Origin of the sequence: Zobellia roscoffensis, assembly GCF_015330165.1 — a bacterium.
Lineage (GTDB): Bacteria > Bacteroidota > Bacteroidia > Flavobacteriales > Flavobacteriaceae > Zobellia > Zobellia roscoffensis.
In genome coordinates this window covers 1787819-2249191 of the sequence record NZ_JADDXT010000002.1, presented here as the reverse complement: position 1 = coordinate 2249191, position 461373 = coordinate 1787819, and the positions used below count along the sequence as shown (strand labels likewise).

Genomic DNA, 461373 nt, shown 5'->3' with positions numbered 1-461373 from the left:
AGCCACTTGGGTTGCGGTTGTTCCGTTAGCCATACCGTTGGCTACGTTAACCGTACTTATTTCAAAATCTATGCTCTTTTGGGTTCCTTCTACGGCATCTTTTAATTTTTTAAAAACCAAGGAAGCACTTTGGGCCCCGCTTGCCACCTCAATAGTTATAACGCCGTTTACGGCAGCGGGAACGGTAACAAAATCTTCATCTTCGCCATAAGCGGCATTGGATCCGGTAAAAGACACTTCTACGGAACCAGCCTCTGGTGCTACGGTAGAAAAGACCAGATTTATACTTTTTTCATCTTCGGTAGCTCCAAAGCTTACGGAAGGATTTTCAAAAGCAACAACAAAATCTTCTTGCATAACTTCTCCGTCATCTGAGCTACAGGAAGAGAGTACTAAAAGAAATAAAAAGAAGGATGATAATTTAAAGGTAGTTTTCATAAGTATTCTAGTTAGAAATTAAGATTGTATGATAGTTTTAAAAAATATGATTGTCCGTAACCTAGCAGCAATCCGCTTGTGGGATTAGCATGCACGCTTCCGCCACCTACGGACACTGTATTTACTCTAGTAATATTCAATAGGTTTCGGGCACCTATGGTAACCTGAAACTTGTTGTCTATAAAGGATTTTTTTAGGGTAGCATCTAACCAACTATATTGGTCTTGCTCTTCCTTTAGAAAAATTACATCCCCATCATCATTCTGACTTTGTACAAACTGATATTGTTTTCCTGTGTGCTTATAATATGCTGAAACCACGGTGTTCCATTTTGGTATTCTGTACGACAGGTTACCATTTAGTTGTAAGGAATAGAGGTAATCATCATTAAAATCTGCTTGACTCTCCAAGGTTTTGGATTGACCGGAAAAAGAAACTCCAGCACTTAGTTGCAAATTATCATAGGAGACCGTATTGGTATAGGAAAGACCCCAGGTTTTATAACTATCTATGTTATTATATTGATATGCTAACGGGTTGGTATTGACTATGGTCAACTCTATTCTATCATCTACGGATAGGTACCAAGCCGATAATTTATTCTTTAATGACCATGTATCATTGCCTGCCCAAAAATCCTTTTTAAGATGTAAAAATGCGGAGTATCCCCGTTCCGGGCTAAGGTCTTCATTCCCTCGCATATCATGGTTAATGTCTACGAAATACGTAAACAGTTCATTATAATTGGGACTTCTAGGAGAGGTACCCAATACCGCTCTTAACTGGTATCCGTTGTCAAAAAGATATCTAGAACTTAAAGAGAGCGCTGTTTGTGGGTCAAATTTTGAAGAAAAAAGCCCCCGAACCCCAGGTCGTACAGACCACTTTTTGTTTAAGTCATATTCCGCAGAAGTAAATACATCATATGACTCTAAACGACGTTCTATATTATCCGTCTCAAAATCTCCGGCCAAGGACGAAGAATAACCATCTATAGTACTTATCTCATACCCTAACTGATAACTAGACCAATTATTCGCAAATAAATTATTAAGTGTACCACGCGAATAGAACCCTTTTCTTGACTCGTACTCAAACTCCTTAACATCAAATTTCTCTTGGGTTTTAATGCGATAATTATAGGTTTCTACGTTACGCTTTTGTTGCTGATACGAAAACGAAGCATCGTAAGTAGTCTTTTCACCAATATTTCCCGAGAAGTTTAAATGATGATTGAAACGTTTTGATGTAAAAATCTCATCGGAAGCCGTAGGGTTGGTCGTTTGAGTTGCTGAATTTAAGTTGGTACGCACAAGAGAATCGTACCGTGACACCTCTTCATCAAAATACTCAAATCGGTAAAATGCATTGAGCTTATTGCCATTATAGCGCAGAAGTCCCTTGGCGTTGTTCTGCAACTTAGGTAACCACTCATAACCACGCTTACCATCATTCAATTCATAGTTCTGCCCTTCCCTTCTCCCAAAATGACCAGCAAAATCATTGCGAGTGTATGTACCGTTTACATACCATTTCTCAGCAATATTGTGTCCTACCTTTAATGATTGTATATGTCTACCTTCATCAAAAAGCCCATATTCATTACCAACCGTTTCCTCCTGAACGTAAGGACTGATCTGCCATTTGTATTTAGAAGATTTCTTAGTTATTATATTTATTATACCGGATACCGCATTAGAACCATACTGCACTCCCATGGAGCCTTCAACAATCTCAACCTGTTCTACATCATCTAAATTCAACTGGGTCAGGTCAGTATTATTACCAAGACCCTCATCATTGATCAGAGGAACGTTATCTATCAAAATTTTAAAATATTGCGAATCCAAACCAAAAAGCTGAACGCCGCTCTTTCCGCTAGATGGGTTTGGAATAATATTTATGTTCAAGGTCTGGTTAAGAACATCGGCCAAATTGTTTGCCGCCAAATTATCGATAACCTCCCTGGAAATCACTTTTACTTGAAAAACCGACTTATCTACACTTTGTTTATTGTATTGACCGGTAACCACTACCTCTTCTAATTTAGTAGTTGCGGTTGAGTCGCGTTGCTCTTCTTGGGCATTTGTAACAACACATACAAATGAAAATAAGAATGGGGCCAATAGGCGAAAAGACATGAATATTGTTTAGACTGATTCTTAATAGAACGCAAATATATATTTTATTTTTAATCAGTCTAAATAAAATTTATATTTTTACAGCCGAAACAATAGACCACTAATAACATTTGTAATATGAAAAAATCACTCTTTTTACTCCTTTTAACCTCTACCATTAGTTTTCCTGGAATTGCACAGAAAAACAAACAAAAGCAAGATGCCGAAGCCATAAAAAAAATGTGCGGTTGCTTTGAGGTGACCTTCAATTTTGCCGAAACTTTTAATTACACCAACGACTCCCTTTACAAACCATCAAAAACTAAAGTGGACAAAGGGTTGGAATGGGCGCAGTTGGTAACGGACAAAGCCGATCAAGTTACCATACAGCACATTTTACAAGTAGGAAACCCTGCTGAGCCCATGATTATAAAGCATTGGCGACAAGATTGGTTGTTCGAAAACCAAGACCTTTATCTATACAATGCAGATAACAACTGGACGTATAAAAACAAAACCAATGAAGAAGTGGCGGGCCAGTGGACGCAAAAAGTATTTCAAGTAGATGACAGCCCTAGGTATGAGGGTACGGCAACATGGGTTCATGTAGATGGAAAAAGCTATTGGGAAAATACCACTCCTGCCCCTCTACCAAGAAGAGAATATACCACACGAGGCGATTACAATCTAACCCTGCGAGGTAACAGACAAGAGATCACGGATTATGGCTGGGTTCACGATCAGGACAATGATAAAATTTTGCGAGAAAGCGGGAAAGAAGGTGTGGTCATCGCCAAAGAAAAAGGATACAACACTTATGTAAGAGTAAATGATTCCCGTTGTGCAGCTGCAGCTGCCTGGTGGAAAGAGAATACCAAAAAATGGGAATTGGTACGTTCTAAATGGGACAAAGTATTTGACCGTAAAACGGACTTACACCTTGCTAAAAAAGTAGACAACAAGGTGCTTTACAAGTATCTTTTTGATGATGAAATAGTTAAGAAGAAAGAAATAGAAGAGATAATCGAGTCTTTTGTTACTACCGATGCTAAATGAAAAAGCAATATAAAATTGCAATAGCTTTTACACTATGTTTTCTGGGGTTGGTAAGTTTTATCAACCCTACAGAAACCGTTAATTACAAATGCATGATCCAACTAACCAATTATACGGGTGAAGGCGCATACATTGTAGTCTCTATACTTGATACGAATGAAGAGTACCAAGAAACCCTATACGTACAAGGAGATGACAATGAATGGTATCGTGATATTGAAAAATGGTGGAAAAATGTTTATGGTATAAGAAGACCAAATGTTGATGCTATTGTGGGTGAAACCGTTACCGGAGGACAACGTAAAATGACGGTCTTAAAAATACCCGTAGATAAAATTGATGTTGGTTATAAAATTCGGTTTGAGTCAGCAGTCGAAGATAATGAATACTTTAAAAGTGATGTAGAGTTTGAGCTAACCACAGAGAATTTAAAATCAAAAAAAGAAGGTAAAGGCTATATTCGTTACGTTCGTATGCTGCCGCAATAAACTATACGGATTTATTCAGCATAAAAAGCTATTCTAACATGGTTGCGTTTTAGTATTCTAGCTCTTAAAGGCCTAATCTTTTTAGATTACTGTACTAATCCATACTTATTTCATATAAAATTTCATTAAAAACAGTAGAAATAAAATTTTAACTAAAATCTTTTATTAAGTTAGTAATCTAAGATTGTATAACACTGGCACCAACCATGGATGGCGCCTACTTAAACCTGTTATCAATTCAAACTAACCAACTTATGGCCTCATCAGAAGATTTTACAGCATTTGAGCAACTGAATGAAGAACAATTACCCGTTCCAAAGCACAAATTACATGGATGGGCCCATTTTCTTGGCCTTTACGCCGGAGAGCACGTAGCGGCTACTGAATTTGTAATAGGTGCTACATTTGTTGCCCTTGGCGCCAAGACTACAGATATTCTATTGGGACTGTTAGTAGGGAATATTCTAGCCATTTTAAGTTGGACGTTTATTACGGCCCCAATTGCTGTTGAAACCCGCCAAAGTCTTTACACTTATTTAAACAAAATAGCAGGGGACTCCATGACCAAGCTATATAACTGGGCTAACGTAATCATATTCACCGTAATTTCTGCGGCCATGATTACGGTATCATCCACTGCAGTTAGGTTCGCTTTTGACATTCCCGCACAACTCAATTGGTATCCCACCAACGCTTTATTTGTATTGATTGTTTTATTGGTAGGTACCATTGTTGTTTTTGTTGCCATGTATGGCTTTAAGGCTGTTTCTGAATTCTCCAGTATTTGTGCCCCATGGCTTTTTGTAATGTTTAGTAGCGGAGCCCTTGTTCTCATGCCCGCTTTGGCAGATGCTGTTTTAGGGAAAACGGAACTAAGCGGATGGAACGATTTTCTTCTCATAGGAGATCAATCTATTTGGACCGGTATAAACAGCGGCGGCGAACCTGGCATTGGCCTTCTTGAAGTTATAGGCTTTGCTTGGGCCGCAAATACCATTACTCATTTTGGTTTAATTGATATGGCTTTATTACGCTATGCTAAAAAGAGTTCCTACGGATTAGCTACTAGTTCCGGTATGTTGTTCGGACATTTTGTTGCTTGGATATGTGCGGGAATAATGGGTGCCGGAACCGCTGTTTTAGTTAAAAAAAGCATTACAGAATTAGATCCTGGTGATGTAGCATTCTACGCTCTTGGGCTGTCCGGTTTTGTTATTGTAATTATTGCAGGATGGACAACTGCCAACGCTAACTTATATCGTGCAGGATTGGCCGCTCAGGCAATATTTTATAAACACTCAAGAAAAAAGACAACCCTTGTAGTGGGTATTGTTACCGTAATAGTAGCATGTTTTCCTTTCGTATTTAGTCAAATACTACCATTACTTACCTATGCAGGTCTTCTAGTAGTACCCGTTGGTGCTATTGTCTTTGCTGAACATGTCATATTCCCTCGTATTGGCCTTACTCGGTATTGGGTATCTTACAAAAATTTAAAACATAGCGTTCCCGCTATTGCTTCATGGGGAATAGGGCTAATCTTTGGCTTTGGCCTGAATGTATTGGATGTGATATCATTTTATTACTTATTCATACCCACTTGGATACTAACCATAATCTGTTATACACTTCTCTCAAAAAAATACGGAGCGAACCAAAATTACCCGGAAGAAGAGGCACTAGACAAAGAACAACACGAAAAAATACTAGCGTACCAGGCACACCAAGCAGAAACAGACCCTCCACACGTAAAAGATACTTCTACCCTCTCCAAAATATTAAAGATAGTCTCTTTCGCAAGTTTGGCTATTACCATGGTTCTAGCCATTATCACCATGTTCTGGAGTCCGGATATGGCTCAATACACCAATAATCGCGATGTTTTTTACACCTACGGTTTTATCTGTACGCTAACTTATTTTACCACTGCCTATTGGACTTTGCAGAGAGAAAAAACATTGAACAAAAGCGGCCATTAAAATCACATTTATAATGAAAGAATCTATATCATTAAATCAAGAGAATTTATCTCGTCTATCAAAAGGCATCAGCATACCTACTTATAACCGTGATGCAGTAAAAGCCGGAATCGTTCATATTGGCGTGGGTGGTTTTCACAGATCACATGAAGCAGTTTATACGGATACGTTGTTACATGAACCTGATGCTTCCAATTGGGGAATTTGCGGTGTAGGTCTTCGGGAAGGAGACCGCCATATAGCGGATATATTGAAAAAGCAAGATTACCTCTACTCTCTAATTGTTAAGCATCCTGATGGAAAAGTAGAAACTAAAGTTATTGGCTCTATTATAGATTTTATTCTATCTGTGGATAATCCGCAAGCGGTTATTGATAAGATGGCTGATAAGGACATAAAAATTGTTTCCCTAACTATAACCGAAGGTGGCTACAATTTTAAACCTTCCAACGGTGAGTTTGATTTTGATAATGCCGATGTAAAATACGATTTGGCAAACCCCAAAAGCCCTAAAACAGTATTTGGTTATCTGACAGCTGCACTAAGGAAACGGAAAGATTCAGGTATTACTCCCTTTACAATTCAGTCTTGCGATAATATTCAACACAACGGTGATATGACCTCAAAAATGTTATGTGCTTTTGCAGAGCGACAGGACCCAGAACTGGCAGCATATATTAAAAAAGAAGTCTGTTTCCCCAATGCGATGGTAGATAGGATTACACCAGTAACTTCAAAAGAAGATATTTCATACCTTAAAACAGAACTTAACCTAGTAGATGAATGGCCCGTAACCTGTGAGCCATTTACGCAGTGGGTGATAGAAGACATTTTTTGTAACGGACGCCCGTCTTGGGAAAATGTTGGTGCGCAGTTCGTGCCCAATGTTACGCCTTATGAAAAAATGAAAATCAGGCTTTTAAATGCCGGGCATTCTGTTCTTGGTTTACTAGGTTCTATTCAAGGATTAGAAACCATAGACAGCACAGTATCAGAACCTCTTTTCGCTACTTATCTTAGAAAGTTTATGGATGAGGAAGCTACACCTGTACTGGATACCGTTGAAGGAGTTAACCTTAATGATTACAAAAACAGTTTAATTGAACGTTTTGGGAACCCTAACATCAAAGACAATCTTGCGCGTATCTGCCTGGAGAGTTCTGCAAAGCTCCCGAAGTTCTTAATTGCTACCATTCATGATAATCTAGCAAATGGTGGAAGCATTAAATATGCAACGTTAGTAATTGCCGCATGGTGTTATTATAGTGATAAAGGGGTAAACCAACATAACGAACCTTTGGATATTGTTGATGCTATGAAAGATGAACTTCATGCAGCAGCAAGTAAAACTTCTGAAGATAAACTTTCATTTTTACGATTAGATTCAATATTTGGAAATCTGATTGAAAATCAAAAATTTACCGAACAATATGCCAAAATGATTGATATAATCTATGCTAACCCGAACGTATCTGAACAAATGAAACAAATGGTTTAAAGAAGCATCAACATAACTTAGTTAGTTTTTATTAATAAAATCAAGAACAATTTTGTTGAATTCAACAGGGTTTTCATACGCTAACCCATGTGAAGAATTTGATAATATAACAAATTCACTATGGTCTATGCAAGAATGAAGTTCATCTAATATGGCCGTTAAAACCTCTGGTGATTTATCACCTTTCATTAATAACACTGGTATTTTTACTGTTTTAATATCATCACATGCAAGAGGAGGAAGAAGATTCTTTCTAGTAACAGAAGCTCTTAGTTCTAAGGTATTATCTAGCATTAAGTCCTTTTCTTTCTGAGCTGCTTTTGAGAAATACAGACTATCCTCCAAAACACCTCCAATAAATAATTCCACCGCTTTTTCATCATTATTTTTCGCAAATTCCTCTCCCGTAGGAATCAATACATTGCCTACAAAATCATTTAATAACTCCTCACCTTTAGGAATATTCTGCAATAGTGACATAATCGGTGGTTCCCCAAGGGTTAAACTTTGTAATAATTCAGGATGCTCCAAAGCGGTTAGTAAGGACGTAAAAGCACCAAAAGAATGGCCTACAAGATGTACAGGTCCAACATCAAGTTCTTGAATAAACGCTGTAAGATCCTTTGAATGCGCAGTAACCGAAAAATCGGTTGAATCATTTATCATTTGTTTATTCGGATAAGCAAAACGGCGACTATACGCTATAACTCTATGGTTTTTAGCAAAGGCGTACATCTGTGCTTCCCAAACCCGATAATCATCTACTGTACCATGAACAAAGACAACGGGTTCTCCTTTACCTATATCCAAATAGTGGAAACTATCCCCATTAATCGAAATAGATTTGAGTTCGGCCTTAACCGGAGCAGGAACACTATTCTGCTTTTCATGTTTCGCCTCTTTACAGGAGATAAAACCAATTAGTATTACCATAAAACCTATACGTAGTGGTTTTGTAAAACTGATGATTTTTCTTTTTTGTGTAGTCATAACGATTTCTATTAATAGTATGAGCCGTATTAAATTGAGATTTAAACGGATATTAATTTTCTGTCAAAAAATCAACAATTGTCTCCGTAAAGAGTTCGCCCAATATTGTTTCTTTTTGTGGAACAGCATGGCCCAAATTGGGTACAATCCACAAGGATGATTCAGGAATTGCATTATATAACCCGACGGCAATATCAACAGGTATAATTGGGTCTTGGTCCCCATTTATAATTAAAGTGGGGCAATTTATTGTGGATAGGTATGGTGCCGTAAAATTCATGTCAGTATATGAATCTGCCATCTGATTGTAATATTTCAACAGAAGTCTTATTTGATCTTCACCTCCAGGTTGAACCGCTTTCATATATGTTATCCAGTCAGGTCTATCTGAAGCTACAGTTTCATAGGATTTACTTGCTAACCATTCTCTTGTGACCTTAGGAAGGTAAGGCGCTGAACCCAATAAAATTAGAGATTGAATACGGGTGGTATCCATTGTCGCCATATGCATCAGTGCCATAGCACCACCACTAAAACCCATAGCCGAGAATTTATCAACTTTCAGTTTATCAAGAAGACCATAGAAATCTACCGCTGTAGCTTTAAATGTAAATGAATCGGCTGTGGTCGTAGATTGGCCATGCCCTCTAGCATCCACTGTAATGACCATATTATTCTCACTTAATTCATCTACCCATGGAGACCACATATCATGGGTCATAGTATGACCATGTAACAAAAGAATTGCATCGCCCTCTCCCTTGATTTCGTAATACAATTTTACATCATTTACTTCTGCAAAATTATCCTCTTGAGCTAGTAGCCCTTGCATTACTACTATTGATAATGTGAATAAAATCAGCTTTTTCATTTTAGTAGAATTTATAGGTTAAATTTTATCTTAACTGATTGAAAAATCAACCGTTCTCTGAACTGAACAGATAAATGGTTATACAGTTATTATTGACCAGAGCAAATGAGAAAAATAGTTTAGAGAAAAATGTGAGGTCATACCCTCACATTCTATTTCGCTCCTCTTGAGACCCTGTTTGTCTATTTCTTTTTTCTTTTAATTTTTTATTACCAAATGGGAAAGAATAGGTTACCTGAAAAACTCGTTCGGACCAATCATTGTCACCATAGGTTTTTATACCCAGTTCCGGCTGGTGATATTCCCAATCGATAATTCCACTAGTTGCAGTGAGGTCTTGAATACTAAAAGTTAACGAGCTCTCATTTTTAAATTTTTTGTTGACACCTAAATTGATATAGTGACGCAAGTACAATTCTTGATCACCCGATATGAACGGACTCCTATAACGACCATCAATATTAGCGGACCAAGAGTTACCAAAATCAAAGACATTTGAAAGCTGGGCCGTAACCGTAAAAAGTCCTTTTTCAAAGGGCAATGGTCTATTGGAAGCATCTTTCACTTTTTTGTATGCTCCGTCTAGATTCCAGTTCATGGTCCAGAATTTTCCTAACTTTATCGGAAAGCTCATAGTTAACATAAGTCCATCCATACTATCAAAATTTATGGGTGTACTGGTCTGCAAGTTTTTCTCCTTATCAACGGTATTATAAAATGAAATGGCACCTTTAGTCCTATTGACCTCAAATGCTATCAAAAAAGAGCGATAATTATAGGCCAATCGCACCGCATTGGTAAAAGATGGCCTTATACGCGTGTTGGAAGTAACAAACAAGCTAGGATCAATTAATAAATAAAAACCTGCTAAATTCATAAAAACCGGTCGTTCAATACGCCTATTAAAAGACAGGGTAAACGTTCTGGTAGAATCTATGGCATAGCTGGTTCTTACCACCGGAAAAAGATTGGTATACGTAATCTCAAAATCATTAGTACTAGAGGCTTCCTCTAATTTGTAGGCATAATGTTCCAATCGCAAGCCCAAGTTACTTTCCCATTTGTCATTCCATTTTTTCTGCACGGCACCATGAGCCGCTAAAATATTCTCACTGATATCATCGTCCGTTCCAAAAGCCTCATCCTCCACCCAACTGCCCGAATTTCTATTCTGGGTTGCAGACATGGTACTTGAATTGTTAAAAGTGCCCTTAAGACCTGTTTCAATACGAGTCCCTTTTTCATTTTTCCATTCAAAATCGCCTTTCACTGTATATACTTCAAATTGTGAATCGCGATTAGACCTTGTTGCATCTACAGTATCTTCAGAATTTATGTAGTTCAGGAACGAGGAATTTTGTACATCTAACAAAACCCGATCCATATCTAAATTCAAGGAACTGGCCGGTGTTAGTTGCCAGAAATAATTGATATTGGCAAAGGTGTTTACGTTGGGGTTATCAATATCTAACAAGAACTGTAAGTCTACATCTGGCATTTCATTAATGATTCCTATTGATTTGCTCGTATAGTCATGACCGGACATATTATTCTTTGTATAGCCGAAAATTGCACCGATAATTTTGTTCTTATCAATTTCAAAATCTACTCCCATTGTGAAGCCTAGTGAATTATCCGAGGGATTGGTAAACCTTAACTTATTCTCATAAAAATATTCATCCCCTAAATAATCATACTGTCTATAATGGTTTATTCGCCACATTGGCGACTTACTACGAAACCCTGTTGTACTTCCATAAAGATTCAATCGGTTATTGCGGTAGTTAAGATCCAAACTACCGTTTAGTTTTTCCTTTTCCCCCATACCAACCGTTAAGCTAGCATTTCCATTAAGCCCATAAGATTGGTTTTCTTTTAGAACAATATGAATAATGCCCGCTGCATTGTTTGCATCATATTTTGCCGAAGGTTGATGAATAAGTTCTATTCGTTCAATATTCTCTGCTCGCATCCCTTTTAGCTGCTGTATTAGGGCTCCTTGTGGAACACGAGATATTCGATTATTGATCATGATCAGTACTTCACCTTTATTATTTAGCGAAATACTACTTGCATTTTCTTGCACAATTACTCCCGGAGCCTTTTGCAATACTTGCAAAGCATTATTACCACTAAAAGTAGACTGAGAACTTACATTCAGTATTAACCTATCATTTTTTTGTTGAAATAACGCTTTTTTGCCCACAACCTCAACCCCTTCTAAATGTTGATTTTGAGCAGTCATTTGTATAGGCCCCAGGGAAATCTCTTCTGGACTTTTAATTTCGATGGTTTTAAAAATCGATTCAAACCCAAGGAGTGAAACATTCATAATGTAGTCTCCTTCAACAATGTCTTCCAACAAAAATTTACCTTGCACATTAGTAGTAACGCCTTTCACCAAAGCCGAGTCTTGTTTTCTTAATAACAGGACATGGGCAAAAGTCATCGCCTCTTTATTTTCGTCTTTTATAGTTCCTGTAATGGAACTACTCTGAGCACACAAAGCTTGTAGTACACTAAAAAATAGTACGAGGTAAATCCAGCAATTAAAACATGATGGTCGCATCTCCATGGATTTACAATTTTTATTACTTTTTCATTTGAGAAAATGGCATAAAACAATCTCACTTTTCCAAACAAACTTTTCTCTTAAGCCTTTGTTAATTCAAAGTCCTTTTTTCACCAACACTTTTAAAATTCCTTAAAAACTATCAATTCACCCTTTGTCTTTCCTCTTCGGAACCGGTACCCCTTTGACGAGCAGATTTAAGTTTACGATTCCCAAAGCTGTTGGAGTACGTCAATAAAAAAGTACGATTAAAGAAATCAAACGTATTGGTCGTATTTAGGTTCTGCTCTGGTATATCCGTCTTTACCGTATATTTCATAGAGTCCAATACATCGTTCACCTTGAATGCCAACGTACCTCCTCGTTCACCAAACTTCTTTTGAATTCCTATATTTAAACCATAGAATTCCTCTAAAACTGCCGTTCCGGTAAAACTAATTATAGACGGACTATTATAGTTGATATTAAATTCCGAAGTCAGATTTTTTGCCATTGTAAACGATTGGGTATGGTTGATGTTAAATGTATTTTGTTCAAATTTAAATTTTGTACCCTCTAACGTATTGCCAATTTTGGTGTTCAAGTAGGTGAAATTATTTTGTATTTTCCACCAATTAGTCAATGTTACCGGAAGCCCCAGAGTCAAAGAAAAGATTTTGGTCTCATCTAAGTTTGATGCACCAAAAATTAGACGTTCACTCATTTCGTCAAATCGAGATTGGAATCTTGAAATTGCTCCATCCTCTACTGAGTATTGTGTTGACACTATCAAAGATTGATAATTGACATCAAATTTAACAGCATTAGAAATAGCGGGCTGAACAGCAGGATTACCAGCAAAAAAGGTCGTTGGGTCAACAAAAATAACGAAGGGAGCCATGTCATTGAACGTTGGCCTTGTTATACGTCGTGAGTAGGAAAAGTTAAAACTTAAGGTATCATTTACTTTGTGTGAGATATACGCCGTTGGAAACAATTCACCAAACGACCTATCTACCACTTTACCCCGTTTATCAGAAATGAGCTCAGAATTGGTATGTTCATAACGCAGCCCCAATTGCAAGCTAGTCTTCTCGTGTATTTTATAATCAATGCTACTGTATCCCGCCAGTATTTGCTCTTTTAGACTGCTGATTTCCGTAAGCTCAGCATCCTCTATAAAATTAGCCCCTTGAAACGTGCCAACGGTAACATCATTATTAAAATTACTAAACGCTCCTTTTATACCCACATCCCATTTAACCTTATCAGAACTATGAGCACGATAATCAACCTTACCTACCTTAATATCAATTGGAGTTATTTTATCGCTTTCTGTAAGCTCCTCCCTTAAAATATCATTGTTTCCATCAAAAAAACGGTTGGTATACATTGTAGGGTTTTCAATATCATACTTTAGGTAATCCACATCTAAACTTAGATACTTGTTATCTTTAAAATTGTGTTTCAGGTTAAAATTCAAACCCAAATGCTGAATTTGATTTCGCTCTATCAATAACAATTCTACAAATGAACTTGGCATACCCGCTTCAGTTTCAGAACTACCATTGGTTGCATCCATGGTCCATTTGTTATCATTGGCCCAAAACAACAGCCCCAAAATAGTATTACCAGATACTTGATAATCCAAGCCTGTCCGAATACTATGGTTTCGTTGTATAGGCTCACGGTCCGAAATGGTATACAGATGTATTGGTATATCATCCGCATCTATAAAATCACGGTCAAATTCAAACAACTGCCCTTGTGAATCCCTTAAAAAAGAATACGTACCGAAGAAATTAATCTTATCTTTTCTATAGTTGAAATTAATATTGTCTGATGTAACAGTACCATTTCCTACACCAAAAGACAATGCGTATGATCCGTTAAGACCGGCATCCGTATGTTCTTTTAGTACTATATTTATGAAACCGGCATTACCTTCTGCATCAAAACTTGCCGGTGGCGTGGTAATAAGTTCTATAGTCTCTATATTACCAGCATTCATTCCTTCCAATAGAGATATAACAGCAGTTGCAGGCATGTAACTTTGTTTGCCATTAATCATAACTACTACCCCACTTTTACCAATCAATGCTATGGAACTATTTTGTCTATCTACCAGTACTCCCGGTGACCGTTCTAGAATCTCTAGCGCAGAAGAGCCAGTTGATAAAATACTACTAGCCACATTTATAACCGTACGGTCAATTTTTTGAACGTACAGGTTTTTTTTTGATGCCACTATCACTTCATCCAATTCCACACCTTCAGATAATACAAGTGGAGACAAGGTTAATTCTTTTGTTCCTTCAAAATTAAACTCCTCAGTAGCGGTAGTTTTAAAACCAACCATGCTTGCCGATATTACATACCGGCTTTTTAATATGTTTTCAATCGAGAAAGAACCATTCTCAATTGAGATAGCTCCCTTTACAAATGAGGAATCACTTGCTTTTAATAACAATATGTTGGCGTAGGAAATAGGCTGGCCTGTTTCCGTTTGTACCTTTCCTGAGATAGTTTCTTGACTATAAGAAAACAACACGCCGAATAATAAAAAACAAATAATGGGAATTCCCCTGTTTAATAGTTTCATCACGCCTTAATTAAGGTGTTCAACAATTCATTAGGGGGAACCTATGGAAATGTAACATAAGCAAACAATTAAAAATATAAAAAACCCAAAACCACATCAATTCAGCTGTATGGATGGTATACTATTCTGTATACTTCGTTTTCGCTTTAATATTTACTCCTTCAACCACAGACTACGAAAGGACAACAAACAGTAGTACCCCCTTAACTACAAGTTTGTTCCCTCTACATCTCACCCTTCATTCAAAGGCGAGTGAGGTTCATTAATAATTTTCCAGCCATCATTGGTTTTTAAGAACAGTAATGATGTTTGCTCATTGACTACCACCAAATCCTCCCCAAATTTCAAATGAAAATCAGAATGAAAAGTTACGTTGGCAACCTCGCCATACACCGCTATTTTTAAATCTTGAGCAATAAACTTTATTACTTCAGTTACGGCCCCAAAAACATTACGCTCATAAACTTCGTTTGCTTCATCCCCATTTCTAGGTTCTCTATTTTTAAACTCGGTAAATTAGGGTCCATAAGCATGATATGAGATGAGCTTATCCATATCTCCGTCTCTAAGACTTTGTTCTATTCCGGCGAATACGCCCTTAATTTCTTCTTGTTCTGCAGAGAATTCATCCTCAAGTAAACTTGTATTATTAACCCCTCCATTGTCATCATCTTTTGCATCGCATCCAATAAAAGACATTCCAAATAAAAGAATCACTGCGTACACTGTTGCTGCTTTCATAACTTCTAAAGTTTTAGTGGTTTATAATTTTATACTTCACAAAGATGAAGGCGACAATTAAACCACACTTAACATGCATGTTGCAGACTTATTAATTTTTTAGTACCATGTTCAACTTATAATGCAAAACCTTTAAAAATTGATGAAAGGACACCAAAAAATCTTCTATTCATAAGAAAATCATATCATTAACCTGATACTTAAAAAATCTGACTTTCCAATAAAGATCTTTATATCAGGAACCGTTTCTTATTTCTCATTAAGAACCTAACTTGTTGTCTGGTTTTAGATATTATCTATTTTAAAATTATCTCGGTTTTAGGTCAAGGTCGATTCCCAACATGCCCTTGGCCATAATTTCACGGGCAAAATAGGTGTTAGCGGGATGTATTTTGGCCAAACGGGCATCGCGATACAAGCGTTCAAAACCAACCTTATGGATGAGTCCGGCACCGCCCATAATGTCCATCGCCTTATCGGCCAAACGCATTGAACCTTCAGCTGCATGACATTTGGCAGCTACAATCTTTACACCCCAGGCACCCCCATAATCCTTACCTTCGGCATATTCTCGTACAATGGTATCTAAATGCGGACCAATGCTTTCTACTTCCAATACCATATCCGCTACATCGCGCTGTATTCCTCCATGATAAGCCATAGAGGGCCGGCCCATGGAAATGGATTTCTTTTGAGGCAATTTTTCGATTACGGTATTCAAGATACGTTGGGCCAAACCGAAATATACATTGGCGAAACCGAAGTTGGCCCAGGCAAAAACGCCCAGAATAAACCCATCGATACCAGCAAAACCTGGAGCCACTTGTCTTGCTATATATTTATCCGGTATAAAGACACCGTTTAATATTGTATCATCGGAACGAGTGGCCCGCATGCCGAGCACATTGTCCCAAGTCTTTTTAATTTCATAGTTATCCGTTTCACGGGGCATAAAGACGTGTATGACCTTTGGATTGTCAGGGTCGCTATTGTCTTGCCCATGAAGCCCGAGGTAATCCCAAACAGGAGTAAGACTACCGAACATTTTATGGCCCGTAAGTTTGTAACCCCCTTCAACTTTCTCCGCTTCGCATGTAGAATAGAGCACCGGGGAGTCATTGCCCGACTCGCCATGCCCAGCAGCAAAAATTTTGCCTTTACCAGCTTCCTCCAGCACCCATTGCAGTGAGGTGTCACCCGAGCGATAGAGGTCTGCGACGAGACCTGTCCAGTAAATATGCATATTGAGGCCCAACGCAGTTGCCGCCGCGTGATAGGCAAGTTGTCGAGTGAGTTGTTCAACCTCGTCAATCAACATTCCATACCCCCCAAATTCTTCGGGAACGGCAATGAGCAGATACCCAGCTTCTTTAAGTTCATCAAAATCTTCCTGAAAAAATAGATTATTGGCATCGTAGTGTGCCGCTCGGTCTCGGCAATTTTGAAAAATGACCTCTAACTTTTCTAGCAATGCTTCTTTCTTGTCTGTCTGTGTCTCTATCATGATTCCTTTTTTAACTGTTATTTAAATGGATATATAAATCTTGAGTCATGTGACCTAGAAAATTTTACTTTTTCCGAATCACTAATTAAAAACAAAAAAGGGGGAGTTTTGAGCATGGACAGCGGGTTGTACAGCCATACATCGCGTTTCATTAAAATTACCTATCAAACGTATTTTACCATGTAAGTTTTGGTTCAAATGATAATACATATGTGCCATTTGGGTAAACCCGCATCGCATACAACTAGAGTTGGTTACCTACTTCTTTACAAAAAATACTTATGGCCATTATGAGCACAAACCAGCCGAAACTTCTCTTTAGTCTTTCGCACTTTACAAAAGATGATAGGTAGACTCCCAAAAATATCCCGGCAATAGAAATCAAGGTAAATACTGATAGGAATGTCCAATTGATTTCTAGGTTACCTAAATCACCTGAAAACCCAATCAATGATTTTAGGGCGATTATAAACAGTGACGTTGCCACCGCTTTTTTCATGGGGAGTTTTACAAGTAATACCAAAACCGGAATGATTAAAAATCCGCCGCCTATACCAACTATTCCAGTCAAGACACCAATGATTATCCCTCCTCCTACCATCAAAGGGTAATTATACAGCGTCATTATTTTATCCTCAACGGCACGCTCTTTCTTAAATATCATTGACAATGATGCCACCAACATTAATATGGCAAAAAGTAACATAATACTCATATTTCTAGTCAGCACAACACCGCCTACCGAAATCAGTTTTTCCGGAATTATTGGAACTATAAACCTTCTAGCGATATATACTGCTACAAATGCAGGAATGGCAAAAACCAAAGCTATCTTAAAATCTATCAAACCCTTTTTGAAACTTTTTACTGCTCCTACCGAGGCAGAAGTACCCACCACAAATAATGAATACGTGGTTGTTGCAACGGGACTGATTTGAAATAAATAGGTGAAAATAGGAACAGCCATAATGGACCCACCACCTCCCATCAGCCCCAATACAACACCTATGGCCAAAGCCCCCAAATATCCCAAAATATGGATGGTTTCCATGCTCAGCAGGTTATAGTTTGGTTATTTTCCTTCTTTTATATAGCCCCAGCCAAGCTGTTGTTTGGCAATAATCTCATAAATACCGTCGGGCACAGTGGTAACGCCAGGAATCAGATCGCTAATACTCTTTTTATTCCTTTTTAAGGTATTTGCACACACCACAATAGAGACATTATCATTCTTTACAATTTCGCGAAGTGTCTCACCTGCAGCAGAAGAATTATTATCAACCATACTGTAAGCACTGCTATACACCACGAGTTCAAATTCAGAATCCGGATAGGTCTCCGACATTAATCGTACATGACGGGCTGCGGATTTATGCACATCGGTATTTGCGCTTGTTACATCAAAAACAACTTTTATGGGCTTTTCTTGGGCTACGGCAATGTTCGTTACGAATAGCACCATTGCCAATTGTATATACTTTTTCATCTTTCCTAAATTTTAGATTATTAATTTCCGGCAAAAATGTAGCCACAACCTTTCTTTTGGGCTCTTCCTAATGCCCAGACACCGGAAGGAACTACATGAATTCCCGGTTGAACCGCATCTAGCCATTCTTGATATACTTCTTTAGCATCCAGCCCCATTTTTTGGGCAACGACACCACTATATACTGAAAGAGCCAAATTGCAAACGCAGAACATGGCTCCTCTTTGTTGCATGTCTTTTATACCCTGAATTACAGGCATGGGAAAATCTCCTTCCATTGGTTCGTAATAAGGATTCCGTAAAGAGGGAGCCTTGGTGGCATTATCATTTACTCCGAAGACCTCTCCCAGCTTGTACTTCTTCCACACTTCTGATTTTAATGCAAACGGAATGGCGTTGTGTCGTAAAACCGTCATTGCCGTAATATCATCATCACTAGAACCGGTTTCATTATTTGACAGATAAAAAGCCCAGTTCCAGATAACAGGAAAACCATCATGGGGCGTAGACCCATCGTAGACAATGCGATGCTCGCCTTTAATATTTTCGAACCAATCTTCGGCCTCCGTCATTTTTTTATCATCAAATTCTAGCATATTGGCATGCACTGGGTTGGTAATTATTGAAAAGGTACTTGCAGTAGCACCCATAAGTACCGAACCCATAAACTTTCTTCTTGAATTCATGTTCTTTGTTCTCATAATTAATTATTTAGATTTAACAATATTGTGGTTGATTTTATAGTGATCTATTATAGGTTTGAATGGCCCCAACTGATGCTGTGTTATTGAAAAGGTATCGGCATATGGTGGATATGGCGTTGAGACCGGCTTTTTCTTTAAGTCCGGAAAATCTTTGTCCTTATTTAGTTTTTGCGGTCGCCTTTGTTGGTTAATAAACCCTGCCACGTCATAGGCTTCTTCATCCGTTAAAACTGGATTTTCATAGGTTGCCCCAAATGGCATATTGGTCTTAATAAATTGGGCCGCAGTAATTACCCTTGTCATTCCCGCCCCATTATTGTAGCTATCACCTCCCCAAAGTGGTGGATACTCATAATGTGTATCAACACCATCAACTGACCTTTTACCTTGCCCATTCTTGCCATGGCATACAATACAATTGGCGGTAAAAACACTTTTTCCCATTTCAAGATTGACAGCCCTATCAGGAATCTTAATTTTCACAAAACCCTGCCCTTTGATTTTACCATCTTTTGGAGCGAATCGGCTCAACCAATTCAAATATGAGATCATAGCTTTCATTTCTTTACTCTCTGGCGGCAACATTTTACCGTTCATGCTACGTTCCATGCAACCGTTAATACGCTCTTCAATAGTTCCTATCTTATTTTCCCTGCCCCTGAACTGGGGAAATCTTTGTATAATGCCGATTAAAGGTGCCGCGTAAGGTTTAGTTCCGGACCACAAATGACAATTGGAACAGGAAAGATTGTTTCCTGCAAAGACCTTATTGCTTTTCCCACTGTTTGGACCTATATATTTTGAGGTATTCCGGAATACCTCATATCCTTGCTTTATTAGTTCATCTTCATCGGAATTTGTCAGCTTTGAAATGTCATAATTCATATCGTACATTTCATTGAATACGCTCTGGTTTATGTAACCAGTAAACAATCCTCCCCAACACGTCCAAAGCAAAAAAAGAGATAGTAGCAACAGTGTCACAAAGGGAATAGAAAGCCTCTTTCTCAACCTCTTGACATTTTTACAAAACCGATATTTTTTTACCGTTTCCATTATAATTACTCTCTGTTATTCTATGTATTGCAAACCAAAAATTGGGCAGTACTTTCTAGCGGACATTGGGTGTCCCGTTGTATTCCAATAATGTTTAGGAGGGAATATAATCAGTAAGAGATCTATGGTCTTACTTCAATTTATTAATGTAAAACTACAATAGGAAATGCCGGAGAAATGTAAGTTTTGTTTCAAAGGTTCGAACATTTGAAACACGCTTGTACTTTTTATCTCAAAAGATGAAACAAATGGTTCATCTGGTTCAAACACTATAAAACTTAGAAATTGAAAAACTTTGCAAACCCGATTGCCAAATTATATAAGGGTCTTAAAACCAACATCATATTCTATTCAACAACAAAAGAAACATGGACTATACATACAAAAATTACTCTTAGACGGCATTTAATCTGGCAAAAGATGTGGGAAGCACATCATACCGGTTTCTAAAGACCCTTGTAAAATATGTGGGACTATTAAAACCCAAATCATATGCAATTTCGGCTACGGTTTGGTCATTGCACTTTAAAGCCCTGAGTGATTTTCGGAGCCGCAGTTCTCGTATCATCGTATTAGGCGACATACCAGTAAGCGATTTTATTTTTCTATACGTCTGCGCCTTGCTTAGGTGTAATTGATGACTAAGTACGTCGCCTTTGAAATTGGGGTCATTCAATTCATTATTTAAAATTAAGGACAGTTTTTCACAGAACAAAAAATCGGTCGCGTTTACAATTTTCACATGAGCGTGATTTATCTTGGGTGTGTTCGATTCTTTATGGGAAAGCACCTCTGTAATGGCATCCATATAGACTACTTTGCTCAATCCTACCCAACAAAGAGTGCGTACCTTTTTTTTGGTTTCCTCAAATAGGTCTACTCCTTTTTCATCAACAGGACTACCACTGACTAGGGCCAATCGGTATTCAAAATTAACCGGAATGGTCTGTAGTAAATTAGCAATAGCCATTGCCGCTATAATGGCATCGGAAGCTAACAGAAAAGATGCCATGGTCTCATCTTCATTAGGCTGGCGCACTATTTTTCCATGAAATTTATCAATCAAACTTCTTGTCTCCTTTATATAATGCCGGTAATTTCCTGAAAAGTCCGATGTACTTATTAGCATTATTGTTCTGAAACCCGTATCAAGGTCACCATTCGCAGTATAGGCTAAATCTTCCTTTTGGGTGCTTCCCTGTGCCATAAAAATATTGTACTCATCATCAGAAACTTCAATGATATTACAGGCGGTCATACCATGTGATTCCGCGTGCGTTTTGTGACAGGCTTCTTTATTTGGGCCTTCCATTAGGCAAAACACCATTTTGTTCTCTTCGTTCACCCAATACTTACGTTGAATAACTCCGAAACGCTCTTGTACAGCAAGATCATGTAAATGGGCCTGAATAACGTCTTTGACAGTGAAGTCATCGGAATCTACCTTGTGTATGTCCATAAATAATGGCATGATTTGAAAATTTTGGGTTTATAGTACACTTAAAACATTGACTATCAACAGTATAAATGCAAACGAATTTATAAGATGGAACGTTTTAATCAAAGGATAGCACAAATAGCTCGTCACCCTATTAAAAGTTCATGTTTTAGTTTTCGTCTAACTATCCATAGACTCATCAAAACAAAGATTTAAAGAATTACAATGCACTTATTACAAATATGTTCCAAACCTATTAAGCTTTAAATCAACAGTTTAAATTATGGTGCAAAACCTTCAAAAATTGTTGAAATAAGATGGAAAATCTAGTGTTGCGAAGAAGATTTAATAGGTAACTCGATGTTGGAAAACCCGACCTTATCGTACAGTTCTCTGTATCGCAAATCATTTCTAATAGGTGCTAATAATGGTTCTTCCCGTAGCCAGGTCATTTCTACTTCATGCCTATCATACGATTTTTGAAGCCATTCAAAAGTTCTTTCATAATCATTAATATGGGCATAATAGAGGGCGATAAACCATGCTGGGCTGCCTGACGAACCTTTTTTGTACTCGTTTTGCAACTCGTTTAAATGCTTATTTACTTCCGAATTCTCACCCTCCATTTTAGCGTAGACAGCGTTAAACCACATTAGTATTGGTGGATAATCTGAAAATTTAGTTACTACTTTTTCAAGTTGAATCCTCGATTTTTCATATGCTCCCAAATAATAATATAACTTGGTAGATTCTCGTAAATAAAACCAGTTATCCGTATAAAAAGGGTCTGATTGCGTTAATATTTTTAAGGCCTCATCATTAGAGCCTAAATAAAACATAGCCTCTGCTTTAAAAAATGGATAAAATACGTTTGATGGATCATTTATCTTTAAATCTTGAACGGTCTCCAGAGTTTTTTCTGGTCTTCCGGTTTTTATAGGGTAATCTAGAGAAATAACAGATGGTTTGTCTAGGATGGAATCATCTAATATTTTTTTATAAAATTTCTCTACAAGTTCAAAATTCCAATCATAAAAAAATCGTCCTGTATTTAGCTCTTCTTCAACGCGTAAATTCGTTGGTTCTATTTTTAGAGCTTGTTCCAATAATGCTTTCGCATTACCCCAAGCAATTTGCTCCTCGTAAAAACCCCAAACGGAGCCGCCCATATGCCAAACATTAGCCATATCCACATAGGCTTCTATAAAATTTGAATCTGCCGCAATAGCATTCTTATAAAGGTTTATAGCATTGGAATATGATAGTTCGTCTCCTTTATTTCTTTGAAATTCCCCTTGAAGATAATACGAATAGGCATCTTTACTTTTTGTCGGCACTTTTTTAATATTGGCTAATTCATCTTTAGCTATTGTGGCATTCATGTTATTCACTATTCCTTCTACTACCTCGGTCTGCAGGTCAAAGATTTCGTCAGATTTCCATTCTTTGGTGTATTCCTGTGACCAAATATGTTCATTTGATTTCCCATGAATTAATTGAAGGTTAATTTTAATTTGGTCTCCTGAAATCTGAAGATTCCCCTGCAACAGGTTCGTAACACCTAATTCTGCCGCTATTTCTTGGGTAGTTTTATCCGTTTCCTTGAATTTTACGGTAGAGGTAAAAGGAATTACCTTATCAATAGCACTCACCTTTGTTAATCTTGAGATAACCGCATCCGTCATGCCATCGCTTACATATTCCAAATCCGGATTTCCCGTCCAATTTTTAAGGGGCAGAACTGCAATTGACTTAGTATCGGTTGCATTTTCTGTTACTGGAATTGATGTCTCGTCTCTTGAGGTCTGTCTATAAAAAAACACAATTAAAAGAAGGAGAACCAATGGTAAAGCAACCCAGAGAATAGATCTCTTTCTGTTCCAATGGTCCTTTTTAATATTGATAATAGCGGATTGTTCTTCCACTACTAACTCATCTTTTAACCTAGATTTGACTTCGCCTGGCGTATACCCATAAAACTTATGAAAACAAGTACTAAAATAAGTGGCACTGCTAAAACCTACACGATATGCTGTTTCCGAAGCGGTGACATCCTCTTCTTGAAGAATTTTTAACGCTCGTTTTAGTCGATATTCCCTTATAAACTGACTTGTGGAAATACCTAATGTCTTATGTAGTTTTCTATGCAGATTTGACCTGCTCATACCCACGTTTTCCGCAAGATGGTCTACCCCAAACTGATCATTGTTCAAGTTCGCCTCAATTTCTCTCGAAAGTTTATCGACCAGTGTTTCTTGCGACGATTTTTCCTGAATCCCCATAGATATATTTTTGTCTTTTACATTACCTGACATGTATCTGCACGAGGGGGTATAAGTTAGGTAAAATATTACGAAGTGTATGATCTATAGTGTTCTAGACGGGGCTTTTTGTTTTCCTCATAGAAAGAATACAATGATGTTATCGAAAAAAGTCAATGTAAACCAAATTTACTCAATACTAATTTTTTAAAGAAGATTTTATGGGCAAACCAATACTAGAAAACCCCACATTTTCGTAGAGGTCCTTATATCTGGAATCGTTTCTAATAGGGGCCAACAATGGTTCTTCACGAAGCCAAGTCATCTCTACTTCATGTCTATCATACGATTTCTGAAGCCACTCAAAAGTGCTCTCATAATCTTTTGTATGGGCATAATAAAGGGCTATAAACCAAGCCGGGCTGCCGGACGATCCATTCTCATATTTAGCATGTAATTCAGCCAGATGTTTGCTAGTCGCTTCCGTATTTCCATCTATTTGAGCAAAAACCGCGTTCAGCCACATAAGAAGCGGAGGATAATCGGGAAATTGATTGAATATTTTTTTCAGCTGAGTTTTTGATTTTTCATGTTCACCCAAATAGAAATATTGCTTTGCCGATTCCCTTAGATAGAACCAATCATGACTGTGCCTTACGTTCATTCTATTTAATAAGTCAATAGCTTCACGCGTTTTACCTAAAAACATTAAAGCCTCTGTTTTAAAACAGAAAAGAAAACCTATTATAGAAGGGTCGCGTAACAAGTGTTCGTTGACACCTTCAATAACTTCTATATACTTTCCGGTTTTTATGGCATAATCAGTGTTGATCATTGGCGTGAGGCTGTACGGATAATCTTTAGATTTTTTTTGATAGAATTCTTCTACCCGTTCAAAATTCCAATCAAAATAAAAATATCCAGTGTTCAATTCTACTTCAACCTCTTGGTTAGACGGGTCGATTTCCAAGGCCTTTTCTAAAAGGTACTTGGCGTTTTTCCAAGCCAGCTGTTCGTCATAAATACCCCAGACCATTCCTCCTCTATTCCACATTCTGGCTAGACCATTGTATGCATCTACAAAATTCGAATCTAGGGCAATGGCTCTTTCATAAAGAGGCATGGCAAGTTTAAATGTAGCCTCAGTTAATTTGTTACGTTGAAATTCCGCTTGAAGATAATAGGAATAGGCTTGTTTGTTTTCCGTAGGTATCCTTTGGAGGGCTTCCAGTTCATCATCGGCAATTCCCACGTTCATAACCTTGGCGATGTCTTCTACCACTTCGTTCTGTAGCTCAAAAATCTCGTCGCTTTTCCATTCTTTCATAAACTCTTCGGACCATAGGTGGTCATTTGAATTCATATCGATCAATTGTAGATTGATTTTAATCTGGTTACCCGAAATTTGGAGATTGCCTTGCAAAAGTCTTGCTACCCCAAGTTCGGATGCAATCTCGTTTGGGGTCTTTTTGGTATCCTTATAGTTTAACACCGATGAAAATGGGATTACCTTATCGATGTTAGTGATTTTGGTAAGTCCTGATATGACGGCATCGGTCATTCCATCGCTTACATATTCTAAATCGGTATCTCCCGTCAAATTTTTAAAAGGAAGTACCACGATTGATTTCTCATTGGCCGGTTTCCTAAGAGTAATTGTATCCTTATTTTCCTTTGCAGCAGAATCATAGAAATAGAAAACTACTGCACATAAAACAATAACGGACATTGCTACCCACAGCATTCTTTTTTTAGAACCATCTCTATCGATTGGAGTACTTTGTTCAACAAAAACCTTTTCTATTTCCTCAGTACTTTTAGATTTCACCTCACCTGGCGTATACCCATGGTACTTATGAAAGCAAGTATTAAAATAGGTGGCACTGCTAAATCCTACTCTATACGCCGTTTCCGAAGCCGTGATATCTTCTTCCTGAAGAATTTTTAGAGCTCGTTTTAATCTATACTCTCTTATAAACTGACTTGTGGAAATACCTAATACCTTATGTAGTTTTCGGTGTAGACTAGATCTACTCATGCCCACGGCCTGCGCAAGACTATCTACCCCGAATTGGTCGTTATTTAGATTTAACTCAATTTCTTTCCTGAGTTTATCTATCAATCCACCCTGCGATGGTGTTGCCTTACTCCCTTTAGATAAATTTTTAGACATACCCATTTAATTGAATATCAAATTATTATCCGAGGGAAGCACAAGTTAAGAAAAATACGATTAAACAATTCAAAGAGAGATCATAAAGCAGTACACACCTAAGTTATAGGACTGCAACTAAGCCTTTATTTACCCGCTTCACAAAAGCTACCGTGTTAATTATACAAAATATGGTGCAATCCATACAACTAAGCTAGTTCTACGGAAATGATTTCATACTTTGAAATGTTCCCCTCTCATTTAATTGTTCCCCTGTAGTTAACAAACACATTTACTTCCCCTGTACAATGCTAACCTTTAATATTTTAGGTCATTAATTTATTAAACCAAAAAACTGTACTTATGGTGAACTCTACTCTTCTACTCTTTCGTAAGCCCATTCTAGCACAACTATATAAACGAGCACATCAAAACTCGACTTTTAAAAGGTTTTTATTGTTTTTTGGTGGGGTTCTTATGATAACTTCAGGTTTCGCTCAAGATGGCCAAGTAAAATTTTCCGAGGTCACTTATTCTGGTACAGAGGGTAACAATGTCACCCTTTCGTTAGAGCGGGTCGGAGGTAGCAACGGCGAAATCGCTGTTGACATACAGACTTTTGACGGAACGGCCACGCTAGGGGACGACTACTCAGGAATACCATCGCCGCTCACTATTACATGGGCAGATGGGAATACAAATCCTAAAACGGTGACCCTGCCCATTTCCATGGACGATTTTATTGAGGGAGACGAAACGTTCACCATGACAATCGCCAGCACCAACCCGGCTTGGGTCGGAACAAATTCAATAGCAACGGTGACCATAACCGACGTGCCACCGGGAAACATCCAGTTCGAGCAAGCCGATTATCTAGTGGATGAGGATGCAGGGACTATTACATTGACCATCGAAAGGGTCGGGAGTAGCAATGGCGAAATCGCTGTTGACATACAGACCTTTGACGGAACGGCCACGCTAGGGGACGACTACTCAGGAATACCATCGCCGCTCACTATTACATGGGCAGATGGGAATACAAATCCTAAAACGGTGACCCTGCCCATTTCCATGGACGATTTTATTGAGGGAGACGAAACGTTCACCATGACAATCGCCAGCACCAACCCGGCTTGGGTCGGAACAAATTCAACAGCAACGGTGACCATAACCGACGTGCCACCGGGAAACATCCAGTTCGAGCAAGCCGATTATCTAGTGGATGAGGATGCAGGGACTATTACATTGACCATCGAAAGAGTCGGGAGTAGCAACGGCGAAATCGCTGTTGACATACAGACTTTTGACGGAACGGCCACGCTAGGGGACGACTACTCAGGAATACCATCGCCGCTCACTATTACATGGGCAGATGGGAATACAAATCCTAAAACGGTGACCCTGCCCATTTCCATGGACGATTTTATTGAGGGAGACGAAACGTTCACCATGACAATCGCCAGCACCAACCCGGCTTGGGTCGGAATAAATTCAACAGCAACGGTGACCATAATAGATAGCGACTCCCCAGGAAAAATACAATATGCCCAAGCAGCATATACGGTTACAGAAGACGCTGGGTCAATTACCCTTATCATCCAAAGGGTCGGTGGTAGCAAAGGTGCTATTGATGTGGATTTTCAAATGTTTGAAGGAACGGCAACCGCTGCAGTAGACTATACTTCTACAGCCGGACTAGTTCCTCTTCACTGGCCTGACGGCAACATTACTCCCAAGCATATTACTGTACTCATTCTTGAGGATGACCTTCCAGAGGGAGATGAAACATTTACACAAACCCTTACTAGTGACAACCCTGATTGGATAGGGATACCCTCTACCGCAACGGTAACCATAACCGCAAACGATGGAGGTAGTAACAGTTGTGAAACTAGTGTTACGGCCAATGCAGGAGCCGACCAAATTGTATGCGGAAACAAGGCCATAACATTAACGGCTACAGCCAGCGGTTCTGGAATATGGAGTGGAGGATTAGGAACATTCTCTGATGCCACGGCACAAAATAGTACGTATACCCCAGATGCTACAGAAGCAGGCACTACAATCACTTTAACCTGGACTACAGATGATCCAGACGGAGACGGTCCTTGCGAGGCACTTGTTGATATGGTAGATATAACTATTGATGAAGAACCAAACGCAGGTATAGATAATGACACCTCTGTTTTTGAGGGTACCATTGTTCACCTTTTAAGCTTAGTAAGCCAACCCGGAGGCACTTTTAGCGGCCCAGGAGTTAGTGGAAACACGTTTGATACTACAGGATTAGCTAATGGCAATTACCCTATTACCTATACCGTAAATAGTGGCAATAGTTGCCCTGATGATACTGTTATTATCACTATTAAAGTTTCAGGTGATTCTGTATCAGAAAGTTGTGAAGTACTGGATATTGATTATTGCACTCCGGGCGATGCTCCTTTCTATAATTTCTATTGGGACGAAATGCGGTTAGCGGTTCCTGGTTCAGAATTCTTTTCTCAGAACGCTACCCACAGCCTGAGCTTTACAGAATTTGATGATGGAACGGCATTAATACAAGGTTCTACCCAATCTGGTAATTGTTCTGCCAACCTACATATTGTCTTAAAAGACGTGAAGGACTGGACCAATTGGAGTAACAATGGCGGAAATTTCAAACCCCAAGGTTGTAACCCGGGAGCATTGGTAAAAGAGAATCTTCGCTATTATGTTATAGATGCTACAAAAAGTAGTATTACTACAACAGGAGGTAATTGTCTTGAAGAGGGCACGTACAAAGTACACCAAAGACCAGACCCTAATGATGCAAGTACACCTAACCTTGGAGTTCACGTAGGCCCTGGAGGCGCACTATATGATACGGATACAGCCGCTGAAGGTATAGCAGGATGGGCCTGGATGGGACCACTAAGCGACAAATACAGGTGGAAAATTGATTTTAATTTCCACATAAAATGTAATGAAGACCCTGTAGATGGCAGCGAAGAAGTATGTGACGGTATAGATAACGACCTTGATGGTCACATTGATGAAGGTTTTGATTCCGACAGTGATGGCGTAGCTGACTGTTACGACACCTGTGATGGTGGAGATGATACTGCCGACAGTGATGGTGACGGTACTCCGGACCATTGTGATGATTGCGATGACACTATGGATACTGATGGAGATGGCATACCAGACTGCAATGACACCGAAGAATGTGACGGATTAGATAACGACGGTGACGGTGAAATCGATGAAGGGTTTGATTCCGACAGTGATGGCGTAGCTGACTGTTACGACGTTTGTGACGGAGGGGATGATAGTGCCGATAGTGATGGGGACGGCAAACCAGACCATTGTGACGATTGCGATGACACTATGGATACTGATGGAGATGGCATACCAGACTGCAATGACACCGAAGAATGTGACGGATTAGATAACGACGGTGACGGTGAAATCGATGAAGGGTTTGATTCCGACAGTGATGGCGTAGCTGACTGTTACGACGTTTGTGACGGAGGGGATGATAGTGCCGATAGTGATGGGGACGGCAAACCAGACCATTGTGATGATTGCGATGACACTATGGATACTGATGGAGATGGCATACCAGACTGCAATGACACCGAAGAATGTGACGGATTAGATAACGACGGTGACGGTGAAATCGATGAAGGGTTTGATTCCGACAGTGATGGCGTAGCTGACTGTTACGACGTTTGTGACGGAGGGGATGATAGTGCCGATAGTGATGGGGACGGTAAACCAGACTGCAATGACACCGAAGAATGTGACGGATTAGATAACGACGGCGACGGTGAAATCGATGAAGGGTTTGATTCCGACAGTGATGGCGTAGCTGACTGTTACGACGTTTGTGACGGAGGGGATGATAGTGCCGATAGTGATGGGGACGGCAAACCAGACCATTGTGATGATTGCGATGACACTACGGATACTGATGGAGATGGCATACCAGACTGCAATGACACCGAAGAATGTGACGGATTAGATAACGACGGCGACGGTGAAATCGATGAAGGCTTAAATTGCAAAACCCCAACGAATAAAACTCCGAACAAAACCGTATTACGCACGTATCATAAGTCATACGAAGGTAGTATAAAGCTAGACATTGATATACCTTATGATGCTACTTTAAATGTTCAGTTTTTTGATTTATCAGGTAAATTGGTAATGAAGAAAAGCGCAGGTAGCGTAACATCAGGAAATAATCTGCTCCAAATAGAAATTCATGATTTGGCCACCAAGGTTCACATTATGGTAATTGATACCGGTAAGGAGGTAATTCGTAAGAAAGTATATTTCCATAAATAAGAGATATACAAACAACTGCATGTACTCATACCAATACTAGCCTCACAATTTCGGTGAGGCTAGTATTATTTCTATGCATTATGCAATCCCATTAAAACATTAAGCATATCGGTTAATGTTTTGTGAACTGTCTAAGTAATTTTATTCAAAAATCACACGTTCAAATAGCACGTACAGCATAGCTTATGACAGTTACAAAGACCGATAAAAAATTTAAACTAAAACACCTGCCAAAGCTAATTGTAGACACCTATAAAGCTTGGGATGCTGATGACCCCTTTAGACTAAGCGCAATTGTAGCCTATTACGCGGTACTTTCATTACCCGGACTTTTAGTCATTATTATAAACCTTGTGGGTTCGGTATGGGGCACGGAAATTGTTCAAGGAGAACTGACCCAAGAAATTTCTAGTGCATTGGGTCGTGATGCCGCAGAAGCCATACAATCTATGATGGTTGAAACCCAAAATGAAGACCGGAGTACTATGGCCAGTATTTTAGGAATAGGCACCCTAATTTTTGGTGCTACCGGAGTATTTTATCACTTACAACTTTCTTTAAATCAGATATGGAAAGTGAAACCAAATCCTGATTCAAATTTTATGAAAATGCTTGTTGACAGGGCTAGAAGCTTTGCTTTCATTGTTGCCATAGGTTTTTTACTATTGGTTAGTTTTCTAGTTACGGCAGCTATTTCGGCCTTGAACGCCTATATACGAAGTATACTGCCCGAGGTTATAGTATACATTGCCTACCTGTTAGATTTTGTGGTCTCCGTTGGAATAATAACGGTACTCTTTGCCCTAATTTTTAGATACCTTCCTGATGCCAAAATACGATGGAAAACCGTTTGGATAGGCGCCCTTATAACCGCGGTCCTATTTGTATTAGGTAAATCGTTACTAGGTTATTATTTTGGTGAGGCAGACCCTGGTTCTACTTATGGGGCAGCGGGCACAATTGTCTTAATCCTTTTGTGGGTTTCCTATTCTTGCTTAATTCTATTTTTTGGAGCCGAATTTACATGGGTTTATGCTAAAAGGTACGGTCACGGAGTGCCAACTGAATCCACTGAAAAAATTAGTAAATAGGTTCTTTTGCAGTCCTAATGACTAGAAGCACTACTTACACTCTTCTACGGTTATAGTCAATATTTTTTCTGATGTGATTAAGCTATCGCAATGGTTTTCTAAAACTTTGCAATCAATAGTAATAAATCTTAAAAATAAAACATGAATATAACCGATAAAGTAATTATAATAACAGGAGCATCAAGTGGAATAGGCGAAGCAACGGCCTTAAAATTATCCAGTGAAGGCGCCAAAGTGGTGCTAACCGCCAGAAGAGAAGAAAGGCTAGAGGAGCTAAAGGAAAAAATTGAAAGTAACGGAGGTACAGCTATGATTGTTACTGGTGACGTTACTAAAAAATCCGATTACGAAAATCTTGTCAAAAAAACACTTTCCGAATATAAAACTATAGATGCCCTTATCAATAATGCGGGTCTAATGCCATTGTCCTACGTGGAAAAATTAAAGACAGATGAGTGGGAAAAGATGGTTGATGTAAATATTAAAGGTGTCTTGAACGGAGTAGCAGCAGTACTTCCTACCATGATTGAAAACAAGGGTGGTAATATTATCAACATATCTTCAAGTGCGGCACGTAATTATTTCCCCGGAGGTGCGGTATACTGTGCAACCAAATCTGCTGTAAAGATGTTTTCTGAAGGTTTACGCCAAGAACTTGCTCCAAAATACGGTATCAACGTTACTTCAATTGAACCGGGAGCCGTTTCTACCGAACTCACGGACACGATAACCGACGAGGATATAAAAGAAATGTTCAAAGAAATGCAAAAAATGACGTTTCTAGAAGCTGAAGATATTGCCGAGGCTATTTATTACACCTTGGTTCAGCCAGCTAGAGCAAACATTAATGATGTTTACATCATGCCCACCGACCAACAGAAATAAGTTGAATCTAAAACCATAAGACTATGGATATTCCCAGCGTAAAAAATGAGAATCAGTATGAAGCCCTGAGAGATAAAGGTTACAGCAAGGAAAAATCGGCCCGGATTGCCAACACGCCAAATAGTGGTAAAAAGGGCGGAAAATCAAAGCCGTATGAAGAGTGGACGAAAGAACAACTTTACGAGCAAGCTAAAAGCGTTGGTATTGATGGTCGCTCAACGATGGATAAGGCCGAACTGATTCATGCCTTACGGAATAATTAAGCTCACCCTTTTCTTCATAATTAAAAAGTAATAAGACACATGAAAACCATCCATCCCAAAGTTATTCGTCAACTTTTTGTTTTATTGCTGATTGTCTGTATAGGCGGACTTATATTTAAAGAAATGGCTCCTTACTTTTCAGGTGTTTTAGGAGCCATTACTTTGTACGTATTACTAAAAAAACCAATGGCTAAATTGGTTAATAGAGGATGGAAACCAGACCTTGCAGCAGCTCTATTGATGTTTGCTTCGGTCATAATTATTCTAATACCGGTTTCGGGAGCAGTGTTGATGTTGGGGAACAAAGTGAGTCAAGCGGTAAATAACTCTGAGAAAGTTACAAAAGCCGTAAAATCACAACTAGAGAGTGTAGAAAGCTATGTTGGGTACGACTTGTCTTCCTCCATAGATGTATCCGCAGTTTCTGGTTGGTTTTCTAAAAACCTTCAAGGGTTTGCGGGAAGTACTTTCACTTCGGTCATCGCCATAGGTATCATGTATTTCTTTCTTTATTTTATGTTGACGAACCGCAAGGAAATGCGCGAGTCCCTTTTTGAATATATTCCTATTAGCACAGACAACCTTAAAACTATAGGTAGTAAAATTAGAAGAATGGTGCGTGCTAATGCTCTTGGTATTCCTTTGGTTGCCATAGCCCAAGGTATTGTGGCATTAATAGGCTTCCTAATTTTCGGAATTGAAAATCCATTTTTTTGGTCGGTTATCGTTGCTATTGGCTCCATGATTCCGTTTGTGGGCAATATGTTGGGTACGCTGCCCGTATTCGTTCTAACGCTATCTGCAGGAGACACTTTTCAAGCATGGGGTATACTACTTTATGGTATTGTTGTGGTAGGTTCCACAGATAATATTATTCGCCTTTATATACTTAAAAAATTAGATGATGTACACCCATTAATTACAATGATCGGTGTTCTTATAGGAATTCCCCTTTTCGGCTTTATAGGTCTTATTTTCGGCCCATTGTTCGTGAGCTTATTTCTGATAATCGTTCAGATTTATAAAGACGAATATGGTAAAGAAAGTAGTCATTCTATATAGGCATCACCATATCATTTTTCAATTTAAAATATATGCCTTTAGTCTGTAATGAATGGCCACACTTCCCCAAAAATTAACGCTATCCATCATTACTTTGCGCCAATTGCTTTAGCAGTAATAATACTCTTAATCGAACTCATCTGTCTTCGCTTATATACTTAATATGATGAAAGTTTCAGGATAGTTAGGCACATAAGGACCGGTACTTCCTGACTCAACACATTGTTTTTGGGCGATAATCCCAGAAAATTTATTAACAGATAGTTTTTCGCAATAGCGGAAATAACATAAAAATATAGTTATGAAAATAGGAATAATAGGAAGTGGAAATATTGGTGGAAGTTTAGGTACGCATTGGGCAAAAGCAGAACATGAAGTACTGTTTAGTTCGCGTCACCCAGAGGAACTGGATAGTTTAGTAAACGGTGCGGGGAACAATGCGAAAGCGGTACATGTAGAAGAGGCATTTGAAGCTAATGCAGATGTTTATTTATTAGCTATGCCTTTCAAATCAATTGATAACCTAGCTAAAAAGTATTCGTCACAATACAGTAACAAGCTTATAATTGATGCCACCAACCCCTATCCCGAAAGAGATGGTGAGGTAGCTCAAAAAGTGAGAGATGCCAATTACACGGCTTCCGAATATACTGCTATGAAGTTTAGTACGGCAAAGACCGCCAAAGCCTTTAACTCCATTAAAGCGGAACACTTGCGTGACAGGGCGTTTAGGAACTCTGAAAAGTTGACTATACCCTATGCAGCACAGGATATCGAAAGCCGATATATCACAAAAAAACTAATTGAAGATATGGGTTTTGACACCCTCTTTATTGGTAACCTTACGGACACGCAAATCATGGACCCTGACCAAGCTATATATGGCAAGTCCTTACCTCATGACGAGTTAAAACAAGCAGTTGATTCGGCACGAATGTACTAAGAATCACCACAAAATATTATGGGAAAATATCTCCTACAAGCGTAACAATTAATTATTAAAAACAAGAACACTATGCAAATTATATATGAATACCACGATGTATCCGCAAGCGAAAGACTAGAAGGATTCGCAAAGGAAAAGTTAGAAAATCTAGCTAACAAATTTGATTTTGTGCACCGTGCTGACGTATTCTTTAAAAAAGAAAATAGAAGTGATGACCAAGAGATGTTCTGCGACATACGTTTAAGCATGCCCGGACCCCGAATTTTTGCCTCATCAAACTCAGAAACTTTTGAAGCGGCCATGAGCGAAACTATTCGTGATTTACAAGATCAGCTTAGAAAAGTAAAAGAAAAGATGTCGGCTCACTAAGCCTTCACTTTTAAAGATATCAACTTAAAAAACAAAACATGAAACCCACATCACTAATTGGCATTGCCTCGGCATTGGCCAACAACAGGAAAATAAAACTTGCGCTTGTAGGTATGCAGTTTGCCTATTTAGGTTACAAATTGTTACAACCTAAAGAATCAAAAAAGGGCAAAAAGAAAAGAAAAAAACTAAAGCGATAACTAATAAGGCTTCATGTATATATTTCATGGTGCTACAGAAAAGAAATGACTTGGGAAATAACATTAATGTTTTGTGTACTGTTGGTAACGGTAGTATTATTTGTATTTGAAATTTTTCCCGTAGACAAAATTGCTTTTCTAATTATTGTTTCCTTAACCCTGCTAGGGTTGGTGACTCCGCAAGAAGCCATAAGCGGCTTTTCTAATAACGCCACTATTGCCGTGCTTGCTTTAATGATTTTGGCCATTGCCCTAGAAGAGAACGGTGTTATTAACTGGCTAACTTCTAGCATGGGTAAAATTAAGGGCTTACCCATTTACGTTATGGCGCCCATATTTATGTTTGTTACCGCAGGCATTTCAGCATTTATAAGTACTACGGCAGTTGTAATTGTTTTCATTAAAATTGTAAATCAGCTTTCAGAGAAATACAATGTGTCACAAAGCAAACTGTTACTTCCCATATCTTTTGCAGGCATTTTGGGTGGCTCTTGTACTCTTATGGGTACCTCAACCAACCTCATTGTTAACTCAGTAGCAACAGATTTGGGCGCGGATAAATTAGGCTTTTTTGAATTCTCTTTACTAGGGTTGATTTTCCTTGGAATTTCAATCGTATACCTCACACTTACCCTACGCTGGTTACCCTGGGGAAAAGGCAAAAATCTTGATGATGATTATCATCTGAACAATTACGTAACCAATGTTCATATAAATGCAGATTCGCAATTGGTGGGAAAAACGATTCAAGAAAGTTTTCTTTTTGAAAATCCTGATGTTTCTCTTTTGAAATTGACCCGTAAAAATAGAGTTCATAATTCGCCTGGAAAATACATCACTTTTAAAGCGGATGATGAATTATTACTACTATGCGACTTGGAAAATTTGTCGCGCATTAACGAATCAGAAAATTTAAGTCTGAACCAAGAGCAATATTACGCTCCAATACAAGACACAGAACTAAACGATGAAACAAATACTAATGAGGATGAATTGGACCAACGGGTTTTTGCAGAATTATTAATGCTTCCTGGCGCCCAATTCCTAGGAAAAACACTAGGACAGCTTAGAAGCTTAATGATGCAAGACATGGTGCCCATTGCCATTAAAAAAAGGAAAACCTTGACCAAGCTTAACGAAAGGTTGGTACGTAGCAGTATGAACAAATTAGTTCTAAAAGTAGGTGATCGGTTGCTTTTAGAAACATCTAAAGGAAAACTGGAACGGTTAGGTAAAATAGAGAATGTACTATTGCTTCAGGAGTTCGAAAAAGGAAACGCCAACTCTAAAAGTAAACGTAATTTCTCTCTGATCATATTGCTTTTGGTGATTGGTCTTGCCGCTACTGGTATACTATCTATAGTGGTGAGTGCCCTTACTGGTGTTTGTATTTTATTAGTGACCAAAAACCTTGACCTTACCACGGTCTACAAGAAAGTAAATTGGCAGATTTTTTTCTTATTGGCAGGTATGATACCCCTAGGTGTTGCAATGCACAACAGTGGTGCGGATGCCTATATTTCGGAAAAACTTTTAGTCTTCCTTTTTGACCAACCAGGGTATGTGGTTATTGGAACCTTATTTTTTTCGACTATGATTTTAAGTGCGGTAATCAGTAATAATGCAACAGCAATTATAATGACACCCATTTCAATAGCAGTAGCGCAGGGCATGCAATTAGATTTCAAACCTTTTATTCTGGCTGTAATGTTTGCTGCCAATTTCAGCTTTTTCACACCCGTTGGTTATCAGACCAACACCCTAATATATAGTTTGGGCAACTACAGGTTTAGTCATTTTTTAGGACTAGGAGGCCTATTAAGCCTCATTCTAGCCGTAGTAGCTACATTTTTATTAACCAATATGTTATAACACAAAAATTATGGAAAGTAAATTTTCAATAGAAGACGCAATAAGCAAATTATGGAGCAAGTTAGACGGATGGCTAGATGCCATTATTCTAAAGCTCCCAAACATTGTAATGGCTATTCTTATAATGGTCTTATTTTATTTTATCGCAAGAGGTGTTCGCAAGCTATTGCAGAAATTTTTACTTAACCGTATTAGTCAGCAATCCATTCAAGATATAATTGCCAGATTTGTATTTCTCGCGGTGGTTTTAATCGGGTTTTTCGTGGCATTAGGAGTGCTTGAGCTAGACAAAGTACTTACTAGTATTCTTGCGGGTGCCGGGGTAGTTGGTCTAGCTGTAGGACTTGCTTTACAAGGTACATTGAGTAATACCTTTGGCGGACTTATTCTTTCTTTTATGCCTAAAATTAATATTGATGACTTTATTGAAAGTGATGGCATCAAAGGTTTTGTATCAGAAATTAGTCTTCGGAACATTGTTGTTCGTCAACCGGATAATAACTACGTAGTTATTCCTAATTCAAAATTTATTGATGGCTCCTTTAAAAACTATTCACTAACAGACCGAAGCCGTATTGTCGTAAGTTGCGGTGTAGGTTATGAAAGTGACTTACAATCCGTAGAAGATTTAGTGGTAAAAATTATTGGAGAAAACTTTCCCCAGAATAAAAACGAAAAGGTTGAATTTTTCTTCACAGAGTTTGGTGATAGTTCCATCAATTTTATGGTCCGTTTTTGGATTGATATGAAGGGTGCGCTACAGGAACACGCTGCCAGACATGGCGCCGTAAAACTGATTAAATCTCATTTTGATGCTCAGGATATTAATATTCCGTTCCCAATCCGAACATTGGATTTTGGAAAGAACACTTTAAACATGAATACTATTTCAAGTGGAGAGCAGTCCTAAAACATCGTAAATGGTTTTACAAATACATGAACCTATTGACTCCTACGTCAATAGGTTTTTATGCTTGAGACCTAACTAATTTAAAATGCCATCCAATACCTTAAAACCAACATATGAAATCAGCAGAAATAGCCAATGGAATTTTAAAAGCAATAGCCGTAGTATGCGGATTTATATTGCTCATGTTCCTAATTTATGAATTACAAAGTATTGTAGCCTACATACTCATATCAGGCATTGTAGCATTAATTGGCAGACCTATTGTTTCAATCATTAAAAGGCACCTAAGAATACCCAATATTGTAGCTGTAATTCTTACAATGCTCATTCTAACCGCACTCTTTGCGAGTATTATTGCCTTGATTATACCACTTCTAACAGAACAAGGTAAAAATCTTTATCTCTTTGATTTTGGTATTATTCAAAATGAGTTTGACAAGCTTTATGTAATGGTCAGTGAATATTTTGGTACTACAAAAAAGGTGGTAGAAGATTTGGTCCAAGATGCAACTTTAGACAAAGATGGCGTACAGACCTTAGGCAAAGATTTGGTACCTTCTTTTCTCAAATCTATATTGCAGGTTTTGGATAACATTGGCATTGGCTTGTTCTCCGTTTTGTTCATTTCCTTTTTCTTTCTCAAAGACAGTAACATCATACAGCGGTCAATCCTCACAATAATACCAGATGCCCATAGAATGAGAACTATGCGTTCTTTAGCGAAAATCAAGAATCTATTATCACGTTATTTTGTGGGGCTCTTACTGCAGCTATTTGTTCTATTTTCATTGTATTCCATAACATTGATTTTAGTAGGCTTGGAGAATGCAGTACTCATCGCATTTATGTGCGCCTTATTTAATGTTATTCCTTATTTAGGCCCTATGATAGGTGCTATAATTATGATAATGTTTACCATAACCAGTAACCCTGGATTAGATTTTAACAGCATAATATTACCTAAAATAGGTTACGTATTGCTTGGCGTAACAGTTGGGCAACTCATAGATAATTTCTTCTCACAGCCTATTATATTCAGTAACAGTGTAAAATCTCATCCGCTAGAAATATTTTTGGTGATTTTAGGTGCGGGCTTACTTTTTGGAATTGTAGGTATGATGGTAGCAGTACCCGGCTATACGGTACTAAAGGTTATTCTAAAACAATTAGTATCTAAAAATAAAATAGTTACAGCCCTAACTAAAGGGCTGTAACTATTTATTATTCTCTAATAAAAATACTCTTTAAATATATCGCTATTTAAAAAGCAATACCGGAAGCTATTAATGCCACAGCCAAAATAACTAACGCGGCTATAACAATAAAAAAGCCCTTTTTGGTAATGCTATTCTTTTGAAAAATATACTCCTCTTTATCATCATGGGCTTCCTTTGCAAATTCTGTTTTTTCGTTCTGTATTTTCTCGTCTCTTAATGTATCTTCCATAGTTTTTTTCTTTTGATTTATTTAAAATTTCTTCAAAAACACCATTTTTAACTTAAAAACGAATAGTTTTTGGGTCGTATTACTTCAATATACATCCATTTTTTACTTTTTCCATGCAATTCACTAAAGCCGTTAATCTATTAATTGATTGAGCCCAAACCAGAAACTATTTAAGGAATATCTTTAACCAACACAGTGCTTTACTACCATTAACTACTATAAACAATGACCACTGAGACCTTATTAAGTCAATTATTGAAAACTCCAGAATTGGCGATTGAAAATCTCGATTTGGTGTATGTTGACAATAAAAAAATGCCCATTTCCAGGCTTAAAAAAGGGAAAGACTTTATATACCTACACAAACAAAAACCGGTAACGAACAAAAAAGAGCTAGAGCGCATTACCAATCTGGTCATACCGCCAGCATGGCAAGATGTAAAAATTACACATTTAACCAATGGGCACCTTCAAGCCGTAGGTAAAGATTTAAAAAGTAGAAAGCAATACCGTTATCATCCCACTTGGGTTAAAATCAGAAACCAGACCAAGTTTTATAAAATGGCTTTGTTCGGCAAAAAACTACCTATTATTAGAAAACAAGCAGATAAAGACTTGGCATTACGTACTTGGTCAAAAACCAAGGTTGTAGCGATAATTGTAAAACTTATGGATGAAACCCATATTCGTATTGGTAATGAACAATACGCCAAACGCAATAAATCATATGGACTTTCTACTATGCGCAAAAAGCATGTTGAAATTTTTAAGAACAATATTAAGTTTGAATTTGTTGGCAAAAAAGGCAAAAAACATTCGGTTACCGTGCGGAACAAGAAACTAACGCGACTTATAAGTCGTTGTGAAGACATACCTGGATGGGAGCTTTTTCAATATTATGATGACGATGGAGATAAGCAATCTGTAGACAGTTCTATGGTAAACGAATATCTACATGATATAAGTGGAGCGTTTTTTACCGCTAAGGATTTTAGAACCTGGGCAGCTTCCGTGGTGTTTTTTGATACTTTATTTGACCTTCCCGCCACCCAAACCGAAAAAGAAATTAATAAAAACCTGCTCATTGGTTTTGATGCTGCCGCCAAAGCACTGGGCAATACCAGAAATGTTTGTCGTAAATATTATGTTCATCCCGTCTTAGTTACTTCCTATGAGGATGGTTCTTTAAAAAAATGGTTTGACAAGACCAATAAAACCGATTCTAAATCGGCTTATTTTTCTACTTCCGAAAAGGTTATGCTGGAACTTTTTGAGCAGTACACCCCTAAATTTTAACGCAGGTTTGTATTTTCTTTTACATTGAATTACAATAAAATACCCCTAAAATCCATATTCAGCGATTGCATCAAAATTTCATTTTTTCAGATGGATCACTGCTGTAACATCTTACTAAATTTACGATAAGTAAAAAGATGTTATGCGGCACACATCCCCCAAAAACGAGATGCCGCTCATATAAAATAAGAATATTATGAGTACATATACTGAAGAAGTACAGACAAAATTAAACAACATATTAGAGAAAACGTATGATGCGGAAAAAGGCTTTAAAAAAGCTGCTGATCATGCTAGAAGTACCGATTTAAAAACATTCTTTAGGAATAAAGGAGAAGAGCGTTACAATTTTGGTCACGAATTGAAAACCGAAATGGTACGTTTTGGACAAGAGATTGATAAAGGTGGTAGTGCCACAGGAGCTATGCACCGTAGCTGGATGGATGTAAAAGCATGGTTTAGCGGAGATAATGATGAATCTATGCTAGAAGAAGCCATTACCGGAGAAAAAGCGGCTATAGATGAGTACAAAGAAGTATTAAATGATACCTCGCTACCTACCTCTACCGCTACGCTACTCACCCAGCAAATGAATAAAATAAGTACTGATCTAGCCAACATTAAAAGTTTGGAAAGCGTACTATAAGAGTAGTATAGAAAAAAAGAAAAAGGGATGCAATTGTATCCCTTTTTTACATTACTAACTTTTTAAAAATATCTATGTTCAACAAATTATCCATTAGGGCAGAAAGAAAGCAGATTGAAGAAGCATATGGCGCCCTTTTTCAATTTCCTGACATATATAGACCCAAAACAATCATCAACGGGCTTGAAGAAAGTATGGTTCCCATTATTACCTCTAGCCAACAGAAAACCATTACCACTTCTATTTGGGGTATGTTACCTAAGAAATTTCAAGGAGACTGGGCCGTATTTCAAAAACATGTAAATACATTAACCATTCCCGCAGCTTCTCTAGAGTCAAAACCATGGTACGCCCAGACTCGAGAAACAGAAAGGTGCTTAATGATAGTTACTGGGTTTTATACCACTTTTATTGCAGACGGAGAACTTCTCTTTTTTCATATGACTAAAGAATCTGGCGAGCCCTTTTGTCTTGCTGGTATCAGCAATGAGCTAGAAGATGGTTTTTTAACTAGCTCAATAATTACAGTAAAAGCAAATACGACTTTTGAAGAGGTGAACAATAGCAGTAATCAGATGCCTATTATAGTACCCGAGCACCAACAAAAAACTTGGTTAAACCAGACTATTTCTCTGGACGAAATAGCAACAGAAAAGGCTATTTTCACTTTAACAGCTGAACCCATTTCGGAAGATTTCTTCTACGATTTAAATTCTGATTCAGAAGACAACCTATCTACTTTAGACAGAGAAGATTTTCTGCCAATAACCTTGCATGACTTGTTATATAGTAACCGTATAGATTTGAGTATTTAAGACTTAGCCTTATTGTTTTAAGGCAAAATCAAAATTTTTAGGGCTAAGACAAACCGCCAACATAGACCATATTTGTAACATAGAAGTCGGATAAGTACGACACTAAAAAATTACGAATCTAAAACCTAATAATATGTTACGTTGGACAGTTACTTTTGTAATATTGGCAATCATAGCCGCAGTATTTGGATTTGGTGGAATCGCAGCTGGTGCTGCTAGTATAGCCAAAGTCCTATTCTTTATTTTTCTTATTCTTTTTGTTATTTCATTATTCACCGGACGGAAATCCGTATAACAAGTATTAATCTATAAAACCTAAACATATGAAACGTATAATATATCTAATGTCTATTTTTTTAATGACTGCCTCTTTGTCTACGCTAACTAGTTGTAGAGAAGAAAACAAAGATGCCGGAGATAAAATAGAAGACGCAATTGATGACACCGGAGATGCCATAGAAGAAGGCGCCGAAGATGTTGAAGATGGTATTGAAGATGCTGTAGACGACAATTAAAAATAGTTTGGTTGGTTGTAAAAGTGGGCGTTTCCTTTAGGAGACGTCCACTTTTTTTTAACCATATCCTGAAAAATTTAAGACAACCACTTTTTCATCCATTCTATTTAAAGCTACAATAGCTCTTAAACAAAAAGCCTTCACTCCCTATAATTACTGGCACTTACAACTGTTTTCAATTTTGTTTAACTCAAAATATTAATATCTAAACGAAACAAAATTGAGAGAGAATTTTTTATACCTCTAAGGGAAGTAATATTCTCATTTTTAAAAATAAAGTACATATCTTTCCTCTTAAGAAAACTACCAACAAACGTATATGATTCTTTTTGTAAAATATGATTTTAACCAGGCCTGCAAGACCCTTTTAAAAGAACATCTTGATGCTTTGGGTATATTATATACATTAGGTGGTCTTGGTGAAGTTGAAATAAAAGGAAATCTCACAGAAGAAAAACGAAGTTTGCTTTCTAATTCCCTTAAAAAATATGGAATTCAAATTCTAGATGATCAGAAAACAACTTTAGTAGAGCGCATAAAAAATGCCATAGACGAATTGTTAAAAAACGAGGAATTGAAGTCCGTTAAAGTTTCAACTTATTTAGCGGATACATTATGTTACTCCTATGCGCATCTTTCATCCTTATTTTCTGAAAGCACATATACTTCTATTGAAAATTATATTATCTTACGTAAGGTTGATTTAGCAAAAGAATTAATGTGTAATACAGATCACACGCTTACAGAAATTGCATTTCAACTAAACTATAGTAGTGTGGCCCATTTATCCGGCCAATTTAAGAAGACCACCGGACTTACCCCAAGTGCCTTTTTAAGAATCATGAAAAAGAAAATGAACCCGAGTAACAATCCCCAACCCTAACAACCACCTATGAACCCCAAACTGTTGAACATAGTCTTGGCAGATGATGATGAAGATGACAGAATGCTCTTCAGCGAGGCCATTGATGAAATTAGTATTAAAACTAATTTATCCCTTTTTAATCACGGTCAGGAATTGATGGATTATCTAACCTTGCCTAATACTGTTTTGCCAAATCTTATCTTTCTAGATTTAAACATGCCCATAAAAAATGGTATGCAATGTTTAAAAGAGATACGGCAAAACCCAAACCTAAAAGACCTTTGCATAGCCATATATTCTACCTCTTCTTCTGAAAAAGATGTAGAAGAAACTTTTCTAAATGGAGCAAACATTTATCTAAATAAGCCCAATAACTTTGTTAAATTGCAATCTTCGGTTGAACGTATATTGCAATTAAATTGGCAATATCACACGTCTAACCTTAACAAAGACACCTTTCTATTTCGCATATAGACCTTATGGATTTTAAACGAATATATTCCTCATCAAAAACATATATAGTACTATTATTCGTTGCATTTGTAATTATTCTGTTTACGGCGAGCATGGCATATTACCAAATTATGCGCATGCAAGATTTAGCCGAAAAAGTAGCCCATACGCTTCAGGTAAACAATGCCATTAGCGAACTCTCTGCTCATTCTACGCAAGCAGAATCAGAAGAATTCAGAAATCAGCTTCAAAAAATTGATGGAACGAACACCATTTTTGAAGACTACGTAAAAGAAGGGGAAACCATATTACATACACTTAAGGACCTTACTAAAGAAAACCCCTCCCAACAGACCCGCTTGGCTCCTATGGAAACCTTATTGGATTCCTTACATGCAGAACTTAGAAGTTTAGCAAACCATCCTGGTAACACCAGAATAGATATTGGAGAATCACAATTATCAAAGAAAACAAATATCAACTTTACGTTATACCGCATTCGGAACATACGAAACCAAATGTTGGCCGAAGAGCGTCTATCCATAAAAAACACAAGGGAGGAATATGATTCCAATAAATATTTAGCTCCTTTTACCTCTCTGTTACTTGCCTTCTTTGCCCTAGTTATTTTTGTACTCGCTTTTCTAAAAATATATAGGAATAAAGTACGTATTCGGCAATCAGAGAATTTTCTTAGGAGTGTACTTGCTACTACGGATAACATTGTAAATTACTATGAGCCTATCTATGATGAACAGAAGGCGATTATAGATTTTATAATAATATTTGCGAACGAATGTAACCGTGATTATTTAGGATTGGATCCGGAACATATTATGGACAAGCCTATTTCTGAGGTTTTCCCCTTTCTAATGCTTAATGGCGAATTTGAAAAATTGGTTAGCTGTTTCCAGCAGAAGGAAAAAGTAACCTTAGATCGGCAAATTTCCGTACAAGGTGAAAAATTATGGTTTAAATCGCTTATTACCCCCTTAGCGCAAGGAATAATGGTAACCGCACGTAATTCTACCGCAGAAGAAAAAGCAAAAGAGGAGCAGTTATTGCTCAACCAACGGCTAGAAGACCAAAATCTTAAACTTTTGGATAACCGTGCATTTTTGAACAATATTTTCAAGAGCATTTCTCACGTCGTTATGAATTTTGAAAGTATTAGGAACGAGAAAGATGAAATCACCGATTTCAAAATTCTATTCATCAATGATAAGATAACTCCAATTACCGGAGACCTTCCGGAAGATATAATCAATAAGAAGGTTTCCGAAATTTTCCCAACTATTTATGAATCTGAAATTTTTGGCTACTTAACAGGTGTTGTCCAAACTGGCAACCCTACATCCTATGAAGTACCGTATGAGGTAGAAGGTGCTTCAAAGTGGTTTAGCGCACGCGCCATTAAGTTAGGAGATGGTATTACTCTAACGACTAGGGAAATAACAGAAGAAAAAGAAAAAACAGACCAACTCCTACAGTTGAACGTACAACTTGAAACTCAAAACTCAATTTTTATAGATGCTGAAAATGTAGCCAATATAGGTAGTTACATTTGGTATTTGGACAATGGAGAGGCTTCTATATCAGATAATTTCTACCGTATCTTAGGGTATGAACCAAATACATTTAAGGTTAGCTATGATAGTTATAAACAGTTTGTTCACCCAGAAGATTTGGAAACATATAACCGTTTGGGTACTGAGACCATTGAACACGGAACATCTCAAGTAAATGGATACCGCATTATTACCAAGCAAGGAGATGTTAAGCATATAGAGCTTAATGGACGCGCACTTATACGTCACGGAAGAAAAGCTTCAGTAGGGGTGGTAGTAGATGTTACGGAAGAAAAACAAAACTCAGACCGTGTTGTATCCCTTAACCAAGAGCTATCCATACAAAACTCCATTCTTACAGATGCAGAGCGAATTGCAAAAATAGGTAGCTTTTTATGGTATGTAGGTACAGACGAAATTGAGCTTTCGGACAATTTTTACAGAATGTTAGGCCACGAACCCAAAGCTTTTAAGCCTTCATTAAAAGAATATGGTGAGTTTGTTCATCCTGAAGATTTAAAGACGTATCACCAAAGCATTGAAAAGTCTACGAACGAGCTAAACGTTACGGAACACAGGTACCGTATCATTACCAAAACAGGGGAGATAAAACACCTAAAAGTAAATGGGCAGTTTATTCAAAAAAATAATAAACAAGTTATGTCCGGTGTTGCTCAGGATATTTCGTTGAGTATTGAGGCAGAAGAGCAATTACGTGCCAGTAACATGGAGCTACAACATAGTAATGCAGAGCTGGAATCCTTTAACCGGGTTGCCAGTCATGATTTGCAAGAGCCCCTTAGAAAGACACAAATGTTCATTTCACGTATAGAAAGTACAGAGGCAGAGCACTTGTCCGAAAAAGGACGTGTCTATTTTAAAAAGGTGGTAAACGCTGCTTCACGTATGCAAGCTTTAGTTTTAAATCTATTAACCTATTCTAGAATTGATTCAAAACATGAAGATTTTGAACTTATAGATTTAAACCAAGTACTGCAAAAGGTAAAAGAAGATCTTTCTACAAATATTGAAAATACAGGAGCTAATATTAAAAGTGAAAACCTTCCTACTCTTAAAGGCGTATCCTATCAATTAGAACAGTTATTTAATAATCTCATCTCTAATGCGCTTAAATACAAAGTAGCAGATGTAACACCTTCCCTTACCATTCAGGCAGAGAAGGTACACGCCAAACAGATTCCCGAGGACTTCTTTAAGATGGCCAATACTTATTATAAGATTACCATCATAGACAATGGTATAGGTTTTTCTACAGAACATTCCGAAAAAATATTCGAAGTCTTCCAACGCTTGCACCAAAAATCAGAATATACGGGCACAGGTATTGGCCTTGCAATTTGTAAAAAGATTGTAGAAAATCATCGTGGTTTTATATACGCAACAAGCGAACTAGGTAAAGGCTCTGCTTTTATTTTTTATCTACCTGCATAATTAAGACGCTTCAAATTTCTTGGTTTCAGTTCTAAAACTCAACTCCCCTAGCATTTAGCATGGCTATAATTTATAGCTCCAAGCCTCCGTTTTTAGGACATTTTAACAGCATTTAGGCCCTAAACCCACAATTGTATAACACAATGCGAAAATTGTGTAACAGAAAAAGTGGGCCTCTCCCTGATCTTTGTACCAGAACAATAATACATCTGGTAACTATGAAAAATCTAATTGAAAAAGTATCCGAGCAGCTGGCCAGAGTAGGTCGTGTTAGATCAATTCATGATTTTTCACCTAACAACACAACGCCGGAAATTATGGAGATGACCAATAGTGGACATCACCAAATCCAAGGATAATCAGGTTTCAACCTAAAGAAGAAATTTACAACCTTAAACAAGAACACTATGACAACTATAACTTTATCATCTGCAGCTATTAAAAATATGTTTCAACAACTTCACCATAATTTTGGTGGTTCACTTACGGTAAACGTAAAAGAGCATATTTTAACCTTGGATAACGAACTAGGCCGAGGCCATATTAGAGGAATCACTTTTAAAGGTGGTATTTCATATTTAGAATTTGATATGGAATTCAATCAAGACTTTACCCTAATAACAGGATCTGAGGAAAATGCTCCTATTTGCTTTGCCTATTGCTCAGCAGGTAAAATAGCCCATAGCTTTAATAATGAAACCAAGAAAAACGTTTTAGAGAACTTTCAGACCGGTATTTTAACCAATGCCAGCCATACAGATAATGTTCTTTACTTTCAAAAGGACGTGCATGTAAAAACATCTTTAATTGTTGTTAGAACGGTAGCGCATGGCGAAACAGCCAAGAAAAACGGTCTTAATTACAGGCTACAAGAATTAATGTTGAATGGAAAGCCTGCTGAGAACACAATTTACATAGGCTCTTATAACTTAAAAATTGCTGACCAGATTGCACAATTAAAGGCAATTAAGCAACAAGGTATTGTACGAAGCTTATTAATTGAAGGATTAGTACATATGATATTGGCCTTAGAGGTACAACAACATACGGATGATCTAAAAAATAGAGAAAACCAGACAGGTAGTCTAAACATGAGAGAAATGGAATCTGTAAAAGAGATTTCTGACTTTGTTCACAACTACCCTGAAAGACAATTATCAATCTCAGAACTTTGTCGTAAGTCCGGTTTATCACCTTGTAAATTACAAGAAGGTTTTAAATTAATGCACGGTACAACAGTTACGGATTACATTAGAGAAGTCCGTATTGAAAAAGCCGAAGAATTAATAAAAAATACAGATTTAAATATCTCTGAAGTAGTATATAGCATAGGATTCACAAGCCGTAGCTACTTCTCAAAAATATTCAGAAACAAATACAACTGCAGCCCCAAGCAGTATAAAGATAAGCAGAATATAACCTCTGCATCTGCATAAAATATTCGTTAGAATAGTTTGGTTGTTGATAAAGCCGGCACATAGTTGCCGGTTTTTTTATGCTCAAATATGAAATCCGTAATGGATAATAAAGTTTAACCTAGCCCCTACTGTACTGCATAGAAAACCCAAAGTATACATCGCCGCGATAACATACTTCGGGTAAAAAATTAGTAGTCTCTACTCTACTTAAGAATTCCCTCCTATAGCCTTTTTGTTTAAACGGGTTTCCGCTAATTTCTCCAAAGTACTATCCGCATCATATTCTTCGTTAAGAGTTTCTTGCAAAGTCTTGGCTATATTTCTATACCCTAACTCCTTTGCAAACCTAACGGCCGCTCCATACCCGGAAATTTCATAATGTTGTACCCGTTGTATTTCTGCAATAAGACCCACGTCCATTAACTCATTATCCTCTTCTGCTTCGTCTATAAAATTTCTAGCTTCGCTAATGAGACTTTTCATAGCTTGGCATGTTTCTCCGTTTGGCGTAATATTCAACTCATTACAAATAGTTTCAATTCTATTTTTCTGCTCTTTTGTTTCCTTTAAATGGTTCTCAAAAGCCTGCCTTAATTGTTCATCACTGGTATGCTCCATTATATGAGGTAGCGCTTCAAGCAGCTGAATCTCGGCACTATATAAATCTTTAAGTTGATGCTCAAATAAGTCGTTCAACGTCTTCATATCTCTTTTCCTTACAAATTAATACTCCTTATTTTAACCTTAAAAATAAGAATGAACGTAATGTAAGACGACCTTTATAAAATAAAAGAGTACTCTAATACCATCCTCAAACGCCTATTTTAAATCATAATTTTTTGGAGTAAATAATAAATTTTTCAGGTCAACCAGCACAGCTATTCCACCTTAACTTGCAGTAAGAAACAAGAAAAAACACAATATTATGGAAGTTAAAGAAGCTGAAAAAACCGAGATAGGTATAAAAAAATCAAACCGTGAAGCTGTTGTAAAAATGTTGCGTAAATTATTGGCCGATGAATTTTTACTCTACACAAAAACCCGGAACGCACATTGGAACGTAGAAGGCATAGATTTCCACACTAAGCATGTATTCTTTGAAGAGGAATATGGCAAATTAGAAACCTTTATAGATGAAGTAGCAGAGCGTATCCGTATGTTAGGGTTCTATTCTCCGGGCACTTTAAAAGAATTCTTGGAGTTGTCCAATTTAGAGGAAAATAATCCGGATCAGACAGATAGTGCAAGCTTCATGACAGTTCTATTAAAAGACCATGATAAGGTAATCAAATTCATCCGAAAAAGTATTGGAGATAACGCAGAGGCACATAATGATGAAGGTACTGCCGATTTCATTACAGGAATACTACAAGCACACGAACAAATGGCATGGATGTTAAGAGCATCTTTAAAGCAATTCGATTAACAGCAATCTGAATTACATTGAGAGTTAAAACGGCGATTATTTCGCCGTTTTTTATGTTTTTATGAAATATCCGGTGGGGCGGTAATCAATAGTTTCATTCGTTTCCAAAAAAGAATTGAAGTGCGATTTGAATGCACGGTTAAATCGGCAAGCAAGAGGAGATTTCTTTTAAACTGCTCATACTCGTTCCTATTGGTTTCATTTTCCTCTAATGGATAATAGACCATACCCCAATTGGGAAAGTTACGCTCTCCTGTTTCTCCTTCTGATAAGAGGTAAACATTCTTGTGCCGCTTATCCTGTTTAATTATATCAAATAGATTGTAAATACTTTCCTTATCTCCCTCCAATATTTGAATAAATCTTCTCTTGTAAAAAATAAGACATCCCGTAATATCATTCTGGTCATTAAATGTTCTAGCCGTTTCAAGAATAGCTTCAATATCTAATACGGTCAACTCTTTAATTGCTCTAGACTCGTAAGTAAGTGTATGGATCATGTGGATACGGCACTGGTAAGCCAACAAAAATAGCACATATTTGCCACTATTTTTAGAACTCAAGCTAAAAACGTCCTGTTGTGTCCTGACCAAAAACCTTTACGCAATTTTTAAAAAGGATAACCAATAGCAAAATTGAAGATAAGGTTACCACTTCCTCCATCAAAAAATGGTGTTCTTAATCGCTCGCCTTCCGGATTGTAGGGTACTTGTAGCGGTGAAGCAAAATCAAATCGAATTACAAAACTTTGAATATCCACTCGAAGCCCGAATCCTACGCCTACACCTAACTCCCTCATCCAATCCGATCCAAACTTCCCTTCTGTGGTCAATTGTTGATTAAAAGCAATGGTTTCCTCTGACTCCGTTTCATCTATTTCTACCTCGTTGGTCAACCAAACATTACCTGCGTCTATAAAAAATGCACCTTTTAAATAGGACCAAATAGGAAACCTGTATTCTATGTTGGCTTCTAAACGCAAATTACCGGATTGATCAAAGTATGAACTGGTACTATCTTCTGCGCTACTAAATGTACCTGGGCCCAAACCTCTAATTGGAAAAGCACGAACACTATAAGGTCCTCCCGAAAAAAATTGCTTTACAAATGGTAAAGTAGATGAGTTACCGTATGGAATGCCCCAACCTGCGTACAAGCGACTTATCAAAGCACTTTCTTTTCCCCATTTTAAATAATACCTAAAATCAATATCTGCTTTTGCATATTGCGCATATTCCAATCCAAAAGCAGTACTTTTTCCTCCGTTCAACAGACTTAAAGTGTTACCGGCAACATCCAAACTTGTAGACACATAAATAGGGCGATCTTTATTTTGGTCTACTAACTCATTATAAGTAAAGGTATAATTGAGCCCTGCTATAAATTGTTGCTCAAAACTGCTCCGCAAAAATGCATTGTTATCTAGAATTTCCTCAAACTCCGCAGTAGTATCCGTGAGGTTCACATAGGTTATGCTAATAGGATTTAATTCGTGATACACAAATTTATTGGCATTCCAGGTATACCCAAAAGACCCATTAAACGAAGTAAGTGTGTATAATTTACTCCGCATTAAGATATCACCTCCTAAACTTATTTTAGTCTTGGGCACCGCATAATTAAATCTACTGGGTGAAAAAGGCACAAGCCGTGGCAACAACAAATCTGCTTTGAGTCCGCCTGCAATACTACTGAGTCCGGCATTATCCCCTCCTGACAATTGAGTTTCGTAGGCAAAATTTCCTGTTAAACTTAGCGTTTCACCGCCATTAAAAACATTACGATTATTATAGGTCACGGCAATTCCGGGACCTGCAAAACCGTTGGATTTGGTTACCGCTTGGAGTTCTGTGCGAATAGACCTCTTAGTTAATGGCGATAAGAAAATATCTGCATTTAAAGAGCCGGTATCATTGGTATTTGTAGTGTCCGTTTCATTAAAACGTATGTTCACGAACTTGTAACTCCCCAAAGCTGAAAGTCTATTGCTCGTTAAACGTGCCGTTTCAGAATTGTACTTCTGTCCTTTTTCAAAAAGAATATAGGGTTCCAAACGCTTGGGCTTGAAGAACTCTTCATCTTGAATAAAATAAATTCCGTTTTCCTCCGTCACCTCAGAGGGGCTTGACAGGGTATCTTGCTCAATGGAATAATTAGGATAGACCGCAATAGAGTCAATTGTATAGGGTATAATTGATTTCTGTGGTGTTCCCTTTTTCAGTCTTAGAAATAAGTCGAATTTTCTGTTATCATAGCGATTGGTATCGGCCTCAAAAATTAGAAAATCAGGATTAAAATTATAATACCCTCTACTCTTAAGATGGGTATCAATACGTTCTCGCTCATATTTTAAAAGCTCCAAATCAAAGCGCTCACCAGCTTTTAGTTTCGTATTGGACATTGCCAAGTCTATTTCGTCATAAATAGGTAGGCTATCCTTATCTATTTGCCATTGTTGTAATGTATAGGGCTTGGGCAGCTGCGCCGTATATTTTAACGAGGCATATTTTTTTGTACTGTCCATTTCGGAAGATACTTGGCTATAGAAAAATCCGCGATTGTCTAATCGGTTAAGCATCAACTCCTCTATTCTGTCAGGATTTACATCGCTCATATACACGGGTTCCTCACCAAACTTTTTATTCAGCCACTTGTTTAAAAAACCCGGTTTTTCCTTTTGCGCCTTATAATGATAATAGAGTCCCAAACGCATTCCTAGAACCGTAGAATTGGCTGTTGGTTTTAAAAGCGTGCCCAGCTCCTGCTCCACAGGTTTCAATGCCCGTTTTTCTTCTTCCGAATCTACTTTTATTTCTGCACCTGTAAACAACGTTTCATCCTCAGGAATATACTTCCCAACACTACATGCATAATGGGCCGCCAAACAAAGCAATATAAAAACTCTTGAAATATATGTGGTGTTCAATTTCATATTACTCCTCCTGATTTGGCTTTTCTTCCTCTTTATCAGCATCTGCTTTTGCTTTCTTTTCCTTGCCTTCCTTTTTCATAGGGTTGAACAATTGACTAAACTTGTTAAACTCCCTATTAAAAATAACGGCCATTCCGGTCACGATCAACTGACCGTCAATAATATTTTCATACTCACTTTTACGAAAACCACGTAGGCGGTATCTACCGTCTTTGGTGAGCAAATATTCCAAACTTACATTACCTATTATAGGTGTCTGTTCTTGTCCGGATTGTGCACTACCTTCTACATCTACCGCACTCCCCGCAGTGACCACCAAACGGTCATCAAAGAGTTTTTTCTTTGCGTTGATGTTCAGTTGGGTACGGTCTTGTGGACTATCACCTTGGTAATCCGTAAAGCTATCCAGGTCAAAATCTACCTCAACACCTGTATTACCAAAAACTTTATCAGAAAAAGCATTGAGCTCGCCAGACAATACTTTGTTCACATTATCTCTGGCAATAGCTGCCGTTCCTCCCGAACTTCCATCACTACCGGAATCTGGATAAAACCGATTCAATGCCAGTAATGAAAACACCTGTTTGTTCAATTCTGCCTCTTGCCCATTCAATTGTTGTACCCTACCATAAACAGCACCACTTAGTGCCCCCTGCTCGTCTTCCGGCATGTCCAGACCAAAAGATAGCTCGGGTTGCAAGAGTTCTCCATCTACATTCAAATACACCATAAACGGAAGCACTTCACGATATTTTGAGCTCACACTAATATCTTCTCCAGACGTTACAGTAGACATTAAAGGCTCTGCAGATGTCTCAATATTATAAACCGCTGTTACATCTAATTTTGCATCCATAGGGTCTCCCTGCCAAGTAATGGTGCTTCCCGGATTTATTTCAAATCGGCGTTTTACTAGATTGTAGAGATTAGTCTCATAATGTCCGGATTTCAATTCGTATCTACCGGAAAGGCTTATTCTGCCATTAGGTTCAATATTTAAGTTGAGAGCTGCATCTCCCGAAATGGCAAGGTTATCTCCTGTGCGCTCATCTATAATCACATGAAAATCTGCATCTTCTGCTATTTCCAAAACGGTTCTAACGTCCATTCCCTGAAAAAACGAAGGTGTCTCTTCTTGGTCATTCCGTGTTAAAATAGCATCCGGATTCTCACGATTAACGAAAAGCACAACTCCATCTCGCTCCTCAACATCCAATTGCGATTCTGGCACTACATACGTAATATCCGTAATCTTCCGGACACGCAGTTTACCGCTTACCTTTGGTAAATCTAAATCCCCTTCCACTTTTATATCCGCATCCATACTGGCCACACCATAATACAACTCATTGTCTTCTTTTGTAGAATTGAGCACTCTAAAATTTTCCGCATTCAGCTGTAAGTCAAAAGCAGGATTTAAAAGATCTTTGGTAAGGACTGACCCTTTCACGACAAAATCACTTCCATCGGCATCTGCTATTTGAAAATCATCAAAATAGACGCCTTCCGTATCCAGTTTTAGTTTTTCGTCGGTTATTTTAAAAACCGAATTCAATTCGGCCACATTAAAATCGACATCGGAAAAATTTAAAACCCCATCATACTCAGGCGAAGCCGTAGTTCCTGAGACGTTTATTTTTCCAGAAAATGCACCGTGGCTATCTTTAATTGCACCTTGGGTAAAGCCCTCCAATGTTTTCAGTTCTATACGGTTCAAGTCCAAATCTAAATTTAGCTTGGCCCCACTTTCGGCAGCTGCGTAATCTCCTTTTAAATCCAAATCCGCCCCACCCTCTTTTAAGGCGAGATTAAAATCGTAAGCTGCATTGCCTGTGGAATTAGCCCTTAGCGTCAGAGTCCCCAGAGGATTCTGTAATGCTTCCAAGGAATTGATTTTAAAATCGGCAATAAGACCTGTAGCTCCAAAGGGATTCTCAATAATCAAATCCCCCTTTACCAAACCAGAGGCCAGGGTTTCATCAGGATTCAAAAGACTCAAAAAAGTCTGTAGTTTAAAATTGTCGAACTTAATTCCTATATGTTCCTCTTCTTGATTGGGCAATTCATCGCTAAGTATTAATGATTGGTCATTTCGGGTGAAATTTACATTTCTAAATTTCAATAGTTTATCCCCAACAGCGATCTGATTATCTTCTGGTACAGACCATTTTTTCTTATTTAAAACCAAATTAGAAGGTTCAATACGAATATGCGTGGTATCTTTTAAAAGTGTCAGTTGGGACGAGATTTGTGCAATAGCCTCGCTATCATCCATAACTACAAAATCTAGAAAAAGCTTTTTGTTTTTTAGGTCGCCTTTCAAATAGGTCTTTTTTATAGCTACGGGACCGGATACAAGCCCTGCAAAACCAGCATTAAAATTTAAGTTGGTGGCATTGCCCGTAATTTTCGCATTCAAACTATCAACAGAGCTCCCTTGATAGGAAACAGAAGGCACATGTACGTTGGCATTGAGCTTTTTGGTAAGTGCATTAAAATCTGCATCGACCAAAACGGAATCTAACCGGTCCACATCTCGTAAAAATACTTCCGTAAGAAAAGGCGTTGGCGATAGTTTTACGTTCATTTTCACCTGAACAGAATCTGCCGTAGTCTCTGCAATGGAGTCTTTAAAATAGTTTTCGAATTGATATGTTAATGCATCGCTCAACCCTTTTGGCGAAGCATTGGATTTTAAATTTGCAACCAAGAAATCACTATCTACCGATACATCCGTATGGGTAGCATCAATAAAAGATTTTAAATTAACAGGGCCCATTTGGTATTGCTCATTATCATAAACCGCTATCCCATTTTCAATTTGCGCATCTATATGATACGCCTCTGCATTTCCTTGGAATGACGCTTTTAGCTGCAGTCCTGCTTTTATACTTTCTTTGGTGACTCCCAGCGCATACAAATCAGCTCCGATGACGTTTAAATTCAAATCCATAGTTGAATTAATGGAATCTAGAACCACTTTACTTTTTGCTGAAAAATTTAGATTATCATCTTTAAAGGCCAAGTCAATTCCCCCTTTTCCATTGTTAATCTCACCTTCCAGTTTTAAATCCGAAAAATCATAATCACTCAATGTCAACTGCGTAAAATCTGTTTTCAATTTTGCATCCAGATGGTTCATTGTTCCGCCACCTGAAACGTCCATAGTAAATGAAACGGCACCCAATTCCGGGTTATTCAAAAGTTTGTTCAGTTGTAGGCTATCTACCTTTACATTGCCATCAAAACGCATCTCTTGAATATCTTGATACTTGCCATTCACAGCAATAGTACCTTCAGGAATTTCCAGGCTTGCCTCCGCCGATAAATCATCTATTTTTCCGGTTGCAGCAGCGTTAATCGTTACAGTTCTGGGAAGCGAAATACCCAACTCTTGTTCCGAAACAAATTGTGCAATATCCTCTTTTACGGTATTCAGATTAATGGTATCAAAATTAAAATAGAGCGAATCGGGTTGCGTCACATTTTGGATGTTTCCCTGAGCAACGAACTGCGTTGTTTCGCCCCAATTCAATTGCATATTTTTTAAGTCGATTTTCTTTAAAGTACCTTTTAAAGCGACAGCACCCATAACCGGATGTTGCGCAGCCGACTGTAAATAGGCATTTTCAGCAAGTTCTGGTTGTAGCGTAAATGCATCTTTTAAGTTCAAATACACCTCTTGAAGCTTCATATCTACCTGCGTCTGCTCCGGAGTTTCAATTACTTTTTCTACAGAGGGGTAGTTCATAGTCATTTGCCCACCCAGGGAACTCTCGTTCACACGTAATTGCAAATTTTTCAACGCAGCAGAAGCGTCATCAATAGTTGCATTAAAAGTCAAGTTCTTCAATGCAACTCCACTTGCTTCCATAAAGGATAGGGCGGTAAGGTCCATTTTTACCTTTTGAGGCTCATAACTAATGCTATTCGCCTGAAGTTTAAAATTGGTCAATGAGATGACATTCGGGTTTATTTTCCCTTCTTCGGGTTTGGCGTCACCCATAGTATAATCCAGGGTATTGTCTTTAAAATCTATCTCATCTACGCGCACCATGAACTTTGGCCATTCAAAAGCGGCATTGGAACTATTTGTTACTGTAGAATCTGTTGTTGTAGCAGCAGGCAATTGTAATGCAACGGACGAGCCTTTTAACGCTATTCTATCTACAGCTATATCATTGGTAGCCAAATCGGCTTTTGGTAATTGCAGCTCAAAATCCTGTACGTTCAATTTCGCACGAATCGAATCTGGAACGGAAGAATAGTCTGCTTTTACATTTTTAAGCTGAAGACGGTCTACCGCCAAGAATGGCAATGTAGTCTGTGTAGTATCCTCAGTTGTAAAAGGTTTTGTTTGTTTGTATTGGATATTGGTATTTGAGACCTCCAGTTCATCGAGCTCAAATCGTAAATTTTCCAAATCGGTTTCGTCGGCATCCAAAATCAATTCCCCCAATTGAATGCGACTATCAATACCCAAAAATTGGTCGTCATAAACCAGATTAAAATCTTTGAAATCCAGTTCCCCAATACTAATTTGCATAGGTTCGCTAGCCGTTGTAGTGGTGGTAGTGTCCGCTGTGGCAAACGCATCTACGAGAAAAGTAAAGTTAAAATCTTCAGAAGATTCGGCTCTAGTGATGTGGGCTTGCAACCCCTCCCAAGTGGCAGATTTTAAATTGAGTTCATTACCAAAGATTAAAGGTGTTAAAGGCAGATTGACCTCCAAGTTTTTAGAATAGACCAAAGTATCTCCTTGGGTATCTTCCAAATACAGACCTTCCAAAAAGACATTTCCGGTAAACGTAAGGAACAAACGGTCTATCTCTACTTTGGTATTGGTCTTTTGTGCGACGTAGTTGGTCAGTTTACCCACAATAATATCCTGTCCCCACTGGCTACGGATAAAAAGCACTAGCCCCAAAAACAAGAACAGCACAACCAAGAACACCCGTCCTAAGCGCCGTAACCACCTATTTTTTCTTTTCTCCTTTTGCATGAACCGCAAAGATCAGTAATAAGCACATGATTTTTACGCTTTTAACAATCATATATTAACTTATTTACTACTGATGTTGTCTTTTTCCGCAATCAGTAGTATCAAACTGCGACACCCAATAAAATTGATAATCTGCTATCGATTAAGTTTTTTGATAATTCTAGCCAATCGCCGTGGCATTTCCATTGGAATTAAATGCCCTACTCGGCTTAAAGCTATTGTAGATGGGCTTGGTATAAACGGGAGGACTTCTTCATAGATAGCATCTGTAGAAATTACCGGGTCATCATGAGAGAAAATAACATCTGTTGGAATATCAAGGCCTTTAATACGTTCGGCAATATTGTTGTTCATACCTGTATTCAACCACCATTTCCAAGTCTCCTCCTCTATTCGTAATTGAGAATTAACAGCGTACAACAACCTTTTCTTTCCCAATTTCTTTTGTGTGGCACCATGTACGGTGTTTGCAGCTTCATCTCTGTTGGGATGGTTCAGCATCCGTTTGCGCTCATCATCGGACATATTTTCTATGGTTGGTGGCGATGGTGCGATTAGCATTAATTTTTTAGGCAGATTTGCGTTCTTTATTTGAGCCGCGTAAAGCACGAGTTTGCCACCCATAGAATGACCGCATAAGATATAATCTTTTAACTTCAACTCCTCTATACACACGTTTATGTACTGAGCCATTCCATAAATTGACGGTTCCGCTAGCGGTTTTGTTCCGCCAAAACCCGGTAGATTAAGCATAATACAGCTATACTTTTTTCCTAATCTTCTGGCCAACCACTGCCAACTGCCGGCATCACCACCAAAATAATGCACAAAGACGATAGTCTTCTTACCATTACCAATCCTTTCATATCTCAGTCCTGTGTATTCTTTCATCTAAAATTCTGTTAGCGACTCTTTTGTTAGCCTCAATTTTTTAAGTCTATTCCTATGCTTTTCAAACACAGTTTTCAGTTTGGAAGGCAAGAGCGAATCGGCAATAATGTAACCGGATTCCTGTAACACTCTCTCATCTTCTATTTGCAACTCCCTCCTAAAGGAATTGAAATTTCCACATGAAACAAGTGTATTATTATCATACCAGTTGGTTAAGGCCAAACATCTAGAAGACGGTACATACGGTATTTTCAAGGTCGGATCCAGAAAGAAGCTTACCAATTGTGTTTGCATCAATTCCATTTCATCAATTCTTGATACAATCATATCAGTACCAAAAGATAAATTGGGTCGCTCTTTTAAAGTTTCAAGATGGGGCAAAGCGCCATGCACCTTGTTGAAATATATTTTTACCTTCCTATAAATTTTGTAATGTAATTCCATAATCCTGTTCATTTAGTTCATATTTCGTTTTTAGAAGCGTACGCATCTTCTCTCTTAAATTTACGAAATACTTTGCAACATTACTAGTAGAACAGACCATAACGCCAATCTCTAACTGTTTTGAGACCATACTTTTAATCAAATCCAAAATATGCTAGATAATGCTTCTTTTTATTCACCACCTCTTGCCGGATAATCATTCTTTTCAATATAATCTATGGCGTTCAGTATGTCTTTCCAATTGGGGCGTGCAAAAGGCATGGACTGTATAGCACTTGCATATAAAGTCCCATCCGGTCTCACCAGAAAAACACCTGGTTCCGAAAACGTATCGGGTTCTGAATCCTTAACTGCCTTAGAAACGAACAACCCCCAGTTCCGGGCTTCTTCAATAGGTAATCCATAAGCAATGGGCAGTTCAGGAACATCCCATTCCTTACCTGCTTTTTTGGCACGCTCTTCACTATCACTACTAACAGCTACCACATGGGCTCCCCTATCCGCAAAGTCTTTCAACTTTTTTGCTAGCTCTTCAAGGTAATTCTTACATACCGGACAATGCAATCCTCTATAGAAAACAAGAACTGTAAAGGATTTACTCTTTTGAGCGGACAAATTCCATTGCGTATCGTTAATAAGTGGTAGTTCTAAATCAGGCACTTCCGTTTTCGGCTTTATCATTTTATATTTTTTAATTCTTCGTTTAATAAATAGACAATTACATCAATTGCCGTCTTCTCCAAAATAACAACTACCACTTTCCGAAAGTAGGCTTGATACCTAAAATTTATGCCGCAAAAACAAAACCGAAGCCTCTGGTAGCAACCACATTACATTTCAACTGCATTGAGCTATCAATTTTATGTATTGGGCAATCCCAGCTGCACTCGCGAATGTAATTTTAGAATCTAATCCGTAAGACATGCAAAAACCAAATAAAAGACTCCAGAACCAAACCTGTATCATAACAGGATCAAGTGGTGGTATTGGAGCAGCTGTAGCAAAAGCCATGGGAACCGAAGGCGCCAATATTGTGGTGAACTATAGAAGCTCTAAAGAAGGGGCGGAAGAGGTAGCCGATTGGATCAACAATAATTCCAGTTGCGGTGAAGCTATTGTTCTTAAATGCGATGTAAGTAAAGAAGAGGATGTAAAAGACCTATTCAGAAAAACGATTGCCCATTTTGGAACCGTAGATGTATGTGTGGCTAATGCAGGCCTACAAATAGACCATCCTTTACATGAAATGCCTTTGGAGGCCTGGAAAAAAGTGATCGATGTAAATCTTACCGGGCAGTTCCTATGTGCCAAAGAGGCCCTTAATGAATTTTTAAGACGGGGTATGCGAAAAGAGGTTTCCAATTCTTTGGGAAAAATCATTCATATGAGCTCGGTACATGAAGAAATACCCTGGGCGGGACATGCCAATTACGCGGCTTCAAAAGGTGGGCTATTAATGTTGATGGAAAGTATCTGTCAAGCCTATGCTCCCCATAAAGTACGGTGCAATAGTATTGCTCCCGGGGCTATTAAAACCGATATTAATAAGGATGTATGGAGCACGGAACAAGGCAAAGAAGATATGCTGAAACTGATACCCTACAAACGTATTGGTGTACCCGAAGATATTGGAAGTGTGGCCAGCTGGTTGGCATCAGACGAGTCAGAATACATTAACGGAACAACCATTTTTGTAGATGGGGGAATGACTTGCTATCCAGGGTTTACGACCAACGGATAAGACAAACATTAAATTGAAAATTACGAATCAAAAAAAAAACAATGGATTTAAAAATAAAAGGAAAAACAGCGCTCATAACAGGAGGGGATTCCGGACTAGGTATAGAAACCGCTAAGTTTTTAGCACGGGAAGGTGTAAATATTGTGCTTTCCGATAAGGATAATGGCAAAAAACTGGACGATGCTGTAAAACAGATTGAAAAAGATGCAAAAGACGGTGCCAAGATAATGGGCATAGCTGCTGATATTTCTAAAAATCAAGAAGTATTGGATTTAGCCGAAAAAGTCCAAACCGAATTTGGTGGTGCACATATCATTTTTCATTCCGCTGGAGCTCGTGGTGCGGCCGGTGATTTTCTAGAACTGACCGATGATGATTGGATGAAAACCATTCAAGTAGATTTAATGGGTGCAGTTCGTGTAGCACGTGCATTCGTACCTCAAATGCAAAAGCTAAAATGGGGCCGTATGGTCATGGTGGCTAGTGAAAATGCCTTTCAGCCTTATGTAGAGGAGAGTCCATATAACGCGTGTAAGGCGGCTATTGTTAATCTCTCCAAATGCTTGTCCCGTTCGTACTCCAAAGAGAACATTTTGTTCAATTGTGTTTCACCGGCCTATATAGAAACTCCTATGACGGATGCCATGATGGAAGAACTCGCTAAAGAAAAGGACATTTCGGTAAAAGAAGCCGTAGAGTGGTTCGTAAAAAACAAAAGACCACATATTGCCATGGAGCGCAGAGGAAAGCCAGAAGAAGTAGCTGCCATTGTAGCGTTCCTATGTTCTGAGCATGCCAGTTACGTAAACGGAACCAATGTCCGCATTGATGGAGGTGCCGTAGAATCGGCTTTCGGTTGATTTACAGAAACACGAATTCATAATTTAAAAATCTAAAGAAAATGGAGAAAGAACGCAGTACTTGGAAAAACGCATTACACGAATTAATAACCGAAATGGTAGCCGCAGAAAAGGTGTATGGCACTTTAATACAATCGGACCGCTACCCTACCTATCAAACCTATTTTAAAAAACGCCATTTTGAACAAGGGGATTTCACCAAAATTCTAACGGACGAATACCATGCCGTAACGGAGCGAAAACTAATTGACCCTTTCACAACGGACCAACCTATATTTAAACCAATGGAAAGGCAACTCTTAGAAGAAAACCTAACGGATGCACAGGTTAATGTCTTGGTTACCGATAAAGAACAAACGCTCGTGTTGCAGTACCAAAATATTTTAGCCTTTAGCGGAATGCCAAAGACCACGAATGCGCTGTTGCAATCACAGGCAGAAGATATAAACAGCACACTACAAAAGCTACGGATGGACTACAACACCAAATATAAAACAGGTCCTGTAAAGACCTCATAAACTAATTTATATGAAAAACATACTAAAAGCCATTTTGGCCGGTTGGGGCGCCAAAAAAATAGGAGGAGGAAAATGCGGATGTATTGGAAGTGTAGTGGTATTTATTATTCTCTACTGGATATTGGGCTACGTTATTAATTAGTAATTAGCTATTGCGTCAATTTTGATGTTTTTTGAATCAATATACATCAAAGAACTATCGCATATTTGTAACTCATAAGTAGGTTGAATCCCTATTTCATCTTTGAAGTAGGTATGATATAACTCGGGAAGGGAGCGTTGGGGAACGCTCCCTTTTTTTATGTCCACTCTTGAGGTTTCAAATGAGGATATTGTTTTACGTTCAAATGTGTTAAAATTTCATTTTTTGGAGTCAAAAACGTCCTTAGAACTACTGCATCTTTGTAACTCATAAGTAGGTTGTTTATCTATTTGATCTTAAAATAGATACTATATAACTTCATAAAGGGAACGTAGGGGTGCGTTCCCTTTTTTATTTATCAATTCGGACTTTTTAATAAACATACACCCCTCTGTGCTACCGTTTTAAAATATGCTATTCTTAAGCTATTTATTATAGAATCATCAAAATTTCACCTTACAAACCTGCACATTCGTAATAAACTATAAAACAAACACCTAGTCATACTTTTTAGGCACATAACAAAGCGACTAATACATGTAAAATTCAAAATTCAAGGCTTAAATAATTTTATAGAAAAAATTGCAAATTTAGGAACGCTCCGTAAACCCTGAAAACATTACAACCACTTGCAATTTAGAGATTTAAAATCGATTCTATGAGCATGAGATAATGATTAAATAACACTTTTAATTTTGGCTGTACTACCCTAAATCCTATATTTGCGGCTGCATTTACTAACCTCCCCCAAAATAAAAAACGCCCTACAGCGCTAGATGTAAAACATTATTAAACTTGTAAACCTACTGTAATTATGTTATTGCCATTTAGTCAATTCTTACTAGCGAAAAATTTTGGAGATGCTGTGTGTTTTTTACGACCAACGGCTTTAAATCCTAGGACCGTTTTACTACCCTTAATACACAGCGACAGAGGTGATAAAAAGCTTTAAAAATTCCGACTGGGTCATACCAATATCTATAGTGGTACACCTATGTATCATAAATGGGTTTCTTTTTTTCTTAACACCGGAAACCTATACCAATGTATATTACATTTTACATTACAATGTTTCTTGGTTGCTTATTACGTATGGATTAAGTTATTACACCCGAAAACGTAAGGAACGCTTCTTTACCAACATTCATATAGTTGTTCAGCTCTACTTAATTTATGGTCTTGCCTATTTCGCATTATTTGGTATAACTGGTAGAATATATGAATCGTTGGAACAGCAACTGTTCATTTACCTTATAATCTGTACTGCACTTACGGTCTATCGTGTCATTTTCTTTTGGTTACGAAGAAAATACCGCTTGTGGGGTGGAAACTCAGTAAAAGCTGTAGTTATTGGGCGTGATAAAAACCTTAAAAAAATAAGACACGTCTTTGATGATGCAGAATTAGGGTACCGCTATATGGGGTATTTTGATGATAAAAAATCAGGTAGCCCTACCTATCTAGGTCCCGTGGTAGACTGCTTTCTTTACATCCTAGAAAACAATATAGACGAAATCTACCTTGTTGCCTCCAAGTTCAATAATAAGGAGCTTCGTAACCTTATTGACTTTGCAGATAACAACCTCATCCGGGTAAAAATTATTCCAGACAACAAGGAAATATACTCTAGGGGTATGTTTATAGAATTGTATGATACCGTACCCGTACTCAACCTTAGAAGAGTGCCATTAGACACGCTATTTGCACGGGTAGTGAAGCGTTCTTTTGATATTGCTTTTTCATCTTTTGTTATTATAGCTTTCTTATCCTGGTTGGTTCCCATAATGTTCGTTTTAATAAAATTGGAATCTCCCGGAAAGCTTTATTTCAAACAAAAAAGGCATGGTTTAAGGCGGCAGACGTTCTGGTGTTACAAATTCAGGTCTATGCGCCCCTCCAAGGATGCCGATTCTAAAATGGCGACAAAAGGTGATATGCGTGTAACTCGTGTGGGCCAATTTATCAGAAAGACCAGTATAGATGAACTGCCCCAGTTCTTGAATGTATTTCTAGGAAATATGAGCGTAGTGGGCCCCAGACCGCATATGGAATCGCACACCTATGACTATGAAGTATCTGTAGACAAGTATTTGGTACGCCATTTTGTAAAACCAGGTATTACAGGTCTTGCCCAAACAAAAGGATACAGAGGTGAAATTTCAGAGAAAAAAGATATTCTAAATCGTACCAAACTAGACATTTTTTATGTAGAAAAATGGTCCTTACGACTAGACATAAAAATCATCATACAAACAGTTATCAATGCCGTGCGTGGGGAAGAAAAAGCGTATTAACTCAAAAAACAGTACTACGCTTTCCTGCTTTCAAAAAATATTTCCATTTAACCAAAGCTATAACTAGAGCCACATACTTCACTATGTTGCACTAGAAACTTCTTAACCATATTTTTTGAATCGCCCTCAAAATCGTACTTTTCATGAACGATTGGTATAGGCTATGGGCATAAAACAAAAATTGTTTACTGATTTTCAAGAAGTTTCCGCGAAAGCGTGGAAACAAAACATTCAATATGAATTGAAAGGTGCCGATTATAATGAAAAATTGGTTTGGGAATCCCCAGAGGGTATTAAAGTAAAACCCTTTTATCATGCCGATGATTTGGCAAGTCAAAAACAGTCTTCGCCAACAGCTCATAACAATTGGCTCATAACGCAACATATTGTAGTTCGTGAGCTTTCTTTGGCGAACAAGCATGCGATTAGCGCCATTGCCGGTGGTGCAGAAAGTATACGGTTCACCTTGCCTTCGCCAGATACCGATCTAAAAGCACTACTCAAGGATATCGATTGCCAATCGGTTGCTATTCATTGTCAATTTGAAAGCGCTTCTACTGAAGACATCCAGAAACTGACACACTTGTTATCCCAAGAAAATTCTCCTATCTCATTTCACATGGACCCTATTGGGCATCTCGCAGCTACGGGGAATTGGTTTACGAATATGGCCGAGGATTTTGAAATCCTGTCACAACTGTTGCAAGTCACTCAAACGCCATCGCCAAAAAATGTGGTTACCGTAAATGCAGAACTGTACCAAAATGCGGGGGGAACCATGGTGCAACAACTCGCCTATGCTTTAGCCCATGCCAATGAATATTTGCATCGCTTTGGTTCAAAATTAGAATCCATTACCTTTAAAATGGCCATGGGCGGCAACTATTTTTTTGAAATCGCCAAAATACATGCCCTACGAAAACTCTGGAAATTACTTGCTGCAGAATATAATATTACCGCTCATTGCCACATAGAAGCAACACCTTCCAAACGAAACAAGACGCTCTATGATTATAATATGAATATGATCCGCACCACTACGGAATGTATGTCCGCTATTTTGGGTGGTGCCGATAGCGTTTGTAACCTCAACTATGATTTTATCTATCATAAGAACAATTCATTTGCGGAACGCATCGCTAGAAATCAATTGCTACTCCTTAAAGAGGAGAGTTATTTTAAATCGCTACAAAACCCCGCAGAAGGCTCGTATTACATAGAAAGTCTAACGGACCAACTGGCGGAAAAAGCGCTTATACTCTTTAAAGATATGGAGGCCAACGGCGGATTTCTAAAACAGCTAAAATACCACACCCTTCAGAAAAAATTGAGGGAAAGCGCCCAAAAAGAACAGGAGAAATTCAACAGCCAAAAAGAGGTCTTGGTAGGTTCCAATAGATACTCAAGTTCTGATGATCGTATGAAAAACCAATTGAAGAAACCTCCTTTTGGTACACGACGAAAAGAAAAAACCTTGATTGAACCTATTTTAGAAAGTAGACTGACGGAAGCCCTAGAGCGGGAACGACTTAAAAATGAAGGTTGGCAGGGCTAAAAACCGCCCAGACTTACAGATGTACGTTACATGAGAAAAGACTTTCAACATATTGCCTTTAATAAAACGGCTACACAGCCGGACACCTTGCTAAATGAGGTGGATTTTGAGCACCTGAACTTTGCTGCCGGAAGACCTCCTTTTTTACGTGGCCCGTACAGTACTATGTATGTACAACGCCCGTGGACCATAAGACAATATGCGGGATTCTCTACCGCAGAAGAGAGCAATGCCTTTTACAGAAGAAACCTAAAAGCAGGTCAAAAAGGACTTTCCATTGCTTTTGACTTGGCAACACACCGTGGGTATGATAGTGACCATGACCGTGTGGTGGGCGATGTAGGCAAAGCTGGTGTGGCCATAGACACGGTAGAGGACATGAAGATTCTCTTTGATGGTATTCCGTTGAATGAGATGTCCGTTTCCATGACTATGAACGGGGCCGTGCTTCCTATTATGGCTTTTTATATTGTTGCCGCAGAGGAACAAGGGGTTTCTTTAAACCAACTGACCGGAACCATTCAGAATGATATTCTAAAGGAATTTATGGTGCGTAATACCTATATCTACCCGCCTGCGCCTTCCATGGCCATCATCTCGGATATTTTTAGGTACACCAGCGAATATATGTCCAAATTCAATAGCATCAGCATTTCCGGCTATCATATGCACGAGGCAGGCGCCACGGCAGAACTGGAATTGGCATACACCTTAGCAGACGGACTGGAATACATTCGTACAGGTCTAAAAGCGGGACTTGACATTGATAGTTTCGCACCTAGGCTTTCTTTCTTTTGGGGTATTGGCATGGACCATTTTACGGAAATTGCCAAACTTAGGGCAGGACGTCTTTTATGGGCAAAGCTGGTAAAACAGTTCAACCCAAAGAACAACAAATCCATGTCGCTCCGTACGCACTGCCAGACCAGTGGGTGGAGCCTTACGGCACAGGACCCGTTCAATAATGTGGCACGCACTACTATTGAAGCCCTATCCGCCGTATTGGGAGGTACCCAAAGTTTACACACCAATGCGTTAGATGAAGCTATTGCTTTACCTACTGATTTTTCCGCCCGTATTGCGCGTAATACCCAACTATTCCTGAAAGAAGAAACAAAAATCACAAAAACGGTAGACCCTTGGGCAGGCAGTTTTTATGTAGAACAACTAACGGAAGATTTGGTTCATAAAGCATGGAAACTCATTGAAGAGATTGAAGAAATGGGCGGTATGACCAAAGCTATTGAAGCGGGCATACCCAAAATGCGCATTGAAGAAACGGCAGCAAAAAAACAGGCGCGGATAGATAGCGGTCAAGACACCATTGTTGGCGTAAACAAATACCAAACAGAAGACGATGATGGCCTTCAAATTCTGGAGGTCGATAACAATGCTGTACGTAAAACTCAACTAGCCCGTCTTCAACAGGTAAAACACGAGCGCAACGAAAAAAACGTAGCGCAAGCACTCCAAGAACTTACCGCTGCCGCACATCAAAAAATGACGACATCAAAAGAAGTTACTTCAGATGAAAATTTATTAGCTTTAGCAGTAGAAGCCGCTAGACACCGTGCTACTTTAGGCGAAATAAGTAGCGCCCTAGAAACGGTTTTTGGCAGGTACAGAGCAACTATTCAATCTATTTCAGGGGTGTATTCAAAAGAAATAAAAGAAGACGAGAGTTTTAAAAAGGCATCTAAGCTTTCAGACCTGTTCGCCGAACAGGAAGGCAGGCGTCCTCGTATTTTAGTTGCAAAAATGGGGCAAGATGGGCATGACCGTGGAGCAAAAGTAATTGCAACGGGCTATGCGGATTTAGGTTTTGATGTAGATATAGGCCCACTCTTTCAAACTCCGGCAGAAGTAGCTAAACAAGCCGTAGAAAATGATGTACACATTCTGGGCATTTCTTCTTTAGCAGGCGGACATAAGACTTTGGTTCCCGAAGTTATTTCAGAATTAAAAAATTACGGCCGTGATGATATTATGGTAGTCGTGGGTGGTGTCATTCCCAAACCGGACTATCCCTATTTATTTGACCGTGGCGCCATTGCCATATTTGGTCCAGGCACAAAAATTACAGAAGCTGCTATTCTTATTCTAGACATTTTATTGGACGCAGAATAACATCCTACATTTGTTATGAACAATAGACCACACTTCATTCTTAACTAGAATTTTGATACTCAGCCGTATAGAATAATGAAAAAGGCAATTGTTAACTTCCAAGCCAATAGGTAGTAAAAGGACTACATTTTTAACTTCTTCTTAACACCATGGTGCCTATAATTTAAAGTATATTTAAAAGACCAAACCACCTATTAACATCGTTATTTTGATACCAAACCACACAAAATACGAGAACAATTAGCTATTGATGGGAAGAAAACTAATCATCACATCGGCAGTGTTGTTCTTAATTACCTGTATTATAATTTGGAACCTATCCCTCCAACGCATAGATCTTTTTCATAAGAATATTACGTTAGTTGAAGAGATTACCGCCAAAAACAAGCTCAAAGACGCAGAATCGCGTCTTTATGAGCTATACAGTATCAGTAAGAAAAATGTTGTCTTTTTACGAGATCTCATAGAGTTAGACCTCAAAACAAACACGCCTTTAGAAATTCCGCAGCAGAAATTAAGTTACTTTCTTAATATAGACCCCAACTATTTTCAGGCCAGGTATATAGATATAAAAGGCATGGAGGTGATAAAGGTGGAAAGCAAAGACAGTTCCGTTGGCTCTTCCTTTCAATTTAAAGGCAATAGGGAATATTTTAAAAAGACTTTAAACTTAAACAAAGGAGAGGTATACGTCTCCCATATGAATCTCAACATTGAAAACAACAAAGTTGAAATTCCGCACAGACCTACCATACGTTTTTTCACGCCCATATTTATTGATCAGACGCTAAATGGCATTGTTGGCCTTAATTTAAATGCTAAAAACTGGCTAGATAGTTTTAAAGGAGAAGACATTACATTTCTCAACTCTAAAAAAGAGATTTTTTATAGCGATAGCGGAGACCAAAAACTATATATTCCTTCCACTACTGATCTTAACCAAAAAGACCCCTTTGGAAATGCTCTTTATTATAAAAGACAGATAAGTCTTGAGGGCAATCAACTTTGGACCATATATACTAAGCTGGATAATCTTTCCATCCAAAAACAACTGACCGAATATAAAAAGTCTACCTATACCACAGCCACTATTTTAACCGTTGGAGTGGTACTGTTCTTGTGTATTATTTACTTGCTTTATAAAAAGAACACCCGCATAGATTCCTTAAATCAGACCATAAAAAATAGGCTGAATGAGCGCGATACCCTTTTGAAAGAGATACACCATAGGGTAAAAAACAACTTACAGGTCATTACCAGCCTCCTTAGCTTGCAGTCTAGTTTTATTAAAGACGATAAAATAAAAGGGCTTTTCAGGTATAGTCAATACCGCATCAACTCCATGGCCATTATTCATGAAATGTTGTACCGTTCCAAAGACCTTAGCCGAATAAACTATGGCGATTACGTACAGCAATTGGCCACTACCCTAGTCTCCTCAATGAAGGGGTCGGACAAAAAAATAGATTTAAAAATCGAGGCAGAAGAATTGCACCTAAATCTAGATACTTCGGTGCCTTTAGGACTTATGATCAATGAAATTATTACCAATTCTTTAAAATACGGATTCAAAAATAAAAATGAAGGTCACATTGCAATCAAGTTTGAAAAATTGCAATACCCCAACTTCCTATTACACATTGGAGATAATGGTACCGGTTTTTCAGACGAAATAGATTTTAGGAACACCAAATCCTTGGGGCTAAAATTAATACACATGCTAACCCTACAATTAAAAGGAACTATAGAGAAAGACAATACTGAAAATGGCACGCACTATATAATAACGTTTCAAGAAATTGAACAGATATCCTAACGCTATGCAACTAAAAGTCCTAATCGTAGAAGACAATCTAATCATTCAGATGTTTATAGAGCATATTATTACCAATGCAGACCATACGCATGTTAGAACGGCGGACAATGGAGAAGACGCCCTTTCTATTGTAGAACAGTATATGCCAAATGTAGTTCTATTAGACATTGGCCTTTCTGGAGGGTTAAACGGAATTGAAACCGCTGCAATACTCAAAGAGAAATTCAATATTCCCTTTGTATACATAACAGGAAATTCAGATTACAGTACTTTGGAGAATGCCAAAAAAACCGAGCCGTTACACATTCTTAGAAAGCCTATAGATGAGCATGAGCTGAATAAGGAATTTGGAATCATACGGCAAAAGCTATTGGAATCTAAACTAGAAAGCTCGGAATAAGCTGCTTTTAAGAAATTGAGCTTACACCTTTTTCAAACAGCAAACACTTTAAAAACTAGCACCTTACACTCGGTCAGCTTATTTTTTTAGGTCTACAACCTATTTTTTAAACGCAAGAGGGTTCTTTTTCTAGAAAAAAATATATCTTTGCACCGCTTTAAAAATGGTGGCATAGCTCAGCTGGATAGAGCACCTGCCTTCTAAGCAGGCGGTCCTAGGTTCGAATCCTAGTGCCATCACTTTAAGTTAGAAACCACGCCCATTTCGGCGTGGTTCTTTGTTTTATGGAAAGATGCAAGACCAACAGTCTTGTAATCTTGGAATAAGACGAAGAACCAGAGCGATAGCTCGTGGTTTATAATTTGCAACATTGAGCCGCCTAGGAACACCGGAAGGTAATCCTAGTGCCATCACTTTAAGTTAGAAACCACGCCCATTTCGGCGTGGTTCTTTGTTTTATGGAAAGATGCAAGACCAACAGTCTTGTAATCTTGGAATAAGACGAAGAACCAGAGCGATAGCTCGTGGTTTATAATTTGCAACATTGAGCCGCCTAGGAACACCGGAAGGTAATCCTAGTGCCATCACTTTAAGTTAGAAACCACGCCCATTTCGGCGTGGTTCTTTGTTTTATGGAAAGATGCAAGACCAACAGTCTTGTAATCTTGGAATAAGACGAAGAACCAGAGCGATAGCTCGTGGTTTATAATTTGCAACATTGAGCCGCCTAGGAACACCGGAAGGTAATCCTAGTGCCATCACTTTAAATTAAGAAACCACGCCCATTTCGGCGTGGTTCTTTGTTTTATGGAAGGATAAGGCTAATAGGTTTGTGGTAAATGAAGTTGTAAAGAGAGACTCTTATACACTTGCATAAAAACTAACTCATATATAGCTCAAAATTAGATGAAATTTGAGCTATAAAAAACAAGGTTATAGCTCATGGTTTCTCATTTGTACTATTGAGCCGCTTAATAAAACCAAAGTTAATCCTAGTGCCCGCCCCAAAACATATGGACTTCCGAGATATTGAAAGCTTGTTTTCAGCACTAAGCAACAGTTACACTCCGTTTATTTTTTCCATACGCTCTCCAGCCCTGTTGTTTACTACAATATTACCCCATACACCTACGTTGTTTTACCTCATACAAAACAAATTAAAAATTAACCAAACCCATTTTTTATTATGAAACGTACCCTTTTATTGTTCACTGCCGTTCTCTCATTAGTTGGATGCAGTAAAGACGAGGACAACGAAAATTTATCCAATCTAAGTGAAACGGAACAGAGACTCATTGGCACTTGGAATACCAACAAAGATTTTACGGGTAACACCTACTCGTATAATGAAGATGGAACGGCTGTTTATATAAATGATTACGGTGGTGATATTACCATATATGACGGTTTTTGGGATGTTACCGATGGAGATGTACTCATTGAGTTTTATCCGGATGCCGATGAAACTACCGAGAATTGGCAAGAAAACCCCACTTTAAAAAATAAAATTGAATTTCTTGATGACGACTACACCTTAAAAGAAACGGATTTCCATGATGACAGCAGAGTCAACGCTATGTATAGGGAAGGCCTTAAAGAAGGTCAAAAAGTTACTGAGCAACCTTACCTTATTGAATTTAAAACAGGAGAACTAGCCGAATACGTTAGCGTATTTGCCACGATGCACCTTTATGATTCCGAGGGAGTAAAATCTACTGTTTACAAAGACATAAACAGAGAAACAAAAACACTTACCCTTCAGGTACCTGAAAACATATATCGGGTTGAGTTAGAATTCTATATTGAAGATGCATCTACCGTAGAAATGAAGTTTTACGGCACAAACGATGAAAACACAATCCATGAAGAAACTATAAACGACCAAGAATACACTTACGAATATATTTTTTAAGGTCGATTATAACCCTGCATCTGAAACCAAAAAGGCTTCCAAGAAATTGGAAGCCTTTTTTTATGGTCTTTTTCGTGTAAACGTAGATTTACACGTATACCTTCATTTGATTACTTTCTAGACGCCTTATTTGCTTTTTCAACGTTACCCCTACATATAAAAAAAGCGCCCTTTTGGGCGCTTCATTCGTTACGACATACACGTATTGTATGGGATTTTATCGTGCTATACTGGCTTGGTCTATTTTTTTGCTTTTTCGTTACCGTACATATAGCCATACTTAGAACCATACGTAGCATCTGCAATCTTAACGTCGTTCAACAGGAAGCTCATATTCCTTAATTTTCCTTCTGCTTTTGCTTCCAAGGCAAAATCCAGGACTTTCTTTTCGGTTTGGCCCGCGCGGACAAGGTAAAGCGTTAGATCCGCATACTTACTGATCAAGAATGTATCGGCAAGGATCATGGCCGGGGCGGTATCTACAATTACATAATCATAGCTGCTTTTTAGCTCTTCCAACATCTCACCCATTTTATCTTTTCCTAATAACTGTATAGGATTAGGCGGCACAGGGCCAGAGGGCAATACCTTTAAGTTTTTGTTCAGGCTGGAATCTTCCAAATAACTGGACAGTTCTGTATTGGAACTTGCCAAATACGTACTTAATCCCTCCGTACTTATAGGTTTGTTTTCATGTCTGTGCAGTTGTGGGTTTCTTAAATCTCCTCCCACCATTACCACACTTTTACCGGACTCTGCCAATATTAAGGCCAGATTAATAACGGTAAAGGTTTTTCCCTCTCCCTGTGCGGAAGAGGTAACGTAAATACAGGAACCTTTTCCAGAAGCGCCCGTATCCGGCATGACATAATTAAGATTGGCCCGTAAAATACTAAAGGACTCCGAAAGTACAGACCTTTCGTTTACTGAAACTACTGTAGACTCTGCGGCCATTACATGAGGTATTTCACCCACTACGGTCGTTCCTTTGGCAACATCTTTTAGCTCCTCCCTAGAATTTATCTTGTTGTTTAAAAACTTATTAGCCGTAATAATAAGAAACGGAATAAATAGACCTCCTAATAGGCCTATTCCTAAAACCACTTTTTTGTTAGGGGAAATAGGAGCATTTAAACTGTACGCCTTATCCACTATTTTTGCCTTAGGTGCCTTTGCCGCTAGAGATAAGGAATTTTCCTCTCGTTTTTGCAACAAGAACAGATACAGTGCTTCTTTAATATTTTGTTGGCGCTCAATACCTCTAAACTCACGTTCTTGAGACGGTACTTCAGAAATTTGGGAGCCCAAAATACCGGCCTGGCGGCTTAAATTGTCTTTTGTGATCAAAAGGTTGGAACGTCTTCTTCTCAAACTTTCACTAATGTTCTCCTTAATTTCCTGTAACTGATTCCCCAGATTTACCACCAAAGGGTTGGTTTCCGTTGCTCCTTTCAACAGACGGTTTCGCTCCAACACTAGCTGATTGTATTCATCAACCAACTGCACCATTCCCGATTCCGCCACACCCATATTCGCTGGCAATAAATTCAATTTATTAGAACCAACATGCTCAATCATGGCATTGGTCATTTCCAGTTCCGTCAACACCTCTTGTTGCTTGTTGTTGTAGTCACTAACATTTTGGATGATGATTGAGGATTCCGCTTCAATATTCGTTAACATATTGGAAGTTTTAAACTTCTCCTTGCCTGTTTCAACCGAATCTAATTCCGAGTTTATAATACTCAATCGTTCATCAATAAAAAAGGCCGTATTTCTCGCAATCAGATTTTTATCCTCAATAGCCTCTTGGTTGTACTCAAAAATCAATTGATCCAAGATGTCCTCTGATTTTTGGCGAACATTCCCCTCTATGTTCAATTCAATCATTGTAGAGTTTTCATCCATTAGGGCCACTTCTAGCTGCCCTCTTTGAGCTGAGGCCACCTGATCTACCAAATAGAATTGTACCTCCACATTCATATCCAAGTCCAAATCCTCCGTAGCCAAGGTATCCAATACCACATTGGATTCTACGACAAAATCGGCAAAGCCCATTTCAATAATATCGCCCAATTTGTGGGTTGCCTTGTAATCACTCTCCGCTTGCTCTATGGTTACCGTATTTTCATCTACCTTTTGTATCTCCAACACATTTTGCTCTGCCAGCATAGTTTTTTGCAACGCTACCTCATCCAAACGTACCAAACGCAATCTGTAGGGAGCATCTGTATACAGCTCTTTTGCTCCAAAACCTTTGGGCTCAAAATATCCAATATTCAGGTCCAACGCCTTTACCGCATTGGTCATTAAACGTTTGGACCGGATAAGGCCCAACTCATTTTCAATACTGCTGGTACCCAGCCCTCCTAACATGCCCAAGTCTACAAAACCACTTGCGTCACCACCGGGAGCTTTTGTTTCTTCGTCTTCCAAAATTACCGAGGCTACCGCTTTGTATACGGGCTGCTTAAGTTTCAAGTACCCTACGGCCAATACCAAGGTCAATACCGCACTCAATACAAACCATTTCCAAAAGCGTAGATATTCTTCTATGACTTCTCTAATTTCAAAAGGCTTTCCTTCCGAAATATAATTTTCAGTTGCTCTATTGGGATATGTATGATTCTCTTTCATCACTAATCTAATATTGTAAAAGCAGTTTATGTAGTATTGCTAAAAACTTCTATAGAGCTCAAATTTATTACAAGGTACCGCAAGACCTCTTTTTACTCTAAAAAAAACTTAATTCTTTTTATCCGAAAAATTCTTTTTATATAAAGAAATGTGGCTCTCCAAATCCTCTTTACATTCAAATCTATCACTAATTTTTCTCGCCGGATTACCCCCATATATAGAATACGGTTTCACATCCTTCGTTACCACGGAGCCTGCCGCTACTATACTACCTTGACCGATTTTAACCCCTGACAAAATAATGGCACCTAGACCCACCCATACATCATCCTCTACGACTGTTAATTGATTTGACCCTTTCCAATTATAATCAGCGTCTCTTATTTGACTTGCCAGTCTAATAGGAACACCTATTTCCTGATAATGATGATCAAACTTACCTACAATCGAAACGTGATTGGCAAAAATGACATTATTTCCAATTAATGCATTGGTCTCAATAATCGAATACTTTCCTATATAAAAATTATCTCCAATTGTAAGCGTATCCTTTGCCCAAAGGAAAACCCCTCTTCCGCAATGGAAATTTTTACCAAAGGTAAATTTTCTCCATTTTACTTTTGTAAGAAATACGTCTCTCAGCTTTACAAATACCCGCTTAATCATATCTTAAAATAATTGATAAAAAAACTTACCACAAAAGTGAAACTATCCAAAAAGCCTTTGAGGCATTAAATTTTAGACTTTATATCATCTAAAAGAATTTTTAAACCTCCTTTTTCAAGCAACAATTTTAGTCGAATCAATACTCTGTACTCTTTAGAAAAATATCTTAAGAATTGTTTGTTTATTATTGGATCAATCCGAACTTGACTATTAAAATTAAATTGCACCTTATTTCTAAAATCGGTATCATTTACAGATTTATAAGGATTAATTGCTTTACAATGTGTGCCGTTCTCATTAAATCCACTATTGTTAACTAAAGCATATTTAGGATAAACCCCTACTGTTTGTTTTCTGAAATGTGCATAAACCCATCTCACATACCAAGAGTCATTTTTATCGTTTATGGAATCCAACAACATCTTGGTTATATCACTCCCACAAGTGTTTTGAAGATTCATTAAAATAGTTTTATCCTCACTTATTTCTTTCTTAATTTTTTCTTTTGAAAAAATATCTGCATCCCATCGGTCTTTCCATGTAGCCCAGCCCCAAGGGAATGTTCTTGTGTGATAAAACACATCAAACATATTTTGTTTTTTTATTTCAGGAGAGAACCCATTAATTGACTGTACAACATCAATTGTCTCATAATAATCTAGAGCTTGATTCATAAAGTTCAAAAAGTTTGGAGCTGTGGTTAAATCATCTTCTAATACAATAACCTTCCCATATTGTTCCAAAGCATTTGTAACCCCCGAAATAATAGAGTTAGCCAGCCCCTTGTTTTCAGAAGCCTCAAAAATTTGAATAGATTTAAACCCCTCTATTGTTTTTAAATATTGACGGACACCTTTTATTTTTTCTTGAGCTTGTTCATTTTTTGCACCATCCGAAAATACAAGTAAATGACTCTCACTTGCTAAAAGGTTTTTCTTTAGTGCCTCAACAGTCTCTTTAGTTTCCGCTAAACGGTTGTATGTGAATAAACAGATTGGTGCTAACATTATTATGCTTTAAGTTTCCATAATTGCGGCAAAACTACCCTAGCATGGTTGGTTACATAGTGAAAACATGCTATCACTAAACCATTATGCCTTTTTTCGTAAACAAAGAATTCTTCTGGGTTATTTCCTAAAGGCGAACGAAAAGCTTGCCAGCGTTTTTTAAATGTTTTTTCCGGGTTACACCAGGTTGCCAAACTCTCATGGGTATCGCACTGCCCCAATATTCCTGGAGCTACTATATTTTCTATTCCTAATTTTTTTGCCCTTTTCCCGTAATCAAAATCGCCTAAAGCATGGTGAAAAACAGGGTCATTGGCCCCTACCTTTTCATATACATATTTTGGAATTAAGACAACATTTCCATTAAAATAGGCACAAGAAACTGCTTGTTCTTGAGGCATCACCAATTGCCCATTTTTGGCCCTCCCACCGTATGTAATGGTTTTCGCATCTTTTAAAGAAGAGGTGGTCCCTACTATTACGGCCTTGTTTGATTTGCTTTCGGAAGTTTGTAGCAAAGTGGTTAAGGCTTGGGCATTTAAAATAGTATCATCATTTAGCCAAACATAAAAATCATAGGGCTTTACTTGTGCTGCGCTCTTCCAAGCCAAAAGCATTCCCCTATTCCAAAATAAGTCTCCTTTGCTAGTAATGATATGTACTAAAGGGTATAATTCCGCTACGGCCTGAGCAGTACCGTCCGTACAGCCATCATCAACTAAATATACGTCTAGAAGGTATTCATCAGGGATTTCCTGAGCGAACAAATTTTGTAATGCCTCAAGAGTTTTGGCTTTACGATTAAATACCGTAAGTAATACAGCAATTGTCTTTTTCATTAATTATTATTGGTAGAGTTCTACTATTTTTCTTGCATTAACAGGCATAAAAAATTCCTTATTAACAAACTCCTTTCCGTTCTTCTTTAATTGCTCTCGCTCCTCCCTATTTTCGTATAACTCAACCACTGTTTTAGCTAACTCCTTATAATTCTCAGGAATAACCTTTGCTGTATTAAGTGTTTCGTTAAAATCCCGAAGACCCGGTACGTCGTACAAAACTGACGGAATTTCAGTTGCCAAAGCTTCTATTGTGGTTACAGATATACCTTCATGTTTACTTGGCATGACATATATATCTGAAGCAATTAGAAACTTACGAACGTCATTCTGATTCCCTTCAAACCTCACGTTCTGTTCTAAGCCATCATTTTTAACTTGTTTCTGTTCTTCGCATAATGTATCCCCCTCACCTAAATGTAAGTAAATTATATTGGGATACTTTTCCTTTATAACAGATACTGCTTTGATTATATCAGAATGTCTTTTTATATGACTGCAACCACCTATTGAAATAATAACAAATGCTTCTTCGGGGATATTTAGTTGCTTTCGAGCCTCTAATTTTTCAATTTTGGTTGCAGGGAAAAAGCGAATATTATCGTACCAATTGTAGATTTTACAGGTATTATTAAAATAAAAATTCTTTTCATGTTGATAAACAGAATCGCTTATGGTTTGAAACTTACAACCAAAAACATTCTTAATAAGCCAACGTTGACCTACGTGATAAACATATGAATACCAATTGGTAGGGAATACATTGTGAAACGTATAAACGGACTTGCATCCCGCTCTCCATGCGCAATACGACATTAACAGCCTCATTGAAGACCGATGTATATGTACCACATCAATTTTTTCGGTATTCAAAAAAGTGATTACTTCACGTACATAAGCAATATTCTCTCTTATACCATTAGCCTTATAGGGCCAATGTAATATTTGATAACCAGCTTCGCTAAATTGCTCTGCATATTCACCCATATTTTGAGCAGTGTTTACAACAAGCAGCTCACATCCAAGTTTTTTAAACTCTGTAGCAGCAGACACATACATAATTTCTGCTCCTGAAAATTTCAGTTCATTTAATATGTGAATAACTTTCATTTTTCGGTTTTCCTATAAAGTGATTTATAAAATAATTACGTTCCAAACGGTTAATTTCAATTCTCATTCTTGGATTGGATAATCTAATGACCAATTAATGTCTTCTTTTATTACCCTCAGTGGCGTACCAGCTACAATTACTCTTTCCGATACATCTTTGGTTATCATGCTTCCCATTCCTAAAATTGCACCATCTGCTACAGTAACACCTTTTAAAATTTTGACATGACTTCCTACCCAAACATTATCTCCTATACTGATTGGCCTTTCTTTATTGATCCACTTGTTATTTTTATCAAAAATAGCATGCGTATCACTCCCCCATATCTCTATATAATCTGAAAAAAGGCAATTCTGACCAATTAATATTTTATTGTCTGTTCCCACGTTTACAATTCGAACGCTAGCGAAGGTTGTATTTTGCTTAATTTCTACTTCACAATTATTACCCCTTATAGTAATAGTTGCTTTTCGTAGCTTAACTCCCTCTTCTACATTAAGCGTATTCTCGTTTCCCGTAATTGATATTATAGAATCCGAAACTAATGTGTTATTAATGTTTACTCTATTTCTACTTCCAACAATATTCAATCTAGATTTATATATCTTATTAGATATGAGACTTACATCATTGGATTTCCCCGCTCTAATCCAAAAATTATACAAATTAATCCCTTTTAAACTTATCGAAGGATTCAATACTTTACAGATAACATAGTTGATTATTTTTATCAAAAGACTAGAATTTTAAATTATTCTCAGAAATAAGTTTCAGACAAATAGCAAATAAAATTAGATTCTTGTAATGGGCCTCTCAAAACTTATATTACCCAACCCAAACTTAACTCGATCCTATCTACGATAAAGAAATAAAAGCGTAAAAATCAATATTTTAAAACTTTTTTACTTCCTGTTAAAACAGGAAAATATTTATTGATTATGTATATGCAAGGTATCATGAAAAGAACGGTTAATATTACTCTAATATATGGCAAGCTCCATTCATTTACCGATATATTTAAATAAGTAAAAATTTTATTCATAAACGTCAAAATTAAAAGGTGAATTGGAAAGAATATGAGTGAGTTTATACTTAAATATACTAGACCAGACTTAGGTAATATTTTTTCTAATAAGAATATCAGACTAAAGAAAAACAAAACTCCACTTACAGCACCCAACATAGCATAAAAATAATTCCCATAATCATTTACAAACATTAAGAATAAACCAGTATTCATTTTTACAGAAAAGATGACACCCACTAAACCAAAAATCACATACCCTAATTGAAAAGATTTTGTTTGATTATAAATTTTATCAACCAATTTTCTACTTGCGTATCCTAAAGCAATAAAACTAGTTGCCATCAATGATGTATCAAGAGTAAAAGGTAAACGAATATGTACGAATTTATTTTCTAGATAGGAAAGAAGAGCAAGGGCAACAAAAATAATAAAATACGGAAAAGCATGAACTTCACCCTCTTTAAACAATCTATTTATCAACCTCTTAACGAAGAAAAAAAGCAAGTCGGCAACGAATAAGCATGGAAAAAACCACAGCAAATTTATTGCTCCAATGTATCGAGGAGACTCAAGGCATAAAAGGATGTCCCTGACTGCATAACCTATCTCAATATGGTATACATCTTCTAATTGCAACGCCTTAAATCCATAATGAAGTATTATTGATGAAAGAAGAATTAAAGCTTCGAAAAGTAAGTATGGAATAATCAATCTATTAAAACGTTTTTTAAAATGGATAACAAACCGCTCATCCTTTCTTCCTTTCACATTTAGAATATAGCCTGAAAGAACAAAAAATAAAGGCATATGAAAAGCCAAAATATAAGGCCCCAAAATACCACTATGGTGAGCTAACACCAGAAAAATTGCTCCTCCCCTTACATAATCCAAATAGTCAATTCTACCCAAATTTCCCATACAATTAAAAATTTAAAGACTTATTTTCTTTTCATTTTTTTGATTAATACTCCCGAAACTCAAATTAAAGTATTACCGTTGCTAATTATAAATTCATTACCAATAACAAGCGTCTTCAACTGCATCTGCTGTTTTAGGTTTTTCTTTAGGGGTAGGCCTTACCCAATACTCATTCATTAGTCTTAAATAAAAACCTTCAGGAATCCCCCATTCACTTACACCATAATTGGGATCTTCCCATCGCTTACCTTTAATCCCAAACAACAACTGTAACGCCCCCCCTAAGTGGAAAGACTTTTTCCCTTGCCTTTTTACATGTGCTGCCAAAGGAAATCCATAGGCTCCTGCCCCTATTAAACAGATGTCATAATCTCGTTTATCAATTTCATCTTTCATCCATTGTAGGGCCTCAAACCAATCGGTAAACCCATTGCTTTCCCCTCCCAAACTCTGTACCGCCGGTATGGTCTGTAGGTCAAACTCCGGCAAGACCTCTGGATTATCAAATAAAGATTCTCGCTTTTTATATTGGGCCTCTATCAGCTCCGCAAAAGGATGTACCACCAGTACTTTTCTTCCTTTTAATGCCCTACTCCATGGTTTTTGAGATGTATAAGGTTCTAAAAGCACCAATTTAACTATTTGTGCTTCGCTCATTTTATCCTTAAAATAAGACTCTTCAGGGATCCAACTCCCTAATACATCCACTACCTGGATGTCTTGCAACATCAATTCGCAAAATTGTTGGATTTTAGCCTCTGTTGGCGGGAAAAATCCGCTCCAACGTTGCATTTGTTGTATCCGATTTTCTTCCCACCACCAAGGTTGCTTTTTGCCTTGAATGTATTTCAAGATGTTTTTTCTTTTATCCAAAACACCTAGGTAATTAACCAACATATTTAATTCAGTAGAGCCAAAACGAGCAATCATACAGGGTTTGTCACTTACTAATTGTTGATGAACTATTTGCGACACCTTTTTAGGATCTTGCTCGAATTCTGGTTTAAGTATAGGTTTTACCGTAACAAGTTTTCCATATCCCTTTCTAAGGACTTTCAATGCTAAAACTAATATTTTGTTCATAATAGTGAAATATCAAAAAATAAAATCAAAAATTGAATACCCAAATAAGCTTTGAATAGGTGGAAAAAAGCTCCCCCCCCTTAACCCATCAAACCCTATTACAAAGCGAATACCGAAAAAGAAAACCATAGCCCCTACAAAAAGTGAATGAATATCTTTTTTATCTAGCAATACATAGGGCAATACAAAGGGCAATAGGTACATTCTGGAAATGTACAAACGGGAAACCAAGCCTTCGGACGTATTGGCCAGCAATACACATACCACCATAAGAACCAATAATACATTGGTGTAAAAATTAAATACTTTCATCCTAGTCGTCCATATCATGTATGAACAGATAGCTATCAATACCGCTGCGGTAATATATAAGGGGCCCAGATTAAATACGGTATCGTCTAGCGCACCTGTCGAATTCTGTTCCAAACGTTTAAACCCATACGCAAAAAAACCAATACCACTTAGCAATTTCCCTATAAAAGGCAACATCGCAACTCCAACTCCCACACCTGCTAGAGCATACAAGAAATATTTTAAGTTACTTCCTATCAACTTATTATGAAGTGGTTTTATCAGAAATAGTATTAAATAAAGAAAACTAAAGGTGTGAATAAAACATGCACTTATAAGTAAAGACCATAATGTTTTTTGCTTTGTTATCTTAATTGTTAAGGCGTACAACACTATACTCAATGCAAATGACTGCCGTGTTATATTGTTAAGATTACCTATATATTCCAAAAAAAATACAATTAATGACAAAGACGCCACTAAGGTTACCGGATTAGTATTGGTTTTTCGCCAGAATAAAAAAATAGAATAGCAAGAAAGAAATATAGTAATGATGGCAATACCTTTAATAAAAACTGCATAATCACCAGAGGTTATATAATAACCTATATAATTTATAAAATTCCAAACCGGTTCCTTAAACCCGAATACATAGGAAAAAAACGGAGTGGTGCCTACTTGTTCAAAAAGCCCCCAATAGGCCTCGTTATACCAATCTGACGGCTGCCCCGGTTTCCAAATACGTGTAGATTGTACCAAACAAGCATAGAGTGTTATTAAACCAAATAGAAGGGTATCCGTTAAAGAATCTTTCTTATTGTGCACCAATTTAACGAGTATAAAGGTGAGTATACCCATCAAAGGATATACCGAGAAAATAATTAGTCCAATAAGAATAACAAACCTTAACAATCTATTTTATTTCTAGTACCAATTAATCCTTAATTACTCTCCCAAATATGGATACCCGCGCATACGCCAACGCACCTTGGTCATATATATAAATAACACACTTACTTGCTTGAGTTTTTTATTGGCGTACCATTGAAACTCAAACGGACTGAATTTACCAAGAATATCCTTATCTAAATTTTTAAGGAGATAAACAATCATATCATACTCTCCCCTTCTAATAAAGTTTAAGATTTCATGTCTTAACTCATACCGTAAAAATACCGGATAGCTTTTGTTTTTGGTCGTAGTGTTTTTCCATTTATTATGAACATGATTATACCGATCTATAATATGTGAAATAACTTTGCTCGTTGAAGTTTGAGTGGCCTGACCGGGAACCATACCCACATAAACGGTTAACGGAAACCCTATATACACAACAGGGGTTATTAGGGCCAAAGCAAAAAAACAAGCGTAATCTTCATTTCTTTTCATTCCAACAGGAAAACCACCTGATTGTAAAAATTCTGCTTTTCTTGCCACTGCGGCACTGGTATGTAAAAAGACATGAGGGTTTTCAAAAAAATCCCTGACCGCCATAGTATCCGTATATTTTTTAGCAAGTCTTGGTTCAATTTCATCATTGTTTCTTACTACACCTCCTGCACAAATCATACCCGCCTCCGGATGTTGGGTAATGGCCTGATTCACTTTCTCCAGATAATCAGGTTTCCATTCGTCATCCCCATCCAAAAAAGCAATATATTCAAACTTACTTTCCTCTACTCCTTTATTTCTGGCAACACTAACCCCTTGGTTTTCTTGAGTGATAATTCTAATTCGCGAATCGCTAGTAAACTGCCTTATAATGTCAACACCATTATCTGTTGAACCATCATTAACAATCACAACTTCAAAATCTACAAAGCTTTGACTAATGACCGTTTCCAAGGTATTGATAATAGTATGCGCTTTATTGTATAATGGAATGACTACCGAAATCATAAATGAATGTAGAGATTACGAATATTATTTTTTCTTTAAAACTCTGTTTACCAGACTTGACACTATATTCTTTTCATATTTATTAAAACCAAAAAACCATAAAGCCAATAAAAAGACCGGAAAATAGACTGCAAAAACCGCGAACAAACGATAAACCCCATAGTTCATATAAAAATATGGTACGAGAGCAACTCCCAAGGCAAGAACCGTAACGATGACAACTGGTACCAATACATCTTTTAAAAATTTTGGAACATTTAAGCCCGCTTCTTTTTTTGCATAGTACGTTATGACTCCAAAAGACCTGATTAACGTCATTATAAACATCATGACGTACATATAGGTTGGGGAGTAGCCCGCTTTAAATAAAATATATGCTACAAGCAATGGCATGGCTTCAACTAAAGACTTCACGATTTGCAACTCCTTTATCCTCCCTGTAGCATCAATACTTACGGCTATGGTAGAAAACATTTGTGTTACCATAGAACTCATTAGAATCAACCTAGTAAAAACGATGGCATATTCAGGCACATTTTTTAACCATAAATTAAAAATGTACGGCATTTCTATTATAATAGGGATAGCAAACAATGCCAACAAAAAATATGCAAGTTTACTTCCCATAAAAGTAGCCTGCAACATCTTATCTCGATTACCTTCACCCTCACTCTTTACAATAACTGGGGTGAGCGCTTTCATCATATTATAGGAGAAGACATTGATTTGGCCATTGGCCTGCGTGGCAATTCCGTGTGAAGCATTAATTTTGGTCCCAAAAAACATGTTCAATACGATACCTTGACCATAACTTGTTAGCATGGCAACAGCTGTTCCTAGAAAACTCCAGCCTGCAAAACCGGTCATTTCTTTCATAAGTCCTTTTTCAAAATATCGTTTTGGAGCGATTGTACACTCCGAATATTTGCGGCGACAATACACTTGCATGACCGTACGGCTAACAAAGGGAATTACTGCCATTAAAATACCATATAACACTAATTTATCTCCCGCATAATACACAATTATCAATGCCACGGCTAATTTCAATAGTGATTCTACAATTCCCACAATGGAATAATAGAGCATGTTTTCATGCGCATTCAATACTGCCTCATATGGCACGCTCATTACGGTAAAAGCCGTACTTAAAATTAAAGAGCCATAAATAACCTTGGCAGCAAAGACACGATCGGGAGGGATATTTAAAATGCCATTAAAAAAGAAATACCCTGCTACCAATAGTATTATGACCAACCCTATGGCTATACCAAAATGCAATACGGAACTTACATTGAAAATGTATTTTTGTTTTTCTACATCACCTTGCCCCTCATAGAAAGACATAAAGCGCTGTGTTGAACTAGACATAGCGGCATGTAAAAACCCGAGCATGGCAATGGCACCACCCACCAAGTTAAAAATCCCAAAATCAGAAGCTCCTAATGCATTTAATACCAAGCGTGTGGTATATAAGGAGATAAACATGGTTATCGCCATTTTGGCATATAGAAAGCCTGTATTCTTTATAACCCTATGGGCTGTAGACATATATGATACGTGTTCAAAATTTTTCGTTACAAGACTTAAAAGTTTTTCTTTTAAAGGTCATCGCCCAGAACGAACTCTATTTCTTAATTATTTTTATTTTTTCCTCGCTATGTGCGGGTAGTTCTCCTTTTTTCTTATCGGTTCTGGCTACCAAATGGTAAGCGAAAATTACCCCGTAATAGAAGTAACGTCTAAACATCCGTTTAGGCTCTTTTACAAACCGGCCCAACCATTCCAAACCTAGATTTTGCCATACCTTTCCCGGCCGCTGTACGGTACCGGCATAAAAATCAAACACGGCACCAATGGAGCAAATAATTCCTTTATCTATAAACTGGGCATTGGCATCTACCCATTTTTCCTGTTTGGGAGCGGTCATGCCTACAAACACCACATCTGGAGAAAATGAGTTTATGGCAGTAAGAATTTCAGCATTATCCTCTGGCGTGAACTCTGGTTTGTAGGGTGGTGAATACGTTCCTACCGTTATATTGGGGTATTCCTCACCAGCACGCTTCTTTATTTTCTCTAAAACTGTATTGGAAGAGCCCATATAAAAACAGCGCCCTCCGGTACCTTGTAAGTGTTTTAAAAGATATTCATGAATATCAGCCCCGGCAATCTTATTAATTTTCTCACCTCTTAACCATGTGGCAGCCCACACAATACCCACACCATCCGGCAGTAATATATCCGAAGCTTTTAGCGCCTTTGAAAAAGTATCATCTTCATGGGCAATGCAATACGAATATTGATTAATAGTATTCACAGTCAACTTAGGGGTTGACCAATCTACCTCTGTTAATTTTCCATCAAAAACCGGATACCCTAGTACATTCAAATTCCCTATCCCCATAAGCTTTGTATTATATTAGTATATACCATGAAAATTCACACGCTTTCTATCTATTTCTCTCTCACAACCGGGGCACTGAAAAAGACGTGTAGACCTATTAAATTCACTTACTAAACTTTAGCACTTTAAACGGCTCCGCCGTTGCCTGTCACATAAGGGACACACAAATAGCGCTGTGAATTATTTTCTTTATCCTCTTTAGTCTTACTCAGGAAACAAATCTATTTACTATTGATTCCTTAGCTCAACAACCTCATTATACTACCTCTCTTAATCTAGCATTCACTACAATGCCCATATCCTCCAACACCAATGAAACCCGTGTTCTGCCTACATGGCGCACAATGGCCACTTGATCTTTTAAAAGGCCTCTTTGAATGGTGGCCCGATCACCGGGCTGCAAACTGGTATACGCCACATCTTCTACCGCATCATCTTCCGTCCACTGCTTCAATACCTCTATTTCTTCTTCTCGCACTAGGGCCGGTTTGCCCAACCAATATAAATAGCGCTCCACCCCATGAACCGAAAAAGCCAAAGGCCTATTCTTTTCACTACATTTAATAAAGACATACGATTTAATTAAGGGGGTTTCTATGGTTTTTTTTCGGTCACTCCAAATACGGACCTCCTTTACAATGGGGCAGTAGACTTGCACATTCATTTTTGAAAGCCCTTGGACTACTTTTTTCTCGTAGCCACTTTTAACTTTCAATACATACCATTGTTCCATAGCAATACTTTTTTTCATCACTGGCGAAAATACTGTAGGGGGGTGCATAAGTACATAAAATATGTGGGAAAAACCACTTTTCAATATTAAAAAACAAACATCTAAATGTTTGCTTTTCACTATATCCGGTTCATCTATTTTTTCCCGAGGAAACCTTTAACTTCCCTAAAAAAAGAAAACTAAAGTGTAGGTATTTCCAACGCCAAAGCTAACATAAAATCTACCGTTGCAAAACCAATCTACCTCCTATTATCCAAAGCTGATTTTTACTGCTACAGTTATGTTAAAATTGACTCCTTTTTATTAAGAGATTTCTAAAAAACGAGATGCAAACCACAGATTTTCAACCAATGAACCCTATTTATTGTTTAATTTTGAATTAACATTTCATTAACATTTTGAATTGATAAAACATGACCAAAATGACCCTGAAAACAGCTTCCTATTTCTCGTATGCTACTGTTCCCAATTGCTCCCGAATTTTTAAATTATACGGCATTCTTTTTTCAGCAGTCAGTTGACGGCACTTTTTGAAGAGTTCGAAATTTTTGTTTGGAACGCAATGCTACCTTTTTTCGACATTTTGGGTATACCCTTACTACGCATCCTACCGAAACATATCGTCTAAAAATTAGCACAAACTATATATCGATTATGAAGAATTTAAAAAGGCTCCCCATTTCTTGGAAGCCTTTTTTATGCTTTAAATTTATGTCAATTTTAAGGGCATGGATTGCAGACGTTTGCCCGTTAGTCTTTTTACGGCATTGGCAATCGCCGCACCAATGGGTCCCAACGGCGGTTCGCCCACAGGGCCCGGTGTATCTTTCCCCTGAAGCAATACTACTTCTATTTCTTTGGGTGCATGTTTCATTAATGCCATTTCATAGGGGCCATAAATAGTAGGGGTCAAGGAGCCGTCCACCACTTTCATTTGCTCGAACAGTACCGCACTCATGCCCATAATTACGCAGCCTTCGCACTGCGCCCTCACCTGATCCGGATTTACAGCAAGGCCAGGGTCTAAAACTACCGTAACTTTATGGACTTTTATTTCGTTATCCGCTACGGAAACCTCAACCACATGCGCACAAGGTGTGCCGGCATCTACCGAGGCTGCAAACCCCATAGCTCTATCCGCTTTGATTTCTTCGGAATATCCCGATTTCTCACCTGCGGTACGAATCACATTTTTTAACCGATTGCCTGCTACATCATCGCCAATATGTGCCAAACGGAATTCTATGGCATTCTTTCCTGCTTTCAGCACCATCTCATCTACAAAACTTTCTATGGCAAAGGTATTGGCCAATAAACCTAAACTACGCCACCAACTGGTAGCAAAAGGCAAATCTACATGCCAATACACAGACCTAAAATTGGGTACGGCCGTATACTGAATAAACGCGCCTCTAATGGCTCCCACATCCGCACCCAAAATAGTGGGTACCACATTAGGTAGCAATGCCGAATTATTACCCACATCCCCACTCACAAAATGATGTTCAAGTCCGCTTAATAATCCCTCCTCGTTCAGACTTCCTTTTACAATATGATGGGTAGGCGGACGAAACATATCATGCTGAAATTCTTCTTCCCGACTAAACACATATTTTACAGGTTTACCCACAGCTTTGGACATCACCGCTGCCTGAACCGCGTGAGGTGTATGCAGTCGTCTTCCAAAGCCACCACCTAAATAGGTAGGAATCACATTCACCTGCTCTTCATCCCATCCCAAACGGGACGCCACTTCTTTGCGCGTAATACCAATGACCTGCGTAGAAATCATAATCGTAGCCTTCTCACCTACAACCGAAGCGACCACCCCATTGGGTTCTATCTGGGCGTGTGCACCAATGGGACTTCTAAATTCCATCTGCACAACCGCATCCCCTTCCAGAGCATCGCCCTGTTTTTGAATAATACTGGAGTTTCCGTTTCCCACCGTCATCATAGCCACTATCTCCTCTTGCTGTAAATTATCCGGGGTTTCCCAGACCACCTCAATTGCTTGTTTGGCATTTTCGGCTTCGATATAGGATTTAGCAACTACGGCAACAAAATCATCTTCCTTGACAATTTTTAGGACACCGGGCATTTTTTCGGCTTTATCCGTGGTGGCGCTGATATATTTTGCTCCTATTTTTGAAGGTCGAACTACTGCCCCAAACACCATATTTGGCATTTCGGCATCCAAACCGAACATAGGCGAGCCATAGACTTTATCCTCTAAATCTACCCGTGGCAAAGGTTTTCCAACAAAGCGATAGGTATCTCTATTTTTTAAAACAGGAGTATCCGGAATGGTCCAACTGGTTACGCCTTCTGCAATTTCCGAATAGGAAAGGCTTTTTCCATTTGCCGAAACCCTACCGTCTACTGCGGTAACTTCGGACACGGGAACCCCTAATTTCTCTGCCCCTTTAAGCTTCATCATTTCCCGAAAAGTGGCCGCCAATTCCCGTAACGGTTGCCAAAGTCCTGAAATAGACGTGCTCCCTCCCGTGCTGAACTGGTCAATATTTCCTGTATCCGTAGTGGCATGTACAACTTTTACATTCTGAAAAGGAACTTCCAGTTCATCCGCAGCCATTTGCGCCAAGCCCGTAAAAGTACCTTGCCCCATTTCTATTTTTGGTGAATGTAGAATGATTTCATTAGCCGGGCCCAACTCAAACCATAACATGGGATTGTCTGTGCTGCCTAAATACTCAATATCCATTGAATTTACCTTCTCCAAAACAGCCCTTCTGATCGGATTTCTGAACAAATAGGTTCCTACGGCCAATACGCCCACCGTACCCAAACCGCCACGTACCAAAAACTTTCGCCTTGATACTTTCTTGTTTCCTGAGGATTCTTTATCTGCCATCTTCTAAGAATTTGTGGGTTCGTTGGTTGTTTTTAAAGCACTCTGCTTTTCAGCAGCAAGGTGAATGGCTTTACGCATTCTATAATACGTTCCGCATCTACAAACGTTTATGATATTATCATCTATATCTTGGTCTGTTGGATTTGGGATTTTATCCAATAATGCGGCCGTAGCCATCATAAAACCCGGCTGGCAATAGCCGCATTGTGGCACAATTTCCTCTATCCAGGCCTGTTGTACGGGATGCGGATTTGTGGCATCTCCCAGCCCTTCAATAGTCGTGATTTTTTTCCCCTCCGCAAATTTTATGGGATAGGAACAGGACCGAACGGCTTCGCCATCTACATGGAGCGTACATGCCCCACAGGCTGCTTTTCCACAGCCAAACTTGGTGCCTTTTAGTCCCAGCATATCTCGGATAACCCACAGCAAAGGGGTATACTCATCGGTAAGTTCAACAACATGCGACTGCCCATTGACCTGCATTGAAATTTTCATAGTCGATTTTTTTCTTTTATTTGGATGGAATAATGTGTCCGTTTTCGAACCATGCTTCCACGGCTTTAATATAGTCTTCTTTAGATACCGGAGGCACTTCCCGAGGTTCCCCTTTGGCATCAACTCCTGGATGGAAAGCCCATAACACCAATTTGTCTTCGGTTAAATGATGTAGAATATCCTCGGGTGTACGGCCGCCATTACGTTCCGTATCCATCATGGAAGCTGCAATTTCAAATCTATCCAGTCCCTGCCATTGCATAGAATGCGGAGCCAATGACCAATGTGGCGCCCCAGGTACGCCGGAATACGGATTGTTTTCCGTCTGATGGCAAGTGGTGCATTTTGTGGCTTCAAAGCCGAGATTGTTTTCTCCCCTACTCATCCCAAAGTCGTGAGGGTCGCCTTCAATCCCTTGTTTGGGCACATGATCGTTCGGGTGGCAATTAACGCAACGTGGGTGCGTCAACACATCCATCATTTTATGAAATGACACATCAGAAGGAGTTTCGCTATTTTTTTTTGAAGGAGGAACAGAAACATAATCACTTTCCGAAGGGGTATACATAGATGCGAGAACTAAGCCCGCCACTAACAGAAAGAGTATGAGAATATAGGATTTTGTTTTCATAGCTAGAGGTATTTCAAGTTTACCTATAGCTCTAAAGTTACTTATTAATTCAATAAAAGTATGCTACTCCACGGATAACGCCCTTATATAGTTTAATACAGGAAGCATTTACAGTACCAACCACTATTTGGACACCGCAACCGAATCACTAGCTACAAAAAAGGCTTCAATTTCCGGGTTGATTCCGTAATTAATGGAAAGGCCAGGTTTTTCATTTTTAAAGCTTTCAAGTGCGCTTTGTGATATATCCGTTTTCCAGATATAGAGATTTTTCAAGCTTTGAGCGTTCTTAAAAACTGCTATACTTTTATCTGTGATGGAAGTTTCATACACTTTTAAAAGTCTAAGGTTTTTCAAAGTTTCCAGCTTTTTAACCTCAGCATCTGTAACAGGTGTTTTATCAATTTCCAGCCATTCCAAATTTTGACATTTTGAGACAAAGTCCATCTCTACCGTGCCTATTGGCAATCCGCTTAAATCTAGCTCCACAATATTTGCTGCTATTCGTTCTAAAGCTATAATAGGTTCTGCCGCATATTCTGGAGGTAAATACACATCTACACTCAACGCATTAGAATTCGCTGCCATTCGCTCAATGGTTAAATAATCTGATGCTAAATTTTGCAACGTACTATCCGCCACAACCGGCAATTTCTCCCATTTTGATTCCGCTTTTGGTTCCATAAGATCTTTAACAAGAACTACTAGCGGTTCACTTTTTGGTAATTGGTCAAAACGCAACGTATCCGAAGCTCCCAGTGCCACCCATCTTTCCAAAATCTCTATTTCATTTTGGGTCAACGGTGCTTTGCCTTCCGGTGGCATATGTTCTTCGTCTTCCGTGGGAAGGTGCAATCTACTGATCAGCTGACTTTTTATGGGGTCCCCAGGAATAAGCGTCTGACCGCTCTCCCCTCCTTTTAGCAACTCTTCTAAATTGGTCATGAGCAGTTCGCCCTTCTTTTTATTGGGATTGTGGCAGGACACACATTTATCATCTAAAATCGTGGTTACAACATCCGCATAAATCACAGGATTTTCTGGAATCTCTTTTTCTTTTTTAGTAGTGGGAAGTGCTAAAAACTCCTCCCCATGGGTGACCATTCCGCCATAGTGCCCCGTAACCGCTACCAAACCGACCATGACAACTTGAAGCACCTTCGTATACACCGTACCGCTCAATCCTCTATTCGCCAGAACATACCAAAGGGAAGCTACTAAGGCCAAACCTCCACCCAGCCATTGGTGCCAAAAGAGCAAATCTCCTTTTACCGGGGTTTCCTTCCCCAGAAAAAACCCGGAAATGGCAGTCACTAAAGCCGAGAGCACCGCAACTACGAGTAACTGATCTGGAACTTTTTTTCCTGTTAGCCCTAAAAACACAGCGATCAACAGAAGTACAATCGGAAAATGAAGAATCAACGGATGCCAACGCCCCAACCACGCCACAAGATTAGGCAGCTCGATATATGCATCGAAAATCAAACAAAAAATAAGAAATACGGATAGACCCAAAATGGCATAGTCTACCCAACGGTTTTTCAGAATACGGGTCATTGGTTATGCTAATAGGTCTTTGATTACATTCCCGGCAACATCGGTCAATCGGAAACGTCTTCCTTGATATTTATAGGTCATTTGCTCGTGGTCCAATCCCATGGCATGCATTAAGGTGGCATGAAAATCATGCACGTGCACCGGATTCTCAACAATATTATAACCAAACTCATCGGTCTTACCGTAATTGAGACCTGGCTTGATGCCTCCTCCAGCCATCCAAATACTGAACGCACGTGGGTGGTGATCACGACCAAAATCTTTTGGATCAAACTTACCTTGGCAGAAGTTCGTCCTTCCAAATTCACCGCCCCAAACTACCAACGTATCCTCTAACATACCCCGTTGCTTCAAATCCATCACTAACGCTGCGGAAGCTTGATCTACATCTTTCGCCTGCCCCGCCATGGCATTGGGCAAATTACCGTGTTGATCCCATCCTTGGTGGTACAGTTGTATAAAGCGAACTCCGTTTTCTGCCAATCTTCTTGCCTGTAAAGCATTTGCAGCATAAGTGCCCGGTACTTGACAATCTTCCCCGTACAACTTTACAATAGATTCCGGTTCTTTTGAAATGTCCATTACATCGGGTACGGACATTTGCATGCGGTATGCCATTTCATATTGGGCAATACGCGATTCTATTTCGTCATCACCTGTTTCCACATGATGCATTTTGTTTAATTGGGAGACTTCGTTCAGCAAGTGACGCTTGTCCGACCTTGAGATTCCATCCGGGTCATTCAGATATAAAACCGGATTCTTTCCTGAACGCAGCATAACTCCTTGGTGTTTGGAATCCAAAAACCCGCTAGACCATAATTTGGAATACAAACCTTGACTGTTGCCCTTTCCCCTAGAGGTCAAAACCACAAAAGAAGGCAGGTTTTTATTTTCACTACCCAGTCCATAACTCATCCATGACCCCATACTTGGGCGCCCGGAAATCTGACTTCCCGTTTGAAAGAAAGTAATGGCCGGGTCATGGTTGATAGCATCCGTATGCATGCTTTTTACCACGGTAATCTCATCCGCGATTTTTGCGATATGAGGAAAATAATCACTGACCCAAGCCCCACTCTGTCCATATTGCTTGAAGTTTGTGGCCGACGGCATCAACGGAAACTTATCTTGCCCCGATGTCATACCCGTTAACCGCTGTCCGTTTCTTATGGATTCGGGCAAATCTTCACCCATGCGTTTCTTCAACGTAGGTTTATAGTCAAAACTCTCAAATTGCGAGGGGCCACCCGCTTGAAAAAGATAGATAACACGTTTTGCCTTGGGAGCAAAATGAGGAATACCCAGCGGTTGCTGTGCCAAAGGTTGTGCACCTCCGCCTTTAAACAGATCAGGAATAAGCAATGACCCCAAGGCCAGGGAACCAATACCCACGCTCAATTGTGAAAAGAAATGACGCCTGTTTACTTTTAACGGATTTTCGTTGTTTTTTTCCTCCTCTTTCATAGCCTTATTCTTTTGTAATGGTTTCATCTAAGTTGTAAATAACTTGAGCGGTCAACATCAATGCCGCTGCTTTTGCAGGGTCTACGTCTATCTGTTCGTAATCGCCTTCGGCCAACAATTTCTCAGCACTCTCTAAATCGTTTGTATACTGATCAAGTGCACTGTGATAATAGGTATTCAATGTCAATAGTTCTTCTTTACGCGGACTACGAACCAAAATGCGTTTAAATAGGTCTTCGACCAACTTGGGATTATCCGGTTGTTCCTTAATACTCCGTTGTGCCAAAACTCTTGCCGCTTCCAATACCTGTACATCATTCTGCAGCACCAATGCTTGTAAGGGCGTATTGGTTTTTTGCCTTTTCACTTCCGAAAAGTCGCGGGTGGGCGCATCAAAAATGGTCATATTGGGCGGTGGTAATGTGCGCTTCCAAAATGTATACAGAGAACGACGGTATAAATCTTCGCCTTGATCGGGAATGTATTTCGTTAATATTCCCCGGTTACCACCGGCATTCGTTTCTTCCCACAGACCCGCAGGTTGGTACGGTTTTACACTGGGGCCACCCAACTCCGGATTGAGCAATCCGCTGGTAGCCAAAATATAATCTCTAATCATTTCACCACTCATTCTAAAACGAGGTGCACGTGCCAACAATTTATTTTCAGGGTCCGCTTTTTTGATTTCCGGTCGTAATTCCGATTTCTGTTGATAGGTAGCGGATTGCATTATTTTCTTCAGCAAGTACTTGGTGTCCCATTTGTGTTCCATAAAATCTACTGCCAACCAATCTAACAACCCGGGATGTGTTGGAAGGCTTCCCTGAACACCGAAATCCCCCGCGGTTTCCACTAACCCCTTACCAAATAACATAGCCCAAATACGATTGACATACACCCGTGCCGTAAGCGGATTTTTAGTATCCGTAAGCCACTGGGCAAGACCCAATCTGTTTTTAGGCAAATCATCGGAGAAAGCAAAAATAGCCTCCGGTGTTTTCGGACTCACAGAATCTGCTGGCTGATCATACTGCCCACGATTTAAGATATAAGTCGTCTTTGGTGCCGAATCGTTCATCACCATCACATTAATTTGAGGAAGACTATCCATATTAATGAACGAAAGCACATTTTCCGTTTCCTCCTTGGAAATTTTAATATAAGGTGGGTCTGCAAAATACCTTTTTTTTGCTGCTGGAGGAGCGGTCATCTGTAGTCCCTTTTCATCCACTTGGTTAAAAAAAGCGAACATCTCAAAATAATTGGCCTGAGAAATGGCATCGTATTTATGGTCATGGCACTGCGCACATTCCAAAGTAATACCCAAAATTCCCTTTCCTAGCGTATTGGTGCGATCCAGAACGTAATTGGTACGATATTCTTCTTGAACAATACCCCCTTCTTGAGTTATTGGATGATTTCGATTGAAACCCGTAGCCAAAATCTGTTCTTTGGTAGCATTGGGCAAAAGGTCTCCCGCCAATTGCCAGGTCAGAAACTCATCATAAGGTAAATTTTCGTTGAAGGCATGAATCACCCAATCACGCCACGGCCACATGGTACGGTAACTATCATCTTGATACCCATGAGAATCCGCATAACGCGCTACATCCAACCAAGATTGCGTCATACGCTCACCATAGGCGGGCAACGCTAAAAAGGTGTCTATAATTTCATTTATATCGCCTTTGGCAATTAACTTATCTACCTTTTCGGGAAGCGGAGGCAAGCCTGTTAAGTCCAGACTTATTCTGCGTATGAGTGTTTCTAGGGGTGCTTTTTCGGAAGGCGAAAGTCCCTTATCCTCTAATTTACTCAGAATGAACCCATCTATTTCATTCTGTGCCCACTCTGTATTTTCGGTTGCTGGAAGTTTATCTTTTTCCGGGGAGATATACGCCCAGTGTTTTTCGAATTTAGCACCCTGCTCTATCCATTTTTTAATGAGTTTCTTTTCATAGGAATTCAGTGCCAATTGCGAATCTACTGGGGGCATAAGAATGTCATCATTATCGGAAACGATAACCTTATACACCTCACTTTTCTTTACATTTTTAGATACAATAGGAAAGTGGCCCGGGTTTTCTTTCAGTTCAGAAAAAGCGGCTTCCTCCATATCTAACCGTAAGCCCGCCTTTCTTTTGTTCGCATCCGGACCGTGGCAGGTATAACAATTATCGGAAAGGATGGGTTTGATATGAAAATTATAATCTACCGTCTCTGGAAGTTTCATATCTGCATACGCATTCGTCTCCGTTTCGAATACTCCTTTTTTATACATAAAAAGGAAACCGATCAGACCTGCCAAAACTGCTAAAATAACTACCTTATATTTCATTTTTAAGAATCGTACATTTTACACTTCATGTGATTCCTTAAAAGTAGTAGATTGCCATAGCGTGCACAACTGAAAGAGTTGCACTTTTTAGTTATTCTTTATCATTTTTTGAATACAACAGCCTATTTTATGTGAGTTCGACACTTTTCAGCATCCAATTTCAGCAATACCGCAGAAAGAATTAATCTAAAAATAAATTATAGGGAAAGTGTTTTGATGGCAAGCCAAGCCATGAGTCCGCCTCCAATTTCCAAGGCAGATTCATCCATATTAAAAGTGGGGGTATGAAGTCCAGATTGAATATTTTTTTCAACATTGCCCACACCCAGCATATAGAAACAAGCCGGATGCTGCTGGCTGTAGTATGCGAAATCTTCCGCTGCCATCCATTGGTCTAGTTCTTCTACATTTTCTTCTCCTAAATACGCTTGTGAGTGGCTACGTAAATCCTCCGTTAGCAGCGCCTCATTTTTTAAATGTGGATACCCATGGTTGATTTTAAGTTCACAGCTCCCACCCATAGCCTCTGCCATAGTCGTAACCAATTTGGTCAGTCTTTCCAATGCCGATTTTCGCCAAGTTTCATCAAAAGTTCTAAACGTACCCTCGATGGTTACCTCGTCCGGAATTACATTTATAGCTCCGTTGGCAATTACCTTTCCAAAAGAAAGTACGGAAGGTACTTTGGGATCGGCCATACGGCTAACGAGTTGTTGCGCAGCAACAATAATATGTGAGGATATCAATACCGGATCAATCAATTTTTCGGGCATGGCGGCATGACCACCTTTTCCTTTAACAGTCAAAAAAAGTTCGTCCATACTGGCCATAAATTTCCCAGAGCGAAAACCTACTTTTCCGACTGGCATATCTGGCCGTACGTGCTGCCCAATGTGAGGAATGCGCCCCAAGTCAACATATGCTTTCTCTTGCATGACTTTAATTGCTCCACCCGGACTCAATTCTTCCGCAGGTTGAAACAATAGTTTTACACTTCCCGAGAAATCACCTTTTAACTCCAAAAGAATCTTGGCGCACAGCAAAAGGGAAGCGCTATGTGCATCATGGCCGCACGCATGCATAACCCCAGGGTTTCCCGAAGCATAGTCAATCTTATTTTCTTCAAGAATTGGTAAGGCATCAATATCTGAACGCAATAGCACCGTCTTACCGGGCTTATCTCCATTTATAGTAGCCAGAAGACCCGTTGTAGCGACCGATTCAATATCGGTCACCCCAAGTGATACTAACTGTTCTTTGAGGTATGCACAGGTATTATATTCTTGAAATGATAGTTCCGGGTTTTGATGTAAGTGCCTGCGCACTACTACAAACTCCGGCGCATAGGTTTGGGCAAGACTTTTAATTTTTTGGCTATCCATTAGAAAAAGGGTGTTAAAGTCAACCTAACTACTAAAAACCTTGGTAAAAATAGGAGGTTTACTGCTTTGAAAAAATCAAGTCGAAATTAACCGTCACTTCATCACCTACTATAATCTGACCAAACATTGCCGTAGGCGGCTCCATACCGTAATCCTGCAACGTTAATTTCTTTTGTCCTGAAATTTTAAGACCCTCGGAAACCTTTTCGATAGTTACCGGAACTTCAACAGTTTTCTCTGTTCCCGCAATGTTCAATGAGCCTACCAAAGTTGATGTATTCTTTACTTCCGTAAGCTTAAAAGTAACTTTTGGGTGTTCTTCTTTCTTGAGTGCTTCGTGCATTTTTTTATCCATTGCCGCACCACGTTCACTTTTAATATCCTCAACCGCCACCTCAAGGTTAATCTGTTTTGGCGCCTTTCCGTCGTATACCAGTGTTGCCTTTAAGGTATTGGCCGCCACTTCCCAATCGTGAACGGTAGAAGAACCTGCAATAGTCATTTTACTGGCATCTGCAAGTGTATATTCTTGTGCTTGGCTCACCAAAGTAAAGCTTACAAGAAGTACTAGAAAAACTGCTTTTTTCATTTTAATAGATTTCAAAAAATTAATATTGGAGGAATGACTATTCGTCTAGAACCGTCTGCCAGAATTTTTTCTGTTCTTCTTCGCTAGGTTGCACCTTAGGGCTCACCAATCTAAAACCAACGTAATTGGAATCTGTAAACCACCAGAAACTCTTTGGAATCTGTGGATCACGTTTTTGTTGTTTTAAACTAGATGCTGTTCTAGCCGACGAACGCAATTTATCCGCATCATCGTCCCAAGAACCACCTCTATAAGATCGCGGGTGAATCACGGCCGGTGTTACCCATGGGTTTTTCTTCTCCGTAGTGGCGTAAGCGTCTTCTTTATATTCATCTAATGTCCACTCAGCGGCGTTACCGTGCATGTCATACAAGCCCCAAGGATTTGGTTTTTTAGAACCTACCTTGGCGTATTTACTATCGGAATTTTTATAATACACGGCATACTCATCTATCTGGGCCACATCATCACCAAAACTGTAGGCGCTTTCAGTACCCGCCTTTGCCGCATACTCCCATTCCGCCTCCGTAGGCAGTCTATAAAATTTACCGGTTACGGTACTCAGCCATTTACAATATACCAATGCAGAATAGGCGGACATACTTACTGCCGGAAAACCATCTTTTCCCATACCATAGGATGGATCTTCGTATGGGGGACTAGGACGTGTAATAGCGTCTATTTTTATTACTCGGTCATCATCTAGTTTAACAAAGAGCTCTTTGTTTTGTTTGAAGAAAAGCTCGAATAAATCCCATGTCAACTCATGCTTTGCCATGTAAAAAGCATCTAGCTCCACCTCTTTTTGAGGGCCTTCATCCGCTTTTCTATTCGCTTCCGATTCTGGACTTCCCATTTTAAAAGTTCCTTCTGGCACTAACACCATATCAAAACTATTGTCAGTTTCCGGAACGGTTTCCGTATAGCCGTTTGAAGGTTCTACAGATGCTTCTGCAGGTATTTTTTCGGCTACGGTTTCCTCTGTAGTTTCAACTACAGTTTCTTTTGCCGTAGTAACGGTTTTTGAAGATTTACACGATTGAAATATTGTGCCGAAGAGGCATACAAGTAAGGTAACTTTGGTTAACTGGATTTTCATTGAAATAATGCTTTTGCTAAAAATAGTTTTTTTTATTCACAATAGACGAATTCAACCCATCTTAAACCAGCACATTCCCAACCTCTTAACAACACCTACACTTTTTGTTTAAAAAAGCCACAGACCTACTAGCAGCATTGCCTCGCAGATGGTATCGTTTCGAAAAAATCATACAAAAAACCGTATCTTTGATACGAACGCTACAAAAATTGGAAAATGAAAAAATTAGGATTTTTAGCCCTTGCTCTGTTCGTTTCTGCAGGAGTTCTGGCACAGAAAAAAAACACAAAAGACTTAGACAAATTTACAGAACTTAAGGTATATGACCGGATAATTGTGAGCCTAGTTAAAAGTAACGAGAACAAGATTGTTATTACGGGAGATGATAAAGACGAAGTTAGCATCTCTAACAAAAATGGCTTGCTCAAAATAAAAATGGAGTTTGATAACTTTCTAGATGGAAACGAGGCCAAAGCTACGTTATATTACACCGAAGACCTGATGCTTTTAGACGCTAACGAGAATGCTAAAATACGTTCTGATGAAACCGTAAAAGGTGATCGTGTGGAAATCAAGACCCAAGAAGGGGGACATATTGATTTAAAAGTGAATATCAAAGACCTTTATGCCAAGTCCATTTCCGGAGGAGAGATAACACTTACCGGTTCTGCCGTGCAGCAAGAGGTGATGGTAAATACAGGAGGTAAGGTTTATAACAAGCAACTTGATACCGAAGAAACTTCAGTTGTGGTTAACGCCGGCGGAAGAGCAGATGTAAAAGCCTCTGACAAAGTAGTAGCCAAAGTACGGGCTGGAGGGTCTATCTATATTTATGGCAACCCAAGAAGTATTGAAAAGGACAAAGTGTTTGGCGGAAAAATAAAAGAGATGGATTAAGCTTTCTACTGCTCAATATCACGAGCATTAAAAGCAATCAATTCGTTTTCTTGAAATTCAGGAGTAATTTCAATAGGATTACAGCAGACCTCACAATCTTCTACGTAGGTCTGCTTTTTTATGGATGGGTCTAAAAGCATTGAGATGTCTTCCCAACAATATGGGCATTGAAAAAAATGTTCGTACATGTTTTAATTCTATAGTTGTACTTGTTTTTTCTCTCTTGAAGATTGATAGATAGCATTTATTAACGCTACAGATTTTCTTGCCTCTGCCCCATCTACCATGGGATTACGACTCTCACGAATAGATTCTACCATATCTTGAAGTACAATTTTATGGTTTTGGTGCCCGATAGTCGTTGGGTCGGCGGCTCCGCTTCCCAGTGTTTCTGAATCTAATGTTGGCGTATTTTCTCCTTGAATATTCCAAGCAATAATCTTTCCTCCCTCCATAATAATACTTCCTTTCTCTCCGTATACCTCAACACGTTCTGGGTATCCCGGAAATAATGCTGTACCGGCCGTTATGGTACCCATTGCACCATTCGCATAATTTACCAAAGCCGCTCCCACATCTTCTCCTTCAATTTTATGAATTCTAGTTTGCACATTGGCATAGACCGAGACAGCCTCTCCCATAAGGTTCATCAATAAATCTATGGTATGAATACCTTGATTTATAAAAGCGGCTCCTCCGTCCAACTCAATAGTGCCTCGCCAATTACTTTTTGAATAATACGCTTTGGAGCGATACCAATTGATGCTGGCATTACCCATTAGTAACTTACCTAGTTTACCAGATTTCACCGCCTTTTCCACACGTTGATAATCCGGACTACATCTATTTTGAAGTACGCAGCCCAACACCACCTTCTGCTTTTTACACAAAGCGATAAGTCTATCTATTTTATGTGTAGTTACCTCAAGTGGTTTTTCGCTTAAAATATGTTTCTGAGCCTTGGCAGCAGCCTCAATCGCCTCACTATGCTTGCCACTTTCGTTGCAAACACCTACCAAATTAATTTCCGGAAGCGATAAAAAGGATTTATAATCACTGTACGCAGGTAAACCGAATTCGGATTTCACCTCTTCTACCCTATCTGCAGATTTTGTACAAAGACCAATAATCTGAACGCCATCAATTTCCGATAAACATTTTACATAGGTGTGAACAATGGAACCCGTTCCAATAATTCCGACTCCAATTTTAGACATGAGATAGTTCTTTTTACAAAAACTATACTACGAAGAAATTATAATAATGACAAAGAATACTTTACGTATGACCCTATTTTTATGCGTTCTTAAAACCGATTGCCCTTAGAAATCTACATTGAGAAGTTGTCCGGTAAGTTGTAACAATTGAAGTTCTGCCAACTTAGCATCGTACTTGGCCAAGTTTTTATTGGTTTGTGCATTCAAAAGGTTTATTTGCGCCTGACGAAACTCAATAGACGTTATCCTACCCAACTGAAATTGCTCCTTTGACCTTTCAAAGTTATTTTCGTTGGTCAATACATTCTGCTCTTGAATCTGATACACATTTAATCGGTTTACATAACTGGCCAAAGCATTTAGAATATCACGATCAACTTCTAAAGCTACCTGCTCCTGCTGTATCTCTTGATTTTCATAAGCAATTTTAGAATTCCTTACCAAGGTGGAAGTCCTACCGCCATCAAATAAATTCCATGTAAGACTAGCGCCCAAACCAAAAGTAAGACTTGTACGGTTACTACCGGGAATAACCTGACCCGGCAAAAATGAATTAGGAGCACTTTGGTTTAAGTTCCAACCATACGAACCGTTAAGACCTATTGTTGGTAAGTACCCAGAACTATTCACCTTAATATCATATTCATTTATAGCCAAATTACGCTCCGCTTGAAGTATGGTTACGTTATTTTCCTTTGCCTGGCCTATAAGCTCATCTAACTGTAACCTAGGCACAAAACGAACAATGGTATCTACCTGAAACGTTTCACTTAGGCTTTGATTTACAATTACATTTAAATCTCTCTTGGCATTGGCCAACAGTTGTTTTGTATTCAATAGGTTGATACTATCATTAGTAACATCTACTTGAGCGTTTAATATATCTAGCTTTGTATTCTGACCATATTCAAAAGCATACTCTGCCCTAGTAATACGATCTGTAGAAATTTCAAGGGCTTGCTTAAACACGTTTTCATTCTCAGTGAGTCTAGCCACTTCAAAATAAACACTGAATAATTGCAATAGCGTATTCTCTATAGTCTCCCTAGCTTGAAGTTCTGTAAGCTGATACTGCTCTTTTAACCTCTTGTAGTTGTACAACCTACCTAAACCGTCAAACAAAGTGTAATTTAGATTTAAAGCTCCATTAAAAGATTGAGACTCCGCATGGTCAATATCTAAATCTTCCCTTGGCGTACCATCTGCATTAAACTGATCCGGATATGCAGTTGTACTATTCAATTCGTTATAGTTAGCTCCTGCCGTACCCGTTAAACTTGGCAAATACCCTGAATTGAGCAACCCCTGATTATTATCGGCAATTCTCACTTGATTTCCGGCTACCTTAATTCCAAAGTTATTTTCTAGAGCTAAGCGAACCGCTTCTTCTTTTGATAGTCGTTTTTCTTGAGCAGACAATGCCACGGTAAGAAAAAGAAAGCCAAGAGCGGCTATATATTTTGTAATCATTCTTATTCTGGTTTCTTTAAATTGGTCTCGGATGATGTGCTATCATCTATTTCTGAACCTTTTAGTTCATCATGGGAAGCTCCGTTTAGCATTGGCCTTGGCTGTTCTGCCATATGCTCTTCCTCCTTTTGTTCTTTTATGGCGCGCTCCACTTCTTCTTTGGTAATATCATCACCCGTCTTCAACCACTTAGTAGTCACTTTTATTCTATTACTAAAAGACAAAAATAAGGGTAACAATAACAATGTAAGCACCGTTGCAAAAGCAATACCATAGGCAATGGAAATGGCCATTGGCTTTAAGAACTGTGCCTGTCTACTTCTCTCCAATAATAATGGGGCCAAACCTGCAATAGTAGTTATAGATGTTAAGAATATAGCTCTAAAACGAGAGCGCCCTGCTTCATAAATAGCATCGTCAAATTTCATTCCGTCACGGAGATTGCCATTAAACTTACTAATGAGTACGAGACCATCATTTACCATAATACCTATTAGAGCAATGATACCCAACATGGATAAAATATTCACTGGAAAATCATGGATCCAATGCCCCCAAGCTACCGCTGTTAAACTAAACGGAACGAGCAGAAGAAGCAATAAAGGCTGACTGAAACTTCTAAATGTAAATGCTATAGTAATATAAATCAGCATTAAAACAGAAAGTCCAACAACGGTTATTGAGTCGGACATTTTCTTCGCTTCCCTATTCTGACCTTCATAAGAGGCGGTCACCGTAGGATATCTTGACTGAATTTCTGGCATTACGTTCGTACGGATGTCATTCATAACATCTGTTGCGCTCGTTGTTTTCTCGTTCTTAATATCGGCAGACACTTGAATCTCACGTTGCCCTTCCAAGTGGTTTATGGCTACATCTCCTCTTTCTATGATGTACGTAGCTATTTCTTTTAAAGGCACTCGGTTGCCATCTGGCGTAGCAATACGCATTTCATCTAAATCCGTAATGGAAGAACGGTTTTCTCTATCGTATCTCACCCACACTTTAATTTCATCTTGTCCTCTTTGAAAACGTTGCGCCTGAGAACCGAAAAAACCAGCTCTTACCTGATTCATTACCGTACGAAGGTCAAGCCCTAAAAGGTATGCGTTTTCCTTTAATTGAAGTCTAATTTCCTTAATACCTGCTGGGTCATTGTCCGCTACATCCTTCAACAAAGCATTGTTTTCCAGCACCGCCTTAAGCTCTTTTTTGGCCGCCTTTAACTCTGAAATATTATTACCCAATAGAGATACAGAAACCGGACTACCACCAAAATTACCTCCAGAACCGTAAATAAGGCTTTCAACCCCAATAACCGGCCCCACTAATTCTTGCAGCCTATTCGTAACCATATCCGAACCTATAGCATCTGGTCTTTCCTCTCCTGGCAGAAGGTTTATATCTAATGATGCCGCAGAAGTTCCCGGGCCAATTCTTTTGATTGTATTTTCAAAAAGAACCTTACCCGTTCCTTTTAAATACTTTTCCGTTAGTTCTTGATTTACTATTACGGATTTCTCTTCAATTAATGAGATTATGGAATCTGTAACCTTCTCGTTAGTTCCATTAGGCATTAATAAATCTATTGAAACACGATCACTGGCCACTCTGGGAAAGAAGGCTGTTCTTACAATTCCGCCACCAATTGAGCCTAAGGTAAGAACCAATCCCATGACAAAAAAAGCGAACATTAATACTTTATACCGCAATCCAAAGCGCAAAGCGGGACTATACGCTTTATCACGCATCCAAACCATAAAGCGGTCGCCCATTTCATTGATAACCCTTAACTTGGCAAAAGCCCTGCCAATTGCCGTTTTCGGCTCCTTATCCATAGGTTTCAACGCCTTTGAATGTGCTAAATGCGCAGGTAAAATAATGAGCGCCTCCACCAACGAGACCACCAGAGTTAGAATTACGATTACAGAAACTTCACTAAAAAACTCACCTATCCTTCCATCTAAAAACAAGAAGATAGAAAATGCCAGCATAGTGGTAATAATTGCCGAAATAATTGGCGGTATCACTTCCATAGTGCCGTCAATAGCGGCTTGTACCGGAGTCTTTCCTTTTTCGTAATGCTGATAGATATTCTCTGCTATTACAATACCATCATCTACCAAAATACCAATTACGATAATCATACCGAAAAGTGACAATACGTTAATGGTAACATCAAAATAGCCAGCAAAAACGAACATCCCCAAAAAGGAAATAGGTAAACCGAAAGCTACCCAAAAAGCCAAACGCGTATTTAAGAATAACGATAGAAATATGAGTACCAAAATCATACCTACAATGGCATTTTCAGTAAGCAATTCCGTACGCTGGTTTAAAGTGATACTACGATCACTCACCACACTCAACTTTATATTGTTGTGCTTGTTATTGAAGTCCTCTATATATTCCTTTACTTTTTCTGCAGAGCCTAAAAGATCTTCTGTGTTTGTACTTGTAATAGAAGCACTTACCGAAAGGTTCCCATCAAAATAAGAAGCATTTGGAGACTCTTCAAAGCGATCTCTAATGATGGCCACATCTTTTAATCTAATTGTACTACCCGAGGCATCCGCACGAATAACCATATTAGACAGCTCATCTCCATAATAAGCTCTATTGTTAGCCCGTATCAAATACTCCTCTGCATCTGTCTTTATATTACCCCCTGTAACGAGAATATTAGCATTGGCTACAGCCTGAGAAACCTCAGCAAACGATATATTGTAAGCCAGTAAACTATTTTCATTGACCGCTATCTCTATTTCTTCTAAAGGATAACCGCTCATTTCTATTTGAGAAATACCATCTATGGTGCGCAGCTCATTTTCTACCTGTCTACCAATCTCCTTTAAGGTCGCCAACGGAATATGGTCACCACTTACGGCAAAAGTTATAGTCTCCCTAACTGCTTCTAATTTGGATACAATTAAAGGCTCCATTCCTGTTGGGAAAGATGGTACTCTATCTACGCCGTTCTTGACTTCCAAAAGCATGAAATCAATATCATACCCCTTTAATATTTCAACATTAATAACGCCACTATTCTCACGTGCCGTGGAAGTAACCCTATCTACACCTTCAAGCCCCTTAAGATTATCTTCGATCTTGAGCACAATACCTTCTTCTACCTCCTGAGGCGATGCCCCTGGGTAGGTAATATTGATTGAAATGTTCTTAGAATCTGATAGTGGAAAATAACTGGACTTCAGCGAAAGTGCACCAAAGATACCGAACACCATAAAGGCTAGAACAAAGACATCTACCGCTACGTGATACTTTATAAAATAAGAGATGATATTCCTCATTATTCTTTGGTTTTTGTATTATTCTCATCAAAAACCTTCACCAACATACCGGCATAGGCACCCACTACTGGTTTTGAAACAATAGTTAATCCGTCTGGAACTCCTTTCAGCACTACCTTTTTGTCAGAAAAATAAACGGGCTTTACATCTACAATATCGAGAATGGTATCACGTACCACAAAAACTTTATCGTCTTCAAGCAAAAGTGCTCTATCAATTTCAATAGCATCTTCTTCTTCTCTAGCATCTAGATTAGCTTCTAAATACATACCCTCTCTCAGGTTTTCATCTTTAACATCTATATAGGCCCTAATAGTCTGAGAGGCTAAATCTACGCTTCCATTTATTCGCGCTACTTTTCCGCTATAGGTTTTAGTTCCGTTAAGGTTTACCAATTCTACCTTTTCGCCAACCTTTAAGAGGTCGCTATAGGCTTTGCCTATGGCTACTTCCAGCTCATAGACATCGGTATTAATAAACTCTCCAAGTTTTTGACCTGATCTAACCAATGTACCTTCCGTAACCAAAGCTTCCGTAAGAATACCACTAAAAGGAGCTGAAATTCTATATTTTGACAGTCGTTGTTCTAAATTTTTTACGTTATAATAATTAGTAAGTATACCACGGCCAGATATAAAATACCTTTCCTTTTCATCTGTCATTTCAGGCAATGCAGGAGTACCTTTAGACATATCAAAATCCGTAAGATATTTTTGCCACTTTGGAAATATCTCAGGATAATCCAATCTTAAATCTGGCATTATGGAAGTAATTAAATTGTATAAGTTACTTTTTGCCGATTGTACACTTGCCGCATATTCCGAAGCATCTATACGAATGATAGTCTCACCAGACCTATACCCTTGCCCTGCTTTAAAAAGTTTGCTCCCCTTTTTAAACACACCCTGAACTTCTGAGTATAACTCTACTCTTTGTTTAGCACTTAAATTACCGTTTGCAGGAATGACTATGGAAACGTTTCCGTTTTTAACTGTATCTACAAAAACAGTTTTAATAACTTTTTCTGGTTTTGGTCTGGGAGTCCTTTTGCTATTTACAATTGAAATTGCGGCATAAACTGAGACTATAATTAGTACAATGCCAAGTACGGTGAGGACAATCTTTCGTGTATTCATAAGTATATGGGGCTATTTGGCCAGCTGGTTGGACTACAAATCTATTTAATAGTTTAAGCGAGGTAAGTTAAATGTATCTTAAAACTACTTTTTTTAAAATTTCCATAAAAAAAAGGGATGCATTTCCGCATCCCTTTAACCAAACTAACTATAAATTATGGAAATCTATTTTCTACTCTTCGTCTTCAAATTTAGTATCGGCCATTCTAGTTCTGCCATACTCAACATTTTTGAAATCTATCTTATCATCTTCTTTATCATAATCAAAAACCAAGAACTGCTTTTCATCCATTGATTGTAGGTTTTTGAATGAATCAAACTTGTTATTCTGAATCTGTAACACCTCTAAGCTTGCCAACTGACCAAACTCTTCTGGTACCGCTCCTCCCAATTGGTTATTGGCAAGTACAAGTTCTTTTAATTTTGTGAGTCCACCTATTTCTGAAGGAATGCTTCCTTCTAGCGTATTCTCAAAAAGACCTAAGCTTTCTAACTGCGCTAAACCACCTACTGATTTTGGTATGTTACCTTTTAAACTGTTACTAGATAAGTTTAATATTTTTAGGTTTTTAATCTCTCCTATACTTTCAGGAATGCTCCCGGTTATAAAGTTATTGAAAGCGGTAAGCTCCATTAAGCTTCTCATTCTTCCTAATTCCAACGGAAGCTCTCCTTTTATACGGTTCATTTCAATCTTCAAAACACGTAATCTAGATAATTGAGCAATTTCTTTAGGCAATTCACCTGTTATACCATTGAAAGCCAAATTCAACGTTTCTAATTTCTCAAGATCTCCAATACTACTAGGAATAACCCCCTGAAGATTATTATTAAAAAGATTGATTTCTACAACGTGATTGTTTCTAACCGTAACACCTTCCCATGTACTAACATCGGCAGATATATCCCAGCTTCTTTGCCATGACTCTCCATTAGTAGAATTATAGAGCGCTACAAGCGATTCTATTTCTTTGTTTGGAACTTTGGCCAAAACCATGTGCACCGTGATGCAAAAAAGCACTAAGTAACTCAATAGACTTTTCATACAAATACTTATTTTTTTGGTTGATAGTAAGCGTTGGGTGTAACTCACAGAGAATTACCTTACAAAAATAAGCCTAAACGAGGATGAAAAACAAAAATTATCGTCCAACCGCCCTATAATGTTGTGAAAACCTAAAATTCTGTTGTGATGACTATTTCACAACACCACTTTACGTTATAGAATTAGTAATTCTCTAGCTCCAAAGTAATTTCTTCCCATTTACCCATCATCTGTTCCAGTTGCTTTTTCTTCTTCTCATACCCATCAAAAAAGTTGGGAACAGCAATGGTTTTATCATAGTCCATTAATAGTTGATGGTCTATTTCAGCTATCTCTTTTTCAAGCTTGGCAATATCTGACTCTACAGAACTGAGCCTGTTTTTTAGTGATTTTAGTTTCTTCTGCTCTTTAAAATCGTCTGCACTAGATTTTGGCGCGACGCTTTTTTTCTGAACTTCCTGCTTTTTTTCAATCGCCCTAAAATCTTCTACTTTACGTTGATCTAGGTAATAATCTATATCACCCAAATATTCTTTTATCGCTTTATCCTTAAACTCATAGACCTTATTGGTCAATCCTTGAAGAAAATCTCTATCGTGAGAAACCAAAACAAGCGTACCATCAAAATTCTGTAAGGCCTGCTTCAATACATTTTTAGATTGAATATCCAAGTGATTGGTTGGCTCATCCATCACCAAAACGTTAAATGGTTGCAATAGCATTTTAGCCAAAGCCAGACGGTTACGCTCACCACCGGAAAGTACTTTTACATACTTTTCTACCTCATCTCCTTTAAATAAAAACGAGCCTAGAATATCTCTTACCTTACTTCTGTTTTTTTCATTAGCAGCATCAATCATTGTATCTAAAATGGTTTTGCTACCGTCTAGATATTCCGCTTGGTTCTGCGCAAAGTATCCTATTTGCACATTGTGGCCCAGCTTCATTTTACCTTCGTAGTCTAAATCGCCTACCATTATTTTAGCCAATGTAGATTTACCTTGGCCATTCTGCCCCACGAAAGCTGTCTTGCTATCGCGCTCTAAAAGAAGATTAATACCTTTTAGTACATCTTTTTCTCCATAACTCTTAGCAAGCTCATCTATTTCTGCCACAACCTTACCTGGCGTTATAGAAACCGGAAAACGCAAATTCATGACAGCATTGTCATCTTGATCCACCTCTATACGGTCCATCTTATCCAATTTTTTAATAAGCGATTGTGCCATTGAAGCTTTAGAACTCTTTGCACGGAACTTCTCGATCAAACGTTCTGCTTGCTGAATTTCTTTTTCTTGATTCTTTAGAGCGTTCATCTGTTGCTCTTTTATTTCTCCTCTCAACAAAAGAAACTCAGAATAAGGCTTGCCATAATCATAGATGCGTCCTAAAGAAATCTCTATGGTACGATTGGTAACATTATCTAAAAACATCTTATCATGAGAAACAATCACAACCGCCCCCGCGTACCCCTTTAAAAACTGCTCTAACCAAATAATAGATTCAATATCCAAGTGGTTAGTAGGCTCATCCAGTAGCAGTACATCATTGCTTTGCAATAAAAGTTTAGCCAATTCAATTCGCATTCGCCATCCACCGGAAAAAGTATCGGTTTTTTTATCAAAATCTTCACGCTTAAAACCAAGCCCTAGTAATATCTTTTCAGTTTCACCTTGGTAATTATATCCGCCCAAAATTTCGTAGCGATGGGTTATATCGCTCAAATCCACCATGAGTTGATGATAGATATCGCTTTCATAATCCGTACGCTCTGCCAATTGATGGTTGATGTCATCTAGTTTGAGCTCTAATGCCTTTATTTCTTCAAATGCTTGATACGACTCTTCTAAAACAGTACGCCCCAAAACAAAATCTATATCCTGACGGAGAAAACCTATTTTAATATTCTTCTCCATTGCAATGGTTCCCGAATCTATAGGCATATCTTTGGAAAGCATTTTTAATAATGTTGATTTACCTGCTCCGTTTTTACCAATCAGGCCTACCCGATCACCACCATTCAAACGAAAGGATATTTCCTCAAAAAGATATTCTCCGCCAAAAGAAACGGAAAGGTTATGGATATTCAACATACTTTTAAAAATTCTAGATTCAAATAGGCATCATGCCTAAATGGTGTTACTTATTGTGAAAAAATACTGTTCTTTGTAATGATCGTTACATTGAAAGAAAAGTCAAAATCGTACTTTTGCCTAAAGTTTTGCAAATGTTAAAAAAAGGAAACAAACTATACAGCATTTTAACAGGAAGTTGTCCCAAATGCCATGAAGAGAGCATGTATGAGGACACGAATCCTTATCATTTAGGCAAAATTTTTGATATGCATGAACGTTGCTCTACTTGCGGAACGAAATATAAAATAGAACCTTCCTTTTTTTATGGTGCTATGTACGTTAGTTACGGTGTAGGAATTGCTTTTGCCGTAGCCGCTTTTGTTATCAGTTTTTTGTTCATTGGTGCAAGTTTAACCACTACTTTTATTGCCATTGTTATAACCATGATAGTTTTCATGCCGTTAATTATTAGGCTATCCAGAAACATCTGGATTAATTTTTTCATTGGTTATGACGTAAATGCAGCTGCCAATCACCATAAAAGAGTTAGCGATAATATTTCTGGGTAAACCGGGCTATATCTATTTCCGGGTCCAGTGATTCATTACCTTCAACTAAAGCGTACAATTGTTTTGATACTGATGGACCTATAAGCACCCCTCGTGAACCAAAACCATTTAGCACATATAAGCTTTTGATTTCTGGGTGACAGCCTACCAAGGGCTTCCTATCCACAACTGTAGGACGAACTCCAGCTACTTGGTCTACAACTTCAAACTCAGTTTTAAGCACGCTTCTTAATTTGGCCAAAAGTTCCTCTTTGGCACTTTCCGTTGGCAAGTTCGTTTTATCATTACGTTCATAATTAGCACCTACCCTATAGATATCATTGCCTTGCGGAATAATAAATACCGATGATTTTATAGCTCTCCCTTCTTTTAACTCAGGAGCTTTTATAAATAGATATTCCCCCTTAGAACCTTGTAGCGGCAGATAATTGAAAAAGGGATTGTTTTTTAATCCAAAACCTTCGGCGAAAACAATTTTCTTTGCTGAGAACGACCCATACTTGACTCCGCCTTCCGTTTGATTAAAATTACTAAAATCGAAAGTTTCTTCAGATAATAAACCTTTAGTGCGAAGGTAATCTCTATAAGATGAAACTAATGTTTGTGTATCTATTCTTCCTGTACCCACAACCTCTCCGTAACCAAAAGGAGCATCTATACCTGGGTTGGTACTTGGCTTAATCTTTGTGTTTAAGAACTTATCCAATCCTTTTTTATCTGAAGCTTCAAACCACAAATTCTGCTCTTCAATGGAATGAAAGCGTCTATAGACCGGAAGCGTATAGTCTAATTTCACACCTAATTTATTCTCTAAGCTTACATAGAAAGATTTGGCTTCCTTCATCTGTTCCTCTGCCTGCCAAGCCAGGGTAAAACGCTTTAGAATAACAGGATTATATAATCCTCCCGCTACGATTGAAGAAGTCTGAGAAGTATCACTAATTACCTTAAAGGATTTGTTATTCTTCTCTAATTGCTCACAAAATGAAATACCTGCAAGACCGAGCCCCACAATTAAATAATCTACCATGACCCAAAGGTAAAAAAACGGCAATCAAAAAAAACGCCCCGACAAAAATTGTCAGGGCGCTTAATACTATTTGAATTGGAATATTCTTGGGTCTAGTAAGCCCACATGTCTTGTTCTCGGTCTCTAATGACCTCTTGAATTCTACCAGCTTCTAACAACTGAAACAAAGCATTATCGGTAATATAATCGTTTACTTTACGATCACCATGAACATTGTCTTCTCTATAAATTACACCGTTGAATCTTCTTGCATTCAACAACATATCAAAAGATATAGGTTGTGCAGAGTTTCTCTGGTTAAAGACTTTGGCCTCGTGCAATATATTACGCGCATCTGGATACCATACCCAGAAAAGCTCAACCTTTGCATCGCCTGGATCCATAGAGTCATCATCTATAAAGTTAACATCTGGTGCCACTGGGGCAATACCTAATAAACGATACTTTAATTCACCTTGGCGCTTGTCAAAATACCACATACCTTTTATACGGTACTCTTCAATATCTGCCGCAGTTAGGTTTCTTTTCATCACGTATTCAGGAGAAAGTTCTTCACCTGCGTTGATTTGTTCGTAACCATAATCTGTAGTATCTACTTTTTGCAATGTACTTTGAAGGTCGCTAAACTTACGTTTATCCGTAAAATAAGAATCTGCGTAAACATCTTTTAGCTTACCGTTCTTAATATTTTTCAAAATAACATCATACAACGATCTTCTGTCGTTACCAATATCAATGGTATCTGTAGGATAATATAAAGGGAAATTTACCCTTTCATCAAGATCTATAACTTCCCAAACGGTCTTAGACCAAAGAATGTCACGATCATCTACATAACCATACTCAAGGGGAGCATCATTGTCCAAAGCTTTTTGAGCTTCGGTCTTAATGCCTATTTCCTCTGGCTTTTTGGCGTTCAATATGTTCGCCTGGGCCATCATGGAAACTGGCAACAATGTTACTGCACCAATTACTAAAGCATTTTTCCAATTCATGTTTGTAAAATTTTAAATTACCGAGCGATCAAAAGACCGCTCGGTTATACTAGTTGTTATTAGTTTGTAATCTCCACTACAACCGGAGATACTTTCTTCAATTTATAACTCTTGTTATTTGTAATGTAAGCCTGTACGTCAAATATCTGAACAGCATCACCTCTCTTAGCTCTCTTAAGGGCAGATTTAGCGTTAGCGTTCAATTTGTTACCGTTAACACTTACAGTAGGCTGACCAGGAACTTTGAATTTAAATCCACTTACTTTAAGATTCAAGTCAAAATCAAAATCTTCCAACATTGCACCAATAGTAGCAATCTCCATGTTAGACCTAGGCATTTTAGCGCTACCTGTCTGCTTACTAACAGAACCTGCAGGTCTTGGAATATCTTTAATTCTGAATTTATTGCTAAAAGGACCTACCTTCGTACCATCACTTGTAGTACCAGAGGCAGTAATTGTAACTTCACGACCTTTACCAGGAGTCATAGTATAACTACTTCCTTGACGTCTCGATAAACCAGTTGCATTCGCATTAACCTTATTATCTGCTATTCCCGGTATGGTAATCGACATTGGATTAGCCACACCACGGTAAACAACGTTCATCTTATCAGCAGCAATCAAAGCAGCATTAGGCTTATTTATAGTTGCAAAACTGTTTTTTACAGGAACTGGAACCTCTTCACCATCTTGCTTAAAGTACAATGTACCTTCTACAGTATGATCTCCGGGAGAACCTGCTCCAATTAACATCTTAACACCACCAGCTTCTAATTTATAATCAGAACCTTCAGAAAGTTTTCTTCCGTCTAAAGTTAATTCAGCTTTTACAGGAGTTGAAGAATTATCAGTTTTACTAATGATGATCTTACCATCATACGGCTCATTAGAATAAAAAGCAGATTTACTTGCCTGCAATGATGTTGCAAAATTCTTAAGCGATACTTGGCTCGTTAACTCACCTTCCAACATTCTTTTAAGAGCGTCTTCTTCCGTAGCTTTTACGTCTGCTTGAAGCGCCGTAAGTTTAGCTAAAGAGGCTATTAAAGGGTAACCTTCATAGTGGTAATTGATCCAATCTTGCTTACTACCATCTCTTTTTAATTCCTTACCGTTTTCATCGCCGGTAGCGAAACGAGAGTTTACAGATTCTTTCAAATCTTTTGGTACAATAGCCGCAACCTGTGTGCGGTAATCATTAATTCTACTCATGAATTCTTTTCCACCTTCCGATAGATTGTCTCCTTGAAAGAATTGTTGATCTAAGAAGTCAGAGTTATCCATTTTCGCATAGTCCGTAGCATCTTCTAAACCTTCTGTCATGCCTTGTTTAAGGCCTTCTAGATAGTCATAATACTCTTGTGACATCTGCTTGATTTTCTGCGCATCTTTATAAAGCTTTCCGTATTTCTCGGAATCTTCTCCAGCTTTAGTTTCTAGACCACTCAAGAAAGCTAGGTTACTTTCTGTAGTCTTTACGTTAGAAGTCTCCATCTTTTCGTTCATTATCCCGAAAGCTGCAAGTACTTCTTTGCTCATGTTTAACGCCAGCATAGCGATGAAGATCAAATACATTAGATTGACCATCTTCTGACGTGGTGTTGCTTTTCCTCCTGCCATGTTTTTTTAATTAGATTTGATTAATTATTTGATTTGGGGTTAACTAATCTCTAATTAGTTTCTTGTCATTGCAGTCAACATACCACCATAAACTCCATTTAATGAAGAAAGGTTAGTTGCTAAAGACTCCATTTGATCTTTAAGGGCTGATGCATTTTGAACAACTTCTTCATTAACAGAAGCTTGTTTGCTAGCACTTTCTAACTGTACTTTATATAAACTGTTCAAAGATTCCATTTGAGAAGCAGCTTGAACCATTTCATCAGAATACTTTCTTGTAGATTCCATAGCGTCAACCGTTGGAGCAATACCTTTAGCTGCACCTTCGAAGTTACGAATACTAGAACCAAGGCTTTCCATTAGGTTAGCGTCAACACCAGCTTCTTTTAATAACTCGTCTAATTTACCAGACAATGAGGCTTCTGCTTCTTTGATTTCTTGAGCTTCGTTGCTTCTTGCAATTCCTGCTGAAGCACCACCAGCTAATTCTGGGTATACTAAAGACCAATCGTACTCGTCATCTACTGGTTCAAATGCACTAATTGCAAAAATAAGCGCTTCTGTAATAAGACCTATTGCTAGTAGAATACCACCATTAAGGGGTCCTAACTCCCAGTGAAGAATCTTGAACAATGCACCAAGAATTACTACCGATGCACCAAGGCCGTAGGCCATGTTAAATAATTTCTTTGTTGATTTTGACTGTGCCATAATTTAAGGTTTAATTTGAAATTTAATGTTAATAATAAAGATTTGGTTTACTCTTTTGACTTGTTTTATCATCATCCTCTATGGCTAGAAGAATCTGATGGTGTATTTGTATTTGTGTATTTAAAATTTTTACTAAAGTAGTACTCCGACTTGATTTTTAAAATACTACCTAATTTGTATTTATTTCTACTGGTTTTCAAGTACTGTAGGTTATACTTTAGGCCAATATTGCTTTTTATTGTGTTGAATCTTCTTCACCCATGTAATCTTGTACAGTTCTAAAGCCGATGTAACTACGAGCAGAATCTGCATATTCGTAATCTCTTGTACTTACCTGTAGAAAGTAAGCAACATCTTTCCAAGAACCACCTCGGATAACTTTTCTAGCATTTGCCCCATCGCCACCGTTAGGGTTCATAGTAGAAACGAATTCGTACGAGTTAGGGTCATAACTAGAGTTGGTCCATTCAGACACATTACCAGCCATGTTATACAGGTTAAAATCGTTAGGCTCGTATGATTTTGCTTCTACAGTGTATAAAGCTGCATCAGCTGCATAATCTCCTCTTTGTGGTTTAAAGTTTGCCATAAAGCAACCTGTGTCACTTATTACGTAAGGGCCACCCCATGGGTACGTTCCTCCTTCAATGCCTCCTCTGGCAGCATATTCCCATTCAGCTTCAGTAGGTAACCTGAACTGGTTTACAAATTGCTTGCCTTTACTTTTCTGATCGTCGTTTTTGAATTTTGTTCTCCAGTTACAGAATGCTCTTGCTTGTGCCCAAGAAACACCTACTACAGGATATTCGCTATACGCATCATGCCAGAAATAATCATTGTGCATTGGCTCGTTGTACGAATATTCAAAATCACGAATCCAAACCGTTGTATCAGGATAAATTTCTAATTCTTCCTGACGGATAAAATCTTTTCTACTTCCAGTTCTAGAACGGGCCGCAGCTTCAATATCCATCCAACTATACTTGTACTTCAATTTTGTAACATCAACAGTACGTTGCCCATTGTACGACTCTTCTTCAGGAATGTACAAAGAATCCATAACCTCAGTATAATACTCATCTGGGTAATCTGAAATATCCCAAACAAGATCTTGGTCTTTGTTCAACGCACGACCTTCAAAACCAGTTTCGCCCATGCCGGCATAATTATCCAACATGTACTTATCGTAAGCTGAAAGTTTTGTCGTATCTGCATCTTTAAATGCGTACTCTCCAATACCTTCATCTTCTGGTCCTAAACCAAGTTCGTCCGCCAATACGGCTAAGCGTGTTCTTGTTATGGAATCCTGTACCCATTCTACGAACTGGCGATACTCACTGTTTGTAATCTCAGTATCATCCATATAGAACGATCTGACCGTTACGGTCTTTGTTGGTGCGTTCAGAACTTTAGCCTGGTCCTCTTCGGATTTACCCATGATATAAGAACCTCTTGGAATGAGCTCCATCCCATAAGGTTTCTCAGGATACCACTTCTTTCCTTGGGCCCCGACTAGCTCTCCCTTTGTCTTTGATCCGCAACTGCTGAGCAAAAAAACAAACGCTATAGATGATAACAATAGCTTTTTCATACTTTAGGTTAAATTTCGATTCTGGTTATAAACTGCAAATACTATGATTTAATTCTACACTCTAAAACTGCGATTTAATTAAATTATTGTATTGAAAGCAATTATACTATATTTTTTTTCAACTCAATTAAAACCTTTTTTATAGGCCTTGAACCACCGTTCAGGAATGTTTTGGTCGCACGCTTCCAAATAGTCCTTTTTAGTGCATGGTAATAACGCCGATGAATTTGATTTAGTATGCGGCGTTAGAATAGAAGGAACCTCTACCCACCACCTATTTGTAAGGTGACTCTTGTGAAAGGTAAGCTCTTCGGTGTCTGTAGGAACAATATACTTTGTAAAGTTCTCACTGCTCTCAAAGGGCGATTCGTTTCTTCTAAAATTGTAACCTTCGATGAAATACCAAATTATCTGGGCCATTAGCTGACAGGATTGATTGGTATTTTCCATTTCATAGATACCAAAAATACTTACTTTATCACTAATTCCAGAATATCTAGCTATGGCACATATCTCTCTTCCTGTAAATCCGTTCGGCGAAAAATTATCCGATAACCCTATTTCACTGGCTCTTACGGCACGCGCATCCATACTTATCATATGGGCATTACGCAATACAGGTTCTGCCAAAGAAATATCCGACCCCAACTCTCCCAAACGATACGCATCAAAGAACAAACGCTCCATTAAATCTATTTCTTCCTGTGCATTGAAATAGCTCTGATACCCTATATTGGAGAAATTAAATAGATTATTGGGCTTATCCGTTATGATTTTACTCATATATGAATGCGATGAAATAAGCTCATCATCCATACCAAAATCGAACCTACTGTCTACAGCTACCAGATTAACTAAATCAACAATACCGTCAAAAGAACGATAAGCTGGGTAGGTAATATCTTGGGTTGCTCCAATTATAACGGGAATTATTTTTTTCTTAAGAAGCGTCGATAGCGTATTCTTTACAACAAAATAGGTATCCTCTACTGTTGCACCTTCTTCAATATCACCCATATCGGCCAATTGAGAATTCCAATTGCCTAACAATAACTTGTAAAGCTGAATCCGAATATCAGAAACATCTAATTTCTCAGTTTTCTTTTCGAATGCGTTTCTCGATTCTTTGACCCCTAAAATGGCTATGGAAACATTTTCTAAGTCAGGAAGACCATCTCTTTTATTGTGTATTCTCGTGTGCTTGCCCAAAGATTGAGCAGCAAATAGTTCACAGTGGGCCATTACCTTATCTTCTACTGGAACTAAAAAATCAAATGCCATTTATTTTGAAAGATTATTTGTGTTTAAATCATAGAGACGCACCATATGCGTCTCTAATCTCTATGTTATATACGACTAACCCTAACCAAACTGACATAACATGCCTCTTATTTTTTGGCTTTAGGCTTCGCTTTTGGTTTTGCTTTAGGCTTCGCTTTCGCTTTTTTCTTAGGAGTTTTTTGTTCTATCAGCTTCTGAGCCTCTTCTAAGGACATTTTTGTAACATCCACCGTTTTGGCCAACTCTACTTTTATCTTACCTTTTAGAACATTATGCCTGCCCCATCTCGCTTTTTCAATCCGGATGCCTTCCTCTGGCCAATTCTGGATTACCTTATCTATCTCCTTCTGCTTTTTGATTTCTATCAACTCAATAAGATCAGCTTCGGAAAGATTATCAAAATCGTACTTCTTGTTTACATTGATAAACATACCATCCCATTTAATGAACGGTCCAAACCTACCCGTACCTTTAGTTACCTCTTTATCTTCATAATGGTAAATAGGTGCATCGGCCTTTTGTTTTTCTTTGATCAACTCAACAGCTCGATCAAAATCTACATCAAAAGCACTTTCATCTTTTTCTAATGAAACAAACTTCTTACCGAAACGCACATAAGGACCAAATCTACCAACATTAGCCTCCACCTCTTCTCCTTCATAAACCCCTAATTTTCTAGGGAGTTTAAAAAGTTCCATGGCCTCATCATACGTTATGGTAGTCAACGACTGGTCTGGTAAAAGACTTGCAAACTTTGGTTTTTCTTCATCATCTACAGTACCCATTTGAACCATTGGCCCAAAACGACCTAATCGAACAGAAACTTGACGCCCACTTTTTGGATCTTCACCCAAAATACGCTCACCACTTGCACGATCCGCATTTTCTTGAACATCTAGTACATTAGGATGAAAATCTTTATAAAAATCTTTCATCACTTTTTGCCAATCCTCATCTCCTTCAGCTATCTCATCAAAGTTTTCTTCTACTTTAGCCGTGAAGTTATAATCAAGAATAGTAGCAAAGTGACTGACCAAGAAATCGTTTACAATCATTCCTATATCCGTAGGAACAAGCTTACCCTTATCCGAACCTACCATTTCAGAAAGCTGTTTCTCTTTTACAACACCTGTCTCTAAAAGCAATTGCACATATTTCCGCTCCGTCCCTTCTATGGTTCCTTTCTCTACATACCCTCTATTCTGAATAGTAGAAATAGTTGGCGCATAGGTTGACGGTCTTCCAATACCCAACTCTTCAAGTTTCTTAACCAAAGAAGCTTCTGTAAAGCGATATGGTGGTCTTGAAAAACGTTCGGTAGCGGTTATATATTTATTCTGCAAAGCTTCTCCGACTTTCATAGCCGGAAGCATACCTTCTTGTTCTTCAGCTGTATCTTCTTCATCAAGCCCTTCCATATACACCTTAAGAAAACCATCAAACTTAATGACCTCTCCGTTTGCTGTAAATTGTTCTGAATGGGTACTTGCTTGTATTTTTACATTGGTACGCTCCAATTGAGCATCGCTCATCTGCGAGGCAATGGTGCGTTTCCAAATTAACTCGTATAATTTAGATTGGTCACGTTCTAATGATGGCGACTGATTGGTAATATTAGTAGGCCGAATGGCTTCGTGAGCTTCTTGAGCTCCTTTTGACTTTCCTTTAAAGTTACGAACCGTACTATATTTCTCTCCGTAGTTATCAATAATAGCATCTTTAGCTGCATTAATGGCCTCGCCAGACAGATTTACACTATCAGTTCTCATATAGGTTATAAGTCCCGCTTCGTAAAGACGTTGCGCCACTTGCATAGTTCTACCCACTGAAAAATAGAGCTTTCTAGAAGCTTCCTGTTGTAAGGTAGAGGTTGTAAACGGTGCTGAAGGTGATTTTTTAGCAGGTTTCTTATCCAGATTTCCAACCGAAAAATCAGCTCCTATATTTTCATCCAAAAATGCCTGAGCCTCTTCTTTTGAAGGAAATGTTTTATTCAGTTTTGCTGTAAACACACTACCTTCTAGCGTTTTAAACTCCGCCGATATTTTAAATGATGCTTCTGCAGTAAAGCCTTCAATATCTCTTTCGCGTTCAACAATAAGGCGAACAGCAACAGATTGTACTCTACCTGCAGAAAGGCCTGGCTTAATCTTCTTCCATAATACAGGAGAAAGTTCATACCCTACCAAACGATCCAAAACCCTTCTTGCTTGTTGCGCATTAACAAGGTTATAGTTTATTTCACGCGGATTTTCTATCGCTTTTTGAATTGCCGATTTGGTAATGGAGTTAAAAACAATACGCTTGGTCTTACTTTTTTCCAACCCTAAAGTTTCCGCCAAGTGCCAAGAAATGGCCTCTCCCTCGCGGTCTTCATCACTTGCTAGCCAGATAGTTTCAGCTTTCTTAGCAAGATCTCCCAGTTTTTTGACCAGTGCCTTCTTATCCTTATCGACAATATATTTTGGCTCGAAATCATTCTCTACATCTACACCCAACTCTTTGGAAGGCAAATCCGCAATGTGTCCAAAACTAGACTCTACCTTAAAGTCTTTTCCTAAAAACTTTTCGATTGTTTTTGCCTTCGCGGGTGACTCTACTATTACTAAATTCTTAGCCATGCATGGTTTGTTTGATATAACAAAAGTAATTGATTTTTTTAATTAGCTGCCATACCCTATATATTAGGTATAAAAAAACGCCCCCGTAAATAGGGGCGTTTTAAATTAGTTTTGTAGTAATTTACTCTAAACTAAAACTACTTAACAACCTGATATCGTTGTTTAAGTATTTATATTGGTAAAGCACTTTATCCCCTATCATTAATAATGATTCTTGCAATGGAATGACATCATATGTAACAATATCTTTAAAATGACTTACCAACTTTAAATCGTTCACATCTGTTTTGTCATACACCTTTAAGCCTGCATCCCCATCACACACAAAAAGGTTATCATCCTTAAAACCAATTCCGTACGGTCCTTCCAGAGGGTAAAACTTTTTTAGTTGAGGATTAACCAAATCAGAGACATCTACTATATATAGTCCACTTTCCGTACTACCACATGAATTTTCACCACGAAGGGTAACAAAAGCATAATCACCATCTACGACCACCGGGTCGCAGGCGGTACCATGAACAAACTCTGAAATATATTCCGGTTTTTCGGGGGATGATATATCATATATATACATGCCTTGGGTACCACCTATAAATAAAATATCACCTTGATTATAAACGGTCTCTATAGCACCATTAACATACACATCCTCTAAAGTCTTAGGGTTATCCAAATCTGAAATATCAAAAACACTAATACCGGACCACTCTACCGCATACAAATAATCCTGAACAATCTTAAAACGGGCCAAAGAACCACCCTGTCCCGTATCACCACTCGTGGGTGATGCAGATTCTGCACTACTGTTACTTAAATCAAAACTTACATTAGGATCGCCAACACCAAATTTTCTTTGAAGCTCTTCTGACGAAATACGCTGAGACTTTACCTCCCACCCTACAATAGCCTCTTTGGAAGCGTCAAAATCTCCATAGTCATAAAAGTCGGCCTGTGGCCAATCTACATCAAAACCAACCGTACACCAAAATTGCTGATAAATGGCCCCTTCTAAGCGCTGTACCATTTTAATAGCATTGATATCTGAAATATCCATTATTACCAGATCCCCATAACTATCCGCATACAGACGATCGCTCTTTATTGAAATATCATAATTACCCTCAAGTTTTATAAATGAAATAGGGTTAGGGTTTGATGGGTTACTATTGTCGATCACATGAAACCCGCGATGCAAATCGTTAACGAAAATATAATCTTGGTACGCATAAATTTTACCCGATTCAACCATTGGAACCGGTTCGGTAACCGCTACAGCCTCTTCTTTAAATTCACCAAGATTAGTCGTCAATGGGGTAGCAACTAAATACTCTTCCCCTTGTACATCGTCTTTATCATCTGCACAAGCCGCCAGTGTTGCTATAGCAATTAGCAGCACCAAATGTATACTCTTTTTCATAGTTTGGTTTCTTTTGGTTAAAAAACAAGATATCTCGTAATATTATCGAATAGCCTATCAATCAGATGCTAAAACTCGCATAACGTTGCGTTTGTATCTAAAAATAGCCCCACCTTAGCTAATTTTAGTCATTTGTTAGATTCTTAAGTCTTATCCAAGATATCTTATTTTCATTGGCCGATATTGATTCTTTAGGACCAAGTTTTATTCCAAAAGCTCCTACAAAAACATCAAAATCTCCATCTTTATCATAATCTGCTACATCTATAGTTTGCCAACCAATTTTTGGAGTATTAGCTATACTTGATGGCTCATACCTACCTTCTCCTTGGCCCAGCAACAACGTTATACTTCTAAAATTTTCATCTTTAAAATTTCCGAAATTAGAAACGGCAATAACATCTTTCTTTCCGTCTAAATTAAAATCTGCCACTCTTATTTTGCTTACACCATGAAAAGGATAAAAATAGGATTCCAAAAAATTTCTGTTTTTCTGGGCTAGAAAAACTCGGACTCCATGATAATTCTTTAATACTTCGGAATAATCAGCATTATCACCATTACTAACAACAATATCTAGGTACCCATCATTATTCATATCTACAGTTTCAAAATCGTTTACGCCAAAGGCTGGATGAAACTGTAAAAGCTTTTTAGAAGTAAACTTATTTCCTTCAAAGGAGAAAGCTAGTAAAGATTCTCTTTCTTGTGTAAATAACACCAACAACTCCTCTTTTCCATCATTATCAATATCTGCAAATTTTATTCTTATGCTTCCAGAAAGTTCTTTTATAACATGCCTCTGGTAAGAAGAGTTGTTCTTGTTCTCATACCAAACCAAACTACCTACAGTATTTCCAAATTCACAAACCACAATATCCTCAAATCCATCATTATTAATATCGTTATACAAAAAATCTACAGGCCTCCTCAATTCATTAATAAATACATTCCCTATTTTTAATGCTCCACTTTTTTCATCTGATGGATATAATGACCCTATAGTTAATATGGATTGTTTTTCTTTGAGAAAAGAAACCTTTACAGGAGGGCTTTTTAATTTTTCTTTTTTGATTATTTGTCCATTATCATCAACTTGTATCAAAGAAGAATTTTTACCATCTCCTAAATACAGTTCTCGCGTTTTAGGATTATATTCTAACATAGTAACTATTGAAGAAAGAACACTATCATAAGAAAAGGTTCTAGTTTCGAATATAAAATTCTCTTCTAAAACTGGTTGCTCATAAATTTCTATATTTTGGGGCGCTGTTAATTTATAATACATAACCAACTTTTCCCATTCTTGCTGTGTTAGTTGGGGTTTATCTGGATATACTTCTCCTGATGATCCTTTTTCATAATATTCAGGACCATGATTAGACATCCCTAGTCGCAAACCCATTTCTGGTAATGTTTGGGAGAGCCAGATATTTGAAGGCAGCAATGATGGCTCCGGGAATACATGGCATGTAGCGCATAGAGTTTTTGCCAATATTTCTCCTTCCGACTGTTTTTCCTTTGGTCTACAATTTATCAATAAAAAAAACAAAGAAATAAGTAATAAACAATTGCTGTAATACTGACCCTTAGAATTGTACTTAACTTTAAAATTCAAAAGCAACCAAATTAATTGTATTAATATCTTCCATATCAGTAAATGTAAAGGTTATTAAAAAGTAAAAATCTTACTATTAAAAACACTTCTAAATTAAGGTTTTATAATTCCCGTACTTTCTATTATTAAGTTTTACCAAAATTTTACAGCTGTCAATTTGTCACAAATTTGTTTTAAGCCTTATATTTGCTGCCCGTTATATTTGAAAGGTAACGATAGATATGGAGAAAATTATAGACGAATCGGTTCAGGGATCTGCCCTAGCACTTGAAAAAAAGAATTCCAACAACAAGAAGCTCTACATTGAAAGCTATGGTTGTCAGATGAATTTTTCAGATAGTGAAATCGTTGCATCCATCTTAGCCAACGAAGGTTTTGACACTACGCAAACCCTTACCGAGGCCGACTTGGTTTTAGTAAATACCTGTTCCATTCGAGAGAAGGCTGAACTTACGGTTCGCAAGCGCTTAGAAAAATTCAATGCTATAAAAAGAGACCGTCCACATATGAAAGTAGGTGTTCTGGGCTGCATGGCAGAACGTTTGAAGCACCAATTTTTAGAGGAGGAAAAAATTGTAGACATGGTCGTAGGTCCGGACGCCTACAAAGACCTACCCAATTTAATTCAAGAAATAGACGAAGGCCGTAATGCGGTAAATGTTATTCTTTCCAAAGATGAAACCTACGGAGACATTGCCCCTGTTCGCCTGAACACTAACGGTGTAACGGCATATGTTTCCATCACCAGGGGATGCGATAATATGTGCACATTCTGTGTTGTTCCTTTTACGCGAGGACGTGAGCGCAGCCGTGATCCACAATCCATTATAGATGAAGTAAACGATTTAGCGAAAAGAGGATATAAAGAAATCACTCTTTTGGGTCAAAACGTAGATAGCTATTTATGGTATGGTGGAGGATTGAAGAAAGACTTTGACAAAGCTTCTGACATGCAAAAGGCTACTGCTGTAGATTTTTCGCAATTATTGGAAAGAACAGCCTTGGCACAACCTAAAATGCGTATTCGTTTTTCAACATCTAATCCGCAGGATATGACTTTAGATGTTATTCATACCATGGCAAAACACAAAAACATCTGTAACGCCATTCACCTTCCGGTACAAAGTGGAAGCAATCGCATCTTAAAAGAGATGAACCGTCTTCATACTCGAGAAGAGTATTTTGAATTGATTGACAATGCACGTAAAATACTTCCGGACTGTTCCATTTCCCAAGATATGATTATCGGTTTCCCCACAGAAACAGAGGAAGACCATAAAGACACCATGTCCCTAATGGAATATGTAAAGTATGATTTTGGCTATATGTTCACCTATTCCGAAAGACCAGGAACCATGGCCGAACGGAAAATGGAAGATGACGTTCCCGAAGAAACAAAAAAACGAAGACTATCTGAAGTTATCGCTCTTCAAAGAGAACATTGTCAAGAACGTACTCAACGACATTTAGGCAAGGTTCAAGAAATTTTGATCGAGAGTACTTCAAAAAAATCAGACCAACATTTCATGGGGCGCAACTCACAAAATACCGTTGCCGTATTCCCTAAGGGGGATTATAAAATTGGTGATTTTGTAATGGTACGCATGGACGAATGTACTTCTGCCACCTTAATTGGTGAAGCCGTAGGATATTCAGACAACAACTAAATAGCAACAGCCCCCGAACTACAGAAGATAATGGAAAACGTACAAGCCATAAAACAACGATTTGAGATTATCGGTAATGACCCGAAACTCAATCGCGCTATTGAAAAAGCCATTCAGGTAGCGCCAACAGATATTTCTGTTCTTGTAACAGGAGAGAGTGGTGTTGGTAAAGAGGCCATTCCTAAAATAATACATTCGCTTTCGCACAGAAAGCACGCCAAATATATTGCCGTAAACTGCGGCGCTATCCCAGAGGGCACAATTGATAGTGAACTTTTTGGTCATGAGAAAGGTGCTTTTACAGGAGCTACCCAAACAAGAAGCGGGTATTTTGAAGTTGCCGATGGCGGAACTATTTTTTTGGATGAAGTTGGCGAACTACCACTTACCACACAAGTAAGACTATTAAGGGTACTTGAAAATGGCGAGTTTTTAAAAGTAGGTTCTTCACAGGTGCAAAAAACCAATGTACGTATTGTGGCAGCAACGAACGTAAATATGTTCGATGCCATTAAAAAAGAGAAATTCAGGGAAGACCTATACTATAGGTTAAGTACGGTTGAGATAAATATTCCGCCTTTGCGAGAAAGACAGGGCGACATTCATTTGCTCTTTAGAAAATTCGCTTCGGATTTTGGACAGAAGTATAAGATGCCAACGATTCGTTTAGATGATGAAGCTGTAGACCTTTTACTAAAATACAGGTGGCCTGGAAACATCCGTCAGTTACGGAATATTGCTGAACAGGTTTCTGTTCTTGAGGAAAGTAGAGGCGTTTCATGGTCTACTTTAAACGGATATTTACCAAACTCCAACAACTCCAATCTTCCTGCGGTTGTTGGACAAAAGAAAGCTGAAAGTGATTTTAGCAATGAAAGGGAGATTCTTTACAAGGTACTTTTTGATATGAAAAGCGACCTGAACGACCTAAAGAAACTCACTTTAGAGTTGATGAAGAATAATGATGGCGAAAAGGTACAGGAAGAGAATGAAGGTCTGATCAGAAAAATTTACGGAGATAATGGCGAAGAGCTAGAAGAAGATGATCGCTCATCTATGGAGGTTTTGCACTTGCCCGAACCACGAGCAGAAAAACCCATTGTTAAACCAACTATTGAAGACAAGTATCATTTTGCCGAAGAAATTCAAGAAGAAGAAACCCTATCTTTACAAGAAAAGGAAGTGGAGCTCATTAAAAAATCTTTAGAACGCAACCGCGGAAAAAGAAAAGCCGCCGCTTCTGAACTGGGTATTTCGGAAAGAACTCTATATCGTAAAATAAAACAATACGATTTATAGCTAGCGTAACCTATTATATAACAAAACGGCAAATCATACTTCTAATACAGATATAGAATTTTGAAAAAGAACATTTACATAGCTTTCAGCTTACTATTGACCCTTATCCTTAACGGTTGTGGTGTATATAATTTTACCGGAGGTAATGTGGGCACCGCTACCACTTTTACAATACCTACTTTTCAAAATTACGCCACACAAAACCCAGGCTCTACTTTTGAACCGGGATTAGAAAGAGACTTTACTTTGGCCCTGCAAGATCGTATATTAAACCAAACCAGTCTAGATCTGACCTCCTCCAATGGAGATTTATTATATGAAGGTGAAATTGTAGAGTTCCGCATATCTCCAATGAGCGCAACAGCTCAGCAAACCGCCGCTCAAAACCGATTATCTATGGCGGTCAAAGTGCGTTTTTACAACAAAACCAAAGAAGATGCAGATTTTGAACAACGCTTCTCATTTTTCTATGACTACCCGGCTAATTCTCAACTTTCTTCCGTTAAGACCGAAGCGCTGGAAGTGATTTTTGAACGGATAACCCAAGACATTTTCAACGCATCTTTGGCAGACTGGTAACACTACCTAACTTATAAAACAAATCTGAAGAACTTATATCGCTATTCGTAATCCTATAAAATGAACGTACAAGATTTTACATATCTCTTACAGCATCCAGACAAAGTGGTCTCTCCACTTCAGACCAAACAACTGGAAGAGGTGCTAGAAGAGTACCCGTACTTTCAGGCAGCACGGGCGTTACATTTAAAGGGGCTCAAAAACCTCAATAGCTTTAAATACAACAATGCTCTAAAAATTACCGCCGCATATACCACAGACCGCGATGTTCTTTTTGACTTTATTACTTCGGACGAATTTTTACAGAATACCATCGCAGACAAGATATCCGGTAAAACCATAGCTTTAGTAGATACCGAAACTATTTCAGAAGAAGTAGAATCTTCTAAAAACAACGATACGTCTGCAGAAATTCCAATTCCTTTAACGCATGCAGATGCAGACAAGCTTTTAGATCCTCAACTTTTTAAATCAAAAGACCCTAAAATAGATGAAGAAATTGCAGAAGCCAAAAGAAAAGCCTCTGAAAATTTAGAATTGGGAGAACCCCTACCCTTTACCAAACGAGAAAAATATTCATTTGCGGAATGGCTACAACTTACCACATTTACATCGGTTAAGAGAGATGACGAGGAGAACCCAGCTAAAAATGCAATTGCAGAAGAACCTGAGGCTATCGCATTTCCATTAGAAGAAGAGATTCTGAAAAGAAAGAAATTTGACCTTATTGATAAATTTATTGCTGACAATCCTAAAATAAAGCCGAATAAAGACGTACCAAAAGTTGCTATAGAAACCTCCGTTACCCTAGACAGGAAAGAGCTAATGACAGAAACTTTAGCTAAGGTTTACTTAGAACAGAAAAAGTATAAAAAAGCCATTCAATCTTATAAAATTTTAAGTTTGAAATATCCGGAAAAAAGTGGTTTCTTTGCAGACCGAATAAAAGCGGTAGAAAAATTACAACAAGAAAACAAGTAAGGCATTATGAGTACGTTTACCATTTTTTTAATCCTTATTATCATAGTTTGCTTTTTACTCATCCTAGTCATTATGGTTCAAAACCCTAAAGGCGGTGGGCTATCATCTTCTTTTGGTGGTGGCGGCAGTCAAATTGTAGGTGGTGTAAAAAAGACAGGCGATTTCTTAGACAAAAGTACTTGGACTCTATCCATATTACTTGTTGTTCTAATTTTGGCTTCTAATGTTGCTCTTAAAGGAAACTTTAGCGATACAGATTCAAAACTTTTAAATGGAGACGGAATTGAAACCGTTGTTCCTGAAACTGTACCAGAAGCACTGCCAGAACAGACACCTGCACCGGTAAGTACTCCTGCCGATAGCTTATAAAATCCCACATAATCACATACGAAAATGCCAGCTTAGTGACAAGCTGGCATTTTTGGTTTAACAATGTGTCAGTTTTCAGGTAATGGCATAATTTCTGCCCACTACCATTCGAGAATATAATTTTTCAAACTAAAAACTAAAAATATGGCAAAAGTGAACATTAAACCATTGGCGGATAGGGTTCTTATTGAACCTATGGCTGCCGAAACCAAAACAGCATCAGGTATCTACATTCCAGATACTGCCAAAGAAAAGCCTCAACAAGGTAAGATTGTTGCCGTTGGACCTGGAACCAAAGATGAGCAAGTGACAGTTAAAGTTGGCGACACTGTTTTATATGGTAAATACGCAGGCACTGAGCTTAAGCTTGAAGGCGTTGACTACCTAATGATGCGTGAGAGTGACGTTTTAGCTATTATATAATTTCTTTAGCTTTCCTACAATAGCAGGAATATTCAAAAGGAATACATAAGATTAATTTAAAATACACTCACTTAGGTGAGGAAAACTAATACTAATATTTATTATGGCAAAAGATATAAAGTTTGATATCGATGCACGCGACGGCCTGAAAAGAGGCGTTGATGCATTGGCAAATGCAGTAAAAGTAACATTAGGACCTAAAGGTAGAAACGTAATTATCAGTAAATCTTTTGGTGCTCCACAAGTAACCAAAGATGGTGTTACTGTAGCCAAAGAAATTGAATTAGAGAACCCATTAGAGAATATGGGTGCGCAAATGGTAAAGGAAGTTGCTTCTAAAACCAATGACCTTGCAGGTGACGGTACTACTACCGCTACTGTTCTTGCTCAAGCTATCGTTAAAGAAGGTTTGAAAAACGTTGCTGCTGGCGCAAACCCAATGGATTTAAAAAGAGGTATTGACAAAGCCGTTGATGCTATTGTTGAAAACCTTGCCAAGCAATCTAAGAAAGTTGGTGATTCTTCCGAAAAAATCAAACAAGTTGCTTCTATTTCCGCGAACAACGACGAAACTATTGGTGATTTGATCGCTCAAGCTTTTGGTAAAGTTGGTAAAGAAGGTGTAATTACTGTTGAAGAAGCAAAAGGTACCGATACATACGTTGATGTTGTAGAAGGTATGCAGTTTGACAGAGGTTACCTTTCTCCATATTTTGTTACCGATTCAGAAAAAATGGTAGCAGACTTAGAAAGTCCATACATCTTATTGTTCGATAAGAAAATCTCTTCAATGAAAGATTTGCTTCCTGTATTGGAGCCAGTTGCTCAATCTGGAAAGCCACTTTTAATTATTGCTGAGGATGTTGACGGTGAAGCATTGGCCACATTGGTAGTAAACAAACTAAGAGGTTCTTTAAAAATTGCCGCTGTTAAAGCACCAGGTTTTGGTGACCGTAGAAAAGCAATGTTAGAAGATATTGCTATTCTAACAGGTGGTACAGTTATTTCTGAAGAAAGAGGCTTCTCTTTAGACAATACTACTTTAGATATGTTGGGTACTTGTGAAAAAGTACAAATTGACAAAGACAATACTACAATTGTAAACGGTGGTGGTGTTGCTAAAGACATTAAAACTCGTGTAAATCAGATTAAATCTCAAATTGAGACTACTACCTCTGATTACGACAAAGAAAAACTTCAAGAGCGTTTGGCTAAATTGGCCGGTGGTGTTGCCGTACTTTATGTAGGTGCAGCTTCTGAAGTTGAAATGAAAGAGAAAAAAGACCGTGTAGACGATGCTTTGCATGCTACTAGAGCTGCCGTTGAAGAAGGTATCGTTGCTGGAGGTGGTGTTGCCTTGGTAAGAGCAAAAGCTGTTCTTTCTAAAGTTGCCACAGAAAATGAAGACGAGGCTACTGGTTTACAAATTGTTGCCCGTGCTATTGAAGCTCCGTTAAGAACTATCGTTTCTAACGCAGGTGGTGAAGGTTCTGTAGTAATCGCTAAAATCCTTGAAGGAAAAGGAGATTACGGTTACGATGCTAAATCTGAGCAGTATGTTGAGATGACCAAAGCGGGTATTATTGACCCTAAAAAAGTAACTCGTGTTGCATTAGAGAATGCTGCATCTGTTGCGGGTATGATCTTAACTACCGAATGTGCATTGACAGACATAAAAGAAGATGCTCCTGCCGCACCACCGATGGGTGGAGGCGGAATGCCAGGCATGATGTAGTGGCGAGCCGCCACAGGCAATTTTTAGCTTGTTTGCGGACATACATTATATTTAAAGCTGCTCTTGAAGTTTCAAGAGCAGCTTTTTTTTATGGGCTTATATTAACAAAAAAACCACCTTCTTTATTTACAGAAGGTGGTTTCATGTCCAAATGGGAATGTCTATTCTATAGACAAACACCCCGACTACTTCTTACGAGGAGCAGCTTTTGGAGCAGCCTTTTTACCAGCTTTCGCTGCTAACGGCTTAGCAGATGTTTTACCTGCATTTTTTGCTTGTGCCATAATTAATTGCGTATTAAATACAACTAATCTAAAGTAAATCACTTTTTGATTCGTGATATTTTCATTGGGAAAAAATTAACTAAAATAACAAAGCTTTTTTCCGCGCCATTAAAAAGATTCACAATACGCTTAAAAACAGATGCTTACTTTTAGTGGTCAGCTCCGTCATCAGAATTATCCTCCCTATATCTACAGCATGGGTGCACACTTTCATACGCTTCCTCTGTAGCTTTCAATTCTTTGGTATCATGCCCTACTGCCACAAGAGCGGTTTTTATTTTCATGGGATCCGTTTTGCGCTCATCTATAATTACTGCTAGTTGATGTGTTGGTATATCCCAGGATGCATACTTCACTCCTTTTACGTTAAGTGCCGCTTCTTCTATCCGTTCTTTACACATGCCGCATTTTCCATTAACGTCAAATGTCATTTTTTTATTCTTATCCTGTGCAAAAATCAACACCGTAAACAAGCTCATTACTATTGATAAAATTGTAGTTTTCATTTGTCTTCTATTTAGTTATTATCATTAAATTTTAATCCTAAAACCTCCATAAAACATACGCCCCATTATTGGCGCATATATTATAGTAGTATCAAAGTTAGGACCAAAAGGGTCATCCCCCCCTAAAACTGGATTATCTTGTTGTACATTGGATAAATTTTCTCCTCCTACATATACCTCAAACGTATTGGAGAACACTTTTGTTATCTGCGCATTCATATGATTATAAGGCGATGATGTAGCCGCTAATTGATACGCTATTGGGTTTGAACTTGTATCCGGCAATCTCTTTTCCCCAACCCTATGCAAAGTATAATCAAATTTCCATTGAGAGCCATTATCTTTTGCTTTGGTCTCATACTCCAAATTAGCAAAAAACAGATGCTGCGCCTGTAAAGGCTTTTGTAGACTCCCACTTTGATAATCGGTTGTTACATCATAATTCTTATATGCTGTACGTATATTCAAGCGCGGTAAAAGCTCATAATTCACCTCTACCTGAAAACTCTTAGCCGTACTACTCCCCTCTAAATTATAGAATAAAACCTCTTGCGAATTTTCCCAATCCACAACTACTTGATTTTTAAAATCAGTAATGTAATAATCTACCGTAAAATCACCTTTTCGATTTAAAAAATTAAAACCTTGCAAAAAGCTAACCCCATAATTCCATGCATCTTCGGAATCCAAACCATACAAATCTCCACCGGAATTCAAGATCTTAATTTCACGGCCAGAAGCAAATAACTGTTGATTCTCCGCAAAGATGTTAGCTGCTCTTTTTCCTCTTCCAAAAGAACCACGCAGACTTCCTTTTTCCCATGGCGTATACCTAATATGGAATCTTGGCGTAACGAACGTACCTAACCTATTATGATTATCTACTCTAAGCCCAGCAGTAAGACTTACCTTTTCTAAATTCTCATAGCTATATTCAAAAAAAGCACCTACGGAACGATCCTCCCGGGAATAGTCGGTTGCAGTCACCATCTCGTCATAGCCATCATAGGCGAACGTCAACCCTGTCTTGAATTTGTTACGCGTATCGCCAATTATAGAATTAAAAAGTAAATTGGTATAAATGCTTTCGTGATTAATATCATACGTTCTATAACCAAAATAAGAGTCCTGCTTATGCAAACTATAGGCTGTTTGAAAACCAAAGCTTTGAAATGGCAACTCAGGAAAAACGTAACCCAATTTCAAAGAAGTATCAAAACGACGTGTATTGATTTCACTGCCCCATACTTCGGCTTCGCTCAGTATAGGCAGTTCGGCTTCGCCAGACGCAAGCGCTTCGGCTTGACTAAACATTCTCCGATTATTATCTACTCTGTCAGTATCGGGGTTAAAATCGACTTGCCCCACTTGCTTTTCATCATTCAAAAACCTCACATTAAAGAAGCTTACCCAACCTTTTTCTGCATCTTGGTACTGCCAACGATTCATTACATTAATCTGATCAGCCAAAGGGGCATCTAAGAATCCGTCTCCGTTATCATCCTCTTTTTGAGTTCTTTTATTTCCGTGTATATAAAGTCCCGTACTCCACTTTTCGGATAGTTTTTTATTGAAGTGCGTATTCAACTCATACCTTCCGTTTTGATTCCCATATCCATTTATAAAAACGGAACTATCCGTCAACGGTTTTACCAATTCGGTATTTATCTGACCAGAAATACTTTCATAACCATTCACCACGCTACCCGCACCCTTTGTAATCTGAATACTCTCAATCCAAGTACCCGGTGTAAATGTAAGCCCGTATGCCTGCGAAGCACCCCTAACCATAGGAATATTCTCTTGCGTAATCATCAAATACGGACTGGTCAAACCTAACATTTGTATTTGTTTCGTACCTGTTAGCCCATCCGAAAGATTTACATCAATAGCAGGATTGGTCTCAAAGCTCTCAGCCAAGTTGCAGCAGGCTGCTTTTAACAACTCCGCACTATTAACGGTGACCGTATTCTGTGGACTGAAATAGGTTTTTTGAATATTGTCCCGCTCTTGTTGAACCACAACTTCATCTAATTCATTAGAGGGTTTAAGCCCATGCTTAACAACCTTAGGAGCATTTACCGTTAAAGTATCAGACTCATAGCCTACGTAGCTAATTATTAGCTTATTGTATTCTTTTTTATAAGGAATAGAAAATTTTCCGTCAATATTGGTTGCGACCCCTATTTGGGAATCCATCCAATACACATTGGCACCAGGAAGCGCCAATGTATTGGCATTGCCTGCTTCCACAACCGTTCCTTCAACTTTTTCCTGAGAAAAAGCAAGCCACGGAAGTATGGTAAAAGCAAATGCTATTATTATTTTTTTCATCAATTTAATTATGATTTTCTAGTTTCAATTCATTTGTTTGCGCCCAGCCATTCATTAAAAATCAATGAAAAAAGAGAAGTGATAGTTATGAATAGAGCCACATTACCAGTTAAACCGGCATGATTTTATCAATCAGAACCTGCGTAATGGTAAACCGTAAAAATTGAAGAAAATCAGATTAAAAAGACAGCATCCAGCAACTGGATGTTCTTTATAATTTTAGGAGGATTATAATGTACCTGTGGTACGTCTTTAGCTTCTACAGGCTCAAAGAGACCTTTAAAAGAACAAACAAATGCGACCAAAACCATCTGTTGATGCAGGTCAAAGTCATTAAAAGAAGGCTTAACATCATTCTGCCCTTCCATAGCGATCACCTCGCTATTACAGCAAGACATTTTATCTACGGTAGTATCTATTTTTTCATCCAAAGACATTGCCATACCACAATCCTGGGCATCGGAGAAAAATGCAACATCTACTAAATGCCCCATACAATAGTGCTTTTCTACTTTAAAGGAAGTAGTAGCAGCCAATAGCAAAAAGGACATTACCGAAGCAAATAATTTATGAAATACCTTTTTCATCTATGTAAAATTACGCATTTTAATACTAAAAACATTTACTCAATTGCCTAATAACACTAATTAGAGTTAACCTACTCGGCCCTTTCCAATCTTTTAATCATTTCCTTCATTTTAGTAATCTCCTTTTTTTGGGCGCTAATTATGTCCTTTGCCAATTTATGGACCTCCGGATCCTTAATATCTGCTCTTTCACTTGTTAATATTGCTATTGAATGATGTGGAATCATTGCGCGCATCCAAAGTAAATCGTCCACAGGCTTTTGCTGTCTTACCAAAACCAACGCACCCAAAAACAATACTATACTACCCAGAATTATCGAAATGTTCCTTCTGTTATTTTGATACATCTTTCGCATAAAAAAGAACATTATTAGTGACATTGCAGAAATACCTAGACAAGTCATGTAAAAACGGGTGAGACTAAAATAGGCATGATCTATTTGGTACGTGTTCAGGTACATGGTAATATACATTGCAACAAAAGACGCACCCAACATTAAAAAAAACTTCGTATAATTATTTTCTTTTTTCTTCATAATGACAATATTGATAATTGTTAGTAATTAAAATCTAATGGACATACCACCACCGGCTCCAAAACGGTTATCATAACTGCCCATTAAGGATATATTTCTAGACATAAAATATTCCAGTCCGGTATTCCAGACTACCTCTTTTTTATAATTAATTTGATTTGCAAAATCGTTTACCCACCCAAAATCCGCCTGGTACTCGAAGGATCCAAACAAGGATGTTCTTGGGAAAATCATAACCTCTCGACTTAGCTGAATCTGAGGCCGCAATTTAGTATCGACTCTTACATCCAAATTAAATAAGTACGGGGTTAAATATCGGAGACCTATAACCCCCGTTGTAGAAATTTCACCTAAACTATCCTCTAATTCATTTTCAACATTAACACCTCCAAAAACCCGCAAATAGTCATGTAAATATCTTTCATATGTAAATTCGGCTTCTAAGTTTTTGTTCCAACCATACTCAGCATTTACATTAAATTGATTTCTTATGTTTGAAGCCACCCAGTTTAGTTCCGTCATATGCGAAGCCACATCTACCAAACCCCACGAATAATAGCGGTTTGTCTCATCTACCAGTTTAGATTTTGGGTATGCCGCCATTCGTTCATCTCTAGGCGTATCATAACTGAATATCCTGGTCATACCACTCATCATATGATACAGTACATGACAATGAAGTAGCCAATCACCATGAGTACCCCCAAAAAACTCTATGGTTGTTTCCTCCATAGGAGGCACATTAACCGTATGCTTTAAAGGGGAATACGCTCCGTTTTTATTCAAAACCCTAAAAAAATGACCATGAAGATGCATAGGATGATGCATCATGGTCATATTATTGAAAGTAATTCTAGTTACCTCTCCCTCTTTAATTGAAATATCATCGGTCTCATCTAATGGAACTCCATTCATACTCCAAACATACCTGTTCATATTTCCCGTTAAATTAAGCAATACCTCACGTAAAGGCTTATCTTTTGCAAAGGCTGTCTTACTAGGTGATTTTAGATAATCATATGAATACTCATCATTCATATCCATTGCCATGCCGTCCATTTTCATGTCCATATGTCCTTTTGTATCCTTCATTCCCTTCTCGGCTATATTATCATGATTCATTTTAGAATGATGCATTTTTGAGTGATCCATCGCTGATGGACTTGAAGTATTTTCTTTTGAATTCATACCTTCGGCATGGTTCATTTTCATACCATACTCTTCTTTCATTTGAAAACGCTCGTCTTTGCCCGGATTAAATTTTAAAGCGTGTGCCCCCATCTTCATATCCATCTGGGCCATTTTTTTCATCATAGCTATTTTATCCGGCCTTGAAACCTTAACAGCCGATACAACTTCACCACTCCCCAGGTAGGCCGTTGCAGTACCCGATCCATCTTGTGCCATAATTCGGAACTCCATTTTCCCTTCTTGAGGAATTGTAACTATATAATCGTACGTTTCTGCAATTCCAATAAATGTCTTATCCTTTAACACAGGTTCTATATTCAACCCATCTGCCGCAATCATCTTGGGTGTTTCTCCGCCAAATGTCATCCAAAACATAGAAGAGGCACTACCATTAATAATGCGCAGCCTCACCTTTTCTCCCGGTTTAAACTGTGGATATTCTTGTGATGTTTTTCCATTGATTAAAAATGCAGGATAGTAAACATCCGCAATATCCGCACCTTCCATCCGCTGTTTCCAAAAATTAAACTGCGCACCCAAAGCCCCTCTGGAAATAACGCTATTAAGTGGCGTAGATGTTCCTTTTTTAATTTGATACCATTCATTTCCTCTTTTAAGGTTGCGTAAAACATTCATTGGTTTTTCATCCGTCCAGTCGGAAAGCATCAATACCAATTCACTATCATACTCAAACGTTTTCTTTTTAGGATGAATTACAAAAGAGCCGAAAACCCCGCTCTGCTCTTGGAGCATAGTATGCGAATGATACCAGTAGGTACCCGACTGCTTTAAAGGAAAGGAATATGTAAAAGTTGTTCCGGGCGCAATGGGCGGAGTTGTCAAATAAGGAACTCCATCTTGATAATTGGGCAATAGAATACCATGCCAGTGTACCGAGGTTTCCACATCTAATGTATTTTTAACATGTATTACGGCTTGATCCCCTTCGGTAAATTCAAGAACAGGTCCAGGAATACTACCATTAACGGCCATACCCGTTGTAGTTTTCCCCGATTTATTGACGCTCTTTTTAGAAATGGTCAAGGAATACTCTTTAACAGGTCTATTTTCCTTCTCCTGTGCAGACAGCCATGTACTTACTGCTATTAGAAGCAAAAAGGTCAATCTATTTCTTAGCGAAACATTATATCTATGTATTTTCATTTTATATTCAATTTTATAATTACCTAAATATTTACAGTGCTTTTTAGAAATAAAAACACCATTTAACCTCCGCAATAGAAACTGGGAGGTAAAATGTAGAATTCTTATAAAATCAAATTAAAAATACATCATCAAGCAACTGAATGTCCTTGACAATATCTGGAGGTAAGTAATACCTATGAGAAATATTTTGGTTGATTTGAGGCTCAAACAACCCTAAATAAGAATAGGTATATGCAATTAGGAATTGCTGGTGTTCTATATGGAACTCGTTAAATGAAGGTTTTACATCATTTACCCCCTGGGCAGTTAGCATTTCTTCGTCACAACACGATTCTTCATCCAAAATAGATGCCGCTTCATCAGAAACCATTTCCATACCACAATCTTGAACATCCGAGAAAAATGCAACATCCACCAAATGCCCCATACAATAGTGCTTTTCTACTTTAAAGGAAGTAGTAGAAAACAAAAGTGCCACGGTCATTAGGCAAGCAAAAAAACGATGTAGCTTTTCTTTCATTAACACAAAATTACGAAATAAACGATTACTCAAGGTTTTAACCCCAGCCTTTAACTAAAGTTTAAAGTTTCATCTTCAATAAAATATAAATCATAAAATTATTGTTTTGAACAATATATACTATTTGACACGTTTTAGAGTTAACGCATAACGGATTAAACTTACAGTACATCCGATTCACTAACCATTTTTAACTTAAAATTTTAGCAATGAAGAAAAATATTAGATCAGTAGTAAAATCAGGATTCGCAGTATTTGCTCTAGCCTTTATGGTATCTAGCTGTAGTAGTGACGAAGGTTCTGTTTTTGACACACCCATTGACACCGACCAGGACGACACCGATGATACGGACACCGAAACAGTAGCCACACTAATAATCAACGCTGAAGATGACTCAAACGATGTTTTGTTTGCAGAAGCATCTGGTGAAGTTGGCACTAGCGTACCAGGGCGTATTATCTACACCTCTCCAACAAACCAAAAGAGACTATATATTACCCAAAACGTATCTGGTGGTGGTGAAATGCCATTTAACAATTTTAACATTGAAGGCAAAGATCTTACAAAAGCACTTAAGGGTGATGGTTCTGTTGATTTAGATGGAGATACTCAGAAAGAAATTGATTTCACCTTTGACCTTCCTGTTCCCGATATTGACAACGGCGAGATTGTTTATCAATTCTGGACTACTACAGGAAAAGGAGATTTTAGAGACCCTAATAAAAGAAAGGCTTTAGGCGTAGGTACTATTACCGTTAAAGTTGGTAACGGAACAAACCCAGCAGCCGAGGTTCACTCTTTTACAGACGTAAAATTATTTGCTCCTGATGTAAATGGTACAAGCGAAACTTTTTATTCCCTTTTAAATGATCAAGAATATTTGGTATATGACCCAGAAAACACATTGGAACAGGCCGAATATAGAGCATTTTGGGATTTTGGATATTACTATGTTAATAACTCTGCCTATTTTGCTTCTGCAGCTACCTATGATGACTCTTTTGGCTTTCCTGTAAAAGGCTTACAAGCTGAAGATAATGAAGAAAATGCCGACACCGAAACGCTTAACAAAGCTTATTTTTCACTCTCTACTACAAACAGCACCACGTTTGACGGTATTACATTATCTAGCGAACTAGATTTTGTTGTAAAGTCCGATTTTCAAACATCAGGCGTTTTGGCTGTTGGAGATATTCTTGAAATCGTAGATAACTATGGGAAAAAAGGGCTTATTAGAATTACTGAAATTAATCCTGGTTTTAACAACGACGACTATATTGTATTTGATGTAAAAATACAGCCATAATATATTTTTAAAATAATGCAAAGGGATGTCGTTAATTCGGCATCCCTTTTTTTTGTTTTCAAAAGCTTATTTTTGCACAAAAATTTAGCATGTTCAACGAATTAAGCACTCAATCCAAAGCCATACTTCATTCCACAGAAGTAGACGTAGATGAACGTCTTCAAAAGCTTTGCGAATTATTAAAAAAGACTGTGCCACATTATGACTGGGTGGGATTCTATTTTAAAAATGGCAACAAGGAAGAACTAAAATTAGGCCCTTACGCTGGCGCACCTACGGACCACACCATCATACCTTTCGGAAAAGGAATTTGTGGACAAGTAGCTGTGTCCAATCAAAATTTTGTGGTGCCAAATGTACAGGCTCAGGATAATTATATAGCCTGCAGTATTACCGTAAAAGCCGAAATAGTGGTGCCTTTGTTCATTAATGGAAAAAATATAGGTCAGATTGATATCGACTCAAATACTCCCGACCCATTTACTGAAGAAGACGAACGTTTCTTAGAGTTTGTGAACACTGAAGTGGCCAAAATTTACGTGTCATAATTCATCTTATTCAAAATTTTCGTTTTTTTCAATACCGTTTATCGATGCTGCCCCGTGTTATTTGACACAAAACGGTTTAAAACTTTAGCAGTTTTGTTGATAACCTAGCCTATTTTTTCTTTCAAAAAAAGTACTTTTGCGTGTCTTTTTAACTTAGTAACTACATCTTATCAAAATGAGTATCAAAAAAGCTTCTTCTGCACTGATTTCCGTATTCCATAAAGATGGATTGGAACCTATCATCAAAAAATTTCAAGAACTCGGCATTACCATCTATTCAACCGGAGGGACCGAGAAATTCATAAAAGAACTTGGCGTAGATGTTGTGCCGGTAGAAGACGTAACCAGCTACCCTTCTATTTTAGGAGGAAGAGTCAAAACATTACACCCAAAAGTTTTTGGTGGAATCTTAAATAGACAAGACAACGAAAGTGACGTTGCTCAGTTGGAAGAATTTGAAATTCCTCAATTAGACATCGTAATCGTAGATCTTTATCCTTTTGAAAAGACCGTTGCAAGTGGAGCGTCGGAACAAGATATTATTGAAAAAATAGATATAGGTGGAATTTCACTTATCCGTGCAGCCGCAAAGAATTTTAAAGATGTACTTTGTGTTTCTTCTATGGAAGATTACTCAGACTTTTTAAATGTTATTTCAGAAGGAAAGGGTAGTACAAGCCTTGAAGACCGCAAACGTTTTGCTGCTAAATCCTTCAATGTTTCTTCTCACTACGACACTGCTATTTTCAATTATTTCAACAAAAACCATGATCTTGCTGCTTTAAAGATTAGCGAGACAGACGGAAAAGTTTTGCGTTATGGGGAAAACCCGCATCAAAAAGGATTTTTCTTTGGTGATTTCGAAGCCATGTTCGACAAATTACACGGCAAAGAACTTTCATACAACAACCTATTGGATGTTGATGCCGCAGTAAATTTGATGCTGGAATTCAAAAATGACGACCCCACCTTTGCCATCCTAAAACACAATAACGCTTGTGGATTGGCACAACGCAACACACTTCACCAAGCCTATGTAGATGCTTTGGCCGGTGATCCTGTTTCGGCTTTTGGAGGAGTTTTGATAAGCAACAAAGAGGTTGATAAAGCAACTGCCGAAGAAATTCATAAATTATTTTGCGAAGTAGTTATTGCACCGAGTTATGCCGATGACGCCCTAGAGATTTTAAAAGGCAAAAAAAATAGAATTATTTTAGTTCAAAATGAAGTAGAAATGCCAGAAATGACGGTTAGAACCTGTCTAAATGGTGTATTACTTCAAGAAAAAGACCATAGAACAGACACTTTAGAAGATTTACAGTACGTAACGGATACTAAGCCATCCGAACAAGATCTAGAGGATTTAATTTTTGCTTCCAAATTATGTAAGCACACAAAATCCAACACTATAGTCCTTGCAAAGAATAAACAACTATGTGCTAGCGGTACCGGACAAACCTCTCGTGTAGATGCCTTAAACCAAGCAATTCACAAAGCAAAATCATTTAATTTTGACCTTAAAGGAGCCGTAATGGCGAGCGATGCGTTCTTTCCTTTCCCAGATTGTGTAGAGATAGCCAATAAAAGTGGTATTTCTAGCGTTATACAGCCGGGCGGGTCTATAAAAGACCAATTAAGTATCGATTATTGTAATGAAAACAATGTCTCTATGGTTATGACGGGCACACGTCATTTCAAGCATTAATTTCATTACTTTTACCGATGAAACACACCCCTTATCAAGCTAGTAACATAACCAAACAAGATTAAAAATGGGATTTTTTGATTTCTTGACAGAGGAAATCGCCATCGATTTAGGTACGGCGAACACCCTTATCATTCACATGGACAAGGTAGTTGTAGACAGCCCGTCTATTGTTGCTCGTGACCGTATCTCAGGCAAAATTATTGCCGTGGGTAAAGAAGCGAACATGATGCAGGGTAAAACCCACGAAAACATTAAAACAATCCGTCCGTTAAAAGATGGAGTTATTGCAGATTTTGACGCATCTGAAAAGATGATCAACATGTTCATTAAGAACATCCCTGCTTTAAAGAAAAAATGGTTTCCACCAGCTTTACGAATGGTTATCTGTATTCCTTCTGGTATTACAGAAGTAGAAATGCGTGCGGTAAAAGAATCTGCCGAACGTGTAAATGGCAAAGAAGTTTACTTAATTCATGAACCAATGGCAGCAGCCATAGGTATTGGTCTTGATATCATGCAACCAAAAGGTAACATGATTGTTGATATAGGTGGTGGTACTACAGAAATTGCAGTTATTGCTCTAGGTGGTATTGTTTGTGATAAATCTGTAAAGATTGCAGGTGATGTTTTCACCAATGATATTATTTACTATATGCGTACGCAGCATAACCTTTATGTAGGTGAAGCAACCGCAGAAAATATAAAAATTGAAATAGGTTCAGCTACCGAAGATTTACAAACGCCACCGGACGAAAAATCGGTGCAAGGTCGTGACCTATTAACAGGAAAACCAAAGCAAGTTCAGATTTCGTATCGTGAAATTGCCAAAGCTTTGGATAAATCTATTCTTCGTGTAGAAGATGCGGTAATGGAAACCCTTTCACAAACTCCACCTGAATTAGCCGCCGATATTTACAATACTGGTATTTATTTAGCGGGTGGTGGTTCTATGTTACGTGGATTGGACAGAAGGCTATCGCAAAAGACGGATTTACCTGTATACATTGCAGAAGACCCACTACGTGCCGTAGTAAGAGGTACAGGTATAGCACTTAAGAACTTAGAGCGCTACAAGAGTATCCTTATCAAATAAAACCTAAAGATTTCGGGGCGATTTCAAAAGGTTTTAATTTTTATTTCCATTCGGAATTGCTTCACAGGTTTCACCAAATCTAATAGTGAATGCAGCAGATCATCAACTTTATCATACGATATAAGAATTTCCTTCTTTATGTCTTTTTGATGATTGTTTCTTTGGGATTTACGATTCAATCGCATTCGTATCACCAGTCGCGTTTCTTTAACTCGTCCAATTGGTTAACGGGAAATATTTTAGATACTTCTAATGATGTTTCCACCTACTTTGGTCTTGATAAAGAGAACGAAAAACTTATGCAAGAAAATGAATACTTGCGTAAGCTATTGTTTAACAAAAAAGAGCAAATAGATAGTACCGCTTTAGACTCGGTTCAACTAACCTATACCATTTCAATTGGGAAGGTTATCAAAAATAGCTTTGCAGACCCTCGTAATTATATTACTATAAACAAGGGTGAAAAAGACAGCGTACACCCGGATATGGGTGTCATAACCAGTAAAGGTATTCTAGGTATTATAGAAAACACTTCAAATAACTTTGCTACGGTGCAATCCATTTTGAACGAGAAATCCAATATCAATGCCAAAATTAAAAATACAGACCACTTTGGTTCTTTGGTATGGGATATGAAAAGGTACAACGTAGTACAATTGGTAGATATCCCACGGTTGGTACCACTTACTATTGGAGATACTATTGTCACTGGTGGAATGAGCAGTATTTTCCCCGAAAACATTCCTATTGGTACGATTAGAAAGTTTGATCTTAATACTTCAAAAAGTTTTTACAATATAGATGTAGCTTTATTTAATGATATGACGAATATTAAAAACGTCTACATTATAAAGAACAACGACCGCGAAGAGATTTTAGAACTAGAAAAACAAACGGAGACAAATGGTCAGTAACTATTACTTCTTAAATGTTATCCGTTTTATACTATTGGTTCTAGTACAAGTACTGGTATTCAATAAACTAAACTTTTTTGGGTTCATCAACCCAATGGTTTACATTTTGTTTCTGTATTGGTATCCCATTAAAGAAAATAGAGCAGCTTTTATTGGTTTAGGATTTTTGCTTGGCATAGCTATAGATTTTTTCTCCGATACAATGGCCATACATGCGGCATCTACAATTACAATTGCCTATATGAGACCTGCTATAATGAGATTTGTATTTGGCGTTAACTTTGAATTTCAAAGTTTTAAATTAAGTAACACCACTAGGGTACAACAAATTACATATTTGGCGTTATTAATTATAGTACATCACTTTGTTTTCTTTACCCTGGAAATTTTTAGTTTGGCTAATTTCCTATTAATTTTGAAGAAAGTATTAGCTACGGGCACCGCAACTCTTATTCTTTGCTTACTATTTGGTTCACTTTTTAGTGTTCGCAAAGAGTAAACAAGCGAAAAAATTATGAACTTCTTTAATTAAAAATTTCATCTAAGATGAAAAAGCTGTTATTATCCTCCATCATCGTAATCATTGGTATTACGTTTCTCAGCAGACTTTCCTATCTGCAGATATTCAGCTTTTCCCCTGATCAGGTTTTAGAAGACCCTGCTATTAAAAGGGTTTATGATTATCCTGAACGCGGTTATATTTACGACAGAAACGGAGAACTTTTAGTAGGTAACGACCCTGCATATGACGTCATGGTCATCCCACGTGAAGTTCGTGCGTTAGACACCTTAGAGCTTTGTGGATTACTTAAAATCGACAAAGAAAAGTTTAAAAAAGAATTACGAAAAGCTACAATTTATTCACCTAGACTTCCTTCTGTTTTTGTACCTCAACTTTCTAAAGAGGATTACGCAAAGCTTCAGGAAAAAATGCGCCACTATAATGGATTTTACATCCAGAAACGTTCGCTTCGATATTATGACACCAATAGTGCCGCCAATGTTTTAGGCTATATTAGTGAAGTAAACGAAAGAGATTTAGCCAAGAACCCTTATTATGTGCAAGGCGAGCTTACGGGCCGTACAGGCGTTGAAAAGGTATATGAAGATATATTAAGAGGACGAAAAGGCGTACAGTACATCCAAAAAGACCGTTTCAATAGAGATATTGGACCTTATAAAAATGGAACTTTAGACACTTTACCAGAGCAAGGTTTTGAAATCAATATTACCATTGACAAGCATCTTCAGGAATATGGTGAAAGACTAATGCACGGTAAATGGGGAGGAATTGTAGCCATTGAACCTTCTTCTGGAGAAATTCTATCTATGATTTCGGGTCCTACCTACGACCCGTCTCTTTTAGTGGGAAGAAAAAGGTCTGCCAATTATAGTAAATTACACTATGATTCCATTTCAAAACCAACATTTGACCGATCTATTTCTTTTGAAAAAAGTCCGGGATCACCTTTTAAGGCCATCAATGCATTAATAGCATTGCAGGAAGGCGCAATTACACCTTCAACCACATTTACCTGTCACCATGGTTTTTTCATAGGGAGACACAGAAAAGGATGCCACTGTGGAGGCGGTGTTAGAACACTTAATAACGGAATTTACAAATCCTGTAATGCCTATTTTGTAGGGGCCTATAAAAAATTATTTGAGCAATTCCCTTCAAATAGTGCAGCTATGGATGCTTGGGAAAAACACGTAAGAAGTTTTGGGCTGGGCTCGTACTTAGGTTCTGACCTTTATACAGGAAGACCCGGAAGTGTACCTAGTACAGCACTATATAACAAATGGTATGGAGAAGGAGACAAAAGATGGTCTGCCACCACGACATACTCCAATGCTATTGGACAGGGAGAAGTAAACGTCACCCCCATACAATTAGCGAATATGACCGCCGCAATTGCAAACAGAGGCTTTTTCTTTACGCCGCACGTTCTTAAGAAGATTGATGGAAAAGAAATTAGTATTCCAGACTTTGTTGAGCCTAAACATACTACTATTGACAAAAGGCATTTTGAACCTGTTATTCAAGGTATGGCAGATGTATACCACCATGGAACGGCAAAACATATACAAATTCCAGATATTGAAATTGCAGGAAAAACAGGCACCGTAGAAAACTACATTAAAATTGACAGTGTTAAAACACAGCTGACGGACAACTCTGTTTTTGTTGCTTTTGCTCCTGTCGAAAATCCTAAAATCGCCATTGCCGTATACATTCAAAACGGATACTACGGCTCTAGGTATGCAGGCCATATTGCTTCATTAATGATAGAGCAGTATTTAAAAGGTGAGATTACCCGCAAAGACCTTGAAAAAAGAATGCTAGAAAGAACTTTGGAAAGTGAATATGCCAAGCCTTACAGCGGTAAAGAATTCAAAATAAACGAATACGATTGGAGCAGACATTCCATAAAGTATCAAGAGAAAATCTCCCAATCAGAACAATAGCTTATGGCCGGTAAAAGTGTCCTCAAACGTCTTGATTGGCTTTCCGTTTTGTTTTATGTACTCCTATTGACAATTGGGTGGGTAAATATTTACTCCAGTACATTTTCCGAAAGCGATTCTTCTATATTCGACTTTGGAACACTTCATGGCAAACAGCTTTTCTTTATTCTTACCAGTTTTGCGTCTATCGTAATTCTATTGGCGCTAGAAGCCAACTTTTATGAGCGTTTCTCTAGTGTGCTCTATATAATATCAATGGTTCTACTGCTAGGTCTATTTGCTTTTGGTAAAACTATTGCCGGTGCAACTTCTTGGTATGACCTGGGGTTCTTTAACTTACAACCCTCTGAGCTCGCCAAAGTGGCCACAGCCCTTGCTTTAGCTAAATATCTGAGTGATATACAAACAGACATTAAACGGAATAAAGATCAGCTGTACGCATTCCTAATCATTTTGATTCCGGCAATATTAATTATACCTCAACCTGACCCTGGTAGTGCATTGGTTTTTTTCTCTTTAAGCTTTGTAATTTTTAGAGAAGGACTCCCTATCTATTATTTGGGAATCGCCTTTTTTGCCATTCTTATATTCGTAACCACGTTGATGTTCGGCACCATTTGGATTACTATTGGCATTGCACTTATATTGATTCTGTTCTTCCTCTTAAAAAAGAAAAAATTTAAGGTTCCGGTGATTCCGACCGTAATAGCAGTGGTTCTCACGCTTTTATTCTCCCTTTCGGTAGATTTTGTTTTCAACAATGTTTTTGAACAACGCCACCGTGACCGTTTCAGTCTTTGGTTACGTTTGGAAAAAGACCCTGCTAAACTAGAGCAAATCCGAAAGACGATTGGTTACAACACCTATCAGTCTGAAAAAGCAATTGAATCCGGTGGTTTCTTCGGAAAAGGTTTTTTAGAGGGGACGCGAACCAAAGGGGATTTTGTTCCTGAACAACATACAGATTATATCTTTAGTACCGTTGGTGAAGAATGGGGCTTTTTGGGCACAGCAACAGTAGTCTTACTTTTTACCTTTTTACTATTACGTCTGGTCTATCTATCAGAACGCCAAAAAACCGGCTTTGCCCGAATGTATGGTTACGGGGTAATTTCAATTCTATTGATACATTACTTTATTAATATTGGAATGGTTATTGGCGTACTGCCTACCATTGGTATTCCCCTACCCTTCTTTAGTTACGGTGGATCGGGACTTTTATTTTTTACGGCCCTATTGTTCATTTTCTTGAAGCTGGATGCAAACCGTTTAAAGGAAGGTATTTAAAAAATATTCCCTTTAAAATTTAAACTTCCAACTACCTGTATCAACTTTGGCTTCCAACTGATCTTGTTGTTGTTTGGAGATCTTTTGAAAAAAATCGATGCCCGTACGTTTTTCAACCTCATGAACCGATACCACAAATCGTTTTAAGGGTTTAGAACTTTGTTTTCCTTCCATCAAAAAAGCTAAAATCTTTAAATCATCACCGTTACCACGTGCTACAATTTTGTAATAATATCGGGGCACATCAACATCTTCTTGCCCTATTTCATCCAAACCTTCTTCTAATACGCCCGCAGTAATCACAAAAATTTCCCCGTGCTGCTTGGCCCAAATACGAACTTGCATTTCTAATTCATTCCAAATACCAGCATTAAATTCTCGGTCTTGCGGGCTTATATTACTAGTATAAAACGTCTCGTTATATGCTTGTTCGGTAAACCTCCTATCTCCTGCAGGGCATAAATGCCCCCTATCATAGCCAGACCCTTTATAATTTCGCCAATCGGCAGATTTTGTTCGCACCTTGGGGTCCTCAATAAAATAAGGTCGTTTACGGTCATCATTGGTCAAATGTTCTTTTTTCAACGTATAAGCTACCCACTCCGCCTGCTCAAAAGGTTCGTTATAAGACAGCATATAATGACTATGCTCCACAATATCTCCCGTAGTGGAACCTGGTATTAAATTACTTGCTACGGAAGTTGTTGGTCCGTTCTCTGTTTGTTGAGAATAGGTATCAGGTGTATAGAAATTCTCAAATAGCCAAAAGCCAGCTATACAGGCCAACATTAATACAGAATATATAAGTTTATTTTTGGAGGTTTTATTCATATGTCAAATGTAAGTAAAAGCTAAAAATTTCGACAAATAAGCACATTTCATATAGTGCAATGTATTTATTTTGTAATCTAGTTTATCTAACGAATTAGTCAAAACAGAAAGGAAAGTTATGCTTACATGGAAAGATGTAATTAGTTTTAGTGTAAACGGAAATCCAGAACCGGATAAAAGGGTAGAAAAAACTGAAGCCGAATGGCGAGAAACACTTAGCCCTGAACAGTTCAGAATTACTAGAAAGAAAGGCACAGAACAAGCGCATACTGGTGCTTTATGCAGTGCCCATGACGCAGGAAAATATAATTGTATTTGTTGTGATACGCCTTTATTTGATTCAACCATTAAATTTGAATCAGGGACAGGTTGGCCAAGTTTTACACAACCCATAAAAGAAAATGCCATTAAATATGAGAAAGATTCTTCTTTTGGTATGATTCGGGTAGAGGTTATGTGCAATACTTGCGATGCCCATTTAGGACATATTTTCCCCGATGGCCCTGAACCAAGTGGCCTACGCTACTGCATTAATTCAGAATCAATGAAACTACAAAAAGAAAGCATTACAAATGGAAAATAAAAATTTAGAGACAGCCACCCTAGGAGGAGGATGTTTTTGGTGTATAGAAGCAGTTTTACAAGAATTAAAAGGTATTGAGAAATTAGTCTCCGGCTATACGGGCGGTACTGCACCTGGCAAACCTACTTATAAAGAAGTATGCTCTGGGCTTACGGGTCATGCAGAGGTAGTACAGGTAACTTTTGACCCTTCCGTAATCTCATATCAAGATTTGTTGATTGTTTTTATGACGAGTCATGACCCTACTTCACTTAACAGACAAGGCGGTGATGTTGGTACGCAATACCGTTCTGTAATCTACTATCATAATGATACACAAAAAACAGTTGCTGAAACGGTAATTAAAGAATTAGTTTCTTACTTTGAAGACCCAATTGTTACCGAATTAAGCGCTCTGCCGGTTTTTTACGACGCCGAGGACTATCACCAAGATTATTATAGAAACAATACCTCACAAGGGTATTGTAGCGCTGTAATCACTCCGAAGTTGGCTAAACTTAGAAAGATGCATACCGACAAACTGAAAGGTGTCTCAGCTTAATGACCCCATTGCTAAAACGTATTAGAAAATTGCCTGTGGGCTATTGCCAAGTAATCTACAACGAGAAAAGATATGGGGTAACCCGATCTGATTTCAATAATGGCAATAGCCACAAGGTATATGCAGAGGAATTAGGTGGAAATGACTTTATTAGCCTCAATTACTATGTTACCTCCAACTTAGAAAATCTAAAACCGTGTGAAATGCCATTTAAAAAAGTAGAAGACTTTCTAAACGGGTTTCAACTTACCTAATTATGGTGTTGCACAAAATAGCTTTAGGAGGTGGTTGTCACTGGTGTACAGAAGCCGTTTTTCAATCCTTAAAAGGTGTAAACAAAGTTGAACAAGGTTTTGTTGCTTCATCTGGAAACAATAGTTCCTTCTCCGAAGCTGTCATAGTCCATTTCACCCCTACTACCATCAGCTTAAAAACTATAATAGAAATTCATCTTCACACCCACAAAAGTGTGTCTAACCATAGTATGCGCAGCAAATATCGTTCTGCAATCTATACATTTTCAACAGAACAAGAAACTGAGACTAGTATAATCCTGAATACATTAGAAACCTGTTTTGATAATAAATTGATTACCACGGTACTCCCTTTCGTTGCTTTCAAACCTTCTGAAATACAGTTCAAAAATTACTATTATAGCAACCCTGAAAAGCCATTTTGCCAAAGTTACATTCACCCTAAGCTACAATTATTGCTTTCTAGGTTTGGCGAACACACAAAAGAAAATCTGTAAATAAAAAAGCCCTGACACATTAGTATCAGGGCTTCTCAATAAAAAATTATCTTTTATCCTTTAACAGCGGCCAATTTACCGTGTTCAATTTTATTGTTCTTTAAATCTTCAAGCACGTTTACAGCTTCTTCTACATAGACATCTTTAGCCAAGGCCTTGTGCCATCTGTCACGCTTTTCACGTAATACAGAATCTTTAGTAAACAACTGCTCTTCATACTTCAATGACCCAAAAGATAGTTTAGAATCATAATCACCTATCACTTTAAAGTAATCAGATTTTTTCTTGTGTTCTTTTTCATCTGCTCGATACGCATCATAGTTTAACGAAATTTCCATTTCATCACTTTCCGACTTTAACCATTTAGCATTTTCCTCAATCAGTTTTATTTGCGGATTGTTAGCCATTCTCTTTGTACTATTAGCTACCGTCTGCTCATAATCAATATAACCATCCCATGGCTTATAATCTGCTGGAGATATTTTATCCCATTTTAAAGGGTTTGCTTGATCTCTTTCACCTAAATCAATATAGCTATACTTGTCTGGAACGACTACATCACTTTTAACTCCTTCTAATTGAGTAGACCCACCGTTAATACGATAGAACTTCTGGGTAGTTAATTTAATAGCACCTAAATCTCCATGGTCATTGCTTCTTACAATGTTATCCAAAGGAATTACGTTCTGCACGGTTCCTTTTCCGAAAGTTTGCTTGCTACCAATAACAATAGCTCTCTTGTAATCTTGCATTGCAGCTGCCAAAATTTCAGAAGCAGAAGCAGATAACTCATTAACCAAGATTACTAATGGGCCATCCCATTGAATGCGCTCATCTTTATCATCATAAACATCCTTACCTTTTCCAGAAGAACGAACTTGAACTATTGGTCCGTCTTTAATAAAAAGACCTGCCATTTCAACAACAGTCTTTAAAGACCCACCACCATTGTCTCTCAAATCTATAATAAGACCTTCGGCGCCTTCTTCTTTCAATCGCTCTACTTCTTTAGCCACATCAGTAGCTGCATTTCTTTCCGTATAATCATCAAAATCAACATAAAACTTAGGCAAATCAATAATACCAAACTTCTCATCACTCTTGATTATACTTGCCGATTTTGCAAAAGACTCTTCAAGCTCTACAACATCTCTAGTTAGCTCTACAATATCTAAAGATCCATCTATTTTACGAACTGTAAGCTCTACAATAGTAGCTTTAGGGCCTTTTATCAATTTAATAGCATCGTCTAAACGCATGCCTACAATATTAATTGGCTCTTCACCTTCTTGACCTACTTTAAGAATAAGGTCTCCCACTTCCAAACGAGCATCTCTCCATACTGGTCCTCCAGAAATAATATCTACAATTTTAGCACCCTCTGGTTTCTTTTGCAATCGCGCTCCGATACCTTCAAACTTACCTGACATACTTGTGTCAAACTTATCTTTTTCATCAGGCGCGAAATAATAGGTGTGAGGGTCAAATTCATCTACAATCGTATTAATATATTGTACAAACCAATCTTTACGCTCTAAATCATTTACGAAATCGAAAAACTCATCTAAGGTCTTCTGCGTAGATACCCTAGCCGATTTTTCTGCCTCTTTAGGTGTCATTGGCTTCGACTTTTCAGACCCTTCTTTTCCTTCAAATACATCACCTCTTTCAACACCTTTCATTTTAGAATCATATGTTCCTAAAGTGGCATATTTAAGCTGTTGCCTCCAACGCTCTTTCAAGTCTTTCCTTGAAGCTGCGAAAGTCATTTTCTCATAATCTACATTGATGCTCTCTTTTTTACTGTAATCAAAAGGTTTTTCCAGAACCTCTTTATACAATACTTTAGCTTCTTCCATACGTTGTACGAGCCTATCATACACCAAGTTGAAAAAAGAAATATCTGTACTTTTTATTTGATCGTCCAATTGAAACTTATATTGCTCAAATTCCTGAACATCCTCTTCCAAGAAATATCTCTTTGTAGGATCCAGAACATCAATAAAATCCTCAAAAACACTTACCGAAAAATCATCATCGATATTTTTAGGCTCATAGTGTCCCTTTTCAAGCACATAAGTAATTAAATCTAACAGTAATTTGTCTTTGTCATCGGTCTCAAAAGACTTATTGGTAAAGCTGCATGAAGCAACTGATATTAACATTACCAAAAGAGAATAGGCAAGATTCCTTTTCATATATTTTTTTTTCGAAATTTTAAAATAGCCAATCTTGGGGAAGATTGTGATTTTCACACTTAAAAGTAATGAATTCCCTAAGATACTGAAAAAACTATGCCACCTTTAGAGCTGATACACTAATTTTTTGTTAAACGAACTTAGGTCGTTGTGTTCTGTAAACGTATTTTTGCCGTATAAAGTATTCGGTATGAAAAAACCTTTAATCTTAGTCACAAACGATGACGGAATTACAGCCCCAGGCATTCGTGCACTAATCCGCTACATGAAAGACATAGGAGATGTTGTTGTGGTTGCCCCAGATGGCCCACAATCTGGTCAAGGACACGCTATAACCATAGATAACACCTTGCATGCCAATAAAATTGTGGTAGATGAAAAACAGGGTGCTTTAGAAGAATATAGTTGCAGCGGAACTCCTGCCGATTGTGTAAAAATGGCACTCCAAGAATTATTAAACCGCAAACCAGATATATGTGTAAGCGGCATAAACCACGGCTCCAACTCTTCTATTAACGTTATCTACTCAGGAACGATGAGTGCTGCCATCGAGGCCGGAATTGAAGGTATTCCCGCCATAGGTTTTTCACTTTGTGACTATTCTTGGAATGCTGATTTTGATCAAGCAGGAGAAATTATCAAGAAAATAGTTAGTGAATCATTGGAAAATAGTATCCCAAAAGGAGTGGTATTGAACGTTAATATTCCAAAAGCTCAAAAAGAAAACATAAAAGGCATAAAAATCTGCCGACAAGCACGTGCCAACTGGAAAGAGAAATTTGACAAGCGTACCAGTCCGGCTGGTAAAGATTATTATTGGCTAACAGGTGAATTTGAATTATTGGATAAAGGTGAGGATACGGACGAGTGGGCATTAGCCAACAATTACGTATCTATTGTCCCTACTCAGTTTGACCTTACTGCACATCATGCCATTCAACAATTGAACGGGTGGCAATTTGAATAACCAATAATCGTTTACCATAGAAGTATACCTTTGCACTACCAAAAAACATAGAACAAAGTTGAAAAACATGAACGTTAAAAAAGAACTTGTCATCGGATTCATAGTAGGGATTATAGCCAACACAATTGGCACCTTACTCTACATTCTGTTATTCTCAGAATTTGGCATAGCCGAAACCTTTCAGGCAGCAGTACAACAGGGTCATATTGGCAGTCTTTTAGCCTTAGGTGCCATTCTAAACCTTATTGCTTTTTTCGGCTTTTTAAGAATCAGGAGAGACAACAGAGCAAAAGGTGTCCTCATAGCTACCCTTATAACCGCATTAGCTATTCTTTACTATAAGATTTTCTAAGTCGTAAATTTAACGGGCTGGGGATACGAATTTTTCCAGAACCGAGTTCTCCTTAATTAAAGGGCAGGTATAAAAAGTATTTAATTTATAATGAAGTACTACATCATAGCAGGCGAAGCATCTGGAGACCTACACGGCTCTAACCTCATGAAAGCTCTTATTGCCAAAGACCCTGATGCGGACATTCGCTTTTGGGGTGGAGACCTTATGCAAAAGGCTGGCGGTACTTTGGTAAAGCATTACAAAGAAATGGCCTTTATGGGCTTTTTAGAAGTGCTTATGAATTTAGGTACAATTGCAAAGGCCATTAAATTCTGTAAAGCTGATATTGAAAAGTTTCAACCAGATGTTATCGTTTTTATTGACTATTCCGGTTTTAACCTACGTATTGGCAAATGGGCAAAAGAGAAAGGTTTTAAAACCAACTACTACATATCTCCTCAAATCTGGGCTTCTAGGGAAGGTCGCATTAAAGACATCAAAAGGGATATTGATGCCATGCACGTAATACTTCCATTTGAGAAAGAATTTTACGAAAAGAAACACAATTACCCAGTTAATTTTGTGGGCCACCCGCTTATTGATGCTATTGAAGGCCGAAATTCCGTTGACGAGCAGCAATTCCGAAAAGAAAACAATCTAGACCCTGACAAATTAATTATTGCCTTGTTACCTGGTAGCCGAAAGCAAGAAGTTCAAAAAATGCTGAACCTGATGCTATCCGTCGTTAAAGACTTTACCGCTTATCAGTTCGTAATAGCAGGCGCACCTAGTCTTGACCATGATTTTTATGAGCCGTTTCTTAAAAATCCCAACGTTAATTTTGTAACCAACAAAACGTACGACCTCCTTAGCATATCGCATGCCGCTTTGGTCACGAGTGGTACGGCCACACTTGAAACCGCCATTTTTAAAGTACCGCAAGTAGTTTGTTATAAAGCCAACTGGCTGTCTTACCAAATTGCCAAACGCATTATAACGCTTGAATTCATTTCTCTTGTAAACCTGATTATGAAAAAAGAGGTGGTAAAAGAGCTGATTCAAAATGATTTGACCACCAATAATATCCGAACCGAACTGAACAAAATACTAGAAGGACCTGCTCGCATAGCCCAAATACAGGCTTATAACGAGCTAGAGAAAAAACTAGGCGGTAGAGGCGCCAGCAAGAATGCCGCTACCCTTATCATAGAAAATGTTTAATTTTGGTATATACCCTTGATGTTCAATCAAGAAAAGTAACGATACGCATGCTTCGGAAACTCTTTTTCATATTAACTATAAGCCTAGTTGCCAGTTGTGGCTCCTCTAAAAAGAAAGTCGCCCAAAGTCAGCCGCGTAAGATAAGTGTCGCTGCTAAAACTACGGAAGACCCTAAAAGAGAACGCGTAACGGTCAGAAAATCCAGTACAGTAAAAAACTCAAAAGCGGATGATGTTATTGATTCCGCCTTAAAATTCTCAGGTGTGCGATACAAATTTGGGGGTACTACAAAGAAAGGAATGGACTGCTCGGGCCTTCTGTATGTTGCCTTTGGCGAAAATGACATCAAACTGCCACGCACTTCTTACCATATGGCCGAAGAAGGTAAAAACATTCGTGTGCGCGATGTAGAGAAGGGAGATTTACTATTCTTTAAAACCAGTAAACGGAGTAAACGCATTAATCACGTAGGCATGGTGGTTTCGGTAAAGGGCGATGAAATTAAGTTTGTTCATTCATCATCTTCTCGTGGCGTTATCGTATCTTCTTTGCGAGAAGGGTACTGGAACAGTGCCTTCATAAAAGCCACCCGAATCCTGTAAATGAAATTACTACGCTTCATACCCATCAAACTTACATTAGTTTTGATTCTGGGTATTGTAGCTGGAAATCATCTTAGTCCGAATCTATACTTCCCGCTATTTGCTGCTCTTATTCTGCTTCTATTTTTAGGGGTTTTACGCTTCACGGATAAAAAGAACGAGTCCCCGCTCTTTGGTTATGTTACTATTTTAACCACTTTCTGTATTGGCATTTTAGCCGTATCACTCTCACTTCCCAAAAATAAACCCCATCATTATGTCAATCAGGACTTTTCAGGAAACCATACATGGAGGATACAAGTTTCGGAGGTTTTAAAGTCCTCGTCTTTTTCAAATCGATATATTGGTAACGTCCAAACACTAGACCACAAAAATGCGGAAGGCAAGGTCTTAATCAGTTTTCCTAAAGACACCACGTTCCAAAACCTTCAGGTAGATGATGAATTAGTATTTTTCGCTACTCCTATTGAAGTTAGAGCTCCATTAAATCCACATCAATTTAACTACAAGGCATACTTAAAAGATTTGGGTATATCACACCAATTTAGATTGACCAAAGATGAGTTTATTACGCTACAACATCCTCCCGCTACCATTTATGGCATAGCTGCAAAAGCTCGTGCCCACATCATCGCCCAATTACGCAAAGCCCAGTTTGGCAAAAATGAACTAAGTATTATTCAAGCTTTACTCCTAGGACAACGAAACGATATCTCCGAAGAAACGTATACCGATTATAAGAATGCCGGAGCGGTTCATATTCTTGCTGTGTCCGGACTTCATATTGGCATTCTACTGGTACTACTGCAATTCCTTTTACGCCCCATGGAACGGCTCCCAAGAGGGAAAACTTTAAAACTTTTTTTGGTTGTACTTTTACTCTGGGGCTTCGCCCTCTTGTCCGGATTTTCCGCATCTGTCGTTAGAGCGGTTACCATGTTTTCTTTTGTAGCCTACAGCATGTATTTGAATAGACCTAAGAACACATTTAATATTCTTGCCCTATCCATGTTCTTCATTTTGTTGGTAATAAATCCCAACCTACTTTTCCAAGTGGGTTTTCAAATGAGTTATGCTGCTGTTTTGGCTATTGTTTGGCTCTATCCTCTTTTACAAAAATTATGGTTCCCAAAGAAAAAAATGGTCCGCAAGATATGGCAATTGCTTTCTGTTAGTATCGCAGCGCAGTTAGGTGTGCTTCCTATAAGTCTATTTTATTTCCATCAATTTCCCGGATTATTTTTTATTAGCAATTTACTTATCGTACCAGCATTGGGGCTCATTTTAGGGATGGGTATCTTAGTAATATTGCTAGCAATACTAGATGCTTTACCCAACTTTTTAGTTTTTATCTATAACACCTTAATCGGGTGGATGAATTCTATTATCAGTTGGGTTGCCCAACAGGAAGCTTTTATTTTTAAGAACATCTCTTTTGATGCCGTCCAAATGGTGATTGCTTACGGTATTCTATTTCTGTTGATAATTCTACTGTCCCAACCTAACTTTAAAAAGGTAATTGCACTTACCATTGCAATTATCAGCTTTCAACTATGGGGTTTGTATATGGAGTATCAAACTTCTGAAAAAGATGTATTACTGCTGGCGCATCAAACCAAAAATACCGTATTCATACATCAAAACGGGAGGCACTTAACAGCCTTCACAAATGATTCTATTCGTATAAAAAACATCGTTCAGGATTATAGTATTGCCGAACGAATATTGAACACATCTCACTCTATATCAAAAAACAGCTATATCTGGAAGGACAAGTCGGTTTTAGTAATTGACAGCCTTGGAGTTGTTCCAACTACCGAAACGCCGGTAGAATATCTTATTCTCACCCAATCCCCCAAGCTGAATCTTGAAAGAGCTATTTCTACTTTAAAACCAAAATATATCATTGCTGATGGCAGCAATTATACTTCTTATATCAATAGGTGGAAACGAACCTGTATAAAAAGAAAACTCCCTTTTCACGCTACAGGCGAAAAGGGAGCTTATTATTTTGAACATTCTAATTAAGCATGTCCTTCGATATTAAAATCTTCTTGGACCTCATTTGAGATTTTAGTTTCACCATCTTCTGCTCCGTGAGCTAGTCGCTTCAAAGGTTTCAGCATTACTATTACCAGAATCCCTATTGCCGACCAAATAACTGCGATTCCCGTAAATATCTCAAATTCCCCTAAAGATTGAGAAGCCTGGCCTATTAAACCTGCGACCTTGTTACCAAGGCCTGTTGCCGCCCAATAGAGCCCCATGATGATAGAGGCATATTTAAGCGGAGCTAATTTAGTAATGTAAGATAAAGAAACCGGAGACGCACAAAGCTCTCCAATGGTATGTAATAAATAAGCAAAAATAAGCCAGTACATTGCAGATGAACCATTAGCCTCATATTGCATAGATGCCGCACTCATAAAACCAAATCCAAGGGCCATAATCACCATTCCCACGGCAATCTTAAAGATTGAAGAAGATTCTTTTCCTGCTTTTCGCCATCTCAACCAAAAGCCTCCCACTACGGTAGCCAGGGTAATGATAAAGAATGAGTTGACCGACTGAAAAACCGAAGCTGGAATTTCAAAAAGACCGAAGAAATTACGATCTGTCTTTTGCATTGCATACAGATTCATTAATCCACCGGCCTGTTCAAAAGCCGCCCAAAACAAAATAATCAGAAGAAATGAAATCAGTAGAACCTTAATTCTATCCTTCTCTATACTTGTAAGTGGCTTATCTAAAATCTCGCGATCAGCTTCGTTCTTTCTACTAATAAGATTACCAACATGCGTTAGATACTTCTGTCCCCAAACATATACCGCTTGGCCCAAAAACATACCAATAGCAGCAAGACCAAAACCATAGTGCCAATTGATTTGCTCTCCAACATAACCGCATAAGATAGGTGCCAAAAAGCCTCCAATATTAATACCCATGTAGAAAATATAAAAACCTAAATCTCGTCTTTCATCTTTTGGCTTGTACAAACCACCCACCATAGAAGAAATATTAGGTTTAAGACACCCTACCCCCAATATTATAAAGAGACATCCCACATAAAAAGAAGTCTCGGAATTCATGGCCAATATGGCATGACCGATACATAAAAGAGCACCACCGAGCATTACGGTTTTCTTTTGCCCCAAGAATCTATCCGCAATCCACCCTCCGGGAATTGAGGAAACGTAAACCAACATGGTGTACCAGCCATAAAGCGCCAAAGCATCATCATTACTCCAACCAAAACCGGCGTTGCTTGATGTAGTTTCCGCCACTAAAAACAGCGTAAATAATGCCCGCATTCCGTAGTACGAAAACCGCTCCCACATTTCTGTAAAAAACAGAATATATAAACCTACCGGATGCCCAAACAGCTCTTTTTCATGCGGTGCTTTTTCTACTAATGCCATATACTATGTTATTTGTTTAAATTGATTTGTATCATAATTAGTTCAAGAACCGATTAAATTACTCTTTTTAAACGGTTATTACATTCTTGGTCACAAGAACCTCAGACACTAATTATCGTTGGTTTTGGATTTTAATTCTTTAGGTCCAACAGGTTCTCCTCTAAGAAGTCCGTCATCTTATTGAAGAGGTGTACTCTTGTGTTACCGCCATAGATACCGTGATTCTTATCAGGATAAATCGCCCAATCAAATTGCTTATTAGCTTGCACCAATGCTTCCACCATTCTCATGGAATTCTGCACGTGTACGTTATCATCTCCGGAACCGTGTACCAACAAATAATTACCCTTTAACATTTCTGGGTAGTTCAATGGTGAATTTTCATCATACCCTCCGGGGTTCTCCTCAGGAGTACGCAAGAAACGTTCGGTGTAGATTGTATCATAAAAACGCCATGTAGTTACGGGAGCAACGGCAATAGCAGTTTCAAAAACATCGTTTCCTTTTAAAATACTGTTCGTAGACATATGCCCACCGAAGCTCCAGCCCCAAATTCCGGTTCTGTTCTCATCAATAAAAGGCAGTTTACTTAATTCTTTAGCTGCTGCAATCTGGTCTTCGGTTTCGTATTTTACCAAGTTTAAGTAAGTCGATTTTTTAAAATCAGCTCCTTTAAAACCTGTTCCCCTGCCATCAACACAGGCAACCACATACCCTTGCGACACCAATTGCTGATGCCATAAATCTCTAGCATCTATCCAACGATTGACCACACTTTGAGAACCTGGTCCGCTATATTGGTACATTAACAACGGGTATTTTTTTGCTGAATCAAAGTCTATCGGTTTTACCATGTACATATTAAGTTCATTGCCATTAATGGTTATAGTCGAAAATTCTTTTTCACTGATTTCGTAACCCTTCAATTTTTCAACAAGCGAATTGTTATTTTTAATCTCCTTTACCTTTTTTCCGGTAAGCGCCTTATGAAGCATATAAACCGGTGGCCTAGAAGCATTGGAATAGGTATGGATGAAATATGTAAAATCGGCACTGAAATCTGCAGCATTAAAACCTGCTTCGGCCACTAGCGCTTTTTTCTTCTTTCCGTTACTCTCAATACTGTACACCCCTCTGTTAATGGAACCGTTTTCCGTAGATTGGTAATACACCTTGTCCTCATTTTGGTCGTAACCGTAGTATTGCGTTACTTCCCATGAACCTTTGGTAATTTGATTTACAAGATTCCCATCTTGATCATGAAGATATATATGGTTATAACCATCTTTTTCACTGGTCCAAATAAAACTATCATCGGCTAAAAACGTAAGGTTGTCCGTAATATCTATATACGCTTTGTCTTTCTCCTCAAGAAGCACTTTAGCCGTGTTGCCCTTTGCATCTACAGCATATAATTTTAAATCGTTTTGATGTCTATTCAGGGTCTGAACACTTAAATAATTTGGGTTGTTCATCCATTTAATACGCGGAATATAATACGCATCATTCAAATCAACCGAAGCCGTACTACCAGCTTTTACATCGTACAAATGCAAGCTGACTTTGGCATTTGCTTCTCCTGCTTTTGGGTATTTGAACGTTTCTTGGGCTGGATATAAATCCGTTCCAAAAATATCCATTGAAAATTCAGGAACATCTGTTTCATCAAAACGCAAGAAGGCAATTTTAGTTCCATTGGTGTTCCAATCAAAAGCTCTAACGAATGCAAATTCCTCTTCGTAGACCCAGTCTGTTACGCCATTAATAATTTTATTCTTTTCACCATCCGTAGTAAACTGCTTTGTGTCTCCTGAAGTCAAATCAAAAAGATACAAGTTATTTTTCGCTACATACGCTACTTTTGACCCATCTGGCGCCAGTTTAGGTTCTTGAATCTTCGTGTCCGAAACCTTAGTCAGTTTCTTCGTCTTTAAATCATAGACATAAAAAATACCGAGCGTAGAGTGTCTAAAAATCGGCTCTAGTTCGGTAGCTAATAAAATTTGAGATTCGTCATCACTAAACTGATACGAACTAAAACTCTCAATTTCTTGTAAATCTACGGAACTGACTATAGTTCCTGCTTTTTCTTGTGTTGCGTAATCAAACTTATCTATAGTGGTAGACCCGTCTGCTCCTCTGTTTAAAATAGTATATTGTTTTCCATTTTTCATGGATCTTAGAGCGTCCAGTCTTTCAATTGAGAACTCACCACCATACACTGCCTCCACAGTAACTTGTTTCTTTTGTGCATAAGAAAACGCCATAAAGACGAACACAAAAGAGACACTCAAAATAATTTTTCGCATAGAATGTTATAAAAAAGATTAAAACGCCCAAGTTTAGTGATAATTTTACAAAAAAATAAACTTTAAATCATAAAAATCCCTTGTTTTATGGAGGTTTATCGCAATCTTAGGTCTAAACCTTTATCATTATCTTTACAGACCGAAATCAAACGCTATGATCAAGCCCATTGAGGGATACTCAAAACTAAGCAAAGAACAAAAAATAGATTGGCTAACCAACAATTACACGTCCGATCCAGAAGCGGCAAAAGCGCTTTTAAAAAGGTACTGGAACACTGCTAAAGATGTACAGCAGCTGCATGATGAATTTATAGAGAACACCGTTACCAATTACTATCTACCTCTGGGCATTGCCCCCAATTTTCTAATCAATGAAAGGCTTTACGCCATACCCATGGCCATAGAAGAAAGTTCTGTTGTGGCCGCGGCAAGTAAGGCTGCTAAATTTTGGTTGGACAAAGGAGGCTTTAAAACCGAAATTTTAGGAACCGAAAAAATTGGGCAAGTACATTTTATGTACCGTGGCAATAAAGACCATCTATCCGCCTTTTTTGAAAAAGTGAAGCCCAAACTTCTTTCCGATACTTCCTCCATTACCAAAAACATGGAAAAACGAGGTGGTGGTATCAATTCCATTGAATTACGGGACAAAACCAATGCCTTGGACAATTACTACCAATTGCATTGCACTTTTGAGACCCTAGATGCCATGGGCGCGAACTTCATTAATTCTTGTTTGGAACAATTCGCTAAAACTTTTAAAGTTGAAGCACAGTCGTACTCTCTTTTTACAGAGGAAGAAAAGGCAATAGAAATTGTAATGAGCATTCTGTCCAACTATGTGCCAAATTGCCTGGTACGAGCAGAAGTTAGCTGTCCCGTAACGAAGCTTAAAGAAGGCAACACAGAAGCCTCCAAAGAATTTGCAGAAAAAATGGTACAGGCGGTAAACATCGCTAAAGTAGAACCTCATAGGGCGGTTACACACAATAAGGGTATTATGAACGGTGTAGACGCTGTTGTTTTGGCCACAGGGAACGATTTTAGAGCTGTAGAAGCTGGTATTCACGCCTATGCCGCAAAGGATGGATCGTATTCCAGCCTTACCCATGCCACTATTGAAAATGGTGTTTTTAAATTCTGGATAGAGCTTCCTATGGCATTAGGCACTATAGGCGGACTCACGAGTCTTCATCCGCTTGTAAAATTAGCTATGGAGATATTAGGAAACCCTTCCGCGAAAGAATTGATGCAGTTGGTTGCCGTTGCCGGGTTAGCTCAAAATTTTGCCGCTGTACGCTCTTTAGTTACAACAGGTATTCAAGAAGGACACATGAAAATGCACCTTTTGAATATTCTAAACCAATTAGGAGCAACGGAAGATGAAAAAAACACATTGACCCACCATTTTAAAAAGCATTCCGCTACGCACAGCGCAATAGTAGATGCCTTTGAAAAGCTTAGGCGTACCAAATGACAAAAGAGTTTTACAGTAACGGAAAACTTCTTCTTACGGGAGAATACGCCATATTAGACGGTGCTTTAGGTCTTGCCGTGCCCACAACCTACGGTCAAACTTTAAAAATCACAACCACTTCGGACAAAAATCTTAACTGGAAAAGTCTTGACGACCAAGGGGAAACTTGGTTCAGCACCACTGTAGAAATACAAAAAGTATTAGAGGATAAAAAAGAGACTTCAGGAGAATCCGTAGACACTATACTTTTCAATCTACTCAGAGAAGCAAAAAAATTGAATCCTAATTTTCTTTCTGGCGATGAAGGGTTTGAAGTAGAAACAAAACTAGATTTCCCTAAAGATTGGGGTCTAGGTTCCTCTTCAACTCTCATAAACAATATTGCCCAATGGGCAAACATAGATGCTTTTCAACTTTTATGGAATGCTTTTTCTGGCAGTGGATATGACATTGCATGTGCCCAAAACAATATGCCTATATTTTACCAGGTGAAAGGAAGAATACCAACCGTCCATCCTGTTGATTTCAATCCTAAATTTAAAGAAAATCTCTTTTTTATCCACCTTGATAAAAAACAGAACAGCCGTGAAGGTATTGCTCAATACCGAAAAATGGAATTCGATTCTGAAAGACTAATAGAAAGCATTACGAGAATTACGGAAGAAATCTCAAAAAGCGAAGACCTGCAAACCTTTCAAACCTTAATGGAACGCCACGAGGCCCTATTAGCCCATATATTACAAACTAAAACCGTAAAGCAACAACTTTTTCCGGATTATAGCGGAACCCTAAAAAGCTTAGGTGCTTGGGGCGGAGATTTTATTTTAGCCACAGGAAACAAAGATACCCCTGAGTATTTTTCTAAAAAGGGCTACACAACTATTATACCTTATTCAAAAATGGTTAAATAAGCAAAGGGCCTTTCATTTTGAAAGGCCCTTTGCTTATTTATATCCTGAAAAGCTATTTCTTAATAGAAAGAAGCCCTTTTATCTTGAATTTCAGAAGCGTCTTTTAATGCATCGTAAACTGCCGTATTAACTCGTGCTTCACGAGAAGTCTTTACAGACGTTGCATACATGCTATAGTTATCTAGCCTAGGTGCTTCCGTTTTCTTGGTAACCGTCAACTTATACACACCTGTATTACCTTCAATAAGATCAGAAGTAGCACCATCTTTCATTGCAAAAGCTGTTCCTACCACAACAGGTTCAGAACCGGCTCCTGGAATTGTTGGAGACTTCACTGTTAATGCAGATGCAGTAGATGCGCTTACATTATTGTCCTTAGCCAAATCATCTATTGATTTACCTTTATTAGCTGCGATAATCTGCGCTGCCTTACGTTCTTTCCTAAGTTTAGGAAGAACCAGTGCAGAAGCATCCTCAACGGACATAAGACCCTCTTTATAGGTTTTAGTCACTTGCGCTACTGCATAACCACCAGTTAAATCAAAACGCTTGATATCTCCCACATTTGTCTCTTCCTGAAAAGCCCACTGTACTATACTCCTTTGAGCGGATAGACCTGGTAGGTTTTCATCTGTAGCTTTTATTTTGTTGACAGGACGAACCAAATACTCATTTTCTTTAGCTAAATCCGAAAAAGCCTTATCCGACTCAATAGACTCCATTTCAAACTTGGTAGCATCCGTAAACAATTTATTGGTAGTTTCTTCTGAAGGCTCTATTTCACGGGCTAAAGTAGCTACTTGAACTATATCTTCCTTGTCATCAATTTTGATAATGTGAAAACCAAAGTCGGTTTCAACCATACCTACCGTACCCACTTTGTTATCAAATGCAAAGTCGTTAAAAGCAGGCACCATTCTACCTTCTTGGAAATACCCCAAATCACCTCCGTTGGGTGCAGAAGGACCGTCAGAATTATCACGTGCCAACTCTACGAACTTGGCATCTTTCTTCTTTGCTTCTCTCAGCAAACGTTTTGCTTCCGCTTCAGCTTCTTCCTTTGTTCTTGTTACTTCTGGGTTTGCACGTTGCGCCCCTTCATAAGCGATAAGAATATGGCTAGCCTTTACAGAACCGTTTGGCTTTCTGTTTACCATTTTGGAAACCTTAAAGAAATCTCCATCTCTATATGGGCCGAACACATCACCTACTTGCAACGTCATTAACGTATCTGCAAATTTAGCGGACAATTGCTTTTTAGATTTGTAAATAGTATCAAACTTAACGTCTGAGTTACGGTCTAAGAATGCCATCATATCCGCAGTCGTTTTAAAACCGGCAATGGTATCATTCTTATCCGTCTGAGAATTATACTCAACCGCATCATCCATCAACTTAGTAATGGCATCTTTTACAGCAGTCTCATCTGCAGCGGAAGGTTTTTCTTGAAAGTATACAAATTGAATATCTCTAGCCGGTTCTTGCTTAAAATCTTCTTTATGATTGTTGATGTAGGTCTGAATCTCACTTTTTGAAACTGAAATACTACTGTCAGGTATAGAAGAAAAAGGGATACGTACGTACCTGATATCAATTTTATCGTTTGCCAGTTTGTAATCTAGCTCACCTTCTTTTAATGTAGCCCCAACACCCGCTTTAATTAAATTAAAATAGGTTTGCTGTTTGGCACTTTGAATAATAGCCTGCTCATCCTGCAACCAAAGGTTGTATTGTTCCGGGCTATTCATTTTAAGTTCTGCGATAAAATTTCTGAACTTGTTTTGATCGAACACACCACTTTCATTTTGAAACTGTGGGCTCTGAGCATAAGAAGGAATAGTACCTATGTAATTCAAAATCTGGTCTTGCTCAATGTCAACTCCTAAATCCTGAAATTGCTGTCCTAAAACCGCATTTCGAACTTCTTGGTCGTATACTTGGTTCACCGTTTGCATGGTAGATGCACTGGCAGAATTTCTAGATGCGATATCTACTTTTTGACGAAACGCATCTATGGAAATTTCCTCTCCATTAATTTCAGCTATACTAGAGCCTACTTTACCGTTAACATCTCCGCTAGTAAAAACTCCGGAAATTACAAATGCGAAAAGGGCCAAGCCTATAATTAGTATTAGAACGGTTGTCCGTTTTCTTATATTCTCTAAAATTGCCATTAATTAGTTTTTTTTGATCAGTTTGCGAAATTACCATTTTTCCTCCAATTTATAAAGGATTGAAAAACTATTCTTTATCAAGGATTTGTAAGAAGACCAAATCTATTTTAGTATTGGAGACTTCAATTATTTTAAACAGGAAATTTTCTACCTGTATTTCTGAATTTTGTTCAGGAATTTCGCCTGTTTCATTTACAATTAACCCCCCAAGTGTCTCATACTCTTCACTTTTAGGAAGCTCCAACTTATATACCTCGTTCAAATAATCAACCTCTAACCTAGCAGATAGTTTATACGTATTATCCTCTAATTGCTCCTCTATTAAATCTGTACTATCATGCTCATCTTCAATCTCTCCAAAGAGTTCCTCCACAATATCTTCTACGGTCATGATACCGGAAGTACCTCCATACTCGTCTAAAACGACAGCAATACTCTTTCGTTTTTTGATTAAAACATTAAGAATATCCTGAATTAACATGGTTTCGGGAACAAACTCCACCGGCAAAAGAATACTTTTTATAGTCTTAGGCTTTTTAAAAAGTTCGTACGAATGCACATAACCAATAATATTATCAATGGTATCTTCATAGACTAGTATTTTAGAATACCCTGTATCCGTAAAGAGTTTTGCTAAGTTTTTTGGGGTCTCTAAAAGTTCTACGGCCATGATTTCTGTACGTGGCACCATAACTTCACGCGCTTTGACGGCTGCGAACTCTAATGCATTCTGAAAAATCTGAATCTCAGAATCTACCTCATCTTCCTCTTCTACGGTTTCCATTTGTTCCGTAATATAATCTCCAAGCTCTATCTTACTGAACGCTAATTGCACTTCATCTCCATCCGTTTTAAAGAAAGCTTTTAAAATTGCATCTGACACCCAAATAACAAAGTCCGAAATTACAGAAAAAAGAATATAAAACAGATACGCCGGTACAGCCAAAAATTTTAGTAATGTATTGGAGTAAATCTGAAAAAGAACTTTTGGCAAAAACTCAGCCGTAAAAAGAATTACCAATGTAGATATTACCGTTTGAGTCAACAAACTAAAGTCGCCCAGCACCAGATTCAGAAACTCATTATTGGTAGGAACAATGCCTTGAAACCACGTCATTAAAAGATCTCCCATAAAAAGACCGTAAATAACCAAAGCAATATTATTACCTATAAGCATAGTGGCAATAAACTTAGAAGGTCTTTTGGTAAGGCGCGTTAACACCTTAGCCAAAAGACCTTCTTGCTTTTTTTCTATTTCAATATGTATTTTATTGGCGGAAATAAAAGCTATCTCCATCCCAGAAAAAAATGCTGAGAACAGCAGGGACAAAACAATAATTAAAACGGCAGTTTCCACAACTATTGTTGGTTATCTTGTTTACGCTGTTCAAATTTCTTCCTATAATTTCTTCTAAAAAAGAACATTCCAATAGAAACTGCAGCAAAGAAAATAAACAGGTAGGTTGATTGTCTATCCGTACCCCAATCCGTAAAAATTCTATACAAGGAAAAAAAGGCAACTGCCAAGTATAAATATTCTGTATATCTTAATATTTTAATCATCTGATTCTTCTTTTATAGTCATAAGACCATATGTTTTTTGAGCATGAAAGAAACTTAAATCCCTATTAAAATCCATTCCCTCACCATCCATTATGGTTCCGTCTTCAGGATTCGTGAATTTAAACGTTTCTTGAGTGAAGATCCAATTATCATCTTGGTCCCAAAACAATTGGGGGGTCTCCAATTTTTTCCCGTCGTGACTCTCAATAACTACATTACCCTGTAAATCTATCACATTTGTAGCAGAATAAATAATACCATAATCTGCTTTAATGATACTCTTCTCCCCTCCTTCATTAAAATAATGAACTAACAAACCGTCCGGAAAAATTCTATGGGGAAATTCTAAATTGTTAAAATCCTCGTTCAAAGGACTTGTTAGTACCGCTATGACCCTAGTTGAGGTAGAATCTTCGCTTTCTAGCATTTCTCTAGCCTCTGTATAAGTTGCTGTGAAATTTTCAGCAATACCCATAGGATAAATTAAAGGCACTTTTTCTTGACCAGACCTCTCATAGTTGTCTTGACAAGACAAAAAAAGTATTGCCATGGAAAACACCATGGCAATACTTTTAAGATTATATCGGTAAGATGAAATCATCTTTCTATAAGTTCGGTACTTTTATGCTACCACCAACCCAGCAGTTAAAAGTTACTGTTTTACCAGCCATACCTGAGTTGAAAATATCCGTTTTAGAAGGCGCTTTTGCTGCGTAACTAGCAGCAGACTGATTTGCCGCACTACTAACAGCAGGATCTACACGACCAGCTTGACGGGCCATATCTGCAGCTTTCCAGTACATAGCTCTTTTTTCAAAAGGCGTACTACCACAATCGTTGGCACTTGTAGCGTAAAGGTTTGCTATTAACAAATAAGCTTTACCATTTGCTTTGTTAGAATTGATAGCCAACTGAGCGTATTTTCTAGCAGTAGACTTACTACCCTTTCTCTTATTGATAACTGCTACTTTGTATGCAATATCAGATTTTTTATATGGATCGGTCTCTAAAGTCATTGCTTTATCAAAATCTGCAAGAGCTCCTTTAGAATCTCCATTCTTCATTTTTAAAGTACCTCCGTAAACATATGCACTAGCAGAAGGATCTAAAGCCAACTGGGCTTCAAATAATTTCTGAAACAAAGGATCATCAGTACATTCTTTGTTAAACATTCTACCTACGGCTCTTTTTACCCATGTAACATCTCCTTTCTTCTCTTCAAAACTTTTTTCGTATAAAGGAATAAGGTTATCACAATCTGCCAAAGCACCAAGCTTAGAATCTACACTACCTGCAATCTTACCATAAGAGGTAGAGTTAGAAGTAGCAATTTTTAAGCTTCTTTTCTCTTTAGAAGTTATAGTACCAGTAGAATCTTTTGGAAGTAATTTTGTAATTACACCCGTTAACGCTTTATTCTCTTCTTCAATTTTATCGTTTACATTATCATAAACATCAAAAACCTCTTGCAAATCTTTTTTCCCCTCTTTGTGCAAGTCTACTAAACTTGAAAAATACAGATATAACGCTTTTGGGTTCTTGAAATGTGCACGGTCTTTTTCAAAAGCAGAACCTAGCATATCATACAACTCAGTATCAGAAGCCATTTTGTTATCATACAAAAACAAAGCTTTATCTATACCAACAACCGCCTCAGAATACTTTTTAGGAAAGTATTTGGCACTGTTGTCATACAAAGCTAACATATCACTTATATAACCGTCTTTTTCCGTACCGGACGATTTTTCAATTTTATCGGCCAATATTTTTTCGCCATAAATAAAATTGGCTCTATTAATATCAGGGCAGTTATCGTAAACCATTTTCCAAGGTGTATATGCCGCCTCATAATTTTTAACTTTTGCATGCTCAACATATATAGATAAGTTGGTCATACATTCTTGATTTTGAGCTTGGGCATTACTTACTCCCATAAACCCTAAAAGCATAATCGCCGTGAAGTAAAGTTTCGTTTTCATTTTGTAGTTTTTACCTGTTTTTTTGAATTTACAAATCGCCAATCAAAATCGTGGTTAGTGCCCAGAGTTGTTATGGCTCATTTTTTTATGTTCTAATTTTTGGAGGGGTAATGTACTAATTTTTTAGCAAGAGGTCTAAGGTAATTTTAGAAAATGTCTTTTTGATGTTTTTTTATGAATTAGTTCGGTCATTTCGTAATTTATCGTTTAAATCCTAACAAAACCTCAAGCATTTCACAATCTTAATTTATCTTTCTTTTCTTAAACCACTGGTCATTTAAAGACAATCCTAGGTTGACTTTAAAGTAACTCTCCTCAATTAAATCTGCTGCGGTAGTCCCTCTTTTTCCGTATTCAAAACCTAAGTTAAGATTAGAGAGGTTGTTACCCAACGGTAGACCCAATCCAAAAGTTATGCCAAAATTGTTTATGTCTTTCTCATTAACATACATTCCAGTCTTCTCCAAACGTAAACCTGCCCTGTAAGTAACCCTTTTAAAATAGCTTCCAAAAGAATTTCTTTCTGGGGTATAAAAACCACCCAATGCCAATGTACTAGCATCTTTATATTCTATATTATCAATTTCTAAAAAATCGTTTGAAAAATCAGTCAGCTTTTGAAAACTGTACTCTACACCCAAAAACCACTGCATGTCCTTCCCATAACCTATACCTAAAGTTGTTGTTGTTGGTATCGTTACACCTGTATCTTCTTTACCTTGCGAAAGCAAATCTACTTCATTTACAAAACGCTCTTGAGTTGGACTCCCTATAAAAGAACCTATTCTCTGTGTATTTCTTGCGGTAAGATTAGCTTGGGTATTAATGCGTAATGAAGTGTGTAATGTATGTGTTTCATCTATTGCAGGCGTATAACTAAGGGCATAATTTAAATCGACACCGTTTATTCTAGAAACCCTCTCGTCTTTAGACCCCAACAGCACACCTTCTGTACTCTGAACTTTAAGGGTTTCTATTCTACCAAAGTTATAATTTAAGGTAACTCCCAAGCTAAGATTCTTGGCAAACTCATAACCTACGGACACGTAAGCCTTGTTCACACCACCTTCACCGGAATACTGATTTATTTCCTGAGAACCTTCAACCCCAACTAAATCTTCAAAATTATAGCCTACAGAAGAATAAGGGATAATACCAAAACCAACCCCAAGACCTTCTTTAACAGTTAGCCCTACAGAAAGATAATCTAGATTGGTAACCGCCGTTGTTTGACTCTCTGTGAAACTTTTTAGACTTGTCTGCTTGTAAGACAGTCCTGCTGTATATGTGGTTATACCAAAATCATCTCGTCCCCGAACACCCAATTTACTATACGCAGCGGGGTTTCTAAGGTTAACGTGAATACTATCGGCATACATACCTATACCTCCCATCATTTGGTTTTCCACGGTAGAACCGCTTCTTAACTCTCCTAAACCGAAATATGAATATGGGGAAACTGAACCATCTTGAGCGTACATACCTGTTGTAAAAAGGCAGATTATCGCAAAACCTATTTTTCTGATCATTAGCGTTTGTTGTATTCCAACAGATAATTTAATCCTACTAGGAGAAATTTGGAGTCCGCAAATATGGTATTTTTTAACCGTTTAGACAAAAATAGCATGTCACCGCCTGTTAAAATAACTGTTAAATCTGCAAAACGAGATTTGTATTGGTCTATTACACCGTCTATTTCCTGACAAATACCATTTACCACTCCACTATGAATACTTGTTTCTGTAGAGTTTCCAATATAATCTACAAACTCTTTGGGTTTCAATAAAGGTAATTTTGAAGTTTGTTCGTGCAACGCCTTGTACCTCATGTGTAAACCAGGCGAAATAGCCCCACCTAAATACTCTCCATAATCATTTACCATGTCATACGTAACACACGTACCGGCATCAATCACCAAACTATTCCCTTTTGGGTTGCGATAAAATGCCGCTGTTGCCAAAGCAATACGATCCACCCCTAAAGTTTGAGGCGTTGCATACGAATTTTTAAAAGGGGTCTTACTTGATGGTGTTAATTCATGAACTTCGCAGAAAACTGTGAGTACCGACATCACTTTTCGGTCCAAATTACCCACCGAAGCTATTATTCCGCGCTTTATTTTAGGATAATGGTCACAAATTTCTTTTAATTCTCGAGCCACATCTTTCACGTCCGAATTCTGCCGAAATATGAGGGTATCTCCCTCAAACACCGCAAGTTTCACACAAGTATTACCAGCATCTATTACTAGGTTCATAGTTGCAAAGATCAAAAAATGTTATCTAACTTTCATCTTTTTTTCAAATTTTGTTTGCATATCGCAAATTTGAAATTATATTTGCACCCCGCAAACGGGTATGGTGCCTTAGCTCAGTTGGTAGAGCAATGGACTGAAAATCCATGTGTCCCTGGTTCGATTCCTGGAGGCACCACAAAAAATCCTTACATCTGTAAGGATTTTTTTGTTTTTAGGCTATATTGCATAAAACTACTGTTTTGACTATAATAGATGCCAACACCTCTCTAGAAGAGCTTCAAAATTATCTACTATCCAAAGAATGGTTAAATCCCGCTGAGAAAATAACGGCCGTAGAGAAGCCTGGCGACGGCAATATGAATGTGGTACTTCGCATCATAACGGACCAGCGCTCTTTTATCTTAAAACAATCTCGCCCCTACGTACAGAAATACCAACAAATCAAAGCACCGGTGAACCGTATTGCGGTGGAAAAACAATTTTATCAGGCAGTTAGAGATAATGCCGTTCATGCCCACGTTCCAAAAATTATTGGGTTTGATGCTTTTGAGAATCTATTACTGCTAGAAGATTTAGGCCATTGTGAAGACATGGTCTATATCTATCACAAACAAGCCATTTCAAATAGGCAATTAGACCGGTTGATTTTTATTTTAGGCCTTATTCACCGTAAAAAAGTTTCGAGCAACTTTCCTGAGAATATGGAAATGCGCAAACTAAACCACCAACATATTTTTGAACTTCCATTTTTAGAGGATAACGGATTTCAATTAGATGACGTGCAACTAGGGCTACAAGAGCTATCTCTACAGTTCAAGAAGGATAAGAAAATAAAAAAAATAGTAAAAAAGGTCGGAAAAAAATATTTAGAACCCGGAAACACCTTATTGCATGGCGATTACTACCCTGGAAGCTGGATGACCGAAGCAGAAAATCTTTACATCATAGACCCTGAATTTGGTTTTGTAGGTTTCCCGGAATTTGACTTAGGCGTTATGGCGGCGCATATCATTATGGCAACCGGAAAAAAAGGCTACATGAAACGTATTCATGCCGCTTACCAAGGTGATGCAGATCTAGAACTTATGTCCCAAATGGCAGGAATAGAAATCATGAGACGCTTAATTGGGCTTGCCCAATTACCCCTAGACCGTACACTAAAAGAAAAAAGCAAGCTCCTAAAAAAAGCTCGTAAACTTATTTTAGCTCCATGAAACGGTTATTAGCCTGCCTTATGATTTTTGCAGCCATGGCATGCAAAGAATCCACGACCTCAATAGATATACCGGCACCAACTAAAACCACGTACACCTCAGACACTTTACATCTTTCTGAAAAGGAATATTATGATAAGGTTTTAGGTGCGCTTGTAGGCTCTGCAATTGGCGATGCCATGGGAGCGTCTACAGAAATGTGGTCTAGAAAAGATATTCAACTTAAATACGGCTACATTACAACACTTACTCCTGCCGTTCGCCAACAATCTCCCGAAGGCACTTGGGGGCACAACCTTATTGCCGGTGCCACTACGGATGACACCCGTTGGAAATACGCCATGGTAAAGTATCTATCCCAGAACAAGGGAGATTTAAACGCTCCTAACTTTGCCAATTTTATAACTGATTATTATGCCTCCCTAACAAAGAGTATAAATGACAATGGCACCATACCCGAAACCGATTTTTTAGATACGCAGATTGAAAAAATAGACTGGATCAAAGAATGGGCGCGTGTAAGTATGGCTTACGAAAAAGATACGGACTCTTATTTAAAAGCGATGAATCGTTTTTACGGCGGTGAAATGTCCTGCGCAGGACAATTATACACGCCTATGTTTGGGCTAATCAGTAATTCTCCCGAAAACGCATATACATTGGCTTATAATCATACTTTGTTCGATATAGGGTACGCTAAGGATATTTCGGCCTTGGTTTCGGCAATGACACATATGGCACTTCGCACTAAAAACATTGACTCTATTATTAACACGGCAACTTTTGTAGACCCTTTGCGTTATCAGGACAGTCGGCTGGTCGGTCGTATTGCTTATGACATGACAGACGCCTCCGTTAAAAAAGTACTTGCACTGAAGCAACTTGTCTTAGCCGATACCTTAACGCCTAAAGACAGCATTACTTTTAAAATCCCTGAAGGGTTTCAAGGGAGCCATAAAGATTGGACGCGTCAAGAAATGGCCTATCAATTTTTAGAAAAAAACGAAAAAGCCATTCCTTTTCACTCTGGGGAAATCTGGCAAATTCTTGTTACCGCACTACAATACGGCGAAGGTGATTTTGAAAAGACCTTGCAATTTATCGTCAACTACGGAAGAGATAATGACACCGTTGCTGCTGTGGCCGGTATGATTCTAGGCGCAAAAGACGGATATTCCAACCTACCCGTAACGCTCCGCACCCAAGCCCTGAAAGTCAACAAAGAAAATATGGGCATTGACCTTGAAGCCCTGGCTCGTGAAATGGTTGCAAAAAAGCATATGGAATTTTAAAACTCTTAGTTTTGACTTAACAACTGCAGCTGATATTAATCTTATCTTTGTTTCTGTGCTTCAAGTTTAATTGCCATGAAAACAAAATTATCCACAATTCTATTTCTCTGTATTGCTTCGGTTTCTTTTTCTCAAAGTAAAATCGATAAAACCTTAAAAAAGCTGAACAAAGAATCTGTTGATTATATTCACGTAACAGCTCTTGACTCTACCACAGGCCCTATATTATTAGATGCCCGCGAGAAGGCCGAATACGAGGTGAGCCATTTAAAAGATGCTATCTGGGTGGGTTATGATACTTTTCAGCTGGATTCCGTTGTTCAGAAAGTCCAAAATAAAGACAGTGAAATTGTCGTTTACTGTTCTATTGGGGTCCGTTCCGAAAATATTGGTGAGAAATTGGAAAAAGCAGGCTACACCAATGTAAAAAATCTATACGGAGGCATTTTTGAATGGAAAAACGAAGGGCTTCCCGTTTATGACACCATAGGAAACGAAACCGAGCGTGTACATGCTTTCAATAAACATTGGGGGAAACTACTTAAAACAGGAGAAAAAGTGTACTAGTTTCATTTGAGTCCGTAATAGATGCCCTGTTTTGGCGACAAATTCTAAAAAAATAATCATTTGAGTTTTATAACCCCTAAAGAAAAACAAAAAGAAGCCGCCACGGTAAACTATACCAATGTAGCTTCAAAAAATCTATTGCTCATTTTTACGCGAAACCCACAATTGGGCAAGTGCAAAACCCGGTTGGCAGCGACTGTTGGTAATGAAGTAGCTTTAGACATATATAAATTTCTACTAAATCATACGGTAGAGATTACAAAAAATCTAAGCGCAGCAAAACAGGTTTGGTATTCCGAAGAAATTTGGGCGGACGACATATGGAACCCGAGTATATTCGACAAAAGATTACAGCAAGGCAATGATTTGGGCATTCGCATGGCAAAGGCCTTTCAAGACGGATTTGCTTCCGGCTATGAGCGAATCATTGTTATTGGCAGCGATATGTTTGACCTGGACCAAGACGACCTCCAAAATGCTTTTTCGGAATTAAAGAAAAACGATTTTGTAATTGGGCCAGCTGAAGACGGCGGGTATTATCTTCTGGGCATGAACCGCTTTAAACCAGAGTTATTCGTTCAAAAAAATTGGGGGAACGAAACTGTCCTTGCCGACACCTTAAACGATTTAAAAAACGAAAAATATCATATTTTAGAAGAGCGAAACGATGTTGATATTTACGAGGATATTAAGGACGTTGAAGCTTTTCAGCCCTATTTAAAACACATTAAAACATGATACAAAAGCAATTAAATGAATCCGTTGCCTACCTACAGAGCAAGGGTTTTGATACGCCAGAAATTGGTATTGTACTAGGTACCGGTCTAGGCAAACTAGCAGAACAGATAGAGGACCCTATTGAGGCGCATTACAACCATATTCCTTTTTTTCCGCTGGCTACCGTAGAATTTCACTCTGGAAAACTCATTTATGGTACTATAGAAGGCAAAAAGGCCGTGGTCATGCAAGGGCGCTTCCATCTATATGAAGGTTATGATTTTCTAGATATCACGTACCCTATTCGTGTGATGCACCAACTGGGCATAAAAAAACTGTTCATTTCCAATGCCGCCGGAGCCATTAACCTAGATTATAAAGAAGGGGATTTAATGCTCATTGAAGACCATATCAACCTTCAAGGCGGCTCTCCGCTTGCTTTTAAAGGTGTAGGAAAATTTGGCGACCGTTTCACGGACATGTCCGAACCCTATGATGTTCCTATGCGCAAAAGCCTACTTGCAATTGCCCAAAAAGAGGATATTACCCTGCACGGAGGTGTTTATGCTTCAGTAGTAGGCCCACAATTAGAAACCAAGGCAGAATACCGAATGCTAAAAATCATTGGCGCCGATGCGGTTGGAATGAGCACAGTACCTGAGGTAATTGTAGCAAACCACTTAAATCTGCCCATAGTTGCCGTTTCCGTAATTACGGATGAATGTGACCCGGACAATCTAAAAAGCGTAGACATACAGCGAATCATTGAAACGGCAGAAACCGCAGAGCCAAAAATGGTGAAGCTTTTTAGAGAATTGATTAAGACCTTGTAAAACCGTTAATCTTTGTTTGCATTAGAAATTAGGAAGAATACTTAATTGTAAGTTTTTGAGTTATCGTACTACTTATTGTTAGATACCAAACCCTATGCAATTTAAACTAATGGCTAAAATGACAATTTTATCACTATTTTCCTTAGCGGGACTTTTTTCTCTTTTTGGAGGGAAAGAAATGCCCATACATCAATTTACGGGAAACGCCCAAAACAAAGTTTTAGACCACAGTTCCTGGAATTCTCTTTTAAAAAAATATGTAGACGACTCTGGCAATGTAGATTACAAAGGTTTTAAAACAGACCAAGACGCGCTTAGTTCATATTTAGATTATCTAGGGAATACCATACCATCCGAAACTTGGTCCAAAGAAGAAGGTTTGGCCTATTACATTAACCTCTATAATGCAGCAACGGTACAGTTAATTTTAAACAACTATCCCACAAAAAGCATTAAAGACATAAAGAACCCTTGGGGTAAAGAATGGGTGAAAATTGGAGAAGAAACTTTTTCTCTAGGTGATATTGAGCATAAAATTCTCCGTAAAATGGATGAGCCCCGTATTCATTTTGCTATAAACTGTGCTTCTTTTTCTTGTCCCAAATTGCTAAACGAAGCATATACGGTCTCAAAACTAGAGAGTCAGTTGCAGAAAGCTTCCGAAGACTTTGTAAATGACCCTACCAGAAATATTCTTTCTAAAGAAAAATTACAGCTTTCGAATATTTTTAAATGGTATAAAAAGGATTTTACCGAAAACGGAAGTCTTATCGATTATATCAAAAAATATAGCCAAACGGAAATAAACTCTAAGGCTAAAATTGAATACGTTACATATGACTGGAGTTTGAATGAGAAAAAATAAACTCCAAATAAGCATTGTAATTCCGGTATTGAACGAAGCACATGGTATTGCTGAAACAATCAATTACTTAACCGCGAACAGCTCCCCTACAAATATCAATGAAATATTGATTGTTGATGGTGGGAGTGCAGATCATACCGTGTCAATTGCGGAAAAATCCGGGGCAAAGGTTATTCACTCAACCAAAGGCAGGGCCAAACAATTAAATTATGGTGCCAAAAATGCAAAAGGTAGTATTCTTTACTTTTTACATGCAGACACTTTACCTCCCAAAGATTTTGACCAATCTATTATAGATGCGGTGGGAAACGGTTACCAAACAGGTTGTTTTCAGATGAAATTTGATAGCAATAGTCACTTCTTAAACTTTTTTGCATGGTTTACTAGAGTTAACCATCAACTTTGTAGAGGAGGTGACCAATCTCTGTTTATTACAAAACAGCTATTTAATTCTTCTGGCGGCTTTAACGAAGACTATGTGGTTTATGAAGACAATGAATTCATAGGAAGATTGTATAAAAACACATTCTTTAAAATTTTACCCAGACACGTAAAAACCTCGGCCAGAAGATATGAAGAAAGGGGTATGGTCAAGTTACAGTATCATTTTGGAATGATGCACCTTAAAAATTATTTGGGCGCAGGACCAGACCAGTTGTACGACTATTACAAACGAAAAATTTCGGTTTAGCGAATTGGGCCTATTTCACCCAGTTCGTAATCTAACAGAACACCTTCGCTAATCCATTTCGCTAATGCTTGTCGGTTTTCGGGCTCAAGAATACGTCTTTGGTCTTTCTTGTTCTGTATATTTCCAACTTCAATAAAAGTCATAGCAGGATGCGTTTTTTTTACCAAATACAAAGACGTCCTATCTTCAAAAGTCCCTGAATAGGTACGGTTAGGCTGATACTTTTTATATTTCTTTAGAAAGGTCTTATGTATGCTCTCCGCCAACTTTTTACCGTTTCTGCTCTTTTCATGGTGATAGAAAAACACATCTATATTCTGCCCTACACTACGGCTATCAATATGCGTAACTATTAAACGCTGGTATTTTCCTCTATTTTTTCTATGCAAATTGTTTACAATATCTACACGTTGCTTTAAGCGCGCCACCTGATTTAATGGAATTCTCTTATTAGGATAAGCAACCTCATCATGATCTATTTCCAAAATGCGCTCATCTCTTATACCATCATTTTCATCTCTTATGATAATGTAAACCCTAGCGCCATGGGACAATAGCTCTTTAGCAAGGCGTAACGTAATATCATATGCATATTCGTCTTCAGCAATTGATTTACCCCCGTAGGTAGCCATTGCCCCAGGGTCAGGACCTCCATGACCAGAAACTAAGTAATAGACCGCATCTTTTAGCTTCTCACTATTGGGTATAACCGTTTCATGCCCTTTTCCAAAAATAGCATAGCGCTTCCCTTCAATTTTTTTAATTTCCTTTGTTTTCCTTTGGATAGAATCCACAACCTCAACCGTATCAAGATTTGCATTTGGGATTTTATAGGTTCGTCCTGCATACAAATGAACGCTATCCCGCAGATTCTCAATATTCATGGATATAAAATCATCATAATGGTCATATGGGTTAACCCCTTGCTTTCTTAATAGTGAAAGTATACCATCCCCTCTTTCTGCAACAACCGTATGAATGGTATCCTGAGAAAAAGCCGACATAGTGAAACTAATGGCAACGACCAAAAGACCAACTGCCCTAAAACGATAAGAAAAAATGTACTTCATCAAAAACTGTATCAAAACCAAATGAACATCTGCTTAGTAGAACCTACTAATCCCAGAAAATCAAAAACAATGCCTAAAAACCATGTGATACAAAATTAAAGAACCCACAGACAAAATAACAAGACCTAGAACAATTTAGTTAACGATTTCTTCAACAGTCTATTTTTTAACCAATTAATCAAGTAAATTGACTTTGGCGATAACTTTTAGGAGATTTCCCTAGGTGTCTTTTAAAGTATTTTACAAAATACGATGCATCTTCAAACCCCAATCTAAATGCAATTTCATTGATTTGTAATCCCGTGAACCTCACAAGACGTTTGGCCTCTAATATGGTTCGTTCAGCAATAACTTGGGAAGGAGACTTACCTACAACCGAATTGGAAAGTGTAGCTAATGTTTTGGAGGAAATATGCAGTAAACCAGCATAATCCGCTACTGATAGACCTTCTTTAAAATGTTTCTCTATTAGTTCTTTAAATTCAAAAAACTGCCTTTCATAGAGACTATTAAGTTGAATAGGCTCACTATCATTTTTTTGATGAATGCGTTCCAATTGAATTAAAAAGGACTTCAATAAAAAACGGATAATATCTTCATATCCAAACCTATCACGCTGTTCCAATTCACGCTGTATTAAAGTGATATAAGTTGATGCAACGCTAAGAACTCCCTTTTCAATAGTATAACAAGGTTTATCCAACATGTGAAAAATGTTGAATTTCAGAAACATATCTACATCTGTATGTTTAAAAAAGCTTTCGTTAAAATGAATAAGCCAACCCTGCACATCTTCATTATCATCAAAAGCATGTACTTGATCTTTAGTAACAAAAAGTACCGTGTTCTTCTTTACATCATACTTCTTAAAATCTACCGCATGCGTCCCCCCTTCATTAAAGAACCATATAATTTGATAGTAACTATGCGAGTGGGGCACGGCAGCTAAATCGCCACTTTTTTTCCTATACGCATTTAAGTCGTACAGCTCAAACTGAAGCTTCCGAGGGTGCATTTTATGCAAATGGTACTGCTCAATTTTATTCTTTGAATGTTGCATTCACTTCGGTTGGAGCTGGTTAAAATCCATTTGTCGGAAAAAGATTGCTTCACTAACACCTTAACTTACAATTTTTCTATGGTTTTAATTCCACTATAAATGGCACCGTCCATATATCCACCGTGAATAGGAGAGGTTTCAGCTCCCGAGAATCGTAATTTTCCGTTCATGTAATTTTTGTCAAAAACCGTATTCCCGTAAGACGGACTCATATAAACCGATTTTATTGTTTCACATGAGGTATGCCAATCTTGAGACCAATCTTTTTCTTCATAGGTAAGATAATCTAAGATTTCAGCTCCCAGATATTTAGACAAATAATCTAAAATGCGTTGTTTTCTATTCTCGGCCGATGTATCGCGAAGCCCTTCGTTTACAAAACCCATTAGGGCATAGTGTTGGTTTTCAGAATCATTATGATCATAAAGTTCAGTAACCGCACCTACTTGGCCAATGACCATTCCCGAAAAATTCTTGTTTCGCCAAAATGGCTCCTTAAACGTCAACCCTACCTTTATAGCATTGCTCATCCAAGTGTGGGTCTTATCCATCACCGTTCCAACCTCAACTGGCAATTCAGGAGAAAAAGAAATACGGGTAGCTATTTTTGGCGGAATGGTAACAATCACCTTTTCGCTGTAAAATATGCCTTTATCGGTTTCTACCCGTACTCCATCTTCTGTTTCTGTAATGCTCGAAACGCTAGTACTGACCTGTATTTTGTCCAATACCGGTTTAGCCAATGCTTGAATCAAAGCTTGTGAATTTCCTTTAATACGGTAGGCAGACGGTGTATTTGGGTCATTCTCAAAATAATGTTCGGGCGCCATGGTACTATAGACCAATACACTCTTCCCTTTATTATATTGATGGTATTTCTCAACACCAAGCTCATCTAAAAGTGCTATAACTTCTTGATGGTGCGTCTGGAACCACGTAGCCCCATAATCAATCCTGTCTCGGGTTACGATTCGCCCTCCAATACGGTCTCGAGATTCAATAACCGTAAAACTGGTTTCACCTTTATTAGATAATTTGTACGCCGATGTTAGACCTGAAAGCCCCGCTCCTACAATAATATATTTAGAAAAATTCCCTTTCAAACTTACTTCATTAAATGTGTTCCGTGTACTACTGCCGCTCCTGCCCTTAATGCTGCAGAAATCATAGTAACTTCCGCTAGCTCCTCTTGTGTGGCGCCTGCCGCTATTGCAGCATCTTTGTGTATTTCAAGACAATACGGGCATTGTGTTGTCAAAGCTACGGCAATTGCCATTAATTCCTTATACTTTTTTGGTATAGCGCCATCTGCCAAAGCAGCTTGGTCAAAAGCCCAAAAAGCCTTCATTGTCTTTTCTGATTCTTTTCCTAGAGTTGGTAACTTCTCTAGATTCTTCATATCGTACATAACTTCGCTAATTTTATATGTGAAGAAAAATGGAGCAATTCATACATTTACTTGTCAGACCACAAATTGCTTCCATCTTCCAACATTTATTATTTGTATTTAGTTTCTTCCGGACATTACACCACCATCTGTATCCCAAATAGCACCTGTTACCCATGAAGCTTTATCCGAAAGTAAAAAGGAAATGGTATTGGCCACATCTTCTGGTTTTCCATATCGCCCAATGGGGTGAAAACCATGGAAACCTTGCAAAGCCTCATTGGCCTCTTCTTTCCCTCCAAAAACACTATCATAAACCGGAGTTTGAACTACTGCCGGAGATACCGCATTTACACGGATTTTAGAATCTGCCAACTCCATGGCCAAATGTTGTGTTAATGAATGTAAACCTGCCTTTTGCATAGAATACGCAGTTGAAGGTGTTGCTTTCACCGCTTGTTTGGCCCACATAGATCCAACGTTTACAATTGATCCACCACCCGTAGCCGCCATTTTTTTAGCAGCAGTTTGAGTAATAAAATAGAACCCTCTATTTAAGTCCATATACGAATCGTAATCTGCCACAGTGTGGTCTAAAAATGGTTTGGGACCAAAAATACCTGAAGCATTCACTAAGTAATCCAAATTATCCCAACCACTTATTTCCGCATTTAAGCCGTCCAATTCGTTCGCACTGGTAATATCAACCTTATGGATAACCAAATTTCCTGTAGCTTCTTCTTTAAAAGTTTCAAGTTTTTCAGGATTAGTACCAACCACATGTACTTCTAGACCTTCGTTTAAAAGGTTTTGTGCCGTTGCTTTTCCAATTCCACTACTTCCACCTATTATTAATGCTTTTTTCATAGTAATTTGTTTTTAATTATTTTACCGGAACAAAGGTATTTGGGCTCTACGTCCGAGAACGGCACAATACGGAGAATCCATGGTAATCTTCGGAAACATATGCCCTAAACTCTTACTTTTAAAATATCTTTAAGCTTATGAAATCAACAAAAACAACTAATAGACTTTTAGATCACATTGTCTATTCCGTAAAGGATTTAGACGCTGCAATCCTAACTTTAGAAAAGAAGCTTGGTGTTAAAGCAGTTTTTGGAGGTTACCATGCCACTCAGGGCACAAAAAATGCTCTTATTAATTTGGATAACGGCACTTATCTTGAGCTTCTGGCAGCCGATGATGACAATAAAAATATACTCCCTCCCAGATGGATGGGAATTGACGTCCTTAAAAAAGACCAAATAACTCGTTGGTCCCTAAAATCCGAACAGCTTGAAAAAGATGCGGAAATAGTAAAACAATATCACCCCGAGATGGGAAAAATCACCGGCGGAAGTAGAAATACGGCAAACGGCTCCCTTTTAAAATGGCAGCTTATTCTTCCACTGCCGACCCCAGAAGTAGAGCTTATACCTTTTATGGTAGATTGGAGCCAAACGGAAACACATCCGCATGATGCTTTACCAAATATGGGATGTAAATTAATTGAGCTGTATGGTACACACCCAAATGCCGACCTATTAAAAATTACATTCAAAAAATTGGGTGTACATTTACGAATAGACCCCAATGAGAACACTAACATTAAAGCTATTATACAATGCCCCAACGGGGTAGTTGAAATCTAAACCTATTTATGAAAGTTACTTTTTACCTTTTCACTCTAACCCTACTATTAGGATTATCCTCATGCAAATCAAAAGAAAAAGAAAAAACTGCAGAAAAGGAGGTTCCAAAACTTACGAAACCCATGGATGACTCTATCCAAAGAGATGAGCCCGATGACGCAGAAATACTAGTTCTAGAAGCCATAATTGCGCATGGTGGTAGCCGATATAGCACAGCACATTATGGTTTTACTTTTCGTGATAAAGACTATACATTCCAAAACAATGGCAACAAGTATATTTATACGACGACTATGACCGAAAACGGGGATAAAACCATTGACTTTCTTAACAATGGAAAATTATTGCGTACCCTAAATGAACAACCGGTTACATTATCACCTAAAGACAACACTAAATACACCGAAGCCTTAAATTCTGTTATTTATTTTGCCACATTACCCCACAAGCTAAACGATAAAGCGGTACATAAAAAATACGTGGAAAATGTAAAAATTAAAGATACCGACTACAAAGCTATTGAGGTTACTTTTGACCAAAAAGGTGGCGGCACGGATCATGATGATGTTTTTATGTATTGGATCAACACAAAAACGAAGACTATAGATTATTTGGCCTACTCCTACGAAACGAACGATGGAGGCGTACGCTTCAGAAGTGCATACAATCGTAGGACCGTAGACGGCATTATATTCCAAGATTATGTAAATTACAAAGCACCAGTAGATACTCCACTTACAGAATTGCCTTCTTTATTTCAAAAAGGAGAATTGGAAGAACTTTCAAGAATAGAAACGGAGAACGTTGTAAATTTAGCACAATAAATTAGAAAATATGGCTGTTCTTGATGTGATAAAAATGGGAAACCCTCTATTGAGAAAGGTATCCAAAGAAGTTGGACAGAACGAAATAACCTCTCCGAAATTTCAGCAGTTTATAGCAGATCTTGTGGAAACCATGCGAGCAGAAAGTGTAGCGGGAATTGCGGCCATACAAGTAGGTGTACTCAAAAGAGTCTTTGCCATGGAAATGAAAAAAAACGACCGCTACCCAGATAAAGGGTCTTTTGCCCTAACTACAGTTATAAATCCTGAAATAGAGCCTTTGTCATCTGAAGAAGTAGAAGGTTGGGAAGGTTGTCTTTCCATACCCAGAATACGCGGCAGGTTAAAACGTTACAAAAAGGTAAAATTAAGCGGACTTGACATAAAGGGAGAAAAGTTTGAAAAAGTGCTTGATGACTTCTCGGCAATCGTGGCACAACATGAATTAGACCACCTCAACGGAATTTTATTGATAGACCGTATGCCAAATATGGAGACCTTAACTTTTCAGGAGGAGTATGATACCTATTGGAACGTTTAATTAAAAGTACTGTCCAATTCCAAAAACAATACCTCTAGAAGCATCTTTTGTAATCCCGTACCCATAATCTATTCTAAAAATAGCATTAAAGATACGTTTGTGCATTAACCGGAGCCCTACACCCGGGTATATCCGAATATTACTTTTATCAGAAAAATCATTGAATTTACCTCCAGGATTTCGCCATGAACCACCATCAATAAAAAAGTTGCTTTGCAAAACAAACCAATCTTCCTCCATAAGGGTATGACGGTATTCTGTATTGAAAACAATTGCTCCTGTTCCTCTATCAATAGTATTGCCTACGCCCCGTATGTTTAGATTATTGTCTACCGTAAAAGGTGCAAAAGGCGTATTTACGTTACTTGCCAGTCCCAATCTAAGCCGATTAGCCCAATTGCCTTTATCTCCCACTCTTTTAAAATAAACAAAGTCATTAAAACCAATTACAAACTCAGGCAAGTTTGTATCGGTACTACCTACATATTGAAAGTTTAAGGTACTCCTAAATCCATCTAAAAAATAGAAATAGTACTTGATGTTTTCGTAATTGTAAATGAGTTTAAAAAGGTGCTTATTTACCTTTAACGTTCTTGGCACATTAGCACTTGTAGCTCCCGACAAGTATTTATAATCTTCCGTAAAAAGGCTTCCTCCAAATTCTATTCGGTTTTTAAAATTGAATTCATGTAACCCCATAACTTCAAACCCACTATTATTATACCTATAATCTGCCGTTGTCCCGTCAAAGAAAACAGGTTCTTGCGTGGTAAAATCGTTATAACTAACAGAGAGACCTGTAGTTCTACTGAACAAGTGCGGAGCACGTACGGCCAGTCCGTAGGAATTAAAAACATCATACTGATAAAAACCGCCCAAGGTTATATTTCTACCCAAAAAATTGAATTCTTGCAGCCCTAACCTAAAGGCAAATGCGTCGTTGGAAGATGAAAAAAGATTGGCAAATGGAATTAACGTAAAGTTTTCCTCAACATTATAAAACACATTGTGCTCATTGGTATGAGACGAAAAAACTTGATAGTAGGCATGCGATATTGAAGGTAGGCGTTGCAAGCGGGCTATATCCTGCTCCAAAAGAACAGAATCTAACATCATTCCCGACTTTAAACTAACCAAGTTCTTTAAAAAAGACGGCTTGGTACGTGTTGCACCTTGTATCTGAACACTTAAAACGGTCCCTTCTTGTGCCTGTAAGAACACCCCACTTAACACTATAATAGAAAACAGAAGTATTCTTCTAATCATGCTTTAAGCTATGGTACTACAAATATAAATTATGTCCATTCTAAAAATATCACCTCAGAAAAAATATCTTCTTAGTACGCTAAAATTCTATCTCAGAAAAAAGATTTACCCAATTATCCTCGCTTACAGCCATTACTGTAAAATTATAGGCTGATTCTGATTTTAAAGCAAGAGGGTTTCCTTTTGTTATATTCAACACTACGTTGTCTAGGTTGTAAAATTGAAAACTAGTATCGTAGGTATATGTACCGGAAAGCAAATTATCCGACTCATCCGACACCACCTGAAAATAGATTTTAGAGTCCGTATACTTACCGTCTTCCCATGAAAAAACAGGTCTACCAGTTTGGAGTGAATCAATTTTAATATTTTGGGAAACATATTCCGTAGGTTTGGTAAAATGTTTTATCCGAATAGGGTTTGACACATGGGTCTTACCTTCCTCTTCAAAAGTAACAATGACCCATCTCTCCTCAGAAATTGCGACTTCAAACTTTTTTAGATAGCCATTAAAAACATCAAAAGACGGAATATCTAAACGGTAGTACTTGTCAAAATCGGTCTTAGATACATTCAGGTCTTCAGTCTCATAATACCGTATGTTGGTTGCACCATCTCTGGGATAGAAAAACACACTTACCAAATCATCGTTTTCATTACTGGCTGCACATGCTATAACATTATCAAGCACAGGAGTACGATTCATTAAACCCTCCTTTAACGTGGCATCTTGGTCTTCCAAATCTGATGAACAGCTGACAGATACAGCTAATAGAATGAAAAAAATGACTGAACGCATATCAATATTTTTTATAGACTTCTTTTATAACTTCTTGTGCTGGCTTATTTTGCGGTGTAAACCTATTATCTGTCTCACCTCCCGATTTTTTATAATCTATAAACCACTTCCACACATAACCTCCTGCAAACCATTCTTCGTCCCAAAACTCTGCGAAGATGGCTTTTTTAGCATTTACCTGAGCAACTAGATTTACCTCGTCCTCATTTCTATCAACCAACCAAGGCTTGTGGGCTGTGTAATCCATACTTCTGTACCCAAATTCCGTAAATAGAACAGGTTTTCCTGTTTTTTCCGAAAGAGCAGCTATATCACCTTTCCACCTTTGCCAACCTTCTTTTAATTGCTCTACAGTAGGTGTTTTTTCTTCCGACAGCGGAAAATACGCATCAATTCCTATATAATCCAAATCTTCCCAAAAAGGAACTCGCGAATATTCATCCCAATTGGCTGCATAGGTAAGTTTTCCATCATAAATAGTGCGGATTTTTGCAATCAAGCGATGCCAATATTCCGGTCTATTTGTCACAAACTTCTCTAGTTCAGTACCAATACAGAATACCTCAGATTGGGTTTTTTGCGCCATTTTAGCATTGGCCAAAATGAATTTATCATAAGAAGCTTCAAGTTTTTCCCAATCTTCCTCAGAGTTCATATGTAAGGTGCCGGTAAACTCGCCTTTCCAAATCCATATTTGCGGCTTTACCATGGTTTTAATGTTATTTTTATGAAGCAAGCCAATGTATTGCATGGCTCCTTTATTGGTTTCTCCAAACCATTGGCGCTCCGTATTAAATACGATTTCAGGCGAAGCCACATCTCTAATAAAACCAAACGGCATAACAGCGGCGTGATTAGCATTAACTTCCTTTACACCGTCTATATGTTCTTGTAATACTTCGCTTCTAGAAGCCACAAAACTTACACCATTAATCTTTTTCTTATCCTGACTGGAGCAGGAAAACTGAAGTAGACACAAAAAAAGGAGTCCTAATCTACGCATGTATCGTTATTAAGACCCCTAAAATACAGTATTTATGATTACATCTTAGAAAATTGCCCTCAAACCCAAATTAAAGGTTTGCCCAAGCCCCGTATTGCTACCTCTTACAAAGTTGGTATACAAAGCTTCTAGGTTCAACGCATTGGTCAATTGGTATTTTGCCCCACCACCAACTGCTGTAAAGTTTTGAGCAAAATCATTACCTAAATCCAAACGTTGAGAGTGTTGCGCCAAGGCTAAAACCGTAAATTTAGAGCTCGGGAAATAGCTCAAAAACACACCTGGGGTTAAGTTTAAACTGTTATTGGCAAAACTATCTTCTTTATCACCAAAGCTTAGTTCTGAGTTTAACTCACTAAAGAGCTGCCATTTGTTACCCGGAAAAGTATAATCGTAAAAAAATCGGTTTTGCCAGATATATCCTTTTTGGTCTAAGAAAACACCGTTTTCAGTTTCATTATCTACTAAAGGGATAAAGAATGAACTTTGAATAGAAAAATTACTAACCGATCTAAAAGGCACAAACTTTACAGATGGCGCAATAGAAGTAAGACCTGAACGCGCCGTATTGTCTTCTCCATCAAACTTAAACACATCTAATGCATCTCTACCTCCTACTACGTTAGAACGAAATTCAAAAATAGCCCCTACATTCCATCTTTTATTCTCACCCACTCCTGTATAGGCTTCTAATGTAGAAGTGAAAAATGTTTGTCTTGGTTCTTTCCCTTCACTAAAAGTACTTTTAGTTTGAGTATATAAATTATTGAACCATTTTATATCTATCTGTCCTTTTCCAATTAATTTGGAAGGCGTGTATTGTTGAATATTACTCTGTGTTGAATTGTCTTCATCATTAGCATTATCTTGTGCAAATACCATGGTTGTGGCCAAAAGAAGACCTGAAAGAAAAAAATTTCTTTGTATTGATTTCATAAGTTTTGTTTTAAAATTAGAGGCTGATTGTTATTTGGTTTCGTTTAACGTCCAATCATATGGATAATAGGAAACCCTCGTTTTTTCAGGTAATTGTTCTGCTTTGTATTTGTTTATAAAATCTACTAAGCTTTGTCCGTTTTGAGTAAAATCTCCCTTATACCATTCAAAAATCTGAGAAATTTTTACTTTACTTTTATTGAGTTGAATAAACTGCGGATCATTTAAGGCCAATTTGGTCTGCTTTTCTAATTGTGCATCTAAAGTAGCAGGCATATATGCTTTGTTTATTATTGGAGGACATCCTAAACCGCCACACACCAACACAAAATGAAAACGTGCTTCAGACGGGAATTTTCCACGCAATAATTTATTCTCAATATCATTGAGTGTAGTCTTCTTTCCGCCTATTTCATATTTCTTACCATCAAAAAAACCTCCAACATCCAAAGGCGACTTTAATGGGTAATTATCAATAATGCCTTTTATCACCAACAAATTATAACCGTTAATATAGAATGCTTGATACTCATTGGCATTGGCTTCGGTTACTGTAATATTTTTTGCCGCTTCAAGTAGTTCGTTTAAATCCCCAGGGTTAGCTTTCACTGCCGAATAGTTAACACGGCCATCTGTTACGTTAGTCTTAAAGAAAGCATCCGCCTTTGTAAAAAAATCAGCGGTACTTTGTCCGAAAGTAGCTGTCATAGTGGCCATTGAAAGAAAAAGGACCATAATTGAATATTTCATAATTTGATAATTTTCATTGTTATCTTGACGCTTCTGTCGAGACAAATTTAACATCCATACAAAAAAAGCTCATTTTTTGAGATTTTTTCAAGAATTTAAAAATCAAGGCCTTACAAGTTCGGTTTATCCACAAAAACCTTACAGATACCTCAAGAATTTAAAACGTTTCTAAATTAGGAAAGGCGATTAAGGTATTACCTTTAAGAACGACAGAACCCGCAACAACCCAATTAAATTATGGAACATATCGTCATTATTGGTAACGGAATTTCAGGTGTAACAGCCGCTAGGCATATCCGAAAACTTTCCGATAAAAAAATTACAATAGTATCCGCAGAAACGAATTATTTCTTTTCTCGTACCGCCTTAATGTATGTATACATGGGTCACATGAAATTTGAACATACTCAACCTTATGAAAATTGGTTTTGGAAGAAAAACCGAATAGAACTTCTTAAAGGATTTGTTACTTCTGTTAATCACGAAGACAAAACACTGATATTGGCAGAAGGCAAAGAATTAACTTATGACAAGCTCATAATTGCAACGGGGTCCAAGCCCAACAAGTTTGGTTGGCCTGGTCAAGATTTAAAAGGGGTTCAGGGTTTGTATTCAAAACAAGACCTAGACCAAATTGAAGAAAATGCTCCTAATAAAGAGGTTTGCAATCGTGCAGTTATTGTTGGCGGCGGACTTATAGGTATTGAACTTGCGGAAATGCTTCGATCTAGAAAAATTCCGGTAACGTTCCTAGTTCGCGAAAATAGTTTTTGGAACGGTGTTCTACCATCTGGAGAATCTGAAATGATTAATGAGCACATTTTAGAACATCACATAGATTTAAAACTAGAGACCAATCTGGTTGAAATCCTATCCGATGAAAATGGCAGAGCCAAAGCTATTACAACGGATAAAGGCGAAACTATTGAATGTAATGTAGTAGGTCTTACCGCAGGTGTTACACCAAATATAGATTTTCTAAAAGATTCTGGTATTGAATTAGGACGAGGCGTAAAAGTCAACCGCTTGCTTGAAACTAATATAAAAGACATTTATGCTATAGGTGATTGTGCCGAACAACACGAGGGCATTGGCAATCGCAGACCTATTGAAGCAGTTTGGTATACGGGCCGCATGATGGGCGAAACGTTGGCACAGACCATTTGCGGCAAACCAAGGGAATACAACCCTGGGCATTGGTTTAATTCGGCCAAATTTCTTGATATAGAATATCAGACCTATGGTTGGGTGTTTAGCGAAAGAATAAAAAAAGAACACGAAAACCATTTTCACTGGCGCCACGCTTCGGAAAAAATTTGCATTACGGTTGCCTATGATAAGGACTCTAAAAAATTCTTGGGTATCAACACCTTTGGTATTCGTATGCGTCATGAAATGTTTGATCGTTGGCTAACAGAAGAACGCGGTGTAGATTATGTGATGGAATATTTAAAAGATGCCAATTTTGACCCAGAATTCTATTCGCATTATGAAGAGAAAATCCTATCAAAATATAACTCGGTAATGAATACCAACTTATCTCCTAAGAAGAAAAGTTGGAAACGAATTTTTAGTAAACCAACAAGAAGCGAGCCCGTGAGGCAATCGTAAAGGAATAACTTGGAAATTTCGAGGCGAACCTCGGAGCATTTAATCTCGATTATCGAGTAAAGCTTAATCAGAAACAAATAATGAAAGCAATACAAAACATAGGCCTTGTCATTTTTTTAATCGGGCTTGCCATTTTTGCTGCCGTACCCGTATTAGGTACGTACAAGCTAGACCAGAATACCTTTGACGAAATCGTAAAAGAAAAAAACATTAAAAGTGATGTTTTTATTCAGTCAATAAATCAAAACGTTGTTGGCAAAGATTTTAACGGAATGTTGAGCCTCTCGCCCGCTATAAGTTCCGCGCTCGATGCAGCCAATAGCCAACACCGGAAAAACAAAGAATACAAAAAAGTTATCTACACAAGTGGTCATGATATGGCGGCCTTGGTAGGTAAGAAATCCGGAGCTGGGTTTATTGCTCAAAACAAAGGACTAATGTGGTTTTTGACCTTTGGCCTTGGTATTATTGGAGCATTGATGTTTATTCTCCCTAATGTGGTCTTACTAGGCAAAAAAGGAATAAAAAACGATGGTATATACCATGAAAGCGCCACGAATAGAGGTTGGATAGCATGGATGGTGTTTGTATTTCTAGTTTCCTTCTATCTAGTTCTATACTTCAGACCTGAATTTGCGGTAAACTGGACTTTCCTTGTAGATCCAATTAGCGAAAGCCTTAGCGGTAATCCTGCAGGACATTGGTTTGTCTATGGTTTTATGTATTGTACGGTAATGACCGTTATGGCCGTGCGTATGTACATTAAATACCGTCACAACGTGTACCAAGTGGTGCGTACTACATCTGTACTATTTTTCCAGATTGTATTTGCTTTCTTAATCCCGGAAATAATGGTGCGTCTACAGATGCCTTACTATGATTTTAAAAATGCATTCCCTCTAGATTATGATTTCTTCTTTCAATGGAACTTAAAATCGTTGTTGGATAGTGGTGGTATTGGTCTATTCATTCTGGTATGGGGCGTTGTTCTTACCTTGGTGATTGTACCGGTAATGGTCTATTTCTTCGGAAAAAGATGGTATTGTTCTTGGGTTTGCGGTTGTGGTGGATTAGCTGAAACTTTAGGAGATCCGTACCGTCAGCATTCAAGTAAATCACTATTTTCTTGGAAAGTGGAGCGTTGGTTAATACATGGTGTTTTACTCTTTGCCGTAGTGATGACAGGTATGACGCTTTACAGCTTCTTTACAGAATCTGGAACCGTACTTGGTATTAAAACACAAAGTGTTCAAAACACTTATAGTTTATTGATCGGCGCAATATTCGCTGGTGTTATCGGAACTGGTTTCTATCCAATTTTCGGTAACCGTGTATGGTGTAGATTTGGATGTCCGTTAGCTGCATACCTTGGTTTTGTACAACGTTTTAAATCTCGATTTAGAATTACCACCAATGGTGGCCAATGTATTTCTTGTGGTAACTGTTCTACCTACTGTGAGCAGGGTATTGACGTTCGCGCCTATGCTCAAAAAGGTGAAAATATTGTACGATCTAGTTGTGTAGGTTGCGGTGTATGTTCAGCAGTTTGCCCACGTGGGGTTCTGAAATTAGAAAACGGTCCAGAAGAAGGTCGTATTAACCCAACGGAAGTATTACTAGGAAACGATGTTAACCTTATGGAATTAGTAAATAAAAAATAGGGGGCAATTCATTGAATACCTATTAAAATCCTATACATCTAAAAGTATTAGATATATAGGATTTTTTTTGTTAGTTCTCTCTTCTTAAACCGACTATACTTTTGTAAGCATTTTTAGTATGTTCCCAAAATTATTTTTTATGGCGTGTTTTGTTTTTTTTGGACTCCAGTCCGAAGGAAATATTACATACCAAAAAGAATATTACCCCTCCGGAATGATAAAACAGGAAGGTTGGTTAAAAGATGGTGTAAAAGCTGATTTTTGGAAATTCTACCACACCAACGGAAAATTATCCGAACAGGGACACTACCAAAATAACCAACGCGTGTCTTATTGGTACTTTTACGACAGCTATGGCAAACCCTTACAAGAAGGTCATTATAAAAACGGAAAGAAGTCCAATTGGTGGTTATTCTATGACTCTATGGGAAAAGTAAACCATAAATGCCAATTGAGTAATGGCAAAAAAAATGGGTATTGTCTACAGTATATCAACGAAAAACTGACCTCAGCAGAGAAATATCAAAACGGTAAAAAAATTAAGGAATGGTTTAGTTTTAGTAGTTTTAGACGCGAAAACAATTTATCAGACCTTAAATAATGACACGTTTCCCGCTGTTTATCTTTTTACTTCTTTTTTCAACTTCCATATGGGCGCAAGTTGAGCTTAATTACCCTGATGTAAAGTATACCACTGAGAACATTAAGGCCAACTGGGTAAGTCACCCCAATATAAGCGGAGGTGAGGACCGAGTAATCTTATTCAGAAACACTTTTAATGTTACTGATGTAAATCAAGATTTTATAATAAACATATCTGCGGACAACCACTATTTCCTTTACGTAAACGGAAAAATAGTAACTCACGGCCCACAATTAAGTGATATTAAGCATTGGAAGTTCGAAACCCTGAACCTTAAAAAATATCTTCAAAATGGCAAGAACGTTATTGCTGTAAAAGTTATCAACTTTGGAAAGCGACGCTTTTACGGTCTTCAGTCCATTTTCACCAGTGTAATGGTAAACGGAATAACAGAAAATGCAAAAGTATTAACTACCACAGGAAAGGGAGATACTTGGTTATGCTCATTGGATGACTCCTATAAAGTAATAAATGTGAACTGGCGAGGAGACGGACCAAAATCTATAGTAGGTGGCTTTTATGCCAACAACCCTACGGACTTTATAGACATGAACAAATATCCTACGGATTGGGAACAACTAGATTTTAATGATTCCACTTGGTCTAGAACCATATTCTTTGAGGGTGCGAGCAGCATGGGTGGATCAATGGCATACTTGTTAGAACCGCGCAACTTACCATTACTTACCTGGCACAAAGAACATATTGAAAGTACCATACGAAGTTCTGAAACTACGCTTCCCACTTTTCCTGCTTCAGGAAAGCTTGAAATTCCAAGTGGTAAAATAGCAACGTTTTTGATAGACCAAAAATACGTTACCAATGGTTTTCCTGAACTAATTTTCAGTAAGGGAAAAAATGCCAGCATTAAGATAAAGTATGCTGAAAACTTGTTTGATAAGAATGATGAAAAGGGAGATCGAGATATTATCAAAAATAAGAGGCTCTTAGGCTACTATGATAGTATTGTTTCAAACGGAAAAGATGCTCAAAAATTCATTCCTAATTGGATGCGGACCTTCCGCTTTGTTGAGTTTGAAATAGAAACAAAAGAGCAAGAATTGGTATTAGATAGTTTTATCAATTATCGTTCAAGGACAAACATTGTTTCTTCTGCTAGTTTCACCTCTGACAATGAAATGTATAATGACATTTTTGACATCTGTAAAAGAACGGTAGATATCTGTACGCAAGATTATTTCTTAAGTGATGCCTATTATGAAACTATGCAGTATGTTGGTGACACTAAAATTCATGCCTTGCTCTGGCAGGCAATGAGTGGCAATCTAGACCATACTAAAAATGCCATTGAACAATTTCATCAATCGCGAGATGCAGAAGGCAATATCTTAGGAGCCTATCCACTCAGATCAACCTTTATTTACCCCACTTATTCTTTAGTTTGGGTAGATATGGTTTATGATTACTACAACCTTACCGAAGACATATCTTTTGTAGAGCATTATAAAGATGGTATCGTTCATACATTAGCAGGTTTTGAAAAGAACATGAACGAACTGAATTTGGTGAATGAAACCAAATACAGATATTTCATAGATTGGTATTCAGGAGCTAATGACGGCAAAGGAACAGCAACAAAAAATAACGGAAAGAATTCTGCCGTGGTAAGTCTGCATTATGTACATGCGCTACAAAATGCCGCAAAATTATTTGAAGTTATTGGCGATAGCCCTACTGCTGAAAAATACCAAAGCCGAGCAGATGCTATAAAAAAATCTGTTTTTGACCTTTGCTATGACTCAAACAAGCAAGTCTTTGCGGAACGTCCGGACAAGACTATTTATGACCAACATACCAACATCATGGCCATTCTTACAGATGCTGTTGATGAAAGTCAGCAGAGAGCACTTTTGACAAAAATTTTGAATGACAAAGATTTGTTACAAGCTACCTACTACTATCGTTTCTATTTATTTCAAGCAATAGAAAAAGTTGGTGCACCTGAACTTTTTGACTTGGCCCAGAAACCTTGGGAATCTATGATTACCAATCATATGACCACAACCTTAGAACGTTTTGAAAGTAAAAAGAAACCAACACGTTCAGAAGTGCACCCATGGAGCGCCTCTCCTGCCTATTTTTATTTTAATTATTTAGCTGGAATAAAATCGGTTAAAAATAATTTTGAAAAAGTAAGGATTGCTCCCGTTTTTGGCAAGCTTCAATCTATAGATGGATTACTCCCTACTACTAAAGGAAATATTGTTTTCAACTTTAAAAAATCAAAAAATAAGCTTTCGGCAGACATAACAATTCCTGAGAAAGTGAAGGGCGAACTGGTTTGGAACGGAAAACACATCCCCTTAAAACAAGGAAAAAACAAGTATACTTTAAAATAAGTTTCACTAATGCTACAACCAGACATTAAGGTCATAATTCCTGCATTCAATGAGGCAGATTCAATAGCTTCCGTAATTCACGAGATTCCTAAATCGGTATCGGAAATTATAGTGGTAAATAATAATTCATCAGATAATACAGTAAAAAACGCGTCTGATGCAGGAGCTACCGTATTGAATGAGAGCAGAATGGGTTATGGGTATGCGTGTTTAAAGGGAATGGATCATATTGCCAAACAATCCAAAGCACCCGATATTGTCGTATTTCTTGACGGAGACTATTCCGATTATCCGGAAGAACTTGATAAAATTGTGGCTCCGATATTAAATAAAGAGGTGGATTTTGTAATTGGTGCTCGTGTAAAACGACTTAGAGAAGAGGGAAGCATGACGCCTCAGCAAATTTTTGGCAATTGGCTGGCCACTTTTTTAATGAAATTGTTGTTTCGGGCAACATTTACAGACCTTGGCCCGTTTAGGGCTATATCATATCCTAAGTTGTTAACACTCAACATGGAGGATAAAACTTACGGGTGGACAGTGGAGATGCAATTGAAGGCTTTAAAACAAAATTTAGCATATACCGAAGTACCAGTACGTTACAAAAAAAGAATTGGTATGTCAAAAGTATCGGGTACCGTAAAAGGTAGTATATTTGCGGGCATAAAAATATTAGGTTGGATTTTTAAATACAGCATAAAATAATATGGGTTTAATTATTGCTTACATTATTCTCGCAATCTATAGTGTAGCACTACTATTGATATTTTTTTACAGTTTGGCGCAACTGAACCTCTTGGTAAATTACCTGGGGTATAAGAGACGCAACCAAATTGCCCCAAAATTCAATCTTCTAGATCCAAAAGAGATACCTTACGTTACCATACAACTGCCTGTCTATAATGAAGAATATGTTATGGAGCGCTTGTTGGAAAACATTGCCAAAATAGAATACCCGAAAAGCAAATTAGAAATTCAAGTGCTTGATGATTCTACTGATGATTCGGTTATTGATACTGCCGCAAGGGTAAAAGCTTTACAAGAAACTGGTCTTGACATTCAACATATACGTCGCGAAAACCGCCAAGGCTTCAAAGCTGGTGCTTTAAAAGAAGGACTAGAAATAGCAAAAGGAGAATTCATAGCTATTTTTGATGCCGATTTTATGCCTTCCGGGGATTGGTTAAAAAAAACAGTTCTTTACTTTAAAGACCCTGAAATTGGTGTTGTACAAACTCGTTGGGGACATATTAACCGCGAATATTCTACGCTTACGCGTATTCAAGCTTTTGCTTTAGATGCTCATTTTACTTTAGAACAAGTAGGCAGAAATGCCAAAGGACACTTTATTAACTTTAACGGTACAGCTGGTATTTGGAGAAAAGAATGCATCATTGATGCTGGAAATTGGGAAGGCGACACGCTAACGGAAGACCTTGACCTTAGTTACCGTGCGCAACTTAAGAACTGGAAATTCAAGTACCTAGAAGACGTAGAGACACCTGCAGAGCTTCCTGTAGTTATTAGTGCCGCTCGTTCACAACAATTTCGTTGGAATAAGGGTGGGGCCGAAAATTTTAGAAAGACCGTCTTTAATGTGGTTACCGCTAAGAACATCTCATTTAAAACTAAATTTCATGGTGTAATGCATCTTCTGAACAGTTCAATGTTCTTATGTGTATTCTTGGTCTCTTTATTGAGCATACCCGCCATGTATATTAAGGCAATATATCCTCAACTGGATATTGTTTTTACCTTATTGAGTTTCTTTGTTTTAAGCACCATTATTCTCTTTGTTTGTTACTGGTTTACCTATAAAAGTATTCAAGGAAGTGGCTTTGACAATTTTGTGGATTATATTAAAATATTTTTTACCTTCTTTTCCGTTGCATTGGGCTTTTCACTGCACAATTCAATTGCTGTTCTTGAAGGTCATATGGGTAAAAGGAGTGAATTTGTACGTACGCCTAAATTCAACCTGAATAATATTACAGATTCATGGAAAGGCAATAAATACCTTACCAAAAAATTATCTCCCAACATGATTCTGGAAGCTGTTCTTATGATTTATTTCCTTTTTGGAATGTACAGTGCCGTTCCTTTGAATGATTTTGGTCTTTTCCCGTTTCACTTTATGCTTTTTGTAGGCTTTGGCTTTGTATTTACAAAGTCCCTGACTTCTCGTGTATAACGAATCTTAACTCCTTTAACACCATCAAGTCCATTTAAATTTCTTATTTTTTCGGTATTAGAACAAACCGTTAAATGCCCAACCGTCTCACTACATATTGGAAGCTTCACAAGGTGCCTGTACTTATGGCATTATTAGGTGCTATTTTTTATTTCACCTTTGCCTTTCATTTGGAGCGAACGGATTTCATTAAACTCTTAACGCTTTTTGCTGCTTCCTTTTTTCTATGTTTTAAGCTGATACAGTTTGAAAAATGGAATTTCAAATTTCTCTTGGTAGTAGGTATTATTTTCAGGTTGATATTCTTAACCACAGAACCCAACCTCTCCCAGGATTATTATCGTTTTATTTGGGATGGGCACCTAGTTGCCAATTTTATCAATCCTTATCTAGAAGTTCCAAACGATTTGATTACCCAAAGTGATTTGGTTATCCCCAACGCCCAACTCCTTTACGATAGCATGGGAAGCTTAAGTGCGAAGCATTTCAGCAATTACCCTCCATTAAACCAGTTGCTCTTTGCCCTAGCAGCCTTATTGGGTGCAAAAAGCATAATGGGTTCTGTTCTGGTTATCAAAACCATGATTATTTTAGCTGATATAGGTATTTTCTATTTTGGGAGAAAACTACTAAAAAACCTTAACCATTCACCACACCTTATTTTTTGGTACTTCTTAAACCCTCTAGTCATAATTGAACTAACAGGAAACCTACATTTTGAAGGTGTTATGCTTTTCTTTTTTGTATGGGCACTATACCTATTATCCATAAAAAAATGGGCTCTGGCTGCCATTCCTTACGCGTTATCCATTTGTGTTAAACTAGTACCTTTATTGTTTCTACCGCTCTTTCTAAAACATTTAGGATTTAAAAAAAGTGTAAGCTTCTACATGATTATAGGAGTTACATGTGTATTGCTATTTGTTCCCTTTTATTCTTCTGAATTTATTGCGAACTATTCCAAAACAGTCGGACTCTGGTTTTCAAATTTTGAATTTAATGCCGGTCTATACAATGCTATAAAATACATTGCCGTTCAATTTAACGGAAAACCGTGGGAACTTATAAAAACCTATGGAAAAATCACACCTATATTAACTATCCTATTTGTACTGTTATTCACTTTTCTTAGGGACAATCAAAAAATACCAACATTAATTACCTCAATGATGGCCGTACTTACGCTGTATTATTTCATGTCTGCCACTGTACATCCTTGGTATATCATCTTTTTGGTGGTATTAGGTGTATTTACCAAATACAAATATGCGGTACTTTGGTCAGCCACAGTGGTCCTCAGTTACTACGCGTATTCAAAGGTTGACTTTAAAGAAAACCTAACGCTAATCGCTGTTGAATATATTTCTGTATATGTGTTTTTGATTTACGAAATTTTTAACTCAAAAGAACAATTTGTTATTTTTCGTAAAAATTAACCTCACACCTTTATACTTTCGGCATAATCTTGTACATTTGACCTTCCATGAAAGGACAAAGACACATATCTAAAACTTTGAGCAACCTTGCTCCCGTTCGCCCGTTTTCTCGCCGTCGTCGCCCGTAGGGGTGTATCATATTTCATGGAAATAGGTGAGTCCATTTCCGCACAACAAACAACAATTCATTTTTTCTTACAGTTTAAACCCTTTTGGCAATGAAACTAATTATTGCTAACAAGTCACATATTAAATACGCCCAAATCATTAGCGACACCATTACGGAATCTGCTAAAGTAAGAGGTACTGGCATTGCCAAGCGTACACCAGAATATATTCAAAAACGTTTGGAAAACGGCAACGCCGTTATTGCTTTAGATGGTGACAAGTTTGCCGGCTTCTGTTATATAGAAGTCTGGGGGCACGAGAAATTCGTAGCCAACTCTGGTCTTATCGTTCATCCTGACTATAGAAATCAGGGATTGGCGAAAGAAATTAAAAAAAGAATCTTCGAACTTTCGAGAGAGAAATTTCCAGATGCCAAAATATTTGGTATCACCACGGGGTTAGCCGTAATGAAAATGAATTATGAGCTTGGCTATAAGCCCGTTACATTTTCAGAACTAACTGATGACCCTGAATTTTGGAAAGGCTGCCAGACCTGCAAAAACTTTGACATTCTTACCCGCACCGAGCGTAAAATGTGCCTCTGTACAGGTATGCTCTATGATGCAGCGACCAAAGAAAAAAAGGCTCCAAAAGAAGAAGTGAACAGCAAAGCTTTCAAAAGGTTAAAAAGCATAAAAGAATCACTTTTCTTAAAAAAGAAAACAAACGAATAACCTAATAGGTCAATGAATTATTCAATCTTGGCCGAAACAACACAATTTGTAAAATGAAAAAATTAGTTTTAGCATACAGCGGCGGATTAGACACTTCCTACTGCGCTAAATACCTATCACAGGAAAAAGGTTTTGAAGTACACGCAGTAAGCGTAAACACAGGCGGTTTTTCAAAAGAAGAAATTGCCTCCATAGAAGAAAAATCTATACAATTAGGAGCTAGTTCGTATACTTCTATTGATGCCGTTCAGATTTTTTATGACAAGGTAGTTAAGTACCTTATCTTCGGAAATGTTCTAAAGAACAATACCTACCCACTATCAGTTAGTGCAGAGCGAATCGTACAGGCTATTGAAATTGTAAACTATGCCAAAAAAATCGGCGCTAATTATATAGCCCATGGTAGTACGGGCGCCGGTAATGACCAAGTGAGATTTGACATGATTTTTCAAATCATTGCTCCAGAAATAGAAATTATTACTCCCATTAGAGATAACAAACTATCTAGAGAGGCAGAAATTGCCTACCTAAAAGAGAACGGTATAGACTATCCTTGGGAAAAAGCAAAATACTCTATAAACAGAGGGCTTTGGGGTACTTCCGTTGGTGGTGAAGAAACATTAACTTCCCAAAGAGCGTTACCCGATAGTGCATACCCAAGCCAATTACAGGAAAAAGAGCCTACAGATGTAAAGCTAACTTTTGAAACAGGAGAATTAGTTGCTATTGATGGCGTTAAAAATGGTCCCGTTGCCAATATAGAAAAACTAGAGGCCATGGCCTCAAAATATGCTATAGGTAGAGACATTCATGTAGGCGATACTATTATCGGTACAAAAGGTAGAGTTGGTTTTGAAGCTGCTGCTGCGTTAATTATTATTAAAGCACACCACTTGTTGGAAAAACACACCCTTACCAAATGGCAACAGTTCCAAAAAGAACAACAGGGTAACTTCTATGGCATGTTATTGCACGAAGGCAACTACCTAGATGCCGTAATGAGAAACATAGAAGCTTTCCTAACGGATACGCAAAAGAACGTTTCCGGTGATGTTTTCATTAGCCTTTATCCTTTTCAGTTTAGATTGAACGGAATTTCTTCGGAGCATGATTTAATGACCGATGCTTTTGGAAGCTACGGAGAAGTAAACAAAGGATGGTCTGCGGATGACGCCAAAGGATTCATCAAAATACTTTCCAATTCCGGGAAGATTTATAACCATGTAAATTCTAGCGATGATTAAAGTTGGTATCATAGGAGGTTCTGGTTATACGGGCGGTGAACTGATTAGAATTCTCCTGCATCACCCAGAAGCTGAAATAGATTTCGTTTTCAGCACTACCAGAGCCGGAAAGAAAGTCACAACGGCCCATGCCGATTTATTAGGCACTACCGAAATGGAGTTTACAGGAACTGTAAATCCTGATGTAGATTTGGTTTTCCTGTGTTTGGGGCACGGTAATTCCTCTAAATTTTTACAGGAAAACGAGTTCTCCAAAGACACCAAAATAATTGACCTCAGCAACGATTTTAGGCTTCAGGCCCACGCTGTTTTTGAAGGAAAAGAGTTTGTTTACGGACTTCCGGAACTTAAAAAAGAAGCAATTAAAAAGGCGAATTATATCGCAAACCCGGGTTGTTTTGCAACGGCTATTCAATTAGGCCTTCTTCCTTTGGCAAAAGAGAATAAACTTGGAAATACGGTACACATTAATGCCGTTACAGGTAGTACAGGTGCGGGCGTTAGTCCCTCCGCTACATCTCATTTTAGTTGGAGAAATAACAATGTGAGCTGGTACAAACCCTTTACACATCAACATTTGGGTGAAATCAACGAGAGTTTAAAATCTTTGCAGCCCAATTCGGGAGAGTTGTTTTTCCTCCCAAATAGGGGTAATTTCACTCGTGGTATTTTAGCAACGGCCTATACAGAGTTTGATGGCAGTTTAGAAGAAGCCGTTAAGTTGTACAAAGATTTTTATGCGGATGCACTTTTTACGCAAATAGCCGAAGAGCCCATTCACCTCAAACAAATTGTGAATACCAATCAATGTCATATTCACTTGCACAAACATGGGAACACATTGCTTATTACCTCTGCAATAGACAACTTGTTAAAAGGCGCCTCTGGGCAAGCGGTACAGAATATGAACTTGATTTTTGACTTTGAAGAAGCAGCCGGTCTTAATTTAAAAGCAGGCGTTTTCTAAACAGACCTATAGAAAACAAATTAAAACATTAAATAAAAAGGTCTACTTATAAGTAATGAACACTCAGTTTTGAACAAGATGTACTACGTACATTTTACTCATAACTCAATACTAAAAGATTATGAAAATAGCCATCATAGGAGCAGGTAATTTGGGCCTTTCCATCGCCAAAGGGATTTTAAATTCCAACGGAGCCACAACCATGTATCTTACCAAAAGAAATACGGCTGAAATAGAAGAATATTCCAACTATGGCAATGTTACCATTACTTCGGATAATCGTGAGGCCGTAAAAAAATCCGATATTATTATTTTGGCTGTTCAACCTAGTCAGCTTGAGAATATCTTGGAAAGCACTAAGGATTTGCTAACCGATAACCACGTGGTTATTTCTACTATTACCGGTTTTAGTATTGCTAAAATGGAAGCTATTCTTGGTTCGGATTATAATATTATCCGTAGCATGCCCAACACGGCTATTTCCGTAGGGCAATCTATGACCTGTATCTGTAGTAATGAAAAGGGCAAAAAGAAAATTGAATTGGCCAAGGCTATTTTCAATCGTATGGGTCATTCCATGGAAATCCCAGAAACGCAAATGCAAGCGGCAACGGTAATCTGTGCCAGCGGAGTTGCTTTTTGGATGCGCTTGATACGTGCCACCACCCAAGGTGCCATTCAGTTAGGTTTTGATGCAAAAGAGGCTCAAGAGTTAGCCATGCACACCTGTAGTGGTGCCGCTAGTTTATTAATCGAATCCGGCAGTCACCCAGAAGCGGAAATCGATAGGGTCACCACGCCAAAAGGCTGTACCATTCAAGGCTTGAACGAAATGGAACACCAAGGACTGAGCTCTTCCCTTATTCAGGGAATTGTAGCATCCTATGAAAAAATCAGTAGAATTAAAGAGAACCAGTTATAAAAACATCTCTCTAATAAAATACAAGAAGCTATGATTAGCTCAACAGTAAAAGTTATGAATTTATTTGATGTTTACCCATTATACGATGTAACCCCTGTATCGGCAAAGGGGATAGTAGTAACCGATGATAAAGGAACCGAATTTTTGGATTTTTACGGAGGTCACGCCGTAATCTCCATTGGTCATTCACACCCGCATTACGTAAAACGTCTTACGGACCAGCTAAATAAAATAGGTTTCTACAGCAACTCGGTTAAAAATCCGCTACAAGAAGAACTGGCTGCTAAACTCGGTCAGCTTTCAGGCTGTGAAAATTACAATCTGTTTTTGTGCAATTCAGGTGCCGAAGCTAATGAGAATGCGTTAAAACTAGCTTCCTTTCACACTGGAAAGTCTAGAGTAATAGCCTTCACCAATGGCTTTCATGGGCGTACTTCTGCGGCCGTTGCGGCTACGGATAATCCAAAGATTAATGCACCTATCAATTTACAGCAAAAGGTGACATTTCTTCCTTTGAATGATTTAGAAGCTTTTCAAACCGAAATAGAAAAAGGCGATGTTTGTGCGGTGATTATAGAAACCATTCAAGGTGTTGGAGGTTTAGATGAACCAACAACCGATTTTTATCAGCAAGTGGCTCAATTATCCAAAATTAATAAAGCCGTATTGATTGCCGATGAAGTACAGTGTGGTTTTGGCAGAAGTGGTAAATTCTTCGCTTTTCAACATCATGATATACAACCGGATATTATCTCTGTAGCAAAAGGAATGGGTAACGGCTTTCCTGTTGGCGGCATTTTAATACATGAAGATATTAAAGCTTCCTACGGGTTATTAGGCACCACTTTTGGCGGAAACCATTTGGCTTCCGTAGCCACATTAGCGGTTTTAGAAGTTTTAGAAGAGGAAAAACTGATCGAAAACGCAGCTCATTTAGAGGGATACTTTAGAGCGCTAGCGGCAGAAATACCTCAAATTAAAAAAGTAAAAGGCCGAGGTTTAATGCTCGGACTAGAATTTGATTTTGAAGTGGCCGATTTAAGAAAGAGACTGATTCACGATCAACACTTATTTACAGGTGGTGCCAAAGACAAATTCGTTTTACGAGTACTACCTGCATTGAATATTACCGAAAACCATTTAGACACTTTTTTCACCGCTTTAAAAGCTGAATTGTAATGAGTTTATTATTGGATATAAAACAACGCAACGCCGTTCTTTCGGATATGGCCCATTTGATAAATCAAGAACGCTCAGCCATTCTTGAGGCCAATAAAAAGGATATGGAAGGTTATACAGGTGATGACCTTGCCATGCGTGATCGACTTAAAGTTGACCAAGGCAAAATTGACGGTATGATTTTAAGCCTGCAACAACTTGCCGCTCAAGAAGACCCATTGGGTGTAGAACTTTTTAGTTTTGAGCATGAAAACGGCATGCAGGTAAGCAATAAAACCGCTCCTTTCGGAACGATTCTTATTATTTATGAATCCAGACCGGATGTTACTATTGAGGCTGCCGGTATCGCTTTCAAATCCGGGAACAAAATTTTATTGAAGGGAGGTAAAGAATCCTTGAACAGTAATCTTTTGTTAGTGGATTTGTGGCACAAGGCACTTGAAGCCAATGAAGCTGAAGCGGACTGGGTGACTTATTTACAGTTCAACAGAACCGAAACTCAGGCATTTCTTGAAAAACCGACACAAAAGGTAGATTTGATTGTACCCAGAGGTGGTGAGCGACTTATTGCTTTTGTAAAACAGCATGCTACCTGCCCCGTTATTGTTAGCGGCCGTGGAAACAATTTCATTTATGTTGGTGAAGAAGCAGATTTAGAGATGGCCATAGACATTATTATTAATGGCAAGACTACTAAAATATCTGCTTGTAACGCAGTTGACAAAGTATTGATTTCTTCGGATTTGCCTAGAAAACAGCAGTTTCTTCAGCATTTGATTCAAGAATTAAAGAAAAGTAATGTTGAGATTCTGGCCGATGAAGCTATTGCCGGAATGGAAGGAACAAAAGGCATTGAGGACGATAACATTTGGCACGAGGAGTTTCTAGATTATAAAATTGTAATTGGCCAAAGCTCGGATTTAGAAGATGCTATTTCTAAAATAAACACTTATGGCGGAGGGCATTCTGCATCAATTATAACGGCCAACAATGAGACTGCAGAATATTTCATGAACAATGTGGATACAGCCGCAGTGTATCATAACGCCTCAACCCGTTTTACGGACGGCGGGCAATTTGGTTTGGGTGGAGAACTTGCCATTAGTACCGATAAATTACACCAAAGAGGACCTATCGGCCTTCAACATTTGGTAACCAACAAGTGGTATGTAAAAGGAAACGGGCAAACTAGAGGATAGTAAAACTATCGTCGGCTCCTCATGATGAAAACGAATACCTGATGAAAAAAAGGATTTTACTGAAAATCGGCACGAATACACTTACTAAGGAAACCAATCAGATTTCCCGTGGAAAAATAGAGGATATAGGTCGGCAAATAGCTGCTTTAAAAAACGATTATGAGTTTATCATAGTAAGTTCAGGAGCTATTGCTGCAGCCAAACAGTTCGTAAAATTAGAGCACAACGGTGGAGATATTGACGTAAAGCAAGCCTTGGCTGCAATAGGTCAGCCTCATTTAATGCGCATGTTTCAGGAAAGTTTTAGAGAGCTTGGTCTATTTGCCGCGCAATGTCTTTTATCGTATTCCGATTTTAAGAGTCCAAAATCCAAAGCCAATATTAAGAATACCATAGATGTTCTGGTTGCGAACAATTTTATTCCGATAATCAACGAAAATGATACGGTGGCAACCGATGAAATAAAATTTGGCGACAATGATAAGCTGGCGGCATTAACGGCCTCATTGCTGAAAGCCGACCTTTTAATGATTGCTACGAACACCAATGGCATATACACCAAAATATCCATAGAAAATGGGCAACCGGAAACCATCTCCGAAGTATTGGGAATTGATAGTTTGGAGCAAGAAATAAGTTCACATAAATCATCACATGGCACGGGCGGAATGCAATCTAAAGTTGAGGCGGCCACCATTGCACAAAAAGCAGGTATAGAAACTTGGATTGTAAACGGATTGAACGACAGCTTTATCACCGATGCTTTTAAAGGCTCGGGCAACCATACCAAAATAAAAACCAAAGACGGTCACTTTTTAGAAGACCAATGATGTAGAGAACATCCAAATAAAAATAAAACAGCACGAGAAATTTATTTAAAATGAAACATTACCTCTCCTTACAGGACATAGACTCGCTAGATAATTGGGTAGAAGAAGCAAGGGATTTAAAAGAAGACCCCAGAAAGCACAAAAACCTAGGTTCGGACAAAACTATTGGTTTGCTGTTCTTCAATAACAGTCTGCGTACGCGCTTAAGCACCCAAAAAGCGGCTATGAACCTTGGTTTGGAAGTTATTGTTATGAACTTTGGAAGCGAAGGATGGGCTTTGGAATATGCCGATGGAACCGTAATGGACCAAGGAACTTCCGAACATATCAAAGAAGCGGCTCAAGTTATTTCTCAGTACTGTGATATTGTTGCTATTAGGGCTTTCGCCGGATTACAGGATAAAGAAGAAGACGAAGCGGAAAAAGTATTAAACGGATTCAAAAAATACGCCAGCGTACCCATTGTAAATATGGAAAGTTCCATAGGCCACCCATTACAGGCTTTGGCAGATGCCATAACCTTGGCCGAACAGAATACAAAAATAAGACCCAAAGTAGTGCTCTCTTGGGCACCGCACCCTAAGGCTTTGCCACATGCCGTAGCCAATTCATTTGTAGAAATGATGCATATGCAAGATGCGGATTTTGTGATTACACATCCAGAGGGTTACGAATTAAACCCCGAAATTACTAAAGGGGCAACTATAGAATACGACCAGAAGAAGGCTTGTGAAAATGCCGATTTCATTTACGTAAAAAATTGGAGTAGTTATTCCAATTATGGCCAAGTGCTGAACCAAGATAAAAGTTGGACGATGACTCCTGAAAAAGTGGGCAAAGGCAAGTTTATGCATTGTCTTCCTGTGCGTAGAAATATGGTTGTTGCCGATGCTGTTTTAGATGGGGAGCAATCCCTTGTAATTGAACAAGCGAACAACCGTACCTATGCAGCTCAAATCGTGTTGAAGAAAATCTTGGAACAGTAAGCCCATGAAATTATCAATCATAAAAATAGGCGGAAACGTCATCGAAAATAAAGAAGAGCTTTCAAAGTTCTTAATGGCATTTTCCCAATTGGAAGGCCCCAAAATATTAGTCCACGGTGGCGGAAAACTTGCCACCCAATTAGGGACTAGATTAGGAATAGAATCCAAGCTAATTGGTGGACGCCGAATAACAGACGAGCAAAGCCTGGAACTGATTACCATGGTCTATGGCGGATTGGTAAATAAAAATATTGTAGCGGAATTGCAATCAAACAACTGCAATGCCATAGGACTTAGCGGTGCGGATGGCAACACCATTCAGGCGCACAAAAGACCTGTAAAAGAAATTGATTACGGTTTTGCCGGAGATGTTGACGGCGTAGATTCATCAACAATATCAAAGCTTTTAGAAGCTGGGCTTACCCCTGTTTTCTGTGCGATGACACATGATGGTAACGGGCAACTATTAAACACCAACGCAGATACTATTGCATCAGAATTAGCGATTGGCATGAGCCAGAACTACGAAACTACCCTTTACTATTGTTTTGAAAAGAAGGGTGTTTTGATGGATGTCCACGATGAAGATTCCGTAGTAAAGCATATTGACAGCGAATCTTATAAGGACTTATTGGAACAGAAAGTCATTGCCGACGGTATGCTTCCTAAAATGGAAAATTGCTTTCATGCCTTAAAACAAAACGTGCATCAGGTGCGTATTGGAAACATTGGCATGTTAGACCCTAAATCCACTTTATTCACTACCCTTACCCTCTAAAAATGGAACAAGCAGCATTGACGCAAAAAGCGATAGATTTATTAAAAGAACTGATTTCGATTCAATCGTTTTCATCAGAAGAAGACAAAACTGCCGATGCCATCGAAAACTGGTTCCAGTCTTTTGACATTCCTTTTGAAAGGCATTTGAACAATGTTTGGGCAGTGAACAAGCATTTTGACGAGAGTAAACCTACGTTGCTTCTCAACTCTCACCACGATACTGTAAAACCGAACTCGGCTTATACGAGAGACCCTTTCAATCCGCATATTGAAGACGGCAAACTCTACGGCCTAGGTAGCAATGATGCCGGTGGCGCCTTGGTTTCGCTTATCGCGACATTCACCACCTACTACGCAGAAGAAAATCTGAATCACAACATTTTAATGGTGGCTTCCATGGAAGAGGAAAGTTCAGGTCCAAATAGCCTAAGAGGACTTTTACAGCACCTACCAAAAATAGATGTTGCTATTGTGGGTGAACCTACGTTGCTGGATTTGGCCATAGCCGAAAAAGGACTCGTAGTTTTTGATGCAGTGATAAAAGGAACACCTTCACATGCCGCGCACCCAAATGACAACAACTCCATTTACAACACCATTGAAGTTCTAGATTGGTTCAAAAACTATACGTTCCCAAAAGTATCGGAAGTTTTAGGCCCGGTGAAATTGACCGTTACCCAAATTAGTGGAGGATCTCAGCATAATGTAGTACCTGCTCAGGTGGAATTGGTTATCGATGTACGTGTAAACGATAAATATTCTAATGCAGAAATAGCAGAAATTTTAAAAAGAGATGCTCCCTGTGAAGTCAAAGAACGCTCACTGAGACTCAACTCTTCGGCTATTGATAAGGACCATCCGTTGATTCAATCAGGAATGGCGTTAGGACGAAAAACGTACGGATCACCCACACTTTCAGACCAAGCGGCGTTAACGTGCCAATCCCTAAAATTAGGGCCTGGAGATAGTACCCGTTCACATTCGGCAGATGAATATATCTACGTCAAAGAAATAGAAGACGGAATTGATTTGTACATTAACTTATTAAAAGGATTTATAAAATAGTTTTTAGTAAAAAGTTAATAGTTCCAAGATGTATAATTATAAAGAGCTTATTGTTTGGCAAAAGTCAATGACCTTAGTTGAAAAAGTTTATAAATTGACATCTAATTTTCCTGCCGAGGAAAATTTGGACTTACAAGCCAAATACGAAGATGCGCCGTTTCCATACCTAGCAATATTGCAGAAGGAACCGGAAGGAAATCAAAGAAAGTATTTCGCCAATTTTTAGAAATTTCCAACGGATCTATTAATGAACTAAAAACACAATTGGAGATATCAAAAAGAATTGGATTTCTGGCTGAAACAGACTTAGAGGATACTTTTGCCTTATGCGATGAGGTCCAGAAAATGACCTTTACTTTAATCAAAAAATATAGTGACTTTTAACTATAAACTTAAAACTTATAACTAAAAAATGAAACTCTGGGATAAAGGCTTTAGCACCGATAAAAAAATAGACCATTTTACTGTTGGAAACGACCGTGAATTAGACTTACAATTAGCGAAATATGATATCATCGCATCACAAGCGCATGCCAAGATGTTGGGTAAAATAGGATTGTTGACCGAGGAAGAAACCAACTCCTTGGTAAAAGAATTGGATGCCATAGCCGATACCATAGAAAAAGGCGAATTTGTCATTGAGGATTCATTTGAGGATATGCACTCAAAAATAGAATATGTACTCACCGAAAAACTTGGTGATACCGGCAAAAAAATACACACCGCACGGTCAAGAAACGATCAAGTTTTGGTGGCCATGCACCTCTATTTAAAAAATGAGCTTTCAGAAATAAAATCAGGAACAAAAGAGCTTTTTGACTTGTTACTAGAGCTGGCGGAAAAGCACAAAGATGTATTACTTCCTGGGTATACGCATTTGCAAATAGCTATGCCATCTTCTTTCGGTTTATGGCTATCAGCCTATGCAGAAAGCCTTATAGACGATTTATATTTTGTTGATGCTGCTTATAAAGTTGCTGACCAAAATCCGCTTGGTAGTGCTGCGGGTTACGGAAGTTCTTTCCCAATCGATCGTAGTTTTACGACCAAAGAAATGGGTTTTGATACCTTGAAATATAACGTAGTTGCCGCTCAAATGGGTCGTGGAAAAGTGGAAAAAGCAACAGCTTTCGGCATGGCAAATATTGCCGCTACCCTATCAAAACTAGCGATGGACATCTGCTTGTATATGAGTCAGAATTTCAATTTTCTATCCTTTCCAGATGAGTTGACTACCGGAAGTAGTATTATGCCACATAAGAAAAACCCCGATGTTTTTGAATTGGTACGAGGTAAATGCAACAAGCTACAAAGCATTCCCAATCAGTTGACATTAGTGATCAACAACCTGCCAAGCGGGTACCACCGTGATTTGCAATTGGTAAAGGAAATAATTGTTCCTGCTATTCAAGATATGAAAGCTTGCATTGAGATCCTGACTTTCAGCCTAAAGGAAATGAAGGTGAATAAAGGCATATTAGAAGACCCAAAATATGACTACCTCTTCAGTGTAGATACATTGAACGAACTTGTACAAAGCGGAATGCCTTTTAGAGACGCCTACAAAAAAATGGGACTGGAAATACAAGAAGGCACTTTTACCCCAAAACGAGATATTCACCATACGCATGAAGGAAGTCTGGGTAATTTGTGTTTAGATGAGATAAGAGGGAAAATGGATAAGATTTAATATTTTAGCAGTAAACGAATAGCCTTTATGAACAGACCAACACAATTCCGTACCTTTTCTTTATTTACATTGTTCTTTTGGTCCATACTTGTTCTACAGGCCCAAGACACCTACCAAAGAAATACTTCTGCGGATGTACAGGGATATGTTTTTGGACTTTCGCTAAACGACGAATCGAACCAAATAAAAGGCGAGGCCGAAATTACCGTCAATTTTAAAAAGGGGGTGAATCCATTTGCATTGGATTTGATTGCCAAGTCCGAAAGTTATGGTATGACTATCACCCAGGTTTTAGAAGGTGATACGGCGGCAAATTACACGTTTGAGAATAATAAAATCAACATCAGCCCTACGTCCTCCGAGGAAAAAACAAGAACCTACAAAGTAGTTTATGAAGGTATTCCTGAGAGAGGTCTTGTCATTGACACTACTAAATTTGGGCAACGCTCTTTCTTTGGCGACAACTGGCCCAACTTGGCGCGGCATTGGCTTCCATCGGTAGACCATCCATCGGATAAGGCTACCATTGAATTTAGAATTACCGCCCCGGACCATTACGATGTGGTTGCAACAGGTGAAAAAATAGAGGAAAGCAACCTAGGCAACGGATTGAAATTGACCACTTACAAAGAACCTGCTCCGGTAGCCATGAAAGTGGTTACTATTGGGGTGACCAAATTTGCAAGCAAACTGCTGGACGAGGTTTACGATATTCCTGTTTCTGCGTGGGTATATCCTGAAAATAGACTGGATGGTTTTTCTGATTATGGTGTAGCAACCAAAGTACTGGAGTATTTTATAGATAATATTGGTCCGTATTCCTACGCAAAACTTGCAAATATGCAGGCAAAGACACAATGGGGCGGATTGGAAAACGCAGGAACCATTGCCTATTTTGAAAACTCCGTAACCGGAAAAAATGAAGTGGAAGGACTGATTGCACACGAAATAGCCCACCAATGGTTTGGTAATTCAGCCAGTGAAAATGACTGGAATCATGTTTGGCTAAGTGAGGGTTTTGCCACGTACTTTGCCATACTCTATCAAGAAAGCGTCTACGGAAATGAAAAACGAAAAGAGGAATTAGAGCTAGACCGCAAGCAGATAATTGACTACTATTTGCAAAACCCCTCACCCATTGTAGACCCTTCCATTACTGACCCAATGAAGGTCTTAAGTATTAACACCTACCAAAAAGGAGGTTGGGTATTAAACATGCTTCGTCATAAATTAGGTGATGAAGTATTTTGGAAAGGCATACAAGCGTATTACAAAGCTTATCGGGATTCCAATGCAATGTCAGTCGACTTTCAAAAAATAATGGAAGAGGTTTCAGGCGAAGACCTGACCGAGTTCTTTCAGCAGTGGCTTTTTACCAAAGGCCATCCTGAACTTAAATGGGATTGGAGTTACGCCAAGAAAAATTTGCAAATTAATATTGAGCAACTTCAAAAACACCATGTTTTCAAGTTTCCTATAGAAATTGGCGTAATAAAAGATGGTAAAACCGTCATCTACAAAATGGACATGGAAAACGCTAGAAAGAGCTTAACTATTAAACTGGACTACCAACCGGACGATGTAGTTCTTGACCCAGAATCTTGGTTGTTGTTTGAAGAGATAGACAAGTAAGTACAATACCGCTTCACTACTTCATTTTTAACCTGATATAAAATAACAACAGGGCGTTTTCTGCTGCCCTAAATTCAGTCCTACAACAACTATTTACTCTTCTAAAAATCAATGTTATAGTGAGCTTTTTGCTGCACAAATATATTGTACACGTATAATTTTAACAGACTCACCTTGTAAATTATAGTATTCACAACAAAAATTCTTCGACACAATACCAATCTTATACTTTTAAATACCAATAACCCAATACCCAACCATTTTAACCTACCATCCGACATGAAAAAAATTTTCATTCCCCTAGTTTCCCTATTTATATTTTCTTGTAGTTCCGACATTGAGGAAGTTACCCTGGACTCCATTGATGGAACAACGGAAACCACACCTGAAAACAAAGAAGAAACTGAAGAGGAGACTGAAGAAACTGTCTCGGAAAACACAAATTCAATTCCCGTATTCGAAGCAGCCAACTATTCAATAGATGAGCATTCCTTAACCGCCAGTTCTATTGGTTTTGTAACTGCTACCGATAGTGACCAAGATGAAATAACCTACTCCATAGAGTCTAGTGCCGATCTTGTTATTGACGAAGTTACCGGCGAAATCATAACGGGCCCGCTGCTCAAACTAGACTTTGAAACTAAGGATTCCTACCCGTTTATGGTCTCTGCATTTGACGGTAAAACTATAGTTGACAAGAGTTATGACCTAGCCATTAACAATGTAGACGAAGTTACTCTTTTATCGGACGAGCAAAAAGAAGTAGTCTCCTATGCGCAGCATCTAAGCTTTTGGAAAGAAGATAGCAACATTCCTTTAGACTTTAACCAAAAATGGGGAAGCCCAATGAGGTTACACCTCACTGGAGGCATTTCAGAACAATACCAAAGTACCACAGAAAATGTCTTGGCAGAATATAATGCATTATTCTTGTCTGGAGATTTCAATATAGCACTAGTTGAAAATTCCGAAGATGCCAACGCCATTCTGTTTTACGGCAGCAAAGAAGAGGTAGAAGGAGTTTGGCCGGATATGTACGACGAAATTAAAGATGGTAATTACCACGGTTTTGCTATGAGTCCTTCTGAAAATTCTGTTTTGGTCTCCACCCGAATATGGATATCAAATCCGGCCGAAGCACTTTTAAAGCACGAGCTTGGACACGCCCTAGGTTTTGGCCATTCGGACAAATGTGAAGATGAAGGCAGTTTTCTATGTTCTCAAATAAGCACTGAAAACGATTTTTTAGAGGTAGAGAAGGATATAATCCGTTTTATGTATAGCTCAAGAATTGCCGCTGGACTAACCGAAGCCGAAATAGAAACAATCCTTGCCGATATTATTTTAAACGAAGATTAGAACTCTTTGCTTACAGTCTTTTTCTCTCCTATTGCTACCATTTATCATAGCATTACCCAAACCAACCCACAAGATGAAGAACCTACTATCTATTCTCTTATTTATCCTATTTAGCGCTAGTAGCTATGCCCAATCATTCACCTCTACTTGGAATACCAATAATACCGAGACTGGTTCCTCTCCCAATAACGAAATTACTATACCAACAAACCCTGCATACACTACCTATAATTATGATGTAGATTGGGGAGATGGGTCATCGGATACAGGAGTAACGGGTACTATTACACATACCTATGCAACTGCTGGTAGTTATACCGTTAGCATTAGCGGTACATTCCCATCTATTTATTTCAATGATGAAGAAGCAAATGACAAACTTAAAATTATAGAAATATTGGCTTGGGGAGATATTCAATGGCAAACCATGGAAAATGCCTTCTTTGGCTGTGAGAACTTAAATTTTGATTTAATTGACGCCCCAAATTTAAGTCAAGTTACTTCTTTAAAAAATATGTTTAGAGAAGGCACTTCATTCACCGGAATTGTGAACAATTGGGACGTTTCTACAATAACAGATATTTCAGGAATCTTTTCTGGTTGTTCCATTTTTGATAGACCTGTTGATACATGGGCAACAAACTCCGTTACCGATATGTCCGAGACATTTAAAAGCACAGCTTTTAATCAACCCTTGGATAATTGGAACACTTCATCAGTTACTACTATGAAAGGAATGTTTATTGCTGCTGGACGTTTTAATCAAAATATAAACAATTGGAATGTTAGTAATGTTACTGACATGTCACAAACATTTGCCTATACTAATGCCTTTAATAGACCTTTAAATAACTGGGATGTTAGCAGTGTTACAGATATGACATTTATGTTTGATGGCTCAGATTTCAATCAGCCTATTGATAATTGGAATGTTAGTAATGTTACTAGCATGTCTGGCATGTTTAGACACGCTAAATATAACCAACCCTTAGCTAGTTGGGACGTAACTTCTGTTCTTGATTTTTCATTAATGTTTCAAAGAAACAGAACATTTAACCAACCTTTAAATACTTGGGTTGTAACAAATGCCACGGATATGTCTAGTATGTTTGATGGTTGGTATTGGGATCAAGTTTACAACCACCCATTAGACAATTGGAATGTTAGTAACGTAACGAACATGAGTTACATGTTTAGAGACAACTCTGGTTTTAACCAAGATATTAGTGGATGGGACGTGAGCAATGTCACCAATATGCAAGGTATGTTTTCGCAAACAGATGTTTTTAATCAGGACATAAGTGGGTGGAACGTTAGTAGTGTTACAAATATGTCTACAATGTTCCAACAGGCACAGGTATTTAATCAACCTCTAAACAATTGGAATATAAGTAATGTAGATAATGTCTCATCAATGTTTGATAGGGCTTTAAGTTTCAATCAACCATTAAATTTATGGACCCTCAGCAATGTTACTAGTTTCCAAAATATGTTTAACCTTGCAAGTTCTTTTAATCAAGATATAACGGGATGGAATACATCTAGTATCACCAATATGTCTGGTATGTTTACTTCTGCCAGCACTTTCAACCAAAACTTGGGTGTTTGGGATATTTCTTCTGTAACCAACATGGCAAATATGTTGTCAAATAGTGGTTTATCACAAGAAAATTATGACAATACTTTAATAGCTTGGTCTGCACAAACTGTAAACTCCGGAATAAATCTAGGTGCAACAAACTTACAATATTGTGATGCCTTAAGCCAAAGACAAAGTTTAATAGATGATGATGGGTGGACCATTACAGGAGATGCCGTTAATTGTTCTTATGTGTTATGTACTGAAATTACCATGCCACATGCCAGTGATACAGCTACGCCTGCGAATAGTGATATTCGTTGGGATCCTGCTCCAAATGCTACAGGTTACAAAGTTACTTTAGAAATTGAACGTGGTGGCGTACGAAATTATGCCACTATTGGAGGAAACACCGCTAATAATTATGATGTAGGTAATACCGTTGGTTTAGATTTTACCAATGAATTTATGGCTAATGATACAGTATATGTTACCGTTGTACCTTATAATGGAGAAGGGGATGCCGTAGGCTGTCAAGAAATTAGTTTTACTGTGGTTGAGAGTTGGGTAAACAGAACCGATGTTTTTAAAATCACTATTGATACTAGAAATTTAGATACCAATTCTACCGCAGCTAATCAATATAGAATTGAATTAAATGATGGTTCTCCTGATTATTTAACCTATGATTTCAATATTGATTGGGGAGATGGGCAATATGATAATAATGTTACAAATGATATAACACATACTTACTTAACTCCAGGAATTTATACCATTGCGATTATTGGGGATTTCCCTTCGTTCCGTCAAGATTCAAGTAATAAAGACAACCTTAAACTTATTTCTATGGATCAATGGGGAGACCAGATATGGCAAAGTATGAACCAGGCTTTCTATTTCTGTGAGAACATGGTTTACAATGCTACAGATATCCCTAATTTAACTCAAGTAACAAACATGTCTCGTATGTTCAGAAGGGCATGGCTCTTTAACAATGACATTAATAACTGGGATGTTAGTAATGTTACGAATATGAGCAATATGTTCTATCAGGCATACATTTTCAATCAGCCATTAAATAATTGGGATGTAAGCAATGTAACCACAATGGATAATATGTTTAACGCCGCTCAAGCATTTAATCAAAATATTGATACTTGGGATGTTGAAAATGTTACTTCAATGCAATACATGTTTGCTAATACTGACGCCTTTGACCAACCCCTTAATTCATGGAATGTTTCTAATGTAACAACCATGAAATCTATGTTCCAAAGGGCAGAATTATTTAATCAGCCACTTAACAATTGGATTGTTACAAATGTTACCAGTATGGAGGAGATGTTCAATTCAGCCGAACTTTTTAATCAAAACATAGATAATTGGGATGTAATTAATGTTAACAGTATGAGAGGAATGTTCAATGCAGCAAGAGCATATGACAGCCCTTTAAATTCATGGGACGTTGACAATGTAACCAACATGGAATCTATGTTCAGTTCCACACCATTGTTTAATCAACCATTGAGTAATTGGAACGTAAGTAGCGTAACCAATATGAGAAGTATGTTTAGCGGCTCTACGCTTTTTAACCAAGATATTGACAGTTGGAACGTAACCAATGTTTTAAACATGTCAACGATGTTCAACTATGCAGCTGCATTTAACCAGCCCTTAAATAGTTGGAATGTAAATTCTGTTGTAAACATGTCAAGTATGTTTCGTGGGGCATCAACATTTAACCAATCCCTTGATAATTGGGATGTGAGTGCCGTAGCAAATATGACTTCTATGTTTGAAGATGCTACATTGTTTAACCAACCTATAAATACATGGAACGTTAGTTCAGTAACACTAATGGAATCTATGTTTGAAGATGCCGAAGTTTTTAATCAAAATTTAAATAATTGGAACACTGCGGTAGTAACCAATTTTGAAGCCATGTTTAAAAATGCCTTGGCTTTTAATGAAACAATATCTAATTGGAATACAGGTGAAGCTTTAACTATGCAAGAAATGTTTAGTGGAGCAACAGCATTTAATCAAAATATAGATCCTTGGAATGTTTCTTTTGTAACTACTATGCGAGCTATGTTTAATGGTGCTACCAGTTATAACCAAACCATGAACTCTTGGAACCTAGCTTCTGTAACCACTATGGAAGACATGTTTAAAGATGCAAGTACTTTTAATGAGAACATTGGTGATTGGAACGTTAGAGGCGTAACCACAATGGAAGAAATGTTCAGTGGCGCAACCGCCTTTAACCAAGACCTAAATAACTGGCGTATAGCGGGTGTAAGCAATATGGACTATATGTTCAGAAATGCATCGGCATACAACCAACCTATGGATTTATGGAATCCTGGTAATGTAACTATGCGTTCTATGTTCGATGATGCCATTGCTTTAAACCAAAGTTTAGCGGATTGGGATGTTAGTGGTGTTACCGATATGCGAGATATGCTGGATAATACGGCACTCATAAGAGAAAATTATGATACTACTTTAATTGCTTGGTCTGAGCAAAACTTAACTCCTGGTATTACACTTGGTGCAGAAGATTTACCTTATTGTGATGCTCAAGAAGAAAGACAGTCTATGATCGATAATTTTGGATGGACGTTTGACCAAGATGTTCGCGATTGTCCAATACCAGATTGTACGCTACTAACATCTCCGCTTAATGGAGATATAGATGTACCGGTAAACACCAACATTACATGGGAACATGCCTTATATGCAGAAGGATACCGCTTAACCGTGGGCACCACTACAGGTGGTAATGATATTGTAGATAATATTACCATTACCAATGAAACTTCATACGAATTTGCATCAGATTTTAATACCGGAGATACTATCTACGTAACCTTGATTCCTTTTAATACAGAAGGAGATGCTGTGGGACCTTGTACCGAAGAAAGCTTTACTATTTCCAGTAGTCCTGCTACCATACCTGATTGCACCAATTTAACCGAGCCGTTACATGCCGCAACAGATGTAGCCGTAACTACGGATTTAAGTTGGAATCCTATTTCCAATGCAGATGGATATAAAATTACAGTTGGAACTTCTACTGGAGCTAGTGATATTCTTAATGCAGAAGATGTAAATAATGTTACTAGTTATGACTTTACAAGCGACCTACCTGAGGATAGTGATATTTTCGTCACTATAATTCCTTATAATGATGAAGGAGATGCTACTTCATGTACCGAAGAAAGTTTCCATACCGAGATAATTCCTGTTCCACCAACTTGTACAAACTTAACCAGCCCTGTTAACGGTGCAACCGAAATTGCTATTGACACTCATTTAAGCTGGACACCAATAGCTAACGCAACAGGTTATTTAGTAATTGTAGGCACTACCTCTGGCGGTATAGAAATAGTAAACAATGCAGATGTTGTTGGCGCCAACACCTATGATATTCCTGTAGATTTACAAGAAGCTAGAATGCATTATGTAACCATTATTCCTTATAATGCTGAAGGGGATGCTACTGGTTGTATCGAAGAAACTTTTACCACTGGCGACTCAACTAGTCCACCATCTTGTACTACGCTAACAGCACCTATTAATGGCGCTACTGCCGTAGACCCAGCAACTAATTTGAGTTGGACGGAGTTAACATCGGCTACAGGGTATAAATTGACTGTAGGAACAACAAGTGGAGGTTCAGATATTTTTACAGATGATGTGCTAAATGTAACTACATACGACCTTGCCGCCAATTTACCAGAAAGCACACCTATTTATGTGACAGTAACACCATATAACGATAATGGCGATGCTATTGGTTGTACCGAAGAAAGTTTTACTACAGATGGTGCTCCTTTATGTACCACACTAGCAACTCCTGCAAATGGTGCTACAAATGTTCCCGTAGACACCAGTATTGAATGGAATGCGAGCAGTAATACAGACGGCTATAAATTAACGGTAACTGCGAGTAATAGTACTTTAAATAATTTAACAGATTTTGATGTTACTACAGGTACTACCCACACTTTTGGGAATGACTTTGAAAGAGGAGAAACGGTAACAGTCACAATTATTCCTTACAACGCAACGGGTGATGCCATTGGGTGTACTTCAGAAAGTTTTACAATTATTCCACCACCGGTGCCAGCATGTACCACTTTAATAACTCCTACAAATGGGGCCGTTGATATTGCTCTTGCTACTAATCTGGAATGGAATGCAAGTGCAAATGCAGATGGTTATAAACTTACCGTTTTAGCAAGTAGTAGCACTGCAAACAATATTACGGATGAAGATATAACTGCAGGCACTACTTACAATTTTGCAAATGATTTTGAACAAGGAGAAACCGTTACAGTAACAATTATACCTTACAATTCTGTTGGGGATGCTATAGGTTGTACTTCAGAGAGCTTTACCATAAAAGCTGTTCCAAACTGTACTAATTTAATAACACCAGCAAATGGCGCTACAGATGTTGCTGTTAATACAACTATAGAATGGACTTCTATTACTGATGCTGATGGTTATAAGTTAACAGTTAATGCAAGTACTAGTACTGCAAATAATGTAAGCGAATTAGATATTACTTCTGGAACTACTTATACTTTTACAAACGATTTTGAACAAGGAGAAACTGTTACTGTAACATTAGTACCATATAACACTGCTGGTGATGCTATTGGATGTACTTCAGAGAGCTTTACCATAAAACCAGTTCCAACATGTACTAATTTAATAACACCAGCAAATGGCACTACAGATGTAGCAGTTGCTACCAATATAGAATGGAATGCTGCCAGTAATGCTAATGGTTACAAATTAACAGTTACCGCAAGTAGTAGTACTGCAAATAATGTGACCAATTTAGATATTACTACAGGTACTACTTACAATTTTACAAACGATTTTGAACAAGGAGAAACTGTTACAGTTACATTAGTTCCTTATAATGAAGTTGGGGATGCCATAGGTTGTACCGCAGAAACATTCACTATTAAATCTGTACCTCTATGTACTAACTTAATCGCTCCATTAAATAACGCAGTAGTAACAGAAGTAAGTGAAATTACTTGGAATACGGCAACTAATGCAGATGGCTACAAATTAAGTATAACAGGAAGTAATACAACTGCCAATAACCAAACCGATTTAATAGTAACTGGTAATTCACATACTTTTTCCAATGATTTTGCTCCAGGAGAAATTGTTACAGTTAGCATTATACCATATAATGAAGTTGGTGATGCTATTGGTTGTTCCTCAGAAAGTTTTACGGTAAGACCAATACCACCTTGTACAAATTTAATGTCTCCATTAAACAATGCAACTGAAGTTTCTGTTTTGACAGACATTTCCTGGAATCCGAGCTTCGATGCAGATGGATATAGAATTTCTATTGGTACATCTCCAAACGGAACAGAAATTGTAAATAATGAAGATGTAGCTTCTTTAACCAATTACACTTTTGCGGAAGACTTACCTTCTGAGAGTTTAATATACGTTTCTATTGTTCCTTATAATACCTCTGGCGATGCGATTGGTTGTACATCCGAAAGTTTTGAAACCGAAATTATAGTTCCGGCATGCTCCCAATTATCCAGTCCTTTTAATGGTGAAAATGAGGTGCCACTAGAAAGTAGTATTTCTTGGGAAGAAGTAGAAAAAACTGATGGTTACCGTTTATCGTTAGGAACCTCTCCTGGAGGAACTGACATTGTAAATAATTTGGATATGGGAACTAACACAAATTATACCCCTATTGAAGAATACCCTTTTGATACGCAAATATTTGTAACCATTACACCCTACAATAGTAAAGGCGACGCCATAGAATGTGAAGAACAATCTTTTACAACCGTTATTCCAGAAGATGAAACTAAATATGGCTTTTCTCCAGATGGCGATGGCATTAATGATTACTGGCATATTGACAATATAGAGTACTACCCTGAGAATGTAGTGATGATTTATAATAGATGGGGAGATGCCGTATTTGAAATAAAAAATTACGATAATAATTCTGCCGTTTTCCGTGGCGATGCCAATTTAAAAACCAAAATGGGTGCTGGCCAATTACCAGAAGGAACCTACTTTTTTAATATTCAAGTTGAAGGAGAAACTATTCTAGGAAAAACAAAAGGATACGTAGTAATAAAGCGTTAAACCAATGAAAATAAATAAAACTATTGGCACGCTAGCACTAGGTGTTTTGCTGTCGTTCATATCATACAATTCTCTATTTGGGCAACAAACGCCCACCTTTACAGAGTATAACTATAATCCATTTTTAATAAATTCTGCATATGCAGGTTTAACCCAAAACACAGAAATCTCACTAAGTAATTCTGGTTTTCTAAACTCTATAGAAGGGAGTCCTAAAAGTTTTTCGTTAAGCGGGCATGGGTCTCTTAATCGTAATAAAGTTGGTTTGGGAGCAGGTTTTATCCGAGATCAGATCGGAGTAACTACTTCCACCAATTTCTTTGCTTCGTACTCGTACAAAATATTCTTTGATTTTAAAAGTGACAGACCCTATTGGCAACTTTACGATGCCGGGGTATTGTCTTTTGGTATTACGGCCGGTCTACAGCAATACCAAAATAACTTAACCCAATTAGGAATTGTTGGCGACCCCAACTTTGCACAAGATATAAGCGCTTCTATACCCACTATTGGTTTAGGTTTTTTATTTAATCACGCTTCATTTTATGTAGGGTTTTCTACACCTAATATTTTAGGTGATGCTTTAGCTTCAGATGATACCTTAAACCTAAACAGCCCCTATTACGGGTATTTTGGATATCGATTCTTTAACAATCGTTTTCAGGATTTAATGATAAAACCAAACCTTCTTCTAAAATACGAAGATGGTGCGCCCTTACAAGCAGATATTAATGTAGCTGTGAGCTTTAGAAATAAATTTGAAATAGGCACTGGTTATAGATCCAATAATTCCATAAACTTTTTAGCAGGTATTTATGTCTTTGATAATGTAAGAGCAATTTACAATTACAATTTAGCAACTAATGATTCTTCACTGGGGAACACTCACGGACTTATACTTAGCTATCAATTTGGCGATGGTTACGCAATAGATTAAATTAGTTACCATGTCTTTGAAAAATATACTAATTGGCTTTGTAGTTTTTATATTTCTAATTGCAGGTATCATTTATTTAGCTTTTAGGACAAAGACTAAAGATTTATCCAAGCAATTTCCCTACAATGAAATTATTGATAAGACCTTAACTACAAAACAGCCTGCTTATATAGCTGCCAATTACGAACATTTCGTTGAAGAACATCCGTACATCATCGAAATGGATACAACCCATTTTTACGGAACTATTGATTCAATATATACATTACCAATAGGAACTCCTTTGAAAATTGAAGGTGCAAACGCTTACACAAAACCTGTTAGTGGCTCTACACATCCTATTGTGTTGGGTAGTGTATTTGTAAAAGAACTTGATACAACCGTGAAATTTGAATTTTACTGGGGAGAAAATCCTACTTATGGTCTTTATGAGCATAAAGATAATTATGACATCTACCCTCTAGCCCCTTGGCAAGAAGGTGCATTGCCCTTTAAATATTTTTGGGATGGGAGAACAGAACCTCATGATTGGGAAACATGGGATTTACCGTTAGAAAATTGATTTAGTCTGACACGAGAAACTATCAAAAAAGACAAAACCGATACAAATATCGGTTTTAAGGCATCTTCTTTACTCGGTTGAACAAGTAAATTGCTCTGCAAAGATGTGGTTTTTGAAACTCCCAAAGGTTATCACAATATTATGGTATCGTTATTATAGTAAACTATCTCGGGGCATTTAATCTCGATTATCGAGTAAATTATTTAATCATCCCTAAATTGACCACTTCTTGTTCTGTTAAGTAGCGCCAATGACCTCTTGGTAAATCTTTTTTGGTAAGACCTGCATACACCACACGGTCTAATTTTACAATTTCGTAGCCCAGTGTTTCAAAAATACGTTGTACAATATTGGTACGGGTACTAAAAATCTCCATACCTACCTGGTTCTTAGGTGCTTTATCAACAAAGCTAACATCTTGTACCTTAATTACTTTTTCTTCTACAAGTAAACCATCTTGAATTTTCTTCAAATCGGCACTACGTAAAGGCTTGTTCAATTCGATATGAAATATCTTTCTCAGTCCGTTTTTAGGACTGTTCAAACGCTTTGTTAAATCCCCATCATTGGTAAACAACAAAAGTCCTGTTGTATCTTTACTCAATTTTCCTACAGGCTTAAGCTCGGTTTTTGTCGCCTTAGAAATTAAACCAATAGCGGTACGTCTACCTTGCTCGTTACGAGCCGCAGTTGTAAAATCTTTTGGCTTGTTCAGTAAAACGTATTCCTTTTTTATCGGATTCAATAAACGGCCATCAAATTTAACCTCATCGGTAAGTTTTACTTTGTAACCCATTTCAATTACGGGTTTTCCGTTTACGGTAACACTACCTGCGGAAATATAAATATCAGCTTCTCTACGAGAACATACACCAGAGTTGGCCACATACTTGTTCAATCGAATCAAGTTAGGATCTGACGGTTTCTTAGGTTCTTGTTCTGTTTTCTTTCGTATTGGCGAATTACCACGCGCATAACTCTTCTTACGAAAAGTACCACCTTGTCTGCCTGAAGCTCTCTTATCATTGTTGGAATCTGATCTGCCCATATCTAAAAATTTATGCAAAGGTAGGTTTAATCTTTGAACTCTACGGTAGATTGACGCTCCCTATTTACGCTAAGCTTCGTAATATCAGGTCTTGAGTAGTGTCCGACAGGATCAAAATTCTGGCGTTCTTCGTAAACCCTGTTAAAATCTAGGTCTTGATACAACAACCCTTCTTTATCTACCGCAGGCTCAAGCAACCATTCGCCATCAGGGCCAGCTACACACGAGCCACCATTCGCCATAACCTCTGGTGCCTTTTTCAAAATTTCGGCTAAATGAGGCGTGCTTTTAGGAAAATCCTTTCTTTTCATTAATGAAGAAACAGAGATTACAAAGCTGCGAGATTCTCGTGCTATAAAACGGGTAATATCTTTTGTGTTATGATCACTTCCAGGCCATACCGCAATGTGTAAATTCTCTCCTAAACCATAAAGTGCTGTTCGCGGTAAAGGCATCCAATTCTCCCAACAGTTGAGTCCGCCAACGGTAAATTGTTTCAATGGATGTACTTGAAGTCCATTACCATCACCGGGAGACCATGTCAAACGCTCATCATAAGTGGGTTGTAGTTTACGGTGCACGGATTTAATTTTACCCTCTGCATCAATATACACCAAAGAACAATACAAGCTATGCCCTCCCCTATTCTGAGCTCTTTCTATAATGCCCAAATAAATGGCAATCTTGTTTTCCTTTGCCAACATACACACGGAGTCCAATTCCCCTATTTCAATTTGAATTGAATTACGGGCATAATGGGCATGTAATTCTTTATTCACCTTAGTATCCCAGGCCGCACCATCCGTCAATGCCAACCAAAATGGATAACCAGGCAGAAGAGCTTCTCCAAAAACAACAAGCTCTGCCTTTTCTCGGGCAGCTTCCTGAATGGTTAATTCTATTTTCTCAAGTGTTGCCTTTTTATCCAACCACACGGGTGAAATTTGAGCTAGAGCTACTTTCAATATATTTTCCATTATAAAATTCTATTTAAAACAAGGTCAACATCTATCAGTAGAATGCTAAAAACACCCACAATAATAATGAGTTTAAGAATATTGTGTAACCAAACGTAGTCTCTCTTAGATTTAGATTTAACCAGTAAAAACAAAAATAAAATGAGGAGAACCACAGAGACCATAAAATAATAATTCATGTAACCCACATCAAACGTGAGTATCAATAATAACGAGGGGATCAGCGTTAACAGAATCAATATTGAAATGAAAATTTTAGAAACTTTACCTCCCCATAAAATTGGTATGGTCTTATAATTCTGAGCTAAATCTCCTTTTAAGTTTTCGAGGTCTTTTATCATCTCACGTGCCAGAATAAGCAAAAACAGGAACATGGCGTGAACGAAAATGACATGTTCAAAGTTCTTGTAATAGACAAACACCGCAAAGAATGGGGCAATAGCTAAAGTTGCGGAGACAAAATTCCCAACAAACGGAAGTCGCTTCAATTTATGTGAATAAATCCAAATACCAAAAATATAGGCCGAAAAGAAAAATACCGCCTTAAAGGAAACATAGCTTGCCGCTATAACCGCTAAAAAATTAAGAATGAAATAGGTAGTAAGCTTAAATTGCTGCCCCACGAACCGATCAATCATGCTCTTTCTTGGCTTATTAATCAAGTCTTTTTCTGCATCATAAAAATTATTGATGATATACCCACTTGCAATTACCAATGCCGAGGATACAACAATAATAAAAAGATTTAAATCAAAAACTACCTCTCGGACACGCAGTTGATGCGCCAAAATATAAATTGACGCTAGATATTGCGCCAGAACAACCATAAGAATATTGTACCCGCGAACAACAGAAAACAGACTGAATACCTTTAATAGTAAAAGTCTATTTTTTCTACCTAGCATGTATGTTGATTTTTAGAAGTTGTAAACCACTTCTAAATTGTAGCCCTTTAATGCTTTTTTGGCCTTATCTAAATCTTCTGCAAAACCTAGAATATAACCTCCACCACCAGAACCACAAAGTTTTAGATAGTAATCGTTAGTTTCGATACCTTTTTTCCATAAGTCATGGAATTTTGCCGGTATCATGGGTTTGAAGTTATCTAATACCACATGAGATAATTGCTTCAAGTTACCAAAAAGTGATTTTACATTACCGCTTACAAAATCTTCTACACAAGCATCTGTATGTTTTATAAACTGGTCCTTAAGCATATTACGGAAACCCTCTTGCTTCATCTTTTCCATAAAAATCTGAACCATTGGTGCTGTCTCTCCTGTAGAACCACTATCTAATAAGAATACGGCACCTTTACCTTCCGAATTTTGGGTAGGTATACTGGTCGACTCTATATTATCTTGTGAATTAATAAGAATAGGAATACTTAAATAACTGTTCAATGGATCAAGCCCAGATGACTTACCATGAAAGAAAGACTCCATCTTACCAAAAATTGCTTTCAGCTTCAACAATTTTTCTCTGGTAAGATTTTCAAGAACCGTGATTTTGTCCTGCGCATATTTGTCGTAAATAGCCGCTACAAGCGCACCACTGCTACCTACACCATAACCTTGCGGAATAGAACTATCAAAGTACATACCTCCAGAAACGTCTGCTTTTAAAGCTTCAAAATCAAAAGAAACCAAATCAGGACTGTTTTTATGTATCATCTCTAGATAACCTACATATTCACGAAGGCTAGTATTGGATTTCTTAGCTGTTTCAGACGGATTTTCATCGGTCTTCAAAGCTCCCTTAAAAAAGTTATAGGGAATAGAGAGTCCTTTAGAATCTTTGATGATGCCATATTCTCCGAAGAGAAGTATTTTTGAATAAAATAATGGTCCTTTCATTATATAGTTGGTTAGCTACGGCACAAAAATACGAAATATACTCTTGATGATTCTATAATTCTGCCCCACAACACGATTAACGCTACAATTTTATCCGTCAAAACCCATATTCAAGTCTTAATAAGTCGGATTTTAGAAATAAATCTTATCCAACTCTAGCCCAACTCATTATCGGTTCTACTTAGATAGATGCTGTATATACGTTTTACGATGCACTACGGATCAAAACGGCATGTATTTCTTAGAAAAAGAACGACCTATATTCTAATTAATTATGAAATTGCTAGTTTATTTTTCGCGCACCGTTTCCTATAAAATCATGGATAAACTGTCTATTTTGGCAAAAACTCGCCAAGTCATCTTTAATAAACTGTTGCACCTGAGCTTTTTCATTTTCAGGATAAAGTACATGAACATTAGCTCCAGCATCTAGGGTAAAGCATACATGAGTTTTTGAACTTTCACGGAATGCCCATATTTTATTAATGATTTCAAGTGTGTTGGGTTTCATTAAAATGAAATACGGCTGACTCGTCATCATCATAGCATGTAATGTCAATGCCTCACTCTCTACAATAGCAATAAAATTCTTTATATCTCCAGAAGCAAAAATCGATTCCAGTTTAGAAAGGTTTTCATGTGCTTGAGAAAAGCGCTGCTGCGCAAATGGGTGCCCATGCATTAAATCATGCCCTACTGTACTACTTACTTGCTTTTGTCCTTTGTCCACCAACAAAATGGTATCACAGTAATTTTGAAAAACAGGGTGTACTTTATGAGGATATTCTATTCCGAATAAATTTGAACTGCCTTTAATTCCTGCATGTTCTCCCCACTGCACCAAACTACCTTTTATACTTCTCGCAGCACTACCCGACCCTAACCGCGCTAAAAAGGAAGCCTTTTGGTTGAAAAATTCCACAGTCATATCCGGATTTAAGCTCTTTTCGATATCCATCAAACAAAGTGCTAGTGCGCTCATACCGGAAGCAGACGAAGCTATACCACTACTATGCGGAAAAGAATTAGATGTTTCAATCTCAAAATGATACTCCCTTAAAAACGGAAGGTACTCGTACACCCGCTTAAAGAAAGTATTGATTTTTGGTTTGAATCCCTCTTCTTTCTTCCCTTCCAAAGAAACCTCAAAAGAAAATGCTTTACTTTCCTTCTCTAATTTGGAATAGGTAAGCGTTGTGACCGTAGCACATTCGTTCAAAGTAAAACTAATAGACGGGTTTGCAGGAATCTGATTTGCTTTCTTCCCCCAATATTTCACCAAGGCTATATTACTGGGTGATTTGTAGGTTGTTTTTCCTGACGGAACATCAATCTTATATGGGGAAGGAATAAATTCTTTTTCGGTCATCGAGAAATATTTTGTACAAAGATAGTTTTTACCAAGATTGTGATGGCGCTCAATGGAATAAATCACTATTTTAGGGGTCAACGCATTTCAATTTGAAAAAGAAAGCCCTTTACATCTTCTATGCTGTCTGTATTTGTTTGGCTATTGGCTACCTATCCAGTTTTGCCACACAAAGCTCCGTAAACGATTGGTTCACCACCCTGAACAAACCCAGTTTCAACCCACCTAACTGGCTTTTTGCTCCGGTTTGGACGGTTCTTTATATTATGATGGGTATAGCTGCTGGTATCGTATGGGCAAAAGGGCTTTATCACCTTTGGGTGCAGACTGCGCTCTATCATTTTGGTTTTCAATTGATGCTCAATGCCGCCTGGAGCATTGTTTTCTTCGGATTAAAAGAACCTTTCTATGCGCTGCTAGTGATTATAGCCTTGCTTGTTGTTCTTTCTATAACCATTAAATGGTTCAAGGTAGTTAGTAAACCGGCAGCATGGCTTTTGACGCCCTATTTCCTATGGGTTTGTTTTGCCACGGTTTTAAACTATAAACTCTGGGAACTAAACTAATAAAATTCTAAGAAGATAGGTCAAGTAATTTAATCATCGTAGCATAATTGCGCGTACTGGCCTCTACTTTTAGCTTTCGCTCTACCAAATTATTGTTCAGTTTCGCTTTTCCGTAGCCTGTTTTACAAAGTAAATAGACGCAATTGGTAGTGATTTCAAACTCCTCATTCACATACACTTCTGAAGCGAATGCTTCTATCCATTCTTTTTTCGGTGGATTTTTCAAAAGCACAAAATATACCTGTTTTTGGGCAATTGCCTCCTCATCTGTATATGGATTGCTTTTGAATGTAATCTCAAAGTCTGTTCTGGTTTTAACCAAAACAGGCACTTCAAAACCAAAAGTAAATTTAATTTTATCTGCAATTAAAGTTTCTAATGCAGCTGTGCTATCTGCCTCACTTTCAAAAACTACATTACCGCTTTGAATATAGGTTTTCACGTTTATGAACCCCATGTTCGTTAACATAGACCGTAATTCTGCCATGGGCACTTTCTTTTGCCCACTCACATTAATTCCTCTTAAAAGAGCGATATATTTTATCATTCAAAAGCTATTAACTAAGGCTTTCGCGGCAATATAACCACCCGTCCAAGCATTTTGAAAATTAAACCCTCCTGTGATGGCATCTATATTAATGACCTCACCAGCAAAGTACATTCCAGGTAGTTTTTTACTTTCGTACGTTTTAAAATTTACTTCTTTCAAGTCAATGCCACCAGCGGTAACAAATTCTTCTTTGAAGGTGCTTTTCCCTTCTATTTTTAGCTCACATTCAGTAAGTTGCCGTGCTAATTTTTCCATTTGAACCTTGGTCACCTCAGCCCATTTATCGGTTTCCGCAATACCTGATGCTCTGACCAGGTTTGTCCATAAGCGCCGTGGTACTTCTACAGCTTTGGTTCGTAAAACTGTTTTCTTTGCTTCAACATCCTTAATTTCAGAAAGCAAACCCATTAGACCGTCAAAATTATACTCCGGCAACCAGTTCACACGTATTTTAAACCGGTATTCCATTCCACTTAACAAGCGTGCACCCCAAGCCGATAATTTTAAAATAGCAGGACCACTCAAACCCCAATGGGTTATCAATAACGGTCCATCAGAAGTTAACAGAGCCGATTTAGTATTCTTACTTTTTAACTGCGTGGTAACTTTTGATTGGTACAACTTATTCTCAAATACTTCAACTTGCGCCATTGTACTTACCCCTGGAATACCAGAAATTCGTTCGTCCTTACAATTAAAGGTAAACAGAGAAGGTACTGCTGGTACAATAGTATGACCTAATTTTTCTAAAAGCTTCCATATTTTAGGATTGCTTCCAGTAGCCACGACCAATTTTTGGCACTTGTAGCTATGTTTTATCGTGGTGATTTTCCATCCCTCAGCATTGTCCTCCGACTGAACTTTTTCAATTTTGGAAACTGCACTATGCTTCAGTATTTTTATGCCCAAACGTTCTGCTTCGTTTAAAAAGCAATCGATAATAGTTTGTGAAGAATCCGATTCAGGAAACATACGCCCATCAGACTCTATTTTTAGTGTTATACCCCTCTCCTCAAAAAAACCGACCGTATCACCGCTACAATACGTGTGAAAAGGACCTAAAAGCTCTTTTTCTCCTCTAGGATAGTTTTTAGTTAGTTCACGAGGGTCAAATTCTGCATGGGTAACATTACAACGTCCCCCACCAGATACTTTTACTTTGCCTAGCACGTCTTTACCACGTTCTAGAATTGCTATTTTAAGATGGGGTTTTGCCTCTGCAATATGAATTGCTGTATAAAACCCGGCCGCACCACCACCTATAACTATAACATCAAACATTAATTTACGCGTTCAGGATAATTGGTAATGATACCGTCTACGCCAAAGCGTTTCATTTGTAGAATATCTTGAGGCTCATTTACCGTCCAAGGAAAAATTTTGAAACCCGCTTCTTTTATTTTTACGTTATTCTCCGCAGTAAGTTGTTTGAAACTAGGATTGATTGCTTCGGCATTTAACTCTTTTCCGACTTCAAGAGCATCAAGGGGATTCTCACCGATCAGAATGGCAATCCTCACCTCTGAATTGGCTTTTCGAATATCCCGCAACTCATCCCACTCAAAACTGGAAATTATAAAATCGTTGAGCCTCCATTTTCCGGAGTTCACTTCCGCCTCTATCATTCTATTTACGTCAGTTGCCGTATTTCTGCCCTTCAACTCAATGTTAAGTTCGGTTTTTCCGCCCATCACATCCAACACCTCTTGAAGTGTTGGTATTTGATGTCCGCCTTCGACCTTCAATGCTTTTAATTCGGCCAAAGTATAATTTTCTATTTCACCTTTTCCATCGGTCAGGCGTTCTACCGTGTCATCATGAAAAACAACGATTTCTCCGCTTTTTATTTTGAAAACGTCTATTTCAAGCATATCCACACCCATTTCCATAGCCTTTTCGATAGAGGCAATAGTATTTTCGGTTTCATGGCCCATTGCTCCCCGATGACCAATAACAAGCGGTTTCTTATTTTCCATACAACTCGATACAACTAAAACGCAAAAGATAAACAGAATGGATAATTTGTTCATTAGATTCTATTTTACACTGAAAACAAAGGATTCTAAAGGATTGATATCAATACGAACCTGAGCGGAACCATTTTCAACTTTCAAAGTCTTTTCTACTCCGTAAAGTGCATCGGTAATGGTATGATTCCCGTCAGACAATTGCCATTCTTGAACGATATTTTCAGGAAGTTTTAATTCAAAACCGAACCAATCGTTAGCATCAAAATTAGAGATGACGATTAGTTTCTCATTATCCGACCAACGTACATACGAAAGCACATGGTGATTGTAATATTCCGCATGGTCCCTATTATAAAAATGAATATCTTGGTATGCACCCATTAATGCACTACTATTGACCGTAAAATTCAACAATCGCCGATAAAAATCGCGTAAGTCGGCTTCATCTTCGGAAAGCTGCCCCCCATCAAACTTTTTATTATTTACCCAACGCTGATGGTGCGGAACACCGATATAATCAAAAATTGATGTTCTTGTAGAACTGCCGAAACCCGCATTTTCTGCAGCAGGCTCACCCACTTCTTGCCCAAAATAAATCATTAATGGCGCCGTAGTCATAGTAGCCGAAACCACCATTGCCGGTTTACCCTTGTTAGCATCTCCTGCAAAATCAGGCGAGGCAATACGCTGCTCATCATGGTTTTCCAAGAAATGTAACAAATGATGTTCAATATCTTGCGTACCATTTTTGATTACTGGTATATGGTCCGTCCACCCATCGCCCTGCATGATGCTTTTTAAAGAATCGTACATTTCTACTTTATCGTAGAGATAGTCCATTTTGCCCTTAAAAATATAATTGCGGTACTCATACGGGTTATAAACCTCGGCCATTAAAAAGGTATCGGGATTTTTCATTTTAATGTTGGAGTTCATATAACTCCAAAACTCCACCGGAACCATTTCAGCCATATCATACCGGAAGCCATCTACACCCATTTCCGTCCAATACAGGGCAATATCTTTAAATTTCACCCAAGAATCTGGCACAGATCGTTCGTTCCAAAATTCAAAATGGGTTTTATGATCTTTTCCACCAAAATCATCTGGAAGTACATCAAAGTCATAATGACCATCTGGGCGTACTCCATAATTTATTTTTACGGTTTCATACCAATCATTGAAATCAGGTTTAGCTAAACGTGAGCCATTACCCGTCCATTTTGCAGGGTTTTCGGAGAATTTATGGTCTACACCCTCATGTTTCTCGCCTCCTAAGGGTACATAACCATCTCTCCATTCAGGAACTTGAAAAGGAGTACCGGGAATGTAATAGAAATTATTATCACGATGGTATTCAACAGACGTATCATCGGAAGCTCCAAAAGGCTCTTTACCTTTAGGTGTAGCACCGCCTTCATACTTGCGTGCCACATGATTGGGAACGATATCAATAATAACTTTAAGCCCTTCTTTATGCGTACGGCTAATTAAGTTTTGAAACTCTTTAAGACGGTTTTCTGGATTTTTGGCCAAATCAGGATTCACACTGTAATAATCCTTAACGGCATAGGGAGAACCTGCTCTACCTTTAACCACATCTGGATCATCATTAGAAATTCCGTGTGCCGTATAATCATTGATTACAGCATGATGTGGGACACCTGTATACCAAATATGAGTAACACCCAATTTTTTGATTTCTTGGAGTGCCTTTTTGGTGAAGTCAGTAAACTTACCTACACCGTTATCCTCAATAGTACCCCATGGTTTATTCGTGGTATTAGTGTTACCGAACAATCTTGTGAATACATGATATACAACCTGTTTTTTATTTTCTGCCATAAACTTATACTACCTTAACCGTATTTGGTTGTAAAACGATTCGCTCTCCTTTCAAACGGATTGACATATCTTCTTGACCAGTCAACAACAATTCAGTGCTATCTTTTTTAACCGTCACTTTTAAAATTCGGTCTCTAAAGTTAATTTTAAAGGAATACGCTTCCCATTGCTCCGGTATTTTAGGCTCAAATGAAAGTTTATCATCCACGACCCTCATTCCTCCAAAACCTTCTACAATACTCATCCAAGTACCCGCCATAGAAGTAATGTGTAGACCTTCTTCAACTTCCTTATTATAATCATCCAAATCTAACCGAGATGTTCTAAGGTAAAATGTATACGCCTGTTGCATTCGATTCAATTTTGCCGCTTGTATGCTATGTACACATGGTGAAAGCGATGATTCATGCACCGTAAATGGTTCATAAAAGTCAAAATGCTTCTCTAGTTCTTCCTCAGAGAAATGATCTTCAAAGAAATAAAACCCTTGAAGTACATCTGCCTGTTTAATGTATGGAGAGCGCAAAATACGGTCCCAGCTCCACTTTTGGTTAATGGGTCTTTGGGCTTTAGGAAGATCGCTAACCGTAATTAGCTCTTTATCTAAAAAGCCATCTTGCTGTAAAAAGACCTTTTTATCTTCCGAATATGGAAAATACATGTTATTCGCAACCTTTTCCCATTGTGAAACCTCGTTATCCGTCAACTTAGTTTTACCAATGACACGAAGGTAGTCTTCATTGTAACCATCATCAACTTTCTGTAGTTGCTCTACTGCAAAATCAATACACCATTTAGCCAAATAGTTGGTATACCAGTTATTATTAACGTTGTTCTCATACTCATTAGGACCCGTTACACCCAAAATGACATACTTATTTTTATCGGCTGAGAAACTTGCTCTTTGGTGCCAGAAACGTGCGATACCAATTAAGACCTCAAGTCCCATTTCTGGGATATAGGAATAATCGCCCGTAAATCTGTAATAGTTAAATATAGCAAAAGCAATTGCTCCGTTACGGTGAATCTCCTCAAAAGTAATTTCCCATTCGTTGTGGCATTCTTCACCGTTCATGGTAACCATAGGATAAAGAGCCGCTCCGTTAGAAAAACCTAATTTTTGAGCATTTTCAATTGCTTTATCTAGATGGTTATATCTATATTTCAACAAGCTACGCGCTACATTTTGGTCTTTGGTTGCCATGTAGAATGGTATGCAATATGCCTCTGTGTCCCAATAGGTACTACCGCCGTATTTTTCACCGGTGAATCCTTTAGGGCCAATATTTAATCTGGAATCCTTACCTAAATAGGTCTGATTCAATTGAAATATATTAAACCGAATTCCTTGCTGTGCTTTTACATCACCTTGAATAGTGATATCACTCATCTCCCAAATTTTGGCCCAAGCCTGTTTTTGTTTATCCAATAGGGCATCAAAACCAAAATCAACCGCTTTTTTCAAAGCTTTCGTTGAAGCTTCTACCAATGCTTTATGGTTTCTAGCAACCGTGTATCCACCAAATTTATGAAGCGCTACAGTTTCACCCTGCTTTACAGTTTGAACATACTCGTGAGCGATGCGTAATTCATCTTTTTGCTCCGTTGGGTTATTTTCTATGACTTTCCCATCAACAAACAACCTGCTTTCCATAAAAGTGCAGGTTTCGAAATTGGTTTTCATGGTGTGCGCTTCAATAAACGCTTTATTACCTTCTGAAGTAACCGAAGTGGTATTCCAAAATTTATCGTCCCAGTTAGAATCTTCATTAGTAATACCACTATCTAGATAGGGCACAAACTTGATTTCAACATCGCCATTCTCAGGTATAATTTCATAATTAATAGCACCAACCTCATCCAAGTCAATGGATAAAAAACGAGTGACTTTCACTGAAATTTTTACATCATTTGGTAGAACAGCCTTAAATTGACGTTTATACCAACCCTCTTTCATGTTCAACTCTCTACTGAAACCTATCACCTTTTTACAGGTGTTTAAATCCAGAGGCTCCCCGTTTACAAAAACCTCAACACCAATCCAATTGGGCGCATTCAAAACTTTAGCAAAATATTCAGGGTAGCCATTTTTCCACCAGCCCACACGGGTTTTATCGGGATAGTAAACTCCTGCTATATAGCTTCCTTGAAAGGTATCTCCTGTATAGTTTTCTTCAAAATTAGCCCGTTGCCCCATGGCTCCATTACCAATACTGAAAATACTTTCGGAAGATTTAACTAATTCCTTATCAAAACCCTCTTCAATTATTGACCAAGGATCGGCTTTTATATACTCTTGCATTTCGTTTAAAATTTAGGGGTGAAAAGAGAATGAACTTACGCTTCTGGTGACATTAAACTTTTCAAAAAATCAAGACTCATCTCTGTAAAGTCATTGAAATTATGATCTGCTTCAGAAAGAATTTGGGCATCACCTATACCAATACTTACCATATTAGCATTGTTTGCCGCTTGTATTCCTGCCACGGCATCCTCAAAAACAATACATTTCTCAGGTGATGTTTCTAACTTATTGGCCGCAATCAGAAAGACTTCTGGATCGGGCTTTGCTTTTGTTACATCGTTACCATCTACAATGGCATCAAAATAAGACAATAGTTTTACTTTTTCCAAAATAGGACGAGCATTTTTGCTTGCCGAGCCCAAAGCAATAGGAATATTGTTTTCCTTTAGAAAATCCAGAACCTTAGGTACATCCGGCAGAATTTCAGATTCGTTCATCTTTTCTATGTACTCAAGATAGTCCTCGTTCTTTTCTATCATATATTTATTGAACTCTTCTTGAGTTGCCGTGACACCTCCTATATCAAGAAGAATTTCTAAACATCGTTTGCGACTTACACCCTTAAAAAGTTCATTCTGTTCTTTTGTAAATTCAAAACCCAGTTCATTGGCAAGTTTCTTCCAAGCCAGGTAATGGTATTTAGCGGTATCTACAATAACGCCGTCAAGATCAAATATAAATGCTGATGTACTCATGTAATTTAAATTATTAATATTTTTAATCGTTTAGAATTGAATCTAGCAACATCATCAGACCTTTTACGCAATCTATTTGTTTATAGTTGAACCTCTTTCAATGAGGGTTGCCTCTATGATTTCAGTTCTATAAACTTCTTCTTCATGAAAACCAATTTCATTTTCAAGTTTCTCAATCAACATTTTGGCTGCAATTTGCCCCATTTTGTCACCGTGTTGTGCTATGGTGGTTAATGCAGGGGTTGAATATCGTGATAAAAGCCCGTCAGTAAAACCAATTACCGAGACATCTTCTGGAATCTTAAGTCCCTTCTTTTGGACCGCACCCATAAATAGTACAGCAAAAATCTCATTAACGCACAACACCCCATCAAAACTTTCGTTTTCAACAAAGGTCTCTATATAAGTTTCTTCTATTCCTTTAAAAGGCAAAACTAAGGTTAACTTTTCATCATAAGCTATGTTATGGTCAAGAAGAGCTTTTTTATAACCTTCTGCTCTCTTTTCACTAACATTAAAATAACTTTCAGTAGTGACCAATGCAATTTTCTTCTTGCCCTCGGCCAACATTTTCGCTGTTGCTTCATAGGCAATCTCCTCATCGTTCATCACCACTTTATCGCACTCAATCTCATCAATTACCCGATCAAACAAAACTAAAGGAATCCCCTGTTCCATGACCTCCTTTAAATGACTGAAATTGTTTTTTTGTTGTGTCTCCGCAGATACGGACATTATAAAACCATCAATACTACCATTGGCCAAAAGCTCCATATTGAATACCTCTTTCTCATATGACTCATCTGACACGCACACCACTACATTATAGCCATGTTGGTTGGCATACTTTTCAATACCCCTAAAAACGGTCGTAAAAAAATGATGTACAATATCTGGAATAACTACCCCTATGTTTTTTGTTCTCCTATTTTTTAAGCTTAAGGCTATTTTATTAGGTCTATAATTATAAAGTTTAGCAAAGGCTTTTACCTTTTGTTTGGTATCTGTACTTATCTCGTCACTATCTTTTAACGCTTTTGACACGGTAGAAATAGATACCTCTAATTCTCTTGCTATTTGTTTTAAGGTAATCTTTCGCTTCAAATCTTATTAACTTTTGGTAGTGAAATTAAACTATAATATGGGCAAATGACAACGATCTACTTTTTTTAACAATCTTAACAAATCATTACTGAATTTCATCCATTTTTTAATTCAAATGAAATCTGTATATTTGGAATTACATATCAATTCCCCGTTTTCAACCCTCCTTATTATTTATTTCATATTTATTCGATATATTTTTTATTAGTATCGAATTTTGCGAAAGTTATCAACACGAAACCGTTTTCGTGGTTGTCACTAAGGCAAACTCATGGATATTAACGTCGTTTTTGCATACTTTTAACTTTATCTTATAATTAAACTCAACTTAAAACAAATTATTTATGAAGATTATGCTACTCAAAAACCTGGTTATGGTTGCGGCTTTTTTAGGCTTTGGCATAGCACAGGCACAAGATGTTTCGGGAACTGTTTCCGATGCAAGTGGCCCTTTACCGGGAGCTAGTGTTGTAATAAAAGGCTCGACCACTGGAGCACAAACAGATTTTGATGGAAATTATTCATTAAGCGATGTACCTGAAGGTGCAACCTTAGTCTTTAGTTACATTGGTTTTGCTACCCAAGAAGTACCGGTCAATGGTCAATCTACAATTAACGTAACCTTGCAAGAAGATGCTCAAGCTTTGGACGAGGTTGTTATTATAGGTTATGGTTCTACAACCGTAAAAGATGCTACAGGGTCTGTAGCTTCTGTGACTTCTGAAGATTTTAACAAAGGGGTAATTTCTTCTCCTGAACAATTAATACAAGGTAAAACCGCTGGGGTACAGATTTCTCAAGGAAGTGGAGAGCCTGGATCTGGGGTTTCTATTCGTATTCGAGGAACTTCTTCTGTAAGATCAAACAACAACCCTTTATTTGTTGTTGACGGCGTGCCATTACCTTCTGGGGACACCTCATCAGAAGGCACTAATATTGGTGTTGGTTCTAGCTCAGCAAGAAACCCACTAAGTTTCTTAAATCCTAATGACATTGAAAGCATGAGTGTCCTTAAAGATGCATCTGCTACTGCTATCTACGGATCCAGAGGTGCTAACGGTGTTGTTATTATTACGACCAAGAGCGGAAAAGGTGGTGCCGAAGGCGGAACTTGGGAATTCTCTTCCGATTTAAGTTTTTCGAAACCTGCTGAAGAATATGACTTGCTAAACAGAAGCCAATTTCTTTCTGCAGTTGATGCTTTTGGAGGATCTGCTACTGATTTTGGCAGCGATACGGATTGGCAAGATTTAGTTACACGAAATTCCGCATCAACCAACAATAACTTAGCTTATTCAAGAAATTATGGTTCAGGTAACGTAAGAGCCACTTTCAATTACGGGAAGCAATTTGGAGTTATCAAAAAATCATCTCAAGAACGAATAACTGGTCGATTAAATATTTCTCAAAGATTTTTAGAGGATAAATTAAAACTTGATTTTCAAGGTACAATTTCACGTGTAAATGATGAAGCACCGCCATTAAGTGGTAGTGCTGGTTCTACAGGTGACCTTTTGGGCTCTGCATACTCGGCTAATCCAACTTGGCCTGCTAGTGCAACTTTTAACCCAGGAGACAGAATCAATCCTTTAAACTTATTGGACAGCTGGCAAAGTTTAAACAACACCAACCGTTATTTGGCAAATTTATCTGCTTCATATAATATAACCGATGAATTGACAGCAAAAGCTACAGTTGGTTATGATAAGGCAGAAGCAACACGGGAGGCTTCATTAAGTGCTAATTCGTTCAATGTTTCTAGAGGAGCAGCTGGCAACGGCCGTGGAGCACTAAATGACTTGACCAACGAGAATAGACTCTTTGAATTCACAGTAAACTATAAAAAAGAATTCGAAAATTCAACTTTAGATGTCTTGGGAGGTTTTTCTTACCAAGATTTTAATGTGAGAGGAAGAAATGTTGAAGGGTATGGCTTTGCTTCATCAGACTTGAATATAATGGCTCGTGACTTATCTAGTGCTTCAGACATTTTAGAGTCGAGAATTTCAGGCTCATACCAGCAATATGGATATGCCGAGAATATTGCCGATGGTCTTTTTGTAAACAGACTGTTTCCTACTACGGAGACCGACTTTTTAGGCGAAGCATCTATTCCGGTTAGTTCAGTTTTCGCTGACACATTTGATAACACAGATGAACTTCAATCCTATTTTGCAAGAGTTAACTATACTATAGCTAACAAGTATTTATTTACAGCTACGGTAAGAGCAGATGGTTCCTCTAAGTTTGGAGATAATAACCAGTATGGTATTTTCCCTTCAGGAGCTTTCGCTTGGAAAATTAATGAAGAGGATTTTATTGGTGATGCAGTTTCCACTTTAAAGCTTAGACTAAACTACGGAATAACAGGTAACCAAGATGGCCTTGGCTATGGAAGATTTGTAAGAAGAGAGCGATACTCAACAGCCACAACAACTGGGAATAGTAATATTAACGATGGTGGAGATATCAACGTACCAGGAATTGCCACTGTTGAATTTGCAAACCCAGATTTAAAATGGGAAGAAACTACACAATATGGTGTAGGTCTTGATTTTGGTTTTGCTAATGATCGATTGAACGGAAGTATTGATTTTTACCGTAAAGAGACTAAGGATTTACTTTTAAATATTGAAGCGGCACAACCATCGCCACAGCCAACTTTCTTTCAAAATTTAGATGCTTTAGTACTTAACCAAGGGGTAGAATTTGCATTGAACTACGATTTTGTACAGACCGAGGATTTTAACTGGTCCGCTGGATTCAATGTTGCTTATAACAAGAATGAAATTCAAGATTTTGATGGTGAAATAGCTGCAGGAACTATACGTGGCGCAGGTTTATCCAATGCCTTTTCTCAACGCCTAGCTTCAGGTCAGCCCTTATTTTCTTTCTACTTACGGGAGTTTGTTGGTTTTGACGAAAACGGAAACCCTATTCATGAAGGAGGAAATGATAATCAAAAATTTGTTGGTAAAAGTGCACTACCTGATTTTACTGGTGGTTTTTCAACAAGCTTGAACTACAAAAACTGGGATGCTTCCTTGTACTTTAATGGTCAATTTGGTAATTATATTTATAATAACACCGCTAACGCCTTCTTTACAGGTGGTGCCATAGGCAGTGGAAATAATGTAACCCAAGATGTTGTGGGACTTGCAGGTGAAGAAGGACGTTTTGCAGAAGCTTCTGTTTCAACTAGATTTTTAGAGAAAGGTGATTTCGTAAGACTTCAAAATGCTTCCATTGGGTATAACGTACCTCTTTCTGGAGAAGGCTGTTTTGACACTATGAGACTAAGTTTAAATGCTCAGAATTTGTTCGTTATTACCGACTACAGTGGTCTTGACCCAGAAGTTAGCGTAAGCCCAGCAGGTGCAGATCTATTAAACGGTTTGCCTATAGCAGGTATTGATTACAGTTCTTTTCCTAGACCTAGAACTTTAACTGTCGGTATCAACGTAACTTTTTAAAAAATACAGATATGAAAATATACATAAAAATAACCCCGATATTATTTTCGGCCTTGATGATGACTTTAGCAGTCTCTTGTACCGATCTTGAAATAGAAGAAACAGATTCTTTAATAAGTGAAGATTCGGGATCCACAGGTTTTACTGGCTTAAGTGACCCAGAATCTTCCCTTGGTGACCTTTACAATAAAGTTGGAGGAGATTTTCAGGGCCAAGAAAATATGTACGCACTTTCTGAAGTCGCCACAGACGAACTATTGGTTCCTACTAGAGGAACCGACTGGGGCGATAATGGAATTTGGAGACAACTACATACACATACTTGGACTTCATCTCACCTATACATAAAAAATTCTTGGAACAATTTGAACCAAAATATTTTTAGAGCTACAGAAATCATAGAAAGTAATCCATCAGCTGATGTTATTGCTGAAGCAAAGTTTCTTCGTGCTTTTAATATGTTTTTTGTTGTAGACCTTTTTGGTTCGGTTCCTTTTAGAGGTGTAGACGAAGGCCCAGACGTTAATCCAATGGTAATGACCAGAACGGAAGCTTTTGATTTTATAGAATCAGATATACTTGACGCTTTTCCAAGCCTACCATCTGTAGCGCCCGGTGTTGATAACACTGGTAAAGCTACGCAAGAAGCTGCTAATTTTTTATTGGCAAAGCTTTACCTGAATGCTTCTGTATACAAAGGCACAGGTACTTTTGACGCTGCCGATATGCAAAGAGTCATAGATGCAGTTGATGCCATTGAGGCCAAAGGATTTGCCATACAAGAAGGATACTTTCAAATTTTTGAACCTACGGACGATACCGAAACTATTTGGCATTTAAATAGTGAGGTTGGAGGAAGAATTTGGAATACACTTCACTACAATCAAAATTCACCTGATAATGAAGGTGGTGGATGGAATGGGTTTACGACCCTTTCTGACTTCTACAATAGTTTTGAAGGTGCTCCTAACACCAACTATGTAGGTGATGGTCAAGAAGAGCGAAGAGGTTTTGTTCCTGATGCTACTACCGCCAACAATCAAAACTTGGGTATTGGCTACGGCTTTTTGATAGGTCAACAATATAACGAAGATGGCACTCCTCTTACTAATCGCCAAGGTGCTCCTTTAAACTTTACTAAAGAAATACCAGCATTAGTAGGTAATACCGAAGTAGAAGGAGTACGGGTAATTAAATACCACCCTTTTGACCCTACTGATGATGAAAACCAAAACAACTCATTCAGAAGACATCAAATAATGTTCCGTTATGCAGATGCTCATTTAATGAGAGCAGAAGCTATGATGCGCATGGGCAATGATATTACAGGTGCGGTTAACGAATTAAGACAAAAAAGAACCGATACTCCTGACTTAACATCTGTAGATGAACAAGAGCTTCTAAGTGAAAGAGGACGAGAATTATTCATTGAATACTGGAGAAGAAATGATTTAGTAAGATTTGGGCAATTCACATCTCCTTGGGGCCTTAAAGAAGTTAGTGGAGATCAGAACGCAAACCTGTATCCTATACCGGAAACTGCACTTCTTTCAAACCCTAACCTAGTTCAGAACCCAGGGTACTAAAAATTATAACTTAAGTGTTTAGAACGCCCCGGCCTAATTAGGCTGGGGCATTTTTTTGAAATCTATATACCATAAACTGGGACATAAGCTTTCCTCCGCTAAAAATCCACATTATATATTTTCAATTTTAACATAATCAATTTTTGGATATAATCCATATAAAAGGAATTATTCCATAATTTAGCTATCTCAATTCCTTTAGGATAGTTATGTTAAAAATCCGTTTACATTCAGCCTTTAATATATTTTTTGCCCTCTTAAGAACGGTTACAATCCAACTTGCCTGTTTATTCATAAACTTGGAAACGCCCATCAAACCTAGGCACATATGTATTTAAACTGCCATACATACTATAGCCTACGGTATGGCACTCTAAAGCCAAAAGAGCTTTTGACTTTGGCTGCCCAGAAGAATTGCAAGGTTTTAGCTTTGACAGACATCAATAACACATCTGCTTGCCTAGATTTTGTTCGGATGGCCCCCAATTATGATATAAAACCAGTTCTAGGTATTGACTTTAGAAATGGTGCCGATCAGCAATTTGTTCTTCTTGCAAAAAACAATAAGGGTTATCATAATATGAATTCCTATCTCTCTTCTTTTTTACATAAACCCCATTCAATAATACCTGAAAGGCCCAGATTAATTGATGATAGTTATGTCATTTATCCTTTTGAAAAGGGCAAGGATTATAGTCTAGGTACAAACGAATATTTAGGCGTTTCCCAAAAACAATTAAACAGCCTAAAATTCTCAAAACATATTTTCAACAAAGACCGTTTGGTACTACTACACACGGTGTCCTTTCAAAATAAAAAGGGTTTTAATACACACCGTCTTTTACGTGCCATTGATAATAATACGTTACTAAGCAAACTACCAACAAGCGAGCAAGGTAATGAAACAGACCAATTCTTATCTATTGAGGACATACAGATTATTTATAGTGATTTTCCACGATTGCTAGAAAACACAACACAGCTACTCAATGAGTGTCATATTAAGTTTAATTTCTCGGTAACCAAACCAAAAAACCAACGTACTTACTCTAACAATGAAGCTTTAGATTTCCGATTTCTTAAGAAATTAACGTACCAGGGCCTCTCTTATCGTTACGAAAATGTAGATAAAAAAATCTATTCCCGCATCTCTAAAGAGCTAGCTATTATTAAAGAAAAAGGATTTGTTTCTTATTTTTTAATCAACTGGAAAATATTAAAATACGCCCGTAGCAAAGGCTTTTTTTATGTGGGCCGTGGTAGTGGCGCCAATAGTATTATAGCCTATCTACTGCGCATAACCGATGTAGACCCCGTAGAATTAGACCTATATTTTGAGCGTTTTATTAATCTCTATCGTCAAAATCCGCCTGATTTTGATATTGATTTTTCATGGGCAGATAGAGATGATATTACCCGATTCATGTTTAAACAATTTAAGAATACTGCTCTTATAACCGTTTACAATACGTTTAAATTCAAGGCATCGGTACGCGAATTGGGGAAAGTTTTTGGACTACCAAAATCTGAAATAGATGCTCTTACTAAAGGTAAGTTTAACTTAAATCAGCTCGACAACCTTTCCCAATTGGTTATAAAATACAGCCAATATATACAAGGGTTTCCCAATTATTTAGGTATTCATGCGGGAGGTGTTTTAATATCCGAACAACCAATCCATAGGTATTGCGCCACATTCATGCCGCCCAAAGGTTTTGCCACCACACAGATAGATATGGTAGCCGCCGAAGATATAGGACTGTATAAGTTCGATATTTTAAGTCAGCGCGGATTAGGAAAAATTAAAGATACCGTTGAAATTATAAGAAAGAACCATCCCCTCCAAAAGCCCATAGATATTCATAATATTAAACGGTTCAAAGAGGACAAGCGCATTAAATACCTTTTAAAAAATGCAAAGGCAATAGGTTGTTTTTATGTAGAATCTCCTGCCATGCGAATGTTATTGAAAAAATTACAAGTAGATAATTATTTGGGGTTGGTTGCCGCCAGTTCGGTCATTCGCCCAGGAGTGGCAAAATCCGGAATGATGCGTGAATATATTTTACGCTACCGCCATCCTGAGCGCAGAAAAGACGCACACCCCGTTTTGCTTCATATTATGCCCGAAACTTTTGGGGTTATGGTCTACCAAGAAGATGTTATTAAAGTAGCGCATCACTTTGGAGGTCTGACTCTTGGCGAAGCTGATATGTTACGCCGTGGAATGTCAGGTAAATTTCGCTCACGAGATGAATTCTTAAAAGTAAAGCAACAATTTTTTGATAACTGTAAGGCCAGTGGAAAACCTGATGCCGTAACAGGCGACATTTGGCGACAAATTGAAAGTTTTGCCGGTTATGCTTTTGCCAAAGGTCATTCTGCCTCATATGCCGTAGAAAGTTATCAAAGCTTATTTTTAAAAGCATACTACCCGTTAGAATATATGGTGGCGACACTCAACAACGGTGGCGGATTTTACAGTCGAGAACTTTATGTGCACGAGACTAAAATGCACGGTGGTATTATTCAAGCTCCGTGCATTAACAGAAGTGGTGACCTCACTACTATAACGGGCCGTACTATTTACCTTGGATTTAGTTTTTTACGAAGTTTAGAAAATGAAACCACAGAAAAAATACTTATGGACAGGGCACATTATGGTCCTTATAAAAGTTTGGATGATTTTATTGATAGGCTTTCCATTTCGGTAGAACAACTTGCCATACTCATTAAAATTAATGCATTCCGTTTTACGGGCAGAAACAAAAGAGAACTTCTTTGGAACGCCTATTTACAAACAAGTAAAATTCCGAAAGAAGCACATATTCCTACCTTGTTCTATTCTAAAAAAGTATCGTATAAGACCCCAGAGCTAAAAAGCACCGAATTAGAGAATGCATTTGACGAATATGAACTCTTAGGATTTCCGTTGTGCAATCCATTCAATTTGTTGGCCAACCCTACAAAAAACTCTCTAAGAGCAAATCAATTACTTCATTATAAAAATAGAGTAATTACAATTGAAGGCTATTTGGTAGCCACAAAAAACACGGCAACCTCCAACGGAAAATTAATGCATTTTGGAACTTTTTTAGATAGAAACGGCAATTTTATAGATACGGTTCATTTTCCTCCCATAGCCGCTAAATTCCCGTTTAAAGGAAAAGGCATTTACGCTATCACCGGGAAAGTTACTGAAGAATTTGAATGTGTTACTATTGAGGTCATCAGTATGTACCACCAAGCAATTATTGAAGATCCCAGATATTCCGAAAATCCCAAAAAACCTGCTGTGTAATGCCTAAGGAAAGAGCTATAGTACATATGGATCTGGATACATTTTTTGTATCCTGCGAGCGTTTGTTAGACAGCCGCTTGGATAACAAACCTATTCTAATAGGTGGTGTTTCTGACCGTGGCGTAGTAGCTTCATGCAGTTATGAGGCTCGAAAATTTGGCATTCACTCGGCAATGCCCATGCGTATGGCAAAACAATTGTGTCCAGAAGCCATTGTTTTAAGGGGTAATGCAGCTACGTATAGCAAATTCTCCAATTTAGTTACAGATGTCATAAAAGACAGTGTACCCCTTTATGAAAAAAGCTCGGTAGATGAATTTTATATTGATTTAACAGGAATGGATAAGTTCTTTGGTTGCCACCAAATGGCCATTGAACTAAGGGAAAAAATCATGAACGAAACCGGTTTGCCTATTTCCTTTGGGTTATCCATTAATAAAACCGTTTCAAAAATCGCTACAGGCGAAGCTAAACCTAATAACCAAATTAGAATTTACAAAGGAACGGAGAAACCCTTCTTAGCGCCATTATCTGTTAGAAAAATACCTATGGTTGGTGAGGTTACCTATAAATCCTTATGTGACCTGGGAATAAAAAAAATAGTAACTGTTCAGCAAATGCCTATGCAATTAATGCATAAGGTATTAGGCAAAAATGGACTCACTATTTGGAAAAAAGCCAATGGTATAGATAATAGTCCCGTAATTCAATATCACGAACGGAAATCTATTTCTACAGAACGAACTTTTGATAAAGACACCACGGACATTAAAAAACTAAAAAGTATTATTGTAGCTATGTCCGAGAATTTAGCCTATCAATTACGACGAGGCAATAAACTCACAGCTTGCATTACCTTTAAAATACGCTATTCCGATTTTCAGACCTATACCCAACAGCAAAGAATACCCTACAGTTCATTAGACAGCAGCATACTCCCCGTAGTATTAAACCTCTACGAAAAGCTATACAATAGACGCCTACTGGTTCGGCTGATAGGTGTTCGCTTTAGTCACTTGGTAGAAGGTGGGCACCAGATTAATTTATTCGAAGACAACGAAAAACAAATCCGTTTGAGTTTAGCAATAGACAAAATGCGTGAACGATATGGAGACCGCTCCGTTATTAGTGCTGCCGGAATGGAAGCTAAAAGCATTAGCCGCTGGAACCCGTTTTCAGGTGAACCACCGCCTCTTTTACCTAATAGGAGAAGGTAATCTCTTTAGTTTTATCTAAAAAAAATAACTTTAGAAAACAACGTTAAAAGAAAAAACCTTGCTTGGTCAGCAACCAATGCAAGGCTTTCTTTTTATTTTAAAATTTCTATTTCGCAAAATACACGTAGAGTGCAACTACTATAAAACAGATTGCAATACCTACTTGCTTTACATATTTGTACGGCTCAATAGATACTTGGTTTGTGTATTCCAATTCAAACGGCTTTTCGTTTGGCCATATTTTACCAATAACCAACATGATAGCCGCATTCAACACAAACAAAATAGCCATTACATGTATAAAGTGTGGGTAAGCTTCAGCTTTTATTAGCGCCAATGCATCTGGATCGGTTATACCTGAAACGGCAGCTTCTTCCAAAGCACCATCAACAAACATAGGCTGTAAATAAAACTGACTAAAACAGTACAGCACCACTCCGGCAATAATACCTATTTTAGCCGCAATGGCCGGAACTCGTTTGGTAAGGTACCCTACCACAATTATGGTGAAAATTGGAATGGTATAAATACCGTTCAGCTCTTGCAAATAAGCAAATAGACTACCTGCGTTAGAAATTAACGGCGCAATAAGCATAGCGCCAACCGCCAAAACAATCCCAAAAATCTTTCCGTATTTTACAACCGTTTGCTCGTTAGCTTCCGGGTTAATGTGCTGTTTATAAACATCAAGTCCAAAAAGCGTTACCGAACTATTTAACACACTATTGAACGAACTTAAAATAGCACCAAAAAGTACGGCCACAAAAAAGCCAACTAGGTATTTAGGTAGTACCGCATTTACCAAAGCAGGATATGCTTGGTCAGGCATTTCCAATCCTCCTTTAAAATAATGGAAAGCAATAATACCTGGAAGCACAACAATTAACGGACCTAAAATTTTAATGAAAGAAGCTAGTAACAACCCTTTTTGACCTTCGGCCAAATTCTTTGCCCCCAAGGCCCTTTGAATAATTTGTTGGTTGGTTCCCCAATAAAACAAATTGATAAGCATCATACCAGTAAAAAGGGTAGAAAAAGGTACGCTATTGGTAACCTCTCCCGTAGAATCAAATTTGTCCGGATTGGCTTGATATAGTATATCTAGACCTCCAAAAACACTACCATCACCAATGGCTATCAATCCAAAAATAGGTATCAAAAGACCACCTATCAATAATCCAACCGCGTTTATAGTATCGGAAACCGCTACAGCCTTTAACCCGCCAAATACCGCATAAATAGAGCCAATAATACCAATACCCCAAATACTGAGATTTAAAGCCGTACTATCAGAAACCCCTAACATGGTTGGTAAATCGAACATGGTACTGATTGCCAATGCCCCAGAATAAAGGATTGTAGGCAACAAAACCACTACATAACCAGTAAGAAACAAGACCGATGTTAATGTTTTTGTTGTTACATCATACCTATCTTTTAGAAATTGGGGAACAGTGGTAATTCCTCCCTTTAAATATCTAGGCAACAAGAATATTGCTGTAACAACCATAGCAATTGCGGCTAAGGTTTCCCAAGCCATCACTACAATCCCTTCGGTATAAGATTGCCCATTAAGACCTACTATTTGTTCTGTGGAAAGGTTTGTCAACAACAATGACCCAGCTATAACTCCAGCGGTCAAACTCCTTCCTCCTAAAAAATAACCGTCAGAAGACTGTTCGTCTGTTGTTCGTGTTGCAAAATAAGATATTATGGCTACCAAAGCGGTAAAACCTACAAAAGACAAAATTCCGATCATTATGAATTGGTTTGATATTTTGGCTAAATATATTGGATTATTTACGAAAAACTTAATGATTAGCAGACAATATATGCGATATCACATTTGCCAAAGAAATAAGTTGAAATTTCACAGCCCTGTAATTTTCTAGACCTCTGCGCATTGATTATCTTGCAAGTGATTTTGACCATGAAAAAAGTACTGGGTTTTATTTGGGTTTGGGCACTGTCCTTTTTAATGATTTCCTGCTCAGAAAAAAAGCAAGAAACGCCCACCCTATTTAAAAAAACTTACGCCTCACACACTGGAATATCCTTTACTAATTCGCTCAAAAACACACCGGAACTTAACATCCTCAATTACCTTTATTATTACAATGGAGCTGGAGTAGCTGCAGCAGATTTTAATAATGACGGACTTACAGACCTCTATTTTACGGCAAACGAAGGTGCAGACCATTTTTACCTAAATAAAGGCGACTTCAAATTCAGTGAAATAAGCCAAAAAGCAGGCATTACTAATTCAAAGGGTTGGACCACTGGCATAACCCACGCAGATATCAATAATGACGGGCTTTTAGATATTTACATTAGCAAGGTTAGTAATTATAAGCATTTAAAAGGCTCTAATTTACTCTACATAAATCAAGGTAATAGCGCTAATGGAACTCCTATTTTTAAAGAGGAAGCAAAAAAGTATGGTCTTGATTTTTCAGGCTTTTCTACCCAAGCTTCTTTCTTTGATTATGATTTGGATGGAGACCTTGATATGTTTTTGCTCAACCACTCCGTTCACCCAAATCGCACTTATGGCAAAGGAAGCAAAAGAAAAAAAGTAGACTCCCTATCCGGAGACCGTTTGTACAAAAATGAAAACGGAAAATTTATTGACGTATCTGCTGAAACTAATATTTTTCAAGGTGAAATTGGCTATGGTCTTGGTCTTGGTGTGAGCGATGTTAACAATGACGGTTATCCTGATATTTACGTAGGAAATGATTTCTTTGAAAACGACTATCTATACATCAATCGCAAAGACGGTACGTTTGAAGAAATTATTTCAAAGAACGATAAAAAACTAGGTCACACCACCCACTTCTCCATGGGAAATGATTTGGCTGATATTAATAATGACGGACTTACGGATATTGTTTCCCTAGACATGTTGCCCGAAAATCTAGAGACCTACAAAACTTCTGGTTTGGAATTTTCTTACCCAACTTACCAAAACTATCTGCGAAACGGTTATGCTCCGCAGTACATGCAAAATACCTTGCACTTGAATCTTGGAAATAATAACTTCAGCGAAATTGCACACCTTGCAGCTATTTCAGCAACAGAATGGTCTTGGGGCTCACTTTTAGCGGACTATGACAACGATGGATTAAAGGACCTTTTTGTTTCTAACGGAATTAAAGGTGCCACCAATGATATGGATTTCATAAACTTCATTGCCAATGAAAATATCCAAAAACGCATTGAAGCCGGAATGACGAAGGAAGATTTGGCATTTATTGAGGAAATGCCAAAGAAAAAGGTCCCCAACTATTTTTTTAAAAATCAGGGAGATTTAACCTTCAAGAACGTATCCGATGAATGGTCCGATCAACAGGCCAGTTATAGCAACGGCAGTATTTATGCAGACCTGGACAATGACGGTGATTTGGATATTGTGGTTAACAATGTTGACCAAGAAGCATATGTTTTAGAAAACACAAGCGATTCGAACTTGAAAAATCACTTTCTGAAAATCGATTTTAAAGGGAGTAAAAACAATCTTTTCGGAATTGGCGCAAAGGTTATCGCTTATGGAAAAACAGCTTCAATAAGTGCTGAAAATTTTGTGAGCAGAGGGTACCTATCGGCTGTACCTCCCCAAATACATTTGGGTATTGGCAAAGATTCTCTTTTGGACTCTGTTAAGGTCATATGGCCTAACGGAAAACATCAAACGCTACAGAACGTTTTAACCAATCAAAAAATCACTTTCAGTTTTTCTGATGCAAATGAAAGCTTTGATCGGAAGTTAAAGCAATCTACACCTCTCCTACTTAACAACGCTCCTGATTTCCTTGGGTTTTACCATAAAGACAGTCCAACTCTTGAGTTCAACCGTAGTCCGTTGGTTCCTTTCGCGAACACTAATGAAGGTCCTGAAATTTCGGTGGCCGATGTCAACCTAGACGGTTTAGATGATGTTCTCATTAGTGGGGCAAAGGGGCAAGCCTCCACCTTGTTCGTTCAACAATCACAAGGTAACTTCATACAAGAACAGACTACCCTATTTGAAGAAGATCGTATTAACGAAGATATTTCTCAGGTCTTTTTTGATGCCGACGGCGATGGTGACCAAGATTTAATAATCGTAAGTGGAGGAAATGAATTCCAATCGGGCAAACCATTGCAACCTCGTTTTTACCGAAATGAGAATGGCCAATTCAAAAAAGAAGAAAACCAGTTCAACGAGCTTTATGTAAATGCCTCAAATGTAAGTTCTGTAGATTTTGATAATGATGGAGACACAGATATTCTAATCGCTTCCGACCAGATTCCACATCAATTTGGTTCCACTCCGTCACAATATATTTTTGAAAATGATGGTACCGGAAATTTTGCCGATGTATCAGAAGCCTTTGGCAAAGCTTTTCAAAATATTGGCGCCGTAAAGGACCTTATCTGGAAGGATTTGAACGGCAACGGATTCAAAGACCTCATAGCAGTTGGCCATTGGATGCCTATTTCTATTTTCTACAATGACGGAAAACTATTGCAACTCCAAAATCACCAAAACTTAAAAGAAAGCAATGGTTGGTGGAACACCATAGTTGCCGATGACTTTGACAATGATGGCGATATTGATTTTGTTGCGGGAAACTGGGGTCTAAACAGCAAGTTTAGTGTATCAAAATCAGAACCCATCACTCTTTATAGTACAGATTTTGACCAAAATGGAACCATAGATCCAATTGTAACCCATTTCCAACAACAAACGGAAACTCCATTTTCATCTAAAGATGAACTCGTAAAACAATTACCGTATTTGAACAAGCAATTTCTATCGTATAAAGATTTTGCTAAAGCCTCAGTTTCCGATTTGTTTTCACATGAAAAATTGACAAAATCTGGTCAAAAAAAGGTCTATGAATTGCAAAGTTTATTTTACGAAAACGATGGAGTTGGCAATTTTAAAATAAAAGCACTTCCAACTATTGCACAAGCATCTACAATTCATGATATTGCAGTAGACGACTTTGATAATGATGGCTTTAAAGACCTACTTATAGTTGGCAATACATCCGAAATAAGCACACAATTGGGCAGAATGGATGCCGCGCACGGCATCATTTTACGAAACAACCAAAAAGGAGATTTTGAGTGGCTGAGCAATCAGAAATTCAACATAGAAGGGCCTGCAAGAAGTATTGCCAAGATTAAAGTAAAAAATAAAGAATTCTACATCATTGGCAGAAATAATGACACCCCTGTTTTTCTATCAAAAAAAAGTTATAAATAGTATGCAATCAATAACCAAAATGGTTTTTAAAGCTCCCCTTTGGACAGTTATTTTTATAATGACCCTTCTCGTTTCGTGTAAAAGCGAAACGAAAGAGGATACTGCTGAAACCCAAAAAAAAGAAACACTCTTTAGTATGCTTCCGGCAGAAGAGACAGGCATCGATTTTATCAACGCTGTTCAGAACCAAAAGAATTTCAACATCTTCAAATACCGTAATTTCTATAATGGTGGTGGGGTTGCCATTGGTGATATCAACAATGACGGACTTGCAGACATCTACCTTTCTGCAAATATGGGTCCGAACAAACTATACCTCAATAAAGGCGATTTTAAGTTTGAAGATATTTCCGAGAAGGCAGGAGTTGTAGGGAATAAACCGTGGTCTACAGGTGTTGTCATGGCCGATATTAATGCAGACGGACTCCTAGACATTTACGTGAGCAATGCAGGTAACATGGAAGGCAACAATCATGACAATGACCTATACATTAATAACGGAGACCTTACCTTTTCTGAAAAAGCAAAAGACTATAACCTTGCCGAAACCGGCTTTTCTACTCATGCATCATTTTTTGATTATGATAAAGATGGCGACCTTGATGCCTATATTTTAAACAACAGCAATATTCCTGTTAGCAGTTTGGGTTATGCGGAACAACGCAGTGTTAGAGCACAGGACTGGGAAGGCGTACCACATATTTTTAGAGGTGTGGGCGATATGCTTTTACGCAATGACAATGGTACATTTACAGATGTAAGTGAGGAAGCTGGCATTTACGGAAGCCTTATTGGCTTTGGTCTTGGCGTTATGGTCAGTGACATTAACGGAGACTTGTGGCCTGATATCTACGTTTCTAATGACTTTTATGAACGAGATTACCTTTACATCAACCAAAAAGATGGCACTTTTACAGAGGAAATAAAAGAGTGGACTTCCCACCTGTCACTTTCCGCAATGGGTATTGACATGGCCGATATTAATAATGACGGCAATGCCGATATTTTTATTACGGACATGCTTCCAGAAGGAGACGAACGTGTAAAATCAGTCATGGAATTTGAAGGCTACAATGTTTTCAGATTAAAACAGAGTAAAGATTTTTATCAGCAGTACATTCAAAATACTTTACAACTCAATAATGGCAATGGTTCCTTTTCTGAAATTGCCTACCACAGTGGCGTAGCAAAAACGGACTGGAGTTGGGCCGGACTTTTATTTGATATGGATAATGACGGTCTTCGGGATATTTTCATCACCAATGGAGTAAACCATGACCTAACGGACCTTGATTTTGTAGATTTCTTTGCCAATGAAATCATTCAAAAAATGGCACTAACGGGTAAAAAAGAATCCATAGATTCCATTATCAATAAAATGCCCATTAAACCGCAACCCAATTATGCATACCGAAACAATGGCGATATAACTTTTGACAACGCCGCAGTTGATTGGGGCTTTGAAATCCCCAGTTTATCGAACGGAGCGGCATACGGAGACCTTGATAATGATGGAGACTTAGACCTTGTTGTGAACAATGTAAACATGCAGTCGTTCATATACAAGAACAAAACCAATGAGCTAACGGACAATCACTTTATAAAATTAAAGTTCGTAGGCGAAGGGCAGAATCCGTTTGCTGTAGGCACAAGCATTAAAATGTATTATGATGACCAGGTGGTTTTTCAAGAATTGATTCCCTCACGTGGTTTTCAATCTTCGGTAGATTATGTAATGGATATTGGTCTAGGTGCAACCACAACAGTAGATTCCCTTCGGGTTATTTGGCCAGATGATTACACCCAGAAACTAGAGAATGTTTCTGCAGACCAGCTTTTAACCTTAAAAAGGTCTGAGGCAACCGAGAAATATAGCCTGCCCAAACCATCCAAAATAAAAACACTGCTCACCGAACTGAAAAACGATAAGTTAGCCCCGCACAAAGAAGATGTTTATCAAGACTTTGATTATGAGGGATTAATTTCCAAATCGGTATCACAAGAAGGCCCTGCATTGGCTGTTGGAGATGCAAATGGCGATGGCAATGAAGATATTTTCTTAGGAGGAGCCGATGGGCAACCCGGAGTAGTATATATCCATTCCGGTAATGGCAAGCTTTCTAAAAAGCCATTAAGCTTTGATATTGACTTTGAGGATACCGCTGCTGCATTTTTTGATGCCGATGGCGATGGCGACCAAGACTTGGTGGTGGGTTCGGGCGGAAATCGCATTAATCAAGAAAACACATATAAACCTAGATTATATCTAAATGACGGAAAAGGGAATTTTAGTAAAGCAAAAGATGACCTCCCTTCTGTCTTTAAAAACATTTCAGTTATTTCTCCCTATGATTTTGACCAAGATGGCGATATTGACCTGTTTGTTGGTTCAAGAAGTGTTGTTGGCACCTACGGCATTGATCCCGATCATCTCTTTTTGGAGAATCAAGGTGATGGAAAATTCGTTGATGCCACGGAGCGATTGGCATACGACCTTAAAGATGCAGGCATGGTAACGGATGCTATTTGGGCCGATATTGATGGGGATGGCAAACAGGATCTTGTTACCACATCCGAATGGGGAAGACCCAATATTTACAAAAATTCAGGTAGGCGCTTAAGCCGACTTTCAACAAACCTTGACAGTCTTTACGGGTGGTGGAACACTGCGGAAGCCGTTGACCTTGATGATGATGGCGATATGGATTTGGTGTTAGGAAATCAAGGTACAAACGTACCCTACGAAGCCTCTAAAGAACATCCCATGAAATTATGGATCAATGACTATGATAATAACGGAACGTTGGAGCAGATTACAACTCGAGGGTTTGATGGAAAGGATTATCCTATTCACCAGAAAAAAGAGCTGACCGGACAAATTGTTTCCCTAAAAAAGCAAAGTTTAAAAGCTTCGGAATACGCCAAAAAAACAATTGACGAGCTTTTCCCAAAAGAAATATTTGAGCGCAGTATTGTTAAAGAGGCCAACACCATGTCTTCCGTAATTGCCATTAATGAAGGTGGTGGTAAATTCACTATTAAAAAATTGCCCTCACGTGTTCAACTTTCATGCGTTTGCGGTATTACTTGTGCCGATGTTAATAAAGATGGCAACCTAGATCTGATCATGGCCGGAAATAATTTTGAGTTCAAGCCACAATACTCTCGTTTAGATGCCAGCTATGGCAATGTGCTTTTGGGCGATGGAAACCTAAATTTTAAATGGCAAGATTACGGCACTAGTGGTTTTTTTATAAAAAATGAAGTAAAACACTTGAAACAATTCAAAGATAAAAATGGCAAAAGTTATCTGATTGCAGCTATAAACAATAGCTCTCCAAAAATTTACGCGTTAGATTAATGTTGCTACCTAAAGAATCTCAAAGAAAAAACTTACCGTTCGTGCTTTTCAAACACACATATATATACTTCTACCTCGCACTCTTTACTTTTTCCGGTTGCGGTAAAAAGCAGGGTTCACTTTTTAATAATCCACCTGCCGAAGAGACAGGTATTACCTTTAAAAATACCCTTACAGAAACAGATGACCTTAACATTTTAGACTATCTCTATTTTTATAACGGAGGCGGAGTAGCCATTGGAGATATTGACAATGACGGGCTTCCTGATATTTTCTTCTCGGGTAACCAAGTAAAGAACAAACTCTATAGGAACAAAGGTAATCTACAGTTTGAAGATATTAGTGAAACTGCCGGTATTGAAGGGAACAGCACTTGGAACACAGGTTCCGTAATGGGCGATATAAACGGAGACGGTCTCTTGGATATTTACGTATGCGCCGTGGTGGGCATTAATGGATTCAACGGTTATAACGAACTGTTTCTAAACAACGGCGATGGCACTTTTACGGAAAGTGCCGCTACATACGGACTTGATTTTGATTCGTACAGTTCCAATGCCGCTTTTATTGATTTTGATTTAGATGGTGACTTAGACATCTATCTGTTGAACCATGCCGTACACACCCAAGAGTCTTTTGGAAAAGCAGATTTACGTCTCAAACGTAATTTTCAAACTGGAGACAAACTACTGCGTAATGACGGCAATACATTTACAGATGTAAGTGAAAATGCGGGAATCTATGGCGGTGTAAACGGATACGGTTTAGGACTAGCAGTTTCAGATTTTAACCAAGATGGTTATCCGGATATTTATGTGGGTAATGATTTCCATGAAGATGATTACTACTATTTGAACAATGGCGATGGTACTTTTACCGAAAGTTCAAAACAATTTTTTGGACATACCTCTCGCTTTTCAATGGGTAATGACGTGGCGGATATAAATCATGATGGCTGGCCTGATTTGATTTCCTTGGATATGCTTCCGCAAGATGAAAAAGTTTTGAAATCATCTGAAGGTGATGACAATATACAAACCCAAAAATTGCGTACAGAGCGTTATGGATACGGGTACCAGTTCACTAGAAATATGTTGAACATCAATCAGCAAAACAGCACTTTTTCAGAAACTGCACTTATGAGTGGCGTAGCCGCTACGGACTGGAGCTGGAGTGCCCTTTTTGGTGATTATGACCAAGATGGCGAACAAGATTTGTTCATAGCCAATGGTATCCCTAAACGACCGAACGATTTAGATTTCATCAATTTTGTCAGTAGCGAGCAAATTCAAAGCAAGATGAACAATACCAAGTTAATGGACCAACAAGCTTTGGACAAAATGCCTGCCGGAAAAATCCATAACTACATTTTTAAGGGTTCAGATGATTTAACCTTCAAAGATGAATCTGGCCAATGGATAGCTATAGATACGCTGGTTTCCGGAGCTACCGCCATAGGAGACCTAGACAATGATGGTGACTTGGATCTAGTTACCAACAACCTGAACGGAACCGCTGCGCTCTACGTTAATAAAACAGACAATAAAGCAAACTATCTAAAGCTAAAATTGAAAAACAAAGGCAAAAATACTTTTGGTATTGGCACCAAGGTTTTCTCTTATGCGAAAGGAAAATTGCAATATAAAGAACTGTATACGGTTAGAGGTTTTCAGGCTTCTTCCGAACCTGTGATTCATTTTGGTTATGGAGATATCACACAGGTTGACTCTCTTAAAGTAATCTGGCCAAATGGTACATATCAAACTTTAAAAAATGTAGAAACCAATCAGACTTTGGAGGTAGAAGCCAATAGCAACACTACATTTGACTATACCAGTTTACAGCCAAATAATCAACCACTTTTTGAAAAGGCCGAACATAATTTAGGTATCGATTTTATTCATATCGAGGATAATTATACAGACTTCAACCGTCAAAAATTGATTCCCTATCAGGTCTCAGACCGTGGTCCCGCAACGGCAATAGGAGATTTAAACGGTGATGGCAATAAAGATATTTTCTTTGGTGGATCAAAGTATATCCCCTCACAAGTTTATATCCAGAACGATACGGCGTTTGCTCCGTTTCATATAACCGAAATAACAAAAGATTCTATCAAGGAAGACATAACTGCAATTATTTCCGATTTTAATTCAGACGGTAAAAACGACCTTATTGTTGGAACGGGCGGTGGTGACTTCTATAATAAAATGGAACCGTTATTGGATTCGTACTACATTCAAAACAATACTACGTTTGAAACCTCAAGTCTACCGGAAAGTTTCCAGAATACTTCAGTTCTCGCTCCCTATGATTTTGATGGAGATGGAGACCTTGATCTGTTCGTTGGCGGCCAGACCATTTCAAATGACTTTGGAAAAATTCCTGAATCCGCTCTACTTATAAACGAGAATGGCAGATTTTTGAATAAGAACGACGAAAGTCTGTCTAATTTGGGTATGGTTACCGACGCCATTTGGACCGATTTTGATTCTGACGGCACAGATGACCTCATTGTAATTGGCGAATGGATGTCTCCGGTATTTTTTAAGAATGTAAAAGGAAAACTGAGTAAAATTGATGTTACCCAGAAAAATTTAAATGGACTCTGGCAAACTATTGTTCCTTTTGACATAGACCATGATGGCGATACGGATTACTTGCTTGGCAATTGGGGCAGCAACACGAAGTTCAAAGCGTCTACAGAACATCCTTTGAAAATGTTCTACGGTGATTTTGACAACAACAGACAGACCGAAACCATAACCACTATAGAAAAAGATGGTAAATACTATCCTTTGGAAGGTCTGGACGGGCTTTCCTCTCAACTCGTTTTCCTTAAAAAGAAATTCAATACCTATGCTTCATTTGCGGGTTCCTCTATTGAAGATATTTTTGATAAAGAGGTTTTAAAACAAGCAAAAATACTAGAGGTAAACGAACTTCGTTCTGGCTATTTAAAAAACGAAAATGGTAAATTCAACTTCGTCCCGTTTCAAAATGAGCTACAGGTCTCACCAATTATGGCAATGCTTCCGTATGATTTTAATGGCGATGGAAATGAAGAGGTCTTGGCCGCCGGAAATTATTTTGGTGTTAAACCCTATCACGGCAGATTCGATTCTTTTGGGGGCGCATTGATTAAAGATGAAAATAATGTAATTTTAGGCCCTCAAATTGATTTTGACTTAAGTCAAAAATCAGTGCGCCATCTAAATATCATTGACCTTAAAAGTGAAAAATATCTCTTGGTCACGATCAACAACAATGCTGCAGAGGTTTATCGATTGAAAAGAAAAAAAAATACCAATGAATAAAATTTTTATTGCAATACTATCGCTTGTTTTTGCCATTTCGTGCAAAGCTCCTCAAAAGGAAGAACCTATTATCATTAGTCCTGAAGACCTTAATGCTTCTATAGACGAGGTTACGGAAATTATGATTCACGATATATTCTCTCCTCCGGTAGCGAGTAGAATATTTGCTTATCCAAACGTAGCGGCTTATGAAATAATGGCCATGTCTAACGATAATTACAACCCTTTGGCAGGTCAGTTAAATGGACTTAACCCCATACCTAAACCTGACACTACAAAAACCATCAACTACGATGTGGCAGCAATGGTTGCCCACATGGAACTTAGTAAAAGGTTGATATTCTCCGAAGACCGTATGGAAAGCTTACGCGACAGTCTTTATACAGTTTGGCAAGGCAAAAATCCTGTTTTGTTTACCAATTCTAAAGCATACGGTTTACTAGTAGCAGACCATATTGGTGAATGGATGAAAAGTGATAATTACGCACAAACTCGTACCATGCCAAAATTTACGGTAGATGCGGATGACGAAACACGATGGCAGCCAACACCTCCCGCCTACATGGATGGTATTGAGCCTCATTGGAACAAAATCCGGACTTTTGTAATTGATTCCGCCGCACAGTTTAAGCCTATTCCACCGCCAGCATTTTCACTCGAGAAAGATTCTCCTTTTTTCAAGGAGCTTAAAGAAGTTTATGATATAAGCAATAGAATTACGGAAGAAGGCGATACTTCTGAAGAGATTCAGATTGCCCAGTTTTGGGACTGTAATCCTTATGTTTCGGTAACACGAGGTCATTTAATGTTCGCTACCAAGAAAATTACTCCAGGTGCGCATTGGATGGGTATTGCAAAAATTGCAGCCCGTAAAACTGATAGTGATTTTTCCAAAGCATTATATGCTTACACCAAAGCTTCAGTTGCTATGGCCGATGCTTTTATTAGCTGTTGGGACGAAAAGTACAGAAGTAACCTTATACGTCCCGAAACATTGATTAATCAGCATATTGATGATAGTTGGAAACCGGTTTTGCAAACGCCACCCTTCCCAGAATACACAAGTGGTCATAGCGTGGTTTCAGGTGCTGCCTCCGTAGCATTAACAGATGTTTTTGGGGACAATTTTGCTTTTGATGACGATACTGAAACGCCTTATGGCCTACCGGTCCGTAGTTTTACTTCCTTTAAACAAGCAGCAGACGAAGCTGCTGTTAGCCGCATGTACGGTGGTATTCATTACCGTGCAGCTGTAGAGGTTGGGGTTAAACAAGGTAGAGACTTAGGCAATTTTATAATGGCGAATCTAAACATGCTCAACAACAGCAAAGTCGCTCAAAACTAAGCACAATGCGCAAAAAAATAGGACTAATTCTAGTCGCTCTAGTATTAGTAGCGCTAGTTTGGTATCTCTTTATTAAACCGAATGATTATACAGTCCGGTTTCATACCAAAGCCTCCACCGGAACGGTCAACCAGATTGCGAAATTTTGGGTTAATCAAAATGAAAACGCCTCTTTTGTGACTCAAAAAAACTTGGGCGATTTCACCCATATTCAATCATTGAACGATACTAGCCTAACCTATAATTGGCAGGTAACCATATCAAACGATTCTACCTCTCAAGTAAAAGTCTACATTACGGACCAAGAGAATAGTCTAATTAACAGAATACTGATTCCCTTTTTGGATACTGATTTTAAAAAACGTTCTAAAAACACCGTCAAGGAAGTTTTTGATCTATTGAACAGTCACCTTTCCAACTTTAAAACTACCGTTTTAGGCAAAGCTATTATTCCAGAAAAATATTGCGCCTGTGTTTCCTTAAAAAGTACCCAGCTAGAAAAAGTAAAGGGTATGATGGAGAACTACGCTAAACTAAGTGGCTTTATAGCAAAAAATAACATTGAACTTGATGGACGACCTATGATCGCTATAGAAAAATGGGATGTACAAAAAGACAGTATTACATATAACTTTTGCTTTCCCATTATTAAATCCGATAGTCTTCCGCAAAAAGAAGGTATATTCTACAAACGCATAGAAGAACAAAAAGCCTTAAAGGCCATCTATAACGGAAACTATCTAACCTCGGACCGTGCTTGGTATGCATTACTAGACTACGCTGCCAAGAAGAAACTTACGGTTTCCAAAACGCCTATTGAGGTATTTCATACCAACCCAAATATGGGCGGAAATGAACTGGAATGGAAAGCGGAAATTTTTATGCCTTTACAAGCACAAGAACCCGAATAGGTCTTACCTTTACATTCCATTAAATTTTACCCCAATGAAATTAAAGGCAAAAAATCTTTCGCTTCAAATTGTAGTACTTTTTCTTTTTTACAGCTGTGCCAATCATGGTCAATTAATTTATGTGACCAAACTACCTAAAAGCTTAGAAGAAAACTCTGGAATAGCGGCCTACAATGATAATTCTGCCTGGTTTATTGAGGATAGCGGCAATGACGACATCATTACCAAAGTGGATTACCGAGGCGAAGTTTTAAAGGAACTGAAAGTAAAAAACGGTAAAAACAAGGATTGGGAAGACCTTACCGAAGACAAAAAAGGCAACTTGTATATAGGTGATTTTGGCAACAACAATAGTTCACGAAAAAACCTTGTTATCTACAAATTGCCAAACCCGGAGTATGAAAGCGGTGACCATATTACAGCGGAACAGATAACGTTTAGGTATCCAGAACAAAAAAAATTCCCGCCTAAAAAAAACGAACGCCTTTATGATGCCGAAGCTTTTTTCCACTACAACAATTACCTTTATATTTTTACCAAAAACAGAGCTGACCCTTTTACCGGAGAGTCGTTGGTATACCGTGTACCTGATACAAAAGGAGATTATGAAGCTGAGTTTTTAGGTAAAATAACCCCCTGTAATGATTGGGATACGTGTAGAATCACTTCTGCAGATATCTCACCCGATGGTAAAACTGTGGCTCTATTAAGTACCGGTAAAATCTGGACTATTTCTAATGTTGACTTAGAAGATTTACCCAACAGCACTCTAGAAGAAATTGATTTACTGGTACGCTCTCAACTGGAATCCATCACATTTATAGATAACACAACCCTTTTACTTTCTGATGAGGAAACAAAAACGGATGGTGGGAACCTTTACAAATACGAGTTAAAATAGGTCTGACTTCAATTCTAAAAACCAAAACCTAACCCAAAGGAAAATCGCATACCGTCATGACTATTAAATAAAGCTAAGCGAGCTGTAACAATATCCGCACCGTTAAGGAAAAATCCACCGCCATATGAGGTGTGCCACTCTTTTGAATCCTCATTGGGCAACCACACTCTTCCATAGTCAAACCCTCCGTAGAAACCCATAGACAAAGGCAGGAGCTGTGTTTTTATCTTTCTGAGGCTATAACGGACATCCGTGTTCTGATAATACGACTTTTTACCGGTGAAACGTTGGTTTCTAAAACCTCTTAACCCATCAATACCACCTATGCTCGCCGCCTGATAAAACTCATAATCATCGCCTATATTAAAATGAGCTTTCCATTTTGTTGCCAAGACCAATCTACCGCTCGGCACCAACTTATAATCAAACGCAAGACTTGGCTTAATATACCCAAAAGCCTTTCCGTTCTCCGTACTTCTCTTATAACCGGTTTCTAGCGAAGTGGACATACCCATTGTTGGGAAAGCTGCATTATCCGCATTGCCATAAGAATAGGTGGCATCAACCCCAACAAATCTATTTACCGTTTCCTCTCCATTGGCTTGGTAAAAGGTATTAATGAACCTATTGTCACTTTCTTCAACTTCTATAGATTCATAGGAAACCCCAGCTTTCAACTTGGCTCCCAAGTCGCCTCGCCATACCAAAGCAGGTGCAAATTTTAGGGTTTGCAAACGTACTCGGTTGTAATCCAATCCTAAATCATCATCAATATTCTCTGTACTATTTCCAAAATCAAAAAAGTTAATCGCAAAATTTGGACTTGTAAAACGAGCTCCCAAATGTAAATTCCAATTTTCAAAAATATGGGCAAATTCCCCTCCGTATCCTAATTCAAAACCACTGGTCGCAAAGTAAAACGAAGCATCTACCTTATGTTGTTGCGTAAAAGGGTTCTGCCTGAAGCCGTTGTACGTATAGATGTCACTGATTCCTATTTTAACCCCGTCATCCGGATTAAAACCTATAGTTGGAACTATTTGATTGACCGAATTACGGATTTGCAAAGGCAAATAGTTATTGGTATTGTAATCATCCGTAAGTTTTAATTTAGAACCGCTACGCTCTTCAATTGTATTCTTTTTTGATTTGTAATCATATATAGCGATGTTCCCACCTTCGTCCACACGGTAGATGTCATTATTTTGACCTCCCACCAAGCGCATTTTGATAGCACTTCTGTTATCTCCGTTTACCTCAAAAATATCATCATCATCTAAACCGTAGACCCATACTTCTTTGGTACTTTCCCTATTGAATACTTTACTGAAGTACAACTTATCTTTCTTACCTTTAATATTTCGGTAGACTTTGACCTCGGTTTCTTTGTTGTTTAAGATGTTCACCTCAAACCAATCATCTTTATCCGTTCCTACAACTACCGCATATTTATTTAAAACGCCATAATAAATGCGTGCGGTTTCCTCAATATGGGCTGTTCTGGCCAACAACATCTTTTTTATATCTGCAGCTGTCTTATCCCTTACCTCTATTGGAAAATGCTTGAAGGCTTGATCTATTACCTCAGGAGTTATGTTTTCTCTTATAAACTGAGCCTGTTTTTGCCAATCCTCCAACGTAGTCTCGGTTAAAAGGGCCATATCCAATACATATGTTTTAGGCGAAGAATTAAATCCTTTTACATTTCTTATTTTATCATCAAAACCCTCCATTAAGCGTAATGCAGGTACAATTCTAGTTGCTAGCTTCATAAGCGGACCATCACCATGTTTTGAAAAGACCATATCACGATCCCGTGGTACCGGCTTGTAAATTACCTTTTTTGTTTTTTTATCTTTAAATTCTGCCCATCTCCACTGGTCCACATGACGGTCCCAATCTCCCATAACCATATCAAAAAGGCGAGCCCTTAAGTATAGCTCAGAGTCTACGGAATATTTCTCATCATCACGTAAATCTTCGAGCATGCTGTCCGTACTTTTTAAGTCGTTTGCAAAACCAAAGCTTTCTAAATCGCCATGTCCGTCACCGGTATGTTCTTCAATCATATAAAGCTCATCGCCAAAAGATTGGTTATATCCTTTTAATGCCGGTTGTTTTGGCACATAATACAAAACCGGGTTGGTGTGAAACAGTCCAACTGCATCAGACAATACACCAACTGTAAAAGCCCCGTACGGATGTGATCCGGTATAAAAGTCAAGAAGAAATTTCTCTGTATACGTTCCCTCAAAATCTCCCATCACGTATTGGTCTTGGAATGCCATAGCCTGCAGGTACAATTCAGCATTTTTACGAATGGCCCTCATAACATATTCCTTTCCGCTTTGATGACGTAATCGCAATGATTTTGATTGATGCCCACCTCCCATATGTACCGGTTTAAGGCCTCCCATGAGCGTATCTAAATTCACCGTTGGAACCTTAACCTTGGCATTATAATAATCTCGATAGCGGTCTCCCCATAAGAATTTAAAAAAACCGCTCCTTTCTACTTCATCGTTACTATACACCGAAGCCTCAACACTATCTGCAAATTGTTCCGGATAATTCTCTTCAAAAAATTCCCTGTCCGGAGGTAATACCTGAGATGTAAATAAAAACTCCTCTTCTTTATTTTCATCTACTCCAAAATAACGTACTTGAGAAGAACCATCATTGTAGACCTCAAACGTAGCATAGCCTCTTTGGCCAGTTGAGAATTTACTTCCATTCAACAAACGCGTTGCACCGGTTTTTGCACCTGAACCGCTCACAATCTGTGGTGTATTCTCCTCCACGATATATTGTAGCGTATGTTCATGACCCGATGCCAAAATTACCTTATTGGAATACTGTGCCAAAGTCAACAAGCGTTTTCTCAACTCCGTATACCGCTTGTTCTGCATATCTTCAACAGATGCTCCCGTTGTTCTTCTCAAAACATTTATAAAAGTACCAAGTATTGGAAGCGGCCCAATATTACCTTTAGGGTAGAAATGTGACCTCAATGAAAATTGCCCGCCATGCGTACCATAACTGAACATTGGGTGGTGCGCGGCTATTATAGTAGTGCGCTGCCGGTTATCCTTAATTTCATCCTCCAGTTCTAACCAAAATCTATCGCGGGTCTTGATATCGCATTTATCATTGATATCCGGACGATGGTTCCAATTTGTTAGGTACCATTCTGTATCTATTGCTATTATAACTACTTTATCATTGACTTCAATAGTCTTTATAGGACACCCATCTTCAGGAAAAAAAACCTCGTCACTATCTAAATGTTCTTGAATATAGTCCTGTTCTCGCTTTAAACCTACAAGACCTTCAGTATACCAATCATGGTTACCAGGAATGAAAATGGGTTTTCCTTTAAAATTTTCCAATGTTTTTAATTGGGCGTCAAGGTCATTTTTAGCCTTAATATAGGCTGCAGTAGAATCAATAGGATCAGGAAGACCTGCTGGGTAGATATTATCCCCTAAAAATAGTGCTGTACTATTTTTGTCCGCAGTATCTAATTTATCTTTAAAAATCTTAAGCGCATCATTCATCCCGTTCATAGGAGATAGACCTGCATCCCCTATTAAAAAAAACGTATGTGCAACTTCTTTTGAGGTAACAACATCCTCTTTTCCTGCCTCACTTACATATTTAGTTTTAGAAGTAGCGCAACTTGCCAATAGAGAAACCAGCGCTATTAAAGTAAAATGTTTACGCAATAGAATACCATTCATTCTCAATATTTTGTAATTTGGAACCATAAACAATTTTTCATGCCGGATTTACTATCGAAAACCGAAGAATTTGCAATTAACCTGCTAGTCAAAGATTTAGATACCAACTATTTGTATCATAATCTTAGACATACACAGCGAGTGGTCAAAAGTACTAAAGAATTGCTTGATTTCTATAATTTAAACGCCATTGATAGGGATGCAATAACTCTTGCTGCATGGCTACATGATACAGGCTACACAAAAGGTGTTGAGAATCACGAAGAAAGCAGTTGCGCTATAGCTAGGAAGTTTCTTACTGAGCAAAATTGCGAATCACAGACTATTGAAACTATATGCAGTTTGATCATGGCCACGAAAAGAGGTTATGAGCCACAAAATTTGATGGAAGAAATTATGAGAGATGCAGATGCATCTCACTTGGCACAGTCTAGTTATGATCAAACCTGTGAAATGCTACGGGAGGAACTACGTCTTTTGGGTATCGCCGAAATTTCTCCAAAAGAATGGCGCCGTAGCAATATTAAAATGTTTCAAACGGAGCATCGCTTTTATACGGATTATGCCATTAAGAACTGGCAACAAGGAAAAGATGACAACCTTAAAAAACTAATAAAACAGGATAAGAAACAAAATAAAACACGTAAAAAAGAGGAACTTAAGGTTAAATTAAAAAACCAGAGCCCGGAACGAGGCATACAGACCATGTTCCGTGTTACCATGCGTAATCATTTGAAATTAAGTGACATTGCAGATACAAAGGCGAATATTCTTTTATCTGTAAATGCCATTATTATTTCATTGATGCTTACCAATCTTATTCCAAAATTAGATAACCCATCTAATGATTACTTGGTTATCCCTGCGGGTATTTTTGTTCTTTTTAGTGTTGTGTCCATGATAATGTCTGTCTTGGCAACTAGGCCTAACGTTACAACTGGTGAGTTTACCAAAGAAGATGTAAACCAAAAGAAGGTAAACCTACTGTTCTTTGGAAATTTTCATAAAATGAAGCTTGAAGATTATGAGTGGGCCATTCAAGAACTCATTAAAGACCAAAAATATGTCTATGATTCTTTAACAAAAGACCTTTACTTTTTAGGGGTGGTTTTAGATAGGAAATATAAATTATTACGATGGACCTATACCATTTTTATGATTGGTATGACCCTCTCTGTGATTGCATTTTTTGTAGCACTGAAATTTTACGGTCCAGAAAGAATAATTGAACTGCCCACATAAAAAATTAGTTCTGAGCTAAAGGATTTAAATTCTATAGCTCAGAAAAAACCTTAAGATTTTAACTCATTCATAAGATCCTCGTACGTATAGGTCCTTTCCGAATCGTTATCTTTTGTCTTATAAAGAATGTCTGCGCGTATGGCTTTTAAACCACTTACACCTTGCAGCCCTTCTAACTCAACTATCTCTACCTTTCCGGTAAAGTAACCTTTTGACCTAAGGAAAGTGATGTATCTAAGGTATTCTAACTCATCCTTTTTCTGAGAGTAGACAATAACCATCTTGCCCGCTTGAGTCAAGCGTTCGTTGGTTCCTTTTATAAAAGACTTATCTATACGTTTTTTGATAATTTCATATCGGGCATTATACGTGCCGTCTACATCAAAACGCTTCTCATCCATTCTAAAGCGAATAGAAAGTGACGTGCTATATACCAATATAAGCGAAGCTACATCTAAAGGCACTGGAAGCTCAGGTTTTAGCGCATAATGGGCATTTTCCATTTCGCACATAACTTGCAACTGCCACAACCTAAGGTTATTCAGGTAAAGCATATCAAAATCACGATCCCCAACTATTTCTTCACCAATGTACATGTTATGTTCAACACCATCTGTTTTATACCGCTCAAAATAATGCGGAAACATGGCCTGGGCTCCTTTTTGCTTTTTATCCATTAAAGCAGCCAACTTCATATTAATCTGAGTAACACTTTCATCATAATTACGACGGTGGTCATAATAAGACTCCGTACCCATGTCTACCGAAGATTCATAAAAGCGAATCAAATTTTTCAACTCATCATCAGATTTCTTCAAATGAGAGAAAACAGGATTAATTTCCTCCAATACGAAATTAAAAATAGCCTGCTCACTATTGGTATGAAGAGTTTCTTTTATGCTATCTACATGACCATTTACCCTAAACATCAATTCTTCATAAATAGGCAACTTGCTCTTCTGCCAAGAAGCTTCAAGCACACTGTTTATTGTAGAGAGTTGAATCATCAAATCTCGCTGAATAGCTGTATTACGGGCTTGTGAGGAATTTTTTATATCTATCTGTCCGTACAAAGGATAAACATCCTTAAATACTATTTCCTTAAAAGCAGGTTGCTGCCCTTCTAAATTATCCTTTATAAAACGTCTGGCTTCCTCTTCAAACCTCCAGTATACAGAATCATGTACCGAAGTACATTCGTTCTGTATAACGGCATCAATCAAATTATCTTCCTCCGCCCTAGAACGTAACACAGCAGAAACAATAAAGGGCATTACATCTTCTAATTTATTGGCATTAACACTATTAAGAACATTAGATTCATATGCTACAAGTTCCAAAACCCCTAGGAGCTCTCCTTCTTGTGCAATAGGAGCTAAAATGGCGCTTTTTATACCGTGTTTTTTAAGATTATTAAACAAGGTCATTTCTCCACCCATCTCAACTAAAATCTTATGATAGCGATCTACATCAGAAATAGCAAAGTATTTATTATCTACTAAAAGTTTGTGATATGAATTCTCACACAAAGCTCCTTGACATGGGATAGTATCATCATCGCCCAAAAGAAAACTCTCCATACCCTTTGCATAAACCTTTTCAAACTGGTTGCCTTTGGAATTGTATTGAGAAAGCCCTACCCTAATATTGGGTGTATTAAAGAAAGATCTAAAAGTTTCTTCTAGATCTACCATAAAACTCTCGCTATTACTCTTGTCGTTAGCGATTAAACCAGATTTTATCTCAGAAATAGAATGCTCAGCCGTAACATCGAACATATTAGAGATAACAAACCCTTTTGATATAAAACTATTGGGCGGAATTTTCTCTTTCCACAGTTCTATATTATCAAAATTATCTAGCAATTCGTCTACATCTTGTTGAGTAAGGTCTTTTGCCTTTTCCGTAGGTAGAATTTCCATAAAATCTGCGTTATATAGAATCCTATAGTGACGCATTACTCCATTCTTATCAGGAATGTCATAGAAAAATGGTCTCTTAAAATCAAAATTAAAACCATAATGAAAATTCAGGATTACCGTACATGCAACAATATACATTTGGTGCTCTGGTAAGTTTCGCATTTCTGGTATGAAATCATCACCTCCCGCATCTTTTAATATTCTCCTAAATCGTTTAGAGGAATTAAAAATGATATTGTTGTACGGCAAAGAAGCCGTCTTTATCTCGTTGTTAGTCAGGACTTCTGAAAAAATATCCTGTAAAATAATATTAATGACACCTTTATGTTTCTTAAGTAAAGAAGCATCACTAAAACCTTCCCGAAGTTCCGGGTAAGGTTCTGCTGTTTTTAAAATTCGTTGTGCCATTTTGGCCGCCGTGACATTATCACTTTTAGCCATAACATCATATTGCCGCAAAAGCTTATCAAAGCTTATGAGCTGTGTAATAGGTAAATCTGTTCCGTAGTTTTTCTCCATTCTCATTCTATCAGTCGTAAATACCTTTATAAAGTTACAAAAGAAAATACTGCTTTGTTAAAACAAAGTTTATGCCTTTCGTCGCTTTTTTTAGATATTTATGCAAATTTACAATATGTCGTCCAATACCCGGTTATCCAGAGCATACCAAAATGCCAAAGTGGTCCCTTTTGACGATGAATCGAAATTTATTCTCTTCAGTGACTGCCATAGAGGTGACAATAGCTTTGCAGATGACTTTGCCAACAACCGGAACATCTACTTTCATGCCCTCAACTTTTATTTCAAGGAAGGCTTTGACTATTGCGAAATAGGCGATGGAGATGAGCTTTGGGAGAATCGTTTTTTCGATTCCATTTTTGAGGCTCACAAGAATGTTTATGAGCTGTTGCGAAAATTTCATTGGAGCCGAAGATTACACATGATTTGGGGAAACCATGACATGGTTTATAAAGACCCTGAGTATGTTAAGAAGAATCTAAGCAGTTATTTTGAACCTATAGACGGAGAATCTAAAGAGCTTTTTGAAGGCATTACCTACCACGAAGGCATTATACTAAAGCATGAGAATACACAACAAGAAATTTTCTTGACTCATGGCCATCAAGCAGATTGGTGGAATTATACTTTTTGGCGCTGGAGTCGTTTTTTGGTTCGCGCACTTTGGAAACCTTTGCAAGTGTGGGGCATTGCAGACCCAACAAGCCCCGCAAAAAACTACAAAGAACTCATTAAAATTGAACGTAGAATTAAAAAGTGGATACTAAAAAACAACCTTTTAATTACTATTGTTGGCCACACCCATAGACCCCGTTTTCCAGAACCTGGAGACATTCCATTTTTTAATGATGGTAGTTGTGTACACCCACGCAGCATTACGGGTATTGAAATTGAAAAAGGAACTATTTCATTAATAAAATGGCAAATTTCTACTACCGATGATGGCACGCTTCGTGTAGTACGTGTTTTACTGGAAGGCCCTCAAAAGTTGACGGACTACCTAAAAGCGAAAGGTTAGAAGAATACGTATCTTTGCCCCACCATTAACTAAATAATTAAAATTCATGTTTAAAAGAACACTATTTATTGCCCTTTCTGCTCTTGTACTCACCTCTTGTTGGAAAAACAAAAGTCCCGAAGACCTTATTCGTTTAAAAGATAAATTCAAAAGTCAAGTATCTACTTTTGAAAACAAAAAAGAGACTGCCAATAAAAATGTAAACAGAGGCCTAGAATCTCTGAGCGCATTAAAAGCTGCTTTAGAAGACACCAAAAATGAGGATAAGGAATTTGCGAAGGTATATGGCGATTGGGAAAAAGTAGACCGCCGTGTAAATAATCTGAACAAAGAATACGAAGATTTAAAAGAAAAGGCCGCTAACCTTTTTACTGCCATGGAAAAGCAGACCAACAGTCTAAGCGACGAAACCAGCAAAAAAACGCTTTTGAGTGCCATTCAAAAAGCGCGTACCAAATATAACGGCACATTGACCAATACCTCTAAAGCCATTGATAAATTAAAACTCTTACACGGTGATGCTGTAGAAGTGGTAAAAGCTTTAGAAGTAGCTGCCGCCCTTAATTCTTTTGACAATATCAATGACCAAATGAAGAGTATAGAAGGCCGTGTAGAAGGTATTATGCAAGAACTGAATGTTGCCGTTGTAGAGAGCAAAAAGCTTTACGAACAGAAGATTACTGAGCTTGGAGAGTAAGTGAGTCATTTATATGATGAACTATATTCGCCATAACAATAACTGAAACCCCTTAATATAAAGGGGTTTTCTGTTCATTTTAGTTGGATAAAGCAATTGAATGCAATTAACCTTCAAAACAATATGAAAATAATCTTAGCTATACTATTAATTCTCACTAATACCATAGTATTCGCTCAAGAGCAATCTCATAGTGATGAAGTAAAAGAATTCCAAAAAGAACTGAATGCCGAATTCAAAAACCCGGACAAATCACCTTTATCCAAAAAAAGGCAGAAAAAATTTACAGGTCACAACTTTTATCCAATTAACGAAGCATTCCGTGTAGAGGCTAAATTCACGAGAATTTTAGACCCACTACCGTTTCAAATGAAAACTACGACCAATAGGACCCCTACCTATGAAAAATATGGGGAAGTTGTTTTTGAAATAGAAGGAAAACCATATAAATTAACTATTTACCAAAGCCATCGTTTACGTAAAACCGAAGAATTCAAAGACTATTTATTTCTACCCTTTACCGACCAAACCAATGAAAAAGAAACTTATGGTGGTGGCAGATATATTGATCTCAAAATCCCGAATTCAAACCATATTACAATCGACTTCAATAAGGCTTACAACCCTTACTGTGCTTACAATAATTACAGCTCCTGCCCCATTCCCCCTAAGGAGAATGACCTTCAATTAAAAATAGAAGCTGGGGTAAAAGCCGTAAAGACACCCTAGAGGATTATTTACCCTAGTCGGAAGCTAATCTTCTAAAGTGTTTTTAATAGTATTAAATACCAATCTACAACAAACTAAAACAGCCATACTAGTACGATTTAGGTTCTTTTAAGTCTTATTACCGAACGTTTGGTAAAAAATAATAATTAGCATATATTTGTCCATAACAACACAAAAAAATCATTAGTACTACCGAAAGTTCAGCAATAAAAATCAAAACTATGGAACAAAAACATCCTTTACCACCATTCAATCTTGAAACGGCTAAACAAAAAATACAATTAGCCGAAGATGCTTGGAACAGTCAAGACCCCGTGAAAATTTCAATGGCCTACTCTATTGATACTGAATGGAGAAATAGAAACCAATTTGTAAATGGGAGAAAAGAAGTACAAGCCTTTTTAACTGGGAAATGGGAAAAAGAACTGCAATACAAATTAAAAAAAGAATACTGGGCGCATACAGATAACAGAATCGCTGTCCGTTTTGAATATGAATATAGAAATACAGCTGGACAATGGTTTAGAGCTTACGGAAATGAAAATTGGGAGTTTGACGAAAATGGCCTCATGGAGAAACGTTATGCCAGCATTAACGACCTAGAAATTGAGGAGTCAGACCGGAAACTTAAATAACAGTATTTCTATTTAACTCCTTAAAAAACAACACCTTGATTAAAAAAAATTAGGTACGAACCGCCAAGCGATTAAGATACTAGGACTTAGTAAGTCTAAGTTCAACACATTTTTAACCTGAACTTAGACTTATATGTATTCGCCGTAATTCAGCAAATTACAAAAAGGTCCAAAAACCTTTATACATTCCTACATGACCACTCCAAAACATGGATATAATATGTTAACCTTCTATATAGCTTAATTTCCTTATTTTAGCCTGAACTCAAATCCCCAAAGAGCTAGGCATTATGAAGCTTCCATTTCTTTTTTTCGGTTTTTTCACAATGCTACTTAGCAACCCTATTTTTGGGCAAAATATAAAGTTTAAGACACTAAGCACGAACGACGGACTATCTAATAATTCCATCAACGATATTATAAGTGATGATGATGGGCTACTATGGATTGCCACTTGGGACGGCTTAAATAGCTATAACGGAACTACTTTCACTACCTATAAACACGATCTAAAAACCCCTAATTCTATAGCCGGAAACCATACCTTTAATTTAAAAAAAGATGCAGAAGGGCACATCTGGGTTATTACCAAAGATTATAAGGTTAGTAGATATTTAGGCAATGGTAAGTTTCAAAATTTTTCTTTTGATAGCACGCCAAAAAATTTGATGCTCACTCAGAATGGTACAATAGGGGTCAAAACTTCTAAAGTCAATTACGAATTTATAGATGGGAATTTTGAAGAATCACAATTTGTAGAAGAGAAGCAAGAAGACGAGTACATTCTAAAGAGTATTTTACTAAGTAAGTACCCCAATATTTTTATTAACGATGTACTTAAAGATACTGCTGGTCATATCTGGTACGCCACAAGAAGAAATGGGGTTTACATTATCCCTAACCACCGTAACAACCTAAATAACGAGCAGATAAATCACTACTTTCATGACCTGTACAATCCGCACAGTTTTAATAGTGACGAAGTAGAAAAGTTGTACGAAGACGATTTTGGAAACATCTGGTTGGGACACAAAGATGGCGGGCTAAGTATGGCCTATACAGATTCTGATAAAATAACAACAATTACCCCGCACCCCAATAAATTTCCACATTTACCCAATGAAACTATACGGGCAATTACTACGGATTTTCAAAGTAGAATATGGCTAGGCTATTATACAAAAGGGCTTCTTTATTTTGATTTAGACCAAGGCTGTTTTATAAAATATAATGTTCAAGAAGCGCAAGAAAATGGAGATTGGGAGCGTATTCGTTCCTTATACACCACCACAGAAGGCGAGATTTGGGTTGGAACCTATGCCGGAATTATTAGAATAACAGACCATACGTACCAACTATATGAATCCAAGAATATTGATGCCTTTCCCAATGACAGAAATTATTCTTTTCATGAAGACCACCAAAACAACCTTTGGATTTCCTGCTGGGGAGGAGCTGCTAAATTCAATTTAAAAACCAACACCTTTGAACCTTTTAAAGGTCAAAACGCGCTTAACGAATACCATATTAGAAATATAACGTTTGTAGACAATGAACTCCTGATCAGCACAGAAAATCAAGGTTTTTTTCTATTGGATATAAACACTGGAGACTTGCAGAAAATTACAGTCAATGATGGTATTCTTGGCAATAGCATTTTTACCTCCTTTAAAGACAAGCAAACAGGTTACTATTGGATTGCCAGCTTAGGTGGAATTAGCATCTATGACAAGAACGAAGGACTCGTTCATAACATTACAGAAAGTGAAGGCCTACCCAGTCATATGGTATACAGTCTTATGTTAGATAGCGACAATGTATGGATAAGTACCACTAAAGGTATTGCTACGGTAAACAGGAGCAACTTTTTAGTAAGTAGCCTAAATATGGACGAGGGCTGGCAAGCTCGAGAGTTTTCCGAGGGCGCCTATTATCGAGACAGAAAAGGCACGATTTTTTATGCTGGTATTAACGGGTTGAACTACTTCTCCCCAGCTACACTTAACGTTACAAAAGAACTACCTAAACTTAAGGTACATATTGACGGTATTAGTAATTTCTCACAAGGCATTACAAAAAGCTACAGGAATAACTCATTAGAGATAAAAATTGAACCTATTGTTTTTTCCAACGACCCAAACAATAAGGTCCTATATAAACTATCGGGCTATGACAACGGTTTTCAAACGTTCAAGAACAATCCTATTCAATATACAAATATCCCCGATGGGGAATATAAATTTGAAGTCAAAAATTCTTTGGCCAATGACCTTGCCATTTCCAGTATACCTATACTCATCCAAAAACCATTTTATAAAACTACTTGGTTCTATATTTTACTATTGGCCACTTCTCTTATTGCCTTTACCATTTGGTTTTTTGCTAGGAATAGAAACATTGCAAAAAACCAGAAAAAACTAGAATTAAAAATAGAGGAACGAACCGATATCATTAACCGGCAAAAGGAACGCTTGGTTAAGGTAAATCATACGCTAGATGAAAAAAACAAGGAAATAAATCGCCAGAGAGAAGAACTTCTAAACTCATATCATCAACTTAAGAATGAAGATTTTGAAATTGAAAAGTTCAAGACCTTTGTTTTATCCGAGTTCAAAGAGCCTGTTTCAAAAATAATTGAAAATTCTAAAACACTTATTGAAGACGAAAGTGTAAAGCTGAACATCAACACAGAATCTAGCAAGCTAATCACATTACTTTCGGAGTGGGACTACCTTACCAACTTTAAGGATATAGGTGAGTTAAAAAAATCGGCCACCAAAATAAAACAAACGGTAAAAGTTCTTATAGACGGACTTTCGGTACAGGCCAAAAAATCTAAAGTAAATTTGGATTACTCCCTAGATATAGACGACCAATGGGTTGAATTGGACTCCCTGCGGTTTAAGTTATTTTTTAAGTATCTATTTAATGACATCTTAAAATATATTTCCAAAAACAGTTATCTAAAAGTAAGAGTAAAAACAAAAGGTGAGTCGCTTGAGCTCTTTGTAGAATCTGATAGCAAGGTTCTAACCGACAATTTCTTCAGCATACAGCATTATAGTCCGTATTACAAAGCAGCAACCACACTTTTAACAGCTATGGAAGGTACTCTTGCAGTTAGCAATGAGGATAATTTAACCATCTCCGCACATCTGCCCATAAATGTAGTGGATACTGAAAATAACAAGGTTGAAGAGGTATTATGGAAGCATCTAGACCTCAACCAAAAATTACCATCCGATAAAAACAACATCCTTATCTTTTGTAATGACAATGACTACCTACCTGCTTTTCAATTGTTTGATGACCAAGAAAATAATTTAGTATTTGAGCGGACTACGGCAGCTATTTCTTCTGCTATAAAACACGTAGATATTCATTGCTTAATACTATATAACATTCCTATTGACGAGCAGTTGGTGCAACTCTTTCATCTCACCAAGAATAACGGCGTACAAATTGCACTTCCTATACTATACATCTCTGAAGACATTGACCACTCTTTACGTATACAGACCACTGAACTGGGTGCAGATGCCTTTATACAATTACCTGTGAGCAAATCTTTTATTCAAAGTAAGCTTACAAAGCTCTTATCTTTTAGAAAAAAATATGCAAACAACTCCTCTAAACACCTGTTTTTTGAAACACCCTTTAATGAAGACCAAAATTTATCCGTTAACGAAAAACTGGTAAAAAAGGCACTAAATCTTATAAAGGAAAATCTTAACAACCCATCGTTTAACGTTCAAAAGTTGAAGGAAATGCTTTTTGTATCAAAAATAAAGTGCTATCGTGCCTTTAAAGAAGTATTGCAACAATCTCCTTCTGACGTAATTATAAAATTACGATTGCAAAAAGCGGAGTATCTTCTCAAAAACCACACTTTAAACATTTCGGAAATAAGTATGGAGTGCGGTTTTAACGATCCCAAATACTTTAGCCGTCTCTTTAAGAAAAATTTTGAGTGCAGCCCAAAAGAATATCGAGCAAAAACCGCACAGGCTTAGTGTTAACTACATATTATCACAAGGTTACGCTATAATTATTGTAACAAAAGTGCACCAAAAAGAAACGACCCACCCCCTTTTTTGAGTCGTAAGTACACCTTTATGATTCTTTTTTCATCCGGTAAAGAAGCGCCTCCGCCTACTTTTGGTAGATAACCAATTTTAAAATTCTACCTAAATGAAAAAAGTGTACTTAACTCTGCTAATAGCATTAGGATGTATTTCCTTTTCTTATTCGCAAGTAACAGTAAAGGGAACGGTAGTTTCCGAAACGGACGGGATGCCTATTCCATCTGTATCTATTATATTAAAAGGAGGAGACCAAATAGGAACCTCTACAGATTTTGACGGTAACTTTACTATAAACATCTCCGAAGAAAACGGAACTTTGGTTTTCTCTTCCTTAGGTTTTGCCAGTAAAGAAATGCCTTTTTCAGGAGATCAAACCCTGAATGTAGCCTTAAGTGAAGAAGCTAGTTTTTTAGATGAAGTAGTTCTTATTGGCTATGGCTCCTCAAGAAAAGGTGATTTAACAACAGCTATTGCAACGGTAAGCAATGTAGAGAGTATTGCGTCAAGACCCGTTACGAACGCTACGGAATTCTTACAAGGTAATGTTGCCGGTGTAACCGTACTAAGCCAAGGTGGTGATCCTACCTCTAGCGGCAACGTCGTTATTCGCGGTCTGGGAACTTTCGCTAATGAAAGTCCGCTTACCGTAGTAGACGGTGTTCCTTATTATGGTCCTGCCATTAACCCTAACGATATTGCCTCCATATCTGTTCTTAAAGATGCGGCATCGGCAGCTATTTATGGAGCACAAGCGGCATCTGGGGTGATCGTTATCCAAACGAAAAAAGGCGCCATTGGAAAACCTCGTATCACCGTAGATTACTATGGCGGTATCCAAGAGGCCACCAACTTGCCTACGCCACTTACGGCACAGCAGCAAGCCAATGTATATAACACGGCTGCAGATAACGCAGGCACACCTAGACAATCCGCACACGATGCTGCACAGAACCCTTATGGACAAGTAAACCGTACCAATTGGGTAGATGCTATTTTTAGACCGGCAGGCATGAACAATGCTAACGTTAATATTAGCGGGGCTGGAGAAAGCATGAACTACCTAACCTCATTTGGCTATACCAAAAGAAATGGCCTTTTGGAAGGCACCAGCTCAGAACGGTACAATTTTAGGGTAAAATCAGATTTTGACCTTTCGGATAAAATAAAGATTGGAGAGAACGTTTATTTCTCACGTTCAGAAGCCGTAGGAACCAATACAGACAACCCCTATTCCGGGACAATCATTAACGCCATCTATATGCCTTCTGCTTCTCCAACACGTTATGCAGATGGCAGTTTTGCCGGTGTTGCACCAGAAGATTTATCGCAATTTGCGGGAGCGTATGGAGATGTGTACAACCCATTGGCGTTATTATTACGACCAACAACTACTGCTCCTACCAACTTTTTAAATGCCAACGTATTTTTACAATATGATATTATAAACGGGTTATCCTTTAAGACTAACTACTCCTACAGTTACACCAATACAGAGTATAAAAGGTTTCAACCTAAAGTACCTGAGCTAGGCCGTTCTAATCCAAATAACCGCTTAGACCAGTCAAATGCAACAACGAACCGTTGGGTATGGGACAATCAGTTGAGTTATAAACAATCATTTGGTGATCACAATCTAGATGTTACCGCTATTTACTCTTCACAACATACCGATTTTGAAAAATTATCGAGCAGAGGCGAAGGTTTCAGTAACGAAGAGGCTTTTAACCAGTATTTATCTAATGCTTCTGTTATTAGAAATCCAACAACAGAAGTGTATGAAGACGCATTAACATCTGCCATAGGTAGGGTAATGTACAATTACAAGAACCGTTACTTTGTTTCGGGAAGTATTAGAAGAGATATGACTTCTCGTCTAGCTGCAAACAACCAAGCAGATAATTTTGCATCTGCTACGGTTGGGTGGAGATTATCAGACGAATCGTTTTTTAATGTCGAAGCCGTCAACGACCTAAAATTTAGAGCTTCTTGGGGGCAAATAGGTAACATTAACTCGGTAGGCTACTACTCATTTGATGTTCCACTAAATACCACCGTAGTTACCATTGGAGAAGATGCTTCTTTTGATGACAAGGGTGCTTTTGTTGGAAAACAATCCAATCCAAATCTTAACTGGGAAGTTTCGGAATCTGTCAACTTTGGACTTGATGCAGCTCTTTTCAACAACAGTTTAAGTCTTACTTTCGATTATTTTGAAAAAAGTACAAAGGGTATGATTCTACCTGGACTTGAGGACCTGCACCAAGGTACCGCCGCGGCAGATGTTAATGGAGGAGAAGTTAAAAACAATGGGTTTGAAATCTCCGCCAGTTACTCTAACACAATTGGCGACTTAGATTTTACAGTCAATGCCAATACTAGTGTTTTAGATAATGAATTGGTAAACCTAGATGGATACAACAGTAGTGGTATTGATTTTATTGCACATTCGGATAATGTAAGAGGTGTACTGAGACCCTATCGTTCACAAGTTGGCAGAGCTCTTTACTCAGTTTACGTAGTACCGCAAACGGGTATATTTCAAAATCAGGCCGAAATTGATGCCTATACAAAAGATGGTAATTTAATTCAGCCTAATGCACAACCGGGAGATTTTAAATTTACCGATAGCAATGACGATGGTAAAATAGATGACAATGACAAAGTTTTTTACGATAGCTATCAACCAGATTTCACTTATAACTTCGGTTTGAACTTGAATTATAAGAACTTTGATTTGGGCATGCTATTCCAAGGCGTTTCTGGCGTTGAAGTATTTAACGGGTATAAGTTCTCTACCTATAATGCCTCCCTTACCGGCTACAACTTAGATAACAGAGCACTAGACGCTTGGTCTTCATCAAATACCGGAGCAACAACACCTAGGCTATCTACTAAAGATGACAACCAAAACTTTGGATTGGCCTCTAGCTGGTATCTTGAAGATGCTTCCTATTTAAGAATGAAAAACGTTACGTTGGGCTACACCGTAGATGACCGTATCATGCGTTCCCTATTGCCCGGCTCGTCTCTACGTTTCTACATTTCAGCAGAAAACCTATTTACGATAACGGATTATACAGGTATTGACCCAGAGGTTGGCGGCAAAGGATTAGATATTGCACGATACCCATTATCTAGAACCATCACAGCAGGTTTATCATTATCGCTCTAACCCAAAAAATACTAAAAAATGAAATTAAATAGAATAAAAACAATGAGTTTGGTAGTAGGTCTAGCAGGTCTAAACCTCATTACATGCTCAGACGATTTCACAGAGGTAAGTCCGCTGGGAAGCACATCTTACGCTAACTTTTGGACCTCCGAGCAAGATGCCTCGGAAGCGGTGAACAGTATGTACGCCTATATGACCGACCAAGAGATGTTCTCTAGAGGTTTCTTCTGGTACATTAACGCTTCGGACGATATGATTACGGGTCGTATTAAAGCTTCTGCAGATAATATCAAAGACTTTAATATCACGGGTGGCGAAGGCGGTTACACCTCAACTTGCTATCCCAATAGCTATAAAGTAATACGTCGTGCCAATGATGTTATTCTAAATGTACCCAATATGGATATTAGCGAAACCCTAAAAAACCAATATTTAGGAGAAGCTTATTTTATGCGTGCTTTCAGTTATTTCTGGGTAGCCCATACTTATGGCGATGATGGAAATAACGGAGGCGTACCTATTGTTACTGAAGAAAACATGAACGATGAGCCTGGCAGCTACTCAAGACCTGCCAGTGTTGTTGAAAATTACAAGCAGATAGAAGCAGATCTTATTAAAGCTGCCGAATTGCTACCGCTATTTTCTGATTATTCTTCAGAAAACTACGGTCGCCCGCACAAAGACGCTGCTTATGCCTACATGGCCAAAACCAACTTATACTGGGCACAATATGATGCTTCTAGATATGCCGAGGTGGTTAAACATGCAGATGCCGTTACCAACAGCGGGTCTGGCAGAGCATTGATCAACACGGGCAATCCATCACAAGATTACCGTGAACTTCACAGTCATTTAAACAATTGGACCAGCGAATATATTTGGTCCGTAAACTCCGGAGTGGACAAAGGCAGCATTCTAACCGGTGTTATGTTAGAAAACAAGGGTTGGGGTAAATATAATGGCTGGGGCTATTACACGCCTTCCGAAGGATTGTACAATGAGTTTGAAGCAGATGATGCCAGAAAGGCTGTGACCGTTTTGAATTTTGGAGATGACTTTACTTTTTTTGGTGAAGACAGAAGGTACCAGTCAGAAAATTCATTATCCGGATTTCAGTTTAACAAATACATGTATGAGTTTCAGTTCGAAAATCCTATCGGAACTTATCTGAACAGTAATGGAGACGACCCATCAACAGTTTACAACGTTCCATTAATGCGCTACGCGGAAATTTTACTTATGAAAGCCGAAGCTCTTATAATGGATGGAAATAACGGAGATGCACCTTTGAATATGGTTCGTGAAAGAGCTGGGCTTCCAGCCATTTCCAACACAACTATGGCAGATCTGAAACATGAAAGACGCGTTGAACTTGCGGGTGAATTTGCTAACCGGCACTTTGACTTAGTCCGTTGGGGTGATGCTGCAGCAACCTATGCCGAGCCCATTTATGGGCGTATCTATGCGGACCGTTCCAATCCCGACTCCCCCTACACATCAGAAATAGTTTGGCCTGCACGTAATTTTGATGCTTCCTATATGAATGTTTGGCCAATACCTAGTACAGTAATTGAATCATCCGGAATCCCCCAAAATAAAGGATGGTAGAGTTAGTTCGTTAGTTTAGTTTTTTACGAAAGGGTGTCCCTTATGGGGCACCCTTTTATTAATTTTATGGTATGTATAGATTCAAAACAAAGTTTTCCTTTTTATTCGCTCTTTTCTGTATCACCTTACTTGGTGCACAACAAAACAGAAAAACTCTAATTCATTCGCATAACGATTATCTTCAAAATGTACCTTTCTGGACTGCTTATGCCAACGGACTAGATATTCTTGAGGCCGATGTCTTTTTGAAAAATGGGAAACTAAATGTTACCCATACTGAAGCTGAAATCATTGAAGGCAACACCTTACAGATTCTTTATTTAGAGCCTTTAAAATATGCCATAGAAAACAACATTGGCGATCCTTCTGGGCTTATGCTCATGTTAGACATTAAATCAGATGCTGAACCTACGTTAAAAAAGATACTAGCAGTTCTTAAAAAATACCCTGAAATCACCTCCAGACCCGATATAAAAATCGTCATTTCCGGGCACAGGCCCGATGCCAAAACATATGATTCCTATCCCCACTTTATTTATTTTGACCATCAAAAATTAGAAAGTGACCTAGCTTCTGATGATTGGCAAAAAGTAGCTTTTATAAGTGTCAGCTTCAAAAACTTTTCGGAATGGAACGGAAAAGGCAGACTTACTGAGGAAGACTATAAAAAAGTCTCCGGAGCCATTAAAAAAGCACATGCACTAAAAAAACCTTTCCGCTTTTGGGGCACACCAGATTCCAAAACTGCCTGGAAAGCATTTTCTGATCTAGGCGTAGACATTATAAATACGGATATGCCGCATAAGGCCACTACGTATGTAAACACATTGGAACAGCGCACCTATAAAAATGAAATTAAATCGGAAGTATACAAACCAACCTATGCTACGGACCAAAAAGACATGCCTATAAAGAATGTAATATTCCTTATTGGAGATGGGAATGGCCTTAACCAGATTTCATCGGCTGTTTTGGCCAATGGAGGTGAGTTGACCCTATCTCAACTAAAAAGTATCGGTTTTATAAAAACCCAATCTTCAGATGATTTTACCACAGATTCTGCTGCTGCAGGTACTGCTTTAGCTACTGGCACCAAGACCTACAATAGAGCTATTGGTTTAAATCCTTATAGAGAACCCATTGAAAACATGCCCGAATTTCTCTCCAAACACAATTTTGTTTCGGGTATTATTACTACTGACCATGTTACCGGAGCTACACCAGCATCATTCTTCGCTCACCAAAAAGACCGTTCTGATACGGAACTCATCGCTAATGACCTATTAAAAAGTAAACTCTCCCTTTTTGTAGGTGGAGGTTCAAATAATTTTGATTTCGATTGGAAAAAGACAGATTTCACCCTTGTAAACAACATCAATGAGATTGGTTCGAGCAAAGTTGATAAATTGGGGCATTTTCTTTCCATGGAAGGTGTACCCGGAGTGCTAGAAGGGAGAGATAATGCCTTAGCCGAAGCAACAACAAACGGCATTGAGTTTTTAAACTCCAAGAAAACACCATTTTTCTTAATGGTGGAAGCGGCACAAATAGACAGCAACGGGCACCGCAATAACGTTGGTGGTATAGTTACCGAAGGAATTGACTTTGACAGGGCCATTACCGAAGCTATAAAATTTGCAGACACTTCTGGAAATACTTTAGTAATAGTTACTGCAGATCACGAAACCGGAGGTTTTTCCATTCCACAGGGCAATTTAAAGGAAAGTATTATTGAAGGAACTTTTACAACCTATGATCATACGGCCACAATGGTGCCCATATTTGCATATGGGCCCCGTTCCCAATATTTTCAAGGCACCTACGAAAACAGCGATGTATTTGAAAAAATAATTAAAGCGCTTAACTTAGGGGATAACTAAAAGTAACCGACCATGAAAAGATTTAAAGCACTCGATGTATTCCGGGGATTGACCGTATGCCTAATGATTATTGTAAATACCCCTGGCGACTGGAGCTTTACCTTTTCACCTCTGTTACACGCCAAATGGCATGGCTTTACACCTACCGATTTGGTTTTTCCCTCGTTTTTATTTGCAGTAGGTAACGCCTTTGCTTTTGTAAAGACCAAATGGGGAGACAAAACTTTCTCCGAAGTATTCAAAAAAATAGCGAAGCGCGCCTTGATTATTTTTTTACTCGGGTATATCATGTACTGGATCCCGTTTGTTTCTTGGACAGAAACCGGTGACCTTGTTGCCGTACCGTTTAGTGAAACACGCATTCTTGGGGTACTCCAACGCATAGCTTTATGTTATTTTATTGGGGCCATGATGATATACTTTTTAACCAATAGGCAGCTGATCATAGCTTCAGTTATCTTGTTACTAAGCTATTGGGGACTGTTGGCCGCATTTGGCGACTATACCCTTGAAGGAAACTTTGCCAGAACCGTAGACCGTCTTATACTAGGTGATAGTCATCTATATATGGGCAATGGTATACCGTTTGATCCGGAAGGACTTTTGAGCACGCTGCCTTCCATTTGTAACGTCTTGGTAGGCTATCTTATTGGAAAATATATTATTGATGGCGGCATGAATTACGAGAAGCTGGCAAAAATGCTACTGATGGGTGCCGGTCTATTGGTGGTTGCCTATCTATGGGATTTAGGCTTCCCTGTAAACAAAAAATTATGGACAAGCTCTTTTGTAACACTTACCGTGGGTCTAGACATTGTAGTGTTATCCGTACTTATCTATACCATAGACTTTGTAAAAAAACCCGTTAACTACAATTTCTTTGAAGTATTTGGGAAGAACCCGCTTTTCATATATCTACTTTCGGAGTATGTAGCTATTGGCGCCCTATTTATCCGGGTTAATGGTGAGCAATCTCTTTATAGCTATGTGTACGAAAAAGGTTTTAGTTGGATTGGCCCTTACTTTGGATCCTTTGCCTTTGCCATAGTCTTTATGTTATTTTGCTGGAGCCTTGGTCTTTTGTTAGATAAGAAGAAGATTTATATAAAGGTGTAGGTTAGTTAGAAATGGTCGGTAGGAACGTAACAAAAACATATTGATAAAATAAGTGGCAACTAATGTTTATAGTTCACATTTACTTATAAAGCAATTAGTAGGCCTTACCATATACTTTTTCACGCATACCTCCTTTGGAAACCCAATCAACATAAGAAATGCTTAAAGGTCTAAACTCCAAACCACTAACCCCTCTATCAACAATTACTTTCTTTAGATTATTAGAAATAACATATTTAAGTCCACCATCAGTATAATCTATAGCAAAGAAGTCAAAGATGTTTTCAGCCTTTATTTCCACCCTATCTATTGTCAAAAAATGAGGGTATACTAATTGTTCATCTTTCGTTTTAAATTCCAAAAAATTATCAGCATTAACTTTCTCAGAATAGACTTGTCTATCTTTCCCCCTTCCACTTTCAGTAATAGTTGATTTTTTATAATTAATTGAGGTCATAGCAACATCATGGACATGCGTATGCCAATAAGAATTATTAATTAACCCACTCTTAATCACTTTTGTTTTAAAAAACTGAATACCATAATAATTGAATTCTTCAATTATACGCTTTAAAGAATCAGTAATTAATAAAGAATCAGTAAAACCCAATCCTCCCGCATCAATTAAATCAGTGAAGTTTGCTTTTTTAAATATTTCGCAAACAGGCAATTCATAATGAGCAGTAATACATTTGTTTCTTAAATTATCTAGAAAATCAGGACTATTAACATCCTTAACAATAAGTTTTTTTTGTTGAGGTAAAGTTCCTGCTATTTTCTCATCAAGACATTTTTCTAAAAAAAAGTATTCCATCTATGGTAAAATTAGTTCGTTAAGATGCTTATTGGGGTTAGCTAGAATCCATTTCTCAATATCTTCGATTAAATACTCTAGAAACTCAAAAGCTTTTTCTTCATCAACGTCTGGAAATCGTCTATTAAAGATATTCAACTTTTCTAAAATAAGATTATTATAAATATTATGATTCGGTTGATTTCTCCATGCTTCAATTGGAAACAAAAAACCCCGCAATTGCGGGGTTTAAAATACATTTAACTTAATGTAGTTATTTATTTTGTAGCCCAATCAAAGATGGCAACATCAACGGCAGTTCCGTTGAAAACATCGTCCTCAGCAGATGTAAGTGCAGTTTCATCAACAATTACATTTTCAAGAGGACCAGCATCTTTCATATCAACGTTTGTATCATAACCTGTAAGGCTAACGTTAGTTAAAGTAGCACCAGAAGTAGCTTTAAACTGAAGAGCAGTTCCTCCTACTGTTGAAACAGCAGTAAAGTCAATCAATTTAGGGTTACCATTAGCTTTATCCGCTTCAACAGCAGTAGAGAAACCTTCTACATTGTGAAGAACGTATGCAGTTGTAACTGTACCGTTCCAACCTTCTGTCCAGTCAATAGAATCATCTTGGTTGTTCTCAAAATAAAGGTTAGAAGCAGAAACAGTTCCACCAAAGAACTCAACACCATCATCATCACCATCAATCATAGCTACGTTATCAATAACAGTTGCAGAACCAACCGCATATAATGTAAGACCGTTGTATTGAGACTCCGCGTTGATTTGAGCACCAGCATTTTCAATGATTAGATATTTTATAGAACCTGAATTATCATCATCTGCAGCACCACCATACTTAAAGTTACTTACCTCAGCAGTAGCATCTACACCAGCTGTTGTAGTAGCATCTCCTAAAAGAACTAAACCACCCCAGTCACCAGCGTTACCGTTAGTAGAAGTCATAACAACAGGATCAGCCTCAGTACCTTCAACCATAATCTTTGCTCCTTTTTGAACAACGATAAAAGTTTCAGTTTCATCACCAGACTCAACCTTTGCGCTAATTTTAGTTCCAGCAGGAATAGTCAAAGTAGCACCAGACTCAACACTTAAGCTAGTAGACAAAAGGTAGCTAATAGAAGCGTCTAATGTAAGATCGCTAGTAATTTTACCAGTTAAAACACTGCTTCCACCTACAGTAGCATCAGCATTAACCCAGTTAAACAAAGCAACATCAACCGTTGCATTTGCATTATAGCTATTTGCAGGATCTCCAGCCTCACCTTCTATGATAACATTGGCCAAAGGACCAGAATCTTTCATATCAATTGAAGTATCATAACCGCTCAAAGAAAGACCTGTGATTGTAGCACCAGAAGTAGCCTTAAACTGTAAAGCAGTACCACCAACAGTTGAAACAGCTGTAAAGTTTATCAATTTAGGGTTTCCGTTATCCTTATCTGCTTCAACAGCAGTAGAGAAACCTTCTTCTGTATGTAATACGTATGCGTTTGTAACTGTACCGTTCCAACCTTCTGTCCAGTCAATAGAATCATCTTGGTTGTTCTCAAAGTAAAGATTCATAGCAGAAACAGTTCCACCAAAGAACTCAACACCGTCATCTTCACCGTCTATCATTGCAACGTTTTCAATAGTAGTTCCAGAACCTACAGCATATAATGTAAGACCGTTGTATTGAGACTCAGCGTTAATTTGAGCACCAGCATGCTTAATAATCAAGTATTTTATAGAACCTGAATTATCATCATCAGCAGTACCACCATATTTGAAGTTACTTACCTCTGCAGTAGCATCTACACCAGCTGTTGTGGTAGCATCTCCTAAGATTACCAAACCACCCCATTGTCCTGGTTCGCCACCTGTAGACTGCATTGTTACCGGTGCAGCCTCTGTACCTTGAACATCAATTTCACCACCTTTTTGAATAACGATGAAAGTTTCAGTTTCATCACCAGACTCAACTGTTGCGTTAATTACTGTTCCAGCAGGAATAATTAATTTACCACCCGCTTCTACACTGTAGCTTTTTTCTAAACTATAAGTCTTAGTAGGGTCAAGTGTTCTTTCTTCTGTTAATGTTCCGGTTAAAGTTGTTCCTTCTGCTGCTGCGTCACATGCCGTACATGTCCCACCACAATCAATACCAGTTTCGTCTCCATTCTTAATTCCATCCGTACAAGTAGGAACTTTTCCATCTTCACCATCATCTGGCGCGTTATCATCACTGCTACAACTTGTAAAGCTAATGGCGGCAACCATTGCCAAAACTTTTACAAAGTTTTTCGTTTTCAATTTCATAATAAACATTTTAAAGATTAAAAATTTGATTATTGATTTAGTGTTAATGATTAAAATTTGTAACTAAGGCCTAGACTAATATCCATTCCTGTAGTATAAGAGAGCACAGTTTGTTCTGTTTCGATTTCCGTTATTGGGTTACGAACCAGTTGCGTTTGCTTAATCTTTGGGTTTAAAAGGTTTTTACCGGTAAGGCTTATTTTCAAATGCTCTCCTATTTCTTTACTTATAAGTGCATTTAGAACCACAAATCCTTTTTCTATAACAGCATCGTCATAAAAAATATCTCGGTTTGTTTGATCAGTAGGCACTCCTAAAGAATAAATCTTATCTGATGCATAATTGGCCGTAAGCGAAGCTGCAAAAGGATTTTCGGTAGCAGCCTCAAAGTTTAAACTTGTATTAAAAATCCAATCAGATGCACCTTGAAGGTCTGATTCTGTAATTCCTTTATATTGAAAACTTCTTACAAGCGTACCATTATCGTTATAAATCTCTTTAAGATCTTGCTGGTGCCACATACGAGTTACGTTTAGAACCATATTAAGGTCATACCCTGAAGCTGAACCATCATCATCATTAAATACTGGTTTTACCAAGTCTAATTTTGTTTCAGCCTCAAGACCAAAAATTTCAGCTTTCTCACCAGAGTTAAAATAAGAGAAGATACCGGCAGAACCTGTTTCTCTAACTCGGTTAATAGGGTCTGAAATATCTTTATAAAAAGCGGCTACAGAAACTAATTGCCCAGCAGAAGGAAAGTACTCCCATTTAAGATCCAAGTTTATATCCTTAGAAGCTGCTAAATCTGGGTTACCACGACTAATCTGTCCTGTAGGCGAAACATAACTAAATGGTGCAATTTCCTTAAACTCAGGTAATGTTATAGTACGACTTACCGCCAAACGTAGTGCATGAAGCTCATTAAGAGTATACTTAATGTTTAGGCTAGGGTAGAAATTACTGTAATCTTGATTACTTTCTCCTGTTCTAGGAGAAAGGTTACCAATATCATAGGTTACATTGATCTCATCATTTTGGTATCTGATACCAGCGTCAAAATTCCATTTATCAAGCCCCACATTAAAGGCAAAGAAAGCTGCTTTAGAATCTAAAGTACCTAGGTACAAATCTTTTCTTTCTCCATTTTCATTGGAGCCTAGAAGATTAATTTCTAAAAGACCGGCATCAAAATTAGATTGGCGAAAAATACTTCCTAAATTATCAATAGAAGGTGGATTAATAGCGTTGGTACTTCTTTCTTCGACACCAACAAATTCTGAACTAAAATCTCTCTCTTTATTTCTGTAAGAAACTCCAAAATCCATTTTGAAGGTTTTGGTTTCCTCATCAATAATTTTTAATTCATCTTTGATATAACCACTATATTCTATATCCTCAATATTCTGGCTAGATTTTCTTTGTTGGAAACCTCCGTTTCTACCCAATTGTACAAAAGTACCTTCTGGGTCAAAGTTTACCTCGTTACGAATACGATTAGGTTCATCTGCCTTTAAGAAGTTATAACCACCGGCCCAATGCAATGTATTCTTTTCTCCAAGTTGATGTCTACCTATTAATTGGGTAACCAACAATCTGGTTTGTTTGGTGTTCTGATCTCTTACAAATTGAAACAAACCTTCAGATGCGGCAGTCTCTTCAAAAATAGTTGCTTCACCATTACGACCTCCTTCAAAAACCGACTCATCTAGTTTGTTAACGAAAAAAGTACTTGACTTAATTTTATTCTTGTCATTGGCCAAATATGTAATATCCAAAAGACCAGTGTTTACAATTTTCTTGCGAAAAGTAGTTGCATCTGTAATGGTATCATCTATAAAGTTTGAACGGTATTGTCTAAACAAACCTTCTCTATGCTCAAAAGAACGCGAATGTGAAGCGCTAAGAAAAACAGAAAGTTTATCTGCAAACTTTTTACCCGCAGCAATAGACATAGAGTAGTCCATTGGATTATCTTGTTGTAGTGTGTTCCAACCCTGTCTAGTAACCAACTGTTGAGTACTTAGGCTTTGGTCATAAAAACCAAAATCTGTGTTTTTTGAATTTTGTGATATCTTAAAGTTATCATAGACTCCACCCTTTGCTACATTTGAGTTAACTCCTCCGGAAACACCTATAGAAAGCTCACTTGAACCAGAAAGCTCCCTAGAAGTAATATTGATAGCACCAGAAGCTTCATCTGCAGAACCATCAACAGAAAAGGTTTTACTAATACTCACATTCTGAAGAACACGGGTTGGAAAAAGTCCAAGATTAATATTCTTCTTGTCTATATCATCAGAAGGTATTGGTAGACCGTTTAAGGTTGTAGACAAATATCTATCTCCCAAACCTCTTACAAACACATCCCCAGAAGCCTCACTACTAGTAACACCGGATATTTTGGTGGTAGCAGTAGCCGCATCGGACACCCCAATTTTAGCAAGCTCAACAGCTCCTATACTTTCTTTTATCTCCGTTGCTTTCTTCTGATCCAACAAAAGAGCTGTTTCAGAATCTTTTCTAGCTGTAGTAGTAACGACAACCTCATCTAGTGAAACACCTTCAGAAGCACTCATTGGCACATTAATAGTTGTTACTTTTCCCGCTTCAACAATTACATCAGGAATATCTACCGTCTCATACCCTAAATAACTGTAAGATACTATATAGGTTCCTGGCTCAACACCTGCTATTTCATAAAGTCCGTCAAAATCAGAGGTAGTACCTGTAGTTGTGCCTTTAATTACTACATTAGCAAAAGGCAGGGGGTCATCATTCATTTCTTTATCGGTAAGTGTACCAACAATGCTTCCCGTATCTTGGGCGCTTAGTTGAAATGAAAAAAAGCAAAGGGCAATAAAATATATTAGTCTCATTATCTAGTTTTATAACGCCGCAAATAACGTCACGTGAAGTAAAAGTCGAGTTACGCGTATGTTAAACCTTTATTGCAATAAGGTTAGGTTAATGTTACTATATTAAATCAACGTTAAGAGACGTTGGTATGTCGGTATTATCTTTACTTTTGACGAATTAACCATCTTTATAGACCCAATGAAAAAGAAAGACATTAAGATATTACTTGTTGACGATGAGCCAGATATATTGGAAATAGTAGGTTACAACCTAACTTCCGAAGGTTATCAGGTCTTTACTGCCAAAAATGGAGTTGAAGGTGTTGCCATGGCCAAGAAGAAACAACCCCATTTAATTATCTTAGATGTAATGATGCCAGAAATGGATGGCATTGAAGCTTGTGAAACTATTCGCAGCACTGCGGGTCTAGAAAATTCTATCATTACCTTTCTTACCGCTCGTGGTGAAGACTACTCGCAAGTAGCAGGTTTTGACGCTGGGGCAGATGATTATATTACTAAACCTATTAGACCAAAAGTCTTGGTTAGTAAGGTGAAGGCCTTATTAAGAAGGTTAAAAGAAGATAGTGCGCCACAAGAAGACATTGTAAGCGTTGGTAATATCATTATCAACAGAGAAGAGTACAAAATTGTAAATGACGGCGAAGAGATTGTTCTGCCAAGAAAAGAGTTTGAGCTTTTAGCACTACTTACTTCAAAACCCAGCAAAGTATTCAAAAGAGAAGTTATTCTTGATAGAGTTTGGGGTAATGAAGTTGTTGTTGGTGGGCGTACCATTGATGTTCATATTAGAAAACTTCGTGAAAAAATAGGCGAACAACACTTTAAAACCGTAAAAGGGGTTGGTTATAAGTTTGTTCTTTAATTAAGTCTCTATATTAATTAAGTTATACGTCTTTTTTGTAGTAATTTTGGGCCGTGAATGGCCCAACGATGATGTATAACTGCTCTTTGGCGAAAATAAAACTCGTTTCTTATGTCTGCTAAGCTAAGAAGATCATATCGCTTTGCGCTAAGGTCTTCCTTTATGATAGCCTTGGCATTCGTTTCGCTATTGGCATTGTTTCTACATCTTTTTAATGCTTTTGACTGGGTGGTACTAATTATTTCCCTCCTATTACTATTCCCTATTGCATTTATTGTCCTACAAATACGTATAGAAAGATTCATTTATCGTCGTATAAAGAAAATTTACGATGATGTTGCCATGTTAGAAACCTCTTCTATTGTTTCTGGCCCTATTACTACGGACATGAAAACTTTAACCGAGGAAATAGGGAAATTTGCCCAGGATAAACGTATAGAAATAGATACCTTAAAAATTAGGGAAGAGTACCGTAAAGACTTCCTTGGGAACGTATCCCATGAACTTAAGACTCCCCTTTTTACCGTTCAAGGGTATATAGAAACCCTCTTGGACGGCGCCATAGACGATAAAAATGTACGTCGTAAATATCTGCAACGTGCTAATAAGGGCGTAGACCGGTTAATTTATATTGTTAAAGATTTAGATCTCATTACTAAACTAGAGGTTGGCGACCTAAATTTAAAAAGAGAACCTTTTGATATTATTGAACTTATTCAAAATGTCTTTGACCTCTTAGAAATGAAATCTGCAAAAAAGAAAATTACGCTCACTTTTGACATGGAGTATGATGAGCCTATACTGGTCTTAGCCGATAAGGAAAAAATACAACAAGTAGTAACCAACTTCTTGGTCAACTCCATAAAATATGGTCATACCAATGGTACTACGGAGATAAGCGTAGAAAATCTGATTAAAAACAAAGTAATCGTAAGGGTAACGGACAATGGCGAAGGTATTCCCAAACAACATATACCACGGCTATTTGAACGTTTTTACCGCGTGGACAAAAGTGGAAGTCGTAGCGAAGGTGGCTCTGGCCTTGGGCTTGCCATTGTAAAACATATTGTTGAGGCACACGGAGAAAAGATATATGTAGAAAGTGAAATAGACGTAGGTTCTGAATTCTCTTTTACTTTAGAAAAAGCAGAAGACACAAGCACCACTACAACCTCAACAAAAATCTAATTTTATACTATTGGGAAGCAAGAACAAACTTAAACGTTTTAAAGAGAACGAAACTTTTTCTAATGTCATTCAACCTAATCGGGAAGCCGTAAAAAATGGGTTTGATAAAAAAGGTAAATGGAATGACTTTTTTGGCAACGATAATCCTATAGTTTTGGAATTGGGATGCGGAAAAGGGGAATACACCGTTGGTCTGGCAAAACAAGACCCCAACAAAAACTTTATTGGCATAGATATTAAGGGAGCCCGTTTATGGCGTGGCGCAAAAACTGCTTTGGAGGACAACCTGAAGAATGTGGCTTTTTTAAGAACACAAATAGAGCTGGTGGATGAGCTTTTTGACAAAGACGAGGTTTCCGAAATATGGATTACCTTTCCTGACCCGCAAATAAAATACAAACGCACCAAACACCGTATGACCAATGAGAGCTTCTTGGCAAAATACAAGAGAATTTTACGTCCGGACGGTCTTATGCACCTGAAAACAGACAGTGAATTCATGCATGGCTATACTTTAGGACTTTTACACGGTCTAGGCCTAGAAATAAATTACGCCAACCATGATGTATATAAAAACGAAGGCAGTCCAAAAGAGGTTTTAGAACTTCAGACTTTCTACGAAAAACAGTATCTTGAAAAAGGTAAGCCAATTACCTATATTCAATTCAAGGTACACTAGTCCATGCAACACCTTTTAATTCTTTTTTTTGCTACGTTTTCCGCAGCTTTTATGGCAACTGTACCTCCGGGGCTTTTAAATATGAATGCAGCCAAGGTTAGTGTAGAAAAAGGCAAACTCAATGGTATCATATTTAGTTTAGGCTGCTCTACTATGGTACTTCTACAAGCTACTATTGCCGTTTATATCTCTAAGTTTTTACATAAAAACCCAGGGGTAATTGATGTATTATTAAAAATTGCGGTTGTTGTCTTCGCTTTTTTTATGGTCTACTTTTTCATTGCTGCAATTAGAAATAAAGAAAAGAAAAAGAAAACCGTTAAGGTTAGTAAAAAGAACAGTTTTTTTAAAGGCGTACTTCTGGCCGCTTTGAACTTATTAACTATACCTTATTACAGTGGTCTAAACATTATGTGGAATGCTTCTGGATGGATAAAATTTCAAGTCTGGGATATTCTTGTTTTCATACTTGCCGCCGGCACAGGAACATTTACCGTGCTTTACATGTACACCGTTTATTTTAATAAATTAGAGAACAAATCCAATCGGTTTTCAAAGAACAGCAATTACATTTTAAGCGGGCTCATGTTGATACTGCTAACCATAACAATTTTTAGAATCGGCTATCGCTAATGAAACCAGAGAATAAAAACTTCTTTCAGAAAGTATACGAGGTGGCCGCGCTTATACCCGAAGGGAGAGTTACATCTTATGGCGCTATAGCCAAATATCTTGGTGCTGCACGCAGTGCAAGAATGGTGGGCTGGGCCATGAACGGGGCCGGAAGCATGCCAGAAGTACCTGCACACCGCGTTGTAAATAAAATAGGACTGCTAACGGGAAAACATCATTTTGATGGCACCAACCTAATGCAACAGCTTTTAGAAAATGAGGGCATAAAGGTGGTTGATAATCAAATCATAGATTTTGAAAAGCATTTTTGGGATCCATTTAAAGAGTTGGGTTAATTATTCTCTGATTTTTTAATCAAAAGTCAAAGTGAATACAGTGTGCTCTTTTGATAATACCCGTATGCTCCCCCCGTGCAATCTCATGATTTGTTTGGAAAGACTGAGTCCTATACCGGTTCCCGTGTTTTTAGTAGTGAAAAAAGGCACAAAAATCTCATCCATTAATTCTGGGGGGATTCCTGGACCATTGTCCCATACTTGAATGTATTTCTTATCCGCCTCATTAATTCCGGCAACGAATTTAATTACACCGTTCTCTTGAGCACCCAACGATTGTTTGGCGTTTTTACCCAGGTTTAAGAGTACTTGAGATATCTGTCTTTGATCCAAATACAACTCTAAACTATTAGGAACCACATCTACCTCAAATTTTATATTTTCAGATTTATCGTCTAACAACAGTTTTACTTTTTCCAAAAGGTTTTGTGCAGGCACAAGTTCTCTATCGGGTTCAGGTACACTGAGAAATTTACGATATGACTGTACAAAATTCATTAAACCATTGCCTTGTTCTTGAATAACCTCAAGCCCCTTCACCGTACTTTTTAAATGCTGCTCCGGTAATTCTGACGCATCCAAAACCATTTCCCCTTTTTTATAATACTTTAAAATAGATTCTGAAATTGAAGTAATAGGCGTAATGGTATTCATGATTTCATGGGTTAAAACGCGAATCAGTTTCACCCAAGAATCCGTTTCTTTTTCATCCAGCTCTTTACGGATATCTTGCACAATAACCAGCAAAAGGTCCTGTCCATCTACAGTAACTGCCGTCGCTTTCATCGCCAATTCTGTTTTCTCACGTTCATTGACGAATTGATGGGTGCTACTTTCAAAAGGTTTCAGTCCGGCAAACTTATCGTATAGCTTTTCGTCTATCTGTTGGAGTTGTTTCACATGATTTAAAGGATGGTAATCGAGTAATTTTTCAATTGTTGGGTTGGCGTACAGAATATGCCCTTTGGGATTAATGGTCATAATACCAATATCCGCCTGTTTTAAGATCTCTTGGTAAAAATGCTCTTGTGCCTGCTTTTTAAGGTGAATGTCCTGCACCATGGTATTAAGCATGTTCAGGCTGTGATTAAGCTCCGTTAATGATTTTCCGCTAAGCTTTTCAGGAAAACGCAGCGTAAAATCCTCATTTTTTATAGCATCAAAAAAATAGGCTATTTTTCTGTTGGTCTGATTAACATAGTAAAGCAAATAATAGGTTTGCAACCCCAGCAGAAAAAGAAAAACCGCAAATAATATATAATTTTCATAAAAAAACAGAAAACCTACGGCCAATGCGGTAATCGCAAGTAATAGAACCCGAACGATCAATTGCAGATAAATATGTTTGCTCATCATACCTACTTCCCTATTTTCTTTAATTTATTGTAGAGTGTTTGCCGAGAAATACCCAACTGTTCCGCAGCTGCACTGTAATTGCCATCGTTCTGTTCTAATGCGCTATTAATCATCATAAACTCCATTTCCTCTAAAGTTGCGGGGCCATTTAAATTGGAGGATACGGTTTGTTTATTGGTTAGCAGGAAATCTTCTGATTTAAGCACATTTCCTTCGGAAAGTATAACGGCCCGTTCAATGGTATGCAATAGTTCCCTAATATTTCCCGGCCATCCGTAGTCCATCAATTTTTCTTGAGCCGCTTGATTCATACGAAGTCCAGGTTTCCCGTATTTTGAAGTGAATTTTTTCAAATAGAAATCTGCCAAAACCAAAATGTCTTGATCACGTTCCCTAAGTGCTGGTACCTCAACCCTAATGGTGTTTATCCGATACAATAAATCCTCCCTAAAAAGTCCTTCGGCGACCATTTTATCTAAATCCTCGTTCGTTGCACAAATCAAACGTATATCTACTGAAATTGGTTTATTGGACCCCACGCGAACAATAGTTCTATTCTGAATGGCCGATAATAGTTTTGCCTGCGCCTGAAGCGATAAGTTTCCTATTTCATCTAAAAACAACGTGCCCCCGTTGGCTGCTTCAAATTTTCCTGCCCTGTCTTCTTTAGCATCTGTAAAAGAACCTTTGGTATGTCCAAAAAGTTCACTTTCAAAAAGGTTTTCTGATATTGAACCCATATCCACCGAAATAAATACTTCGTCATTCCTACTTGAAAGTTTGTGAAGCTCACGTGCTATGAGTTCCTTACCTGTACCATTTTCTCCAGTAATCAGTACGTTTACATCGGTTTTTGCTACTTTAGAAACCAACTTTAGCACTGAATTTAACGCCTTAGAATTACCTATAATGTAATTTTTGTTCTGATTGATAACCTGTTTAAGGTGACTTTCTTTCTGTTTCAGTTCAGTAACCTGCTTCTTTGATTTTCTAAGCTCGTATGCAGATTTAACCGTTGCCAAAAGCTTATCGTTATTCCAAGGTTTAAGAATAAAATCAGAAGCTCCTTCTTTTAATGCCATTACCGCCAAATCTACAGCTCCATAGGCTGTCATCATTATGACCGAAGTCTGGGGCGTCTTTTTCTTAAGCTCTCGCAACCAATACAAACCTTCATTCCCGGTGTTTACTCCCGCAGAGAAATTCATATCCAGCAGTACAATATCTACTTCCTTTAAATCAGGAAAAGATGTAATCTGATTCGGGTTTGAGATGGTCTGTATGGTTTTGTATTCAAACTGCAATAGAATTTCAAGTGCGCTAAGGACGCTCTTATTATCATCTATAATTAAAATATTTGCATCTACCATTTGATTACCAGAGGCTTTACTAAGTTCATTTAAAACTACAACTTGCATTCATAACTTTTTAGACAGTGTCCAAAATTTTGACAATTGCTGTACATATTTTTTACACCACAAACTATGCAAATAGAAAATAATATTTATAAAAATCTAAAAATCAGCATATTACATTATTGGCATGAGAATCGTTATAAGTTTGGCATACCAATACGATTATGATTCAGTTATTTAAATATTTAGTTTTTATTCTTCTCTTGCTTTCATCCAAATTAAGTGGTCAAGAGACTTATACGTTAGATGAATGCGTGGCTTATGCATTAGAGCATAATTTACAGTTAAAGGACTATACGCTTAATACGGCATCGGACAGGGAAACTTATCGTCAATCTATTCGGGATCTTTTACCTTCCGTAAATGCATCTACTAACTATGTCATCAATTTTGGACGTAGCACAGACCCTTTTACCAATGATGTTGTGACCACTGATTTCTTTTCGAACCGCTACACCCTAGAAAGTTCCGTAGACCTATTTAGGGGCTTCCAAAAAATAAATACCATTAAGGCCACCAAGTTTCTTTATAAAGCAACTCAAGAGGAAAACCTACAACAACGCTATCTTCTTGCTTTTAGAGTGATGCAAGCCTTTTACGATATTAAATTTTTTCAAGGTCTGGTCGCGATTTCAAAAGAACAGATGACCGTCTCTCAAGCCAATTACGACCTAGTAGCAAGGCAAATTGAATTGGGACTCAAAGCAGGTGCGGACCTTTATGAAGCTGAATCTTTGTTACTTACGGATAAATTAAACCTTACCCAAAGTAAAAACCAACTTGCCACTGCCCAACTACAACTAATTCAAGAAATGAATTTAGAAGGAACCAGCAAAATAACGATACAGGACAATTTAACTGATAACCAGGTGGCGCAGGCACACAACATCATACAGTCGGACACCATATTTGCCGAAGCACAAGAATTCATGCCTCTTCTAAAAGCACAGGAGCTCCGTGTAAAAGCCGCCAAAAAACAGTTGGCTGCGGAGAGAGGTTCTTTATTTCCATCTCTTTCTTTGTTTGCCGGTACGGCAAGTGGATATTTTGAAACCACACGTGATAGTTTAGGTTCTACTATTCCCTTTCGTGACCAATTCAAGGATAACACCTCTCAATTTATTGGTGTCAGTCTTGATGTTCCCATTAGTACTATTTGGTCTGCTCGTGGCAGAATAAAACAACAAAAAATTGAAAGGTACCGTGCAGAAAACAACCTTAAAATACAGCAACAGCTGGTTTTCCAAACAATCCAACAGTTGGTGCAATCCTATGAATCACTGGAAGTGCAGCGTACACAGAGCTCTCAAAAAGTAAAAGCACAAGAACTGGCGTTCACCATTGCTCAAAAAAGATATGAAAAGGGACTCATAAACGCTTTAGAGCTCTTCACAGCAAAGAATCTATTTGCTAGTGCGCAGAATGAGAATTTGCAGGTAAAGCTTCAATCGGAAATCAATAAAAGCACACTGGACTTTTACCGTGGACTGCCCATTTTTGACATACAATAAGCCATAAATAAGAACAAGTCAACCAAGATAATTAATACAATAATGGATATACAATTAGAAAAGAAAAAAGGGTTACGGGCAAAACACTACGGTTATATTGCCTTAGGTCTATTGCTACTTTTTGTGGGCTATCAATTTTTGTTTGCAAGTTCGGTTTCCACATTCCGTACGGATAAAGAAAAACTTTCTGTTGCTACCGTTACTGATGGTAAGTTTGACGATTACATTACTATAAGCGGAAACGTAGCGCCTATCACAACTATTTACATGGATGCTTATGAAGGTGGGCGTGTGAGCGAAAAACTAATTGAAGAAGGAGCTACGGTAAAAAAAGGAGACATTATCCTAAAGCTTGAAAATATTAACCTTTATGAGCAAATCCTACAGAGTGAAAGCAACTTGGCCTTAAAGCAAAACGATCTTCGTTCCACTAAACTCAATTTTGATTCTAGACAAGTGGAAGGCCGTAAGTCATTGGCCACTGCGAGTACCGAGCTTCAGCGGTTAAAAAGAAATTTTGAACAGAACCAAGCTTTATTTGATGACGAATTGATTTCTAGAGAAGAATATCTAACCTCAAAAGAGAACTATGACCTTTCTAAAAAACAGTTCGAGATTATAAAAATGCAGACCGAAAACGATGATGAACTACGTGAAACATCCCTAACGGGGCTTGATGCCGATTTAAACCGAATGCAGAAAACTTTGGGTATGGTCTACCAACGTCTTGACCACTTAAACGTAAGGGCTCCTGCCGATGGTCAACTAGGTTTCCTTGATGCCGAAATAGGTCAAAATATATCGCAAGGGCAACGTATTGGACAAATTAATGTTCTAACGGATTACAAAATTGAAGCCAATATAGATGAGCATTACATAGACCGGGTTAAAAGAGAACTTGTAGCCGTATTGGAGCGGAATGGAAAACAATTCCCGTTGAGGGTCAGAAAAGTGTATCCTGAGGTTCGCAACGGCAGGTTTAAAGTAGATTTGGTATTTACCGCAGAGAAACCGGAAACAATACGCACGGGGCAGAGTTACAATATTAGATTGCAATTGGGTGAATCGAATGACGCCTTATTGTTACCTAAAGGCAGCTTTTTTCAAAGTACTGGCGGACAATGGATTTTTGTTGTAACGGCAGATGGTGATGAGGCCATAAAAAGAAATATCAGAATTGGGAAACAGAATTCAAAACACTATGAAGTCCTAGAAGGTCTTGAAGCCGGTGAGAAAGTAATAACCAGCAATTACGATTCTTTTGGTGAAGCGGAAAAAATTATATTAAAATAAACTGTCACTATTTCACTAAATCATAGTCTTTTATAATAACGAAATCAATCAAATCATGATACACATACAGAATATAAAAAAGAGTTTCAGAACCGAAGAGGTAGAAACCTTAGCACTCAACAATGTAAACCTAAAGGTAGAAGAAGGCGAATTCGTAGCCATTATGGGGCCATCAGGTTGTGGAAAATCAACCCTTTTGAACATCATAGGAATGTTAGACAACCCCAACGAGGGTACCTACCAGTTTGCCGGTCATGAGGTAAGTAACCTCAAAGAACGCCAGCGAACCGAACTGCGAAAAGGCAATTTAGGTTTCGTATTTCAGAGTTTCAACCTTATTGATGAACTTACTGTTTATGAAAATGTAGAACTACCCTTAATCTATCTAAAAATGGGTAAAGCGGAACGTAAGCAGAAAGTACGCGAAGTTTTAGAACGAATGAAAATCGCCCATAGGGAAAAGCACTTTCCTCAGCAATTATCCGGGGGGCAACAACAACGTGTGGCAATTTCCAGAGCGGTAGTCACCAATCCGAAATTAATATTGGCCGATGAACCAACAGGGAACCTAGATTCCAAAAACGGAATTGAAGTAATGAACCTGTTAACAGAACTCAACCAAGAGGGAACTACAATTGTAATGGTAACACACTCGGACAGGGATTCGCATTACGCCCACAGGGTAGTCAACCTATTTGATGGTCAAATCGTAACCGAAAGCCAAAATAGGGCCATAGGAGCCATAATGTAAAGGAGTTTATTCATCAATCAACAACTAATCAACCAAACTTATCCCTTAATCACGGATAAATAAGTAATCAGCCAAACACGAGAATCATGTTCAAAAACTATATAAAAATTGCCTGGCGGAGTCTAAAAAAGCAACCGTTTTTCACCTTCCTAAACATCTTTGGATTAGCCATTGGAATGGCCGGAGCTTTGCTTATTTCATTATATATCTATGACGAAATGAGTTATGATACCATGTTTACGGATGCGGACCGTATTCATAGAGTAAATGTAGATATTAAGTTTGGAGGCGAAGCTAGAGAATTTGCCGTTACCCCTGCCCCTTTAGCTTCGGCACTTAAAAGCGACTTCTCAGAGATAGAAACCGTTACTCGTTTTAGGACTTGGGGCAGTGCATTATTAAGAAAAGAAAATGCAGAAGCCAATGCAAAAGAAGAACAAACCACTTTTGTAGACCCCAGCTTTTTTGACATGTTCGGGATTGACCTTTTAGTTGGCGATAAGGAGACTGCCTTAAAACGGCCCAACACCCTAGTTCTTACCAAATCCGCTGCTGAAAAGCACTTTGGTACTCTTACTGCCATCGGTCAAAATGTAGTGCTCAACAACAATGAAACCTATACTGTAACCGGAGTAATTGATGATTTTCCCCAAAACTCATTTTTAAGAGACCACACCGTTTATATGTCAATGTCCAGTTATGAAGATTCTAAAATTGTTAACTGGGGCAGCAATAACTATCAAACCTTTATAAAACTTATTCCCACTGCGAACATTAACGACCTCCAAGCTCCTTTACGCGGACTCTTAGGAAAATATGTAATACCGGGAGTTCAAAAATTTATTCCAGGTGTTACCGAAGAACAACTAAAAGCTTCTGGTGATTATCTAATCTATAGTACTATTCCGCTAACAGCAATTCATTTAAACTCTCATAGGGTAGCAGAAGTGAGCGCCAATAATGACATCCAAAGTATATACATTCTTTCTTTTATTGCTATTTTTCTTATCGTTTTGGCTGCCGTCAATTTCATGAACCTTTCCACGGCGCACTCTCTAAAGAGAGCCAAAGAAGTAGGGGTAAGAAAAACTTTGGGGTCCAATAAGTCAGAATTAATTAGACAGTTCTTAGTAGAATCAGGTTTAATTTCTTTTTTATCTCTCATATTGGCGATGGTATTAGCATTAATTGCTTTACCTTTTTTCAACTCATTAGCCGACAAAAATATTTCCATTCCGTTTTTGAATCCGTTCTTCTGGTTAATTTTGATAGGGTTCGTTATTTTTCTTGGACTGTTTTCTGGAAGTTACCCTGCTTTTTTCATGTCCCGATTCAAACCAGTAAAAGTCCTTAAGGGTGGAGGTCAGAGCAGTGTGGGTGGTGGAAAAATTAGAAATTCATTAGTAATTTTTCAGTTTGCCATTTCAGTTTTTTTAATTGTAAGTACGTTGATCGTTTACCAGCAACTCAAATTTATCCAGGGTAAGGATTTAGGCTTCTCAAAGGACCAAGTGCTTATTGTTAACGATGTGTATGTTGCAGGCAGCAAAGCAACCTCCTTTAAAGAAGAAGTAAAACAACTAAGTTTTGTAAAGAATGCCACTTTAAGCAGCTTTTTTCCAACACCTTCCAATCGTAGTGACTCTACTTTCAAACCCGAAGAAGGTAATTCTACACAAGAGAATGCCATTAGCATGCAAACTTGGAATGCAGATTACGATTATATTTCCACAATGGATTTTAAACTAATTGCCGGTAGAAGTTTTAGCAAAGAAGTAGGCAACGACTCTACCAATATTATTGTAAACGAAACAGCCGTTGACCACATGGGATTTTCACCAGAAGATGCCTTGGGAAAAAGGTATACTTCTAGCTTAGGAGATGAAAATCCGCAATATTTTACCATAATTGGTGTAGTGAAAGATTTTCATTTTGACACTTTAAAAGAGGGTATTGAAGCCCTTAGCATACAATTACAAGGACATAAAAATGCTATGGCAATTAAGTTAGAAGCTGGTGATTTCCAAAGCGCTATAGCAAGTATAGAAAGGGTATGGAATACCGTCGCCCCGGGCCAACCTTTTGATTATTACTTCATGGAAGACTCTTTTAACGACACCTACAAAGCAGAACAGCGCTTAGGCAAAATCTTCATCATATTTACCATTTTATCAATTCTTATTGCCTGTTTAGGGTTGTTTGGGTTAGCAGCTTTCAATGCAGAAAAAAGAACCAAAGAAATAGGAATCCGAAAAGTATTGGGTGCAAGCGTTACTCAAATAAGCTATAAACTGTCCTTAGACTTTTTAAAGTTAGTGGCTATTTCAATTCTTATTTCTCTTCCCATAGGTTGGTTTACCATGAATAAGTGGCTTGAAGATTTTTCATATCGTATAGACATTCCTTGGTGGGTATTCGTTCTTGCAGCAGTCTTAGCTATTGCAATTTCAATACTAACGGTCGGGTATCAGAGCATTAAAGCAGCCATTACCAACCCAGTAAAAAGCCTGCGTACAGAATAATATCATCAATCCAATCAAAAAACTAAAATCATGCTTAAAAATTATTTTAAAATCGCTTGGCGAAACCTCTTGAAAAACAAAGGGTATTCGGCTATTAATATTGGTGGTCTGGCCCTAGGTATGGCGGTAACATTAATTATAGGTCTTTGGGTAAATGATGAACTCTCGTACAACGATTATTTCAAGAAAAACGAGCGTATAGCACAAGTAGTTCAATCACAAACATTCAATGGTGAAACAGGCACCAATAATGCCGTTCCAAGACCCTTGGAAATGGCCTTTCGAGATAAGCATAATGATAAATTCAAACATATTGTCATGTCTTCTTGGAACAATTCTGTCTATTTGAATTATGGCGAAAAAAGTCTTTCAAAAGATGGAAACTTCATGCAAGCCGAAGCCCCAGAGCTGCTAGATCTAAATATTTTAAAAGGTGAAAAAGATGGTCTACGAAAGATTAATTCCATCATGCTTTCGGAGTCCGTGGCAAATGCCCTCTTCGGAAATGAAGACCCCATAGGAAAAGTAGTGAAAGGGAATAGCCAATATGATATGGACGTAACGGCCGTGTATGAAGATATACCCAAGAATAATTCGTTCAGTGATTTGGAATACATCATGCCATGGGAGAAATATCTATCTCTTTTTGAATGGGTAAATAATGCGGAAGACCAATGGGGTAACAACTCATTTCAAATGTTCGTTCAGATTGCCGATAATACAGGTATGACCGATATTTCGACCTCCATTAAGGATGTCAAGAAAAACCTTAATGAGGAAGCGGCCGAATTTAACCCGCAGCTGTTCTTACTCCCAATGAAAGATTGGTACCTACGTAGTAATTTTGAAAACGGTAAGCAGGACGGTGGCCGCATCAAATATGTTTGGTTATTTAGCATAATAGGCGCTTTCGTATTGCTATTGGCCTGTATAAACTTTATGAATCTGAGCACGGCCAGATCAGAGAAACGTGCCAAAGAAGTAGGTATTAGAAAATCTATCGGGTCACAAAGAAATCAATTGATTTATCAATTTTTAAGCGAATCTTTTCTGGTAGTGCTGTTTGCTTTTGGCATTGCTGTTCTTATAGTTCTTTTATCGCTAGACGGATTCAATAATTTGGCAAAAAAGGAAATGGTGTTCCCATGGGGCAATGGTATGTTTTGGATTACTTCATTCATATTTGTCCTGTTGACCTCCCTACTTGCTGGAAGCTACCCTGCCCTATATCTGTCTTCTTTTAAACCTGTAGATGTGCTGAAAGGCACCATGACTACTGGAAAACATGCGGGTTTACCTCGAAAAATATTGGTGGTGCTACAGTTTACGGTGTCCGTGGCATTTATCATCGGTACGGTTATCGTAATGCAACAAATAAACTTTGCCAAAAACCGTCCCATAGGCTATGAAAAAGAAGGTTTAGTTCAAATACCGACTATGAGTCAAGATTTTAGTGGTAAATACGATTTAATGCGGAGCGAGTTTACTGCATCCGGTGCGGTATTAGAAATGTCCGCTTCCAGTGCACCTACTACCCAGATTTGGTCCAATAGAAGTGGTTTTAGTTGGGAAGGCAAACCGGAAGGCTTTCAAGAGGATCTTGCGTGGACCGATGTAACAGCGGAATATGCAAAATCGTTAAACCTAAAGATATTAGAGGGAAGGGATTTCTCCAGAGAGTTCGCAACCGACTCAAATGCAGTACTCATTAATGAGACCGCGGTGAAATATATGGGACTTACAGACCCCATAGGAAAGTACATAAAAGATGATGATATTGAAGACCCGTTTCCTCCCTTAAAAATAATTGGCGTGGTACAAGATATGATTACGCAGTCGCCATACGAACCTGTAAAACAAGGTATTTACGCGTATGACAAAAACGAAAACGCCAGTTTTTACAACTTGCGCCTAAACCCTGAAAAAAGTGCCAGCGAAAATATTTCTATTATTGAAAGTGTCTTTAAATCCCATTTTCCCGATATCCCTTTTCAATATGATTTTGTGGATTCTGAATATGGTGAAAAATTTTCTGCGGAAGAACGCATTGGTTCTCTTTCATCTATTTTCACCGCACTTGCCATTTTAATCAGCTGTTTGGGACTATTTGGCCTTACTTCTTTCGTTGCCGAGCAACGCCAAAAAGAAATTGGAGTTAGAAAAGTATTGGGAGCCTCCATTTTTAATGTTTGGAATATGCTCTCAAGAGACTTTTTGAAACTGGTCATAATTTCCTGTTTTATTGCCATCCCTATATCCTACTTTGTTATGAACGGTTGGTTGCAAGACTATCCGTATCACGTAATACTAGAATGGTGGATTTTCCTTTTAGCAGTAGTAGGCGCCCTAGCCATAACCATTCTCACAGTCAGTTTTCAGGCAATTAAAGCCGCAAACAGAAACCCTATAAAGAGTTTGAGAATGGAATAAATGTCCATGAGACATTTGGAGATATAATGTCACAAAAAATAGTCGATACTATTAAACGTAATGAACAAGAAATATGCTACTTCAACTAAACAATATTTTTAAGTGGGTTCAGCAGGGTGGCCAGCGCGTTTTTTTTTGAAAGACATTAATCTTTAGATAGAACGAGAAGGTAGAAATACCTCTATTGTACAAGAAACACTCTAAATGCGATTGCTAGGCCATGGCGCCGGATATGTTAGATAAACGTAAGGCCTAATTACTTGTAAACTTTTTTAATTGAAGTAACTGAACCATTTTTAATGCTCAAAAAACTACATTTCTATAAGAGCTTAAAACACATCATACTAACTCCTAATCACTAACACCTATCACTCCATACTACATTTCAATACAAACACTTTAGTTTCTTGCCCTTATGCCGTATCTTTGCTCTTTAGAATGATTTTATATAATGAAGATTGATAAAAAAGAAGTTTTAAGAGCACTAGAAAATATTACCGTACCCGGTGAGGGACAAAATATGGTAGAAAGCGGTGCAGTTAAAAATATACAGATTTTTGGCGATGAGGTTGAAGTTGATATCACTATCAGCAACCCCAGCCTACAAGCCAGAAAAAAGACCGAAGTAGAAATTTTGAAAATCATACACCGAGAGGTATATGAAAAAGCCAAAATAAAAATCAACATTAAGGTTGATGCCCCTGCAAAACCAAAGACTAATGAGATAAAAGGAAAACCATTACCTGGTATTCAAAATATCATTGCAGTCGCATCCGGTAAAGGTGGTGTTGGTAAGTCTACAGTTACTGCAAATTTAGCAGTAACCTTGGCTAAAATGGGCTTTAAAGTAGGTGTTTTAGATGCTGATATTTACGGTCCTTCCATGCCAATCATGTTTGATGTCCCTATGGAAAAGCCTTTGGCTGTAAACGTAGCCGGAAAATCAAAAATGAAACCGGTAGAGAATTATGGCGTAAAGATGTTGTCCATTGGGTTCTTTACCGAACCGAATCAGGCCGTTATTTGGCGTGGCCCCATGGCTGCAAAAGCATTGAATCAAATGATCTTTGATGCACATTGGGGCGAATTGGATTTCATGCTAATTGACCTTCCTCCAGGAACCGGAGATATCCACTTAAGCATTATGCAGGCAATGCCGGTAACCGGTGCTGTAGTGGTAAGTACACCTCAGACAGTAGCTCTTGCCGATGCTAGAAAAGGGGTTGCCATGTTTCAGCAAGATTCTATAAACGTACCCGTATTGGGAATAGTTGAGAATATGGCTTATTTTACACCTGACGAGCTTCCTGATAATAAGTATTATATTTTTGGTAAGGAAGGTGCAAAAAATCTGTCTGAAGATTTAGACGTACCTTTCTTAGGAGAAATACCTTTAGTACAGAGTATACGTGAAGCAGGTGATGTCGGAAGACCAGCCGCAATGCAAACGGCTACACCTGTAGAAGAAGCTTTTGAAGAGATAACAAAAAATGTAGTGCAAGAAGTTGTAGGTAGAAATAAAAGCCTTCCCCCAACCGAAGCAATCAAGATAACAACAATGGCAGGCTGTTCTGTCGTTAAGAAAAAATAATATGACATCGGAAGAATTAAAACAAAATGTAGAAAAAGCGCTAGAAGAGATTCGCCCGTTTTTGCAGAGTGATGGAGGAGATATTTCTTTAGTTTCCATAGACGATGAAAAGTCTGTAAAAGTGAAATTAGAGGGTGCATGTATTGGATGTAGCGTTAATCAGATGACTTTAAAGAGTGGTGTTGAGATGACTATAAAAAAGTATGCTCCACAAATTGAAGAAGTAATTAACATTGGCGCATAAGGCCCTGATTTATATCATATTCTTATTGACCTATTAAATTTAATTTCGTCCGAATTATAACATAAACCCGATGATCAAAACAGATATATTGATTATTGGAGCTGGCCCAACAGGGCTTTTTGCCGTTTTTGAGGCAGGCCTATTGAAACTCAAATGTCATTTAATAGACGCACTACCGCAAGCAGGTGGGCAATGCTCCGAGATTTATCCTAAAAAACCAATCTATGATATACCAGGCTTTCCTGAGGTTTTGGCAGGTGATTTAGTAAATAATCTAATGGAGCAAATAAAACCTTTTGAACCTGGCTTTACTTTAGGTGAAAGGGCACAGACTATAGAGAAATTAGAAGATGGCACTTTTATAGTAACCACCAACAAAGGCACAAAACATCACGCACCCATTGTTGCTATTGCAGGAGGTCTAGGTAGTTTTGAACCTCGCAAGCCATTACTTGAGAACCTTTCTAAATACGAAGACAACGGTGTTGCGTATATTATAAAAGACCCAGAAGTATATCGTAACAAAAAGGTAGTTATTGCTGGTGGTGGCGATTCTGCTTTAGACTGGAGTATCTTTTTGGCCGATGTAGCATCAGAGGTTTCTTTGGTACACCGTAGAAACGAGTTTAGAGGTGCTTTAGATTCTGTAGAAAAAGTACAACAACTTAAGAATCAAGGAAAAATAAACCTAATTACACCTGCCGAAATCGTAGGATTAAAGGGCGAGGATAAATTAGAGGCTGTTTCTATTAGAAAAACAACAAATCCTGATGAGGATGTTACTCTAGAAGTTGATAATTTTGTTCCGCTTTTTGGACTTTCCCCTAAACTCGGGCCCATTGCAGATTGGGGGCTAGAAATAGAGAAAAATGCCATTAAGGTAAACACATTCGATTATCAGACCAACATACCAGGAATTTATGCCATAGGTGATGTAAACACCTATCCAGGGAAACTAAAATTAATTCTTTGTGGTTTTCACGAGGCTACGCTAATGTGCCAAAGTGCTTATCAACGTATTTTCCCTGAAAAGAAATATGTAATGAAATACACGACCGTAGGCGGTGTCACCGGTTTTGACGGAAGTAAAAAAGAAGCACCTAAGGCAGTTGTAAAGAGTATAAATTAGGAAGCTAGGCACATAGGAATTAGGAGTTAGTTCTAAAAACTATAACATAGAAGCATATGGCAGTTAAAAGGTTTGAAGATTTATTGGTGTGGCTGAAAGCACAAGATTTTTCTGTTGTTATCTACCAAAAGTTTTCAAACTCCAAAGACTATTCTTTTAAAGACCAAATTCTAAGAGCGTCGATATCAATTTCTAACAATATAGCCGAAGGGTTTGACAGACGCACGAATCCTGATTTTATTCGATTTTTATATTTTGCAACAAGTTCAAATAGCGAGGTACGTTCCATGTTATATCTTTCCAAGAGACTTCATTTTTTAGAATCACAAGAAACAACAGAGTTAATCAAACAGTCTAACGAAATTTCTAGAATGCTCTTTGGACTTATACAATCAATGACCCCAAGAAAGTCAACCAATTCATAAAAACTAACACCTAATCCCTAACTACTAATTCCTTTTTTAATGTCCGATATAAAAATAAAAATAACCGACCGCGATGGTGTTCTTCATGAAGTAGATGCCCCAACCGATATGAACATGAACCTAATGGAGGTTGTTCGCTCGTACGAATTAGCTCCTGAAGGAACCATTGGCATTTGTGGTGGTATGGCTATGTGCGCTTCCTGTCAATGCTACGTAGAATCTGACCATAATCTTCCTGAAAAATCAGATGATGAAGATGCGATGTTAGCCGAAGCTTTTGATGTGAAAGACAACAGCCGTTTGGGTTGCCAAATTCATATGACCCCAGATTTAGACGGATTAGAAGTGGAATTGGCTCCTGAGAGCTAGATTCTAGCCTGATATGTAAATAGGTTAAAGTACCTGCCTTCTTTAGTGATAAGCTCATCGTGGGTACCCTCTTCTGCAATTTTACCGTTTTCGATAACCAAAATCTGATTCGCTTTTCGAATGGTACTTAACCTATGGGCAATTACAAAAGTAGTACGCCCTTCTGTTAAGGCCGCTAAACTCTTTTGAATTAAAGCTTCGCTTTCAGTATCCAAATTAGAAGTAGCTTCATCTAAAATTAAAATTTTAGGGTCTGCCAAAACAGCCCTAGCAATTGCAATACGTTGGCGTTGACCACCGGAAAGTTTCACGCCCCGCTCCCCTATCAACGTATCCAAACCATCATCAAACCTATCCGTAAATTCATTTACATACGCCGCTTCAACAGCCTGCTGTAATTGTTCTTCAGAAGCATTAGGTCGTGGAAAAAGTATATTCTCCCGTATGGTTCCCTCAAACAGAAAATCGTCTTGTAAAACCACTCCTAGATGTTGTCTAAAACTGTTTAAATTCACTTTTGAGACATCCTTGCCATCTATAGTAATTTTACCTGATTGTGGGTTTAAAAAGGTTGCCGCCAATCCAGCAATAGTAGATTTACCAGAGCCGGAACTACCAACTAAAGCAACTACGTTACCTGACTTTACCTCAAAATTAATATTATGCAACACTTCTTTATCTTCCTCATAGGCAAAAGAAACATCGTCAAAAACAATATCACCTTCAATATCATCTAAAATAATTGTACGGTTCTCCTCGTCCGATTCCGGAGTCATATTCATAAGCTCCTCTGTACGATCTAACCCAGCCAAGGCTTCCGTTAACTGACTCCCAATGTTACTCATCTGAACAATTGGCGCTACCATTAGTCCCAATAAAAAAGTAAAAGTCAAGAACTCACCTATAGTAAGTTCATCCATCATAATTTTATACCCACCAATTCCCATAATTCCGGTGGTGGCCATGCCTAAAAGAAAAGTAGAAGAACTCGTCATAAAAGCAGTAGCCGTCAAACTCTTTTTTACATTTTGAAAAAGACGATCAACTCCTTCTTCAAATATTTTATTTTCTTGTTCCTCGGCATTAAAACCCTTGATTACACGTACACCTCCTAAAGTTTCGGTCAATCTGCCTTTTACTTCAGCATTTATCTTTCCTCGATTTCTAAAAATGGGTCTAATAATTTTAAATGCCTTCAAGGCGATAATTGCAAAAATAGCCAAAGGTACAAGTGTAAAAACGGTCATAGTCCAACTAATACGTAAAAGCAATACCAGAGAAACTACCGCCGTAATAGTACCCCCTACGAGTTGCACCAAACCTGTTCCAATTAAATTACGGACACCTTCAACGTCGCTCATGATACGCGATACCAGAGCACCCGACTTTGCATTATCAAAAAAACTAATTGGAAGAGATAGTACTTTTTTCTGAACTTGAGCCCTAAGCTCTGAAATTAAATATTGCGCCTGTATGCTCAGTATTTTAGTTAATAAAAAGGACGTTACAGCTTGTACTAGTATAGCCAGACCTACAGCGCCTACCAGTAATTTTAAAAAATCAATATCCTTATTGGGTATAATGTCATCCATCAGATATTTTAGAGACATAGGAGCTACAAAACTTGCTGCTTTGCTAATCACAATTAATAGGAGCCCAATAAATACAAGATTTCGTCTAGGCCAAATAATGGTCTTAAACGCGGTAAGCATACTAACTTTTTTTTCGGCCATGAATGAGGATTTGAAGAGGCCAAAGTTACGGTAAAAACTGGTATTCCACTTTTTAGGATTGTTATCTAAATCATAAACTGTTTAGATAGAAAATGCAATTAAAGTCTACATTAAATATAAGGGAAACTATTAATCCTCTTCTTTAGTAATAATCAAGGTAGCTTTAGACCCTTCTGAGAGCAACCATTTATTAGCATAAATGAGTTCTCCTTTATCATCATACACATTTACTTGGGCGGTATTAGGGGCCGAAGTACCGGTGTTAAGCGCCTCAAAATCCACACGATTAAACCCTTTTTTTAAATCTACATTTACTCCTTTGAAAGAACCCGTTAAAAGAATATTAGGATCAACGACATCTCCGTTCACATAAATTTTTATGCGATCACCATCTACGTTTTCATGATCGCGACAAACAATACCAACAAATTTGCCATTGTTTTTCACATCGCCCATGTACATGTCCGGGAAATGCTGTTTTGAACCTTCCTTAGGTTGTATTGGTCCAACTTTAGGGTCAATTTTCATGCCTGCTCCCGCCTGCACTAATTCTCGGTCATCAATCATCTTAACCGGATTCCGTTTTGCAAAATCCAATTCAACCTGAGGTTGGTCATCAACAACGGAAGGAATTTTCAACGATGTGCCTTCATTTGGTTTTTCATTGTCATCAATCTTATTGGCTGTATCAATTTTTAAATCTTTCTTTTGAGGAATATCGGTCTGTGCCATCCCCGAGAGGGAAAACAGCATAACAGCTAATACCAATACCGAATAGTTTTTGATCATCGAATAAAAAAATCAAGATAAAGATAACAAATACCCTGCCACGGGGGCTTAACGCAATGTTAAAACGATAAATTACCAAAAATCGTATCGGCAATTAACCTATGTCCATTCTTATTAGGATGAATTGGGTCTTTACCATAACACTCTTTTTGACTCTTGAAAAGAGGTTGACGAATATTAATCTCTGCATTGGCAAAAGGGTGGTGCATATCTAAAATGATATTGGTAAACTCCTGTAATACCTCTATATCATATTTTGGATACGGATTTTTGTAGCTATATGACATCCCCTCATTTGCTCTTACTACAACCTCAGCCAAAGGTGGCGGAGTGAGTAAAATTGCAGGAATATTTCTTTGCCTCATCTTTTCAAGAAACGAATAGACTCCTATTTTAAAACTTCTAAACAATTCTTCGGAAGGCTTACCGTAGATTCCATCATTGATTCCGTAACAGAAAAGTGCTACATCTATCTTATTTTTGTCTAGAACATCATCTAAACGCTCAAAAAGATACGGTCTTGGACCTGGATGGTCTTCCTCTGTGAGTCCGCTTACGGTCTCACTACTTTTTCCAAAGTTGATAAAAGTAATATTGAGCTCTGGTTTTTCTTTGTTGAATTTTTCCTGAAGCATTTCAACATAACCATTACCTCTCGCAAAAGTTATGCTATCGCCAAAACATCCAACAACTTGATTTTTCTTCAATTGAAACTTAGAGTGATCAAAACAGCCCATTAAACTAGTTCCCGCAATGGCTAGGGCCGTTCTATTTATAAACTGTCTTCTCTTCATCATCATGCAATGATCAATAATTATATAAAAATATCAAGAATAAGAACCCCAATAAGCCCCATAACACCCACAGTAGTTTCCATCACCGTCCATGTTTTTAAAGTATCCTTTACGGAAAGATTAAAATACTCTTTATAAAGCCAAAACCCGCTATCATTAACGTGCGAAAGCATTAAACTACCCGAACCAATAGCCAAAACCATCAACTCTGGACTAACATCTGTATTGGCAATTAAGGGCAACACTATACCTGCAGCCGTTAGACCAGCAACTGTTGCAGACCCCACGCAAACCCGAATAACTGTGGCAATAAGCCATGCCAGAATCAAAGGCGAAACGGTTGAACCCTTCAGCATTTCACCAATATAATCACTTACACCGCTATCTATCAGCACTTGTTTTAAGGCTCCTGCTCCAGCTATAATCAAAAGCACCATAGTAATGCCCGAAACAGCACTTGCAACAGAATCCATAACATCTTTCATTTTCTTTCCCCTTGCTAATCCCAAGGTATAAATAGCTACCAAAACCGATATAAGCATAGCCATTATAGGGTTCCCTAAAATATCTGTTGCCTTTCTAATTGTATTTTCTTCTGGAAGTATTAGTGCTATTACCGATGCAAAAGCTATAAGAATTACAGGAAGTAAAGCCGTAACAATACTGATAGCCGTACTTGGCATCTCATCATCAGTTAATATTTTTGGATTCAAAAATTCTTTTAATGGAGTCGCTTCTACATTTTTTATTGAGCGGGATAAAAGAGGTCCTGCCACTATAATAGCCGGGATAGCCACCATAATACCGTACAGTAGCGTCTTTCCAATATCTGCATTAAAAATAACTGCAATACCTGTAGGTGCCGGGTGCGGCGGAAGATACCCATGAGTAACCGAAAGTGAAGCCAACATAGGCAATCCCACATAAATTAAGGGAAGCCTAGTAGCTGCTGCAACTGTAAAAACAAGTGGAATTAATATTACAAAACCCACCGTATAAAACATGGGTATACCCACAATGAAACCCGTTAACACAACAGCCCACTGGATATGTTTTTTTCCGAATTTGTCTACCATTTGTGTGGTGATACGTTGTGCGGCACCACTATCTGCAACCAACTTACCTAACATGGCGCCAAGACCAAGAATTAAGATCAGATACCCTAAAGTATTACCAATACCCGATTGAATGGACTTGGTAACCGTTTCAAAATCCATTCCTTCGGCAACGCCTACTAATAGGGAAACGATGATAAAAGCAATAAAAGCATTGAGTTTAAAACGGGCAATTAAAATGAAAAGAATGAAAATTCCGGCAATTACAATAGCAAGTGGCATGGGCTAGGTTGGTATTAAGCCCTCTAAGATAATAAAATAGATAACAAATGAAACTTGAAAAAGCAGACTTAAGACCTTCTTTTTAAATTAATGACTTCTATATTTTACGAATAGTTTTCCGAAAGCATTTTAAGTACATGAACCGCCTTTTCCGCATCTTTATAATCTACAAAAATATGGTCATGATAATAAGCAGCAACGACATTGCAACTTATATTATGTTTTGCTAATTCTGAGGAAAACAAAGCAGTAAGCCCCACTCCTTCCAACGACGAGTGAATAGATAAAGTAATCCAAGAAGCTACATATTCATAAGAAAGTCGTAGCGTATCGGCTTTTTGTTTTGTGATAATCACTGTTATACCCTCTTGTTCTTTAAACTCACAAAGGGTATCTGCTCTTGAGATCTGACTTGCATCCGTTAAGGTTACAAATACATATTCACCTTCGTTCAACTTTGGGGTCATACCCTTTACCATTTCCGCTAAGTTCTTTTCTCCTGCCATTGTAGCTATACTGTATTAGCCCTAAATCTACATCACTTTATATTCTTGAACAACCCGTAATTGAGATAAAATAAAAAGCATCAAATGAAAAAATATTTTTCACTTTGATGCTCTAAAGGTTCAAATAAAACTAGTTTTCAAGATATCCGAATTTACCATTATTAAAATCATGAAAAGCCTGCATTAGCTCTTCTTTGGTATTCATGACAAACGGACCATGGGCAGCAATAGGCTCATTTAGCGGCTCACCACTTAAAGCCAAAACCAATGCATCTTCAGTAGCTTCAATTGTAAAACTCTCCCCGTCATTGGCCATCAACACCAAATGATCAGTGGGTGCGTGGTCATTACCATTTACCGTAATACTACCTTCAACAACCAAAAGAACGGTGTTGTAATTTTCCGGAAACGAAAAATCTGCTTGGTCATCTTTTTTCAATCTGGCATTTAGCATATGAATAGGAGTAAAAGTAGACGCGACTCCTTTTAACCCTTTATACTCTCCTGCTATAACTTCAACTTCTCCGCTGCCATCAGTTAATGAGAACTTCCCTAAATCTTCTTTTTTTATAGCTTGATACTTGGGCATACTCATTTTATCTTTTTTAGGCAAATTCACCCAAAGCTGAACCATTTGAAAGTCACCTCCTTTTTTAGCCCACTCTTCTTCATGGTATTCTTTGTGTAAAACACCACTTGCAGCAGTCATCCACTGCACATCACCTTCACTTATTACACCTCCACCTCCACTACTGTCATGGTGAGCCACTTTACCCTTGTAGGCTATTGTAACGGTTTCAAAACCTCTATGTGGGTGCACATCTACACCTCTTGGATTATCTGTTGCAGAAAAATGAAACTTGGAATTGTAATCCATCATGATAAAGGGATTCATTCGTTCCATATCCAATCGAAAACCGCTTGGAATGAAATTATGCACTCTAAAACCATCTCCAACAAAATGTGGGTCTCTTGGTTTTACCACTAACTCTACTGTTCTTGTTTTCATATCATTACCATTTTATACCGCAAATTTATTGTGATAAACAAACCTGTACATTGATGTATGGTAAGAAGCTATTTTTTGTAGTTTTTCTGGGCAAGACCCTTTCTTACTCTGCTTAAACTTTCTGGAGTAACACCCAAGTAGGATGCCACCATTGTCTGTGGAACACGCAACATAATATCTGGGTACATTTTTACAAACTGCAAATATCTTTCCTCTGCAGAAGCACTCAGAAGTGAGTTTACCCTTTTCTGTAAATGCCTAATATGATTGTGGAGCAGTTTATTGTTGAAGTCAGTAAACGAAGGCATTTTTGCCGATAGTTGTTGAATAAATCTCTCATCTAGCAATACCACTTGACTATCTTCAAGAGCCTGAATATAATATGCCGAAGGTGCATTGAAATAACTACTTTCACGATCGGTTACGAACCAATTTTCAGGCGCAAAAGCAATAACATGCTCTTTACCTTTCTCGTCTATGGAATATTGTCTAAGCAAACCTTTCTCCACAAAAAAAGTGTACTCACAACGTTCATTTTTTCGCAATAAGAATGTATCTTTTTTAATTGTTTTGGCTACGCACTTATCTAATATTGCCGGAATATCACCTTCACCAACATTTAGATTCGTTGTTAAAAAGGTCCTGAGTGTAGTATTGTTCATCCTTCCTATTCAATTCTAATCTTTAAAATTAAACAAAAGAGAACAGATTATAACCTTTTCTTATTCAACCCCTATACTAATCCGAAAAATAGAGCTACTTAGGAATATTTAAAGGGATTGTAAATTTAAAATCGCTGCCTTCACCTAATGTGCTTTCTGCCCAAATTTTCCCTCCCAGTTTTTCAACAAACTCTTTACAGAGAACCAAACCAAAACCAGAACCTTTTTCATCTGCTGTACCTACACAGGCCATATTTGTATTAATACCGAATAATTTTTGAGAAGTATCTGGACTCATACCCACGCCATCATCAGAGACAGTTACTTCTACATAAATGTCTCTCAACTCAGTTGACAAACTAATATTCCCACCTGGTTTGGTAAATTTAATAGCATTTGAGACAAGGTTACGTACTATTGTCCTTATTATCTTATCATCAGAATACACCTCAACAACTTGAACTTTAGAAGAATTAAGTGTTATATTTTTAGTTTCTGCTATGGTTTTGCACAGCTCTAGAGTTTCGTTTATTATTTGATTTATACAAACACTTTCCGATACGAGTTCTAGTTGTCCCGTTTGAGACTTTGCCCAATTCAAAAGATTGTCTAGTAGGTTAAGGCTATTTTTAGTAGTCCTATCAATTAGCTCTAAATACTCATTAGATTGCGCAACATCATTTTTTTGTATTGAATCACTTAACAAGTCTGTTAACAAACTAATATTATTAAACGGACTTCTTAAATCATGTGCTATAATTGAAAATAGCTTGTCTTTTGTAGCTCCTACATCTTTTAACTGGGCTTCTTTTTTACGTAAATTTTCCTCTCCTTTTTTCTTATCGCTTATATTACGGACTACACATACGAGGAATTTACTGCCATTTTCGTCAATAAATCGTGACTTTCTAGTAGAAATAATTTGTGTTTCACCTTCTCTTAGTGTCATTTTCTCCTCTGTAACACTTTCAATACCATCTGCTAAAACTTGTTTATCTATATTAAGAAAAACCTCTCGTTCTTCAGGCTTGACTTCCTCTATAAGAGACTTACCTATAATCTCTTCACGAGGAAGTCCCATCATTGTACAGAAAGGGTTATTCACCATTATTAATCTGCTTTGGGCATCTTTCACAAATACTGAATCACCCATGTGATCTAAAACAGTTTGAATATAAACTTTGTCTTTGTTAAAATCACTATTTACATTAAGTGGTTGGCTCATTTTACGGTTTACGGTTGTTAAATTTAAAGTAGGGACTGGCCGTTATTCAATATCACGAAGTATAGTTCTATGCCTATCTCGTGTATTTCTATGGGGGAGTAGAAATCTGCTATTCAATGCATAGCAGCCTTTAAATTTAATATTTTTTTTAACAACTTGTAAGAATCGATCTGAATTGAATTTAAAAAATTCGGAATTTCAGAGCTAACATGAGGCCTTAAAAGAGAATATTATAATTGATCTGATTATTATTAAGAAAAATGAAATTTATATAAAGTAACATCTCATGAATTAAAGAACATACAAGTTAAAAAGTGTTTCCAATTCTTTCTCGGGATCTGTACACAAACCTGGATGCGGCTGTGAACTTTGTATGATTGTACTCCTAGAAGCGGTAAGCCAGCGGAATCTTGATGGCAGGTCTAGCTCTCCAATTACTCCACCTTTTGGTTCTCCTTCACAAACCAACTCCCATGCTTTTAAATAAGCCTCTAAATCCTCTAAAGCTAGATTGCAAGCAAATACTTTTAAGCGATTTGGGTTTATAGCGAATTTCATCCGTAAGAACTTCTTTCTTTTGGAAAATACAATGGCTCCCACGTTTATAAACTCTCCGCGTTCAACTTTTGGCACCACTCTTATGATGGCAAATTCATATGTGACTCTATCTTGCATCTGTCGCTTCTTTAACCAACACTTCCAATTTTGTCAACCTTGTATTCAAAAATTCCATATAGGCAGTTCGTTTCTCTAACGGTGTTAATGGATCAGATTCACTCAATAACCAATCCTCGGGAATTTTAGAGATAATTTTTTCAATAACAGTTTCATCTATTCGTTCTTTAATTTCATCTGCTGCCAATATCAATTTACTGGCACGCTCTAAAAGCACATGATCTTTTATGGCCGGAAAAGTTCTATCCAAATGGGTTCGCCAAGTTTCCCAATTATGATGAAAATAAAAACTAGAACCGTGATCAATCAACCATAGTTCTTTATGCCAATTCAGTAGGTTGGTGTTCTTTGCCGTACGGTCTATATTACTGATCATACTATCTAAAAGAACCACTTTTGAAGCCGTTAATGGGTCTGCAACAGAAACCAATGGGTCATAAACAATAGAACCTGACAGGAAATGTAGCCCTAAATTTAAACCGACACTGAATTTTAGTAAATCTTGAATTTCTTCATCGGGTTCTGTTTTACTAAAGCTATCATCCAAATTCATGAAAACAATTTCCGGCACCTTAAGCCCCATAGCACGTGCAAGCTCTGCCCCTATTAGCTCAGCAATCAAAGCTTTTTTACCCTGCCCAGCGCCTCTAAACTTTATAACATATAAAAACTCATCATCTGCCTTTACAAGACCTGGGAGCGAACCTCCCTCTCGCAAAGGTTTGATATACTGAACGACATCTACGGTACGAATTTCAATTGCATTCATAATTGCTAAGGTAGTAAAAGTTGCATTTTACAATCAAGTGGAATTTTAGATATATTTATCCTATGGTTATACAACGACAAAAAGCCCCAGAGAAGGGGCTTTTTGTCGTTGCTTAGGGCTACTTTTACTTTTTAATTGTTCTCATAAATTTTCTTATTTTAGGGATAATTTTATCCGCATCCTCCTCCAGAGCAAAATGACCGGTATCATAGATATTATAATCTATATTTTTGACATCCTTTTTAAAAGCTTCCGCACCGCTTTCAGGAAAAAATGCATCGTTCTTTCCCCAAACTATAAGTAACGGAGGTTGATTATCTCTTAAATATTGCTGCCATTTTGGATATAATTTCACGTTATTTTGATAATCATAAAACAAATCCAAATTTACAGCATGAGCATTGGGTCTTGACATTCTTAGATAATCCAAATGCCAAGTATCCGGATTTACATTTTCAGGATCTCTAGTTCCATGCGTATATTGCCACTTTAGGCCTTCCAAAGAAAAAGCATGCAACATGGCCTCTTCCGTTTGCTTATTTCTATTCGCCCACATGGCTTTCGTTGCCTTCCAAGCAGCTCCCAAACCTTCTTCATAGGCATTCCCATTTTGGTTGATAATAGCCGTAACTCTTTCTGGATGAGCCGTAGCGATTCTAAATCCAACAGGAGCTCCGTAATCTTGAATCATTAATGCGTAAGATGTTATTTTCTTTTTTTCCAGAAAGGCATTAATAGTCGCTGCTAGGTTATCAAAAGTGTATTCATACTTACTTGAATCTGGAAAATCACTATTCCCAAATGCTGGATAATCCGGAGCTATTAAATGAAATTCATCTGATAATTCGTTTAATACTTTTCTATATTGATGAGAAGAAGTAGGAAAACCATGAAGCAATACAATGGTTTCATTTTTGGGGTCTCCAGCCTCTCTGTAGGCTATATTTAATCCGTTTACTTCTAGCGTTCGATATTTAATTGTGTTCATATTTTCTTCGATATTAAAATTTTGATTTGATAGTTTCTGATTGGCCAATGTTACCCCTGAGACAAACAATGGTGCAATAGCCAAAGCGTAAAGAATTAAATTTTTCATAGTAAAATTATTAATTTTATTTATTACCGAACATTCGGTAAAAATAACATTCAAATTTTTTATTTTTTTAAATATCTGGATTCAATATCGTTCAATGTTTGTTCAAATATGCTTAAATCGTTTAAGCCTTTAGTCACTACAAGGCTACCTTGAATTTCCAATAGGGTCTGAACAGCATACTTTTGTGCCTTTTCACCTGGCAAACCTAATGCTTTGCCATACGTATTAAAAGCCTCTACCCAATGTTTCATACCATTCTTAACTTGCTCCTCAAATAACTCTAAACCAGAACCCAAGGAAAATACCCTTAACACACAAGCGTCTTTTCCGTCATTATATAAAATCCGGATATTATCCAGACTGTTCACTAATCTCTGAGCAGGAAGGATACTTTCATCATTTAATACATTAAACACATGTTCTTCCGCCCACTCCCCCAAATGATTTAAAACCGCAACTGCCATTCCACGCTTTCCATCTGGAAAGCGATGGTAAAGACTAGCTTTCTTTAAACCCGTTTTCTCTGCCAGTTCTGAAAGACTAGCTCCATCGTAACCATTGGACCTAAAAACGCAAACTAATTTTTCTACGATTTCTTTATCCAAAACTTTTTGTGGTCTCATAAGGCAAATGTAAGTTATTTATTTTATTTACCAAACGTTCGGTAACAATTTTAATCATTCAGCATCACATATACTTATGCTCTATATATCATGCATATTCCCCATCTTTTCTAACACCCTAGTATAGAGCATAAAAAAAGCCAAGAATACATCTCAGCTTTTTCTTTTAAATCTGTACTCGAGGCGGGAATCGAACCCGCACTCCAAAGGAACTGGATTTTGAATCCAGCGCGTCTACCAGTTCCGCCACTCGAGCATTAAAATTGGACTGCAAAAGTAAATATTTTTTTCGTTTCCAACGTAAAAAATAACAACATTTATTCTTTAGCAACACAAATAAATGTCTAAATTTGCACCTCGCTAATAAAACGACTTGTCAATAAACTAGCTAACAATACGTTACCCATGGCCTACCAAGTTCCCGAACCTAAAATTTTCGCTTGTACACAGAGTACTGATTTGGCACGTAAAATCGCCAAATCTTATGGTGCCGAATTAGGCAACGTACTCTTCTCTAGGTACAGTGACGGAGAGTTTCAACCTTCCTTTGAGGAGTCCGTACGAGGAACACGTATTTTTATAATTGGTTCTACTAATCCAAGTTCAGAGAATTTAATGGAAATGTTGTTGATGCTCGATGCTGCAAAACGTGCATCGGCAAGACACATTACCGCTGTAATGCCTTATTTTGGATGGGCCAGACAAGACAGAAAAGATAAGCCAAGAGTACCAATTGCAGCCAAGTTAATTGCAAAAATGCTTGAAGCAGCTGGTGCCACACGCATAATTACAATGGATTTGCATGCCGATCAAATTCAGGGCTTTTTTGAAAGACCTGTTGATCATCTATTTGCTTCTACCATGTTTTTGCCATACCTCAAAAGTTTAAAACTAGATAACCTAACTATTGCATCACCTGATATGGGGGGGTCCAAAAGAGCCTACGCCTATTCAAAAGCATTGAGTTGTGATGTTGTTATTTGTTACAAACAAAGAGCTAAAGCAAATGTAATATCGCACATGGAGCTAATTGGTGATGTTCAGGGTAAAAACGTAGTCTTAGTAGATGACATGGTAGATACTGCTGGAACACTGACCAAAGCTGCAGATTTAATGATGGAAAGAGGTGCATTGAGCGTTAGGGCTATTACAACACACGCCCTTTTGTCCGGTGACGCGTATGAAAAAATAGAAAAATCGAAATTGCTTGAATTGATCGTAACCGATTCTATTCCGGCAAAACAAGATTCGGACAAAGTTAAAGTATTAAGTTGTGCCGAGCTTTTTGCAGATGTAATGCATAGGGTACATCACAACACATCAATTGCATCAAAATTTTTAATGTAGCCCTTTAGGAGCTACTTCAATTACGAGTATTAATTTTTTAAATCATATAATGAAGTCAATTAAAATTAAAGGATCAGAAAGAGAAAGCGTGGGCAAGAAGGCAACGAAAGCCCTACGTAATGCTGGACAGGTTCCTTGCGTTATATACGGAGGGGAAAAACCACTACACTTTTCAGCAGAAGAGTTAGCGTTCAGAGATTTAGTTTACACCCCAGCCGCACATACCGTAAAGGTTGACTTAGGAAGTGGTAAAGTAAAAGCAATTATGCAAGACATTCAGTTTCACCCAGTGACTGATAAAATTTTGCATATTGATTTTTACCAACTTTTTGATGACAAAGAAGTTACCATGAACATTCCTGTTCGTTTAGAAGGTAATGCACCTGGTGTTAGAGCTGGTGGACGTTTACTTTTTAGAAAGAGAAAACTTACCATTAAAGCACTTCCAGACAACTTGCCTGATTATTTTGATATTGATATATCAAAATTAAAAATTGGTGACAACATTACTGTTGAATCTTTGTTGAACGATGAGTTTACAATCTTACACCCAGAAACTACAGTAGTTGTTCAAGTTAAAACTCAGCGTACAGCAGTGGCCGTTGATGACGATGAAGAACTTGAAGGAGAAGAAGGCGAAGCTACAGAAGCAGCAGCTGAAGGCGGAGAAAGCCAAGAATAAATTTCAATTGAAGTTTTATAAAAAGCGCCCTAAATTAGGGCGCTTTTGTATTTTTACAACTTTAAGTTTGCAACTTGTATTTACGTTAGAGCATAATCGTACCTAGAACACTAATACTCTATAAAACTTCGTATTATGTTTCAATTTATAAAATCAATTTTCAACAAGAACAAAAGTGTTCTAGAAGAAACAGATAGCATGAAAAAATACCTGATTATTGGCCTTGGAAACATTGGCAGCGAGTATACTGAAACCCGTCATAATATTGGATTTAAAGTATTAGATGCACTTGCCAAAACATTGGATTTTTCTTTTGATACCGTAAAATTAGGTGATGTAGGTGTTTTTAAAATTAAAGGGCGCAGTGTCCTTTGCCTTAAACCATCTACCTATATGAACCTTAGCGGAAAAGCCTTAAAGTATTGGATGGATAAGGAAAATATTCCTTTAGAAAATATACTTGTAGTTACTGATGATATTAATCTAGAATTTGGAACCTTACGATTAAAAACAAAGGGGAGCAACGGAGGCCACAACGGTCTAAAAGATATTCAGAACGTACTACAAACTGCAAACTACAACCGACTTAGATTTGGTGTGGGTGCAGATTTTGGAAAAGGAAGACAGGTTGAATACGTTTTGGGAGAATGGAGCGAAACAGAAAAAAATACTCTTAACGAACGCTACGAAAAAACCACTGAACTAATTCAATCTTTTGTTCTTGCAGGTGTTGCCCGTACCATGAACCAATTTAACGGGTCTTGAATTCTGAAACAGCACTGGTTGAAATATTTCCTTCTGCATCTGTTGTTACTACTTTCCAAAAATAGACCTTATTAGAGGTGACTCCTACTGTTAACTCTTTGACTCCAGCATCTGTTGTTCGCAATAACGTTGTAGGCGGATTTTCATCAGAAAAATACACCCCATAACTCTCTATATCATCGTCTAAATCATTCCCTGACCATTTTAGTTCTATTTGGCCATTAACATCCTTAAAGGCTGTTGAGCCCTGTACAGGAAAAGTCAATTCTGCCGGAAAAGGAACGTGACTAATTTGAGACCCCGGATTATAGAACAACCAAGAATCACTACTTGTTGAGTTTGTAATTTCTGAATTTTTTGATTCAACTACCCAAGAAAACGGCGTGCCTTTGGTTAATGACAACGTTTCTATAGTGTTGGTCGTATTTTTAGACTGTACCGTTCCCGTAGTTAAGTTAGTTACATGAAGCACGTAACTTTCCGTAAAGTCTGAAGCACCCCAAGTGAACCGAACAATGCTACTACTATCACCATCACTTTGAACAGGCGTGCACTCTGAATTCTTAGCAGGAGCAATCAAATCAACCTTTTCCGGTGCTTTTGGCGAGTCTTTTTTACAACCCGAAAAGAGCACTACACCCAATACCATAAAAGCTAGTATTCTCATCGTTTTATTACTTTAACCGTTCCCTCAATGGTTTCACCTGTAACCCTCACTATATAAATTCCGGAATGCAACGATGTAAAATCTAAATCTATTCCACCACCCCTTGGTGTACCCTGCTGGCTCTTAACCAATGCCCCACCTATAGTAAAGATATCTATTTTTACTTTTTCTGTTGATGCGCCTAACAGCATTCTTGTACTATGATTAAAAGGATTAGGAAACACCATAGGTTCGCTCCCTACAAAAAAGCTGTCTTCATATGTACCTTGACACGGAAGCCCAGTAGATACACGAAGTAAATTACCTCCTGATTTAAGATCCAATGTAATTTCTGATTTATCTGTTAGTACAATATCTCCATTTAATTCGATTGTATATAAATCTGCTCCCTCCATAGAAAGCAACAACTGTTTTCCATCTAAAGACACAGAAGAGGAAACACCCAACGGATCCGGCTGTGAAATTGTTACTTGTGCACAAAATGGCTCATAATCAAATCCATCACCTGAAGCATTTACACATAACGAGTATACGCCTGAGTTTAAATTTGATAAAGAAAAGGCATCTGTAAACGTTTGAGTAACCTCCACTCCATTACCAGAAATAACTATATTATAATCCAATGGCATTGAAGCACTTATAGATATAGCCCCATCATCATTATTCCTACATGACTCACTTTCCACCGTAATTTCAAAATTACTTGCAGCAAAACGATGCACCTCACAACCAGAAGAATCTACCTCTGCTCCTGCTGGTGTGTTAAGACATAAATCATCTCCATCATCAAAAACACCATCATTATCAACATCTGGTCTAAACTCACCTTCTACACAAATATCCAAGGCAAATTCGTTTACAACCCCTCCATCTCTAGAGGCATTATCCACAACAGTTAAGATCCATTCTCCTAATATGGACTCCCCTTTAAATGAACTTAACGATCCAAGCGGTTTTACGGTTCCTTTTATTGCCGTTACGGCTGTTGTTCCACATACAAAACTACTAGCATCATCATCAAAAGTTGCGTCTACATTCTTCAGATTACCACATGAACTGGTAATTAATGGAACCACAGTATTAGAAGGTGAGGTAAGAGTGACCACCAAATCTTCTAGATACTCATGGTCAATATTCAGCTTTACATTAATATCATCTACCTTCAAATCTTCAAAAAAGGCAATCTTAGAAATCACCGTTGTCCTTTCTGTAGCGCTAATTTCCAATGGCAGGTCTCTTGCCGGTTTGTTGGCACAATCTACTTGAATTGTGGTAAACTCTTGAACAGCGCTGAAATCTCCTTCGCCACATACATTCAAGGGTTTTACTCGCCAGTAATACGTTACTTTATTGTTCAGTTCTGTGGGAACGTAACTATTGGTAGTTACCGTAACCAACTCTACGAGATTGGCAAACCCACTATCCGTAGCAATATGAACTTCATACGAAGTATATGATGCATTTTCTTCCCACTGCAACAGTTCTGTTGTTGCCGCATCAATCAAATTATTTGCCGGTGTTGTTAGCTCGACCGTTGGAAAGTCGGTATCATATATTTTAAGGTCTAATGTAATTTCTTTTGAAACACTTGCAGAAACTGCTGAAACCGTTAATGAATAAGACCCTTCTGGAACATTTTCAGTATTCTCAAGGATTAGATTCACTTCTGTTCCATCTAGCGAGACGCTACTTGGCGCAAAAGTAACTCCTAAATTTTCGGGCGCATCGGTCACTTCAAAAGTAACTTCTTCATCAAAACCTAAATAGGTCTCATAAATAAATGGAATTACGAGGTCATCAAAATGGCAGGCTTCATATTCTAAACCAGAAAAGTTCATAACAAACGGAGAGGCCTCTATAGTAAAATCAGTTGAATTCACAGCATAATAAATATTGTCAGATGCCTTAATCATAATACGTGCTTCCGCGGTAGGCATACCAGGAACTACTATTTTGTGAGCCCCATCATTAACCACTCCGGACGCCAAGGGTATCGTAAAAGTTACCCCACCATCAATAGAAAGGCTAATATCCACATTTTTAGTAGCAACAGGTAACACATCCGTACCCGCTACATCCCATTCTATTTGCATCATTTCACCAGCAACATAGGTTTCAGTAGTGGCCTGTGACGTAACCTGAAAAGGTCCTGCACTATTTACTACGGCAATATTCATTAATTCTGATACTACCTGCCCTCCTCCGGGTGCATTGTCTCTCACACTAAAAGCAAAATTCATTTCTCTTTCAACATCGGAAACCGTTTCCCAGGCCGAGCCTCTTGTTGGAAAAGTCTGGGTTAAGTTACCTTTAACTACTTGAGAAAGCATTGGAAAATATCGCACCGGAGCCAAACTTGGCAATTTAGACCTAAAATTTGCTCCACTTGCATTGTTTGGACCAAAAGATGCTTGCGTAACAACTCCGTTATCTATCTGCTCCCAAGTATACGTTAACACATCGGTAGCATCTGGATCAGAGGCACTACCCTCTAACACAAAAGCCGTAGATTTTGGAATCACATAATCATCAAGATCTGCAACTACAGGGGCCATATTAGAAATTCCCGTTACCTCACCACAAGTCTTAGTCTTTAGGTTATCTATAATCTGTTTAATACTGATGTAATGAAAATAATCATCTCCTCTAGCAGCAACATCATTAACACCTGTAATACCGGCATACCCCATTATAGAGGTTCCACTACCCGGTTCTACCTGAACTTGCGTACCTTCAAACTCATGGGACCATGTATGGTTCGCCCCTAACTGATGCCCCATCTCATGGGCCACAAAATCTAAATCAAATCTATCTCCTTTAGGAGTCAAGCTTGAAGAATAAGCGCTACCTTTTCTATTGGTTATGCAGATGGCACCTATAAAACCGGCATTACCATTGTTTTCCCCTTTGTGAAAAACATGTCCAATATCATAATTTGTTTCACCAATCTCACTGGTCATAACAGCCTGCCCTTCACTCCCCAAAGTACTTAATGTTCCATTATAAGGATCTGTACTTACATTAGTGTAAATAATTTTATCCGTAGTGGAAACAAGTTCTAAACGAACGGCCAAATCAGTCTCGAAAACTTCGTTTACCCTGGTTAATGTTGCGTTAATTGCGGCTAGGGCATCAGGTACTGTACCTCCATGGTATTCTGTATATTCTCCAGTTGCAGAAACCGCCAATCTATATTTTCTAATGACACGGTCATCTAGGGGCTTTGCCGTAAGACTGGCACCAAAAGCCAACACTTTTTCTTGAGTGCTGCATACAAAATCACTTTCATCTTCTGTTTTAGCACTTCTTGAGTACACCATGTATTTATCATCCTCCACTTTTTCAATGAAACTGCTTTCACTGGTCTTAGCGGAGACAATCATAGCTTGTACATCTTTCTGGGAAATACTAAATCTTATACGATCTTCACGATTATCTACCGCTCTACCGGAAAATGACTTGATTTCTGGATATTTTTTTGAAAGTTCCTCCGAAAGAACTGGGGTTTCGCGGACACTATAGGCCACCATATCTCCACTTGAATTGGGGAAATAGACTATTCTGGAATTACTTTTAGATGTTGTAGAATTTTTTAAATCTTGTTTGAAAAGTTTTTCCTGCAAAGCAAAAACTTTTCCTTCATGAGCACTCAAACCCTGTGAAACTCTCTTGTAGGAAGATTTTTTCATTGACGTGCTTTCCCAGTATTCACTCTGTGCCGAAGCGGAAAAGGAAAGAAATGCTATGGTAATTGAAAAAACAAGACGTAATTTTGTAACCATCAAGGGGGTTTAGAACAAAATCAAATATAAGTCTTTTTATTATTTTTAACAGGTGGTAACAGTCCAAAGCATTTCCAAAAACGATAAACGGCATCCGACTGCCATTACCATAGGCACTTTTGACGGTGTTCATATTGGTCATAGAAAAATACTCGAACGCCTGATTAATAATGCTACTTCTCTAGATCTTAAGTCTACAGTATTGACCTTTTTTCCGCATCCGCGTATGGTTTTACAAAAAGATGCGAACATAAAATTGCTAAATACAATTGAAGAAAAGACAAAAATATTAGAAGCTCTAGGTCTGGACCAACTAATCATTCACCCTTTTACGCAAGAATTTTCTAGACTTTCTGCCACAGAATTTGTCAGGGACAATTTGGTAAATCAATTAAACACAAAGCAAATAATCATTGGTTACGACCATCGTTTTGGCAGAAACCGAAATGCAAATATTACTGACTTAAAAACCTTTGGAAGTACTTTTGACTTTGATGTGGAAGAAATATCTGCCCAAGAGATAGACGAAGTATCAGTGAGTTCTACTAAAATAAGAAAGGCCCTTCAAGAAGGAGATATTACAACTGCCAATGCATATTTGGGCTATAACTATATGCTTACAGGTACCATTCAAAAAGGAAAAGGCTTAGGTAGGCAAATTGGTTTTCCTACAGCCAACCTACATATTCCCCAGTCTTACAAGCTAATACCTAAAAACGGTGTTTATGTTGTAAAAAGTGAAATTTTGGAAAAAACGGTCTACGGCATGATGAATATTGGCTACAACCCAACGGTTGCCGGAAAGGAAAAGACAATTGAAATCAATTTTTTTGATTTTGACCAAAATCTCTATGGCCAAGTACTACAGATAGATATTCTGCACCGCATACGTGACGAACATAAATTTGAATCTGTAGAAGCATTAAAAAAACAGCTTGAAAAAGATAAACAAACTTCGCTTGCATTAATCTCACAATAAATGCTGAATCGTTTTCTCTTTTCGAAAATCGATAATTCACAACTGATTATTTTTCGTGTTTTTTTCGGAATACTAGTCTCCCTAGAATGTTATGGCGCCATTTTAACTGGCTGGGTCAGAAGAACGCTAATTGAACCAAAATTCACTTTCAACTTTATCGGTTTTGATTGGCTGCAGCCCTTACCGGGCTTAGGCATGTATTATTACTTTTTCGCCATGGGTACACTTGGCGTACTAATCTCCTTGGGGTACAAATACCGTTTTGCCATCATTTCGTTCACCGTAATGTGGACAGGTGTATACCTGATGCAAAAAACATCATACAACAATCACTATTACCTTTTAGTACTAATCTCGTTGATCATGTGCTTTTTACCAGCGCACCGAAGCTATTCTATAGACGCAAAAAGAAATCCACTTTTGCAAAGTAATAGTATGTTAACGTATGTGAGGTGGGCTATAATTTTTCAATTGATTATCGTCTATACTTATGCCTCTATAGCAAAACTTTACGGAGATTGGCTAGATTTTGGCATTGTCCGCGTTCTTATGCTCAATAAGGCAAGCTACCCAATCATTGGAGGTCTTTTACAAGAACCGTTCCTTCATAAAATTATAGGTATTTCCGGTATTTTATTCGACTTACTCATAGTACCGGCACTCCTCTGGAAACCCACTCGAAAAATTGCTTTTTTCGCATCCATATTTTTCCATCTGTTCAATTCTATTGTTTTTCAAATTGGCATATTCCCTTATTTGGCATTAGCCTTTACAGTGTTCTTTTTTGAACCTGAAACGATTCGAAAAATATTCTTTAAAAAGAAAAAACCATACCTGCTACAGAAGCTGGAAGTCCCTAAGTATAAAAATATCCTTTTTATACTTGGCGGCCTGTATTTCTTGGTACAGCTAGCATTACCCGTAAGACATCATTTTATAAAAGATGATGTCTTATGGACGGAAGAAGGCCATAGATTAAGTTGGCGCATGATGCTCAGGAGTCGGTCCGGATCCTTAAAATTCAAAGTAGTAAATAAGGAAACCGGTGAAAAAACTACAATAAAAAACGAAGATTACCTTACCAAAAAGCAACTGCGTAGAATTGGCGGCTACCCAGACTTTATTTGGCAATTTGCGCAAAGGTTAAAAAAAGAATACGCAGCAAAAGGAGAGCAAATAGAGGTATACGCCGTGAACTCCAGAGTTAGTATTAACAGTAAACCTTACCGCCCGTTTATAGACCCTAAAGTAGATTTAGCCCATGTTAAATGGAATTACTTTTGGCATAACGAATGGATCTACCCCTCACCCGGATCAGAAAAGCATTAAAACTTATTGGCCCGTTGACAAAGTTGTAAAGGCATTCCCCATGGGTCACGCAGCATAACCAAATACACCCCTTCACGTTTTACTTCTTCTACCAAAGATGCCCCTTCACGTATTAGCCTTTCTTTATCAAGTTTAGCATCATCAGAAACGAATGCCATATGGAATGTTGCCGGTTGCCGTTCTTTAAAATTGCTAAAAGGTTCGTTCTCTTTTTGATACAATTCTAATATCACCCTATCTGTGGAGTCGGCCAAGAACGTCATAAAAGGCGGATTCTCTTTAGCAACCACCACCTTAAGACCCAGATGAGCTACAAACCAGTCCACTCTTTTCTTAATATCCGTAACGTTCAACGCTAAATGTTCAAAAACCATAAAATAATAAGATTATAACGGCTGTAAATGTATTCGTTTTTAATCATTAGTTTAAATTTGCAGACTAAATTTAAGAGCAATGTTACAGCTACACGTAGTTCGAGACAAAAAAGACGACATCATAAACGCATTAAAAAAGCGTAATATAGATGCCGCACCTTTGATTGATGAAGTATTACAATTGGATGAGAAAAGACGTTCAACACAAACAGCTTTGGACACTACCCTAGCGGAAAGCAACAAACTTTCCAAAGAAATAGGTATGCTCTTTAAAAGTGGTAAAGCTCAAGAAGCCAATGTGCTTAAAGAAAAAACGGGCTCCCTAAAGGAAGACTCAAAAAAACTAAGCGATGAGCTGAACACCATTGCCGAAGAGCTTCAAAAAGCACTGTACAAAATACCAAATGTACCTCATGACTCTGTTCCTGCAGGTAATTCTGACGAGGATAATGAAGAAATATTCAAGGAAGGAGAGGTCCCTACTTTAATCGCAGATGCGCTTCCCCACTGGGAATTGGCTAAAAAGTACGATATCATCAACTTTGAGCTGGGCGTAAAAGTTACCGGTGCTGGTTTCCCGGTCTACAAAGGAAAAGGTGCTCGATTACAACGTGCTTTAATTTCTTATTTTCTTGATAAGAATGCAGAAGCGGGTTATACGGAAATACAGGTGCCGCACCTGGTGAATGAAGCCTCCGGTCTTGGCACAGGGCAATTACCGGATAAAGAAGGGCAGATGTACCACGTAGGAGAAGATGATTTATATCTTATTCCAACAGCGGAAGTTCCTGTTACCAATCTTTTTCGTGATGAAATAGTAGCAGAAAGTGACTTCCCTATTTGTTATACCGCCTACACACCTTGTTTTAGAAGGGAAGCGGGTAGCTATGGCGCTCACGTTCGTGGCCTGAACCGTTTACACCAATTTGATAAAGTTGAAATAGTACGTGTGGAAAACCCTGCCAATTCGTTTAAGGCTTTAGATGGTATGGTAGAACATGTAAAAAACATCCTTAGAGAGCTTAAGTTGCCATACCGTATTCTTAGACTTTGTGGTGGTGACCTAGGTTTTACCTCTGCACTTACTTTTGATTTTGAGGTATTCTCTACCGCACAAGACCGTTGGTTGGAAATTAGTTCGGTTTCTAATTTTGAAACCTACCAAGCCAACCGATTAAAACTACGCTATAAAGACGAAAACGGAAAAAGTCAATTGGCTCACACCTTAAACGGAAGTTCTTTAGCGTTGCCAAGAGTATTAGCGGGTATTTTAGAAAACTACCAAACTGCAGACGGAATTGAAATTCCAGAAGTATTGGTGCCTTATTGTGGATTTAGTCGCATAGATTAAATAGAACCGCACAAGAATAAAAAATCGGCCAGGATCAATACGTCTGGCCGATTTTGTTTTACACAATTTACATCTCTCCTTCCCCAACCTCTTCACCAGAGGCGTAGACAACATAACTTTTCCTAGTGGTATTGAACGTTACTCGTATTGGTTTTTCATTTCTAACCAAATCCAAATAATCACTATACCTATCTATTGGTTGGTAACCCACTCCAGTTTTTATGCCTTCGTTATAGGTATTATCGGATAGATTTCCATCTGCAAAGATCAGATATAGCCTATACCCATCTGCACAGTACAAATTAATTCTACCTGAGTTAGTTCCGTTCGGATAGAGAAACGCCGCATAACGGTCACAATTTTTTACAAACACTGCCATTTTTTCTATTTTTTAAATTCATATTAATTAATGTTCTGATTGTAAATGTATTACACTATGAATTAGATACTATTCAACATTGTATGAATGGCTTTTAATAGTGTATAAAACGAGGTAAACTTGGGTCACAATCTATTTATGCCCAAATTATAGTCCCCTTAACAGATTCTTTTCCGGGGCTGACGTAAATTTGTTAAATTTCACATATGAAGGCTCTATATAGCATCGCCATTCTTCTTATTACATTTTCTGCTGTGGCCCAAGAAGACTTCTTGGCAAAACAGTATTTTAACGATGGGGATTTTGACAAGGCTGTAGTGTACTATGAAAAATTGGCAAAAAAAAACCCACGTAGAACCGACTACACCGAAGCACTTATTGCAACCTACCAGCAATTGGAACGCTATACGGACGCAGAGAATTTGTTATCCGAAAAAATTAAGGATGCCAATGTCTTTCCCACTTTATTAATTGAAATGGGGTATAACTACAGATTGCAAAACCTACCAGAAAAAGCAAAAGAATACTATCAAAAAGCAATTTCACAAATTGAAAAAAACCCGAACTACGGGTACGGCATTGGTTATCGCTTTCAAAAATATGCACTTTTAGACGAAGCACTCTCCGCTTATACTAAAGCCATGGAATTAAATCCTCAATTGGATTATAATTACCAAATGGCCCGCATTTATGGTGAACAGGGGAATATTGAAAAAATGTATGTTTCGTACCTCACCCTTATCAGTGAGGGCAAGACATCAAAATCTAACGTACTTAGGAATATAGATGATTTCATTACGGCAGATGCCGAAAATGAAAACAATATCACTTTCAAAAAAATACTCCTACAAAACGCCCAGAAGAATCCAGATATACTCTGGAACGAGCTTCTCAGTTGGTTATTTGTACAGCAAAAGCAATACAACAGCGCTTTTAGACAGGAAAAAGCCATTTATAAACGAATGGAAGGTGCAAACATGCATCGCCTAAATACGCTTGGTAATTTAGCGCTGGAAGAGAATGAAACCGAAACCGCTCAAGAAATATTTCAATTTATAGCAGATAATAGTGGTGACGCCGTCACTAAGCTAAACGCTCAATTAAACCTTATTGATATTCAGCTTTTAGACCCTTCTGAAAAAGAGTTGCAAACCGTCCAAAAACAATTTGATGAACTAATCAACATACACGGCTACAAGGCTCAAACCCTGCAATTGCAAGTGGCATATGCAAACTTTCTGACCTTTAAAAAAGAAACTCCGGAAATGGCCGTCCAGATTCTAAAGCAAAGTTTAGAGCTTCCGCTAAACGCACGAGGGAAGGCTTTTGTAAAATTAGCCTTAGGTGATATTTTGGTCTATGACAAAAAATTTAATGAAGCGCTCATTTATTTTTCGCAAATACAACAAAACCTAAAAAATGATGTACTGGGGCAAAATGCACGGTTTAAGGTGGCCCAGACCAGTTTCTACAAAGGCGATTTTGACTGGGCTCTTACCCAGCTTAAAGTACTAAGAAGCTCAACATCCCAGCTCATTGCCAATGATGCCATGCAATTGAGTTTATTAATTTCAGACAATTCGCTGGAAGACTCTACGCAGACCGCTTTAAAGAAATATGCCCGGGCAGACCTTCTAGCCTATCAAAATAAAACAAAAGAAGCCATTACCGAGCTTGATGGAATTCTTGAAAACCATAAAGGCGAAAAAATAGAGGACGAAGCCCTTCTTAAACAAGGTAAACTTCTAGAAAGTATCAAATCCTATGAAGCCGCCGAATACAATTACCAAAAAATAACGGAGTTCTACGCCAGTGGTATTTTGGCAGACGATGCGCATTTTGCGCTGGCAGAACTCTATAGAAACACATTGAACGAGCCTGAAAAGGCTAAATCGCACTATGAAAAAATCATTTATAACTACCAGGACAGTTATTATTTTCCACAAGCGCGAAAGAATTTTAGAATACTGAGAGGAGATGCCGTGAATTAAATCCATTAAAAACCAACAACATGTATATATACAACGTAACAACCAACATAGAGGAATCCGTTCATGATGAATGGCTCGTTTGGATGCGCGAAGTCCATATTCCGGACGTGCTCGCCACCGGAAAATTCCTGAATGCCAAAATGAGTAAAATTTTGGTTGAGGAAGATATGGGCGGCGTAAGTTATTCCGTACAATTTACCACTTTAAGCAAAGATGAGCTGCAGCGCTATTACTCTGAAGACGCACCCAGATTACGGGAGGATGCCCACAAACGGTTTCCAAACAAATTTGTGTCCTTTAGAACTGAAATGGAGATTGTAAGTGAGCACTAATTACGAATAGACAATCTGGCATGCATTACCTATTTACCTATGGCACCCTTCAGGATCGTTCTATACAACTACAAGTGTTTGAGCGCTTATTGAATGGCTCCAAAGATGGTTTGATGGGGTTTCGCATATCAGAAGAAAAAATATTTGGCAGATACCCCGTTATAGAACCGACCGAGAATAAGAATCAACAGGTTAACGGCACGGTTTATGAGCTGATTGATGAAGAGCTGGCGAAAGCCGACCAGTACGAGGGTTCTGCATATAAAAAAATTAAAGTCGATTTAATCTCTGGCGTTAGTGCCTGGGTTTATGTAAAGGCTTAAAAGAAGCATATGGGCAAGAAAAAAAAGAAGTATTATAAGAGTCAACATACAGAACCTTGGAAAGAAGAGAGTCCCGTAAAGGCAAAAAAACATCTTGGCCAACATTTTTTAAAGGATGAGGAAATCGCCCAAAAAATTGCGGACACCCTTTCTCTGGATGGTTATAGAAATGTAATAGAAATAGGCCCAGGTACCGGCGTACTCACTAAGTACTTGCTTTTACAAGATGTAAATTTAGTGGCGATGGACCTTGATGCGGATTCTATTGTTTACCTCAATCATAGTTTTCCGTTAGAACATCCAAAAGCGATGTCCGGCAAAAGCGCTTTGCAAGTAGTTGAAGCCGATTTTTTAAAATATGACCTGAATAGTCTATTTAAGGGTGAGCAATTTGCCATAACGGGTAACTTCCCCTATAATATATCTACTCAAATCGTTTTCAAAATGCTGGAAATGAAAGAGCTAGTACCCGAGTTTTCAGGCATGTTTCAAAAGGAGGTAGCCAAACGTATCTGCGAAGGAGAAGGCAATAAAACTTATGGAATTTTATCCGTTTTAGTACAGGCGTATTATGATGCGGAATACTTATTTACGGTATCTCCCCAAGTATTTGACCCTCCGCCAAAAGTACAATCCGGTGTACTTCGTTTGGTCCGCAAAAAGAATTTCACTCTAGATTGCGATGAAAAATTGTTCTTTAGAGTTGTAAAGGCAGCCTTTAATCAACGCCGAAAAACTATTCGCAATAGCCTAAAGACTTTTGACCTTTCACCTGAGCTAAGGGGTGAAACTATTTTTGATCAACGACCTGAACAATTAAGCGTTGCTGATTTTATTGAATTGACAAAAAAAGTAGCTTCTGATCTGGAGTAATACTTTTTATTAGGTAAGGCGAATCTAGAATTAAAGGCTTTCTCTTTTTTATTACTGCTCTTCATGGATAAAGCGTGCTAAGAAATCGTAAAGAGCACAACGCTTTAGCTCTTTTTATTTAGCTTTGCCGCAGTTTCTACATAACCCAATTTGTATGATAGCATAAAATGACGCCGTTTAAACTCACAGATGAACTCTTAGCTGAAATTGAACAGCTTATTGAATCCCAAAGGGATACCGAGCTGGTAACCCTAATGGACGATATTCATTATGCGGATATAGCTGAAATCATCAACGAGCTTAACGAAGACGAGGCTACATACCTGATAAAACTTCTTGAGAGTGACAAGACTTCCGATGTCCTTACGGAACTAGACGAAGACGTCCGTGAAGCTATTCTTAACAACTTATCGGCAAAAGAAATTGCCGATGAGCTTGGAGAGTTAGATACGGATGATGCCGCAGATATTATTGGAGAGTTGCCCAATGATATGGTTCAGGAGGTTATCTCCGAAATTGAAGACCGTGAGCATGCCAAAGACATTGTAGACCTCTTAAGATATGACGAAGATTCTGCTGGAGGTCTTATGGCGAAAGAATTGGTAAAAGTCCGCGAAAACTGGGATGTTCTGAAGTGTGTAAAAGAAATGCGCGCCCAAGCGGAGAATGTTACTAGAGTCCACTCCATTTATGTAGTGGACGATGATGACAAGTTAAAAGGTCGGCTTTCACTCAAAGATTTATTGACCACCTCTACCCGCACACACATTAGCGAAATCTATATTCCAAAGGTTGACTCCGTAAACGTAAATGAAAAGCCCGAGGAAGTGGCCAAAATCATGTCTAAATATGATTTAGAAGCAATTCCGGTAGTTGATGAAATTGGACGCTTGGTAGGCCGTATTACTATTGACGATATTGTAGATGTTATTCGAGAAGAGGCGGACAAGGATTACCAAATGGCGGCAGGTATCTCTCAAGATGTAGAGGCGGATGATAGTATTTGGGATTTAACTCGAGCACGCCTACCATGGTTATTTCTAGGTTTGATCGGTGGGGTTGGCGCCGCTGCCATTATGGGCGGCTTTGAAGAAATGATCAGCAAACATGCCGTTTTATTTTTCTTTACACCTCTTATTGCCGCAATGGCAGGTAACGTAGGGGTACAATCTAGTGCTATTATCGTACAGGGTTTAGCCAATGATGATTTAAAAGGTAGTGTAAGTAGCCGCCTTGTTAAAGAAATGCTTTTAGCTCTATTGAACGGGTTTGCCCTAGCCACTATTCTTTTAATTTTTACATGGTTCTGGAAAGGAGAATTCCTCACGTCATTAGCCATTTGCCTATCTCTAGTAGCGGTAATACTCGTAGCTGGTTTTATTGGTACTTTCACCCCCTTATTCTTACACAAAAGGGGTATTGACCCAGCCATAGCCACAGGGCCGTTCATTACCACCAGTAATGATATTTTTGGCATTCTTATTTACTTCTCTATTGCTAAAATGGTATTGGGCATTTAGCGCAAACATCTATTTTACTACCTTTGTAGGCTGTTCAGTTATCGATGACCCTGATTATATCAGTTCATCCCAACCTAAAAAGAACTACCTTAAGTAAATCAAAACAACCTTTTCGGCATATAAGCTATTTTCGTTACGTAATGGTATCGCTTATATAAGCAGCTTGAAAAGAGGCACATGCCTAAGTAATTATGGAAGAGAAAATGAGAATTTTACACGTAGATGTCAACCATCCGCTATTAATAGAACAATTTAATGAATTAGGCTTTCAGAATGATGAGGATTATACCTCCTCAAAAGGAGATATTGAAGCCAAAATCCATGAATACGACGGACTTATTATTCGCAGCAGATTTAGCATTGACAGTGAATTTCTGAACAAAGCTTCCAAACTTAAATTCATAGGAAGACTAGGCGCCGGATTGGAAAATATTGATGTTCGCCATGCCGAAGACCATGGCATATTTCTGGCAGCCGCTCCAGAGGGCAATAGAAATGCAGTAGGAGAACATACGTTAGGTATGCTTTTATCCCTGTTCAACAAACTACAAAAAGCCGATACCGAAGTGCGTACCGGAAAATGGGACCGTGAAGGTAACCGTGGCATTGAACTAGATGGTAAAACCGTTGGCATTATCGGTTATGGAAATATGGGCAAGGCTTTCGCCAAAAAACTGCGTGGTTTTGATGTGGAAGTAATTTGTTATGATATTCAAGGTGGTGTAGGCGATGAAAATGCACGCCAAGTGGGCATTATGGAACTGAACCAACGTACCGATGTTTTGAGCTTGCACGTACCCCAAACGGAGCTTACCATTGGCATGATCAATACTGAGTTTATAGAGAAATTCCATAATCCGTTTTGGTTATTAAATACTGCAAGAGGTAAAGCGGTCGTTAGCGAGGATTTAGTTTCCGCCCTTAAATCGGGTAAAATTTTGGGAGCTGGTCTAGATGTTCTAGAATACGAAAAAGCTTCGTTCGAAAATATGTTTACCACAACGGCAAATGGCGAGGTAGACTTGACCAAAATGCCGGAAGCTTTTCAATATTTGATTCAGGCCAATAATGTATTGCTTACACCCCATGTAGCGGGATGGACTATTGAAAGTCTAGAAAAACTGGCACAGACCGTAGTAGACAAAGTAAAAGCAAAATTTTGTTAACTTAGAGGACCCATAGTCCAAATACCATAGGCCTCCCCCATCGGATTATGAGCTGTACAATTTGTTCATCTTAAAATCTAAAACGATGCAACTAGGCAACTTTTCCGTGAGCTTAAATGTCAAAGATATTCAGGCTTCCAAACAATTTTACGAAACTTTGGGCTTTTCAGTCTTTGCCGGTGAAATTGACCAAAATTGGCTAATCTTGAAAAACGGCAATGCCACCATTGGTCTTTTTCAAGGTATGTTCGATAAAAATATCCTGACTTTTAATCCGGGTTGGAATTCAAACGCAGAAGCGCTAGATTCTTTTACCGATGTACGAGAACTCCAAAATCAACTTAAAAAGAAAGGAATTAAGCTAGATCTTGAGGCGAATGAAAAAACAACAGGACCAGCTAGTTTTATGCTCAATGACCCAGATGGCAATCCTATTTTAATAGACCAACACCTTTAAAAATGAACTATAAATCAGATTCACCAGAAGGGTATATTGAACAGCTTCCGCCAGAGCGACAAGAAGTCATTTCTAAAATAAGAGATACAATACTTAGCAATTTACCAAGTGGCTTTCACGAACAAATAAACTATGGTATGTTGGGCTACGTAGTTCCACATTCCATTTATCCTGACGGGTATCATTGCGACCCAAAGCTTCCGCTTCCGTTTATAAATTTGGCTTCTCAAAAGAATTTTATAGCGCTCTATCATTCGGGTATTTATGCCAACCCAGAATTATATGACTGGTTTGTAAATGAATACCCAAAACATTGCAAGCGCAAATTAGATATGGGCAAAAGCTGCATTCGGTTTAAATCAATGACACACATACCGTACGAACTCATTGCTACGCTATGTCAAAAAATGACCGTAACCGATTGGATTCAACTTTACGAGAAAAATACAAGACCAAAAAAGTAAGTAAACACCATCTACGAACCACACAAAACCAAAAATGAATGAAAAACAGAGTTACCGGTCTAGGCGGATTCTTCTTTAAAAGTAATGACCCAGACCGTATGAAAGAATGGTATAAAGAACGGCTAGGATTAAATACGGACCGCTATGGATGTACCTTCTGGTGGAAAGACAAAGAAGGAAACGACTGCTCCACTCAATGGAGCCCAATGAGCAAAGACACCAAATATTTTGAACCCAGCCAAAAGCAATTCATGATGAATTTCAGGGTAGAAAACCTAGTTGAGCTTTTAGAAGCTTTAAAACAGGAAGGCGTTACCATCGTTGGGGAAATCGAAGAATATGATTATGGCAAATTCGGATTGATCTTAGACCCGGAAGGCAACAAACTAGAACTTTGGGAACCTATAGACGAAGCATTCCTATAATTAGAAAATATAGTTATATTTAGAACACGGTAACCACCAAACCCACACACCATGTCAGAAGAAGGAAATGATTTCTCGGAAAATGCAAAAAAAGCAGCGAACGACTTTCAAGAAGAAGTAAAACAAACCTTTGACCCAAATAATCCCGACAATGGCAAAATTGTGGCCATCATAGCCCATATTACAGTAATTGGTTGGATTGTAGCTTTAATAATGAATTCTCAAAATCGAACAGAATTCGGTAGCTTTTACATCCGCCAGACGCTGGGCATTTGGCTACTGACCATTGTTTTAGGAATCATACCCATTGTAGGATGCTTTGCTGCTATAATAGGCCTTGTATTAATAATTATGAGCCTTATTAATGCCGCTAGTAACAACATGAATCCAACTGTGCTAGTGGGCGAATATTTTCAAGATTGGTTCAAAAGTTTATAGCCACATAATTTTTAATCTTCGTAATGAACCACATAGAACTAAGACCCATGCTGCCCGAAGATTGGCCTTTCGTTTCTAAAATATATGCCGAAGGTATGGCAACTGGCTACGCCACATTTGAAAATAAAACCCCTTCTTACGACGCCTGGAACAATTCCCATATTGCAAATTGTAGAATAATGGCTTTTGAAGAAGACCAATGCTTAGGCTGGGCCGCACTTTCTCCAGTATCTAGCAGATGTGTATATGGTGGCGTGGGAGAAGTTAGCATCTATATTTCTACAGAAGCCAGAGGAAAGGGGGTAGGCTCTAAACTCATGCAAGCCTTAATTACACAGAGTGAAGAAAACGGACTATGGACATTACAATCCGGTGTATTTCCTGAAAATACAGGAAGCATTAAACTTCATGAAAAAATGGGATTCAGACGTATAGGAAAACGCGAACGTATTGGTAAAAGAGATGGTGTTTGGAAAGATAACGTATTGTTTGAAAGAAGAAGCAAAGTAGTAGGCATAGACTAACCTGAAACCACTTCTAAACACTTTGTTGGGACTCCATAAATTTACGCTCTAATTCGGCTTGAAACTCTTCCATAACCGGTTTAACGGTACTTTCTGGCAAATCGGCAATTTTGATGTACATCAACCCATCTATGGCATTATTGAACAAAGGATCAACATTGAAGGCCACCACCTTTGCATTTTGCTTGATATATTTCTTAATGAGAACTGGCAAACGAAGATTACCTGGTTCCACCTCATCTATCAACTTATCAAATTTGTTTAAATCTGCCTGAGTTTCATCAAAAACAAACTCTTTATCTGCATCCTTTAACTTTACCTTAAACTCCTTTTTTGGGCGCACATACTGAGCCACATAGGGATCCCAATAATTACTTTTCATAAACTCAATCATCAGCGATTTCGAAAAGTTAGAAAATTGATTACTGATACTCACACCACCAATCAAATATTTATGCTCCGGATGGCGTAAAGTCGTATGCACAATACCTTTCCAAAGTAAAAACAAAGGCATTGGTTTTTGTTGGTATTCTTTGACGATATACGCCCTACCCATTTCAATAGACTGACTCATCATACCAAAAAGCTCAGGTTCAAAACGAAAGAGATCTTGAAGATAAAAACCATCAATACCGTGTTTAGCAAAAATCTCAGACCCAAGACCCATACGGTATGCACCCGCAATTACCTTTGCCTCATTGTCCCATAAAAACATATGATGATAGTATGAATCAAACTCATCTATATCTATGGAATTATTGGTTCCTTCACCAATTTCACGAAAAGTAATTTCACGTTGGCGGCCAATTTCCTGTAAGGTAAACGGTATTTCGTTCGCCGGAGCCAAAAACACTTCATAGTTCTTGCTTTGCACCATTCGCCTATCATTCTCAACAAGTTTTTCTATTTCTGCTTCAATAACCTTACCACTAACAGGTTGGGCTATTTTACGAGGTTGTTTGGGCAGTTTTAAAGAAGTAGGTATCTGATCTATTAACCGTTCTTTTTCATAGGCATTGGCCAATATATACGTTTTTCTACGCAAAAGCTCTGTATACTCCTCTAACGTCTTATGCTCTTTTTGCGTTGCCACAGAAATAGGCTGTCCAATCCTAATTTTAATGGGTCTGTGTCTTTGTGAATACACCTCAGAAGGTAGCTTTGCCGTACGAAAAACACCGCTAATCTTAGCTAAGCGATAAAACAACTTACTGTTTTTAGCATGAAAATAAATTGGAACAACAGGTACTTCCGCCCTACGAATAAGTTTGATTGCCGTTTCTTCCCAGGGTTTATCTACCGCTATTTTACCTTCTTTTTTTGTAGATACTTCTCCGGCGGGAAAAATCCCCACAGGATGGCCTTCTCTTAAATGTAACATGGCATTTTTAAACCCCGCCATACTACTTTTGGCTTCTTTACGATCTTCAAAAGGGTTTACCGGAAATATGTATTGAGCTAAAGGTTTAAAGCGTTGTAGTAAAAAGTTGGCCATTACCTTATAATCAGATCTATGACGCAGCATTAGCTTTAATAAAACAATGCCATCCATACCGCCTAAAGGATGATTACTAACCGTAATATAAGCACCTTCTTTAGGTAAGCGTTTTAAATCTTCTTCTGGTATTTCGTAATCAATTTCATACTCTTCCAACACAGCATCAAGAAAATCCGGGCCATCTAAATGACTCATTTTATCATACCGTCTATTCATATTAGAAATCTTAGTGACCCTAAGCAATACCCAAGCCGAAAACGTACCCAAAAACCCGTATTTATCAAGTTTGGTAGCTTTGGCCACTTCTTTTGCGGTCACTAAACCCATAGTTTCATTTATCAATTAGGTGACCGCTAAGATAGGAAAAACGTTAAAGGAGCACCCCTTTTTAACAAATTTAGACCTACAAAACAGAGATTACTTCACTACCAATTGCAAGGTCTCCTTGCCTCGTTGCTCTAAAAGAACTTCATGTCCGTTTTGAAGCGATTCAATTGCCTTTTCATTAAAATGACGTATAGTATATAACGAAACCCCTTCATGATGAACAACTTTAAATCTACTTTTCAATAGATTCAATAGCTCTTCCAAGCGTCCAAAACGGTTATCTACACAGACCGAAAAACTAATTGCTGAGTTCTGAATCAAGTCAACTTTCATTTTATGATCATGAAATAATTTAAAAAGTTCGCTGATACTATCCTCAACTATAAATGAAAAATCCAAAGAGGAAAGCTTCATTAACACCTGGTTTTTCTTAACAATAAAACAAGGAACTTTTGGCTCGATACCCACTCCTTTGCCAACGGTAGTACCAGAATTAGCAGGGTTCAAAAAAGATTTTACGTGAAGTGGAATCTCTTTTTGCTGTAACGGTTGTAATGTCTTAGGGTGAATTACTGAAGCTCCATAAAACGCAAGTTCAATGGCCTCACGATAGGATATATTGTTCAGCAACTGTGTTTCTGAAAAATATCTTGGATCTGCATTTAGCACACCTGGCACATCTTTCCAAATAGTAACTGAATCTGCATTAAGACAGTATGCCAATATAGCCGCAGTATAATCAGAACCTTCTCTTCCTAAGGTAGTGGTGAAATTATTATCATCACTACCCAAAAAACCTTGTGTAATATTCAGTTTAGATTTATCGATGCCTTTAGAAATTCGCTCTTGAGTTTTTTCCCAATTGACCGATACATCTCTATAGCTGTCATTTGTTTTAATAAAATCACGAATATCTACCCAGTTACTTTTAATACCAACCTCGTTCAGGTATGCATTAAGTACGGTAGTAGATATTAACTCGCCATAACCCACCACTTGGTCATATACAAAGTTATAATTAGGCGATTTATTCCAAGCTAAAAAACCCTGAACCTCATCAAACAAACCTTTTACTAGAGTAAAAATCTCATGGTTCGTATTGGAGAAAAGGTCTTTAAGAATTGTATTATGATACGCTATCGTTTCCTGAAAAGCCGCTTTTAAAGCTGACTTATCATCAAAATAAGCATTAACGGTGGCTTCCATTGCATTGGTGGTCTTACCCATAGCAGATACTACTACAATAGTATTCTCATGCCCCGTTTGCTTTAATACGTTCACCACATTTTTAACCCCATCCGCATCTTTTACAGATGCTCCACCAAACTTAAATACTCGCATATTTTTATACTATTTATTCTTATTTCCGCTTGACGGAAAAAGTATTTCTTATTTTTTTATTAATCCCTAGCTATAGTTCTTCTAAAATAGAAGTGCCCTTAGATCTGTCTCCAGAAGTCCACTGCCAGGTTTCATATAATCTTATTTTTCCTTCTTTTGTAATCTCTGGTATTGACGAACATAAACCGGTCATTAACTCGCCATCTGTATTCACTTGATGATAGCGCATATCTATATAACCTTGGTCATCAACCAACCCTATAAGATGCCCTTTTTCTATTTTTCCTCCAGCATATTCGGAAGTCAGTATGTTTCCATTTTGCTTATAATGAAAAACAGTTTCCTGTGTAGTTTCACCATTCTCAGAATTTTGAACAGGCCGGAACTTTTTACCATTGTAATTCATCAAAAAGACTGATTATAGATCTAAAAATGCTTTGATTCCGTTTTCATCTAACTGCACCACATCCCAATCTCGCATTACGTTTGCTCCTTTTTTCTCGTAGAATGTGATAGCCGGTTCATTCCAATCCAACACTTCCCAACAAATTCTTCTTACGCCAAGATCATTTCCGTATTTTACAACTTCTTTTAAAAGTGCGCTTCCAAGTCCGCTACCACGCATTTTCTCGGTAACAATTAGGTCTTCCAAATGAATAACAGGCCCTTTCCAAGTAGAATATCTTGGGTACACCAACGCCATACCAACGATATCCCCTTCATTTTCACCAACAAAGCAATGAAAAAGTTTTTTTTTGCCAAAACCATCATTTTTCAAATCCTCTACAGTTACTTCTACTGCATTGGATTCTTTTTCAAAAACAGCCAGTTCCTTAACAAGTGTCAGGACTTGCGACATATCACTCTCTTTAGCCTCGCGAATTGAATAGTTCATAATTGTTACAAATAAAACACAAAGTTATAAATTTAAAAGCTCAAATATAAACCATTGAACCATAGTTTCACAAAATAGCCGATATTTGTGGTCAAATAAACAGTCTACCCATGCAGTACAAAAAAAACCAAACTCTCGGAGAGTTTATTATCGAAAATCAAGATTCGTTTCAATATTCTTCTGGCGAGCTTTCTAAATTAATTAATGCTATTCGTCTGGCTGCAAAAGTAGTCAACCATGAAGTTAACAAAGCTGGTCTAGTAGATATCCTTGGAAAAGCAGGGGAAACCAATATTCAAGGCGAAGACCAACAGAAATTAGATGTATTTGCTAATGAAAAATTCATCAATACGCTTGCTAACAGAGAGATTGTTTGTGGGATTGCTTCTGAAGAAGAAGATGATTTTATAACTATAAACAGTAATGATGAGCGCCACCAGAATAAATATGTGGTACTTATTGACCCACTAGACGGTTCATCTAACGTAGATGTAAATGTTTCCGTTGGTACTATTTTTTCAATTTACAGAAGAGTTACTCCAGTAGGTACGCCTGTAACCTTAGAGGATTTTCTGCAACCTGGCAACCAACAGGTAGCTGCCGGATATATAGTTTACGGAACTTCAACCATGCTTGTTTATACAACTGGTGATGGCGTAAACGGATTTACATTAAACCCCGCTATTGGTACTTTCTATTTATCACACCCCAATATGCAGTTCCCAGAAGACGGAACTATTTATTCTGTAAACGAGGGGAAATACAGACATTTTCACCAAGGGGTAAAGGATTATATTAAGTATTGCCAGGAAGAAGAAGGAGATAGACCTTATACTTCTAGATATATAGGCTCTTTGGTTTCAGATTTCCATAGAAACATGATTAAAGGCGGTATCTACATGTATCCCAAGAGTAGTGTAACCCATGAGGGCAAACTACGTTTGTTGTACGAATGCAATCCAATGGCATTTTTAGCGGAACAGGCCAACGGGCTCGCTACAGGTGGTAAAACACGAATTATGGATATTGAACCTACTGAACTGCATCAACGCGTACCTTTCTTTTGTGGAAGTAGAAATATGGTAAACAAGCTTCAGGAATTTTTAGACAAATACCATTGATACAATGGTGTAAATGATTTTTGCAAAATACGTGAATTTCCCAGGGGCAAGCCTAGAGGTATTAACCCAATAGAAATCAATAAAAAAAGCCCGGAAAAATTATAATTTTTCCGGGCTTTTCAATTAATAGATCAGTGTTTTAAAAGGTATAGATAATCTTCAAAATCTATTCGGCCGCTAAAAATAGCTACAGATTTCTCAATTATTTTATCGGCTTGTTCTCCTGAAAAACCTAAACCAATGGCATATTTCTTTAATAATACCATTTCTTCGTCATCTATAAAATGATCTGAAAAGATAATACGGAAAAGGTCATAAATCCGCTCTAATCTCTTCTCTGAAGTATGCGGTGGGTCAATAGGATATTTATTCTCCTTCTTCAAGACCTCTTTATACTCAGACTCTGTAATATCAAACTTCGCCGCAAAGCGGTCCAACATACTTTTTTCTTCTGAGCTTATTTCACCATCTATGCTAGCCAAAGTTGCAATAGCTGCAAAGTGTGCTAGGTTTCTCCTATGCTCACCACTAGTATATAAATCTGCGATTGCCATATTTATCAATTTTATTGGCAGCAAATATAATTTTTTTAGAGGTCATTCACCTCTAACTGAATGATTATTTTGGACTCTTAATAGGCTACCCTATCTTATACCAATGCACAAGGATATCATTTTATAATATTAAGTAACTTTAAAAAACCATGAAGAATCCGCTTCTAGAATTTACTGATAAAGGTATTTATTGCAGTGTTGCAAAGGTTTATTTAGACCCTTGGAAGCCCGTAGAAAAAGCCATCATATCTCACGGTCATGCAGATCATAGCCGTTGGGGGCACAAGCAATACATTACGCATCATAGAAATGTTCCAATTATAAGTCATAGGTTGGGCGAAATTACCGTAACCGGGGTTGAGTGGGGAGAATCTTTTGTGATAAACAATGTGAAATTCAGTCTGCATCCAGCAGGTCATATTATCGGCTCTTCTCAGATACGCGTAGAACATAAAGGTGAAGTTTGGGTTTTTACGGGCGATTACAAAACCGAAAACGACGGTATATCAACTCCCTATGAACTTATTAAATGTGATACATTCATTACCGAGTGCACTTTTGGTCTCCCTGCTTTTAAGTGGACTCCGCAACAAGAGGTTTTCGAGAATATTAACCAATGGTGGGCAGAAAACCAAAGAGAAGGAAAGACTTCAATTTTATTCGGTTATAGTTTAGGAAAAGCACAACGCCTATTAAAATACCTTAACATGGATATAGGCAAAATCTACACCCACGGCGCCATTGAAAACATGACCCATATATTGCGTCCTTTAGTGGATTTTCCTGAAACGACCCTGATTACCAAGGAAACTAAAAAAGAAGAACTGCTAGGGAACATTGTTCTGGCCCCACCAAGTGCTCACGGAAGTACTTGGATTCGTAAAATGGTGCCCTACGTAACTGCTTCGGCCAGCGGATGGATGACTTTTAGAGGTGCGCGAAGACGCAGGGCCATTGATAAAGGTTTTGTTTTGAGCGATCATTGTGATTGGCAAGGACTTTTATCCAGTATTGAAACTACGGGAGCCGAAAAGATTATATGTACTCACGGATATACAGAAATTTTTTCACGTTATCTCCGCGAACAAGGCTATGACGCACGTACTGAAGAAACTCAGTATGGAGACGAAGAGGACAATACGGTTCCTGATGAAACAGCAACCCTAGAAAAGCAAACATCATGAAGCATCAACAAAATACATCCGAGGTTGCCCATGAGGATGAAGTTACTTCAAGCGAACTGGGCATGAGAGGTTTTGCAGCGCTCATCAAGACATTGGACAGCACCAATAAAACCAATGTTAAGGTTCAAGCACTAACCGATTACTTTTTGGCCGCTACCGACGAAGACAAGGTATGGACCATTGCCATCCTATCTCATCGCAGACCTCCAAGGCCTGTAAACACTACTTTGCTAAGAGAATGGGCCTCGGAATTGGCAAACATTCCACTTTGGCTTTTTGAAGAAAGCTATCATATTGTAGGAGATTTGGCGGAAACCATAGCGTTAATTGTTCCATCAAGTAAAATAGCAACTGAAAAAACATTGACTCAGTTTCTTGAGGAAATGATTGCACTGAAGAGAAAATCGGACGAAGAAAAAAAGGAATATCTTTTCGAAAACTGGAAAGTCCTAGATTATTACGGGCGGTTCGTTTTTACCAAACTGATCACCGGCGGATTTCGCATTGGGGTTAGCCAAAAATTAATGACCCGCGCTTTGGCAAAAGCAACAGAAATAGATGAGGATATTTTGGCCTATAAACTTATGGGGAATTGGGATCCAAATGAGATATCCTTTCAGGAACTTATTTTAGAAGAAAATGCAAGTGACTACCTTTCAAAACCTTATCCCTTTTACTTAGCCTATGCAATAGAAGGTGAGCCAGAGGATTTGGGCGATGTCTCACAATGGTCCGCCGAGCATAAATGGGATGGAATACGTTCCCAAGTGATTCTTAGAAATAATGAACTATTTGTTTGGAGTCGCGGGGAAGAGCTCGTAACAGATAAGTACCCAGAATTTAATGAGTTTATTGGCAAAATCCCGAATGGCACGGTTATAGACGGGGAGATTCTCCCTTATATAAATGGGCAAATAGGCTCCTTTAATGACCTGCAAACCCGCATTGGGCGCAAGAGCGTTTCAAAAGCTTTACTTAAGAAAGTACCTGTTATGCTAAAGGCTTACGATATCTTGGAATGGAATGGAAAAGATGTTAGAGACCTCCCTTTTTCTGAACGACGTGAGATTTTAGAGAATTTATATCAAACGCTAACTAATCTTGAAATTTCCTTTCAACTCTCGGAAACCACGCATTTTAAAACTTGGGAAGAAGTTGCTACAGAAAGGGCACGTTCTCGTGAAATGTCAAGCGAAGGGCTTATGTTAAAACGAAAAGACTCTCCTTACCTCGTGGGCAGGAAGAAGGGGGATTGGTGGAAATGGAAAGTGGATCCTTTGACCATTGATGCCGTCCTTACCTATGCTATGCGTGGACATGGCCGTAGGAGCAACTTATTTACAGATTATACTTTTGCCTTATGGAAAGAGAATGACGAAGGCGAAAAAGAACTGGTTACTTTTGCGAAGGCCTATTCCGGATTAACAGATGCCGAATTTAGAAAGGTAGATGCTTGGATAAAGAGAAATACCCTAGAACGCTTTGGACCGGTGCGCTCAGTAACACCACAACATGTTTTTGAAATTGCTTTTGAAGGTATTGCTTTGTCAAAACGCCATAAAAGTGGCGTTGCTACGAGATTTCCGCGAATTCTACGCTGGAGAAAAGACAAATCCATTCACGAGGCCAATTCTTTAGAAGATTTAAAATTGATGATTCCTTAGCCGAAACATGAATAGAGAAGAGCTATACGATATTGCCCTGAATTGGTTTCAACAACAAAACTGGAAACCTTTTAAGTTTCAGAAAGACACTTGGAAGGCTTTCCTTCAAGGTAAAAACGGACTATTGAACGCGCCAACCGGAAGCGGAAAGACCTATGCCCTTTGGTTCCCTATTGTTCTGAACTATATTAAACAAAACCCTCAATACAAAACAAAGCACAAAAAAGGACTTAAAGCAATCTGGATTACTCCTTTACGTGCCCTTTCCCAAGAAATACGGCAATCAGCGGAACGGGTCACAGCAGATCTAGAAACACAAATGACCGTTGGTATCCGTACCGGAGATACTACTACAAAAGAACGGGCAGGGCAAAAAAAGCAAATGCCGGACTTGCTCATTACTACTCCTGAAAGTCTGCAATTGTTACTAGCGACCAAGGGCTATGATAAAATCTTTAAGGATTGTTCCGCTATTGTGGTTGATGAATGGCATGAACTGTTGGGTACCAAGAGAGGCGTTCAGATGGAACTTGCCCTATCAAGACTAAAAACAGTATCCAAAGACCTTCGTATTTGGGGTATTTCTGCAACCATCGGTAACTTGGAACAGGCAAGAGATGTACTCCTTGGCCCGGAGACAGAAGCTTTAGAAAATTCCCTGATGATACGGGCCAATATTAAAAAGAAGATTACGGTCAAAAGTGTCATTCCAAAAAAAATGGAGACTTTCCCGTGGAGAGGACATTTAGGCTTGCATTTACTGGAAGACGTTATTCCCATTATCAATAATAGCAAAACTACTTTATTGTTCACCAATACGCGCAGCCAATGCGAAATCTGGTTTCAAAAAATTCTTGAAAAGCACCCTGAGTTTGCAGGCGATATGGCTATGCACCACGGCAGCATTAACAAAGACACACGTAACTGGGTGGAGAATGCCATTAGGAACGAAGAGTTGAAAGCGGTAGTCTGTACCTCTAGTTTAGATTTAGGAGTAGATTTTGCCCCAGTTGAAACCGTAGTCCAGATTGGAGGACCAAAGGGTGTGGCGCGTTTTTTACAAAGGGCAGGACGTAGTGGACACCGTCCTGGAGAAGAAAGTGTTATTCATTTTCTGCCCACCCACGCCATAGAACTTATTGAGGCTTCAGCACTACAGAAAGCAGTGAAACAAAATGCCGTAGAAGACCGGATGCCTTACCTAAATTGTTATGATGTACTCCTACAATATTTGACAACTCTTGCAATTTCCGATGGATTCTATCCCAACGAAATCTACAAAGAAATAAGTCAGACATTTTGTTATCAAACCTTGACTAGGGACCAATGGCAATGGCTATTGAACTTTTTGGTTATGGGTAGTCAAAGTCTTCAAACCTACGATGAATATAAAAAAGTAGAGGTTGAAGAAGACGGGAAATTTAAAGTCACCAATCGCGGGGTAGCCATGCGCCATCGGTTTCAGATTGGCACCATTGTGGGTGATGTAAACCTTACCGTCCGTTATCAGAAGGGAGGATATATTGGCTCTATAGAAGAGTTTTTTGTATCCAAGTTGAATAGAGGCGATGTTTTCACGTTTGCGGGCAGGAATCTTGAATTCATTAGAATAAAGGACATGCAAGTACACGTTCGGAACTCCACTAAAAAGACCAATAAAATTTCTAGTTGGTCCGGAAGCCGTATGACCCTATCGGCCCAGATGTCGAAATTACTGCGAGAAGAATTATACAGTTCCTCGGAAGATAAAAAATACCAATCTGTAGAAATACGTTCTTTGGCACATATTTTTGCACGTCAGAGACGGGAAAGCATTGTTCCCAACCCAAATGAATTCTTGATTGAAACCTTTAAAACACGTGAAGGGTATCATCATGTATTCTATCCATTTGAAGGACGTTTTGTTCACGAGGCTATGGGCAGTCTTTTAGGCTATCGTATTAGCTTGCTATCCCCCATTACCTTTTCATTGGCATTCAATGATTATGGTTTTGAACTACTGTCCGATCAAGAAATAGATATGCAACAAGTCATTGATAATGATTTGTTCACTGCCGAATATCTTTTAGATGATTTACAAAAAAGCCTGAATGCCACGGAAATGGCACGTCGTAAATTTCGTGATATTGCAATTATTAGTGGTATGGTCTTTACTGGCTATCCCAACAAGGGCATAAAGATGAAACACCTACAGAGCAATTCCCAATTACTTTTTGAGGTTTTCAGAGATTACGAGCCTGAAAACCTACTCTTTCAACAAGCTTTTACCGAAACCTTTCAACATCAGTTAGAAGAAGGCCGTTTACGACTTTCCCTAGAACGTATTGCTCAACAAGAAATCGTTTGGAAACCTTGTAAGAAAGCTACTCCATTTGCATTTCCATTAATTACTGATCGCTTAAGCCGCGAAAAATTATCCAGTGAAAAATTAGCCGATCGTATCAAGCGTATGTCCGCGTTATTGATGAAAAAGTAGATACCTTTGGCATTAATGAGCACTTTAGAAACTAAAGTTAATAATCAACATTTTATTATGCATCCTTCCGGAGTTTTGTTTTGGAAGGAAAAATCGATGCTATTGATTAGTGATGTGCACCTAGGAAAGATTTCACACTTTAGGAAATTTGGCGCGGCCGTGCCTCAAGCTGCGATTCAGAAGAATTTTGAATTAATGGATGTTGCGGTCAATTTTTTTCAACCTGAGGTCCTTGTTTTTATGGGTGACTTGTTTCATTCTTCACTCAATAAAGAATGGCAACTTTTTGAAGCATGGGCAAGTACCATTACCTCGGACATTATTCTTGTTGCCGGAAACCATGATATTATTTCTCCGCTTAAATATGAAGAGCTGGGCATACGGGTAGTTTCGGAAATACAGCTAGATGGTTTTCTTTTGACCCATCATCCGGAAGAACGCGAAGGATTCTTCAATTTTTCCGGCCATATTCACCCCGCAGTTCGTTTGCAAGGTATGGGAAGGCAATCCATACGCTTATCCTGTTTCTTTAAATCTGAAAATCAGTTGATTTTACCGGCTTTCGGGACCTTTACCGGCACTTATACTCTAGAACCGAAAGCGAACAACGAAGTATTTGCTGTCACCCAAGAAGAGGTGTTCCAAGTACAAATGAAGGAAACGAAACGCAAAAGACGGTATTAAACCAGTCCATTTTATATCAATTCGCATCAATCGTACTGTTTTTGCTATTGTAATTTTATAAAAAATTAACCTTATGAAAAAGAGACTGGCCCTACTTAACCTGTTATCCGTTCTTTTCGTTATCGGAATCAATTATATTTCTCAAATGTACCGTTTGAACAATACAACTATTGGAGAAATAAGCGGCAGATATGATAATCTTTTTACTCCCGCCGGTTATGCATTTTCCATTTGGGGATTAATATTTTTAAGCCTCTTGGCCTACTCTATCTTTCAGGTAAAGCGCGCGTTTTTTAGCACTAAAAAAAGTGATTTCATAGAACAAACGGGTTATTGGTTTCTAATGGCCAACCTCCTGAATTCTGTATGGGTATTGGCATTTGTTTATGATTATACAGGCATATCGGTTCTGATTATGCTGGGCATTCTTATTTCCCTGATAAAAATCATCCTAAATACAAATATGGAAAAATGGGACGCTCCCATTGAGGTCCTCGCTTTTGTATGGTGGCCCATTTGTTTGTACAGCGGATGGATTACCGTAGCCACAATCGCCAATATTTCGGCATATTTGACCAAATTAGGTTGGAGCGGAGCTCCACTTTCAGAAGTCTCATGGACTATAATTCTCATAGCCATTGCAGCAGGAATAAACCTAGCTATTACATGGACCCGTAACATGAGGGAATTTGCACTTGTTGGCGTATGGGCCTTAGTCGCTATTTTTGTTCGACATAAAGATAATTTTGAAGTTATTGCCTATTCTGCCCTTGCTGCGGGAGTTATTCTTTTCGTTTCCTCTATGGCGCACGCCATGCGAAACCGCGAAACTAATCCAGGACAGAAATTGAAGGAACGATTGCAGGGTGACCGTTAAGAACAATTATAAATGGTCTAAACCATAGACTTTATATCATTGGACCATGATGGATAGGTAAAAATGATTTGCTTCAGCTGTTTTGCGGTCATGCCTTGATTAATGGCCATAGTAAAAAGGTTTATAGTCTCACCGGCTTCTGGCCCCAATAGATGTGCCCCCACAATTTCTTTAGTTCGCTCGTTCAAAATAATTTTGTAGGCATACAAGGGTGCATTGATTCTTTTGGCGTTGAACCAACTTGAAGCCGTTTCAAAATTGACCACCACATTTTTGTATCTATTTTTTGCTTCCTCCTCAGAGTATCCTACAGAAGCTAAATTGGGCAAAGTAAATACCACGGAAGGCGTAACCGGCACTTCTAGTTTTTTCTTGTTCCCTTCAATAATATTTATGGCAACAACATTCCCCTCCTTACCGGATAGAGGTGTAAGCGGCAAACCTTTATCGGAGACATCTCCACAAGCATAAACATTTTCGTTCGTCTTGCTTTGTAGATAATCATTCGTTTCAATGCCATCCTCCGTGAAATTTACTTGACCTTTTTCTAAATTCAATTTTGATATGGCCGGAACACGACCTGCCGTATTAAAAACCACTCTGGATTTTAGCTTCTCGGACTTTCCTTTTCTATCGTAGGAAACCTTCAAATTTTTCGCCCCCCTTTTGATACCCGTAATGGTAGCATCAAAAATAAATTCTATTCCCATTTCTTTGGAATATTTAGTTAGCTCTTTCACTAAATCGGCATCAAAAGGTTTCAATGGTCTTTTTCCAGAATCTATAACCGTAACCTGTGCTCCGGCCCTAGCCGCGATATGGGAAAATTCCATTCCTACATAACCTGCACCTATAAAAGTAACTTTCTTTGGAAGCTTCTTTTGACTCAAAAAATCATCACTTGTTTTAAGGTATTTATTGCCTTTAAAATCTAATTTACGTGGTTCAAAACCAGTGGCTATAACAATTTTATCGGCCTTTATCGTTTTCCCTTCTACGGAAAGTGTTTGCTCATCCAAAAACTCTGGAGATTTATAATACAGATCAACACCCAGTTCTTTCAGGTCTTTTTCCGTAGACTCAGGTACGGGAGATGTGAAATTCTTCTTGTATTTCATTAACTTTTTCCAACTCAGTGCTGGCGTATCCTTGATTCCTTTTCCTAAAAGATTAGTACTTACCTCAATTACCTCCGTAGCCCCCAAGAGCACCTTTTTAGGGTCACAGCCCCTATTTGCACATGTTCCTCCATATTCCCGCTTATCGGCAATCGCCACTTTGAGTCCCTCTTTTACACAAGTTTCCGCTACGGTCTGACCTGCAATTCCACTTCCTATTACAAATACATCATATTTTTGTTCTTCCATCTTTCTTTAGCTATTGTTTCGACCCAAAAAGTAAAGTATGGGCCTAATTCTCAGGTAGTCAATTTGCATTTTTTAGGCGGATTAAATGAATGCTACACAATCAATTGTTAACGCTAGACGAATTCCTCCAATCATATTAGCTTAATTATTATTCGATATCGCACAAAAGAGAGCAAAAACATTAAATGAGTTCATTATCTTTGTAACCTCAAAATCTAAAGGCCGATTTCATTTTTAGGCCAAGGTAATATCGTCTCGGGTGCATAGCAGTAGCATTTCATTCGAGTTCTTAAAAAATATAACGGTTGACGCAATCTTCTATTCAACAACTGTTTTCTCAGTCTTCGCAAACGCGAAAACTGCGGGACACTATTGCCGAAAAGTTCCCGGCAAATTCAGATAAAAATCAAATTCTAGAACAGGCCATTGTTTTAAAAGGGCTCACAGGCTCTTCTCTATCCTTTGTCTTTTCAGAAGTTTTTCAGAAATCTGACAGGCCCTTTCTCTTAATTTTCAACGACAAAGAGGAAGCCGCCTATTACCTGAACGACCTTGAGCAAATTGTTGGAGAGAAAGATGTGCTGTTCTACCCCGGAAGCTACCGTAGACCTTACCAAATAGAAGAAACGGACAATGCAAATGTTCTTTTACGTGCCGAAGTGCTAAACCGTATCAACTCTCGTAAAAAACCCGCCATTATAGTCACCTATCCTGATGCGCTTTTTGAGAAAGTGGTTACCAGACGTGAACTTGAAAAAAATACGCTGAAGGTAAAGTTGAACGATACCATTTCACTCGATTTTCTTAATGAGGTACTTTTTGAGTACAAATTTAAAAGAGTAGATTTTGTTACGGAACCTGGTGAATTTTCAGTGCGCGGTGGGATTGTAGATGTCTTTTCGTTCTCGAATGACGAACCCTACCGCATTGAATTTTTTGGTGACGAGGTAGACAGTATCCGTACGTTTGATGTAGACACCCAACTCTCTACAAACAAGGTCAACAAGATTAATATCATACCCAATGTAGCGAATAAATTCTTAGAAGAAAATAGACAAAATTTTCTAGAATACGTTTCGGCGGACACTATAATTTTCGCTAAAAACACAGATTATATTTTTGACCGTCTTGATGATTTTTTCAAAAAGGCAAAGGAAGCGTTTTCAAAATTATCAAAAGATGTAAAACATGTAGAACCGGAAGCGCTATTCATGAACTCAGAAAGTTTCAGCAAGCAGCTAAAAGCTTTCGCACTACTTACTACGGAGGCTTCTACTACGGCGGAGCTGATGAAGAGTGCTATAACCATTCAATTTAACACCCATCCTCAGCCATCTTTCAATAAAAAATTCGATTTACTAATCGAAAACCTAAACGCTTACAAAGCCCGAGGGTATACCAATTATATTTTCTGTGCGAGTGAGCAACAGGCTAAGCGCTTTCATGCCATTTTTGAAGAGGTAAACGAACATGTGGATTACCAAACGGTGGTTACCCCAATTTATCAAGGTTTTATTGATGATGACCAGAAATTAGTGTGTTATACAGACCACCAAGTTTTTGAGCGCTATCATAAATTCAACCTAAAAAATGGCTACGCTAAAAAACAAGCTATTACCCTTAAAGAGCTAAATAAGCTTGAAATTGGTGATTACGTGACCCATATAGACCACGGAATTGGAAAATTTGGTGGACTCCAGAAAATTGATGTAGAAGGCAAAAAGCAAGAAGCCATTAAATTGATGTATGGTGAGCGCGATATTCTTTACGTAAGTATTCACTCGCTTCATAAAATATCCAAGTTCAACGGCAAAGATGGTGCAGTTCCCAAGATTTTTAAATTAGGTTCCGCAGCTTGGAAAAAGCTAAAACAGAAAACCAAGACCAGAGTCAAAAAAATCGCTTTTGACCTGATTAAAATCTACGCCAAACGTCGGCTTGAAAAAGGGTTTCAGTACGACCTTGATAGCTATTTGCAAACCGAACTGGAAGCTTCGTTCATTTACGAAGACACCCCAGACCAAAGTAAGGCTACCGAAGATTTTAAAAAGGACATGGAAAGCGAACGCCCTATGGACCGTCTTATTTGCGGTGATGTAGGTTTTGGCAAGACTGAAGTTGCTATTCGTGCCGCTTTTAAAGCCGTGGATAACGGCAAGCAAGTAGCCGTGTTGGTTCCTACTACAATTCTAGCGTTTCAGCACCACCGCACATTTAGCGAAAGGTTAAAAGAAATGCCGGTAAACGTTGACTACCTCAACCGTTTTAGGACTGCGAAGGAACGCAGGGAAACCTTAGAAAAGCTGGAAGCCGGACAAGTAGATATCATCATTGGAACTCATCAATTGGTGAATAAAAATGTTAAATTCAAAGATTTAGGCCTACTCATAGTAGATGAGGAACAAAAATTCGGGGTTGCTGTAAAAGACAAATTAAAGTCCATAAAAGAGAATGTAGATGTTCTTACATTAACGGCAACGCCTATACCTAGAACACTGCAATTCAGCTTAATGGCTGCCCGCGATCTGTCGGTAATAAAAACCCCACCACCAAACCGCTACCCTATTGAAAGTAGGGTAATTCGTTTTGGAGAAGAAACCATCCGTGATGCTGTTAGCTATGAAATACAACGTGGAGGGCAAGTATTCTTTATTCACAACCGCATTGAAAACATAAAAGAAGTGGCTGGAATGATTCAACGGCTTGTTCCAGATGCTAAAGTAGGTATTGGTCACGGCCAAATGGACGGTAAGAAATTGGAAACCCTTATGCTTTCTTTTATGAACGGCGAGTTTGATGTTCTAGTTTCCACAACCATTATTGAAAGTGGACTAGACGTTACCAATGCTAATACTATTTTTATCAATAACGCCAATAATTTTGGACTGAGCGACCTTCACCAAATGCGAGGCCGTGTTGGGCGTAGTAATAAGAAAGCCTTTTGTTACTTCATTACGCCGCCTTATGAGTCTATGACCGCTGAAGCTAGAAAACGAATAGAGGCATTGGCGCAATTTACAGAGCTAGGCAGTGGTTTCAATATTGCTATGAAAGATCTTGAAATTCGTGGTGCAGGAGATTTATTGGGAGGAGAACAAAGTGGATTTATCAACGAAATTGGTTTTGAGACGTATCAAAAAATATTAGGTGAAGCCATAGATGAACTAAAAGAAAATGAATTTAAAGACCTCTATGAAGAGGTGGAAGGTCATAAAGAAAAGGTCTTTGTAAAAGAGACTCAACTTGATTCTGACTTTCAATTACTTTTTCCTGATGATTACATCAATAACATTACAGAGCGCCTTACGCTCTACACAGACCTGAACGAAATTACAAACGAAGAAAATCTGCAGAAATTTGAAGCTCAATTAGTAGACCGTTTTGGGGCAATTCCTATTGAGGCCGAGGATTTACTCAATTCAGTTCGTATTAAATGGATCGCCAATAGTATTGGAATTGAAAAGGTAGTGATGAAAAAAGGAAAATTGATCGGTTACTTTATTTCGGACCAGCAATCAGCTTTCTACCAAAGTACCATTTTTACTAAAGTCTTGCGGTTTGTACAGAGCCATCCGCAGCATTGCAAAATCAAAGAAAAACAAACTAGAAACGGACTTAGGTTATTATTGGTATTCGAGAGAATTACATCTGTAGAAAAAGCTTTAAAAGCCATGACTCCGTTTGCACAAACTGCAGAACCAGTTTCATAAAATGTTTTTATTCAACTATATTAGTTTCAGCTAAAATGCTATCTGTCTTTTAGCTGAAACCTTTTGTTGACCAAACAATACACATTACAATGAAACTGAAAACCTGCTTTGGCCTAGCGGCTACCATTCTTCTGTGCTTAAATCTAAGTGCTCAACCCAGCAAAGAACTCGTAAATGTAATCGTAACTCCCGACCATACCGACTGGACCTATAGGGTTGGCGAACGAGCTGAATTCTCAATTACCGTGTTACGCAACAACGTTCCTATAGAGAATATCAGCATCAACTATACAGTTGAAACCGACCCTGGTTACCGTTCCGTAAAAATTTGGGACGAAGGAAAATTGACTCTAAAAAATGGCGTTGCAAAAGTAAAATCAGATAAATTTAATAAACCTGGTTTTCTTCGCTGTACTGCAAAAGTTATTATAGATGGCAAAGAATATAGTTCCTACGCAACAGCAGGCTTTTCACCCGAAAAAATAAAAGTCACTACAACATTACCTTCTGACTTTGAAACTTTCTGGAATAAAGGAAAAGAAGAACTTGCAGCTATACCCATGAATGCGGTTATGACATTAATGCCGGAACGTTCCACGGACAAGGTAGATGTGTACCACGTACGGTTGGATAATATAAAAGGAAAAATCTACGGCATACTCTGCACCCCCAAAAAAGAAGGGAAATACCCCGCTATTTTACATGTGCCCGGTGCAGGTATCAGACCTTATTACGGAGAGGTAGATGAAGCGGCTCAAGGTTTCGTAACCTTCACTATTGGCATCCATGGTATTCCTGTAAATCTTGACCAACAAGTTTATGATGATCTAAGGGCGGGCGCCTTAAGTAATTACAATACAATTAATCTGGATGATAAAGACCAAGCGTATTATCGTAGGGTATATCTTGGTTGCATTCGCGCAGTAGATTTTTTAGAAAGTGTATCCAATTTTAATGGCGAGGACATTGCCGTTACAGGCGGCAGTCAAGGTGGTGCGCTATCCATTGTAACTGCCGGACTGGATGACCGCATTGATTATTTAGCAGCGTTCTACCCTGCTTTGAGCGACCTAACTGGTTTTCTACATGGTCGTGCCGGAGGTTGGCCACAGCTATTTATTGACGATTTCACTAATAAACCAGAGAAAATAGCAGTATCAAAGTACTATGATGTAGCTAATTTTTCACGCTTTGTTAAAGCGGAAGGTTGGTACAGCTGGGGTTACAATGATAATGTTTGTCCGCCTGCCTCTACTTATGCCGCTTACAACCTAATTCCCGCTAAAAAAGAATTGCACATTTTTCAAGAAACCCGTCATTGGACCTTTCCTGAGCAACACGAACTAAAAAATGAATGGCTTTTTTCAAAGTTAAGGAACTAGCTCAAGACCGGGCAAATTCCTATCTTTAAACACACTGAAAACACACTACTATGAAATATAGGTTTTTACTAGTCCTCCTTGTAGTCATGAGTGCTTTGTCTTTACAAGCACAAAATGCAGATTCACTTTACTTTAGACAACATTACGATTTAAAAGAATATCGCATTCCTATGCGTGATGGCGCTGAACTTTTTACAGCCGTTTACACTCCAAAGGACAAGTCTAAAAACTATCCGATTTTACTGAATCGTACATGTTACAATGCTAGTAAATACTCTAATTATAACTACAGTAGCTATCCATCAAAGTATTTGATTGAAGATGGCTATATCTTGGCTTTTCAAGATGTTCGTGGAAGATATATGTCCGACGGTGAATTTGATAATATGCGTCCCAACATCCCCGGAAATAACAAAAAAAATAAAAAAGATATTGACGAAAGTTCAGACACCTATGACACCATAGACTGGATGATAAAGAAAATAAAAGGGAATAATGGTCGCGTGGGAATGTATGGTATTTCCTATCCAGGACATTATACCGCGGCGGGTATGATAGATGCGCACCCTGCATTAAAAGCGTCTTCTCCTCAGGCACCCATTGCCGATTTTTTCTTTGATGATTTTCACCATCAAGGGGCGTACTTAGAAAGTTATAGTGCTGCTTTCGCTGTTTTCGGCTACCAAAAAGATAGTCTTACTAGAGATTCATGGTATATGGATAAGTTGATGCGCTTTTACGGAAATCCTGCTCCAGATGCCTATGATTTCTTTTTAAAACTTGGGCCTCTAAAGAACATAACTAAAAACTATCATCACGATAACTTTTTCTGGAACCAAATTGTAGACCACCCTAACTATGATGAATTTTGGCAAAAGAGAAACATTCTTCCGCATTTAAAAAATATTAACCATGCAGTCATGACCGTTGGTGGTTGGTTTGATGCCGAAGACCTCTACGGCCCATTAAATATTTATAAAACAGTTGAAGCCACAAGTCCAAAAGCCAAGAACAGTATTGTTATGGGGCCTTGGGACCATGGTGGATGGGCACGTGAAAAAGGTAAAACCGTTCATAACCATATTTATTTTGGAGATAGCATTTCATCTTTCTACTTAAAAAACATTGAGCGTAAGTTCTTCGCCCACCATTTAAAAGAAGATGGTCCAGACACGCTTCCAGAAGCCTATATGTTTGATACAGGTATTAAAAAATGGGAGACTTTTGATGCATGGCCTCCTAAAGAAATTGAACCTATAAGCCTTTATTTTGGTCAAAACGGACAATTGAGCATCAATAAACCCATTGATGAAAAAGCTGTGTTTGAATATACCAGTGACCCACAAAAACCTGTTCCATACACTTCGCAAGTAGAGGGATTGACTTTCACTCCTAGAAGATATATGTCCGATGACCAGCGAGAAGCTTCCAGACGTCCAGATGTATTAACTTTTGAAACCGAACCTCTTAAAGACAATAGAGTTTTAGCCGGCGAAATAATGGCAAAACTTAAAGTTGCCATGACAGGAACAGACGGAGATTTTATTGTAAAACTAGTTGATGTTTACCCAGATGACCATGAGAGTTATGAGCATAACCCTGATAACATTATTATGGGTGGTTACCAGCAACTTGTTCGTGCCGAAGTTTTTAGAGGCCGTTTTAGAAACAGTTTTGAAAAACCAGAGCCTTTTGTTCCTGGTGAACCAAGCGATGTGAATTTTAGATTACAAGACATACTACACACGTTTAAAAAGGGTCACCGCATTATGATTCAAATTCATAGCACATGGTTTCCGTATATTGATAGAAACCCGCAGAAGTATGTAGACAACATCTATAAAGCCGATGAAGAAGATTTTATTAAATCTACCATTCAGGTTTTTGGCTCTTCATCTGTAGAAGTGGGTGGAACGCAAGATTGCTGTGCTCCTGAACCATTTCGTTCTACAAGTGAAAATGTCATAAAAGATTAGGGTTTCGCTCTAAAACCGATACTTTTGTGGTATCATTTTTGGAGCATTTATATCATGAAAAAAATTCTAGTCGTATTCACCCTGCTTTTTGCATTTTTTGCACAGGCACAATATAGCATTTCCGGTACTTTTACGCCTGCCAGCAATTACAAGTATTTATTGGCTTATAAACTAAAGCCGGGTTCACAGTCTTTTGTGGCGAACACCACGATTAAAGATGGAAAATTCACATTGCAAATACCGGAAAATGCCCAAACAGGTATGTACCGTTTAGTATACGCTGTTCCTCAAGATGAGTTCTATTTTGATGTCATTTACAGCGGAAAAGAAGATGTTGTATTAGCTTTTGACACCGCAAAAGGAGTTTCATTTAGCTCCTCTAAGGAGAACAAAATAATGACATCTTATTTTCAATCCATAGGTTCCTTGGTAGAGCAACTGGTTAATTTTTATATCGAAGGAAACTCGGATAAAAATGAATTTAGAAATTGTACTGACCAGCTAAGGACGACCCAGGAAGCATATGAAAAGCAGTCAGAAAACCTGATGGTCCAAAATTTTATCTTAGCGAATAGACCTTATATTCCGTCTAAATATGAAGCGGTTCACGATTACATTACCCATAAAAAAGAACACTATTTTGACCATCTAAAGGTTGATAATAACGTTTTACAAGCTTCCGACTTTTTAACGGATAAGCTAAAGAATTATGTATTTACAGCATTACCAGCAGAACCGGTGTCCTCTGAAGAAACAGAAAAAATTATTCAAAACAACATTAAGAAGGTAAACACAAAACTTGCTCCAGCAGTAGACGCTTATAAATTTGATGTCTTTTATAAATTATGGAAAATGAGTACTAGTGGTGGATTGAACACAACTACGGATTTCATTTATGATACCTATTTAAAATCTCTTGCATCTGCATCTAGTGACCCTAATAAAGCACAAGAATTAGCCTCTCAACATCGTTTGCGCATTGGAGCCAAAGCTCCTGAGTTAGAGTGGAAAACCGGAAGCGTTCAAAAAAAATTAAGCTCATTGCAAGGTGCAGAAAACTACCTTCTTGTTTTCTGGAGCAGTACTTGTTCTCATTGCTTAAAAGAGCTTCCTGCACTACATAAAGAACTAAAAGCTTACTCTTCTGTAAAAGTAATTGCGGTGGGCCTAGAAGATGACACCGCCACATGGCTACCAGAATCTAGTAAACTACCTAATTTTGAACACGCCATTGCACTAGGAAGATGGGAAAGTAAGTATGCCCAAACCTACGATATACACAAGACCCCAACATATTTTCTATTAGATTCTGACAAGCGAATCATAGCTAAGCCAGAAAGTGATAAAGAAGTTGTAGAGCTACTGAAAAAGTAGTCTCTTAAAGGGTTTTCAAATCTTTTATGGTCTTAAAAGCAACATCTACCTGCTTATCATCTACAAGGATGGTAAACTCGTTAGTTGTTGAAATCACCTCATAAAGCACAATTCCTTCCCAAGCTAAACGCTGAAAAATAAAGTAATAAATGCCTGGAACCGATACGTTTTCTGCAGGAAGTTTTACCGTTATAGATGATAAATGCATTGCTTTTTGCGTACACTTTTCATTCTTAAAAAGCTCCTCTACCGTACCATCTAGACTATTGCTAACAACAATATTCAATTCATTTACTCCACGTGAAGACGTATAAAAAACATCTTTGTTCTTATTTACCTCTTCAAGTAGTTGTGTTTGATTTTCTAAAATAGACTCCGAAACCAAAAAAGTAAAATCTGTGAGTGATGAACGTACAGTTATCTCTCCAATATTCTTTAAAACCTTAATAATCTTATGAGTAGCCCTAAACTCTAAATCATCCGAAAGGCGTTTTAAGGCCATTACAATTGCCCCATTGCGAATGTCCTTTCCTAATTCATTTTCAATTTCAGGCTTTACAATTCTAGAAAGTGAAGTTAAATTAATAATACCTTGTGCTAGTGCACTTTGCAAAAAAGGCTTCTTTTTAATGTACTGTTCGACTACGGACGAAATCGTTTTCATGGGTTCATAAGTATTGATTGCTGAGCAAAAATAACATATTGTTACAAATAAAACAAATTGTGTATAATTATCTTTATGTGAATTTTCAGAATACCCCACCTTCTCCCTAAAAATGGGCATATCTAACTACAAACAAATTATAGATACACCATTAAAAATGATAAAAAGCACTTTCTAAATGTTCAATTTTAAATATTTTTCGATTTTTTAAGATAGTTATTACGTCAAAACGAACCTCTATATCCAAGTCATTTTCAGTAATGTACTGATCCGCTGCACTGACCAAAAGCTTTATTTTTTTAGGAGTTATTGTTTCGGCAATAGGTATAATTTGATCATTGCTTCTGGCACGCACTTCTACAATAGCCAATATATCTTCCTTTTGAGCTATGATATCTATTTCTGCCTTTAAATAACGATAATTTTTACAATGAATTTCATATCCATTCTCAAGCAAAAAGTCGGCAGCCAGTTTCTCTCCTTCTTTGCCAAATTCGTTATGTTTTCCCATAGAAATTCATCTAAATCTTAATAAAACGTGTAATTCATCGAAAAGTCGCGTAAACCAACATCAAAAATTGGATTGCAGTCGTAAATCATTGAACAGTATGTCGAAAATACCTGAAAAGACATACTATCCAAAATCTTTGTGCGTTAAGAACTAGCCCCAAACACATGAAACGGTTCTTTAAAGCCTACGAAAATTATGGAATATTTTGTTAACTGTAATACAGCGCCGTTGGCACTGTATACCAACCCCTTAGACAGAACTACGGCGGCTCACCTGTACAGAAGACTTGGGTTTAGTGCCTCCGTTGAAACTATAGATCAAGCTGTTGGTTCTACGGCAGAAACTATAGTAAGCGCTCTTATATCGCAAGCTATGAGTGCTCCTGTCATACCTGCACCGGAATGGGCAGATTGGAACGGTAGCAATTATCCTGAAGATGACACGCTACGCAATCAGTTAAAACGCACCCAGGAAGACGACTTTAGTTTAGCCTATGGCAAAAGTATGCTAAACAACAACCTCCGGGACCGAATGAGTTTCTTTTGGAGCAATCATTTTGTTACAGAACTAGATATTTACGAATGTACCCCATTTCTTTATCATTACATTAATTGTCTACAACGCAACGCATTAGGAAATTTTAAAACCTTTGTGAGCGAAATTGGCCTTACCGACGCCATGCTCTACTACCTAGATGGTGTTTACAATAACGGCCACAACCCTAATGAGAACTACGCACGAGAGCTTTACGAGTTATTTACTTTAGGCGAAGGAAACAATTATACCGAAGAAGATATTATAGAAACCGCACGTGCCCTTTCCGGATATGTTGAACGTGGCGAATTAGGTTGCGAACATGTAACTTTTGATGCAGAAAAGCACGATACAGATAGTAAAACAATTCTAGGTCAAACAGGGAATTGGGGTTATGATGATGTAATCAATATTCTTTTTGAACAGCGTTCTGAGGAAATAGCAGAATTTATCTGTAGAAAACTATACGAGTTCTTTGTACATCCAGATTCCAAGGACAACGCCGGAAACGCACAGGTAATAATATCTGGTATGGCATCCATATTTGTTGCTAATGATTTTGAGATTGCACCCGTACTTTCCGAATTGTTTAAAAGTCAACATTTTTTTGACGATGAAGCCATTGGTGTAATCATTAAAAGTCCTTTTGATTTCTATTTCAACTTATTAAAAGAAAGTAGTTTTAGTTATGACGATACCACAATTGCAAGTCTTATAAACTATAGCGGACTTTTAAGCCAGCGTATGTTCGACCCTTTTGATGTGGCAGGCTGGCAACGAAACCGTTCTTGGATCAATACCAATTTTATGATTGGCAGGTGGTTAACTATAGAAACCATCTTAGATGATTTTTTTAATGCCAATGAAGATCAATTTAGAAACTTTGGTCTATCGCTTGTAAGCCTAAGTGAAGGCAATGGGAGTAATCCAGATGTAATTGCAAAAGCAATTATTGATTTTATCTTACCCAAAGGTCTACTGAACGATTCAGAATACGATAAAGCATACGTTATTTTCAGAAGTGACGTTCAAGAACAATATTATGAGGGTGGCTCAACCCCAACCTGGAGCTTACAAACCTCTATGGAAGGTCCTACCCAAGTATACCTACTCTTACAATATCTAGCAAGACAACCAGAATTTCAACTAAAGTAAACCTACTACTATGTGCGATACTCACACCACAGACCCCCATAAAGGCCTAGAACACGAAGGTCACGATCAAGAACATAAATCTTGGAGCAGACGCTCATTTTTACAAGCACTGGGCATAGCAGGTTCTGGTTCAATGATGTTAGGCAGTAACATGCTTACTGCATCTGCACCATCCCCTTTAACAGCAGCTATTGCCGGTACAGAAACTGATAATATTTTAATATTAATCCGCCTTTCCGGTGGTAATGATGGACTTAGTACGGTTATACCGATCAATCAATTCGATTCGTATGCCAATGCTAGACCTAACATTTATGTTCCCGAGAGCAAAGTTTTAAAACTAACGGATGAATACGGCATACCTTCTTACATGAAGTCATTAGAACCTCGGTGGGCCGAAGGTCAGTTTAAAGCCGTTCATGGTGTTGGTTACGAAGGCCAAAGTCTATCTCATTTTACAGGGTCAGACGTTTTTGCCAACACAGATTTAACTTCCACTGGTTTCAGCGGACTTAACACAGGTTGGATGGGAAGACATTTTGAAGAATGTTATCCAGATTACTTAATTTCTCCACCACCCGCTCCAGCGGCCATTCAGATTGGTCAGTTCGGAAGTTTGGTTTTCCAAGGAGACGAAACTAATTATGCATTTGTAACCTCCAATGTGGAGCAACTTGAAGAAATAGCAGAGTCCGGCGTACGTTATGGTCTTGAACAAGAATTGTTTAACGACTGTATGTATGGTGACCAATTAAGATTTTTAAGAGGAGTAGCTAATACCACCTACGAATATTCTGGTGTTATCCACGAAGCTTGGGAAAGAGGTTCAAACGATGTAGAATATCAGAAAAACAGCTTTGCAAGACAATTAGCCCTATTGGCCCGTTTGATTAAAGGAAATTTGGGCACAAAAGTGTATATGATTTCCATGGGTGGTTTTGATACGCATGGTAACCAACCTTTGGCACATGAGCGTTTAATGAGCAACCTTTCTATTGCCATTGACAATTTTTACGAAGATTTAGCATACACAGAACAAGACAACAATGTACTTAGCATGACGTTCTCCGAGTTTGGAAGACGAATTTTTGAGAATGGTTCTAACGGTACGGATCACGGTAAAGCGGCACCTACCCTATTTTTTGGGCCCGGTTTACAAGGCAGTGCGTTTGTAGGCGAACATCCTACACTAGACAATCCGGATGGAAGAGGAAACCTGGAATACACTATGGATTTTAGAGATTTATACGCCACCGTTTTGGCAGAATGGCTCTGTGTACCCATACCCTTAGTAGAACAACATTTACTAGGCCATACCTATGCTCCGGTTAATCTAGGATTTAATTGTAGTGGAACCGATTTCCCCGATATTGTATATAGTGATGGAGAACCAACAATTCCTACCTCACCAGATGGTGGACTTACGGATAAACCTGTAATACCGAATAATGAGCAATTAAACTCTATTGTTCATAAACCATTTTACCCTACTGAAAACTCGCCACATATCTATTTGGAAATGCCCGTTACGGCCCATGTAGATATTCAGCTTTTCAATATTATCGGACAGAAAGTAGGTACAATAAGTAATGCCATCATGTCCGAAGGTGTAAATGAGATTAATATTAAAGATAGAATACCAGGACATTTGGCGGCTGGCAAGTATATCTATCGCATTCAAGTACAACAGCACAAAATGAGCAAATCGGTTATGGTTGCATAACCCTCCCTAAATTGACTCTATAAAAAAACCTTCGCTATTGAATAATCAATGGCGAAGGTTTTTCATTTTCTAATCTTCCGTACTACTACGTCAATTTGGACTTATTGTTTTTTGTTTTAAACGATAGTTCTTTCGCAATTCTAGATGCTTTGTTCTTATAAAGTCTGGCTACATCATCCTTTCCGTTTTTTTTCACTGTCGTTTCCACGTCTTCTTTAATCCTTTCTAATACATCAAATTTCTTGGGGGTTCCTGCACTCATGGTTTATCTGTTTAAATTAATGGTTAAATAAGAGTCCTTTATATAAAACTGCACCATTCTTAAATTCGTATACATCCTAGTTGTACTACGGTCCGCATTTCCTTGGCTAAAAACCCCTCCTTCCAACTTTCAAGAAAACCTGTATACATCCACTTGCGTAATGCTGTGCAAAATCAGTACTTTTGCACCCTAATTCGAAATCAATGGCCGAGAAGCTAAAACAACCCGAGAGATATACTATTACTGCTGCATTGCCATATACAAACGGTCCTATCCACATTGGTCATTTGGCCGGTGTTTACGTACCCGCAGATATTTACGCGCGTTACTTACGCCTAAATGGCAATGATGTTGCTTTTGTATGCGGAAGCGATGAACATGGTGTGGCTATCTCGATGAAGGCTAAAAAAGAAGGTATTACGCCAAAGGAAGTTATTGATAAATATGATGGAATCATTCGTAAGTCATTCGAAGATTTTGGAGTTACTTTTGACAATTATTCGCGAACTTCAAGAGAAATTCATCATAAAACGGCATCTGATTTTTTCATAAAACTATACGAGCAAGGTGATTTTATTGAAGAAACCACAGCTCAATTATACGATGAAGAAGCCAAACAATTTCTGGCCGATCGGTTTGTAGTAGGCACCTGTCCTAAATGTGGGCATGAAGAAGCCTATGGAGATCAATGTGAAAACTGTGGTTCTACATTAAACGCTACGGATTTAATTAATCCGAAATCGACTATTTCTGGTTCGGTTCCGACTACCAAAGAAACCAAACACTGGTTTTTACCTTTGGATAGATATGAAGATTTCCTAAAAGAATGGATTTTAGAAGGACATAAATCAGACTGGAAACCTAACGTTTATGGGCAGTGTAAGAGCTGGATAGATGACGGATTAAAACCTCGTGCCGTAACCCGCGATTTAGACTGGGGTATTCCTGTTCCTGTAAAAGGTGGCGAAGGCAAAGTGCTTTATGTGTGGTTTGATGCGCCTATCGGCTATATCTCTTCTACCAAAGAATGGGCGGATCGTGAGGGCAAAGACTGGGAACCCTACTGGAAAGACGAAAACACAAAACTTGTTCACTTTATAGGAAAAGACAACATTGTTTTTCATTGTATCATTTTTCCTGCAATTTTAAAAGCACATGGCGATTATATTCTACCGGAAAACGTACCTGCCAATGAGTTCTTAAACCTAGAAGGCAATAAACTTTCTACTTCAAAGAACTGGGCGGTTTGGTTACACGAATACCTAGAAGAATTCCCGGACATGCAGGATGTTCTTAGATATACCTTAACCGCGAATGCTCCTGAAACCAAGGATAATGACTTTACCTGGAAAGATTTTCAAGCTAGAAACAACAGTGAACTGGTTGCTATACTTGGAAACTTTATAAACCGAGTAGTAGTCTTGACCAATAAATATTATGAAGGTGTAGTTCCTGCTCCCTCTGAATTTTCCGAAGTAGATAAGGAAACATTAGAGCAGCTTCAGAAGTATCCTGAGATTATTTCAAGCTCTATTGAGAGATACCGTTTTAGGGAAGCTGGCCAAGAATTGATGAACTTAGCACGTTTAGGGAACAAATACTTGGCAGACGAAGAACCTTGGAAAGTAATTAAGCAAGATGAAGAACGTGTAAAGACCATTATGTTCGTTGCACTTCAAATCGCCTCTGCGCTATCTGTTTTGAGTGAACCTTTCTTACCGTTCACTTCTGAGAAACTTAAAAATATATTGGCCGTCGGTTCAGGGGAAGCTAAGACTTCTTGGAAAGAGGTTTCTACCAAAGAAATACTGTTACCCGCAAATCACAAAATAAATAAGGCCGAACTGCTCTTTAGAAAAATTGAGGACAGCGAAATACAGGCCCAATTAGATAAACTGGAAGCCACGAAAAAGGCGAACGAAAACGCGAACAAAGAACTTATGCCACAAAAAGACACTATCAACTTTGACGATTTTACGAAACTAGATATGCGTGTAGGCACCATTATTGAGGCCGAAAAAATGCCTAAAGCCAAGAAATTATTGGTATTGAAAGTAGACACAGGACTGGACACTAGAACTATAGTTTCCGGTATTGCGGAGAGTTTTACAGCGGAAGAAATAGTGGGTAAAAAAGTGACCGTTCTTATCAATCTTGCTCCACGGGCATTACGCGGTGTAGAAAGTGAAGGTATGATTTTGATGACCGAAAATACGGATGGCAAATTGGTTTTCGTGAATCCTGATGAAGAGGGTGTTGGTAATGGTGAAGGTATAAGCTAAGACCTCCCATACCTCTTATCTTTTTAATTGCATCCACTATGTTCAAAAGTCGTTAATACAGTCTTATGCAACTCATTTCTTATATTTCCAAGCACACTCAGCTCCCACAAAAGAGTATTGAGAATACCGTAGAACTTTTAAACCAAGACTGTACCGTTCCTTTTATTTCACGTTATAGAAAAGAAAAAACGGGCAATTTAGACGAGGTTCAGATTTCAAGTATCGTTCAGTTCAAAACACAATTTGAAACACTAGAAAAGCGAAAGACTGCAGTTTTAAAGGCTATAGAAGAGCAAAACGGATTAACTGATGAGCTTCTGCTTAAAATTCAACAGACCGATGACCTTGTTACTCTTGAAGATTTATACCTGCCATTCAAGAAAAAACGAAAGACCAAAGCAGAAACCGCCCGTAAAAATGGATTGGAGCCTCTAGCTAAAATGATTATGGCCCAAAACCATAATGATATTGAAGCGGCTGCCAATCAATATACCAATAGTGAAATTGCCAATATTGATGAAGCACTAGAAGGAGCCAGACATATTATTGCGGAATGGATCAATGAACGTATTTCCATTCGTAACCAGGTGCGAAATCAATTGGAACGTAGTGCTCTGATTGTCACTAAAGTGATTTCCACCAAGAAAGACGATGAAAAAGCACAGAAATTTAGAGATTATTTTGATTGGAGCGAAGCTTTAAAACGATGTCCTTCGCATAGATTGTTGGCTATTTTACGTGCAGAAAACGAGGGGTTCATACGTGTAAAAATTGAAATTGACAATGACGAAATGCTTCGCCGTATTGAGGACCGTGTTATAAAATCGAACAACTCTTGTACACCTCAAATTGAAATGGCCATTGCAGATGCCTACAAACGTTTGCTTTACCCCTCATTATCGAACGAAATCCTGAAAAACGCTAAAGAAAAAGCAGATGAAGATGCTATAAAAGTATTTTCAAAAAACTTGAAGCAATTACTTTTAGGTGCTCCTTTAGGTGAAAAGAGAATTCTAGCCATTGATCCCGGTTTTAGAACTGGCTGTAAAGTGGTTTGTTTGAGCGCACAAGGAGACTTAGAACACAATGAGACCATTTACCCGCATGCTCCCCAGAACAAGGATAAAGAAGCCATTAAAAAAATAAGTACGCTTTGCGACGCTTACAAAATTGAAGCCATCGCCATTGGGAACGGCACGGCATCTCGTGAAACCGAGCAATTGGTAAAACGCATCCACTTTAAAAATCCGGTTGAAGTTTTTGTGGTGAGTGAAGCTGGAGCATCCATTTATTCCGCTTCAAAAATAGCCCGTGATGAATTCCCCAATTACGATGTAACCGTACGAGGTTCCGTTTCTATAGGAAGACGACTAGCCGATCCATTGGCAGAGCTCGTAAAAATAGACGCCAAATCTATTGGTGTAGGACAATATCAGCATGATGTGGACCAAAGTAAGCTTCAGAATTCATTAGATAGTGTTGTAGAGAGTTGTGTGAATTCCGTTGGAGTGAACATCAATACGGCAAGTGTGCCTTTACTAAGCTACGTTTCTGGTATTGGCCCGAAATTGGCAGAAAATATTGTAACCTACCGAAATGAAAATGGAGCTTTTACAAGCCGTACTGAAATTAAAAAAGTAGCCCGCCTTGGTGGTAAAGCCTTTGAACAGGGAGCGGCTTTTCTTCGGATAAAGGACGCAAAGAATCCACTTGACGATTCTGCAGTACACCCAGAAAGCTACTCTATAGTTCAGAAAATAGCAAAGGACAAAGGAATTCCTCTAACCGAACTGATTGGCAATAGTAGTACTCTAAAAAGTGTAAATCTAGAAGCATATTGCACAGAAACTATCGGTTTACCTACCTTAAAGGATATTGTAGAAGAATTGGAGAAACCAGGTCTTGACCGTCGGGAAAAGGCCAAAGTCTTTACCTTCAATCAAAATATAAAATCGATTACAGATTTACAGGAAGGTCAATTATTGCCAGGAATCGTCAACAACATTACCAATTTTGGATGTTTTGTAGATATTGGTATTAAAGAAAGCGGACTCATTCATCTATCCAATTTATCTGATACCTTCGTGAAAGACGTAAATGAACACGTACATCTACAGCAACAAATAATCGTAAAAGTATTATCTGTAGATATTCCTAGAAAACGTATTCAATTGGCTTTGCATAAATAGTACAAGCTCTTACGTATTAAAGCTGCGCTTACGTCTCCCAACTCTGTCCCTAATAGAGCGTATAAACCGACTATTCACTGGGTAACTTCTATGCTTGGTCATATTATTAAAAATAAGGGCGGTAACAAAAAGTATTACCGTACCTGCCAATACCGGAGAAACAACATAGAAATACCCCAAAGATTTAATTTTTGCCGTGCCGATTACTGCAATTAGTGCCGTAGCACCACCTGGTGGATGTAAAGTTTTCGTCATCTGCATTACCACAATAGATGTGGCAACTGCCAATGGTGCCGAAAGCCATATTAAATTCGGCATAAGTTTATATACGGTAACACCAATAAAAGCGGACAACAACTGCCCTCCAATGAAATTACGAGGTTGCGCCAACGGACTTTCAATAGCACCATAAATTAATACACTAGAAGCCCCAAACGACCCTATTAAAAGGGCATTTTCCATTTTCGGAAGATAGTACGATTGTAATAGCGCAATTAACCCAATTCCAATAAAGGCTCCTAAAAAAGACCAAAATTGCTCTTTAAAATCCACTAAAGTCTCTTTGTAAATGACGTACCTAGAAATACGGGCTTTACGGTTAATTTTTTTACTTAGTTTGCTTCCTGTTTTCATTGCAAATGCTTCTTTTTACAATTCAATTTACCTTTCGATTCCGCAAAGAATCCGCAAAGATATAAGAACTCTTGTGATTCCAAAAAATTAATCCCTACTATTCCTATCATACAACTAGGAATTACTAGCTAAAACCAACAAAACACTTACTATCAAATGGTTAAAAATTTAAATAATTAGACTGCAAACCTAAATTTTAACTTTTAAACCTTATTTAGATTTACTTAAAATAATTACATTTGTCATCTATTTAGAATTCAGGCCAGTGTCGAAGAAAAAGAAATCGTCTAAAAAGAAGGACAAAAAAAAAGTCAATACCGAGCTTCTAAAGCATAAGGTAGAGAAAGCCCTTGCCGCTAATGCCAAATTAAAAGGTAAGTGTTGTAAAAAATACGAGAAAAGCGAAAATAAAAGGTGTGGTAAATGCCCTTGTTTTGACTTATTGAAAAAAGTAGCATAGTACTTTTTGCTTGCCTACCTTCCTCCCACATCTCATTTGAACAAGAATAGAAAGCTATATTTGTAGCATGCTCAAAATAGCCTATCACCCAATTTATAATCACCCACTACCTGAAGGCCATCGGTTTCCTATGATAAAGTATGAGCTGTTATCCCAACAACTTTTACACGAAGGCACTTGTATTCCTGAAAATTTCTTTGAACCAGAAATACCCAATGACAAATATATTGTTGCTGTTCACGACCCAGAGTATTTCTATGATTTATTGAACATTAAAATTCCACCTCGTGAAGCTAGAAAAATAGGCTTCCCACTTACAGAAGATTTAGTAGAAAGGGAACGCATCATTGCCGACGGCACAATGAAATGCTGTCATTATGCACTCGATTATGGTATCTCTATGAACATAGCCGGGGGAACTCACCATGCCTACTCAGATCGAGGCGAAGCTTTTTGTATGCTGAACGACCAGGCAATTGGTGCACGTTATTTACAAGCAAAAAAGTTAGCGCAAAAAATACTCATCGTAGACTTAGATGTACATCAAGGAAACGGCACAGCTGAAATTTTTCAAAACGATGCTTCCGTTTATACGTTTTCTATGCATGGAGAAAGTAATTATCCGTTTAAAAAAGAACAATCAGATTTAGACATCTCCCTTCCTAAAGACACTAAGGATGATGAATATTTATTTCGATTAAAGGAAATACTCCCCACACTAATACAACAAGAAAAACCCGATTTCATATTCTATTTAAGCGGAGTTGACGTAATTTCTTCCGATAAACTAGGCACATTAGCACTAAGCATCAAAGGGTGCAAAAAAAGAGATGCTTTTGTTCTGGAAACTTGTTATCAACTTCAAATACCTGTTCAATGCAGTATGGGCGGTGGTTACTCCCCAGGAATTAGAACTATTGTAGATGCTCATGCCAACACATATAGACTGGCACAAGAAATTTATTTCTAAAACAGAGTTCTCCTTTTTCATTAATCCTGTTATCTACAACTCTATTCATTTATTTCGTAAATTAACAGGAACAACCCCCTATTCACTAGAACAACCAACAAATTCTATTTTTTTGTCTTTAAACCTTGAAGCTTTACAGAATAAATCTAGTTTTGCACTTATTATGAAAAAGACCATAGCCCTACTCTTTGTTTGCTTTACAATTGGCACGTACGCACAAGACTCTCTTGTAGCACCTACCGAAAAAAGATGGGACATGTTTAAATATGATTTTGTGAATATGTTTAAGGGTGTAGGATATTCCTACGCCAGACCGTTTCACTGGAAAGGACAACAATGGGCTCAACTAGGTGGTGTTGTGGCTGGCACCGGGGCTGTTTATCTTTTTGATGAGCAAACCTCTGAGTTTATACAAAGACAAAAAGAAAGTGTACCACATGTTATTCGTGAGTATGGTGAACTTTACGGGAGTCCGGAAAATAATTACTTAGCAACTTCAGGTGTGTATTTGGCGGGACTTATTACAAAAAACGAGAAACTTCGCCGCACAGGAGTTTTATTGATCGCATCTGCAACTTCTTCAGGCTTTTTACAACAAGTTTTAAAATCTGCTGTAGGTAGGGCAAGACCTGTTGCAGAAAAAGGAAAAGATACGTTTGACCCTTTCAATTCCAACCGAAATTATCATTCTTTTCCATCTGGGCACGCATTATTGGCATTTACCAATGCCTATGCTATTGGTAAGCAATTTAAAAGTCCGTGGATAAAAGCAGGTGTTTATACCCTAGGTGCTATACCTGGTATTTCCCGTATTTGGGATGGTCAGCACTATTTGAGCGATTTTGTATTCGCAGTTGCGATTAGTATAGCAACAGTAGAGTCTATTGACCGTTATTTAGACAAAAAATACGATGAAAAATACAACGACCAAGCCAAGAAGATGAGTTGGAACCTCAACTTTGGGCCTGGTACTTTAGGCGTTGTTCTACAATTTTAAAGGTATTTCTTTTAGAATATCAAATACGTACTTAAAACTAAAGCTGTAATAGCTGCTCCTGCTATAAAAGCATATTTCCATGGCTCCACACTTACAGCATCTGTTGTCATAGGTTGGTAATCTGTTTCTCTTGGGTGAAGTTTACCTATAACCAACATGATAATAATATTCAAGGCGAATAAAATAGCCATTACGTGTAAAAAGTGAGGATAAGCCTCGGCCTGAATCACACTTAAAGCCTTGGCATCTGTTATTCCATTTTGTGCAGCCTCGGTAAGTGCATTATCTACAAAATAAGGCTTAATGATAAACTGACTAATAGAATACAGCACAACACCTGAAATCACACCAATTTTCGCCGCTATGGCCGGCACACGCTTGGTAAAGAAACCAATAACAATTACCGTTAAAATAGGAATACTATAACAACCATTGGCCTCCTGCAACCACGCAAACAAACCTTGGGGAGCATTCGCTATTAAAGGAGCCACACACATACCTAGGATACCCAGAACAAGACCAAACATCTTACCCGCTTTTACGGTTTCAAGCTCTGTGGCATTCTTTTTGAAATATTGACGATAAAGGTCAAAACCAAATAAAGTGGCGCTACTATTCAATAAACTATTAAAAGAGCTAAGAATAGCACCAAAAAGTACAGCCGCAAAAAGACCTGTAAATGCCGCAGGAAGTACCGTTGCTACTAATTTAGGATAGGCTTGATCTGGATTATCAAGGTTACCTTCAAAAATATGCCATGCAATAATACCTGGTAACACTACTATTATGGGTATTAAAAACTTCACTAAAGCGGCAAGAATCACCCCTTTTTGACCTTCCTTTAGATTCTTAGCTCCAAAAACACGTTGCAAAATAACTTGGTTCGTTCCCCAATAGAACATCTGCACCAACATCATTCCTGTAAAAATCGTTCCAAAGGGAATAGAAGCATCTACATCTCCTTTAACGTTGAATTTCTCTGGATGACTCTCCCAAAGTATACTCACCCCATCAGAAATACTTCCATCTCCAATAGCCAACAGTCCAAAAACCGGAATAAGAAGTCCACCAATTAAAAGTCCTATAGAATTGATAAGGTCAGAGACCGCAACTGCTTTTAATCCTCCAAAAATTGCATATATAATTCCAATGATACCAATACTCCAAACGCAAATCCATAGAGTGGCTGTATCTGAAAGTCCAAGAAGGCTAGGTAAATCAAACATGGTACTGAATGCCAATGAACCTGAATACAGTACGGATGGAATTACCACAATAACATAACCAGATAAAAACAGCGCCGTTAGAATAGCTTTTGTTCCATGATCAAACCTATCTGCCACAAATTGCGGAATAGTTGTTATACCGCCTCTCATATACCTTGGAAGCAGAAATACAGCGGTAATAATCATAGCAATAGCCGCCAATGTCTCCCAAGCCATTACCAGTACACCTTCCGTAAACGCCTGCCCGTTAAGGCCGACAATCTGTTCAGCTGAAAGGTTAGTTAAGAGTAATGAACCCGCTATAGTGATTGCTCCTAAACTCCTACCTGCTAAAAAATAGCCATCAGCAGACTTTTCATTGGTACTTCGTGTAGCGTACCACGCAATTAGCGCAACTAAGAGCGTAAAACCTACAAATGAAACTATTGAGAGCATATTTTTAGTGTTTTAAGTTGGTGTTGAGAGAGTGAAGAGCTATAATTATGAGTTATCAATTTTCTTTAGTACGCGACACGGATTACCAACAGCTACTACATTTTCAGGAATGTCTTTTACCACAACACTACCAGAACCTATAACACTGTTATTTCCTATTGTAACCCCTGGATTAACGATTACCCCGCCGCCAATCCAAACGTTATCACCTATTCTTATAGGTTTTGCGTATTCAATGCCGGAATTGCGTGCTTCAAATTCAAGAGGATGCGTTGCCGTAAGAAGTTTTACCGCAGGAGCTATCATAACATTCTTACCAATGTAAACTGGCGCTGCATCCAAAATAATACAATCAAAATTAGCGTATGAGTTTTCCCCCCAATAAATATTGAAGCCATAATCGCAAGTAAAACGATTCTCTATGTAAAAATTTTTACCGGTCTCAGCAAATAACTCTTTGAAAAAATGTTTACGTTGCCGTTCCTTATCCATGGGTATGGCTTCAATTTCACGCATTAGTCTTCTTGCGTTCAACCTACCTCTAACCAACTCCTTATCATGAGGGTTATAAGGTTTTCCACCAATCATTTTCTCTTTTTCGGTCATTTGAAGTTCGTTATATTTTCTCGGCTTTGATGATTCCACAAGCGGGAACCTCAATTTCAAGTACGCCTTTCGAAAATACTACATTATCTTCCCGTATCAAACTTCCTTGGCAATCATAAATTTTACAACGATACGCTCCTAAGTCTTTCGTATTTCTGATAACAACCTGATTCGCTATCTGTGCATTTAAGATATCGACTAAATTATGTGCTTCGTTAAGTTCAATAATCCAAGTATCATATACTCCAATAATGACTTGCCCATTTTTAGAAACTCGCTTCGTGGGATAGTTGGCAAGAGGTTTAGAAGGAAGAAAATCACCGTTCATAAGAACATCGGCATTTTCATTCCAATATTTAGTATAAAACCCAATCATATTTACATACTCTTTAGGAGTTTCACTCAACATAATTGACAGTTGAGGAACCCCAAAAAGCGTGTTGATTACCTGAAGTGCTGCAATTTCCAAAGGTTCATCTTCATGCCAGGTAACCATATCAGAATGCACTGCTGTGTTACCCGCAAGCATACGTATATCTGCAATTCGCAAACGGTTCATAGTGGCATCTCCCGGGCAATCAAAAGCCCGGAACATATTGCCATACTTACGCATTGCCGGTCCAGTATATTTTTGTCTGAACTCAATAAAGATTTCGGGGTTTATTTCTGTTAAAGCATTTTTTACGTCTGTTAACAAACGGTCAACCGCACCGTTAATAGAAGCGTAATCCGCATCTGCTCCTAATTTCGTAGGTGTGTCTTTATAAAATCTAAAATCGTCTATAAAATCGAGTTTAAAGCCATCTAGATTCCAGTCTTTAGCAGCACTTGAATAAATATCGATTAAATATTGTCGTACATCTGGGTAGCGCGGATCAAAAACTGGTGCCCATCTATGGTCTTCCGTCAAGAATTTCCCTTTAAAACGTTTGAAAGCTTTTGATTTTTCACCACAAAACGGAACGGAATACCAAAGGGCTACTTTCATTCCTGTTTCATGCACACTTTTTACGAATTCCGCCATTTCAGGAATACGGTCCGGCTGCCAATCTCCAGTAAAATCATACCCTCTATTAGAGTCAAATGTCTGCCAACCGTCATCAATAATAATTGCCTCGTAACCTAAATCCTTGGCCAATCTACATTCCTCTAAAAGTAGTGGTATTTCTAAGTTTTGATGAAATTGATACCAGGTAGAATACAATGGTTTTTTAGCGATATCCGGAACATAAGCTGGTTTTAACTGCTCAAAAGTTTCCCACCAAGAAGATACGGCACGGAGACTATCAGAAAAATGCTGATTTTGATGATCAAGTCTTATCTGTGCTTTGAAATTTTTAAGAGGGTAATGTTGTTCCATAAAAAAAGTGATATAGCAATAAAAACAATTGTCCTCCTCACGCAAACGCGCATTCATTTCTAATTTATTAATGGCATTGGAACAAGCAAAAGTTAAAATATTCTCATCACTATTACCAAAAAGGGAAATCACAGGAGAATCAATAGAAATTCTAGATTCCATATTATCTAACTCCCAATCTGCCTGAATACGTTTGTTAAAATCTGTTGTAGGCTTCCAAACTCCCTTTACATTAATCGCAGGAACCTTCCATTGTAGCGTTATAGGTTTCGGTATCTGTTTCTCATCTCCTGCTACTTCAAAATCATAGACCACTGTACCTTCATGATCATGTACTTTTTTAAGTGACGTTTGGAAATTTTGCTCTGCACCGATAATCGTTATGTCGGAGGTTGCTGTTAGGGTAGTGTTTACAATCATCTGATTTTTTTATTGGGAGGAAATTAATTAACAACTGATGGTATTATCATTTTCTATTGAGCAATAAAGTATTCTTTAAAACTAAAACCTTCTTCCATTCATGATAGGAAAACAAGATATAATTGTTTTTTATTATACTATGATATTCTATGCTACTATTCAAATATACAGTGTATTCTAAAGGTCTCCAAAAAAACTTATCGCTATCATTATCTAAAACTCTGATTTACAGACCAACCATTATTTCAAATGAATAGAAATATTCGTTTTTTAAAAACCTACTTAGAATCTTATTTAAGAGAAAAATATTCTTTCGACAAAAACACATCGAAATATACCCATTATTTAATAAAAACATAAGAAATATCTTTCATTTTTAGTAAACCTTCTACATACTTCATCTAAAAAGACAGCCAACTATCCAAAATATACTTAGACTCAAAAACATATCCTTTCGCTCAATAACTTTTAGCTTGAACCCTTAGTCAGACTTAAGGCGTTTTATAACAAACCCTCCTACTGCCTTTCCCTGCGCAACGCCAAGTTCAATAGCAGGTCTATAGTGTATTCCTCCATATAAGCGACTAATAGCTGCTTCTTCTGCAGCTTGCCAAAACGACTGAAAACTTCTTGGAGGAAGACCGTATGGAACTTCGGTTGCATCCACAAAAGCATAGTTCTCACCAAACAACTCCGTTAAGGCCGTTGCTGCGGCACTAGAAGCCACACTGTGTCCTGATGTATGCTCAGGAAAAGCCGGTGTTTGAAGAATAGGCTCCCAATCTTGGTCTATGTAATTATTGATATACGTTTCTGGCCTGGTTAAACTACTCTTATACTTCTGATCCCAACAACTGATAAATGCATCTGCAATTGTCACTCCTAACAAAGACATGGTTTCAGCAGCTGTTACGCCATCAGCTTTTTCTTCTTCCAATACTTGTGCTGCAATGTGCATCCAATGTCCTCCGGGTGATATTTGCTGCTGAAAATACATGACATGCCCCTTGGTATGAGATATATTAGGATTACAGTCCCAAAACTTGGCGACCTCCAATTGCTTATCATCTAATTTATTTACGGTTTCATACACCTCAACAGCTTCCTCATAAAACTTAGAATCTTTTTCAATATTAAAAGCAGTAGGAAGTCCAGGATCAAATTGTCCAGCAGATTCTAAAACAAAGGGTCTAATGGTGTTCCAATGTGGCTCTATGGCCTCCATATAATCTGGAGGGGTTGGCCTCCAACGACCCGCATCATCACTTACCGAATATCTAGGAAGCGCAGTACGGCGCAAGTATCCATCTTTTGCTGCCCAACTCAAGATTTCAGTTGCCAATTTTTCTCCAAAGGATACTGAATTTTGGTAAACTGCTTCGTCAATACCGATATCCTTAACTTCGGTCAACATACTACTCTTAATAGCTTCCACTTTATCCAAATCAAACACCAAGGCTTTACCCACATTCATGAAAGCCACCGCAGAAACCAATGGGTAATAATATTTTTTACCAGCTTCCGGTTCTGATAATTTATCTAAATCATTCAACTTAGACACTAAAGACTCCTTTGATGCATCTGCAAAACGAATACCCTCATAGGCGGCCACGTTGGAATACGCATAAATTCTACTTGCTACTGGCGGGGTAAAAATATCAGCAACTATAACATTTGTAAGCTGACGATTATAGTTTGATAAACCTCCTTCAAAATAAGCATCTAGCCCTTCTTGATTGTGCTTGGTGCCACAGGACACCAATAAAACCAAACATAATATGAGTATACTACTTAACTGCTTCATCTAAATACACTGTTTTTGTATTTCCATTTTTATCTATAACCTCAATCTCTCTAATATTCTTATTTAAGCCAATACTTCTGCTACTTTGAGATAAATATCCCGAACCAAAGTAAAACTCCTTCTTGTATTTCTGCCCGTTCTTTAATTTAATAACAGCCGAAAGTGCATTTGCCCCTACATTAATCACCTTTCCATTTCCGAGTTCTGTCTGCTGAAATATTTTTAGTTGATTATCATTATTTGCCGCCAATATATTTTGTCTTCCGTCACCCATATGAATCAAAGCCAAACCACTCGCATCCCAATCACTTAAAAACCCGCTTTCAGCTATAGAAATATTTTCAAAAGAACCTTTACCGTTTCCTTTTAAGAAAGCCCCAACAAATGCATCATAACGTCCTGTTGCCGCTTCTGTAGCATACGAGTTACCCGTCATGAGCACATCTAGATTTCCATCTTCATTAAAATCACTGACCACCACACCCTGAATAGGTGCTGTTTGCAATTCCAATGGAAGCTCATGGAGTTTAAATTTTCCATTCCCTTGATTTTCTACATAACTACTTGAGAAAGTATAACTCTTTACCACATAAGCGTCTTTCAATTCTTCCTGCAAAAATGATTTTTCAAAATTAGTTTCGGCATATGATTTATAGGTTTTAAATCTGCTCCGCATGGCATTAACCTGACCAATAATCTCATCACGCGAATGCGCTAAATGGTTTTCACCATTAATAAAATAACACATTATAGGGTCTACCCGACCGTCTTTATCATAATCCTTAGCATAGATACAAAGTGGCTCATCTGCAGTAACAGTGTACTTACTGTTAAGACCAAGGTTACCAAGAATATAATCTACATCGCCATCTTGGTCAAAATCTCCTCCGTTAATGCTGTTCCACCAACCTTCAGTTTTTGTTAATCCAGTGCCTTCCTTTTGCAGAACAAGCTTTCCTTTTTCGTTATGAAAAATACTGATAGGCATAAATTCACCTACCGCAATAAGGTCTGTCCACCCATCATTATCATAATCTGTCCATAAAGCAGAAGTAACCATAGTCAATTCTTTCCAACCTTCTATTGTATTGCTCGCATCAACGAACTTGAAATCACTACCGGATGATTGGTTTTCGAGCAAATAACTTTGTGCAGGCATTGGATATTTACCAGGATTAACCCTACCCCCTACAAACAAATCCAGGTCTCCATCTTTGTCATAATCATTAGCAACTACGCACGATCCACTTGCACTAATGGCAGGCAAAGCATCAGACAACATAAAACCACCTTTACCATCATTCACGTATAGCCTATCTTGAAATTTTCCAGCATCAACACTTGCACTTACACCACCACTAACCACATAGAGGTCATTATACCCATCACCATTAGCATCAAACAATAGGACACCCAGGTCCTCAAAATCGGCATCAAAACCTTCCTTTGAAACAAAACTTCCGTCAGTTTTTTGTAAAAGTAATTCTCCTGGTTGACCAATTGCTCCGCCAATATAAAAATCTTCCAAGCCATCTCCATTTACATCCGAAACAGCTAAACCTGGTCCGTTTCGTGAATGCATGTGCGGTAAAATAGGCTGTAGTTTAAAATCTACGAAGTCGTCTTCTTGATGCTTAAAGCTTACACCTAAACTATCCGTTACATCAGAGAAAAATTGTTTTTTAAATTCTTTTTTCTGTGGAATATCTTTGGTTGCATTTGACTGTTGCAACACCAAGACCGTATCTACTGCCTGATTATTCAAAATCTGATATGTACCGTTTGGCCACCAAACCTCAATACTCTCTATCTCTTTGGATTTACCCAAACCAAAATGTACTGTAGGATCTACGCTAGACTCATATCCCCGACTCAAATAATGTTGGTAAAATTGTTCCGAATCTGTGGTTGTCAGCTTCAATTTTGCTCCTATCCCTTGAAGATTGCCTTTTTCACCTTTCAGCTTAATTTTTAAATAGTGATTTTTTTTCTCTGGAAGGCCCACGTTTTCATATACAAAAGCAGGTTGATCCATATTGTTCACCAGTAAATCCAAATCCCCATCATTATCCAGATCGGCATATGCCGCACCATGGGAACAACTGGCTTTATCAATCCCCCAACTATCGGAAACTTTTTCAAAAGTCATATCCCCTTTATTACGATAGGCGTAGTTTGGTAAATCTGCCATGGGCAGTTCACTTATGGATTTCAATTTCATTTGGATTTTTGTATCCACATCACCTACGGGATTATCATAGGCCTTCTGATAATGGATATAATCTAAATCTCCCAAATCCCTTAAAAAACCATTGGTAACGTATAAATCTTTACGGCCATCATTATCATAATCTGCTAATAACGGGCTCCAACTCCAATCCGTACTACTAATGCCTGCCATAAAACCTACTTCACTAAACTTATCCCGGCCTTGGTTTAACTGCAGCGTATTGCGACTGTATTGTGCATTGTAACCTGCATCTAACATAATTTGAAAACGGTCATAACCCGTTGAGGAAATAATCAATTTTTGACGTTCATTATCTTCTGGGCGCATATCCAATACCATAATATCGGGCTCACCATTATTATCCACATCTGCAACATCGTTACCCATTCCCGCATATGAGGTATGCTTTATTTGCTCTGTAATCTGGTCTTTGAACGTGCCATCTTTTTGGTTGATATAGAGAATATCATTCCCAATAAAATCATTGGATACATAAATATCCGGCCAGTTATCACCATTAATGTCTGAGATGCCTACACCAAGTCCATAGCCCTCCAGTACAATTCCTGCTTTATCGGAAATATCCTGAAACTTACCGTTACCCATGTTTTCATATAAGCGGTCATTACTGACAGATTGCCCTTCTACTTCACGTGGTTTGCTCACATTTACATTGTATTCGTATGCCGCAGGGTTTACCAAAAGATACATATCCAAATCGCCATCCTTATCGTAATCCATAAAAGCAGCATGCATGCTTTGCCGCGTATCCGCAAGACCATACTCCTCGGCCATTTCGGTAAAGGTCATATCACCGTTATTAATATAAAGCATATTGGCTCGCTCGGAAACCTCTGCACTTCCTGAAACGCACACATAAATATCTAAAAATCCATCTTGGTTAATATCTACCATACTTACCCCTGTTCCCCAACGGGTATTGAGCAGTCCTGATTTTTCAGTAATATCCTCAAACTGAAAATTTCCTTTATTCCGATACAACCTACCTGAAACCATGTTCCCGCTAAAATACACATCCGTGAGGCCATCATTATCAATATCTCCTACCGCAACACCAGCACCGGTATACACATTCATGAATTCAAAAACATTAATGCTATCGTTTTCCGTAATCGTATTTTGAAAATCGATGCCCGTTTTTGACGCATCAAGCAACCTGAAACGATGCGTTTCTTTCTCACCACAACCCACAAATAGAAATGTGAGACCCAACACAAATATTAAAGGTTTCAACATTTTCATGGTTTTTTCAAGATTTCAGTTTCAACACCATTTACATCTATAACCTTTAGGGAAACTGCAGAATCTGGAACATTAAAATTTCGGCTTGAGCTTGAAAGATAACCCGCCCCATAATGGAATTCTACTTTTTGTTTCGTTCCATTATCAAAAGTGACCAAAGCTGATACCTCATTGGGCTTCGGTTTATAAATTCTATTTTTTATAGGTCGATAAAAGCTTTTTAAACCGGCATTATTCATTCCCGCTATAAGTAATTCTCTATCACCAGCATTTAAGCTAACTAGGCTTTTTGCATCCCCATCTACGAAAAATCCGCTTTGAGAGACATCGGCTTTACTAAAACCTCCTATACCATCACCAAGCAACAACCATCCTATAGCGGCATCATACCTGCCTGAAAACACTTCCCCACTGTAGAAATTACCAACTGCCAAAACATCTAAATTTTGATCATTATTATAATCGCCAACCATCATGCCATACATAGGCGCAATTTGGGCAGCTCTTGGCAATTCTGAAAGCCTGAATTTTCCATTTCCCAAATTCTCAAGATACGAATTAGCAAAAGTTTCACTTCGTACCACGTGCGCTTGCTCTATTTCTTCCTTTAAAAAAGACTCCTCAAAAGTAGCATCTGCATAATCAGAAAAAGTCCTGAAGCGTGAGCGCATAGCATTGACCTGACTAATTAAATCATTACGTGAGTGTGCCACATAGTTTTCTCCATCTACATAATGACACATAACCGGGTCTATTTGGCCGTTCTTATCATAGTCGCTAGCGTAGACGCACAAAGGTTCTTTTGTACTGGCCTTGAATTTACTATTGAGTCCAAGATTTCCTAAAACATAATCTGTATCTCCATCCTTATCAAAATCACCTGATGTAATGCTATTCCACCAACCATTAGTGTGCGAAAGACCTGTTATTTCGGTAACATCGGACAATTCTCCTTTATTATTCTGAAAGAAACGAGCCGCCATAAATTCCCCAACAACAATTAAATCTTCCCAGCCATCATTATTAAAATCCGTCCATAAGGCCGAAGTTACCATCCCCAAATTGGTAAGGTCTAAATTGGCAGACTGTTCATCTTTTACAAACTTTATTCCGGTTCCTGTACCGTTATTTTTCAAGAGAAAACTCTCCGGCGATAATGGGTATTCACCAGGTCTTATTCTACCACCTACAAAAAGGTCTAAATCACCATCTTTATCATAATCTGCCGCCGTAACCACAGAACCACTGACCAACATATTTGGAAGTGCATTGGTTTGAGTAAAGTTACCCAACCCATCATTTTCATAAAGTCTATCTTGGTAGGCCTTATCACCCACCTGATATGAAGAGCCACCACTTACAACATACAAATCTTGGTCACCATCATTGTCGACATCAAAAAACAACGCACCCATGTCTTCATTTTTCATTTCCTCAAATTCGGAAGTTATAAAAGAACCATCTACTTTTTGAAGTAGTATTGCACCGGCTTGACCAGTTGCCCCACCAACGTATAAATCTTCCAAACCATCGCCATTTACATCTGCCACCGCCATTCCCGGTCCATTTTTAGAATGCATATGTGGCAACAATGCCTGAACCTTAAAATCTACAAATTCATTCTCAACGTGTAACCGATTAAGACCAATACTATCTATTGGCTGAAGCCATGTTTTAAGTGTTTCGCTTTTTTTGGTTTGTTTTCCTTCTACAGCATTCTCATACTGAAGTACCAACTCCTGATTGACAGCAACGCCTTGAAGATTCTGAGTTTTCCCATCGGGCCATATGACTTTTATGCTATCCAATTCTTTGGATTGGCCCACTCCAAAATGCAACGCTTGTTCTACCGTAGATAAATACCCACGATAAGGCGTGAAATATTTTTTTTGTACACTACCCCCATAGAAGATTTCGACCTTGCTTCCTAACGCTTGTTTGTTCTTTTCAGAACCTTTAAACTTGAACCTAATGTATCTGTTTTCCTCTGAAGAAAGTGTGTTTTCAAATAAACCAGCGGGATCATCAATATTGTTCATTACCAAATCCAAATCGCCATCATTATCCAAATCGGCGTATGCCATGCCATTAGAGTATGTTGGTTTATCAAAACCTACTTCTGTAGAAGCATCTTCAAATGTTAGGTTACCAGTATTCTTGAAGAAGTAGTTGTTTTCTTTTATTCCCGGTAGTTTATTGAGTTCTTCAATACGTTTTTTACGATTGGCCTCTGCTGTACCCATGGTTAATACCCGATCCCCGTAGACCATAAAGTCCAGATTGGTAATATCTTGTCGGTAACCATTAGTAATGCAAAGATCATTAAGTCCGTCTTGGTCAAAATCTGCAAACAAGGCACTCCAGCTCCATTCCGTTGCATCAATTCCTGCAAGCTGTCCCACTTCACTAAAAGAACCATTGCCATTGTTGAGCTGCAGTGTGTTTCTAATATATTGAGGTTGATAACCGTAATCTAGTCTATTTCTAAACTGATCATAATTATTGCCCATCATGGTGAGTTTCCACCGTTTATTGTCTGGCGGAAGCATATCCAAAACAACAACATCCATATTCCCGTCATTATTAATATCAGCAATATCATTGCCCATACCATTAAAAGTAAGATGTTTAAAATAAGAGGCTATTTCATTTTTGAACGTACCATTTTTTTGATTGATATAGAGCAAATCATCCGTAAGGAAATCATTGGACACATAGATATCTGGCCAACCATCTGAATTCATATCACATACTTCAATACCAAGACCATACCCTTCAATAGAAATACCTGATTCGGCCGAAACATCGGTAAAAACTGGATTCCCAGCTTCGTTCTCGCCACTGTCATTTCTAAAGAGTTTATCTACAGAAGGAACTTTTTCTCGACCTTCTTTAGGTTTTGCCGTATTTCTATTAAAATCTACCAATGCATTGTTCAAAAGGTACATATCTAAATCGCCATCTCCATCATAATCAAAGAAAACCGATTGCACTGAATAACTTGTGTCTGCCAACCCCCATTTTTGAGCTTCTTCAGTAAAAGACAACTTACCATCCTTTAAACCATTATTTACAAACAATAGGTTCGCTTTGTTTTCACTTTTTGCATTTCTTGGCCCTGCTCTACAAACATAAATATCAGGAAAACCATCTTGATTAATATCAACTATAGCCACACCATTAGACCAATGCGTAGAACCCACATTTGCCGACTCAGTAATATCTTCAAACTTAAAATTACCTTGGTTACGATACAGGCGGTTGCTCACCATATTTCCCGTAAAATAGACATCCTGAAGGCCGTCCAAATCAAAATCGGCCACAGCAACACCAGCGCCATTGTACATATACTCAAAATCTAGTATGGTAAGTGTATCTGTTAGGTTTAGTTTATTTTGAAACGTTAGACCAGATTCAGAAGATGTTATTTCTTTAAAAAGTGTTTTTTCATTCTTAGAGCATGATAAAATACATAATACCACGCAGGAGAAGAGCGAGTAATAAAACAAACTGATTTTATACGTAGCGAACATGAAAGAAATTAAAAACGTCTATAAATAGAAAGGAATCCAATCTAGGGGTTATTCAAAATTGGATTCCTTTCAGTAAAATTACTATACTTTTTAGGGAAACCCTAAAAGAAGATTATTAATATCCTGAGTTCTGGATTAGCAAACCTTTAGACCTATCAATTTCTGTAAGTGGAAACGGAAATACATTGTATTTATCGTCCCAAGCAGCTCCAAAAATCTCAGCTCCAATTCCCCATCTAGTAATATCAAAGTACCTGTGTGGTTCTAAGGCCAGCTCTACTCTTTTTTCCTGCATTAACGCGTCCATAGGGTCTAACGAACGGTCAACAAGACCTAGACCAGCTCTATCACGAATATCATCTATTTCGTCAAAAGCAAGTCCAACATCACCTCCACCTTGAATCAAAGCTTCCGCATAAAGTAATTTAGCTTCTGCAAATCTAAACCAACGCTCATTGTTAAAATCTACTTGTCCGTTAGCAGAAGAGTTACCTACTACAGCATTTAAAGTTCCTCTATACTTCTTCAAAGTATACCCTGACGAAGACCAAGCAGGATCATAAGGAATTTCATAACGCGTTCCATCAAAAGAATAATACATATCACCATCTTGATATACAGTAACCGCTAATCTTTCATCACCTGCCTCATAAGCATCCACTAAATCTTGAGTAGGAACCCACTGACCTTGTTTTCCGCCCGGTGCATCACCACCTGCATCCCAATAATTTCCTCGCGCCGTTCCTTGAGAAGCTTTAAAATCTTCTGAGTGTGTATCATCAAAAACCCAAAGGTTATCATCAGAAAACGGACCACCATACTGGATTTCAAAAATAGATTCTGAATTATTCTCATTCGTGTAAGCAAATAACTGCTCATAGTCTGGAACCAAAACATAAGGTCCCGAATTAACAACCTCTTCTAGTGCCGTAATAGCTGTTGGCCAATCTTCTTTCCAAACATTTACTTTACCAATATACGCTTTAGCAGTCCATAAGGTAACTCTACCTGTATTAGAGCCATCCCAATCAGCAGGAAGACCTGCCTCAGCTTCAGCCAAATCTGCCAATATTGCGGCATATAATTCTTCTTGTGTTGCATTTGGTCTGGCCTGATCATTAATATCTGTTCTAATATCTAGGGCTAAAGGTGGCGTACCAAACATCTTCATAGCCTGAAAATGAAACCAAGCTCTTAAAAATTTAGCTTCGGCATTAATTATGGTCTTATCTTCTGCAGTTAACTCATTCTCTTTTTCAAGATTTTCAAGTACAATATTTGCTCTATATATACCTTCATAAATCTGAGTGTAAACTGCTCCGAAAGGAACATCATTAGAACGAAGTAAGAGGTTATCTATATCTCTAGAAGAAGTTCCGTTTACTTCATCGGCTGCTACATCATCGGTTATTGCCAAGGAGATTTTCCAAAACTCACCTCTTTCACCCAACGTCTCAGTACTAGTTCCCCAAAAATCTTGGATAGATGAATAGGAAGCAAAAACAGCTCCATCAAAATCCGTTCTTGTTTTGTAAAACTGATCCGTAGTCACACGGTCCAGAGGCTCAAGGTCTAGCTGGTCACCACAGGAGAGAACTCCTAACAGTGATGCACATGCAAAAAATACAATTATTTTTTTCATAATATTTTATAATTTTTTAAACTTAATTGAACGTTACGGATAACCCTAACTGAAAGATTCTAGGTGTTGGTGAAGCTCCACCATCTTGACCTGTAGCCAATGTAAACTCACCCTTTTGAAAACTCTGCGTTCTACCAACTTCTGGATCATAACCAGAATACTTAGTAAATGTTGCTAAGTTTTGAGCACCAACATAAATTCTAAAATTAGAAATCATATCGTTTGTCCAAGAAGTTAATAAATCTTGAGGAAGGTTATAGCCTATTTGTGCATTCTGAATTCTTAAATAACCTGCATCTTCAATCCATCTATCTGAATATCTGTTGTTCCCGTTAGGATCGTTCAACGTCAATCTTGGATTTGAACTAGAAGTAGCAGTTCCTTCACCCGTCCACCGGTCTAAAACCTGCGTACTAAAGTTGTTACCAGAACTTAAATCTTCCAATGCTATTCTAGCAGAATTATAAACTTGCTTGTTTCCTACCCCTCTAAAATTGATTGAGAAATCAAACCCTTTATATGCTGCATTAAAATTCATACCGTAGTAGAATCCAGGAAAAGGACTTCCTAGTTCAGTTCTATCATCAGCGTCAACAATACCATCACCATTTACATCTACAAAACGTATGTCTCCAGGAGAAGGCGTTCCGTTAGCATCTGGTACGGCAGCCGCAACCTCAGCATCATTTTGATACAAACCATCAGTCTTATAGCCATAAAAATGGCCAAGGCTTTCACCTTCTATAGTTCTGTGCGTACTTGCACCTCCAATTCCTGTTATGATTTGAGTAACCTCTCCTAAATCAGTAACCTCATTATTGTTTGTTGTGAAATTACCACCAATAGAATATGTAAAATCCCCAGCTTCACCTGCGTAGTTAAGTGATAATTCAAGTCCAGAGTTTTTAATAGAACCGATATTAGCATCAGGAGCTAAGAAAAAGCCAGAAACGTATGGTAATGGTAACCCGATAAGAACGCCGTCATTAACTTTATTGTAATAATCAAAGCTACCGGTCAACTTGTAATTGAATAAACTAAAATCAAGACCTACATCAAATTGAGTACTCGTTTCCCAAAACAAATCTTGATTGGCAAAAGTGGTAGGTGCAGGAGCTGTAACTGTCCCCTGATCATCACCGATCACATATCTTATATTACTATCTACAGCACTTAAATATGGGAAATTCGTTGGCGAGGCCTGGTTACCAGACTGACCCCATCCTGCACGAATCTTTAAATCATCAAAAGCTCCATCCTTTGGAAAAAATTCCTCATCTGAAACTCTCCAACCTAAAGATACAGAAGGAAACACATCTGTTCTGTTATCAGGAGAAAATCTTGAAGTTGCATCACGTCGAATATTAAATGTAGCTAAATATTTTCCTTGATAGTTATAGGTGAGTCTACCCAACCATCCTTGTAAGGTCCATAAATCCGCCTCATTGGCCGCCCCTACCGTGCCAACCTCTCCGGTTGATGCAAAGTTCTCATTAAATAAACTTCTACCTTGTACACGTAACTTGTCAAATCTAAATTTTGTTTGCTCAAAACCGAACAATGCTCCTATATTATGATCGCCAAAAGTCTTATCGTACTGCAAAGTAGCAGCTGATGTTAACGTTAATTCAATAGGTCTGGAAGAAACCAAAAGAGATGACCCAGTAGAATTATTCAGAACGGCATCAGATGTAAAATAATCACCAACACCCACGTTGTAATCTATACCTAAAGAAGGTCTAAATCTTAACCCGTCTAAAATCTGTAATTCCCCGTAGAAACTAGCTAAGATTTTGCGTGTCTGTAAATTTGTGGTTGTGTATCTATCATCGGTATTAAACAGGTAGTTGTTCGCTGTTATACCGTTACCCCTAGTTTCCGGAGTAGAATCATTATAACCAAAAGCTCCATTACCATAAGGCTGGTAATATGGTGCATTCAATGCAGAATTAAAACCTGCATAAATACCTTGTTCACTTTGCACTTGTCTATCCGTTTGACTTAAAAGAATGGATTCACCAAATTTTAAATATTTACCAACGTTAATTTCTGAATTAGCTTTCAAAGAATACCTTTTAAAACCTTGAGCTAATTCAATACCATCCTGATCTAACAATCCTCCGGAAATAAAATATTTGGCCTTATCATTTCCACCACTAACACTTACATTGTGGTTTTGAATGAATCCTGTTTGAAAAATTAAATCTTGCCAATCAACATATGGGCTTCCAGAAAACTCTGAAAGGTCCCTACCTAATTGACCTTGAATATCAATAAACTGCTCTACATCTAGAACATCTATTCTATCTCTAGCCGTAGAAGTTGAAACATAACCGTTATAAGTTACCTTAGCGTCTCCGCTCTTTCCTCTTTTGGTCGTAACGATAATAACACCGTTTGCAGCTCTAGACCCATAAATTGCCGTTGAGGCAGCATCCTTTAAAACATCTATAGATTCAATATCATTAGCATTTAAACCAGCTAATGGGTTAGAATCTGTAGTAGAAGAGGTGTTTACAGTTATATTGGTTGTCTGTACAATAGGAATACCATCAATTACCCATAATGGGTCTGTATTTCCCGCAGTACCTACACCTCTAATCAACACACTAATAGGGGCACCTGGATCACCACTACGATTTGTAATATTTACCCCAGAAATAGTACCCGCCAACGCTTGATCAGGGCTAGTAATAGGTTTGGAAACAATATCCGCAGAACTAATAGATCCAACAGCACCTGTTAAATCTGCTTTTCGTTGGGTACCGTACCCAACGACAACTACTTCGCTAAGTGCCTGTGCATCTTCGGCCAAAGTAACATTAATTGTTGTGCGGCCATCTATAGCCACTTCTTGTTTGGAATACCCCACATAGGAGAAGACCAAAGCAGAGCTGCCTTCCGGCACCTCTATACTGTAATTTCCATCAAAATCCGAAACGCTTCCAACGGTAGTACCTTTCACCAATACGTTTACGCCAGGCAATACGCCCTGGTCGTCAGAAGTAGTACCTGAAATTGTGGTTTGTGCGCACAAAGATGCAACACTGAAGAAAAACAAAGCTGCGAGCACAAAACCATGTGATCGAACTCTATTTAATCTCTTAAAGTTCTGGTTCATAATGAGTAGTTTAAGTTAGTAATAAATTGAGTTAGTATTTTTGTTTTCACCACACGTAACGCTCATCAGAACGTTAAAAAAGACTAAAAACAAAATTAAGCCGAGCGTTACATAAATGCACTTTAACGGTATTATAATACAAGTTACCCCCTTTTTTTTGAAAAAAACAAAATTTAAAGGCATTGAACAACAAAATATTTAACATCACGAAAAGAATCTATGCTACACTATGCTACAAAGCAAAAATAAGAATTTTTTCCATACCAAAAACAATTTTCGCTGCCAAAAATGAGAATTAATCATTTTAAGCGCTAAAAAATAGATATTCTAAAATTTATAAGGATGAATTTTACAGCAAATTCAGCTATTACGCTAATATCACAAAGAGTTACGCTTAAACAGTTTTGAAGTAACAATGGTCTGAGAAACCATGTTATTTTTAATGTGTTGGGCAGCCATTGTAGCCATATCTTTAAAATCCGTAGAGATTGTAGTAATACCTCCAAAGGCAATTTCTTTAATTATGTGGTCATTATGAGATAGCACCCCCACATCTTCGCCCACTTCCAAATTAGAATTATGGCAGTCCTTAAGTAATTCCCAAAGAGAAGCGTCATTAATGAAAAAGTAAATGGATTCTTTTTCAAGAGAACCTTCAACATAATCCTCTAACACAACTCCATTTATACCATAATCAGCAATGAACCTATGGAAGGCCAATAAAATTCCACGTGGGTAGTCTCTATTTTCAGCATAAAAAAGAACTAGCTTCTTATATTTTCTAATTTCTGGAAGCAACTCTATTAACTTATCAAATGTGGTTGCCTCAAATTCCTGAGCTATATACGAATACTCATCTGGCATTGGCAAATACCGGTCAACTATCAGTAACTTTTGAGGTTCGATCGTCAAAAGAAGAGGCCTAATTACCTTATCTGGAATTGGAGCTACCACATACATTCCATATTTACCTCGAATATTATTGAAAATGGTCTCAAAAATCGAAATGTTGTTGTGATGAAAAAAAACATCTATCTGATACTTATTTCCTAGTTCTTTTCTGAAAGAGTTATAAAAGTCTTCTTGGAAACGTTGAAAAGAAAATAAAAGCAAGGCTATCCTCAACGTCACTTTAGTCTCATCACTTATAATAAAGTACCCTTTTAATTTTTTAGACTCTACCAGCCCTCTCTCTTTTAACTCCTCATAAGCCTTAACTATGGTCTTTCTAGCATAGCCAATATCTGATACCATTTTATTTATTGATGGTAATTTATCACCAACCAAAAGCTCCCCAGAATCCAAAGCTTCTATAACACCATGCACCAATTGTTCGTGCTTGGTCAAGCTATTTACTTCTTTTAGTCGATGGATTATCTGGAGTAAAGACATTAAGTATTATTGAAAATTAAAAATAGGGTGCGCTTTGTAAGTATAATAATACAAATTTATTATAATAAACTTCAAAACCGTTAACTTTTTTAATAACAAAAGAACAAATATTTCACATGGAAGTAAATATTACTTTCATTTTTGATGAATACACAATTCAATCAGCCTGATTTAGATTTATAGACACCTAAATTTAGCACAAAACTTAAGGTTTTTAAAAGAAAAGACCAAATCAAAGCTCATACTCTAGGCGCCTTTTTACTCTTTCCACTTTAAGGTTTCCATAATCCCTCGAATATCATTCTGAAGATAGGCCGCCGCTGGATATATTGAATCATAGTTGGGTCTCGTGTAGAAATATAATGACCCCGTTACAAAGTTATCAGTACTATCAGTAACATAAAATTGTGCTTGTGATGCAGCATTACCAGTAACCTCATAAAACATACCGTAAACACCGTTTTTTTCATTTACAAAAGGTTGCTCCAATATACCATCTGCTTTCACAGAATGCTCATAACTTAGTCTTTGGGCATCAGCAAGCAACTTTTCAACATTGTCCTCTACCTTTTTATAGTTGATATAAATCTCACCCTTCATCTCTGGGTATCCTAAAACTAGAGAAGTCTTTGTTTTACTTTTTATTTTAGCCTTGATATTGTAGTCGAACATAAAATGTTCTGTCTGCAATTTTCCTTGCTTTGGTGCCCCATATTCCAAACGTAATTGCGCTTTAGGCTTTGGCAAGACCTCCTCTTTACAGCCAATAGCTAATATGAATACCATCAAAAGAAAAAAACTATATCTGTACATCTTGGGGCAACGTTATTTTTATTTGCTTCAACCTCTTTTTGTCTAAGCTTTCTACTATAAACTGATATTCATTAAATACAATTATCTCTCCTCTTTTAGGAAAACTTCCCGCTATTTCAAGAACAAAACCAGCAATAGTCTCAGACTCTCCCTTGTGTTCTTCAAAATCGATTTCATTTTCAATTTTGGCTACGCGATAAAAATCCTTAAGCGCAGTCTTCCCATCAAAAACAAAATTAAAATCATCTAGTTTTGAAAAAATAAGGTCTTCATCATCAAATTCATCGCTAATATCACCAACTATTTCCTCAATAATATCTTCTAAAGTAACAATACCTGAAGTACCTCCATACTCATCTACAACTACAGCCAGGTGATTTTTTTTCTCCTGGAACTCTAATAATAAGTCATCTAGCTTTTTGTTTTCCGGAACAAAATAGGGCTCACGGATAAGCGTCATCCAGTTAAAGGTCTTCCTATCTATATAAGGTAACAAATCTTTAACGTAGAGCACTCCCAGAACATTGTCCATATTCTCTGAAAAAACCGGAATTCTAGAATACCCGTGTTTTTTAATTTCTGCAAAAATTTCAAGAAATTTCATATCCTCGCTCACTGCAAAGATGTCTATACGCGGACGCATTACCTGTTTGGTATCTGTATTCCCAAAGGTTACTATACCTTGTAGTATCTTTTGTTCTTCTTTGGTTGTATCTCCGTCCGAAGTTAATTCTAAAGCTTGAGAAAGATGATCTACGCTTAAATTGGATTTTTGCTTACCCAATTTATCATATAAAAATAGAGTTCCCGCCCGCATAGGAAGACTCAACGGACTAAACAAAAAATCTAGCACATTAAGCGGGTATGACATAAGGTGGGCAAATGCTTTTCTATTTCGGTTTGCATAAACTTTTGGTAAAATCTCACCGAACATTAATATCAAAAAAGTAGCTACTACAACTTCTAAGAGAAACCGTACCCATTCTAACTCAACATTTGCAAAAAGAGAGTTGCCAATAGTACTGAATAGTAGAACTACACCAATATTAATGGCATTATTAGCGATAAGAATAGTAGCCAGTAGTTTTTTAGGGCGATCAAGAAGTTTAACTATTATATTTCCACGTACACTTTTCTCTTCCGAAATCTCATTTACATCTGTAGGTGAAAGTCCAAAAAAAGCAACTTCTGCACCAGAAACAAGCGCAGATGACATTAATAATACAACAAGAATTGTAATCTCAAATGCAAAAGCACCTACTAGAGTAATGAAATAAGGTACTAAACTAAGGGGGTCAGGGTCCAACGGCCAAAAATTTAGAAATAAACAGTGGTTTGTGAATACAACTTAACCCCTAACTTCTGCCCAATATGCAAACTGGCAGAGTCCAAAGATTCTATAAAACTACAATTGTCTAAATATACTTGCTTCATAGCATTTAATTGTATCTCTAGGGGTTTACTAAAAATACATAATTTTTCTTAAAAAGGAAGGTCATCATCTTCCTCTGATCTAACTTCTGGAGCTGCCTTAGCGCTACTGGCTGTATTTGAAACGGTATTTTGCTGTGGTTGTTGTCCTCCAGATTGTTGATTTGACATACTTTCTTTCTTCGTAGAGAGAAATGTAAACTCTTGAACATGAATTTCCGTACTGTAACGTGTATTACCATCTTCACCTTGCCATTGACGGTTTTTCAAACGGCCTTCCACATACACCTTATCGCCTTTACTCAAATACTTTTCACATATTTCAGCAGCTTTATTTCGCACTACAACATTATGCCAATCTGTATTTGTAACGCGCTCTCCGGTTTGCTTGTTGGTATAGCTTTCATTAGTAGCAATAGGAAACCGACCAATACATCCTCCTCCTTCAAAATAATGCATCTTCACCTCATCACCTAAATGGCCAATTAACATTACTTTATTCAACGTACCACTCATAGTCTCCTTTTTTTTTTGCAATTTGAATCTACAAATATACTTGTTTTTTAGCCTTCAGTACCAAGTGATTCTGTTACGATTTTTATAATTTATGCAAAGGTCAACAGAAAATGGAAAAGGTAAGGCATGCTACCAAAAACTACTTCTTTCCAAACCGATCTAAAAACTCAGCAATAAGAACGGGTACAGGGTAGTTCTCAACGTCTTCAAACGAAATACTCTCTTTGAGACCACCTTTTGTATGCACGATCCAAAATGTAGTATATAAATGTTGATGCGATAGCTTATGAACAATAGCATCTGTATTAAACTTATCCACAGAAACCACTTCAGTATTACAATATAAAGTACTTAATTCCCGCTCCAAAGCAGGTTTTGAAAGTTCACTATCTGACTCCACAAGTGGAAATTGCCAAAGATTTTGCCATATTCCTTTACCTTTTCGTTGTTCGAGTATTGTTTCCCCTCGTTCCGATATAAAAACCACATAATTGAAGTATCTATTGCGGACTTTAGTCTTTTTCAACTTTACCGGGAGCTCTGCCACCTTATTAGTTTGTAGCGCTACACAACTTTCATTCAAAGGGCATATGTTGCAATCTGGACTTTTTGGCGAACACTGAATGGCACCAAATTCCATAATTCCTTGGTTATAATCACGAATGTTTTGCACATTCATGACCTCCTTGGCTAACTTTTTGAAATATTTAACACCTTCGGTACTATTAATGGGTAAATCAACTCCAAAATAACGTGACAAAACCCTATAAACATTACCATCTACCACTGCTTCAGGCCTATCAAAACAAATAGATGAAATTGCACTTGCCGTATAGTCCCCCACTCCTTTGAGCAACAGTAATTCTTTATAGGTATCAGGAAATTTACCCCCATATTCACCAACTACCATCTTAGCCGTAGCATGTAAGTTTCGTGCTCTTGAATAATAGCCCAAACCCTGCCAAAGCTTTAAAACTTCCTCCTCGGAAGCGCTTGCAAGATCATGTACTTTAGGGTAATTATGAATGAACTTTAAGTAGTACGGAGTACCTTGAACCACCCGTGTTTGCTGCAACATAATCTCAGAAAGCCATATCTTATATGGGTCCCTTGTGCTCCTCCACGGCAAGGTTCTTTTATTTACTTTATACCAAACAAGAATTCGCTCTGAAAATGTCATTTTTGTAACTGCTATGGCACGAAATTAATTGTTTATTAAATGATATGCATACCCAAGAATAGGCATAAATTGAAAAGTGAAGGTGAACGACTTAAAATTAACCCTTTAGCACGAAAGATTAATTTTAATTTATATATTTGCATCCCAAAAAAATTATACTGAAAATTTAACACGAAAGATGACGAAAGCAGAAATTGTATCGAAGATCTCAGACAAGCTGGGAATTGAAAAAGGTGATGTGCAGGCCACAGTTGAAAGTTTTATGGAAGAGGTGAAATCTTCTTTGGAAAGTGGTGACAATGTTTATCTTCGCGGTTTTGGTAGTTTTATCATTAAAACAAGAGCCGAAAAAACCGGAAGGAACATTAGTAAGAACACTACAATTAAAATACCGGCACACAATATTCCTGCATTTAAGCCTGCCAAGGTTTTTGTAGAAGGTGTCAAAAGCAACGTACAAGTAAAATAAATATACTAACTTAAAGTAGAATTTTATGCCGAGTGGTAAGAAAAGAAAGAGACATAAGGTAGCTACCCATAAGCGCAAGAAGCGCAGGAGAGCTAACCGACACAAGAAAAAATAATTGCTAGGGGTTGAAATTTTTCAACCCCTTTGCTTGTTTTTTCACCCCATATGTTCATTGACATAGAGATTACAGAAAATCTCGGCGAATTCAGGTAATTCGCTTCAATTATTGTTTAATCTGTTTGCCTACTTAATATTAAGTGTTGGCAAATACAAATACATTCAGGTGAATAGAGAATTAATCGTAAGATCTAGTTCTGATGCCGTCGATTTTGCACTCCTAAAAGATGGAAAGCTCACTGAATTGCATAAAGAAGAAGACAACAACGATTTTTCCGTTGGTGATATTTTCTTAGCAAAGGTTCGTAAACCGGTCACCGGTCTAAACGCAGCTTTTGTAAATGTTGGTTATGAAAAAGATGCGTTTCTGCACTATCATGACCTTGGCCCACAATTGGCCACTATGCTTAAATTCATAAAGGGCGTGAGTACCAATAAGATTACAGATTACTCACTTGCCAACTTTCCATTCGAAAAAGATATTGACAAGAATGGCGTAATCACAGACGTCATCAAAGCAAATCAGTCGTTATTGGTTCAAATCGTTAAAGAACCTATCTCAACCAAAGGACCAAGAATTAGCTCCGAGCTTTCTATAGCTGGGCGTTATTTGGTAATGGTACCTTTTTCTGATCGTGTTTCCGTATCTCAAAAAATAGGAAGTAGCGAAGAAAAAGAAAGGTTAAAAATACTCGTAAGAAGTATTAAACCTAAAGGATTCGGCGTCATTATAAGAACAGTTGCCGAAGGCAAAAAAGTAGCGGAACTAGACAAAGACCTAGAAAATTTGTTGGCTAAATGGTCAACAATGTGTAAAAAATTGTACAAGGCTCACACACCTTCAAAAGTGTTGGTTGAACTCAACAGGGCATCTTCCATCCTTAGGGATATTTTCAATGATTCTTTCACAGGAATCAATGTTGATGATGAAACCCTTTATGAGCAAATCAAAGATTACTTGCTAGAAATTGCACCTGGAAAGGAATCCATAGTTAAACTGTATAATTCTTCTGTTCCTATTTTTGAAAAATTTGGAATTGAGCGACAAATAAAAACTTCTTTTGGCCGAACCGCCAGTATGAGTAAAGGCGCTTATCTTATTATAGAACATACGGAAGCACTACACGTTGTAGATGTAAACAGTGGTAACCGTTCTAACAAGGCCAAAAATCAAGAAGACACCGCTTTAGAGGTGAATTTACTGGCAGCTTCAGAAATAGCCCGACAATTGCGTTTGCGTGATATGGGCGGTATTATTGTTGTTGATTTTATTGACATGGTAAAAGCGCCGCACCGTAAAAAGCTTTTTGATCATCTTAGGGATGAGATGAAAGATGATCGTGCAAAACACAAAATATTACCTCCAAGTAAATTTGGACTTATACAGATTACAAGGCAACGGGTACGGCCCGAAATGAATATCAAAACTACCGAGGTAAATCCGAATGGTAATGGGAAAGAAATTGAAGCCCCAATTGTTTTGATAGACAAAATTAACGCCGACCTTGAAAAGCTCTTAAAAGGTCCTAAGAAAGATAACGGAATTACACTTAACATTCATCCGTTTATCGCGGCCTACATTACTAAAGGCTTTCCTTCCATGCGTTCTAAGTGGTTCTTAGAACACAAAAAATGGATTAAAATACAACCTAGAGACGCGTATACGTATCTTGAATACCGTTTTAAAGACAAAGACGGTAAAACCATATATTAAAAGTTTTAAAGCGACCTTCGGCAACGATGGTCGCTTTTTTTATGCTTTACATTTAAATTTTAAGTTCGTCTTCTTACCACCTCAAATTGTATTTTTGCTTCACGAGCCATTGGCAAAACCAGAATATATTTATGCACGAACAACGCGCTTATTCCATTGAAGAAGCAAAGAGAAAATTAGAAGGGTATTGCGCCTATCAAGATCGTTGTCATAAAGAAGTGGTTACAAAGCTTCGTGAAATGCGAATGATTCCTGAAGCCATAGACCAGATTGTGGTTCATTTAATCCACGAGAACTTTTTAAACGAAGAGCGATTTGCCCAGAGTTTTGCCAGAGGTAAATTCTCTATAAAGAAATGGGGTAAAAAACGTATTGTAAACGAACTGAAGCAACGCAATATCTCAAAATACAATATCACCACAGCCCTCAAAGAAATAGACGCTGAAGACTATCTACGGACGTTAGACATCCTTGCCGAGAAAAGACTTTCCCAAATTACGGAACGAAATCCTTTAAGGCGAAAGAAAAAGTTGGCCGATTACCTTTTATATAGAGGTTGGGAGAGCCATTTGGTCTATGAAAAGCTCAAAGAACTTGTGCCGTAACCCACTTAGAAAAAAAATAGACCTATAAAAAATTAAAAACCGCACCAATATTCACGGTAAATTGGTTGTGTAGTTTTTCAGCTGGCTCTAAATCTTCAATTTTATATTTAGCAATGGGAAAACCAAGTTCGGTGTAAATACCCAACCCATCAGAAAAAAAATAACGCGCTCCCATATGAAAACCGAAGTTTTTCAAACCTAAATCTAATCCAGGGTAAATATCAACCTCATCACTAAGACCGATAATATTTCCCAAATGTGCACTAAAGCGTGCCTTTGTATCAAAACGCTCCCAAGTACTTGCAGATATACCCTCATCAATACCTAAAAGATACGTTGCCGTAGCTCCAATAGATATATTTTCACCCAAACCAAAATCATATGAAGTCATGATTCCCGTGCCGTTACTCTGTAAATTTGCCCCTACTTGAAACTTTTGATCATCTCTACCTTCATAGGCCTGTGCCGATAAAAAAGTAGTTGTAAGAAGTAAGCAAAGGGATAAAACGTAAAATTTCATTTATAGTGTTTTTTATGGAAACGGATAATCAAAAAATTATTTGGAGGCTATTTTAGATGTTCGCTCTATTGCCCTTCGATTCTTTTGATCTATCCATTTCTGGCCTCGAATTTTTCTCATTAAAATATCAAAATTACGCATTATGAAAACATTATAAAGCCCCTCTGCAAAATTTATCGGGTTCTTTGGCCAAGACCTAAGGCTCATAGAAAATCCTGGGGTTTTATACTTCATATAATGCCAATAACCTTCTGGCATGAACAGCACTTCTCCATGGTTCAGATCGGTTTTGAAACCGCTGGCTTGCTGTAGCGCAGGCCATTTTTCAAAATCAGGATTTTCAAAATCTATACTTTCGTGCGTAATAAGTGAATTAGGGACTTTGTACAAGTACTTAGTTTCAGATGGCGCGAATAGAATACACTCCTTTTTACCTTCGAAATGAAAATGGAAAATATTGGACATATCAATATCATAGTGCATGAAAGTAAATGAATCCCTACCCCCAAAAAAGAGCATGGGCAGCTTCTTTTTTAACGTGAGTCCAAAATCAGGAAACTCATAATCTTTTTGAAGCTGCGGCACTTCCTTTAAAACGTTCCAAAGAAAAATACGGTACTTAGTAGGCTTTGCCTTTAACAAATCTACGTACTCGGACATTTTCATTTTTGCATGTGGCTCGTTAAAACCATCTTCATGGTTAACCGGACGGTCATCATACAATGGTACAATTTTATCTCCTGCAACTTCACGAATATAATCAAGATTCCACTTTTTAAAAGCAGGCCAATTTTCTATAGCACGTTCTATCACCACAGGTTTCTGCGGTTTAAAATAGTGTTCTAAAAAATCTTCCTTGGAGATTGTAGATACCCTTGGAATGGCTGTTAGCTTCAATGGAACTATGATTCTATTTAAGCGGTAAATTTAATTAACCTTAAGTAAATATTTTCTTAAAATTAAATTAATCTATCACTTTGCTTTTCGCCTTTGCCTCTTCGTTTCTCTCGATAGTATGTCCAGGTCGAGTCCATTTTGGTTTTTCACCCAAAGGTTGCAACTTAGATTCAGCAGCTTCTACCGTTTTTGGTTGTGAAACTTTAGTGAATGGTTTTTGAGGATTAAGACCTAACATTTTGAACATTTCCATATCCTCGTTTACATCTGGATTAGGAGTGGTCAACAATTTGTCTCCCGCGAAAATGGAATTAGCACCTGCAAAGAAGCACATGGCTTGTCCTTCTCTACTCATTTCCGTACGACCAGCAGATAAACGCACTTGCGTTTCCGGCATAACAATACGCGTGGTTGCTACCATACGAATCATATCCCAAATAGAAACTGGCTCCATATCTTCCATTGGAGTTCCTTCTACGGCCACTAATGAATTAATAGGTACAGATTCTGGCTGAGGATTCAAACTTGCCAAAGCAACCAACATTCCGGCGCGATCTTCAATAGCCTCACCCATACCGATGATACCACCGCTACAAACTGTTACATTGCTCTTACGAACATTATCTATTGTTTCTAGACGATCCTCAAAAGCACGTGTAGAAATAACATCTTTATAATAATCTTCTGATGTATCTAAATTGTGGTTATAAGCATAAAGACCGGCTTCAGCTAAACGGTGTGCTTGATTTTCGGTTAACATACCCAACGTACAACAAACCTCCATATCTAGCTTGTTAATGGTACGCACCATTTCCAACACCTGATCAAACTCAGGACCATCCTTTACATTCCGCCATGCTGCACCCATACAAACTCGCGAGCTACCGGAAGCTTTTGCCCTTAAAGCCTGCGCTTTTACGTGCGAAACTTTCATAAGATCATTCCCTTCAATATCTGTGTGGTACCGTGCCGCTTGCGGACAATACCCACAGTCTTCAGGGCAACCGCCTGTTTTTATTGAAAGTAAGGTAGACACCTGAACCGTATTTGGATCATGATGTTTTCTATGGATAGTAGCCGCATCATAAAGCAACTCCATTAAAGGTGTATTGTAAATATCAAGAATCTCTTCTTTCGTCCAGTTGTGTCTTGTTTCGCTCATAGTCTTTGAAATCTCGGGTCAAAAATAACCTTTCTAAACTTGAAATTCCAAATAAGGCGAAATAATCATACTTTTGCAAATGAAAAAAGCCTGTTGAAATATATTCAACAGGCTTCTTTTTATATGTAAAAATAAATTTACTCCTTGTCAACTTTCTTTTCCGAATCCACAGACTTTGAATCATCTGTACCTTCAGGAATATCTTTCCCCTTTAGATATTCCGGCAATTGCATTCCGGCCATATTAAACATTTCTTGTAACGGCGGAACCGACTTGTACATTCCCGAAATGAAATTAGCGGTAGAGCCTTTTCCATCTGCTGTTTTTGCTCCGGAATCCCAAACGGTAACCTTATCTATTTTAATATTCTTGATAGCTTCGGCTTGTGTTTTTACCAACTCGGGCAACTTATCGGCAACCAATAACAGAACTGCATCTTGAGGATTATTGCCTGCAGCTTTTACAATCTCATCGAGACCTTGTGCTTGCTTGGTCAGAATTTCAAACAGACCTTGTGCTTCCGCCTGTGCTTTGAACAGAATTGCGTCCGCTTCACCTTTCGCTCTTCTACGAATCATTTCCGCTTCCGCTTCGGCATCAATTTCAACTTTCTTCTTGTCTATTTCCGCAGGCACAACAATATCTGCCATTTGCGAACTACGAACACGCTCCGCTCTCGCAATTTCCGCATCTTTCTCTGCTGCATAGGACTCTTCCAAAGCTTTTGCCGCTTGTACTTTTTCTGCCGCAATTGCCGTTCTTTCTGCTTCCGCCTCTCTTTGACGACGTAACGAATCCGAATTGGCTACATTAATCTTTGCAACATTTTCCCCTTCTACCGCTTGGGCATTTGCCGCTGCAACTTGCGTACGCTCATCTTGGACCGCGTTTGCCTCACCAATAGAACCATCTCTAGTTTTCTCAGCAACAGATTTCCTGGCCGCGTTTATAGCGTGTGCTGCCGCTTCTTTACCTAAAGCTTCTATATACCCGGACTCATCAACAATATCCGTAATGTTTACGTTGATCAGTTTTAGACCTACTTTCTTCAATTCCGATTCTACACTGTTGGAAATGTTCGTTAGAAACTTATCTCTGTCGTTATTAATTTCTTCAATATCCATTGATGCCACAACCAAACGAAGTTGTCCGAAAATAATTTCTTTAGCAAGTTCTTGGATCTGCTCTAAACCTTGACCTAACAAACGCTCTGCCGCATTTTGCATAATACCCGGCTCCGTAGAAATACCAATAGTAAAACGAGAAGGCACATTTACACGAATGTTCTGCTTACTTAATGCATTAACCAAGTTTACCTCTATAGAAATAGGTGTTAAATCTAGATACTCATAATCTTGGATTACAGGCCAAATAAAGGAAGCTCCACCGTGAATACAACGAGCAGAATTTCCGCTACCAACCTTTCCGTAAACGACCAAAATACGATCTGAAGGACAACGTTTGTAACGCCTTATAAAAGATATGATGATTATAAAAAAGAAGAGAATGGCAAAGCCAATGGCAAGCAACGAAGCGCTTCCCGCCAGTTGTAGGGCTACTAGTAACATTTGGTTATTTATTTATGGGTTCAACAATTAAAATTCCGTTTGCGGTAACTTCTTTTACGATGACAACATTACCCTGCACTAAGTCTATATCAGCACTGGTAAGGGCTTCAAGTTCACGTAAAGTGCCTTGAACGTTGATACTTACCTTTCCTATACTTTTACGATTGGCACCAATAGTCAAATACACCTCACCTATCTGGTTCAATGCATTTTTCAATCTTAACGTGCCACTACTCTGCAATTTTCCTAAATAATAAAATAAAGAGGCCATGGCAACCATCATCAACAGACCACATATTACGGATATGAGCACAGTGACCATGGTAGACATGCCCGCGTCTAAACAAGCAATACCAGACCATCCGAAAATGGTAAAAAAGCCCACTAAATTTTTAAAGGATAAAAACTGAAACTCAATACCGGAATCCGCATCTATTTCTGCATCAACATCACCGTCAATATCATCCATCTCACCCCCAATAAAGGTCATGATTAAGAGGATAATAAGAAAAATGGATCCGACCACAGCGGTCACCCAATAGATTTTCTCAAATAAAGTCATCGTTTCGAACCCTAGTTCCATAAGTAGTAAAGTTAGGTTGGTGACTAAAGATAAGAATAATCTTACCTAAAGCTCATTCGAAAGCGGACTATAAATTCCGAGACAACAAAATTGAAACTGCGTTACCCCCAAAACCCACTGCATTTACGAGTACTTTTTCAAGTTTTTTCGGAGATGAAGTATAGGTGACAAAAGGCACTTTTATTTCGTGTTGATGCTGTATCATCAAGACCGCTAATTCTATGCTTAACGCTCCCGACGCTCCAAAAGTATGCCCTACTTTCCATTTATTTGTAGTCAAAAAGGGCAACTTGTTACAAAAAACTTTTTCAATGGCCTTATACTCAGATATATCACCCTTAATTGTACCTGGTGCATGCATGACAATCGCATCAACTTCTTCTGGATTTATTTCTCCCAAAGCCATTTTCATGGAGCTTTGAAAACACTCCGCATCTGTAGAAATGGAAATATTATGGCGTAAAGGTTCAGTGGCATAACCTATACCTTCTATAACGGCCAAAGTTTTGGATGAAACCCTTTTTTCCAGACACATGACAGAAGCGCCCTCCCCTAGAACCATCATGTTCCTTTCCTTTTCGAAATCTAATGCTCGGTTAGGATATCCTTCTCCATTCTTTGAACTGATGTCCGTTTTATATTGCGAATATATTTTTAGCGCCTTCATTTGGGCAATGGTAAAGGGCGTTAACGGTGCCTCGCTTCCACCTACCAAAAATTTGTCCGCCATACCGCTTCTAATCCACGCGACTCCATTTAAAACAGAATGAAGGGCTGTAGAACAGGTTATGGAATGTGAGATTTCAGGGCCTTTCGTTTTTAAATCATGTGCTATCCATGAGGAAATATTTCCCAACGTTGTGGTTGGCGAACTTAAGGTTGCCGTTCTATTATTCTCTAAAAATTCCTGATGGTATTTTTCAAAAAGTGCCGTTGCCCCACGTGAGGATCCCATATTAACTCCAAAATCATCTCCTGTTTTCCATCCAGCTTTTTTTATAGCTTCTCTTGAGGCATAAAGCGCAAATAAGACCGTATTATCAAGGCTCTTATATTTTTGATCCGAATTTCTAAGCAACTCAATTTCTTGCCTGGATTCGCTGGATAAAGAAGCTATCCATTCCATCTCCCCTCCAAATTCAGTCTGACTAAAAAAATGGTCGTCTTTAAGGTAGTTCTCCCATGTTTCTTCAGAAGTCCTTCCCAATGGGGAAACTGAGCCTATTGCGGTAATGGATATTGGTTCTTTCAAGCGGAAAATTTAGATACTGTTCAGTAAATCTTCGATGGTAGTATATATTTTTTGCAACTGTTCATCAGTAATAACATAAGGTGCAGAAATATAAATGGTACTCCCAAGGGGGCGCAAAAATACGCCATTATCCATAAAATGCTTGAACATTTGGTCACGTAAATTCCCGTAACGTTCCATTTTCACATTTAAGTCCAATGCATAAATAATTCCACATTGCCTTGTACGCGCAACTTTGGGGTGGTTCTTTATTATAGAATCGAACTCTTCGTGCGAAGCGATTACTCTTTGTATACTGTTTTGAATTTCTGGTGTTTGCAACAATTCTAACCCGGCTAAAGCTGCGGTGCAAGCTAATGGGTTTCCGGAATAGGTATGGCCATGGAAAAGCCCCTTTGCCATATCATCACTATAAAATGCATCGTAAACCTCTTGTGAGCAACTGGTGATCGCCATAGGAATTAAACCAGCCGTTAGGGCCTTAGACATGCAAATGATGTCTGGTTTGGTTTCAATATATTCCGAAGCAAAAGGTTTTCCGGTTTTACCAAAACCTGTCATTACCTCATCGGCAATGGTGAGTATGCCATGCTTCTTCAAGAGCTTTAAAATGCGGTTCAGGTTTTCGGCTTTATGCATTTTCATAGCTGCCGCACCTTGCACCAAAGGTTCGTAAATGAATCCTGCTATATCGTTTCGTTGTAACCTTACTTCTAACCGAGAAAGTATAGCCTCTATATTTTCATCAGTAGGTACATCAACACGCTCTACATCAATAAAAAACTCTTCGAAAGGCCCGTTATAAACCGATAGTCCCGAAACAGACATGGCCCCAAATGTGTCTCCATGAAACCCTTCTTCAAAAGCCAGCATGGTTTTACGCTTCCTACCTTGATTAAAATGGTATTGTAATGCCATTTTAATTCCGATTTCAGTAGCTGTGGAACCATTATCGGAAAAGAATAGTTTTTCTTGGTTTTCAGGTAATACTTTTATGAGTTCTTCAGATAATTTAACCGCAGGTTCATGAGTAAAACCACTAAAAACCACTTGATCCAACTTTTGCATTTGAGCATACACCTTATCGATTATATAATCGTTACAATGGCCATATGCGCTAGTGTACCAAGAGGCAATACCATCTATATAATCCTTGCCGTTCTCATCATACAGAACAGCACCCTTAGCCTTAACTATACCCAGCATTTCTGGATGCAGTTTATGCTGTGTTAATGGGTGCCATAGATGTTTTTTGTCTCTAATGGATAGACTTTCCGTCGCTAGGACTTCTGATGTGTTTGCCTTCTTCATAATACAAAGATGAGGAATTAAAACTTTTTTTTTGAAGTATTATGATCATCTTTGGTTTAGAAAAAATCTAAGAAACATGAAGTTTTTTGATACCGGATTTTTACAACCGACCAATACCAAAAATATATATTGGCTATCGTTTTTGATTCTTATTCTCTATACGGTATCCCTTTTTTACAATCTGCACCTAGCACCATTACACACCGAGGAACCACGACGAGCACTGGTAGCTTTAGAAATGTTGTTCAACGAAAATTTTGTTGTCACCACCATTCTCAATGAAACTTTTTATGACCACCCACCTTTATGGAATATTATTCTTGCCGGAAGCGTTAAAATCTTTGGCTACAACACCTTTGCACTTCGATTTCCTTCAGCATTTTCATTCTTACTGACAGGTATTCTCACTTTTTATATGGCTAAAAAATATGTTGGGCCAAAATTTGCCATATTGAGCGCGCTATATTATTTGGTATGTGCCGATCTTTATTTTTATTTCTGCGTAACTGCTGAAATAGATATTTTCTATTCATTATTAGTGGTACTAAGTGTTTTCAGCATTTTCCATTTTTACCAACAAAAGCGATTTCTTCTATTATTCGGATGCTCCTATTTTTTTATTACACTCGCATTTTTAACTAAAGGTTTTGCTTCTTTCGCCTTCATAATCATTACACTAGGCGCTTATCTTTTGTACAAAAAAGACCTCAAACGACTCTTTTCTTGGCGACATATTTTTAGCGTCACTCTAGCTGCAGCTGCCGTATATTTCTATTTTTACACCTATGCTAGTTATGAAGATTTACAGCAGTATATCACCAAAATGTGGGGCCTCACACATCAACGAACTTTATTAAGTGACCGTTTTAGCGGAATTATAAAACATCTTTTCTTTTTTCCTTTAAATTTTATTGCCGTCATTTTTCCCGCAACTTTATTCCTTTTATTCATTTGGAAAAAAGAGCAGTTACAAAAGATTAAAAATCAACCCTATTTGATTTTTCTGGTCATTACTTTTTTGGCCAATTTCCTAGTATATTGGATTTCCCCTGGAGCTAGAATACGTTATACGTATATGTTTTTTCCCATAGTAATTACTATCCTTACGTATCCATTATTTCTTCAACTCGAAGAAAAAAATTGGATGCATAAAGCATACCATACCTTTTTTAAGGTGATTATTACAATTGCTCTCATCGCTTGTTTTGCCATTCCGTTTATTGGTTATTTTTCGATTTTACCACACCTAAAATTTACTATGCCTCTTTTTGGCTTACTGTTATTGATTATATGGATTTATCATCACAAAACCATTGGTTACGTTAAACACTTATTTGTAATTGGTTTTATTGTAGTATGTAGATTGGCCTTTGACCATGTAGCATTACCACTAAAGTCATTAACTTCATCTAGCGCACCACATCAGGTTTATGCAAACGAGATTTACGAAATAATTGGTAATGAAGCTCCGCTTTACATTTTTACGCAAGAAGATTTGCGCACACACATTCAAACGCCATTTAAATTATATGAGACGGCAGCTTATTTAGAAATGTCCCGTAAAGCAATTGTTTCAAAAACAGACCAATGTGAACTTCCTGGTTATTATATTTTTAACCAACAAAATCTAGAAGGCAGAAAATCACTTTACAATTTTACTATAAGTAAGGTTGATTTGGCTCTTGTGCGAATTGATTGAAAAGAGACTAAAGAGACTTTAGTGCAGATCTGAATTTATCAGCATATTTCTTAATAACAGCTTTATCAAAAACAGCTTCTTCATCTATACGACCAATTGAAGACACTTTGGTTTTGTGAAGAATAATACTTTCAGTTTCGGGATTTTCCTTACCACTAAACAATACAGAAACATCGTACCCCTTCTGTTGCAACCAACCAATAGTTAGGAGTGTATGATTAATACTTCCTAAATAGTGTCTAGATACCACGACTACATGATAGGTTGGCATAATGATATCCAAAACTGTATCATCCTTACTCAAAGGCACCAGAACACCACCAGCTCCTTCAATTACCAAAGCATTATCCGTTTCTGGCTCAATGATTTCTAGTCGGTCTATTGTAACGCCATCTCTTTCTGCTGCTGCATGCGGACTCATAGGAGTCTTTAACTCATAACTACTTTTGTGTATTACTGTCTTATCATTAGAAATTAGGGATTTTACCTTATCACTATCTGTATTATCTAAATCACCTGCTTGCACCGGTTTCCAATAATCCGCTTCAAGGGCCTCTGCAATAATTGCGGAAGCTATTGTTTTACCTACTTCAGTTGATATTCCTGTCACAAAAATTTGCTGCATTCTATTGAGGTTTTGTTATCATGTTACAATGTAGGCATTTGTATTTTTTTTCTTCAAAAAAAGGAAAAAGTTTATATAAAATTCCTTTTCTGTTATAATACACCTCAGATTTTTGCATTTTACAGTTAGGGCATACAATCAAATTACCATTGTCATCTATGGCATATGCCCTTATTTCATTGTATATCTCAATAGCCTTTTCTTTGTCTTCTGTATATACTTGTAGTTTTACCCCGCCAATAGCATTACTGATTATAGGGTCTGAATTTAAGGTATGTTCATCTCTAAGAAAAACAGAAATTCCTTCAGATTCTAGTTTTCCTTTCAATATCTGAACATCCGCAGGGTACTCAAAAGAAGCTATGGTATAAAATTTCTCTTTCATATTAGATGACAGCAATCACTGCGTTTAGCAAATTATCAATCTCTTGTTTCATATTAAAACTATGAAGACATATGCGTAATCTTTCTTGACCTTCAGGCACTGTAGGAGATTGAATAGGTCGTACATCAAACCCTTTTTCTTGAATTAGTTTTCCCATAACGCGTACCCTTTCATTGCCAGAAACCAAACAACAATGAATGGTAGAATTACTAGGAATAAAACTTGAACTCAGACTTAAATCCACTAATTTACGGTTGAAATATGAAATATTACGTTTTAGTACCTCCACCTCATCAACCTGACTTTCTAAATAATTATAAGCAGATAAAACCGAAGCTACAGAATGTGGTGGAAGCCCTGTAGTATAGATAAAACTACGGGCAAAATTTACCAAATATGATTTTAAATCGATGTTGCCCAAAATTGCAGCTCCGTGACAGCCAATACCTTTCCCAAAGGTCACCAAACGTGCAAAAACTTTGTCTTGTATGTTTAACTCTTGCACTAAACCTTCACCATGTTTTCCAAAAACACCCACAGCATGAGCTTCATCTATAACCAAACGACAATTTTGAGACTCACAAATTTCAGCAAGTGCTTTTAAATCTGGAGTATCGCCATCCATAGAAAAAACAGATTCGGTTACTACATATATTTCTGCATCCGTCAAGTTTCGACTGCGTTCAGACTCACATTTTATTAGTAAATCTTCAAGATTGTTATGTTTAAACTTATAACTTTTGGCGTTACCCATTCGTATGCCGTCACGAACACTTGCATGAATAAATTCATCAAATAAAACAATATCCCCCCTTTGTGGAACGGAGCTAAAAAACCCTATATTGGCGTCGTAACCCGAGTTAAAAACCAAAGCAGCTTCTGCTTGGTGAAATGTACAAAGTGTAGCTTCTAATGTTTCATAAAGTGAATGATTTCCAGAAAGCAAACGTGAACCCGTTGCTCCATTTTCAAAAGCATTATGCTTTTTTAATAGATGTTGTACTTGCCCTGAAATGGTTTGGTTACGAGAAAGCCCTAAATAATCATTCGATGAAAAATCTGTCAGTTTATTAAGTGCTGGCAAACTTCGTAATGCATTTGCATCACTTCTATCATTCAGTTTTTTGGTCAGTTTTTTAGGGAAGTCATCCATATCCCCAAATGTAGCATCTTTGCGCGAAATACTATGTGTTACCTTAAAAGTTGAATCTAAATTATTCTGACACCGTAAACTCTAATACACCTTTAGTTTGATCTGTAAACCGGTGTTCTATATTCAGGTTTATCTTTTCGTTGGAGTAATAGTCATATTCATTTCTAAAATAAACATTAGAAAAATCAAGTTTAAAATCCCCGCTTTCCACCAAAACAATACCTACTTTTGACTCATAAGCATCCTTTGCTTCGTTCAATTGAGCAGCAACACCATAATTATTGTAGTAATAGTAGTCTGCTATATTTGCACCTGTGGTAATTACATATTCTGAATCTATATAAACAGCTTCATACGAATTTGAAAATTCGGAAAATTGCTGCAAATCAAATCCATAACCAAATTCTTCGTCCTTTGTGGTTTCATAAACATCCAATAACTCGTTATATCCTTCTTCCTTTAAATATCTACTGAAATTTTGGGTAAAGAAAAGGGTATCTCCAACTATATAATCAACCTTTTCCTCTAAAGTAAATGCATTTGTTGCCTGTACCGAAATATTGCTTGAAGAATAACCAATATCATCCGAAAGACAACCCACTAATAAAAATCCCAAAAACAAAAAACATGTATACTTAACACCCATAACACCATCTTTAAAACCTATAACCTATTTTAATTCCTGTACGTACTAATGTTCCATTTAAAAAAATGTAATCCGAATCAAAGTTGGTCCGAATACCTAGCTGTGCCTCCAGCACCAATCTATTTTGCATCAATAGAAATCTATATCCATATCCCGTTCCTAAGCCACCTACGGTAAACGTTTTAGTTCCCACATAATATACCCCGTACCCCTCTTCATTTACACGTCTTACGTACCTCCCCGTTTCATCAACCTCTGAAAGCGAACCAAAAATCTCAAAAAAGTGACTTTTGTTCTGGGCACCGTTTAAGTAAAACCTCACAAAAGGGATGACTTCAAAATTAGTCTTCAACTCATAATAAGTAGAACTAGCCGTATCCAATGAACTAAAATCATCTCCATATAATGACCCAGATATACCTACCGCCCATTTATTGGCTACAGTACGCTCATAACTCAAATCAAAACTCTGAAAAAGTGGCAACAGTAGATTGGTGGAAACCTGATTTTTGTATTTAGGAATATTCTCTTTTTCTTGTGCCAAACTAGATGTAACAATACCTAGTGCACATAGCAAAATACAGTATTCTTTTTTCATATTATTTAGAAGATACTTTATATTTCAAAAGGTTGCTTTTAAAATATTAATAATGCGAATCTTACTTTTTTATTGTAAAAATCAAATCTAGCATATACCCCCTATAAATAGTATATTAGTGATATTAAATTTACATTAATGAAATCCGTTTTTCCCTTCCTTCTGTTTACTACTATTAGTATACTTTCTGCTCAAACCAATAGTTATGAAATATCTTTTGACAATGCCGTTCATCATGAGGCGGTAGTAAAAGGTACTTTTCCAAATCTAAAAATGGATACGGTTTCTTTTAGAATGAGCCGCTCATCCCCGGGCCGTTACGCATTGCATGAATTTGCTAAAAACGTCTATGACTTTAAAGCTACGGACAGTAAAGGAAAAGTTTTAGAAGTATTACGCCCAGACCCGTACCAATGGCAAATAATTGGCCATGACGGCTCAGTTTCCATTAGCTATACATTATTTGCCAACCGAGGAGGTGGCACCTATTCTCAAGTAGACGAAACCCATGCGCATCTGAACATTCCCGCAACATTTATGTACGCTCCAACTTTAAGCGATAGAAAAATTCAAGTAGATTTTAAAGTTCGAAAAGATTTAAACTGGAAAGTAGCCACACAACTACCCTTGGTTTCCGGCACCACGTATTCGGCTCCCAACCTATATTATTTTATGGATAGCCCAACGGAAATAAGCAACCATTCCGTTCGTGAGTTTGAAGTAGAAAACAATGGAAGGAAACAAAAAATACGTTTTGTTCTCCACCACAATGGCACAGAAGAAGAACTTGATGCCTACTTTGAAAACGTAAAGAAAGTAGTTCTTGCCGAGAAAGAAGTATATGGTGAACTTCCTGAATTTGATTATGGCACCTACACTTTTTTAGCCTGTTATATTCCAAATGCCTCTGGAGACGGCATGGAGCATAGAAACTCTACCATTCTGACAAGTACACGCAGTCTAGCCAATGGTGGCATGGAAGGCAATATAGGTACCGTATCTCATGAGTTTTTTCATGCATGGAACGTTGAACGCATTCGCCCAAAATCATTAGAACCTTTTAATTTTGAAGAAGCAAATATGAGTGGTGCACTTTGGTTTGCCGAAGGTTTTACCAGTTACTACACCAATCTTATTCTTTGTAGGGCAGGAATTATTACTCCAGAGAAGTACATAGAAGGTATTTCAGGAACTTTTAACTATGTCTGGAACTCACCTGCACTTCAGTATTTTAATCCTATAGAAATGAGCTACCAAGCTCCTTTTGTGGATGCGGCTACATCTGTGGACCCCGTAAATAGAGAGAATACCTTTATTTCTTATTATTCTTACGGAAGTGTACTTGGCTTAGCACTGGATTTATCCCTTCGGAAGGAAAAACTGAACCTGGATGATTTTATGAAACTCGTCTGGGAGCAGTATGGCAAAACAGAAAAATCCTACACCATAAAAAATCTTCAGCAAGCTCTAGCCGAATATGCTGGAAACGATTTTGCTGATACTTTCTTTAATAAATACATATATAAAAGTGAAATGCCAGATTACAGTGCTCTTTTAAATTCTGTTGGAGTCATATTAAAACAAGATATGGAAGCACCTTATTTTGGGGTAGCTGTTTCATTAGATGGTGATGGTCATGGCGAAATTCGATCGAATCCAAAAATGGGAACTCCAGCTTATATTTCTGAGTTGGATAAAGGTGATGTTATTACCGATATTAACGGAAATGGATTCCCGGACGGGCAACAATTCAGTGCCTATATAGAAAAACTAAAGATTGGAGATACACTGAAAATTACTTTTGAACGCTTCGGGTTTGAAAAACAAACTACGCTTGTTTTGGAAAGTAATCCTGATTACAGTCTTTTCCTTGCAGAAAAAGAGGGTTTAAAACCATCTAAAAAACAGTTGAGAAGTAGACAAGAATGGCTAAAAACGAAAAAAAAGTGATACGCTACGCCACTGCAACATCCGAGGATGAATTGAAACAAATACTATCACTTCAGCGTGCAAATCTACCTACTTCCGTTTCACCCAAAGAAAGGGAAAAAGAAGGTTTTGTTACCGTAGTTCATGATTTAGACGTACTTACTAGAATGAATGATGCATGCCCTCATATCATTGCAAAAGATGATGACAAAGTTGTAGGCTACGCCCTGTCTATGACCGATGGTTTTAAAGATGAAATTTCAGTTCTAAGACCAATGTTTACAGAACTAGAAAATGTAAACATTCAAAATTTTATTACTATGGGGCAAATATGCGTTGCCAAAACCCATAGAAAACAGGGTGTTTTTCGCGGACTTTATAACGCCATGAAAAAAGCCTCCTACCCAAAATACGACGCCATCATCACGGAAGTAGATGCCACTAACAGCAGATCATTAGGCGCCCATTATGCCGTTGGTTTTGAGAATGTATGCACTTATCATTCCTTAAGTCAAGATTGGGAATTGATTTCTTTGAAGACATCATAATCCAATATATTTTAATATACAATTATTGTTTTTCGATAATTTTAATATATTTGTTATCGTTAAACGATAATATAATAATTATGAAAAACTACACTAAAGCATTTAAGTTCTTTGTTAACTTATTAATATTTACAGTAATTATTTCAATGCCAGAAAAAATTGAGTTGTTATTTCATTATTCAAAATCAACTAACACTAGCCTAATTCTTGCTGCATCAAATTTATTATTATTAAGCTATGTACTATGGTTACTAATAAAATTTAGACAGGCAATAAATACTTTAAACACCAACTCTATTTTTTCTGAAAAAAACGAATATATTTTCTTTACAGTAGGTAGAGGATTATTGTTTTATTCTGTCGGTATGTATATAATTAGAGTAATTGAAAACATGTTGAACAAACCTTCAATTAAAGGAGAATCTATCGCTTTTAATCTAGGAAGAGATTTTGGTGCAGCCTTAAGTGATAGAGTACCACTTTTAGTAATAGCGTTTTTTCTCTTGATTGTTGCCCAATTAATTAAAGAAGGCTATCATCTAAAAACAAGAAAACGACCTAACTATATAAAAAAGAATAAAATGAAAATATTCGGTCCAAAATCACTTTCAGCATTCTTCTATTATATATTTAGAAGTATTTCAATTACACTCTTAGCTTTTCTCACCTATATGGAATTTGCTTTTATTACCAATAGATTTACCGTTAAGGATAGTAGATTTGATATGCAAATTCCCCTAACAGGAAGTTCTATACAAGGCGATTATCAGTTTAGTGACATACTAACCATTACCCTAACCTTAATTTTTGGGATTCTACTTCTCTATTTACTTTCTAATATTTTCAAAGCCCTTAAAAAAACAGTCATATTTAATAAAGGTATTGTCAAAAATTTGAAACTTTTAACCGTCCTAAATTTAATTGTTGGTCCTATTCTATACTTTCTTATCCATTATCCAATAATGCATAAGACGGAATTTAGAAATGTTCACAATCTTATATTATTGGTCATCTTTGGGATGATTTCCTTGTTTCTAACATACGTATTTCAAAAAGGTTATACTGTACAATCTGAAAACGACCTAACCATATAACTATGAGCATCGTCGTCAACTTAAATACTGTATTAGCAGACCGTAATCTAAAAAGTAAAGAACTCGCAGAAATGATAGGTATAACAGAAGCCAATCTATCTATTCTAAAGTCAGGCAAAGCTAAAGCTATACGGTTTTCAACTCTTGAAGCAATTTGTAAGGCGTTAGATTGTCAACCGGCAGATATTCTTTCTTATGAAATAGAATAAAAAAAGGCTACACTTTTAGGTGTAGCCTTTATAATTATAATAAAAATGTACTATTTAATCGGCCAATACAATTACCCGATTATCACTCATTTCAACAGTTCCGCTAGCAATGGGAAGAATTACCTTTCCGCTAGCATCTTTTGAGAACTTAGAAGCGTACGCTTCATCTATTTTTATATTGCCATCAACACGAACATTACCTTCTTGAAGCAATGAAACTATAGCGGCGTGACCGTTCAAAATCTGAAACTCGCCATTCACACCTGGTACAGTTACCGATGTTACTTCGCCTGAAAATAAAGTGGCTTCTGGTGATACAATTTCTAAATACATCCTTTTTAGTATTGAGTAGTTAGTAGTTAATAGCTAGTACCGTATATTCAGTACTAATTACAATTTACTTCGTACTAATTAAGCTTCAGCTAACATTTTCTCACCAGCTTCTATTGCTTCTTCAATAGTTCCTTTAAGGTTAAAGGCAGATTCTGGTAGGTGATCTAACTCCCCGTCCATAATCATATTAAATCCTTTAATGGTTTCTTTAATATCAACCAATACACCTTTAAGTCCTGTAAACTGCTCTGCTACGTGGAAAGGCTGAGAAAGGAAACGTTGCACACGTCTTGCACGACCTACTGCAGACTTATCTTCTTCAGAAAGTTCTTCCATACCAAGAATAGCAATAATATCTTGCAATTCTTTATAACGTTGTAACAACTCTTTTACACGTTGTGCACAGTTGTAATGGTCATTTCCTAAAATATCTGCTGTTAAGATACGAGAAGTAGAATCCAATGGATCTACCGCAGGATATATACCTAGCTCGGCAATCTTACGAGAAAGTACCGTTGTAGCATCCAAGTGAGCAAAGGTTGTTGCTGGAGCTGGATCCGTTAAATCATCCGCAGGAACGTAAACCGCCTGTACAGATGTAATAGAACCTCTTTTAGTTGATGTAATACGCTCTTGCATGGCACCCATCTCTGTTGCCAAAGTTGGTTGGTAACCTACTGCAGATGGCATACGACCCAAAAGTGCCGATACCTCAGAACCTGCTTGCGTAAAACGGAAAATATTATCTACAAAGAAAAGTACATCCTTACCTTGACCTTCTCCTGCACCATCACGGAAATACTCAGCAATTGTCAAACCTGACAATGCCACACGAGCACGTGCTCCTGGTGGTTCGTTCATTTGACCAAAAACGAAAGTCGCTTTTGAGTCTTTCATAGCCGCTTTATCAACCTTGGTAAGATCCCATCCGCCTTCTTCCATAGAATGCATGAAATCATCACCGTATTTGATAATACCAGATTCCAACATCTCACGAAGTAAATCGTTTCCTTCACGAGTACGTTCACCAACACCAGCAAATACAGAAAGACCACCGTGACCCTTTGCAATATTGTTAATTAACTCCTGAATCAATACGGTCTTACCAACACCTGCACCACCGAACAATCCAATCTTACCACCTTTTGCATAAGGTTCAATAAGGTCAATTACTTTAATACCGGTAAAAAGAACTTCAGTAGAAGTAGAAAGATCTTCAAATTTTGGAGCCTCTCTGTGGATTGGCAAACCATCCTTACCTGATTTTGGCAATTCGCCCAAACCATCGATAGCATCACCGATTACGTTGAAAAGACGACCATAAACATCATCTCCAACCGGCATTTGAATTGCGCTACCTGTCGAAAGCACATCTGTTCCTCTACTTAGACCATCAGTAGAATCCATGGAAATTGTTCTCACAGTGTTTTCACCAACATGAGATTGTACCTCTAAAACTAGTTTAGAACCATCTTTACCAGCGATTTCAAGAGAATCGTAAATTTTTGGAAGGGCATCTCCTGATTGGAATTCCACATCGACTACCGGCCCAATAATCTGGGAAACTTTACCTGTAACTTTTGACATTACTTTATTAGTTTATGAATTCAAATTACTTACTGTATTGAAAAACACCTTAATACACCTATGTTTTTCAGGCTGCAAAGGTATGTTTTTCAACTCGAATTGTAAACTACTTTTTATTCTTTTTTCAGCACAAAAAAAGACGCCACTAACTGGCGCCTTATAAAATGTAAGAAAAACAATGCCTATTGTAATGCAGGCGAGTAGTTCGTTGGATAATTTCCGATGTTGAACAATGAGCCCGATGCCTCAAAATTAGATTGATAAGCAGCATCGATAGCCTTCATAAATTCATTAGCGATTAGAGCGTATCCTCTTGCGGTCAAATGCACACCATCTAAAGAAAAACCTCCACCAGTTACCAAATTGGCCGTTAAGGTAAAATCCCCATCAGTAACACCTCCTTGAGCCAAATCTTGTAATAGTTGGTTGGCGTCTACAAAAGCCAAACTCGCTCCGGATGCAGCAGAAGAAATCGTAGCGTTAAAAGCATCTGTAGCTATTTTAATTTCATCTTGTTCCTCTGGCGTTAACACCCATTTGTCCGCTAACGGCAAAGTAATACCCTCAACAGAAAATTGTCCGGCAACTTCAGGTGGTAAATTTGCTGCAGATAATGCTGCGAAAGAAGCTTCATTTACGGTACCAATAACATTACTGCTAGGCAATACCAATAAATCGTTTTCCGTTGCCGGCCTTGTCTGCCCGTAAGTGGCACCCAAAAGACTAGCCACCAAAGGAGCAGCCTCCTCAGATAAACCTAATTGTGTTACAAAGACAGGGAAAGCAGGGTTAGCATTAAAAGCGCCAGTAATCTGAGCTGAGATATCCGTTAATGACTCATCTTTAATTACTACTGCATTATTTAAAGAATCAGAAAACACTACTACACGTGCTGTTTCGCCCATTGCATTGTAAACCTGGTTCAAAGCCCCATAAACTGTATTTAAAGTTGGAACCTGAGCTGCAAAATCATTTTCTGCTGGATCTATTGGGTCATGGGGAACGGTTGTAAAGTGTGGTATAGATGTTACATAAGGTATGTTAGCCATTACACCTTTTGCACCACTTGAAGTTAGAGTGGTCACCAGTGTATTTATAGCAAAATCGAAAGTGGGTTGATCCGTTATGAGATTTGTACCATCTCCACCTGATAGTGCATAGCCCAAAACATCGTTATTTCCAATCCACAGACTAAAAAATGTTGGTGACTGTGCCATTGCCAACTCTAACACCGATGCATTAGGAGTGGCTCCTGTCATCCTAACATAATACGGATTAGCACGTTCTTCCACTAGTTTGGATATATCACCATAACCGGGGAAAATTAAGTGAAAACTCTTAGCTCCAGGAACGCCCATATTATTAAACGGACCTGTTGGATTGTTCAAAACAATATCCGTTGTTGAAGCAACAGGCCCAACAACTTCTTCCAAATCAACTGGTCCTGCACCTCCAAAAACTAACCTTGGATTAAACCCTTCTATTTGCGTCCCTCCAGCCAACAAGCCTCCAATATTATCGTTCATTAAAGGCTGTGAAAAAGCACCGCCTCCTACCAAAGCAAATTTTGTAGATAATAAATTTGGCATTGAATTTTCTTGCCCTGCAATAAAAAGAGCATTATCCGTGAAACCTGCCGTTAACGAATTTCCCAAAGAAACATAAGTTGAAAAATCTGCTGAACCAGCATTTAATTCAACAAGTGCCTCCGCCACTACTTCTGGCTCAAGATCAACATCTTCAGGGTCATTACAAGCCGTTAAAGCCAATATACCTAAAGAGATGTATATATATTTTAAGTTTTTCATTTCTACTTTAGATTAAAAATTTAATTATTAATTGTCCAAGATAAGTAGTACATAGACCCAATATTTCCGGTACCGAATGCAGTGTAGTATTCTTTACCCGTAAGGTTTGTTCCTCCCAGTTTAAAGGAAGATTTAATACTTGGAACTTCATAATTGATTTGCGCATCAACTACATGAAATTCTGGAATAACGCCATTTCCAAAAGTAGCTTCCCAGTAATAATCATCACTGAATCTGTATGATACGTTAAATCCAAAATTTTCAAATAACTGCTCATTTCCAAAAGATGCTTTGAACTTGTGTTCCGGAGTGTTGAAATTTAACATAACATCTGGATTCGCATCACGATCAAAATCTAATTTTGTAAATGTATAACTACCTCCTAAGTTAAAGTTTCCAAACACCTTCATATTAAGCCCTAAGGAAGCTCCGTAGGAATTAACGTTAGCATCCGTATTGGTATATGTGCTATAAGCCTGAAAATCTCCGTTCGCTATTGCCGCTACAGAAAGTGAACCATCTCCAACTTCTCCATAATATGGCGCTACCACTACTTCTTGGGAAATGAAATCTTTATAGCTATTGTAGTAGGTGCTAAAATCAATAACAAGCTTATCAACCTTACCTCTATAGCCTATTTCAAAAGAAGTTACTTTTTCTGGCTTAACTAAATCCGGATTGGCTATTTCAAGGTCCTCAGAGTTTCCAGTAACACCCAATGTAGCTACAGAAGCTGCAGAGTATGAATTATTATACGCTACAGCACCTGTTTGAGTTACAGTAGCTGGCTGTTCGAATACAGCTTGACCTGTAGCACTTACATCATAATCTCTTGAATACTGTTCTAAATTATCTGGTGCAGAACCCACCAAAATTGCTCTACCAGCATCCAAACCGATAAAAAGATCCTGAGTAGTAGGGTTTCTGAAACCTGTCTGTGCCGAAGCCCTAATGTTATGGTCCCGATTCAAAGTATAACCCGCAGATATTCTAGGAGAAAAGAAGCCGTCAAAAAATTCGGATTTGTCATAACGAATAGATCCTGTTAATTTTAAACTCTTATCCCCTTCAAAAGGTAACGTCTTTTGAACCTGTGAATAAATCCCAAATTCAGAATAGTCAATTGGCCCATCTGTATCCGTATAAATCGTACCTAAAGAATTTAAACTATACTCTCTGAAAGAACCTCCTACTTGAATTTCGGCCCAATCTATTAAATGAGAAAAATTATAATTCCCATCCGCATGATAATATTTAGATTGATCGTAAAACTGAGACCCTTTGCTCAAATCAGGATCTTTAATTACTTTATTAAAGGCCGCTTCAAATTCTGATGTTCCTGGCAAATACCTTCCTGACTCCGCTTGCGCCCTAGCTGCAGCATGTGCCTGAACATCTGTGGCTCCTGCCAAAGTAGCCTGAACATAAGCACCTGTATATTCGCCGAACCAAGTATTATCATCTTTCCAAGACCTGTTGATGTTGATTCCAGTAAAAACCATATCATAAGAATCACCTGCTTTATCAGCTACTACATAACCTCTTACAAAAAAGTTGTCATTCTTAATTTCCAATTTGTGTTGTTCTTGGAAAAACCCATCAATATTATATCTATTGGTTCCTTGATAAATTGTAGTACCTGTACCTACTTTACCCACGTAAGAAATCTCCAAGCTCTTACCTTCAATTGGTCTATAATACAGACCCCAATCCGCTTTTATACTTTCCGCATTATACTGGGTAAGATCGCCTTCATCATAACCTGTTCTACTCACTATCTCTGAAGGAACGAGAGCATTGGCACCGGCAGGCAAAACGCCTAAACCTTCCAAAGTAAGAGCAACCTCCTTAATATTTGTAGAAACTTCATCTCCATAAACATTAATTCCATCGTAGTTTAAATTAGCTCTTGTTCCACCAGGTGTATTTCTATCATCTTGGTTGTTTGCTGCCCAGTCAGTTCCCTTTAGGTATCCGAAATTAACTTTACCCGCAAATTTATCACTGAATTTATATGCAGCCCTGATACCAAAATCTGTATACGAATTATCACCAGCAGCTTTTTGAGAAGTTATTCCCCGTTTGACCGACACACTTATACCTTCATAATCAAACGGATTTTTACTTCGCATAAACAAAATACCATTAAAGGCATTCGCCCCGTAAAGTGCAGATGATGCTCCTGGCAATAGTTCAACACTTAATACATCTGGCTCAACTAAACCTACCAAGTTTCCAATAGGGAAATTTAATGCTGGAGTTGAGTTGTCCATACCATCAACAAGTTGCATAAAGCGGGTATTTGCAAAAGACGCAAAACCTCTTGTGTTTATTGATTTGAACGTTAAACTGTTGGTATTTACATCAACCCCTTTCAAATTTTCTAGTCCGCCATAAAAATCGGCGGCCGTAGTATTCTTTATTTCAGAAACACCTATTCTCTCTACTGTTACAGGCGATTCAAAAATACGCTCGGGTGTTCTAGAAGCCGATATAACTACTTCATCCAAAAATGTTTGGGACTCATCTATTACAATGGTCAGGGTTTGGTTGTTAGAGGTGACTTCCTCTGTAGTATCGGAATATCCGATGCTGGTAATTCTTAACTGAAAAGGGGGTACTTCAGACGTTTGTAAATTGAAATTACCGTCAAAATCCGTTGTGGTGCCAATCGCTTTTCCTTCGATAACGATATTGGCCCCTGGTACAGGCTGACTGTTCTGATCTACCACTTTCCCGTTTACCGTTGTTTGCGAAAATCCAAAGCTAGACGCCAACAGCAAGGCCAAAAATAGTATTGCTCTCATGTTAAGTTTAAGTTAAAAATGTTAGTAACTCGAAGTTACATTTTTTTTTCGACCGAGAATCATAAAATGGAAAAAATTATGCGTGCATAGTACTTTTTTCGTAAAAAAATACACTTCAAATTACATATTCACTAAAACCAACAAGCCCCGACTTACGTCAGGGCCTGTAGAAGCAATCCTTATTAGCAGCAACTGTCTATTCCACGGTTACTGATTTTGCCAAGTTTCTAGGCTGATCCACGTTACAACCTCTCATAACCGCTATATGGTATGACAACAATTGCAACGGAATGGTTGTTAACAACGGCGTAAGACTTTCCAATGTTTCAGGAACTTCCACCACGTGATCTGCTAACTCTGTAACCTGCGTATCTCCTTCAGTTACAATAGCTATAATCTTTCCTTTTCTAGATTTAATCTCTTGGATATTACTTACCACTTTTTCATAGTGGCCTTTCTTTGTTGCTATAACAAAAACAGGCATTTGATCATCTATTAATGCAATTGGTCCGTGCTTCATTTCAGCTGCAGGATATCCCTCAGCATGAATATAACTAATCTCTTTGAGTTTTAAAGCACCCTCTAAAGCAACAGGGAAGTTATATCCCCTACCTAAATACAAACAATTTGTAGAATCTTTATATACATCCGCGATGATTTCGATAAGCGCATTACTTTCTAAAACCTTTTCTACTTTTGCTGGAATAGTTTCTAGTTCAGTCAAAAATTCATGAAATCTAGACTGGGAGAAAACACCTTTTTCTTTTGCTAACTTTAAAGCTACCAAAGTAAGTACGGTAATTTGAGTAGTAAAAGCCTTAGTTGATGCCACTCCTATTTCCGGACCTGCATGGGTATAAGCACCAGAATCCGTTTCACGCGCAATGGAAGACCCAACCACATTACACACGCCAAACACATATGCTCCTTTCTCCTTCGCCAATTTTATAGCAGCCAACGTATCTGCCGTTTCACCCGATTGCGAAATGGCTATAAGAACATCTTTATCTGTTATAACCGGATTTCTATATCTAAATTCAGATGCATATTCCACCTCTACAGGTATCCTTGCCAAGTCCTCAAATATATATTCGGCAACCAAGCCTGCATGCCAAGATGTACCACAGGCTACAATAATTATACGATTGGCATTCATGAACTTTTCTATGTTCTCATCAATACCGGCCATTTTTATTAGCCCTTGCGCAGCTCTTAATCTACCTCTATAGGTATCCAAAATTGCTCTTGGTTGCTCATATATTTCCTTAAGCATAAAGTGATCATAACCCCCTTTTTCTATCTCCTCTATATTCATTTTGAGTTCAAGGATATTAGGGTACGCTACTGCATCATTCTTTATTTTACGAAGTTTGATTTCCTTTCCTAATCGAACAATGGCCATTTCCTCATCTTGAAGATAAACCGCATTATTAGTAAACTCTATAAAAGGAGAAGCATCCGAAGCTATGAAAAACTCGTCCTCACCAACACCAATGGCTAATGGACTACCAAGTTTTGCAACAACAATCTCGTCTGGTTTCTTAATATCAAAAACAGCAATAGCATATGCACCTACAACTTCATTTAATGCTATCTGAACTGCTTTACCCAACTTTACATCCTCGGTTTTTTGAACTTCTTCAATAAGGTTTATTAAAACTTCAGTATCTGTATCAGATTCAAAAGTATAGCCTCTTTTAACCAACTCTTTCTTGATAGACTCATAATTTTCAATAATTCCATTATGAATAATTACCAAATCACCTGAATTGGAGTAATGAGGGTGGGAGTTTGTATCGTTTGGCACACCGTGGGTAGCCCAACGTGTATGACCTATGCCAAGATTCCCTTCTAATGAAATGGAACTTTCAGCCTTTTTCTTTAAATCCTCGACCTTACCTTTGGTCTTTGCCAAGTTTATTTTTTCGCCATCATAAACGGCAACACCGGCACTATCGTACCCTCTATATTCAAGACGTTGCAAACCTTTGACAATAATCGGATACGCATCTCTATGACCTATATAACCTACTATTCCACACATACTGTATACGTTAATTTAAGTTGGGGAAAATAAATACTTTAGCGCAAATGTACTAGAAGCTAGTTAAATCTCCCTAAAATACACCTATAAAACGAAAAACATCGTTAATTGGTATAGTAAGGCAAATCTCACCATCTACAAGTATAACTTCACGCAAAATAAGATTAGAGTAGTTGTTTTGTATAAAAATTAGTTGGTTTCGGTATAGAAAATTTCAAGCTGTAACTTTTTATCCGCATTAGCCGCATCTACTGCACTACCATACAGTGACGTACCCAATGGCGACAGTGTATTTGCAAGCGGCAACTCCTGTTCTTCTCCATTCTCCAACATAGCATTTGCAACAGTAGCCAAAAACAAACTAGGAGTAGTGGTAAGACCTAAGGTCACATTATCAGCATCGTTCAAGACCAAATTATTTATATACGTAGTTACGTTAATCGTGTACTTCACTCCCTTACCATCACTAGAAGTTTCGATAATCCCTCCATACTCCTCGGAAAGACCGTCTGTATCGGTAGCGGACAAAGGCAATATTGCGTTGGTCTCAGAATTATATAAATAAAGTCGTTCCGGCTCAACACCTAAATTTCCATTGGCAACATAAAATACAAGATTGGCATTGTTGATAATCCAATTATTTGATTTTATCTGATTAATAGCTTCTAGACTGTTCACTTCGTCAAACAATTTAATTTCAGCAAAAGTGCCCGCTCCTCCCTTTAAATATATCTCTGATGCATTTTCACCAGTATCTAAATTATCTGTTATTTCAGGAGGATAAACCTCGTTTACAAATGTATTAACAGCATTACCGTCCGTAGAAAGAAGTTGACCAGTTGTTGAACTAAAAGAATCTCTTAAAAAATTAAGAACCAAATCTTTTTGCCCTCCTTTTTCAGTAACCACACCTTCACTATCTGCCGTGTCATACGTATATGATACCGTAATATTCGCAAGTTTTAGATTAAACAAAAACATGACATCATTACCTCCTGAAGATACCGAAAAATGCAAACCACGTAAAAACTCCTTAAAATTTGCCTGACTTTCAAGCTCCGTAGAGCCTTCTTTATCCAAAATATTTTCTTGAAAAAAATCTTTATCCAACGCTACACGAATACCTGGAGCGAGGTAACTAAATTGACTGGACTCATCAACATCTTCTGTTGATTCATCATCAACATTACGTAAAGGAATCTGGTCTCTGCTTATGACAATTGGCTCTGCACTCGCCTCACTATCATAGACAACCTCATCTACAAACGCTGGCGCAAATTCTTGAGAAGAATAGTACTCTTGAGCTTCTTGAAAATTAACAGAAGGATCTAAATCTCGTAAAAAATACGTTGACCTTTGAACTTTTAAATTAAAAACCGGATTAGCACTATTTTCACTATACAAACTACCATCAACATAAATACTATCAAGATCAAATGTTTTAGCAAATTGATTCGCTACAAAATTCGTATCATCCGTATCATCGGACGCATCAAGAGGATTAGAGCCTCTTGAATTTTCCTGACTATCCGTCAAACCTCCACCATCAGTATCACTGTTGGGATCTAAAGGTAAATCATCCAACTCATCAATAAGTCCATCTAAATCTGCATCACCAGTAGGATTAGTCAAAAATGGAATATAAAGGTAAACTGAATCTATAGTTTCATTTTCTAGAATCTGAGTTGCACTAGAAGGATTATCTTCATTCTCCTGAGTAGTCACCCCAAAAGTAGGGTCGCCACTAGGAAGTAAAACCTGGGTAGTTACCTGCGCCTCTGTTTTCCCGTAAAGTGGGTCATCATATACCCCCAATTGATAAATTGGTAACTTATTGGTAGACACCGCTTTTATCTTCCTGTTATAGGCAAAAACGTCAAAAACCGCTTTGTTATTTTTGAACGGTTCACCCCCAACTACACCAGATCCTACGGTTGTTAAGTCTTCCTCGCAAGATGCAAAGATGGTGACCAATACTATTACTGCAAGAGCAGGGAGCTTTAATCTGTTCAAAAAAATCATTTGGGCTATTTTAAAACTTCAGTGTTATAAAAATTGGCATACGCCTCCTCAAATTCTTGTAAGGAAACATATGGCAACACAGGTTTTTCAAGGTTGGAAATATGACTTTGTAAATCTTCTGGAATTTCTTCCGCTGCTAAAATAACGGCATCAGAATGATCTACGGCTATCTTTAACAAATTATTATAGGTAGGAGTTTTTAACGCCTCAATACTATCTTCAGATATACCATCAAAAGCTACTTTCTTAATCATATCAGAATCAAGCTCACCATCAAAAGACTTACCGTAAACTGAAGTGACAATTTTACTGGCATCAAACAATGGTTCGTCTGCATAATACTTCTTCAGATACAAAGGTAACAAAGAAGCCATCCATCCATGAACGTGAATTATATCTGGCGACCAGTTTAATTTTTTAACCGTTTCAACAACCCCTTTAGCAAAGAAAATTGCCCTCTGGTCATTGTCCGGAAATAAATTACCCTCAGCATCTGCAAACGTAGCCTTTCGTTTAAAGTATTCGTCATTATCTATGAAATAGACTTGAATACGCTCTCGAGGTATAGACGCAACTTTGATTATCAATGGCATATCCATATCATTAATAACCAAATTCATCCCCGATAAACGAATAACCTCATGAAGCTGATGTCTACGCTCGTTTATATTGCCGTATCTTGGCATAAAAATCCGTATTTGGCCGCCATTGCTGTTAACCATCCTAGGAGTTTCATAAGACATTAGGGAAACTTCGTTCTGTGGAAGATAGGGTACTAACTCCGACGATACGAACAATATCTTTTTGCCATTCATATATGCAATGTTTATTATTTATTTGGTACAACGTGGCTGCAAAATTACAAAAATTCTACAGATTAGCAGTAATTATAGTAAGTTTGCTCGCTTTTAAACCAAACCTATGTTGGTATTCAAAACTAAAAAAGAACTCTTAGACCATATTTCTATACTGCCAAAAACTAATGAATTAGGGCTTGTACCTACTATGGGAGCACTCCACACAGGACATGTCTCGCTAGTTCAAAAGGCAGTTAATGAAAATCAAACTGTAGTAGTCAGTATTTTTGTAAACCCTACACAGTTTGACAATAAGGAGGATCTTGCAAAATATCCGCACACTTTCGATGCCGATTTGGAATTACTTTCCAGCGTTTCGGAAGATATTCTTGTTTTTTCACCCTCAGCAGACGAAGTTTATGACAAAAAAATAAAAGCCAAAAAGTATGATTTTGAAGGCTTAGATACTGTTATGGAAGGTGCCTTTAGAGATGACCATTTTAATGGTGTAGGCACTATTGTTGAAGCCCTACTTTTACTTGTAAAGCCTAATCGCGCCTATTTTGGCGAAAAAGATTTTCAACAACTACAAATTATAAGGAAACTTGTGAAACAACAGCAAATTCCTGTTGAAATAGTTGGCTGCCCAATTGTAAGGGAACCCCATGGCCTAGCTATGAGTTCCCGGAATGAAAGATTATCTCCTGAACTACGACAAAAAGGTGCGTTCATATATGATACATTGCTCACTGCCAAAGAAAAATTTGGCATGAAAAGTGCTAATTATGTAATAGATTGGGTTAAAGGACAATTTAAAGAACAAGAAAAATTGGAATTGGAATACATTGAAATAGCCGATGTAGAAACACTAAGCCCAATCACAACAAAAAAAGAAAACATAAAATATAGAGCCTTTATTGCCGTTTATGCCGATGGCGTTAGACTAATAGACAATATTGCTCTATAATTAATTACCTTTGTCACATGCAAATAGAAGTTGTAAAGTCCAAGATTCACCGTGTAAAAGTCACTGGAGCCGATTTAAATTATATTGGCAGTATAACCATTGATGAAGATTTAATGGATGCAGCCAATATTATAAGAGGCGAAAAAGTACAAATTGTAAATAACAATAATGGTGAACGGTTAGAAACCTATGCCATTCCAGGACCAAGAAATAGTGGTGAAATTACTTTAAATGGTGCAGCAGCCAGAAAAGTAGCCGTAGGCGATATCCTTATTTTGATTACTTATGGCAGAATGGATATTGAAGAAGCTAAAACATTCAACCCTTCGTTAGTATTTCCTAATGAGCAAACCAATTTGCTAACATAGCCTTGAACGATAACATTAAAAAGATACTAAAAACAGCACTCCCAATAGTCTTGGGAGTTTTTTTAGTTTGGTACTCCTACCACAAGACCTCGCCAGAAGACAGAGAGCAAATATTATTTTACATAAAGGAAGCAAACCTTCTTTGGGTAGGCCTATCTATTTTATTAGGCATGCTCGGGCATATCTCACGAGCCGTGCGCTGGAATTTCCTGCTAGAACCCTTAGGTTACAAGCCCAAGATCATTAATAATGTATTCATTCTTTTAATGGCCTATTTCGCAAACCTGGGTATTCCTAGAACAGGTGAAATATTAAGAGCTACGGCGCTTACCAGTTACGAAGACGTGCCCTTTGAAAAAGGATTTGGAACCATTGTAACGGAACGTGTTATTGACGTAATCATGCTACTTTTATTAATTGGGGTCACCTTAATACTTCAAACAGACAGTATTTTAGGTTTTTTACAAGATAAAGGATTCAATATTAAAGGTCTATTATTATTAATGGGGGCAGGAATTATTGGGTTGGTCTTCTTTTTCTTCTTTATTAAAAAATCATCTCACGCTATTGCCGTTAAAATCAAAGGTTTTGTTAAAGGCCTTATGGAAGGTGTTTTTAGCATCTTTAAAATGAAAAAAAAATGGGCATTTGTTCTGCATACTCTTTTCATTTGGGGCTGTTATATTGGTATGCTTTGGGTTATTAAATTCACGGTTCCCGAAACCATTAGTCTTTCCTTAAGCGAATTGATGGTTGCCTTTGTGGCAGGGTCTTTTGCCATGACTGCCACCAATGGCGGTATTGGTCTCTACCCTATTGCCGTAAGTAGTGCGTTAACCATTTTTGGGATTAGTGCTGTCTCGGGTGATGCATTTGGGTGGATTATGTGGATTGCACAAACTCTAATGATAGTCGTTTTTGGGGCAATATCTTTTCTGGTATTACCGTTATTCAACAGAAACCGATAAGGTTTTGTTGCACCCAAAAACTGAACCATGTTACGCAAACTTACTTTTTTTGCATGCCTACTATGCGCTAGTCTTAACGCACAAGTCACACAAGAAATTTTTGAATCGTTCAAACTACAAGAGCGACGCGATGTAAAATATTATTTCCCAGAAGATTACGACAAAGAAAAAAAGTACCCTCTAATTGTTGTCCTAGACGGAGAATATCTCTTTGATCAAGTTGTGGCCAACGCTAAATTTTACCATAAGTTTCATGGTATGCCCGCTAGTATTGTGGTTGGTGTAGAACAAAGTAAAAAAAGTATTCGTCTTGACGATTGCGCTTTTGAACCAGACTCTGGACTTCCTTCTGAAAAGGCAAAAAAGTTTTTTGAATTTCTAGGAATGGAAATCATACCCTACCTTGACCTTAACTATAGCACTGCGCCATTTAAAATGATTGTTGGTTATGACATAACAGCCAACTTCAGCAACTACTGGCTTTTTAAAGAAAATTCACTATTCAATGCGTATGTAAATATCTCTCCTACTTTAGCTCCAGAGATGGAAACTAGAGTACCGGCTCGTTTAGCAGCTTTTGACAAGCAAATTTTTTACCAATTGATTGTTGAGGCCGAAAAAAACAAAGACACACCTCGAATTCTTCAAATGAACCAAGCTATTAAAGCTATTGACAAAGAATCACTTCATTATAACTTCGAACAATATGATGGTGCTGACCATATTTCAATAGCCACTTACGGTTTAGGAAAAGCTTTTGATAACATTTTTGGTATGTTCAAACCCATTAGCCCAAAAGAATATAAAGAACAAATACTAACTTCAGAAGATCCTGTTTTTCAGTACTTAGAAAACAAATACCAGAGTATTGAAGATTTATTCGGATTTAAAAAAACGGTTGACCTTAACGATATCATGGCCGTTTATGCTGCATGCCGAAAAAAAGAAGATACCGAGTCTTTAAAACCGCTTTCAGACCTTTGTAAAAAGGAATTCCCTGAAACTATGATGGGCTTTTATTTTGAAGGCGAATACTATGAGCAATTAGGCGAACCTAAGAAAGCGTTCAAAACCTTTGAAAAAGCTTTCGCCATGGATGAAATAGATTTCTTGACCAAAGAAATGGCCCTAGAGAAAATTGATGCTCTGAAAGCTGATTTTGGATATTAAATCACCTCACTTCATACTCATAAATATCAAACAAAGTTTCTACCTTTAGGCCAATCTTCAAACTAAGATATGGCCAAAACAAAAACAGCTTTTTTCTGCCAAAACTGTGGTACTCAATACGCCAAATGGGTAGGGCAATGTTCCGCTTGTAAAGAATGGAACACTGTAGTTGAAGAGGTTGTTCAAAAGGAAGAAAAAACAAGCTGGAAGGCCAGTACAACTCCCCTAAAAAAAATAGCGAAGCCCTTACGTGTTAATGAAATCAGCACGGATAAAGAGCTAAGATTAAATACTTTTGATTTGGAATTTAACCGAGTTCTTGGTGGCGGGCTTGTACCTGGCGCATTAGTACTTCTTGGAGGAGAGCCTGGTGTAGGCAAGAGTACTTTGCTCTTACAGATTGCCTTAAAACTTCCATATAAAACCCTATACGTTTCAGGGGAAGAGAGTCAAAAGCAGATTAAAATGCGGGCGGATAGAATTCATCCGAATAGCGAAACTTGCTTTATCCTTACAGAAACCAAGACACAGAATATCTTTAAACAAATAGAATCTACAGAACCAGATATTGTTGTTATCGATTCAATTCAAACATTACATTCGGATTATATAGAATCTGCTGCCGGGAGTATTTCTCAAATTCGAGAATGCACCGCAGAACTTATCAAATTTGCCAAAGAAACAAATACACCTGTTATTCTAATTGGCCATATTACCAAAGATGGTTCCATAGCCGGACCAAAAATATTGGAACATATGGTTGATACGGTTTTGCAGTTTGAAGGTGACCGAAACTATGTGTATCGTATTCTACGTTCTCTAAAAAATAGATTTGGCTCAACGGCAGAACTTGGAATCTATGAAATGCAAGGTAGTGGATTGCGACAAGTGAACAATCCTTCTGAAATATTAATTTCCAAGAACGATGAAGGATTAAGCGGAACGGCCATAGCATCTACCGTAGAAGGTATGCGGCCATTAATGATAGAAATACAAGCTTTGGTCAGCACGGCCGTTTATGGAACTCCGCAACGCTCCACCACAGGCTACAATGCCAAACGACTCAATATGCTATTGGCCGTACTTGAAAAACGAGCAGGTTTTAAACTAGGGGCCAAAGATGTATTCCTGAATATCACCGGAGGTATTTCTGTGGATGATCCCGCCATTGACCTTGCCGTAATTGCCGCTATATTATCTAGCAACGAAGATATTCCTATAGAAAAAGGTGTCTGTTTTGCCGCTGAAGTAGGTCTGGCTGGTGAGATACGTCCTGTACAACGAGTAGATCAAAGAATTTCCGAAGCTGAAAAGCTAGGCTTCACCTCTATCTATGTTTCTAAGAATAATAAAATCACTTTAAAAAACTCGAAAATAGAAGTCCACCTTGTTGCAAAAATAGAAGATATGGTTAGTACCCTTTTTGGCTAAACCAATTCTTATCTCTTATCACGTAGAATACGGGCAGTAACCATAATAATCAAGATTACTGCCACTATTACTACTAATTGACCAAAGCCTACTTTTAAAAAGAACATAGTGTCTGTTTACGTTTATGGCGCAGGATTAGGAATAGAATTGTGTATTGCCTCAATACCCTCAAGCACTTCTTCACTTAATTTTAAATCTACACTTTCAATATTTTCCTGCAATTGTTTCATTGAAGTAGCTCCAATAATAGTACTGGTTACAAACGGTCTAGTATTCACAAAAGCGAGGGCCATTTGCGCCATAGAAAGCCCATGTTTCTGGGCTAAATCATGATATTGTTCGGTTGCGTTAACAGCTGCGTCACTACTATACCTACTGTAATTAGGAAATAGAGTAATTCTACCAGTTGCAGGCTTCATACCTCCTAAATATTTTCCGGACAAAGTTCCAAAACCCATTGGTGAATATGCCAGAAGACCTATTTTTTCACGTAATGAAATTTCTGAAAGACCAACCTCAAATTGGCGGTTCAAAAGACTATATGGATTCTGAATTGTTATTGCTCGGGGCAAGCTAGCATGCACTTTACTTTCCGTTAGAAAACGCATAGTTCCCCATGGCGTTTCATTAGATATACCCACATGTCTAATCTTCCCTTCACGAATTAAATCTCGCATGGTTTCTAAGACTTGGTGAATGTTATCTTTCCAATGATCAGAGATGTCGTGCTTATACCCTCTTTTGCCAAAGTAATTAGTATTTCTTTCTGGCCAATGCAATTGGTATAGATCAATATAATCTGTCTGAAGGCGACCTAAACTTCCCTCAACAGCAGAACGAATGGAATCCGGTGAAAAACCTGTAGTTCTAATAAACTTGGTAAACTCTGCCTTACCGGCAATCTTAGTTCCGAGTACAACTTTATCACGGTTACCGTTTTTCTTGAACCAAGTTCCAATAATCTTTTCTGTGTCTGAATGACGGTCTGGATGGGCAGGAACAGGATACAATTCTGCTGTATCAAAAAAATTAACACCATTCTCAAGGGCAAAATCCATCTGCTCATGGCCTTCTGCTTCCGTATTCTGTTTGCCCCAGGTCATTGTACCAAGGCAAATTTTACTGACTTCAATATCAGTGTAGGGTAGGGTAGTATTTTTCATGTATTCTTTGGGGTATTTTTGGGGTACTGTTTTCAAAAAGCCCAAATTTAAGCAATTTGAAGGGTTACAAAAAACCCCTTATCGATTGTTCTCTAAAATTCGCTCAAATGCTTATTTCATAAAGAATCAAACAAACTGATTCGCTAGGTTAAGGCGTATCAATTTCAACTAAAATAGGGCAATGATCACTATGTTTTGCTTCGGACAAAATCACTGACCTTTTCAACCTATCTCTTAGCGGTTCTGCAACCATAGCGTAATCCAAACGCCATCCCTTATTATTATTTCTGGCATTGGCTCGGTAACTCCACCATGTATAGTTGTCTGGTTCTTTGTTGAAATGACGAAAGCTATCAATAAATCCGCTTTCCATAAAGTCACCTATCCACTCACGTTCAACAGGTAAAAACCCGGAAACATTCTTATTACGCACGGGGTCATGGATATCTATAGCTTCATGACAAATGTTGTAATCCCCTAAAACAATTAGGTTAGGCCGTGTTTTTCTAAGGTCGTCAGCATACTTTTGAAAATCCGCCATATACATCAGCTTATGATCCAACCGAGCTAAATTAGTGCCCGAGGGCAAGTACATGCTCATGATTGAAACATCGCCAAAATCTGCCCTGATATTTCGACCTTCAAAATCCATATAATCAATTCCCGTTCCTTTTTGAATGATATCCGGTTGTTTTTTTGATAGAATAGCTGTACCACTATACCCTTTCTTTTGAGCGCTAAACCAATAATTATATTTATAGCCCGCTTCCTCAAATAGAGTTAGATCTAACTGCTCTTCCATTGCCTTTATCTCCTGAAGACAAACTACATCTGGACCAACCGTTTGTAACCACTCTAAAAAACCCTTATTAATTGCGGCACGGATGCCATTTACATTATATGAGACTACCTTCACAATCTTTACTTTTTTACGAAAATAAGCATTGTGAAGCAAGAAGCCCGTGAAGTTTGTTATTTTTACCACCTTCTAACAAAGCCCCGAATGAAACCCATTTTTTTTCTTTTATTATCTATTTTTTTTGCGCAAAGCATAAAAGCCCAAAATCCAACTCAAAAAGATAGTATAACCATGTTAGAAGAAGTAATTCTAACAGACACTATCCTATCAAAACATGCTACAGGCATTGTACCCTCTTCAATAGTTGACATAAAAAGTTTTCAAAATTATAGCCCGGTAGATATGGTATCTGCTATTAATGAAATACCGGGGGTATTTGTTCTATCAGGCGCCTTAAACACTAATAAAATTACGATAAGAGGTATTGGCGCCCGCGCTCAATATGGAACGGACAAGCTTAATCTTTACTATAACGAGATTCCCCTGACCAATGGTACAGGAACTTCTACTATTGAAGCTTACGACTTGGAAAATCTAGAAGGCATAGAAGTAATAAAAGGCCCCAAAGGAACTGCCTACGGCACAGGACTTGGTGGCGCCATCATTTTACGCTCCCCAGAGAATACAAATGAAGCATCTAAAGTTAAAAACAATTTTACCATGGGATCTTATGGGCTAAAAAAGAACAATCTCAGGTTCACCCATTCAGATTCAAAACTTTCCTTAAAAGTTAGTTATGGGCATATGGAAACGGATGGGTATCGGGAGAATAATAAGTTTGAACGCGATGGAATTCTAATTAACACCTCATACCAAATCAACCCTAAAAACAAAATTTCATTTTTATTGAACCATATTGATTACTTTGCTCAAATACCAAGCTCCATAAGTAAGTCTGCCATTGAGGATGACCCAGAACAAGCAGCCTTTACATGGAGGTCTTCCCAAGGTTTTGAGGATAATAATTATACTCTGGCAGGATTTTCATACCTCCATAAATTCAGCTCTACATTAGAAAATACAACAAGCATTTTCTACACCTATCTTGACCATTACGAACCCAGGCCGTTTAATATTTTGGATGAAATTACCAATGGCTATGGTTTTAGAACACGCTTTCTAGGAAGTTTTAATTTTCTACAAAAAAAAGCGGAGTACACTTTTGGAGCCGAACTATATAAAGACGAATACAATTGGGGCACGTTTGAAAACTTATACCAAAACAACAATGGCAACGGTAGTTTATTGGGAAACCAACTAAGTAACAATAAAGAATTCCGTAGAAAATTCAACGGGTTTGGCTCATTTACGCTACCCTTAAGTGATAAATTCACTGCTCAAATTGGACTTAACATCAATAAAACGCATTACGATTTTAGGGATAAATTCAATTCGGGCGCCAACAACAAAAATGCAAAACGAAACTTTGATGTCATTGCCCTTCCTAGTCTAAGCCTCAACTATGACTTTGACCAGAATTATAAAGTTTACGCCAATATAAGCCGTGGTTTCTCTAATCCAAGCCTGGAAAGGTCTTTGACACCAGAGGGAGTAATTAATCCGGACATTGCGCAAGAAACAGGTATCAACTACGAACTAGGAGGCCAACTTTATTTTTTCAAAAGAAAATTTCATTTAGATATGGCCGTTTACCGCATGGACATTAAAAACCTATTGGTAGACCAACGTATTGGCGAAGATCAGTATGTTGGAAAAAATGCGGGAAGCACCAAACACCAAGGCCTAGACTTAGCACTGAGCTATACTACCCCTATATCTTCTTGGCTTAAAATACGACCGTTTATTAATTATACTTTAAGTGATTTTAGCTTTGTAGAATTTATTGACGGAGACAATGATTTCTCTGGAAACCCTTTGACCGGCGTACCTAAGCACCGCTTTAATTCGGGACTGCAAATGCAAACAGGTAATGGACTTTACTGGAACACCTCCCATCAATATGTTGATGGAATTTCCTTAACAGATGCCAATACATTATACAGTGATTCTTTTAACGTATGGAACACGAAAATAGGATACAAAAAACAGGTTTTCGAACGATTTAATTTTGGATTGAACTTTGGTGTCAATAATATTTTTGATGCCGTGTACGCTCAATCCGTACTCATCAATGCCACAGGGTTTGGTGGCAGTGAACCTCGATATTTTTATCCCGGTAACGGAAGAAATTGGTATAGCGGTTTTAGTCTAGGGATTAAAATCTAGACTTCTTGCTCCTGCATTTTCATTAACCAACCCTTCATATCAACCGCTTGATGAATAATCCCTTTTAAATCAGAAATAGCAACCCTTTCTTGCTCCATAGAATCTCTATGGCGAATGGTTACTGTATTATCCTCTACAGTTTGATGATCAACAGTAATACAGAATGGAGTACCATTGGCATCTTGTCTTCTATACCGGCGTCCTACAGCATCTTTCTCATCATAAACCACATTAAAGTCCCACTTAAGTTCATCTATAATTTTATGTGCAATTTCAGGAAGACCATCTTTTTTTACCAATGGAAATATTGCAGCCTTAGTAGGTGCCAATACAGCAGGTAACTTTAAAACTGTTCTGACCGTACCGTTTTCTAATTCCTCATCTCTTAATGAGTTAGAAAAAACAGCTAAGAACATACGATCCAAACCTATTGAAGTCTCTAGTACATAAGGCACATAACTCTCTCTAGTTTCAGGATCAAAATATTGTAGTTTTTTACTCGAAAATTTCTCATGACTCGATAAGTCAAAATCGGTTCGAGAATGTATGCCTTCTAGTTCTTTGAACCCAAAAGGAAAACGGAACTCTATATCTGCGGCAGCATCAGCATAATGCGCTAGTTTCTCATGATCATGAAAACGATAGTTCTCTTCGCCAAGACCTAAAGAAAGATGCCATTTCATACGGTTCTCTTTCCATTTTTCATACCATTCTTGCTGTGTTCCCGGTTTAATGAAATATTGCATTTCCATTTGTTCGAACTCACGCATTCTAAAAATGAACTGGCGTGCTACTATTTCGTTTCGGAATGCTTTCCCAGTTTGGGCTATTCCAAAAGGAATCTTCATTCTACCGGTTTTCTGAACATTCAAGAAGTTAACGAAAATACCTTGTGCTGTTTCTGGACGTAAATAAAGGTCCATGGCACTTTCTGCCGTAGCTCCCAATTTTGTACCGAACATAAGATTGAACTGTTTTACTTCCGTCCAATTCTTAGAACCGGACATAGGACAAGAAATATCTAACTCTTCAATCAACTTTTTAACGTCCGCTAAGTCTTCTTTTTCCAAAGATTTACCTAACCTTTTTAGAATAGACGTTGCCTGCTCTTGATAATCCACAACTCTTTGGTTAGTAGCCAAGAACTGCTCTTTATCAAACTTATCCCCAAAACGCTTGGCTGCTTTGGTTACCTCTTTTTCAATTTTATTTTCGATTTTGGCAACGTGATCTTCAACAAGCACATCTGCACGGTATCTCTTTTTAGAATCCTTATTATCTATTAGGGGATCACTAAACGCATCTACATGACCTGAAGCTTTCCAAGTCGTAGGATGCATGAAAATTGCAGCATCAATCCCAACAATATTATCATTGAGCTGAACCATGGCTTTCCACCAGTACTCTCGTATATTCTTTTTGAGTTCTGAACCATTCTGTGCGTAGTCATAAACGGCACTTAATCCATCATATATTTCACTAGATTGGAATACGTAACCATATTCCTTTGCATGAGAAATTACCTTCTTAAAATCGTCTTCTTGTTTTGCCATGCGGCAAAAATAGAATATTAGGACAATCGGTAAAAATTTATTTTAGTTCAAATTCACTTGAAGATAGAAGTTTTTGGTTTTCAAAAACGTTCAATCTGTAGATGCCTTCCTCTAAAGAACCCTGAGGCAAGGTAATGAAGTCACAAACATTAGTTTCTTCTCCACTAAACGTAAACTCAACTCGCTTACTGTAAACATTACCATTTACTGCAATAGTATTCGCGTTATCTTCTATAACCCGCATATTAGAATCCAAGAATTGAAAGTAGATAACTTTCTTTGCATTTAACTCATGACCATCTGCAGCAACAGTAACACAACCACGAAGTTTTTCTATTAATGAAGCTTTATTTGTTTTAATAGGCTTGCCAGAACGCAACCTAAAACCACTGCCTTCCGTATTTTGCAGCGCTAAGTATTTTTTGGATTTAAGTTCTTTATTTAACTCTGTTATTTTTTTTCTCTGAAGCGCTTCCGCTTCAGCAAGAGAACTACTTTTTCCTCTTAAAATTTCTATCTGCTTTTTTGTTTCTTCATATTTGTCAGAAAGCAACATGTTGTTATACCTCAAGAAATTATTCTTGAGCTTTAAACTGTCATTTTTAGCTTCCAACCTACGAAGCTCTGTTTTATACTCTCTAAGTTTTTCTACCGTGAAGTTCAATCTGCCCACAGAATCTAACAGTTGCTGCACTCTGTATTTTGAACTTTCTAACTCAATTTCATTCACCTCATTAAGAGCAGAGAGTCTGTCAACATCTGTTTTCATTAGGGTAAGATCCTTAACAAGCAGCTCTTTTTCCTGTTCTAAAAAAACGATTTGACTTCTAGATTGAGCATAGCTATAGTAAAAAGCTATTAAGATACCCATGATAACCGCAACTAGTGCAGTAAGTATTATTTTGTAGTTAAATTTAGTATCTTGAACGTCCATTGGGGCGTGTGGGGCTTTAAGGTAGGTTGCGCAAAGGCAAAGGTTTGGTGTTTAAAATGTTAACAAATATACTAAATGATATCAATTCGGTCTTAGCACCAAGGGTCTGTTTTGGATGTAATGTTCATTTAAACAGAGGAGAGAAACTCATCTGTACCATTTGCCGAAACGATTTGCCACTTACCGATTATACTTTTAACGACGAAAACCCTGTTGACCGTATATTTTTTGGCAGAATTAACATAAAAAAAGCAAGTTCAATGCTTTTTTTCTCCGAAAACGGGATTGTTAGAGAGCTTATTCACCATTTAAAATATAAAAACCAAGAAGAAGTTGGCACCTTTTTAGGCGATTGGTATGGACAGATTTTAAAAGAAAACAAAGAACTTCTCCATACTATAGACGTTATAATCCCAGTACCATTACACAAGAAAAAGCTTAGACAACGCGGATACAACCAGGTTTCCTCCTTTGCCCAACGTCTAGCCTTTCACCTAAACACAGATTACTCAGATACTTTTCTCATTAAAACTGCAAATACAAAGACACAGACCAAAAAGGGAAGAATAGGAAGATGGCAAAATATTAAAGACCTCTATATTTTGTCTGACCCCAACGCTATAAAAGACAAAAATATTCTCCTTGTAGATGATGTTATTACAACAGGAGCAACTATGGAAATTTGTGCCAGCGTCCTAGCTCAAGCACCAAATACTACCATTTACATTACCAGTATGGCCGTGGTGCCATAAGTATGGAATTAAAGAAAATTAGTTGTTTCTTTGTGCTATAGTTTAGTCATATGGTCCGCCGCTTTTTTACCTTTCTATTTTTATTTATGATAGTTGCCGTCTTATGGCAATGTGCACGTAGAGGCAGTCCTAGCGGAGGCCCAAAAGACCTTACTCCCCCTTCCTTGGTCAAAACAGAACCAGACAGTATGACCACCAATTTCAAGGCTAGTCGTATTAGACTCTATTTTGATGAGTTTATTAAACTCAAGGATATTCAAGAACAACTTATCGTCTCCCCTCCTTTAAAATATCAACCAGACATAAAACCACAGGGAGGCGCTAGCAAATACGTAGAAATAAAATTTAAGGATACCCTGAGGGAAAACACTACGTACACCCTAAATTTTGGTCAAAGTGTACAAGATAATAACGAAGGTAACCCTAGTAGTTTTTTGACCTATGTTTTTTCCACGGGAGATTATATTGATTCCCTAGACCTTACCGGAGCGGTCAAAGATGCATTTAAGAAAAAAGCGGATGATTTTATTAGCGTAATGCTTTATGAAATTGATACGGCCTATACGGATTCCACTATCTTTAAAAGACCACCAAACTATATAACAAACACATTAGACAGCGCGGTTATTTTTAAACTTAAAAACCTTAAAGAAGGGCAGTACAAACTTTTTGCTCTTAAGGACGAATCCAAGAACAACATGTTCGACCAGAATGTAGATAAAATAGCTTTCCTTAAAGACACCATTAACTTGCCTACAGATTCTACTTACGTACTTACCTTATTCAAGGAAGTACCTAATTACAGCATGTCCGTACCAAGTTTAGTTTCAAAAAACCGAATTATCTTTGGTTATTATGGCGATGCCAGTGATGTGGAAATAAAACCACTAACCACCATACCAGACACTGTTAACACCAAAATATTAAAAGAAAAAGATAAGGATACCCTCAACTTTTGGTTTACACCTTACGAAATGGATTCCATTGTTTTTACGGCTACTAACGAAAGGCTAAAGATTATTGACACCTTCACTGTAAAAAGCAGAAAGGTCGAAATCGATTCTATGAGGTTGAATCCCAATCAAAATGGTTCACTCAACTTTAATGACCCATTTTTCATTTCATCTACCACGCCTATCAGCACCATAGATTCTACACTGTTTTTCATTACCAATCAAGACTCCCTTGCCGTTGATTTTACCACCAAATTGGATACAATAGAAAATAAAGTCGATGTTAATTTCACTATTGAACCCAATCAAAGTTACCAGTTAGACCTACTGCCCGGTGCAATTACCGATTTCTTTGAACAACCAAACGACACAACTTCCTACTATCTATCAACAGGAAGTTATGCTGATTACGGAAATTTAAGATTCAATATTACCGGAGGGGAATACCCCTTAATTGTTCAATTAACTGATGAGCAAGGAAAGCTGAAACGGGAGATTATAGCAGAGGAACCAAAAGTATTTGAATTCAATAATCTTGAACCATCAAAGTATTTGGTTCGGGTGATTTTTGATGCTAACGGCAATGAAAAATGGGATACAGGTAATTTTCTTAAACAGCAACAACCGGAAAAAATAAGCTACTACCCTGATGTAATTGAAGTACGAGCCAACTGGGAAATGGAACAAACATTTATTATTCCAGACTAAAATGGTCTCTGTCATTCAAAAACTTAAGCTTATTACGGACTTCCTGAATATGTTTTTTTGATAATGTAGCGGTGACAATTTCTTCCTTTGAAGAAAATACTAAATCTTTTCCCAAACTATCAAAAACTACGGAATGCCCTGGATATTTGTGACCAGCTTCATCCGACCCAATTCTATTAACCCCAATACAATAGACCATATTTTCTATAGCACGTGCTTTTAATAGCGTGTCCCAAGCCATAATTCTAGGTTCGGGCCAGTTGGCTACATAAACCAATATGTCATACTCTTCTGTATTTCTTGCCCAAACGGGAAAACGCAGATCATAACAAATCATAGGACATATTTTAAAACCTTTATAGTTTACAATTAGCCGTTCATCACCTGCTTTATAAACTTTATCCTCGCCTGCAAGAGTAAACGTGTGGCGCTTGTCATAGATTGAAGTTTTACCGTTCGGCTCAATAAAAAGAAGTCTATTTGTATAAGCCTCATTCTCGTAAAAAATTAAACTTCCCATTAAGGCAGCATCTTTTTGTTTAGCTTTTTCCTGCATCCAGATTAAGGTTTGCGGCCCTTCGTCTTTCCCAATATTTTGAGGAGACATGGTAAAACCGGTAGTAAACATTTCTGGAAGTATAATCAAATCAACATCCGAAGAAATAGCATCAATTTTTATCCCTAAGTCCTCTCTATTGGCTCGTGGGTCTTCCCATACCAATGAGGTTTGTACCAAGGCTACTTTAAGCTGTTCATCCATAGAAAGAATTAATCAAAGTGTACATATGTTCTGTTTTCAACTACCATAGTATGTAGTTGCTTTAATTGCGATTCCAAAATTCGGTCTTTTGAAAGTTCGGGCAAACTATCAATATCAAAAAAAGCAGCCCCTTGCATATCAAAACCATGGTTGAGCTCTCCTCCGGTAACTTGGCAAAGAAAACATAATTTATACACGTAAAAAGGTTGCGGTGGGTGAGGATGAGATTGCTTATCATACACTGCCAAGAACCGTACAACACTTGTATTTAACCCTGTTTCTTCTTCAATTTCTTTTGTAACACAAGTAGACGGAGGGTAACCTACCTCCGCCCATCCACCGGGTATAGTCCATTTACCATCAATACTTTCTTTGGCCATTAAAACTTGATTCTTTTCATTCAGAACAAGTCCACGTACATCAACTTTGGGCGTAGGGTAATCAGTAACCGGCATATAGAAATCATTTAAGACTGATAAAGGACGATCGGCAACTGAAGCCAGTAATTCTAACGCAATCTGTTTGAGTTCTTCGTACCGTTCACGATTATAGTCATCTTCGGCATAAACAAGACCTGTTTCCGCCAGTGCTTTTATACGTTTGATTTTATCTAATTGCTTCATCCCTACTTCAATATTAGCCTTCAGTATTTAATAATTCTATAAGCTCAGGAACACCTTGCATCTTTGCATGGTCTAAAGCCGTATTGCCCCTAGTATCTTTGGCAGTTGTATCTACTCCTTTATCTAACAATAATTTAGCAATCTCAACCCTATTAAAAGTAGCTGCATAGATGAGGCAGGTTGCCCCCATGGAATTACGCTCATTTACATTGGCTCCTTTCTCTATCAACATTTTAGCTATTCCAGAAAAACCTTTAAAACAAACTCCCATTAAAGCTGTATTACCGGAAGCATCTATTGCATCTATTTTCGCTCCTTTGTTAAGCAACAATTCCGCTATTTCAGTTTGATCATAATATGTTGCCAAAATAAGGGGAGTGGACCCTCTTTGATCTATAGTATTTACTAATTCTGGACTATCATTTAATATTTTATTTACCTCTTCCAGGTTGCCCAAACGTATTTCATTAAAAAACTTATCGTTCATAATCGGTATTATATTGATTGCTTTCTAAATGTTCTAAAACATAAAGTTTCGCCTTCTTTTTTTTATAAATTTAAACAAAAGAGCCACGGTATATGCCGTGGCTCTACTCTTTTATTAAATCAAATTCTTCTTAATTCGCTATTTAAATTAAAAACTAGGCCCCTACTTCTTCTGGCCTTACGTTAGAATTTGGATCAATGCCTCCCTTTTGGTCTTTTAAGGCTTTTTCCACTCCTGCTCCGTACGCGGGGTCCGCAGCATAAAAATGTTTTAATTGACGTTGAACAATTTCCTCAGAAACACCATCCATGGCCCCTGCTATGTTATTAAACAGACGTTCTCTCTGGCCTTCGTTAAACATACGAAACAAATCTCCTGGCTGTTTATAATCCCCAAAAGTATCATTCTCTTCATAACGCATGGCATCTCCACTAATTTTCATTGGTGGCTCTTCTGCGCTGGGCACTTCTTCCGGACCTCCTTTTGAATTAGGTTCGTAATAGGCATCTGGTGTTCCAAAATCATTTGTAAAAAAGCGCATTGCCCCGTCTTTATTATAATGGTTCACCTCTGTAATAGGGGAATTTGCAGGCAAGGCTTCGTAATGTGTTCCTAAACGATATCTGTGAGCATCTGCATATGAAAAGATACGCGCTTGCAAAACTTTATCTGGAGAAAAACCAATTCCCGGCACTACATTAGAAGGTGAATACGCAGCATTCTCAACATATTGCCAGTAATTATCAGGGTTTTTATTCAATTCCAATTCTCCCACCTCAATTAACGGGTAGTCTGCATGTGGCCATACTTTTGTTAAATCGAACGGATTATATGGTGTTTTCTCAGCATCTGCCTCTGGCATAATCTGAACTTTTAATGTCCATTTTGGGAAGTTCCCCGCTTCAATTGCACCAAAAAGTTCTTCTTGATATTTTTCTCTTGTCTGACCAATGATTTCGGCACTCTCGTCATTGGTGTAATGTTTATGACCTTGTTGAGTTTTAAAATGAAATTTTACCCAAAAACGCTCGCCATCATTATTCCAAAAGCTAAATGTGTGAGATCCGTAACCGTTCATATGCATTGGCGTAGTAGGAATACCCCTGTCAGACATCAAAATAGTTACCTGATGAAGACTTTCTGGAGAAAGTGACCAATAGTCCCACATAGCTTCTGGAGAACGTAAATTAGTTCTTGGATGTCTCTTTTGGGTATGAATGAAATCTGGAAACTTGTATCCATCCCTTAAGAAAAAAACAGGTGTATTATTACCCACCAAATCCCAATTACCATCTTCTGTATAGAATTTAAGCGAAAAACCACGAACATCTCTTTCTGTATCTGCAGCACCCATTTCTCCAGCAACTGTTGAAAAACGAGAAAGAATTGGAGTTTTACTACCTACTTTAGAAAATATCTTAGCACACGTATATTTTGAAATATCATGAGTTACCGTAAACGTACCCATAGCACCCCACCCTTTAGCATGTACAACTCGCTCGGGTATTCGTTCTCTATTTTGATGTGCCAGCTTTTCTAACAATTTATAATCTTGAACAAGCACAGGACCTCTTTCTCCGGCAGTTTTGGAGCGTTGATTATTAGAAACCGGTGCACCAGCTGATGTAGTTAATTTTTTTTTCATGCTTTTATTGTTTTAGTGTACTTATTTTACTGATTATCAATTTATTCAAAATAAAGGTACCAAAAAGCGATAAACGAAGTATAAAAAAATAATATTAAAACATTATTTTAAAATAGATTTTGACTATTAAAAAACTCGCTTTAAATAGAATCCCTTTAAATAAATCATTTTTTGAAGGATTACAAAATATTTTGTAGGATTTTAATGCATGTTAAATGTTTATTCTGACAGTTTTTTCATATCTTATTTTCCTCAATTCACATTGAATTGTGTTAAATGTACTGGCCTAGAGCATTAATAAAACCTTCTTATTGATGTTTAAATCCTATTTTTACAATAAAACGACTATAAATTGCAAACTCTTTCGATAACTTCATTAATCAAAGATTCCCCCAGCGCAGTTGCTATCCTAGATACTCAATTACGTTTTGCAGGAAATTCTAAAATCTGGCTAGATAATTTTTGCCACGACCACAAATCAATTACTGGAAAGAATTATTTTGACGTCATTCCAAGTACCCCAAAAAAACTAAGATCCATATTTAAGGAATGCCTTGAAAAAGGGTCTAAAAACCTTAGTGACGGTGAGAAATTCATTTATCCGAACGGCAAAATACAATGGTTAAAATGGAAAATAAATGCATGGACCGATGCCAATGAAGAAATTGGCGGTCTAATTGTTCTTTTAGAAGATGTGACGGAGACCAGACAACGAGAAGAACTTTACGCAAAAGCGGAAAGAGTTGCCAGAATAGGAGGCTGGGAAGTTGATATGGCCACCAATGATGTGTATTGGACAGATATAACGAAAGAAATACACGAAGTACCCCAAGATTTTCTACCCAATTTAGAAACCGGTATAAATTTTTATAAAAAAGGAGAACACAGGGAAAGAATAACAAGCTTAGTAACCAATGCTATTACAGAAGGCACCCCTTGGGATACAGAATTAATAATCGTCACTGCAAATGATAATGAATTATGGGTCCGAGCCAAAGGAGAAGTTGAATTTATAAACGGAAAATGCGTTCGCATATATGGTACTTTTCAAGACATTGATGAAAAAAAGAAAATAGAACTTAATTTTAATAAAGTAAGTGAACGGTTAGCTTTGGCTACTACAGGAGCCAATGTAGGCATTTGGGAATATGATTTAATCTCAAAATCATTGGTTTGGGATAACATTATGTACTCTCTTTTTGGAATTGAAGAAAATAGTAGCCCTGTAACCTATGAGGTTTGGCTTAAACATGTACACCCAGAAGACAAAAAACGTGCTGAGCAAGAAATAGAAATGGCAATTGCTGGGATTCAGGACTTTGATTCGCAATATAGGATTGTCTGGCCTAATGGAGTAATAAAACACATTAGAGCCATTGGCGTACTACAGAAAAATATTGAAGGTAAAGTTAAAAAATTAGTAGGCACTAACTATGACATCACTGAACTGAAGAACACCGAGATGAAGCTCCAAAAGAGTGAAGAATCATTTTATGGTGCCTTTGAGAATTCTGATACGGGTATGGCAATAGTAGCTTTGAACGGTTCCTTTGAAAAAGTTAACCAAAGCCTTTGTTCTAGCTTTGGTTATACTGAAGAAGAACTATTGGGTTTGAACTTCAAAGACATAAGCCATCCAGAAGATTATAATAGTGATGTAAATTTAGTTAAACGGGTTATTAAGGGGCTCCAATCTAGCTACAAGCTAGAAAAAAGGTATTTTCATAAAGACGGCCATATTATCTATGGAATATTAACAGCAACTGCTGTTAAGGATATAAACGGGAAAATCCTTCACTTTGTTTCACAAATAACAGATATTACCCCTCAAATCCAGAACGAGAAAAAGCTAACTCGCTTAGTAGATATTACCACTGAACAGAATGATAGTCTTTTAAATTTTGCTCATATCGTATCTCACAATTTGCGCTCCCACTCCAGTAACCTCTCTATGCTCACCAATTTTCTAGTTAAAGAAAAGAGTGATGATGAACGTAAAAATTTATTGGATATGCTCCGCGGTGCATCAGATAGCCTTAATGAAACTATAGTACACCTAAATGAGGTTGTTCAGGTAAAAATTGGCGCAATGGAAAAAATGAAGAATGTTAATCTTTATAAATCCATTAGAGCCGTAGAGAAGAATCTAAGCCTAATCATACAGGAGAAAAATGCCATTTGCGAAATAAATATCGCCAAAGACCTTATTATCAAAGCTATTCCGGCGTATTTAGACAGTATTATTCTAAATCTAATCACCAATAGTCTTAAATATAGTTCTCCCAAAAGACCTCCTTTAATTAAAATAAGCTCAGAAAAAAAATTAGACAAGATTATAATTTCATTTAAAGATAATGGATTAGGTATAGACTTAAAGCGGCACAATGACAAGCTGTTTGGTATGTATAAAACCTTTCACCGGAATAAAGATGCCAAAGGAATAGGACTTTTTATTACGAAAAATCAAATAGAAGCTATGGACGGCAAAATTGAAGTAAACAGTGCCGTAGATGTGGGAACAACCTTTAAGTTACATTTTAAAAAACCATTGATATGAATATGACAATAACCAAAATTAAGAGCGTTTGTATTATAGATGATGACCCTATTTTTATCTATGGCACCAAACGCATTATGAAAGAGGTTGATTTTGCAGATGAAATCACTGTATATAATGATGGTTTGGCAGCTTACGACGGTCTAAAAGAGATAATCGAAAAAGGAGAAGAATTGCCTTCTATGATTTTTTTGGACATAAATATGCCTATAATGAACGGGTGGGAATTTTTGGACGAGTTTATTCAAATACCTAATAATAATAATAATAATAGTGAAGAGATTACTATCTACATTATAAGCTCATCTATTGACCCTAGGGATATTGCAAGAATTCAAGAATATGAGATTGTCAACAATTATATTCTAAAACCTATCTCTATAGAAGATTTACATAGTATTATTCAAAGTATTGGTAGCTAGAAGCAGTTGTTTGCTTATAGACTATTGAGAAAATAGTATATATTTTTCGTAAAAAACTAACCATTTCTACCCCCAAAATAAATGAACAAATTTGATAAAATTTGCATTGTTGATGATGATGCAATAGTTGTGTTTGGATTAAAACGAGCTCTGCAGGCTTTAGAGTCCTCATCAGAATTATTAGTTTACGAAAATGGCCTTGATGCAATTGAGAGTTTTCAAGAAATGATTGGCGAAAACATAGAACTTCCCTTACTAATACTTATAGATATAAACATGCCTGTAATGGGTGGATGGGATTTTATTTCAGAAATGCGTCAGATTTGGCCAAAGGACAGAAAAGAACCCACCATATATATGATGACTTCTTCCATAAATCCAAAGGATTTGGAAACTGCCAAAACATTTAACCTAGAAGACAACTACCTTATTAAACCCATTTATGCCGATCAATTAGAAGGTATTCTTCTTTAAAAATTTATCTATCCCTATTCTTTTGGAGAAAAATCATCAGGAGCCATTTTTGGCTGGTTAATAGTTCCTGGCCCACCGGTATCATTAAAGATTACCCACTCCTCTATATTATATACTGAACTGCCTTTAAAGAGTTCTTCTTTTCGTATCGCTCTTCCATCTTCAAACTCATGGTCGGTTCCCGTTCCGTCTTCACCAATAACTCCAAAAATATCTATAACTGCTTCAAAAGGGTCTACTAATTCTAAGTTATCATCACCATTAGAATCTGCCGGACTATTGGTTCCCACCCCTAAATCAGGTGCAAAACCATAAACTTTTTCAAACTCTTCTTCATTGGGTGAAATCACTAAATAACTTTTCGCTTTAATTATTAATGTGGATAAATCTATTTCTGAACTGACCTCGGTATTTGCGTTGGTATACCGTTTTAATTTCCAACCTTTCAAATTCAAATCTTCATCAGATGAATTATAAAGTTCCACAAATCTGGCCGAAGCATTATTATCAGGATCCGCCAGTTCTGAAATAAGGATGTTCTCAGAGGTAAATTCATCTATCAATTCAGCACAATGTTCTTGGTTGAAATTGATATCTGAAGTACTTCGGATGCTAATTTTATACGTATCATTTTCTCGCAACAAAACACCAATTAAATCCCCTCTTCCATCTGGAAGAGTTTGGGCTTGGAAATCAGAATACCCACTATTTACAGTAACAATTTCATTATCGTTACAATCAGTCAGTATACGCTCTGTCTCCTCACCTACTTCTGCATAGGTCCTCCCCAATTCTTCTTCTTTAAATTCTACGTCAGTTAATCTTACTAGTGTATTTGTTAGTTCTTTATTAACATCTGTAATTGAAATTGCCGTAGGCTCTATCACTTCTTTACCATCACAAAATCTAAATATATGCTCATTAACTATTGCTGCAGGCAATCTCCCTACGGAAACATTCCCAAAAGAAGTGAAAGTAGCCCCCAGTTTAAAGACATCTTTACTTTTACCAAGATAGAGTCCTTTTAGTTTGATTGCTATTTTCGTTCCCACAGGGTAAAACAAATGGGAATCGCGTACGTCTATTTCTATTTGAAAACCTTCTGTTGGTGTCATTGGACTATCCTGAAAGTACAATACACTAAAAAAGTTACCGTCAGCATCTGAAGAAACCACATAGCCCTCAATAATCAAATCCTCCTGTATTTGGAAAGTATCGTCCTTGTAAAGACTTTTCACTTCCGAAAAGGTAGCATTCACTCCCAACTCAGAAACACAATTATCTGATGGTAAATCATAACTTTTACTCTTCACACAACCACAGAAACATACGGTCATAATAACCGTGAATTTTAGAAATAATTTATCCCAATTGAAATATTCTTTCATATTAAAAGCTGTATGCTAGATTCAAAAAATAAGTCCGCCCATACCCGTACCAATATTTAGGAGCAAAAGATGGTGTTCCGCTCAAATTATCTTGCTTAAATTGTCCATAATTACCATTACGGCTCTGCTCATAACCTCCGGTTCTATAAACCGCATCAAATAGATTATTTACACTTGCAAAAACACTAATATATTTTCCTTTTTTTAACCAAGATTTACCACCTACTAGATTAAGAAGGTAAAAATTATCCAATGGTTTTTGATTTAATATTTGACTTACATTTTCTTCCGTCGCATCTAGAAAAGGTTGATTGGTCTCCGGGTCTACGTAAAAACTTTGGGTTCGAGTAATGGTTGATATATTGGTATAGTTATTTGCCAGATAATTTGTAGTTGCACCCACCCACCAATATTTGGGATCACGGTATTCTACACCAATCGCATAAGCTTGCTGCGGACCTTGTGCCAATTTGTAGTCTTTTATATTCGCTAAGCCCAAATCAACCGTACCTTCTAAATTGATAAGGTCTTCTTCTCTACCTGCCGTATCAAAATTTATGGCCACATTAGGATTGCTTGCATACACATACTTGCCCACGGCAGCTACAGCCGTTAATTTTACTGCGGATGACAATTGGTACTCCAAGCCTAATTCCGTACCCATATGCAGCTTATCTAGACCTGTAAGTACTTCCTGAACAAAGTCTGACCCCACACCCGCATCAACAAAAAAGAAATTAACGTCTGTTGTATTTTGAAAACGGGTATAAAAACCTGTGAGCCTCCCTGTCAATTTTGGAAGGCGTAAATAATAATTAAGGTCTAAGGTTGAGTTTATTTCACTTTGAATATTGGGAACAATTCTATTGTTCTCCCTTGGATTGATAAAAACATTTTGAAGCACTGGAGGTTTTTTCATGTACGACCCATGTGCAGAAAGCCAATGCCTTTCCGTTACCTTATACGTAAAACCTGATTTGATACCGTACGTATTAAACCCAACAGGCCCTCCTTTACCCAAAGAATTATCAGGGTAACGATCATTACTAAAGAGACCTTCTCGTTGGTAATTAGTTATCATGTACCTTCCAGCTATAAAGGCACTCCACTTTTCTTTATTGTATCTGAATTGAACAAATGATTCAAACTGATCGGCACCCATTCGATACTTATAATTGAAAATTTCGCCTTCAATTTTCTCTACTGAACCATTCCTATCATTCAGGGTTTCTGAAAAAGGATCAATATCTGTATGAAAATCGGCATCGAACAAATCATTAATTATTGCATAATTTTTGGAGCTTGAATTTTTATACGTCAAACCAAAATCCATTAAAAACCTATCTGTCAAAATTAGATTTCCGACCATGTTAGCACCGATCTGGGTATCATCTGCAACATCATCATACAACACATAAGCAGCCTGCCCATTTGAGTTAGCGGTATAAATTTGGCTCCAATCCATTTGAGGACTGTTCAAGAAACCTTCTTTTGCCGTATTTGCACTGATAAAATTGGCTCCCACGGGGCTGTTAATGTAAAAACTAGGCAGATAACGGTAATATGTTGGGTCAGGATTTGGAGCATTATAGTATCCCAAGCGGCTTCTAGAATTTGTACCAAATTGATAGGCCATTCCAGTATTTAAACTAAACTTTTCCGAGTTAAAATAATGGTTGAACATAAAAATGGGTTCCGTTATTTTTCGTTCCCGAGAATTCCTAATCTTACCATCTTGTTCTCCCCAATAGGGATTGTATTTCTTCCCTACCAACTCAAAAACCTCTTCCGTTATTGCCGAAGAACGTCCTCTCCGGTTAGAAGCCCATAGCGCTGTAGCATTTAGACTATGTTGTTCATTAATCTGATACTCGACAGCACCAAATAACGAAAACGCGTCGTACAACGTACCATCTATATAACCTTGTTTTGCCCATCTTCTTGAGCCTGAAACAGAATAGGCCAACCCATTTTTCTTCATTCCAGAAGTATAGGTAGCCATTAATCGACCTGCATAAGTTCTATTAGAATATGAAGTAGACAGCCTTGTTCCTGGCCGTAATCCAGACGGTCGTGTGTCTATATTGGTGTTACCCAGAAAGCCTCCAAAAGTATAATCGGATGCTTCAAGGCCATTCGTAAATTGTTGATTTCTAGTTACGTCGTTCATACCTCCCCAATTATTCCATTGAGGCCTGCCATCATAAAATTTATTCATAGCAATGCCATTCAATAGAACGGTTCCGTTTTGTGAGTCATAACCACGAACACGAAAAAATGCCTGACCAAAATCAAAAGCAGCTCTATTGAGAAACAAATCTCTTGTTGCTCTCAACAAACCAGATGAATTTGAACTCACTTCATCGTCTAACAATTCGGAATCACTTAAGGAAATAAGATTATCAGACTGTTCAATCTGAAGGTCTTGTTCAACGAAAAGTGTCCCTAAATCAAGGCTTTCATTCGCTATAGAAATAGGTAAGCGTTTTACAGTATACTCTGCAGCTTCTATAAATAGAATATACTCTCCTGCATCGGGAACGGAAAGCATAAACTTTCCATTGTCATCTGACCGCGAAGAAACCATAAGCCCTTCCAAGCTAATTTTCGCATTTACAATAGGTGTTTTAGACCGAAGGGAGAGAATTTCTCCTAGAACAAAACGACTCGTTTGAGTCCACACGGTACATTGCCACATGAGAAAAAAGATGACGATAAGAGAAAATCTCATTAACGGGGGTTTAATGGTCGGCGATCCCATTCAAGATATCGAAAATATGAAGCATCTGACAAGAAAGACCTACAAAGTCCATCGTTTTTTCGTTAATTGGTATTTATATCTATCTGATTATATGAATTTTAGACTTACACTACTTTTTCTTTTAGTCTCATTTTGGGCAAATTCACAAGAGGATAAATCGTATCGAATCAGAACAATTGCTTTCTATAACTTAGAAAACCTGTTCGACACGGAGAACGACACTCTTATATTTGATGATGACCGGACTCCTGAAGGAAAAGACCACTGGACAGAAGAACGTTACAATAAAAAGCTAAACAACCTTTCCCGTGTATTGTCCGAAATAGGCTCGCATAAAAGCGGAAGTGCACCTGACATTATTGGTATCTGTGAAGTTGAAAACCGTAAGGTTATTGAAGATTTAATTCATCACCCAAACTTAATTACCAAAGATTATGGCATAGTGCATTACGATTCACCTGACGAACGTGGAATAGACGTTGCTCTCTTGTATAAAAAATCCGTATTCTTACCTACTTCTTCCGAAAGCCATAGGTTATTACTCATTAATGACGATGATCAAAGAAACTACACCAGAGACCAACTCATTGTAGGTGGGTTGTTAGATGACGAACAGTTCTTCTTTATGGTCAATCACTGGCCATCCCGTAGTGGTGGTGAGGCTAGAAGTAAGCCCAACCGAATGGCAGCGGCAAAGCTTAGTAAACGCATTATAGATTCGGTCCAACGTTTAGACACTGACGCCAAAATCATTAGTATGGGTGATTTTAATGACGACCCTAACAACGATAGCTTCAAAAAAATACTGAAGACCGTTGGAAAAGCTAAGCAATTAGATAGTATGAGTTTATACAACCCCATGGAAAGACTTTACAAAAAGGGTGTCGGCTCACTCGCCTACCGAGACAAATGGAACTTATTCGACCAAATCTTCTTCACTGAAAATCTTTTCAACCCTAAAGTTGGCAATTATAAATTTTGGAAAGCCAATGTCTTTAACGCACCATATTTAATCTCGCAAAAAGGACAATACAAAGGATATCCACAAAGAACATATGCCGGCGGAAGCTATACTGGTGGCTATTCAGACCACTTTCCTGTGTATATGTATCTCATAAAACCTGTACAGGGAAAATAAAAACGACCTGTTCAAACTAGATTGTGAACAGGCCGCCTCAAATAATTTTAGACTTCAAGAATTACTTCAATTCTGTAATTTTTATATTCTTCCATTGTACTTTGATACCTCCGCCGTCGTGAATCTGTAGTATTACAGAGCCTTCTCCAGCACCTACTATTTTATCATTTAACGTTACCATTTCAGTACCGTTTAACCATGAAGTGACATTGTCTCCATCTACACGTATTTTCATGGTATTCCACTCTCCCATTTTAAGGGCTTTACCTTTTTCAGGTGCAGGTTTTACCAACCAATGACGGCCATAGGATTCATAAATACCACCTGTGTCATAACCAGGAGGAGCAACTTCTACCTGCCAACCACTAACTGTAGTACCCTCAACTGTGGAACGAATAAAAATACCACTATTACCATCTGCTAACTGTTTGAAATCTACGGTCAGTTCAAAATTCTTGTAATGCTTATCTGTACCTAAATATCCATATTGTTTATCAGGCCCACTTTCACAAACTAAAAGACCATCTTCTACATACCATTTTTCAGTCCCATAGACCGTCCAGCCGTCTAAATTTTTTCCATTAAAAAGTTCTTTCTCTTGAGCATATGTAAGAGCTGTAAAGAGTGTAAATACTAATACTAAAATCTGCTTCATATAATTGGTTTAGTTAATGTTCCTAGTTGAATGGCCATTGATTTAACCAAGCCATTGCCCCCAAGGAATGCGGCTAAGAATAAGTACTAATCCAAGACCATAAAAAATTGCGATGCTTTTGAACTTCTTATCACCTTCAACAAACTTTTTATGACGCGACCAACCCACCGTAATTAGAACGATTGCAATAATATTTATGAACGGATGTTCTACTGCTAATAATCTTGATGCAGAATTAAGACCGCCCATCCCCAAAGCCTGTATAGCTTGAAGTCCGCTGGGGGATACAAAATACAATATCAACCCAACCAACAGCTGAATGTGAGATAAGATTAAGGTAAAAAGACTTAGACGCAAATCCTTTTCCATAGTAAACATTTTATTGCCTACCCAACCCATAATAGCATTAGCAACGGCAAAAAATAAAAGCGCAAGCACAACATAGGCCAAATAAGAGTGAACTACCTGAATAACTTCGTACATAATAGATATATTTTAAGCTTTAAATGTACTGATTTTTGGGCATAAAAAAACCCTGCCGATGGGCAGGGTTTTAGTATACATGTTATTCTATTCTTAGAAATCATATCTAACAGACGCATTCCATGTGAATCCGTTTGTATTATAATAACCAAAATCATCTGTTTGCTGAAGCTCAATGTCATCTAACAAGTTAAACCCATTAGCTCTAAGAGTTAGCTTATTCTCTCCAAACATGAATGCATATTCAATTCCAGCATCAAGTAACGAGTAAGAAGGTAATATCCCATTGTCTTGAGTCTCTATATCAGAACCTGAGAAATCTATATCATTTTGGTAATGTCTTTCGTAAAAGTTCCAGTTGGCATCTATTCTCAAACCTTTAAAGATTTCTCCATCAAAAGTTAAACCTGCAGTAGTTTGAGGCGCAGTAGTGATATGTGTTCCGTCCACACTATTCAAATCATTACCAGATGTTACACTTGAAAGCAATTCTCCGCTATCATCACTATAAGAATCGATTCTATCAATGCTTCTATAATTCCAAGAACCAGCAGAAATATAACCACCTAAGTTATATTTGTTAGCTATCCTATATTTAAGATCTAATTCTACACCTTTATGTTCTTGGCGTACACCTCTTCTGAAGTTATTAACATCAACCTCATCTCCATCAATCATTTCAGTACCTGTCGTTAGAATAACTCTGTTATCCCAATTCGTGTAATAAAAGTCAAAGTTTGCTCTAAAGTTTCCTTTATTAAACCTAAATCCAGATTCAACACTTGTTATTTCCTCGTTATCTACATCTGGCACAACTAAATCATTAGAATACCGAATATTACTAAAAACATTATCCAAGAAAGGTTGACGAGAGTAATGACCTGAATTTACGAACAAAGTAAATTCTTCATTAACATCATAACTCATACCTCCTTTAAGGTTATATCCTATTTTATTCAATTTATCAGACTTTCCAGGACCAACCAATCTACCATCTCTTACATAAGATTGATTAGATACAGCTCCTTGCAAGAATGCAGAGAATTTATTCTTAGAGTATTCAACCTGGGAAAATATACCTTGATAATTGATTGTTTCAGAATAATCATAATCTATTCTCTGATCCTCATCCGCATAATCAAAAAGTGTAGACCAAGGATTATAATCGAAAGATTCTGTCACAACAAGATTATCTGGTCTATCATCTGCCCAGCCATCTAAACCATAAAAATCAGTTACTTGTCTAAAGTGATCTCCTGTATAAAATCTAAAATCAGCACCAACATTAAAATCGAAATATTCATTCAATTCAGTTTCGTAGTTGGTTACTAAACCATACCATAAATGATTGTTCATTGAAGATCGGCGAATATAGTTACCTTCTTCTTCTCCATCATCAAGAATAAAATAATCTCCAGATTGCCCAATTCCATCAGGATCAGCTAAATTTTGCTGTTCAATACCGTAATAGTCCATTTGACCATCATCCGTTCTAACACGGCCATCACCACGATCTCCGGTTCCACCACCTCTACCAACAGAAGCATATACTACTGTAGACAATTGTGACTTATCATTAATTAACCAGTCCCAGTTTAAGTTTGCTACAGGCTTATGGTAAAAATTGGTTCTTTCAGACTCTATATCGTCCGTGTAATAACCTGTTCCAGAATTCAAGCCTGAAGTATAGCCCCAATGTTGATTGAACTTTGGGTTCTCTTCAATTGTAGATAAACTTTGAGACCATCTTTGACCATGTTGCTGAGGAGCACCTGTAATCAAAAAGTTGAATGAATGGTCTTCATTTGGCTTATAACCAACAGAGAAAAAATAAGTTTGTCCTGAGCCAAATGTTCCATCTGCCCACTTATTTTCTGCTTGCCAATGATCTAACAGCAAAGAAAAGGACCAACCCTTATCGTTAATTCCTGTATCATAAGAAACAGTTCCTTTTAAATAACCATCGTTTCCTGTTAAAAATCTAGCAAATCCACCTTGCTCTCTATCCGTAGATTTCATCACTAAGTTCATTGTACCACCAACAGAAGAGATAGCCAGCTTTGAAGAACCTAGACCACGCTGCACCTGAACACCATTTGCTACATCTGCAATACCCGCCCAGTTAGACCAATATACTCTTCCATCTTCCATTCCATTTACAGGCTGACCGTTCAATAGTACTGCAACATTTGTTTGATCGAAACCTCTCATAAACAATTGTCCGTCACCAAATCCAGTTTGACCAGATACATAAACAGAAGGTGTGTTTTTCACTATTTCAGCAACGTCAACATTACCAACAGCTTTTCGCTGAATAACACCTTTAGTTACCGTACTAACTGCCACAGGAGTCTTTCTGTCTTCTGCTAAATCTATAACACCAGATCCAACAACAACAACTTCCCCTAATTGTTCTGCATCAGGCTCCAAAGTAATAGAACCTATACTACCAGTAGTAGTGAAAGCTACCGTCTTAGATGTGTACCCAATATAAGAAACTACTAGTGTTCCTGAACTTTCAGTAACATCAATTTGAAACTTACCATCAAAATCAGTGGAGGTACCATTTGTGGTTCCTTGAATAACAACACTTGCGCCCGGTAATGGCTCATTAAGCTCACCATCTATAACGGTTCCCGTTATAGTAGCTTGTGAAAATGCGATGGTCGTCATTAGAAATGCGACCCATGCGAAGTACATTTTTTTCATTTGTTCAGTTTTTACGTTTTCTCAATTTGCTGCAAAAGTGCTTCATTTTGGTCTTGCGAATGTTAAGGGAAGGTTAAATAACCCCTTTGCGAATATACAGAACAATGGCGCAACATCTTCTTTTTAAGAAGATGTTGCGCCATTGTTCTAAAAAAAATACAGAAACGGTATTCTAACCCTTAAAATATTTTAGAAGTTGCAAAGTAGAACTATCATGATCAGCAATTTCCGAACCTTGAATGTCTTTCAAAATCGTACCCGCCAATTGTTTACCCAGTTCCACACCCCATTGATCATAACTAAATATGTTCCAGATAATACCTTGCACGAAGATTTTATGCTCGTAAAGCGCAATTAGACTACCCAAACTCCTTGGAGACAATTTATCAATAAGGATGGTATTGGTAGGTTTGTTTCCTTCAAATATTTTAAAAGTTAATAATTTTTCGATTTCACCTTCACTCATACCCTTACCCTCTAACTCTTCACGAACTTGATCTCCCGTCTTACCATTCATTAAGGCTTCCGTCTGTGCAAAGAAATTGGCCATTAATTTATTGTGATGGTCAACATCGCCATGTAAAGACTTCTTGTAACCTATAAAATCCACTGGAATAATTTTTGTTCCTTGATGAATCAACTGAAAGAAAGCATGTTGTGAATTTGTACCTGGCTCTCCCCAAATAATGGTACCAGTCTCATAATTTACACGCTTGCCATTACGACCTACGCTTTTACCGTTACTTTCCATTATACCTTGCTGAAGATAGGCCGAGAACCTACTTAAGTATTGTGTATACGGTATGATAGCTTCGGTTTCCGCCCCATAGAAATTATTGTACCAAACACTTATCAATGCTAAGGTTACAGGAAGATTTTCTTTAAAGTCGGCAGTTTTGAAATGCTCATCCATTTCATTTGCACCTGCCAATAACTCATCAAAATTTTCAAAACCTACAGCCAATGCAATTGAGAGACCAACGGCACTCCATAATGAAAAACGACCGCCAACCCAATCCCACATAGGGAATACGTTTTCGGCAGCGATACCAAACTTAGAAATAGCTTCTGTATTTGTAGATACCGCCGCAAAGTGTTTGGCAATATCCTCTTGTGTTCCGTGCTTTAAAAACCACTTTTTAATGGTAGTGGCATTACTTAATGTTTCTTGTGTAGTAAATGTTTTTGAAACAACTACAAAAAGGGTAGTCTCTGGATCAAGTTCTTTTAAAACTTCATTTACGTGATCACCATCTACATTACTCACAAAATGAAGCTTTAGATGGTTCTTATAAAATTTTAGCGCTTCAGTTACCATAGCTGGTCCTAAATCCGAACCGCCTATACCAATATTTACTACGTCTGTAAAAGCTTTACCTGTATATCCGGTTGCACTTCCTGAAATAATAGTTTCTGTAAATTCTTTTATATGTTCTTTAACTTCATACACCTCATCCATTACATTCTCGCCATCAACCAAAATAGTATCGGACTTTTTAGCACGTAGCGCAGTATGTAGAACTGCACGGCCTTCCGTTTGGTTTATCTCATCTCCACCAAATTGTTTTTGAATAGCATCGGTTAAATTTACCTCATCGGCCAATTCTAAAAGCAGTTGTAGCGTTTCGTCTGTAATTCTATTTTTTGAGAAGTCTACTAAGAAATCATTCCACTTTAAAGTGAATTTTTCCGCCCTAGATGCATCAGAAGCAAAAAGGTCTTTTAACTGTTCTTCTTTGGTATTTGCAAAGTGCTGAGAAAGCTTCTTCCAAGCAGAGGTTTCTGTAGGATCTGTGCTATGTAATGACATTTTGGATTTTTTAGAGTGTTAGCAATTGTCTATGGCGAAAATAAACCATATCACTCTAAACCAAAACCCTAGGAGCCGTTATTTTTCTGCAGATGCTAAATCTTCGGCTAGAATATCTTCCTGCACCGGACTTTCTGGATATGTCATGCAATCTAACTGGTCTTTTATTGGATTAACATAGTTGAAATACTCTGGTTGCAAAGACTCATCCAATGGCTCTGCCAATGGAAGCTCTTCTTTTAAAGGGTCCACTTGTCTTCCATTTCTCCAAAAACGATAACATACGTGAGGACCGCTGGTGTTACCCGTCATACCAATCCAACCAATTACATCTCCCTGTCTCACGTACGCCCCCTTCTTCACGTTCTGCTTGCTCATGTGCAAATATTGCGTAGAATAGGTTGCGTTATGTCTAATCTTTACATATTTACCGTTACCACCTCTTCTTGTAGATTCGGTTACGGTACCATCTGCAGTAGCTAGAATAGGTGTTCCTCTTGGCGCTGCATAATCCGTTCCCATATGAGGTCTTATTTTATTGCCATAATAACGGATTCTTCGTTTCAGGTTATATCTAGATGATATTCTACTGAACTGAACTGGTGCTCTAAGAAACGTTCTTCTTAAGTTATTAGCTTCTTCATCAAAATAATCGACTATATTTTTTAATGAATCATTTTCGTAGGCGAAAGCGTAAATAGGTCTTCCGTTGTGCTCAAAATAAGCTGCTTCTAT

General features: G+C 37.9%; 368 protein-coding genes and 3 tRNA genes (2 of these 371 only partly in view). 189 read left to right on the top strand and 182 right to left on the bottom strand.

From position 1 onward, the window contains the following. Positions 1-438, bottom strand: partial view of an HmuY family protein gene (locus IWC72_RS09425; RefSeq protein WP_194529602.1) — the beginning only. The gene continues 987 nt to the left of window position 1, outside the view; the window shows 438 of its 1425 coding nt (coding positions 1-438); its start codon is at positions 436-438; the stop codon falls past the left edge of the window. Between the two features lie 11 nt (positions 439-449). Next, positions 450-2579, bottom strand: coding sequence for a TonB-dependent receptor plug domain-containing protein (locus IWC72_RS09420; protein WP_194529601.1), 2130 nt, complete (start codon positions 2577-2579; stop codon positions 450-452). Between the two features lie 117 nt (positions 2580-2696). Between IWC72_RS09420 and IWC72_RS09415 the strand changes: the two genes are divergently transcribed. The 4 genes from IWC72_RS09415 to IWC72_RS09400 all read left to right on the top strand — a co-directional run bounded on the left by IWC72_RS09415 (position 2697) and on the right by IWC72_RS09400 (position 7579). Continuing rightward, complete coding sequence (locus IWC72_RS09415) at positions 2697-3614, top strand: DUF6607 family protein (RefSeq protein WP_194529600.1); 918 nt, start codon at positions 2697-2699, stop codon at positions 3612-3614. Next, complete coding sequence (locus tag IWC72_RS09410; protein WP_194529599.1) at positions 3611-4102, top strand: DUF2271 domain-containing protein; 492 nt, start codon at positions 3611-3613, stop codon at positions 4100-4102. The genes IWC72_RS09415 and IWC72_RS09410 overlap by 4 nt, the downstream gene beginning before the upstream one ends. Positions 4103-4356: 254 nt before the next feature. Next, a complete protein-coding gene (locus IWC72_RS09405; protein WP_194529598.1) occupies positions 4357-6081 on the top strand; it encodes a purine-cytosine permease family protein in 1725 nt (574 codons plus the stop codon). Between the two features lie 13 nt (positions 6082-6094). Then, on the top strand, positions 6095-7579 hold the full coding sequence (locus tag IWC72_RS09400) for a mannitol dehydrogenase family protein (RefSeq protein WP_194529597.1): 1485 nt from the start codon (positions 6095-6097) through the stop codon (positions 7577-7579). A 21-nt stretch (positions 7580-7600) separates the two neighbouring features. Here the strand turns inward: IWC72_RS09400 and IWC72_RS09395 are convergent, their stop codons facing one another. From IWC72_RS09395 to IWC72_RS09335, 13 genes are all read right to left on the bottom strand, one after another. Next, on the bottom strand, positions 7601-8569 hold the full coding sequence (locus IWC72_RS09395; protein ID WP_194529596.1) for an alpha/beta fold hydrolase: 969 nt from the start codon (positions 8567-8569) through the stop codon (positions 7601-7603). Between the two features lie 52 nt (positions 8570-8621). After that, entirely contained in the window at positions 8622-9440 is an 819-nt protein-coding gene (locus IWC72_RS09390; RefSeq protein ID WP_194529595.1) for an alpha/beta fold hydrolase, read from the bottom strand. A 145-nt stretch (positions 9441-9585) separates the two neighbouring features. Then, a complete protein-coding gene (locus IWC72_RS09385; RefSeq protein ID WP_194529594.1) occupies positions 9586-12015 on the bottom strand; it encodes a TonB-dependent receptor family protein in 2430 nt (809 codons plus the stop codon). A gap of 139 nt (positions 12016-12154) precedes the next feature. Next, positions 12155-14593: an outer membrane beta-barrel family protein gene (locus tag IWC72_RS09380; RefSeq protein WP_194529593.1), complete on the bottom strand. Its 2439-nt coding sequence runs from the start codon at positions 14591-14593 to the stop codon at positions 12155-12157. A gap of 516 nt (positions 14594-15109) precedes the next feature. Next, a complete protein-coding gene (locus tag IWC72_RS20280; RefSeq protein ID WP_226967993.1) occupies positions 15110-15334 on the bottom strand; it encodes a hypothetical protein in 225 nt (74 codons plus the stop codon). Between the two features lie 307 nt (positions 15335-15641). Then, positions 15642-16838 carry an acyl-CoA dehydrogenase family protein gene (locus tag IWC72_RS09370; RefSeq protein ID WP_226979534.1) on the bottom strand — a complete coding sequence of 399 codons (1197 nt, stop codon included), beginning with the start codon at positions 16836-16838 and terminating at the stop codon, positions 15642-15644. A 244-nt stretch (positions 16839-17082) separates the two neighbouring features. Beyond that, positions 17083-17889, bottom strand: coding sequence for a sulfite exporter TauE/SafE family protein (locus tag IWC72_RS09365; RefSeq protein WP_194525950.1), 807 nt, complete (start codon positions 17887-17889; stop codon positions 17083-17085). Between the two features lie 21 nt (positions 17890-17910). Next, positions 17911-18324 (bottom strand): DsrE family protein, encoded by a 414-nt coding sequence (locus IWC72_RS09360; protein WP_194529592.1) that lies wholly within the window; start codon positions 18322-18324, stop codon positions 17911-17913. 20 nt (positions 18325-18344) lie between these two features. Beyond that, positions 18345-19025, bottom strand: coding sequence for a Tat (twin-arginine translocation) pathway signal sequence containing protein (locus IWC72_RS09355; RefSeq protein ID WP_194525948.1), 681 nt, complete (start codon positions 19023-19025; stop codon positions 18345-18347). A gap of 6 nt (positions 19026-19031) precedes the next feature. Next, positions 19032-20039, bottom strand: coding sequence for a c-type cytochrome (locus tag IWC72_RS09350; protein ID WP_226979533.1), 1008 nt, complete (start codon positions 20037-20039; stop codon positions 19032-19034). 439 nt (positions 20040-20478) lie between these two features. Further along, positions 20479-21555 carry a nickel-binding protein gene (locus IWC72_RS09345; RefSeq protein ID WP_194529590.1) on the bottom strand — a complete coding sequence of 359 codons (1077 nt, stop codon included), beginning with the start codon at positions 21553-21555 and terminating at the stop codon, positions 20479-20481. A gap of 293 nt (positions 21556-21848) precedes the next feature. Next, the gene (locus IWC72_RS09340; RefSeq protein ID WP_194529589.1) at positions 21849-23804 is read right to left on the bottom strand and encodes a helix-turn-helix domain-containing protein; all 1956 of its coding nucleotides are present in this window, start codon (positions 23802-23804) and stop codon (positions 21849-21851) included. 178 nt (positions 23805-23982) lie between these two features. Continuing rightward, the gene (locus IWC72_RS09335; RefSeq protein WP_194529588.1) at positions 23983-25956 is read right to left on the bottom strand and encodes a helix-turn-helix domain-containing protein; all 1974 of its coding nucleotides are present in this window, start codon (positions 25954-25956) and stop codon (positions 23983-23985) included. Positions 25957-26298: 342 nt separating this feature from the next. On the opposite strand from IWC72_RS09335, the gene IWC72_RS09330 reads away from it, so the two are divergent. The 11 genes from IWC72_RS09330 (at position 26299) to IWC72_RS09280 (ending at position 39076) form a co-directional block, all read left to right on the top strand. Further along, positions 26299-30264 carry a Calx-beta domain-containing protein gene (locus tag IWC72_RS09330; RefSeq protein WP_194529587.1) on the top strand — a complete coding sequence of 1322 codons (3966 nt, stop codon included), beginning with the start codon at positions 26299-26301 and terminating at the stop codon, positions 30262-30264. A 185-nt stretch (positions 30265-30449) separates the two neighbouring features. Beyond that, positions 30450-31355 (top strand): YihY/virulence factor BrkB family protein, encoded by a 906-nt coding sequence (locus IWC72_RS09325; RefSeq protein ID WP_194525942.1) that lies wholly within the window; start codon positions 30450-30452, stop codon positions 31353-31355. 141 nt (positions 31356-31496) lie between these two features. Further along, positions 31497-32240, top strand: coding sequence for an SDR family oxidoreductase (locus tag IWC72_RS09320; RefSeq protein ID WP_194529586.1), 744 nt, complete (start codon positions 31497-31499; stop codon positions 32238-32240). A gap of 23 nt (positions 32241-32263) precedes the next feature. Further along, on the top strand, positions 32264-32503 hold the full coding sequence (locus IWC72_RS09315) for a DUF7218 family protein (protein WP_194529585.1): 240 nt from the start codon (positions 32264-32266) through the stop codon (positions 32501-32503). Between the two features lie 39 nt (positions 32504-32542). Further along, on the top strand, positions 32543-33565 hold the full coding sequence (locus IWC72_RS09310) for an AI-2E family transporter (protein WP_194525939.1): 1023 nt from the start codon (positions 32543-32545) through the stop codon (positions 33563-33565). Between the two features lie 301 nt (positions 33566-33866). Next, a complete protein-coding gene (locus IWC72_RS09305; RefSeq protein WP_194529584.1) occupies positions 33867-34508 on the top strand; it encodes an NADPH-dependent F420 reductase in 642 nt (213 codons plus the stop codon). A 72-nt stretch (positions 34509-34580) separates the two neighbouring features. Continuing rightward, positions 34581-34880 (top strand): ribosome hibernation-promoting factor, HPF/YfiA family, encoded by a 300-nt coding sequence (gene hpf / locus IWC72_RS09300; protein WP_194529583.1) that lies wholly within the window; start codon positions 34581-34583, stop codon positions 34878-34880. 38 nt (positions 34881-34918) lie between these two features. Next, positions 34919-35080 carry a hypothetical protein gene (locus IWC72_RS09295; RefSeq protein WP_194525936.1) on the top strand — a complete coding sequence of 54 codons (162 nt, stop codon included), beginning with the start codon at positions 34919-34921 and terminating at the stop codon, positions 35078-35080. A gap of 45 nt (positions 35081-35125) precedes the next feature. Further along, positions 35126-36952 carry an SLC13 family permease gene (locus IWC72_RS09290; RefSeq protein WP_194529582.1) on the top strand — a complete coding sequence of 609 codons (1827 nt, stop codon included), beginning with the start codon at positions 35126-35128 and terminating at the stop codon, positions 36950-36952. A gap of 10 nt (positions 36953-36962) precedes the next feature. Continuing rightward, positions 36963-37862 carry a mechanosensitive ion channel family protein gene (locus IWC72_RS09285; RefSeq protein WP_194529581.1) on the top strand — a complete coding sequence of 300 codons (900 nt, stop codon included), beginning with the start codon at positions 36963-36965 and terminating at the stop codon, positions 37860-37862. 113 nt (positions 37863-37975) lie between these two features. After that, positions 37976-39076, top strand: coding sequence for an AI-2E family transporter (locus IWC72_RS09280; RefSeq protein ID WP_194525933.1), 1101 nt, complete (start codon positions 37976-37978; stop codon positions 39074-39076). Between the two features lie 46 nt (positions 39077-39122). Here the strand turns inward: IWC72_RS09280 and IWC72_RS09275 are convergent, their stop codons facing one another. Continuing rightward, on the bottom strand, positions 39123-39308 hold the full coding sequence (locus IWC72_RS09275; protein ID WP_194525932.1) for a hypothetical protein: 186 nt from the start codon (positions 39306-39308) through the stop codon (positions 39123-39125). Between the two features lie 225 nt (positions 39309-39533). Between IWC72_RS09275 and IWC72_RS09270 the strand changes: the two genes are divergently transcribed. From IWC72_RS09270 to IWC72_RS09230, 9 genes are all read left to right on the top strand, one after another. Beyond that, positions 39534-40604: a DNA topoisomerase IB gene (locus IWC72_RS09270; RefSeq protein ID WP_194529580.1), complete on the top strand. Its 1071-nt coding sequence runs from the start codon at positions 39534-39536 to the stop codon at positions 40602-40604. A gap of 196 nt (positions 40605-40800) precedes the next feature. Then, positions 40801-41250 (top strand): ferritin-like domain-containing protein, encoded by a 450-nt coding sequence (locus IWC72_RS09265; RefSeq protein ID WP_194525930.1) that lies wholly within the window; start codon positions 40801-40803, stop codon positions 41248-41250. 74 nt (positions 41251-41324) lie between these two features. Continuing rightward, positions 41325-42065 (top strand): SOS response-associated peptidase family protein, encoded by a 741-nt coding sequence (locus IWC72_RS09260; RefSeq protein WP_194529579.1) that lies wholly within the window; start codon positions 41325-41327, stop codon positions 42063-42065. Between the two features lie 133 nt (positions 42066-42198). Next, positions 42199-42360, top strand: a complete 162-nt coding sequence (locus IWC72_RS09255; protein WP_194525928.1) for a DUF1328 domain-containing protein — start codon at positions 42199-42201, stop codon at positions 42358-42360. A gap of 28 nt (positions 42361-42388) precedes the next feature. Next, on the top strand, positions 42389-42580 hold the full coding sequence (locus IWC72_RS09250; protein ID WP_194525927.1) for a hypothetical protein: 192 nt from the start codon (positions 42389-42391) through the stop codon (positions 42578-42580). 319 nt (positions 42581-42899) lie between these two features. Beyond that, on the top strand, positions 42900-43463 hold the full coding sequence (locus tag IWC72_RS09245; RefSeq protein WP_194525926.1) for a helix-turn-helix domain-containing protein: 564 nt from the start codon (positions 42900-42902) through the stop codon (positions 43461-43463). Positions 43464-43472: 9 nt separating this feature from the next. Next, the gene (locus tag IWC72_RS09240; RefSeq protein WP_194525925.1) at positions 43473-43919 is read left to right on the top strand and encodes a response regulator; all 447 of its coding nucleotides are present in this window, start codon (positions 43473-43475) and stop codon (positions 43917-43919) included. Between the two features lie 116 nt (positions 43920-44035). Then, positions 44036-46918, top strand: a complete 2883-nt coding sequence (locus IWC72_RS09235) for a PAS domain-containing protein (protein WP_226979532.1) — start codon at positions 44036-44038, stop codon at positions 46916-46918. 407 nt (positions 46919-47325) lie between these two features. After that, on the top strand, positions 47326-48354 hold the full coding sequence (locus IWC72_RS09230) for a helix-turn-helix domain-containing protein (RefSeq protein WP_194525923.1): 1029 nt from the start codon (positions 47326-47328) through the stop codon (positions 48352-48354). A gap of 189 nt (positions 48355-48543) precedes the next feature. Here the strand turns inward: IWC72_RS09230 and IWC72_RS09225 are convergent, their stop codons facing one another. Beyond that, positions 48544-49041 carry a YciE/YciF ferroxidase family protein gene (locus tag IWC72_RS09225; protein WP_194529577.1) on the bottom strand — a complete coding sequence of 166 codons (498 nt, stop codon included), beginning with the start codon at positions 49039-49041 and terminating at the stop codon, positions 48544-48546. 220 nt (positions 49042-49261) lie between these two features. On the opposite strand from IWC72_RS09225, the gene IWC72_RS09220 reads away from it, so the two are divergent. Further along, the gene (locus IWC72_RS09220; protein ID WP_194525921.1) at positions 49262-49762 is read left to right on the top strand and encodes a Dps family protein; all 501 of its coding nucleotides are present in this window, start codon (positions 49262-49264) and stop codon (positions 49760-49762) included. A gap of 59 nt (positions 49763-49821) precedes the next feature. On the opposite strand, the gene IWC72_RS09215 is transcribed toward IWC72_RS09220, so the two are convergent. The 6 genes from IWC72_RS09215 to IWC72_RS09190 all read right to left on the bottom strand — a co-directional run bounded on the left by IWC72_RS09215 (position 49822) and on the right by IWC72_RS09190 (position 59712). Beyond that, the gene (locus tag IWC72_RS09215) at positions 49822-50262 is read right to left on the bottom strand and encodes a BLUF domain-containing protein (RefSeq protein WP_194525920.1); all 441 of its coding nucleotides are present in this window, start codon (positions 50260-50262) and stop codon (positions 49822-49824) included. A 110-nt stretch (positions 50263-50372) separates the two neighbouring features. Then, positions 50373-52694: a translocation and assembly module lipoprotein TamL gene (tamL, locus tag IWC72_RS09210; protein WP_194529576.1), complete on the bottom strand. Its 2322-nt coding sequence runs from the start codon at positions 52692-52694 to the stop codon at positions 50373-50375. 1 nt (position 52695) lies between these two features. Next, the gene (locus tag IWC72_RS09205) at positions 52696-57696 is read right to left on the bottom strand and encodes a translocation/assembly module TamB domain-containing protein (protein ID WP_194529575.1); all 5001 of its coding nucleotides are present in this window, start codon (positions 57694-57696) and stop codon (positions 52696-52698) included. A gap of 135 nt (positions 57697-57831) precedes the next feature. Then, positions 57832-58587, bottom strand: a complete 756-nt coding sequence (locus IWC72_RS09200) for an alpha/beta fold hydrolase (protein WP_194529574.1) — start codon at positions 58585-58587, stop codon at positions 57832-57834. Then, complete coding sequence (locus tag IWC72_RS09195; RefSeq protein WP_194529573.1) at positions 58588-59031, bottom strand: hypothetical protein; 444 nt, start codon at positions 59029-59031, stop codon at positions 58588-58590. Between the two features lie 171 nt (positions 59032-59202). After that, positions 59203-59712 carry a peroxiredoxin-like family protein gene (locus IWC72_RS09190; protein ID WP_194525915.1) on the bottom strand — a complete coding sequence of 170 codons (510 nt, stop codon included), beginning with the start codon at positions 59710-59712 and terminating at the stop codon, positions 59203-59205. 241 nt (positions 59713-59953) lie between these two features. On the opposite strand from IWC72_RS09190, the gene IWC72_RS09185 reads away from it, so the two are divergent. The 11 genes from IWC72_RS09185 (at position 59954) to IWC72_RS09140 (ending at position 72396) form a co-directional block, all read left to right on the top strand. Then, complete coding sequence (locus tag IWC72_RS09185; RefSeq protein WP_194529572.1) at positions 59954-60772, top strand: SDR family oxidoreductase; 819 nt, start codon at positions 59954-59956, stop codon at positions 60770-60772. A gap of 41 nt (positions 60773-60813) precedes the next feature. Continuing rightward, complete coding sequence (locus tag IWC72_RS09180; protein WP_194529571.1) at positions 60814-61632, top strand: SDR family NAD(P)-dependent oxidoreductase; 819 nt, start codon at positions 60814-60816, stop codon at positions 61630-61632. A gap of 41 nt (positions 61633-61673) precedes the next feature. Beyond that, positions 61674-62150, top strand: a complete 477-nt coding sequence (locus IWC72_RS09175; protein ID WP_194529570.1) for a hypothetical protein — start codon at positions 61674-61676, stop codon at positions 62148-62150. A 10-nt stretch (positions 62151-62160) separates the two neighbouring features. Further along, on the top strand, positions 62161-62292 hold the full coding sequence (locus IWC72_RS20375; protein WP_262507810.1) for a hypothetical protein: 132 nt from the start codon (positions 62161-62163) through the stop codon (positions 62290-62292). A gap of 983 nt (positions 62293-63275) precedes the next feature. Next, positions 63276-64586 carry an exopolysaccharide biosynthesis polyprenyl glycosylphosphotransferase gene (locus IWC72_RS09170; RefSeq protein ID WP_317171400.1) on the top strand — a complete coding sequence of 437 codons (1311 nt, stop codon included), beginning with the start codon at positions 63276-63278 and terminating at the stop codon, positions 64584-64586. Positions 64587-64749: 163 nt separating this feature from the next. Next, the gene (locus IWC72_RS09165) at positions 64750-66141 is read left to right on the top strand and encodes a methylmalonyl-CoA mutase subunit beta (RefSeq protein ID WP_226979531.1); all 1392 of its coding nucleotides are present in this window, start codon (positions 64750-64752) and stop codon (positions 66139-66141) included. A 30-nt stretch (positions 66142-66171) separates the two neighbouring features. Further along, positions 66172-68268, top strand: a complete 2097-nt coding sequence (gene scpA / locus IWC72_RS09160; RefSeq protein ID WP_194529569.1) for a methylmalonyl-CoA mutase — start codon at positions 66172-66174, stop codon at positions 68266-68268. Positions 68269-68518: 250 nt separating this feature from the next. Then, positions 68519-70084 carry a sensor histidine kinase gene (locus IWC72_RS09155; RefSeq protein ID WP_194529568.1) on the top strand — a complete coding sequence of 522 codons (1566 nt, stop codon included), beginning with the start codon at positions 68519-68521 and terminating at the stop codon, positions 70082-70084. A 4-nt stretch (positions 70085-70088) separates the two neighbouring features. Beyond that, complete coding sequence (locus IWC72_RS09150) at positions 70089-70484, top strand: response regulator (RefSeq protein ID WP_194525907.1); 396 nt, start codon at positions 70089-70091, stop codon at positions 70482-70484. Positions 70485-70649: 165 nt separating this feature from the next. After that, positions 70650-70723 (top strand) — tRNA-Arg (locus IWC72_RS09145). A gap of 947 nt (positions 70724-71670) precedes the next feature. Further along, on the top strand, positions 71671-72396 hold the full coding sequence (locus IWC72_RS09140; RefSeq protein WP_194529567.1) for a hypothetical protein: 726 nt from the start codon (positions 71671-71673) through the stop codon (positions 72394-72396). A 240-nt stretch (positions 72397-72636) separates the two neighbouring features. On the opposite strand, the gene IWC72_RS09135 is transcribed toward IWC72_RS09140, so the two are convergent. The 22 genes from IWC72_RS09135 to IWC72_RS09030 all read right to left on the bottom strand — a co-directional run bounded on the left by IWC72_RS09135 (position 72637) and on the right by IWC72_RS09030 (position 99450). Then, complete coding sequence (locus tag IWC72_RS09135) at positions 72637-75033, bottom strand: GumC family protein (RefSeq protein WP_194529566.1); 2397 nt, start codon at positions 75031-75033, stop codon at positions 72637-72639. A 108-nt stretch (positions 75034-75141) separates the two neighbouring features. After that, positions 75142-75699, bottom strand: a complete 558-nt coding sequence (locus tag IWC72_RS20370) for an acyltransferase (protein WP_194529565.1) — start codon at positions 75697-75699, stop codon at positions 75142-75144. 65 nt (positions 75700-75764) lie between these two features. After that, positions 75765-76706, bottom strand: coding sequence for a glycosyltransferase (locus IWC72_RS09125; protein WP_194529564.1), 942 nt, complete (start codon positions 76704-76706; stop codon positions 75765-75767). Between the two features lie 2 nt (positions 76707-76708). After that, positions 76709-77545: a glycosyltransferase family 2 protein gene (locus tag IWC72_RS09120; protein ID WP_194529563.1), complete on the bottom strand. Its 837-nt coding sequence runs from the start codon at positions 77543-77545 to the stop codon at positions 76709-76711. A 6-nt stretch (positions 77546-77551) separates the two neighbouring features. Continuing rightward, positions 77552-78655 (bottom strand): glycosyltransferase family 4 protein, encoded by a 1104-nt coding sequence (locus tag IWC72_RS09115; protein WP_194529562.1) that lies wholly within the window; start codon positions 78653-78655, stop codon positions 77552-77554. A gap of 63 nt (positions 78656-78718) precedes the next feature. Beyond that, on the bottom strand, positions 78719-79321 hold the full coding sequence (locus IWC72_RS09110; RefSeq protein WP_194529561.1) for an acyltransferase: 603 nt from the start codon (positions 79319-79321) through the stop codon (positions 78719-78721). 218 nt (positions 79322-79539) lie between these two features. Continuing rightward, on the bottom strand, positions 79540-80601 hold the full coding sequence (locus IWC72_RS09105; protein ID WP_194529560.1) for an acyltransferase family protein: 1062 nt from the start codon (positions 80599-80601) through the stop codon (positions 79540-79542). 96 nt (positions 80602-80697) lie between these two features. Then, on the bottom strand, positions 80698-81684 hold the full coding sequence (locus IWC72_RS09100; RefSeq protein WP_194529559.1) for a hypothetical protein: 987 nt from the start codon (positions 81682-81684) through the stop codon (positions 80698-80700). A gap of 12 nt (positions 81685-81696) precedes the next feature. Then, positions 81697-82887, bottom strand: coding sequence for an EpsG family protein (locus IWC72_RS09095; protein ID WP_194529558.1), 1191 nt, complete (start codon positions 82885-82887; stop codon positions 81697-81699). Between the two features lie 33 nt (positions 82888-82920). After that, a complete protein-coding gene (locus IWC72_RS09090; protein WP_194529557.1) occupies positions 82921-83874 on the bottom strand; it encodes a glycosyltransferase family 2 protein in 954 nt (317 codons plus the stop codon). Positions 83875-83898: 24 nt separating this feature from the next. Continuing rightward, positions 83899-85425: an MATE family efflux transporter gene (locus IWC72_RS09085; protein ID WP_194529556.1), complete on the bottom strand. Its 1527-nt coding sequence runs from the start codon at positions 85423-85425 to the stop codon at positions 83899-83901. A 76-nt stretch (positions 85426-85501) separates the two neighbouring features. Further along, complete coding sequence (locus tag IWC72_RS09080; RefSeq protein ID WP_194529555.1) at positions 85502-86281, bottom strand: WecB/TagA/CpsF family glycosyltransferase; 780 nt, start codon at positions 86279-86281, stop codon at positions 85502-85504. Between the two features lie 256 nt (positions 86282-86537). Further along, positions 86538-87014: a UpxY family transcription antiterminator gene (locus tag IWC72_RS09075; protein ID WP_194529554.1), complete on the bottom strand. Its 477-nt coding sequence runs from the start codon at positions 87012-87014 to the stop codon at positions 86538-86540. A gap of 709 nt (positions 87015-87723) precedes the next feature. Beyond that, a complete protein-coding gene (locus IWC72_RS09070) occupies positions 87724-89889 on the bottom strand; it encodes a xanthine dehydrogenase family protein molybdopterin-binding subunit (RefSeq protein ID WP_194529553.1) in 2166 nt (721 codons plus the stop codon). A 3-nt stretch (positions 89890-89892) separates the two neighbouring features. Further along, positions 89893-90387, bottom strand: coding sequence for a (2Fe-2S)-binding protein (locus tag IWC72_RS09065; RefSeq protein WP_194529552.1), 495 nt, complete (start codon positions 90385-90387; stop codon positions 89893-89895). A gap of 16 nt (positions 90388-90403) precedes the next feature. Beyond that, a complete protein-coding gene (locus IWC72_RS09060) occupies positions 90404-91018 on the bottom strand; it encodes a hypothetical protein (protein WP_194529551.1) in 615 nt (204 codons plus the stop codon). Positions 91019-91141: 123 nt separating this feature from the next. Then, complete coding sequence (locus tag IWC72_RS09055) at positions 91142-92575, bottom strand: c-type cytochrome domain-containing protein (RefSeq protein WP_194529550.1); 1434 nt, start codon at positions 92573-92575, stop codon at positions 91142-91144. A 3-nt stretch (positions 92576-92578) separates the two neighbouring features. Next, positions 92579-94042 carry a DUF1501 domain-containing protein gene (locus IWC72_RS09050; RefSeq protein WP_194531124.1) on the bottom strand — a complete coding sequence of 488 codons (1464 nt, stop codon included), beginning with the start codon at positions 94040-94042 and terminating at the stop codon, positions 92579-92581. Positions 94043-94046: 4 nt separating this feature from the next. Beyond that, positions 94047-96380 carry a PSD1 and planctomycete cytochrome C domain-containing protein gene (locus tag IWC72_RS09045; protein WP_194529549.1) on the bottom strand — a complete coding sequence of 778 codons (2334 nt, stop codon included), beginning with the start codon at positions 96378-96380 and terminating at the stop codon, positions 94047-94049. Positions 96381-96577: 197 nt separating this feature from the next. Continuing rightward, the gene (locus IWC72_RS09040; protein ID WP_194529548.1) at positions 96578-97762 is read right to left on the bottom strand and encodes a M20 metallopeptidase family protein; all 1185 of its coding nucleotides are present in this window, start codon (positions 97760-97762) and stop codon (positions 96578-96580) included. A gap of 58 nt (positions 97763-97820) precedes the next feature. Further along, complete coding sequence (locus IWC72_RS09035; RefSeq protein ID WP_194529547.1) at positions 97821-98351, bottom strand: YceI family protein; 531 nt, start codon at positions 98349-98351, stop codon at positions 97821-97823. A 37-nt stretch (positions 98352-98388) separates the two neighbouring features. Beyond that, entirely contained in the window at positions 98389-99450 is a 1062-nt protein-coding gene (locus IWC72_RS09030; RefSeq protein WP_226967986.1) for a formylglycine-generating enzyme family protein, read from the bottom strand. A gap of 216 nt (positions 99451-99666) precedes the next feature. Here IWC72_RS09030 and IWC72_RS09025 point away from each other — a divergent pair, with 216 nt between their 5' ends. Continuing rightward, the gene (locus IWC72_RS09025; RefSeq protein WP_194529546.1) at positions 99667-100347 is read left to right on the top strand and encodes a head GIN domain-containing protein; all 681 of its coding nucleotides are present in this window, start codon (positions 99667-99669) and stop codon (positions 100345-100347) included. A 5-nt stretch (positions 100348-100352) separates the two neighbouring features. Here IWC72_RS09025 and IWC72_RS09020 read toward each other — a convergent pair whose 3' ends face one another. The 7 genes from IWC72_RS09020 to IWC72_RS08990 all read right to left on the bottom strand — a co-directional run bounded on the left by IWC72_RS09020 (position 100353) and on the right by IWC72_RS08990 (position 110616). Then, complete coding sequence (locus tag IWC72_RS09020) at positions 100353-100535, bottom strand: CPXCG motif-containing cysteine-rich protein (protein ID WP_194525880.1); 183 nt, start codon at positions 100533-100535, stop codon at positions 100353-100355. A 9-nt stretch (positions 100536-100544) separates the two neighbouring features. Next, positions 100545-101564 (bottom strand): Gfo/Idh/MocA family protein, encoded by a 1020-nt coding sequence (locus IWC72_RS09015; protein ID WP_194529545.1) that lies wholly within the window; start codon positions 101562-101564, stop codon positions 100545-100547. A gap of 105 nt (positions 101565-101669) precedes the next feature. Further along, positions 101670-103034 (bottom strand): TolC family protein, encoded by a 1365-nt coding sequence (locus IWC72_RS09010; RefSeq protein ID WP_194529544.1) that lies wholly within the window; start codon positions 103032-103034, stop codon positions 101670-101672. A gap of 2 nt (positions 103035-103036) precedes the next feature. Beyond that, entirely contained in the window at positions 103037-106342 is a 3306-nt protein-coding gene (locus tag IWC72_RS09005) for an efflux RND transporter permease subunit (RefSeq protein ID WP_194529543.1), read from the bottom strand. Further along, a complete protein-coding gene (locus tag IWC72_RS09000; RefSeq protein WP_194525876.1) occupies positions 106342-107478 on the bottom strand; it encodes an efflux RND transporter periplasmic adaptor subunit in 1137 nt (378 codons plus the stop codon). Before IWC72_RS09000 ends, IWC72_RS09005 begins: the two co-directional genes overlap by 1 nt. Before the next feature lie 172 nt (positions 107479-107650). Then, a complete protein-coding gene (locus IWC72_RS08995; protein WP_194525875.1) occupies positions 107651-108523 on the bottom strand; it encodes a leucine-rich repeat domain-containing protein in 873 nt (290 codons plus the stop codon). Positions 108524-108705: 182 nt separating this feature from the next. Further along, complete coding sequence (locus tag IWC72_RS08990) at positions 108706-110616, bottom strand: ABC-F family ATP-binding cassette domain-containing protein (RefSeq protein WP_194525874.1); 1911 nt, start codon at positions 110614-110616, stop codon at positions 108706-108708. A 134-nt stretch (positions 110617-110750) separates the two neighbouring features. Between IWC72_RS08990 and IWC72_RS08985 the strand changes: the two genes are divergently transcribed. Then, complete coding sequence (locus IWC72_RS08985; protein ID WP_194525873.1) at positions 110751-111167, top strand: DUF983 domain-containing protein; 417 nt, start codon at positions 110751-110753, stop codon at positions 111165-111167. Here IWC72_RS08985 and IWC72_RS08980 read toward each other — a convergent pair. The 9 genes from IWC72_RS08980 to IWC72_RS08940 all read right to left on the bottom strand — a co-directional run bounded on the left by IWC72_RS08980 (position 111145) and on the right by IWC72_RS08940 (position 123843). Next, on the bottom strand, positions 111145-112197 hold the full coding sequence (locus tag IWC72_RS08980) for an NAD(P)/FAD-dependent oxidoreductase (protein WP_194529542.1): 1053 nt from the start codon (positions 112195-112197) through the stop codon (positions 111145-111147). The two genes, IWC72_RS08985 and IWC72_RS08980, sit on opposite strands and share 23 nt — an antisense overlap. A 92-nt stretch (positions 112198-112289) precedes the next feature. Beyond that, positions 112290-113192 (bottom strand): type IX secretion system ring subunit PorN/GldN, encoded by a 903-nt coding sequence (gene porN, locus IWC72_RS08975; RefSeq protein WP_194529541.1) that lies wholly within the window; start codon positions 113190-113192, stop codon positions 112290-112292. A 59-nt stretch (positions 113193-113251) separates the two neighbouring features. Continuing rightward, on the bottom strand, positions 113252-114814 hold the full coding sequence (porM, locus tag IWC72_RS08970) for a type IX secretion system motor protein PorM/GldM (RefSeq protein ID WP_194529540.1): 1563 nt from the start codon (positions 114812-114814) through the stop codon (positions 113252-113254). 54 nt (positions 114815-114868) lie between these two features. Next, positions 114869-115525, bottom strand: coding sequence for a type IX secretion system motor protein PorL/GldL (porL, locus tag IWC72_RS08965; RefSeq protein ID WP_194525869.1), 657 nt, complete (start codon positions 115523-115525; stop codon positions 114869-114871). A gap of 235 nt (positions 115526-115760) precedes the next feature. Then, the gene (gene porK, locus IWC72_RS08960) at positions 115761-117116 is read right to left on the bottom strand and encodes a T9SS ring complex lipoprotein PorK/GldK (protein ID WP_194525868.1); all 1356 of its coding nucleotides are present in this window, start codon (positions 117114-117116) and stop codon (positions 115761-115763) included. A 123-nt stretch (positions 117117-117239) separates the two neighbouring features. Continuing rightward, complete coding sequence (locus tag IWC72_RS08955; RefSeq protein ID WP_194529539.1) at positions 117240-118397, bottom strand: formimidoylglutamase; 1158 nt, start codon at positions 118395-118397, stop codon at positions 117240-117242. A gap of 107 nt (positions 118398-118504) precedes the next feature. Then, on the bottom strand, positions 118505-121018 hold the full coding sequence (gene topA, locus IWC72_RS08950; protein ID WP_194525866.1) for a type I DNA topoisomerase: 2514 nt from the start codon (positions 121016-121018) through the stop codon (positions 118505-118507). Positions 121019-121139: 121 nt separating this feature from the next. Continuing rightward, positions 121140-122438: an LVIVD repeat-containing protein gene (locus tag IWC72_RS08945; protein ID WP_194529538.1), complete on the bottom strand. Its 1299-nt coding sequence runs from the start codon at positions 122436-122438 to the stop codon at positions 121140-121142. 124 nt (positions 122439-122562) lie between these two features. Then, positions 122563-123843 (bottom strand): FG-GAP repeat domain-containing protein, encoded by a 1281-nt coding sequence (locus IWC72_RS08940; RefSeq protein ID WP_194529537.1) that lies wholly within the window; start codon positions 123841-123843, stop codon positions 122563-122565. Positions 123844-124277: 434 nt separating this feature from the next. Here IWC72_RS08940 and miaB point away from each other — a divergent pair, with 434 nt between their 5' ends. The 7 genes from miaB (at position 124278) to groL (ending at position 131109) form a co-directional block, all read left to right on the top strand. Continuing rightward, positions 124278-125723: a tRNA (N6-isopentenyl adenosine(37)-C2)-methylthiotransferase MiaB gene (gene miaB, locus IWC72_RS08935; protein ID WP_194529536.1), complete on the top strand. Its 1446-nt coding sequence runs from the start codon at positions 124278-124280 to the stop codon at positions 125721-125723. 30 nt (positions 125724-125753) lie between these two features. Further along, positions 125754-127022, top strand: a complete 1269-nt coding sequence (locus IWC72_RS08930) for a sigma-54 interaction domain-containing protein (protein WP_194529535.1) — start codon at positions 125754-125756, stop codon at positions 127020-127022. Between the two features lie 60 nt (positions 127023-127082). Next, positions 127083-127601 (top strand): LptE family protein, encoded by a 519-nt coding sequence (locus IWC72_RS08925; protein ID WP_194529534.1) that lies wholly within the window; start codon positions 127083-127085, stop codon positions 127599-127601. 60 nt (positions 127602-127661) lie between these two features. Beyond that, complete coding sequence (locus IWC72_RS08920; protein WP_194529533.1) at positions 127662-128582, top strand: hypothetical protein; 921 nt, start codon at positions 127662-127664, stop codon at positions 128580-128582. A gap of 6 nt (positions 128583-128588) precedes the next feature. Next, positions 128589-128951, top strand: coding sequence for a preprotein translocase subunit SecG (gene secG / locus IWC72_RS08915; protein WP_194525859.1), 363 nt, complete (start codon positions 128589-128591; stop codon positions 128949-128951). Between the two features lie 144 nt (positions 128952-129095). Further along, positions 129096-129374 carry a co-chaperone GroES gene (locus IWC72_RS08910; RefSeq protein ID WP_194525858.1) on the top strand — a complete coding sequence of 93 codons (279 nt, stop codon included), beginning with the start codon at positions 129096-129098 and terminating at the stop codon, positions 129372-129374. Between the two features lie 103 nt (positions 129375-129477). After that, complete coding sequence (groL, locus tag IWC72_RS08905) at positions 129478-131109, top strand: chaperonin GroEL (RefSeq protein ID WP_194525857.1); 1632 nt, start codon at positions 129478-129480, stop codon at positions 131107-131109. Between the two features lie 433 nt (positions 131110-131542). Here groL and IWC72_RS08900 read toward each other — a convergent pair whose 3' ends face one another. The 6 genes from IWC72_RS08900 to IWC72_RS08875 all read right to left on the bottom strand — a co-directional run bounded on the left by IWC72_RS08900 (position 131543) and on the right by IWC72_RS08875 (position 138234). After that, complete coding sequence (locus tag IWC72_RS08900) at positions 131543-131899, bottom strand: heavy-metal-associated domain-containing protein (protein ID WP_194529532.1); 357 nt, start codon at positions 131897-131899, stop codon at positions 131543-131545. 24 nt (positions 131900-131923) lie between these two features. Then, positions 131924-134233, bottom strand: a complete 2310-nt coding sequence (locus tag IWC72_RS08895) for a TonB-dependent receptor (protein ID WP_194529531.1) — start codon at positions 134231-134233, stop codon at positions 131924-131926. 173 nt (positions 134234-134406) lie between these two features. Beyond that, positions 134407-134820, bottom strand: coding sequence for an HYC_CC_PP family protein (locus IWC72_RS08890; RefSeq protein WP_194529530.1), 414 nt, complete (start codon positions 134818-134820; stop codon positions 134407-134409). 71 nt (positions 134821-134891) lie between these two features. After that, positions 134892-135356, bottom strand: coding sequence for a DUF305 domain-containing protein (locus IWC72_RS08885; RefSeq protein WP_194529529.1), 465 nt, complete (start codon positions 135354-135356; stop codon positions 134892-134894). A gap of 27 nt (positions 135357-135383) precedes the next feature. Next, on the bottom strand, positions 135384-137711 hold the full coding sequence (locus IWC72_RS08880; protein WP_194529528.1) for a multicopper oxidase domain-containing protein: 2328 nt from the start codon (positions 137709-137711) through the stop codon (positions 135384-135386). 112 nt (positions 137712-137823) lie between these two features. Then, on the bottom strand, positions 137824-138234 hold the full coding sequence (locus IWC72_RS08875; protein ID WP_194529527.1) for an HYC_CC_PP family protein: 411 nt from the start codon (positions 138232-138234) through the stop codon (positions 137824-137826). Between the two features lie 209 nt (positions 138235-138443). Here IWC72_RS08875 and IWC72_RS08870 point away from each other — a divergent pair, with 209 nt between their 5' ends. The 8 genes from IWC72_RS08870 to rodA all read left to right on the top strand — a co-directional run bounded on the left by IWC72_RS08870 (position 138444) and on the right by rodA (position 147560). Then, positions 138444-139541, top strand: a complete 1098-nt coding sequence (locus IWC72_RS08870) for a hypothetical protein (RefSeq protein WP_194529526.1) — start codon at positions 138444-138446, stop codon at positions 139539-139541. Positions 139542-139630: 89 nt separating this feature from the next. After that, positions 139631-140089 (top strand): GAF domain-containing protein, encoded by a 459-nt coding sequence (locus IWC72_RS08865; protein ID WP_194529525.1) that lies wholly within the window; start codon positions 139631-139633, stop codon positions 140087-140089. A 175-nt stretch (positions 140090-140264) separates the two neighbouring features. Then, complete coding sequence (gene purH, locus IWC72_RS08860) at positions 140265-141794, top strand: bifunctional phosphoribosylaminoimidazolecarboxamide formyltransferase/IMP cyclohydrolase (protein WP_194529524.1); 1530 nt, start codon at positions 140265-140267, stop codon at positions 141792-141794. A 67-nt stretch (positions 141795-141861) separates the two neighbouring features. Then, the gene (locus tag IWC72_RS08855; RefSeq protein ID WP_013992538.1) at positions 141862-142890 is read left to right on the top strand and encodes a rod shape-determining protein; all 1029 of its coding nucleotides are present in this window, start codon (positions 141862-141864) and stop codon (positions 142888-142890) included. 89 nt (positions 142891-142979) lie between these two features. After that, positions 142980-143804, top strand: a complete 825-nt coding sequence (gene mreC / locus IWC72_RS08850) for a rod shape-determining protein MreC (protein WP_194529523.1) — start codon at positions 142980-142982, stop codon at positions 143802-143804. After that, complete coding sequence (locus IWC72_RS08845) at positions 143794-144303, top strand: rod shape-determining protein MreD (protein WP_155598087.1); 510 nt, start codon at positions 143794-143796, stop codon at positions 144301-144303. Before mreC ends, IWC72_RS08845 begins: the two co-directional genes overlap by 11 nt. A gap of 47 nt (positions 144304-144350) precedes the next feature. After that, the gene (locus tag IWC72_RS08840) at positions 144351-146273 is read left to right on the top strand and encodes a peptidoglycan D,D-transpeptidase FtsI family protein (RefSeq protein ID WP_194529522.1); all 1923 of its coding nucleotides are present in this window, start codon (positions 144351-144353) and stop codon (positions 146271-146273) included. A 3-nt stretch (positions 146274-146276) separates the two neighbouring features. Continuing rightward, on the top strand, positions 146277-147560 hold the full coding sequence (gene rodA, locus IWC72_RS08835) for a rod shape-determining protein RodA (RefSeq protein WP_194525849.1): 1284 nt from the start codon (positions 146277-146279) through the stop codon (positions 147558-147560). A 12-nt stretch (positions 147561-147572) separates the two neighbouring features. Here rodA and IWC72_RS08830 read toward each other — a convergent pair whose 3' ends face one another. Next, positions 147573-148391, bottom strand: coding sequence for a DNA/RNA non-specific endonuclease (locus IWC72_RS08830; protein ID WP_194529521.1), 819 nt, complete (start codon positions 148389-148391; stop codon positions 147573-147575). Positions 148392-148509: 118 nt separating this feature from the next. On the opposite strand from IWC72_RS08830, the gene msrB reads away from it, so the two are divergent. Genes msrB through IWC72_RS08810 form a run of 4 tightly spaced genes read left to right on the top strand, consistent with a single transcriptional unit; the run spans position 148510 to position 150266 of the window. Further along, entirely contained in the window at positions 148510-148974 is a 465-nt protein-coding gene (gene msrB / locus IWC72_RS08825) for a peptide-methionine (R)-S-oxide reductase MsrB (protein ID WP_194525847.1), read from the top strand. After that, complete coding sequence (msrA, locus tag IWC72_RS08820) at positions 148964-149515, top strand: peptide-methionine (S)-S-oxide reductase MsrA (RefSeq protein WP_194529520.1); 552 nt, start codon at positions 148964-148966, stop codon at positions 149513-149515. Before msrB ends, msrA begins: the two co-directional genes overlap by 11 nt. Next, entirely contained in the window at positions 149515-149769 is a 255-nt protein-coding gene (locus IWC72_RS08815) for a peptide methionine sulfoxide reductase (protein ID WP_194529519.1), read from the top strand. Before msrA ends, IWC72_RS08815 begins: the two co-directional genes overlap by 1 nt. 2 nt (positions 149770-149771) lie before the next feature. Then, complete coding sequence (locus IWC72_RS08810; protein WP_194529518.1) at positions 149772-150266, top strand: peptide-methionine (S)-S-oxide reductase; 495 nt, start codon at positions 149772-149774, stop codon at positions 150264-150266. Positions 150267-150319: 53 nt separating this feature from the next. Here IWC72_RS08810 and IWC72_RS08805 read toward each other — a convergent pair whose 3' ends face one another. After that, entirely contained in the window at positions 150320-152464 is a 2145-nt protein-coding gene (locus IWC72_RS08805; RefSeq protein WP_194529517.1) for a carboxy terminal-processing peptidase, read from the bottom strand. A 190-nt stretch (positions 152465-152654) separates the two neighbouring features. Between IWC72_RS08805 and surE the strand changes: the two genes are divergently transcribed. The 5 genes from surE (at position 152655) to IWC72_RS08780 (ending at position 157616) form a co-directional block, all read left to right on the top strand. Then, positions 152655-153431 carry a 5'/3'-nucleotidase SurE gene (gene surE / locus IWC72_RS08800; RefSeq protein ID WP_194529516.1) on the top strand — a complete coding sequence of 259 codons (777 nt, stop codon included), beginning with the start codon at positions 152655-152657 and terminating at the stop codon, positions 153429-153431. Positions 153432-153498: 67 nt separating this feature from the next. After that, complete coding sequence (locus IWC72_RS08795; protein WP_194525841.1) at positions 153499-153783, top strand: hypothetical protein; 285 nt, start codon at positions 153499-153501, stop codon at positions 153781-153783. 90 nt (positions 153784-153873) lie between these two features. Further along, the gene (gene lpxB / locus IWC72_RS08790) at positions 153874-154986 is read left to right on the top strand and encodes a lipid-A-disaccharide synthase (protein ID WP_194529515.1); all 1113 of its coding nucleotides are present in this window, start codon (positions 153874-153876) and stop codon (positions 154984-154986) included. 2 nt (positions 154987-154988) lie between these two features. Next, a complete protein-coding gene (locus IWC72_RS08785; protein WP_394370096.1) occupies positions 154989-155588 on the top strand; it encodes a C40 family peptidase in 600 nt (199 codons plus the stop codon). Further along, positions 155589-157616 (top strand): ComEC/Rec2 family competence protein, encoded by a 2028-nt coding sequence (locus IWC72_RS08780; RefSeq protein WP_194529514.1) that lies wholly within the window; start codon positions 155589-155591, stop codon positions 157614-157616. It begins immediately after the preceding gene. On the opposite strand, the gene IWC72_RS08775 is transcribed toward IWC72_RS08780, so the two are convergent. Together IWC72_RS08775 and IWC72_RS08770 are read right to left on the bottom strand one after the other, a co-directional pair. After that, entirely contained in the window at positions 157613-159007 is a 1395-nt protein-coding gene (locus IWC72_RS08775) for a peptide MFS transporter (protein ID WP_194529513.1), read from the bottom strand. The genes IWC72_RS08780 and IWC72_RS08775 overlap by 4 nt on opposite strands. 131 nt (positions 159008-159138) lie before the next feature. After that, entirely contained in the window at positions 159139-161316 is a 2178-nt protein-coding gene (locus IWC72_RS08770; protein ID WP_194529512.1) for a S9 family peptidase, read from the bottom strand. A gap of 103 nt (positions 161317-161419) precedes the next feature. Between IWC72_RS08770 and IWC72_RS08765 the strand changes: the two genes are divergently transcribed. Both IWC72_RS08765 and IWC72_RS08760 read left to right on the top strand, forming a co-directional pair. Further along, positions 161420-162793, top strand: coding sequence for a hydroxymethylglutaryl-CoA reductase, degradative (locus IWC72_RS08765; RefSeq protein ID WP_194531122.1), 1374 nt, complete (start codon positions 161420-161422; stop codon positions 162791-162793). Next, positions 162790-163704 (top strand): GYDIA family GHMP kinase, encoded by a 915-nt coding sequence (locus tag IWC72_RS08760; RefSeq protein ID WP_194529511.1) that lies wholly within the window; start codon positions 162790-162792, stop codon positions 163702-163704. Before IWC72_RS08765 ends, IWC72_RS08760 begins: the two co-directional genes overlap by 4 nt. A 59-nt stretch (positions 163705-163763) precedes the next feature. Here the strand turns inward: IWC72_RS08760 and IWC72_RS08755 are convergent, their stop codons facing one another. The 7 genes from IWC72_RS08755 to IWC72_RS08725 form a co-directional block, all read right to left on the bottom strand. Beyond that, complete coding sequence (locus tag IWC72_RS08755; RefSeq protein ID WP_194529510.1) at positions 163764-165878, bottom strand: peptidylprolyl isomerase; 2115 nt, start codon at positions 165876-165878, stop codon at positions 163764-163766. A gap of 67 nt (positions 165879-165945) precedes the next feature. After that, positions 165946-167235 (bottom strand): hemolysin family protein, encoded by a 1290-nt coding sequence (locus IWC72_RS08750; protein ID WP_194525833.1) that lies wholly within the window; start codon positions 167233-167235, stop codon positions 165946-165948. A 2-nt stretch (positions 167236-167237) separates the two neighbouring features. After that, positions 167238-167441 (bottom strand): hypothetical protein, encoded by a 204-nt coding sequence (locus tag IWC72_RS08745; protein WP_194525832.1) that lies wholly within the window; start codon positions 167439-167441, stop codon positions 167238-167240. Further along, positions 167434-168042 carry an LPS export ABC transporter periplasmic protein LptC gene (gene lptC / locus IWC72_RS08740; RefSeq protein ID WP_194525831.1) on the bottom strand — a complete coding sequence of 203 codons (609 nt, stop codon included), beginning with the start codon at positions 168040-168042 and terminating at the stop codon, positions 167434-167436. Before lptC ends, IWC72_RS08745 begins: the two co-directional genes overlap by 8 nt. A 4-nt stretch (positions 168043-168046) precedes the next feature. Further along, on the bottom strand, positions 168047-169420 hold the full coding sequence (locus tag IWC72_RS08735; RefSeq protein ID WP_194525830.1) for a tetratricopeptide repeat protein: 1374 nt from the start codon (positions 169418-169420) through the stop codon (positions 168047-168049). 242 nt (positions 169421-169662) lie between these two features. Then, complete coding sequence (locus IWC72_RS08730; protein WP_194529509.1) at positions 169663-170949, bottom strand: hypothetical protein; 1287 nt, start codon at positions 170947-170949, stop codon at positions 169663-169665. Further along, positions 170949-171677, bottom strand: a complete 729-nt coding sequence (locus tag IWC72_RS08725) for a type III pantothenate kinase (RefSeq protein WP_194525828.1) — start codon at positions 171675-171677, stop codon at positions 170949-170951. Before IWC72_RS08725 ends, IWC72_RS08730 begins: the two co-directional genes overlap by 1 nt. Before the next feature lie 102 nt (positions 171678-171779). On the opposite strand from IWC72_RS08725, the gene IWC72_RS08720 reads away from it, so the two are divergent. The 8 genes from IWC72_RS08720 to IWC72_RS08685 all read left to right on the top strand — a co-directional run bounded on the left by IWC72_RS08720 (position 171780) and on the right by IWC72_RS08685 (position 177856). After that, positions 171780-171852: transfer RNA gene (locus tag IWC72_RS08720), tRNA-Phe, on the top strand. A 64-nt stretch (positions 171853-171916) separates the two neighbouring features. Next, positions 171917-172891 (top strand): phosphotransferase, encoded by a 975-nt coding sequence (locus tag IWC72_RS08715; RefSeq protein WP_194529508.1) that lies wholly within the window; start codon positions 171917-171919, stop codon positions 172889-172891. Then, on the top strand, positions 172888-174183 hold the full coding sequence (locus tag IWC72_RS08710) for an ADP-ribosylglycohydrolase family protein (protein ID WP_194529507.1): 1296 nt from the start codon (positions 172888-172890) through the stop codon (positions 174181-174183). The genes IWC72_RS08715 and IWC72_RS08710 overlap by 4 nt, the downstream gene beginning before the upstream one ends. A gap of 75 nt (positions 174184-174258) precedes the next feature. Continuing rightward, positions 174259-174750 carry a rhodanese-like domain-containing protein gene (locus tag IWC72_RS08705; protein WP_194529506.1) on the top strand — a complete coding sequence of 164 codons (492 nt, stop codon included), beginning with the start codon at positions 174259-174261 and terminating at the stop codon, positions 174748-174750. Between the two features lie 69 nt (positions 174751-174819). Continuing rightward, a complete protein-coding gene (locus IWC72_RS08700) occupies positions 174820-175488 on the top strand; it encodes a TIGR04282 family arsenosugar biosynthesis glycosyltransferase (RefSeq protein ID WP_194531121.1) in 669 nt (222 codons plus the stop codon). Continuing rightward, entirely contained in the window at positions 175485-176300 is an 816-nt protein-coding gene (locus IWC72_RS08695) for a purine-nucleoside phosphorylase (protein WP_194529505.1), read from the top strand. The genes IWC72_RS08700 and IWC72_RS08695 overlap by 4 nt, the downstream gene beginning before the upstream one ends. 118 nt (positions 176301-176418) lie before the next feature. Beyond that, a complete protein-coding gene (locus IWC72_RS08690; protein ID WP_226979528.1) occupies positions 176419-177165 on the top strand; it encodes a DUF547 domain-containing protein in 747 nt (248 codons plus the stop codon). Further along, complete coding sequence (locus IWC72_RS08685) at positions 177152-177856, top strand: TIGR04283 family arsenosugar biosynthesis glycosyltransferase (protein WP_194529504.1); 705 nt, start codon at positions 177152-177154, stop codon at positions 177854-177856. The genes IWC72_RS08690 and IWC72_RS08685 overlap by 14 nt, the downstream gene beginning before the upstream one ends. On the opposite strand, the gene IWC72_RS08680 is transcribed toward IWC72_RS08685, so the two are convergent. From IWC72_RS08680 to IWC72_RS08660, 5 genes are all read right to left on the bottom strand, one after another. Continuing rightward, a complete protein-coding gene (locus IWC72_RS08680; RefSeq protein ID WP_194529503.1) occupies positions 177853-178926 on the bottom strand; it encodes an N-acetylmuramoyl-L-alanine amidase family protein in 1074 nt (357 codons plus the stop codon). The genes IWC72_RS08685 and IWC72_RS08680 overlap by 4 nt on opposite strands. A gap of 178 nt (positions 178927-179104) precedes the next feature. Next, positions 179105-179986: an AraC family transcriptional regulator gene (locus IWC72_RS08675; protein ID WP_194529502.1), complete on the bottom strand. Its 882-nt coding sequence runs from the start codon at positions 179984-179986 to the stop codon at positions 179105-179107. Between the two features lie 65 nt (positions 179987-180051). Then, entirely contained in the window at positions 180052-181089 is a 1038-nt protein-coding gene (locus tag IWC72_RS08670) for a flavin monoamine oxidase family protein (protein WP_194529501.1), read from the bottom strand. 2 nt (positions 181090-181091) lie between these two features. Then, positions 181092-181394, bottom strand: coding sequence for a carboxymuconolactone decarboxylase family protein (locus IWC72_RS08665; RefSeq protein WP_194529500.1), 303 nt, complete (start codon positions 181392-181394; stop codon positions 181092-181094). Positions 181395-181493: 99 nt separating this feature from the next. Then, a complete protein-coding gene (locus tag IWC72_RS08660) occupies positions 181494-182240 on the bottom strand; it encodes an SDR family NAD(P)-dependent oxidoreductase (protein WP_194529499.1) in 747 nt (248 codons plus the stop codon). Positions 182241-182377: 137 nt separating this feature from the next. Between IWC72_RS08660 and IWC72_RS08655 the strand changes: the two genes are divergently transcribed. The 3 genes from IWC72_RS08655 to def are packed head-to-tail and all read left to right on the top strand — an operon-like array spanning position 182378 to position 184390. Beyond that, the gene (locus tag IWC72_RS08655) at positions 182378-183025 is read left to right on the top strand and encodes a VOC family protein (RefSeq protein ID WP_194529498.1); all 648 of its coding nucleotides are present in this window, start codon (positions 182378-182380) and stop codon (positions 183023-183025) included. Between the two features lie 8 nt (positions 183026-183033). Then, on the top strand, positions 183034-183849 hold the full coding sequence (locus IWC72_RS08650; protein WP_194529497.1) for a DUF6503 family protein: 816 nt from the start codon (positions 183034-183036) through the stop codon (positions 183847-183849). Positions 183850-183859: 10 nt separating this feature from the next. Further along, the gene (def, locus tag IWC72_RS08645) at positions 183860-184390 is read left to right on the top strand and encodes a peptide deformylase (protein WP_194529496.1); all 531 of its coding nucleotides are present in this window, start codon (positions 183860-183862) and stop codon (positions 184388-184390) included. Here def and IWC72_RS08640 read toward each other — a convergent pair whose 3' ends face one another. The 5 genes from IWC72_RS08640 to IWC72_RS08620 all read right to left on the bottom strand — a co-directional run bounded on the left by IWC72_RS08640 (position 184391) and on the right by IWC72_RS08620 (position 189144). Further along, the gene (locus tag IWC72_RS08640) at positions 184391-185656 is read right to left on the bottom strand and encodes a BamA/TamA family outer membrane protein (RefSeq protein WP_194529495.1); all 1266 of its coding nucleotides are present in this window, start codon (positions 185654-185656) and stop codon (positions 184391-184393) included. 79 nt (positions 185657-185735) lie between these two features. After that, positions 185736-186455 carry a hypothetical protein gene (locus IWC72_RS08635; RefSeq protein WP_226979527.1) on the bottom strand — a complete coding sequence of 240 codons (720 nt, stop codon included), beginning with the start codon at positions 186453-186455 and terminating at the stop codon, positions 185736-185738. A 1-nt stretch (position 186456) separates the two neighbouring features. Continuing rightward, positions 186457-187458, bottom strand: coding sequence for a glycoside hydrolase family 113 (locus IWC72_RS08630; RefSeq protein WP_194529494.1), 1002 nt, complete (start codon positions 187456-187458; stop codon positions 186457-186459). A gap of 45 nt (positions 187459-187503) precedes the next feature. Further along, positions 187504-188394 (bottom strand): hypothetical protein, encoded by an 891-nt coding sequence (locus IWC72_RS08625; protein WP_194529493.1) that lies wholly within the window; start codon positions 188392-188394, stop codon positions 187504-187506. Between the two features lie 30 nt (positions 188395-188424). Continuing rightward, entirely contained in the window at positions 188425-189144 is a 720-nt protein-coding gene (locus IWC72_RS08620) for a DUF547 domain-containing protein (RefSeq protein WP_194529492.1), read from the bottom strand. A gap of 237 nt (positions 189145-189381) precedes the next feature. Between IWC72_RS08620 and IWC72_RS08615 the strand changes: the two genes are divergently transcribed. The 25 genes from IWC72_RS08615 to IWC72_RS08500 all read left to right on the top strand — a co-directional run bounded on the left by IWC72_RS08615 (position 189382) and on the right by IWC72_RS08500 (position 222975). Further along, positions 189382-190755 carry an NAD(P)/FAD-dependent oxidoreductase gene (locus IWC72_RS08615; protein ID WP_194529491.1) on the top strand — a complete coding sequence of 458 codons (1374 nt, stop codon included), beginning with the start codon at positions 189382-189384 and terminating at the stop codon, positions 190753-190755. A gap of 80 nt (positions 190756-190835) precedes the next feature. Next, on the top strand, positions 190836-192416 hold the full coding sequence (locus IWC72_RS08610) for a 4Fe-4S binding protein (protein WP_194525809.1): 1581 nt from the start codon (positions 190836-190838) through the stop codon (positions 192414-192416). A gap of 139 nt (positions 192417-192555) precedes the next feature. Next, on the top strand, positions 192556-193017 hold the full coding sequence (locus tag IWC72_RS08605; protein ID WP_194529490.1) for a toxin-antitoxin system YwqK family antitoxin: 462 nt from the start codon (positions 192556-192558) through the stop codon (positions 193015-193017). Then, a complete protein-coding gene (locus IWC72_RS08600; RefSeq protein WP_194529489.1) occupies positions 193017-195419 on the top strand; it encodes an alpha-L-rhamnosidase-related protein in 2403 nt (800 codons plus the stop codon). Before IWC72_RS08605 ends, IWC72_RS08600 begins: the two co-directional genes overlap by 1 nt. A gap of 9 nt (positions 195420-195428) precedes the next feature. Beyond that, positions 195429-196124: a glycosyltransferase family 2 protein gene (locus tag IWC72_RS08595; protein ID WP_194525806.1), complete on the top strand. Its 696-nt coding sequence runs from the start codon at positions 195429-195431 to the stop codon at positions 196122-196124. 1 nt (position 196125) lies between these two features. Then, positions 196126-197610 carry a cellulose synthase family protein gene (locus IWC72_RS08590; protein WP_194525805.1) on the top strand — a complete coding sequence of 495 codons (1485 nt, stop codon included), beginning with the start codon at positions 196126-196128 and terminating at the stop codon, positions 197608-197610. Positions 197611-197684: 74 nt separating this feature from the next. Then, entirely contained in the window at positions 197685-199046 is a 1362-nt protein-coding gene (locus IWC72_RS08585; protein ID WP_194529488.1) for a mannosyltransferase, read from the top strand. Positions 199047-199264: 218 nt separating this feature from the next. Further along, positions 199265-199888 (top strand): GNAT family N-acetyltransferase, encoded by a 624-nt coding sequence (locus tag IWC72_RS08580; RefSeq protein ID WP_194525803.1) that lies wholly within the window; start codon positions 199265-199267, stop codon positions 199886-199888. Between the two features lie 53 nt (positions 199889-199941). After that, positions 199942-201132, top strand: coding sequence for an argininosuccinate synthase (gene argG, locus IWC72_RS08575; RefSeq protein ID WP_194529487.1), 1191 nt, complete (start codon positions 199942-199944; stop codon positions 201130-201132). Beyond that, on the top strand, positions 201125-202099 hold the full coding sequence (gene argC / locus IWC72_RS08570; RefSeq protein WP_194529486.1) for an N-acetyl-gamma-glutamyl-phosphate reductase: 975 nt from the start codon (positions 201125-201127) through the stop codon (positions 202097-202099). Before argG ends, argC begins: the two co-directional genes overlap by 8 nt. 121 nt (positions 202100-202220) lie before the next feature. Continuing rightward, positions 202221-203021 carry a pyrroline-5-carboxylate reductase gene (gene proC / locus IWC72_RS08565; RefSeq protein ID WP_194529485.1) on the top strand — a complete coding sequence of 267 codons (801 nt, stop codon included), beginning with the start codon at positions 202221-202223 and terminating at the stop codon, positions 203019-203021. 54 nt (positions 203022-203075) lie between these two features. Further along, positions 203076-204200: an aspartate aminotransferase family protein gene (locus tag IWC72_RS08560; RefSeq protein WP_194528104.1), complete on the top strand. Its 1125-nt coding sequence runs from the start codon at positions 203076-203078 to the stop codon at positions 204198-204200. Beyond that, positions 204200-205399, top strand: a complete 1200-nt coding sequence (locus IWC72_RS08555; RefSeq protein ID WP_194529484.1) for a glutamate-5-semialdehyde dehydrogenase — start codon at positions 204200-204202, stop codon at positions 205397-205399. Before IWC72_RS08560 ends, IWC72_RS08555 begins: the two co-directional genes overlap by 1 nt. 38 nt (positions 205400-205437) lie before the next feature. Continuing rightward, positions 205438-206229, top strand: a complete 792-nt coding sequence (gene proB, locus IWC72_RS08550; RefSeq protein ID WP_194531118.1) for a glutamate 5-kinase — start codon at positions 205438-205440, stop codon at positions 206227-206229. A 50-nt stretch (positions 206230-206279) separates the two neighbouring features. Then, complete coding sequence (locus IWC72_RS08545) at positions 206280-207215, top strand: Rossmann-fold NAD(P)-binding domain-containing protein (protein ID WP_194529483.1); 936 nt, start codon at positions 206280-206282, stop codon at positions 207213-207215. Between the two features lie 4 nt (positions 207216-207219). Further along, positions 207220-207993: an acetylglutamate kinase gene (gene argB, locus IWC72_RS08540; RefSeq protein ID WP_194529482.1), complete on the top strand. Its 774-nt coding sequence runs from the start codon at positions 207220-207222 to the stop codon at positions 207991-207993. A gap of 2 nt (positions 207994-207995) precedes the next feature. After that, positions 207996-209060, top strand: a complete 1065-nt coding sequence (locus IWC72_RS08535; protein ID WP_194529481.1) for a M20 family metallo-hydrolase — start codon at positions 207996-207998, stop codon at positions 209058-209060. Positions 209061-209088: 28 nt separating this feature from the next. Continuing rightward, a complete protein-coding gene (locus IWC72_RS20500; protein ID WP_317171399.1) occupies positions 209089-209286 on the top strand; it encodes a four helix bundle protein in 198 nt (65 codons plus the stop codon). Then, a complete protein-coding gene (locus IWC72_RS08530; protein ID WP_317171426.1) occupies positions 209202-209444 on the top strand; it encodes a four helix bundle protein in 243 nt (80 codons plus the stop codon). The genes IWC72_RS20500 and IWC72_RS08530 overlap by 85 nt, the downstream gene beginning before the upstream one ends. 28 nt (positions 209445-209472) lie before the next feature. Next, positions 209473-210750, top strand: coding sequence for an argininosuccinate lyase (argH, locus tag IWC72_RS08525; protein WP_194529480.1), 1278 nt, complete (start codon positions 209473-209475; stop codon positions 210748-210750). 27 nt (positions 210751-210777) lie between these two features. Next, entirely contained in the window at positions 210778-212382 is a 1605-nt protein-coding gene (locus tag IWC72_RS08520; RefSeq protein WP_194529479.1) for a M1 family metallopeptidase, read from the top strand. A 279-nt stretch (positions 212383-212661) separates the two neighbouring features. Then, positions 212662-213741: a hypothetical protein gene (locus tag IWC72_RS08515; RefSeq protein WP_194529478.1), complete on the top strand. Its 1080-nt coding sequence runs from the start codon at positions 212662-212664 to the stop codon at positions 213739-213741. 73 nt (positions 213742-213814) lie between these two features. Further along, on the top strand, positions 213815-221476 hold the full coding sequence (locus tag IWC72_RS08510; RefSeq protein WP_194529477.1) for a BspA family leucine-rich repeat surface protein: 7662 nt from the start codon (positions 213815-213817) through the stop codon (positions 221474-221476). A 4-nt stretch (positions 221477-221480) separates the two neighbouring features. Further along, complete coding sequence (locus IWC72_RS08505; protein ID WP_194525790.1) at positions 221481-222413, top strand: PorP/SprF family type IX secretion system membrane protein; 933 nt, start codon at positions 221481-221483, stop codon at positions 222411-222413. A gap of 10 nt (positions 222414-222423) precedes the next feature. Beyond that, positions 222424-222975, top strand: coding sequence for a hypothetical protein (locus IWC72_RS08500; protein ID WP_194529476.1), 552 nt, complete (start codon positions 222424-222426; stop codon positions 222973-222975). A 199-nt stretch (positions 222976-223174) separates the two neighbouring features. On the opposite strand, the gene IWC72_RS08495 is transcribed toward IWC72_RS08500, so the two are convergent. The 5 genes from IWC72_RS08495 to IWC72_RS08475 all read right to left on the bottom strand — a co-directional run bounded on the left by IWC72_RS08495 (position 223175) and on the right by IWC72_RS08475 (position 228225). Further along, positions 223175-224023 carry a pseudouridine synthase gene (locus tag IWC72_RS08495; RefSeq protein WP_194529475.1) on the bottom strand — a complete coding sequence of 283 codons (849 nt, stop codon included), beginning with the start codon at positions 224021-224023 and terminating at the stop codon, positions 223175-223177. A gap of 26 nt (positions 224024-224049) precedes the next feature. Next, on the bottom strand, positions 224050-225000 hold the full coding sequence (locus tag IWC72_RS08490) for a carbon-nitrogen hydrolase family protein (RefSeq protein ID WP_194529474.1): 951 nt from the start codon (positions 224998-225000) through the stop codon (positions 224050-224052). Next, a complete protein-coding gene (locus IWC72_RS08485; protein WP_194525786.1) occupies positions 225000-225905 on the bottom strand; it encodes a geranylgeranylglycerol-phosphate geranylgeranyltransferase in 906 nt (301 codons plus the stop codon). Before IWC72_RS08485 ends, IWC72_RS08490 begins: the two co-directional genes overlap by 1 nt. Positions 225906-225917: 12 nt before the next feature. Then, positions 225918-226856 carry a mevalonate kinase family protein gene (locus IWC72_RS08480; protein WP_194525785.1) on the bottom strand — a complete coding sequence of 313 codons (939 nt, stop codon included), beginning with the start codon at positions 226854-226856 and terminating at the stop codon, positions 225918-225920. 283 nt (positions 226857-227139) lie between these two features. Beyond that, positions 227140-228225, bottom strand: a complete 1086-nt coding sequence (locus tag IWC72_RS08475; protein WP_194529473.1) for a diphosphomevalonate/mevalonate 3,5-bisphosphate decarboxylase family protein — start codon at positions 228223-228225, stop codon at positions 227140-227142. Positions 228226-228317: 92 nt separating this feature from the next. On the opposite strand from IWC72_RS08475, the gene IWC72_RS08470 reads away from it, so the two are divergent. After that, on the top strand, positions 228318-228791 hold the full coding sequence (locus tag IWC72_RS08470; RefSeq protein ID WP_194525783.1) for a TspO/MBR family protein: 474 nt from the start codon (positions 228318-228320) through the stop codon (positions 228789-228791). Positions 228792-228798: 7 nt separating this feature from the next. On the opposite strand, the gene IWC72_RS08465 is transcribed toward IWC72_RS08470, so the two are convergent. The 7 genes from IWC72_RS08465 to IWC72_RS08435 form a co-directional block, all read right to left on the bottom strand. Further along, positions 228799-229338 carry a DUF1697 domain-containing protein gene (locus IWC72_RS08465; protein ID WP_194529472.1) on the bottom strand — a complete coding sequence of 180 codons (540 nt, stop codon included), beginning with the start codon at positions 229336-229338 and terminating at the stop codon, positions 228799-228801. Beyond that, on the bottom strand, positions 229339-230622 hold the full coding sequence (locus IWC72_RS08460) for a BaiN/RdsA family NAD(P)/FAD-dependent oxidoreductase (RefSeq protein WP_194529471.1): 1284 nt from the start codon (positions 230620-230622) through the stop codon (positions 229339-229341). It lies immediately after the preceding gene. Further along, positions 230622-231317, bottom strand: a complete 696-nt coding sequence (locus IWC72_RS08455) for a glycerophosphodiester phosphodiesterase (RefSeq protein ID WP_194525780.1) — start codon at positions 231315-231317, stop codon at positions 230622-230624. The genes IWC72_RS08460 and IWC72_RS08455 overlap by 1 nt, the downstream gene beginning before the upstream one ends. Before the next feature lie 60 nt (positions 231318-231377). Further along, positions 231378-233156, bottom strand: coding sequence for an alpha-amylase family glycosyl hydrolase (locus tag IWC72_RS08450; RefSeq protein WP_194529470.1), 1779 nt, complete (start codon positions 233154-233156; stop codon positions 231378-231380). Between the two features lie 4 nt (positions 233157-233160). Beyond that, positions 233161-235458 carry a glycoside hydrolase family 65 protein gene (locus IWC72_RS08445; protein WP_194529469.1) on the bottom strand — a complete coding sequence of 766 codons (2298 nt, stop codon included), beginning with the start codon at positions 235456-235458 and terminating at the stop codon, positions 233161-233163. Positions 235459-235493: 35 nt separating this feature from the next. After that, positions 235494-236156, bottom strand: a complete 663-nt coding sequence (pgmB, locus tag IWC72_RS08440) for a beta-phosphoglucomutase (protein WP_194529468.1) — start codon at positions 236154-236156, stop codon at positions 235494-235496. Positions 236157-236228: 72 nt separating this feature from the next. Further along, positions 236229-237260, bottom strand: a complete 1032-nt coding sequence (locus IWC72_RS08435) for a LacI family DNA-binding transcriptional regulator (protein ID WP_194529467.1) — start codon at positions 237258-237260, stop codon at positions 236229-236231. 344 nt (positions 237261-237604) lie between these two features. Here IWC72_RS08435 and IWC72_RS08430 point away from each other — a divergent pair, with 344 nt between their 5' ends. The 4 genes from IWC72_RS08430 to dinB all read left to right on the top strand — a co-directional run bounded on the left by IWC72_RS08430 (position 237605) and on the right by dinB (position 246837). Continuing rightward, positions 237605-240733, top strand: coding sequence for a SusC/RagA family TonB-linked outer membrane protein (locus tag IWC72_RS08430; protein ID WP_194529466.1), 3129 nt, complete (start codon positions 237605-237607; stop codon positions 240731-240733). Positions 240734-240744: 11 nt separating this feature from the next. Then, on the top strand, positions 240745-242319 hold the full coding sequence (locus IWC72_RS08425; RefSeq protein WP_194529465.1) for a RagB/SusD family nutrient uptake outer membrane protein: 1575 nt from the start codon (positions 240745-240747) through the stop codon (positions 242317-242319). A gap of 328 nt (positions 242320-242647) precedes the next feature. Continuing rightward, positions 242648-245620, top strand: coding sequence for a DNA polymerase III subunit alpha (locus IWC72_RS08420; RefSeq protein ID WP_194529464.1), 2973 nt, complete (start codon positions 242648-242650; stop codon positions 245618-245620). Then, entirely contained in the window at positions 245620-246837 is a 1218-nt protein-coding gene (gene dinB / locus IWC72_RS08415; RefSeq protein WP_194525772.1) for a DNA polymerase IV, read from the top strand. Before IWC72_RS08420 ends, dinB begins: the two co-directional genes overlap by 1 nt. Positions 246838-246943: 106 nt before the next feature. Here dinB and IWC72_RS08410 read toward each other — a convergent pair whose 3' ends face one another. Further along, positions 246944-248596 (bottom strand): solute:sodium symporter family transporter, encoded by a 1653-nt coding sequence (locus IWC72_RS08410; protein ID WP_194525771.1) that lies wholly within the window; start codon positions 248594-248596, stop codon positions 246944-246946. 171 nt (positions 248597-248767) lie between these two features. Here IWC72_RS08410 and IWC72_RS08405 point away from each other — a divergent pair, with 171 nt between their 5' ends. From IWC72_RS08405 to IWC72_RS08380, 6 genes are read left to right on the top strand one after another with little or no spacing between them, the layout of a single operon-like run. Then, complete coding sequence (locus tag IWC72_RS08405; RefSeq protein ID WP_194529463.1) at positions 248768-252091, top strand: VCBS repeat-containing protein; 3324 nt, start codon at positions 248768-248770, stop codon at positions 252089-252091. A gap of 1 nt (position 252092) precedes the next feature. Beyond that, positions 252093-255452 carry a VCBS repeat-containing protein gene (locus IWC72_RS08400; RefSeq protein ID WP_226979526.1) on the top strand — a complete coding sequence of 1120 codons (3360 nt, stop codon included), beginning with the start codon at positions 252093-252095 and terminating at the stop codon, positions 255450-255452. A gap of 41 nt (positions 255453-255493) precedes the next feature. Continuing rightward, positions 255494-258769, top strand: coding sequence for a VCBS repeat-containing protein (locus IWC72_RS08395; protein ID WP_317171398.1), 3276 nt, complete (start codon positions 255494-255496; stop codon positions 258767-258769). Continuing rightward, on the top strand, positions 258762-260114 hold the full coding sequence (locus tag IWC72_RS08390) for a vanadium-dependent haloperoxidase (protein WP_194529461.1): 1353 nt from the start codon (positions 258762-258764) through the stop codon (positions 260112-260114). Before IWC72_RS08395 ends, IWC72_RS08390 begins: the two co-directional genes overlap by 8 nt. A 5-nt stretch (positions 260115-260119) precedes the next feature. Then, entirely contained in the window at positions 260120-261025 is a 906-nt protein-coding gene (locus tag IWC72_RS08385; protein ID WP_194529460.1) for a GyrI-like domain-containing protein, read from the top strand. Between the two features lie 34 nt (positions 261026-261059). Continuing rightward, positions 261060-261926 carry a hypothetical protein gene (locus tag IWC72_RS08380; RefSeq protein WP_194529459.1) on the top strand — a complete coding sequence of 289 codons (867 nt, stop codon included), beginning with the start codon at positions 261060-261062 and terminating at the stop codon, positions 261924-261926. A 14-nt stretch (positions 261927-261940) separates the two neighbouring features. Here IWC72_RS08380 and IWC72_RS08375 read toward each other — a convergent pair whose 3' ends face one another. After that, complete coding sequence (locus IWC72_RS08375) at positions 261941-265666, bottom strand: metallophosphoesterase (RefSeq protein ID WP_194529458.1); 3726 nt, start codon at positions 265664-265666, stop codon at positions 261941-261943. 39 nt (positions 265667-265705) lie between these two features. Here IWC72_RS08375 and IWC72_RS08370 point away from each other — a divergent pair, with 39 nt between their 5' ends. Then, the gene (locus tag IWC72_RS08370) at positions 265706-266908 is read left to right on the top strand and encodes a Pycsar system effector family protein (RefSeq protein ID WP_194525764.1); all 1203 of its coding nucleotides are present in this window, start codon (positions 265706-265708) and stop codon (positions 266906-266908) included. Positions 266909-266958: 50 nt separating this feature from the next. Here the strand turns inward: IWC72_RS08370 and IWC72_RS08365 are convergent, their stop codons facing one another. Next, positions 266959-269349: a GAF domain-containing protein gene (locus IWC72_RS08365; RefSeq protein ID WP_194525763.1), complete on the bottom strand. Its 2391-nt coding sequence runs from the start codon at positions 269347-269349 to the stop codon at positions 266959-266961. A 115-nt stretch (positions 269350-269464) separates the two neighbouring features. Here IWC72_RS08365 and IWC72_RS08360 point away from each other — a divergent pair, with 115 nt between their 5' ends. The 9 genes from IWC72_RS08360 to IWC72_RS08320 all read left to right on the top strand — a co-directional run bounded on the left by IWC72_RS08360 (position 269465) and on the right by IWC72_RS08320 (position 284289). Next, positions 269465-270367 carry a metallophosphoesterase gene (locus IWC72_RS08360; RefSeq protein WP_194525762.1) on the top strand — a complete coding sequence of 301 codons (903 nt, stop codon included), beginning with the start codon at positions 269465-269467 and terminating at the stop codon, positions 270365-270367. A gap of 46 nt (positions 270368-270413) precedes the next feature. Continuing rightward, complete coding sequence (locus IWC72_RS08355) at positions 270414-271064, top strand: hypothetical protein (RefSeq protein ID WP_194525761.1); 651 nt, start codon at positions 270414-270416, stop codon at positions 271062-271064. A gap of 123 nt (positions 271065-271187) precedes the next feature. After that, entirely contained in the window at positions 271188-271793 is a 606-nt protein-coding gene (locus IWC72_RS08350) for a DUF1684 domain-containing protein (RefSeq protein WP_194529457.1), read from the top strand. A 221-nt stretch (positions 271794-272014) separates the two neighbouring features. Then, positions 272015-272428 carry a nuclear transport factor 2 family protein gene (locus IWC72_RS08345; RefSeq protein ID WP_194529456.1) on the top strand — a complete coding sequence of 138 codons (414 nt, stop codon included), beginning with the start codon at positions 272015-272017 and terminating at the stop codon, positions 272426-272428. Positions 272429-272718: 290 nt separating this feature from the next. Further along, on the top strand, positions 272719-276441 hold the full coding sequence (locus IWC72_RS08340; RefSeq protein ID WP_194529455.1) for an AraC family transcriptional regulator: 3723 nt from the start codon (positions 272719-272721) through the stop codon (positions 276439-276441). 178 nt (positions 276442-276619) lie between these two features. Then, positions 276620-279685, top strand: coding sequence for a SusC/RagA family TonB-linked outer membrane protein (locus tag IWC72_RS08335; protein WP_194525757.1), 3066 nt, complete (start codon positions 276620-276622; stop codon positions 279683-279685). A gap of 18 nt (positions 279686-279703) precedes the next feature. Beyond that, positions 279704-281293, top strand: coding sequence for a RagB/SusD family nutrient uptake outer membrane protein (locus IWC72_RS08330; RefSeq protein ID WP_194529454.1), 1590 nt, complete (start codon positions 279704-279706; stop codon positions 281291-281293). A 71-nt stretch (positions 281294-281364) separates the two neighbouring features. Beyond that, positions 281365-283173: an alkaline phosphatase gene (locus IWC72_RS08325; protein ID WP_194529453.1), complete on the top strand. Its 1809-nt coding sequence runs from the start codon at positions 281365-281367 to the stop codon at positions 283171-283173. A gap of 12 nt (positions 283174-283185) precedes the next feature. After that, positions 283186-284289: an acyltransferase family protein gene (locus IWC72_RS08320; protein ID WP_194529452.1), complete on the top strand. Its 1104-nt coding sequence runs from the start codon at positions 283186-283188 to the stop codon at positions 284287-284289. A gap of 94 nt (positions 284290-284383) precedes the next feature. Here IWC72_RS08320 and IWC72_RS08315 read toward each other — a convergent pair whose 3' ends face one another. The 3 genes from IWC72_RS08315 to IWC72_RS08305 form a co-directional block, all read right to left on the bottom strand. Beyond that, positions 284384-285103, bottom strand: coding sequence for a hypothetical protein (locus tag IWC72_RS08315; RefSeq protein ID WP_194529451.1), 720 nt, complete (start codon positions 285101-285103; stop codon positions 284384-284386). 257 nt (positions 285104-285360) lie between these two features. After that, entirely contained in the window at positions 285361-287409 is a 2049-nt protein-coding gene (locus IWC72_RS08310; RefSeq protein ID WP_226979525.1) for a hypothetical protein, read from the bottom strand. A gap of 50 nt (positions 287410-287459) precedes the next feature. Further along, positions 287460-290288 (bottom strand): TonB-dependent receptor, encoded by a 2829-nt coding sequence (locus IWC72_RS08305; RefSeq protein WP_194525751.1) that lies wholly within the window; start codon positions 290286-290288, stop codon positions 287460-287462. Positions 290289-290466: 178 nt separating this feature from the next. Between IWC72_RS08305 and IWC72_RS08300 the strand changes: the two genes are divergently transcribed. The 5 genes from IWC72_RS08300 to IWC72_RS08280 all read left to right on the top strand — a co-directional run bounded on the left by IWC72_RS08300 (position 290467) and on the right by IWC72_RS08280 (position 293988). Continuing rightward, positions 290467-291153: a response regulator transcription factor gene (locus IWC72_RS08300; RefSeq protein ID WP_194525750.1), complete on the top strand. Its 687-nt coding sequence runs from the start codon at positions 290467-290469 to the stop codon at positions 291151-291153. A 111-nt stretch (positions 291154-291264) separates the two neighbouring features. Next, on the top strand, positions 291265-292341 hold the full coding sequence (locus IWC72_RS08295) for a sensor histidine kinase (protein WP_194529450.1): 1077 nt from the start codon (positions 291265-291267) through the stop codon (positions 292339-292341). A gap of 10 nt (positions 292342-292351) precedes the next feature. Then, positions 292352-293020: a tRNA (guanosine(46)-N7)-methyltransferase TrmB gene (gene trmB, locus IWC72_RS08290; RefSeq protein WP_194529449.1), complete on the top strand. Its 669-nt coding sequence runs from the start codon at positions 292352-292354 to the stop codon at positions 293018-293020. Positions 293021-293023: 3 nt separating this feature from the next. After that, positions 293024-293653, top strand: coding sequence for a LysE family transporter (locus IWC72_RS08285; protein WP_194525747.1), 630 nt, complete (start codon positions 293024-293026; stop codon positions 293651-293653). Then, a complete protein-coding gene (locus IWC72_RS08280; RefSeq protein WP_194529448.1) occupies positions 293653-293988 on the top strand; it encodes an MGMT family protein in 336 nt (111 codons plus the stop codon). Before IWC72_RS08285 ends, IWC72_RS08280 begins: the two co-directional genes overlap by 1 nt. A 15-nt stretch (positions 293989-294003) precedes the next feature. Here the strand turns inward: IWC72_RS08280 and IWC72_RS08275 are convergent, their stop codons facing one another. Next, a complete protein-coding gene (locus IWC72_RS08275; RefSeq protein WP_194529447.1) occupies positions 294004-295344 on the bottom strand; it encodes a sensor histidine kinase in 1341 nt (446 codons plus the stop codon). A 2-nt stretch (positions 295345-295346) separates the two neighbouring features. Further along, the gene (locus IWC72_RS08270) at positions 295347-296714 is read right to left on the bottom strand and encodes a sigma-54-dependent transcriptional regulator (protein WP_194531115.1); all 1368 of its coding nucleotides are present in this window, start codon (positions 296712-296714) and stop codon (positions 295347-295349) included. Positions 296715-296923: 209 nt separating this feature from the next. Here IWC72_RS08270 and IWC72_RS08265 point away from each other — a divergent pair, with 209 nt between their 5' ends. The 10 genes from IWC72_RS08265 (at position 296924) to IWC72_RS08220 (ending at position 309024) form a co-directional block, all read left to right on the top strand. After that, complete coding sequence (locus IWC72_RS08265; RefSeq protein WP_194529446.1) at positions 296924-298270, top strand: TolC family protein; 1347 nt, start codon at positions 296924-296926, stop codon at positions 298268-298270. 42 nt (positions 298271-298312) lie between these two features. Continuing rightward, positions 298313-299563, top strand: coding sequence for an efflux RND transporter periplasmic adaptor subunit (locus tag IWC72_RS08260; protein WP_194529445.1), 1251 nt, complete (start codon positions 298313-298315; stop codon positions 299561-299563). A gap of 55 nt (positions 299564-299618) precedes the next feature. Further along, on the top strand, positions 299619-300314 hold the full coding sequence (locus IWC72_RS08255) for an ABC transporter ATP-binding protein (RefSeq protein WP_194525742.1): 696 nt from the start codon (positions 299619-299621) through the stop codon (positions 300312-300314). A gap of 86 nt (positions 300315-300400) precedes the next feature. Next, positions 300401-302836: an ABC transporter permease gene (locus tag IWC72_RS08250; RefSeq protein ID WP_194529444.1), complete on the top strand. Its 2436-nt coding sequence runs from the start codon at positions 300401-300403 to the stop codon at positions 302834-302836. 30 nt (positions 302837-302866) lie between these two features. Then, positions 302867-305266 carry an ABC transporter permease gene (locus IWC72_RS08245; protein ID WP_194529443.1) on the top strand — a complete coding sequence of 800 codons (2400 nt, stop codon included), beginning with the start codon at positions 302867-302869 and terminating at the stop codon, positions 305264-305266. Between the two features lie 451 nt (positions 305267-305717). After that, the gene (locus IWC72_RS08240) at positions 305718-306857 is read left to right on the top strand and encodes an Mrp/NBP35 family ATP-binding protein (protein WP_194529442.1); all 1140 of its coding nucleotides are present in this window, start codon (positions 305718-305720) and stop codon (positions 306855-306857) included. A gap of 1 nt (position 306858) precedes the next feature. Then, entirely contained in the window at positions 306859-307101 is a 243-nt protein-coding gene (locus IWC72_RS08235; protein ID WP_194525737.1) for a NifU family protein, read from the top strand. A gap of 70 nt (positions 307102-307171) precedes the next feature. Next, the gene (locus tag IWC72_RS08230; protein ID WP_194529441.1) at positions 307172-308230 is read left to right on the top strand and encodes an NAD(P)/FAD-dependent oxidoreductase; all 1059 of its coding nucleotides are present in this window, start codon (positions 307172-307174) and stop codon (positions 308228-308230) included. A 56-nt stretch (positions 308231-308286) separates the two neighbouring features. Then, positions 308287-308655 carry a four helix bundle protein gene (locus IWC72_RS08225; protein ID WP_194529440.1) on the top strand — a complete coding sequence of 123 codons (369 nt, stop codon included), beginning with the start codon at positions 308287-308289 and terminating at the stop codon, positions 308653-308655. A gap of 39 nt (positions 308656-308694) precedes the next feature. Next, positions 308695-309024 carry a 2Fe-2S iron-sulfur cluster-binding protein gene (locus tag IWC72_RS08220; protein WP_194525734.1) on the top strand — a complete coding sequence of 110 codons (330 nt, stop codon included), beginning with the start codon at positions 308695-308697 and terminating at the stop codon, positions 309022-309024. Here IWC72_RS08220 and IWC72_RS08215 read toward each other — a convergent pair. From IWC72_RS08215 to IWC72_RS08155, 13 genes are all read right to left on the bottom strand, one after another. After that, entirely contained in the window at positions 309021-310757 is a 1737-nt protein-coding gene (locus IWC72_RS08215) for an ABC transporter ATP-binding protein (protein WP_194529439.1), read from the bottom strand. The two genes, IWC72_RS08220 and IWC72_RS08215, sit on opposite strands and share 4 nt — an antisense overlap. Positions 310758-310886: 129 nt before the next feature. Beyond that, the gene (locus IWC72_RS08210; protein WP_194529438.1) at positions 310887-311546 is read right to left on the bottom strand and encodes a hypothetical protein; all 660 of its coding nucleotides are present in this window, start codon (positions 311544-311546) and stop codon (positions 310887-310889) included. 59 nt (positions 311547-311605) lie between these two features. Continuing rightward, a complete protein-coding gene (locus IWC72_RS08205) occupies positions 311606-312346 on the bottom strand; it encodes a GDSL-type esterase/lipase family protein (RefSeq protein WP_194525731.1) in 741 nt (246 codons plus the stop codon). 14 nt (positions 312347-312360) lie between these two features. Further along, positions 312361-313677, bottom strand: coding sequence for a gluconate:H+ symporter (locus IWC72_RS08200; RefSeq protein ID WP_194525730.1), 1317 nt, complete (start codon positions 313675-313677; stop codon positions 312361-312363). 104 nt (positions 313678-313781) lie between these two features. After that, positions 313782-314183 carry an ACT domain-containing protein gene (locus tag IWC72_RS08195; RefSeq protein WP_194525729.1) on the bottom strand — a complete coding sequence of 134 codons (402 nt, stop codon included), beginning with the start codon at positions 314181-314183 and terminating at the stop codon, positions 313782-313784. Positions 314184-314313: 130 nt separating this feature from the next. After that, on the bottom strand, positions 314314-315192 hold the full coding sequence (locus tag IWC72_RS08190; RefSeq protein ID WP_194525728.1) for a pirin family protein: 879 nt from the start codon (positions 315190-315192) through the stop codon (positions 314314-314316). Between the two features lie 68 nt (positions 315193-315260). Continuing rightward, the gene (locus IWC72_RS08185; RefSeq protein ID WP_194529436.1) at positions 315261-315854 is read right to left on the bottom strand and encodes a Crp/Fnr family transcriptional regulator; all 594 of its coding nucleotides are present in this window, start codon (positions 315852-315854) and stop codon (positions 315261-315263) included. Between the two features lie 94 nt (positions 315855-315948). Continuing rightward, a complete protein-coding gene (locus IWC72_RS08180) occupies positions 315949-317079 on the bottom strand; it encodes a PAS domain-containing sensor histidine kinase (protein WP_194529435.1) in 1131 nt (376 codons plus the stop codon). Positions 317080-317370: 291 nt separating this feature from the next. Then, entirely contained in the window at positions 317371-317754 is a 384-nt protein-coding gene (locus tag IWC72_RS08175; protein WP_194525725.1) for a DUF3037 domain-containing protein, read from the bottom strand. After that, entirely contained in the window at positions 317744-318523 is a 780-nt protein-coding gene (locus tag IWC72_RS08170) for a HipA family kinase (protein ID WP_194529434.1), read from the bottom strand. The genes IWC72_RS08175 and IWC72_RS08170 overlap by 11 nt, the downstream gene beginning before the upstream one ends. A 124-nt stretch (positions 318524-318647) precedes the next feature. Further along, complete coding sequence (locus tag IWC72_RS08165) at positions 318648-319619, bottom strand: alpha/beta fold hydrolase (protein WP_226979524.1); 972 nt, start codon at positions 319617-319619, stop codon at positions 318648-318650. Between the two features lie 59 nt (positions 319620-319678). After that, positions 319679-320242, bottom strand: coding sequence for a TetR/AcrR family transcriptional regulator (locus IWC72_RS08160; RefSeq protein ID WP_194529433.1), 564 nt, complete (start codon positions 320240-320242; stop codon positions 319679-319681). A 175-nt stretch (positions 320243-320417) separates the two neighbouring features. Beyond that, positions 320418-320498 (bottom strand) — tRNA-Leu (locus IWC72_RS08155). Between the two features lie 149 nt (positions 320499-320647). On the opposite strand from IWC72_RS08155, the gene IWC72_RS08150 reads away from it, so the two are divergent. The 3 genes from IWC72_RS08150 (at position 320648) to pth (ending at position 323036) form a co-directional block, all read left to right on the top strand. Further along, entirely contained in the window at positions 320648-321589 is a 942-nt protein-coding gene (locus IWC72_RS08150; RefSeq protein ID WP_194525722.1) for a ribose-phosphate pyrophosphokinase, read from the top strand. 49 nt (positions 321590-321638) lie between these two features. After that, positions 321639-322271: a 50S ribosomal protein L25/general stress protein Ctc gene (locus tag IWC72_RS08145; protein ID WP_194525721.1), complete on the top strand. Its 633-nt coding sequence runs from the start codon at positions 321639-321641 to the stop codon at positions 322269-322271. A gap of 135 nt (positions 322272-322406) precedes the next feature. Beyond that, positions 322407-323036, top strand: coding sequence for an aminoacyl-tRNA hydrolase (gene pth / locus IWC72_RS08140; RefSeq protein ID WP_194529432.1), 630 nt, complete (start codon positions 322407-322409; stop codon positions 323034-323036). On the opposite strand, the gene IWC72_RS08135 is transcribed toward pth, so the two are convergent. Both IWC72_RS08135 and IWC72_RS08130 read right to left on the bottom strand, forming a co-directional pair. Continuing rightward, entirely contained in the window at positions 323023-323703 is a 681-nt protein-coding gene (locus IWC72_RS08135; RefSeq protein WP_194525719.1) for a hypothetical protein, read from the bottom strand. The genes pth and IWC72_RS08135 overlap by 14 nt on opposite strands. Next, positions 323700-327485: a reprolysin-like metallopeptidase gene (locus IWC72_RS08130; RefSeq protein WP_194529431.1), complete on the bottom strand. Its 3786-nt coding sequence runs from the start codon at positions 327483-327485 to the stop codon at positions 323700-323702. Before IWC72_RS08130 ends, IWC72_RS08135 begins: the two co-directional genes overlap by 4 nt. Before the next feature lie 52 nt (positions 327486-327537). Between IWC72_RS08130 and IWC72_RS08125 the strand changes: the two genes are divergently transcribed. Together IWC72_RS08125 and IWC72_RS08120 are read left to right on the top strand one after the other, a co-directional pair. Beyond that, positions 327538-328464, top strand: coding sequence for a bifunctional riboflavin kinase/FAD synthetase (locus IWC72_RS08125; protein WP_194529430.1), 927 nt, complete (start codon positions 327538-327540; stop codon positions 328462-328464). Then, entirely contained in the window at positions 328465-329793 is a 1329-nt protein-coding gene (locus IWC72_RS08120) for an HTTM domain-containing protein (RefSeq protein WP_194529429.1), read from the top strand. It begins immediately after the preceding gene. Here IWC72_RS08120 and IWC72_RS08115 read toward each other — a convergent pair. Continuing rightward, on the bottom strand, positions 329790-330167 hold the full coding sequence (locus tag IWC72_RS08115; RefSeq protein WP_194525715.1) for a VOC family protein: 378 nt from the start codon (positions 330165-330167) through the stop codon (positions 329790-329792). The two genes, IWC72_RS08120 and IWC72_RS08115, sit on opposite strands and share 4 nt — an antisense overlap. Positions 330168-330246: 79 nt before the next feature. On the opposite strand from IWC72_RS08115, the gene serS reads away from it, so the two are divergent. Next, positions 330247-331518, top strand: a complete 1272-nt coding sequence (gene serS, locus IWC72_RS08110; RefSeq protein ID WP_194525714.1) for a serine--tRNA ligase — start codon at positions 330247-330249, stop codon at positions 331516-331518. A gap of 67 nt (positions 331519-331585) precedes the next feature. Here the strand turns inward: serS and IWC72_RS08105 are convergent, their stop codons facing one another. Next, entirely contained in the window at positions 331586-331897 is a 312-nt protein-coding gene (locus IWC72_RS08105; protein ID WP_194525713.1) for a hypothetical protein, read from the bottom strand. Positions 331898-332103: 206 nt separating this feature from the next. Here IWC72_RS08105 and IWC72_RS08100 point away from each other — a divergent pair, with 206 nt between their 5' ends. The 11 genes from IWC72_RS08100 (at position 332104) to IWC72_RS08050 (ending at position 340410) form a co-directional block, all read left to right on the top strand. Beyond that, entirely contained in the window at positions 332104-333888 is a 1785-nt protein-coding gene (locus tag IWC72_RS08100) for a tetratricopeptide repeat protein (RefSeq protein ID WP_194529428.1), read from the top strand. Between the two features lie 20 nt (positions 333889-333908). Next, positions 333909-334220 carry a DUF4286 family protein gene (locus IWC72_RS08095; protein ID WP_194525711.1) on the top strand — a complete coding sequence of 104 codons (312 nt, stop codon included), beginning with the start codon at positions 333909-333911 and terminating at the stop codon, positions 334218-334220. 20 nt (positions 334221-334240) lie between these two features. After that, on the top strand, positions 334241-334543 hold the full coding sequence (locus IWC72_RS08090; RefSeq protein WP_194525710.1) for a gamma-glutamylcyclotransferase family protein: 303 nt from the start codon (positions 334241-334243) through the stop codon (positions 334541-334543). Positions 334544-334552: 9 nt separating this feature from the next. Continuing rightward, entirely contained in the window at positions 334553-335416 is an 864-nt protein-coding gene (gene rsmA, locus IWC72_RS08085; RefSeq protein WP_194525709.1) for a 16S rRNA (adenine(1518)-N(6)/adenine(1519)-N(6))-dimethyltransferase RsmA, read from the top strand. Positions 335417-335583: 167 nt separating this feature from the next. Then, positions 335584-336936 carry a magnesium transporter gene (mgtE, locus tag IWC72_RS08080; RefSeq protein ID WP_194529427.1) on the top strand — a complete coding sequence of 451 codons (1353 nt, stop codon included), beginning with the start codon at positions 335584-335586 and terminating at the stop codon, positions 336934-336936. A gap of 203 nt (positions 336937-337139) precedes the next feature. Next, positions 337140-338102, top strand: coding sequence for a 2-hydroxyacid dehydrogenase (locus IWC72_RS08075; RefSeq protein WP_194529426.1), 963 nt, complete (start codon positions 337140-337142; stop codon positions 338100-338102). 85 nt (positions 338103-338187) lie between these two features. Next, positions 338188-338559, top strand: a complete 372-nt coding sequence (locus IWC72_RS08070; RefSeq protein WP_194529425.1) for a VOC family protein — start codon at positions 338188-338190, stop codon at positions 338557-338559. 2 nt (positions 338560-338561) lie between these two features. After that, positions 338562-339023: a DUF1801 domain-containing protein gene (locus tag IWC72_RS08065; protein ID WP_194529424.1), complete on the top strand. Its 462-nt coding sequence runs from the start codon at positions 338562-338564 to the stop codon at positions 339021-339023. A gap of 38 nt (positions 339024-339061) precedes the next feature. Then, a complete protein-coding gene (locus IWC72_RS08060; RefSeq protein ID WP_194529423.1) occupies positions 339062-339448 on the top strand; it encodes a VOC family protein in 387 nt (128 codons plus the stop codon). A 51-nt stretch (positions 339449-339499) separates the two neighbouring features. Continuing rightward, the gene (locus tag IWC72_RS08055) at positions 339500-339886 is read left to right on the top strand and encodes a YtxH domain-containing protein (protein WP_194525703.1); all 387 of its coding nucleotides are present in this window, start codon (positions 339500-339502) and stop codon (positions 339884-339886) included. A gap of 23 nt (positions 339887-339909) precedes the next feature. Continuing rightward, the gene (locus IWC72_RS08050; RefSeq protein ID WP_194525702.1) at positions 339910-340410 is read left to right on the top strand and encodes a GNAT family N-acetyltransferase; all 501 of its coding nucleotides are present in this window, start codon (positions 339910-339912) and stop codon (positions 340408-340410) included. Between the two features lie 13 nt (positions 340411-340423). Here IWC72_RS08050 and IWC72_RS08045 read toward each other — a convergent pair whose 3' ends face one another. From IWC72_RS08045 to IWC72_RS08030, 4 genes are all read right to left on the bottom strand, one after another. Continuing rightward, positions 340424-342235, bottom strand: coding sequence for a GNAT family N-acyltransferase (locus tag IWC72_RS08045; RefSeq protein WP_194529422.1), 1812 nt, complete (start codon positions 342233-342235; stop codon positions 340424-340426). A gap of 90 nt (positions 342236-342325) precedes the next feature. Then, positions 342326-343576: an aspartate kinase gene (locus tag IWC72_RS08040; RefSeq protein WP_194525700.1), complete on the bottom strand. Its 1251-nt coding sequence runs from the start codon at positions 343574-343576 to the stop codon at positions 342326-342328. Positions 343577-343646: 70 nt separating this feature from the next. Continuing rightward, positions 343647-343982, bottom strand: coding sequence for a n-acetylglutamate synthase (locus IWC72_RS08035; protein WP_194531113.1), 336 nt, complete (start codon positions 343980-343982; stop codon positions 343647-343649). A 12-nt stretch (positions 343983-343994) separates the two neighbouring features. Continuing rightward, the gene (locus tag IWC72_RS08030; RefSeq protein WP_194525699.1) at positions 343995-344471 is read right to left on the bottom strand and encodes a GNAT family N-acetyltransferase; all 477 of its coding nucleotides are present in this window, start codon (positions 344469-344471) and stop codon (positions 343995-343997) included. A gap of 110 nt (positions 344472-344581) precedes the next feature. Here IWC72_RS08030 and fbp point away from each other — a divergent pair, with 110 nt between their 5' ends. Beyond that, complete coding sequence (gene fbp, locus IWC72_RS08025; RefSeq protein WP_194529421.1) at positions 344582-345592, top strand: class 1 fructose-bisphosphatase; 1011 nt, start codon at positions 344582-344584, stop codon at positions 345590-345592. 131 nt (positions 345593-345723) lie between these two features. Here the strand turns inward: fbp and IWC72_RS08020 are convergent, their stop codons facing one another. Then, entirely contained in the window at positions 345724-346146 is a 423-nt protein-coding gene (locus IWC72_RS08020) for a tellurite resistance TerB family protein (RefSeq protein WP_194525697.1), read from the bottom strand. 149 nt (positions 346147-346295) lie between these two features. Between IWC72_RS08020 and IWC72_RS08015 the strand changes: the two genes are divergently transcribed. The 5 genes from IWC72_RS08015 (at position 346296) to IWC72_RS07995 (ending at position 353031) form a co-directional block, all read left to right on the top strand. After that, entirely contained in the window at positions 346296-347330 is a 1035-nt protein-coding gene (locus IWC72_RS08015) for a ligase-associated DNA damage response exonuclease (protein WP_194529420.1), read from the top strand. Between the two features lie 62 nt (positions 347331-347392). Then, a complete protein-coding gene (locus IWC72_RS08010; RefSeq protein ID WP_194531112.1) occupies positions 347393-348994 on the top strand; it encodes an ATP-dependent DNA ligase in 1602 nt (533 codons plus the stop codon). Positions 348995-349001: 7 nt separating this feature from the next. Next, entirely contained in the window at positions 349002-351470 is a 2469-nt protein-coding gene (locus IWC72_RS08005; protein WP_194529419.1) for a ligase-associated DNA damage response DEXH box helicase, read from the top strand. A 15-nt stretch (positions 351471-351485) separates the two neighbouring features. Next, the gene (pdeM, locus tag IWC72_RS08000) at positions 351486-352154 is read left to right on the top strand and encodes a ligase-associated DNA damage response endonuclease PdeM (RefSeq protein ID WP_194529418.1); all 669 of its coding nucleotides are present in this window, start codon (positions 351486-351488) and stop codon (positions 352152-352154) included. Positions 352155-352227: 73 nt separating this feature from the next. Continuing rightward, complete coding sequence (locus tag IWC72_RS07995) at positions 352228-353031, top strand: tryptophan-rich sensory protein (protein ID WP_194529417.1); 804 nt, start codon at positions 352228-352230, stop codon at positions 353029-353031. Positions 353032-353048: 17 nt separating this feature from the next. Here IWC72_RS07995 and IWC72_RS07990 read toward each other — a convergent pair whose 3' ends face one another. Beyond that, positions 353049-354398, bottom strand: coding sequence for a dihydrolipoyl dehydrogenase family protein (locus IWC72_RS07990; RefSeq protein ID WP_194529416.1), 1350 nt, complete (start codon positions 354396-354398; stop codon positions 353049-353051). Positions 354399-354703: 305 nt separating this feature from the next. On the opposite strand from IWC72_RS07990, the gene mfd reads away from it, so the two are divergent. The 4 genes from mfd to IWC72_RS07970 all read left to right on the top strand — a co-directional run bounded on the left by mfd (position 354704) and on the right by IWC72_RS07970 (position 362840). Further along, positions 354704-358108 carry a transcription-repair coupling factor gene (gene mfd / locus IWC72_RS07985; protein ID WP_194529415.1) on the top strand — a complete coding sequence of 1135 codons (3405 nt, stop codon included), beginning with the start codon at positions 354704-354706 and terminating at the stop codon, positions 358106-358108. An 89-nt stretch (positions 358109-358197) separates the two neighbouring features. Continuing rightward, the gene (locus tag IWC72_RS07980) at positions 358198-359490 is read left to right on the top strand and encodes an acetylxylan esterase (protein WP_194529414.1); all 1293 of its coding nucleotides are present in this window, start codon (positions 358198-358200) and stop codon (positions 359488-359490) included. A 50-nt stretch (positions 359491-359540) separates the two neighbouring features. Beyond that, positions 359541-361466 carry a CocE/NonD family hydrolase gene (locus tag IWC72_RS07975; protein ID WP_194529413.1) on the top strand — a complete coding sequence of 642 codons (1926 nt, stop codon included), beginning with the start codon at positions 359541-359543 and terminating at the stop codon, positions 361464-361466. A gap of 54 nt (positions 361467-361520) precedes the next feature. Then, positions 361521-362840, top strand: coding sequence for a TlpA family protein disulfide reductase (locus IWC72_RS07970; RefSeq protein WP_194529412.1), 1320 nt, complete (start codon positions 361521-361523; stop codon positions 362838-362840). 4 nt (positions 362841-362844) lie between these two features. Here IWC72_RS07970 and IWC72_RS07965 read toward each other — a convergent pair whose 3' ends face one another. Next, positions 362845-363504: an aspartate kinase gene (locus tag IWC72_RS07965; protein WP_194525687.1), complete on the bottom strand. Its 660-nt coding sequence runs from the start codon at positions 363502-363504 to the stop codon at positions 362845-362847. 151 nt (positions 363505-363655) lie between these two features. Next, the gene (locus tag IWC72_RS07960; protein ID WP_194529411.1) at positions 363656-364015 is read right to left on the bottom strand and encodes a YraN family protein; all 360 of its coding nucleotides are present in this window, start codon (positions 364013-364015) and stop codon (positions 363656-363658) included. A 195-nt stretch (positions 364016-364210) separates the two neighbouring features. Between IWC72_RS07960 and IWC72_RS07955 the strand changes: the two genes are divergently transcribed. Together IWC72_RS07955 and IWC72_RS07950 are read left to right on the top strand one after the other, a co-directional pair. Continuing rightward, positions 364211-365704, top strand: a complete 1494-nt coding sequence (locus tag IWC72_RS07955; RefSeq protein ID WP_194529410.1) for a DUF1800 domain-containing protein — start codon at positions 364211-364213, stop codon at positions 365702-365704. 10 nt (positions 365705-365714) lie between these two features. Further along, the gene (locus IWC72_RS07950; protein ID WP_194525684.1) at positions 365715-367427 is read left to right on the top strand and encodes a DUF1501 domain-containing protein; all 1713 of its coding nucleotides are present in this window, start codon (positions 365715-365717) and stop codon (positions 367425-367427) included. 85 nt (positions 367428-367512) lie between these two features. On the opposite strand, the gene IWC72_RS07945 is transcribed toward IWC72_RS07950, so the two are convergent. Further along, positions 367513-367689, bottom strand: coding sequence for a hypothetical protein (locus tag IWC72_RS07945; RefSeq protein WP_194525683.1), 177 nt, complete (start codon positions 367687-367689; stop codon positions 367513-367515). A gap of 203 nt (positions 367690-367892) precedes the next feature. Here IWC72_RS07945 and metG point away from each other — a divergent pair, with 203 nt between their 5' ends. Then, positions 367893-369971, top strand: a complete 2079-nt coding sequence (gene metG / locus IWC72_RS07940; protein ID WP_194529409.1) for a methionine--tRNA ligase — start codon at positions 367893-367895, stop codon at positions 369969-369971. 65 nt (positions 369972-370036) lie between these two features. Beyond that, positions 370037-372160 carry a Tex family protein gene (locus tag IWC72_RS07935; protein WP_194529408.1) on the top strand — a complete coding sequence of 708 codons (2124 nt, stop codon included), beginning with the start codon at positions 370037-370039 and terminating at the stop codon, positions 372158-372160. A gap of 9 nt (positions 372161-372169) precedes the next feature. Here the strand turns inward: IWC72_RS07935 and IWC72_RS07930 are convergent, their stop codons facing one another. Then, positions 372170-372793, bottom strand: coding sequence for an HPP family protein (locus tag IWC72_RS07930; RefSeq protein ID WP_194529407.1), 624 nt, complete (start codon positions 372791-372793; stop codon positions 372170-372172). Between the two features lie 527 nt (positions 372794-373320). Here IWC72_RS07930 and IWC72_RS07925 point away from each other — a divergent pair. Both IWC72_RS07925 and IWC72_RS07920 read left to right on the top strand, forming a co-directional pair. Beyond that, entirely contained in the window at positions 373321-374223 is a 903-nt protein-coding gene (locus tag IWC72_RS07925; protein ID WP_194529406.1) for a histone deacetylase family protein, read from the top strand. Beyond that, the gene (locus IWC72_RS07920; protein WP_226979522.1) at positions 374177-375220 is read left to right on the top strand and encodes a phosphatase PAP2 family protein; all 1044 of its coding nucleotides are present in this window, start codon (positions 374177-374179) and stop codon (positions 375218-375220) included. The genes IWC72_RS07925 and IWC72_RS07920 overlap by 47 nt, the downstream gene beginning before the upstream one ends. 11 nt (positions 375221-375231) lie before the next feature. Here the strand turns inward: IWC72_RS07920 and IWC72_RS07915 are convergent, their stop codons facing one another. The 13 genes from IWC72_RS07915 to mutY form a co-directional block, all read right to left on the bottom strand. After that, positions 375232-376881: a solute:sodium symporter family transporter gene (locus tag IWC72_RS07915; RefSeq protein WP_194529405.1), complete on the bottom strand. Its 1650-nt coding sequence runs from the start codon at positions 376879-376881 to the stop codon at positions 375232-375234. A 45-nt stretch (positions 376882-376926) separates the two neighbouring features. Continuing rightward, a complete protein-coding gene (locus IWC72_RS07910; protein WP_194525677.1) occupies positions 376927-377487 on the bottom strand; it encodes a sugar O-acetyltransferase in 561 nt (186 codons plus the stop codon). Positions 377488-377497: 10 nt separating this feature from the next. Next, the gene (locus tag IWC72_RS07905; protein WP_194529404.1) at positions 377498-379267 is read right to left on the bottom strand and encodes a glycoside hydrolase family 36 protein; all 1770 of its coding nucleotides are present in this window, start codon (positions 379265-379267) and stop codon (positions 377498-377500) included. A gap of 481 nt (positions 379268-379748) precedes the next feature. Beyond that, positions 379749-381071 carry a vanadium-dependent haloperoxidase gene (locus tag IWC72_RS07900; protein ID WP_194529403.1) on the bottom strand — a complete coding sequence of 441 codons (1323 nt, stop codon included), beginning with the start codon at positions 381069-381071 and terminating at the stop codon, positions 379749-379751. Then, entirely contained in the window at positions 381055-384558 is a 3504-nt protein-coding gene (locus tag IWC72_RS07895) for a VCBS repeat-containing protein (RefSeq protein ID WP_194529402.1), read from the bottom strand. The genes IWC72_RS07900 and IWC72_RS07895 overlap by 17 nt, the downstream gene beginning before the upstream one ends. 2 nt (positions 384559-384560) lie before the next feature. Continuing rightward, positions 384561-388097, bottom strand: a complete 3537-nt coding sequence (locus tag IWC72_RS07890; RefSeq protein WP_194529401.1) for a VCBS repeat-containing protein — start codon at positions 388095-388097, stop codon at positions 384561-384563. Between the two features lie 115 nt (positions 388098-388212). Further along, on the bottom strand, positions 388213-389739 hold the full coding sequence (locus IWC72_RS07885; RefSeq protein ID WP_194525672.1) for a RagB/SusD family nutrient uptake outer membrane protein: 1527 nt from the start codon (positions 389737-389739) through the stop codon (positions 388213-388215). Positions 389740-389761: 22 nt separating this feature from the next. Continuing rightward, positions 389762-392860 carry a SusC/RagA family TonB-linked outer membrane protein gene (locus IWC72_RS07880; RefSeq protein WP_194525671.1) on the bottom strand — a complete coding sequence of 1033 codons (3099 nt, stop codon included), beginning with the start codon at positions 392858-392860 and terminating at the stop codon, positions 389762-389764. A 378-nt stretch (positions 392861-393238) separates the two neighbouring features. Then, complete coding sequence (locus IWC72_RS07875) at positions 393239-394252, bottom strand: GntR family transcriptional regulator (protein ID WP_194529400.1); 1014 nt, start codon at positions 394250-394252, stop codon at positions 393239-393241. 258 nt (positions 394253-394510) lie between these two features. Next, positions 394511-395038 (bottom strand): gliding motility lipoprotein GldD, encoded by a 528-nt coding sequence (gene gldD, locus IWC72_RS07870; RefSeq protein ID WP_262893488.1) that lies wholly within the window; start codon positions 395036-395038, stop codon positions 394511-394513. Positions 395039-395051: 13 nt separating this feature from the next. After that, positions 395052-396371 carry a gliding motility-associated protein GldE gene (locus IWC72_RS07865; protein WP_194525668.1) on the bottom strand — a complete coding sequence of 440 codons (1320 nt, stop codon included), beginning with the start codon at positions 396369-396371 and terminating at the stop codon, positions 395052-395054. A gap of 176 nt (positions 396372-396547) precedes the next feature. After that, on the bottom strand, positions 396548-397012 hold the full coding sequence (locus IWC72_RS07860; RefSeq protein ID WP_194525667.1) for a single-stranded DNA-binding protein: 465 nt from the start codon (positions 397010-397012) through the stop codon (positions 396548-396550). Between the two features lie 139 nt (positions 397013-397151). Then, positions 397152-398192: an A/G-specific adenine glycosylase gene (mutY, locus tag IWC72_RS07855; protein ID WP_194529399.1), complete on the bottom strand. Its 1041-nt coding sequence runs from the start codon at positions 398190-398192 to the stop codon at positions 397152-397154. 178 nt (positions 398193-398370) lie between these two features. On the opposite strand from mutY, the gene IWC72_RS07850 reads away from it, so the two are divergent. The 3 genes from IWC72_RS07850 to IWC72_RS07840 all read left to right on the top strand — a co-directional run bounded on the left by IWC72_RS07850 (position 398371) and on the right by IWC72_RS07840 (position 401097). Beyond that, a complete protein-coding gene (locus IWC72_RS07850) occupies positions 398371-398661 on the top strand; it encodes an HU family DNA-binding protein (protein ID WP_038236075.1) in 291 nt (96 codons plus the stop codon). Between the two features lie 283 nt (positions 398662-398944). Next, positions 398945-400492: an Rne/Rng family ribonuclease gene (locus IWC72_RS07845; RefSeq protein ID WP_194525665.1), complete on the top strand. Its 1548-nt coding sequence runs from the start codon at positions 398945-398947 to the stop codon at positions 400490-400492. Positions 400493-400623: 131 nt separating this feature from the next. Beyond that, the gene (locus IWC72_RS07840) at positions 400624-401097 is read left to right on the top strand and encodes a regulatory protein RecX (protein ID WP_194529398.1); all 474 of its coding nucleotides are present in this window, start codon (positions 400624-400626) and stop codon (positions 401095-401097) included. A 22-nt stretch (positions 401098-401119) separates the two neighbouring features. Here the strand turns inward: IWC72_RS07840 and IWC72_RS07835 are convergent, their stop codons facing one another. From IWC72_RS07835 to bioA, 7 genes are all read right to left on the bottom strand, one after another. Continuing rightward, positions 401120-401617: a DUF6646 family protein gene (locus IWC72_RS07835; RefSeq protein ID WP_194525663.1), complete on the bottom strand. Its 498-nt coding sequence runs from the start codon at positions 401615-401617 to the stop codon at positions 401120-401122. 36 nt (positions 401618-401653) lie between these two features. Further along, positions 401654-402514: a cupin-like domain-containing protein gene (locus tag IWC72_RS07830; protein WP_194529397.1), complete on the bottom strand. Its 861-nt coding sequence runs from the start codon at positions 402512-402514 to the stop codon at positions 401654-401656. A 67-nt stretch (positions 402515-402581) separates the two neighbouring features. Continuing rightward, positions 402582-403676: a biotin synthase BioB gene (gene bioB / locus IWC72_RS07825; RefSeq protein ID WP_194525661.1), complete on the bottom strand. Its 1095-nt coding sequence runs from the start codon at positions 403674-403676 to the stop codon at positions 402582-402584. 137 nt (positions 403677-403813) lie between these two features. Next, a complete protein-coding gene (locus IWC72_RS07820) occupies positions 403814-405244 on the bottom strand; it encodes a flotillin family protein (protein WP_194525660.1) in 1431 nt (476 codons plus the stop codon). A 4-nt stretch (positions 405245-405248) separates the two neighbouring features. Beyond that, positions 405249-405827: a hypothetical protein gene (locus tag IWC72_RS07815; RefSeq protein WP_194529396.1), complete on the bottom strand. Its 579-nt coding sequence runs from the start codon at positions 405825-405827 to the stop codon at positions 405249-405251. 67 nt (positions 405828-405894) lie between these two features. Next, positions 405895-407079, bottom strand: coding sequence for a beta-ketoacyl synthase N-terminal-like domain-containing protein (locus IWC72_RS07810; protein WP_194529395.1), 1185 nt, complete (start codon positions 407077-407079; stop codon positions 405895-405897). Between the two features lie 9 nt (positions 407080-407088). After that, complete coding sequence (gene bioA / locus IWC72_RS07805; protein ID WP_194529394.1) at positions 407089-408390, bottom strand: adenosylmethionine--8-amino-7-oxononanoate transaminase; 1302 nt, start codon at positions 408388-408390, stop codon at positions 407089-407091. Between the two features lie 76 nt (positions 408391-408466). Here bioA and IWC72_RS07800 point away from each other — a divergent pair, with 76 nt between their 5' ends. After that, entirely contained in the window at positions 408467-410089 is a 1623-nt protein-coding gene (locus tag IWC72_RS07800; protein WP_194529393.1) for an ArnT family glycosyltransferase, read from the top strand. A 7-nt stretch (positions 410090-410096) separates the two neighbouring features. On the opposite strand, the gene bioD is transcribed toward IWC72_RS07800, so the two are convergent. From bioD to IWC72_RS07775, 5 genes are all read right to left on the bottom strand, one after another. After that, the gene (gene bioD / locus IWC72_RS07795) at positions 410097-410714 is read right to left on the bottom strand and encodes a dethiobiotin synthase (protein WP_194525655.1); all 618 of its coding nucleotides are present in this window, start codon (positions 410712-410714) and stop codon (positions 410097-410099) included. Between the two features lies 1 nt (position 410715). Beyond that, positions 410716-411099, bottom strand: coding sequence for a putative signal transducing protein (locus IWC72_RS07790; RefSeq protein ID WP_194525654.1), 384 nt, complete (start codon positions 411097-411099; stop codon positions 410716-410718). Between the two features lies 1 nt (position 411100). Beyond that, a complete protein-coding gene (locus IWC72_RS07785) occupies positions 411101-412252 on the bottom strand; it encodes an aminotransferase class I/II-fold pyridoxal phosphate-dependent enzyme (RefSeq protein WP_194529392.1) in 1152 nt (383 codons plus the stop codon). A 61-nt stretch (positions 412253-412313) separates the two neighbouring features. After that, entirely contained in the window at positions 412314-412898 is a 585-nt protein-coding gene (locus IWC72_RS07780) for a hypothetical protein (RefSeq protein WP_194529391.1), read from the bottom strand. Positions 412899-412908: 10 nt separating this feature from the next. Further along, positions 412909-413496: a DUF3575 domain-containing protein gene (locus IWC72_RS07775; RefSeq protein WP_194525651.1), complete on the bottom strand. Its 588-nt coding sequence runs from the start codon at positions 413494-413496 to the stop codon at positions 412909-412911. A gap of 138 nt (positions 413497-413634) precedes the next feature. Between IWC72_RS07775 and IWC72_RS07770 the strand changes: the two genes are divergently transcribed. The 4 genes from IWC72_RS07770 to IWC72_RS07755 all read left to right on the top strand — a co-directional run bounded on the left by IWC72_RS07770 (position 413635) and on the right by IWC72_RS07755 (position 417276). Then, entirely contained in the window at positions 413635-415446 is a 1812-nt protein-coding gene (locus tag IWC72_RS07770) for a M61 family metallopeptidase (RefSeq protein WP_194529390.1), read from the top strand. Next, positions 415422-415973: a GNAT family N-acetyltransferase gene (locus IWC72_RS07765; RefSeq protein ID WP_194525649.1), complete on the top strand. Its 552-nt coding sequence runs from the start codon at positions 415422-415424 to the stop codon at positions 415971-415973. Before IWC72_RS07770 ends, IWC72_RS07765 begins: the two co-directional genes overlap by 25 nt. An 80-nt stretch (positions 415974-416053) precedes the next feature. After that, positions 416054-417067: a DUF2975 domain-containing protein gene (locus tag IWC72_RS07760; protein WP_194529389.1), complete on the top strand. Its 1014-nt coding sequence runs from the start codon at positions 416054-416056 to the stop codon at positions 417065-417067. Positions 417068-417069: 2 nt separating this feature from the next. Continuing rightward, positions 417070-417276: a helix-turn-helix domain-containing protein gene (locus IWC72_RS07755; protein WP_194525646.1), complete on the top strand. Its 207-nt coding sequence runs from the start codon at positions 417070-417072 to the stop codon at positions 417274-417276. A 54-nt stretch (positions 417277-417330) separates the two neighbouring features. On the opposite strand, the gene IWC72_RS07750 is transcribed toward IWC72_RS07755, so the two are convergent. The 7 genes from IWC72_RS07750 to IWC72_RS07720 all read right to left on the bottom strand — a co-directional run bounded on the left by IWC72_RS07750 (position 417331) and on the right by IWC72_RS07720 (position 428692). Continuing rightward, the gene (locus tag IWC72_RS07750) at positions 417331-417609 is read right to left on the bottom strand and encodes a F0F1 ATP synthase subunit epsilon (RefSeq protein ID WP_194525645.1); all 279 of its coding nucleotides are present in this window, start codon (positions 417607-417609) and stop codon (positions 417331-417333) included. A gap of 78 nt (positions 417610-417687) precedes the next feature. Beyond that, positions 417688-419196 (bottom strand): F0F1 ATP synthase subunit beta, encoded by a 1509-nt coding sequence (gene atpD, locus IWC72_RS07745; protein WP_194529388.1) that lies wholly within the window; start codon positions 419194-419196, stop codon positions 417688-417690. A gap of 182 nt (positions 419197-419378) precedes the next feature. Further along, positions 419379-421004: a G-D-S-L family lipolytic protein gene (locus IWC72_RS07740; protein ID WP_194529387.1), complete on the bottom strand. Its 1626-nt coding sequence runs from the start codon at positions 421002-421004 to the stop codon at positions 419379-419381. A gap of 20 nt (positions 421005-421024) precedes the next feature. Further along, complete coding sequence (locus IWC72_RS07735) at positions 421025-423811, bottom strand: TonB-dependent receptor (protein WP_194529386.1); 2787 nt, start codon at positions 423809-423811, stop codon at positions 421025-421027. Between the two features lie 196 nt (positions 423812-424007). Beyond that, positions 424008-425855 carry a glutamine--fructose-6-phosphate transaminase (isomerizing) gene (glmS, locus tag IWC72_RS07730; RefSeq protein WP_194525641.1) on the bottom strand — a complete coding sequence of 616 codons (1848 nt, stop codon included), beginning with the start codon at positions 425853-425855 and terminating at the stop codon, positions 424008-424010. A gap of 189 nt (positions 425856-426044) precedes the next feature. Beyond that, positions 426045-427877 carry a DUF4270 domain-containing protein gene (locus IWC72_RS07725; RefSeq protein WP_194529385.1) on the bottom strand — a complete coding sequence of 611 codons (1833 nt, stop codon included), beginning with the start codon at positions 427875-427877 and terminating at the stop codon, positions 426045-426047. A 5-nt stretch (positions 427878-427882) separates the two neighbouring features. Then, entirely contained in the window at positions 427883-428692 is an 810-nt protein-coding gene (locus IWC72_RS07720) for a glycogen/starch synthase (protein WP_194529384.1), read from the bottom strand. 106 nt (positions 428693-428798) lie between these two features. On the opposite strand from IWC72_RS07720, the gene panC reads away from it, so the two are divergent. The 5 genes from panC (at position 428799) to radA (ending at position 433578) form a co-directional block, all read left to right on the top strand. Further along, the gene (gene panC, locus IWC72_RS07715) at positions 428799-429641 is read left to right on the top strand and encodes a pantoate--beta-alanine ligase (protein WP_194529383.1); all 843 of its coding nucleotides are present in this window, start codon (positions 428799-428801) and stop codon (positions 429639-429641) included. Positions 429642-429658: 17 nt separating this feature from the next. After that, positions 429659-430009 carry an aspartate 1-decarboxylase gene (panD, locus tag IWC72_RS07710; RefSeq protein WP_194525637.1) on the top strand — a complete coding sequence of 117 codons (351 nt, stop codon included), beginning with the start codon at positions 429659-429661 and terminating at the stop codon, positions 430007-430009. A 2-nt stretch (positions 430010-430011) separates the two neighbouring features. Then, a complete protein-coding gene (locus IWC72_RS07705; protein WP_194529382.1) occupies positions 430012-430977 on the top strand; it encodes a lysylphosphatidylglycerol synthase transmembrane domain-containing protein in 966 nt (321 codons plus the stop codon). A 27-nt stretch (positions 430978-431004) separates the two neighbouring features. Beyond that, complete coding sequence (locus IWC72_RS07700; RefSeq protein ID WP_194525635.1) at positions 431005-432147, top strand: alpha/beta hydrolase; 1143 nt, start codon at positions 431005-431007, stop codon at positions 432145-432147. 69 nt (positions 432148-432216) lie between these two features. Next, positions 432217-433578, top strand: coding sequence for a DNA repair protein RadA (gene radA / locus IWC72_RS07695; RefSeq protein ID WP_194529381.1), 1362 nt, complete (start codon positions 432217-432219; stop codon positions 433576-433578). A gap of 122 nt (positions 433579-433700) precedes the next feature. On the opposite strand, the gene IWC72_RS07690 is transcribed toward radA, so the two are convergent. After that, a complete protein-coding gene (locus tag IWC72_RS07690; RefSeq protein WP_194528095.1) occupies positions 433701-434741 on the bottom strand; it encodes an NADP(H)-dependent aldo-keto reductase in 1041 nt (346 codons plus the stop codon). Between the two features lie 148 nt (positions 434742-434889). Beyond that, a complete protein-coding gene (locus tag IWC72_RS07685) occupies positions 434890-435657 on the bottom strand; it encodes an exodeoxyribonuclease III (RefSeq protein WP_194529380.1) in 768 nt (255 codons plus the stop codon). 87 nt (positions 435658-435744) lie between these two features. Between IWC72_RS07685 and IWC72_RS07680 the strand changes: the two genes are divergently transcribed. Next, positions 435745-437826 carry a TonB-dependent receptor family protein gene (locus IWC72_RS07680; protein ID WP_194529379.1) on the top strand — a complete coding sequence of 694 codons (2082 nt, stop codon included), beginning with the start codon at positions 435745-435747 and terminating at the stop codon, positions 437824-437826. Here the strand turns inward: IWC72_RS07680 and IWC72_RS07675 are convergent. After that, a complete protein-coding gene (locus IWC72_RS07675; protein WP_194525631.1) occupies positions 437823-439379 on the bottom strand; it encodes a glycine--tRNA ligase in 1557 nt (518 codons plus the stop codon). The two genes, IWC72_RS07680 and IWC72_RS07675, sit on opposite strands and share 4 nt — an antisense overlap. A gap of 37 nt (positions 439380-439416) precedes the next feature. Beyond that, positions 439417-440313, bottom strand: a complete 897-nt coding sequence (locus IWC72_RS07670; RefSeq protein ID WP_194529378.1) for a hypothetical protein — start codon at positions 440311-440313, stop codon at positions 439417-439419. A 56-nt stretch (positions 440314-440369) separates the two neighbouring features. Between IWC72_RS07670 and IWC72_RS07665 the strand changes: the two genes are divergently transcribed. Both IWC72_RS07665 and IWC72_RS07660 read left to right on the top strand, forming a co-directional pair. Continuing rightward, complete coding sequence (locus tag IWC72_RS07665) at positions 440370-441065, top strand: ComF family protein (RefSeq protein WP_194525629.1); 696 nt, start codon at positions 440370-440372, stop codon at positions 441063-441065. A gap of 86 nt (positions 441066-441151) precedes the next feature. Further along, complete coding sequence (locus IWC72_RS07660; protein ID WP_226967977.1) at positions 441152-442726, top strand: Ig-like domain-containing protein; 1575 nt, start codon at positions 441152-441154, stop codon at positions 442724-442726. On the opposite strand, the gene IWC72_RS07655 is transcribed toward IWC72_RS07660, so the two are convergent. The 4 genes from IWC72_RS07655 to IWC72_RS07640 all read right to left on the bottom strand — a co-directional run bounded on the left by IWC72_RS07655 (position 442713) and on the right by IWC72_RS07640 (position 446241). After that, the gene (locus IWC72_RS07655; RefSeq protein ID WP_194529377.1) at positions 442713-443486 is read right to left on the bottom strand and encodes an amidohydrolase; all 774 of its coding nucleotides are present in this window, start codon (positions 443484-443486) and stop codon (positions 442713-442715) included. The genes IWC72_RS07660 and IWC72_RS07655 overlap by 14 nt on opposite strands. Positions 443487-443494: 8 nt before the next feature. Further along, positions 443495-444109 carry an NUDIX hydrolase gene (locus IWC72_RS07650; protein WP_194525626.1) on the bottom strand — a complete coding sequence of 205 codons (615 nt, stop codon included), beginning with the start codon at positions 444107-444109 and terminating at the stop codon, positions 443495-443497. A gap of 13 nt (positions 444110-444122) precedes the next feature. Then, entirely contained in the window at positions 444123-444596 is a 474-nt protein-coding gene (locus tag IWC72_RS07645) for an ankyrin repeat domain-containing protein (RefSeq protein WP_194529376.1), read from the bottom strand. Positions 444597-444750: 154 nt separating this feature from the next. Beyond that, positions 444751-446241: a catalase gene (locus IWC72_RS07640; RefSeq protein ID WP_194525624.1), complete on the bottom strand. Its 1491-nt coding sequence runs from the start codon at positions 446239-446241 to the stop codon at positions 444751-444753. Between the two features lie 352 nt (positions 446242-446593). Here IWC72_RS07640 and IWC72_RS07635 point away from each other — a divergent pair, with 352 nt between their 5' ends. The 3 genes from IWC72_RS07635 to IWC72_RS07625 all read left to right on the top strand — a co-directional run bounded on the left by IWC72_RS07635 (position 446594) and on the right by IWC72_RS07625 (position 449694). Further along, entirely contained in the window at positions 446594-448798 is a 2205-nt protein-coding gene (locus IWC72_RS07635; RefSeq protein ID WP_194529375.1) for a PAS domain-containing protein, read from the top strand. Further along, complete coding sequence (locus IWC72_RS07630) at positions 448795-449220, top strand: response regulator (RefSeq protein WP_226979520.1); 426 nt, start codon at positions 448795-448797, stop codon at positions 449218-449220. Before IWC72_RS07635 ends, IWC72_RS07630 begins: the two co-directional genes overlap by 4 nt. 81 nt (positions 449221-449301) lie before the next feature. Further along, positions 449302-449694, top strand: a complete 393-nt coding sequence (locus IWC72_RS07625) for a response regulator (RefSeq protein ID WP_194529374.1) — start codon at positions 449302-449304, stop codon at positions 449692-449694. Positions 449695-449708: 14 nt separating this feature from the next. On the opposite strand, the gene IWC72_RS07620 is transcribed toward IWC72_RS07625, so the two are convergent. Together IWC72_RS07620 and IWC72_RS07615 are read right to left on the bottom strand one after the other, a co-directional pair. Next, entirely contained in the window at positions 449709-451082 is a 1374-nt protein-coding gene (locus IWC72_RS07620; RefSeq protein WP_194529373.1) for a DUF5689 domain-containing protein, read from the bottom strand. A gap of 1 nt (position 451083) precedes the next feature. After that, positions 451084-453813 carry a carboxypeptidase-like regulatory domain-containing protein gene (locus tag IWC72_RS07615; RefSeq protein WP_194529372.1) on the bottom strand — a complete coding sequence of 910 codons (2730 nt, stop codon included), beginning with the start codon at positions 453811-453813 and terminating at the stop codon, positions 451084-451086. A gap of 121 nt (positions 453814-453934) precedes the next feature. On the opposite strand from IWC72_RS07615, the gene IWC72_RS07610 reads away from it, so the two are divergent. Further along, positions 453935-454981: an endonuclease/exonuclease/phosphatase family protein gene (locus IWC72_RS07610; RefSeq protein WP_194531109.1), complete on the top strand. Its 1047-nt coding sequence runs from the start codon at positions 453935-453937 to the stop codon at positions 454979-454981. A 61-nt stretch (positions 454982-455042) separates the two neighbouring features. Here IWC72_RS07610 and IWC72_RS07605 read toward each other — a convergent pair whose 3' ends face one another. The 5 genes from IWC72_RS07605 to IWC72_RS07585 all read right to left on the bottom strand — a co-directional run. After that, positions 455043-455636, bottom strand: a complete 594-nt coding sequence (locus IWC72_RS07605; protein WP_194529371.1) for a 3-keto-disaccharide hydrolase — start codon at positions 455634-455636, stop codon at positions 455043-455045. A gap of 42 nt (positions 455637-455678) precedes the next feature. Further along, entirely contained in the window at positions 455679-456119 is a 441-nt protein-coding gene (locus IWC72_RS07600; protein ID WP_194525618.1) for a hypothetical protein, read from the bottom strand. A 93-nt stretch (positions 456120-456212) separates the two neighbouring features. Beyond that, complete coding sequence (locus tag IWC72_RS07595) at positions 456213-458828, bottom strand: TonB-dependent receptor (RefSeq protein ID WP_194529370.1); 2616 nt, start codon at positions 458826-458828, stop codon at positions 456213-456215. A 172-nt stretch (positions 458829-459000) separates the two neighbouring features. Then, on the bottom strand, positions 459001-460638 hold the full coding sequence (gene pgi, locus IWC72_RS07590; protein ID WP_194529369.1) for a glucose-6-phosphate isomerase: 1638 nt from the start codon (positions 460636-460638) through the stop codon (positions 459001-459003). Between the two features lie 78 nt (positions 460639-460716). Next, positions 460717-461373: the 3' portion of a M23 family metallopeptidase gene (locus IWC72_RS07585; protein ID WP_194525615.1), read on the bottom strand. Its footprint extends 639 nt past the window's final position; 657 of the gene's 1296 nt are visible here — the last part of the coding sequence; the start codon falls outside the window, past its right edge; its stop codon occupies positions 460717-460719.

Excerpts from the sequence above, each read along its gene's own strand:
- IWC72_RS09420 (WP_194529601.1), bottom strand. The coding sequence starts at position 2,579 with ATGTCTTTTCGCCTATTGGCCCCATTCTTATTTTCATTTGTATGTGTT.
- IWC72_RS09415 (WP_194529600.1), top strand. The coding sequence starts at position 2,697 with ATGAAAAAATCACTCTTTTTACTCCTTTTAACCTCTACCATTAGTTTT.
- IWC72_RS09410 (WP_194529599.1), top strand. The coding sequence starts at position 3,611 with ATGAAAAAGCAATATAAAATTGCAATAGCTTTTACACTATGTTTTCTG.
- IWC72_RS09405 (WP_194529598.1), top strand. The coding sequence starts at position 4,357 with ATGGCCTCATCAGAAGATTTTACAGCATTTGAGCAACTGAATGAAGAA.
- IWC72_RS09400 (WP_194529597.1), top strand. The coding sequence starts at position 6,095 with ATGAAAGAATCTATATCATTAAATCAAGAGAATTTATCTCGTCTATCA.
- IWC72_RS09395 (WP_194529596.1), bottom strand. The coding sequence starts at position 8,569 with ATGACTACACAAAAAAGAAAAATCATCAGTTTTACAAAACCACTACGT.
- IWC72_RS09390 (WP_194529595.1), bottom strand. The coding sequence starts at position 9,440 with ATGAAAAAGCTGATTTTATTCACATTATCAATAGTAGTAATGCAAGGG.
- IWC72_RS09385 (WP_194529594.1), bottom strand. The coding sequence starts at position 12,015 with ATGGAGATGCGACCATCATGTTTTAATTGCTGGATTTACCTCGTACTA.
- IWC72_RS09380 (WP_194529593.1), bottom strand. The coding sequence starts at position 14,593 with ATGAAACTATTAAACAGGGGAATTCCCATTATTTGTTTTTTATTATTC.
- IWC72_RS20280 (WP_226967993.1), bottom strand. The coding sequence starts at position 15,334 with ATGAAAGCAGCAACAGTGTACGCAGTGATTCTTTTATTTGGAATGTCT.
- IWC72_RS09370 (WP_226979534.1), bottom strand. The coding sequence starts at position 16,838 with ATGATAGAGACACAGACAGACAAGAAAGAAGCATTGCTAGAAAAGTTA.
- IWC72_RS09365 (WP_194525950.1), bottom strand. The coding sequence starts at position 17,889 with ATGGAAACCATCCATATTTTGGGATATTTGGGGGCTTTGGCCATAGGT.
- IWC72_RS09360 (WP_194529592.1), bottom strand. The coding sequence starts at position 18,324 with ATGAAAAAGTATATACAATTGGCAATGGTGCTATTCGTAACGAACATT.
- IWC72_RS09355 (WP_194525948.1), bottom strand. The coding sequence starts at position 19,025 with ATGAGAACAAAGAACATGAATTCAAGAAGAAAGTTTATGGGTTCGGTA.
- IWC72_RS09345 (WP_194529590.1), bottom strand. The coding sequence starts at position 21,555 with ATGCCATTATTTATGGACATACACAAGGTAGATTCCGATGACTTCACT.
- IWC72_RS09340 (WP_194529589.1), bottom strand. The coding sequence starts at position 23,804 with ATGGGGATTCAGGAAAAATCGTCGCAAGAAACACTGGTCGATAAACTT.
- IWC72_RS09335 (WP_194529588.1), bottom strand. The coding sequence starts at position 25,956 with ATGTCTAAAAATTTATCTAAAGGGAGTAAGGCAACACCATCGCAGGGT.
- IWC72_RS09330 (WP_194529587.1), top strand. The coding sequence starts at position 26,299 with ATGGTGAACTCTACTCTTCTACTCTTTCGTAAGCCCATTCTAGCACAA.
- IWC72_RS09325 (WP_194525942.1), top strand. The coding sequence starts at position 30,450 with ATGACAGTTACAAAGACCGATAAAAAATTTAAACTAAAACACCTGCCA.
- IWC72_RS09320 (WP_194529586.1), top strand. The coding sequence starts at position 31,497 with ATGAATATAACCGATAAAGTAATTATAATAACAGGAGCATCAAGTGGA.
- IWC72_RS09315 (WP_194529585.1), top strand. The coding sequence starts at position 32,264 with ATGGATATTCCCAGCGTAAAAAATGAGAATCAGTATGAAGCCCTGAGA.
- IWC72_RS09310 (WP_194525939.1), top strand. The coding sequence starts at position 32,543 with ATGAAAACCATCCATCCCAAAGTTATTCGTCAACTTTTTGTTTTATTG.
- IWC72_RS09305 (WP_194529584.1), top strand. The coding sequence starts at position 33,867 with ATGAAAATAGGAATAATAGGAAGTGGAAATATTGGTGGAAGTTTAGGT.
- hpf (WP_194529583.1), top strand. The coding sequence starts at position 34,581 with ATGCAAATTATATATGAATACCACGATGTATCCGCAAGCGAAAGACTA.
- IWC72_RS09295 (WP_194525936.1), top strand. The coding sequence starts at position 34,919 with ATGAAACCCACATCACTAATTGGCATTGCCTCGGCATTGGCCAACAAC.
- IWC72_RS09290 (WP_194529582.1), top strand. The coding sequence starts at position 35,126 with ATGACTTGGGAAATAACATTAATGTTTTGTGTACTGTTGGTAACGGTA.
- IWC72_RS09285 (WP_194529581.1), top strand. The coding sequence starts at position 36,963 with ATGGAAAGTAAATTTTCAATAGAAGACGCAATAAGCAAATTATGGAGC.
- IWC72_RS09280 (WP_194525933.1), top strand. The coding sequence starts at position 37,976 with ATGAAATCAGCAGAAATAGCCAATGGAATTTTAAAAGCAATAGCCGTA.
- IWC72_RS09275 (WP_194525932.1), bottom strand. The coding sequence starts at position 39,308 with ATGGAAGATACATTAAGAGACGAGAAAATACAGAACGAAAAAACAGAA.
- IWC72_RS09270 (WP_194529580.1), top strand. The coding sequence starts at position 39,534 with ATGACCACTGAGACCTTATTAAGTCAATTATTGAAAACTCCAGAATTG.
- IWC72_RS09265 (WP_194525930.1), top strand. The coding sequence starts at position 40,801 with ATGAGTACATATACTGAAGAAGTACAGACAAAATTAAACAACATATTA.
- IWC72_RS09260 (WP_194529579.1), top strand. The coding sequence starts at position 41,325 with ATGTTCAACAAATTATCCATTAGGGCAGAAAGAAAGCAGATTGAAGAA.
- IWC72_RS09255 (WP_194525928.1), top strand. The coding sequence starts at position 42,199 with ATGTTACGTTGGACAGTTACTTTTGTAATATTGGCAATCATAGCCGCA.
- IWC72_RS09250 (WP_194525927.1), top strand. The coding sequence starts at position 42,389 with ATGAAACGTATAATATATCTAATGTCTATTTTTTTAATGACTGCCTCT.
- IWC72_RS09245 (WP_194525926.1), top strand. The coding sequence starts at position 42,900 with ATGATTCTTTTTGTAAAATATGATTTTAACCAGGCCTGCAAGACCCTT.
- IWC72_RS09240 (WP_194525925.1), top strand. The coding sequence starts at position 43,473 with ATGAACCCCAAACTGTTGAACATAGTCTTGGCAGATGATGATGAAGAT.
- IWC72_RS09235 (WP_226979532.1), top strand. The coding sequence starts at position 44,036 with ATGCAAGATTTAGCCGAAAAAGTAGCCCATACGCTTCAGGTAAACAAT.
- IWC72_RS09230 (WP_194525923.1), top strand. The coding sequence starts at position 47,326 with ATGACAACTATAACTTTATCATCTGCAGCTATTAAAAATATGTTTCAA.
- IWC72_RS09225 (WP_194529577.1), bottom strand. The coding sequence starts at position 49,041 with ATGAAGACGTTGAACGACTTATTTGAGCATCAACTTAAAGATTTATAT.
- IWC72_RS09220 (WP_194525921.1), top strand. The coding sequence starts at position 49,262 with ATGGAAGTTAAAGAAGCTGAAAAAACCGAGATAGGTATAAAAAAATCA.
- IWC72_RS09215 (WP_194525920.1), bottom strand. The coding sequence starts at position 50,262 with ATGATCCATACACTTACTTACGAGTCTAGAGCAATTAAAGAGTTGACC.
- tamL (WP_194529576.1), bottom strand. The coding sequence starts at position 52,694 with ATGAAATTGAACACCACATATATTTCAAGAGTTTTTATATTGCTTTGT.
- IWC72_RS09205 (WP_194529575.1), bottom strand. The coding sequence starts at position 57,696 with ATGCAAAAGGAGAAAAGAAAAAATAGGTGGTTACGGCGCTTAGGACGG.
- IWC72_RS09200 (WP_194529574.1), bottom strand. The coding sequence starts at position 58,587 with ATGAAAGAATACACAGGACTGAGATATGAAAGGATTGGTAATGGTAAG.
- IWC72_RS09195 (WP_194529573.1), bottom strand. The coding sequence starts at position 59,031 with ATGGAATTACATTACAAAATTTATAGGAAGGTAAAAATATATTTCAAC.
- IWC72_RS09190 (WP_194525915.1), bottom strand. The coding sequence starts at position 59,712 with ATGATAAAGCCGAAAACGGAAGTGCCTGATTTAGAACTACCACTTATT.
- IWC72_RS09185 (WP_194529572.1), top strand. The coding sequence starts at position 59,954 with ATGCAAAAACCAAATAAAAGACTCCAGAACCAAACCTGTATCATAACA.
- IWC72_RS09180 (WP_194529571.1), top strand. The coding sequence starts at position 60,814 with ATGGATTTAAAAATAAAAGGAAAAACAGCGCTCATAACAGGAGGGGAT.
- IWC72_RS09175 (WP_194529570.1), top strand. The coding sequence starts at position 61,674 with ATGGAGAAAGAACGCAGTACTTGGAAAAACGCATTACACGAATTAATA.
- IWC72_RS20375 (WP_262507810.1), top strand. The coding sequence starts at position 62,161 with ATGAAAAACATACTAAAAGCCATTTTGGCCGGTTGGGGCGCCAAAAAA.
- IWC72_RS09165 (WP_226979531.1), top strand. The coding sequence starts at position 64,750 with ATGGGCATAAAACAAAAATTGTTTACTGATTTTCAAGAAGTTTCCGCG.
- scpA (WP_194529569.1), top strand. The coding sequence starts at position 66,172 with ATGAGAAAAGACTTTCAACATATTGCCTTTAATAAAACGGCTACACAG.
- IWC72_RS09155 (WP_194529568.1), top strand. The coding sequence starts at position 68,519 with ATGGGAAGAAAACTAATCATCACATCGGCAGTGTTGTTCTTAATTACC.
- IWC72_RS09150 (WP_194525907.1), top strand. The coding sequence starts at position 70,089 with ATGCAACTAAAAGTCCTAATCGTAGAAGACAATCTAATCATTCAGATG.
- IWC72_RS09140 (WP_194529567.1), top strand. The coding sequence starts at position 71,671 with ATGAAACGTACCCTTTTATTGTTCACTGCCGTTCTCTCATTAGTTGGA.
- IWC72_RS09135 (WP_194529566.1), bottom strand. The coding sequence starts at position 75,033 with ATGAAAGAGAATCATACATATCCCAATAGAGCAACTGAAAATTATATT.
- IWC72_RS20370 (WP_194529565.1), bottom strand. The coding sequence starts at position 75,699 with ATGATTAAGCGGGTATTTGTAAAGCTGAGAGACGTATTTCTTACAAAA.
- IWC72_RS09125 (WP_194529564.1), bottom strand. The coding sequence starts at position 76,706 with ATGTTAGCACCAATCTGTTTATTCACATACAACCGTTTAGCGGAAACT.
- IWC72_RS09120 (WP_194529563.1), bottom strand. The coding sequence starts at position 77,545 with ATGAAAAAGACAATTGCTGTATTACTTACGGTATTTAATCGTAAAGCC.
- IWC72_RS09115 (WP_194529562.1), bottom strand. The coding sequence starts at position 78,655 with ATGAAAGTTATTCACATATTAAATGAACTGAAATTTTCAGGAGCAGAA.
- IWC72_RS09105 (WP_194529560.1), bottom strand. The coding sequence starts at position 80,601 with ATGGGAAATTTGGGTAGAATTGACTATTTGGATTATGTAAGGGGAGGA.
- IWC72_RS09100 (WP_194529559.1), bottom strand. The coding sequence starts at position 81,684 with ATGAACAAAATATTAGTTTTAGCATTGAAAGTCCTTAGAAAGGGATAT.
- IWC72_RS09090 (WP_194529557.1), bottom strand. The coding sequence starts at position 83,874 with ATGATTTCGGTAGTCATTCCATTATACAATAAAGCGCATACTATTATC.
- IWC72_RS09085 (WP_194529556.1), bottom strand. The coding sequence starts at position 85,425 with ATGTCTACAGCCCATAGGGTTATAAAGAATACAGGCTTTCTATATGCC.
- IWC72_RS09080 (WP_194529555.1), bottom strand. The coding sequence starts at position 86,281 with ATGGGGATAGGGAATTTGAATGTACTAGGGTATCCGGTTTTTGATGGA.
- IWC72_RS09075 (WP_194529554.1), bottom strand. The coding sequence starts at position 87,014 with ATGGAACAATGGTATGTATTGAAAGTTAAAAGTGGCTACGAGAAAAAA.
- IWC72_RS09070 (WP_194529553.1), bottom strand. The coding sequence starts at position 89,889 with ATGGCAGATAAAGAATCCTCAGGAAACAAGAAAGTATCAAGGCGAAAG.
- IWC72_RS09065 (WP_194529552.1), bottom strand. The coding sequence starts at position 90,387 with ATGAAAATTTCAATGCAGGTCAATGGGCAGTCGCATGTTGTTGAACTT.
- IWC72_RS09060 (WP_194529551.1), bottom strand. The coding sequence starts at position 91,018 with ATGAAAACAAAATCCTATATTCTCATACTCTTTCTGTTAGTGGCGGGC.
- IWC72_RS09055 (WP_194529550.1), bottom strand. The coding sequence starts at position 92,575 with ATGACCCGTATTCTGAAAAACCGTTGGGTAGACTATGCCATTTTGGGT.
- IWC72_RS09050 (WP_194531124.1), bottom strand. The coding sequence starts at position 94,042 with ATGAAAGAGGAGGAAAAAAACAACGAAAATCCGTTAAAAGTAAACAGG.
- IWC72_RS09045 (WP_194529549.1), bottom strand. The coding sequence starts at position 96,380 with ATGAAATATAAGGTAGTTATTTTAGCAGTTTTGGCAGGTCTGATCGGT.
- IWC72_RS09040 (WP_194529548.1), bottom strand. The coding sequence starts at position 97,762 with ATGGATAGCCAAAAAATTAAAAGTCTTGCCCAAACCTATGCGCCGGAG.
- IWC72_RS09035 (WP_194529547.1), bottom strand. The coding sequence starts at position 98,351 with ATGAAAAAAGCAGTTTTTCTAGTACTTCTTGTAAGCTTTACTTTGGTG.
- IWC72_RS09030 (WP_226967986.1), bottom strand. The coding sequence starts at position 99,450 with ATGAAAATCCAGTTAACCAAAGTTACCTTACTTGTATGCCTCTTCGGC.
- IWC72_RS09025 (WP_194529546.1), top strand. The coding sequence starts at position 99,667 with ATGAAAAAATTAGGATTTTTAGCCCTTGCTCTGTTCGTTTCTGCAGGA.
- IWC72_RS09020 (WP_194525880.1), bottom strand. The coding sequence starts at position 100,535 with ATGTACGAACATTTTTTTCAATGCCCATATTGTTGGGAAGACATCTCA.
- IWC72_RS09015 (WP_194529545.1), bottom strand. The coding sequence starts at position 101,564 with ATGTCTAAAATTGGAGTCGGAATTATTGGAACGGGTTCCATTGTTCAC.
- IWC72_RS09010 (WP_194529544.1), bottom strand. The coding sequence starts at position 103,034 with ATGATTACAAAATATATAGCCGCTCTTGGCTTTCTTTTTCTTACCGTG.
- IWC72_RS09005 (WP_194529543.1), bottom strand. The coding sequence starts at position 106,342 with ATGAGGAATATCATCTCTTATTTTATAAAGTATCACGTAGCGGTAGAT.
- IWC72_RS09000 (WP_194525876.1), bottom strand. The coding sequence starts at position 107,478 with ATGAATACACGAAAGATTGTCCTCACCGTACTTGGCATTGTACTAATT.
- IWC72_RS08995 (WP_194525875.1), bottom strand. The coding sequence starts at position 108,523 with ATGAAAAGTCTATTGAGTTACTTAGTGCTTTTTTGCATCACGGTGCAC.
- IWC72_RS08990 (WP_194525874.1), bottom strand. The coding sequence starts at position 110,616 with ATGTTGAATATCCATAACCTTTCCGTTTCTTTTGGCGGAGAATATCTT.
- IWC72_RS08985 (WP_194525873.1), top strand. The coding sequence starts at position 110,751 with ATGTTAAAAAAAGGAAACAAACTATACAGCATTTTAACAGGAAGTTGT.
- IWC72_RS08980 (WP_194529542.1), bottom strand. The coding sequence starts at position 112,197 with ATGGTAGATTATTTAATTGTGGGGCTCGGTCTTGCAGGTATTTCATTT.
- porN (WP_194529541.1), bottom strand. The coding sequence starts at position 113,192 with ATGAATTGGAAAAATGCTTTAGTAATTGGTGCAGTAACATTGTTGCCA.
- porM (WP_194529540.1), bottom strand. The coding sequence starts at position 114,814 with ATGGCAGGAGGAAAAGCAACACCACGTCAGAAGATGGTCAATCTAATG.
- porL (WP_194525869.1), bottom strand. The coding sequence starts at position 115,525 with ATGGCACAGTCAAAATCAACAAAGAAATTATTTAACATGGCCTACGGC.
- porK (WP_194525868.1), bottom strand. The coding sequence starts at position 117,116 with ATGAAAAAGCTATTGTTATCATCTATAGCGTTTGTTTTTTTGCTCAGC.
- IWC72_RS08955 (WP_194529539.1), bottom strand. The coding sequence starts at position 118,397 with ATGGCATTTGATTTTTTAGTTCCAGTAGAAGATAAGGTAATGGCCCAC.
- topA (WP_194525866.1), bottom strand. The coding sequence starts at position 121,018 with ATGGCTAAGAATTTAGTAATAGTAGAGTCACCCGCGAAGGCAAAAACA.
- IWC72_RS08945 (WP_194529538.1), bottom strand. The coding sequence starts at position 122,438 with ATGAAAAAGAGTATACATTTGGTGCTGCTAATTGCTATAGCAACACTG.
- IWC72_RS08940 (WP_194529537.1), bottom strand. The coding sequence starts at position 123,843 with ATGGGTTTGCGACTAGGGATGTCTAATCATGGTCCTGAATATTATGAA.
- miaB (WP_194529536.1), top strand. The coding sequence starts at position 124,278 with ATGGAGAAAATTATAGACGAATCGGTTCAGGGATCTGCCCTAGCACTT.
- IWC72_RS08930 (WP_194529535.1), top strand. The coding sequence starts at position 125,754 with ATGGAAAACGTACAAGCCATAAAACAACGATTTGAGATTATCGGTAAT.
- IWC72_RS08920 (WP_194529533.1), top strand. The coding sequence starts at position 127,662 with ATGAACGTACAAGATTTTACATATCTCTTACAGCATCCAGACAAAGTG.
- secG (WP_194525859.1), top strand. The coding sequence starts at position 128,589 with ATGAGTACGTTTACCATTTTTTTAATCCTTATTATCATAGTTTGCTTT.
- IWC72_RS08910 (WP_194525858.1), top strand. The coding sequence starts at position 129,096 with ATGGCAAAAGTGAACATTAAACCATTGGCGGATAGGGTTCTTATTGAA.
- groL (WP_194525857.1), top strand. The coding sequence starts at position 129,478 with ATGGCAAAAGATATAAAGTTTGATATCGATGCACGCGACGGCCTGAAA.
- IWC72_RS08900 (WP_194529532.1), bottom strand. The coding sequence starts at position 131,899 with ATGAAAACTACAATTTTATCAATAGTAATGAGCTTGTTTACGGTGTTG.
- IWC72_RS08895 (WP_194529531.1), bottom strand. The coding sequence starts at position 134,233 with ATGAAAAAAATAATAATAGCATTTGCTTTTACCATACTTCCGTGGCTT.
- IWC72_RS08890 (WP_194529530.1), bottom strand. The coding sequence starts at position 134,820 with ATGAAAAAGGTATTTCATAAATTATTTGCTTCGGTAATGTCCTTTTTG.
- IWC72_RS08885 (WP_194529529.1), bottom strand. The coding sequence starts at position 135,356 with ATGAAGAAAAAAGAAAATAATTATACGAAGTTTTTTTTAATGTTGGGT.
- IWC72_RS08880 (WP_194529528.1), bottom strand. The coding sequence starts at position 137,711 with ATGAAAATACATAGATATAATGTTTCGCTAAGAAATAGATTGACCTTT.
- IWC72_RS08875 (WP_194529527.1), bottom strand. The coding sequence starts at position 138,234 with ATGAAAGAAAAGCTACATCGTTTTTTTGCTTGCCTAATGACCGTGGCA.
- IWC72_RS08870 (WP_194529526.1), top strand. The coding sequence starts at position 138,444 with ATGAAGAAAAATATTAGATCAGTAGTAAAATCAGGATTCGCAGTATTT.
- IWC72_RS08865 (WP_194529525.1), top strand. The coding sequence starts at position 139,631 with ATGTTCAACGAATTAAGCACTCAATCCAAAGCCATACTTCATTCCACA.
- purH (WP_194529524.1), top strand. The coding sequence starts at position 140,265 with ATGAGTATCAAAAAAGCTTCTTCTGCACTGATTTCCGTATTCCATAAA.
- IWC72_RS08855 (WP_013992538.1), top strand. The coding sequence starts at position 141,862 with ATGGGATTTTTTGATTTCTTGACAGAGGAAATCGCCATCGATTTAGGT.
- mreC (WP_194529523.1), top strand. The coding sequence starts at position 142,980 with ATGCAGCAGATCATCAACTTTATCATACGATATAAGAATTTCCTTCTT.
- IWC72_RS08845 (WP_155598087.1), top strand. The coding sequence starts at position 143,794 with ATGGTCAGTAACTATTACTTCTTAAATGTTATCCGTTTTATACTATTG.
- IWC72_RS08840 (WP_194529522.1), top strand. The coding sequence starts at position 144,351 with ATGAAAAAGCTGTTATTATCCTCCATCATCGTAATCATTGGTATTACG.
- rodA (WP_194525849.1), top strand. The coding sequence starts at position 146,277 with ATGGCCGGTAAAAGTGTCCTCAAACGTCTTGATTGGCTTTCCGTTTTG.
- IWC72_RS08830 (WP_194529521.1), bottom strand. The coding sequence starts at position 148,391 with ATGAATAAAACCTCCAAAAATAAACTTATATATTCTGTATTAATGTTG.
- msrB (WP_194525847.1), top strand. The coding sequence starts at position 148,510 with ATGCTTACATGGAAAGATGTAATTAGTTTTAGTGTAAACGGAAATCCA.
- msrA (WP_194529520.1), top strand. The coding sequence starts at position 148,964 with ATGGAAAATAAAAATTTAGAGACAGCCACCCTAGGAGGAGGATGTTTT.
- IWC72_RS08815 (WP_194529519.1), top strand. The coding sequence starts at position 149,515 with ATGACCCCATTGCTAAAACGTATTAGAAAATTGCCTGTGGGCTATTGC.
- IWC72_RS08810 (WP_194529518.1), top strand. The coding sequence starts at position 149,772 with ATGGTGTTGCACAAAATAGCTTTAGGAGGTGGTTGTCACTGGTGTACA.
- IWC72_RS08805 (WP_194529517.1), bottom strand. The coding sequence starts at position 152,464 with ATGAAAAGGAATCTTGCCTATTCTCTTTTGGTAATGTTAATATCAGTT.
- surE (WP_194529516.1), top strand. The coding sequence starts at position 152,655 with ATGAAAAAACCTTTAATCTTAGTCACAAACGATGACGGAATTACAGCC.
- IWC72_RS08795 (WP_194525841.1), top strand. The coding sequence starts at position 153,499 with ATGAACGTTAAAAAAGAACTTGTCATCGGATTCATAGTAGGGATTATA.
- lpxB (WP_194529515.1), top strand. The coding sequence starts at position 153,874 with ATGAAGTACTACATCATAGCAGGCGAAGCATCTGGAGACCTACACGGC.
- IWC72_RS08780 (WP_194529514.1), top strand. The coding sequence starts at position 155,589 with ATGAAATTACTACGCTTCATACCCATCAAACTTACATTAGTTTTGATT.
- IWC72_RS08775 (WP_194529513.1), bottom strand. The coding sequence starts at position 159,007 with ATGGCATTAGTAGAAAAAGCACCGCATGAAAAAGAGCTGTTTGGGCAT.
- IWC72_RS08770 (WP_194529512.1), bottom strand. The coding sequence starts at position 161,316 with ATGCGAAAAATTATTTTGAGTGTCTCTTTTGTGTTCGTCTTTATGGCG.
- IWC72_RS08760 (WP_194529511.1), top strand. The coding sequence starts at position 162,790 with ATGACAAAAGAGTTTTACAGTAACGGAAAACTTCTTCTTACGGGAGAA.
- IWC72_RS08755 (WP_194529510.1), bottom strand. The coding sequence starts at position 165,878 with ATGGCAATTTTAGAGAATATAAGAAAACGGACAACCGTTCTAATACTA.
- IWC72_RS08745 (WP_194525832.1), bottom strand. The coding sequence starts at position 167,441 with ATGATTAAAATATTAAGATATACAGAATATTTATACTTGGCAGTTGCC.
- lptC (WP_194525831.1), bottom strand. The coding sequence starts at position 168,042 with ATGATTTCATCTTACCGATATAATCTTAAAAGTATTGCCATGGTGTTT.
- IWC72_RS08735 (WP_194525830.1), bottom strand. The coding sequence starts at position 169,420 with ATGAAAACGAAACTTTACTTCACGGCGATTATGCTTTTAGGGTTTATG.
- IWC72_RS08730 (WP_194529509.1), bottom strand. The coding sequence starts at position 170,949 with ATGATCAGAAAAATAGGTTTTGCGATAATCTGCCTTTTTACAACAGGT.
- IWC72_RS08725 (WP_194525828.1), bottom strand. The coding sequence starts at position 171,677 with ATGAACCTAGTAATAGATGCTGGTAATACTTGTGTGAAACTTGCGGTG.
- IWC72_RS08710 (WP_194529507.1), top strand. The coding sequence starts at position 172,888 with ATGAAACGGTTATTAGCCTGCCTTATGATTTTTGCAGCCATGGCATGC.
- IWC72_RS08705 (WP_194529506.1), top strand. The coding sequence starts at position 174,259 with ATGAAAACAAAATTATCCACAATTCTATTTCTCTGTATTGCTTCGGTT.
- IWC72_RS08695 (WP_194529505.1), top strand. The coding sequence starts at position 175,485 with ATGATACAAAAGCAATTAAATGAATCCGTTGCCTACCTACAGAGCAAG.
- IWC72_RS08690 (WP_226979528.1), top strand. The coding sequence starts at position 176,419 with ATGACAATTTTATCACTATTTTCCTTAGCGGGACTTTTTTCTCTTTTT.
- IWC72_RS08685 (WP_194529504.1), top strand. The coding sequence starts at position 177,152 with ATGAGAAAAAATAAACTCCAAATAAGCATTGTAATTCCGGTATTGAAC.
- IWC72_RS08680 (WP_194529503.1), bottom strand. The coding sequence starts at position 178,926 with ATGAAGTACATTTTTTCTTATCGTTTTAGGGCAGTTGGTCTTTTGGTC.
- IWC72_RS08675 (WP_194529502.1), bottom strand. The coding sequence starts at position 179,986 with ATGCAACATTCAAAGAATAAAATTGAGCAGTACCATTTGCATAAAATG.
- IWC72_RS08665 (WP_194529500.1), bottom strand. The coding sequence starts at position 181,394 with ATGTACGATATGAAGAATCTAGAGAAGTTACCAACTCTAGGAAAAGAA.
- IWC72_RS08660 (WP_194529499.1), bottom strand. The coding sequence starts at position 182,240 with ATGAAAAAAGCATTAATAATAGGTGGAAGTAGTGGAATTGGAAAAGCA.
- IWC72_RS08655 (WP_194529498.1), top strand. The coding sequence starts at position 182,378 with ATGAAATCAACAAAAACAACTAATAGACTTTTAGATCACATTGTCTAT.
- IWC72_RS08650 (WP_194529497.1), top strand. The coding sequence starts at position 183,034 with ATGAAAGTTACTTTTTACCTTTTCACTCTAACCCTACTATTAGGATTA.
- def (WP_194529496.1), top strand. The coding sequence starts at position 183,860 with ATGGCTGTTCTTGATGTGATAAAAATGGGAAACCCTCTATTGAGAAAG.
- IWC72_RS08640 (WP_194529495.1), bottom strand. The coding sequence starts at position 185,656 with ATGATTAGAAGAATACTTCTGTTTTCTATTATAGTGTTAAGTGGGGTG.
- IWC72_RS08635 (WP_226979527.1), bottom strand. The coding sequence starts at position 186,455 with ATGCGTTCAGTCATTTTTTTCATTCTATTAGCTGTATCTGTCAGCTGT.
- IWC72_RS08630 (WP_194529494.1), bottom strand. The coding sequence starts at position 187,458 with ATGCGTAGATTAGGACTCCTTTTTTTGTGTCTACTTCAGTTTTCCTGC.
- IWC72_RS08625 (WP_194529493.1), bottom strand. The coding sequence starts at position 188,394 with ATGAAATCAATACAAAGAAATTTTTTTCTTTCAGGTCTTCTTTTGGCC.
- IWC72_RS08620 (WP_194529492.1), bottom strand. The coding sequence starts at position 189,144 with ATGAAATATTCAATTATGGTCCTTTTTCTTTCAATGGCCACTATGACA.
- IWC72_RS08615 (WP_194529491.1), top strand. The coding sequence starts at position 189,382 with ATGGAACATATCGTCATTATTGGTAACGGAATTTCAGGTGTAACAGCC.
- IWC72_RS08610 (WP_194525809.1), top strand. The coding sequence starts at position 190,836 with ATGAAAGCAATACAAAACATAGGCCTTGTCATTTTTTTAATCGGGCTT.
- IWC72_RS08605 (WP_194529490.1), top strand. The coding sequence starts at position 192,556 with ATGGCGTGTTTTGTTTTTTTTGGACTCCAGTCCGAAGGAAATATTACA.
- IWC72_RS08600 (WP_194529489.1), top strand. The coding sequence starts at position 193,017 with ATGACACGTTTCCCGCTGTTTATCTTTTTACTTCTTTTTTCAACTTCC.
- IWC72_RS08595 (WP_194525806.1), top strand. The coding sequence starts at position 195,429 with ATGCTACAACCAGACATTAAGGTCATAATTCCTGCATTCAATGAGGCA.
- IWC72_RS08590 (WP_194525805.1), top strand. The coding sequence starts at position 196,126 with ATGGGTTTAATTATTGCTTACATTATTCTCGCAATCTATAGTGTAGCA.
- IWC72_RS08585 (WP_194529488.1), top strand. The coding sequence starts at position 197,685 with ATGCCCAACCGTCTCACTACATATTGGAAGCTTCACAAGGTGCCTGTA.
- IWC72_RS08580 (WP_194525803.1), top strand. The coding sequence starts at position 199,265 with ATGAAACTAATTATTGCTAACAAGTCACATATTAAATACGCCCAAATC.
- argG (WP_194529487.1), top strand. The coding sequence starts at position 199,942 with ATGAAAAAATTAGTTTTAGCATACAGCGGCGGATTAGACACTTCCTAC.
- argC (WP_194529486.1), top strand. The coding sequence starts at position 201,125 with ATGATTAAAGTTGGTATCATAGGAGGTTCTGGTTATACGGGCGGTGAA.
- proC (WP_194529485.1), top strand. The coding sequence starts at position 202,221 with ATGAAAATAGCCATCATAGGAGCAGGTAATTTGGGCCTTTCCATCGCC.
- IWC72_RS08560 (WP_194528104.1), top strand. The coding sequence starts at position 203,076 with ATGAATTTATTTGATGTTTACCCATTATACGATGTAACCCCTGTATCG.
- IWC72_RS08555 (WP_194529484.1), top strand. The coding sequence starts at position 204,200 with ATGAGTTTATTATTGGATATAAAACAACGCAACGCCGTTCTTTCGGAT.
- IWC72_RS08545 (WP_194529483.1), top strand. The coding sequence starts at position 206,280 with ATGAAACATTACCTCTCCTTACAGGACATAGACTCGCTAGATAATTGG.
- argB (WP_194529482.1), top strand. The coding sequence starts at position 207,220 with ATGAAATTATCAATCATAAAAATAGGCGGAAACGTCATCGAAAATAAA.
- IWC72_RS08535 (WP_194529481.1), top strand. The coding sequence starts at position 207,996 with ATGGAACAAGCAGCATTGACGCAAAAAGCGATAGATTTATTAAAAGAA.
- IWC72_RS20500 (WP_317171399.1), top strand. The coding sequence starts at position 209,089 with ATGTATAATTATAAAGAGCTTATTGTTTGGCAAAAGTCAATGACCTTA.
- argH (WP_194529480.1), top strand. The coding sequence starts at position 209,473 with ATGAAACTCTGGGATAAAGGCTTTAGCACCGATAAAAAAATAGACCAT.
- IWC72_RS08520 (WP_194529479.1), top strand. The coding sequence starts at position 210,778 with ATGAACAGACCAACACAATTCCGTACCTTTTCTTTATTTACATTGTTC.
- IWC72_RS08515 (WP_194529478.1), top strand. The coding sequence starts at position 212,662 with ATGAAAAAAATTTTCATTCCCCTAGTTTCCCTATTTATATTTTCTTGT.
- IWC72_RS08510 (WP_194529477.1), top strand. The coding sequence starts at position 213,815 with ATGAAGAACCTACTATCTATTCTCTTATTTATCCTATTTAGCGCTAGT.
- IWC72_RS08505 (WP_194525790.1), top strand. The coding sequence starts at position 221,481 with ATGAAAATAAATAAAACTATTGGCACGCTAGCACTAGGTGTTTTGCTG.
- IWC72_RS08500 (WP_194529476.1), top strand. The coding sequence starts at position 222,424 with ATGTCTTTGAAAAATATACTAATTGGCTTTGTAGTTTTTATATTTCTA.
- IWC72_RS08495 (WP_194529475.1), bottom strand. The coding sequence starts at position 224,023 with ATGGGCAGATCAGATTCCAACAATGATAAGAGAGCTTCAGGCAGACAA.
- IWC72_RS08490 (WP_194529474.1), bottom strand. The coding sequence starts at position 225,000 with ATGGAAAATATATTGAAAGTAGCTCTAGCTCAAATTTCACCCGTGTGG.
- IWC72_RS08485 (WP_194525786.1), bottom strand. The coding sequence starts at position 225,905 with ATGCTAGGTAGAAAAAATAGACTTTTACTATTAAAGGTATTCAGTCTG.
- IWC72_RS08480 (WP_194525785.1), bottom strand. The coding sequence starts at position 226,856 with ATGAAAGGACCATTATTTTATTCAAAAATACTTCTCTTCGGAGAATAT.
- IWC72_RS08475 (WP_194529473.1), bottom strand. The coding sequence starts at position 228,225 with ATGACCGAAAAAGAATTTATTCCTTCCCCATATAAGATTGATGTTCCG.
- IWC72_RS08465 (WP_194529472.1), bottom strand. The coding sequence starts at position 229,338 with ATGATAAAATATATCGCTCTTTTAAGAGGAATTAATGTGAGTGGGCAA.
- IWC72_RS08460 (WP_194529471.1), bottom strand. The coding sequence starts at position 230,622 with ATGTTTGATGTTATAGTTATAGGTGGTGGTGCGGCCGGGTTTTATACA.
- IWC72_RS08455 (WP_194525780.1), bottom strand. The coding sequence starts at position 231,317 with ATGGAAAATAAGAAACCGCTTGTTATTGGTCATCGGGGAGCAATGGGC.
- IWC72_RS08450 (WP_194529470.1), bottom strand. The coding sequence starts at position 233,156 with ATGGCAGAAAATAAAAAACAGGTTGTATATCATGTATTCACAAGATTG.
- IWC72_RS08445 (WP_194529469.1), bottom strand. The coding sequence starts at position 235,458 with ATGCAAGAGTATATAAAAGCCGATCCTTGGTCAATAATTGAAGAGGGT.
- pgmB (WP_194529468.1), bottom strand. The coding sequence starts at position 236,156 with ATGAGTACATCAGCATTTATATTTGATCTTGACGGCGTTATTGTAGAT.
- IWC72_RS08430 (WP_194529466.1), top strand. The coding sequence starts at position 237,605 with ATGAAGATTATGCTACTCAAAAACCTGGTTATGGTTGCGGCTTTTTTA.
- IWC72_RS08425 (WP_194529465.1), top strand. The coding sequence starts at position 240,745 with ATGAAAATATACATAAAAATAACCCCGATATTATTTTCGGCCTTGATG.
- IWC72_RS08420 (WP_194529464.1), top strand. The coding sequence starts at position 242,648 with ATGTATTTAAACTGCCATACATACTATAGCCTACGGTATGGCACTCTA.
- dinB (WP_194525772.1), top strand. The coding sequence starts at position 245,620 with ATGCCTAAGGAAAGAGCTATAGTACATATGGATCTGGATACATTTTTT.
- IWC72_RS08410 (WP_194525771.1), bottom strand. The coding sequence starts at position 248,596 with ATGATCGGAATTTTGTCTTTTGTAGGTTTTACCGCTTTGGTAGCCATA.
- IWC72_RS08405 (WP_194529463.1), top strand. The coding sequence starts at position 248,768 with ATGAAAAAAGTACTGGGTTTTATTTGGGTTTGGGCACTGTCCTTTTTA.
- IWC72_RS08400 (WP_226979526.1), top strand. The coding sequence starts at position 252,093 with ATGCAATCAATAACCAAAATGGTTTTTAAAGCTCCCCTTTGGACAGTT.
- IWC72_RS08390 (WP_194529461.1), top strand. The coding sequence starts at position 258,762 with ATGAATAAAATTTTTATTGCAATACTATCGCTTGTTTTTGCCATTTCG.
- IWC72_RS08385 (WP_194529460.1), top strand. The coding sequence starts at position 260,120 with ATGCGCAAAAAAATAGGACTAATTCTAGTCGCTCTAGTATTAGTAGCG.
- IWC72_RS08380 (WP_194529459.1), top strand. The coding sequence starts at position 261,060 with ATGAAATTAAAGGCAAAAAATCTTTCGCTTCAAATTGTAGTACTTTTT.
- IWC72_RS08375 (WP_194529458.1), bottom strand. The coding sequence starts at position 265,666 with ATGAATGGTATTCTATTGCGTAAACATTTTACTTTAATAGCGCTGGTT.
- IWC72_RS08370 (WP_194525764.1), top strand. The coding sequence starts at position 265,706 with ATGCCGGATTTACTATCGAAAACCGAAGAATTTGCAATTAACCTGCTA.
- IWC72_RS08365 (WP_194525763.1), bottom strand. The coding sequence starts at position 269,349 with ATGGAGAAAAACTACGGAACAGATTTACCTATTACACAGCTCATAAGC.
- IWC72_RS08360 (WP_194525762.1), top strand. The coding sequence starts at position 269,465 with ATGTCGTCCAATACCCGGTTATCCAGAGCATACCAAAATGCCAAAGTG.
- IWC72_RS08355 (WP_194525761.1), top strand. The coding sequence starts at position 270,414 with ATGTTTAAAAGAACACTATTTATTGCCCTTTCTGCTCTTGTACTCACC.
- IWC72_RS08350 (WP_194529457.1), top strand. The coding sequence starts at position 271,188 with ATGAAAATAATCTTAGCTATACTATTAATTCTCACTAATACCATAGTA.
- IWC72_RS08345 (WP_194529456.1), top strand. The coding sequence starts at position 272,015 with ATGGAACAAAAACATCCTTTACCACCATTCAATCTTGAAACGGCTAAA.
- IWC72_RS08340 (WP_194529455.1), top strand. The coding sequence starts at position 272,719 with ATGAAGCTTCCATTTCTTTTTTTCGGTTTTTTCACAATGCTACTTAGC.
- IWC72_RS08335 (WP_194525757.1), top strand. The coding sequence starts at position 276,620 with ATGAAAAAAGTGTACTTAACTCTGCTAATAGCATTAGGATGTATTTCC.
- IWC72_RS08330 (WP_194529454.1), top strand. The coding sequence starts at position 279,704 with ATGAAATTAAATAGAATAAAAACAATGAGTTTGGTAGTAGGTCTAGCA.
- IWC72_RS08325 (WP_194529453.1), top strand. The coding sequence starts at position 281,365 with ATGTATAGATTCAAAACAAAGTTTTCCTTTTTATTCGCTCTTTTCTGT.
- IWC72_RS08320 (WP_194529452.1), top strand. The coding sequence starts at position 283,186 with ATGAAAAGATTTAAAGCACTCGATGTATTCCGGGGATTGACCGTATGC.
- IWC72_RS08315 (WP_194529451.1), bottom strand. The coding sequence starts at position 285,103 with ATGGAATACTTTTTTTTAGAAAAATGTCTTGATGAGAAAATAGCAGGA.
- IWC72_RS08310 (WP_226979525.1), bottom strand. The coding sequence starts at position 287,409 with ATGAAATTGAAAACGAAAAACTTTGTAAAAGTTTTGGCAATGGTTGCC.
- IWC72_RS08305 (WP_194525751.1), bottom strand. The coding sequence starts at position 290,288 with ATGAGACTAATATATTTTATTGCCCTTTGCTTTTTTTCATTTCAACTA.
- IWC72_RS08300 (WP_194525750.1), top strand. The coding sequence starts at position 290,467 with ATGAAAAAGAAAGACATTAAGATATTACTTGTTGACGATGAGCCAGAT.
- IWC72_RS08295 (WP_194529450.1), top strand. The coding sequence starts at position 291,265 with ATGTCTGCTAAGCTAAGAAGATCATATCGCTTTGCGCTAAGGTCTTCC.
- IWC72_RS08285 (WP_194525747.1), top strand. The coding sequence starts at position 293,024 with ATGCAACACCTTTTAATTCTTTTTTTTGCTACGTTTTCCGCAGCTTTT.
- IWC72_RS08280 (WP_194529448.1), top strand. The coding sequence starts at position 293,653 with ATGAAACCAGAGAATAAAAACTTCTTTCAGAAAGTATACGAGGTGGCC.
- IWC72_RS08275 (WP_194529447.1), bottom strand. The coding sequence starts at position 295,344 with ATGATGAGCAAACATATTTATCTGCAATTGATCGTTCGGGTTCTATTA.
- IWC72_RS08270 (WP_194531115.1), bottom strand. The coding sequence starts at position 296,714 with ATGGTAGATGCAAATATTTTAATTATAGATGATAATAAGAGCGTCCTT.
- IWC72_RS08265 (WP_194529446.1), top strand. The coding sequence starts at position 296,924 with ATGATTCAGTTATTTAAATATTTAGTTTTTATTCTTCTCTTGCTTTCA.
- IWC72_RS08260 (WP_194529445.1), top strand. The coding sequence starts at position 298,313 with ATGGATATACAATTAGAAAAGAAAAAAGGGTTACGGGCAAAACACTAC.
- IWC72_RS08255 (WP_194525742.1), top strand. The coding sequence starts at position 299,619 with ATGATACACATACAGAATATAAAAAAGAGTTTCAGAACCGAAGAGGTA.
- IWC72_RS08250 (WP_194529444.1), top strand. The coding sequence starts at position 300,401 with ATGTTCAAAAACTATATAAAAATTGCCTGGCGGAGTCTAAAAAAGCAA.
- IWC72_RS08245 (WP_194529443.1), top strand. The coding sequence starts at position 302,867 with ATGCTTAAAAATTATTTTAAAATCGCTTGGCGAAACCTCTTGAAAAAC.
- IWC72_RS08240 (WP_194529442.1), top strand. The coding sequence starts at position 305,718 with ATGAAGATTGATAAAAAAGAAGTTTTAAGAGCACTAGAAAATATTACC.
- IWC72_RS08235 (WP_194525737.1), top strand. The coding sequence starts at position 306,859 with ATGACATCGGAAGAATTAAAACAAAATGTAGAAAAAGCGCTAGAAGAG.
- IWC72_RS08230 (WP_194529441.1), top strand. The coding sequence starts at position 307,172 with ATGATCAAAACAGATATATTGATTATTGGAGCTGGCCCAACAGGGCTT.
- IWC72_RS08225 (WP_194529440.1), top strand. The coding sequence starts at position 308,287 with ATGGCAGTTAAAAGGTTTGAAGATTTATTGGTGTGGCTGAAAGCACAA.
- IWC72_RS08220 (WP_194525734.1), top strand. The coding sequence starts at position 308,695 with ATGTCCGATATAAAAATAAAAATAACCGACCGCGATGGTGTTCTTCAT.
- IWC72_RS08215 (WP_194529439.1), bottom strand. The coding sequence starts at position 310,757 with ATGGCCGAAAAAAAAGTTAGTATGCTTACCGCGTTTAAGACCATTATT.
- IWC72_RS08210 (WP_194529438.1), bottom strand. The coding sequence starts at position 311,546 with ATGATCAAAAACTATTCGGTATTGGTATTAGCTGTTATGCTGTTTTCC.
- IWC72_RS08205 (WP_194525731.1), bottom strand. The coding sequence starts at position 312,346 with ATGATGATGAAGAGAAGACAGTTTATAAATAGAACGGCCCTAGCCATT.
- IWC72_RS08200 (WP_194525730.1), bottom strand. The coding sequence starts at position 313,677 with ATGCCACTTGCTATTGTAATTGCCGGAATTTTCATTCTTTTCATTTTA.
- IWC72_RS08195 (WP_194525729.1), bottom strand. The coding sequence starts at position 314,183 with ATGGCAGGAGAAAAGAACTTAGCGGAAATGGTAAAGGGTATGACCCCA.
- IWC72_RS08190 (WP_194525728.1), bottom strand. The coding sequence starts at position 315,192 with ATGAAAACAAGAACAGTAGAGTTAGTGGTAAAACCAAGAGACCCACAT.
- IWC72_RS08185 (WP_194529436.1), bottom strand. The coding sequence starts at position 315,854 with ATGAACAATACTACACTCAGGACCTTTTTAACAACGAATCTAAATGTT.
- IWC72_RS08180 (WP_194529435.1), bottom strand. The coding sequence starts at position 317,079 with ATGAGCCAACCACTTAATGTAAATAGTGATTTTAACAAAGACAAAGTT.
- IWC72_RS08175 (WP_194525725.1), bottom strand. The coding sequence starts at position 317,754 with ATGCAAGATAGAGTCACATATGAATTTGCCATCATAAGAGTGGTGCCA.
- IWC72_RS08170 (WP_194529434.1), bottom strand. The coding sequence starts at position 318,523 with ATGAATGCAATTGAAATTCGTACCGTAGATGTCGTTCAGTATATCAAA.
- IWC72_RS08165 (WP_226979524.1), bottom strand. The coding sequence starts at position 319,619 with ATGAAAAATTTAATTCTTTACGCTTTGGCTATTGCACCATTGTTTGTC.
- IWC72_RS08160 (WP_194529433.1), bottom strand. The coding sequence starts at position 320,242 with ATGAGACCACAAAAAGTTTTGGATAAAGAAATCGTAGAAAAATTAGTT.
- IWC72_RS08150 (WP_194525722.1), top strand. The coding sequence starts at position 320,648 with ATGGCCTACCAAGTTCCCGAACCTAAAATTTTCGCTTGTACACAGAGT.
- IWC72_RS08145 (WP_194525721.1), top strand. The coding sequence starts at position 321,639 with ATGAAGTCAATTAAAATTAAAGGATCAGAAAGAGAAAGCGTGGGCAAG.
- pth (WP_194529432.1), top strand. The coding sequence starts at position 322,407 with ATGTTTCAATTTATAAAATCAATTTTCAACAAGAACAAAAGTGTTCTA.
- IWC72_RS08135 (WP_194525719.1), bottom strand. The coding sequence starts at position 323,703 with ATGAGAATACTAGCTTTTATGGTATTGGGTGTAGTGCTCTTTTCGGGT.
- IWC72_RS08130 (WP_194529431.1), bottom strand. The coding sequence starts at position 327,485 with ATGGTTACAAAATTACGTCTTGTTTTTTCAATTACCATAGCATTTCTT.
- IWC72_RS08120 (WP_194529429.1), top strand. The coding sequence starts at position 328,465 with ATGCTGAATCGTTTTCTCTTTTCGAAAATCGATAATTCACAACTGATT.
- IWC72_RS08115 (WP_194525715.1), bottom strand. The coding sequence starts at position 330,167 with ATGGTTTTTGAACATTTAGCGTTGAACGTTACGGATATTAAGAAAAGA.
- serS (WP_194525714.1), top strand. The coding sequence starts at position 330,247 with ATGTTACAGCTACACGTAGTTCGAGACAAAAAAGACGACATCATAAAC.
- IWC72_RS08105 (WP_194525713.1), bottom strand. The coding sequence starts at position 331,897 with ATGGCAGTGTTTGTAAAAAATTGTGACCGTTATGCGGCGTTTCTCTAT.
- IWC72_RS08100 (WP_194529428.1), top strand. The coding sequence starts at position 332,104 with ATGAAGGCTCTATATAGCATCGCCATTCTTCTTATTACATTTTCTGCT.
- IWC72_RS08095 (WP_194525711.1), top strand. The coding sequence starts at position 333,909 with ATGTATATATACAACGTAACAACCAACATAGAGGAATCCGTTCATGAT.
- IWC72_RS08090 (WP_194525710.1), top strand. The coding sequence starts at position 334,241 with ATGCATTACCTATTTACCTATGGCACCCTTCAGGATCGTTCTATACAA.
- rsmA (WP_194525709.1), top strand. The coding sequence starts at position 334,553 with ATGGGCAAGAAAAAAAAGAAGTATTATAAGAGTCAACATACAGAACCT.
- mgtE (WP_194529427.1), top strand. The coding sequence starts at position 335,584 with ATGACGCCGTTTAAACTCACAGATGAACTCTTAGCTGAAATTGAACAG.
- IWC72_RS08075 (WP_194529426.1), top strand. The coding sequence starts at position 337,140 with ATGAGAATTTTACACGTAGATGTCAACCATCCGCTATTAATAGAACAA.
- IWC72_RS08070 (WP_194529425.1), top strand. The coding sequence starts at position 338,188 with ATGCAACTAGGCAACTTTTCCGTGAGCTTAAATGTCAAAGATATTCAG.
- IWC72_RS08065 (WP_194529424.1), top strand. The coding sequence starts at position 338,562 with ATGAACTATAAATCAGATTCACCAGAAGGGTATATTGAACAGCTTCCG.
- IWC72_RS08060 (WP_194529423.1), top strand. The coding sequence starts at position 339,062 with ATGAAAAACAGAGTTACCGGTCTAGGCGGATTCTTCTTTAAAAGTAAT.
- IWC72_RS08055 (WP_194525703.1), top strand. The coding sequence starts at position 339,500 with ATGTCAGAAGAAGGAAATGATTTCTCGGAAAATGCAAAAAAAGCAGCG.
- IWC72_RS08050 (WP_194525702.1), top strand. The coding sequence starts at position 339,910 with ATGAACCACATAGAACTAAGACCCATGCTGCCCGAAGATTGGCCTTTC.
- IWC72_RS08045 (WP_194529422.1), bottom strand. The coding sequence starts at position 342,235 with ATGGGTTTAGTGACCGCAAAAGAAGTGGCCAAAGCTACCAAACTTGAT.
- IWC72_RS08040 (WP_194525700.1), bottom strand. The coding sequence starts at position 343,576 with ATGCGAGTATTTAAGTTTGGTGGAGCATCTGTAAAAGATGCGGATGGG.
- IWC72_RS08035 (WP_194531113.1), bottom strand. The coding sequence starts at position 343,982 with ATGAATTACAATGGTAAAAAGTTCCGGCCTGTTCAAAATTCTGAGAAT.
- IWC72_RS08030 (WP_194525699.1), bottom strand. The coding sequence starts at position 344,471 with ATGAACTATTCAATTCGCGAGGCTAAAGAGAGTGATATGTCGCAAGTC.
- fbp (WP_194529421.1), top strand. The coding sequence starts at position 344,582 with ATGCAGTACAAAAAAAACCAAACTCTCGGAGAGTTTATTATCGAAAAT.
- IWC72_RS08020 (WP_194525697.1), bottom strand. The coding sequence starts at position 346,146 with ATGGCAATCGCAGATTTATATACTAGTGGTGAGCATAGGAGAAACCTA.
- IWC72_RS08015 (WP_194529420.1), top strand. The coding sequence starts at position 346,296 with ATGAAGAATCCGCTTCTAGAATTTACTGATAAAGGTATTTATTGCAGT.
- IWC72_RS08010 (WP_194531112.1), top strand. The coding sequence starts at position 347,393 with ATGAGAGGTTTTGCAGCGCTCATCAAGACATTGGACAGCACCAATAAA.
- IWC72_RS08005 (WP_194529419.1), top strand. The coding sequence starts at position 349,002 with ATGAATAGAGAAGAGCTATACGATATTGCCCTGAATTGGTTTCAACAA.
- pdeM (WP_194529418.1), top strand. The coding sequence starts at position 351,486 with ATGAGCACTTTAGAAACTAAAGTTAATAATCAACATTTTATTATGCAT.
- IWC72_RS07995 (WP_194529417.1), top strand. The coding sequence starts at position 352,228 with ATGAAAAAGAGACTGGCCCTACTTAACCTGTTATCCGTTCTTTTCGTT.
- IWC72_RS07990 (WP_194529416.1), bottom strand. The coding sequence starts at position 354,398 with ATGGAAGAACAAAAATATGATGTATTTGTAATAGGAAGTGGAATTGCA.
- IWC72_RS07980 (WP_194529414.1), top strand. The coding sequence starts at position 358,198 with ATGAAACTGAAAACCTGCTTTGGCCTAGCGGCTACCATTCTTCTGTGC.
- IWC72_RS07975 (WP_194529413.1), top strand. The coding sequence starts at position 359,541 with ATGAAATATAGGTTTTTACTAGTCCTCCTTGTAGTCATGAGTGCTTTG.
- IWC72_RS07970 (WP_194529412.1), top strand. The coding sequence starts at position 361,521 with ATGAAAAAAATTCTAGTCGTATTCACCCTGCTTTTTGCATTTTTTGCA.
- IWC72_RS07965 (WP_194525687.1), bottom strand. The coding sequence starts at position 363,504 with ATGAAAACGATTTCGTCCGTAGTCGAACAGTACATTAAAAAGAAGCCT.
- IWC72_RS07960 (WP_194529411.1), bottom strand. The coding sequence starts at position 364,015 with ATGGGAAAACATAACGAATTTGGCAAAGAAGGAGAGAAACTGGCTGCC.
- IWC72_RS07955 (WP_194529410.1), top strand. The coding sequence starts at position 364,211 with ATGGAATATTTTGTTAACTGTAATACAGCGCCGTTGGCACTGTATACC.
- IWC72_RS07950 (WP_194525684.1), top strand. The coding sequence starts at position 365,715 with ATGTGCGATACTCACACCACAGACCCCCATAAAGGCCTAGAACACGAA.
- IWC72_RS07945 (WP_194525683.1), bottom strand. The coding sequence starts at position 367,689 with ATGAGTGCAGGAACCCCCAAGAAATTTGATGTATTAGAAAGGATTAAA.
- metG (WP_194529409.1), top strand. The coding sequence starts at position 367,893 with ATGGCCGAGAAGCTAAAACAACCCGAGAGATATACTATTACTGCTGCA.
- IWC72_RS07935 (WP_194529408.1), top strand. The coding sequence starts at position 370,037 with ATGCAACTCATTTCTTATATTTCCAAGCACACTCAGCTCCCACAAAAG.
- IWC72_RS07930 (WP_194529407.1), bottom strand. The coding sequence starts at position 372,793 with ATGAAAACAGGAAGCAAACTAAGTAAAAAAATTAACCGTAAAGCCCGT.
- IWC72_RS07925 (WP_194529406.1), top strand. The coding sequence starts at position 373,321 with ATGCTCAAAATAGCCTATCACCCAATTTATAATCACCCACTACCTGAA.
- IWC72_RS07920 (WP_226979522.1), top strand. The coding sequence starts at position 374,177 with ATGCTCATGCCAACACATATAGACTGGCACAAGAAATTTATTTCTAAA.
- IWC72_RS07915 (WP_194529405.1), bottom strand. The coding sequence starts at position 376,881 with ATGCTCTCAATAGTTTCATTTGTAGGTTTTACGCTCTTAGTTGCGCTA.
- IWC72_RS07910 (WP_194525677.1), bottom strand. The coding sequence starts at position 377,487 with ATGACCGAAAAAGAGAAAATGATTGGTGGAAAACCTTATAACCCTCAT.
- IWC72_RS07905 (WP_194529404.1), bottom strand. The coding sequence starts at position 379,267 with ATGATTGTAAACACTACCCTAACAGCAACCTCCGACATAACGATTATC.
- IWC72_RS07900 (WP_194529403.1), bottom strand. The coding sequence starts at position 381,071 with ATGAAGCAGTTAAGTAGTATACTCATATTATGTTTGGTTTTATTGGTG.
- IWC72_RS07895 (WP_194529402.1), bottom strand. The coding sequence starts at position 384,558 with ATGTTGAAACCTTTAATATTTGTGTTGGGTCTCACATTTCTATTTGTG.
- IWC72_RS07890 (WP_194529401.1), bottom strand. The coding sequence starts at position 388,097 with ATGTTCGCTACGTATAAAATCAGTTTGTTTTATTACTCGCTCTTCTCC.
- IWC72_RS07885 (WP_194525672.1), bottom strand. The coding sequence starts at position 389,739 with ATGAAAAAAATAATTGTATTTTTTGCATGTGCATCACTGTTAGGAGTT.
- IWC72_RS07880 (WP_194525671.1), bottom strand. The coding sequence starts at position 392,860 with ATGAACCAGAACTTTAAGAGATTAAATAGAGTTCGATCACATGGTTTT.
- IWC72_RS07875 (WP_194529400.1), bottom strand. The coding sequence starts at position 394,252 with ATGTCTTTACTCCAGATAATCCATCGACTAAAAGAAGTAAATAGCTTG.
- gldD (WP_262893488.1), bottom strand. The coding sequence starts at position 395,038 with ATGGTATTCATATTAGCTATTGGCTGTAAAGAGGAGGTCTTGCCAAAG.
- IWC72_RS07860 (WP_194525667.1), bottom strand. The coding sequence starts at position 397,012 with ATGAGTGGTACGTTGAATAAAGTAATGTTAATTGGCCATTTAGGTGAT.
- mutY (WP_194529399.1), bottom strand. The coding sequence starts at position 398,192 with ATGACATTTTCAGAGCGAATTCTTGTTTGGTATAAAGTAAATAAAAGA.
- IWC72_RS07850 (WP_038236075.1), top strand. The coding sequence starts at position 398,371 with ATGACGAAAGCAGAAATTGTATCGAAGATCTCAGACAAGCTGGGAATT.
- IWC72_RS07840 (WP_194529398.1), top strand. The coding sequence starts at position 400,624 with ATGCACGAACAACGCGCTTATTCCATTGAAGAAGCAAAGAGAAAATTA.
- IWC72_RS07835 (WP_194525663.1), bottom strand. The coding sequence starts at position 401,617 with ATGAAATTTTACGTTTTATCCCTTTGCTTACTTCTTACAACTACTTTT.
- bioB (WP_194525661.1), bottom strand. The coding sequence starts at position 403,676 with ATGAGCGAAACAAGACACAACTGGACGAAAGAAGAGATTCTTGATATT.
- IWC72_RS07820 (WP_194525660.1), bottom strand. The coding sequence starts at position 405,244 with ATGTTACTAGTAGCCCTACAACTGGCGGGAAGCGCTTCGTTGCTTGCC.
- IWC72_RS07815 (WP_194529396.1), bottom strand. The coding sequence starts at position 405,827 with ATGGAACTAGGGTTCGAAACGATGACTTTATTTGAGAAAATCTATTGG.
- bioA (WP_194529394.1), bottom strand. The coding sequence starts at position 408,390 with ATGAAGAAGGCAAACACATCAGAAGTCCTAGCGACGGAAAGTCTATCC.
- IWC72_RS07800 (WP_194529393.1), top strand. The coding sequence starts at position 408,467 with ATGAAGTTTTTTGATACCGGATTTTTACAACCGACCAATACCAAAAAT.
- bioD (WP_194525655.1), bottom strand. The coding sequence starts at position 410,714 with ATGCAGCAAATTTTTGTGACAGGAATATCAACTGAAGTAGGTAAAACA.
- IWC72_RS07790 (WP_194525654.1), bottom strand. The coding sequence starts at position 411,099 with ATGAAAGAGAAATTTTATACCATAGCTTCTTTTGAGTACCCTGCGGAT.
- IWC72_RS07785 (WP_194529392.1), bottom strand. The coding sequence starts at position 412,252 with ATGGATGACTTCCCTAAAAAACTGACCAAAAAACTGAATGATAGAAGT.
- IWC72_RS07780 (WP_194529391.1), bottom strand. The coding sequence starts at position 412,898 with ATGGGTGTTAAGTATACATGTTTTTTGTTTTTGGGATTTTTATTAGTG.
- IWC72_RS07775 (WP_194525651.1), bottom strand. The coding sequence starts at position 413,496 with ATGAAAAAAGAATACTGTATTTTGCTATGTGCACTAGGTATTGTTACA.
- IWC72_RS07770 (WP_194529390.1), top strand. The coding sequence starts at position 413,635 with ATGAAATCCGTTTTTCCCTTCCTTCTGTTTACTACTATTAGTATACTT.
- IWC72_RS07765 (WP_194525649.1), top strand. The coding sequence starts at position 415,422 with ATGGCTAAAAACGAAAAAAAAGTGATACGCTACGCCACTGCAACATCC.
- IWC72_RS07760 (WP_194529389.1), top strand. The coding sequence starts at position 416,054 with ATGAAAAACTACACTAAAGCATTTAAGTTCTTTGTTAACTTATTAATA.
- IWC72_RS07755 (WP_194525646.1), top strand. The coding sequence starts at position 417,070 with ATGAGCATCGTCGTCAACTTAAATACTGTATTAGCAGACCGTAATCTA.
- IWC72_RS07750 (WP_194525645.1), bottom strand. The coding sequence starts at position 417,609 with ATGTATTTAGAAATTGTATCACCAGAAGCCACTTTATTTTCAGGCGAA.
- atpD (WP_194529388.1), bottom strand. The coding sequence starts at position 419,196 with ATGTCAAAAGTTACAGGTAAAGTTTCCCAGATTATTGGGCCGGTAGTC.
- IWC72_RS07740 (WP_194529387.1), bottom strand. The coding sequence starts at position 421,004 with ATGAAAAACTTAAAATATATATACATCTCTTTAGGTATATTGGCTTTA.
- IWC72_RS07735 (WP_194529386.1), bottom strand. The coding sequence starts at position 423,811 with ATGAGAGCAATACTATTTTTGGCCTTGCTGTTGGCGTCTAGCTTTGGA.
- glmS (WP_194525641.1), bottom strand. The coding sequence starts at position 425,855 with ATGTGTGGAATAGTAGGTTATATAGGTCATAGAGATGCGTATCCGATT.
- IWC72_RS07725 (WP_194529385.1), bottom strand. The coding sequence starts at position 427,877 with ATGATTTTTTTGAACAGATTAAAGCTCCCTGCTCTTGCAGTAATAGTA.
- IWC72_RS07720 (WP_194529384.1), bottom strand. The coding sequence starts at position 428,692 with ATGAATGGCAAAAAGATATTGTTCGTATCGTCGGAGTTAGTACCCTAT.
- panC (WP_194529383.1), top strand. The coding sequence starts at position 428,799 with ATGTTGGTATTCAAAACTAAAAAAGAACTCTTAGACCATATTTCTATA.
- panD (WP_194525637.1), top strand. The coding sequence starts at position 429,659 with ATGCAAATAGAAGTTGTAAAGTCCAAGATTCACCGTGTAAAAGTCACT.
- IWC72_RS07700 (WP_194525635.1), top strand. The coding sequence starts at position 431,005 with ATGTTACGCAAACTTACTTTTTTTGCATGCCTACTATGCGCTAGTCTT.
- radA (WP_194529381.1), top strand. The coding sequence starts at position 432,217 with ATGGCCAAAACAAAAACAGCTTTTTTCTGCCAAAACTGTGGTACTCAA.
- IWC72_RS07690 (WP_194528095.1), bottom strand. The coding sequence starts at position 434,741 with ATGAAAAATACTACCCTACCCTACACTGATATTGAAGTCAGTAAAATT.
- IWC72_RS07680 (WP_194529379.1), top strand. The coding sequence starts at position 435,745 with ATGAAACCCATTTTTTTTCTTTTATTATCTATTTTTTTTGCGCAAAGC.
- IWC72_RS07675 (WP_194525631.1), bottom strand. The coding sequence starts at position 439,379 with ATGGCAAAACAAGAAGACGATTTTAAGAAGGTAATTTCTCATGCAAAG.
- IWC72_RS07670 (WP_194529378.1), bottom strand. The coding sequence starts at position 440,313 with ATGGACGTTCAAGATACTAAATTTAACTACAAAATAATACTTACTGCA.
- IWC72_RS07665 (WP_194525629.1), top strand. The coding sequence starts at position 440,370 with ATGTTAACAAATATACTAAATGATATCAATTCGGTCTTAGCACCAAGG.
- IWC72_RS07660 (WP_226967977.1), top strand. The coding sequence starts at position 441,152 with ATGATAGTTGCCGTCTTATGGCAATGTGCACGTAGAGGCAGTCCTAGC.
- IWC72_RS07655 (WP_194529377.1), bottom strand. The coding sequence starts at position 443,486 with ATGGATGAACAGCTTAAAGTAGCCTTGGTACAAACCTCATTGGTATGG.
- IWC72_RS07650 (WP_194525626.1), bottom strand. The coding sequence starts at position 444,109 with ATGAAGCAATTAGATAAAATCAAACGTATAAAAGCACTGGCGGAAACA.
- IWC72_RS07645 (WP_194529376.1), bottom strand. The coding sequence starts at position 444,596 with ATGAACGATAAGTTTTTTAATGAAATACGTTTGGGCAACCTGGAAGAG.
- IWC72_RS07640 (WP_194525624.1), bottom strand. The coding sequence starts at position 446,241 with ATGAAAAAAAAATTAACTACATCAGCTGGTGCACCGGTTTCTAATAAT.
- IWC72_RS07630 (WP_226979520.1), top strand. The coding sequence starts at position 448,795 with ATGAATATGACAATAACCAAAATTAAGAGCGTTTGTATTATAGATGAT.
- IWC72_RS07625 (WP_194529374.1), top strand. The coding sequence starts at position 449,302 with ATGAACAAATTTGATAAAATTTGCATTGTTGATGATGATGCAATAGTT.
- IWC72_RS07620 (WP_194529373.1), bottom strand. The coding sequence starts at position 451,082 with ATGAAAGAATATTTCAATTGGGATAAATTATTTCTAAAATTCACGGTT.
- IWC72_RS07615 (WP_194529372.1), bottom strand. The coding sequence starts at position 453,813 with ATGAGATTTTCTCTTATCGTCATCTTTTTTCTCATGTGGCAATGTACC.
- IWC72_RS07610 (WP_194531109.1), top strand. The coding sequence starts at position 453,935 with ATGAATTTTAGACTTACACTACTTTTTCTTTTAGTCTCATTTTGGGCA.
- IWC72_RS07605 (WP_194529371.1), bottom strand. The coding sequence starts at position 455,636 with ATGAAGCAGATTTTAGTATTAGTATTTACACTCTTTACAGCTCTTACA.
- IWC72_RS07600 (WP_194525618.1), bottom strand. The coding sequence starts at position 456,119 with ATGTACGAAGTTATTCAGGTAGTTCACTCTTATTTGGCCTATGTTGTG.
- IWC72_RS07595 (WP_194529370.1), bottom strand. The coding sequence starts at position 458,828 with ATGAAAAAAATGTACTTCGCATGGGTCGCATTTCTAATGACGACCATC.
- pgi (WP_194529369.1), bottom strand. The coding sequence starts at position 460,638 with ATGTCATTACATAGCACAGATCCTACAGAAACCTCTGCTTGGAAGAAG.